Source organism: Corynebacterium auris (genome assembly GCF_030408575.1).
Classification (GTDB): domain Bacteria; phylum Actinomycetota; class Actinomycetes; order Mycobacteriales; family Mycobacteriaceae; genus Corynebacterium; species Corynebacterium auris.
This window is the reverse complement of sequence record NZ_CP047047.1, coordinates 902,838-1,359,768: the sequence shown is the minus strand read 5'-3', so window position 1 is coordinate 1,359,768 and position 456,931 is coordinate 902,838. Positions and strand designations below refer to the sequence as shown.

General features: G+C 66.8%; 422 protein-coding genes, 14 tRNA genes, 3 rRNA genes, 8 pseudogenes and 1 other annotated feature (2 of these 448 only partly in view). Of the genes and pseudogenes, 212 read left to right on the top strand and 235 right to left on the bottom strand.

Annotated elements, in window-relative coordinates; genetic code table 11:
• Together CAURIS_RS06555 and dxs are read left to right on the top strand one after the other, a co-directional pair.
• A protein-coding gene (locus tag CAURIS_RS06555) for a class I SAM-dependent RNA methyltransferase (RefSeq protein WP_290341098.1) crosses the window boundary here: on the top strand, positions 1–637 show its 3' portion. 635 nt of this gene lie to the left of the window's left edge; the window shows 637 of its 1,272 coding nt (coding positions 636–1,272); the start codon falls outside the window, past its left edge; the stop codon is at positions 635–637.
• Positions 638–772: 135 nt separating this feature from the next.
• The gene (dxs, locus tag CAURIS_RS06550) at positions 773–2,707 is read left to right on the top strand and encodes a 1-deoxy-D-xylulose-5-phosphate synthase (protein WP_290341096.1); all 1,935 of its coding nucleotides are present in this window, start codon (positions 773–775) and stop codon (positions 2,705–2,707) included.
• Here dxs and CAURIS_RS06545 read toward each other — a convergent pair.
• Positions 2,704–3,885, bottom strand: coding sequence for an HRDC domain-containing protein (locus tag CAURIS_RS06545; RefSeq protein WP_290341094.1), 1,182 nt, complete (start codon positions 3,883–3,885; stop codon positions 2,704–2,706). The two genes, dxs and CAURIS_RS06545, sit on opposite strands and share 4 nt — an antisense overlap.
• A 6-nt stretch (positions 3,886–3,891) precedes the next feature.
• Positions 3,892–4,503 carry a DUF3000 domain-containing protein gene (locus CAURIS_RS06540; protein WP_290343340.1) on the bottom strand — a complete coding sequence of 204 codons (612 nt, stop codon included), beginning with the start codon at positions 4,501–4,503 and terminating at the stop codon, positions 3,892–3,894.
• Between the two features lie 164 nt (positions 4,504–4,667).
• Between CAURIS_RS06540 and hemQ the strand changes: the two genes are divergently transcribed.
• Entirely contained in the window at positions 4,668–5,372 is a 705-nt protein-coding gene (hemQ, locus tag CAURIS_RS06535; RefSeq protein ID WP_290341091.1) for a hydrogen peroxide-dependent heme synthase, read from the top strand.
• Positions 5,373–5,516: 144 nt separating this feature from the next.
• On the opposite strand, the gene msrB is transcribed toward hemQ, so the two are convergent.
• The 9 genes from msrB to CAURIS_RS06490 form a co-directional block, all read right to left on the bottom strand.
• The gene (gene msrB, locus CAURIS_RS06530; RefSeq protein WP_290341089.1) at positions 5,517–5,939 is read right to left on the bottom strand and encodes a peptide-methionine (R)-S-oxide reductase MsrB; all 423 of its coding nucleotides are present in this window, start codon (positions 5,937–5,939) and stop codon (positions 5,517–5,519) included.
• The gene (locus CAURIS_RS06525) at positions 5,932–7,161 is read right to left on the bottom strand and encodes a glycosyltransferase family 87 protein (protein ID WP_290341088.1); all 1,230 of its coding nucleotides are present in this window, start codon (positions 7,159–7,161) and stop codon (positions 5,932–5,934) included. Before CAURIS_RS06525 ends, msrB begins: the two co-directional genes overlap by 8 nt.
• A gap of 29 nt (positions 7,162–7,190) precedes the next feature.
• Positions 7,191–7,853, bottom strand: a complete 663-nt coding sequence (locus tag CAURIS_RS06520; RefSeq protein ID WP_290341086.1) for a dihydrofolate reductase family protein — start codon at positions 7,851–7,853, stop codon at positions 7,191–7,193.
• 54 nt (positions 7,854–7,907) lie between these two features.
• A tRNA-Gly gene (locus tag CAURIS_RS06515) sits at positions 7,908–7,980 on the bottom strand.
• A 50-nt stretch (positions 7,981–8,030) separates the two neighbouring features.
• Positions 8,031–8,102, bottom strand: a tRNA-Val gene (locus CAURIS_RS06510).
• A gap of 16 nt (positions 8,103–8,118) precedes the next feature.
• A tRNA-Cys gene (locus CAURIS_RS06505) sits at positions 8,119–8,192 on the bottom strand.
• A gap of 56 nt (positions 8,193–8,248) precedes the next feature.
• Positions 8,249–8,324: transfer RNA gene (locus tag CAURIS_RS06500), tRNA-Gly, on the bottom strand.
• A 50-nt stretch (positions 8,325–8,374) separates the two neighbouring features.
• Positions 8,375–8,446 (bottom strand) — tRNA-Val (locus tag CAURIS_RS06495).
• Between the two features lie 24 nt (positions 8,447–8,470).
• Positions 8,471–8,543, bottom strand: a tRNA-Gly gene (locus tag CAURIS_RS06490).
• 248 nt (positions 8,544–8,791) lie between these two features.
• Between CAURIS_RS06490 and CAURIS_RS06485 the strand changes: the two genes are divergently transcribed.
• The 21 genes from CAURIS_RS06485 to CAURIS_RS06385 all read left to right on the top strand — a co-directional run bounded on the left by CAURIS_RS06485 (position 8,792) and on the right by CAURIS_RS06385 (position 29,566).
• Positions 8,792–8,863, top strand: a tRNA-Val gene (locus CAURIS_RS06485).
• 198 nt (positions 8,864–9,061) lie between these two features.
• Complete coding sequence (locus CAURIS_RS06480; RefSeq protein ID WP_290341084.1) at positions 9,062–9,649, top strand: copper resistance CopC family protein; 588 nt, start codon at positions 9,062–9,064, stop codon at positions 9,647–9,649.
• A gap of 83 nt (positions 9,650–9,732) precedes the next feature.
• Positions 9,733–10,359: a copper chaperone PCu(A)C gene (locus CAURIS_RS06475; RefSeq protein ID WP_290341083.1), complete on the top strand. Its 627-nt coding sequence runs from the start codon at positions 9,733–9,735 to the stop codon at positions 10,357–10,359.
• A 33-nt stretch (positions 10,360–10,392) separates the two neighbouring features.
• Complete coding sequence (locus tag CAURIS_RS06470; RefSeq protein WP_290341082.1) at positions 10,393–11,649, top strand: Dyp-type peroxidase; 1,257 nt, start codon at positions 10,393–10,395, stop codon at positions 11,647–11,649.
• 110 nt (positions 11,650–11,759) lie between these two features.
• Entirely contained in the window at positions 11,760–13,829 is a 2,070-nt protein-coding gene (gene thrS, locus CAURIS_RS06465) for a threonine--tRNA ligase (protein ID WP_290341081.1), read from the top strand.
• Complete coding sequence (locus CAURIS_RS06460) at positions 13,810–14,400, top strand: ATP adenylyltransferase (RefSeq protein ID WP_290341080.1); 591 nt, start codon at positions 13,810–13,812, stop codon at positions 14,398–14,400. The genes thrS and CAURIS_RS06460 overlap by 20 nt, the downstream gene beginning before the upstream one ends.
• Positions 14,393–15,028, top strand: a complete 636-nt coding sequence (pgsA, locus tag CAURIS_RS06455) for a phosphatidylinositol phosphate synthase (RefSeq protein ID WP_290341079.1) — start codon at positions 14,393–14,395, stop codon at positions 15,026–15,028. The genes CAURIS_RS06460 and pgsA overlap by 8 nt, the downstream gene beginning before the upstream one ends.
• Positions 15,029–15,044: 16 nt before the next feature.
• A complete protein-coding gene (locus tag CAURIS_RS06450; protein WP_290341078.1) occupies positions 15,045–15,959 on the top strand; it encodes a phosphatidylinositol mannoside acyltransferase in 915 nt (304 codons plus the stop codon).
• A gap of 6 nt (positions 15,960–15,965) precedes the next feature.
• Positions 15,966–17,057 carry a glycosyltransferase family 4 protein gene (locus tag CAURIS_RS06445; protein WP_290341077.1) on the top strand — a complete coding sequence of 364 codons (1,092 nt, stop codon included), beginning with the start codon at positions 15,966–15,968 and terminating at the stop codon, positions 17,055–17,057.
• The gene (locus CAURIS_RS06440; RefSeq protein WP_290341076.1) at positions 17,054–17,506 is read left to right on the top strand and encodes a hypothetical protein; all 453 of its coding nucleotides are present in this window, start codon (positions 17,054–17,056) and stop codon (positions 17,504–17,506) included. Before CAURIS_RS06445 ends, CAURIS_RS06440 begins: the two co-directional genes overlap by 4 nt.
• Positions 17,507–17,588: 82 nt before the next feature.
• A complete protein-coding gene (locus CAURIS_RS06435; RefSeq protein ID WP_290341075.1) occupies positions 17,589–18,455 on the top strand; it encodes an acyl-CoA thioesterase in 867 nt (288 codons plus the stop codon).
• 108 nt (positions 18,456–18,563) lie between these two features.
• The gene (locus tag CAURIS_RS06430) at positions 18,564–19,319 is read left to right on the top strand and encodes a YebC/PmpR family DNA-binding transcriptional regulator (RefSeq protein ID WP_290341073.1); all 756 of its coding nucleotides are present in this window, start codon (positions 18,564–18,566) and stop codon (positions 19,317–19,319) included.
• Positions 19,320–19,390: 71 nt separating this feature from the next.
• Positions 19,391–19,939 (top strand): crossover junction endodeoxyribonuclease RuvC, encoded by a 549-nt coding sequence (gene ruvC, locus CAURIS_RS06425; protein WP_290341072.1) that lies wholly within the window; start codon positions 19,391–19,393, stop codon positions 19,937–19,939.
• Complete coding sequence (ruvA, locus tag CAURIS_RS06420; RefSeq protein WP_290341071.1) at positions 19,936–20,541, top strand: Holliday junction branch migration protein RuvA; 606 nt, start codon at positions 19,936–19,938, stop codon at positions 20,539–20,541. Before ruvC ends, ruvA begins: the two co-directional genes overlap by 4 nt.
• A gap of 10 nt (positions 20,542–20,551) precedes the next feature.
• On the top strand, positions 20,552–21,619 hold the full coding sequence (gene ruvB / locus CAURIS_RS06415) for a Holliday junction branch migration DNA helicase RuvB (RefSeq protein ID WP_290341070.1): 1,068 nt from the start codon (positions 20,552–20,554) through the stop codon (positions 21,617–21,619).
• Positions 21,620–21,640: 21 nt separating this feature from the next.
• A complete protein-coding gene (yajC, locus tag CAURIS_RS06410; protein WP_290341069.1) occupies positions 21,641–21,895 on the top strand; it encodes a preprotein translocase subunit YajC in 255 nt (84 codons plus the stop codon).
• Positions 21,896–22,042: 147 nt separating this feature from the next.
• Complete coding sequence (gene secD, locus CAURIS_RS06405; RefSeq protein ID WP_290341067.1) at positions 22,043–23,866, top strand: protein translocase subunit SecD; 1,824 nt, start codon at positions 22,043–22,045, stop codon at positions 23,864–23,866.
• A 2-nt stretch (positions 23,867–23,868) separates the two neighbouring features.
• The gene (gene secF / locus CAURIS_RS06400) at positions 23,869–24,996 is read left to right on the top strand and encodes a protein translocase subunit SecF (RefSeq protein ID WP_290341065.1); all 1,128 of its coding nucleotides are present in this window, start codon (positions 23,869–23,871) and stop codon (positions 24,994–24,996) included.
• A gap of 60 nt (positions 24,997–25,056) precedes the next feature.
• Positions 25,057–26,664 (top strand): ABC transporter substrate-binding protein, encoded by a 1,608-nt coding sequence (locus CAURIS_RS06395; protein ID WP_290341063.1) that lies wholly within the window; start codon positions 25,057–25,059, stop codon positions 26,662–26,664.
• Positions 26,665–26,689: 25 nt separating this feature from the next.
• Positions 26,690–27,253 carry an adenine phosphoribosyltransferase gene (locus tag CAURIS_RS06390; protein WP_290341062.1) on the top strand — a complete coding sequence of 188 codons (564 nt, stop codon included), beginning with the start codon at positions 26,690–26,692 and terminating at the stop codon, positions 27,251–27,253.
• 36 nt (positions 27,254–27,289) lie between these two features.
• On the top strand, positions 27,290–29,566 hold the full coding sequence (locus CAURIS_RS06385) for a RelA/SpoT family protein (protein ID WP_290341060.1): 2,277 nt from the start codon (positions 27,290–27,292) through the stop codon (positions 29,564–29,566).
• 70 nt (positions 29,567–29,636) lie between these two features.
• On the opposite strand, the gene CAURIS_RS06380 is transcribed toward CAURIS_RS06385, so the two are convergent.
• Positions 29,637–29,975 carry a hypothetical protein gene (locus CAURIS_RS06380; RefSeq protein WP_290341059.1) on the bottom strand — a complete coding sequence of 113 codons (339 nt, stop codon included), beginning with the start codon at positions 29,973–29,975 and terminating at the stop codon, positions 29,637–29,639.
• Positions 29,976–30,090: 115 nt separating this feature from the next.
• Positions 30,091–31,023: a peptidylprolyl isomerase gene (locus tag CAURIS_RS06375; protein ID WP_290341056.1), complete on the bottom strand. Its 933-nt coding sequence runs from the start codon at positions 31,021–31,023 to the stop codon at positions 30,091–30,093.
• A 112-nt stretch (positions 31,024–31,135) separates the two neighbouring features.
• Between CAURIS_RS06375 and CAURIS_RS06370 the strand changes: the two genes are divergently transcribed.
• Positions 31,136–31,786: an MBL fold metallo-hydrolase gene (locus CAURIS_RS06370; RefSeq protein ID WP_290341054.1), complete on the top strand. Its 651-nt coding sequence runs from the start codon at positions 31,136–31,138 to the stop codon at positions 31,784–31,786.
• Positions 31,787–31,792: 6 nt separating this feature from the next.
• Positions 31,793–33,082, top strand: a complete 1,290-nt coding sequence (gene hisS, locus CAURIS_RS06365) for a histidine--tRNA ligase (protein WP_290341053.1) — start codon at positions 31,793–31,795, stop codon at positions 33,080–33,082.
• Here the strand turns inward: hisS and CAURIS_RS06360 are convergent.
• The 3 genes from CAURIS_RS06360 to CAURIS_RS06350 are packed head-to-tail and all read right to left on the bottom strand — an operon-like array spanning position 33,079 to position 36,165.
• A complete protein-coding gene (locus CAURIS_RS06360) occupies positions 33,079–34,473 on the bottom strand; it encodes an L-serine ammonia-lyase (protein ID WP_290341051.1) in 1,395 nt (464 codons plus the stop codon). The genes hisS and CAURIS_RS06360 overlap by 4 nt on opposite strands.
• 10 nt (positions 34,474–34,483) lie before the next feature.
• Positions 34,484–35,041: a CE1759 family FMN reductase gene (locus CAURIS_RS06355; RefSeq protein ID WP_290341050.1), complete on the bottom strand. Its 558-nt coding sequence runs from the start codon at positions 35,039–35,041 to the stop codon at positions 34,484–34,486.
• Positions 35,041–36,165, bottom strand: coding sequence for a CE1758 family FMN-dependent luciferase-like monooxygenase (locus CAURIS_RS06350; protein ID WP_290341048.1), 1,125 nt, complete (start codon positions 36,163–36,165; stop codon positions 35,041–35,043). Before CAURIS_RS06350 ends, CAURIS_RS06355 begins: the two co-directional genes overlap by 1 nt.
• A gap of 116 nt (positions 36,166–36,281) precedes the next feature.
• Here CAURIS_RS06350 and aspS point away from each other — a divergent pair, with 116 nt between their 5' ends.
• The 19 genes from aspS (at position 36,282) to CAURIS_RS06255 (ending at position 55,784) form a co-directional block, all read left to right on the top strand.
• Entirely contained in the window at positions 36,282–38,078 is a 1,797-nt protein-coding gene (aspS, locus tag CAURIS_RS06345) for an aspartate--tRNA ligase (protein WP_290343339.1), read from the top strand.
• Positions 38,079–38,096: 18 nt separating this feature from the next.
• Positions 38,097–39,332 (top strand): phosphotransferase family protein, encoded by a 1,236-nt coding sequence (locus CAURIS_RS06340; RefSeq protein WP_290341046.1) that lies wholly within the window; start codon positions 38,097–38,099, stop codon positions 39,330–39,332.
• Positions 39,333–39,335: 3 nt separating this feature from the next.
• Positions 39,336–40,691 carry a replication-associated recombination protein A gene (locus CAURIS_RS06335; protein ID WP_290341045.1) on the top strand — a complete coding sequence of 452 codons (1,356 nt, stop codon included), beginning with the start codon at positions 39,336–39,338 and terminating at the stop codon, positions 40,689–40,691.
• Between the two features lie 67 nt (positions 40,692–40,758).
• Positions 40,759–43,428: an alanine--tRNA ligase gene (gene alaS, locus CAURIS_RS06330; RefSeq protein WP_290341043.1), complete on the top strand. Its 2,670-nt coding sequence runs from the start codon at positions 40,759–40,761 to the stop codon at positions 43,426–43,428.
• Between the two features lie 137 nt (positions 43,429–43,565).
• A complete protein-coding gene (gene ruvX, locus CAURIS_RS06325; protein WP_290341040.1) occupies positions 43,566–44,054 on the top strand; it encodes a Holliday junction resolvase RuvX in 489 nt (162 codons plus the stop codon).
• 5 nt (positions 44,055–44,059) lie between these two features.
• Positions 44,060–45,211, top strand: coding sequence for an endolytic transglycosylase MltG (mltG, locus tag CAURIS_RS06320; protein ID WP_290341038.1), 1,152 nt, complete (start codon positions 44,060–44,062; stop codon positions 45,209–45,211).
• Positions 45,208–46,044: a shikimate dehydrogenase gene (locus CAURIS_RS06315; protein WP_290341037.1), complete on the top strand. Its 837-nt coding sequence runs from the start codon at positions 45,208–45,210 to the stop codon at positions 46,042–46,044. The genes mltG and CAURIS_RS06315 overlap by 4 nt, the downstream gene beginning before the upstream one ends.
• 24 nt (positions 46,045–46,068) lie before the next feature.
• A complete protein-coding gene (locus CAURIS_RS06310; protein WP_290341035.1) occupies positions 46,069–46,491 on the top strand; it encodes a prepilin peptidase in 423 nt (140 codons plus the stop codon).
• 13 nt (positions 46,492–46,504) lie between these two features.
• A complete protein-coding gene (gene aroC, locus CAURIS_RS06305; RefSeq protein WP_290341034.1) occupies positions 46,505–47,722 on the top strand; it encodes a chorismate synthase in 1,218 nt (405 codons plus the stop codon).
• Entirely contained in the window at positions 47,715–48,275 is a 561-nt protein-coding gene (locus CAURIS_RS06300; RefSeq protein WP_290341031.1) for a shikimate kinase, read from the top strand. The genes aroC and CAURIS_RS06300 overlap by 8 nt, the downstream gene beginning before the upstream one ends.
• Positions 48,276–48,299: 24 nt before the next feature.
• Positions 48,300–49,358: a 3-dehydroquinate synthase gene (gene aroB / locus CAURIS_RS06295; protein WP_290341029.1), complete on the top strand. Its 1,059-nt coding sequence runs from the start codon at positions 48,300–48,302 to the stop codon at positions 49,356–49,358.
• A 5-nt stretch (positions 49,359–49,363) separates the two neighbouring features.
• On the top strand, positions 49,364–49,810 hold the full coding sequence (gene aroQ / locus CAURIS_RS06290; RefSeq protein WP_290343338.1) for a type II 3-dehydroquinate dehydratase: 447 nt from the start codon (positions 49,364–49,366) through the stop codon (positions 49,808–49,810).
• Positions 49,797–50,888 carry an aminopeptidase P family protein gene (locus tag CAURIS_RS06285; protein WP_290341027.1) on the top strand — a complete coding sequence of 364 codons (1,092 nt, stop codon included), beginning with the start codon at positions 49,797–49,799 and terminating at the stop codon, positions 50,886–50,888. The genes aroQ and CAURIS_RS06285 overlap by 14 nt, the downstream gene beginning before the upstream one ends.
• Before the next feature lie 51 nt (positions 50,889–50,939).
• A complete protein-coding gene (efp, locus tag CAURIS_RS06280) occupies positions 50,940–51,503 on the top strand; it encodes an elongation factor P (RefSeq protein ID WP_290341023.1) in 564 nt (187 codons plus the stop codon).
• Entirely contained in the window at positions 51,503–51,970 is a 468-nt protein-coding gene (gene nusB, locus CAURIS_RS06275) for a transcription antitermination factor NusB (protein WP_290341022.1), read from the top strand. The genes efp and nusB overlap by 1 nt, the downstream gene beginning before the upstream one ends.
• A gap of 64 nt (positions 51,971–52,034) precedes the next feature.
• Positions 52,035–52,883, top strand: a complete 849-nt coding sequence (locus CAURIS_RS06270) for a PPK2 family polyphosphate kinase (RefSeq protein WP_290341020.1) — start codon at positions 52,035–52,037, stop codon at positions 52,881–52,883.
• Between the two features lie 118 nt (positions 52,884–53,001).
• The gene (locus CAURIS_RS06265; protein WP_290343337.1) at positions 53,002–53,991 is read left to right on the top strand and encodes a substrate-binding domain-containing protein; all 990 of its coding nucleotides are present in this window, start codon (positions 53,002–53,004) and stop codon (positions 53,989–53,991) included.
• Positions 53,988–55,022 carry an ABC transporter permease gene (locus CAURIS_RS06260; RefSeq protein ID WP_290341018.1) on the top strand — a complete coding sequence of 345 codons (1,035 nt, stop codon included), beginning with the start codon at positions 53,988–53,990 and terminating at the stop codon, positions 55,020–55,022. Before CAURIS_RS06265 ends, CAURIS_RS06260 begins: the two co-directional genes overlap by 4 nt.
• 3 nt (positions 55,023–55,025) lie before the next feature.
• Positions 55,026–55,784: an ATP-binding cassette domain-containing protein gene (locus CAURIS_RS06255; protein WP_290341015.1), complete on the top strand. Its 759-nt coding sequence runs from the start codon at positions 55,026–55,028 to the stop codon at positions 55,782–55,784.
• A 16-nt stretch (positions 55,785–55,800) separates the two neighbouring features.
• Here the strand turns inward: CAURIS_RS06255 and CAURIS_RS06250 are convergent, their stop codons facing one another.
• Positions 55,801–56,244: a YbjN domain-containing protein gene (locus CAURIS_RS06250; protein WP_290341013.1), complete on the bottom strand. Its 444-nt coding sequence runs from the start codon at positions 56,242–56,244 to the stop codon at positions 55,801–55,803.
• Positions 56,234–56,704, bottom strand: a complete 471-nt coding sequence (locus tag CAURIS_RS06245; RefSeq protein WP_290341011.1) for a type III secretion system chaperone family protein — start codon at positions 56,702–56,704, stop codon at positions 56,234–56,236. Before CAURIS_RS06245 ends, CAURIS_RS06250 begins: the two co-directional genes overlap by 11 nt.
• Positions 56,705–56,810: 106 nt before the next feature.
• Between CAURIS_RS06245 and pyrR the strand changes: the two genes are divergently transcribed.
• From pyrR to secG, 29 genes are all read left to right on the top strand, one after another.
• Positions 56,811–57,374, top strand: a complete 564-nt coding sequence (gene pyrR, locus CAURIS_RS06240) for a bifunctional pyr operon transcriptional regulator/uracil phosphoribosyltransferase PyrR (RefSeq protein ID WP_290341010.1) — start codon at positions 56,811–56,813, stop codon at positions 57,372–57,374.
• A 1-nt stretch (position 57,375) separates the two neighbouring features.
• Positions 57,376–58,296, top strand: coding sequence for an aspartate carbamoyltransferase catalytic subunit (locus tag CAURIS_RS06235; protein ID WP_290341007.1), 921 nt, complete (start codon positions 57,376–57,378; stop codon positions 58,294–58,296).
• On the top strand, positions 58,297–59,568 hold the full coding sequence (locus CAURIS_RS06230) for a dihydroorotase (RefSeq protein WP_290341005.1): 1,272 nt from the start codon (positions 58,297–58,299) through the stop codon (positions 59,566–59,568).
• Between the two features lie 39 nt (positions 59,569–59,607).
• Positions 59,608–60,765, top strand: a complete 1,158-nt coding sequence (carA, locus tag CAURIS_RS06225) for a glutamine-hydrolyzing carbamoyl-phosphate synthase small subunit (RefSeq protein ID WP_290341004.1) — start codon at positions 59,608–59,610, stop codon at positions 60,763–60,765.
• Between the two features lie 24 nt (positions 60,766–60,789).
• On the top strand, positions 60,790–64,128 hold the full coding sequence (carB, locus tag CAURIS_RS06220) for a carbamoyl-phosphate synthase large subunit (RefSeq protein WP_290341002.1): 3,339 nt from the start codon (positions 60,790–60,792) through the stop codon (positions 64,126–64,128).
• The gene (gene pyrF, locus CAURIS_RS06215) at positions 64,128–64,946 is read left to right on the top strand and encodes an orotidine-5'-phosphate decarboxylase (protein WP_290341000.1); all 819 of its coding nucleotides are present in this window, start codon (positions 64,128–64,130) and stop codon (positions 64,944–64,946) included. The genes carB and pyrF overlap by 1 nt, the downstream gene beginning before the upstream one ends.
• Positions 64,947–65,169: 223 nt before the next feature.
• Positions 65,170–65,490, top strand: coding sequence for an integration host factor, actinobacterial type (mihF, locus tag CAURIS_RS06210; RefSeq protein WP_040421560.1), 321 nt, complete (start codon positions 65,170–65,172; stop codon positions 65,488–65,490).
• A 40-nt stretch (positions 65,491–65,530) separates the two neighbouring features.
• Positions 65,531–66,088 (top strand): guanylate kinase, encoded by a 558-nt coding sequence (gene gmk, locus CAURIS_RS06205; protein ID WP_290343336.1) that lies wholly within the window; start codon positions 65,531–65,533, stop codon positions 66,086–66,088.
• Positions 66,089–66,130: 42 nt separating this feature from the next.
• A complete protein-coding gene (rpoZ, locus tag CAURIS_RS06200; RefSeq protein WP_290343335.1) occupies positions 66,131–66,385 on the top strand; it encodes a DNA-directed RNA polymerase subunit omega in 255 nt (84 codons plus the stop codon).
• Between the two features lie 104 nt (positions 66,386–66,489).
• Positions 66,490–67,713 (top strand): bifunctional phosphopantothenoylcysteine decarboxylase/phosphopantothenate--cysteine ligase CoaBC, encoded by a 1,224-nt coding sequence (gene coaBC, locus CAURIS_RS06195; RefSeq protein ID WP_290340994.1) that lies wholly within the window; start codon positions 66,490–66,492, stop codon positions 67,711–67,713.
• 62 nt (positions 67,714–67,775) lie between these two features.
• Positions 67,776–68,996, top strand: a complete 1,221-nt coding sequence (gene metK, locus CAURIS_RS06190) for a methionine adenosyltransferase (RefSeq protein WP_290340992.1) — start codon at positions 67,776–67,778, stop codon at positions 68,994–68,996.
• A 15-nt stretch (positions 68,997–69,011) separates the two neighbouring features.
• Complete coding sequence (locus CAURIS_RS06185) at positions 69,012–71,036, top strand: primosomal protein N' (RefSeq protein WP_290340990.1); 2,025 nt, start codon at positions 69,012–69,014, stop codon at positions 71,034–71,036.
• A 28-nt stretch (positions 71,037–71,064) separates the two neighbouring features.
• Positions 71,065–71,565 (top strand): peptide deformylase, encoded by a 501-nt coding sequence (def, locus tag CAURIS_RS06180; RefSeq protein WP_290340988.1) that lies wholly within the window; start codon positions 71,065–71,067, stop codon positions 71,563–71,565.
• The gene (gene fmt, locus CAURIS_RS06175; RefSeq protein ID WP_290340986.1) at positions 71,566–72,504 is read left to right on the top strand and encodes a methionyl-tRNA formyltransferase; all 939 of its coding nucleotides are present in this window, start codon (positions 71,566–71,568) and stop codon (positions 72,502–72,504) included.
• Positions 72,501–73,916 carry an RsmB/NOP family class I SAM-dependent RNA methyltransferase gene (locus CAURIS_RS06170; protein WP_435383990.1) on the top strand — a complete coding sequence of 472 codons (1,416 nt, stop codon included), beginning with the start codon at positions 72,501–72,503 and terminating at the stop codon, positions 73,914–73,916. The genes fmt and CAURIS_RS06170 overlap by 4 nt, the downstream gene beginning before the upstream one ends.
• A gap of 5 nt (positions 73,917–73,921) precedes the next feature.
• On the top strand, positions 73,922–74,584 hold the full coding sequence (gene rpe / locus CAURIS_RS06165; RefSeq protein ID WP_290340984.1) for a ribulose-phosphate 3-epimerase: 663 nt from the start codon (positions 73,922–73,924) through the stop codon (positions 74,582–74,584).
• A 2-nt stretch (positions 74,585–74,586) separates the two neighbouring features.
• Positions 74,587–75,558 carry a bifunctional diaminohydroxyphosphoribosylaminopyrimidine deaminase/5-amino-6-(5-phosphoribosylamino)uracil reductase RibD gene (gene ribD / locus CAURIS_RS06160; protein ID WP_290340983.1) on the top strand — a complete coding sequence of 324 codons (972 nt, stop codon included), beginning with the start codon at positions 74,587–74,589 and terminating at the stop codon, positions 75,556–75,558.
• Positions 75,559–76,164, top strand: a complete 606-nt coding sequence (locus CAURIS_RS06155) for a riboflavin synthase (protein WP_290340981.1) — start codon at positions 75,559–75,561, stop codon at positions 76,162–76,164.
• Between the two features lie 11 nt (positions 76,165–76,175).
• Positions 76,176–77,432 (top strand): bifunctional 3,4-dihydroxy-2-butanone-4-phosphate synthase/GTP cyclohydrolase II, encoded by a 1,257-nt coding sequence (locus tag CAURIS_RS06150; RefSeq protein ID WP_290340978.1) that lies wholly within the window; start codon positions 76,176–76,178, stop codon positions 77,430–77,432.
• Between the two features lie 11 nt (positions 77,433–77,443).
• The gene (ribH, locus tag CAURIS_RS06145; RefSeq protein WP_290340976.1) at positions 77,444–77,929 is read left to right on the top strand and encodes a 6,7-dimethyl-8-ribityllumazine synthase; all 486 of its coding nucleotides are present in this window, start codon (positions 77,444–77,446) and stop codon (positions 77,927–77,929) included.
• Between the two features lie 64 nt (positions 77,930–77,993).
• A complete protein-coding gene (locus tag CAURIS_RS06140; RefSeq protein WP_290340975.1) occupies positions 77,994–78,533 on the top strand; it encodes a PH domain-containing protein in 540 nt (179 codons plus the stop codon).
• 7 nt (positions 78,534–78,540) lie between these two features.
• Positions 78,541–80,598 carry an excinuclease ABC subunit UvrC gene (gene uvrC, locus CAURIS_RS06135; RefSeq protein WP_290340973.1) on the top strand — a complete coding sequence of 686 codons (2,058 nt, stop codon included), beginning with the start codon at positions 78,541–78,543 and terminating at the stop codon, positions 80,596–80,598.
• A 34-nt stretch (positions 80,599–80,632) separates the two neighbouring features.
• The gene (gene rapZ / locus CAURIS_RS06130) at positions 80,633–81,502 is read left to right on the top strand and encodes an RNase adapter RapZ (protein ID WP_290340971.1); all 870 of its coding nucleotides are present in this window, start codon (positions 80,633–80,635) and stop codon (positions 81,500–81,502) included.
• A 27-nt stretch (positions 81,503–81,529) separates the two neighbouring features.
• Complete coding sequence (locus tag CAURIS_RS06125; protein WP_290340969.1) at positions 81,530–82,492, top strand: gluconeogenesis factor YvcK family protein; 963 nt, start codon at positions 81,530–81,532, stop codon at positions 82,490–82,492.
• Between the two features lie 51 nt (positions 82,493–82,543).
• The gene (gene whiA, locus CAURIS_RS06120) at positions 82,544–83,518 is read left to right on the top strand and encodes a DNA-binding protein WhiA (protein WP_290340967.1); all 975 of its coding nucleotides are present in this window, start codon (positions 82,544–82,546) and stop codon (positions 83,516–83,518) included.
• A 108-nt stretch (positions 83,519–83,626) separates the two neighbouring features.
• Positions 83,627–84,640 carry a type I glyceraldehyde-3-phosphate dehydrogenase gene (gene gap, locus CAURIS_RS06115; protein WP_290340965.1) on the top strand — a complete coding sequence of 338 codons (1,014 nt, stop codon included), beginning with the start codon at positions 83,627–83,629 and terminating at the stop codon, positions 84,638–84,640.
• A 60-nt stretch (positions 84,641–84,700) separates the two neighbouring features.
• Positions 84,701–85,918: a phosphoglycerate kinase gene (locus tag CAURIS_RS06110; protein WP_290340963.1), complete on the top strand. Its 1,218-nt coding sequence runs from the start codon at positions 84,701–84,703 to the stop codon at positions 85,916–85,918.
• Positions 85,919–85,935: 17 nt separating this feature from the next.
• Positions 85,936–86,718 (top strand): triose-phosphate isomerase, encoded by a 783-nt coding sequence (gene tpiA / locus CAURIS_RS06105; protein WP_290340962.1) that lies wholly within the window; start codon positions 85,936–85,938, stop codon positions 86,716–86,718.
• 71 nt (positions 86,719–86,789) lie between these two features.
• Positions 86,790–87,026, top strand: coding sequence for a preprotein translocase subunit SecG (gene secG, locus CAURIS_RS06100; protein WP_290340961.1), 237 nt, complete (start codon positions 86,790–86,792; stop codon positions 87,024–87,026).
• Positions 87,027–87,729: 703 nt separating this feature from the next.
• Here secG and metK (CAURIS_RS06095) read toward each other — a convergent pair.
• The 19 genes from metK (CAURIS_RS06095) to tkt all read right to left on the bottom strand — a co-directional run bounded on the left by metK (CAURIS_RS06095) (position 87,730) and on the right by tkt (position 111,561).
• Positions 87,730–88,917: a methionine adenosyltransferase gene (gene metK, locus CAURIS_RS06095; RefSeq protein WP_290340959.1), complete on the bottom strand. Its 1,188-nt coding sequence runs from the start codon at positions 88,915–88,917 to the stop codon at positions 87,730–87,732.
• 81 nt (positions 88,918–88,998) lie between these two features.
• Positions 88,999–90,447, bottom strand: a complete 1,449-nt coding sequence (locus tag CAURIS_RS06090; RefSeq protein WP_290340957.1) for an MFS transporter — start codon at positions 90,445–90,447, stop codon at positions 88,999–89,001.
• Complete coding sequence (locus CAURIS_RS06085; RefSeq protein ID WP_019194584.1) at positions 90,444–91,007, bottom strand: GNAT family N-acetyltransferase; 564 nt, start codon at positions 91,005–91,007, stop codon at positions 90,444–90,446. Before CAURIS_RS06085 ends, CAURIS_RS06090 begins: the two co-directional genes overlap by 4 nt.
• Complete coding sequence (locus tag CAURIS_RS06080) at positions 91,007–94,039, bottom strand: amidohydrolase family protein (RefSeq protein ID WP_290340952.1); 3,033 nt, start codon at positions 94,037–94,039, stop codon at positions 91,007–91,009. Before CAURIS_RS06080 ends, CAURIS_RS06085 begins: the two co-directional genes overlap by 1 nt.
• Positions 94,039–96,351 carry a peptide chain release factor N(5)-glutamine methyltransferase gene (gene prmC / locus CAURIS_RS06075; protein WP_290340950.1) on the bottom strand — a complete coding sequence of 771 codons (2,313 nt, stop codon included), beginning with the start codon at positions 96,349–96,351 and terminating at the stop codon, positions 94,039–94,041. Before prmC (CAURIS_RS06075) ends, CAURIS_RS06080 begins: the two co-directional genes overlap by 1 nt.
• A gap of 18 nt (positions 96,352–96,369) precedes the next feature.
• Positions 96,370–97,605: an aminotransferase class I/II-fold pyridoxal phosphate-dependent enzyme gene (locus CAURIS_RS06070; RefSeq protein ID WP_290340948.1), complete on the bottom strand. Its 1,236-nt coding sequence runs from the start codon at positions 97,603–97,605 to the stop codon at positions 96,370–96,372.
• Positions 97,586–98,599, bottom strand: coding sequence for a 2-dehydropantoate 2-reductase N-terminal domain-containing protein (locus CAURIS_RS06065; protein ID WP_290340946.1), 1,014 nt, complete (start codon positions 98,597–98,599; stop codon positions 97,586–97,588). The genes CAURIS_RS06070 and CAURIS_RS06065 overlap by 20 nt, the downstream gene beginning before the upstream one ends.
• On the bottom strand, positions 98,596–100,677 hold the full coding sequence (pabB, locus tag CAURIS_RS06060; protein ID WP_290340944.1) for an aminodeoxychorismate synthase component I: 2,082 nt from the start codon (positions 100,675–100,677) through the stop codon (positions 98,596–98,598). Before pabB ends, CAURIS_RS06065 begins: the two co-directional genes overlap by 4 nt.
• A gap of 7 nt (positions 100,678–100,684) precedes the next feature.
• Complete coding sequence (locus CAURIS_RS06055) at positions 100,685–100,906, bottom strand: chorismate mutase (protein ID WP_290340942.1); 222 nt, start codon at positions 100,904–100,906, stop codon at positions 100,685–100,687.
• A 112-nt stretch (positions 100,907–101,018) separates the two neighbouring features.
• Positions 101,019–101,483: an ATP-binding protein gene (locus CAURIS_RS06050; protein WP_290340939.1), complete on the bottom strand. Its 465-nt coding sequence runs from the start codon at positions 101,481–101,483 to the stop codon at positions 101,019–101,021.
• A 54-nt stretch (positions 101,484–101,537) separates the two neighbouring features.
• Entirely contained in the window at positions 101,538–102,887 is a 1,350-nt protein-coding gene (locus CAURIS_RS06045; protein ID WP_290340938.1) for an IS256 family transposase, read from the bottom strand.
• 205 nt (positions 102,888–103,092) lie between these two features.
• Positions 103,093–103,236, bottom strand: a complete 144-nt coding sequence (locus tag CAURIS_RS06040) for a hypothetical protein (protein WP_290340936.1) — start codon at positions 103,234–103,236, stop codon at positions 103,093–103,095.
• A gap of 297 nt (positions 103,237–103,533) precedes the next feature.
• Positions 103,534–103,932, bottom strand: a complete 399-nt coding sequence (locus CAURIS_RS06035; protein WP_290340934.1) for a helix-turn-helix transcriptional regulator — start codon at positions 103,930–103,932, stop codon at positions 103,534–103,536.
• Between the two features lie 45 nt (positions 103,933–103,977).
• Positions 103,978–104,526, bottom strand: coding sequence for an AraC-like ligand-binding domain-containing protein (locus tag CAURIS_RS06030; RefSeq protein WP_290340931.1), 549 nt, complete (start codon positions 104,524–104,526; stop codon positions 103,978–103,980).
• A gap of 590 nt (positions 104,527–105,116) precedes the next feature.
• Positions 105,117–105,848, bottom strand: a complete 732-nt coding sequence (gene pgl / locus CAURIS_RS06025; RefSeq protein ID WP_290340929.1) for a 6-phosphogluconolactonase — start codon at positions 105,846–105,848, stop codon at positions 105,117–105,119.
• Between the two features lie 10 nt (positions 105,849–105,858).
• Positions 105,859–106,791 carry a glucose-6-phosphate dehydrogenase assembly protein OpcA gene (locus tag CAURIS_RS06020; RefSeq protein WP_290340926.1) on the bottom strand — a complete coding sequence of 311 codons (933 nt, stop codon included), beginning with the start codon at positions 106,789–106,791 and terminating at the stop codon, positions 105,859–105,861.
• A gap of 12 nt (positions 106,792–106,803) precedes the next feature.
• The gene (zwf, locus tag CAURIS_RS06015) at positions 106,804–108,351 is read right to left on the bottom strand and encodes a glucose-6-phosphate dehydrogenase (RefSeq protein ID WP_290340924.1); all 1,548 of its coding nucleotides are present in this window, start codon (positions 108,349–108,351) and stop codon (positions 106,804–106,806) included.
• A 30-nt stretch (positions 108,352–108,381) separates the two neighbouring features.
• Complete coding sequence (gene tal, locus CAURIS_RS06010) at positions 108,382–109,467, bottom strand: transaldolase (protein ID WP_290340922.1); 1,086 nt, start codon at positions 109,465–109,467, stop codon at positions 108,382–108,384.
• Positions 109,468–109,482: 15 nt separating this feature from the next.
• Positions 109,483–111,561, bottom strand: coding sequence for a transketolase (gene tkt / locus CAURIS_RS06005; protein WP_290343333.1), 2,079 nt, complete (start codon positions 111,559–111,561; stop codon positions 109,483–109,485).
• Positions 111,562–111,879: 318 nt separating this feature from the next.
• Here tkt and CAURIS_RS06000 point away from each other — a divergent pair, with 318 nt between their 5' ends.
• On the top strand, positions 111,880–112,794 hold the full coding sequence (locus tag CAURIS_RS06000) for a heme o synthase (RefSeq protein WP_290340920.1): 915 nt from the start codon (positions 111,880–111,882) through the stop codon (positions 112,792–112,794).
• A gap of 54 nt (positions 112,795–112,848) precedes the next feature.
• Here the strand turns inward: CAURIS_RS06000 and CAURIS_RS05995 are convergent, their stop codons facing one another.
• From CAURIS_RS05995 to mptB, 4 genes are all read right to left on the bottom strand, one after another.
• Positions 112,849–113,793 (bottom strand): COX15/CtaA family protein, encoded by a 945-nt coding sequence (locus CAURIS_RS05995; protein WP_435384042.1) that lies wholly within the window; start codon positions 113,791–113,793, stop codon positions 112,849–112,851.
• A 90-nt stretch (positions 113,794–113,883) separates the two neighbouring features.
• A complete protein-coding gene (locus tag CAURIS_RS05990) occupies positions 113,884–114,588 on the bottom strand; it encodes an ABC transporter permease (protein ID WP_290343331.1) in 705 nt (234 codons plus the stop codon).
• Positions 114,589–114,650: 62 nt separating this feature from the next.
• Entirely contained in the window at positions 114,651–115,601 is a 951-nt protein-coding gene (locus CAURIS_RS05985) for an ABC transporter ATP-binding protein (protein WP_290340918.1), read from the bottom strand.
• 11 nt (positions 115,602–115,612) lie between these two features.
• Positions 115,613–117,193, bottom strand: coding sequence for a polyprenol phosphomannose-dependent alpha 1,6 mannosyltransferase MptB (gene mptB / locus CAURIS_RS05980; protein WP_290343330.1), 1,581 nt, complete (start codon positions 117,191–117,193; stop codon positions 115,613–115,615).
• Between the two features lie 228 nt (positions 117,194–117,421).
• Here mptB and CAURIS_RS05975 point away from each other — a divergent pair, with 228 nt between their 5' ends.
• Genes CAURIS_RS05975 through CAURIS_RS05945 form a run of 7 tightly spaced genes read left to right on the top strand, consistent with a single transcriptional unit; the run spans position 117,422 to position 123,651 of the window.
• Complete coding sequence (locus CAURIS_RS05975) at positions 117,422–118,120, top strand: helix-turn-helix transcriptional regulator (protein ID WP_290340916.1); 699 nt, start codon at positions 117,422–117,424, stop codon at positions 118,118–118,120.
• A gap of 31 nt (positions 118,121–118,151) precedes the next feature.
• A complete protein-coding gene (gene sufB / locus CAURIS_RS05970; protein WP_290343328.1) occupies positions 118,152–119,558 on the top strand; it encodes a Fe-S cluster assembly protein SufB in 1,407 nt (468 codons plus the stop codon).
• Positions 119,559–119,562: 4 nt separating this feature from the next.
• A complete protein-coding gene (gene sufD, locus CAURIS_RS05965; RefSeq protein ID WP_290340915.1) occupies positions 119,563–120,738 on the top strand; it encodes a Fe-S cluster assembly protein SufD in 1,176 nt (391 codons plus the stop codon).
• A 43-nt stretch (positions 120,739–120,781) separates the two neighbouring features.
• The gene (sufC, locus tag CAURIS_RS05960) at positions 120,782–121,537 is read left to right on the top strand and encodes a Fe-S cluster assembly ATPase SufC (RefSeq protein WP_290340913.1); all 756 of its coding nucleotides are present in this window, start codon (positions 120,782–120,784) and stop codon (positions 121,535–121,537) included.
• Positions 121,537–122,796, top strand: coding sequence for a cysteine desulfurase (locus CAURIS_RS05955; RefSeq protein ID WP_290340911.1), 1,260 nt, complete (start codon positions 121,537–121,539; stop codon positions 122,794–122,796). The genes sufC and CAURIS_RS05955 overlap by 1 nt, the downstream gene beginning before the upstream one ends.
• A gap of 3 nt (positions 122,797–122,799) precedes the next feature.
• Complete coding sequence (gene sufU / locus CAURIS_RS05950; protein ID WP_290340909.1) at positions 122,800–123,249, top strand: Fe-S cluster assembly sulfur transfer protein SufU; 450 nt, start codon at positions 122,800–122,802, stop codon at positions 123,247–123,249.
• Positions 123,250–123,270: 21 nt separating this feature from the next.
• On the top strand, positions 123,271–123,651 hold the full coding sequence (locus CAURIS_RS05945) for a metal-sulfur cluster assembly factor (protein WP_290340907.1): 381 nt from the start codon (positions 123,271–123,273) through the stop codon (positions 123,649–123,651).
• Between the two features lie 46 nt (positions 123,652–123,697).
• Here CAURIS_RS05945 and CAURIS_RS05940 read toward each other — a convergent pair whose 3' ends face one another.
• Together CAURIS_RS05940 and CAURIS_RS05935 are read right to left on the bottom strand one after the other, a co-directional pair.
• On the bottom strand, positions 123,698–123,901 hold the full coding sequence (locus tag CAURIS_RS05940) for a hypothetical protein (protein WP_290340905.1): 204 nt from the start codon (positions 123,899–123,901) through the stop codon (positions 123,698–123,700).
• A 1,117-nt stretch (positions 123,902–125,018) separates the two neighbouring features.
• Positions 125,019–125,817: pseudogene (locus CAURIS_RS05935) on the bottom strand (integrase core domain-containing protein).
• Positions 125,818–125,931: 114 nt separating this feature from the next.
• Here CAURIS_RS05935 and CAURIS_RS05930 point away from each other — a divergent pair.
• Together CAURIS_RS05930 and CAURIS_RS05925 are read left to right on the top strand one after the other, a co-directional pair.
• A complete protein-coding gene (locus CAURIS_RS05930; protein WP_290340903.1) occupies positions 125,932–127,560 on the top strand; it encodes an ABC-F family ATP-binding cassette domain-containing protein in 1,629 nt (542 codons plus the stop codon).
• Between the two features lie 13 nt (positions 127,561–127,573).
• The gene (locus CAURIS_RS05925) at positions 127,574–128,698 is read left to right on the top strand and encodes an HNH endonuclease signature motif containing protein (protein ID WP_290340902.1); all 1,125 of its coding nucleotides are present in this window, start codon (positions 127,574–127,576) and stop codon (positions 128,696–128,698) included.
• Here CAURIS_RS05925 and CAURIS_RS05920 read toward each other — a convergent pair.
• The 5 genes from CAURIS_RS05920 to acnA all read right to left on the bottom strand — a co-directional run bounded on the left by CAURIS_RS05920 (position 128,664) and on the right by acnA (position 134,495).
• On the bottom strand, positions 128,664–129,983 hold the full coding sequence (locus tag CAURIS_RS05920) for a PFL family protein (RefSeq protein ID WP_290343327.1): 1,320 nt from the start codon (positions 129,981–129,983) through the stop codon (positions 128,664–128,666). The two genes, CAURIS_RS05925 and CAURIS_RS05920, sit on opposite strands and share 35 nt — an antisense overlap.
• Positions 129,984–130,043: 60 nt before the next feature.
• Positions 130,044–130,313, bottom strand: coding sequence for an ACT domain-containing protein (locus CAURIS_RS05915; RefSeq protein ID WP_290340900.1), 270 nt, complete (start codon positions 130,311–130,313; stop codon positions 130,044–130,046).
• Positions 130,314–130,327: 14 nt separating this feature from the next.
• A complete protein-coding gene (locus CAURIS_RS05910) occupies positions 130,328–131,053 on the bottom strand; it encodes a glutamine amidotransferase (RefSeq protein WP_290340898.1) in 726 nt (241 codons plus the stop codon).
• Positions 131,054–131,076: 23 nt separating this feature from the next.
• On the bottom strand, positions 131,077–131,643 hold the full coding sequence (locus CAURIS_RS05905) for a TetR/AcrR family transcriptional regulator (RefSeq protein ID WP_290340896.1): 567 nt from the start codon (positions 131,641–131,643) through the stop codon (positions 131,077–131,079).
• A gap of 71 nt (positions 131,644–131,714) precedes the next feature.
• Complete coding sequence (acnA, locus tag CAURIS_RS05900; protein ID WP_290340893.1) at positions 131,715–134,495, bottom strand: aconitate hydratase AcnA; 2,781 nt, start codon at positions 134,493–134,495, stop codon at positions 131,715–131,717.
• Positions 134,496–134,705: 210 nt separating this feature from the next.
• Here acnA and CAURIS_RS05895 point away from each other — a divergent pair, with 210 nt between their 5' ends.
• The 3 genes from CAURIS_RS05895 to CAURIS_RS05885 all read left to right on the top strand — a co-directional run bounded on the left by CAURIS_RS05895 (position 134,706) and on the right by CAURIS_RS05885 (position 138,248).
• The gene (locus CAURIS_RS05895) at positions 134,706–135,191 is read left to right on the top strand and encodes an Rv1476 family membrane protein (protein ID WP_290340891.1); all 486 of its coding nucleotides are present in this window, start codon (positions 134,706–134,708) and stop codon (positions 135,189–135,191) included.
• Between the two features lie 381 nt (positions 135,192–135,572).
• The gene (locus CAURIS_RS05890; protein WP_290340889.1) at positions 135,573–137,177 is read left to right on the top strand and encodes a DIP1281 family NlpC/P60 protein; all 1,605 of its coding nucleotides are present in this window, start codon (positions 135,573–135,575) and stop codon (positions 137,175–137,177) included.
• Positions 137,178–137,198: 21 nt separating this feature from the next.
• Entirely contained in the window at positions 137,199–138,248 is a 1,050-nt protein-coding gene (locus CAURIS_RS05885) for a ferrochelatase (protein WP_290340887.1), read from the top strand.
• Here CAURIS_RS05885 and CAURIS_RS05880 read toward each other — a convergent pair.
• Positions 138,245–139,000 (bottom strand): Rv1486c family protein, encoded by a 756-nt coding sequence (locus CAURIS_RS05880; RefSeq protein WP_290340885.1) that lies wholly within the window; start codon positions 138,998–139,000, stop codon positions 138,245–138,247. The genes CAURIS_RS05885 and CAURIS_RS05880 overlap by 4 nt on opposite strands.
• A 33-nt stretch (positions 139,001–139,033) precedes the next feature.
• Here CAURIS_RS05880 and CAURIS_RS05875 point away from each other — a divergent pair, with 33 nt between their 5' ends.
• Genes CAURIS_RS05875 through CAURIS_RS05865 form a run of 3 tightly spaced genes read left to right on the top strand, consistent with a single transcriptional unit; the run spans position 139,034 to position 141,466 of the window.
• Positions 139,034–139,870 carry a DUF3097 domain-containing protein gene (locus CAURIS_RS05875; RefSeq protein WP_290340883.1) on the top strand — a complete coding sequence of 279 codons (837 nt, stop codon included), beginning with the start codon at positions 139,034–139,036 and terminating at the stop codon, positions 139,868–139,870.
• A 10-nt stretch (positions 139,871–139,880) separates the two neighbouring features.
• A complete protein-coding gene (locus CAURIS_RS05870; protein ID WP_290343270.1) occupies positions 139,881–140,309 on the top strand; it encodes an NfeD family protein in 429 nt (142 codons plus the stop codon).
• Positions 140,309–141,466 carry an SPFH domain-containing protein gene (locus CAURIS_RS05865; RefSeq protein WP_290343269.1) on the top strand — a complete coding sequence of 386 codons (1,158 nt, stop codon included), beginning with the start codon at positions 140,309–140,311 and terminating at the stop codon, positions 141,464–141,466. The genes CAURIS_RS05870 and CAURIS_RS05865 overlap by 1 nt, the downstream gene beginning before the upstream one ends.
• Here the strand turns inward: CAURIS_RS05865 and CAURIS_RS05860 are convergent.
• The 3 genes from CAURIS_RS05860 to CAURIS_RS05850 all read right to left on the bottom strand — a co-directional run bounded on the left by CAURIS_RS05860 (position 141,444) and on the right by CAURIS_RS05850 (position 142,905).
• Positions 141,444–141,995 (bottom strand): MarR family transcriptional regulator, encoded by a 552-nt coding sequence (locus CAURIS_RS05860; protein WP_290343268.1) that lies wholly within the window; start codon positions 141,993–141,995, stop codon positions 141,444–141,446. The genes CAURIS_RS05865 and CAURIS_RS05860 overlap by 23 nt on opposite strands.
• A 20-nt stretch (positions 141,996–142,015) precedes the next feature.
• The gene (locus tag CAURIS_RS05855) at positions 142,016–142,693 is read right to left on the bottom strand and encodes a TVP38/TMEM64 family protein (RefSeq protein WP_290343267.1); all 678 of its coding nucleotides are present in this window, start codon (positions 142,691–142,693) and stop codon (positions 142,016–142,018) included.
• A 126-nt stretch (positions 142,694–142,819) separates the two neighbouring features.
• Positions 142,820–142,905 (bottom strand) — tRNA-Leu (locus tag CAURIS_RS05850).
• Between the two features lie 177 nt (positions 142,906–143,082).
• Here CAURIS_RS05850 and CAURIS_RS05845 point away from each other — a divergent pair.
• Positions 143,083–143,622 (top strand): YbhB/YbcL family Raf kinase inhibitor-like protein, encoded by a 540-nt coding sequence (locus CAURIS_RS05845; protein WP_290343266.1) that lies wholly within the window; start codon positions 143,083–143,085, stop codon positions 143,620–143,622.
• A 10-nt stretch (positions 143,623–143,632) separates the two neighbouring features.
• Entirely contained in the window at positions 143,633–143,980 is a 348-nt protein-coding gene (locus CAURIS_RS05840; RefSeq protein ID WP_290343265.1) for a hypothetical protein, read from the top strand.
• Here CAURIS_RS05840 and CAURIS_RS05835 read toward each other — a convergent pair.
• Positions 143,955–145,040, bottom strand: coding sequence for a quinone-dependent dihydroorotate dehydrogenase (locus tag CAURIS_RS05835; RefSeq protein ID WP_290343264.1), 1,086 nt, complete (start codon positions 145,038–145,040; stop codon positions 143,955–143,957). The two genes, CAURIS_RS05840 and CAURIS_RS05835, sit on opposite strands and share 26 nt — an antisense overlap.
• 24 nt (positions 145,041–145,064) lie before the next feature.
• The gene (locus tag CAURIS_RS05830; protein ID WP_290343263.1) at positions 145,065–146,072 is read right to left on the bottom strand and encodes a WD40 repeat domain-containing protein; all 1,008 of its coding nucleotides are present in this window, start codon (positions 146,070–146,072) and stop codon (positions 145,065–145,067) included.
• Positions 146,073–146,121: 49 nt separating this feature from the next.
• Between CAURIS_RS05830 and CAURIS_RS05825 the strand changes: the two genes are divergently transcribed.
• Genes CAURIS_RS05825 through CAURIS_RS05790 form a run of 8 tightly spaced genes read left to right on the top strand, consistent with a single transcriptional unit; the run spans position 146,122 to position 153,560 of the window.
• The gene (locus tag CAURIS_RS05825) at positions 146,122–146,949 is read left to right on the top strand and encodes an undecaprenyl-diphosphate phosphatase (protein ID WP_435384041.1); all 828 of its coding nucleotides are present in this window, start codon (positions 146,122–146,124) and stop codon (positions 146,947–146,949) included.
• A gap of 20 nt (positions 146,950–146,969) precedes the next feature.
• On the top strand, positions 146,970–148,211 hold the full coding sequence (mshC, locus tag CAURIS_RS05820; RefSeq protein WP_290343261.1) for a cysteine--1-D-myo-inosityl 2-amino-2-deoxy-alpha-D-glucopyranoside ligase: 1,242 nt from the start codon (positions 146,970–146,972) through the stop codon (positions 148,209–148,211).
• Positions 148,208–148,588, top strand: a complete 381-nt coding sequence (locus tag CAURIS_RS05815) for a hypothetical protein (RefSeq protein WP_290343260.1) — start codon at positions 148,208–148,210, stop codon at positions 148,586–148,588. The genes mshC and CAURIS_RS05815 overlap by 4 nt, the downstream gene beginning before the upstream one ends.
• A gap of 28 nt (positions 148,589–148,616) precedes the next feature.
• On the top strand, positions 148,617–149,267 hold the full coding sequence (locus CAURIS_RS05810; RefSeq protein WP_290343259.1) for an HAD family hydrolase: 651 nt from the start codon (positions 148,617–148,619) through the stop codon (positions 149,265–149,267).
• A gap of 6 nt (positions 149,268–149,273) precedes the next feature.
• The gene (locus CAURIS_RS05805) at positions 149,274–149,537 is read left to right on the top strand and encodes a phosphoribosyl-ATP diphosphatase (protein WP_290343258.1); all 264 of its coding nucleotides are present in this window, start codon (positions 149,274–149,276) and stop codon (positions 149,535–149,537) included.
• A gap of 11 nt (positions 149,538–149,548) precedes the next feature.
• Entirely contained in the window at positions 149,549–150,397 is an 849-nt protein-coding gene (gene hisG / locus CAURIS_RS05800; protein WP_290343257.1) for an ATP phosphoribosyltransferase, read from the top strand.
• A 54-nt stretch (positions 150,398–150,451) separates the two neighbouring features.
• A complete protein-coding gene (aspA, locus tag CAURIS_RS05795; RefSeq protein WP_290343256.1) occupies positions 150,452–151,876 on the top strand; it encodes an aspartate ammonia-lyase in 1,425 nt (474 codons plus the stop codon).
• Positions 151,877–151,904: 28 nt separating this feature from the next.
• Positions 151,905–153,560 carry a formate--tetrahydrofolate ligase gene (locus tag CAURIS_RS05790; RefSeq protein WP_290343255.1) on the top strand — a complete coding sequence of 552 codons (1,656 nt, stop codon included), beginning with the start codon at positions 151,905–151,907 and terminating at the stop codon, positions 153,558–153,560.
• Here CAURIS_RS05790 and CAURIS_RS05785 read toward each other — a convergent pair.
• On the bottom strand, positions 153,557–154,366 hold the full coding sequence (locus tag CAURIS_RS05785; protein WP_290343254.1) for a RecB family exonuclease: 810 nt from the start codon (positions 154,364–154,366) through the stop codon (positions 153,557–153,559). The two genes, CAURIS_RS05790 and CAURIS_RS05785, sit on opposite strands and share 4 nt — an antisense overlap.
• A 25-nt stretch (positions 154,367–154,391) precedes the next feature.
• Between CAURIS_RS05785 and CAURIS_RS05780 the strand changes: the two genes are divergently transcribed.
• From CAURIS_RS05780 to arc, 3 genes are read left to right on the top strand one after another with little or no spacing between them, the layout of a single operon-like run.
• Positions 154,392–155,585, top strand: a complete 1,194-nt coding sequence (locus CAURIS_RS05780; RefSeq protein WP_290343253.1) for a M18 family aminopeptidase — start codon at positions 154,392–154,394, stop codon at positions 155,583–155,585.
• Positions 155,586–155,619: 34 nt separating this feature from the next.
• Positions 155,620–156,453 carry a tRNA (adenine-N1)-methyltransferase gene (locus tag CAURIS_RS05775; RefSeq protein WP_290343252.1) on the top strand — a complete coding sequence of 278 codons (834 nt, stop codon included), beginning with the start codon at positions 155,620–155,622 and terminating at the stop codon, positions 156,451–156,453.
• 9 nt (positions 156,454–156,462) lie between these two features.
• Positions 156,463–157,980 (top strand): proteasome ATPase, encoded by a 1,518-nt coding sequence (gene arc / locus CAURIS_RS05770; protein ID WP_290343251.1) that lies wholly within the window; start codon positions 156,463–156,465, stop codon positions 157,978–157,980.
• 9 nt (positions 157,981–157,989) lie between these two features.
• On the opposite strand, the gene pdxR is transcribed toward arc, so the two are convergent.
• Positions 157,990–159,318 carry a MocR-like pyridoxine biosynthesis transcription factor PdxR gene (pdxR, locus tag CAURIS_RS05765; RefSeq protein ID WP_290343250.1) on the bottom strand — a complete coding sequence of 443 codons (1,329 nt, stop codon included), beginning with the start codon at positions 159,316–159,318 and terminating at the stop codon, positions 157,990–157,992.
• 69 nt (positions 159,319–159,387) lie between these two features.
• Between pdxR and pdxS the strand changes: the two genes are divergently transcribed.
• A complete protein-coding gene (gene pdxS, locus CAURIS_RS05760) occupies positions 159,388–160,278 on the top strand; it encodes a pyridoxal 5'-phosphate synthase lyase subunit PdxS (RefSeq protein ID WP_290343249.1) in 891 nt (296 codons plus the stop codon).
• On the top strand, positions 160,272–160,853 hold the full coding sequence (pdxT, locus tag CAURIS_RS05755; protein ID WP_494337250.1) for a pyridoxal 5'-phosphate synthase glutaminase subunit PdxT: 582 nt from the start codon (positions 160,272–160,274) through the stop codon (positions 160,851–160,853). Before pdxS ends, pdxT begins: the two co-directional genes overlap by 7 nt.
• On the opposite strand, the gene CAURIS_RS05750 is transcribed toward pdxT, so the two are convergent.
• From CAURIS_RS05750 to CAURIS_RS05740, 3 genes are read right to left on the bottom strand one after another with little or no spacing between them, the layout of a single operon-like run.
• Positions 160,850–161,506 carry a hypothetical protein gene (locus CAURIS_RS05750; protein ID WP_290343248.1) on the bottom strand — a complete coding sequence of 219 codons (657 nt, stop codon included), beginning with the start codon at positions 161,504–161,506 and terminating at the stop codon, positions 160,850–160,852. The two genes, pdxT and CAURIS_RS05750, sit on opposite strands and share 4 nt — an antisense overlap.
• Positions 161,507–161,519: 13 nt before the next feature.
• Complete coding sequence (locus tag CAURIS_RS05745; protein ID WP_290343247.1) at positions 161,520–162,830, bottom strand: hypothetical protein; 1,311 nt, start codon at positions 162,828–162,830, stop codon at positions 161,520–161,522.
• Positions 162,831–162,834: 4 nt separating this feature from the next.
• Positions 162,835–163,596 carry an ABC transporter ATP-binding protein gene (locus CAURIS_RS05740; protein ID WP_290343246.1) on the bottom strand — a complete coding sequence of 254 codons (762 nt, stop codon included), beginning with the start codon at positions 163,594–163,596 and terminating at the stop codon, positions 162,835–162,837.
• Positions 163,597–163,930: 334 nt separating this feature from the next.
• On the opposite strand from CAURIS_RS05740, the gene dop reads away from it, so the two are divergent.
• The 14 genes from dop to CAURIS_RS05670 are packed head-to-tail and all read left to right on the top strand — an operon-like array spanning position 163,931 to position 179,019.
• Complete coding sequence (dop, locus tag CAURIS_RS05735; RefSeq protein ID WP_290343245.1) at positions 163,931–165,409, top strand: depupylase/deamidase Dop; 1,479 nt, start codon at positions 163,931–163,933, stop codon at positions 165,407–165,409.
• Between the two features lie 9 nt (positions 165,410–165,418).
• The gene (locus CAURIS_RS05730) at positions 165,419–165,601 is read left to right on the top strand and encodes a ubiquitin-like protein Pup (RefSeq protein ID WP_290343244.1); all 183 of its coding nucleotides are present in this window, start codon (positions 165,419–165,421) and stop codon (positions 165,599–165,601) included.
• A 30-nt stretch (positions 165,602–165,631) separates the two neighbouring features.
• On the top strand, positions 165,632–166,987 hold the full coding sequence (pafA, locus tag CAURIS_RS05725) for a Pup--protein ligase (RefSeq protein WP_435384040.1): 1,356 nt from the start codon (positions 165,632–165,634) through the stop codon (positions 166,985–166,987).
• Positions 166,984–167,898, top strand: coding sequence for a helix-turn-helix transcriptional regulator (locus tag CAURIS_RS05720; protein ID WP_290343242.1), 915 nt, complete (start codon positions 166,984–166,986; stop codon positions 167,896–167,898). The genes pafA and CAURIS_RS05720 overlap by 4 nt, the downstream gene beginning before the upstream one ends.
• Positions 167,891–168,820, top strand: a complete 930-nt coding sequence (locus CAURIS_RS05715) for a helix-turn-helix transcriptional regulator (protein WP_290343241.1) — start codon at positions 167,891–167,893, stop codon at positions 168,818–168,820. The genes CAURIS_RS05720 and CAURIS_RS05715 overlap by 8 nt, the downstream gene beginning before the upstream one ends.
• Positions 168,821–168,870: 50 nt before the next feature.
• The gene (tatA, locus tag CAURIS_RS05710) at positions 168,871–169,140 is read left to right on the top strand and encodes a Sec-independent protein translocase subunit TatA (protein ID WP_290343240.1); all 270 of its coding nucleotides are present in this window, start codon (positions 168,871–168,873) and stop codon (positions 169,138–169,140) included.
• A gap of 42 nt (positions 169,141–169,182) precedes the next feature.
• Positions 169,183–170,118 carry a twin-arginine translocase subunit TatC gene (gene tatC, locus CAURIS_RS05705; protein ID WP_290343239.1) on the top strand — a complete coding sequence of 312 codons (936 nt, stop codon included), beginning with the start codon at positions 169,183–169,185 and terminating at the stop codon, positions 170,116–170,118.
• A gap of 5 nt (positions 170,119–170,123) precedes the next feature.
• Complete coding sequence (locus CAURIS_RS05700; RefSeq protein ID WP_290343238.1) at positions 170,124–172,886, top strand: DEAD/DEAH box helicase; 2,763 nt, start codon at positions 170,124–170,126, stop codon at positions 172,884–172,886.
• A gap of 16 nt (positions 172,887–172,902) precedes the next feature.
• A complete protein-coding gene (locus CAURIS_RS05695; protein WP_290343237.1) occupies positions 172,903–173,994 on the top strand; it encodes a M24 family metallopeptidase in 1,092 nt (363 codons plus the stop codon).
• Between the two features lie 6 nt (positions 173,995–174,000).
• The gene (locus tag CAURIS_RS05690) at positions 174,001–174,729 is read left to right on the top strand and encodes an SDR family NAD(P)-dependent oxidoreductase (RefSeq protein ID WP_290343236.1); all 729 of its coding nucleotides are present in this window, start codon (positions 174,001–174,003) and stop codon (positions 174,727–174,729) included.
• A 14-nt stretch (positions 174,730–174,743) separates the two neighbouring features.
• Positions 174,744–175,940, top strand: coding sequence for a lipase family protein (locus CAURIS_RS05685; protein WP_290343235.1), 1,197 nt, complete (start codon positions 174,744–174,746; stop codon positions 175,938–175,940).
• A gap of 9 nt (positions 175,941–175,949) precedes the next feature.
• Positions 175,950–176,513 carry an FxsA family protein gene (locus CAURIS_RS05680; protein ID WP_290343234.1) on the top strand — a complete coding sequence of 188 codons (564 nt, stop codon included), beginning with the start codon at positions 175,950–175,952 and terminating at the stop codon, positions 176,511–176,513.
• Positions 176,514–178,034, top strand: coding sequence for an apolipoprotein N-acyltransferase (gene lnt, locus CAURIS_RS05675; RefSeq protein ID WP_290343233.1), 1,521 nt, complete (start codon positions 176,514–176,516; stop codon positions 178,032–178,034).
• A 13-nt stretch (positions 178,035–178,047) separates the two neighbouring features.
• A complete protein-coding gene (locus CAURIS_RS05670; protein WP_290343232.1) occupies positions 178,048–179,019 on the top strand; it encodes a polyprenol monophosphomannose synthase in 972 nt (323 codons plus the stop codon).
• Positions 179,020–179,057: 38 nt separating this feature from the next.
• On the opposite strand, the gene CAURIS_RS05665 is transcribed toward CAURIS_RS05670, so the two are convergent.
• Positions 179,058–179,432, bottom strand: coding sequence for an RNA polymerase-binding protein RbpA (locus CAURIS_RS05665; RefSeq protein WP_290343231.1), 375 nt, complete (start codon positions 179,430–179,432; stop codon positions 179,058–179,060).
• A 122-nt stretch (positions 179,433–179,554) separates the two neighbouring features.
• On the opposite strand from CAURIS_RS05665, the gene CAURIS_RS05660 reads away from it, so the two are divergent.
• Both CAURIS_RS05660 and CAURIS_RS05655 read left to right on the top strand, forming a co-directional pair.
• Positions 179,555–179,893, top strand: coding sequence for a hypothetical protein (locus CAURIS_RS05660; protein ID WP_435384032.1), 339 nt, complete (start codon positions 179,555–179,557; stop codon positions 179,891–179,893).
• On the top strand, positions 179,890–180,582 hold the full coding sequence (locus CAURIS_RS05655) for a YceI family protein (RefSeq protein WP_290343230.1): 693 nt from the start codon (positions 179,890–179,892) through the stop codon (positions 180,580–180,582). The genes CAURIS_RS05660 and CAURIS_RS05655 overlap by 4 nt, the downstream gene beginning before the upstream one ends.
• A gap of 51 nt (positions 180,583–180,633) precedes the next feature.
• Here the strand turns inward: CAURIS_RS05655 and CAURIS_RS05650 are convergent, their stop codons facing one another.
• Positions 180,634–181,941: a class I SAM-dependent methyltransferase gene (locus tag CAURIS_RS05650; protein WP_290343229.1), complete on the bottom strand. Its 1,308-nt coding sequence runs from the start codon at positions 181,939–181,941 to the stop codon at positions 180,634–180,636.
• Between the two features lie 129 nt (positions 181,942–182,070).
• Between CAURIS_RS05650 and CAURIS_RS05645 the strand changes: the two genes are divergently transcribed.
• Together CAURIS_RS05645 and CAURIS_RS05640 are read left to right on the top strand one after the other, a co-directional pair.
• Positions 182,071–183,471, top strand: coding sequence for an NAD(P)/FAD-dependent oxidoreductase (locus CAURIS_RS05645; protein ID WP_290343228.1), 1,401 nt, complete (start codon positions 182,071–182,073; stop codon positions 183,469–183,471).
• A 123-nt stretch (positions 183,472–183,594) separates the two neighbouring features.
• A complete protein-coding gene (locus CAURIS_RS05640; protein WP_290343227.1) occupies positions 183,595–184,668 on the top strand; it encodes a magnesium and cobalt transport protein CorA in 1,074 nt (357 codons plus the stop codon).
• A 3-nt stretch (positions 184,669–184,671) separates the two neighbouring features.
• Here the strand turns inward: CAURIS_RS05640 and CAURIS_RS05635 are convergent, their stop codons facing one another.
• Positions 184,672–185,109 (bottom strand): PaaI family thioesterase, encoded by a 438-nt coding sequence (locus tag CAURIS_RS05635; RefSeq protein WP_290343226.1) that lies wholly within the window; start codon positions 185,107–185,109, stop codon positions 184,672–184,674.
• 29 nt (positions 185,110–185,138) lie between these two features.
• Between CAURIS_RS05635 and gnd the strand changes: the two genes are divergently transcribed.
• The 6 genes from gnd to CAURIS_RS05605 are packed head-to-tail and all read left to right on the top strand — an operon-like array spanning position 185,139 to position 192,687.
• Positions 185,139–186,614: an NADP-dependent phosphogluconate dehydrogenase gene (gnd, locus tag CAURIS_RS05630; protein ID WP_435384031.1), complete on the top strand. Its 1,476-nt coding sequence runs from the start codon at positions 185,139–185,141 to the stop codon at positions 186,612–186,614.
• A 31-nt stretch (positions 186,615–186,645) separates the two neighbouring features.
• Positions 186,646–187,908: a DEAD/DEAH box helicase gene (locus CAURIS_RS05625; protein WP_290343224.1), complete on the top strand. Its 1,263-nt coding sequence runs from the start codon at positions 186,646–186,648 to the stop codon at positions 187,906–187,908.
• A gap of 30 nt (positions 187,909–187,938) precedes the next feature.
• Positions 187,939–189,321, top strand: coding sequence for a hemolysin family protein (locus tag CAURIS_RS05620; protein ID WP_290343223.1), 1,383 nt, complete (start codon positions 187,939–187,941; stop codon positions 189,319–189,321).
• Positions 189,318–190,382, top strand: a complete 1,065-nt coding sequence (locus CAURIS_RS05615) for a hemolysin family protein (protein WP_290343222.1) — start codon at positions 189,318–189,320, stop codon at positions 190,380–190,382. The genes CAURIS_RS05620 and CAURIS_RS05615 overlap by 4 nt, the downstream gene beginning before the upstream one ends.
• Positions 190,383–191,261, top strand: coding sequence for a 3-methyladenine DNA glycosylase (locus CAURIS_RS05610; protein ID WP_290343221.1), 879 nt, complete (start codon positions 190,383–190,385; stop codon positions 191,259–191,261).
• A 25-nt stretch (positions 191,262–191,286) separates the two neighbouring features.
• Positions 191,287–192,687: a vWA domain-containing protein gene (locus CAURIS_RS05605; RefSeq protein ID WP_290343220.1), complete on the top strand. Its 1,401-nt coding sequence runs from the start codon at positions 191,287–191,289 to the stop codon at positions 192,685–192,687.
• A gap of 14 nt (positions 192,688–192,701) precedes the next feature.
• Here the strand turns inward: CAURIS_RS05605 and CAURIS_RS05600 are convergent, their stop codons facing one another.
• The 5 genes from CAURIS_RS05600 to secA2 all read right to left on the bottom strand — a co-directional run bounded on the left by CAURIS_RS05600 (position 192,702) and on the right by secA2 (position 197,650).
• A complete protein-coding gene (locus CAURIS_RS05600; RefSeq protein WP_290343219.1) occupies positions 192,702–193,274 on the bottom strand; it encodes a MerR family transcriptional regulator in 573 nt (190 codons plus the stop codon).
• A 116-nt stretch (positions 193,275–193,390) separates the two neighbouring features.
• Positions 193,391–193,939: a bifunctional nuclease family protein gene (locus CAURIS_RS05595; protein ID WP_290343218.1), complete on the bottom strand. Its 549-nt coding sequence runs from the start codon at positions 193,937–193,939 to the stop codon at positions 193,391–193,393.
• Between the two features lie 10 nt (positions 193,940–193,949).
• Positions 193,950–194,699, bottom strand: a complete 750-nt coding sequence (ftsR, locus tag CAURIS_RS05590) for a transcriptional regulator FtsR (RefSeq protein ID WP_290343217.1) — start codon at positions 194,697–194,699, stop codon at positions 193,950–193,952.
• 95 nt (positions 194,700–194,794) lie between these two features.
• Complete coding sequence (gene odhI, locus CAURIS_RS05585) at positions 194,795–195,223, bottom strand: oxoglutarate dehydrogenase inhibitor Odhl (RefSeq protein ID WP_290343216.1); 429 nt, start codon at positions 195,221–195,223, stop codon at positions 194,795–194,797.
• Between the two features lie 135 nt (positions 195,224–195,358).
• Entirely contained in the window at positions 195,359–197,650 is a 2,292-nt protein-coding gene (secA2, locus tag CAURIS_RS05580; RefSeq protein WP_290343215.1) for an accessory Sec system translocase SecA2, read from the bottom strand.
• A 135-nt stretch (positions 197,651–197,785) separates the two neighbouring features.
• Between secA2 and CAURIS_RS05575 the strand changes: the two genes are divergently transcribed.
• The gene (locus tag CAURIS_RS05575; protein ID WP_290343214.1) at positions 197,786–198,949 is read left to right on the top strand and encodes a bifunctional alpha/beta hydrolase/OsmC family protein; all 1,164 of its coding nucleotides are present in this window, start codon (positions 197,786–197,788) and stop codon (positions 198,947–198,949) included.
• 104 nt (positions 198,950–199,053) lie between these two features.
• Positions 199,054–199,127 (top strand) — tRNA-Pro (locus CAURIS_RS05570).
• Positions 199,128–199,242: 115 nt separating this feature from the next.
• Here the strand turns inward: CAURIS_RS05570 and CAURIS_RS05565 are convergent.
• From CAURIS_RS05565 to CAURIS_RS05555, 3 genes and pseudogenes are all read right to left on the bottom strand, one after another.
• Positions 199,243–199,425: pseudogene (locus CAURIS_RS05565) on the bottom strand (IS1249 family transposase); the annotation flags it as partial.
• Between the two features lie 141 nt (positions 199,426–199,566).
• Positions 199,567–200,916 carry an IS256 family transposase gene (locus tag CAURIS_RS05560; RefSeq protein WP_290340938.1) on the bottom strand — a complete coding sequence of 450 codons (1,350 nt, stop codon included), beginning with the start codon at positions 200,914–200,916 and terminating at the stop codon, positions 199,567–199,569.
• Positions 200,917–201,927: 1,011 nt separating this feature from the next.
• Complete coding sequence (locus tag CAURIS_RS05555; RefSeq protein WP_290343213.1) at positions 201,928–202,887, bottom strand: CE1 family esterase; 960 nt, start codon at positions 202,885–202,887, stop codon at positions 201,928–201,930.
• Positions 202,888–202,927: 40 nt separating this feature from the next.
• On the opposite strand from CAURIS_RS05555, the gene CAURIS_RS05550 reads away from it, so the two are divergent.
• Entirely contained in the window at positions 202,928–203,689 is a 762-nt protein-coding gene (locus tag CAURIS_RS05550) for a class I SAM-dependent methyltransferase (RefSeq protein ID WP_290343212.1), read from the top strand.
• Here CAURIS_RS05550 and der read toward each other — a convergent pair.
• The 19 genes from der to CAURIS_RS05455 form a co-directional block, all read right to left on the bottom strand.
• Complete coding sequence (gene der / locus CAURIS_RS05545; protein WP_290343324.1) at positions 203,686–205,128, bottom strand: ribosome biogenesis GTPase Der; 1,443 nt, start codon at positions 205,126–205,128, stop codon at positions 203,686–203,688. The genes CAURIS_RS05550 and der overlap by 4 nt on opposite strands.
• Positions 205,129–205,160: 32 nt before the next feature.
• Positions 205,161–205,859, bottom strand: a complete 699-nt coding sequence (cmk, locus tag CAURIS_RS05540; RefSeq protein ID WP_290343323.1) for a (d)CMP kinase — start codon at positions 205,857–205,859, stop codon at positions 205,161–205,163.
• A 17-nt stretch (positions 205,860–205,876) separates the two neighbouring features.
• Positions 205,877–206,761: a pseudouridine synthase gene (locus CAURIS_RS05535; RefSeq protein ID WP_290343211.1), complete on the bottom strand. Its 885-nt coding sequence runs from the start codon at positions 206,759–206,761 to the stop codon at positions 205,877–205,879.
• An 81-nt stretch (positions 206,762–206,842) separates the two neighbouring features.
• Positions 206,843–207,403 (bottom strand): SMC-Scp complex subunit ScpB, encoded by a 561-nt coding sequence (gene scpB, locus CAURIS_RS05530; RefSeq protein ID WP_290343210.1) that lies wholly within the window; start codon positions 207,401–207,403, stop codon positions 206,843–206,845.
• An 11-nt stretch (positions 207,404–207,414) separates the two neighbouring features.
• A complete protein-coding gene (locus CAURIS_RS05525; protein WP_290343209.1) occupies positions 207,415–208,218 on the bottom strand; it encodes a segregation and condensation protein A in 804 nt (267 codons plus the stop codon).
• A complete protein-coding gene (locus CAURIS_RS05520) occupies positions 208,215–209,087 on the bottom strand; it encodes a ParA family protein (protein WP_290343208.1) in 873 nt (290 codons plus the stop codon). Before CAURIS_RS05520 ends, CAURIS_RS05525 begins: the two co-directional genes overlap by 4 nt.
• A gap of 75 nt (positions 209,088–209,162) precedes the next feature.
• Positions 209,163–210,086, bottom strand: coding sequence for a site-specific tyrosine recombinase XerD (xerD, locus tag CAURIS_RS05515; RefSeq protein ID WP_290343207.1), 924 nt, complete (start codon positions 210,084–210,086; stop codon positions 209,163–209,165).
• On the bottom strand, positions 210,086–210,733 hold the full coding sequence (locus CAURIS_RS05510) for an NUDIX domain-containing protein (RefSeq protein WP_290343206.1): 648 nt from the start codon (positions 210,731–210,733) through the stop codon (positions 210,086–210,088). Before CAURIS_RS05510 ends, xerD begins: the two co-directional genes overlap by 1 nt.
• A gap of 10 nt (positions 210,734–210,743) precedes the next feature.
• Positions 210,744–211,607, bottom strand: a complete 864-nt coding sequence (locus CAURIS_RS05505) for a copper transporter (protein WP_290343205.1) — start codon at positions 211,605–211,607, stop codon at positions 210,744–210,746.
• A 28-nt stretch (positions 211,608–211,635) separates the two neighbouring features.
• Entirely contained in the window at positions 211,636–212,865 is a 1,230-nt protein-coding gene (steA, locus tag CAURIS_RS05500; RefSeq protein ID WP_290343204.1) for a putative cytokinetic ring protein SteA, read from the bottom strand.
• Positions 212,866–212,905: 40 nt separating this feature from the next.
• Positions 212,906–214,633: a DNA repair protein RecN gene (gene recN / locus CAURIS_RS05495; RefSeq protein WP_290343203.1), complete on the bottom strand. Its 1,728-nt coding sequence runs from the start codon at positions 214,631–214,633 to the stop codon at positions 212,906–212,908.
• Positions 214,633–215,553: an NAD kinase gene (locus tag CAURIS_RS05490; protein ID WP_290343202.1), complete on the bottom strand. Its 921-nt coding sequence runs from the start codon at positions 215,551–215,553 to the stop codon at positions 214,633–214,635. Before CAURIS_RS05490 ends, recN begins: the two co-directional genes overlap by 1 nt.
• Positions 215,553–216,380 (bottom strand): TlyA family RNA methyltransferase, encoded by an 828-nt coding sequence (locus CAURIS_RS05485; RefSeq protein WP_290343200.1) that lies wholly within the window; start codon positions 216,378–216,380, stop codon positions 215,553–215,555. The genes CAURIS_RS05490 and CAURIS_RS05485 overlap by 1 nt, the downstream gene beginning before the upstream one ends.
• 29 nt (positions 216,381–216,409) lie before the next feature.
• Positions 216,410–216,577 (bottom strand): hypothetical protein, encoded by a 168-nt coding sequence (locus tag CAURIS_RS05480; RefSeq protein ID WP_290343198.1) that lies wholly within the window; start codon positions 216,575–216,577, stop codon positions 216,410–216,412.
• Positions 216,578–216,584: 7 nt separating this feature from the next.
• Positions 216,585–217,568, bottom strand: a complete 984-nt coding sequence (locus tag CAURIS_RS05475; protein WP_290343197.1) for an HAD-IIA family hydrolase — start codon at positions 217,566–217,568, stop codon at positions 216,585–216,587.
• 3 nt (positions 217,569–217,571) lie between these two features.
• Positions 217,572–218,246 carry a tetratricopeptide repeat protein gene (locus CAURIS_RS05470; RefSeq protein ID WP_290343195.1) on the bottom strand — a complete coding sequence of 225 codons (675 nt, stop codon included), beginning with the start codon at positions 218,244–218,246 and terminating at the stop codon, positions 217,572–217,574.
• A 291-nt stretch (positions 218,247–218,537) separates the two neighbouring features.
• Positions 218,538–218,655: ribosomal RNA gene (rrf, locus tag CAURIS_RS05465) — 5S ribosomal RNA — on the bottom strand.
• Between the two features lie 119 nt (positions 218,656–218,774).
• Positions 218,775–221,858 (bottom strand): 23S ribosomal RNA (locus CAURIS_RS05460).
• A gap of 344 nt (positions 221,859–222,202) precedes the next feature.
• Positions 222,203–223,718 (bottom strand): 16S ribosomal RNA (locus tag CAURIS_RS05455).
• Together the 16S, 23S and 5S rRNA genes form the textbook arrangement of a ribosomal RNA operon.
• A gap of 22 nt (positions 223,719–223,740) precedes the next feature.
• Between CAURIS_RS05455 and CAURIS_RS05450 the strand changes: the two genes are divergently transcribed.
• Positions 223,741–224,229, top strand: coding sequence for a hypothetical protein (locus CAURIS_RS05450; RefSeq protein WP_290342792.1), 489 nt, complete (start codon positions 223,741–223,743; stop codon positions 224,227–224,229).
• 75 nt (positions 224,230–224,304) lie between these two features.
• Here the strand turns inward: CAURIS_RS05450 and tyrS are convergent, their stop codons facing one another.
• The 15 genes from tyrS to pheS all read right to left on the bottom strand — a co-directional run bounded on the left by tyrS (position 224,305) and on the right by pheS (position 241,299).
• Positions 224,305–225,570 carry a tyrosine--tRNA ligase gene (gene tyrS / locus CAURIS_RS05445; RefSeq protein ID WP_290343194.1) on the bottom strand — a complete coding sequence of 422 codons (1,266 nt, stop codon included), beginning with the start codon at positions 225,568–225,570 and terminating at the stop codon, positions 224,305–224,307.
• 18 nt (positions 225,571–225,588) lie between these two features.
• Positions 225,589–225,762, bottom strand: coding sequence for a Trm112 family protein (locus CAURIS_RS05440; protein ID WP_290343193.1), 174 nt, complete (start codon positions 225,760–225,762; stop codon positions 225,589–225,591).
• Entirely contained in the window at positions 225,759–226,424 is a 666-nt protein-coding gene (locus CAURIS_RS05435) for a hypothetical protein (RefSeq protein WP_290343192.1), read from the bottom strand. The genes CAURIS_RS05440 and CAURIS_RS05435 overlap by 4 nt, the downstream gene beginning before the upstream one ends.
• On the bottom strand, positions 226,411–227,991 hold the full coding sequence (locus CAURIS_RS05430) for a VWA domain-containing protein (protein ID WP_290343191.1): 1,581 nt from the start codon (positions 227,989–227,991) through the stop codon (positions 226,411–226,413). Before CAURIS_RS05430 ends, CAURIS_RS05435 begins: the two co-directional genes overlap by 14 nt.
• Entirely contained in the window at positions 227,988–229,115 is a 1,128-nt protein-coding gene (locus tag CAURIS_RS05425; RefSeq protein WP_290343190.1) for a hypothetical protein, read from the bottom strand. The genes CAURIS_RS05430 and CAURIS_RS05425 overlap by 4 nt, the downstream gene beginning before the upstream one ends.
• A 97-nt stretch (positions 229,116–229,212) precedes the next feature.
• Complete coding sequence (argH, locus tag CAURIS_RS05420; RefSeq protein ID WP_290343189.1) at positions 229,213–230,646, bottom strand: argininosuccinate lyase; 1,434 nt, start codon at positions 230,644–230,646, stop codon at positions 229,213–229,215.
• Complete coding sequence (locus CAURIS_RS05415; protein ID WP_290343187.1) at positions 230,647–231,849, bottom strand: argininosuccinate synthase; 1,203 nt, start codon at positions 231,847–231,849, stop codon at positions 230,647–230,649. It abuts the gene before it with no gap.
• Positions 231,850–231,880: 31 nt separating this feature from the next.
• Positions 231,881–232,366, bottom strand: coding sequence for an arginine repressor (locus CAURIS_RS05410; RefSeq protein ID WP_290343186.1), 486 nt, complete (start codon positions 232,364–232,366; stop codon positions 231,881–231,883).
• Entirely contained in the window at positions 232,363–233,313 is a 951-nt protein-coding gene (gene argF / locus CAURIS_RS05405) for an ornithine carbamoyltransferase (protein WP_290343184.1), read from the bottom strand. The genes CAURIS_RS05410 and argF overlap by 4 nt, the downstream gene beginning before the upstream one ends.
• Before the next feature lie 15 nt (positions 233,314–233,328).
• Positions 233,329–234,510, bottom strand: coding sequence for an acetylornithine transaminase (locus CAURIS_RS05400; protein ID WP_290343183.1), 1,182 nt, complete (start codon positions 234,508–234,510; stop codon positions 233,329–233,331).
• The gene (argB, locus tag CAURIS_RS05395; protein ID WP_290343182.1) at positions 234,507–235,454 is read right to left on the bottom strand and encodes an acetylglutamate kinase; all 948 of its coding nucleotides are present in this window, start codon (positions 235,452–235,454) and stop codon (positions 234,507–234,509) included. The genes CAURIS_RS05400 and argB overlap by 4 nt, the downstream gene beginning before the upstream one ends.
• A gap of 10 nt (positions 235,455–235,464) precedes the next feature.
• Positions 235,465–236,622 carry a bifunctional glutamate N-acetyltransferase/amino-acid acetyltransferase ArgJ gene (argJ, locus tag CAURIS_RS05390; RefSeq protein ID WP_290343181.1) on the bottom strand — a complete coding sequence of 386 codons (1,158 nt, stop codon included), beginning with the start codon at positions 236,620–236,622 and terminating at the stop codon, positions 235,465–235,467.
• 26 nt (positions 236,623–236,648) lie between these two features.
• Positions 236,649–237,692: an N-acetyl-gamma-glutamyl-phosphate reductase gene (gene argC / locus CAURIS_RS05385; protein ID WP_290343180.1), complete on the bottom strand. Its 1,044-nt coding sequence runs from the start codon at positions 237,690–237,692 to the stop codon at positions 236,649–236,651.
• A 37-nt stretch (positions 237,693–237,729) separates the two neighbouring features.
• Positions 237,730–240,237 carry a phenylalanine--tRNA ligase subunit beta gene (pheT, locus tag CAURIS_RS05380; protein ID WP_290343179.1) on the bottom strand — a complete coding sequence of 836 codons (2,508 nt, stop codon included), beginning with the start codon at positions 240,235–240,237 and terminating at the stop codon, positions 237,730–237,732.
• A gap of 15 nt (positions 240,238–240,252) precedes the next feature.
• Positions 240,253–241,299, bottom strand: a complete 1,047-nt coding sequence (pheS, locus tag CAURIS_RS05375; protein WP_290343178.1) for a phenylalanine--tRNA ligase subunit alpha — start codon at positions 241,297–241,299, stop codon at positions 240,253–240,255.
• Between the two features lie 250 nt (positions 241,300–241,549).
• Here pheS and CAURIS_RS05370 point away from each other — a divergent pair, with 250 nt between their 5' ends.
• Positions 241,550–241,912, top strand: coding sequence for a hypothetical protein (locus tag CAURIS_RS05370; RefSeq protein WP_290343177.1), 363 nt, complete (start codon positions 241,550–241,552; stop codon positions 241,910–241,912).
• Positions 241,913–241,923: 11 nt separating this feature from the next.
• On the top strand, positions 241,924–242,316 hold the full coding sequence (locus CAURIS_RS05365) for a dioxygenase family protein (RefSeq protein ID WP_290343176.1): 393 nt from the start codon (positions 241,924–241,926) through the stop codon (positions 242,314–242,316).
• 256 nt (positions 242,317–242,572) lie between these two features.
• On the opposite strand, the gene CAURIS_RS05360 is transcribed toward CAURIS_RS05365, so the two are convergent.
• The 4 genes from CAURIS_RS05360 to infC form a co-directional block, all read right to left on the bottom strand.
• The gene (locus CAURIS_RS05360; RefSeq protein ID WP_290343175.1) at positions 242,573–243,388 is read right to left on the bottom strand and encodes a TrmH family RNA methyltransferase; all 816 of its coding nucleotides are present in this window, start codon (positions 243,386–243,388) and stop codon (positions 242,573–242,575) included.
• Positions 243,389–243,458: 70 nt separating this feature from the next.
• On the bottom strand, positions 243,459–243,842 hold the full coding sequence (gene rplT, locus CAURIS_RS05355) for a 50S ribosomal protein L20 (protein ID WP_290343174.1): 384 nt from the start codon (positions 243,840–243,842) through the stop codon (positions 243,459–243,461).
• Between the two features lie 58 nt (positions 243,843–243,900).
• The gene (gene rpmI, locus CAURIS_RS05350) at positions 243,901–244,095 is read right to left on the bottom strand and encodes a 50S ribosomal protein L35 (protein WP_019194907.1); all 195 of its coding nucleotides are present in this window, start codon (positions 244,093–244,095) and stop codon (positions 243,901–243,903) included.
• 30 nt (positions 244,096–244,125) lie between these two features.
• Entirely contained in the window at positions 244,126–244,674 is a 549-nt protein-coding gene (infC, locus tag CAURIS_RS05345; protein ID WP_290343173.1) for a translation initiation factor IF-3, read from the bottom strand.
• A gap of 301 nt (positions 244,675–244,975) precedes the next feature.
• On the opposite strand from infC, the gene CAURIS_RS05340 reads away from it, so the two are divergent.
• From CAURIS_RS05340 to CAURIS_RS05330, 3 genes are read left to right on the top strand one after another with little or no spacing between them, the layout of a single operon-like run.
• On the top strand, positions 244,976–246,175 hold the full coding sequence (locus tag CAURIS_RS05340; protein ID WP_290343172.1) for a sensor histidine kinase: 1,200 nt from the start codon (positions 244,976–244,978) through the stop codon (positions 246,173–246,175).
• Between the two features lie 42 nt (positions 246,176–246,217).
• Entirely contained in the window at positions 246,218–246,415 is a 198-nt protein-coding gene (locus tag CAURIS_RS05335; protein ID WP_290343171.1) for a hypothetical protein, read from the top strand.
• The gene (locus tag CAURIS_RS05330) at positions 246,412–247,077 is read left to right on the top strand and encodes a response regulator (RefSeq protein ID WP_290343170.1); all 666 of its coding nucleotides are present in this window, start codon (positions 246,412–246,414) and stop codon (positions 247,075–247,077) included. The genes CAURIS_RS05335 and CAURIS_RS05330 overlap by 4 nt, the downstream gene beginning before the upstream one ends.
• Positions 247,078–247,091: 14 nt before the next feature.
• Here the strand turns inward: CAURIS_RS05330 and CAURIS_RS05325 are convergent, their stop codons facing one another.
• Genes CAURIS_RS05325 through CAURIS_RS05315 form a run of 3 tightly spaced genes read right to left on the bottom strand, consistent with a single transcriptional unit; the run spans position 247,092 to position 249,514 of the window.
• A complete protein-coding gene (locus CAURIS_RS05325; RefSeq protein ID WP_290343169.1) occupies positions 247,092–247,673 on the bottom strand; it encodes a hypothetical protein in 582 nt (193 codons plus the stop codon).
• A complete protein-coding gene (locus CAURIS_RS05320; RefSeq protein ID WP_290343168.1) occupies positions 247,673–248,245 on the bottom strand; it encodes a hypothetical protein in 573 nt (190 codons plus the stop codon). The genes CAURIS_RS05325 and CAURIS_RS05320 overlap by 1 nt, the downstream gene beginning before the upstream one ends.
• 36 nt (positions 248,246–248,281) lie before the next feature.
• A complete protein-coding gene (locus CAURIS_RS05315; RefSeq protein WP_290343322.1) occupies positions 248,282–249,514 on the bottom strand; it encodes a hypothetical protein in 1,233 nt (410 codons plus the stop codon).
• A gap of 326 nt (positions 249,515–249,840) precedes the next feature.
• On the opposite strand from CAURIS_RS05315, the gene CAURIS_RS05310 reads away from it, so the two are divergent.
• Positions 249,841–251,562 (top strand): hypothetical protein, encoded by a 1,722-nt coding sequence (locus CAURIS_RS05310; RefSeq protein ID WP_290343167.1) that lies wholly within the window; start codon positions 249,841–249,843, stop codon positions 251,560–251,562.
• Here the strand turns inward: CAURIS_RS05310 and uvrA are convergent.
• A complete protein-coding gene (uvrA, locus tag CAURIS_RS05305) occupies positions 251,528–254,380 on the bottom strand; it encodes an excinuclease ABC subunit UvrA (protein WP_290343166.1) in 2,853 nt (950 codons plus the stop codon). The genes CAURIS_RS05310 and uvrA overlap by 35 nt on opposite strands.
• Positions 254,381–254,498: 118 nt before the next feature.
• Between uvrA and CAURIS_RS05300 the strand changes: the two genes are divergently transcribed.
• The 3 genes from CAURIS_RS05300 to CAURIS_RS05290 all read left to right on the top strand — a co-directional run bounded on the left by CAURIS_RS05300 (position 254,499) and on the right by CAURIS_RS05290 (position 258,464).
• The gene (locus tag CAURIS_RS05300) at positions 254,499–255,101 is read left to right on the top strand and encodes an MBL fold metallo-hydrolase (protein ID WP_290343164.1); all 603 of its coding nucleotides are present in this window, start codon (positions 254,499–254,501) and stop codon (positions 255,099–255,101) included.
• 95 nt (positions 255,102–255,196) lie between these two features.
• Positions 255,197–256,159 carry a DoxX family membrane protein gene (locus CAURIS_RS05295; RefSeq protein ID WP_290343163.1) on the top strand — a complete coding sequence of 321 codons (963 nt, stop codon included), beginning with the start codon at positions 255,197–255,199 and terminating at the stop codon, positions 256,157–256,159.
• A gap of 106 nt (positions 256,160–256,265) precedes the next feature.
• A complete protein-coding gene (locus CAURIS_RS05290) occupies positions 256,266–258,464 on the top strand; it encodes a HelD family protein (protein ID WP_435384039.1) in 2,199 nt (732 codons plus the stop codon).
• Positions 258,465–258,473: 9 nt separating this feature from the next.
• On the opposite strand, the gene CAURIS_RS05285 is transcribed toward CAURIS_RS05290, so the two are convergent.
• The 11 genes from CAURIS_RS05285 to CAURIS_RS05235 form a co-directional block, all read right to left on the bottom strand.
• Entirely contained in the window at positions 258,474–258,917 is a 444-nt protein-coding gene (locus tag CAURIS_RS05285; protein WP_290343161.1) for a universal stress protein, read from the bottom strand.
• Positions 258,918–259,028: 111 nt separating this feature from the next.
• Positions 259,029–259,487, bottom strand: a complete 459-nt coding sequence (locus tag CAURIS_RS05280; protein ID WP_290343160.1) for a universal stress protein — start codon at positions 259,485–259,487, stop codon at positions 259,029–259,031.
• A gap of 19 nt (positions 259,488–259,506) precedes the next feature.
• Positions 259,507–261,606, bottom strand: a complete 2,100-nt coding sequence (gene uvrB / locus CAURIS_RS05275) for an excinuclease ABC subunit UvrB (protein WP_290343159.1) — start codon at positions 261,604–261,606, stop codon at positions 259,507–259,509.
• Positions 261,607–261,632: 26 nt separating this feature from the next.
• On the bottom strand, positions 261,633–261,986 hold the full coding sequence (locus CAURIS_RS05270) for a DUF4259 domain-containing protein (RefSeq protein WP_290343158.1): 354 nt from the start codon (positions 261,984–261,986) through the stop codon (positions 261,633–261,635).
• 52 nt (positions 261,987–262,038) lie between these two features.
• Entirely contained in the window at positions 262,039–262,641 is a 603-nt protein-coding gene (gene coaE, locus CAURIS_RS05265; protein WP_290343157.1) for a dephospho-CoA kinase, read from the bottom strand.
• A 79-nt stretch (positions 262,642–262,720) separates the two neighbouring features.
• Complete coding sequence (rpsA, locus tag CAURIS_RS05260; protein WP_290343156.1) at positions 262,721–264,175, bottom strand: 30S ribosomal protein S1; 1,455 nt, start codon at positions 264,173–264,175, stop codon at positions 262,721–262,723.
• 367 nt (positions 264,176–264,542) lie between these two features.
• Positions 264,543–267,113: a DNA polymerase I gene (polA, locus tag CAURIS_RS05255; RefSeq protein WP_290343321.1), complete on the bottom strand. Its 2,571-nt coding sequence runs from the start codon at positions 267,111–267,113 to the stop codon at positions 264,543–264,545.
• A gap of 103 nt (positions 267,114–267,216) precedes the next feature.
• A complete protein-coding gene (locus CAURIS_RS05250) occupies positions 267,217–267,921 on the bottom strand; it encodes a hypothetical protein (protein WP_290343155.1) in 705 nt (234 codons plus the stop codon).
• Complete coding sequence (gene ccmA, locus CAURIS_RS05245; RefSeq protein WP_290343154.1) at positions 267,921–268,535, bottom strand: heme ABC exporter ATP-binding protein CcmA; 615 nt, start codon at positions 268,533–268,535, stop codon at positions 267,921–267,923. The genes CAURIS_RS05250 and ccmA overlap by 1 nt, the downstream gene beginning before the upstream one ends.
• Positions 268,532–270,490 carry a bacteriocin-associated integral membrane family protein gene (locus tag CAURIS_RS05240; protein WP_290343153.1) on the bottom strand — a complete coding sequence of 653 codons (1,959 nt, stop codon included), beginning with the start codon at positions 270,488–270,490 and terminating at the stop codon, positions 268,532–268,534. Before CAURIS_RS05240 ends, ccmA begins: the two co-directional genes overlap by 4 nt.
• Positions 270,491–270,523: 33 nt before the next feature.
• Positions 270,524–270,817 carry a lactococcin 972 family bacteriocin gene (locus tag CAURIS_RS05235; protein WP_290343152.1) on the bottom strand — a complete coding sequence of 98 codons (294 nt, stop codon included), beginning with the start codon at positions 270,815–270,817 and terminating at the stop codon, positions 270,524–270,526.
• 558 nt (positions 270,818–271,375) lie between these two features.
• On the opposite strand from CAURIS_RS05235, the gene CAURIS_RS05230 reads away from it, so the two are divergent.
• Complete coding sequence (locus CAURIS_RS05230) at positions 271,376–271,711, top strand: DUF6968 family protein (RefSeq protein ID WP_290343151.1); 336 nt, start codon at positions 271,376–271,378, stop codon at positions 271,709–271,711.
• 290 nt (positions 271,712–272,001) lie between these two features.
• A pseudogene (locus CAURIS_RS05225) lies at positions 272,002–272,967 on the top strand (IS481 family transposase).
• A gap of 168 nt (positions 272,968–273,135) precedes the next feature.
• Here the strand turns inward: CAURIS_RS05225 and CAURIS_RS05220 are convergent.
• Positions 273,136–273,212 (bottom strand) — tRNA-Leu (locus CAURIS_RS05220).
• 282 nt (positions 273,213–273,494) lie between these two features.
• Here CAURIS_RS05220 and CAURIS_RS05215 point away from each other — a divergent pair.
• From CAURIS_RS05215 to CAURIS_RS05190, 6 genes are all read left to right on the top strand, one after another.
• Positions 273,495–275,039, top strand: a complete 1,545-nt coding sequence (locus CAURIS_RS05215; protein WP_290343150.1) for a metallophosphoesterase family protein — start codon at positions 273,495–273,497, stop codon at positions 275,037–275,039.
• Positions 274,975–275,472: a hypothetical protein gene (locus CAURIS_RS05210; protein ID WP_290343149.1), complete on the top strand. Its 498-nt coding sequence runs from the start codon at positions 274,975–274,977 to the stop codon at positions 275,470–275,472. Before CAURIS_RS05215 ends, CAURIS_RS05210 begins: the two co-directional genes overlap by 65 nt.
• A gap of 50 nt (positions 275,473–275,522) precedes the next feature.
• Positions 275,523–276,071 carry a hypothetical protein gene (locus CAURIS_RS05205; protein WP_290343148.1) on the top strand — a complete coding sequence of 183 codons (549 nt, stop codon included), beginning with the start codon at positions 275,523–275,525 and terminating at the stop codon, positions 276,069–276,071.
• Between the two features lie 82 nt (positions 276,072–276,153).
• Positions 276,154–277,071, top strand: coding sequence for an ABC transporter substrate-binding protein (locus CAURIS_RS05200; protein ID WP_290343147.1), 918 nt, complete (start codon positions 276,154–276,156; stop codon positions 277,069–277,071).
• Between the two features lie 6 nt (positions 277,072–277,077).
• The gene (locus tag CAURIS_RS05195; RefSeq protein WP_290343146.1) at positions 277,078–278,025 is read left to right on the top strand and encodes an amino acid ABC transporter permease; all 948 of its coding nucleotides are present in this window, start codon (positions 277,078–277,080) and stop codon (positions 278,023–278,025) included.
• Positions 278,026–278,027: 2 nt separating this feature from the next.
• On the top strand, positions 278,028–278,789 hold the full coding sequence (locus CAURIS_RS05190) for an amino acid ABC transporter ATP-binding protein (RefSeq protein ID WP_290343145.1): 762 nt from the start codon (positions 278,028–278,030) through the stop codon (positions 278,787–278,789).
• Here the strand turns inward: CAURIS_RS05190 and CAURIS_RS05185 are convergent.
• The 7 genes from CAURIS_RS05185 to CAURIS_RS05155 are packed head-to-tail and all read right to left on the bottom strand — an operon-like array spanning position 278,786 to position 285,883.
• Positions 278,786–279,535, bottom strand: a complete 750-nt coding sequence (locus tag CAURIS_RS05185) for a sulfite exporter TauE/SafE family protein (RefSeq protein WP_290343144.1) — start codon at positions 279,533–279,535, stop codon at positions 278,786–278,788. The two genes, CAURIS_RS05190 and CAURIS_RS05185, sit on opposite strands and share 4 nt — an antisense overlap.
• Positions 279,532–280,008 carry a pantetheine-phosphate adenylyltransferase gene (gene coaD, locus CAURIS_RS05180; protein WP_290343143.1) on the bottom strand — a complete coding sequence of 159 codons (477 nt, stop codon included), beginning with the start codon at positions 280,006–280,008 and terminating at the stop codon, positions 279,532–279,534. Before coaD ends, CAURIS_RS05185 begins: the two co-directional genes overlap by 4 nt.
• Before the next feature lie 4 nt (positions 280,009–280,012).
• Entirely contained in the window at positions 280,013–280,600 is a 588-nt protein-coding gene (locus CAURIS_RS05175; RefSeq protein ID WP_290343142.1) for an RsmD family RNA methyltransferase, read from the bottom strand.
• A gap of 9 nt (positions 280,601–280,609) precedes the next feature.
• Complete coding sequence (locus tag CAURIS_RS05170) at positions 280,610–282,742, bottom strand: ATP-dependent DNA helicase RecG (protein WP_290343141.1); 2,133 nt, start codon at positions 282,740–282,742, stop codon at positions 280,610–280,612.
• Positions 282,743–282,746: 4 nt separating this feature from the next.
• Positions 282,747–284,255, bottom strand: a complete 1,509-nt coding sequence (locus CAURIS_RS05165) for a DAK2 domain-containing protein (RefSeq protein WP_290343140.1) — start codon at positions 284,253–284,255, stop codon at positions 282,747–282,749.
• Positions 284,256–284,276: 21 nt separating this feature from the next.
• Positions 284,277–284,921 (bottom strand): uracil-DNA glycosylase, encoded by a 645-nt coding sequence (locus CAURIS_RS05160; protein WP_290343139.1) that lies wholly within the window; start codon positions 284,919–284,921, stop codon positions 284,277–284,279.
• A complete protein-coding gene (locus CAURIS_RS05155; RefSeq protein ID WP_290343138.1) occupies positions 284,921–285,883 on the bottom strand; it encodes a thiamine-phosphate kinase in 963 nt (320 codons plus the stop codon). Before CAURIS_RS05155 ends, CAURIS_RS05160 begins: the two co-directional genes overlap by 1 nt.
• A gap of 34 nt (positions 285,884–285,917) precedes the next feature.
• Between CAURIS_RS05155 and CAURIS_RS05150 the strand changes: the two genes are divergently transcribed.
• Positions 285,918–286,892, top strand: coding sequence for a DUF3515 domain-containing protein (locus tag CAURIS_RS05150; protein ID WP_290343137.1), 975 nt, complete (start codon positions 285,918–285,920; stop codon positions 286,890–286,892).
• On the opposite strand, the gene CAURIS_RS05145 is transcribed toward CAURIS_RS05150, so the two are convergent.
• Both CAURIS_RS05145 and CAURIS_RS05140 read right to left on the bottom strand, forming a co-directional pair.
• Positions 286,864–287,919, bottom strand: coding sequence for a D-alanine--D-alanine ligase family protein (locus CAURIS_RS05145; protein ID WP_290343136.1), 1,056 nt, complete (start codon positions 287,917–287,919; stop codon positions 286,864–286,866). The two genes, CAURIS_RS05150 and CAURIS_RS05145, sit on opposite strands and share 29 nt — an antisense overlap.
• A 20-nt stretch (positions 287,920–287,939) precedes the next feature.
• Positions 287,940–288,938, bottom strand: coding sequence for an NAD(P)H-dependent glycerol-3-phosphate dehydrogenase (locus CAURIS_RS05140; protein WP_290343135.1), 999 nt, complete (start codon positions 288,936–288,938; stop codon positions 287,940–287,942).
• 134 nt (positions 288,939–289,072) lie between these two features.
• On the opposite strand from CAURIS_RS05140, the gene CAURIS_RS05135 reads away from it, so the two are divergent.
• Positions 289,073–290,137: an NUDIX hydrolase gene (locus tag CAURIS_RS05135; RefSeq protein ID WP_290343134.1), complete on the top strand. Its 1,065-nt coding sequence runs from the start codon at positions 289,073–289,075 to the stop codon at positions 290,135–290,137.
• 7 nt (positions 290,138–290,144) lie between these two features.
• Here CAURIS_RS05135 and leuD read toward each other — a convergent pair whose 3' ends face one another.
• Entirely contained in the window at positions 290,145–290,732 is a 588-nt protein-coding gene (gene leuD / locus CAURIS_RS05130; RefSeq protein WP_290343133.1) for a 3-isopropylmalate dehydratase small subunit, read from the bottom strand.
• 34 nt (positions 290,733–290,766) lie between these two features.
• A complete protein-coding gene (gene leuC, locus CAURIS_RS05125; RefSeq protein ID WP_290343131.1) occupies positions 290,767–292,188 on the bottom strand; it encodes a 3-isopropylmalate dehydratase large subunit in 1,422 nt (473 codons plus the stop codon).
• 96 nt (positions 292,189–292,284) lie between these two features.
• Here leuC and CAURIS_RS05120 point away from each other — a divergent pair, with 96 nt between their 5' ends.
• Entirely contained in the window at positions 292,285–292,998 is a 714-nt protein-coding gene (locus tag CAURIS_RS05120; RefSeq protein ID WP_290343130.1) for an IclR family transcriptional regulator, read from the top strand.
• Here CAURIS_RS05120 and CAURIS_RS05115 read toward each other — a convergent pair.
• A complete protein-coding gene (locus tag CAURIS_RS05115) occupies positions 292,995–295,748 on the bottom strand; it encodes an FAD/NAD(P)-binding protein (RefSeq protein WP_290343129.1) in 2,754 nt (917 codons plus the stop codon). The two genes, CAURIS_RS05120 and CAURIS_RS05115, sit on opposite strands and share 4 nt — an antisense overlap.
• A 4-nt stretch (positions 295,749–295,752) precedes the next feature.
• A complete protein-coding gene (locus CAURIS_RS05110; RefSeq protein ID WP_435384030.1) occupies positions 295,753–296,688 on the bottom strand; it encodes a pyridoxal-phosphate dependent enzyme in 936 nt (311 codons plus the stop codon).
• A gap of 85 nt (positions 296,689–296,773) precedes the next feature.
• Here CAURIS_RS05110 and CAURIS_RS05105 point away from each other — a divergent pair, with 85 nt between their 5' ends.
• Together CAURIS_RS05105 and CAURIS_RS05100 are read left to right on the top strand one after the other, a co-directional pair.
• Positions 296,774–299,374 carry a YhgE/Pip domain-containing protein gene (locus CAURIS_RS05105; protein ID WP_290343127.1) on the top strand — a complete coding sequence of 867 codons (2,601 nt, stop codon included), beginning with the start codon at positions 296,774–296,776 and terminating at the stop codon, positions 299,372–299,374.
• Positions 299,374–301,551: a YhgE/Pip domain-containing protein gene (locus tag CAURIS_RS05100; protein ID WP_290343125.1), complete on the top strand. Its 2,178-nt coding sequence runs from the start codon at positions 299,374–299,376 to the stop codon at positions 301,549–301,551. Before CAURIS_RS05105 ends, CAURIS_RS05100 begins: the two co-directional genes overlap by 1 nt.
• Here the strand turns inward: CAURIS_RS05100 and CAURIS_RS05095 are convergent.
• A complete protein-coding gene (locus CAURIS_RS05095) occupies positions 301,548–302,363 on the bottom strand; it encodes a PhzF family phenazine biosynthesis protein (protein ID WP_290343123.1) in 816 nt (271 codons plus the stop codon). The genes CAURIS_RS05100 and CAURIS_RS05095 overlap by 4 nt on opposite strands.
• 81 nt (positions 302,364–302,444) lie before the next feature.
• Here CAURIS_RS05095 and CAURIS_RS05090 point away from each other — a divergent pair, with 81 nt between their 5' ends.
• Together CAURIS_RS05090 and CAURIS_RS05085 are read left to right on the top strand one after the other, a co-directional pair.
• Complete coding sequence (locus CAURIS_RS05090) at positions 302,445–303,443, top strand: NADP-dependent oxidoreductase (protein WP_290343122.1); 999 nt, start codon at positions 302,445–302,447, stop codon at positions 303,441–303,443.
• A gap of 12 nt (positions 303,444–303,455) precedes the next feature.
• Complete coding sequence (locus CAURIS_RS05085) at positions 303,456–304,139, top strand: type 1 glutamine amidotransferase domain-containing protein (protein WP_290343121.1); 684 nt, start codon at positions 303,456–303,458, stop codon at positions 304,137–304,139.
• 59 nt (positions 304,140–304,198) lie between these two features.
• Here the strand turns inward: CAURIS_RS05085 and CAURIS_RS05080 are convergent.
• From CAURIS_RS05080 to panD, 9 genes are all read right to left on the bottom strand, one after another.
• Positions 304,199–304,271: transfer RNA gene (locus tag CAURIS_RS05080), tRNA-Glu, on the bottom strand.
• Between the two features lie 79 nt (positions 304,272–304,350).
• Positions 304,351–305,580 (bottom strand): alpha/beta hydrolase, encoded by a 1,230-nt coding sequence (locus CAURIS_RS05075; RefSeq protein ID WP_290343120.1) that lies wholly within the window; start codon positions 305,578–305,580, stop codon positions 304,351–304,353.
• An 87-nt stretch (positions 305,581–305,667) separates the two neighbouring features.
• Positions 305,668–306,870 (bottom strand): chromate efflux transporter, encoded by a 1,203-nt coding sequence (gene chrA / locus CAURIS_RS05070; protein WP_290343119.1) that lies wholly within the window; start codon positions 306,868–306,870, stop codon positions 305,668–305,670.
• A gap of 17 nt (positions 306,871–306,887) precedes the next feature.
• Positions 306,888–308,006, bottom strand: a complete 1,119-nt coding sequence (locus CAURIS_RS05065) for a cysteine desulfurase family protein (RefSeq protein ID WP_290343118.1) — start codon at positions 308,004–308,006, stop codon at positions 306,888–306,890.
• Positions 308,003–308,854 carry a carboxylating nicotinate-nucleotide diphosphorylase gene (gene nadC, locus CAURIS_RS05060; protein ID WP_290343117.1) on the bottom strand — a complete coding sequence of 284 codons (852 nt, stop codon included), beginning with the start codon at positions 308,852–308,854 and terminating at the stop codon, positions 308,003–308,005. The genes CAURIS_RS05065 and nadC overlap by 4 nt, the downstream gene beginning before the upstream one ends.
• Before the next feature lie 10 nt (positions 308,855–308,864).
• Complete coding sequence (locus CAURIS_RS05055) at positions 308,865–310,289, bottom strand: L-aspartate oxidase (RefSeq protein ID WP_290343116.1); 1,425 nt, start codon at positions 310,287–310,289, stop codon at positions 308,865–308,867.
• On the bottom strand, positions 310,286–311,539 hold the full coding sequence (gene nadA, locus CAURIS_RS05050) for a quinolinate synthase NadA (protein WP_290343115.1): 1,254 nt from the start codon (positions 311,537–311,539) through the stop codon (positions 310,286–310,288). The genes CAURIS_RS05055 and nadA overlap by 4 nt, the downstream gene beginning before the upstream one ends.
• 4 nt (positions 311,540–311,543) lie before the next feature.
• Positions 311,544–312,248, bottom strand: coding sequence for an NUDIX hydrolase (locus CAURIS_RS05045; protein WP_290343114.1), 705 nt, complete (start codon positions 312,246–312,248; stop codon positions 311,544–311,546).
• An 81-nt stretch (positions 312,249–312,329) separates the two neighbouring features.
• Positions 312,330–312,746 (bottom strand): aspartate 1-decarboxylase, encoded by a 417-nt coding sequence (gene panD / locus CAURIS_RS05040; RefSeq protein WP_290343112.1) that lies wholly within the window; start codon positions 312,744–312,746, stop codon positions 312,330–312,332.
• A 139-nt stretch (positions 312,747–312,885) separates the two neighbouring features.
• Between panD and CAURIS_RS05035 the strand changes: the two genes are divergently transcribed.
• Positions 312,886–313,179 (top strand): hypothetical protein, encoded by a 294-nt coding sequence (locus tag CAURIS_RS05035; RefSeq protein ID WP_290343111.1) that lies wholly within the window; start codon positions 312,886–312,888, stop codon positions 313,177–313,179.
• Here CAURIS_RS05035 and CAURIS_RS05030 read toward each other — a convergent pair.
• Positions 313,176–313,979 (bottom strand): alpha/beta hydrolase-fold protein, encoded by an 804-nt coding sequence (locus tag CAURIS_RS05030; protein ID WP_290343110.1) that lies wholly within the window; start codon positions 313,977–313,979, stop codon positions 313,176–313,178. The two genes, CAURIS_RS05035 and CAURIS_RS05030, sit on opposite strands and share 4 nt — an antisense overlap.
• A 421-nt stretch (positions 313,980–314,400) precedes the next feature.
• Here CAURIS_RS05030 and CAURIS_RS11695 point away from each other — a divergent pair, with 421 nt between their 5' ends.
• Entirely contained in the window at positions 314,401–314,718 is a 318-nt protein-coding gene (locus CAURIS_RS11695) for a hypothetical protein (protein ID WP_435384029.1), read from the top strand.
• Positions 314,719–315,213: 495 nt separating this feature from the next.
• Positions 315,214–315,648: a hypothetical protein gene (locus tag CAURIS_RS05020; protein WP_290343109.1), complete on the top strand. Its 435-nt coding sequence runs from the start codon at positions 315,214–315,216 to the stop codon at positions 315,646–315,648.
• Positions 315,649–316,157: 509 nt separating this feature from the next.
• Here CAURIS_RS05020 and CAURIS_RS05015 read toward each other — a convergent pair.
• Positions 316,158–316,622 (bottom strand): annotated as a pseudogene (locus CAURIS_RS05015) (transposase); the annotation flags it as partial.
• Between the two features lie 50 nt (positions 316,623–316,672).
• Between CAURIS_RS05015 and CAURIS_RS11690 the strand changes: the two are divergent.
• Positions 316,673–316,840 (top strand): annotated as a pseudogene (locus CAURIS_RS11690) (ATP-binding protein); the annotation flags it as partial.
• Between the two features lie 112 nt (positions 316,841–316,952).
• Positions 316,953–317,099 (top strand): annotated as a pseudogene (locus CAURIS_RS11685) (IS1249 family transposase); the annotation flags it as partial.
• 64 nt (positions 317,100–317,163) lie between these two features.
• Here CAURIS_RS11685 and CAURIS_RS05010 read toward each other — a convergent pair.
• Together CAURIS_RS05010 and CAURIS_RS05005 are read right to left on the bottom strand one after the other, a co-directional pair.
• Positions 317,164–317,931, bottom strand: a complete 768-nt coding sequence (locus CAURIS_RS05010) for an ATP-binding protein (protein WP_290343108.1) — start codon at positions 317,929–317,931, stop codon at positions 317,164–317,166.
• Positions 317,932–317,936: 5 nt separating this feature from the next.
• The gene (locus CAURIS_RS05005; protein ID WP_290343107.1) at positions 317,937–319,124 is read right to left on the bottom strand and encodes a Mu transposase domain-containing protein; all 1,188 of its coding nucleotides are present in this window, start codon (positions 319,122–319,124) and stop codon (positions 317,937–317,939) included.
• A gap of 278 nt (positions 319,125–319,402) precedes the next feature.
• Between CAURIS_RS05005 and istA (CAURIS_RS05000) the strand changes: the two genes are divergently transcribed.
• The 5 genes from istA (CAURIS_RS05000) (at position 319,403) to istB (ending at position 323,082) form a co-directional block, all read left to right on the top strand.
• Positions 319,403–320,068: an IS21 family transposase gene (gene istA / locus CAURIS_RS05000; RefSeq protein WP_290343106.1), complete on the top strand. Its 666-nt coding sequence runs from the start codon at positions 319,403–319,405 to the stop codon at positions 320,066–320,068.
• A complete protein-coding gene (locus tag CAURIS_RS04995; protein ID WP_290343105.1) occupies positions 320,037–320,609 on the top strand; it encodes a Mu transposase domain-containing protein in 573 nt (190 codons plus the stop codon). The genes istA (CAURIS_RS05000) and CAURIS_RS04995 overlap by 32 nt, the downstream gene beginning before the upstream one ends.
• A gap of 30 nt (positions 320,610–320,639) precedes the next feature.
• Positions 320,640–321,989, top strand: a complete 1,350-nt coding sequence (locus CAURIS_RS04990) for an IS256 family transposase (RefSeq protein WP_290343104.1) — start codon at positions 320,640–320,642, stop codon at positions 321,987–321,989.
• A gap of 66 nt (positions 321,990–322,055) precedes the next feature.
• Positions 322,056–322,340 (top strand): hypothetical protein, encoded by a 285-nt coding sequence (locus CAURIS_RS04985; protein ID WP_290343103.1) that lies wholly within the window; start codon positions 322,056–322,058, stop codon positions 322,338–322,340.
• Position 322,341: 1 nt separating this feature from the next.
• On the top strand, positions 322,342–323,082 hold the full coding sequence (gene istB, locus CAURIS_RS04980) for an IS21-like element helper ATPase IstB (RefSeq protein ID WP_290343102.1): 741 nt from the start codon (positions 322,342–322,344) through the stop codon (positions 323,080–323,082).
• 72 nt (positions 323,083–323,154) lie between these two features.
• Here istB and CAURIS_RS04975 read toward each other — a convergent pair whose 3' ends face one another.
• Positions 323,155–323,454 carry a hypothetical protein gene (locus CAURIS_RS04975; protein ID WP_290343101.1) on the bottom strand — a complete coding sequence of 100 codons (300 nt, stop codon included), beginning with the start codon at positions 323,452–323,454 and terminating at the stop codon, positions 323,155–323,157.
• A 113-nt stretch (positions 323,455–323,567) separates the two neighbouring features.
• Positions 323,568–324,917 (bottom strand): IS256 family transposase, encoded by a 1,350-nt coding sequence (locus CAURIS_RS04970; RefSeq protein WP_290341551.1) that lies wholly within the window; start codon positions 324,915–324,917, stop codon positions 323,568–323,570.
• A gap of 278 nt (positions 324,918–325,195) precedes the next feature.
• Here CAURIS_RS04970 and CAURIS_RS04965 point away from each other — a divergent pair.
• Positions 325,196–325,729: pseudogene (locus CAURIS_RS04965) on the top strand (transposase family protein); the annotation flags it as partial.
• 122 nt (positions 325,730–325,851) lie between these two features.
• On the opposite strand, the gene CAURIS_RS04960 reads toward CAURIS_RS04965, so the two are convergent.
• The 3 genes from CAURIS_RS04960 to gltX form a co-directional block, all read right to left on the bottom strand.
• A tRNA-Glu gene (locus CAURIS_RS04960) sits at positions 325,852–325,924 on the bottom strand.
• Between the two features lie 24 nt (positions 325,925–325,948).
• Positions 325,949–326,020 (bottom strand) — tRNA-Gln (locus CAURIS_RS04955).
• A 135-nt stretch (positions 326,021–326,155) separates the two neighbouring features.
• Positions 326,156–327,634, bottom strand: coding sequence for a glutamate--tRNA ligase (gene gltX, locus CAURIS_RS04950; protein ID WP_290343319.1), 1,479 nt, complete (start codon positions 327,632–327,634; stop codon positions 326,156–326,158).
• A 242-nt stretch (positions 327,635–327,876) separates the two neighbouring features.
• Here gltX and CAURIS_RS04945 point away from each other — a divergent pair, with 242 nt between their 5' ends.
• The 9 genes from CAURIS_RS04945 (at position 327,877) to CAURIS_RS04905 (ending at position 338,656) form a co-directional block, all read left to right on the top strand.
• A complete protein-coding gene (locus tag CAURIS_RS04945) occupies positions 327,877–328,770 on the top strand; it encodes a choice-of-anchor M domain-containing protein (RefSeq protein ID WP_290343100.1) in 894 nt (297 codons plus the stop codon).
• Between the two features lie 144 nt (positions 328,771–328,914).
• Entirely contained in the window at positions 328,915–330,600 is a 1,686-nt protein-coding gene (locus tag CAURIS_RS04940; protein ID WP_290343099.1) for a choice-of-anchor M domain-containing protein, read from the top strand.
• Between the two features lie 30 nt (positions 330,601–330,630).
• Entirely contained in the window at positions 330,631–332,163 is a 1,533-nt protein-coding gene (locus tag CAURIS_RS04935; protein WP_290343098.1) for a choice-of-anchor M domain-containing protein, read from the top strand.
• 11 nt (positions 332,164–332,174) lie between these two features.
• The gene (locus CAURIS_RS04930) at positions 332,175–333,602 is read left to right on the top strand and encodes an anchored repeat ABC transporter, substrate-binding protein (protein WP_290343097.1); all 1,428 of its coding nucleotides are present in this window, start codon (positions 332,175–332,177) and stop codon (positions 333,600–333,602) included.
• Between the two features lie 39 nt (positions 333,603–333,641).
• The gene (locus tag CAURIS_RS04925; protein WP_290343096.1) at positions 333,642–334,547 is read left to right on the top strand and encodes a choice-of-anchor M domain-containing protein; all 906 of its coding nucleotides are present in this window, start codon (positions 333,642–333,644) and stop codon (positions 334,545–334,547) included.
• On the top strand, positions 334,544–335,290 hold the full coding sequence (locus tag CAURIS_RS04920; protein WP_290343095.1) for an anchored repeat-type ABC transporter ATP-binding subunit: 747 nt from the start codon (positions 334,544–334,546) through the stop codon (positions 335,288–335,290). The genes CAURIS_RS04925 and CAURIS_RS04920 overlap by 4 nt, the downstream gene beginning before the upstream one ends.
• Positions 335,290–336,138 (top strand): anchored repeat-type ABC transporter permease subunit, encoded by an 849-nt coding sequence (locus CAURIS_RS04915; RefSeq protein ID WP_290343318.1) that lies wholly within the window; start codon positions 335,290–335,292, stop codon positions 336,136–336,138. Before CAURIS_RS04920 ends, CAURIS_RS04915 begins: the two co-directional genes overlap by 1 nt.
• Entirely contained in the window at positions 336,135–337,469 is a 1,335-nt protein-coding gene (locus tag CAURIS_RS04910; RefSeq protein WP_290343094.1) for a choice-of-anchor M domain-containing protein, read from the top strand. The genes CAURIS_RS04915 and CAURIS_RS04910 overlap by 4 nt, the downstream gene beginning before the upstream one ends.
• Positions 337,470–337,546: 77 nt before the next feature.
• Positions 337,547–338,656: an isochorismate synthase gene (locus tag CAURIS_RS04905; RefSeq protein ID WP_290343093.1), complete on the top strand. Its 1,110-nt coding sequence runs from the start codon at positions 337,547–337,549 to the stop codon at positions 338,654–338,656.
• A gap of 47 nt (positions 338,657–338,703) precedes the next feature.
• Here the strand turns inward: CAURIS_RS04905 and CAURIS_RS04900 are convergent, their stop codons facing one another.
• The 12 genes from CAURIS_RS04900 to CAURIS_RS04845 all read right to left on the bottom strand — a co-directional run bounded on the left by CAURIS_RS04900 (position 338,704) and on the right by CAURIS_RS04845 (position 353,749).
• A complete protein-coding gene (locus CAURIS_RS04900; protein ID WP_290343092.1) occupies positions 338,704–339,495 on the bottom strand; it encodes a fumarylacetoacetate hydrolase family protein in 792 nt (263 codons plus the stop codon).
• A gap of 27 nt (positions 339,496–339,522) precedes the next feature.
• A complete protein-coding gene (locus CAURIS_RS04895) occupies positions 339,523–340,086 on the bottom strand; it encodes a 3'-5' exonuclease (RefSeq protein WP_290343091.1) in 564 nt (187 codons plus the stop codon).
• Positions 340,087–341,949 carry a putative nucleotidyltransferase substrate binding domain-containing protein gene (locus tag CAURIS_RS04890; protein ID WP_290343090.1) on the bottom strand — a complete coding sequence of 621 codons (1,863 nt, stop codon included), beginning with the start codon at positions 341,947–341,949 and terminating at the stop codon, positions 340,087–340,089.
• Between the two features lie 40 nt (positions 341,950–341,989).
• Complete coding sequence (locus CAURIS_RS04885) at positions 341,990–343,462, bottom strand: cell wall-binding repeat-containing protein (protein WP_290343089.1); 1,473 nt, start codon at positions 343,460–343,462, stop codon at positions 341,990–341,992.
• Between the two features lie 82 nt (positions 343,463–343,544).
• Positions 343,545–344,561, bottom strand: coding sequence for a 3-isopropylmalate dehydrogenase (locus CAURIS_RS04880; RefSeq protein ID WP_290343088.1), 1,017 nt, complete (start codon positions 344,559–344,561; stop codon positions 343,545–343,547).
• A 264-nt stretch (positions 344,562–344,825) separates the two neighbouring features.
• Complete coding sequence (gene serA, locus CAURIS_RS04875) at positions 344,826–346,409, bottom strand: phosphoglycerate dehydrogenase (RefSeq protein ID WP_290343087.1); 1,584 nt, start codon at positions 346,407–346,409, stop codon at positions 344,826–344,828.
• A gap of 108 nt (positions 346,410–346,517) precedes the next feature.
• Positions 346,518–347,384 (bottom strand): hypothetical protein, encoded by an 867-nt coding sequence (locus CAURIS_RS04870; protein WP_290343086.1) that lies wholly within the window; start codon positions 347,382–347,384, stop codon positions 346,518–346,520.
• Positions 347,353–349,191, bottom strand: a complete 1,839-nt coding sequence (locus CAURIS_RS04865; protein WP_290343085.1) for a DUF262 domain-containing protein — start codon at positions 349,189–349,191, stop codon at positions 347,353–347,355. The genes CAURIS_RS04870 and CAURIS_RS04865 overlap by 32 nt, the downstream gene beginning before the upstream one ends.
• A 21-nt stretch (positions 349,192–349,212) precedes the next feature.
• On the bottom strand, positions 349,213–350,136 hold the full coding sequence (locus tag CAURIS_RS04860; protein ID WP_290343084.1) for a cation diffusion facilitator family transporter: 924 nt from the start codon (positions 350,134–350,136) through the stop codon (positions 349,213–349,215).
• 124 nt (positions 350,137–350,260) lie between these two features.
• Positions 350,261–351,277, bottom strand: coding sequence for a ketol-acid reductoisomerase (ilvC, locus tag CAURIS_RS04855; protein WP_290343083.1), 1,017 nt, complete (start codon positions 351,275–351,277; stop codon positions 350,261–350,263).
• A 93-nt stretch (positions 351,278–351,370) separates the two neighbouring features.
• A complete protein-coding gene (ilvN, locus tag CAURIS_RS04850; RefSeq protein ID WP_435384028.1) occupies positions 351,371–351,889 on the bottom strand; it encodes an acetolactate synthase small subunit in 519 nt (172 codons plus the stop codon).
• Positions 351,890–351,892: 3 nt separating this feature from the next.
• The gene (locus CAURIS_RS04845; RefSeq protein ID WP_290343082.1) at positions 351,893–353,749 is read right to left on the bottom strand and encodes an acetolactate synthase large subunit; all 1,857 of its coding nucleotides are present in this window, start codon (positions 353,747–353,749) and stop codon (positions 351,893–351,895) included.
• A gap of 240 nt (positions 353,750–353,989) precedes the next feature.
• Between CAURIS_RS04845 and CAURIS_RS04840 the strand changes: the two genes are divergently transcribed.
• Genes CAURIS_RS04840 through ilvD form a run of 3 tightly spaced genes read left to right on the top strand, consistent with a single transcriptional unit; the run spans position 353,990 to position 357,978 of the window.
• The gene (locus CAURIS_RS04840) at positions 353,990–355,579 is read left to right on the top strand and encodes a mechanosensitive ion channel domain-containing protein (protein WP_290343081.1); all 1,590 of its coding nucleotides are present in this window, start codon (positions 353,990–353,992) and stop codon (positions 355,577–355,579) included.
• A gap of 23 nt (positions 355,580–355,602) precedes the next feature.
• Positions 355,603–356,136 carry a PH domain-containing protein gene (locus tag CAURIS_RS04835; protein ID WP_290343080.1) on the top strand — a complete coding sequence of 178 codons (534 nt, stop codon included), beginning with the start codon at positions 355,603–355,605 and terminating at the stop codon, positions 356,134–356,136.
• 3 nt (positions 356,137–356,139) lie between these two features.
• Positions 356,140–357,978, top strand: coding sequence for a dihydroxy-acid dehydratase (gene ilvD, locus CAURIS_RS04830; RefSeq protein ID WP_290343079.1), 1,839 nt, complete (start codon positions 356,140–356,142; stop codon positions 357,976–357,978).
• Positions 357,979–357,999: 21 nt separating this feature from the next.
• Here ilvD and CAURIS_RS04825 read toward each other — a convergent pair whose 3' ends face one another.
• On the bottom strand, positions 358,000–358,800 hold the full coding sequence (locus CAURIS_RS04825; protein ID WP_290343078.1) for a DoxX family membrane protein: 801 nt from the start codon (positions 358,798–358,800) through the stop codon (positions 358,000–358,002).
• Positions 358,801–358,975: 175 nt separating this feature from the next.
• Here CAURIS_RS04825 and CAURIS_RS04820 point away from each other — a divergent pair, with 175 nt between their 5' ends.
• Positions 358,976–360,400, top strand: coding sequence for a YkvI family membrane protein (locus CAURIS_RS04820; protein WP_290343077.1), 1,425 nt, complete (start codon positions 358,976–358,978; stop codon positions 360,398–360,400).
• A 71-nt stretch (positions 360,401–360,471) separates the two neighbouring features.
• On the opposite strand, the gene gatB is transcribed toward CAURIS_RS04820, so the two are convergent.
• From gatB to gatC, 5 genes are all read right to left on the bottom strand, one after another.
• Positions 360,472–361,971: an Asp-tRNA(Asn)/Glu-tRNA(Gln) amidotransferase subunit GatB gene (gene gatB / locus CAURIS_RS04815; RefSeq protein ID WP_290343076.1), complete on the bottom strand. Its 1,500-nt coding sequence runs from the start codon at positions 361,969–361,971 to the stop codon at positions 360,472–360,474.
• A 77-nt stretch (positions 361,972–362,048) separates the two neighbouring features.
• Complete coding sequence (locus tag CAURIS_RS04810; protein ID WP_290343075.1) at positions 362,049–362,609, bottom strand: GNAT family N-acetyltransferase; 561 nt, start codon at positions 362,607–362,609, stop codon at positions 362,049–362,051.
• A 131-nt stretch (positions 362,610–362,740) separates the two neighbouring features.
• The gene (locus tag CAURIS_RS04805; RefSeq protein ID WP_290343074.1) at positions 362,741–363,772 is read right to left on the bottom strand and encodes a 6-phosphofructokinase; all 1,032 of its coding nucleotides are present in this window, start codon (positions 363,770–363,772) and stop codon (positions 362,741–362,743) included.
• 38 nt (positions 363,773–363,810) lie between these two features.
• Complete coding sequence (gene gatA / locus CAURIS_RS04800) at positions 363,811–365,298, bottom strand: Asp-tRNA(Asn)/Glu-tRNA(Gln) amidotransferase subunit GatA (protein ID WP_290343073.1); 1,488 nt, start codon at positions 365,296–365,298, stop codon at positions 363,811–363,813.
• A 3-nt stretch (positions 365,299–365,301) separates the two neighbouring features.
• Complete coding sequence (gene gatC, locus CAURIS_RS04795) at positions 365,302–365,544, bottom strand: Asp-tRNA(Asn)/Glu-tRNA(Gln) amidotransferase subunit GatC (protein ID WP_290343316.1); 243 nt, start codon at positions 365,542–365,544, stop codon at positions 365,302–365,304.
• A gap of 201 nt (positions 365,545–365,745) precedes the next feature.
• Here gatC and CAURIS_RS04790 point away from each other — a divergent pair, with 201 nt between their 5' ends.
• Genes CAURIS_RS04790 through CAURIS_RS04775 form a run of 4 tightly spaced genes read left to right on the top strand, consistent with a single transcriptional unit; the run spans position 365,746 to position 368,246 of the window.
• On the top strand, positions 365,746–366,414 hold the full coding sequence (locus CAURIS_RS04790; protein WP_290343072.1) for an ACT domain-containing protein: 669 nt from the start codon (positions 365,746–365,748) through the stop codon (positions 366,412–366,414).
• Between the two features lie 52 nt (positions 366,415–366,466).
• Positions 366,467–366,964, top strand: coding sequence for a winged helix-turn-helix domain-containing protein (locus CAURIS_RS04785; protein ID WP_290343071.1), 498 nt, complete (start codon positions 366,467–366,469; stop codon positions 366,962–366,964).
• Positions 366,964–367,983, top strand: a complete 1,020-nt coding sequence (locus CAURIS_RS04780; protein ID WP_290343070.1) for a serine hydrolase domain-containing protein — start codon at positions 366,964–366,966, stop codon at positions 367,981–367,983. Before CAURIS_RS04785 ends, CAURIS_RS04780 begins: the two co-directional genes overlap by 1 nt.
• A complete protein-coding gene (locus tag CAURIS_RS04775) occupies positions 367,980–368,246 on the top strand; it encodes a hypothetical protein (protein ID WP_290343069.1) in 267 nt (88 codons plus the stop codon). The genes CAURIS_RS04780 and CAURIS_RS04775 overlap by 4 nt, the downstream gene beginning before the upstream one ends.
• On the opposite strand, the gene ligA is transcribed toward CAURIS_RS04775, so the two are convergent.
• A complete protein-coding gene (ligA, locus tag CAURIS_RS04770) occupies positions 368,215–370,260 on the bottom strand; it encodes an NAD-dependent DNA ligase LigA (protein ID WP_435384038.1) in 2,046 nt (681 codons plus the stop codon). The genes CAURIS_RS04775 and ligA overlap by 32 nt on opposite strands.
• A gap of 28 nt (positions 370,261–370,288) precedes the next feature.
• Between ligA and CAURIS_RS04765 the strand changes: the two genes are divergently transcribed.
• The gene (locus CAURIS_RS04765) at positions 370,289–370,960 is read left to right on the top strand and encodes a 3'-5' exonuclease (RefSeq protein ID WP_290343067.1); all 672 of its coding nucleotides are present in this window, start codon (positions 370,289–370,291) and stop codon (positions 370,958–370,960) included.
• Positions 370,961–370,968: 8 nt separating this feature from the next.
• Here the strand turns inward: CAURIS_RS04765 and CAURIS_RS04760 are convergent, their stop codons facing one another.
• Entirely contained in the window at positions 370,969–371,838 is an 870-nt protein-coding gene (locus tag CAURIS_RS04760; protein WP_290343066.1) for a uroporphyrinogen decarboxylase/cobalamine-independent methonine synthase family protein, read from the bottom strand.
• A 21-nt stretch (positions 371,839–371,859) separates the two neighbouring features.
• Entirely contained in the window at positions 371,860–372,939 is a 1,080-nt protein-coding gene (gene mnmA, locus CAURIS_RS04755) for a tRNA 2-thiouridine(34) synthase MnmA (protein WP_290343065.1), read from the bottom strand.
• Positions 372,940–372,964: 25 nt separating this feature from the next.
• On the opposite strand from mnmA, the gene CAURIS_RS04750 reads away from it, so the two are divergent.
• Positions 372,965–373,765 carry a spermidine synthase gene (locus CAURIS_RS04750; RefSeq protein ID WP_290343064.1) on the top strand — a complete coding sequence of 267 codons (801 nt, stop codon included), beginning with the start codon at positions 372,965–372,967 and terminating at the stop codon, positions 373,763–373,765.
• A gap of 16 nt (positions 373,766–373,781) precedes the next feature.
• Here the strand turns inward: CAURIS_RS04750 and CAURIS_RS04745 are convergent, their stop codons facing one another.
• The 5 genes from CAURIS_RS04745 to CAURIS_RS04725 form a co-directional block, all read right to left on the bottom strand.
• Positions 373,782–374,822, bottom strand: coding sequence for a glycoside hydrolase family 25 protein (locus tag CAURIS_RS04745; RefSeq protein ID WP_290343063.1), 1,041 nt, complete (start codon positions 374,820–374,822; stop codon positions 373,782–373,784).
• Between the two features lie 64 nt (positions 374,823–374,886).
• On the bottom strand, positions 374,887–376,074 hold the full coding sequence (locus CAURIS_RS04740) for a cysteine desulfurase family protein (protein ID WP_435384027.1): 1,188 nt from the start codon (positions 376,072–376,074) through the stop codon (positions 374,887–374,889).
• 816 nt (positions 376,075–376,890) lie between these two features.
• A complete protein-coding gene (locus CAURIS_RS04735) occupies positions 376,891–378,042 on the bottom strand; it encodes a THUMP-like domain-containing protein (protein ID WP_290343062.1) in 1,152 nt (383 codons plus the stop codon).
• Positions 378,032–378,859 carry an NUDIX hydrolase gene (locus CAURIS_RS04730; RefSeq protein ID WP_290343061.1) on the bottom strand — a complete coding sequence of 276 codons (828 nt, stop codon included), beginning with the start codon at positions 378,857–378,859 and terminating at the stop codon, positions 378,032–378,034. Before CAURIS_RS04730 ends, CAURIS_RS04735 begins: the two co-directional genes overlap by 11 nt.
• Before the next feature lie 55 nt (positions 378,860–378,914).
• Positions 378,915–379,802, bottom strand: a complete 888-nt coding sequence (locus CAURIS_RS04725) for an ABC transporter ATP-binding protein (protein ID WP_290343060.1) — start codon at positions 379,800–379,802, stop codon at positions 378,915–378,917.
• Positions 379,803–379,928: 126 nt separating this feature from the next.
• Here CAURIS_RS04725 and CAURIS_RS04720 point away from each other — a divergent pair, with 126 nt between their 5' ends.
• The gene (locus CAURIS_RS04720; RefSeq protein WP_290343059.1) at positions 379,929–381,959 is read left to right on the top strand and encodes a maltotransferase domain-containing protein; all 2,031 of its coding nucleotides are present in this window, start codon (positions 379,929–379,931) and stop codon (positions 381,957–381,959) included.
• Positions 381,960–382,018: 59 nt separating this feature from the next.
• Positions 382,019–384,217 (top strand): 1,4-alpha-glucan branching protein GlgB, encoded by a 2,199-nt coding sequence (glgB, locus tag CAURIS_RS04715; RefSeq protein WP_290343058.1) that lies wholly within the window; start codon positions 382,019–382,021, stop codon positions 384,215–384,217.
• 7 nt (positions 384,218–384,224) lie between these two features.
• Here glgB and CAURIS_RS04710 read toward each other — a convergent pair whose 3' ends face one another.
• From CAURIS_RS04710 to CAURIS_RS04645, 14 genes are all read right to left on the bottom strand, one after another.
• Positions 384,225–385,073, bottom strand: a complete 849-nt coding sequence (locus tag CAURIS_RS04710) for a tetratricopeptide repeat protein (RefSeq protein ID WP_290343057.1) — start codon at positions 385,071–385,073, stop codon at positions 384,225–384,227.
• 4 nt (positions 385,074–385,077) lie between these two features.
• On the bottom strand, positions 385,078–385,386 hold the full coding sequence (locus CAURIS_RS04705) for a thiamine-binding protein (RefSeq protein WP_290343056.1): 309 nt from the start codon (positions 385,384–385,386) through the stop codon (positions 385,078–385,080).
• A gap of 10 nt (positions 385,387–385,396) precedes the next feature.
• Positions 385,397–385,684, bottom strand: a complete 288-nt coding sequence (locus CAURIS_RS04700) for an Rv1322 family protein (protein ID WP_290343055.1) — start codon at positions 385,682–385,684, stop codon at positions 385,397–385,399.
• 3 nt (positions 385,685–385,687) lie between these two features.
• A complete protein-coding gene (gene nucS, locus CAURIS_RS04695; RefSeq protein ID WP_290343054.1) occupies positions 385,688–386,380 on the bottom strand; it encodes an endonuclease NucS in 693 nt (230 codons plus the stop codon).
• 29 nt (positions 386,381–386,409) lie between these two features.
• Positions 386,410–386,874 carry a DUF2550 domain-containing protein gene (locus tag CAURIS_RS04690; RefSeq protein WP_290343053.1) on the bottom strand — a complete coding sequence of 155 codons (465 nt, stop codon included), beginning with the start codon at positions 386,872–386,874 and terminating at the stop codon, positions 386,410–386,412.
• A gap of 227 nt (positions 386,875–387,101) precedes the next feature.
• Complete coding sequence (locus CAURIS_RS04685) at positions 387,102–387,473, bottom strand: F0F1 ATP synthase subunit epsilon (RefSeq protein WP_290343052.1); 372 nt, start codon at positions 387,471–387,473, stop codon at positions 387,102–387,104.
• Positions 387,474–387,483: 10 nt separating this feature from the next.
• Positions 387,484–388,953 (bottom strand): F0F1 ATP synthase subunit beta, encoded by a 1,470-nt coding sequence (gene atpD / locus CAURIS_RS04680; protein ID WP_290343051.1) that lies wholly within the window; start codon positions 388,951–388,953, stop codon positions 387,484–387,486.
• Positions 388,954–388,956: 3 nt separating this feature from the next.
• Positions 388,957–389,931 carry a F0F1 ATP synthase subunit gamma gene (locus tag CAURIS_RS04675; RefSeq protein WP_290343050.1) on the bottom strand — a complete coding sequence of 325 codons (975 nt, stop codon included), beginning with the start codon at positions 389,929–389,931 and terminating at the stop codon, positions 388,957–388,959.
• 47 nt (positions 389,932–389,978) lie between these two features.
• Positions 389,979–391,652 carry a F0F1 ATP synthase subunit alpha gene (gene atpA, locus CAURIS_RS04670; RefSeq protein ID WP_290343049.1) on the bottom strand — a complete coding sequence of 558 codons (1,674 nt, stop codon included), beginning with the start codon at positions 391,650–391,652 and terminating at the stop codon, positions 389,979–389,981.
• 8 nt (positions 391,653–391,660) lie between these two features.
• Entirely contained in the window at positions 391,661–392,494 is an 834-nt protein-coding gene (locus CAURIS_RS04665) for a F0F1 ATP synthase subunit delta (protein ID WP_290343048.1), read from the bottom strand.
• Between the two features lie 5 nt (positions 392,495–392,499).
• Positions 392,500–393,069, bottom strand: a complete 570-nt coding sequence (locus CAURIS_RS04660) for a F0F1 ATP synthase subunit B (protein WP_290343047.1) — start codon at positions 393,067–393,069, stop codon at positions 392,500–392,502.
• 47 nt (positions 393,070–393,116) lie between these two features.
• Positions 393,117–393,362: an ATP synthase F0 subunit C gene (locus CAURIS_RS04655; protein ID WP_019195033.1), complete on the bottom strand. Its 246-nt coding sequence runs from the start codon at positions 393,360–393,362 to the stop codon at positions 393,117–393,119.
• A gap of 106 nt (positions 393,363–393,468) precedes the next feature.
• Positions 393,469–394,263, bottom strand: a complete 795-nt coding sequence (gene atpB, locus CAURIS_RS04650; RefSeq protein WP_290343314.1) for a F0F1 ATP synthase subunit A — start codon at positions 394,261–394,263, stop codon at positions 393,469–393,471.
• Positions 394,264–394,551: 288 nt separating this feature from the next.
• Complete coding sequence (locus tag CAURIS_RS04645) at positions 394,552–394,929, bottom strand: Cg1360 family ATP-synthase-associated protein (protein ID WP_290343313.1); 378 nt, start codon at positions 394,927–394,929, stop codon at positions 394,552–394,554.
• A gap of 201 nt (positions 394,930–395,130) precedes the next feature.
• Between CAURIS_RS04645 and CAURIS_RS04640 the strand changes: the two genes are divergently transcribed.
• Positions 395,131–395,796 carry an SDR family oxidoreductase gene (locus tag CAURIS_RS04640; RefSeq protein WP_290343046.1) on the top strand — a complete coding sequence of 222 codons (666 nt, stop codon included), beginning with the start codon at positions 395,131–395,133 and terminating at the stop codon, positions 395,794–395,796.
• Here CAURIS_RS04640 and CAURIS_RS04635 read toward each other — a convergent pair.
• From CAURIS_RS04635 to rho, 5 genes are read right to left on the bottom strand one after another with little or no spacing between them, the layout of a single operon-like run.
• Positions 395,793–396,956, bottom strand: a complete 1,164-nt coding sequence (locus CAURIS_RS04635; RefSeq protein ID WP_290343045.1) for an MraY family glycosyltransferase — start codon at positions 396,954–396,956, stop codon at positions 395,793–395,795. The two genes, CAURIS_RS04640 and CAURIS_RS04635, sit on opposite strands and share 4 nt — an antisense overlap.
• Positions 396,957–397,616, bottom strand: coding sequence for an L-threonylcarbamoyladenylate synthase (locus CAURIS_RS04630; protein ID WP_290343044.1), 660 nt, complete (start codon positions 397,614–397,616; stop codon positions 396,957–396,959). It lies immediately after the preceding gene.
• 30 nt (positions 397,617–397,646) lie between these two features.
• A complete protein-coding gene (gene prmC / locus CAURIS_RS04625) occupies positions 397,647–398,498 on the bottom strand; it encodes a peptide chain release factor N(5)-glutamine methyltransferase (protein WP_290343043.1) in 852 nt (283 codons plus the stop codon).
• A complete protein-coding gene (prfA, locus tag CAURIS_RS04620; protein WP_290343042.1) occupies positions 398,485–399,579 on the bottom strand; it encodes a peptide chain release factor 1 in 1,095 nt (364 codons plus the stop codon). The genes prmC (CAURIS_RS04625) and prfA overlap by 14 nt, the downstream gene beginning before the upstream one ends.
• Positions 399,579–401,420 carry a transcription termination factor Rho gene (gene rho / locus CAURIS_RS04615; protein WP_290343041.1) on the bottom strand — a complete coding sequence of 614 codons (1,842 nt, stop codon included), beginning with the start codon at positions 401,418–401,420 and terminating at the stop codon, positions 399,579–399,581. Before rho ends, prfA begins: the two co-directional genes overlap by 1 nt.
• Before the next feature lie 392 nt (positions 401,421–401,812).
• Between rho and CAURIS_RS04610 the strand changes: the two genes are divergently transcribed.
• Entirely contained in the window at positions 401,813–403,573 is a 1,761-nt protein-coding gene (locus CAURIS_RS04610; protein WP_290343040.1) for a long-chain fatty-acid--CoA ligase, read from the top strand.
• A gap of 71 nt (positions 403,574–403,644) precedes the next feature.
• On the opposite strand, the gene thrB is transcribed toward CAURIS_RS04610, so the two are convergent.
• The 4 genes from thrB to argS all read right to left on the bottom strand — a co-directional run bounded on the left by thrB (position 403,645) and on the right by argS (position 409,070).
• Positions 403,645–404,574 (bottom strand): homoserine kinase, encoded by a 930-nt coding sequence (gene thrB, locus CAURIS_RS04605; RefSeq protein WP_290343039.1) that lies wholly within the window; start codon positions 404,572–404,574, stop codon positions 403,645–403,647.
• Between the two features lie 2 nt (positions 404,575–404,576).
• Positions 404,577–405,929, bottom strand: coding sequence for a homoserine dehydrogenase (locus tag CAURIS_RS04600; RefSeq protein ID WP_290343038.1), 1,353 nt, complete (start codon positions 405,927–405,929; stop codon positions 404,577–404,579).
• Positions 405,930–406,004: 75 nt separating this feature from the next.
• The gene (lysA, locus tag CAURIS_RS04595) at positions 406,005–407,360 is read right to left on the bottom strand and encodes a diaminopimelate decarboxylase (RefSeq protein ID WP_290343312.1); all 1,356 of its coding nucleotides are present in this window, start codon (positions 407,358–407,360) and stop codon (positions 406,005–406,007) included.
• A 57-nt stretch (positions 407,361–407,417) separates the two neighbouring features.
• Entirely contained in the window at positions 407,418–409,070 is a 1,653-nt protein-coding gene (argS, locus tag CAURIS_RS04590; protein ID WP_290343037.1) for an arginine--tRNA ligase, read from the bottom strand.
• Positions 409,071–409,215: 145 nt separating this feature from the next.
• Here argS and CAURIS_RS04585 point away from each other — a divergent pair, with 145 nt between their 5' ends.
• The 5 genes from CAURIS_RS04585 to CAURIS_RS04565 all read left to right on the top strand — a co-directional run bounded on the left by CAURIS_RS04585 (position 409,216) and on the right by CAURIS_RS04565 (position 414,064).
• Entirely contained in the window at positions 409,216–410,001 is a 786-nt protein-coding gene (locus CAURIS_RS04585) for a (Fe-S)-binding protein (protein WP_290343036.1), read from the top strand.
• 5 nt (positions 410,002–410,006) lie between these two features.
• Positions 410,007–411,515, top strand: coding sequence for a LutB/LldF family L-lactate oxidation iron-sulfur protein (locus CAURIS_RS04580; RefSeq protein ID WP_435384037.1), 1,509 nt, complete (start codon positions 410,007–410,009; stop codon positions 411,513–411,515).
• A gap of 1 nt (position 411,516) precedes the next feature.
• Positions 411,517–412,152, top strand: a complete 636-nt coding sequence (locus CAURIS_RS04575) for a LutC/YkgG family protein (protein ID WP_290343035.1) — start codon at positions 411,517–411,519, stop codon at positions 412,150–412,152.
• Between the two features lie 146 nt (positions 412,153–412,298).
• Complete coding sequence (locus tag CAURIS_RS04570) at positions 412,299–413,912, top strand: alpha/beta fold hydrolase (protein WP_353959252.1); 1,614 nt, start codon at positions 412,299–412,301, stop codon at positions 413,910–413,912.
• 78 nt (positions 413,913–413,990) lie between these two features.
• Positions 413,991–414,064: transfer RNA gene (locus tag CAURIS_RS04565), tRNA-Arg, on the top strand.
• A 275-nt stretch (positions 414,065–414,339) separates the two neighbouring features.
• Here CAURIS_RS04565 and CAURIS_RS04560 read toward each other — a convergent pair.
• The 4 genes from CAURIS_RS04560 to cmtR form a co-directional block, all read right to left on the bottom strand.
• The gene (locus CAURIS_RS04560; protein WP_290343034.1) at positions 414,340–414,747 is read right to left on the bottom strand and encodes a transposase; all 408 of its coding nucleotides are present in this window, start codon (positions 414,745–414,747) and stop codon (positions 414,340–414,342) included.
• A complete protein-coding gene (locus CAURIS_RS04555; RefSeq protein WP_290343033.1) occupies positions 414,660–415,388 on the bottom strand; it encodes an IS256 family transposase in 729 nt (242 codons plus the stop codon). Before CAURIS_RS04555 ends, CAURIS_RS04560 begins: the two co-directional genes overlap by 88 nt.
• A 267-nt stretch (positions 415,389–415,655) precedes the next feature.
• On the bottom strand, positions 415,656–416,258 hold the full coding sequence (locus tag CAURIS_RS04550; protein ID WP_290343032.1) for a cadmium resistance transporter: 603 nt from the start codon (positions 416,256–416,258) through the stop codon (positions 415,656–415,658).
• A complete protein-coding gene (cmtR, locus tag CAURIS_RS04545) occupies positions 416,255–416,614 on the bottom strand; it encodes a Cd(II)/Pb(II)-sensing metalloregulatory transcriptional regulator CmtR (RefSeq protein WP_290343031.1) in 360 nt (119 codons plus the stop codon). Before cmtR ends, CAURIS_RS04550 begins: the two co-directional genes overlap by 4 nt.
• 171 nt (positions 416,615–416,785) lie before the next feature.
• Between cmtR and CAURIS_RS11605 the strand changes: the two are divergent.
• Positions 416,786–416,854, top strand: a pseudogene (locus tag CAURIS_RS11605) (hypothetical protein); the annotation flags it as partial.
• 325 nt (positions 416,855–417,179) lie between these two features.
• Here the strand turns inward: CAURIS_RS11605 and CAURIS_RS04535 are convergent.
• Positions 417,180–417,962 carry an IS3 family transposase gene (locus tag CAURIS_RS04535; RefSeq protein WP_290343029.1) on the bottom strand — a complete coding sequence of 261 codons (783 nt, stop codon included), beginning with the start codon at positions 417,960–417,962 and terminating at the stop codon, positions 417,180–417,182.
• A gap of 96 nt (positions 417,963–418,058) precedes the next feature.
• On the opposite strand from CAURIS_RS04535, the gene CAURIS_RS04530 reads away from it, so the two are divergent.
• The 3 genes from CAURIS_RS04530 (at position 418,059) to CAURIS_RS11600 (ending at position 419,255) form a co-directional block, all read left to right on the top strand.
• Positions 418,059–418,370: a transposase gene (locus tag CAURIS_RS04530; RefSeq protein WP_290343028.1), complete on the top strand. Its 312-nt coding sequence runs from the start codon at positions 418,059–418,061 to the stop codon at positions 418,368–418,370.
• Positions 418,331–418,459, top strand: a sequence feature (AL1L pseudoknot). Its footprint overlaps the gene before it by 40 nt.
• Positions 418,370–418,981 (top strand): IS3 family transposase, encoded by a 612-nt coding sequence (locus CAURIS_RS04525; protein ID WP_353959260.1) that lies wholly within the window; start codon positions 418,370–418,372, stop codon positions 418,979–418,981. It overlaps the preceding feature by 90 nt. Before CAURIS_RS04530 ends, CAURIS_RS04525 begins: the two co-directional genes overlap by 1 nt.
• A gap of 97 nt (positions 418,982–419,078) precedes the next feature.
• Positions 419,079–419,255, top strand: a complete 177-nt coding sequence (locus tag CAURIS_RS11600) for an integrase core domain-containing protein (protein WP_353959251.1) — start codon at positions 419,079–419,081, stop codon at positions 419,253–419,255.
• A 93-nt stretch (positions 419,256–419,348) separates the two neighbouring features.
• Here CAURIS_RS11600 and CAURIS_RS04520 read toward each other — a convergent pair whose 3' ends face one another.
• The 10 genes from CAURIS_RS04520 to CAURIS_RS04480 form a co-directional block, all read right to left on the bottom strand.
• Entirely contained in the window at positions 419,349–420,113 is a 765-nt protein-coding gene (locus CAURIS_RS04520) for an ATP-binding protein (RefSeq protein ID WP_290343027.1), read from the bottom strand.
• 3 nt (positions 420,114–420,116) lie between these two features.
• Complete coding sequence (gene istA / locus CAURIS_RS04515; protein ID WP_290343026.1) at positions 420,117–421,400, bottom strand: IS21 family transposase; 1,284 nt, start codon at positions 421,398–421,400, stop codon at positions 420,117–420,119.
• 103 nt (positions 421,401–421,503) lie between these two features.
• Positions 421,504–421,968: an ATP-binding protein gene (locus CAURIS_RS04510; protein ID WP_290340939.1), complete on the bottom strand. Its 465-nt coding sequence runs from the start codon at positions 421,966–421,968 to the stop codon at positions 421,504–421,506.
• Between the two features lie 170 nt (positions 421,969–422,138).
• Positions 422,139–422,528: a hypothetical protein gene (locus CAURIS_RS04505; protein WP_290343025.1), complete on the bottom strand. Its 390-nt coding sequence runs from the start codon at positions 422,526–422,528 to the stop codon at positions 422,139–422,141.
• Positions 422,529–422,801: 273 nt separating this feature from the next.
• On the bottom strand, positions 422,802–423,083 hold the full coding sequence (locus tag CAURIS_RS04500; RefSeq protein WP_290343024.1) for a transposase: 282 nt from the start codon (positions 423,081–423,083) through the stop codon (positions 422,802–422,804).
• 199 nt (positions 423,084–423,282) lie between these two features.
• Complete coding sequence (locus CAURIS_RS04495) at positions 423,283–423,792, bottom strand: hypothetical protein (RefSeq protein ID WP_290343023.1); 510 nt, start codon at positions 423,790–423,792, stop codon at positions 423,283–423,285.
• Positions 423,785–424,360, bottom strand: coding sequence for a hypothetical protein (locus tag CAURIS_RS04490; RefSeq protein ID WP_290343022.1), 576 nt, complete (start codon positions 424,358–424,360; stop codon positions 423,785–423,787). Before CAURIS_RS04490 ends, CAURIS_RS04495 begins: the two co-directional genes overlap by 8 nt.
• A gap of 18 nt (positions 424,361–424,378) precedes the next feature.
• A complete protein-coding gene (locus CAURIS_RS11595; RefSeq protein WP_353959250.1) occupies positions 424,379–424,813 on the bottom strand; it encodes a lactococcin 972 family bacteriocin in 435 nt (144 codons plus the stop codon).
• 138 nt (positions 424,814–424,951) lie between these two features.
• Positions 424,952–425,800, bottom strand: coding sequence for an IS3 family transposase (locus CAURIS_RS04485; protein ID WP_290343021.1), 849 nt, complete (start codon positions 425,798–425,800; stop codon positions 424,952–424,954).
• 23 nt (positions 425,801–425,823) lie between these two features.
• Positions 425,824–426,105 carry a transposase gene (locus CAURIS_RS04480; RefSeq protein WP_290343020.1) on the bottom strand — a complete coding sequence of 94 codons (282 nt, stop codon included), beginning with the start codon at positions 426,103–426,105 and terminating at the stop codon, positions 425,824–425,826.
• 119 nt (positions 426,106–426,224) lie between these two features.
• On the opposite strand from CAURIS_RS04480, the gene CAURIS_RS04475 reads away from it, so the two are divergent.
• The 4 genes from CAURIS_RS04475 to CAURIS_RS04460 all read left to right on the top strand — a co-directional run bounded on the left by CAURIS_RS04475 (position 426,225) and on the right by CAURIS_RS04460 (position 429,814).
• The gene (locus tag CAURIS_RS04475) at positions 426,225–426,455 is read left to right on the top strand and encodes a hypothetical protein (protein ID WP_435384026.1); all 231 of its coding nucleotides are present in this window, start codon (positions 426,225–426,227) and stop codon (positions 426,453–426,455) included.
• A gap of 175 nt (positions 426,456–426,630) precedes the next feature.
• Positions 426,631–426,825 carry a hypothetical protein gene (locus tag CAURIS_RS04470; protein WP_290343019.1) on the top strand — a complete coding sequence of 65 codons (195 nt, stop codon included), beginning with the start codon at positions 426,631–426,633 and terminating at the stop codon, positions 426,823–426,825.
• 634 nt (positions 426,826–427,459) lie between these two features.
• Complete coding sequence (locus tag CAURIS_RS04465) at positions 427,460–428,020, top strand: DUF3558 family protein (protein ID WP_290343018.1); 561 nt, start codon at positions 427,460–427,462, stop codon at positions 428,018–428,020.
• Between the two features lie 102 nt (positions 428,021–428,122).
• Positions 428,123–429,814: a hypothetical protein gene (locus CAURIS_RS04460; RefSeq protein ID WP_290343017.1), complete on the top strand. Its 1,692-nt coding sequence runs from the start codon at positions 428,123–428,125 to the stop codon at positions 429,812–429,814.
• Positions 429,815–429,854: 40 nt separating this feature from the next.
• On the opposite strand, the gene CAURIS_RS04455 is transcribed toward CAURIS_RS04460, so the two are convergent.
• The 6 genes from CAURIS_RS04455 to CAURIS_RS04430 all read right to left on the bottom strand — a co-directional run bounded on the left by CAURIS_RS04455 (position 429,855) and on the right by CAURIS_RS04430 (position 438,390).
• Positions 429,855–430,079 (bottom strand): PspC domain-containing protein, encoded by a 225-nt coding sequence (locus CAURIS_RS04455; RefSeq protein ID WP_290343016.1) that lies wholly within the window; start codon positions 430,077–430,079, stop codon positions 429,855–429,857.
• Between the two features lie 137 nt (positions 430,080–430,216).
• Positions 430,217–430,681, bottom strand: a complete 465-nt coding sequence (locus CAURIS_RS04450; RefSeq protein WP_290343015.1) for a MarR family winged helix-turn-helix transcriptional regulator — start codon at positions 430,679–430,681, stop codon at positions 430,217–430,219.
• 83 nt (positions 430,682–430,764) lie between these two features.
• Entirely contained in the window at positions 430,765–433,410 is a 2,646-nt protein-coding gene (locus CAURIS_RS04445) for an ATP-binding protein (protein ID WP_290343014.1), read from the bottom strand.
• Between the two features lie 3 nt (positions 433,411–433,413).
• Complete coding sequence (locus tag CAURIS_RS04440) at positions 433,414–434,547, bottom strand: metallophosphoesterase family protein (protein WP_290343013.1); 1,134 nt, start codon at positions 434,545–434,547, stop codon at positions 433,414–433,416.
• 67 nt (positions 434,548–434,614) lie between these two features.
• Entirely contained in the window at positions 434,615–435,427 is an 813-nt protein-coding gene (locus CAURIS_RS04435; protein WP_290343012.1) for an SWIM zinc finger family protein, read from the bottom strand.
• Complete coding sequence (locus CAURIS_RS04430) at positions 435,427–438,390, bottom strand: DEAD/DEAH box helicase (protein ID WP_290343011.1); 2,964 nt, start codon at positions 438,388–438,390, stop codon at positions 435,427–435,429. Before CAURIS_RS04430 ends, CAURIS_RS04435 begins: the two co-directional genes overlap by 1 nt.
• Before the next feature lie 103 nt (positions 438,391–438,493).
• Here CAURIS_RS04430 and putP point away from each other — a divergent pair, with 103 nt between their 5' ends.
• Genes putP through CAURIS_RS04415 form a run of 3 tightly spaced genes read left to right on the top strand, consistent with a single transcriptional unit; the run spans position 438,494 to position 441,218 of the window.
• A complete protein-coding gene (gene putP / locus CAURIS_RS04425; protein ID WP_290343010.1) occupies positions 438,494–440,077 on the top strand; it encodes a sodium/proline symporter PutP in 1,584 nt (527 codons plus the stop codon).
• A gap of 6 nt (positions 440,078–440,083) precedes the next feature.
• Positions 440,084–440,719: an HNH endonuclease family protein gene (locus CAURIS_RS04420; protein ID WP_290343009.1), complete on the top strand. Its 636-nt coding sequence runs from the start codon at positions 440,084–440,086 to the stop codon at positions 440,717–440,719.
• 10 nt (positions 440,720–440,729) lie between these two features.
• A complete protein-coding gene (locus CAURIS_RS04415; protein WP_290343008.1) occupies positions 440,730–441,218 on the top strand; it encodes a DUF2269 domain-containing protein in 489 nt (162 codons plus the stop codon).
• 102 nt (positions 441,219–441,320) lie between these two features.
• Here the strand turns inward: CAURIS_RS04415 and CAURIS_RS04410 are convergent, their stop codons facing one another.
• Complete coding sequence (locus CAURIS_RS04410; RefSeq protein WP_290343007.1) at positions 441,321–442,145, bottom strand: trypsin-like serine protease; 825 nt, start codon at positions 442,143–442,145, stop codon at positions 441,321–441,323.
• A 51-nt stretch (positions 442,146–442,196) separates the two neighbouring features.
• Positions 442,197–444,188 (bottom strand): DEAD/DEAH box helicase, encoded by a 1,992-nt coding sequence (locus CAURIS_RS04405; RefSeq protein ID WP_290343006.1) that lies wholly within the window; start codon positions 444,186–444,188, stop codon positions 442,197–442,199.
• A gap of 172 nt (positions 444,189–444,360) precedes the next feature.
• Here CAURIS_RS04405 and CAURIS_RS04400 point away from each other — a divergent pair, with 172 nt between their 5' ends.
• The 3 genes from CAURIS_RS04400 to CAURIS_RS04390 all read left to right on the top strand — a co-directional run bounded on the left by CAURIS_RS04400 (position 444,361) and on the right by CAURIS_RS04390 (position 448,517).
• The gene (locus CAURIS_RS04400; RefSeq protein WP_290343005.1) at positions 444,361–445,389 is read left to right on the top strand and encodes a DNA cytosine methyltransferase; all 1,029 of its coding nucleotides are present in this window, start codon (positions 444,361–444,363) and stop codon (positions 445,387–445,389) included.
• A gap of 27 nt (positions 445,390–445,416) precedes the next feature.
• Positions 445,417–446,325: a NaeI family type II restriction endonuclease gene (locus CAURIS_RS04395; RefSeq protein WP_290343004.1), complete on the top strand. Its 909-nt coding sequence runs from the start codon at positions 445,417–445,419 to the stop codon at positions 446,323–446,325.
• 137 nt (positions 446,326–446,462) lie between these two features.
• Positions 446,463–448,517: a bifunctional metallophosphatase/5'-nucleotidase gene (locus CAURIS_RS04390; RefSeq protein WP_353959249.1), complete on the top strand. Its 2,055-nt coding sequence runs from the start codon at positions 446,463–446,465 to the stop codon at positions 448,515–448,517.
• Between the two features lie 4 nt (positions 448,518–448,521).
• On the opposite strand, the gene CAURIS_RS04385 is transcribed toward CAURIS_RS04390, so the two are convergent.
• From CAURIS_RS04385 to CAURIS_RS04365, 5 genes are all read right to left on the bottom strand, one after another.
• Entirely contained in the window at positions 448,522–449,658 is a 1,137-nt protein-coding gene (locus CAURIS_RS04385; protein ID WP_290343003.1) for an ATP-binding cassette domain-containing protein, read from the bottom strand.
• Positions 449,649–450,326 carry an energy-coupling factor transporter transmembrane component T family protein gene (locus CAURIS_RS04380; protein ID WP_290343002.1) on the bottom strand — a complete coding sequence of 226 codons (678 nt, stop codon included), beginning with the start codon at positions 450,324–450,326 and terminating at the stop codon, positions 449,649–449,651. Before CAURIS_RS04380 ends, CAURIS_RS04385 begins: the two co-directional genes overlap by 10 nt.
• Entirely contained in the window at positions 450,323–451,105 is a 783-nt protein-coding gene (locus CAURIS_RS04375; protein WP_290343001.1) for an ECF transporter S component, read from the bottom strand. Before CAURIS_RS04375 ends, CAURIS_RS04380 begins: the two co-directional genes overlap by 4 nt.
• Before the next feature lie 84 nt (positions 451,106–451,189).
• Positions 451,190–452,179, bottom strand: coding sequence for a nucleoside hydrolase (locus CAURIS_RS04370; protein WP_290343000.1), 990 nt, complete (start codon positions 452,177–452,179; stop codon positions 451,190–451,192).
• Between the two features lie 17 nt (positions 452,180–452,196).
• A complete protein-coding gene (locus CAURIS_RS04365) occupies positions 452,197–453,402 on the bottom strand; it encodes an MFS transporter (RefSeq protein ID WP_290342999.1) in 1,206 nt (401 codons plus the stop codon).
• 111 nt (positions 453,403–453,513) lie between these two features.
• On the opposite strand from CAURIS_RS04365, the gene CAURIS_RS04360 reads away from it, so the two are divergent.
• Positions 453,514–453,966 carry a hypothetical protein gene (locus CAURIS_RS04360; RefSeq protein WP_290342998.1) on the top strand — a complete coding sequence of 151 codons (453 nt, stop codon included), beginning with the start codon at positions 453,514–453,516 and terminating at the stop codon, positions 453,964–453,966.
• 7 nt (positions 453,967–453,973) lie between these two features.
• Here the strand turns inward: CAURIS_RS04360 and CAURIS_RS04355 are convergent, their stop codons facing one another.
• Positions 453,974–454,882, bottom strand: coding sequence for a hypothetical protein (locus tag CAURIS_RS04355; RefSeq protein ID WP_290342997.1), 909 nt, complete (start codon positions 454,880–454,882; stop codon positions 453,974–453,976).
• A 120-nt stretch (positions 454,883–455,002) separates the two neighbouring features.
• Positions 455,003–456,580 (bottom strand): carboxylesterase/lipase family protein, encoded by a 1,578-nt coding sequence (locus CAURIS_RS04350; RefSeq protein WP_290342996.1) that lies wholly within the window; start codon positions 456,578–456,580, stop codon positions 455,003–455,005.
• A 145-nt stretch (positions 456,581–456,725) separates the two neighbouring features.
• Here CAURIS_RS04350 and CAURIS_RS04345 point away from each other — a divergent pair, with 145 nt between their 5' ends.
• Positions 456,726–456,931, top strand: partial view of a hypothetical protein gene (locus tag CAURIS_RS04345; protein ID WP_290342995.1) — the beginning only. Its footprint extends 730 nt past the window's final position; 206 of the gene's 936 nt are visible here — the first part of the coding sequence; the start codon lies at positions 456,726–456,728; its stop codon lies beyond the right edge, outside the window.

The window sequence follows — 456,931 nt, the reverse complement described above, 5'->3', positions numbered from 1 at the left end:
GGCGCAACGCGGTCGCCGGGTAGAGCGCATCGAGACCGTCGTTGAGGGCAGTGGGACGGTCACCGAGCGCGCCGCGGGGCGCGAGTTCCGTTTCCCGGCCACGGCCTTCTGGCAGGCCCACGTTGCGGCGCCGGAGGCGTACACGAGGATTGTCGAAACATGGGGTGCGGGCGAGTACGAACGCCGCGTAGGCTGGGACCTCTACGGCGGGGTCGGCTTGTTCGCCCCCTCCATCGTCCGGGCCCTCGGCGGCGGGAGCGTGGACACCGTCGACTACTCCCCGGCGGCGGCGCAGCCCCAGCCGGGTATGGCAGGAAGCGACGTGACGCGGCACGCCCGTCGCGTCGACGAAGCGTTGCCGGGGCTGCCCGCGCCGGGGCTTGTCGTCCTCGACCCGCCGCGCGCCGGGGCTGGGGAAAAGGTGGTGAGCGGAATTGCCGCGGCTGCCCCGGCGCGGGTCATCCACGTCGGCTGTGATCCCGCCACCTTCGCCCGCGACCTGGCCACGTGGGGGCAAAGCGGTTACCGGGTCACCCGCATGGAGCTCATCGACGCTTTCCCCGGCACCCATCACTTCGAAGCTATTGCCTGCCTCGAACCGGCTGGGCGGGACGAATCGTGGCTGAATCGTGGCTGAGGTGACTGGCGTGTAATATCGCACGAACTGGGGCTACGGGCGCGTAGTGGGCCCCGCCCCGCTGTGTTGTCGCCCGCAATGTTGTCGCCCGCAATGTTGTCGCCCGCAATGTTGTCGAAGGAGTGCGGAGGTACGGTGAGACTGTTAGACACGATCGAGTCGCCGGCGGACCTGAAGGCCCTCTCGCTCGCCGAGCTGCGCGAGTTGGCCGAAGAGATCCGGGTGCTGCTCATCGAGAAGGTCTCGGCCACCGGCGGCCACCTCGGCCCCAACCTCGGCGTGGTCGAGTTGACCATGGCGCTGCACTACGTGTTCGACTCGCCGAGTGAGCCGATCATCTTCGACACCTCGCACCAGTCCTACGTGCACAAGATCCTCACCGGCCGCTCCGGACAGTTTGACACTCTGCGTCAAAAGGGCGGGCTGTCGGGCTACACTAGCCGCAGCGAGTCCGAGCACGACTGGACCGAATCCTCCCACGCCTCGGCGGCGTTGTCTTATGCCGACGGGTTGTCGAAGGCGAAGCGCCTCGCCGGGCTCGGACACAACAACGTGGTGGCCGTCGTCGGCGACGGCGCGTTGACCGGCGGGATGTGTTGGGAGGCGCTGAACAACATCGCTGACGGTGACCGCAACGTCGTCATCGTTGTCAACGACAACGGGCGCTCCTACTCGCCAACGATCGGCGGAATCGCCAACAGCCTGTCCAACCTGCGCAGCCAGCTCGCTGCGATCCGCATTCAGCCGGGCTACGACGAGGTGATGGAGTCCGGCAAGCGCACGCTCAAGTCGCTCGGCTGGGTGGGCGAGCGCACCTTCGATGCCCTTCACGCGCTCAAGGAGGGCGTGAAGCACCAGGTGCTGCCCACCGAAATGTTCGCCGACCTGGGCATGAAATACGTCGGCCCAGTTGAAGGGCACGACCTGAAAGCCCTGACCAGCGCGCTCAGCTACGCCCACGGCTACGACGGCCCGATCATCGTCCACGTGGTCACGGAGAAGGGCCACGGCTTCGCGCCGGCGGTGAACAACCAGGCGGATCAGATGCACTCGACCGGGGCGATCGACCCAGTGACGGGGGAGGCGCTGAAGGCCACGGCGCCGGGGTGGACGTCGGTATTTTCCGAGGAGCTTCTGCGCGCGGCGCACGAACGCGACGACATCGTGGCGATCACCGCGGCCATGGCCGGGCCGACGGGTCTTGCCCCCTTCGGGGAGAAGTTCCCGGAGCGCTTTTTTGACGTCGGCATTGCGGAGCAGCACGCGCTCACATCCGCGGCCGGCATGGCGCTGGGCGGGCTGCACCCAGTTGTGGCCATCTACTCGACCTTCCTCAACCGCGCCTTCGACCAGCTGCTCATGGACGTTGGGCTGCTCGAGCAGCCGGTCACGCTCGTACTCGACCGCTCCGGAGTCACAGGCTCCGACGGGGCGAGCCACAACGGCGTTTGGGACCTGGCGCTCACCTCGATCGTCCCGGGCATCCGGGTTGCGGCGCCGCGCGACCCGGCGCGGCTGCGCGAGGAGTTCCGCGAGGCGATCGCGGTCGACAACGCCCCAACCGTCGTCCGCTTCCCCAAAGGCAGCGTTGGCGCCGACATTGACGCGCTCGAAAGGACCCCCGGCGGCCTCGACATCCTGATCACGCCCGAGCAATCGCTTGACGACGCCCCCGCGGACGTCCTTCTCATCGCCGTCGGAAGCTGCGCTGCACCGGCCGTCGAACTTGCCGCTGACTTCCGGGAGGGACCGGTGGCCCTCACGGTCGTGGACCCGCGCTGGGTGGTCCCGGTTAACCCCGAGATCGTTGAGCGTGCCGCAGAGGCAGACGTGGTGGTCGTCTTCGAGGACGGCGTGGTCCGAGGTGGCGTGGGTTCTGCTGTCGCCGAGGCACTCAGCGCGGCGGAGGTGGACACGCCGGTGCGCCGCCTGGCGTTTCCAGACCTGTTTCCGGCGCACGGCTCCCGGAGCGAGGTGCTGGAAGAATACGGCCTCGACGCGGACTCAGCCGGGCGCGCGATCCGTGGCTGGGCCGACGAACTTCTGGAGCGCAGGGGCCCGCGGCCCTAGAAGCCAGCGGAGCGCAGTGCTGCGGCGATGGGGGCGGCGGTGTAGTGCGCCTGCCAGCTGCGCGCCCCGCGGCCACGTAGCTCGCCAGCGATCTCGTGTGTGCCGTTGCCGCCGGGATTGTGCGTGGCGGCCCATACGACCTCGCGCATAATTGCTGGCTGCAACAGCGTTTCCGGGGCCATTCCGAGCTCGGCGGCGACGTCGCCCACGGCCGCGCGTGCCGCGTCCAGCGCCGCCCACGACTCTGGGTGGAGCTCCCGCCACGATCGCTTCCCCGGCGTTTTCCCCGGCGCCGTGGCAGCCCGCTCTGGCCACGTGTGCGGGTCCTGATCAAGCGCGGAGCCGATGACACGCGACCATGCCTCGGCGGCCCCGCGGCGGCGCCGGGGAAAGCCCCGGGTGCGGGCGGTCTCCGCGGCGGAGCGGGGCTGGGTGCGCGCCAGCTCGATGAGCACGCGATTTGGCAGCACGGCGCCGGGGGCGGTGTCGGTGGCGCGGCCGTGCGCGTCACGCGCCTGCCACAGGGCGCGAGCCACCTGCAGTTCGGCCCGGCTGCGTAAGGCGGAGACCCCTTTGGCGTCCCGCCACGTCTTCGGGCCGGGCGCGGGGCGCGCGACAATGTCCGCGAACTCCTCCTCGGCGTAGCCGAGCAGGCCGCGATCGTCGAGGTAGACCGCCTGGGCCTCGGCGAGTTCGTTGAGGTAGATGACGTCAAGCGCCGCGTAGTCCTGCCACGCACGTGGAAGCGGCACCGTCGACCAGTCCTCGCGGCCGTGGCCCTTCTCCAAGCTCACTCCCACAAAACGTTCGACCATCGCGGCCAGGTTCGGGTGGGAAAAACCGCCGATACGCGCGGCGAGTTCGGTGTCGAAGAGGGAGCCGGGTGTCAGGCCAAGGGCGGCCAGGCTGGGTAGATCTTCGCCCGCAGCGTGGAGAATCCAGTCGCCGCCGCTGATAACGGGCGCGAAGATGTCGCGGACGGCGTCGCGGTGGCCCTCCGGGGCAATCAGGAAGGTTCCCGCGTCGCGGCGGTGCACCTGCACCAAAAAGGCGCGGTCGTCGTAGCGGTAGGCCGAGGCGCGCTCCGTGTCGAGGGCGAATGGGCCGCGTCCCCGGGAAAGGGCGCTGGCGGCGCGTCGATAAGCATGCGGCTCGGCGACAAGCTCGTAGTCGGGCACGCGCGTTTAACGTGCCTTGAGCTCGGTGACGTCCTCTGGCGGCAAGCCCGCCACGTGGGCCAGCACGGCGGCGAAGGCCTCGACATGGCCGGTGAGGTCGATGCCCTCGGCGGTCCAGGAGGCGCGCATCTCCAGCTGGTAGGCGCGCGGCGGGCCCCCAATCTCCCCGTAGCGCACCGACGCGGTTGACGTTACCGTCCCGCCGAGGTTCGTGTGCCCGGCGCCTGCCTCCGCAAGCGACTCCGTGAGCCATTGCCACGCGACGTCCGGCAAAAGCGGGTCGGAGGCCACGGCATCGTCCATGTCGGCCTGGATGTAGGCGACCAAACGCATCGACCCCTCCCAAGCCTCCTCGGATCCGGGGGAGTGCAGCAGAATGAGGCGCCCGAAGGCGTCGCCCTCTGAATCCGTGGGCACACTTGTGCGGGCGGCCTTGTTGGCCTCCCTGTCGACCTCGAGGCCGACAGCGTGGCTAAACGGGGCCGGGCGCTGCGGCGGGCGGATCTCCCCGAGGGTGATCTCGGGACGCAGCTGCGCCGCGTGCATCGATTCCGCGGCGGCAGTGAACTCCGCCGGGGTGGCCTGGCCCGGGCCGCTATCCCCCGGGGCCGCGGTCAGCCCGGGGTTGGGGGAGGAGGTGTCGGAATGTGTCACGCCGTTCACGGTAACCCACCCGACCCAGGGTGCCGGGGGAGGCGCGCCGTGTGGGGGGCAGGCCGGGGAGTAAGGTGGAATCAGACTTTAGTTTGATACACCCCGCGGGGTGGGAAAGGTTGGCTTCCATGGCTAAAGACATCGACTACGACGCACTGAACAAGGTGCAGCGCTACACCCAGTGGGTGACTTTCCGGGCGATCCCGGGGGCGCTCGGCACCGATCGCTCCGAGATCACCGCCCAGGCACAGCGCTTCTTTGCGGAGCTCGAAGCTGCCGGAGACGTTACCGTCCGCGGCATTTACGACGTCACGGGAACCCGCCCCGAGTCCGACTTCATGATCTGGTGGCACGCCGAGAACTTCGAGCAGATCCAGAAGGCGCTGGCGGACTTCCGCCGGGAAACCACCCTGGGGCAACTGGTCGAGCTCGGGTGGATCGGCAATGGCCTGCACCGGCCGGCGGAGTTCAACAAGGCCCACCTGCCAGCCTTCATTATGGGCGAGGAGCCCCAGGAGTGGATCACCGTCTACCCCTTCGTGCGCTCCTACGACTGGTACATCCTGCCCCCGGAGGATCGCCGCCGCATCCTTGCAGAGCACGGCCGCGCCGCCGCCGACCACGGAGACGTGCGCGCCAACACCGTCGCGTCCTTCGCCCTCGGCGATTACGAGTGGATGCTCGCCTTCGAAGCCGCCGACCTGGCGCGCATCGAGGACCTGATGCACAAGATGCGCTACACGGAGGCCCGCCTGCACGTCCGCGAAGAGGTGCCCTTCCAGACCGGCCGCCGGGTCGCCGACATCAGTGAGGTCATCGCGGTACTGCCGTAGGCGGGTGCGTCTGCTCGGCCCCCCCCCAAAGCGACTTAGCCTGGGCGTCGTAGGGCGTAGCGGTGCGTTGCGGTCGACCATGGTCGACCGCAGTGGCAACTGGGCGCGTCACCCCGGGAAGTGTCGGGGCCCCAGGAAGAGCGCCTAGTCCTCGACCGGCTTCTCCTCCAGCGTCAGGGAGATCGAGTTGATGCAGTAGCGCAGGTCGGTGGGGGTGTCGTAGCCCTCCCCGGCGAAGACGTGGCCGAGGTGGGAGTGGCAGTTCGCGCACAGAACCTCGGTGCGCACCATGCCGAAGGAGCGGTCCTCGCGCTCGATGACAGCGTCGCCGGCGAGGGGGGTGAAAAACGTCGGCCAGCCGCAGTGCGAGGGGAACTTCTCGGTGGAACGGAACAGTTCGGCGTTGCAGGCGCGGCAGCGGTAGATGCCCTCGGTGGTGGTGTTGGTGTACTCACCAATCCCGGGGCGCTCGGTGCCGGCCTCGCGCAGGACGTGGTACTCCTCAGGCGTGAGCTTTTCGCGCCACTGCGTGTCGGTGTAGTCCTTAAAGTTCGAGGGGTCAAGCATGAGCCGCCCTTTCTGTGTCGGTTTCGCGCACGAAGGCTGCGGCTGCAGCCCACGCCGCGACGGAAAGTATGAAGATTGCCCACCCGGCTGTGGGTAGGAATGTGCCCAGCCAGGCCCCCACGTCGGGGAACCGCGGGCTCTCCCAGCGCAACGGAGATAGGCACAGGATAATTCCCACCCACGTCGCCGGGGCATGGAGGGGGCTGCTCCGACCCAGCACGGTGAAGATCGCAGGAAACAGCATCATCGAGTAGTACGCCTGCCCGAGCGAGGACAAAAGGCAGACACCTGCGATAAGGACACCCGCGCTTGTCGACGCCCACATCCACCCCGCAGTCCATCGGAAGCGGGAGAGGGCGACAACTGCGACGACGACGGCGGCGGCGAGAAGAATAAAAAGAATCGCGTGCAGCCATCCGGGTGCGCCAAAGTAGACGGCGAAACCGGCGAGCGAGGAGTTGGCGTAGTCGCGCGTCTGCCCCAGATAAGGCAGCAGACGGTCCACGTAGTCGCCAGCCCCGGGGGTGAGCGGCCACGCCACGGCGTTAAATATCAGCGGCACGGCGATTCCGGCGCCGAGCGCCCGCCACTGAATGCGCAGCGCGGGCAGGAGGAGCAGCGGGGCGAACATCGGTTTGATCAAGATGCACAGGCCGAGAACGATGCCGGCGGCCCACTGCCTTTCGGTGAGAAGGGCCCAGAGGAATGCCACCAGCCCCAGAAGAAGCACGCCGTTGATGTTTGCGAAGACGAGGGTGTTGGTCACGGATTCCGTCGCAAAGCCGAGCGCGAGCGCCACCGGGAAGACGGGGTGGGTCAGCCGGAAGCCGGCCATGCGGGTCAACCAGGCGAGGGCGAAGACGACAGCCGCGGCGTTGGCGAGCACGAACAGAGGCCGGACCGCATCGGGGCTGGGAGATAGGCCCAGCGGCGACAGTAGGAGGGTAGCTCCCGGGCTGTACAGGTAGTGCGGGTCGACGTGATGGTAGATCTCGTTGTAGACGGGCACGCGCTCGACGAAGCGGCGGGCGGCGGCCCACACAGTGGTGAAGTCGTCTGTGACCGACCCAGCCCACGCCAGCACGACGAGGCGGTGGATGACCAGGAGCACCGCGATGGGCCACGCGGCGGCGTTACCGGCGATGAGGGCACGCCGGGCCGGGGCTGCGGTGGGAGGCGGGGCCGGGGCGGTCCAGATTGTCTCGAGTCGGCTCGTTGTCACGTTTTCACCGTACCGGGGGTGCTGGACATTCAGGGCCGCGCCCTGCGGTAGCGGCAAAACAGCATCGAATCCGGGCCCACCTCGGCCGCCTCCAAGGCGAAGCGGCGCACGGCGGCGGAGTCACTGTCGAAGCGCAGCCCCGCCGGTCCGTCCGCCGCGCTAAGCGAGGGATCGATGGTGAGGTGCAGTACGTCCACGAGATCGGCCGCGAGAAGGCCGGAGTAAAGGGAGGGCCCTCCCTCGCAGGAGATCCGCGAGTAGCCCAGGTGGCGCGCGGCCTCGACGATTTCGGGGGCGGAGCCGGATCCGGTGGAAAGAAGGCGGGCCCCGACAGCGCGGAGGGCGTCTCGCCGGGGCGCGAGGGAGGCGTCGAGAAGCGAATGCGAGGGCGTGGCGACGGCGACGGTGCCCTCGAACAGGGGGCTCGACGTGTCGAGGTCGAGCGAAGCGCTCACAACGACGGTCGGGGTGGCGGATGCCCCGTACCCCTCGGCGCGGATGGTGCCGGCGCCGACGAGGACGCAGTCGGCCCACTCGCGCACGCCGAGAAGCAGCGCCTGGTCAGTCTCGTTGCCGAGCGCCCCGGAGGTGCCGCTTCGGGTGAAGGAACCGAAAAGGGTGGTGGCGGTGACTGCCCGAAGCTCCGGTTGGTCGGCGGGCAGAGTCGGGCCGATGAGTGAGGCGATGTCCATGGCCCAACGCTAACAGCCCCGAGCCTGGATCAGACTCGGGGCTGGTAGGGACTGAGCGGATGACGAGACTCGAACTCGCGACCCTCACCTTGGCAAGGTGATGCGCTACCAACTGCGCTACATCCGCACTCACGTGGTTGCTGCGACACTCGTGTTGCAGCGAGGTGTGACCCTCTGTGCGCGATACTGGGATTGAACCAGTGACCTCTTCCGTGTCAGGGAAGCGCTCTCCCGCTGAGCTAATCGCGCAGGCAGCCTGATGGCTTGGAGGTGGATACGGGAATCGAACCCGTGTACACGGTTTTGCAGACCGTTGCCTAACCACTCGACCAATCCACCGTGGAGTTACCTCCAAAGTACCCGGCCCCGGCGGTCGGGGACCGCCGCCATGTACTTGGAGCGGATGACGAGACTCGAACTCGCGACCCTCACCTTGGCAAGGTGATGCGCTACCAACTGCGCTACATCCGCACTCACTTGGTTGCTGCGACACTCGTGTTGCAGCGAGGTGTGACCCTCTGTGCGCGATACTGGGATTGAACCAGTGACCTCTTCCGTGTCAGGGAAGCGCTCTCCCGCTGAGCTAAACGCGCAAGCGCGGGCTCGTGCGAGCCCGGAGCGGATGACGAGACTCGAACTCGCGACCCTCACCTTGGCAAGGTGATGCGCTACCAACTGCGCTACATCCGCACCTGCACTGTGCGGCAGTCCCGCGCCTACGGGCGGTTGCTGCTTTGTGCGAGACTAAACATTATCCTCTGCCCGCCGCGGATTACAAATCGGAAGGTCAGGGCTCTAAAAAGGTCCGTGTGCCGGGCTAGGAATCACAGCGGTGTTCTTCCGGGGTGCCGTGACCGGCGCTGTGCGGGTAAAAAAGGGTCTGCTGCCTGCGGATTAGTCCCAAGCCGCGGGGCCGTGTAAAGTTCCAGAGCAGCACAGGTCCTATGGCTCAGTGGAAGAGCGTTCCGTTCACACCGGAAAGGTCGCTGGTTCGAACCCAGCTAGGACCACGGAACATAGCCCGCTCGATGTTGCACGACTCGAGCGGGTTTTTCGTTTTCCGGCAACCGCTGCCCGGACTGAGATCTGCGTCCTATGTCCAAAAGTTGATGGGAACTATCCTCGGAGGGCATACGACAACTCTCACGCTGGGTGCTGCGCCGTGTGTGTGGCTGCCCGCCCGAACTCATCGTCGAAGGAGCTCAATAATGAACCGCGTCCCCTCCCGCACCGCGTCCGCGCGCCGCATGGCAGTGGCGAGTGTCGTGGCGGCAGGAGCACTAGCCGCGCCGCTTGCCCCGTGGGCGGCAGCCCACGACTCTGTGGTGGGCGGGTCGCCGGCCGACGGGGACGTTGTGAGTGAGTTCCCCGACGAACTCACGCTGACGTTTTCCGGGCAGATCCAGGAGGGCTTCAACACTCTCGCGCTGTCGAACGCTGACACCGAGGAGGTTCTCCACACCGGTGAACCCGTCCTCGATGGCCATAACGTCACCCTGGAGCTGCCCGATGACCTTCCGGAGGAGCCCGGAAACTACAAGATTGGTTTCCAGATCATCTCCTCGGACGGCCACGCGGCGAAGGGCATGACCACCTTCACCTACCAGCCGGACGCGACGGCGGCAGCCGCGGCCGCGCCGGCCGCGGAAGAAACGGAAGAGGAGGAGGCCGCCGGCTCGCGCAACATGCGCCTGCTGGTTGCGTCCCTGGGCGTTCTCGCAATCGCTGGAGCGGCAATCGCAGTTTTGGCCAAGCGGAGGAAGCAGCAGGACTCCGGCGATGAGTTTGAGGGCTGACCGTCACGTCTAAGGCCCCAGTTTCCGTCCCGACCAACAACGGGTGAGGGCCCGGCAGGGCCTCACCAGGAGGAAAGAACACCATGAACAAGCGCATCGCAGCGGGTTTCGCCGCCATCGTTGCCGCCACGACCCTGGCCGCCTGCTCCAACGAAGAAGAGGGGGCCGAGGACAACGCAACCTCCCCCGCGGCCGCAACGCCGACGGAGAGCACCGCGGAGGAAACCACGGAAGAGACCACTGCCGAACAAGCCCCGGCTGCGGCTACGGTGGGCACGGGCGACATCCAGCTGGAAAACGGTACGGTGCGCGCGAAGACCGAGCCGGATGCGACGATGACCAGTGTCTTCGGCATCCTGCACAACACCACCGACGAGGACATCACCATCACGGGCTTCACCACCTCGCTCGGGGAGGCGCACTACGAACTCCACGAGACGGTCGACGGAGTCATGCGTCCGGTTGAGGGTGGCTTCGTCGTCCCCGCCAACGGGGCCTTTGAGCTCGCTCCTGGCGGCGAGCACCTGATGATCATGGACTATGAGCCGGAAATCCCGGCCGGCGAGACCGTCGACATCACGTTGGAGACCGCCGACGGGAACACGATCGAGCTGCCGGGCGTCGCTGTGCGTACCCTCATCCCGGGCTACGAGGACTACGACGATCACGCCGGCCACGATCACGCCGGCCACGATCACGCCGGCCACTAGCGCGGTAGTGGAGCGGGAGGCGAAGAGCTAAAGATGCGTAAGTTCGGGGCGTCGCCAGTATCGCGGCGCCGCTTCCTCGCGGGCAGCGCGGCGGTGGCGGCTACCGGGCCCCTCGCTGGCTGCGCGCGCGACGCGGCCGGTGCCCCCAGTAATTCGGAGGACAACGACGAGCCGCTCACTGGCGCGCTGGTCCCCTTCGACGGGGAGCACCAGGCGGGGATTGCGACGCCGACGCAGGCCTGCATTAACCTCGTCGGGTTTAACCTCAAGCCGGCCGTGGACGCGAAGGGCGCTGTCAGGCTCATGCGGCTGTGGACGGAGGACGCGCGGGCGCTGTGCTCGGGGCGTGCACCGCTGGGCAGCCTCGAGCCCGAGATGAACGAGTGGCCCGCCAACCTGACCATCACCGCCGGGTTCGGCGAGCGTCTGTTCGATATTGCCGCGCCGGGGGCGAAGCCCGCGTGGCTGCACGACTTGCCCGCTCTGACGCGCGACACGCTGCGGCCCGAGTGGGGGCAGACGGACCTGGTGCTGCAGATCTGTGCGGATGATCCGGTCATGGCGGCCTGGGCTTTGCGCCACATGACGCGCGCAGGCATGGATTACGTCGACACCGCCTGGGTGCAGCAGGGGTTTATGAACGCCTACGGTGCGATCCCGAAGGGGCAGACGCCGCGCAACCTGTTCGGCCAAGTCGACGGCACGGTCAACCCGCGGGAAGAGAGCGAATTCGCGGAGCAGGTCTGGATCGACGGCCCTACCGGGTTTACTGGCAGTACGGCCATGGTGGTGCGGCGCATCGCCATGAACCTCGACACGTGGGAGGAGCTCGATCGCACATCGCGCGAGGTCGCGGTGGGTAGGTCGCTTGACGACGGCTCACCGCTGACCGGCGGAGGCGAGTTCGCCGCGCCCGACATGGACGCCCGCGACGAATACGGGCTGCCCGTGATCGACAAGAACTCGCACATGGCCCGCGCCATGGCCCCCGCGGACCACCCAGAGCAGCGCTTCAAGCGCCGCCCGTACAACTACAACCTCCCGCCCGAGCCTGGCTCGGGCCAGCTGTCCAACGCGGGGCTGATCTTCACCACCTTCCAGAAGGACCCGGACGTGCAGTTCACCCCCGTGCTGGAGCGCCTCGACGAATCGGACCGGTTGAACACGTGGACCACCCACATCGGTTCCGCCGTCTACTGGGTGCCCCCCGGGACGCAGGAAGGGGCGCAGCCCGGCAGTGGGCGCGACTCGTTCTGGGGCGAGACTGTTCTGCTGGGCGCCGCCGGGTAGGATTGCCCGTGTCTCTGCCCCGGATGCGGGGCGGGTGATGGACACCGTTTTTTCGACCAAGGTGTGCGGCCGGGTATGTCGCACACCGCGAGCTCAAAGGAGCGCACCTGATGGCCAGCGAGGCAGCCGTAGCACCCGTAGTACAGTACGAGCCCTTCGAGGTCCCCGCGGGTACAGCCGTCGGGGCGGCGATGCGCGAACTGGATCTGCCGAACAAGGGCCCAGACGCCGTCGTCGCTGTCCAGGACGCCGAGGGAACGCTGCGGGACCTCGCCCACGTGCCGGACGCGGCAGGCACATTCCTGCCGGTCGCGGCCTCGTCCGAGCTGGGCCGCTCCGTGATCCGCCACTCCTGCGCCCACGTTTTGGCCCAGGCGGTGCAGGCGGAGTTTCCCGGTACGAAGCTCGGCATCGGCCCGGCCATCAACGATGGCTTCTACTACGACTTCGACGTGGCAGAGCCCTTCACCCCGGAGGACCTGAAGGCCCTGGAAAAACGGATGAAGAAGATCATCAAGCAGGGTCAGAAGTTCGTGCGCGGCGTGTACGCCTCCCAGGAGGAGGCCGCACACGCGCTCGCCACTGAGCCCTACAAGCTCGAGCTCGTGGAGGACAAGGGCAACGTTGACCCGAACTCGGACGAGGCGACGGAGGTCGGGGCCGGGGAGCTGACGCACTACGACAACGTCAACCCGCGCACCGGCGAGGTGGAGTGGAGCGATTTGTGCCGCGGCCCGCACGTGCCCACCACCAGGTACATCCCTGCCTTCGCGCTGACGCGGTCCTCGGCGGCGTACTGGCGCGGCGATCAGAACAATGCCGGCCTGCAGCGCATCTACGGCACCGCGTGGGAGTCTGCGGAGAAGCTCGACGAGTACATGACCATGATCGCGGAGGCGGAAAAGCGCGATCACCGGCGCCTGGGCAACGAGCTGGACCTGTTTTCCTTCCCGGACGAGATTGGTTCGGGCCTGCCCGTGTTCCACCCGAACGGCGCAACGGTGCGCATGGCCATGGAGGAGCACTCGCGTGCCCGCCACATCGAGGCCGGCTACTCCTTCGTGACCACCCCCCACGTGACCAAGGGCGAGCTGTTTGAGAAGTCGGGTCACCTCGACTGGTACGCCGAGGGCATGTTCCCCGCGATGAAGCTCGACGGAGAGGTGGACGAGGACGGCAACGTGACCAAGCAGGCCGTCGACTACTACGTCAAGCCGATGAACTGCCCCATGCACAACCTCATCTTCGACTCCCGCGGCCGCTCCTACCGCGAGCTGCCGCTGCGCCTGTTCGAGTTCGGCACCGTCTACCGCTACGAAAAGTCCGGCGTCGTCCACGGCCTTACCCGCGCCCGCGGCTTCACGCAGGACGACGCCCACATTTACTGCACCGAGGACCAGCTGGAAGATGAGCTGACCCGCGTGCTCGAGTTCGTGATCTCGCTGCTGCAGGACTACGGCCTCGACGACTTCTACCTCGAGCTCTCCACCAAGGACCCGGAGAAGTACATCGGCGACGACGAGGTCTGGCAGCGTTCGACGGACATCCTGCAAAGCGTGGCGGAAAGGTCCGGCCTCGAGCTGGTGCCCGACCCGGCCGGCGCGGCCTTCTACGGCCCGAAGATCTCGGTGCAGGCGCGCGACGCGATCGGGCGGACCTGGCAGATGTCCACCGTGCAGCTCGACTTCAACCTGCCCGAGCGCTTCGACCTGGAATACACGGCGCCCGACGGCACGAAGAAGCGCCCCGTCATGATCCACCGCGCGCTCTTTGGCTCCATCGAGCGCTTCTTCGGTGTGCTCCTCGAGCACTACGCGGGCGCCTTCCCGGCGTGGCTGGCCCCGCACCAGGTGGTGGGCATCCCGGTCGCGGACGATTTTGCCCCGCACCTGGAGCAGGTGTGCGCGCAGTTGCGGGCGCGCGGCCTGCGCGCCGAAGTGGACCAGTCGGACGACCGCATGCAGAAGAAGATCCGCACGCACACCACCGGCAAGATTCCGTTCATGCTCCTCGCCGGTGCGCGCGACGTCGAAGCCGGGGCCGTGAGCTTCCGCTTCCTAGACGGATCCCAGGTCAACGGGGTCCCCGTCGCGGAGGCCATCGAGCTTATCGACGCCTGGGTGCGCGAGAAGGTCAACGACCAGCCAAGTGAGGAAAGCCTTGCAGCCCGCCGAGGATAACGGACATTACGTCGACAGCGGAGTGGGGGAGCCGGACCGCCTCGAGCGGCTTTGGGCTCCGTACCGGCAGAGCTATATCACCTCGACGCCGGGGGAGGGCGTCGATAAGCCTGCCGATCCCTTTCTCGAGGCCCCCCGGGGAAGCGACGAGGACGGGCTGATTATCGCCCGCGGCGAAAGCGTCTACGCGCTGCTGAACCTGTTTCCCTACAACTCCGGCCACCTGATGGTCGTGCCGTACCGGAAGGTGGCGCAGCTTGAGGAGCTGACAGAGCAGGAGACCGCGGAGCTGATGGTCTTTGCCAAGCGGGCGGTGAAGACCCTGAAGCGGGTGTCGCGGCCGGAGGCGATCAACGTCGGCCTCAACTTGGGTAAGGCCTCTGGCGGGTCGGTGGGCGACCACCTGCACCTCCACGTGGTGCCGCGCTGGGCGGGGGACTCGAACTTCATGACGGTCATCGGTGGTACCAAGGTGCTGCCGCAGCTGCTCAAGGAGACCCGGTCGCTGCTGGCCGAGGGGTGGGAGCGAGTCGTCGACGAAGAAGGGAACGGGGTGCCGGGCAATGCTTAGCGTCTACGGCAGAAAGCCCGCCTCCGTGGTCGTCGAACCGGTGGCGAAGGCCTTTTTGCGCATCGGGCTGACGCCGAACCTGACTACCGTCATCGGCACTGCCGCGGCGGTGGCGGCCTCGGTGGTGCTTATTCCGCTTGGCCACCTCGTGCCGGCGGCCCTTTTGTGCATTTTCTTCGCGGCGTTCGACATGGTGGACGGGACCATGGCGCGGTTGAGCGGAGGGGGCACGGCCTACGGCGCCACCCTGGACGCCAGCTGCGACCGCATCACGGATGGGGCGCTGTTCGGCGCGATCGTTATGTGGATGGTCTACGTCGACGACGCAACGCCGCTCAATGTCGCCGTCGCGCTTGTGGTCCTCGTTCTTTCGCAGGTGATCAGCTACGTCAAAGCCCGCGGCGAGGCGGGGGGGCTGAGCATTGTGGGCGGTTTGATCGAACGCGCCGAAAGGCTCATCATCGCGGTGGTCGGCCTTGTCCTGGAAGGCGTCGGTGTGCCCTTCGCGCTCGAGGTCGCGCTGTGGATTCTCCTAGTAGGCTCGGCGGTTACCGTCGTCCAGCGGCTTCGCCTCGCGGCGAACGACGAGCACGCGGCGGAGCCGATCGCCGCACCGGCGGGATCGTAGGGAAGGGGAACAGTCCATGGATGTCACGGAACGCGCGGCCGCCCTCGGCTACCTCGCCGGGTGGAAGGTCGTGGGCGCGTTGCCGGAATCGGTGACCGCGGGGTTGTTTAACGCCGGGGCGGACCGCGCCTCGGACGACGGCCGCGGGATGGATATGCTGCGCCGCAACCTGAGCAGGGTCGTCGGCCCGGAAAACGTCACCCGCGAGTTGGTGCGCGACTCGGTGCGCTCCTACGCGCGCTACTGGCGCGAGGCCTTCCGCCTGCCCAGGCTGGCCGGGGACCCCGAGGTCCTAGAGACAATCAGCCGCGGGGTGTCAGGCAGGCCCTACGTCGACGCAGCGCTGGAAAGGGGACGAGGGGTGATCCTCGCCCTGCCGCACTCGGGCAACTGGGACATGGCGGGGATGTGGTTGGTGCAGCACTACGGCACCTTCGCCACCGTCGCGGAGAGGCTGCGCCCCGAGGTGCTCTACAAGGCGTTCGTCGAGTACCGCGAATCCCTCGGCTTCGAGGTACTCCCGCTGACCGGCGGCGCGCACCCCTACGGGCGTCTGGCCGAGGTGCTGAGAAACAACGGGATCGTCTGTCTGATGGGCGAGCGCGACCTCACTCCCCGCGGTGTGCCCGTGACCTTTTTCGGCGAGCACACGACAATGCCCGCCGGGCCCGCGAAGCTTGCGGTGGATACGGGGGCCGCGCTGTTCGCTGTGCACTCGTGGTTCAAAGGCACCGACGAACACCCGGAGTGGGGGCTGAAGGCGGACCCCGAGGTGGAGGTGACCACGGTGGAGGAGACAACGCAGCGCCTCGCCGATTTGTTTGCGGCCAACATCGCCGCGCACCCGGCGGATTGGCACATGCTGCAGCCGATGTGGCCCTCCGACCGCAGGTACCGGCCCTTCCGCCGCCCGGTTCCGTGGCGGAGGTGAGCGCCAGTGCGCATCGGACTTGTCTGCCCCTACTCCTTCGACGAACCGGGAGGTGTTCAAGCCCACATCCTTGATTTAGCGGTGGTCCTGCGCGCGCGTGGCCACCACGTCGGCGTCCTCGGGCCAGCCTCGAAGAAGGCCGAGCTGCCCGAGTGGGTGACTCGCGGAGGCCGGGCGCTGCCCGTGCGCTACAACGGCTCCGTTGCCAGGTTGTCTGTGGGCCCGCTCGTGCGCCGCCGCGCCCGCCGCTTCATCGGTGAGGGCAACTTCGACGTCCTGCACATCCACGAGCCGAACGCGCCGAGCTACTCCTTGGCGGCGCTGATGGTCGCTCGAGGCCCGATCGTGGCCACGTACCACGCCTCGGCCTCCTCCTCGCTCGCCCTGCGCGCGGCTCTTCCGACCCTGCGTATCGGCCTGGAAAAGATCCGCGGCGGCATCGCGGTCAGCGAGATGGCGCGGCGCTGGCAGGTCGAGCAGGTGGGCACGGACCCGGTACTCATCCCGAACGGGGTGGACACGAAGCGCTTCGCCCGGGCGCGGGGGCCGCGCAACCAGGGAGAGGACGTGGAGGTTGTCTTCCTCGGCCGCCTCGACGAGCCGCGCAAGGGGCTCGACGTCTTCCTTGCGGCGCTCGGCCAGCTGGGCCGCGGGGTGCGCGTCACGGTCATCGGAGGGGGCAGCGCACGCTCGGTGCCCGGGGTGGAGTTCGTCGGCCGGGTCGACGACGAGGAAAAGGCCCGCATCCTCGGGCGCGCGGACATTTACGTCGCTCCCAACACGGGTGGGGAGTCTTTCGGCATCGTGCTCGTGGAGGCGATGGCGGCCGGTTGCGCTGTCGTGGCCAGCGACCTCGAGGCTTTCGCCGCGGTGTGCGACACGGAATCCGCGGAGCCCGCCGGCGTGCTCTTTCCCGTGGGGGACCCTGCGGCACTGGCGGGGAAGCTTCGCCTGCTTATCGACGACCCCGCCCGCCGTAACCGGCTCATCGACGCCGGTATTGCCCGCGCGGCGCTCTACGACTGGGAAAGCGTGGCCACCCGGATCCTCGCCGTCTACGAGACGGTCTCCCACGACGAGAAGGTGATCGCGCAGTGACCGAGACCGTGGTCCTCGCGTTGTGGGTGCTGCTTGCCGTCGCCGTGACGGCGGCCGTGGTGTGGGCGACGGTGACCGCGCAGCGCCTGGACCGGCTCCATATCCGGGTGGATCGCTCGCGCGACGCGCTGCAGGCTGCCCTGGACCGGCGCCTGGCCGTGACTACCGTGCACCAGCCGGGGCTGGCGCACCAGGCGCGGGCGGTGGAGGCGATACCGTTGCGGCCCCGCAACTTCGCCGCGCGCCTCGACGCCGAGGACCGCTTCCGCGAGCTCGTGGACCACCCCGATCCCGACGCGGATACGCGGGTGCTGCTCGCAATGCGCTTCTACAACGACGCCGTCGCCGACACGCGCGCGCTGCGGCTGCGCCCGCTTGTGCGTGCCCTGCGGCTCGGCGGGACGGCGCCGCTGCCCCACTACTGCGACCTGCGGGAGATCCCGGCCTAGTAACCAGAGCACGTAACCACGGCACGTAACCACGGCACGTTCCCGCTCGCCTGTTCGCCGCGGGGCGCTAGTGTTAGAACCCATGAGCACACCGGCGATCCAAGCAGTACTCGACCTCGAGCGCATCGACAAGAACATCTACCGCGGCCGGGCCATGCACTCGACCGTCTTCGTCCGCACCTTCGGCGGCCACGTCGCGGGCCAGGCCCTCGTGGCGGCGACCCGCACCGTCGGCGAGGCCATGCGGGTCCATTCCCTGCACGGTTACTTCCTTCGCGCCGGCGCCGCCAACTCGGAGACGATCTACCGGGTCTCGCGCCCGCGCGACGGGCGAAGCTTTGCCACCCGCACCGTCGAGGCGGTGCAGGAGGGCGAGGTGATTTTCTCCATGCAGGCCAGCTTCCACGTCACGACCGACAGCGGCCCCGACCACCAGGACCCGATGCGGAAGGTACCGCCGCCGAACGAGGTCGACCCCGAGATCGCCCGCGCGGTCCAGCGCTTCCAGGGCCTGTCCTCGGAGTGGTCGGACTGGGATTTTCGCCTCGTGCCGCCGGAGGAATTCGAGCACGACAAGAACGCCTCCGGTCAGCAGCTCGTCTGGTTCAAGTCCAAGGTCCCGCTCCCGGACGAAGACACTTTCCACGTGTGCACGCTTGCCTACATGTCCGACATGACCCTGCTCTACACCGCCCTGATCCCGCATCCGGGCCGCCAGGTGCAGCTTGCTTCCCTGGACCACGCGATCTGGTTTTTGCGCCCCTTCCGGGCCGACGACTGGCTGCTGTACGACCAGTCCACGCCTTCGGCCCACCACGGCCGTGGGCTGACGCAGGGCAAGATCTACGACTCCGCCGGCAACCTCGTCGCGGTGTGCATGCAGGAGGGGCTCACCCGCGACCTGCGCGAGGGCGCCGCCTCCGTTCCCCGGGCGGAAGCTGGGCGTTAGGAGGCCGGTAATGGCTACGCCGCCCCTGGTGCGGCCATGCGTATACTGGAACACCGTTAATTAGGCCCCGCGGAGGGCTTTAGGTTAGAGGGAAAGGGGATGTAGCTCATGGCTGGCCACTCAAAGTGGGCGACAACCAAGCACAAGAAGGCTGCCAACGACGCCAAGCGCGCCAAGATGTTCGCCAAGATGATTAAGGACATCGAGGTCGCCGCGCGCTCTGGCGGCGGCGACCCGGCCGGTAACCCCACCCTGGAGACGATGATCGCGAAGGCGAAGCGCGCCTCCGTTCCCAACGACAACATCGAGCGCGCCCGTAAGCGCGGCTCCGGTGAGGAGGCCGGCGGCGCCAACTGGGAGTCGGTCATGTACGAAGGCTACGGCGCGAACGGCGTCGCTGTGCTCGTGGAATGCCTGACGGATAACCGCAACCGCGCCGCCACCGAGGTCCGCACGGCGATGTCGAAGAACGGCGGCAACCTCGGCGAGTCCGGCTCCGTCGCCTACCTCTTCAGCCGCGTCGGCGTGGTCACGCTGCAGAAGGGGGACCTGAGCGAGGATGACGTCCTCGCGGCGGTACTCGAAGCTGGCGCCGAGGAGGTCAACGACCGGGGGGAGGAGTTCGAGGTGGTGTGCGCTCCGACCGATTTGCACGCGGTGCGCGACGCTTTGAAGGCGGAAGGCATCGAGGTCGAGGACGCGGATCAGGACTTCCGGGCTTCGGTGGAGGTCGAGATGGACCTCGACGGGGCGAAGAAGATGGAGCGGCTGATCGACGCCCTCGAGGACTCCGACGACGTACAGAACGTGTACACGAACATGTCCATCTCCGACGAGGTCGCCGCCCAGTTGGACGACGAGTAAGAGCCCGTGTGGGCACCCTGTGGTAGAACAGGTGTGTCAGTAAAAATATCGGATCCCGGAGGGCCGTTCGCATGGATCTGGAAGGCTTACGGGTGATGGGCATTGATCCCGGCCTGACGCGCTGCGGGCTCTCGGTCGTCCAGGCGGGCAAGGGGCGCCAAGTCTTGCCGGTGGCGGTGGGAGTCGCGCGCACCCCGGCCCGCGCCGAGCTGCCGGAACGCCTGCTGCGCCTGTCGCGGGCGGTGCGGGAGTGGATGGATGACTACGCCCCGGACGTCATCGCCATGGAGCGCATCTTCGAGCGAGGAAACGTCTCTACTGTCATGCACACCGCCCACGCCGTGGGCGTGATGATCCTGGCCGCGGCCGAGCGCGACATCCCGGTGCACATGTACACGCCGTCTGAGGTGAAGAAGGCGATCTCGGGCAACGGCCGCGCGGACAAAAAGCAGATGACCACCATGATTACCCGTATTCTGGCGCTGGGGGAGGCCCCCAAGCCCGCCGACGCGGCCGACGCGCTCGCTATCGCGGTGTGCCACTGCTGGCGCGCCCCGCTCATCGCCCGCAGTACCGCGCTGTCCGCCGCGGCAGCGAAGACAGGAGTGAGCGCGAAATGATCGATTCGCTCTACGGTGAGGTCCTCCACGTGGGCCTCGACCACGCTGTCATCGAATGCGCCGGGGTGGGGTATCGCTTCTCGGCCGCGCCGCCGACCCTGGCCCGGCTCGCGCGCGGCGAGACGCGCCGCGTGCTCACCTCGATGGTGGTCAAGGACGACGGAGTGACGCTCTACGGTTTCGCGGACGCCGACGCGCGCGAGCTGTTCCACACGCTGCAGGGGGTCAGCGGCCTCGGCCCGAAGCTCGCCCTGGCCTGCCTGGCGGTGTTCGAACCGGCGGAATTGGCCCGCCTCATCGCCGGGGGCGAAGCGAAGACCATCCAGTCCATTCCGGGCGTGGGGAAGAAGATGGCCGAGCGCATGGTACTCGAGCTCAAGGACAAGGTCGCGGGCTACGCGCCGCAACCGAGTGACCGGGCCGCGGCGCAGCAGGGGGCGGGTTCGAGCTTCGTATCGGAGCAGGTGGTCGAGGCGCTTCTCGGCCTCGGGTTTACCGAACGCGGCGCGCGTCCGGTCGTCGAAAAGCTTGCGGAGGACATGCCGGGCGAGCCCTCTTCCGCGCTGCTGCGCGCCGCGCTGAGCCAGTTGGGCAAGCGGTAGGGTGTAGCGCATGTCGGACGTCGAAAAGACTGAGTTTTCCCTCCCGCAGCGCGGCGAGCATTCGCTTATCGACGCCACCGCGAATGCCGAGGAAAGGGACGTTGAGAAGTCCCTGCGCCCGAAGTCGATCACGGAGTTTATCGGCCAACCGAAGGTGCGCGAGCAGCTCAACCTGGTGCTTTCCGGCGCGAGGCGGCGGCAGGTGACCCCGGACCACATCCTCCTGTCCGGCCCGCCCGGTCTGGGCAAGACCACGATGGCGATGATCATCGCCCAGGAGCTGGGCACCTCGCTGCGGATGACCTCGGGCCCGGCGCTGGAGAGGGCGGGGGACCTCGCCGCGATGCTGTCGAACCTGATGGAGGGCGATGTGCTCTTTATCGACGAGATCCACCGGATTGCGCGCCCCGCCGAGGAGATGCTCTACATGGCGATGGAGGATTTCCGCATCGACGTCATCGTGGGCAAGGGCCCGGGGGCGACGTCGATCCCGCTGGAAATCCCCCCATTCACGCTCGTGGGTGCGACCACGCGGGCCGGGATGCTCACTGGCCCGCTGCGCGACCGCTTCGGTTTCACGGCCCAGATGGAGTTTTACGAAGTTGCCGACCTCACGCGGGTGATCACGCGCGCCGCCGGGATTCTGGGCGTGGCCATCGATAAGGACGCGGCGGTGGAGATCGCCTCGCGTTCGCGGGGTACCCCCCGCATTGCCAACCGGCTGCTACGGCGCGTGCGCGACTGGGCGGACGTGAACGGCGACGGGGTGGTCGACCTGCCCGCCGCGCGGGCCGCGCTGGAAGTCTTCGACGTTGATGAGCTGGGGCTCGACCGGCTGGATCGCGCCGTGCTCGACTCGCTGATCCGGGGCCACGGCGGCGGCCCGGTGGGCGTGAACACCCTGGCCATCGCGGTGGGGGAGGAGCCCGCCACGGTGGAAGAGGTGTGCGAGCCCTACCTCGTGCGCGCTGGCTTAATGTCGCGGACCGGCCGCGGGCGCGTGGCCACCGCGGCGGCCTGGCAGCACCTGGGGCTGACGCCGCCGCCCGAGGCACCCGGTCAGTTGAACCTGTTGTAGCGGCTGACATAATGGGTCGCCATGAGCGCACTACTGATCCTTTTATTGCTTGCCGTTTTCATGCTGCCCTCGCTGATTCTCATGCGGAAGCAGCGGGCGCGTCAGGCGGAGGTGGATCAGTTGCACGCGAGCCTGACCGCGGGGGACAAGGTGATCACCGTGGGCGGCCTGCACGGCACGATCGTCGCGGAAGAGGAGGGCGTGTTGGGCCTGGAGGTCGCCCCCGATACCGTGATCACCGTCGAGCGCGCCTGCGTGGCCAAGCGCGCGGCGTAGATTCGGCGCGGGCAAAGCGTGTCCGCGGCGTGCGATACCGTAGCATGACCCGTTGTGTTCTCCCCGCCTGCTCCGGCCGCAGGGTGTCCGGGCAGCCGGCGGGAAGGCAGTTGTCGACGGCAGGAATGATGTAGAGGAGAGACCTCAGTGTCCGCAAGAAATCGGCGCTCTGACGGGGGCGGCGCGAAGACGACGAGGACGTGGCCAAGAAAGGCCCTGGGCCTGTTCGCGCTCGTCGTTGTCTTCGTGTACGCGCTCGTGTTCTTCACCGGTGACCAGTCGCCCACCCCGAAGCTGGGCATCGACCTGCAGGGCGGCACGCGCGTCACGCTCGTCCCGCAGGGCGCGGAGCCGACGCGTGAGCAGCTGGAAGAGGCCCGCAACATCATCGAAAACCGCGTCAACGGGATGGGCGTCAGCGGTGCTTCCGTGGTCGTCGACGGCAACACCCTCGTCATCACCGCGGCCGGGGACGACACCTCGGCGGTGCGCACTCTCGGCCAGACTTCCCAGCTGGCCTTCCGCCCGGTGCTCCAGGGCGCGGTGCCGGACCCGGCCCGCCTCGGCGAGGTGCTCGAGGAGGTGGCCAACGCCTGGGTCGAGTACGGCGTGATCCCGAAGGAGACCGCGCAGGAGGTCCTCGACCAAGCGAGTAGCCAGCTCGAGGCCGAGGACGCGCTTAGCGTGACGGCGGAGCCGCTGGAAGAGCCCGACGGTCCGGTCGAGGCGTCGGACCGGCGCCAGGAAACCACTGAGATGCTGCGCGCCACGCGCCAGACGGAGGACCCGACCGAGCAGACCGCGGCCCTCGCCCTGATCTCGGGGGTGTGCGCCGAGCAAGAAGTCGACCCGCTCGCCGGCACCGACGTCGAGGACCAGCCGCTCGTGGCCTGCGATTCCACCGCCGACCAGCCCCTGCTGCTGGGCCCGGTGCCGCTGCTGAACGGCCAAAGCGAGCCGGACGGCCAGCGCCTGACCGGTGAGCAGATCGACACCTCGCGTCCCATCACCGGCGGTTTCAACCCGCAGACCAGCCAGATGGAGATCAGCTTCGCCTTCAGCCAGGACGGCGAATCGAACGGCTCCCAGACGTGGGCGCAGCTGACGAGCGAGATGATCGGCCAGCGCATCGCCATCACCCTCGACTCCCAGGTCATCTCGGCGCCGGTGATCCAGGGCGCCACCCCGCCCGGCTCCGCGACCTCGATCACGGGCGACTTCACCCAGGAGGAGGCGGAGAGCCTTGCCAACAACCTGCGCTACGGCGCCCTGCCGCTGTCCTTCGCGGGCGAAAACGGCGAGCCTGGGGGCACCGCGACGACGGTCCCGCCCTCGCTTGGTCTGGCCTCGCTGCAGGCTGGCCTCTACGCGGGCCTGGCGGGCCTGGTTCTCGTGGCCATCTTCGTGTTCTCCTACTACCGCCTTTTCGGCCTGATCTCGCTGTTAACGCTTGTGGCCGCGGGCGCGCTGGTTTACGGCTCGCTCGTCCTACTCGGCCGGTGGATCGACTACTCGCTCGACCTGGCGGGCATCGCCGGTTTGATCATCGGCATCGGGACGACCGCGGACTCCTTCGTGGTCATCTACGAGCGCATCAAGGACGAACTGCGCACGGGCAAGACCTTCCGCTCCGCGACGGCGCGGGGCTGGGAGCGCGCGAAGGAAACGGTGGTTACGGGTAACATGGTGACCCTCATCGGCGCCGTCGTCGTGTACATCCTCGCCGTCGGGGAGGTCAAGGGATTCGCCTTCACGATGGGCCTAACCACCGTCTTCGACCTGTTGGTGACCTTCCTGGTCACGGCTCCGCTCATGATCCTGGCCTCGCGTCGGCCGTTCTGGGCGAAGCCTTTCGTGAACGGTATGACAAGGATTTACAAGCTTGTCGACGACGAACGCGCCGCGCGGGCGTCGGAAAGCACCAGTAGTGAAGCGGCGGCTTACGCCTCCGCTGCCCCCGAGGAGAAGTAGAGATGAGCACCGCCAACGCACCCAGCACCCCCCGCCGCTCCCGCTTCGACAGGCTGTATACGGGAGACGGCGCGATCGACTTCGTCGGGCGCTCCAAGCTCTGGTACACGATCACCCTGGTTCTTTTGGCCGTCTCTGTCGCGGCAATGCTTTTGCGCGGGTTCAACCTCGGCATTGATTTTGAGGGTGGCACGAAGATCAGCATGCCCGCCGGTGACCTTGTCGTGGAGGAGGTGGAGGAGACCTTCATCGACGCCACCGGGGTGACGCCTGAGCTGACTCAGATCGTCGGCGCGGGGGACTCGCGCGTGCTGGAGATCAACTCGGAGCACCTGACGCAGGAGCAGATCGACAGCGCGCGCCAGGAGATCTACGACCGCCACGAGCCCACCGATACCGAGGGCAACGTCACCCCCGACGCGATCGGCGACTCCACCGTCTCGGAGTCCTGGGGCTCGACCATCACCAACCGCATGCTGCTGGCGATGGGCGTGTTCTTCGTCGCCGCCGCCATCTACGTGGCCCTGCGGCTGCAGCGCGACATGGCGTTTGCCGCGATGGGAGCGCTGATCGCCGACGGCGTGATCATCCTCGGCATCTACGCCTTGTTCGGCCTGGAGATCACCCCGGCGATGATTATCGGTTTGCTCACCGTACTCACCTTCTCGCTCTACGACACGGTCATCGTCTTCGACAAGGTGCGGGAGAACACGGCAGGTTTGCTCGACTCGCGCCGCTCCACCTACGCCGAACAGACGAACCTGGCCGTCAACCAGACGCTCATGCGCTCCATTTCCACCTCGGTGATCTCGGCGCTGCCGATTGTCGCGTTGATGATTGTCGCCGTGTGGCTCATGGGAGTGGGCACGCTGCGAGACCTCGCGCTGATCCAGCTCATCGGCGTGGTCGAAGGAGTGATCTCCTCGCTCTTCCTCGCGTCCTCGCTGCTGGTCACCTTCGTCAACCGGCGCGCGAAGTTCCGCGAGCACAACCGCGAGGTGGAGCGCTACCGCGCTGGAGAGCTGGGGGAGGACATTGGCGAGGCCGCAAGCTCCGCGCGGCGCACGGTCGAGGCGCCGGCGGCCCCGGTGAGCCAGCCCGCCGCCTCGTGGAGGCCGGGCGCGCGGTAGGGGATGCCAGCTCCCCAGGGAGCGTCGCAGGCACCCCACCCCCCGGAAAGGACTTTCACAATGAATCGCATTCGCGCAGCGCTCGCCGGCGTCGCGGCGGGCGCGCTTCTGGCGTCTTTCAGCCAGGCCGGCGGGGGCGCCGAACCCGTCGAGACCACGGCTGACTTCGGCTACCAGCTGGTCAGCAACGTGCACACGACAAACGCCGGCACCATGGAGGGCGCCTCGCAGCTCGCTCAGGCCTTGTCCGGCAGGCTGTTTCCGGGCGTGTTCGTGCCGGGGCCAAGCGGGCAGATGATTCCCAACACGGACCTCGCTACCACGCAGGTGCTGCCCGGGAACCAGCGCCAGGTGGTCTATCGGCTGGCGGAGGACGCAGTGTTTTCGGACGACACCCCCGTGACCTGCACCGACTACCTGCTGGCGTTTCGTGCCGGGAAGATGCCGGAGCTGTTCGGCTCCCACATGCCGTTGTTCGCGGAGGTCGACGGGCTCGAGTGCGAGCCCGGCAGCAAGGAGTTCACTGTCGTTTTTGCCGAGGGCGGCGGGGCCCGCTGGCGCGGCCTGTTCGGCGCGGGCACCGTCGTGCCCTCGCACGCCGTGGCGCGGCGGGCGGGGATCGACACGGGCGAGCTGGCGGAGGTACTTGACAGCGGCGACGCCGCACAGCTGCGCCCGGTGGCCGAAGCATGGCGTGACGGGTTCAACCTCGACCAGTTCGACCCCGATATGCAGCTGTCCTTTGGGCCCTACCGCATCGACTCCGTCGGTGAGTCCGGTGAGGTCACGCTGGTGGCCAACGAGTCCTACTCCGGCGACGCCCCGCGCACCCCGCGGTTGGTGGTCTGGCCCGCCAGCGCCGACCCACAGACGCTGCGGCAGGAAGGGGAGCTGCGCGTCGCCGAGATCTCGGTGCCGAACCCCGAGTGGCTCGACCTCGACGCCGAGGACAACCCGTACGACGTCGCGAGCCTGCCCGGCGAGCTCACCGATTCCCTCACCTTCGCCCGGGCGGGCGAGTGGGCGGAAAAGCGCAACCGCGAGGCCCTGGCGGCATGCGTGGACCAGCAGGCGGTGGCGGACGCGTCCAGCCAGGCGTCCGGGGTGAACGTCGCCGCCCACGGCGTGCACCTCATTGCCGCCACGGACCCACTGACGAGACGCTTCGGCGACATCGCCGGTCCTCGCATGGGGGTCGACGTGGAGGGGGCTCGCCCCGCTGAGGGGATGGAGTTGCGCGTCGGCTACGCCGGGGACGCCCCGCGGCTCGCGGCGATGGTCGACGCGATGCGCGCCTCCTGCGAGCAGGCCGGGGTGCGCGTCGTCGACGCAGGCGGCAACAAGACCTTGCGGGACGTCACCCGCGTGGAGGTCGATGACGCAGGCGAGGAGGTACTCGCCGAGGGCTCCATTGACGCCCTGCTGCGCCCCGTGGACCCCTACACCGAGTACGCGGGCCCGGCCCCGCGAGCCCAGGATCTGCCCGCGCTCCGGGAACAGGAAAGGAAGGCCTGGGAGCAGCTGGATAGCCTCCCGCTGGCACAGCAGCCGCGCGCGTTCGCGGTGGACAGGAATGTCGGTAACGTGGTCGTGTACACGGGCACTGCCGGGGTCGGGTGGAACATGGATCGCTGGCAGGTCGCGGAGCCGCGCTCCGGCGGCTCCTAACCCTATTCAGCAAGTGAGGACTCCTTTGACAGATTCAGCACAACACCACGGGTACGCTTCCGCCGCGCAGGCGCTGGCGGCCAAGATCCGCCGCGTGCCGGACTTTCCCGAACCGGGGGTCGTTTTCGAGGACCTCACGCCGGTCCTCGCGGACGGGGCGGCGCTGTCGGCCGTCGTGAAGCAGCTTGCGCGGGCGAGCCGCGGCTTCGGCGCGGACATGATCGGCGGCCTTGATGCGCGCGGGTTCCTCCTTGGCTCCGCGGTGGCCTACGACCTGGGCCTGGGCATTTTGGCGATCCGCAAGCGTGGGAAGCTCCCGCCGCCGGTGATCACGCAGGAATACACCACGGAGTACAGCTCCGCCGCGCTCGAAATCCCCGCCGAGGGGGTCGAGCTCGCAGGGCGCAGGGTGGTGCTTGTCGACGACGTCCTGGCGACCGGGGGAACCTTGGTCGCGGCAACCGACCTCATCGAGAGGGCCGGTGGTAGCGTCGTTGGATACGTAGTTGTCCTCGAAGTGGAAGGCTTGGGGGGCCGCGACCGGCTTGCCGGCGCGCCCCTCGTCGTCCTCGCCAACGAGGAGGAGTAGCTGCAGCGGCAGCAAGGCGGAAAAGAGGTGCTCGCTATGGCTAGTGAGAAGGCGCCGAGGCGAACCGGATCAAGCATGCGCAGCGTGTCAGCCCGCTTGGCGCGCTCACTGACCGGCGGGCGGGCGAAGACGAATCCGGTGCTCGACCCGCTGCTGTCCATCCACCGCACCTACCACCCGAAGGCGGACGCCGAGGTGCTCGGCCGCGCATACGCCACGGCGGAGCGCCTGCACGAGGGCGTCTACCGCAAGTCGGGAGACCCGTACATCACCCACCCCTTGGCGGTGGCCACGATCTGCGGGGAGATCGGCATGGACACGACCACTCTCGTGGCGGCGCTGCTGCACGACACGGTGGAGGACACCGACTATTCCCTTGACGACCTCACCCGCGACTTCGGCCCGGAAGTCGCGCGCTTAGTCAACGGCGTGACAAAGCTGGACAAGGTGGCGCTGGGTGCCGCGGCGGAGGCGGAGACGATCCGCAAGATGATCGTCGCCATGGCCGAGGACCCCCGCGTGCTCGTGATCAAGGTCGCCGATCGCCTGCACAACATGCGCACGATGCGCTTTCTGCCGCCGGAGAAGCAGGCGAAGAAGGCGCGCGAGACCCTTGACGTCATCGCGCCGCTGGCGCACCGGCTGGGCATGGCCTCGGTGAAGTGGGAGCTCGAGGACCTCGCCTTCGCCATCCTGTACCCGAAAAAGTACGAGGAGATCGTGCGCCTGGTCGCCGACCACGCCCCCTCGCGCGACAGGGCGCTGAAGGAGATCACGGGCCAGCTCACGGCTGAACTGAAGGCCAACAACATCCAGGCCGAGGTGATGGGCCGCCCCAAGCACTACTGGTCGATTTACCAGAAGATGGTCGTGCGCGGCCACGAGTTCAACGAGATCTTCGACTTGGTGGGGCTGCGGGTTCTGGTGGATAACGTCCACGACTGCTACGCGGCCATCGGCGTCGTCCACGCGCTGTACTCGGCGCTGCCGGGTCGCTTCAAGGACTACGTTTCCAACCCCCGCTTCGGGGTGTACCAGTCGCTGCACACCACTGTGATGACGGAAAGCGGTCGCGCGCTTGAGGTGCAGGTGCGCACGCACGAGATGCACTACAACGCCGAGTTCGGCGTGGCGGCGCACTGGCGCTACAAGGAGACGAAGGGCTCGCACAAGGGCGATCAGGCCGAGGTTGACCAGATGGCGTGGATGCGCCAGCTGCTCGATTGGCAAAAGGAGGCCGCGGACCCGAACGAGTTCCTTGACTCGCTGCGCTACGACCTGACCAGCCAGCAGATCTTCGCCTTCACCCCGAAGGGCGGGGTGGTGAACCTGCCGGCCGGCTCCACTCCGGTGGACTTTGCCTACGCCGTGCATACCGAGGTGGGCCACCGTTGCATCGGGGCGAAGGTCAACGGCAAGTTGGTCGCCCTGGAGTCGAAGCTGACCTCCGGCGACAAGGTGGAGATCTTCACCTCGAAGGACGAAAACGCCGGCCCCTCGCGCGACTGGCAGGACTTCGTGGTCTCGCCCAGGGCGCGGACGAAGATCCGCCAGTGGTTTGCCAAGGAGCGCCGCGAGGAGCACCTGGAGGCCGGGCGCGACGCGCTCGCGGCGGAGGTGCAGCGCGGCGGGCTGCCAATGCACCGGCTGTTTACCTCCGAGTCGATGCGCCAGGTGGCCACCCAGCTGCACTACCCGGACGTCGACGCGCTCTACACGGCGATCGGCGCGGGTAACGTCTCCGCGCAGCACGTGGCGAAGCTGCTCACGGACCTCTTCGGCGACGAGAACGACGCGGTCGACGCGCTGGCGGCGCGCACGCCCCTGTCGAAGCTGGTCACGGCGGTGCCGCGCGATTCCACGACGGGGGTGCTGGTGGAGGGCAGCCCCGACGTCATGGCCAAGCTGGCGAAATGCTGCCAGCCGGTGCCGGGCGACGAGATCTTCGGCTTTGTCACACGTGGCGGGGGAGTGTCGGTGCACCGCTCCGACTGCACCAACGCGGCCAAGCTGAAGGAGGAGCCCGAGAGGCTTGTCGACGTCTCCTGGGCCAGCTCCACGTCCACCGGCGGCGCCACCATCGCCACGCTGCACGTCGAGGCCCTGGACCGGCAGGGCCTACTCGCCGAGCTGACCGGCGTGCTGTCCGAGCAGAAGCTGCCGATCGTCTCCCTCAGCTCCCAGATCAGCGACGACTACATCGCGGACATGCGCTTTACCGTGGGGGTCTCCGACACGAAGCAGCTGGGCGCCCTGATGAACCAGGTGCGCAACATCGAGGGCGTCTTCGACGTCTACCGCGTCACCGCTTAGCCGCGCGCATAAAAAAGCCGCCGGCGAACCCGGCGGCTGATGCGTCCCGCGGCGCGCGTGCGCGCGGGGGTTAGCGCGACAGCGGGATGAACTTGGCCACGAAGGTAGCGACGGCGGACAGCACGCCGATGACGGCGGTGGCGACACTGAGCCACGTCTTGATGGTCTCGCCCTTTTCCTTCGGGTCCAGCTTGCTGAAGTCTTCGGAGGAGCCGAAGGCGGCGGAGGAACCTTCCTCGTTGACGGGCTTGTCGGACCCGCCGGTGGAGTCGTCAGAGTCCGGCGTCGGGTCCGCGGTGGTGGTGGATTCGCCGCCGCCGGGCTCTTCCGCGTGAGCGGGGGCGGCGACGCCTGCGGCGACGATGGAAGCGGCGGTTGCGGCGGCGAGGAAACCCTTACGAAGTTTCATGAGATGTCCAATCCTTGGAGGGGCGGTATGACGAAGCAAAGAGTAACCTGTACACACGTCACGTGCAATACTTTCGGATATTTAAATAGTTAGCGCATTCCGCTCGCCCCTTCAGCTAGCTCACAGACGCGGTCGTGATGGTGACCTCCTCGGCGGGCGCGCCGTCGGCGGCGCCGCCTTCGACGCCTGATTCGGCGATTGCGTCGAGGGTTGCCAGGCCCTCCTCGTCGATGGTGCCGAAGTAGGTGTAGAGCGGCGGCAGGGTCGAATCGCCGTAGTTGAGGAAGAACTGGGAGCCGTTGGTGCCCACGCCGGCGTTCGCCATGGCGATGGTGCCGCGCTCGTACACCACGGGCGCCTGCGTCTGCAGAACCTGAGCCTTGTAGGCCTCCTCCTGCTCGGCGGGCACGCCCTCCGGGACCTCCTCGTCGCCCACCGCGTCAATGGCCTCGTCGGTGGGGTACTCGTTGGCGAACTGGAAGCCCGGCCCGCCCGCGCCGGTGCCCGACGGGTCGCCGCACTGCAGAACCTTCAGGCCCTCGTTGGTGGTCAGGCGGTGGCAGACGGTGTCGTCGAAATAGCCCTCGGAGGCGAGGTACTCGATCGCGTTGACCGTGCAGGGCGAGACCGAGCGGTCGAGCTCCATGCCGATCGGCCCGGCCGTCGTGTCGAGGTTGACGGTGACGGTGCCCGCGGTGGAAATGCCTTCGGTCGGGGGAGTGCCCACCTCGCGGGAGGCCTCGCCGGCGTCTTCGTAGCTGCAGGTGACGGTTTCCGGCAGCGCCTCGGCGCGGGTGTACGACAGCGGCTCGGCCGCGGGTGGCTCCTGCGTGGTCTCCTGGGTGCTCGTGGTCTCGTCTGCGGCCTCGGTGGATTCCTCGCTGTCCTGGTTGGCCAGGAAATAGATGCCGCCGCCGATGGCGACGAGGACGGCGGCGGACAGGGCGGCGATTGCCCACGGGCCGGACTTTTCCTTCCGGTCGCGTGCGTTGATCTCGCGCTCGAGGTTCTTCAGGGCGTCGCGGCCCCGCTGCTCGTTGTTGGTCACGGTGCTCATCCTTGCTTGTGGTCAGGGCGTGCCGCCTAAGCGGCGCGGTTCGGCAGTTCAGCCTATCAGGCGCCCGGGGCGCAGCCGGGCGCGGACAGATAAGGTGAGGTCCATGAAGATCACAGGTTTTGCCGCGGGGCCGTTCCAGACAAACTGCTACCTCGTGGTCAACGATGACGCGCCGCGCGCTGAGGCGTTCGTCGTGGACCCCGGCCTCGGTGCCCACCCGCGCGCCGTGGAACTCGCGCAGCGCGAGGGCGCGGAGCTCGTCGCGGTTGTGCTCACCCACGGCCACATTGACCACGTCCGAGACGCCGCCGCCTTCGGCCTGGAAACGTTCATCCACGCCGCCGACGCTTTCATGCTCGACCCGGAGGAGGAGACGCTCGCGCGGCTCGCGCTGCCCTTCGACGTGGCTCACATGGAAAAGACCGAGCGGGTCACCCACGTCGCCGACGGAGAGGTGATCGAGGTCGCCGGCATCCAGCTGCGCGCCCGCCACGCACCCGGGCACTCGCCGGGAAGCACGCTGTTTCTCGGCGCCGACTTTGTGCTCAGCGGCGACGTGCTCTTCCGCGGCTCCGTGGGCCGGACGGACCTGCCGCACAGCTCGCCAAGCGACATGCGAGAAAGCCTGCGCGGGCCGGTGTGGGAGATCCCCGATTCCCTCGCGGTGCTGCCGGGCCACGGGCCCACCACCACGATGGCGCACGAGCGCGCCACCAACCCGTACCTGCTGGAGGCGAACGCCGCGCTAGACTAGGTCCCCATGACCGATTCCTCCCAGGCCCCCAAGCTCGCGGCCCTGTCGGGCCCGAAGGGCGTTCCCGATTACGTCCCCCCGGCGTCCGCCACCTTCATCCGGGTGCGCGACGAGTTCGCCCGCCAGGCGAGGATCGCAGGCTACCAGCATATTGAGCTGCCGATCTTCGAGGACACCAACCTCTTCGCCCGCGGGGTGGGGGAGTCGACGGACATCGTGTCCAAGGAGATGTACACCTTCGCGGATCGGGGTGACCGGTCGGTGACGCTGCGCCCGGAGGGCACCGCCGGCGTGATGCGCTCGGTGATTGAGCACAACCTCGACCGCGGGTACCTGCCGGTCAAGCTCAACTACTATGGGCCGTTCTTCCGCTACGAGCGCCCGCAGGCGGGCCGCTACCGCCAGCTCCAGCAGGTCGGCGTCGAGGCCATCGGCATAGACGACCCGCTTCTCGACGCCGAAGTGATCGCCCTGGCCGACCGCTGCTACCGCGCCGTCGGCCTGACGGGCTTCCGCCTCGAGCTGACCAGCCTGGGCGATTCCACCTGCCGCCCGCAGTACCGGCAGAAGCTGCAGGACTTCCTGTTCCGGCTGCCGCTCGACGAGGACACCCGCCGCCGCGCCGAGCTCAACCCGCTGCGCGTCCTCGACGACAAGCGCCCCGAGGTGCAAGAAATGCTTGCCGACGCCCCACTTATGCTCGACCACCTCTCGGAGGAGTCGCGGGAGCACTTCGACACCGTCCGGGCAACGCTCGACGAGCTCGGCGTGGACTACGTGGTCAACCCGCGGATGGTGCGCGGGCTGGACTACTACACAAAGACGACCTTCGAGTTCGTCCACGACGGCCTCGGTGCGCAGTCCGGCATCGGCGGCGGCGGGCGCTACGACGGCCTCATGGCGCAGATCGGCGGCCAGGACCTCTCCGGCATCGGCTTTGGCCTTGGAGTGGACCGCACGGTGCTCGCGCTCGAGGCCGAGGGGGTCGGCCTGGAGGGCGTCGACAGGCGAGTAGAGGTGTTCGGCGTGGCCATCGGTGAGGCCGCTGGCAGGCGCATGAGCCTGCTTATCGACGCCCTGCGCGGCGCTGGCATCTCCGCCGACATGTCCTACGGCGGGCGCGGGCTGAAGGGCGCGATGAAGGGGGCCGACCGCGCGGGCGCGGCGTATGCGCTAGTGCTGGGCGAGCGCGAGCTCGACGGCGGCGTTATCGCGGTGAAGAACCTCGCCGAGCACTCGCAGGTGGATGTCGCCCTCGACGTCGACGCCGTGATCCGAGCGGTGCGCCCGGCCTAGCACTCGGTGATGTTGACGGGCAGGCCCAGCTGGACGGCCAGCCCGCCCATCGAGGTCTCCTTGTACTTCGTCATCATGTCGCGGCCGGTGGTCGCCATGGTTTCGACGACGTCGTCGAGGGTGACGATGTTCGTGCCGTCGCCAAGCTTGGCCAGGCGTGCGGCGTTGATGGCCTTGACCCCGCCGATCGCGTTGCGCTCGATGCAGGGAACCTGAACGAGGCCACCGACCGGGTCGCACGTCAGGCCGAGGTTGTGCTCGAGGGCGATCTCCGCGGCGTTTTCCACCTGCTGCGGGGTACCGCCCAAAATCGCGCACATGCCGGCCGCCGCCATCGAGGAGGCGGAGCCGACCTCGCCCTGGCAGCCGACCTCGGCGCCGGAGATGGAGGCGTTGGTCTTGATGATCACGCCGATTGCCGCGGCCGTGAGCAGGAACTCGCGGGCGCGCTCGTCGGTGAAGTCGTCGGTGAAGTCGCGGCAGTAGTGCATGACGGCGGGGATGATGCCGGCGGCGCCGTTAGTCGGGGCCGTGACCACCTGGCCGTGCGCGGCATTTTCCTCGTTGACGGCTAGGGCGTAGAGGTTTACCCACTCCATCGCGTCGAGCCCGCGGGAGGTCGAGGCCTCGTACTCGGCGGTGAGCAGCCGGTACAGGCGGGGCGCGCGCCTGGTCACGTTGAGCCCGCCGGGCAGGGTGCCCTCCGATTTCAGGCCGCGGGAGACGCACTCCTGCATGACGTCCCAGACGGCGTCGAGGTGCTCGCGGACCGCGTCCCAACCGTGCAGGGCCTCCTCGTTGGCCCGCATGATCTCGGCGACGGTCATACCGTTGTCCGCGCACAGGCGCATGAGCTCGGCGGCGCTGTGGAACTCGAAGGGGATCACCGGGGTATCAAAGGTGGTGGTGATACCCGATTCGCCCTCCTTCTCCTCGATGCCCTCGCGGTCGAGGATGAAGCCGCCGCCGACGGAGAAGTACTCCACGCGCTCGGCGATCTGGTTGCCCTCGGCGTCCCAGGCGTCGAAGATGAGGCAGTTGGGGTGCTCGGGGACCGGCTCCGGGTCGAAGGAAACCTCGTAGTCAACCACGCCGTCCGGCCCCTCGATGGTCCCGGTGGCGGGGATCGCCTCGCCGGGGCGGGGGGCGACGTCGGAAGAGGTGGTCAGCGGGGTCCAACCGACCAGCCCGAGGAGCACCGCGCGGTCGGTGCCGTGGCCCACGCCGGTGGCGGCCAAGGAGCCGCGCAGCTCCACGCGCACACGCGCGGGTTGCACACCCAGCTCTTCCACGAAGGTGTTGGAGGCGCGCATCGGCCCCACCGTGTGGGAGGAGGAGGGCCCGATGCCGATGCTGAAAAGGTCGATCACGCTTACGGTGTTTTGCGGCATGCGTTCGATGTTACCGAAGCCCGCGCTGGCGCGGCGGGGCAAGCATGAGGTCCACCAGCTCGCGGGCGGCCCGCTGGATGCGCCCGTTGAGCTCGGCACCAGCGGGGCCGCCGAAGTCCGCCGTGGCGGCGAGGAGGGAGGTCGGCACGACCACGGCGCGCATAAAAGTCAGAAGGGGGCGAAGCGCGTGCTCGGTGACCAAGGAGTGGCGGGCACTACCGGCGGTCGCGGCGACGATGGTGGGCATACCCACGAGCGCGTCCGCGGCCAGGACGTCGAAGAACATCTTGAACAGGCCCGAGTAGCTGGCTTTGAACACCGGGGTGACGGCGATCAGGCCGTCGGCGCTTTTCAGCTGGCCGATGACCTCGCTGAGCTTCGCGCTCACATCGCCGGTGGAGATCGCGCGGGCGAGGTCGGCGGCGAGGGGGCGCAGCTCCACGGTGGTCACCCGGACGCTCTCCCGCTCCGCGGCGGCGTCCACGACGGCGGCGGCGATCGCGTCGGCGACCTGGCGCGTTGTTGAGGGCGTCGATAAGCCTGCGGTGAGGACGAACAGGGTGGCCATCAGCTCTCCTTTCCCGGGGAAACCGCGAAGTGCGGGTGATGGTGCCCCGTGAGCTTCGCAGCGAGGAGCGTATCAAAGGTGGGCGGGTCGCTGGGCACGTGCGCAGGTCGGCGCCTTTCCATGAGGCGGCGTAGCTCGGGAACGACCTGGTTGCCCAGCATCTCAATCTGCTCTAATACGACCTCGAGCGGCAGGCCGGCGTGATCGACGAGGAAGAGCTGGCGCTGGTAGTCGCCCACCCAGTCAGCGAACTCCATGGTCCGTGCGATGACCATCTCGGGCGTTCCCACCGTCAAAGGTGTCGCCGCGGTGTATTCCTCCAGGCTGGGGCCGTGGCCATAGACGGGGGCGTTGTCGAAGTAGGGCCGGAAGAAGCGCTTGGCTTCGTGCTCGGTGCCGGCCATGAATACCTGCCCGCCGAGGCCCACGATGGCCTGGTCCGCGCGGGCGTGGCCGTGCGCCTCGAAACGGCGGCGGTAGAGCGAAACCAGGGAGGCGGTGTGCTCCGGGTTCCAGAAGATGTTGTTGTGGAAGAACCCGTCGCCGTAGAACGCTGCCTGCTCCGCTATGTGCGGCGAGCGGATTGAGCCGTGCCACACGAACGGGGCGACGCCCCGCAGCGGCGACGGCGTGACGCTGAACCCGTTGAGGGGAGCGCGAAACCTGCCGCGCCAGTTCACCACCGGCTCGCGCCACAGGCGGCGCAGCAGCTGGTAGTTCTCCATCGCCAGGGGCAGGCCCTGGCGGACGTCCTGGCCGAACCAGCCGTACACGGGGCCCGTGTTGCCGCGGCCGAGCATGAGATCCACGCGGCCGCCCACGAGGTTGTGCAGAAACGAGTAGTCCTCCGCCAGGCGAACCGGATCGGTGGTGGTGATCAGGGTGGTCGCCGTCGACAGCAGGAGGCGCGTGATGTGCGCGCCGATGTAGGCGAGGTGCGTGGGCGGGGAGGAGGGCACGAAGGGTGGGTTGTGGTGCTGCCCGGTGGCGAAGACGTCGAGCCCGACCTCCTCCGCTTTCAGCGCGATGGCGGTCATGGAGTCGATGCGCTCCTTCTCGCCCGGCGCCACGCCGGTGTGGGGATCGGGGGTGACGTCGCCGACCGTGAAGATTCCGAATTGCATGGTGTGTGCCTTTCCCGGGGCCTGCCCGCCCGATGCTACCGGGGTGGTGTCGGGGCAAGGGAGTAGAATCTGCGGCGACAAGTTTTGCCCTCACGTGGAAGGACGTGGAAGATACCGTGCTGCGCACTCACCTAGCGGGAGAGCTCCGCAAAGAACTCGATGGTCAGACCGTGACGCTCACCGGGTGGGTGTCGCGCCGCCGCGACCACGGCGGTGTGATCTTTATCGACCTGCGCGACCGCTCCGGCCTGGCGCAGGTGGTGTTCCGCGAGTCCGCCGTGGCCGAGGCGGCGCACGATCTGCGCAGCGAGTACTGCGTGCAGGTCACCGGCGTCGTCGAACCCCGCCCGGAGGGCTCCGCCAACCCCAACCTCGCCTCCGGCGAGATCGAGGTCAACGCCACTGCGCTGAAGGTGCTCAACGCATCCGCCGCCCTGCCCTTCCAGGTGGAGGACTACTCCTCCAACGAGGTGGGCGAGGAGACCCGCCTGAAGTACCGCTACCTCGACCTGCGCCGCGAGCGCCAGGCCAAGGCGCTGCGCCTTCGCTCGGACGTCAACCGCGCTGCGCGTGAGGTGCTGGCCAAGCACGACTTCGTGGAGGTGGAGACCCCGACGCTGACGCGCTCCACCCCCGAGGGCGCCCGCGACTTCCTTGTGCCGGCCCGCCTGCGCCCGGGTTCGTGGTACGCGCTGCCGCAGTCGCCGCAGCTGTTCAAGCAGCTGCTCATGGTGGCGGGCATGGAGCGCTACTTCCAGATCGCGCGCTGCTACCGCGACGAGGACTTCCGCGCCGACCGACAGCCCGAGTTCACCCAGCTCGACGTGGAGGCCAGCTTCGTCGACGAGGACGACGTCATCGCGCTCGCGGAGGAAATCCTCGTTGCGCTGTGGAAGCTGATCGGCTACGAGATCACCACCCCGATCCCGCGCATGAGCTACAAGGAGGCGATGGAGAAGTACGGCTCCGACAAGCCGGACCTGCGCTTCGACATCCAGCTCGTCGACTGCACGGAGTTCTTCAAGGACACCACCTTCCGGGTGTTCCAGAACGAGTACGTCGGCGCGGTGGTCATGGAGGGCGGCGCCTCACAGCCGCGCCGCCAGCTCGACGCCTGGCAGGAGTGGGCGAAGCAGCGCGGCGCGAAGGGCCTCGCCTACATCCTCGTCCAGGACGACGGCGAGCTCGGCGGCCCCGTGGCCAAGAACATCACCGAGCAGGAGAAGGCGGGGATTGCCGCCCACGTCGGCGCGAAGCCGGGTGACTGCATTTTCTTCGCCGCAGGCGACGCCAAGAGCTCCCGCGCCCTGCTCGGCGCGGCCCGCGGGGAGATCGCCCGCAAGCTCAACCTGATCAAGGAGGGTGACTGGGCCTTCACCTGGGTCGTCGACGCGCCGCTGTTCGAGCCCGCCGCGGACGCTACCGCCTCCGGCGACGTGGCCCTCGGCAACTCCGCATGGACCGCAGTGCACCACGCCTTCACCTCCCCGAAGCCCGAGTTCGTGGACACCTTCGATGACAACCCTGGCGAGGCACTGGCCTACGCCTACGACATCGTGTGCAACGGCAACGAGATCGGCGGCGGCTCCATCCGCATCCACGAGCGCGACGTGCAGGAGCGCGTGTTCAAGGTGATGGGCATTACGGAGGAAGAGGCGCAGGAGAAGTTCGGCTTCCTCCTCGAGGCATTCTCCTACGGCGCCCCGCCCCACGGCGGCATCGCGTTCGGCTGGGACCGCATCGTCTCCCTGCTCGGCGGCTTTGACTCGATCCGCGACGTGATCGCCTTCCCGAAGTCCGGCGGCGGCGTCGACCCGCTGACCGAGGCACCGGCCCCGATCACCCGCGAACAGCGCAAGGAAACCGGCGTGGACGCCACGCCGAAGGCGGCTGCCGAGGCGGCGCAGAACTAGCGGAAAGCCAGTGACCTGATGGATCAGGACAACATTATCGCAGCGGCGGAAGACATTCTCACCCGCCGCTACGGGGGCACGCAGAAGCTTGTCGACGCCACCAGGCTGACCGGATCCGGCTTCGCCGCAGTCTACCGGGCCCGGGTGTCCTCGAACCCGCTGTTGCAGCACCGTTCGGTGGTGGTCAAGTACTCCCCGGAAACCGGCGACGTGCTCGACGACGCGGCCTTTCTGCGAGAGGTCGTGTCCTACCAGTTCACCACCTCCCTCAGCGAGGACGTCCGCCCCGGCCCAATCCTGCTCGGGCACGACACGGCCAAAAGGATCATCATCATCTCCGACTCCGGGGACGGTGACACGCTGGAGAGCCTGCTGATGAACGCCGACGACGAGACCCGCCTGCAGGTGCTTCGCGGCCTGGGGACCGCGCTGGGACGTATGCACGCCGGGACGGCCGGTAAGGAGGACGCGTACAACGTGCTCTTCGCCCGCATGGTGCGCGGCCGAAAGGGCCAGCGCCAGGTCCAGGACCTGCGCGAGCGCATCCTCATGCACCGCATTCGCCTGGGTGCGACGATGCTGGAGGAGTCCGGCATCGCTATCCCGGCGGAAATCTCGGACACCGCGGAGAAGATCCACGCCCGCCTGCTGCGCGGCGGCAACCGCGCCTTCACCCCCTTCGACCTGGCGCCGGACAACATCATCTTCGCCGAGCGCACCCAGTTTCTGGACTACGAATGGGCCGGGTTCCGCGATGTCACCTTCGACGTCGCTTTCGTGGTCGGGGGCTTTCCCAACTACGTGGCCACCCGCCCCGTCAACGACGACGAGGCGCGCGTCTTCGTCGACGCGTGGGTCAGCGAGGTGGAGACGATGTGGCCGAACGTGCTGCACGAGAAGACACTGCACGCCGCGATTACCTCCGCGCTGATCGGGTGGGCCCTGTCGAGCGTGTCCATCCTCAACGCCAACGCGCTGGAGTCGATCGGGCAGTCGGACTCCCAGCTGGAGGAGGAGTTCCGTCGAGCGGGCGCTGACCTGGAGGCCGCCGTGAGGGTGGCGGAGGACTTTGAGGTCAGCGGCGATCTGCTGCGGCCGCGTTCGGATGGGCCGTTTACCCCCGACGAACAGCTCGTGCGCCGCGACCTGTTCGAGACCTTCGACGCGGTAGCCCGGTACGCGGCGCTGGGTAGCGGCCCGGCCAACCGCGTGGTCTCGGAATGGGCCCGCGGCGTCGCCGGGCGGTTGAGGTAAGACATGCAGGAAGGCCTCTTTGGTGACCCCGACCCCGGCGCACAGGACGCGGACGGCGCCCGCGGCGGGGCGTTCTTCCAAGCCGGCGAGTCCGCGCCGCTGGCCGCGCGCATGCGGCCGCGTTCGCTGGAGGAGGTTGAGGGGCAGGGCCACCTGCTCGCCGAGGGCAAGCCGCTGCGCCGCCTCATCGAGGGCTCCGGCGCGGCCTCCGTGATCCTGTACGGCCCGCCCGGCACGGGCAAGACAACCATTGCCTCGCTCATCGCCTCCGCGATGGGACAGAGCTTCGTCGCACTTTCCGCCCTGTCGGCGGGTGTAAAGGAGGTGCGCCGGGTCATCGACCGGGCCCGGCGCGACCTCGCCCGGGGCGAGCGGACCGTGCTGTTCATCGACGAGGTACACCGGTTCTCCAAAACACAGCAGGATTCGCTGTTGGCGGCGGTGGAAAACCGGACGGTGCTGCTCGTCGCGGCGACGACCGAGAACCCGTCGTTTAGCGTTGTGGCCCCTCTCTTGTCGCGCTCGCTGCTGCTCAAGCTTGAGTCGCTTTCCGACGCCGACATCGCCGCCGTCATCGACCGGGCCGTCGCCGACGAGCGCGGCCTCGGTGGCCGGGTCGAACTGGACCCCGACGCGCGCGAGCAGCTGGTCCTGCTGGCGGGCGGCGACGCGCGCCGCGCGCTGACGTACCTCGAGGCCGCCGCCGAGGCCGTGGGCGAGGGCGAGACGATAAGCGCCGAGGTGGTGCGCGAGAACGTCAACCGCGCCGTGGTGCGCTACGACCGCGACGGCGACCAGCACTACGACATCGTCTCGGCCTTCATTAAGTCGATCCGCGGCTCCGACGTCGACGCGGCACTGCACTATCTCGCCCGGATGATTGAGGCGGGGGAGGATCCGCGCTTTATCGCCCGGCGCCTGGTGATCCACGCCTCGGAGGACATCGGGATGGCGGACCCGAGCGCGCTGCAGGTCGCGGTGGCCGCCGCGCACGCGGTGAGCTTCATCGGCATGCCCGAGGGAAGGCTGCCGCTCGCGCAGGCGACGATTCACCTGGCCACCGCCCCGAAATCGCCCGCTGTGATCCAGGCGATCAGCCGGGCGCAGGAGGACGTGCGGCGGGGCCGGACGGCGGCGGTGCCCGCCCACTTGCGCGACGGCCACTACGAGGGCGCGAAGAAGATGGGCAACGCGATGGGCTACGTCTACCCGCACGACGATCCGCGGGGCGTGGTGGCGCAGCGCTACATCCCCGAGGGCCTCGACGACGCCGTGTACTACGAGCCGAGAGAGCACGGGAACGAAAAGCGCATCCGGGACTACATCGGGAGGCTGCGGCGGATCGTACGGGGAACGTAGGCGCGCCCGGGGCCGGGGGTAGAGTAGTTGCGGACTAATCAGCACTATTTCCCCGGAGGGCACCCCCGTGCAGACACATGAGATCCGCCAGCGCTTCACCGACCACTTCGTCAAGGCAGGCCACACGCCCGTCCCGAGCGCCTCGCTGATCCTTGACGATCCGACCCTCCTCTTCGTCAACGCGGGCATGGTCCCGTTCAAGCCGTACTTTTTGGGTCAGCAGACGCCCCCGTTCGACAACGGCACGGCCACCTCCATCCAAAAGTGCGTGCGCACCCTCGACATTGAGGAGGTGGGCATCACCACACGCCACAACACCTTCTTCCAGATGGCCGGCAACTTCTCCTTCGGCCAGTACTTCAAGGAAGGCGCCATCACCCAGGCGTGGGACCTTTTGACCGGCAAGGTCGAAAACGGCGGGCTCGGGCTCGACCCAGAGCGTCTCTGGGTCACGGTCTACCTCGACGACGACGAGGCGGAGAAGATCTGGCGCGAGAAGATCGGCGTGCCCGCTGAGCGGATCCAGCGCATGGGCATGGAGGATAACTTCTGGTCCATGGGCATTCCCGGCCCCTGCGGGCCGTGCTCCGAGATCTACTACGACCGCGGCCCGGAGTACGGCCGCGACGGCGGACCCAGCGCCGACGACAACCGCTACATGGAGATCTGGAACCTCGTGTTCATGGAGTCCGTCCGTGGGGAGGGAGACAAGAAGGGCAACTTTGACATCGTCGGCGAGCTGCCGAATAAAAATATTGATACCGGCATGGGCATTGAGCGCGTCGCCTGCCTGCTTCAGGGCGTGAATAACGTCTACGAGACCGATCTTCTGCGCCCAGTCATCGACGCCGCCGTTGAGCTCACCGGCTCGCGTTACGACGCCGGCAACCCCGCCGACGACATCCGCTTCCGCGTCATCGCCGACCACTCGCGCACCGGCATGATGATCATCCTCGACGGCGTCACCCCCTCCAACGAGGGCCGCGGCTACATCCTGCGCCGACTGCTGCGCCGCGTGGTCAGGTCCGCGCGCCTGCTCGGGGCGAGCGGCACAGTGCTGGAGACGTTCATGAACACCATCATGGACACGATGACACCCTCCTTCCCCGAGATCGCTGATAACCGTGAGCGCATTCTGCGCGTCGCGACCGCCGAGGAGCGGGCCTTCTTGAAGACCTTGGAGTCCGGCACCCACCGCTTCGACGAGGCCGCGGCGGCGGTGCGCTCCGCCGGCGCCTCCGTGCTGCCGGGCGAGCAGGCCTTCGAGTTGCACGACACCTACGGCTTCCCCATCGACCTCACGCTCGAAATGGCGCGCGAGGCGGGCCTGGAGGTGGACATGGAGGCCTTCGACACCGAGATGCGGGCGCAGCGCGAGCGCGCCAAGGCCGACAACAAGGCGAAAAAGCACCGCAATGTCGACGAGTCGCTCTACCGCGAATGGGTGGACAACGCCCCGACCGAGTTCGTCGGCTACTCCACGCTCACCCACGACGGCACCGTGCTGGGCCTCGTCCGTGGCGGCGAGAAGGTCAGCGAGGTTTCGCAGGGCGACGAGGTTGAGGTCATCCTCGACGTCACCCCGATGTACGCGGAATCCGGCGGCCAGATGGCGGACCGGGGCCGGCTGGTGATGGGCGATACCGTCCTCAACGTCTCCGACGTGCAAAAGCTAGGCAAGCGACTGTGGCTGCACAAGGCCACCGTGCAAAACGGCGGCCTTGACCTCGGCTCCACCGTCACGGCCGAGGTCGACGGGGACTGGCGCCACGGCGCGCGCCAGGCACACACCGCCACCCACCTCATCCACGCGGCCCTGCGGCAGGTGCTCGGCCCGACGGCCGTGCAGGCGGGCTCGTTGAACAAGCCCGGCTACCTGCGCTTCGACTTCAACTACACCGAGCAGCTCACGCCGCACCAGCTCGAGGAGATCGCCACCGTGACCAACCAGGCGGTCGACGCGGACTTCGCCGTCAACACGGTCGAGACCTCCCTGGAGAAGGCGAAGGCCATGGGGGCGCTCGCACTCTTCGGCGAGAACTACGGGGACGTCGTGCGCGTGGTGGAGATCGGCGGCCCCTTCTCCATCGAGCTGTGCGGCGGCACCCACGTCTCGCACTCCTCGCAGGTTGGCCCCGTCGCGGTGCTCGGTGAGTCCTCCGTCGGCTCCGGAGCGCGCCGTATTGAGGCCTACTCCGGCATGGATTCCTTCCGCTACTTCTCCAAGGAAGCCGCGTTGGCCTCCGGCCTGGCGACGGAGCTGAAAACCCCGTCGGAGCAGCTGCCGGAGCGCATCGCGCAGCTCACGGAGCGCCTCCGCGCCGCGGAGAAGGAGGTTGAGGCGCTGCACAAGCAGCAGCTGCTCGGCCAAGCCGCGGGCCTGGCGGACACCGCGGAGACGGTGGGCTCCTTCCGCCTCGTCGCGGCGCAGCTGCCCAGCGGGGTGAGCGCCGGTGACCTGCGTTCGCTCGCGGCGGATCTGCGCGGGCGTCTCGGCGGCGAGGCAGCGGTCGTCGCCCTTATCTCGGCAGGCGACGGAAAGGTCCCCTACGCGGTGGCGGCTACGAAAGCCGCGGTTGAGTCTGGGGTGAAGGCCGGGGACCTAGTCAAACTCATCGGGGGCTACGTCGACGGCCGAGGCGGCGGCAAGCCGGATCTGGCGCAGGGCTCGGGCGCTGACGCGCAGGGCGCGACGGCGGCTTTGCGGGCGGTACGAGAGGACCTGGCGACCCGCTGAGGAGAAGGGGAGTAAGATAACGAATTGGACACGACACACGCCGGTCCGGCGAGGGGGAACAATCACCGCTCAGGCGGAACCGGCGGGTGATCGGCCGTTATTTTTCTGCCCCAACAACCCGACGTGAGGAAACCGCAATGAAGGTGTACCCGGACACCCCCGGCGCTGACGACCCCGGCGAGGGACGGCGCCTGGGGGTCGACGTGGGCACCGTGCGCATCGGCGTGGCGGTCTCAGACAGAGACTCCCAGCTCGCCATGCCCGTGGAGACGGTGAAGCGAGTCACCGGATTCAAGGACAGGGACGGCGCGGATATCGACAGGATCGTCGACCTCGTCGCTGAGTACGGGGTCGTCGAGGTGGTCGTGGGGTTGCCGCGCGACCTGCACGGCAACGGTTCCGTGAGCGTGAAGCACGCGAGGGAAATCGCCTTCCGCATTCGGCGGCGCTGCGACGTACCCGTGCGCTTCGCCGACGAGCGGCTGACGACGGTGGTGGCCACCCAGGCCCTACGTTCCGCTGGTGTCAGTGAAAGGGCTGGACGCCGGGTCATCGATCAGGCGGCTGCGGCGGAAATCCTGCAGTCGTGGCTCGATGGCCGACTCAACAACCTGAAGGAGAAGTGACAACAGTGAGCTCCGGAGTAAACGGACGCCGGCGGACCGGGTCGATCGCGATCCTCGTGGCGTCGATCCTGCTGATTATCGGCCTCGTTGCCTGGATTGCGGTCATGCGCATGTCCGATACGGGCGGAGACTTCGCCGGCACAGGCAACGGCGAGGAGGTCGTCGTCGAGGTCAAGGAGGGCTCCAGCGTCTCTGAGCTCGGCCCTGAGTTGGAGGAGCGTGGTGTGGTGAAGTCCAACGCCGCCTTCCAGTCCGCGGCGTTGTCCGATACGCGCACCGACAGCATCCAGCCGGGCTTCTACCGCCTGCAGCAGGAGATGAGCGCGGCGGCCGCCGTCGAGGCGCTGATCGACCCAGCGAATAGGATCACCCCGCTGCAGGTTCCTGGCGGGGCGACGCTGATGGACATCTCGGTGCTCGGCGGCCAGGTGCGCCTCGGCATCTACTCGATGATCCAGCAGGTCACCTGCGGCGATCAGCCCACCGACGGCTGCGTGCAGGTCGAGGACCTGATCGATGTCGCGGCGAACGCTGACCCGGCCCAGCTCGGCGTGCCCGAGTGGGCGCGCGAGACGGTTGCTTCCCGCCAGGGCGACGCGAAGCGCCTCGAGGGGCTCATCGCGCCCGGGGAGTACATCGTGGACCCGGACGCGGACGCGGAAGCGATCCTCACGGACCTGATCACGCGCTCGGCGCAGCAGTTCGAGTCCGTCGACATCGCGGGGCGCGCGGGCAACGTGGGCCTGAGCCCCTACGAGCTTCTCACGGCCGCTTCGCTGGTGGAGCGCGAGGCGCCCGCCGGCGAGTACGACAAGGTGGCCCGCGTGATCCTCAACCGCCTTGAGGTGCCAATGCGCCTGGAGTTCGACTCGACGGTCAACTACGGCCTGCCCAGCGTCGAGGTCGCCACCACCGACGAGGACCGCCAGCGCGAAACCCCGTGGAACACCTACGCCATGGACGGCTTGCCCGAGACCCCGATCGCCTCCCCGTCCATGGAGGCCATCGAGGCGATGGAGAACCCCGCGGAGGGCGACTGGCTCTTCTTCGTCACCATCGACACCGACGGCACCACGGTATTCAACAACACGTTTGAGGAGCACCTCGACGACGTCCAGCGGGCGCAGGAGTCCGGGATCCTGGACTCCCAGCGATGAGCTCCGTAACAAGCTCCGCAACAAACAGAGCGGCAGTGCTTGGCTCCCCGGTGAAGCACTCGCTCTCACCCGTTCTGCACAACGCGGGATACGAGGCCGCCGGCTTGGGCGGCTGGGAATACACGCGCATAGAGTGCACGGCGGAGCAGCTGCCGCAGCTCGTCGCGGGCGCCGACGAGTCGTACCGGGGCTTCTCGGTCACCATGCCTGCGAAGTTTGCGGCTCTTCAGTTCGCCGACGAAGTCACCGAGCGCGCGAGCGCGATCGGCGCCGCGAACACGCTCGTGCGCACGCCCCGAGGTTGGCGCGCGGACAACACCGATTGCCTCGGCATTGCGCACGCGCTCGACGAGCTACTCGGGGAGAGGCCGGTGGGCTCGGCCCTCGTCATCGGCGCCGGGGGCACGGCACGCCCGGCGCTGTGGGCGCTGGGTGAGCGGGGCGTCGAGAAGCTGAGCGTGCTCAACCGCAGCGACCGCTCCGCCGAGGTCCTCCCGCTGGTTAGGGGAGCCGAGGTGAACTTTTTCGGCTTCGACGCCGACCTTGCGCGTCTGGCGATGGGGGTGGATGTCATTATCTCCACCGTGCCGGCGCACGCCGTGGAAGGTGTCGCGGACGAGCTCGGGCACGCGCCGCTTGTCGACGTCATCTATGAGCCGTGGCCCACGCCGCTCGCAACTGCGGCGGCTGCCAACGGCCACCGCGTGGTTGGCGGCCTGGTCATGCTTGCGGCGCAGTCGTACTCCCAGTTCGAGCAGTTTACCGGCGTGGGCGCCCCGCGCGAACAGATGAGCGCGGCTCTGCGGCGCCACGTGCTGGCCCGCGGGGAGTAAGCGGGCCAGGCTAGAATTACCCCCATGCTGATCGGGGGGTCCGCCATTTTCTTTCTTGCGTGCGCCGGGGTGTGGAGCGCCGCCTTGGCGGTGTGGGATGCGTCCGCACGCCGGCTGCCGGACGCGCTGACGCTGCCGGCCGGGGCTGCCGCGCTCGGGTGGTGTTTCGCCTGGCCCGTGGGGCTGTGGGGCCTGGCGTGGCCGGCGCTGTACCTGCTCCCAGCTCGGGGAATCGGTGGGGGAGACATCAAGCTCGCCCTACCGCTGGGCGTGGCGGTGGCGTGTTGCGGCGGGCCGCTGTGGGTGCTTGTCGCGGTCGCGGGGGCCGGCGCCCTCACGCTGGCGGCGGCCGCGGTGACCGGCGCTCGGGCACTGCCGCACGGGCCCGCGATGCTCGCCAGCGCGTGGGTGTGCGCCCTGATGGGGGGAGACGCGGCGAACTTGTGACAGAATAAGCGCCATGCTTCGTTGGACCACGGCCGGGGAATCCCACGGCCAAGCTCTTGTCGCGCTCGTTGAGAACATGCCGGCCGGCGTGCCCGTCACCGCGGAGGACATCGCGCACCAGCTGGGGCGCCGCCGCCTCGGCTACGGTCGCGGCGCCCGGATGAAGTTCGAGGCGGACGAGCTGACGCTCCTGACCGGCATCGTGCACGGCGAAACCATCGGCAGCCCCATCGCTATCCAGATCGGCAACACGGAGTGGCCGAAGTGGACCACCATTATGTCGCCGCACCCCGTCGACATGGAGGACCCGGAGGTGGCCAAGGCGATGGCGTCCGGGCGCGGCGCGCGCCTGACTCGTCCGCGCCCGGGGCATGCGGACTTCGCGGGCATGGTCAAATACGGCTTCGACGACGCACGCAGGGTACTCGAGCGCTCCTCGGCGCGCGAGACCGCCGCCCGCGTCGCCGCGGCCACGGTGGCGCGCAGCTTTTTGCGCGAAACGCTCGGCGTGGAGGTGCTCTCGCACGTCGTCTCCATCGGGCAGTCGGAGCCCTACGCCGGTCCAGCGCCAGCGTTCGAGGACATCGAGGCGATCGACGCCTCGCCGGTCCGCGCCTTCGACACGGCGAGCGAGGAGGAGATGGTTGCGCAGATAGAGGCCGCGAAGAAGGACGGCGACACCCTCGGTGGCGTGGTCGAGGTGGTCGTGGATAACCTGCCCATCGGGCTCGGCTCCCACATTTCCGGTGAGCACCGCCTGGATGCCCAGCTCGCGGGAGCGCTCATGGGCATTCAGTCGGTCAAGGGCGTTGAGGTGGGGGACGGCTTCGAGGAGGCGCGCCGACGCGGCTCGGCCGCGCACGACGAGATTCTGCGCGACGGACAGGGGGTGCACCGCGCCAGCAACAGAGCCGGCGGGCTCGAGGGCGGGATGACCAACGGAGAGCAGCTGCGCCTGCGCGTGGCGTTCAAGCCGATCTCCACGGTCCCGCGAGCGCTGCGCACCGTGGACATGGCCACCGGTGCCGCGGCCACGGGCATCCACCAGCGCTCCGACGTGTGCGCGGTGCCGGCCGGCGGGGTGGTCGCGGAGGCGATGGTCGCGCTGGTTCTGGCCCGGGCCGTGCTGGAGAAGTTCGGCGGAGATAGCCTGGCACAGGTCAAAAGCGCAGTTTCTTCGTACAATGATTATGTTTCTCAACGGTTGGCCTTCGGAGGAGACAATGCCTAACCCAACCACCTATGCGGGCGCCCGCGACTCCGGCGCTGTCGTCCACTCCCGCCCGCGGGCGGTTCTCGTCGGACCGCCCGGGGCCGGGAAGACGACCATTGGGCGTCGTCTAGCAAGCTCGCTCAACGTGCCGCTCGTGGACTCGGACCTTCTGCTCGAGGACGGCGAGGGCAAGGCTTGCGGCGAGGTGTACCTCGAGCGCGGCGAGGAGGGCTTCCGCGAGGTGGAGGCGACCTACGTGGCCCGCGCCCTGGCGACGGGCGGGATCGTGAGCCTCGGCGGCGGCGCCGTGGTCACGGAAATGACCCGGCGACTGCTTGTGCCTCACACCGTCGTGTGGATCGACGTGAGCGCCGAAGAGGGCATCCGCCGCACAGCGGGCGCGGGCACCCGCCCGGTGCTCGCCGCGGCGGATCCGGCGCAGCGCTACCGGGACCTGCTGGAAGAACGCGCGCCGTTTTACCGGGAGGTGTCCGATTTCCGGGTTCGCACGGACGGGCGGCCGCCGCAGCGGGTAGTGGCAGACGTACTGGGGTTCATCGAGTCCCTGTAGCGGGGGAGGAAGGAGCGAAAGGCCGTGGCAGTGGTCGAGGTGACGGGGCCGAGCCCCTACGAGGTGCACATCGGGTACAACATCACCGGTGGGGTCGCGCGGCGCGTGGCGCAGCTGCGGGCGCGCAAGGTGGCCATCGTCCACCAGCGCCCGCTTGCGGCGGTGGCCCGCCACATCGGCCGGGAGCTCGAGACGGAAAACGTCGAGGTGCACCTTCTGGCCGTGCCCGATGCGGAGGCGAGCAAGGACATCGCCGTTCTCGGCGAGCTGTGGGACGCGCTCGGCGCGGCCGGATTTTCCCGCCAGGACGTCATCGTCGGTCTCGGCGGGGGAGCGGCGACGGACCTGGCGGGCTTCGTCGCGGCGACGTGGATGCGCGGGATCAAGGTGATCCAGGTGCCCACCACGCTGCTGGCGATGGTGGACGCCGCCGTCGGCGGCAAGACCGGCATCAACACCGCGGCGGGCAAGAACCTCGTGGGCGCGTTCCACGAGCCGGATTCGGTGTTTGTGGACCTGGAGAGGCTGCACACCCTGCCCGAGGAGGAAATCGTCGCGGGCTCGGCGGAGCTGATTAAGACGGGCTTCATCGCGGACCCGCGCATAATTGAACTGTTCCGGGAGGGCCCGCAGCGCCACTGGGAGGAGCTGGTGCGCCGCTCGGTGACGGTCAAGGCCGGGGTGGTCTCCCAGGACCTGACGGAGTCGGGCCTGCGCGAAATCCTCAACTACGGCCACACCTTGGGCCACGCGATTGAGCGACGCGAGAACTACACGTGGAGGCACGGCGATGCGGTGGCGGTGGGCATGATGTTCGTCGCCCACCTCGCTTACAATCGCGGGCTTATCGACGCCCCCCTGCTGCGCCTCCACAAGGAGATCCTCGACCTGGTGGGCCTGCCCACCACCTACGAGCCCGGCGCCTTCGACGAGCTTTACGAGGCGATGACCCGCGACAAGAAAAACCGCGACGGCAACATCCGCTTCGTGGTCCTGTGCGAGCTGGGCCGCTGCGCCCGCCTCGAGGACGCGACAGTCGAGGAGATGCGCGCGGCCTACGACGCGATCTCGGAAGGGAAGTGAGGACTGTGAAGGTCCTGGTGCTCAACGGCCCGAACCTCAACCGCCTGGGCAAGCGACAGCCGGAGGTCTACGGGGCGGTCACGCTCGGCGACGTCGAGGCGCAGCTTGACGCGCACGCCACGAGCCTCGGCGTGGACGTGGAGTGCCGCCAGTCGAATCACGAGGGCGACCTGATCGAGTGGGCGCACGAGGCCGCAGACGGGGGCTGGCCCGTCATCATCAACCCCGGCGGCTTCACCCACACCTCGGTGGCGCTGCGCGACGCGCTCGCGGAGGTCGCCGACGGGGCCGGCTTCGTTGAGGTCCACATTTCGAACGTGCACGCGCGCGAGCCGTTCCGGCACCACTCCTACCTCTCGCCGATCGCACTGGGGGTGATTGCGGGCCTGGGCACGCACGGTTACGAACTCGCGCTTGACTTTCTAGCTAGGAGGAACAATGGGAATGGCTGATACGCGCTTTGACACGCGCCGGCGCAAGCTCGCCAGCGAGCTCGCCGCGCAGCGCATCGACGACATGCTGGTGACCAACCTGATCCACGTGCGCTACCTGTCGGGCTTTTCCGGCTCGAACGGGGCGCTGCGCGTGTCCAAGGATCGCACCGCTGCGATCGCCACCGACGGGCGCTACCAGTCCCAGGTGGCCCGGGAGGTCCCCGACATCGAGGCCACCATCACCCGGGAGGTGGCCACCGCGCTGCTGGGCAAGGTCATCGAGGGCCACCGCGTGGGCTACGAGGCGGACTACGTCTCCGTCAACCAGCTGCGCGCCCTGGAGAAGGCCTGCCCTGAGGGGGTCACGCTCGTGCCCGTCAGGGGCATCATCGAGGACATCCGCCTGGTCAAGGACGAGCTGGAGCTCACGAGGCTGACGGAGGTCGCGCAGCTGGGCGTGCGCGCGCTCGAAGGGCTCGTCGATTCCGGCGAGCTGCGAGCCGGGCGCACCGAGCGCGAGGTCGCCGCGGACCTGGAGTACCGCATGCGCACGCTCGGCTCCGAGCGGGTGAGCTTTGACACCATCGTCGCCTCGGGGCCCAATTCGGCGCTGCCGCACTACGGCGCGGGCGACCGGGTGCTGGAAAACGGCGACCTGGTCACCATCGACTTCGGGGCGCACCGCCTGGGCTTCAACTCGGACATGACGCGCACCTTCGCCATCGGGGAGCCAGCCGCGCAGCTGCGCGACATCTACGAGGTGGTCCTCGAGGCGCAGCGCGCGGGTGTGAAGGCCGCGGTGCCGGGCGCCAAGCTCGCCGAGGTGGACAAGGTGTGCCGCGACATCATCGACGGGGCCGGTTACGGTGAGTACTTCGTGCACTCCACTGGGCACGGGGTCGGCCTCGAGGTGCACGAGGCTCCCTCGGCGGCGCGCACGGGCACGGGCGAGCTGCGCGAAGGCATGACCCTGACCATCGAGCCCGGCATTTACATTCCTGACGTCGGCGGGGTGCGCATTGAGGACACGCTCATCATCACCTCCGGAGCGCCGCGCGTGATCACCGAGTGGCCGAAGGAGCTGCGGGTCCTGTGATGTAGGATTGTGATGTTTGCACACGTTCGTCTCCGATAAGGAAGGTACCCAGTGGCAACTACCGCTGATTTCAAGAACGGGCTGGTGCTGAAGGTTGATGGCAAGCTTCAGCAGATCATCGAGTTCCAGCACGTCAAACCGGGTAAGGGCCCGGCCTTCGTCCGCACCAAGCTGAAGGACGTCGTCTCCGGCAAGACCGTGGACAAGACGTGGAACGCCGGCGTGAAGGTCGAGACCGCCACGGTGGACCGCCGCGACATGACATACCTGTACAACGACGGCACGAGCTACGTGGTCATGGACGACAAGACCTTCGAGCAGTACGAGCTGCCCGAGGACAAGTTCGGCTCCGCCGCGCGCTTCCTGCTGGAAAACATGCGCGTCCAGGTCTCCTTCCATGAGGGCGAGGCCCTGTTCGCCGAGCTGCCGATCTCCGTGGACCTCGAGGTCTCGCACACGGAACCGGGCCTGCAGGGTGACCGCTCGACGGGCGGCACGAAGCCTGCCACGCTGGAGACGGGCGCAGAAATCCAGGTCCCGCTGTTCCTGGAGACGGGCAACGTGGTTAAGGTGGACACCCGCACCGGCGAGTACCTCTCCCGCGTTAACAACTAATGCCTGATTACAAGCGACACGGCGCCCGTTACCGCGCCCGCCGCCGCGCCGTGGATATCCTCTTCGAGGCGGAAACGCGCGACCTCGACCCGGTAGCGGTCGTGGAAGACCGCGCGGAGCTGTCCCAGGACCCGCAGAACGCGGTGGCACCCGTAGCCGAATACACCCGCCAGATCATTTCGGGTGCTGCTGTGCACCTCGACGATATCGACGACGCCATCGAGCGATTCCTCTCGCAAGACTGGGAGATTGACCGGCTGCCGGCCGTCGATAGGCAAATCCTGCGTGTAGCAACGTGGGAGATCCTCTACAACGAGGAGGTCGAGCCCCCGATCTCGATCGCGAACGCGCTCGAGATGGCGACGGAGTACGCGGGCCACTCGGCGCCGCCGTACATCCACGCGGTGCTCGACGACATCATCCAGTGGAACGCCGCCGACGCCCCGGCGCCGCCGCCGGAAGACTAGGACAAGCAACGAGAAATGCCCGCCCGCCAGGTGGGCATTTTTAGTATGGGAAAGGTGTAAAAACATGGCGAAAGTTACCGTCGAGGAGGCCCAGCAGCTCAAGGTGGGGCCCGGTTTTCAGCTCGCGGATGTGGATCCGGCCTCGACCCCGGGCGTGGACGAGGACGACCTGGACGAGGCCTTCCACCAGTTCGACGAGGACCTTGAGGACCTGCAGGAGTGCCTGCACGCGAACGCGGTCGCGGGCACGCCGGGGACGGGATCGGTGCTGCTCGTCTTGCAGGGGATGGACACCTCGGGCAAGGGGGGCATCGTCAAGCACGTCATCAGCTCCGTGATGGACATCCAGGGAGTGCGCGTCAAAGCCTTCGGTGCGCCGACCAAGGAGGAAGCGGAGCACGACTTTCTGTGGCGGATCCGCCCGCACGCGCCGGAGCCCGGGCAGGTCGTGGTCTTCGACCGCTCGCACTACGAGGACGTTCTGGTGCAAAGGGTCAAGCTGATGGCCTCACGCGAGGAGATCGCGCGCCGCTACGAGGCGATCGTGGACTTCGAGAGCGAGCTCGCGGCGCAGGGCACGAAGATCGTAAAGGTGATGCCGCACATCTCCCGCGACTTCCAGAAGGACAACCTGCGCAAGCGGATCGAGAACCCGAAAAAGCACTGGAAGTACAGCCGCGGAGACATCGAGGACCGCGCGTTGTGGTCGCAGTACATGGCCGCGTACCAGTCGGCGCTGACGCGGACCTCGACGAGCGAGGCCCCGTGGTACTGCGTGCCCTCCGACAACAAGCAGTACTGCCGGACCGTGGTGAAGACGCTGCTTTACGACGCCCTGACGAGCCTCGACCTTTCCTGGCCCGAAAGCGACTTCGACCCGGAGGAGGAGCTGCGGCGCCTAGAGCAGTCTTAGGCGTGCTGCGGGGGTAGCGGCGCCGCGGCGAAGGCGCTGCTGAGGGCCTCTGTATCGGTTAAGCGCGGCAGAATGCGGTTTGACGTGCGCAAACGCGCTGGTCCACTATTCTTCTGTGCTGAAGTTCACCAAGACCCTAACCCTCGTGGCGCTCGCCGCGACCGCGGCGCTGGCTGCCGCGTGCTCCGCGACGGGCGGCGCTCCCCGTTCCGAAGGAGGCGGCGCCGTGGCGGGCGGCGTGGAGACCCCCCGCTACGTCGTGGCCATGGTGACGCACGGCGCCCCTGGCGACACGTACTGGGACCTGGTGCGTAAGGGGGCCGAGGAGGCGGCGCAGAAGAGCAACATCGAGCTGCGCTACTCCGCGGACCCGCAGGCGCCGAACCAGGCGAACCTGGTCCGCTCCGCGGTGGACGCGGGGGTGGACGGCATCGCGGTGACGCTGCCGAACGCCGAGGCGATCGGCCCCGCCGCGCAGCAGGCCGTCGACGCGGGCATCCCCACCGTGGGGCTGAACGCCGGTATGGAGCAGTACGCCGACTATGGGCTGAGCGGCTTCTTCGGCCAGGACGAGACGGTGGCCGGCACAGCCGCGGGGCAGCGCCTCAAAGAGGAAGGCTCCGAGAAGGTCCTGTGCGTCATCCACGAGCAGGGCAACTCCTCGCAGGAGGCGCGCTGCGCGGGCGTGGAAGAGGGGCTCGGCGCCCCGGTGGAGATCCTCTACGTCAACGGCCAGGACCTGACCTCGGTGCAGGCGACGATCAACTCGAAGCTGTCGCAGGACCCCAGCTTCGACACCGTCTTTGCGCTGCAGGCGCCCGTTGCGGTGCGCGCCACCGAGGCCGTGGCGCAGGCGGGTTCGCAGGCTCAGGTGGTCACCTTCGACACCAACGCCGAGCTCGTCGACGCGATCGCCGACGGCCGCGTCGCGTGGGCCGTCGACCAGCAGCCCTACCTGCAGGGATACCTTGCCGTCGATTCGCTGTGGCTGGCCCAGCGCAACGGCTCCAGGCTCGGCGGCGGGCAACCCGTTTACACCGGGCCCAGCTTCGTCGATTCCTCGAACGTGGACCAGATTTCCGAGGCAGCGAAGGCGGGACTGCGATGAGCGGGGATCCAGTGAGCGCAGAGGACCGGCTGAGGACCCACAGCGGGCTGGGCAAGCTCGTGCGCCGCCCCGAGCTGGCGAGCCTGCTCGGCTTCCTCCTTATTTTCGCGCTGTTTTTCGCCATCGCGCCTGCGTTTCGCTCGCTCGACGCGATGTCGACGATCCTCTACGCCAGCTCCACCCTGGGCATCGTCGCCCTCGGTGTGGGGCTGCTCATGATCGGCGGCGAGTTCGACCTCTCCTCCGGGGTCGCGGTAACCACCGCGGCGCTAGCTGCCACGATGCTCAACTACAACCTGCACCTGAACTCGTGGGTGGGGGCGGGTCTGGCGCTGGCCATCTCCCTCGCCATCGGCGCCCTCAACGGCGTGCTCGTGGCGCGTACCGGTATTCCGAGCTTCCTGATCACCCTTGCCGCCTTCCTTATGCTGCAGGGCCTCAACCTTGCGGTGACGAAGCTGGTGACCAACCAGGTGGCCACGCCCTCCATTGCGGACATGGAGGGCTTCGACTCCGCCCGCGCCTTCTTCGCCGGCACCTTCAGCCTTGGCGGGGTTACCGTCAACATGACCGTCATCTGGTGGGTCGTGTTCGTCGCGCTGGCCTCCTTCGTTCTCTTTCGCACGAAGTTCGGCAGCTGGATCACCGCGGTCGGCGGCAACGAGGAGGCGGCCCGCGCCGTCGGCGTGCCGGTGCGCCGCGTGAAAGTGGTGCTGTTCATGCTCGTGGGCTTCGCGGCCTGGTTCGTGGGCATGCACACGCTGTTCGCCTTCGACTCCATCCAGGCCGGCCAGGGCGTGGGCAACGAGTTCCTCTACATCATCGCGGCCGTCATCGGCGGCTGCTCCATGACGGGCGGGCGCGGTACCGCCGTGGGCACCGCGATCGGTGCGCTCATCTTCGGCATGACCAACCAGGGCATCGTCTACGCCGGGTGGAACCCCGATTGGTTCATGTTCTTCCTGGGCGCGATGCTGCTCTTCGCGGTCTTCGCCAACACCTCGTTCGCCACCTACACACACAGGAGGTAGGCCGTGGCCATCATCGAACTCAAGGGCGTGAGCAAGTCCTACGGCAGCTTCGACGCGCTGCGCGGGGTCAACCTCGCCGTGCGCGCGGGCGAGGTCACGTGCGTGCTCGGCGACAACGGGGCGGGCAAGTCCACCCTGATCAAGATCCTCGCCGGGCTGCACAAGCCCAGCGGGGGCAGCATGCTTGTCGACGCCCACCCGGCCGACTTCTCCTCACCCCGCGACGCCCTCGACGCCGGCATCGCCACCGTGTACCAAACGCTCGCGATCGTCGAGGAGCTCAGCGTGTGGCGCAACTTTTTCCTCGGCCAGGAGATCACCGGCGCTTTCGGTGCGCTGAAGGACAAGGACATGATGCGCATCTGCGACGGCCACCTGCGCCGCCTGGGCATCGACATCCCCGACGTCAACGTCGAGGCCGGAAACCTTTCCGGCGGGCAGCGCCAGGTGCTTGCCATCGCCCGCGCCGTCTATTTCGGCGCGCGCGTGCTCGTCCTCGACGAGCCGACCGCGGCCCTCGGCGTGAAGCAATCCAGCGTCGTGCTCAAGCTCATCGCCTCCGCGCGCGACCAGGGCATCGCGGTTGTCTTTGTCACCCACAACCCGCACCACGCGTACCTGGTGGGGGACCACTTCACCATCCTCGCCCTCGGCCGCCAGGAGCTCGATGCCCCGCGCGGGGAGGTCACCATCGACGAGCTGACGCGGCACATGGCCGGCGGCCAGGAGCTCGAGGAGCTCAGCCGCGAGCTGGGACGGTAGGCGTTCGCCGGCGCCCCTAGAGCCCGCCGCGCTGCTCGGCGATGGATTCCGAAAGAGCTTTCATCGCGTCCTGGCACTGGAGGACGCCGTCGACGGCGCGGGTAAGGGCGGAGGCCAGTTGGGCGTCGTCAAGCCCCGCCCCGACAGGAAGCTCTGCCTCGCTGCGCACGACGATGTTCTCCCCTCGGTTGGCAACGATGGCGCGGGCTTCGAGCTGGGACGAGTTGACCTGGTTGGCGCTGAGGTAGAGCGCCGCGTCGGGGGTGTCGGCGGGGACATCGGTTTCGGTGTCTGCCCGGACGATGAGCACTGAGTCGAGGAGGACGAAAAGGACGTCCAGGCCGTTGAGGTTCGCGCGGGCGACGCGGCCCGAGGGGTCGTCGTCAAGCTCGATGCCGCGGGTGCGCATCGCGGCGATCGTGCGGTCGATGGTGACCTGCGTGGCGGTGCTAGTGCTCATTGTGGGGCTCCTCCCAGGTGACAAGCGACGGGAACGTGGCGGCCAAGTAGTCGAAGGCCTGCAGCGTCGCCTCAATGGAGCTGACGATGAACGCGCCGAGCTGGTTGAAGGAGGCGCCGCCGGAGATGTCCAGGCTGCGGATCGCGCTGACGGCCAGGTGGTTTTCGCCGCGCTCGAAGAAGCGCAGGGTGGGGGCGAAGTGGGTCTGGTTGTGTTCGTTGCAGGCGAAGAGGAGCTGGGAGGCCAGCGCGAGGGGGGCCTCCCCGCGCCAGACGGCCTCGAACACGAGGCGCTCGCCGTCAATGGCGACGACGATGGCCGCGTTGACGAAGCCGGAGCGCAGGTACTCGTCCTCGAGGCGGTATTCCAGGTCCTCCTCGGCGAAGATGGCGGCCGCCGCGGAGAGGTCTACGGGCGCGACCGCGTTGGGGTCTGCGGGGTGCGTGCTGTCCTGACTCACCCGCCCGACTCTACAGGGCGGCGGGGCGGGCGAGGTGCTATTGTCGTTAAGGCAAACAACTCGACATCCTTTAAATTCCGCACAGAGAGGCGGGGAAGGAGGTCCGATGAGTGAAACGAACCGCGCGACGGTGGAGCTTTTGACGGCTCACGACGTCGCGCGAACGATCGCACGCATCGCGCACCAGATCATTGAAAAGACGGCGCTCGATTCCGCCGAGGCGCCCCGGGTGGTCCTGCTCGGCATTCCCTCCGGCGGGGTCCCTTTGGCCGAACGCATCGCCGCGGCCATCGGGGAGTTTTCGGGCAGGCAGGTGCCCGTGGGCAGCCTCGATGTCACCCTCTACCGCGACGATTTGCGCGACAAGCCGCACCGGGCTCTTCTTCCCACCCGCGTTCCCGCGGACATCGACGGCTCCGTGGTCGTCCTCGTGGACGACGTCCTGTACTCCGGGCGCACCATCCGCGCCGCGCTCGACTCGCTGCGCGACATCGGTCGGCCCCGCGCCATCCAGCTCGGCGTCCTCGTCGACCGGGGCCACCGCGAGCTGCCGATCCGCGCCGACTACGTGGGCAAGAACATTCCGACGTCGAAAAGCGAGGACGTGCAGGTCACGCTCACCCCGCTCGATTCTGCTGACGGCGTCACCCTGACCCGGGAGGAGCCCTAGGATGAAGCACCTCATCGACATTAAGGACCTCACCCGCGAAGAGATTCTCGGCATCCTCGACGAGGCCGAGCGCTTCCGCGAGGCGCTGGAGGGCCGCGAGATCAAGAAGCTTCCGACGCTGCGGGGGCGCACCATCTTCACCCTCTTCTACGAAAACTCCACCCGCACCCGCGCCTCTTTTGAGACGGCCGGCAAGTGGATGAGCGCGGACGTGATCAACATCTCGGCGTCGTCCTCCTCGGTGAAGAAGGGCGAATCGCTGAAAGACACCGCCGCGACCCTCGCGGCCATTGGCGGCGACGCCATCGTCATGCGCCACCCCGCCTCGGGCGCGCCGCAGCTTCTGCGCTCGTGGCTGCCGGAGACCTCCATCATCAACGCCGGGGACGGCCAGCACCAGCACCCGACGCAGGCGCTTCTCGACGCCCTCACCATGCGCCAGCGAATCGGCGACGTCGCGGGGCGCACAGTCCTGCTGGTCGGGGACATCCTCCACTCGCGCGTCGCGCGCTCCAACGTCGACCTGCTCCACACCCTCGGCGCCGAGGTCGTTCTCGTTGCCCCGCCGACGCTTTTGCCCCAGGGCGTGGAGCACTGGCCGGCGCGCTACAGCGCCGACTTCGACGCGGAGATCGCGGGAGCGGACGTGGTGATGATGCTGCGCGTGCAGGCCGAGCGCATGAACGGCGGGTTCTTCCCCTCGCACCGCGAGTACGCCACGCTCTTCGGCCTCAGCCGCGAACGCGCCGCGCGGATGAAAGAAGGCGCCATCATCATGCACCCGGGCCCCATGCTGCGCGGCATGGAAATCAACTTCGACGTGGCCGAGCGCGACAACACCGCCGTCCTGCAGCAGGTCACCAACGGCGTCTACACCCGCATGGCCGTCCTGTTCACCCTGCTGGCGGGAGAGGAGAGCTAAGTGTCAACCACCCTCATCACCAACGTGCGCCCCTACGGCGAGGACGCCGCGGACATCCTGGTTACCGACGGGGTGATCGCTCAGATCGGCCCGAACCTGGCCCAGGCGGGAGCCGAGGAGGTTATCGACGGGCGCGGCATGGTCGCCCTGCCGGGCCTGGTGGACATGCACGTGCACCTGCGCGAGCCGGGCCGCGAGGACACCGAGACCATCGCCACCGGCTCCGACGCCGCCGCCCGCGGCGGGTTCACCGCCGTGTTCACCATGGCTAATACCAGCCCCGTCATCGACCAGCCCTTCCTCGCCGAGGCGGTCTGGGAGAAGGGGCGCGCCCACGGCACCTGCGACGTGTACCCGGTCGGCTCCATTACCCAGGGACTCGCGGGCACGCAGCTGACGGAGATCGGCCTGATGAGCCGCTCGCGGGTGCGCATGTTCTCCGACGACGGCAGGTGCGTCAACGACCCGCAGATCATGCGCCGCGCCATCGAGTACGCCAAGGCCTACGACGTCCTCATCGCGCAGCACGCCGAGGACCACCGCATGACCGAGGGTGCCTGCGCCCACGAGGGCGAAACCGCCGCCCGGCTGGGGTTGCGCGGCTGGCCGCGCGTGGCGGAGGAGTCCATCGTGGCGCGCGACGTCATCATGACCCGCGACTACGGCGGTCGTCTGCACATCTGCCACGCCTCCACCGCGGGCACCGTCGAGCTGCTGCGGTGGGCGAAGGCGCAGGGCATCACGGTCAGCGCGGAGGTCACCCCGCACCACCTGCTGCTCACCGACGAGAAGCTGGAAACCTACGACGGCACCTACCGCGTCAACCCCCCGCTGCGGGAAAAGGGTGACACCGAGGCGCTGCGCGAGGCGCTTCTCGACGGCACCATCGACGTCGTCGCCACCGACCACGCCCCCCACGGCTCCGAGGACAAGTGCGTCGAGTTCGAACACGCCAAGCCCGGCATGCTCGGGCTGGAAACCTCGCTGGCCGTCGTGGCGCAGGTCTTTGTGGAAAGCGGCCTGGCCGACTGGCGCTTCGTGGCCAAGGTCATGAGCGAGCGCCCCGCTGAGATCCTCCGCCTGCCCGACCAGGGCCGCCCCCTGGCCGCGGGCGAACCCGCTAACCTGGCGCTGGTCAACCCCACCGGCGCGTGGACGGCCTCCGGCGCCGCGATGGCCTCGAAGGCCTCCAACACCCCGTACGAGGGCATGGGATTCAACGCGCGCGTGGAGCTGACCATGCTGCGCGGCACCATCACGCACCGTATTTAAAGGTATTCCAAGGTATTTCACGGTAAGGACAACCCACACATGAGCAAGCAGAAAACCCCCGCCGTCCTCGTCCTTGGGGACGGCACCGTCTTCCCCGGCTACGCCTTCGGGGCGGGCTCCGCCTCCGGCGCTGAGGTGCTCGGCGAGGCCGTGTTCACCACCGCCATGACGGGCTACCAGGAGACGATGACGGACCCGTCCTACCACAGGCAGATCGTCGTGATGACGGCCCCGCACATCGGCAACACCGGCTGGAACGACGAGGACAACGAGTCGCACGACAACAACATCTGGGTCGCCGGCCTCGTCATCCGCGACCTCGCCGCGCGCGTGTCCAGCTGGCGCGCCGCGCGCTCTCTGGAAGAGGAGATGACGGCCCAGAACGTCACCGGGATCTACGGCGTGGACACGCGCAGCGTCGTGCGCCACCTGCGCAACTACGGCTCGATCGCGGCGGGCATTTTCACGGGTGAAGCGGCGCGCGGAGACGTCGATACGCTCGTTGCGAAAGTCAACGAGCAGCCCGACATGGCGGGCGCGGACCTGGCCGGCGAGGTGACCACGAAGGAGCCCTACGTCATCGCGGCGCAGGGGGAGAAGAAGTACACCGTCGTCGCCTACGACATGGGTATCAAGACGGCCACGCCGGGGCATTTCGCGCGCCGCGGCATCGAGACCGTCGTTGTGCCCGCGGACACGCCCTACTCCGAGATCCTGCGCTACAACCCGGACGGGGTGTTCATCTCCAACGGCCCCGGGGACCCCGCCACAGCCGACGCGATGGTCGCGGTGACGCGCGAGGTCATCGCCAACAAGGTGCCGCTATTCGGTATTTGCTTCGGCAACCAGATCCTCGGCCGGGCACTGGGCATGGAGACCTACAAGCTGAAGTTCGGCCACCGGGGCGTCAACGTGCCGGTGAAGAACCACCTCACCGGACGAATCGACATCACGAGCCAGAATCACGGCTTCGCCCTGAAGGGCACGGCGGGGGAGAGCTTCGACACCGATTTCGGCCCCGCCGTTGTCACCCACACCTGCCTCAACGACGACGTCGTGGAGGGCGTCGCGCTGGAAAACGGGATGGCGTACTCCGTGCAGTACCACCCAGAGTCCGCCGCCGGCCCGCACGACGCCAACCCGCTGTTCGACCAGTTCATCGACCTGATGGACAACCACAGCCCGAACAAGAACTAACCAGGGAAGGAACGCACGAAAAACATGAAGCGAGAAGACATCAACCACGTCCTGGTCATCGGTTCGGGCCCCATCGTCATCGGCCAGGCCTGCGAGTTCGACTACTCCGGCACCCAGGCCTGCCGCGTGCTCAAGGAGGAGGGGCTGCGGGTGACCCTCATCAACTCGAACCCGGCCACCATCATGACGGACCCGGAGTTCGCCGACCACACCTACGTGGAGCCGATCGAGCCGGCCTACATCGACGCCATCCTCGCCCGCGAGGCGGAGCAGGGCCACCCCGTCGACGCCATCCTGGCCACCCTGGGCGGGCAGACCGCGCTGAACGCGGCCATCCAGCTCGACCGGCAGGGCATCCTGGCCAAGCACGGCGTCGAGCTCATCGGCGCGAACATCGAGGCCATCGAGCGCGGCGAAGACCGCCAGAAGTTCAAGGACATCGTGGCCAAGATCGGTGGCGAGTCCGCCCGTTCGCGCGTGTGCCACACGATGGATCAGGTCCACGAGACCGTCGCCGAGCTGGGCCTGCCGGTGGTGGTCAGGCCGTCGTTCACGATGGGCGGGCTCGGCTCGGGCCTCGCCTTCACCCCGGAGGACCTCGAACGCATCGCCGGCGGCGGGCTGGAGGCCTCGCCGGAGGCCAACGTGCTTATCGAGGAGTCCATCCTCGGCTGGAAGGAGTTCGAGCTCGAGCTCATGCGCGACGGCGACGACAACGTCGTGGTCATCGCCTCGATTGAAAACGTCGACGCCCTCGGCGTGCACACCGGCGACTCCGTCACCGTCGCCCCGGCGCTGACGCTGACCGACCGCGAGTTCCAGACCATGCGCGACCAGGGCATCGCCATCATCCGCGAGGTCGGCGTGGACACCGGCGGCTGCAACATTCAGTTCGCGGTCAACCCGACAGACGGGCGCATCATCACCATCGAGATGAACCCGCGCGTCTCGCGCTCCTCGGCGCTGGCGTCGAAGGCCACCGGCTTCCCGATTGCCAAGATCGCCTCCAAGCTGGCCATCGGCTACACCCTCGACGAGATCACCAACGACATCACCGGCGTCACCCCGGCGGCCTTCGAACCGACCCTGGACTACGTCATCGTCAAGATGCCTCGCTTCGCCTTCGAGAAGTTCCCCGGCTCCGACGAGACGCTGGGCACCTCCATGAAGGCCGTCGGCGAGGCGATGGGAATCGGGCGCAACTACATCCAGGGCCTGAACAAGGTCATGCGCTCGATGGAGGACAAGCCCAACGGCTTCTGGACCCGCCCAGACGCCACGTTCGCCGGTGAGCGCGCCACCGACGTCGCCGCGGTGCTCGAGGACCTGAAGACCCCCACGGACAAGCGCATGTACGACGTCGAGCTGGCGCTGCGCCTCGGCGCGAGCATCGAGGAGGTGCACGCCGCCTCCGGCATCGACCCGTGGTTCCTCGCGGAGCTGTCCTCCCTCGTCGCGTTCCGCGCCACGCTCGAGGCCGCCCCGGTCCTCGACGCTGAGCTGCTGCGCGAAGCCAAGGGCTACGGGCTTTCCGACGCCCAAATCGCCGCCCTTCGCCCCGAGCTCGCGGGGGAGGACGGCGTGCGCTCTTTGCGCTGGTCGCTGGGCATCCACCCCGTGTTCAAGACGGTGGACACCTGCGCCGGCGAGTTCGAGGCGCAAACCCCTTACCACTACTCGGCCTACGAGCTCGACCCCAACGCGGAGAGTGAGATCGCCGAAACCGGCAAGGAGAAGGTCATCATCCTCGGCTCCGGGCCCAACCGGATCGGCCAGGGCATCGAGTTCGACTACTCCTGCGTCCACGCCGCGCTTGAGCTCTCGCACGTGGGCTACGAAACGGTGATGGTCAACTGCAACCCGGAGACCGTCTCCACCGACTACGACACGGCCGACCGCCTCTACTTCGAGCCGCTGACGTTCGAGGACGTCATGGAGATCTACCGGGCGGAGGCCGCCTCCGGCACCGTCGCCGGGGTGATTGTCCAGCTCGGCGGCCAGACCCCGCTGGGGCTGGCGCAGCGCCTGGCGGACGCCGGCGTACCTGTCGTGGGCACCTCGCCCGAGGCCATCGACTTGGCGGAGGACCGCGGGGAGTTCGGGGCCGTGCTCACCGCGGCAGGCCTGCCCGCCCCCGCTTACGGCACCGCTACCTCCTTCGCCGAGGCGCGCGAGGTCGCCGCCCGCATCGGCTACCCGGTGCTCGTGCGCCCCTCCTACGTCCTCGGCGGGCGCGGCATGGAGATCGTCTACGACGAGGCCAGCCTCGAGGACTACATCGATCGCGCCACGGAGCTCAGCCCCGACCACCCGGTGCTGGTGGACCGCTTCCTCGACTCGGCGATCGAGATTGACGTCGACGTGCTCAGCGACGGCGAGCGCGTCTACCTCGGCGGCGTGATGGAGCACATCGAGGAGGCGGGCATCCACTCGGGCGACTCCGCCTGCGCCCTGCCGCCCATGACGATCGGCCCGGAAGACATCGACACCGTGCGCCGCAGCGCCGCAGCGCTTGCCCACGGCATCGGGGTCAAGGGCCTGATGAACGTCCAGTTCGCGCTGAAAGACGACATCCTCTACGTCATCGAGGCCAACCCGCGCGCCTCGCGCACCGTGCCGTTCGTGTCCAAGGCGACGGGCGTGCACCTGGCAAAGGCGGCCTCGCGCATCATGATGGGCGCGACCATCCCGCAGCTGCAGGACGAGGGCATGATCCCCTCTGACTACGACGGCGGAGCCCTGCCGCTCGAGCACCCCATCGCGGTCAAGGAGGCCGTGCTGCCGTTCACCCGCTTCCGCACCCCGACGGGCGCGGTGCTCGATACCATCCTCGGCCCCGAGATGAAGTCGACGGGCGAGGTCATGGGCCTGGCGGACTCCTTCGGCGAGGCCTACGCCAAGGCCGAGGCCGCCGCCTTCGGCGAGCTGCCGGCCGCGGGCACGGTGTTCGTCTCCGTGGCAAACCGCGACAAGCGCTCGCTGATCCTGCCCATCCAGCGGCTTTACACCATGGGCTTTGCCATCGTGGCCACGGCGGGTACCGCGTCCATGCTGCGCCGCAACGGTATCGAGTGCGAGCTGGCGGTCAAGGCTTCCGAGGCGCGAGAGGGCGCGGCGGGGGTCTCCATCGTCGAGCGCATCAGCAACGGCGAGATCGACCTCATCCTCAACACCCCGGCGGGCTCCTCCGGGGCGCGCCACGACGGCTACGAAATCCGCGCCGCGGCGGCCGCCGCGGGCGTGCCGCTCATCACCACGGTGCAGGGCGTGGTCGCCGCCGTCCAGGGCATCGAGGACATGCGCGACAACGAGCTGTCGGTGCGCAGCCTGCAGGAGATCAACCACACGGCGGGGGCGCGCTAATGGGCTTCGGCGAGCGCCTCGTCGAGGCGGGACGGCGCCACGGCAGGCTGTGCGTGGGCATCGACCCGCACGCCGAGCTGCTGCGGCAGTGGGGCGTGGGCGACAGCGTCGCGGGGCTGCGCGATTTCACCCGGATCTGCGTAGACGCCTTCGCCGGGCACGTCGCCCTGGTCAAGCCGCAGGTCGCCTTCTTCGAGCGCTTCGGCTCCGCCGGTTTTGCGGTGCTCGAAGAGGCGCTCGCGGCGTTGCGCGATTCGGGCACCCTCGTGGTGGCGGACGCGAAGCGCGGCGATATCGGCTCCACCATGGCCGGCTACGCCGCCGCGTGGCTGGGGGAGGGCTCGCCCCTCGAGGCCGACGCCGTCACGCTCACGCCCTACCTCGGGGTGGGCGCCCTGGACCCGGCTATCGAGCTGGCCCGCGCAGGCGGCAAGGGCGTGTTCGTCATGGCCGCCAACTCGAATCCCGAGGCCGAGGCCTTCCAGGCGCAGACCGTCGACGGAGTGACCATCGCGCAGCAGATGGTCAACGCCTGCGCGGAGTACAACCGCGGCGCCGGGGCCGGTGGCGCGGGCGTCGGTGATGTGGGCGTCGTGGTCGGCGCGACCGTCGCCGCGCCCCCCGCGCTCGACGCACTGAACGCCCCCGTGCTCATGCCGGGCGTCGGGGCCCAGGGGGCGAGCTTCGCCGACGCCGAGCGCGTGGCGTCCACCCGCTCCGAGCTGGTGTTCCCCAACGTTTCGCGCGGGGTCCTGGCCGCCGGGCCGGACGTCGTTAAGCTGCGCAGACGTGCGGTTGACATGGCGAAACGCGCTTAAGCGGGGGCGCGTTGGTAGGCGCGGAAAAACCCTGGTAGTTTAGTTGCGTCCCAGCGATGCCGCCGCTATGACGTGGCAAAACGCCGCTCGCGGGTATCGCGGAGCAACGACCCAGTGATACACTTGGCCGGAACCAGTGAGTTGCACTGATGGGATTCGGGCAGCTGGCTGATCCGGTTGGGAAACTGGCCCAAGAACTTTACTACGACACAATGGAGGAAACGTGGCCCTTCCACAGTTGACCGATGAGCAGCGCAAGGAAGCCCTCGCCAAGGCAGCAGAGGCACGCAAGCAGCGCGCGGAGCTGAAGGCTTCCCTCAAGCGCGGCGACACCACGCTCAAGGACGTCCTGGACAAGGCAGAGTCCGACGAGATCATCGGCAAGACCAAGGTCTCCGCTCTCCTCGAGGCCATGCCGAAGGTGGGCAAGGTCAAGGCCCGCGAGATCATGGAGGAGCTCGAGATCGCCCAGACCCGCCGCCTGCGCGGTCTCGGTGAGCGCCAGCGCCGCGCTCTCCTGGAGCGCTTCGGCTTCGAGGCTTAAGCCCGTGCGGGAGGCGACGCAGCGGGGGCGGCTGGTCGTCATGGCCGGCCCTTCTGCTGTGGGCAAGTCAACGGTGGTTCACCGCCTGCGCACCGACGTCCCCGACCTGTACTTCTCCGTGTCCATGACTACGCGCCAGCCGCGCCCCGGCGAGGTTGACGGCAAGGACTACTTCTTTGTCACCCCCGAGTACTTCCAGAACCGCATTGATGCGGGTGAGATGCTCGAGTGGGCGGACATTCACGGGGGTCTGCAGCGCTCGGGCACTCCCGCTGGCCCGGTCAGGGAGGCCATCGAGGCGGGCCGCCCCGTCCTCGTCGAGGTGGACCTGGTGGGAGCCAGGAATATCAAGCGGCTGATGCCGGAGGCCGCCACCGTCTTCCTCGCCCCGCCCTCGTGGGAGGCGCTGGTGGAGCGGCTGACCGGCCGGGGCACCGAGCCGGAGGACGTCATCGAGCGCAGGCTGCAGACCGCACGCCGCGAGCTGGAGGCGCAGAGCGAGTTCGACGACGTCGTGGTCAACGACGACGTGGACAAGGCTGCCGCCGCCATCGCGCATATACTAATGAGCACACAATCCGAGATTGAGCGAGACTGAGTAACTGAGTAGGTGCAAGTGAGCAACGATACCGACGACCAGATGGTCTACGACACCCCCGAGGGCATCACCGCCCCGCCGATCGACGAACTTCTGACCACGGTGTCCTCCAAGTACGCCCTGGTCATCTTCGCGGCGAAGCGGGCCCGCCAGATCAACAGCTTCTACCAGGAGCAGGACGAGGGTGTTTTCGAGTTCATCGGGCCCCTGGTCACCCCGGAAACCGGGGAGAAGCCCCTGTCCATCGCCTTGCGCGAGATTCAGGCAGGCCTCCTCGAGCACGAGGAAGGGCACTAGCCGCTTCACGACGTCTCTTTGGGCGCGCCGACTCCCCGCGAGCGGCGCGCCTTCGTCATGCCGCGGGTCATGCGTCCCGCCCGGGAGGCATAGACTGGGCGCTCATGAGCGAAGGGATGAATGTTGTTGTCGGTGTCGCGGGCGGAATCGCCGCCTACAAGGCTTGCCACGTGGTGCGCGATTTTAAGGAGCGGGGTGACCGCGTCCGCGTCGTGCCCACGGCCAACGCCCTGAACTTCGTCGGTGCGGCGACCTTCGAGGCGCTGAGCGGGCAGCCGGTGGAGACGGGCGTGTTCACCCGCGTCGACGAGGTGCAGCACGTGAGGGTGGGCCAGGAGGCTGACCTCGTCGTCGTGGCCCCCGCCACGGCGGACTTGCTGGCGCGCGTCGCGGCGGGTCGGGCGGATGACCTGCTGACCTCGACGATCCTGGTGGCCACGTGTCCCGTCGTCATGGCGCCTGCGATGCATACCGAGATGTGGCTCAACCCCGCGACGCAGGAGAACGTGGCTACCCTGCGCAGGCGGGGTTTTACCGTTCTCGAGCCCGCCCACGGCCGGTTGACGGGGACGGACAGCGGCCCGGGGCGTCTGCTTGAGCCGGGCGTGATCGCCGAGCTTTCGCGCACGGTGGCGGCGCACGGCGCGCTGGGGCGGGGGCTGGAGGGCAGGAGAGTGCTCATCAGCGCCGGCGGGACGCAGGAGAACATTGATCCGGTGCGCTACGTGGGCAACCGCTCCTCGGGGCGCCAGGGCTACGCGCTGGCGGACCTCGCCGCGCACAAGGGGGCGAAGGTGACGCTCGTGGCGTGCGATACCGAGGAGCTGGAGACGCCGGCCGGGGCGGAGCTTGTGCGGGTGCGCTCGACGCGCGAGCTGAAGGAGGCGATGGACGAGCGAGCGGCGCAGGCGGATGTGATCATCATGTCGGCGGCCGTCTCCGATTACCGGCCCGAGACCGAGGCGACGTCCAAGCTGAAGAAGGGGGAAAGCGATGACGCGCTGTCGAGCCTGCGCCTGGTGGAAAACCCGGATGTGCTGCGGGGGCTCGTCGAGAAGCGGCAGGCGGGGGAGACTAAAGCCGTAATCGTCGGCTTTGCGGCGGAGACGGACAACCCCCTCGAGTACGGCAAGGCCAAGCTGGAACGCAAGGGCGCGGACCTGCTCATGGTCAATTCAGTGGCCGGGGGCAAAGTGTTCGGGCAGGCACGCAACAGCGGGTGGCTGATCGGGCGCGACGGATCGGTGGCGGAGATCGCGGACGGGCCGAAGCACGTGGTGGCCGCGCAGATCTGGGACGCGATCGAGGGCTGGGCCACCGAGGTTTGACAATTAGACCGCTTGGTCTATATTGGTCAGGAGTGCCCACACGAGTCGACGAAGGAAAGACCTTGACTACAGCGAACTACCGCCGCTTGTTCACCAGCGAATCCGTCACGGAGGGCCACCCGGACAAAATCTGCGACGCCATCTCGGATGCCGTCCTCGATGATCTCCTCGCCCAGGACCCCCGGGCCCGCGTGGCAGTGGAAACGCTCGTGACCACTGGCCAGGTTCACGTCGTCGGCGAAGTCTCCACGACCGCCTATTCCAACATCGCCAGGATCGTGCGGGAAAAGCTCGTCGGCATCGGTTTCACCTCCTCCGAGGTCGGATTCGACGGGCGGACCTGCGGCGTCAACATCGCGATCGGCGAGCAGTCGAACGAGATCGCCGAGGGAGTAAACGTCTCCCAGGAGCACCGCGAGGGCCAGTCCACCGAGGAAAAGGACCAGGCAGGCGCCGGCGACCAGGGCCTGATGTTCGGCTACGCCACCGACGAGACGCCGGAGTACATGCCGCTGCCCATCTCCACCGCCCACCGCCTGGCCCGGCGCCTGACCGAGGTGCGCAAGCTCGGCGAGGTCGTCGGCCTGCGCCCCGACGGCAAGACGCAGGTGACCTTCGCCTACGAGGGCGACGAGCCGGTCCACCTGGACACCGTGGTCGTGTCCACCCAGCACGACCCGACGTTCGTCGGCGAGGCCCTCTTCGACGCTGTCCGCGAGCACGTCGTCGAGTGGGTGATTAAGGACGCAGGCCTCCAGCGCTTCTACGATTCCGAGACGAAACTGCTCGTCAACCCATCCGGCTCCTTCGTCACTGGCGGCCCGATGGGGGACGCCGGCCTGACCGGGCGCAAGATCATCGTGGACACCTACGGCGGCATGGCGCGCCACGGCGGCGGCGCGTTTTCCGGCAAGGACCCCTCGAAGGTCGATCGCTCCGGCGCCTACGCCATGCGGTGGGTGGCCAAGAACGTCGTCGCCGCCGGGCTGGCGCGCCGCGCCGAGATCCAGGTCGCCTACGCCATCGGCCGCGCCACCCCCGTCGGGCTCTACGTGGAGACCTTCGGCACCGCAGCCGAGGGCCAGAGCAGCGAGTCCATCCAGCAGGCGGTGGAGAAGGTGTTCGACCTGCGCCCGGGGGCCATCATCAACGAGCTCGACCTGCTGCGGCCCATCTACGGCCAGACCGCCGCTTACGGCCACTTCGGCCGCACCGATCTCGACCTGCCGTGGGAGCGCCTCGACCGCGTCGACGCGCTGCGCGAGGCCGCGGGGCTGAGCTAGGCCCGCCGCCGGGACATGCCACGAACGCCCTCTTCACCTGCGGCGCAGGCGCCCGTTGCGCGCCTTTTGCCCCTGCTTGGCCTGGCGCACCTCGACCGCCCCTTCGACTACCTGGTCACCGAGGCGGACTCCGCGGCGGCCCAGCCGGGGGTGCGCGTGCGCATCCGCTTCGCAGGCCGGCTCGTCGACGCGATCGTCCTGTCGCGCCACGCCACCTCCGAGCACGACGGCGAGCTGCGCTACATCGAGCGCGTGATCTCGCCCGAGGTCGTCGCGCCAGCGCGCACACGCAGGCTTATCGACGCCCTCGCCGAGCGCTACGCCGGGATCCGCAGCGACATCTACCGCTCCGCCATCCCCGCCCGGCACGCGAAGGCGGAGGAGACGGACACCACGACCCCCTGGGAGGAGCTGGGCGAGGCCGGCGAGCCCGACCTGTCCGCGTGGACGGCCTACGGCTACGGGCAGTCCTTCGTCGACGCCGTCGTGGACGGCAAGCTGGCGCGCGCGGCGTGGCAGGTCGCCCCGGGGGAAAAGTGGGAGGAGGCGGTCGCGGCTCTCGCGGCGAAGGTCGTCGTCGACGGGGGAGGCGTTCTGGTTGTGGTGCCGGACCAGCGGGACGTCGATAAGTGCGAGGCGGCCCTGCGCGAGCTCGTCGGGCCGCGCCAGGTGACCACGTTGACCGCGGCGCAGGGCCCGCAGGCCCGCTACTCGCGCTACCTGTCCGTGCTGCACGGGCAGGGCAGGCTGGTGGTAGGGACACGCTCGGCGGCTTTCGCGCCGGTGCAGGATCTGCGGTTAATGGTGCTTATGCACGACGGGGAGGAGTCTCTCGTGGACCCCCGCGCCCCCTACGTCCACGCGCGGGAGGTGCTGACCAGCCGCTCCGCGATCGAGGGGGTCTCGCTAATTATCGGCGGCTACGCGCGCACGGCCGAGACCCAGCTGCTCGTCGAATCCGGCTGGATGCACGAACTGGTGGCGCCGCGAGAGGTCCTGCGTCAGCGCGGGCCGCACATCAGGGCGGCCGGCGACAGCGACGCCGCGCTCGAGCGCGATCCCCGGGCCCGCGAGGCGCGCCTGCCGTCCGTGGCCTTCCAGGCTGCGGCGCGGGCCCTCGAGCGCGGCGCCCCCGTGCTCTTTCAGGTCCCGCGCACCGGGTACATCCGCTCCCTGGCCTGCGGGCGGTGCCGGGCGCCCGCGCGCTGTCGCTGGTGCAACGGGCCGCTGGGTCTGCCCGCCGACATCTCGACCGCCGCGGCGCCGGCGTGCCGCTGGTGCGGGCGCGTCGACACGGCGCACGTCTGCCCCGAGTGCGGCTCCCGCGCGCTGCGCGCGGTGGTGGTGGGCACCGAGCGCACCGCGGAGGAGCTCGGCCGGGCGTTCCCCCGCACCCGCGTGCGCACCTCCTGGGGCGAGCGGATCCTGGATTCAGTACCGCGCGAGCCGGCGCTCGTCGTGGCCACCCCCGGGGCCGAGCCCGCCGTCGAGGGCGGGGGCTACGGGGCGGCGGCGCTTCTGGATACCTGGGCTCTGCTGCGCCGCCCCGACTTGCGCGCGGTGGAGGACGCCTTTGCCGCCTGGATGGTCGCGGCCACACTCGTCGAGCCCCGCGAGGCCGGCGGGGAGGTCGTGGTGGTGGCCGAGCCCACCCTCCCGGCCGTCCAGCACCTGATCCGCTGGGACGCCGCCGGCTTCGCTGCGCTCGAGCTGGAGCAGCGCCGCGAGGCCCGGTTCCCGCCCGCGGTGCACGTCGCGCTGATCGACGCCCCGCGTGCCGCCCTCGACGACTTCTTCGCGCACACCGAGCTGCCCGCCCACACCGAAAAGCTCGGCCCGGTGGACCTGCCCGCCGGTGCGGGCCTGCCCGGGCAGTGGAACGAGGCGGAGTTCGGCCCCGCGCAGCGCATGTTGGTGCGCAGCCCCCTCGCAGGGCGCGCCGAGCTGGGGCGGGCGCTGCGGGCCGGTGCGGTGAGCCGGGTGACCAGAAAGCAGGATCTGCCGTTGCGCGTGCAGGTCGACCCCATCAATATCGGCTGAAAGACACGCTCACGTAGACTCGATCACCATGGCAGTGCGCGAGATCAGGTTGTTCGGCGACCCGGTGCTGGGCGCCGTGGCCGATGCGGTGGAGGACTTCGGGGAGCCTGTGCGCAGGCTCGTCGCGGACATGCTCGAGACGATGGACCGTGCGGGCGGCGTCGGCCTCGCCGCGAACCAGGTCGGTGTGAGCCGGCGCGTGTTTGTCTTCGATTGCCAGGGCCTGCGGGGCCACCTGGTCAACCCGGTGTGGCGGCCCCTCGGCGCCAGCGAGCAGACCGGGCGTGAGGGCTGTCTGTCCGTCCCCGGTGTGGCGGGGCCCGTGACGCGCTACAACGACGTCGTGGCGGCCGGGCGCGATGCGGAAGGGCGCCCGGTTTCCCTGCGCGCAACGGGGCTGCTCGCGCGCTGCATTCAGCACGAAACCGACCACCTCGACGGGATCATGTTCATGCGCCGCATGGATCCGGCGGTGCGCGCGGAAGCAATGTCGATGATCCGCAACGCGGACTGGTTCAAGGAGAAGTAGATGCGACTGGTATTCGCCGGCACGCCCGAACCCGCGGTGGTGTCCCTGGAGAAATTGATCGGCTCCGACCACGAGGTCCTCGCGGTGCTGACCCGCCCCGACGCGCGCCGCGGCCGAGGACGCAGCCTGCGCCCCTCGCCGGTGAGAGCGCTCGCCGAAGAGCACGGCATAGAGGTGCTCACCCCCGAAATGTTGCGGGGCGACGACTCCATCCGGCAGCGCCTGCGCGAGCTGGCCCCCGAGGCGATCCCCGTGGTCGCCTACGGCAACCTGGTGCCGGAGGACATGCTGGCTATTCCCACGCACGGATGGGTGAACCTGCACTTTTCTCTGTTGCCCGCGTGGCGCGGCGCCGCCCCGGTGCAGGCCGCCATAGCGCACGGCGACGCCGTAACAGGGGCGACCACCTTCCGCATCGACGCCGGCCTGGACACCGGCGACGTGCTCGGCACCGTCACCGAAAGGGTCGGGCCGCGCGATACCGCGGCGGACCTCCTCGGCCGCCTTTCGCACCGCGGCGGCGACCTCCTTGTGCAGACCATGACCGCCCTTGAGAGGGGTACGGCGCAGCCTTCGCCGCAGACCGCCGACGGGACCTACGCCCCGAAGATCACCCAGGGTGACGCCCGGGTGGCGTGGGACAGCCCGGCCGAGACGATCGACCGCCGGATCCGCGCCCACACCCCCGCGCCGGGGGCGTGGACGACGTGGGGCGGCACACGCCTGAAGCTGGGCCCCGTCGAGGTCGCGGAGGGCGCGCAGCTTGCGCCAGGCGAGGTGCGGCGCGAGAAGAACGCCGTCTACGTGGGCACGGCGACCACCGAGGTGCGGCTCGGCGAGATCCAGCCGCCGGGCAAGAAGATGATGGAGGCCGCGGCGTGGGCCCGCGGGCTGAATCTGAACACGGACGGAGATGAGCAGGGAGTGAGGTTCGAGTGAGCGGAGGTTTTCGTTCCCGCGCCGCGGGGCGCAGGCAGCCGAAGGGCGGGCGGGTGGTGAAGGAGACCCGTTCGGCCGTGAGGGCGTCGATAGGCGATAAAGCCCGCGAGGCGGCCTGGGAGGTGGTGCGCCGCGTCGCCGTGGACGAGGCGTATGCCAACCTCACCCTGCCCGCCCTGCTGCGGGAGCGGAAGGTGACCGGGCGCGACGCCGCCTTCGCCACCGAGCTCACCTACGGCGCGCTGCGCACGCTGGGCGTTGTGGACACCGTCATCGGCGAATGCTCCTCGTGGCCTCTCGGCGAAATCGCGCCCGAGGTGCTTGCGGCGCTGCGCATCGGTACGTATCAGCTGCTGTACATGCGCGTCGGCAGCCACGCCGCCGTGGACACCTCCGTGCGCTTGGTCGAGGCGGCGGGCCAGGCTAAGGCGAAGGGCTTTGCCAACGGGGTGCTGCGCACGATCTCGCGGACCCCGGCCGAGGCGTGGCTGGACAAGCTCACCCCGGACGGAGAGCTAGCCGGGCTCGCTTTCCGCACCGCACACCCGGAGTGGATCGCGCGCTCCTTCGCGCAGGTGCTGCCGGACAAGGAGCTGGCGGCTGCGCTCGAGGCCGACAGCGAGCGCCCGATCGTGCACCTCGTCGCCCGGCCCGGCGAGATCTCGGCCGAGGAGCTCGCCCTCGCCACCGGCGGAGAGGAGGGCAAATACTCCCCCTACGCCGTGTACCTGCCCGAGGGGGACCCCGGCCAGCTAGAGCCGGTGCGGGAGCGTCTCGCCGCCGTCCAGGACGAGGGCTCGCAGCTGATCGCCCGGGCCACCGCCACCGTCCCCGTCGAGGCGGACGCGGGGCGCTGGCTCGATCTGTGCGCCGGCCCGGGCGGCAAGGCGGCGCTGTTGGGCGCGCTCGCGCAGATCGACGGCGCGAGCGTCGACGCGGTCGAGGTCAGCGGGCACCGCGCGGAGCTCATCCGCAAGGCCGTCGCGGGCCTGCCCGTGCGTGTCCACGTCGCCGACGGGAGGAACCCGGGCCTCGAACAGGGCTACGACAGGGTGCTTGTCGACGCCCCCTGTTCCGGCCTCGGCGCCCTGCGGAGGCGCCCCGAGGCCCGCTGGACCAAGACAGAGGACGATATCGCGGACCTGACAGGCCTGCAGTTCGAGCTTCTCACCTCCGCCACCCAGCTGGTCAGGCCCGGGGGGGTGGTGGTGTACTCCACCTGCTCGCCCGACCGCCGCGAGACGAGGGAGGTGGTGGATCGCGCCCTGGCCGCGGGCGGGCTCGAGGAGCTCGACGCCCGTGGTTTCGTCGAGCCGATGGCTAACGTCGGCGCGGGTCCGAGCGTGCAGATGTGGCCGCACCGCCACGGCACCGACGCCATGTTTTTCTCCGTCCTGCGAAAGCTAGGGTAGTACCCATGATCTACATCGCCCCCTCGATTCTCGCCGCTAACTACGCCGCTTTGGGCGAGGACGTGCGCAAGGTCGCCGGCGCCGATCTCATTCACGTGGACATCATGGACGGCCACTTCGTGCCCAACCTCTCCTTCGGGCCGGACGTGACGCGGGCCGTCGACGGCGTGACCGACCAGTTCCTGGACATGCACCTGATGATCGAGGAGCCGGAGCGGTGGTTCGCCACCTACGCCGCCGCCGGCGGAGACCGCCTGGTTTTTCACGTTGAGGCCACGCGCGACCACCTCTCGGCCGCACGGCAGATCAGCGAGCTCGGAGTGCAGGCGGGCTTCGCCCTGAAGCCGGGCACCCCCATCGAGCCCTACCTCGACGGGCTGGAGAACTTCGCCGAAGTCATGGTCATGAGCGTCGAGCCGGGGTTTGGCGGGCAGAAGTTCATGCCGGAGGTGCTGAGCAAGGTGCTGAGGCTGCGCCAGCACATCGACGCGGAGGGGCTCGACACCCTCATCGGCATCGACGGCGGCATCGGCGCGGCCACGATCGCCCAGGCCGCCGAGGCGGGGGTGGACGCCTTCGTGGCCGGCTCCGCCGTCTTCGGGGCGGACAACCCGGCGCAGGCAGTGGAGGAGCTGCGCCGCCTCGCCGCCGAGGCACGGGCTGAGTAGCCGTGTTCCCGGATGTTGAGCAGGCGTTGCGGGCCGGCGACTCGGTACGCGGCACGACCTCGCCCAACCCACCGGTCGGCTGCGCGCTGTTCGGCCCTGGTGGTGAGTTGATATCCACCGGGGCCACCTCCCCTGCGGGCGGCCCCCACGCCGAAATCCACGCCCTGCGGCGGGCGGGGGATAAGGCGCGCGGGGCGACCCTGGTGGTCACCCTCGAACCCTGCAACCACACCGGCCGCACCGGGCCGTGCTCCGAGGCGCTGGTTGCCGCCGGGGTTTCGCGCGTGATCTACCTCACCGCCGACCCGAACCCGCAGGCCGCGGGCGGTGCCGAGTACTTGCGCGAACACGGCATTGCCGCGGAGTACGTGCCCACGCGGGTGGAGGCGCTGCAGCCCTGGCTGGCCAGCGTGCGCCACGGGCGCGTGTCCGTGACCGCCAAGTTCGCCGCCACAGCCGACGGCTTCACCGCCGCGCCGGACGGCTCCAGCCAGTGGATTACCGGCGACGAGGCCCGCCAGCACGTCCACGCGGACCGCGCCGGGCGCGACGCCATCCTCATCGGCACCGGAACCGCGCTCGCGGATAACCCCTCGCTCACGGCCCGCCACCCAGACGGCACGCTCATGCCGCGCCAGCCGCGGCGGGTCGTGGTGGGCGCGCGCGAGGTGCCGGAGGGAAACCTCACCCGCCTCGGCTTCGAGCAGTACGCCACGCCTGAGGAGGCGCTCGATACACTGTGGGCCACCGGCGCGCGCGACGTGCTCGTCGAGGGCGGGGCCGGGCTGCTCACCAGCGTGTTCGCGCTCGGTGTCGTTGACAGGGTGCAGGCGTACCTGGCTCCGATGGTCCTGGGCGGCGGGCGGGGCGTCGTCACGCGTGCTCTGGCGCCGACCCTGGCTGCGGCCCCCCGTTTTCAGCTCAGCGGGCTGCACAGGCTAGGCCAGGATGTACTGATGGAAATGGAGAGGTAAATGTTTACTGGATTGGTCGAGGAGATCGGGCACGTCACGGCCGTCGAGGAGCTCGGCGACGCCGTGCGGCTGGCGGTCGCCGCCCCCCTGGTCACGCAGGACGCACGCCCGGGCGACTCCATCAGCGTCGACGGGGTGTGCCTGACCGTGGTGGACCTGGACCCGGCGGAGGGTTCGTTTACCGCCGACGTGATTCGGGAGACGCTGCGGCGCTCCCGGCTGGGCACCTACGGGCCCGGCTCGCGCGTGAACCTCGAGCGCGCGCTCGCCGCAGGGGGCCGCCTCGGCGGGCACATCGTGCAGGGCCACGTCGACGCGGTGGCCCGGCTAGTACGCCGCACGGCCTCGCAGCACTGGGAGGTGCTGCGCTTCAGCCTGCCGGAATCGTGCGCGCGCTACGTGGTGGAGAAGGGCTCTATCGCCGTCAACGGCACCTCGCTCACGGTTTCTGCGGTGGGGCCACAGGAAGGCGAGGGGTGGTTCGAGGTCTCGCTGATTCCGACGACGCTCGCGGAGACGACGGCGGGCGAGCTCGCCGAGGGCGACCCGGTGAACCTCGAGGTGGACATCGTGGCCAAATACGTTGAGAAAATGGTCGGGGACTAAGCTAAGCACCCATGACGGATCCGATCTCCCTAGACCCGGTTGAAGACGCAATCGCGGCGGTTGCGCGCGGCGAGGCCGTCGTCGTCGTCGACAACGAGGACCGAGAGAACGAGGGCGATCTCATTTTCGCCGCGGATCTGGCCACCCCCGAGCTTGTCGCCTTCATGGTGCGCTACACCTCCGGCTACATCTGCGTGGCCATGGAGGACGAGCGCGCGGACGCGCTGCAGCTGCCGCCCATGGTGGCCCGCAACGAGGACGCCCGCGGCACCGCCTACACCGTCACCGTCGACGCCGCCACGGGAACCACGGGCATCTCCGCGCGCTCGCGCTGCGAGACGATCACCCGCCTCGCCGACCCGTCGCGCGGGCCAGCGGACTTCACCCGCCCCGGGCACGTCGTCCCGCTGCGCGCACGCCGCGGCGGCGTGCTCACCCGCGACGGGCACACGGAAGCCTCCGTGGACCTCGCGCGGCTGGCCGGGCGGGCGCCCGTGGGCGCGCTGTGCGAGATCGTCTCGGAGCAGGACCCGACGGAGATGGCGCGCGGCCCGGAGCTGCGCGCCTTCGCTCACGCCCACGGGCTGAAGATGATTTCCATCGAGCAGCTCATCGCGTATCGACGCCACCGGGAGCGCTTCGTCGAACGCACCGTGGTCACCCACCTGCCCACGGAGTTCGGCGACTTCGACGCCTACGGATACCGCAACGTGGTGGACGGCACCGAGCACATTGCCCTGGTCAAGGGCGACATCGCCGGGGCACGGGAGCTGCTCGTGCGCGTGCACTCGGAGTGCCTGACCGGAGACGTCTTCGGCTCGCGCCGCTGCGACTGCGGCCCCCAGCTGCACGAGTCCATGCGGCGCGTCCAGGAAGCGGGGGCCGGTGTCATCGTCTACGTGCGCGGCCATGAGGGCCGTGGCATCGGCCTGCTGGCCAAGCTCGAGGCCTATCGGCTGCAGGACGAGGGGCTGGACACCGTCGACGCCAACCTGGAGCAGGGTCTGCCCATCGACGCCCGCGAGTACTCCGTGGCGGGGCAGATCCTCGCCGACCTGGGAGTCGAGTCCTTCGAGGTCCTGTCCAACAACCCCGACAAAGTGCTCGCGCTGACGGGCTTCGGCCCAGAGGTCAGCGGGCGCACTCGCATCGAGGTCGCCCCCTCCCACGACAACATCCGCTACCTGCGGACCAAGCGCGACCGGATGGGCCACGACCTGCCCTCTGTGGAACACTGGCAGGACAGCGCCGACCACCCCCTACGTTAAGGAGCACGCCGATGGCCACCCACGCAGCGCCCCAGGGCTACGCAATCAAGGCGGAGGGTTTGACCCTCGCCGTCGTGTCCACCCGCTGGAACGAGCGCATTGTCTCCCAGCTGAACTCCCGGGCCGTGGCGCGGGCCCGGGAACTCGGCGCGAAGGTGGACGAGTACCTCGTCGCGGGCGCGCTCGAGCTGCCCGTCGTGGTGCAGGAGTGCGCCCGGCGCTACGATGCCGTCGTCGCCCTCGGCTGCGTCATCCGCGGGGAGACGGCACACTTCACGTACGTGTGCGACTCCGTGACCGCGGGGTTGACCCGCATTGCGCTCGACGAGTCCACGCCCGTCGGCAACGGCGTGCTCACTGTCGACGAGGAGGACCAGGCCCTCGACCGCGCCGGCGGGGAGGGGGCGAAGGAGGACAAGGGGGCTGAGGCCGTGGAGGCCGCGCTCGGGGCCGCCGTCGAGCTGAAGCGCGTGCGTGCGCTCACGCCGCGGGTTTAGTCAACGGCGCGGCAAGGACTAGGATCAGGCACGAACGAGGCCGCGCATTCCGGGCGCGGCGGTGATGGGGAGAGAAGAGGACGTGAGCGAGGGTAACAGGCTGAGCGACGGCGAGCTGGAGTACCTGAACGCCGCCGACCCACACGCGGTGGTCACGACGAAGCCGTGGGAGCTCGAGATCACCTCGTCGTACCTGCGCAAGGTCGCTGTCGTGTGGGTGATCGTGGTTATGGCCGTGCACATTTTCATGGCCGCGGTGCTCGACGTGGAGTTCACGGGCCTGACCATCACGCAGATTGACAAGTTCGCATTCCCGGGCGTGGGCTTGATTATCAGCGTCCTGTCCTGGTTCGCGCTCACCCGCCCGCGAGTGCGCGCCAACGAGGACGGTGTGGAGGTGCGCAACATCATCGGCACCCGCTTTTATCCCTGGTTGGTTATCTACGGTTTGTCCTTCCCGCGGGGGGCGCGGATGGCAAGGCTCGAGCTGCCGGAGTTCGAGTACGTTCCGCTGTGGGCGATCCAGGCGGGCGACGGGGCCGCAGCCCTCGACGCTGTGACGAAGTTCCGCCGCCTCGAAGCCGCCTACATGCCGGAGGAGTAACCCGCCCGTGCCCAATCCCGCAAGCTACCGCCCCGCCCCGGGAACGATTCCGACGGAGCCGGGTGTGTACAAGTTCCGCGACCCGAACGGCCGGGTCATCTACGTGGGCAAGGCGAAGAACCTGCGCGCGCGCCTGGGGAACTACTTCCAGCCGCCGCAGCAGCTGCACCCGCGGACGCGGCAGATGGTGTTCACCGCCGGGTCGGTGGAATGGACGGTTGTCTCCTCCGAGGTCGAGGCCCTCCAGCTTGAGTACACCTGGATCAAGCGCTTCGACCCGTGGTTCAACGTCATGTACCGCGACGACAAGACGTACCCCATGCTCGCGGTCAGCGTCGGGGAGCGCTTCCCCCGCGCGTTTTTCTACCGCGGCCCGCGGCGCAAGGGGGTGCGTTACTTCGGCCCCTTTTCCCACGCCTGGGCGGTGCGCGAGACGCTGGACCTGCTCACCCGAGTTTTCCCCATCCGCACCTGCTCGAACGGCGTCTACAAACGCCATGAGGCGCTGGGTCGGCCGTGCCTGCTCGGCTACATAGACAAGTGCTCGGCGCCGTGCGTCGGCCGCGTCGATGAGACCGAATACGACGAGACGGTCCGGGGCTTCCTCGCCTTCATGTCGGGGCGCACCGACGCGGTGGTGCGCGAACTGACCCGCCGGATGAACGAGGCGGCGGAGAACCTCGAGTTCGAGAAGGCTGCGAGGCTTCGCGACGACCTCGGGGCGGTGAACAAGGTCATGGAGCGCCAGACGGTGGTGCTCACCAAGGGCACCGACGCTGACGTCATCGCCTTCGACACCGACGAGCTCGAGGCCGCCGTGCAGATCTTCAATATCCGCGACGGGCGCACCCGCGCCCAGCGCGGCTGGGTCGTGGAGAAGACCGGCGACGAGCCGGGCAGCGGCGAGCGCCTCGAGGAGGGCCAGGACGACCCGGCTCTTCCGACGCTGATGCAGAACTTCCTCGTGCAGTACTACTCCGACGCCGTCGAGCGGGTGCGGCTGGAAGAGGAGGAGGACCGCGCGCTGCTGGAGAGCAAGATCCGCCGCCGCGGGGTGGACCAGGAGTCCCACGCCGCGGCCCGCCCGCCGGTCCCGGTGCCGCGGGAGATTCTCGTCGCGGTCATGCCCGACGAGCCGGAGGAGGTCACCGAGCTGCTCGCGGAGCTGCGCGGGGGGCCCGTCGAGATCCGCGTGCCGCAGCGCGGGGACAAGGCGGCGCTCATGGAGACAGTCCACCGCAACGCCGCGGAGGCGCTGCACCAGCACAAACTGAAGCGGGTCGGCGACCTCACGGCGCGCTCGCAGGCGCTGCAGGACATCCAGGATGCGCTCGGCCTCGAGGAGGCGCCGTTGCGCATCGAGTGCACGGATATCTCCCACATCCAGGGCACGGACGTTGTCGCCTCGCTCGTGGTATTCGAGGACGGCTTGCCCAAGAAGAGTGACTACCGGCGCTACCGCATCCGCGAGGCCGCCGGCGAGGGGCGCTCCGATGACGTCGGCTCGATCGCCGAGGTGACCCGCCGCCGCTTCCGGCGCTACCACGAGGACAAGTTGGCCACACCCGACGAGGACGTCTTCGACGACGACGCCGCCGACGTGGAGACCACCGGCACCAGGCGCTTCGCCTACCCGCCGCAGCTCTTCATTGTCGACGGCGGCAAGCCCCAGGTCAACGCGGCGCAGGCCGTCTTCGACGAGCTCGGGATCGTGGACGTGGCGCTGATCGGACTGGCCAAGCGCCTGGAGGAGGTCTGGGTGCCCGGCGACGACGAGCCGGTGATCCTGCCCCGCAACTCCGAGGGCATGTACCTGCTGCAGCAGGTCAGGGACGAGGCGCACCGCTTCGCCATCACCTACCACCGGCAGCAGCGCTCCAAGCGCATGCGGGCCTCGGCGCTCGACGGGGTGCCCGGGCTCGGCCAGGCCAGGCGCACGGATCTAGTCAAGCACTTCGGCAGCGTGAAGAAGATCCGGCAGGCGAGCACCGAGGACATCCAGCAGGTCAAGGGAATTGGCCCGAAGCTGGCGGAGGCGATTTATGAGCACCTGCACAACCAGTGATGCGGGCCGCGGGCGATTGGTTAGGATTGTCCGCATGGTGTCCGTCATTCGCCCCGTCATTATCACAGGTATGTCCGGCGGGGGCCTGTCCACGGCCGCGAAGGTCTTCGAGGACAAGGGCTTCTTCGTCGCACAGAACCTACCGCCGCAGATGATCCTTGAGCTCATCGAGCTCGCCGGGGGCGAGAATTCCCCGGTGGCGCGCCTCGCCGTGGTCACGGACGTGCGCGCCCGCATGTTCAACGGCTCCCTGATGGGCACGGTCAACGAGATCCGGGCGGCGGGCTCCGACCCCTTCGTTCTTTTCCTCGAGGCGCGTGACGACGTCCTCATTAGCCGCTTCGACAGTGTGCGGCGCACCCACCCGCTCCAGGGGGACGAGACGCTCCAGGCCGGGATCCGGCGCGAGCGCGAGGAACTCGCACAGGTGCGAGCGGCGGCCGACGTGATCATCGACACCTCCAACCTCTCCGTCCACGACCTGCGGCGCGCCGTGGAGGCGTCGGTAGGCGAGCTCGGCGGTGGCAAGCAGCACGTGACGGTGGAGTCCTTCGGGTTTAAGCACGGCTCCCCGCGCGACGCCGACATCGTCCTCGATGTCCGCTTTTTGCCCAACCCGTACTGGGTCGAGGAGTTGCGCGACTTCCGCGGCGTCGACGCCCCCGTCGCGGACTACGTCCTGTCCCAGCCGGGCGCGCCCGAGTTTGTCGACAACGTGGTGGCGCTTTTGGTGTCCATGCTGGGCGGCTACCGGCACGAGGGCAAGGACTTCATCACCGTCGGCATCGGGTGCACCGGCGGGCACCACCGCTCGGTGGCGGTGTCGGAGGCCATCGCCGCCAAGCTGCGCGAGACCGACACCGTTGAGGTCAGCGTGCTGCACCGCGACCTCGAGCGTTCCTGATCCACCTCAATTTCTGACAGCCACACCATGAGTTCACTTACGTTTACCTGCCTTGGCGGCGGCCACGGCCTCTACCAGACCCTCCTTGCCGCGCGCGAGGCCCACGCCGAAGCCATCAACGCCGTGGTCACCGTCGCCGACGACGGCGGCTCCTCCGGACGCCTGCGCCGCGAGATGGGCATTATCCCGCCGGGCGACCTGCGCATGGCGTGCGCGGCACTCGCCTGTGACGACGAGCCGGGCAGGCTGTGGCGCGACACCCTCCAGCACCGCTTCGGCGGCAACGGGGCGATGGCCGGCCATGCGCTGGGCAACCTGGTTATCGCGGGGCTGACGGAGCGCCTCGGTAGCATCCAGGCCGCCCTCGACACCCTCACCGGGTGGACCCGTTCTGCGGGGCGGGTGCTGCCGGTGTGCAACGAGCCGCTCGACATCGAGGCGGAAGTCGCCGGGCTTGACGACGACCCGCGGGTCATCCGCTCCGTCCGCGGCCAGGTCGCCGTGGCCACCACGCCCGGGACGGTACGCCGCGTGCGCCTTTTGCCCGCGAAACCGCCGGTCAACCCGCTCGTGATCGAGGCGATCCACAGCGCCGACATCGTCACCATCGGCCCGGGTTCCTGGTTTTCCTCGGTCATTCCGCACCTGCTCGTCCCGGACGTCGTGGAGGCGCTCAACGACACCGACGCCAAGGTCGTCGTGCTGCTCAACCTCACCCCGGAGGCCGGCGAGACGCAGGGCTTTACCACCGAGCGCCACATCCACGTCTTCTCGCAACACGCGCCGTCGCTGAAGGTGGACTGCTTCCTCGCCGATAACCACATCAGCCCGACGGAGGGCGAGCGCCTCCACCTGCGGCGCACGGCCGAGGCCGTCGGAGCCACCGTGGCCTACCGCGACGTCCACGCAGAGGCCGTCGACGGCGTTGTGAACAGGCACGACCCCGCCAAGCTGGCGGTTGCGCTCCTCGACCTCTACCGCGGGCGCTAAACTGGGCGCGTTGCATTGGGACGTGAAGGGCCACAGAAGGCGGTGTTGCGGGTGTCACTGACCGCGAACGTGAAAGACGAACTGCTGCACGCCACCGGATCCTCCCTCGACGCCGTGGCAGCGGAGGCGGCCGCGCTCGTGCGCTTCGCGGGGGAGTACGAGACGACCCCGCTCGGCCCCGTCCTGGTGGCGGATTTCGCCGAGCTCGCCGTGGCGCAGCGCCTCGCCGAGTCGCTTGGTGCGCTCGGGGTCGAGGGGCTGCGCGTGGGCGCCGTCCGGCACGGCTCCGCCGGGCGTGAGAAGGCCTACCAGGTGCGCGTGGAGGAGGGAGCCGCGGAGGCTGTGCGTCGGCTGCGCCTGGTCACCGCCTCGGGGCACCCGGTGGTGGGCATGCCCCGGCAGATTATTTCCGGATCGATTCTCGAGGTCGAAGCCGCCTGGCGGGGTGCGTTTTTAGCGCGCGGCACGCTCACCGAGCCGGGGCGCAGCGCGGCGCTCGAGGTCACCAGCCCGTGCCAGGAAGCTGCGATGGCGCTTGTCGGGCTCGCCCGGCGCCTGTCCGTGGCGGCGAAACTTAAGGAGACCCGCGGCGTGGAGCGGGTTTACGTGCGCGACAGCGAAGCCATCGGCGTCCTGCTCAGCCGGATGGGGGCGCCGCGCGCCCGCCTCCAGTGGGATGAGAAGCGCCGCAGCAAGCAGGTGCAGGCCAGCACTGGCAGGCGCCTGGCCACCTTCGACGACGCGAACACGCGCCGCTCCGCCCAGGCCGCCGCGGCGGCGGCCGTGCGCGTCGAACGGGCGATGGAGATCCTCGGCGACGACGTCCCGGAGCACCTCGCCGAGGCCGGATACCTGCGCGCGGAGCACCGCCACGCGTCCCTGGAGGAGCTCGGGCGCCTGGCAGAGCCGCCCATGACCAAAGACGCCGTCGCCGGACGCATCCGCCGTCTGCTCTCGCTCGCGGACAAGCGCGCCGAGGAACTCGGAGTCGCCGACACTAACGGCAACCTCGCCGGCGGGGAGTAGGGCCCCTGCGGGGGAGGGGGGACGTCGCTAGACTCGGCAGCGACGGACCGGTCAGCGCTGCGGTTCCTCAGACGTGACACCCTCAACTCCACCCGTGAAGGAGACGACGTGACTACTCGCATCGGCATCAATGGCTTCGGACGAATCGGGCGCGCCAGCCTGCGCGTCATTCTCAGTGAATACGCAGGCGAGCTCGAAGTGGTAAAGATCAACGACCTGACGGACATCGAGACACTTGCCCACCTGACCAAGTACGACACGGCCTACGGCCCGCTCGGCCGCGAGGTGGAGCACGACGAAAGCTCGATCACCATCGACGGCACTCGCATCGCGGTCTCCTCCGAGACGGACCCCGCCAACCTCGCCTGGGGCGAAGCCGGGGTGGACATCGTCCTCGAGTGCACCGGCAAGTTCCGCAGCGGCCCCGACGCGAAGGCGCACCTGGACGCGGGCGCAAAGAAAGTCATCATCTCCGCGCCCGGCAAGGATATCGACGGCACCTACGTCTGGGGCGTCAACGACGATGCGTACACCGGCGAGGAGACAGTCATCTCCGCCGCCTCCTGCACGACCAACTCGCTGGCCCCGGTGGCGAAGGTCATCGACGACAACTTCGGTATCCGCGACGGCCTGATGACCACAATCCACGCCTACACCGGCGATCAGCGCCTCCAGGACGCGCCCCACAAGGACCTGCGTCGGGCCCGCGCCGCAGCGCAGAACATCGTCCCCACCACCACCGGTGCGGCGAAGGCCGTCGGTCTCGTGCTGCCGAAGCTGCAGGGCAAGCTGGACGGATTCGCCATGCGCGTGCCCACCATTACGGGCTCGGCCACCGACCTGACGGTGCTGCTGGAAAAGTCGACGTCCGCCGAGGAAGTTAACGCCGCGCTCAAGCAGGCGGCGGCAGACCCGAAGTTCGGCCAGGCGCTGCGCTACACCGAGGACCCGATCGTCTCCTCCGACATCATCGGCGCCTCCGCAGGCGCGATTTTCGACGCCGGAATGACCAAGGTCATTGACGGTACCCTGCTCAAGGTCGTCTCCTGGTACGACAACGAGTGGAGCTACACCTCCCAGTACATCCGCATGGCCAAGGTCGTCGCGGACAAGCTGAACTGATCCACCGAGCGCCCGTACACTCGACACCGTTTCACTAGCCCACCTGTCAAGGAGTTTCATATGGCCCTGAAGACCCTCCAGCACCTTCTCGACGAAGGCGTTGACGGCCGCCACATTCTGGTGCGTTCGGACTTCAACGTCCCCCTCGACGAGGAGGGCACCATCACCGACGCGGGGCGCATCGACGCCTCGCTGCCGACGCTGAAGGCCCTTCTCGACGCAGGCGCCAAGGTCATCGTCATGGCCCACCTTGGCAGGCCGAAGGGCGAGGTAAAGCCCGAGTTCTCCCTGCGGCCGGTGGCCGAGGCACTCTCCGATCGCCTCGGCCAGTTCGTCGCCCTCGCCGGCGACGTTAGCGGCGAGGACGCCCACGAACGCGCCAACGGCCTGACGGAGGGGGAGATCCTCCTGCTCGAGAACGTGCGTTTCGACGCCCGCGAGACCTCCAAGGACGACGCCGAGCGCGCCGAGTTCGCCCGCGAGCTCGCCGCCCTCGCTGCCGACGACGGCGCCTTCGTCTCCGACGGCTTCGGCGTGGTCCACCGCAAGCAGGCCTCCGTCTACGACGTCGCGCAGCAACTGCCCGCCTACGCCGGCTTCCTCGTGGAGAAGGAGGTGGAGGCCCTCGGCAGCGTCAAGGACGAACCCGCGCACCCCTACGTCGTGGTGCTTGGCGGCTCGAAGGTCTCTGACAAACTCGGCGTCATCGAGGCGCTGGCGGAGAAGGCGGACAAGGTCATCATCGGTGGCGGGATGTGCTACACCTTCCTCGCGGCGCGCGGCCACAATGTACAGAACTCCCTGCTCCAGGAGGACATGGTGGATACGTGCTCGGGCCTCATGGAGCGCTACGGCGATAAGCTCGTGCTCCCGGTGGACGTGGCCGCGGCGCCGGAGTTCGACAAAAACGCCGAGAAGAAGGTGGTTGGGCTCGACGACATTCCTGAGGGGTGGATGGCTCTGGATATTGGCCCGGAGACCGCGAAGCTCTACGCCGAGGCAATCGCCGACTCCCGCACGGTTTTCTGGAACGGCCCGATGGGCGTATTTGAGTTCCCCGCCTTCGCGGACGGAACGAAGGCTGTCGCCGAGGCGATGATCGCCGCGACGCGTGACAACGACTCGTTTACCGTTGTCGGGGGCGGCGATTCAGCCGCGTCGGTGCGCATTCTCGGCCTTGACGAAGACGGCTTCAGCCACATCTCGACCGGCGGCGGTGCTTCCCTCGAACTCATCGAGGGTAAGGAACTGCCGGGTATCTCCGTCGTGAGCAACTAGGCAAGAAAGGAAGTCCCATGGCACGCACGCCGCTGATCGCGGGCAATTGGAAGATGAACCACGACCACCTGGAGGCCATCGCCACGGCACAGCGCCTCGCCTTCGCCTTCCCGAAGGAGGGATACGAAAGCGTCGATATCGCCCTGCTCGTGCCGTTCACGGACCTGCGATCGGTGCAGACTCTCGTCGAGGGCGACAAGCTGCAGTTCACCTTCGGTGCCCAGGATGTCTCGCCACACGACAACGGCGCCTACACCGGAGACATCTCCGCCGCGATGCTGGAGAAGCTGGGCTGCACCTGGGTGGTCGTCGGCCATTCGGAGCGGCGCCAGCACCACTCCGAGGACAACGAGCTCGTCGCCGCGAAGGCGAAGAAGGCTCTGGCCCACGGTATCAACCCCATCGTCTGTGTCGGTGAGCCCGTGGAGGTGCGCGACGCGGGCCGACACGTCGAGTACGTCGTGGAGCAGACCCGTGACTCGCTCGCGGGCCTCGACGCCGACGAGTTGTCGCGCAGTGTCGTCGCCTACGAACCCGTCTGGGCGATCGGCACCGGAAAGGTGGCCTCCGCCGAGGACGCGCAGGAAGTGTGCCACGCCATCCGCGGCGTTATCGCCGATGTGGCGGGAGAGGAGGTCGCGGCCGGCGTTCGTGTGCTCTACGGCGGATCGGTGAAGACCGACACGATCGGCGAGATCGTGTCGCAGCCCGACATCGACGGCGGCCTGGTCGGCGGCGCCTCCCTCGATGGCCAGGAGTTTGCCCGGTTGGCCGCGGCAGCGGCGAACGTGGTGCGCTAACCCGCCCGGTGCGGGCGGTAGTGTACGATAAGCACGGTTACATCCCCGAGGAAAGTGGAGAGAAGCACCGCATGGTTCTGGCCCTTGAGATCGTCCTGGTCATCGCGTCGATTCTGATGTCCATCTTTGTCCTCCTGCACAAGGGCAAGGGCGGCGGCCTGTCGAGCCTCTTCGGTGGCGGAGTGCAGTCCAACTTGTCCGGTTCGACGATTGTGGAGAAGAACCTGGACCGCTACACCGTCGTTATCGCACTGATCTGGGTCACCTGCATCATCGGCCTGAACGTCGCGCAGTCCTTCGCCCTGTAGGACTCACAGCGTGAAGGCTGTGGGCCCGTAGGGTGAAACGCTCCCCATTCGCTGGACTGAGGAATCGGGTACCGGCTAGTGGGGAGCATTTTTCGTTGTGAGCACGGTTCTCTCATTCGGCATCAGTGCGAGCAGGGTCGGACTCTCGCGCGGGGCGCAGAAGTGGAGATGACGCGTGAAAACCGAAGGTGCTCACGGAGGGGGGCGCTGCGCCGCCGGGAAGCGGAAAACGCGTACCCAAGAATGTTGCGGGACGTGAAGAATCATGGACGCGCCTAGATAGCCAGGCGAGCGTCATCCCCATGTCGCGGCACCGCCCGGAGGACCGCGTGGACGCGGCGGGCACGCCCCCAGTCGACATGCTCCTACCACGAGAAACGGCTCCACGAACCGGACTAGGACGCTGCCCTTAAAGAAGCAATCCAGGAAAGCGTCGAGTGCGACAAGCATCTCTACGGCCACCGGCGAATCCTGCGGTGACTTGCGGAAACAGGGCCGAGTGGTCAACCCCGAGCCCGTCTTCCACCTCATGCGCGAAACGGGTCTTCGGGCCAAGATCCGCCGCAGCGCTGAGCCATAGTGCTAGCAGCAAGCGTGAGCGCAGGCGGCGGGCGGTGGCGGTGCCGATGCCTCCCTCGCGCCGGTGATGACGACGGTGCGTCCGTCGAATCGCTTCATGACATCTCCTTCGGTGGTCGTTCGCCTACAGGACGGCGATGCGCAGGTCGTCGGCGCGGTCGGTGCGCTCCCAGGTGAACTCGGGAAGCTCCCGGCCGAAGTGCCCGTAGGCGGCGGTCTGGGCGTAGATCGGGCGCAGCAACTCAAGATCGCGGATGATGGCTCCGGGGCGTAGGTCGAAGACCTCCCGGACAGCACGCGCGATCGCCTGGTCCTCGACGGTGCCGGTCCCGAACATTTCGACGTAGAGGCCGACGGGGTTGGCTTTGCCGATGGCGTAGGCGACCTGGACCTCGGCGCGTTCGGCGAGGTCTGCGGCGACGATGTTCTTCGCCACCCATCGCATCGCGTATGCTGCGGACCGGTCGACCTTGGACGGGTCCTTCCCGCTGAAGGCGCCGCCGCCGTGCCGTGCTGCGCCCCCGTAGGTGTCGATGATGATCTTGCGTCCGGTCAACCCTGCGTCGGCCTTCGGGTCACCCATGACGAAGCTGCCGGAGGGATTCACAAGCAATTTCATGCCCGAGAGGTCCAGCCCGGTCTCCTCGACGACGGGGCGGATGACGGCATCGTCGAGAGCGTCACGAAGCTGGTCCTGCGTCATGTCGGGGTGATGTTGGGTGGAGACGACGACGGTGTCGACGGCGCGGGGCGTAGCCCTGTCGTAGCCGAGCGTGACCTGGGTCTTGCCGTCAGGTCGCCGGAACGGCAACTGGCCTGACTTTGGCGCTGTCGTGAGACGCTCGGCCAATCGGTGGGCAGTCCGGATCGCTAGAGGCATCAGTTCGGGGGTCTCGTTCGTGGCGTAGCCGAACATGAGGCCATGGTCTCCTGCACCCTGCTGGTCGTGGAGAGGGGAGGCCGTGCCGTTGCGGGATTCTTCGGAGCTGCTGACGCCGTCGCCGATCTCGGGAGACTGTTCCCCGATCGACACGGTCACGCCACAGGGGTCGCCGTCGAAACCCATCTCGCTGGAGGTGTAGCCGATGCCGTTGATGACGCGGCGGGCGATGGCGGCGATGTCGGCGTATCCGCTGGTGCGGATTTCCCGGGCGACATGGACCAAACCGGTAGTGACGAGCGTTTCCACGGCGGTGCGGGAGTGGGCGTCTTGAGTGATGAGTGTGTCAAGGATGTTGTCGCTGATCTGGTCGCAAATCTTGTCGGGGCGGCCGTCGGTCACCGCTTCCGACGTGAAAAGTCGTAGCGTCATGGTTTGTCCTTCTTCTCAGGCGGTATCGCGGTCGGGGGGTGGGGAGCCCCGAGTGTGGTGCTCCTCACCGCTCGTGATCGCTTAGTGGGGTGCGGCGTTCAGCGTGGGCGTCTTGCGCAGGAGCACGGCCAGTCCAGCCAGGGCGGCGGCGCACGCTCCGATGACGATCAGGAGCACGGCGCGGTAACCGTCGGTGCCGGATGTCGAGAGCGCGGTGATGGTGGTGTAGATGCTGCCGAGCACGGTCACCGAGAGGAGGCTGCCGAATTCGTAGGAGACTTCCTCGACGGCGGAGGCCATGCCTGCGCGTTCGGGGGCGACGTTGGTGATGATCGTCGAGGACGCGACGGTGATCAGCACGCCGATGCCTGTGCCGGCGACGAACAGGCTCAGTCCCAGCCAGGTGATGTGGGCGTTGAGGGTGAGTGTGGCCAGGCCGTATCCGAGACCGGCCAGGACGGCCGCGACCAGCAGCAGCGCTCGTGGCCCGATGCGGGTCAGGAGCGAACCGCTGGCCAGGGAGGTGATCGTCGCGCCGACGGCGATGCAGCCTACGAGCAGCCCGGCCTGGAGGGGCGTGTACCCGGCGGTGGCCTGGAAATAGAGCGAGGTCACTGCCCCGATGCCGGCAAAGACGAAGGTGCTTAGCCCGGCGGCGAGGACACCGGCGGACACGGCGGCGTTGCGGAAGATCGTGAAGTCCAGCAGCGGCGTGTCCAGTCGGCGCTGTCGGGTCACGAACAGCGCGAAGCCGACCAGGGCGGCGACCAGCGAGATCCCGGTGATCGTCGCGGACGGCGAGGTGGAGGCGATTTCCTTGATCGCGGCGACGAGCCCTGTCAGGCCCATGAGCGCCCAGATGGAGGAGACCAGGTCCCACGGGACGGCTGATTCTTCGGCGGCTTTCGGGGCGAAGATCGCGGTGAGGATGAACGTCACGATCACGATCGGCACGTTGATCAGGAACACCGACCCCCACCAGAACCACTCGAGCAGGAGCCCGCCGACGAGGGGCCCGAAAGCGATTCCACCGATCGACACGCTCGACCAGACTGCGATGGCGATGTTGCGTTCGCGTTCGTCGTCAAAGGTGATGCGGATGATCGCCAGGGTTGCCGGGAGCATGAGGGCTGCGCCGATGGCGAGCAGGGCGCGGGAGAAGATGAGGATGCCCGGTGTCGGTGAGAACGCCGCGATGAGCGAGGCCAGCCCGAACAGGGCGATCCCGAGGAGGAACACTCGTTTGTGGCCGTAGCGGTCTCCGAGGGTGCCGGTGCCCAGGAGCAGGCCGGTCATGACCAGCGGGTACATGTTGATGATCCACAGGGACTCGCTGGTGCTCGCCCCCAGAGCGTCCTCGAGCACGGGGACGGCGATGTAGAGGATCGAGGTGTCAATCGTGGCCAGCAGGAGGCCGAGGGAAACGGCGGTGAGGACGATCCATCGGCCTCGCTGGGTGCGGGTATCCGCGGGAGCGGGGGTGCCGGCGTCGAAGGTTCCGGGTCGGGTGTTGCCGTTGTCGTGAGTCATCCGGTGTGCTTTCTTTGGTCCCATTCCTTCTTGAGCATGGCGAAGGTGAACTCGTCACCCCATTCGCCCTTGAAGATCTCCAGCTCGCGGAAGTGAGCTTCCTTGCGCAGCCCGAGTCGTTCCATGAGCCGGGCGGAGGCGTCGTTTCTCGGGTCGCATCGCCCGATGATGCGGTGCAGGTTCAGGGTCTCGAATCCCAGTCGGAGCATTTCGACGGCCGCTTCCGAGGCGAGTCCTTTGCCCTGGTATTCGGGGTGGAAGACATATCCGAACTCGCCCTGGGAGTTGTCCCGGCTCAGCAGCGTCAGCAGCACGTAGCCGATGACGGTGCCGTTATAGTCGACGGCCAGCAGGAGGGTGTCCCCGTCGTTTTCGAGTTTGGTCTGGGTCACCCGCTTGGCCAGTTCGTCGGCGTTGTCCGCGCGCGTGCGGGGCTCGTTGAAGAGGTACCTCGCGACGTCGTCGCGGGATTCGAAGTCGAACATGTCGTCTTCGTCTGCGGGTGTGAATGGTCTGATGATCAGGCGGGAGGTAGTGATGGGCTGATCGAGGTGGAACATTACTTTCTCCTTCTGCAGCACGTGTGTGCGGTCATGGTCAGTGCGACGCTGCCGGTGGCGTCCGACGGGTCGCGGTAGGGGTCGAGCAGGTCCGAGATTCGGTGCCGGTGGCCGTCGACGAACACGTCGCGAATCCTGGCGGTATCGGCGATATCGGCCAGGGGGTCGCCGTCAATGATGAGCATGTCGGCATGTGCCCCGACGGTGAGTTGTCCGAGGAGTTCGCTGGCTCCGAGGGCTTTGGCCGCGTTGACCATTCCGGTGCGCAGTGCGTCCACCGGGGTGAAGCCGTGGCGGACGAGGGCCCGGAGATTGGTGTGAATGCTGACGCCGAGGTCGTCCAAGGGGGCATCGGTACCGAGCACCACGAGGCCGCCGGCTTCGTTCACCGACCGCAACAGGTCCACGTCGCCGCGGGTCCATGCCAGGTTGATGGGGTCGGGGTCCGTGGCAGCTTGATCGGCCTTGTCCTGGAGGCGGCGGTAGTCCCACCAGGGGTAGAGCACCCGGGTGCGTTCATCGTCAACGAGGTCGCGGGAGTCGGCGTGGACTTCCGCTGCGAACAGCAGAGTCGATGACACCCAGAAGTCTCCGCCCGAGAGCAGGGACACGGTGTCGGCCGCGGTGAGTCCTTTCGCGGCGCTGAGGGTGCGGGAATAGCCGAGCCGGTTCCCGCCGCCGGTGTGCTCCATGCCGTGCAGACCCGAGGCGACTGCGGGGTAGACGTAGTGGGAGATCACGGGAATCCCATGGGCGGCGAGCCCGTCGACGAGTCGGCGCTCGAGGGTGACGGGGAGGCGCTGGTAGGACTTCACGCAGCTGTAGCCGAGGGCGAGGATGCGTTCGATCTCCCGGTCGACCTGCTCAGCCGAAGTCACGCACCGCATGAACCCGAACGAGTACCGGTTGCCGTCGAGAGGCTCGCCGTTGTTGAGGAACCGCGGACCGATGCCGGTGCCGGCGTGGGTGGCTTCGCGTGTCTCGCGTGCTTCGTAGGCGAGGTCGCCGGCCGAGCGGCTGGTGGTCACCCCGTAGGCCAGCCAGAGGCGGCCTTGCCGGTTTCCCCAGGCCCGGCCTCGCATGTGCCAGTGGTTGTGCATGTCGATCAACCCCGGGATCAGCGTGTACGGCGAGGCGTCGAGATCTGCCATCCGGGACTCGTCGGCAGGCCGGATATTGGTGATCGTGCCGTCCTCAATCGTGACGTCGACGTTGCGCTGGTAGTCCTCGTCCACCCCGTTCCAGAGTCGTCCGGCGCGCAGCGTGAACCGCTCGGGTCGTGCCTGCCGGGTGTAATCGAGGGACGGCCGTACGTCGGCAGAGGCGGTGAGCAGATGGAACGTGCCCAAAGACAGGAACGCGACCTCTCCCGATGCGGAGCTGGTGACCCCGTCGGCGATCGCGTCGGAGGCGACGGTGGCCTCGGCAGTGGTCCGTCCGGACTGGTCGACTGGGACGCGGTGCAGCCTGCTTTCGCAGACCGCGTAGAGAGCGGTGCCATCGGCAGCCCAGACGGGGCCGTCGTGGTTGCGTGTCGCGATCGACAGACCCGGTGAGAATGGTTGGGTGAACGTCTCACCGCTGGCGAGGTCGAGGACGAGCATCTCGTTGAGGCCGCTGTCCGAGCGTGGCGAGGCCAGCTGGTGCACGGCCATCGCGATCTTCTGAGAGTCAGGCGACCACGTCGCCTTTCCCGGTGTCTCGTGCCCGGTCAGCAGTTCGGTGACCGTGCCGGAGGCGAGCTCGAGCCGATGCGTGCCGCCGGCTTCATCGTGGAACACCACCGACGCGCCGTCCGGTGACACCGATGGTAGGAGCGCACCGTTCTTCTCGAATGTCAGCTGCGTGTCCGTGCCGTCGGCAAGGACGTGGCGCCACAAGTTGACGATTCCTTTGCGGTCGCTGGTGTAGATGATCGCGGCCCCGTCGGGTTCCCAGGTGGGATCGGCGTTGAAGTAGCCGTCGTCTACGACCACGCTGGTGTCGCCGGAGGCATCGGTCAGCCATAAGGCGTTGAGCGCGCGGAAACAGATCCGGTCACCGTCCGGGGACAGCGCCGCCCCGGTCAGCCCGAGTGCGGGACCATGCGCCTCCAGATCCAGGCGCGGCTTGATCGCCGCAGGGGCGGCCGCCGCCGACAGAGCGACCTCGAACGGCACGGCAGACGTGCTTGTTCCATTGAGCGTGCGCCGGCGGATCTCCCCGCTGGTGGAATACATGAACTCCGTGTCCGATAGCCACGCCGCCGGCAGCGGTGCGGGCTCTTCGTCCTCGGGGTCAGTGAGGCGTTGCCCGTCGTGTTCGAGCCACGCCTGCGGGGTGTGCGAGACGACGTAGATCAACTTGCCCGATGGCGAGTACGACAGTCCCCGGATGGTAGGGCCCTCCTCGACCGTGCGCAGTGTTTTCGTGCTGCCGGTCGTGATGTGGAGCTGTTCGATGTGAGTGTCGTCGGCGACATAGACGATGTGCTTGCCGTCGGGATGCCACCGCGGTGAGTGGTAGGACCGTTGGTCGTCGGTCCCGATGAGGACATGCCGGTCTCCGCCTCGCACGCCGATACGACACACGGCACTGGTGCCTCCGGCGTCGGAGATGAACACGATGTCCTTGCCGTGGGGCGAGACGTGCGGGTCCTGGTCGTCCTCGGTACCCGCGGTCAGACGGGTGACGGCGCCGGTGTGCAGGTCGAGGGCGCACAGATCGTAGGTGCCGTGCCGGAATGACTGGAACACGACGGTGCGCCCGTTCGGGGTCAGGCTCGGCCAGGTGGCGTCTTCGACATCGTCGGTGAGGCGGCACGCTTGCCCGCCTCCGGCGGGCAAGCGCCACAGCACATTGCCGACGTCGATGATCGTGACGTCGCTGCCGGGATGCGTGCTCAGCGTGATGTTCGTGGCCGTGCTGACGGTGGTGCCCGCCCCGCCGGCGTGCGCGCGGGGTGCGAAGGTGCCGGGTTCGAGCAGGGCGGCGGTGGCCGCGACGGCGACGCCGCCCTGGACGAATCCTCGTCGGCTGTTGAGTGCGTCCATCAACTCTCCTTGACCGCGAGGATGAATCGCGGAAGTTTGTCATGGTCCCGGTGACTGGTGATCTGCCCGAAGCCGACGTCGGTGAGGATCGTGAGGATCTCGTCGAGGGCTGCGTCGTAGTGCTCGAGGGCGAACGTGCCTCCCGGTCGCAGGAGCCGGTGCGCGGTGCGTGCCACGAGACGGGTGAGGTCGAGGCCGTCCGCGCCCGAGTACAGCGCCGTCTTGGGCTGGTAGACCGCCCATTCGCTGGGTATGTGCAGGTCCGTGGGCACATAGGGCGGGTTCGCGGTGACGAGATCCGTCGTGCCGGTCAGGTCATCGGCGAAGCTCTCGTTGCCTATGTCGGCCTGGAGGAACTCGACCCGTCCGGCATCGACGCTCTCCAGACGGTCGGCGTTCTCTTGGGCGCATGCCACGGCGGATTCGGCCACGTCGGCTCCGATCACGCGTGCCTGGGGCAGCCGGGTCGCGACCGCCAGGGCGATGGCTCCGGTGCCGGTGCACAGATCGACGACCGTCGGCGTGGGCGTGGAGAGGTTCTCGATCGCGGCGGTCACCATGGCCTCGGAGTGCACTCGGGGGATGAACACGCCCGGGCGGACGGTGAGATCGAGTCCGAGAACGTGGACGCGCCCGGTCAGGTACTCCAGGGGCTCCCGGTTGCTGCGCCTCGCCACGAGGTTAAGGAACTGCTCGCGTTCGGCCGTATCCGGTGCCGTTGTGTCGTCGGTGGTGCCGAAGGTGTGCTCGGCCAGCACCTGGGCGTCGGCGGCGGGGGTGGGAACGTTCGCCGTGTGCAGCTGCCGCGTCGCGTTCCGGGTGAGTTCTGCCCGGGTGGGGGCCGGTGCCCGATCCGGTGCGCCGAACTTCTCGCGGGTGGCGTCGTAGTAGTCGCGCAGCCACTGCACCATTTGCGGGTGCAGGCGTGAGGAGGCGACCAGTTCGGGCGGTGGCGTGAAGTCGTCGTCGATCTGATCGGCCCAGTTCTGGTAGATCGGCTGGAGGTCGGCTTCGAGGTATTCCTGCCAGTCGGTGGGGATCGTCCAATGGTGCTCGTAGCCGGTGGCGAGCATGTGCTGGACGGTGGTGTCGATGATGCGGGGCCGGCCGCCGGCCCGCCGGACCGGGGCACGTTCGGGGGTGAACAGCGACAGGTCCGCTTCGCCGCTGCCACCGGTGAGGCGGTCGGCGAATTCCTGGGCGATCAGCGGCGACAGGAACAGGCCGTCGCGGTAGGTGCCGGTGGTCATCCACAGACCCTGGACCGGGGTCTCGCCCAGCAGGGGGAACCCGTCGAGGGAGACAGGCCGGTTGCCAACGTTGATGCGCCGCACACTGCTCGACCAGAGGTTCCGTCGGATCTGACGGTGTGCGCATCCGAGGACGAACTCCAGATCGCGCAGGACGGGTTCGGTCATTACGGACGGGTTAATGATGTTGGTCGCGCCGACGTAGACCTGCCCCAGGCCTCGCGGGACGACATGGAGGCCGCAAGCGAACGCGCGGTTCGGGGTCCGGATCACGGATTGGGGCTGGGTGCCGTCATGGGTGGTCATCACTGCGGAGACCCCGTAGCCGGCGACTAGGCGCGGGATGGTGGCGCCGAGCCCGGGGACGAAGTCGATGAGCGCCTGGGAGCCCACACCGGCGGCGAGCACGACCTGGCCAGCTTCGATCACGTCCCCGTTGTCTAGGACCACGGCGCGGATGCAGCCTTGATCTTCGCGCAGGCTCACGGCCCGTTCGTGGATGAGGGTGCAGCCGCGGGCGGCGGCGGCGCCTTCGAGGCGTGCCAGGAGACGGCCGGAGTCGACGGCGTGCTCGCTGGGGATGTGGATCGCTTCGAGCGGACGGGAGTTCGGGTCGGCGTCGACCCAGCCGATGTCGTCGACGTCGACGGTGTCGAAGGGCTCCTTGTTCTCCTGCAGGGTCTTCTGGATGGCGGAGAAGTTCTCGGTGTCGATCTCGCGGGTACCGACGGTGTTGAGGATGACCGTGGTGCCCGAGGCGGTGAACAGGTCGGTGCCATCCAGGGGTGAGTGGTCGGAGATCTTCTCGACCCAGTCGGGCCAGAGCTCTTTGGCTTTCAGGTCGAGGGCGAACTTCGTCCGTCCTGGATCGTCGCTGATGAGGTCGGCGGTGACCTCACCGAAGCAGCCGAGCATGGCACCGGCGGCGGTCGATGCCGCGTACTGCCGGTTCTCGGGGCCGATCAGCGCGACGGTGAGGCCGCGGTCGGCGAGTTCGACGGCGAGGGAGCTGCCGATGGCTCCGTTTCCGACGACGATGGCGTCGAATGTCTGTGTGGTCATGGGGGCTCTCCTGGTGAGTTAGGGGGTGTCGGTGACAAGGGCGGCGAGGTGGTCGATCTGGGCCGGGGTGTGCCGTGCCGACAGCGCGAATCTCAGCAGCCCGGTGCCGTGGGCGACGATCGGGTAGAACACGGGGAAGCAGAGAACGCCGGCGTCCTTCAACGCGATGCCGGCCTCGAGGGTGGCCTGTTCGCTGTCGAAGGTGACGCCCCGGATCGGAGACCGTGAGCCGGCGTTGACGCCCTGGTGGCCGGTGGCGTTGTCGAAGTGGGCGACGTTGTCCCACAGGGTGGCCTGGAGCTTCTCGACCGACCCGTCCAGGTGCATACGCGCGGATTCGGCGTTGACGGCGGTGTGGGGTGCCATGTTGGCGTGTCCGAATACGAGGGGGTTGGCCTCGCGGCGGATGACCGTGGCGTCGGCGTCGGTGTCGACGAGGGCGAATCCGCCGGAGCCGCCGAAGGCCTTGGAGAGTGACCCGACGAGGAGGACTTCGCCGATGATGTTCCCGGACAGGGCGGTGTAGGCGTATCCCGTTCCGAGGCGCCCGTTGATCGAGATGCCGTGCGCGTCGTCGATGTAGACGTAACCACCGTGTTCCGCGGCCAGGCGTGCCAGGGTGGCAACGTCGATGAGGCCTCCCATCGATCCCACGCCGTCAACGAGAATGATTGGGCTGCGGGAAGCGTTCTTCGCTTCCACCAGCAAGGGTTCCAGAGTGCTCAGATCCGTGCTGTCGAAGCGGTTGGTCGGCCCGATCTGGTCGAGGATGCCGCGCAGGCTCTGCATCGACGCGTGCGCGGTGCGGTCGAAGAGGAACTCCGGGCCGCTGCTGGCGATCGGGTAGCTCGGAAGCAACCCGGTGCCCAGCAGCGGCAGTACGCCCAGGTGCACGCTGCTGACGGAGTTGAACACGATGGCACGGGATCCGCCGTACATCGTCGTCAGCGCTTCCTCGAGGTCGTCGAGGTCGGTGGTGTGCATGCTGTTGCGCGAGGCCGATAGGTGTACTCCGACCTTCCGGATGGAGTTCTGGGCAGCGTGGACCAGGCGTGGGTGGGATTCGAGTCCGAGGTAGGAGCAGGAGACGAACTCGGTGTAGGTCTTGCCGTCGTCGAGGATGACGCCGTCTGACGTGCGCTCGCGCACGCTGTGGTTTGTGATTCCCGCCTGGGCTGCCTGGTCGTACATGTCGGTCGTCCAGGCGGAGCGTCGTTCGTAGACGTTCTTCCGGTTAGTGGTCGTCGTGGACATCGGGATTCTCCTTCGAAGATGGTGTGGCCGGGGTCTGGTCATCGGAGGCCGCCGGCCGCGGCGCGGTCGTGTCGATGGTGTGGCCGAGGGCGGTCTGAGCGAGGTCGGTGAGCGAGGCGAGGCGGGTGTTGAACCAGGACTGGTTCTCCGCCAGGGACTGGGCGAACGATGCCGGCGAGTCCTGTGCGAGGTCGTCGTCGAGTCGAGCCAGTGCGTTGGCCAGAATGTCGCGCGCCGGCGGCTGGCCGAGGGCTGCGCCTTGGATGTCCCAGTAGGTCTCGGGTGAGCCCGATGCCACGCGTGCGGCCAGGGCCATCAGCAGGCGGGTCGGTGGGGGCGCGAACTCCAGGCAGCGGTCGACGTCGGCGACGATGTGCGGCAGGCTGGCCGCGAACGCCAGGAGCGCACTGTGCGTGAGGGCTTGAACGGCGACGAGCTCGTTGTCGTGCTCGCGCGCACTCAGAAAGACCACCCGGGCGCCGGCGTCCTCGATGCAGGACACGACGTCGGTGACTGTGGGATGCGTGACGGGGTCGACGACGGCTATGCGATTGCCGCGGGGTCCGAGCCCGGGATGGAACAGCGGGTTGATGCTCAGCATCGCGTGCTCCGGTACCGCCGCTGCCAGGTGGGCACGGAGGCGGTCCTTGCGGGAGAGCGTCTCGACGATGAGTGCGTCAGCGGGCAGGAGCGGGGCGAGTGCTTCCAGTGTCTCGAGGGCGGACTCCTCGGGCACAGCGAGGACGACCAGCGAGCAGGATGTTAGTGCCGCAGCGGTGGCCGGAGTCGGCTGGCGGGCGTCGACCTCGAGATACTGCTCCAGAGTGCTGAGGGCTTGGGCGCCGTCGAAACTGACACGCGGTCGCGTGTCGAGGGCGTGAATGTGCCAGCCGTGTGGGGCGAGGATGCTCGCGATCATCTGGCCGACGGGCCCGAAACCGACGATGACGGCTTGTTTCGACCGCGATGAGGGCTGGGTGGGTGTCGTGCTCATGCGTTGGTGACTTTCGATTCGAGGGCGGTGAGCAGGGCGCAGGCTTTCACGAGGGTTTCCTCGAATTCGTCAAGGGGGTCCGATTGGGCGACGATCGCTCCGCCGACGCCGAACGTGGTGGAGGTGTGATCGGAGACGAGGGTGCGGATGGTGATGCTCAGGTCGGCTGCGCCGCTGAGGGAGAACCAGCCGATGGCTCCGGAGTAGAAGCCGCGTGCTCGGTGTTCGAGGCTGCTGATGATCTCCATCGTGCGGATCTTGGGTGCGCCGCTCATGGAGCCGCCGGGGAAGGTGGCCTGCACGCAGTCCACGGCGGTTAGCTCCGGCCGCAGAGTGCCGGTGATGGTGCTGACGAGTTGGTGGACGTGGGAGAAGGTCTCGACGGTGAAGATGTCGTCGGCGCGGACGCTGCCGACTGTGCAGACGCGGTTGAGGTCGTTGCGGAGCAGGTCGACGATCATCAGGTTTTCGGCGCGGTCTTTCCCGTTGGTGGATACGTCTTTGCGCAGTTCCTGGTCATCACCCGGGGTGGTTCCCCGGGGGCGGGTGCCTTTGATGGGTTTCGCTTCGACCTGGTGGTCGACGCCGACGCGGAGGAATCGTTCGGGTGAGGCGCTGAGGATGGCGAGGTCCCCGAGTCGCAGGAAGGCGCCGAACGGTACCGGGCTCGTCTGCCGTAGCGCGCGGTAGGCGGCATACGCATCGGCGATCGGTCCGGCTTCGGCCATGTTCGTCAGGCAGATCTCATAGGATTCGCCGTCGCGGATCTTTTCCAGGCACGTCTGGATGCTCGCCAGGTAGGAGGCACGGTTCTGGTCGAGCTCGAACTCGAGCGCGGTCGGCTCCCTCAGGATCGGGACGTTCGCGGCCTCCGACTGGCGGTCGTCAGCATTAGCGACGGCTTCACGGGCAGTGGCAGATGTCTGTGACAGCCAGTCAGCGGCGGCCGTCCGCGTGGTTGGTTGGCTGTCGTCGACGAGGGTGAGCAGGTAGGTGTAGCACTCGCGATGGTCGATGACGATGGCGCGGTCGGCGAAGATCAGTGCCGCATCCGGGTGGGGTGAGCGATGGGCGGGTGTTCCGACGGTCTCGTCTTTGAGCTCGTAGCCGAGAGCGCCGACGTAGCCGAGGTTGAAGTCGAAGGGAAGTTCTTCGACGGCAGGGACTGCGCGCTGGTGTAGCTGGGCTCGCAGGTAGGTATAGAAGTCCTGGTTGATGGTTCGTTCACCGTCGTTGCCGCGAACGCGCCACTGTCTGGCGGTGACGTCGTACTGCAGGGTCTCGGCGAGCGGTCCGGTGGCATCGCCCATGATGGTCAGGCGTTTGGAGACCGGATCCATGGTCGAGCTATCGAGCCAGAAGCTGGTCTCACGAGCAGAGTAGAGGCTTTCGAACAGGCGTTGCGCGTCGGGTTCGCCGTTGATTCGCTGCCATTCCACGCGCAGACGCCGGTGGTGCTGGGGATGCCGGACGAGGGCGAGGTGATCGGTCGTGGGGGTTCGTGGGTGCGTGTGCACGAGAGTCTGGAAGTTCATCAGCATCGCTTCGCCCCACTCGGTCAGCGCCGACTCGGGGTGGAATTGGATGCCCCAGTACGGTCGGGTCTTGTGCCGGACCGCCATGACTACGCCGTCCGGGGTCCACGCGGTCGGTTCGACGTCGGCGGGCAGGTCGGTGACTGCCAGGGAGTGGTAGCACACCGCTCGGAACCCTTGGGGCACGCCTTGGAAGAGGTCGGTGTCGTAGTGGTGCACGCTCGTGACCCTGCCGTGCATGGGCTCGGGCGCCAGATCGACGGTCGCGCCCGAGGCGAATGAGAGTGCCTGATGGCCGAGGCATACGCCCAGCACGGGCAACCGGTTCTGGTCGAAAGCTTGCTGCGAGATTCCCAGGTCCCCGGACCGTTGGGGGCGGCCCGGGCCGGGTGAGACGATGATGCCGTCGAAGTCGTCGAGGGAGATGTCGGCCCAGTTGGCGTCGTTGGTGATGACGACTGGTTCAGTTCCGAACACGCGGTGGGCGAGATCGCGGAGGTTGTAGGTGAACGAGTCGAAGTTGTCGATCAGGAGGGTTTTCATCGGGGTGCTACCTCGACGCAGCGCTGTCGCTGGGCGCGGGAGCCTCATCGATGATGAGGTCTTCGACGCGGCAGGTCTCGGTGATGATCACCTCGTAGAGGCTGCGCAGGAACTCCGTGCTGATGCCGTGCTCCTGGCCGAAGGCTTCGGCTCTCTGGTGGACGACATCCACCCGGCCTGGCTGCATCATGGGGATGTCATGCTCTCGTTTGAGCTGTGCGATACTCACGCAGCACTCGATGCGACTGTTCAGAAGACCGAAATGGTAGCGGTGTGGTGAGCATCTGGTAGCGCCTGAGTGAGTACCCGGTAGCGGTATCTCACTCAGGCGTTGCCGGTTGTTATGCGTTGGTGGTCAGGCGCATGTTTGGTCCTTCGAGTGTGATGATTTCGGCGCCGGAGACGAGTCGGTTGAGGATTGACTCGGAGATCACGGCGTCGGGGATGGACTTGTACCACTCGTGTGGGGTGAACTGTGAGGTCACAACGGTTGAGACTTTGCGTTCCCGCCCGGCGAGGATATTGAGTAGCTGGTGCGCGGTCGCGGCATCAACAGGTGCGGTGAGAAAGTCATCCAGGACTAGGACATCGACGTCGTGGAGTTGCTGGATGAACTTCAGCCGTGTGGGGTTATCGGGGCGGAGGACTGCCAGTTCGGCGGCGAGCATGTCGGTGCGGTAGAACCGTGCGGAGTAGTCGTTGCGGCATGCTGCGGTGATGAGTGCTTGGGCGAGGTAGGTTTTACCAACTGAGGATTTGGTTCGCTCGTGAAACCGCGCGGTGCGAGCATCCGAGCTGGTGTTCAATCTGGCGGTAAGAACGCTGGAGAGTGTCCGTTTGTTTGTGTGCGGGGGCTTGGTTTACAAGTAGTTGGCGAACCGGTCTGGGTAGGCCACGGATAGTTGGTTGATGGCTTGTTTCCACCCTGAGGTTTTCGCCCCTTCAATATAGCCGTTGCAGTCGATTGCCCGCTTCGCTTTTTTCGCGCGTTGGGCGGCGCGTTTGTCCTCGATGTTGCAGACCATCAACCACAGCGTCTTCAACGCCGCAGCATCCGTGGGGAATTGGCCACGGTTGCGGGTCGCTTTCCGCAGCTCAGCGTTAAGCGACTCGATGGCATTGGTGGTGTAGAGCACCCGGCGAGCTGCAGGCGGGAACTGCAGAAACGGTATAAACCTCTCCCACGCATCACGCCAGACCTTCACCGACTGGGGGTACTTCCGCCCCAGTTCCGAGGCTTCGAAGGCATCGAGGGCGGCGCAAGCGGCGTCCTCGTTCGGTGCGGTGTAGACCTGCCGCAGCGCGCTGGATACAGATTTGCGGTCCTTATAGGACACCCACCTGTTGGCGGCCCGGATCAGGTGCACGATGCAGGTTTGTACCATCGAGTTCGGCCAGGTCGCTTCCACGGCCTCAGGCAGGCCTTTGAGCCCGTCGCAGCAGACGATGAACACGTCATTGACTCCACGGTTCGCCAGGTCCGCGCACACGGATGCCCAGAATGCAGCCCCTTCATTGTCGGCGATCCATAGTCCCAGGATGTGTTTGGTCCCGTCGATGTCGATGCCAACAGCCATGTAGCAGGCTTTATTGACCACCCGGTGACCATCGCGGATTTTCACCCGCAGCGCGTCGAGGAAAATGACCGGGTAGAACTCATCGAGCTGACGGTTTTGCCACACCATCACCTCATCGAGGACCGCATCGGTGATGGTACTGATGGTATCCGGGCTGATGTCCACCCCCAGGGTCGATGCCAGGTGGTGCTGGATATCGCGTACCGTCATTCCGCCGGCGTAGAGCGAGACGATCATGTCATCGAGCTCTGTCAGCCGGCGTGCCCCTTTCGGCACCATGACCGGGTGAAACGTGCCCGCTCTATCCCGAGGCACTGTGATGTCCACCGGGCCGTAGCCGGTGCCCACAGTTTTGGTGTACGACCCGTTGCGGTGATTGCCACCGTTTGAGGGGCTTACCTGGGCTTTGGCCGCGCGATCTGAGTGCCCGTACCCCAAATGGGCGTCCATCTCCGCCTGCAGACCCGCGTTGATCGAGGCTTGCAATAGACCTTTGACCAGGTCGCTGGCATCGTCGACGGAGGTTGATAGCTCGCCGATCAGTGCGGCGATTTCCGGGTTTTCCATCAGCTTCGCGCTGATCTCGTTGACCCTGCTCGGGTCATGGCCTTTCTTCGGTGACACGGTAGTCATTATCAGTGAAACTCCTTCTGGATCAGAGCCTCACACACAAACTTCCTGACACCCTCAGAACGCTGCCGAATCAGCAGCGTCATCACCGCACGGTAATCCGTCATAAGCGGACTCCTTCCAGTACGAGCCGCACCCGAGTGGTGCGGCTCGTACTGGAAGTATCACCTTGAGCGCTGTGAGCTGCTACCGGATACTCACTGAAGCGCTACCGGAAAGTCACGACGCTGCTACCAAATAGCCGGTCGCAACAGCGACGACGCAGGATGTCCAGGAGCTGCGCGTCGAGCGCGTCCAGTTCATCGCGTCGGTCGCCGAGAATGACGTCCGGGTCTGTCGCTTTGGTGTCCATGGTGTGCTCCTGCCGTGTCAGAGGTCTCGCGGCGGGATCGGGCAGGGTCTGCCGCGGTCCTTGTGCCGCTTGTTCCTTACTCTACGAACGGCGGGGAGCCTTCGGCTTGTCATCATGTGCCAGGGACTTGACATCAGGAGTACTGCGCTCATTGAGCATGCAGGCACCGGTCCTTATCGGGCGATCATGATCAGTTCACGACCGACCTCGTTGCAATCATCGTGCTTCATGAGCATGTGATGTTGAGGACCGGATAGGTGTGATTCCTCTCGAAAGGAATGGCACGGGCCTGATGGATCAATCCTCTGAGAGGAAGGTTGTCCGGTAGTCGCGGGGTGGCATTTCGAAACGCGCGCGGAATGCTCGGGAGAAGGCGCTGGGGTCGGGGAAGCCCCAGTTCGCGCCGATCTTGCTTACGGGTATGTGCCGATAGGCGGGATCGATCAGTTGCCGGCTCGCGCTGTCAAGCCGGCGGTTGCGTATCCATTCGCCCAGCGAGGCGTCCTCTTTCTCGAACAGGCGGTGGAGGTAGCGCAGGGAGATGTGATGCGCATCGGCGACGAGTTGCACGGTCAGGTCTGAACGGGAGAGGTTCTTCTCGACGAACCGGTAGATCGACTCCAGAAGCCCGGCTGTATATGTTTCCGGCGGCCGTTCTGTGCTGCCTTGCGCTTCCAGAAGCGCGACCGAGAGCACATCGATGAAGGCGCTGGATAGACGGGCGGAGGACGTGGCGCTGAGCTATCCAGTCTCTAGGTTGGAGGCGATGCCGACCACTATGGACGACAAGAGCTGTCCTGTGCCGGTTTGTCCATCGATGTGGAGGGCGGTGATGTCGCGCAGATGCGGTACCTTCTCGACGAGGAGGCTTCGGGGCATGGACGCGGTGACGGCGCGAGCTGAGGAATCCGGTGGGCAGTACAGGGTCGACGGGATGGAATCGTCGAGTACGCTAAAGTCTCCCGGGCGCTCGATCGTCGACTCCCTGTCGTTCTGGGTGAGCCCGATTTTCCCTCCGCCGAGGTGCAGCTGGAGAAGGAAGTCGTCAGTCTCCTCTTGGCGGACGTGCCGGGAAGTGCGAGTGATCTCGTAGCCGCTGCTGGCCTGGTACTCCGCGAGCGAGAAGGTCACCGGTCCGAGGTGGCCGGTGACCATGCGTCCGTAGAACGTCTCGTCGGTGTTGCTCACGCGGACTGCACAGCGGGCGAAGGACCCGGTGACAACGTCCTGCCAGTACTCGATCCGGCGGTAGAAGGCCACGTCGTCCGTGCTGAAGCTCTCGACCTGCACGTCTGGACCTCCTCTTCGACATGACTACAAGATCACAAAGCCAGTCATCTCATCGTATCCGACGGCACCGCTCCCGGGCGGTGACGTCGTTGCATCTCACACGTCTTCTATCGCCTAAGAGTTCCGCAATACATCTGCCTATCTAGTGACGGCAGACGCCGATACTGATTGCGCCCGCTTGCGGCGTAGAAGCATTGGGGGTGTCCCCCGACCGAAAAAGCGGATCCCTACCACCTATCCGAAAAACCCCTACCAACTACGCGGATTGCCCCTACCAACTACACGGAAACGGCAGCCAACGCCACCGAGTTCAGGGTGGGTACTGATGGATCTGTTCGACTGCTCGATCGCCGACAGTGTTGACCGTTGACCGCCGGTTCTTTGGCTAAAGCGATTGCGGCTTGCACGCCTGAACCCGGGCGGATGCAATCAAGGTGCCCTCATCCCGGCGCGGTGTCCCGCCAAGGAGGTCACGAAAAACCCCCTTCCAGCAGCCCAACCAAGCCATCGACGAGCGCATCGTGCGGCACAACACCGAACGCATTCGACAACGACCCAAGGCGGCCCGGGCCCTTGTCGAGTTCGCAGCGCTACTGCCTGGGTAGACAACCGGCGGCGTCCGCGGCGACGTGCAGCACGGTCTCCGCGCGCCCGGCGGCGCCCGCGGCGGGCCAGTCGAGCGGGTCGGCGCCGGCAGCGACGTGCCCGGCCGCTTCGGCCTTTTCCGAACCGGCGACGAGCAGCCACACGCGCTCAGCGCGCCGGACGGCAGGAAGGGTGAGGCTGGCGCGCTGCGGCGGGGGCTTCGGGGAATCCGTGACGGCCACCACGAGCGCGTCGCGTTCACGGACGGCGGCGGAGTGGGGGAAGAGGGAGTTGATGTGGCCTTCCCCGCCCATGCCGAGCAGGTGCAGGTCGAAGCCCCGCGGCGCGTACTCGGCGAGGACCCGCTCGTAGCGCGAAACGGCGGGGCCCATTGCGGATCCGTCCAGCCCGTAGCCGTGGATGTGGGTCTCGGGGATAGCGGCGCGGTCAAGGAGCGCCTCGCGGGCCTGGCCCTCGTTGGAGTCCGGGTGGGTCGGGGAGACGTTGCGCTCGTCGCCGAAGAAGACGTGGACGCGGGACCAGTCGATGTCGCGGGTGGTCAGTTCTTTCAGCAGGCCGATACCTGCGCCGCCACCCGTGAGGACGAGCCGGGCGACGCCGTCGCCGCTTACGCCGCCGTCTGGGCGGGAGTGGATGTCGCGAAGGAGATCGGTGAGGCGGGTGGCGGTGGCGTCGATAAGCGATGCGAGATCCGCGTGGCGGCAAACGGTGACCATGGGGGCTCCTTTAGGGCGCGGTGACGTGGACGAGCCCGCCGAGTGAGCGGGCGTAGGCGGTGTCGGGGTCAAGGTGGCGAAGCTCCTCGGCCAGGCACTCCGCGTCGGTGCGCGCAGTCATGGCCACGTAGGAGTCGGGCAAGCCGGGAGAGGAGATGCGCACGCTGCGCTCGTCGACGACTGTGACTGCAATGATGCCGTCCTCGCGCGTGATCTGCAGCTCGGTGATGGGTACGTTGCGGATAATCGCGGAGGGTTCCTCGGCGGGAAGGCGCACGACCTCGACGTCGAGGCAGCTTGCGAGCCAGCCCGCGGCGATGTCCACGCTTGGGTTGTCCGCCGCGCCGACAATGCGCACCGCGGTGATGGACGCGGTGGGGTTGCGGTCGAGCGCCGAGGCGACGATGCCGCGCCACAGCGTGATCCGCGACCAGATCATGTCCGAATCCCCCGGGGTGTAGCCACTGGCCAGTTTGAGCAGCGTATTGCCGGAGGCCTCGCGGCGGGTGTTGGTGATGCGCCGCTGCGCAAACGCACCGAGCGGGGAGGACGCCGGGCGCGTTGGGGCGGAGGTGGGCCACCACGCCACGATGGGCGTGTCGGGCAGAAGCAGCGGGGTGACCACCGCGTCGAGGTGGCCCACTAGGTCGCCGTGCAGGTGCATGACCACCATCTCCGAGGCGCCCTCCTCGGCGGTGAGCACCACCTCGGCGTCGAGGCAGGTGGGGGCCGTCGCGCTGCCCCGGATGACCACGAGTACGCGGGCGGGGTGAACCCGGGTGGCCTCGCGCACAGAGAGCAGGATGGAATCGAGGTCGTCGTCGGCGGAAGCCTCCACGAGGAGGGTGAGCACGCGCCCGGTGGCAAGCGAGTACAGCTCCTGCCCGTGAACGAGCGAGGCGGCGATCTCCGCCGTCGAGGTGTTGGTCAAAGTGATGTGCACGGTGTGTCCCTTCTACGGCCGGCGCCAGACGCGGCCGTCGGCGGCGAGCATGCGGTCGGCGGACGGCGGTCCCCACGTCCCGGCTTCGTATTCCTCCGGCTGCCCCTCCGCGGCCCAGTGGCTGAGGATCGGGTCGAGGATCTCCCAGCTGTACTCCACTTCCTCGTTGGTGGGAAATAGGCTGGACTCGTCGAGGAGGGCGTCGAGGATGAGGCGTTCGTACGCTTCCGGGGATTTCTCGGTGAAAGCCTCCGAGTAGGAGAAGTTCATGTTCACGTCGCGCACCTCGAGCGTGGACCCCGGCACCTTGGAGCCGAACCGCATGAGAACGCCCTCGTCGGGCTGGATGCGCAGGACAACGGCGTTGTTCGTCATCGACTGGGTTTGCCTGGCCTGGAAAGGCTGGTAGGGCGGGCGCTTGAGCACGAGGGCGATCTCCGTGACGCGGCGCCCGAGGCGTTTGCCGCTGCGCAGGTAAAAGGGCACACCCGCCCAGCGGCGGGAGTTGATCTGCAGGGTGCAGGCGGCGAAGGTCTCGGTGGTGGAGGCGGGGTCGAAGCCCTCCTCTTCGCGCAGGCCCACGACCTTTTTCGAGCCCTGCCACCCGGCTGTGTACTGCCCGCGCGCGGTAGTTTCGTCGAAGGGGCCGACGGGGTAGGTCGCCCGCAGCACCTTGATCTTCTCCGCTTTGAGCTGGCGCGGGGAGAAGGAGGCCGGCTCCTCCATGGCCACGAGCGCGAGCAGCTGGATCAGGTGGTTTTGGATGACGTCGCGGGCGGCTCCGATGCCGTCGTAGTAGCCGGCGCGCCCGCCGAGGCCGATGTCCTCGGCCATGGTGATCTGGACGTGGTCGATGTAATTGGCGTTCCAGATCGGCTCGAACATCTGGTTGGCAAAACGCAGCGCGAGGATGTTCTGCACCGTCTCTTTGCCCAGGTAATGGTCGATGCGGAAGACGGAGGACTCCGGGAACACCTGGTTGACCACCTCGTTGAGCTCGCGGGCGGAGGCAGCGTCGTGGCCAAAGGGCTTCTCGATGACCACGCGACGCCACTCGTCCTCGCCCGGCGTCGCCATCCCCGTGCGGTCGAGCTGGTTCACCACCGCAGAGAAGTACTCGGGGGGCACGGAAAGGTAGTAGGCCCAGTTTCCGGCGGTGCCGCGCGTGGCGTCCATCTCCCGCGTGAGCTGGGCGAGGGAATCGAAGGCGGCGTCGTCGTCGAAGGCGCCCCGCACGAAGTGCATGCCCTCGGCGAGCCGCTCCCACACGTTGTCGTTGAAGCGCGTTCGCGCGCTCTTTTCGACGGCTTCACGGACGTAACCCTCGAAGTCAGCCTTGCTCCACTCGCGACGGCCAAAGCCGATGAGCGTAAACCCGGCCGGTAGCAGGCCGCGGTTGGCCAGGTCGTAGAGGGCGGGCAGAAGCTTTTTACGCGCGAGGTCCCCCGTGACGCCGAAAATCACCAGGCCGGACGGTCCCGCGATGCGGGGCAGGCGGGTGTCGTCGTTGAGGCGCAGCGGGTTGATGGGGGTGTTCTCGTGTGTATCGGGCTGGGCCACGTGGTCACCTTTCCGGGTGGGGGGGTAGAGCTAGCGCAGGTTGGCCTGCATCGAATCGAGGAGTTCCTGCCAGGCGTCGACGAACTTTTCCACGCCCTCGCGTTCGAGGACGCGGACAACGTCGGCGATGTCGATGCCCACGTCCGCCAGCTGCCGGAACACCTCGCGGGCCTCGTCGGCGGTGCCGCTTAGTGTGTCGCCGTGAAGGCCGCCGAGCTCGTGGACGGCGTCAAGCGTCGCCTCCGGCATGGTGTTGACGGTATGCGGACCGGCGAGCTCGGTGACGTACATCGTGGCGGGATACGCGGGGTTTTTCACGCCTGTCGACGCCCACAGCGGGCGCTGCAGGTTGGTGCCCTCCGGCAGGCCGCTTACGTCGCTGAACTCTTCGCGGAAGAGCTGGTAGGCGAGCCGGGCGTTGGCAATCCCCGCCTTGCCGCGCAGCGCCAGGGCCTCGTCGGTGCCGATGGTCTCGAGGCGCTTGTCCACCTCCGTGTCCATGCGGGAGACGAAGAAGGAGGCGACCGAATGGATGGCGGAGACGTCGTGGCCGGCCTTTGCGGCGCGCCGGATGCCCTCCTTGTAGGCCTCGATGACCTGGGCGTGGCGTTCGACGGAGAAGATCAGGGTGACGTTGACGGAGATGCCCTCGGCCAGGGCCGCGGTGATGGCGGGCAGGGACTCGTCGGTCGCCGGGATCTTGATCATCACGTTCTCGCGGTCAACGAGGCGCCACAGGCTGCGCGCATGGTCTACGGTGCGTTCCTCGTCGGCGGCGAAGCGGGGGTCGACCTCGATGGAGACGCGCCCGTCGCGCCCGCCTGTGCGCTCGAAGACCCCGGCGAAGAGGTCGCAGGCGTCCTGGACGTCCTTGATGCTCATGGCATAGACGGCTTCGTCGACCCCGGCGCCGGCGGCTTTGAGCTCGGCCAGTTGGGCGTCGTACGCCGTGCCCGCGGACATGGCCTTGGCAAAGATCGCGGGGTTGGTGGTCACCCCGACGATGGAGCGAGCGGCGCGGATTTCGGCGAGGTTGCCGCTGGTGATGCGGTCGCGCGAGAGGTCGTCGAGCCAGGTGGCGGTGCCGATCTCCGCCAGTTCGTCGATGGAGGTCATGGGTCGTGGCCTTTCTTAAGCGTTGCGGACGGAGTCGAGGGAGGCGTGGGCCGCCGCGAGGACGTGCTCGGCGGTGAAACCGAAGCGCTCGAACAGTTCCGCACCGGGGGCGGAGGCACCGAAGTGCTCGAGGGAGACGTTACGGCCGTGGTCGCCGGTGAAGCGGTGCCAGGGCATAGACACGCCAGCCTCGACGGAGACGCGCGCCTTGACCGCGCTCGGCAGGACGGACTCGATGTAGTCGTCCTCCTGCTCGAGGAACCAGTCGATGGAGGGGACAGAGACCACGCGCGCCGCGGTGCCCTCGTTCTCGAGTCGGGCGGCGGCCTCGACCGCGTACTGCACCTCGGAGCCCGAGGCCATGAGGATGACGTCGGGGGTCTGCTTCGAGGACCCGACGAGGACGTAGGCACCGCGGGCGACGCCGTCGAAGGCCTTCTCCCTCGTGCCCTCGAGCACCGGCAGGTTCTGGCGCGACAGCGCGAGCGCCTTCGGCTGCTCGCGCCCCTCCAGCGCCGCGCGCCACGCCGCCGAAGTCTCGTTGGCGTCCGCCGGACGGATCACGGCGAGGTCGGGGATGGCGCGCAGGGCGGCGAGGGTCTCCACCGGCTGGTGGGTGGGGCCGTCCTCGCCCAGGCCGACGGAGTCGTGGGTGAACACGTAGTAGCCGTCGATGCCGGACAGGGCGGCGACCCGGATGGCGGGGTAGAGGTACTCGGAGAAGATGAGGAAGGTGCCGCCGTAGACGCGGGTGCCGCCGTGCAGGGCGATGCCGTTCATGATGGCGCCCATGGCGTGCTCGCGGATGCCGAAGTGGAGGTTGCGCCCGTAGGGCTCGGCGGTGAACTTCTCGGTGGTGATGGCCGCAGGCCCGAAGGAGGCCGCGCCCTTGATCAACGTGTTGTTGGAGCCGGCGAGGTCGGCGGAGCCGCCCCACAGCTCGGGCAGGGCGGCCGCGGCGGCCTGGATCGCGGCCTCGGAGGCCTTGCGGGTGGCGATCCCCTTCGCGTCCGGCTCCCAGGTGGGCAGCTCGGCGTCCCATCCCTCGGGCAGGCGGCGGGCGGTGAGGCGGTCCAGCAGCGCCTTGTTCTCCGGGTTCGCCTCCGCCCACGCGGCGAATTTCTCGTCCCAGGCGGCGCGCTTGTCCGCGGAGCGCGCGACGAGAGCACGGGTGTGGGCGATGACGTCCTCCTCGACGGGGAACGAAACCTCGGGGTCGAAGCCGAGGGCCTTCTTCACCAGGGCAACCTCGTCGGCGCCGAGGGCGGCGCCGTGGATGGCGCCGGTGTTCTGCAGGTTCGGCGCCGGGTAGCCGATCACCGTCTTGACCCGGATGATGCTCGGGCGCGCGGTGTCGGCCTGGGCTTGCGCGACGGCGGCCTCGATGGCGGCGACGTCCTCGCCGGAGTCGACGGTCAGCGTCTGCCAGCCGTAGGCCTCGTAGCGCGCCATGACGTCTTCCGTGAAGGCGATCTTGGTGTCGTCCTCGATGGAGATGCGGTTGTCGTCCCAAAAGAGGATGAGGTTGCCCAGCTGCTGGGTGCCGGCCAGCGAGGAGGCTTCGGCGGTGACGCCCTCCTGCAGGCAGCCGTCGCCGGCGATGACGTAAATGAAGTGGTCGAAGGGCGACTCGCCGGCGGGGGCCTGCGGGTCGTAGAGGCCGCGCTCGCGGCGCGCCGCCATCGCCATGCCGACGGCCGAGGCGAGGCCCTGGCCAAGCGGTCCCGTGGTGATTTCGATGTGGGCGGTGTGGTTGTACTCCGGGTGCCCCGGGGTTTTCGAGCCCCACGTGCGCAGCGCCTTGAGGTCCTCGATCTCGAGCCCGAACCCGCCCAGGTAAAGCTGGATGTACTGGGTCAGGGAGGAGTGGCCGTTCGACAGCACGAACCGGTCGCGGCCGATCCAGTGCGGGTCGGCGGGATCGATGTTCATGACGCGCTGGTACAGCGTGTACGCCAGCGGCGCCAGGGACATCGCGGTGCCGGGGTGGCCGGAGCCGCAGTTTTCCACGGCGTCGGCGGCCAGAACGCGGACGGTGTCCACGGCGCGGGTGTCGGTGTCGGTCCAGTCGTCCGGGTAGTTGCGGACGGTCATGGCCTCGAGTTCGGGGGGGAGGGTAGACACAGTCGAATTTCCTCACTTTTCAGGGCGGCTGGGCGTTCGGGGCGGCTCTGCGGCGCGCGTACCTGACAAGCCTAATGCTTCGGTCTCACCCGCGTTCCATGGACCGGCGCTCAAGCGGGCGGCGGGTGCAATTGGTTCCGGCCGCCCGCGGGGCGCTACCATCATCCAAAGGGTTGAGGCGGCGTGGAACTTTCACGCCGCGCCCGACGACTACCCGTTGTGTAACTTCTTGTACGCGCCCGCGCACGACGCAGGCAGTGGCCGCATGCTTGTCTGGAGGAGAATTTCTTGGAGACCATCAAGGCCTACTTCGCATTGACGAAACCGAGGGTCATTGAGCTCCTACTCATCGCGGCGATCCCGGCGATGCTGCAGGCTGACCGCGGGAACGTCCATGTGTGGTTGATCCTGGCCACCCTGCTCGGCGGGTGGATGGGGGCTGGTGCGGCCAACACCTTCAACATGGTCGCCGATTACGACATCGACCAGAAGATGGGGCGGACCCGGGCGCGCCCGCTCGTGCGCGCGAAGGTGACCAAGCAGCGCGCCGCGATCTTCGCCTGGGTCTTGCTCGTGGCCAGCGTCTTGTGGCTCGGTTTGCTGTGCAACTCGTGGCTGGCGGCCTTTTTCATCCTGCTGACCAACTGGTTCTACATCTTCGTCTACACGAAGTGGCTGAAGCGGCGCACGTGGCAGAACGTCATCTGGGGCGGCGCCGCCGGCTGCATGCCGGTGCTCGTCGGCTGGGCCGTCATCCGCGACAACGTCGACGACGGCAGCCCGGACCGCTGGTGGCAGGCCATCGTCATGTTCCTCATCATCTTCTTCTGGACCCCGCCCCACACCTGGGCGCTGGCTCTGAAGTACCGCGAGGACTACGCCCGGGCGGAGGTGCCCATGCTGCCGGTCGTCGCCTCCGCCGCCGAGACGACCCGCCAGATCCTCATCTACTCCTGGATCACCGTGGTCACCTCGCTCGCGCTTGTTCCGGCGACGTCGTGGCCCTACCTTCTCGCCGCGCTTCTCGCCGGGGCCGCATTCCTCGTGCGCGCCACCCAGCTGCACAACCAGGTCAAGCGCGGCGCCCAGGTCAAGCCGCTCAAGCTGTTCATCCTCTCCAACAACTACCTGGCAGTGCTCTTTCTCGTCCTCTCGGTCGACGCGATCCTCGGCTGGGAGACCTTCGCCCAGATGATTTTCTAGGCGCGCGATAAAGGCGTCGATAAGCACGGTGCTTATCGACGCCTTTTCTTCTGCCTAGATCAGGGTGGGCATCCGCCGCCGCCCGTGGGCGTAGAGGAAGGCGCAGAACGCGACCACCACCGAGGACATGGCAATGTGGATGGGCACAGTCCAGCGCGGCACGCCCAGGTAGAACTGCGTGACGCCCACCGCCCACTGCACCAACAGGGCGCCGACGAGGACGAGCGAGGTGCGGAAGGCGTCCTTCGGGGCGTGCTCGCGGCGCAGTAGGTACACGGTGACGAGGGTGGTGAAGAGGTAGACGTACATCGCGCCGGCGTGGACGTAGGCGAGCATGCGCGTGTCCAGGTCGAGGCGGCCCTCCATGCCCACCCCGGCGTCGCCGGAGTGCGGGCCCGAGCCGGTCACCATCGTGCCCGTGATGAGGACGAGCGAGAGCGCCACGGCGGCGAGGACGGTGAGCGTGCGTGCGGTGGGCGAGTAGCGTTGCTGCGGCGCGGCGTCGTCGCTTTCCGCGATGCGCATGTAGAGCAGCGCGGCGATCCAGACGAGGATCATTGAGGGCAAGAAGTGGATCGCCACAGCCCACCAGTGCAGGTTGACGAGGACGGAAATACCGCCGATCACGGCCTGGACGCCGATCCCGGCGAGCGAGGCGATCGCGAGCCCCACGATCTCCCGGCGCCTGCCCGCCCGGATCACGGCAACGAGCACGGCGATGGCGGCGGCAGAGAGAACGAACGTGAGCAGGCGGTTGCCGAACTCGATGGCCTGGTGGATCCACGGCGCGGCGCCGGGGACGGGAACGAGGGAGCCCTCGTGGCACAGCGGCCAGGTGTCGCAGCCCAAGCCCGACCCGGTGACGCGCACGAGGGAGCCGGTGACGGTGATACCGCCCTGCCCCAAAAGGAGGAGGAGCGCGAAGATGCGTTGGAGCCGGATGCTCGGCTGGTCCCATGCCGCGCGCAGGCGCGAGGGGGCGCCGTCAGTCGTGGTCACGTGCGTCTCGTGTGTGGTACTCACAGGTGAACTGCTGCCTTCCAATACAACTTTCGGACGAATGTCAGCATAACTGACCAGGGGGAGAATCTAACCATCGAAACGGAACCACCGGGCCGCCCCCGCGCTGCCCCCGGCGGCCCACAGGGCGAGGCACGCCCACGCCGCGGGAGCGAAGGAGAGCTCGAGAGCCTGCGCCATCGCGCCGGCCAGCGCCACCGTGGGAACGAGGTTCCACCACCCGGCGGCGGTGATGTCGCCGGAGTAGGCCACCCAGCCAAGCAGCCCCATCAGTACGAGCCAGAGCAGATTAGCCAGCGCCAGGACGAGCTCGGAGCTCAGCGTGCCGCCCATGAGCAGACCGAGGGCGGTAAAGGCGGCGACCCCGAGGAGCAGCGCGAGAAACCCGGCCGCGGCGCCGGCGGCACTCACGCGCCAACCCAGGGCGAAGGCGATGGCGCCGAGGACGGCAATCTGCACCGCGACGGTGGCGAGCACCCCGAGGATCTTGCCGGCGACGATGGTCCACGCCGGGACGCCGGACGCGCCGGTGCGCTTGAGCGCGCCGTAGCGGCGATCGAAGGCCAGGGCGATAGCTTGGCCTGTGAACCCCGAGCTGCTGGCCGCGACCGCGAACACCATCGGGACGATGTGATCGAGGTTCGCGTCCTCCCCGAAGACGGGAAGGGTAGCGGCGGCGACGAGCAGGGCGGCGGGGATGAGGATGTTCAGCAGGAGCTGCTCGCCGTGGCGCAGCAGCAGTTTCGCCTCGATGGCGCCCTGGGCGCGGGCCATGCGCCACACGGAGGCGCGCTGCGGGTGTGGGGTGAAGGTGCCGGCGGGGATGTGCAACGTTTCTAGCTCCTGAGTTCGCGTCCTGTGATGTCGAGGAAAACGTCCTCGAGGTTGCGGTGGGTGACCCCCAGCTCGCGGATCTGCACGCCCTGGGCCGCGGCCTCGGCCGCCACCGCGGCGATGACCTCCGGGCTGGCGTCGCCGACGACCTGGTAGCGCAGCGGTCGGCTGGATTCGGCGCGGAGGCCGTGGGGGGACAGCGCGTCGTTGAGCCGGGGCAGGTCAAAGGCCGCGGCGGTCTCGACGCTCACGAGCGGGGAGCGCTCGTGGCGTGTCAGCTCGGCGGGAGAGCCTTCGGCGACGACGCGGCCCCGATCGACGATGACAACCTTGTCCGCCAGCGCTTCGGCCTCGTCCATGAGGTGTGTGGTGAGCAGAACGCTGACGCCGTCGCGACGCATTGCGGCGATCATGTCCCACACGGCCAGACGCGACTGCGCGTCCATGCCCGCGGTGGGTTCGTCGAGGAAGATCAGCTCTGGGCGCCCGATCATCGCCAGGGCGAGCGAGAGGCGCTGCTTCTGGCCGCCGGAGAGGCGCCGGTACGTGGTCTTTTGCACGCCGCCCAGGCCGAGCAGGCCGACCAGCCAGTCCACGTCGAGCGGGTCCCGGTTGTAGGAGGCGCTCAGTTCGAGCATCTCGCGCACCGTGATCCCCGAGTAGGAGCCGCCTCCCTGCAGCATGATCCCGGTGCGCGCGCGGACCTTTTCCGGGTGGGTCACGGGGTCGAGGCCGAGGACGCGGATGGATCCGGCGGTCGGTGTGATGAAGCCCTCACACATCTCCACCGTTGTCGTCTTGCCCGCCCCGTTTGGCCCGAGCAGGGCGAGCACCTCGCCGCGCGCGGCGGTGAAGCTCATCCCGGCCACGGCCGTCGTGGAGCCGAACGCCTTGGTGACGTCCTCGACGACGAGGGCATCCGGCGCCGCGTATCCTCCGAAAGTTGTACCCATGGGGGCTTAGTCTAGACCCTCGCGCCGCTACGCCGGTACCACAGCCACGCCAGCGCCACGAGCATTGCGAAGTAGACTGCGGCCGAGGCGTAGATAGTGAACACGGTGCCCGGCGGCAGACCCAGCCCGCGCGGCAGCACGAGGAAGCTGAACACCGCGGAGTAGACCCCCACGCCGACGCGGAAGGACAGGCGGTTGGCCCACGCCGCCAGCGGCACGATCGCCCAGAGCGGATACCAGGGGTGGACCACGGGAAAGAGGATGACGAGCACCAGGGTGGACACGCCGAGAGCGCCGACCGGGTGGATCGTGCCTCGGTAGGTGGCCCACAGCATGCGGACCATGAAGACGGCGGCGACGATGAGCCCGGCGACCCTCGCCACGGCCATCATGGCCTCGGTGTGGTCGCCGAGGTCCAACAGCATGCCGATGAACCCGGCGATGACCCCGATGTCGGTGGTCAACGAGAGCCAGCTGCGGATCTCCAGCGCGCCGCCCTGGCCGGTGATCCACCCGAACCCAATGCCGGTGATCCACGTCACGGCGAGCACGGATGCCGCGAGAAGCGCGGTTTGCGCGGCGGCGGCGGCAGCGAGGCCCCACGGGCCGAGGCGCGCGCTCCACGCCCGCGCGAGGGCCATTCCCACGAACCCCAGACCGATGAACCCGGTGATCTTCACCATCCCGCCGCACGCGATGAAAAAGCCCGAAGCGCACACGAGCCCTGCGGCCCGGGCGGGCCTCGTCCGCAGGGCGTCGACGCCGCGCAGGCCCACCTCCACTCCCACGAGGACGAAGCCGAGCAGGAGCGCCTCGTTGTGGATCCCGCCGACGAGGTGGAGGATGGTCAACGGGTTGAGTATCCCGAGCCACACGGCCGCCGAGCTGGCCACGCCGCAGCGGCGCGACAGCGCGATGACGCCCCAGGCGGCCGCCGCGATGCCGAGCAGCGAGACGGCGCGGTGGGCCAGCACGCCGTACAGGATCGAGTCGTGCGTAAGCCAGGAGATCGCCGCAGCCACCCCGAGGGCGACCGGCCCGTAGGGGCTCGGCGAATCGGCCCAGACGAAGGGGACGGAGCGGGCGAGGGGGTCTTCCGTGCCCAGGATGTCCACAGGCCCGGCGGCGTAGGGGTCGAGGCCCTGTCGGGCGATCGAGCCGTGCGCCAGGTACGAGTAGATGTCCTGCGTGAACAGCGGTGCTGTGAACAGAAGCGGCAGGACCCACGCCGCGCAGGTGCGCAACAGCACGCTCGTGCGCACGCGCGGCGGGGCCGAGCCCGCGCCGACGAAGGGCCCCATGAAAACCCAGGCCGCCACCAGGAAGCCGACACCGATGAGCACCAGGGCGGAGGAAGCCTGCAGCATTCGCGCCATAAATGCGCCCGCCGGGAACGCCCCGTAGGGGTTGTCCACCACCGGCAGGGCCCCGCCGCCAAGCCCGCCGAGGCCGATCAGCAGGGTCCCTACCAGGCCCAGCCAGCGCAGCAGGGCGAAGCGGTTGAGCTCGCTTATCGACGCGGTAACGAAGCGCTTGTCCTGCTCCGCGTGCAACTGCGCCGAGCGCGACCCGGGCCGGCCGAGTCGCGGCATGACGCTGCCCGGGCTGGGTAGCCTGGGTAGCCTGGGCAGCCTGGACAGCGCTGGGGTAAGGGGACGGGGCACGGCAAAAGATTCTAACCCGCGCCAGTTCAAGTGAGGTGACCCTTAGGGGCGGAATGAATAAAGTGACACTAGTGTTGGAAAAAGGTGGTGGCGGAAAAGTGGTGTGCACCACCTTCCGCCGAGTCAACGAGGGACGAGAGACGAAGAGGTGAGGAGATGACGGAGCAGCCCCGCTCGATCAGCGGCGACACCCGGCGCGAAGTCATGTCGCTGCTGCTCAAGCTCGGCCCTGTCACCGCGTCCGAGATCGGGGAGTCCCTCGGGCTCTCCGCGGCGGGTGTGAGGCGCCACCTGGACAAACTGGTCGACGAAAACTACGCCGAGACCTGCGAACCGCGCGCGGTGGCGGGGGAGGGTGCCTCCCGCGGCCGTCCCGCGAAGCACTACCAGCTGACTGGCGAGGGGCGCGAGCTCTTCGGCAGCAGCTACGACTCGCTCGCCGTTGAGGCCGTCGAGCTGATCCGCGAGATCGGCGGGCCCGAGGCGGTGCGCGGCTTCGCCCGCAGCAGGATCGACAAGATCCTGAGCGAGGTCGGCGCACGCGAGGGCGAGGCGGTCGAGGAGGTGGCGCGTCGATTAGCGGCCGCCCTCGACGCCCACGGCTACGCGGCGACCGTGACCACGGCGGGCGGCGGCGTACAGATCTGCCAGCACCACTGCCCGGTAGCCTCGGTGGCTGCGGAGCACCCCGAGCTGTGCGAGGCGGAGCACGAGGCGATCTCGCGGCTCGTCGGCAGGCATGTCCAGCCGTTGGCGCTGATCGCCGACGGCAACGGTATCTGCACAACAAACATTCCCCTGGCCCCCGTGAACCGGGCCGGGGCTTTACCCGAAAGGAGCGGAGAACGTGACTGAGACAACTCCCGCACCCGGCCTGGAACGGCCGATGAACGACGATGAGATCATCGAGTCCATTGGTGCCTACAACTACGGCTGGCACGATTCCGACGCCGCCGGCGCGGCCGCGCGGCGCGGCCTGAACGCCGACGTCGTCCGCGACATCTCGGCCATCAAGGAGGAGCCCGAGTGGATGCTGCAGCAGCGTCTGAAGGCCCTCGACATCTTCGAGAAGAAGCCCCTGCCGACCTGGGGCGCCGACCTGTCGGACATCGACTTCGACAACATCAAGTACTACGTGCGCTCGACCGAGCAGCAGGCCACCTCCTGGGAGGACCTGCCCGAGGACATCAAAAACACCTACGACAAGCTTGGTATCCCGGAGGCCGAGAAGCAGCGCCTCGTTGCGGGCGTTGCCGCGCAGTACGAGTCCGAGGTCGTCTACCACCAGATCCGCGAGGACCTCGAGGCCAAGGGCGTCATCTTCGTCGATACTGACACCGCCCTGCGTGAGCACGAGGACATCTTCAAGGAGTACTTCGGCTCCGTCATCCCGGCGGGCGACAACAAGTTCTCCGCTCTGAACTCCGCGGTCTGGTCCGGCGGCTCCTTCATCTACGTGCCGCCGGGGGTCCACGTGGACATCCCGCTGCAGGCCTACTTCCGCATCAACACGGAGAACATGGGCCAGTTCGAGCGCACCCTCATCATCGTGGACGAGGACGCCTACGTGCACTACGTCGAGGGCTGCACCGCGCCGATCTACAAGTCGGATTCGCTGCACTCCGCCGTGGTGGAGATCATCGTGAAGAAGGGCGGGCGCTGCCGCTACACCACCATCCAGAACTGGTCGAACAACGTCTACAACCTGGTGACCAAGCGCGCCAAGGCCGAGGAAGGCGCGACCATGGAGTGGGTCGACGGCAACATCGGCTCGAAGGTGACCATGAAGTACCCGGCTGTGTGGATGACCGGCGAGCACGCACGCGGCGAGGTTCTGTCCGTCGCCTTCGCCGGCGAGGGACAGTTCCAGGACACCGGCGCGAAGATGACGCACCTCGCGCCGCACACCTCCTCCACGATCGTGTCCAAGTCCGTCGCCCGCGGCGGCGGCCGCGCCGCCTACCGAGGCCTCGTGCAGGTTCACCCGAACGCGCACCACTCCGCCTCCAACGTGGAGTGCGACGCGCTGCTGGTGGACAACATCTCGCGCTCCGACACCTACCCCTACAACGACATCCGCAACGACCACGTCACGCTCGGCCACGAGGCGAAGGTGTCCAAGGTCTCCGAGGAGCAGCTGTTCTACCTCATGTCGCGCGGCATCGAGGAGGAAGAGGCCATGGCGATGATCGTGCGCGGCTTCGTCGAACCCATCGCCAAGGAGCTCCCGATGGAGTACGCCCTGGAGCTCAACCGTCTTATCGAACTGCAAATGGAAGGATCGGTGGGCTAAAACAATGACCCAAGCTGCTGCAGAAACCGTCAACTCCGGCACGCCCCACAACAACAAGGGCGACCTGTTTTCCTCCTTCGACGTCGAGGACTTCGCCGTCCCGGGCGGCCGCGACGAGGTGTGGCGCTACCTGCCGCTGCGCCGCATCCGCGGCCTGCACAACGGCACCTTCCCCGAGGTCGCCGATGCGCAGATCAAGGTCGAGGGGCCGAGCGAGGTCGCAGTCGAGCAGGTTGCGCCTGACGACGACCGCCTGAAGGCCGCCGGTGCCCCCGTCGACCGCGTCGCCGCGCAAGCGTGGACGGCCGCGAAGTCCGGCACCATCGTGAGCGTCCCGGCCAACGCCGAGCTCACCGAGCCCGTCGTCATCACCGTCACCGGCGCCGGCAACGACGTCACCACCTTCGGCACCGTCCTCATCGAGACGGGTGCGAACTCCTCGGCGACCATCTTGGTCAACTACGAGGGCTCCGGCACCCACGCCGACAACGTCAACTGGGTTCTCGGCGACGGCTCCCGCGTCCACGCCGTGGTGGATGCGGAGTGGAACCACGACACCGTGCACCTCGGCGCCCAGCAGGTCGTCGTCGGCCGCGATGCGACGCTTCGCCACACCGTGACCACCTTTGGCGGCGAAGTTGTCCGCATCACCCCGCGCGTCAAGTTCACCGCCCCCGGCGGTGACGTCGAGCTGACCGGCGTGTACTTCGCGGACGACGGCCAGTACATCGAGAACCGCCTGCTCGTGGACCACTCGGTGCCGAACTGCCGCTCCAATGTCCTGTACAAGGGCGCGCTGCAGGGCAAGAAGGGGTCGGACAAGCCGGACGCCCACACCTGCTGGGTCGGCGACGTGCTCATCCGCGCCGAGGCGCAGGGTACGGATACCTACGAGACGAACCGCAACATGGTGCTCACCGACGCCGCGCGCGCCGACGCGATCCCCAACCTGGAGATCGAGACCGGCGAGATCGCCGGAGCCGGGCACGCAGCTACCGTCGGGCGCTTCGACGAGGAGCAGCTGTTCTACCTCCGCGCACGCGGCATTCCGGAGGAGGAAGCCACCCGCCTGATCATCCGCGGCTTCTTCAACGAGGTGCTCAACCTCATCCCGGTTGAGTCCGTCCGCGACGAGCTGATCGCCCGCGTGTCCGGCGAGCTCGAGCAGTCCAACCTTTAAGCGATCCACCACCACCGACAGAAAGCAGACGGTACAAAAACCCATGTCTACCCTTGAAATCAAGAACCTCCACGCGAACGTCCTGCCCAACGAGGAGGGCCAGGATCCGAAGCCGATCCTCAAGGGCGTGAACCTGACCATCAAGTCGGGGGAGACCCACGCCATCATGGGCCCGAACGGCTCCGGCAAGTCCACCCTGGCGTACACCCTGGCCGGGCACCCCAAGTACGAGGTCACCGACGGCGAGGTGCTTCTCGACGGCGAGAACATCCTCGAGATGGAAGTCGACGAGCGCGCCCGCGCCGGCCTCTTTTTGGCCATGCAGTACCCCGTCGAGGTGCCGGGCGTTTCCTCCTCCAACTTCATGCGCTCGGCGGTGACCGCCGTGCGCGGCGAGGCCCCCAAGCTGCGCGAGTGGGTGCAGGAGCTCAACGACGCCCGCGAGTCCCTGCAGATGGACGCCTCCTTCTCCGAGCGCTCCGTCAACGAGGGCTTCTCCGGTGGCGAGAAGAAGCGCCACGAGGTCATGCAGCTGGCCCTGATGAAGCCGAAGTTCGCGGTCATGGACGAGACCGACTCCGGCCTCGACGTCGACGCGCTGCGCATCGTGTCGGCGGGCATTAACAAGTACCAGGAGGAGACCGAGGGCGGCGTGCTGATGATTACGCACTACAAGCGCATCCTCAACTACGTCTCGCCCGACTTCGTTCACATCTTCTCCGACGGCAAGATCGTTGAGACGGGTGACGCCTCCCTGGCCGACACCCTCGAATCGGAAGGTTACGAGAAGTTCATCTAATGACGTACACACACTCAGACGGAACGCTCAACGTGGAGGCCATCCGCGCGGAGTTTCCGATCCTGTCCCGCACCGTCCGCGACGGAAAACCGCTGGTTTACCTCGACTCCGGTGCCACGTCGCAGCGACCGGAACGCGTGTGGAACGCCGAGCGCGACTTTGTGCTGAACAGCTTCGCGCCCGTGCACCGCGGCTCCTACCAGCTCGCGGAGGAAGCGACCGACGCCTACGAGACGGCGCGCGAGCGCATCGCCGCTTTCGTCGGTGCGCAGGGGCACGAGATTGCGTTCACCAAGAACGCCACCGAGGGGCTCAACCTCGTCGCGCACGTGCTTGGCGACGACCGCGCCGGCGCCCACCGCATCAGCGAGGGCGACACAATCGTGGTCACCGAGCTTGAGCACCACGCCAACCTCGTGCCCTGGCAGGAACTGGCGCGCCGCACCGGCGCCCAGCTGAAGTGGTACGCGATGACCCCGGACGGGCGGATCGACCTCGATTCGCTCGAGCTGGACCCCTCGGTGAAGGTCGTCGCCTTCACCCACCAGTCCAACGTCACGGGCGCGCACGCGGACGTGGCGGAGATGGTGCGCCGCGCCAAGGAGGTCGGCGCCCTGACCGTCCTCGACGCCTGCCAGTCGGTGCCGCACATGAAGGTCGACTTCCACGCCCTCGACGTCGACTTTGCCGCTTTCTCCGGGCACAAGATGTGCGGGCCGTCGGGCGTCGGCGTCGTCTACGGCAAGGGTTCGCTCCTCGACGAGCTCCCGCCCTTCCTCACCGGCGGCTCGATGATCGAGGTCGTCCACATGGACCACTCCACTTACGCCCCCGCCCCGCAGCGCTTCGAGGCGGGCACCCAGATGACCAGCCAGGTCGTCGGGCTGGGCGCCGCCGTGGAGTTCCTCGAGGAGGTCGGCATGGACGCCATTGCCGCCCACGAGCACGAGCTGACGGCCGCGGCGCTGGAGAAGATGCAGCAGATCGACGGCCTCACGGTCGCCGGGCCCCGCACCGCCGACACGCGCGGCGGCGCGATCGCCTTCACCGTCGACGGCCTGCACCCGCACGACCTGGGCCAGGTGCTCGACGCGGAGGGCGTGTCCATCCGCACCGGCCACCACTGCGCGTGGCCGATCCACCGCAGCCTCGACGTCCAGGCCACCGCGCGGGCGAGCTTTTACCTGTACAACACGCACGAGGAGATCGACGCCCTCGTTGCGGCCATCAACAAAGCCAAGCAGTTCTTTGGGGTGTAACGCATGAACCTTGAATCCATGTACCAGGAGGTTATCCTGGACCACTACAAAAACCCCCAGCACGCGGGGCTGCGCGAGCCTTACGAGGCGGAGGTCCACCACGTCAACCCGTCCTGCGGCGACGAAATCACGCTGCGGGTGCACCTCTCGGAGGACGGAGAGACGGTCGAGGACGTCTCCTACGCCGCGTCGGGGTGCTCGATCTCACAGGCGTCGGCAAGCGTGATGGCGGAGGAGATCATTGGCCGGCCCGTCGCTGAGGCGATGGACAAGCTGGCGGAGTTCGACTCGATGGTGACCTCCCGCGGCGAGCTCGAGGGCGACCCGGAGAAAATCGGCGACGGCGTCGCGTTTGCGGGTGTGGCTAAGTTCCCGGCGCGCGTCAAGTGCGCGCTCCTCGGGTGGAAGGCGTTCCAGGCGGCCACCTCCGACGCGCTCGAGGCGCGCGGATAGACACGAGAAGAAAGGAAGCAGATGAGCCAGAGCACATTCGACGGGCAGCGCGAGCGCCCGACGCAGACCGAAGACCAAATCCAACTGACCAGCGACGTCGTCGAGTTCCTGCGCGACGTGATCGATCCGGAGCTCGGCATCAACGTCGTCGACCTCGGCCTCGTCTACGACGCGTGGATCGAGCAGGACGGCGAGACGACCAAGGCCGTCATCAACATGACGCTGACTTCGCCCGCCTGCCCACTCACCGACGTCATCGAGGAGCAGGCCTCCCAGGCGGTCGTGGGCAACACCTCGGTCGACGCGCTCGAACTGAACTGGGTGTGGATGCCGCCGTGGGGCCCCCACATGATCACCGAGGAGGGCCGCGAGCAGCTGCGCGCGCTCGGCTTCGCGGTCTAACCAGCATCAAAGCAGCCGCCGGTGTGAATGCTCGGCGGCTGCTTTCTTAGTTTTCGCCGGAGCCGCGCGAGGAGAAGCGCTCGACGAGGTAAACCACGGCGCTCGGGACGGCGAGTAACGCAAACAGCAGCGCGGAAACCCACAGGTAGTCGTATGAGCGGGTGGTTTTGGTCGTCAGCATAATGCACAACAACGCGTACCCACCCCAAAATGCGAGGAATGCCAGCGCTCGTCTGAGTGTGGCCATCATGCTACACACCCCGTGACTGCGTCGCCGACACGAACCCACCCATCCGCGTCGGACCGGTACCACGCCCAGCCACCACCCACTGCGCACAACACCAGTGCGCCAGGGGCTGTTCTTCTAGCGAATACTTTACCTTTCCCCAGCACCCATTTTGTCCCCGCCCATACCTTTCTTCCAGTTTTTACCATCATGGATTTAATTTCGTCCCACGAAGGGTCTGCGACGATCGGATACTGATAGTTCGCAGACGTGTGATCTACAACTTGGATCAGGTTTCCTTGACGAACTTCAAAGTGAGTCGGAACATGGCGTCCCGCTGCGTCGACAGCCCACGGAGCATGGGCGATGCCTAGTAATTCAGTTTCGGTACTGGCCGAGCCAGCGTCATATAGCAGCACATTGCCTGTTGAGCTATCGAGTTCGATCCGTGTTCCAGCGAGCGGGGAGTAGGAAAGCTCTGTCGGCGACTCGGGGGAGGGAATTACCGCCGCGATGGTACCGCCAGTTTCTCTAGAGCTTAGAACATAGCTTGGCATTGTGCCGTCCTCCCCGTCCACCACTAACCGGCCGTCAGTTAGCGACGAATCGCGCGAGTTGGCATGTGGTATGGAGAACCCGACCACCCCTCCCTCGTAGCCCCGCACTTTAACGGATGGCTCGTTGTTACCGGCTGCGACTTCGACTGTAGTGTCAGTGCCGAAAAAAAGTGGCAAGGGAATCGCTGCCTTCCAACTCGGTTGTCATGACACCCTGGTGCGCCAAGGCTTGCGACACTACACGTGCCGTTTCGGGTCCGCTGATCGACTGAGCGGTGGCAAGGGGCACGTGGCTTATCAGCGCAACACAGAGGGTGGCTGCGGGCGCTAGAGCTTTTCTCATCTTGTCTCGCTTTCGGTTTGGTGGCTGGGGCTTGGAGCAAGTCGAAACTCGCCCGCCGGAGAAATCTCTCCTACTGGGGTCATCCAGATTCGGGCGGCTCTATAGTGGTTGCTCACGGTTATTGTATAAGTGTCTAACCATTCACATGCTCGAGATTGACGAGGTGTGGTACTTAAGTGTCCACCAATCCGGGGATAGTTGGCGCTAAATTTCTACCAGACCCAGCCCGTGCTTTTGTGGTCTAGCTGTACTTCCCCGTGACGTTGTGAACGCGTTGTGCGGGGGTAAGGCTGCCGGTGGCGGTGTGGGCTCGATGGTAGTTGCACTCGTGGATAAACTTCGCATACGCCTGCTGTCGGGCTTTTTACGCTGCTGTAGGGGCGGATGTAGGCCCATTCCTGCATCAGGGTGCGGTTAAACCGCTCGACCTTGCCGTTGGTCTGTGGCCGGTACGGCTTGGTGTAAACATTCTTATTCGTGCCCAGGGCAGCGGGCGCACCAGGCTGTCTTTGTGCGTTGCGGGCGCGACCCGCCCGGCGATTCTGTTCAGAGCCACGCCCGTCCACGCGCCAGCCGCCACCGTCGGGGATGCGGCCAAGCTTTTTGATGTCGACATGGATCATGTCCCCGGGTTGGCTGCGTTCATAGCGTACTGGTGGTGCTTTGCGCACCGGCAGGCCGGTGGCCTGATCGATGCAGGCTAGTGTCGGCATGGTGTATCGCGCCAGCACCCGACCGACCGCGGACCGAGGAATTCCCAGGTGGTAGCCGATGCGGTGTGAGCCCCACTGGCGGGTAAACCGCAGTGTGATGATGCGGCGCTGGGGGCGCATCGGCAGCTGGTGCGGGCACGTGCGGGGCCGACTGGAGCGGTCGGTGAGAGCCTCGCCATTGCGGGCGCGTTTGACCCACCGGTTGAGCGGGGCCGTCGAAATCTCCAGCCGCTCGGCCACCCGGTGCTGGGAATAACTGTCGACGAGAACCACATCGACGATCTTCTGCCTACCGGCCGGGGTCAAAGGTGCGTTACGGTGTGTCATGGAAGCCTTTCGGATCGGTGTTCGTGTGGATACCTACACCTCTACCGGAGGCTTCCCCTTTTCGTTCACAACCTCCCGAGGAAGCACACCGAGCGGCGAGTACACTAGAACGCCGTGATTGTCACCAACGATTTCGAGGTCCGCGTCGGCGCCCGCACGCTTCTCGACGCCCCAGGCCAGCATCTTCGGGTTCAGCCGGGTGACCGGATCGGTCTCGTGGGCCGGAATGGGGCGGGGAAGACCACGACGATGCGCATCCTCGCGGGGGAGACCGAGCCCTACGGCGGGTCGGTGACGCGCTCCGGCGAGATCGGCTACCTGCCGCAGGACTCCAAGGAGGGCGACATCGAGCAGACCGCCCGGGACCGAGTGCTCTCCGCCCGAGGACTGGACCAGATCCGCCGCAGCATGGACAAGCAGCAGGCGGCGATGGAGTCCACCGACGGCGCCGAGCGGGACAAGGCGATTGCGAAGTACTCCCGGCTCGAGGAGCGCTTCCAGGCGCTCGGGGGTTACGAGGCTGACGCCGAGGCTGCGCAGATCTGCGACAACTTAGGTCTGCCCGAGCGCATCCTCGACCAACCGCTGAAGACGCTCTCGGGCGGCCAGCGCCGCCGAGTCGAGCTCGCCCAGATCCTGTTCGCCGCCAACGACGGCGCGGGAAAGTCGACGACGACGCTGCTTCTCGACGAGCCCACGAACCACCTCGACGCCGACTCCATCCACTGGCTGCGCGGCTTCCTGTCACGCCACGAGGGCGGGCTGGTCATGATCTCCCACGACGTCGAGCTTCTCGACGAGGTGTGCAACAAGATCTGGTACCTCGATGCCGTGCGCGCGGAGGCCGACGTGTACAACATGGGCTTTGCCAAGTACAAGGACGCCCGCGCCCTCGATGAGGCGCGCCGCCGCCGAGAGCGCGCGAACGCGGAAAAGAAGGCCTCCGCCCTGCAGAAGCAAGCCGCCAAGCTGGGGGCGAAGGCCACCAAGGCGGCCGCGGCGAAGCAGATGCTCGCCCGCGCCGACCGGATGATGAACGAGCTCGACGAGGTCCGCGTCGCCGACAAAGTCGCTTCCATCTCCTTCCCCGAGCCCGCTCCCTGCGGCAAAACCCCGCTCTTCGGCAAGGGCCTGACCAAGATGTATGGCTCCCTGGAGGTCTTCGCGGGTGTGGACCTGGCCATCGACAAGGGCTCGCGCGTTGTCGTTTTGGGCACCAACGGCGCAGGCAAGACCACGCTGCTCAAGCTGCTCGCCGGCGTCGAGCGCACCGACGGCGAGGGCGGGCTGGTGACCGGTCACGGCCTCAAAATCGGGTACTTCGCCCAAGAGCACGACACCATCGACGGCGAGAAGACGGTGTGGCAGAACACCATCGAGGCCTGCCCCGACGCCGGTCAACAGGACCTGCGCGGCCTGTTGGGTGCCTTCATGTTTTCCGGCGACAAGCTCGAACAACCCGCCGGCACCCTCTCCGGTGGCGAGAAGACCCGCTTGGCGCTTGCCACCCTCGTGTCCTCGCGCGCGAACGTGCTGCTTCTCGACGAGCCCACGAACAACCTCGACCCCCAGTCGCGCGAGCAGGTGCTCGATGCCCTGAAGACCTACACGGGTGCGGTCGTCCTGGTCACCCACGACCCGGGCGCCGTGCGGGCGCTCGAACCGGAGCGCGTGATCATCATGCCGGAAGGCGACGAGGACCTGTGGAACGACGAGTACATGGAGATCGTCGAGCTGGCGTAGTATCATCCCCCGAATGGGGGACAATCAGAATTTTGCGCGGGTGCTCGACCAGGAGCGGGGGCGCGTCATAGACGCTTTGGTCGGCTTCGACAAGCAGGCCGCGCTCGACGCAGGCATGAACAACGCCCAGGTCAACGACTGGAAACGCATCCACGACACCTATTTCGGGCGCACCCGGTGCACGCGGCTGCAGCGCGTGGCGCTTATCAAGGCCAGGGCAAACGCCGTCACGCTCTCGAAGTTGGCGGTCATCGAACGGGTCACCGCCCACATTGCCGACGACGCCACGCGCTGGCGGGTGCGCCACCGGCTTCTGGAGGTGCGGGGCAGGTGCGAGGCGCTGCGTCGCCAAGCAAAGGCGATCGTCCCGCCGAAAGAACCCGCGCCGCCGAAACCGGGGGTGCGCTTCAGCACCTCGCGCGGCGGGCACCGGCGGGTGACGGTCACAGCTCCCGAGCGCGTCATCGCCGACCTCGAGCACGCACTGCGCCGTGGCCTCGACCCCGCCGTGCCAGCGTCCACCCACATGCTGGGCGCCTTCATCTCCATCATCCGCGGCCAGGGCGCCGTGCCGGAAAGCGTCTACCGCCCAATCCTCATGGTTCCGGTGGACGCGCATCTTCGTCCGTCGCGCGACAGCGCCGGCGTGACCCTCCACGCCAGCGACGGCACCTCCGTGGCGCTTGCCGAATACCTGCAGGCCCAATACGGGCACGACCTGGAGGTCGCCGCGTTCCACCCTGTCGAGGGTGCACTTGACTTGTTCCGCACCCAGCGCTTCGCCAACGCCAAGCAGCGCATCCTGGCCAGCATGGTGCAGCCGACGTGCGCCGTTCCCGCCTGCCGCCTGCCCGCGGACCTGTGCGAGATGCACCACATCACAGCCTGGAAGCACGGAGGTTTCACGAACCTGGACAACCTGGCACCGTTATGCCGCTACCACAACCGCGTCACCGACGATGACCCCCACGTGCACAAGCGCGGCCGCGTTGCGATGCGCGCGGGCCGCTGCACGTGGATCTCGCCGCGCGGCTACGCCATACCCAACACGAACCCGGCCGGGGCGATGCAGGCGCTCTTCGGCGACCCGCCCGCGGACCCGGTTAGTTGCGGAAACCGTGTACCGGGGCGGGGATGAATCCGCCGCGGTGGATGAAGGCCGCGTTGTCGACGCCGTTGACGGGGATGACGGGCGCGTAGCCGAGCAGGCCGCCGAAGTTGACCTCGTCGCCGGGCTTCGTGCCGGGCACGGGGATGAGGCGGGCGGCGGTGGTTTTGTGGTTCATAACGCCGATGGCTGCTTCGTCGGCGATCATGCCGGCGATGAGCTCGGCAGATGTGTCGCCGGGGATGGCTACCATGTCGAAGCCGACTGAGCAGATGGAGGTCATGGCTTCGAGCTTGTCCATGGAGATGGTGCCGGCGCGCACGGCGTCGATCATGCCCTGGTCCTCGGAGACGGGGATGAAGGAGCCGGAGAGGCCGCCGACGCGGGAGCAGGCCATCATGCCGCCTTTCTTGACGGCGTCGTTTAGCAGCGCTAGCGCGGCGGTCGTGCCGTGGGTTCCCACCTGGCCCAGGCCCATGCGCTCGAGGATGTGGGCGACGGAGTCGCCGACCTCGGCCGTGGGCGCGAGCGAGAGGTCGACGATGCCGAAGGGCACGCCGAGGCGCTCGGCGGCCATGTTGCCCACCAGCTGGCCTGCACGGGTGATCTTGAAGGCGGCCTTCTTGATTTCCTCGGCGACCTCGTTGAGGGTGGCTCCCTCCAGCGACCCGATCGCGTGGTCGACGACCCCGGGCCCGGACACACCGACGGAGACGACGGTGTCGGGCTCCTCGATGCCGTGGAAGGCGCCCGCCATGAAGGGGTTGTCGCCGACGGCGTTGGCGAACACGACGAGCTTGGCGCAGGCGATCGAGGAGCTCTCCCTGGTGAGCTCGGCTGCCTCTTTGACCACCTCGCCCATCGTCCGGACGGCGTCCATGTTGACGCCGGCGCGGGAGGTGGCCACATTCACGGAAGCGCACACGGCCTCCGTGGCTGTGAGCGCCTCGGGAATGGAGCGGATAAGGCGCGTGTCCGACTCCGTCGCTCCCTTCTCCACGAGCGCCGAGTACCCGCCGACAAAATTCACGCCCAGCTCGGCGGCCGCCCGGTCGAGGGCCTTCGCGATGTCCACCGGGTCGCCCTCCACGCCCGCCGCGACCAGCGAGATGGGGGAGACCGAGATGCGCTTGTTCACGATGGGAATGCCGAGCTCTCGCTCGATGCCCTCGCACACCTCGACGAGGCGGGCGGCGCGGGCGGTTACCCGGTCGTAGACGGCACGGGAGGTCTCCGCCATGGTGGGGCGCGTGCACCCGATGAGGGAGATGCCCATCGTGACGGTGCGGATGTCGAGGCGGTAGTCCTCGATCATCTGGATGACGCTGACGACGTTGCGCGCTGCGATCCTGAAATCTACGGCCACCAGAGTCCCCTAAATCTCGTTCATGGCGGTGAACAGGTCCGCCGACTGAATCCGCACCACGACCCCGAGCGGCTCGCCCGCCTGGGCGAGGTGCTCCTGCAGCTCACCCATGTCCACCGGGTCACCGGGAATATTGACGCGCATGACCATGGTGAAAAAGTCGTCCATGAGGGTCTGGGTGACGTCGAGGACGTTGAGGTTTCGCTCGGCCGCGGCGGCGGATACGGCGGCGATGATGCCGATCTGGTCGCGCCCGGTTGTCGTAATGATTGCTTGCATACCGGGCAGTGTAGTCACCGCCGTCGGCAGTACTGCACGTAGCGCCTGAGCAGCTCGTTTGACCACGTGACGTCCACGCTCGGCAGAGCTGCGATGATCGTGTCGTAGTCCGTCAGCGGGAAATAGCCGTAGTCGTAGAAGAAGTCCATGCGTGTTTTCATTGCTGGCGCGTCCATCTCCGCGTGGAACTGGCACGCCCACACGTGCTCGCCCCACCGGGCCAGCTGCACCGGGGTGGTGGGCCCGGTGGCCAGGACGGAAAGGTCGGGGGGCAGCACTTCGGGGTTTTCGGTGTGGCCGGTCAGGGCGGCGAATTGCGAGGGGAATCCGGCAAGCAGGGGGTCTGAGCGCCCGGCGTCGGTAAGCTCAACCACGGTGGGGCCGGACGCCTCCGGCGCTGAGTGGCCGACGCTGCCGCCGAGGGCGTCGACAAGCCAGCTCATGCCGAAGCAGATGAAAAAGACAGGGGTGTCGGTGGTGAGCAGGCCGCGCAGCTCGGCGTTGATGTGTTCCTGCCAGGCGTCGTACTGCGGGGTGGTGACGGTCAGCGAGCTGCCGCCGACGATGACGCCGCGGTAGCTGTCGACGTCACCGATGGTGGCCGAAGTGCTGTCGAGAACGCGCACATCGATGTTGTCGCGGGAAAGACCGGTGGAGCGCAGGACGTCGTTGAACTCGGCCCGCGCCACAGACGGCCCGATCTCTCCGTTGCGGAGGCAGACGAGGAGGAAGCTAGCCATGCCCCAACCCTATACCGCTCGGTCTAGTGAGCGGGAGAAGGGTCGCGCACTGAGCGTTCCACGAGGTCGAGCATGGCGGAGAGGCGCTCGGAGGCCTCCCCCTCGGCGAGCTTGACCACCACGCCGTCCATGACCGTTTCGAGGTAGGTCTGGATGACGTCGAGGGGGACGTCGTCACGCATGTCCGCGTTGTGCGACAAGCGGGCCTGGACTGCCCGGTCCAGCATCTCCTGGTGCCCCCGCCACCGCTCCTCGAAAGAAGGGTCCGTGCGCAGCCTGCGGACCGTCTCCGCACGGGTCATGTACCAGCTGTGCGCTTCGGGGTTGGCGATCAAGGTGCGCATGACCTCGATAAGGCCGTTGTCCGCGACCACCTGCGCCTGGCGCCGCGCGTCCTCGCTGGCGACCGCGAGGAACAGGCTTTCCTTGTCCCCGAAGTGGTGGAAGATCGCGCCCCGGGTTTTGCCGGTGGCCCTTTCCAGCCGAGCGACCGTCGCTCCCTCGTAGCCGTACTGTGCGAAGCACTCGCGCGCGGCGTCGACGATCTCGCTGCGGCGGCGGGTCAACTCATCGCTGCTGACTATGGGCATGGCTTTCCTTCCGGGGCGTAAAAGGGGCCCGCCGGACGGATACCGGAGGGCCCTAGGGGATGGTTCGAGAGCTAGCTCTTGACCATCTGGCGCAGCACGTACTGCAGGATGCCGCCGTGGCGGAAGTACTCCGCCTCGCCCGGCGTGTCCACGCGCACGACCGCGTCGAACTCGACCTTCTCGCCGCCTTCCTTCGTGGCGGTGACGTGGACGGTCTGCGGGATCGTGTCGCCATCGTTGAAGGCGGTGATCCCGGAGATATCGAAGGTCTCGGTGCCGTCGAGACCCAGGCTGCCGTGGGATTCGCCCTCGGGGAACTGCAGCGGCAGCACGCCCATGCCGATCAGGTTCGAGCGGTGAATGCGCTCGAAGGACTCGGTGATGACGGCCTTCACGCCAAGCAGGTTGGTGCCCTTCGCGGCCCAGTCACGCGAGGAGCCGGTGCCGTACTCCTTGCCGGCGAGGACGACCAGCGGGGTGCCCTCCTTGGCGTAGTTCTGCGCGGCGTCGTAGATGAACGCCTGCGGCGCGCCCTCCTGCGTGAAGTCGCGGGTGTAGCCGCCCGCCTCGTCCACGAGCTGGTTGCGCAGGCGGATGTTGGCGAAGGTGCCGCGAACCATGACCTCGTGGTTGCCGCGGCGCGATCCGAAGGAGTTGTAGTCGCGGCGCTCGACGCCGTTGTCGTCGAGGTAGTTCGCCGCGGGGGTGCCCGGCTTGATCGAGGAGGCGGGCGAGATGTGGTCGGTGGTCACCGAGTCACCCAGCTTAGCCAGAACGCGTGCGCCGGAAATGTCCTCGACGGCCTCCGGCTCTTCCGGCATGTCGTCAAAGTAGGGCGCCTTGCGGATGTAGGTGGAGTCCTCATTCCAGTCGAAGGTCTTGCCCTCCGGGATGTCCAGGCTCTGCCACTGGGCGTCGCCCTTGAACACGTCCGCGTAGTCGGACTCGTACATCTCGCGGGAGATGGTGTCGGCGATGGTCTTCTCGATCTCCTCCGGGGAGGGCCAGACATCCTTGAGGTAGATGTCGTTGCCCTCGGAGTCCTGGCCGAGCGGCTGGGACTCGAAGTCGAAGTCCATGGTGCCGGCGATGGCGTACGCGATGACGAGCAGCGGGGACGCGAGGTAGTTCATCTTCACGTCCGGCGAGATGCGGCCTTCGAAGTTGCGGTTGCCGGACAGGACCGCGGTTGCGGTCAGGTCGTACTCGTTGATGGCTTCGGAGACCTCGGTGGGCAGCGGGCCGGAGTTACCGATGCAGGAGGCGCAGCCGAAGCCGGTGAGGTAGAAGCCCACGGCCTCGAGGTCCTTCCACAGGTCGGCGCGCTCGTAGTAGCCGTCGACGACCTGGGAGCCCGGGGCCATGATCGTCTTGACCCACGGCTTCGCCCGCAGACCCTTCTCGGCTGCCTTGCGGGCGAGCAGGGCGGCGCCGATCATGACGGAGGGGTTAGAGGTGTTGGTGCAGGAGGTGATCGCCGCGATGGCGACGGCACCGTGGTCGAGGGTGTACTCGCCACCCTTCGGGGACTCGATGACGACCGGCTTGGAGGCGCGGCCCTCGGCGCCCGCGGCGGCGGATTCGCCGTTGCCGGCCCAGGATTCGTTGTAGGAAACGGACTCGGACTTGGCGGCGCGCACCGGCTCGAAGGTCTCGTCGCCCGCGTCGTTGTAGTCAGGCAGCTGCTCGCGGAAGGTCGCCTTGGACTCGGAGAGCAGGATGCGGTCCTGCGGGCGCTTCGGGCCGGCGATGGAGGGCTTGACCGTGGACAGGTCGAGCTCGAGGTACTCAGAGTACTGCGCCTCCTCGGCGTCCTGCTCGAGCCACATGCCCTGCGCCTTCGCGTAGGCCTCGACGCGGTCGAGGGTGGCCTGGTCGCGGCCGGTCAGCTCAAGGTAGTTGATGGTCTCCTCGTCGATCGGGAAGATCGCGCAGGTGGAGCCGAACTCGGGCGACATGTTGCCGATGGTGGCGCGGTTGGCCAGCGGGATCTGGCGCACGCCGTTGCCGTAGAACTCGACGAACTTCTGCACCACCCCGTGCTCGCGAAGCATCTCGGTGATGGTGAGCACCACGTCGGTCGCGGTCACGCCGACAGGGATCTCGCCGGTCAGCTTGAAGCCGACGACGCGGGGGATAAGCATGGACACGGGCTGGCCGAGCATGGCGGCCTCCGCCTCGATGCCGCCGACGCCCCAGCCCAGAATGCCGAGGCCGTTTTCCATGGTGGTGTGGGAGTCGGTGCCGATGCAGGTGTCCGGGTAGGCCAGGCCCTCGTTGTCGAAGACCACGCGGGAGAGGTATTCGATGTTGACCTGGTGGACGATGCCGGTCCCCGGAGGCACGACGCGGAAGTTGGAGAAGTTCTCGGCGCCCCAGCGCAGGAACTGGTAGCGCTCCTCGTTGCGCTCGTACTCGATCTCGACGTTCTTATCCAGCGCCTCGGTGCTGCCGAAGGCCTCGATGATGACGGAGTGGTCGATGACCATTTCCGCCGGGTTGAGCGGGTTGACCTGATCGGGGTTGCCGCCGAGGCTGGAGACCGCCTCGCGCATGGTGGCAAGGTCGACCACGCAGGGCACGCCGGTGAAGTCCTGCATGAGCACGCGGGCGGGAGTGAACTGGATCTCGACAGAGGGCTCCGCCTCCGGGTCCCAGTTGGCGAGGGCCTTGATGTGCTCCTCGGTGACGTTCTTTCCGTCCTCGGTGCGCAGCAGGTTCTCGCCCAAAACCTTCAGGGAGTAGGGGAGTTTATCCATTCCTTCGACGGCGTCGAGCGCGAAGTAGTCGTAGGACTTTTCGCCGACCTCAAGGGTTTTCTTGGCGTTGAAGGAGTTCTTACTTTCAGCCACAGTGAGCTCCATTTCTCGTTGTAAACCTGGTTCGGGGATAATGGCCCCGGTGGTGGTCACCTCTTCATCTTAGGGGAGACCACCGGATCCAGTCGGCATTTTAACGTAACGGCCGTTATGTTTCAGACGTGGCCCGCGCCCCCTGCTCAGCGGCGTTGCCCCCGTCCGAAAGTTTCCCCCCGAGCGGGGTGGCGGCGCGGAGGAGGCCCCTTGATTCCAGCGGACATCGACATGCCACATCTTGCCGCCCAGCTTGAGCAGGACGGCATTGCCTTTACGACGTCCAACCCGGCGAACTGGCAGCTCGAGGCGCACCTGGATGCCACGCTCGATTCCCTCGACGCCCCAGAGCTCGCCCCAGTGGGCGTCGTGGTTGTCGAGCACACGCCGGATCGTCTCGCCGACCTGCGCGACGTTGCCCAGGACCTAGTGCTCGCCACCGATTACGACACCGTCATCGTGCGTTCGCCCGGTGGGGCGGGCGTTGTCAGCGAGCACTTGACGCGCGCAGAGATCGAGGCCGGGCAGCGCGCCATGCTCTCTCAGCCGGATTACGGCGAAGGTCTGCGCGCCTTCGTCGCCGAAGCGCAATCCTTGTCTATCCCGTGGGGCGCCGTCGCAGTGGCGGCCCTTCTCGTGATCGCCGCCGTGTGCGTGGGAACCTACGTCGCTGCCCGGACGAGCGTCAAGCCTTAAAACCTGACGTTACAGGGTGTGGTCAATATCACACGCTTTTTTCGGCGTGGCAATCCCGCTGCGTGTGGCGCCTGTTAGTCATGTTAAATCGCTTGACGCCTGTAAAAAACGGTAAAGGGTGGGTCACGAATTAATAAAGTGCCGTAGGGTTTGCTTGTCGGCTCGTGAGTCGTAGTCAACTACACACCTTTCAGAGGCACCATCCGCCCCAGTGGTCTAGTCAGCTACGGGGCGCGGTTCAGGCATGTGGGGAAGCACGCTCGGTTCCGCGGTGGCCCCGGAGGGTGGGTGTTTTCGGCCTGCGTACCGGCGTCAGTAGTCAAACCGAGTTTCCGCGCGTCAAGTGGTCAGGCTTGTCGCGCGGCGTGAGGAGCACCACCAGTGGGCAACACACGAATGGGCACCCGTCTGCGCTGGGCGCGCACAACCCTCAGCGTCGTCATGTGCTCAGCCATCCTTTCTCTCTGCGCGCAGCCGGCCGCGCACGGCCAGCAAGGCTCCAGCGCCTCCGCGCTCGTCGCCGCGATCGCCGAAGCGCAGTCGCGTGTCGACGCCCTCGATCTGCGCATGGGCAGCCTCCGCGAGACTGTCAACCAGGCGCTCGTCGACCTCCACGATGCTCAGCTGCGAGCCGAGCAAGCCAGGCGCGGCGTCGAGGAGGCGCGCACGCGCCTCGACCGGTCTGAAAAGGCCGTCGCGGGAGCGCGCGAGGAGCTGGCCGAGATCACCCGGTCTCAGTACCGCGCCAAGGGCGCCCCCTCTGCGCTCGCCGGGCTGGGCGGCGCTGACAAGGCGAAGGATGTCCTCGACCGCTCGTCGTTCCTGCAACGCCAAAGCGAGGAAAAGCAGGCCCGGCTCAGCGAGGTCGAGCGCGCCCGCACCGAGGCCGCGAACGAGGAGTCGACCCTGCGCGAGGCCAGCCGCTACGCGGAGGAAGCCGCCAGCGATGCGGCTGCTGCCGAAGAGGCGGCTCGGGCGCAGCTGGAAGATTCCCAGCGGGAGCTGGAAACGCAGATGGCCGAGCGCCAGGCCGCGGAAGAGGAGCTTCGCTCCGTGCAGGCGGAGCTGGAAGAGACCCGGCCGCAAAACACCCCAGAGCCCGAGGCCGAAACCGTGCCTGCTCCCGCCGTCGGCGCGGGCGTGACCCCGGCCCCGCGGTACGCCGCCCCGGCTGCCCCGGCCGAGGACGAATCCATTGGCGATGATGACATTGACGCGGTGCGCGAGGAAGTAGAGACGACAACCCCTGACGCTCCGGCGCTGACCGACGAAGTCATCTCGAGCGCCATTTCCACTGCGCAACAGGTCGCCGAGCACGCTGCGGAAACCTCAAGCGATCCGACCGCGCAGGCTGCCGGCATCGCCGCGGCAGAAGCGTTGGTGGGGTCTTCCCAGGCGGAGCACACCATTTTGGAGGACCCGTTCGCCAGCAGTGGTAGCAGCACCGGCGAGCTCATCACGGCCTTTTCCCGTGGACTGTCTAACGTCCTTGAGGCGCACGGGGCGTCGACCACTCCCGCGGTGGACAGCGTGCTGCCGGCCGTCGGCTCGGCGGAAACCGTCACCGAGAAGGTGGCCTCACAAGCACCTGTCGGAGCGGGAGTGGAAACGGTCATCGCCCGCGCGATGGCGATGGTGGGCACCCCCTACGTCTGGGGCGGCGGCGACGCCAACGGCCCGACGACAGGGGTGAACGGCGGCAGTCTGAAGGGCTTCGACTGCTCCGGCCTCGTGCTCTACGCCTTCGCCGGGGTGGGTATTTCGCTGCCGCATTACACCGGCTACCAGTACCAGCGCGGCGTCCAGATCGACCCGAGCGAGGCCCGCCGCGGCGACCTACTGTTCTGGGGCCCGAACGGCAGCCAGCACGTGGCCATCTATCTCGGCGACGGCACCATGATCGAGGCCCCGCAGCCGGGGCAGACCGTTCAAGTCGCCCCGGTGCGCTACTCCGGTATGTCGGAGAAGGCGGTCCGCCTGCTCTAGCCATGGACTAACATCCCCTACATGGCACTCAATGACTACGACGCACTCCTCGTCCTTTCCTTCGGTGGCCCCGAAGGGGAAGACGAGGTTATTCCTTTTCTGGAGAACGTGACCCGCGGCCGCGGCATCCCCCGCGAGCGCCTGGCGGAGGTGGGTGAGCACTACTTCCACTTCGGCGGCGTCAGCCCCATCACCGCCCAGAACAGGGAGATCATCGCGAACCTGGAGGCGGAGCTGTCCGCCCGCGGCATCGACCTGCCCGTCTACTTCGGCAACCGCAACTGGAGGCCCTTCGCCGAGGACGCCGCGCGCCAGATCGCTGCGGACGGTCACCGCCGCATCCTCGTCTTCGCCACGTCGGCCTGGGGCGGTTACTCCGCGTGCCGCCAGTACGACGAAGACATCCTGCGCCTGCGCGAGGCCACCCCGGAGCTGGAGTTCACGAAGCTGTGGCAGTTCTACGGCCACCCCGACTTCGTCAGACTCAACGCCACCTACCTCCGGGAGGCGCTCGACCGGGCGGCGGGCGAGCGGACGAAGGTCCTTTTCTCCGCGCACAGCGTCCCCACCGCAGCGGACGAGGCCTCGGGCGGGCCGGCCGACGCACACCTGTACTCCCGCCAGGTCGCCGAGGCCTCCCGCCTCGTGGCCCAGGAAGCGGGCCTGGGCGAGTACGAAGTGGTGTGGCAGTCGCGTTCGGGCAACCCGGCGACGCCCTGGCTCGAGCCGGACGTGGTGGACCGCGCCCTTGAGCTGCACGGCGAGGAAAACCCCGAGCGGATCGTCTGCGTACCCATCGGGTTTATCACCGACCACATGGAGGTCGTCTGGGACCTGGACACCGAGCTCAAGGAAGCGGTGGAGGAAAAGGGAATGACGCTGGACCGGGTGCCCACCGTCGGCCTGACCAAGGACTTCGCGGCCATGGTCGTCGACCTGGCGGAAAACGTCGCCCAGGGCACGACCCCGGAGACGCTGTCCGGCGTCAGCGTGCAGGGTTGCACCGTCAACGGCGCGCCCTGCGCGGCGAAGTGCTGTGCGCCGGCGCAGCCGAAGCCCGCGAGCGCCTAGCCGTACGCCTCGCGCCACAGCTCGTGGACCGCGTCGGCCACGCCGGCCATGCGTGCGGTGCGGATGTGGCGCCACAGAGAGAACAGGTGGGGATCGAGGCTGTGGTCACCGAGCCGGTCCGTCACCGTCTCCACGATCGCGGCCACCCGGTCCGCCCGCGCGAAGAGTTTCGCCGCCCGCGGTGGCACGCAACCCGGCAGGCCCGGTGTGTCATAGAAGTCAGCCACATGCCCGACGGTCAGGCGCGGGGAGGGCAGCTCGGCTGACGTGCCGCCGGCCGCCTCGATGAGCAGCGCGGCCTGGTCGGTCGCCTGCACCAACAGCGAATCGGCCTCTCCCGGGGAGAGCCACGCAGGCTCGGGCAGACGCCCGTGCTCCTCGAACCAGCGCCATTCGACGCCGTGCGCCTCGTAGGAGGGCAGAAGTAGGTGCGTCACCTCCTCGCTTTCGCGCACGGCCAGCGCCCCGGCCGGGGTGAGCGCTCGGAGCGCAGGCGAGGCCGGGGGGATGGGCGCTGCCTGGCCGGGACCCCAGAGGATGAGGCGGATCACTGGCTCGGGGGAGGTAAGGGCGGCAGAGGATCTGACGTCGTTAAGCAAGGTGGAAAGTGACGCGCTGCCGTAGGAATGGGGTCCCCCGAGGTCGTTGAGGGCCGAGACGAGCTCATCGGTCGGTTCGTGTCCGTAAAGCCAGGCAGCGAGCCACACCGCGGTGTTTTGCAAGGGGGAATAGATTTCGGCGCGCGTGTACATCCCGGCCAGATTAGCGGATAAGATCGGCCATCTATGGACCGTTACGCAGGAGACATCTTTGCCGGCCACGCGCGCCGGAGGACACCGTCCTACCCCCAGGTACCGGCCGAGGCGGGGCTCGTCGCGGAGGTCTACGGCGACGAGTTCGTCGGCGCCGTCGTCGGCACCGAGCGCACTTACGACGGCGACTTCGTCCGCCTCGAAGACAGACGCGGCGCCCAGCGGCTGTTCAAGCTGCTGCCCGGCGGATTCCTCGTCGAGGGCAGGCGGGTCACGCTCGCGCGCCCCGTCGCGCCCCGACCCCCCGCGAGCCGCACGTCGAACTCGGGCTCGCGGCGCGTGGAGGGCGCCCGTGCGAAGGTGGCCATGCCGAGCCGGATCTGGGTCGAGGGCGTCCACGACGCTGCGATCGTGGAGAAGGTGTGGGGCCACGACCTGCGCGTCGAGGGCGTCGTGGTGGAGTACCTGGAGGGGCTGGACAACCTCGCGGACAAGCTCGCGGAGTTCGGGCCCGGGCCGGGCAGGCGCATCGGGGTGTTGGCGGACCACCTCATCGAGGGCACCAAAGAATCGCGCCTCGTCGAGGACGTGGGCCCGCACGTCCTCGTCACCGGCCACCCCTACATCGACATCTGGGCCGCAGTGAAACCGTCGAGTGTGCGCATTCCGGCGTGGCCCGAGGTGCCCTACGGCGAGGATTGGAAGGAAGGGGTGTGCCGCCGGCTCGGGTGGTCGGATCCGCAGGAGGGGTGGCGCCGCGTCTACGGCTCCGTGGCAACGTTCCGCGACCTCGACTACACGCTCATCGGGGCCGTCGAGCGGCTCATCGATTTCGTGACAAACCCGCAGTTGCGCAAGGAGGACATGTAGGCTAGCGGCCGTGGGCGCACTGATTTGGTTTATCGCAGCGGTGATCCTGGCGGGCCTCGAACTGGCCGTCGGCGAGTTCACCTTTCTCATGCTTGCCGCCGGTGCGCTCACCACCTCCGGGGCCGCGCTTTTCGGGCTTCCCCTGTGGGCCGAGGTCGCGGTCTTCGCGGTTTCTTCCGCGGCGTTCTGGGTCTTTCTCCGGCCTTACCTGCACAAGCGATTCCTCACACCGGGGCTTTACAACGGCTCACCGAGCGCCCTCGTCGGCGCCCGCGCGGAGGTCATTGAGGACATCACGCCCGACGGCGGCCAGATCCGGCTCGACGGCACGATCTGGTCGGCGCGCGCGCTTGACCCGGCGGTGAACATCGCCACCGGGGAACACGTAACCGTATCGGACATTGACGGCCCCGTTGCGGTCGTCTGGAAGGACAGCTGATGGGTGTATTTCTCGCCCTCGTCATCATCGCGCTGGTGGTGGCGGTACTGTTTGCCTCGATTAAGATGATCCCCCAGGGTGAGGCGGCCGTGATCGAACGCCTCGGCCGCTACACTCGCACCGTCTCCGGTGGCCTGACCCTTCTGGCCCCTTTCATTGACCGCGTCCGCGCGCGTGTGGATACCCGCGAGCGCGTCGTGTCCTTCCCGCCGCAGGCGGTGATCACCCAAGACAACCTGACGGTGGCTATCGACATCGTGGTCACGTTCCAGATCAACGACCCAGCCAAGGCGATTTACGGGGTGGATAACTACCTCGTCGGCGTGGAGCAGATCTCGGTGGCTACGCTTCGCGACGTCGTCGGTGGCATGACCCTAGAAGAAACCCTGACCTCCCGCGAGACCATCAACCGGCGCCTGCGCGGGGAGCTGGACGCGGCGACCGGCAAGTGGGGCCTGCGTATCAGCCGAGTGGAGCTCAAGGCCATCGACCCGCCGCCCTCCATCCAGCAGTCCATGGAGATGCAGATGAAGGCGGACCGCGAAAAACGCGCCATGATTCTCACCGCCGAGGGCAAGCGCGAGTCCGACATCAAGACCGCCGAGGGCGAGAAGCAGGCGCGCATCCTCTCCGCCGAGGGCGAAAAGCACGCCTCCATCCTCGCCGCCGAGGCCGAGCGCCAGGCGACGATCCTGCGCGCCGAGGGCGAGCGCGCCGCCAAGTACCTGGTGGCCCAGGGTGAGGCCCGCGCGATCCAGAAGGTCAACGCCTCGATCAAGTCCTCCGGGGTCACCCCCGAGGTCCTTGCCTATCAGTACCTGGACAAGCTGCCGCAGATCGCCGACAACGAGGCCGCGACGCTGTGGATGATCCCGTCCGCCTTCGGCGACTCCCTCGAGCAGTTTGCCAAGGCCTTTGCCAACAAGGACGACGACGGCGTCTTCCGCTACGAGCCTGTTTCCGTTGACGAGGAGACGCGCGACATGGCGGGGCAGGAGAACACGGACAAGTGGTTCGACACTTCCACCGACCCAGAGCTGGCCAAGGCGCTTGCCGAGGCGCGCGCGGTGGCGAACAAACACGTCGACGACCCCGACCCCACGCAGTCGCCGACCGCGTCGCGGGCGCTGGAGATTAACCAGCAGCAGCCCGAGTAATCAAGTTGAGCACCAGCTTCCAGCCGGACTGCTCCGCGCGCCAGCCGGCCGCCTGGAGGCGTTGGCTCATCGCCTGCTTCGAAATCCCCAGCTCGGCGGCCGCCTCGTTCTGGTTGTATCCGCCGCGCAGCAAGGCGGTGGCCTCGCGCCCCTCGAGGGTGCGCTTGTGCAGGACGTGCCCGAGCAGCGCGAGCGCCGCCGCGATGTCCTCGGCGGCCGTGCCCGCATCCGGCGCCTGCACCTGAACTCCCACGGACGCGGGCTTGGTGCCGGCGGCGGCAGTCGCCGCGTGGAGGGCGCTTCCCTCGCGCGTGATGCCGAGGCCGACGGCCCAGTTGACGTCGGAAAGCAAAGCCATGATGAGGTTGAGCGCGGCCTCGGGGGAGTCCACGTGGGCGCGGATGTCCTCGACACCGGCCGATTCGAACGTGCCCACTCCCGGCAGGTGTGCCAACGCCTCGGCGGAGCGGCGGACCAGGTCTGCCCGGCGCTTCTCCCGGCCCCGGTAGCGCGCGTGTACGGCAATCATGGAGCCTTATTGTAGGCGGTCTACCCCTGCGCCTTGACCTGCCACGCGGGGTCTCGCTCGGGGCGGGTCGGAAGGCGGGCGTCGAGGAGCAAGCCCGCGAAGCCGAGGATCGCAAGGATGACGGTGAGCGCGATAATCGCCGGGTTGGCGCGGCCCGTGAGGGTATCGCCGAAGAGCACGACGCCGATCGTGCCGGGCAGCGAGCCGACGAACGTGGCCGCGGCGAAGGGGGCCACGCGTACCCGGGTCAGGGCCGCGGTGTAATTCATGACCGAGAAGGGCACGAGCGCAATCATGCGCAGGCTAGCGACGGCCAGCCAGCCCCTCTGCTCGAGGCGCTGGTTAATGATCTCGACAGCCGGGTGAGTCAGGCGCGGGGCGATCCAGTCGCGTAGCAGCCCACGTACCACGGCCAGGGAGAGCACGGCCGCCACCGTCGTCGCCGTGATCGCGAGGACTACGCCCCAGAAGCTGCCGAAGAGGATGCCCGCTGAGAGCGTCATAATCGTGCGCGGGATGGGAACCTGCGTTACAAGCACATAGAAAAGCCAGAAAAGCAGCGGGAACCACGGCCCGGTCTGCTCGGACCACTCCCGCAGGACGGCCAGGGGAGGCACCTCGAGGAACCACCACGCGGAAACGAATACCGTCACCGCGCACGCGAGCGCGGCCAGTCGCGAAAAGGGAAGCCGGGGCACTGCCAGTCCTAGGATGAGGGAAAGGGGACCCAGTTACCGTACTGCGTTGCACCAGAGGTGAGTTCCCGGGCCCGGAGAAAAAAATCGGCCCACCGTGTGATCACGGTGGGCCGAAAGGGTCGTATGTGCCCGAGGGGGGACTTGAACCCCCACGTCCGTTAATAGGACACTAGCACCTCAAGCTAGCGCGTCTGCCATTCCGCCACCCGGGCCGGGTAGTGTTTTCAGCCTCTCGGCTGGGCACTTGCAATACTATAGGGCCGTCGTCGCTTACTTAACAAATCGCCAGTTCAAGGGCGCTTTACACGCCCCGTGGCGACGCCGTATGACAGCAAGGTAATTCGCCAGACCCGCCCGGGAAGCGGGCCTGTTCCGGTACAAAGGAAGCTATGACCACCTACGATTACAACTCTGATGTATTCCCCGGCCACGACCCGCTGCCCTCGCTTGCGCAGGTGCCGAGCTTCCCCCTCAGTTCCGCCGACGTGAAGGCGGGGGAGCAGCTGGACGCGAAGTTCGCCGGCGACAACGCGGTCTCCCCGCAGCTGTCGTGGGAAGACCTCCCCGAAGGCACGAAATCCCTGGCCGTGACCTGCTACGACCCGGACGCGCCGACGGGGGCGGGGTTCTGGCACTGGGCGGCCTTCAACATCCCGGCCGACACCTCGGAGCTGAAGCAGGGCGCGGGGAGCACCCCCGACCTAGGGCTCGGTGTCACCACGCTGGTCGGCGACTCGGGCCAGCGCGCCTACTACGGCGCCAACCCGCCGGCCGGACACGCCCCGCACCGCTACATTTTTGCGGTCCACGCCGTCGACGTGGACACGCTGGAGGTGCCCGAGGACGCCACTCCGACGGTGCTGGCGTTCAACCTCTACTTCCACTCGCTGGGCCGGGCGCATGTCTGGGGCTGGTACGAGGAGAAGTAACCTCTGGGGAATGATTCCGGTTCAACTCCGCGTGGGCGGTGCGTTTCTCGCCATCGCCCTCGTTTTCGTGATCTACGCCGCGGTGTGGTTTTTCCGCGGCGAGTCGGCCTTCACCGTCACGCCACAGGTGCTCAGCATCGTCGCGGCGGCGGCGCTTTTCGGCGCGAACGCTACCTTCGTGCGCGGCCAGGAGCGCTCCCGCGGCCAGGTCGTCGCCCTCGCGTGCGCGGTGCTGCTCGTCATCACAGGAGTCGCCCTGCCGGGGTGGCCGCTCTTTACCACCGAGACGTTTTGGCTGGTTTTATGGGCCGCGGCGGCCGCCGCCTGCGCGCTTATTCTGCGTCGTAGCGCCAGCTGAGGCCGCTGCCGACGGCATCGCTTATCGACGCCAGTCCGTGCGCCCGCACCTGCGCCGCGAGCCCGCGGTGGATGCGGCGGATCCAGCCGGGGCCCCCGTAGATGAAGGGGGTGTAGCCCTGGAGCAGGCTCGCGCCCGCCGCAATGCGCTCCCACGCCTGCCCCGGTGTGAAAATCCCGCCGACGCTGACGAGCACGAGAGTGTCCCCGACGCGTTCGTTCAGTCGGCGCAGCACCTCAAGGGAGCGCGCGGCGAGCGGGGCGCCGGAGATGCCGCCCGCGCCCATCTTCTCCACCTCGGCAGCGTCGGTGGCGAGGCCTTCGCGGGAGATCGTCGTGTTCGTGGCCACGACGCCCGCCAGGCCGAGCTCGGCTGCGAGATCTGCCACCGCGTCGATGTCCCCGTCGCTCAAGTCCGGGGCAATTTTCACCAGTACGGGTGTTTCGGTGCTGTCGGTCACGACCTCGAGGATGGGGCGCAGTTCCTCGACAGCCTGGAGGTCGCGCAGCCCGGGGGTGTTGGGGGAGGAGACGTTGACCACCACGTAGTCCGCCAGCGGGCCGAGTAGCGTGGCGCCCGCGCGGTAATCCGCTACGGCGTCCTCGGCGGTCTTGTTCTTGCCGATGTTTATTCCGACGACGTCGCCCGAGCGGCGCCCACGCAGGTTCGCGGCGACGGTGAGCGCGCCCTTGTTGTTGAAGCCCATGCGGTTGAGGATCGCCTTGTCGGCGGGCAGCCGGAACAGCCGCGGCGCGGGGTTGCCCGGCTGGGGCCGCGGCGTGACGGTGCCAACCTCCGCGTAGCCGAAGCCGGCGGCGCCCCAGGCATCGATCGCGGTGCCGTTTTTGTCCAAGCCGGCCGCGAGGCCGAGCGGGGCGGGGAAGCGCACCCCGAACAGCTCCTGCTCGAGGACGGGATCGTGCACGCGAACCACCCGCTCCGCGGCGCGGTTGACGGGGCGCAGCCCGCCGAGCACGTGGAAGGCGCCGCCGACGATGCCGTGGATGCGCTCCGGCGGGAGGAGGAACATGGCTTTGAGGGCGAGATCGTAGGGCCGCATGTCTGGGCCACCTTTCTGGCTGTGTTAACTCGATACTGTCTCGGTCGGTGCGACTACTTGGAGGCCCCCGCCCGAGGCGGAGCCGAGGACGAGGGTGCCGTCGGGGAGTGCGGCGAGGGACTGCGCGTCGGCGACGGTGGCAAAGGACGCCTGCTGGATGGGCACTCCGGTAGCCAGCGAGTATCCCTCGGCGGTGTTGGTCGCCGTGGATCCCACCCACGCAAGCTCTTTCGGCACGTCCCACGCGACGGCCCAGGGGCTTTCCGCGACCGGCGCCGTCATCTGCAGGCGGATGACGTCGTCGGTGTTGTACACCAGCAGCTGCGAGCCAGTCGTGTCGGCGGCGAGGACGGTTCCCTGGGGAGCCGCGGAAACCTGCCCAACGCCCAGGCCCGCCCTCAGGGTTCCGCCCTGGCGTCCGGCTTGCCAGTCGAGGTCCTGGATAGTGGTGTCGAAGTTGTTGAGGCGCACCACCGCGTCGGGGGTGCCGTCCTCGCTCGGCGCGGCGAGGAGCCGGTCGGTTTCGCGGGCGACGGTGAAGGTCTCGGCCACCTCCCCGTCGCGGATGACGCGAACGGAGCTGTCGTTATCCGAGGCGGCGAGGATCTCGCCCGTGGTGGTGACGGCTGCGGCCCTGGCGGGCTCCTCGACGGACACCGCCTCGGCGCCGGCTGCGGTAAACAGCCGGATCGCGGAGCCGCATGCCGTAACGAAGGTGGCGTTGTTGGGGGAGAGGTCACCGCAGGCGTCGTCAAGCGAGTGCGTGGCGGCGCTGCCCGCGATGATCTCGTCGAGCGTACCCACGTGGAGGGTGGAGCCGGCCCGGACCGCGAGCAGCTCGCCCGCGGCCTCGATTTCGCTGATGGCGGCGAAGGGGTGCACCGTGCCCGCGGGGTCCTGTGCTTCGGGCGAGGGTGCCGGGGTCGCGTTGCCCATGGAGGCCGCCTCCTGCTCGGGTGGCTCGGACTGACAGGCGGAAAGCGTTGCCACAAGTGCCGCCGCCGCCGCCGCTTTCTTCACTCGCTCACTCACGGTTGATTAGCGTAGCAACGCCCCCGGTGTATCGTTCCCTCCCATGAGCATGAGCTGGATCCAGGTGATCGTCCTGTCCGTGGTGCAGGGCCTGACCGAGTTTCTCCCCGTCTCCTCCTCCGGCCACCTGCGGATTGTGTCCGAGCTGTTCTGGGGCGAGGACGCCGGGGCGAGTTTTACCGCGGTGATCCAGCTGGGCACGGAGCTGGCGGTGCTCGTGTACTTTGCCAAGGAGATTTGGCGCGTGCTCACCGGCTGGTTCCGTGGGCTGGTAAACAAGCACGAGCGAGGCTTTGACTACCGGATGGGGTGGATGGTGATCGTCGGCACGATCCCCGTCGGCCTCGCGGGTTTCTTGCTGCGCGATCTGATCCGCGAGAACTTCCGCAACCTGTGGATCACCGCGACGGTGCTCATCCTCTTCTCCTTCGTCTTCATCATCGCCGAGCGCAAGGGCACGAAGCAGCGCTCGTTTGAGGATCTGAATATGAAAGACGCGATCGTCATGGGCCTGTGGCAGTGCCTCGCGCTCATCCCGGGCGTCTCGCGTTCGGGCGGGACCATTTCGGGTGGCCTGCTGCGCAACCTCGACCGCGAGGTGGCCACCCGCTTCAGCTTCCTGCTCGCGATCCCCGCCGTGCTCGCCTCCGGGCTCTTTTCGCTTCCCGACGCCTTCAGCCCGCAGGCCGGCCAGGCCGCCACGGGGGCCCAGCTCCTCGTGGGCAGCGGCATCGCCTTCGTCCTCGGCTACGCCTCCATCGCCTGGCTGCTGCGCTTCGTCTCCCACCACTCCTTCGCCTGGTTCGCCGCCTACCGCATCCCGCTCGGCCTTGTCGTGATGGTCCTGCTTGCGACGGGCGTGATGAGCCCCGTCTAGCCGAGCGCTAGGGTAGGGGCATGCGTTCTTGGCCCATCCCGCCCGTTGCCGAGGTGCCGGGCGAACCTGTCGAACTTAGCCTCTACGACACCGCCGACGGCCGCGTCAAAGCCGTCGACGTCACCCCCGACGCGAACGGGGAGGTGGGGATGTACGTCTGCGGGATCACTCCCTACGACTCGACGCACCTCGGCCACGCGGCGACCTATCTCACCTTCGACCTGGTGTACCGCCAGCTGCTGGCCAACGGGCACCGAGTCCACTACGTGCAGAACATCACCGACGTGGACGACCCGCTGTTCGAGCGCGCCGAGCGCGACGGTGTGGACTGGCGCGAGCTGGGGACCTCCCAGATCGACCTGTTCCGCAGCGACATGGAGGTCCTCTCCGTCATCCCGCCGCGCGACTACATCGGCGCGATGGAAGCTGTCGACGAGGTCGTGGAGATGGTCTCGATCCTCCTCGAACGAGGCGCCGCCTACCAGATCAATAAGGGCGACGTTTACGCCTCCATCGAGGCGACCGAGCAGTTCGGCTACGAGTCGAACCTGGATCGGGCCCAGATGGAGGAGTTCTTCGCCGAGCGCGGCGGGGACCCCGAGCGCGAGGGCAAGCGCGACCCGCTGGACGCGCTGGTGTGGCGCGGCCACCGCGAGGGCGAGCCGGCGTGGGAGGCCCCCTTCGGCCCGGGCCGGCCGGGCTGGCACGTCGAGTGCTCCGCGATTGCCACGAACCGGCTCGGCCGCAGCTTCGCCATCCAGGGCGGCGGCTCCGACCTCGCCTTCCCGCACCACGAGTTCTCCGCAGCGCACGCCGAGGCAGCCTACGACGTGAAGAGAATGGCGGGCCACTACGTCCACTCGGGCATGATCGGCCTCGACGGGACCAAGATGTCGAAGTCGCTGGGCAACCTTGTATTCGTGCACTCGCTCACCGAGGACGGCGTCGAGCCCTCCGCGATCCGCGTCGCGCTCTTCTCCCAGCACTACCGCGCTGACCGCGAGTTTTCGCCCGCGCTTGTCGACGACGCACGCGAGCGCCTTTCCCGCTGGCGCGAGGCGGCCGGGCGCCAGGTCGACGAGGGGGAGGCGCTTCGGGTCGTCGCGAAGCTGCGGGCCGCGCTCGCCGATGACCTCGACACTCCCCGCGCCCTCGAGGTGCTCGACGGGCTGGAGGGCGACCACGAGGGTATCGTCGCCCGGACGGTCAGCGGCCTGCTCGGCGTGCAGCTGGACCCGACTTCGCGCACAATGAACGCATGAGCATCCGCGAGCAGTTTCAACCCGACGTCGACGAGTTCATCGCCGACCTGACCACCTTCGCCTCCGGCTCCTACCTGCGGGAGGAAGACAAGGAGCTGTGGGAACAGCCCTTCGACCCCGAAGTTCTGCCCGCACTGAAGCAGATCATCGAGTCTTTCCTCGACGCCCTCGAGCTGCTCGGCGACGACCCGGACGGCGAGGCCCTGTCCAAGGTCGTGGCTGCGTTCTACAACAACGTCAACGAGTTCAACGCCCAGCACGGCGACGCGGTGCTCGAACCGGAGGAGAAGTCCGACCTGGAATCCCTGGTGTTCCGCGCCGCAGCCGCGACGGGCGCGGACGACGAGGCCCTCAACGATCTGCCTGAGTGTGAATAGCGCTACCCCGCGCGCCATCTTTTGGGACATGGATGGCACGCTCGTCGACACCGAACCGCTGTGGGGCATTGCTACCTACGAGCTCGCGGAGATGCTCGGCCGCCCGCTCACGCCGCAGGTGCGGGAAAAGACCGTGGGCGGCAGCTTCGCCAACACCTTGCGCGTGTGCGCGGACCACGCGGGCTACACCCTGCGCGAGGGCGATTACGAGCGCTACCACTCTTGGATCTACGGCCGGATGGCGCAGCTGTTCAGCACCGGCCTCGAGCCGAACCCCGGGGTCCGGGGGCTTTTGAGCTCCCTCGCCGAGGCCGGCATGCGGATGCTCGTGACCACGAACACCGAGCGCCAGCTTGCCGACGCCTGCATCACCGCCGTCGGCGCCCACTTCTTCGTCGACTCCATCACGGCCGACGAGGTCGCCCGCCCCAAGCCCGCCCCCGACATGTACCTGGAGGCCGCCCGCCGCGTCGGGGAGCGCCCCGCCGACTGCCTTGTGTTTGAGGACTCGTGGGCCGGGATGAGCGCCGCCGCGGCAGCGGGCTGCACAGTGCTCGGCTTGGCCACGGAGGTGCCGGAGGGGGTTACGCCCTTCGCGCCCGAGTGCTTCCTCGGCGCGGGCGCGGCCGACGTGGACAGGTGGTTCGGCGCGGCCGCGCGGGCCGATGGGATAGAGTAGACCAGCGTGAAAACCTTCGATGATCTCTTTGCCGAACTCTCCCGCAAGGCCGAGGAGCGCCCCGCGGGCTCCGGAACCGTCGAGGCGCTGGAGAAGGGGGAGCATTTCATCGGGAAGAAGATCATCGAGGAAGCCGGCGAGGTGTGGATCGCCTCCGAGTACCAGTCGGACGCGGAGCTCGCCGAGGAGATGAGCCAGCTTATCTACTGGACGCAGGTGATGATGCTGAAGCGCGGGCTCACCCCGGACGACATCTACCGCTACCTCTAAAAAGAGCAGCCATGATCAAGATTGCCGTGCCCAACAAGGGATCCCTGTCCGACAAGGCGATGGAGGTCCTCGCCGAGGCCGGGTATAAGGGCCGCGGCCTGCACAAGGCCCTCAACGTCGCCGACGAGGACAACGGCGTCGAGTTTTTCTACCTGCGGCCCAAGGACATCGCCATCTACGTCGCGCAGGGCCACCTCGACCTCGGCATCACCGGCCGCGACCTCGCCCTCGACTCGCGCGCGAAGGTCGAGGAGGTGCTCCAGCTCGGCTTCGGGCGCTCCACCTTCCGCTTCGCCGCCCCGCAGGACGAGCGCTGGGCTGTCGAGGACCTCGCCGGCAGGCGCATCGCCACCTCCTACCCGCACCTCGTCGAGGACTACCTCGCGGCCCGTGGCATTCGCCCGGCCGAGGTGATCCGCCTCGACGGCGCCGTGGAGATCTCCATCAAGCTCGGCGTCGCGGACGCCATCGCGGATGTCGTGTCTACCGGTCAGACCCTGCGCCAGCAGGGACTCGCCCCGTTCGGCGATCCTATTACGAGCAGCGAGGCGGTCGTCGTCAAGCGGAAGGGCTTCGAGCTCGACGCGCGTCACGACGTCCTGCTCAAGCGCATCACCGGCATCCTGAACGCCCAGAACTACCTGATGATCGACTACAACATCTCCCGCGAGGCCCTCGACTCCTCGGCGGCGATCACGCCGGGTATTACGGGCCCCACGGTCTCCCCGCTCTCGCGCGAGGGCTGGGTGGCCGTGCGCGCGATGGTGCCGCGACCGGAGGCGAACAAGGTGATGGACGAGCTCGCCAACGTCGGAGCGGAGGGAATCCTGGCCACAGAACTGCGCATTGCGCGGCTGTGACCTGGTTTTTTCCGTGACAGGGAGCGCGGGCGCGCATTGCGTATGATGGCCTTCATGCAAACTCGTACTGAAGAAGATCTGCTCGGCTCCATGGAGGTGCCCGGCGACGTGTACTACGGCGTACACACGCTGCGGGCCATGGACAACTTCCGCATTTCCAGCTCCACGATCAACGACCTGCCCGAATTCATTCGGGGGATGGTGCAGGTGAAGAAGGCGGCCGCGATGGCGAACCGTCGCCTTCACACCCTGCCCAAGAAGAAGGCAGATGCGATCATGTGGGCCTGCGACCAGATCCTCGAGGAAGGGCGCTGCCTCGACCAGTTCCCGATCGACGCCTTCCAGGGCGGCGCGGGCACCTCGGTGAACATGAACACGAACGAGGTGGTGGCGAACCTCGCGCTCAAACACCTCGGCCGCGAGAAAGGCGACTACGACGCCGTCAACCCGAACGACGACGTCAACATGTCCCAGTCCACCAACGACGCGTACCCGACCGGTTTCCGCCTCGGGGTCTACTACGCCGTCCAGGGCCTGCTGGAGGAGCTCGACGAGCTCCAGAAGGCGTTCCGCGCGAAAGGCGACGAGTTCCAGGACGTCATCAAGATGGGCCGCACGCAGCTGCAGGACGCGGTGCCGATGACCCTCGGCCAGGAGTTCACCGCCTTCGGCGCGAACCTACTGGAGGAGCAGCGCACCATCCAGAGCGCGGCGGAAGCGCTCTTGGAGGTCAATCTCGGGGCGACTGCGATCGGTACCGGGATCAACACGCCTTCCGGCTACCGCGACCAGGTTGTCGCCGCCCTGCGGGAGGTCACCGGCCTGAACATCCAGGCCTCGCCGGACCTCATCGAGGCGACCTCGGACACCGGCAGCTACGTCATGATGCACTCGGCGATCAAGCGCGCCGCGATGAAGCTCTCCAAGATCTGCAACGACCTGCGGCTTTTGTCCTCCGGCCCGCGCGCGGGCCTGAACGAGATTAACCTGCCGGAGCGGCAGGCGGGCTCGTCGATCATGCCCGCGAAGGTCAACCCGGTGATCCCCGAGGTGGTCAACCAGGTCTGCTTCAAGGTCTTCGGCAACGACATCACCGTCACCATGGCCTCCGAGTCCGGCCAGCTGCAGCTCAACGTCATGGAGCCCGTCATCGCCGAGTCGATTTTCGGCTCGATCAACCTTCTGCGCAACGCCGCGCGCACCCTGCGCGAGAAGTGCGTGGACGGGATTACCGCCAATAAAGAGGTGTGCAAGGAGTATGTGACCAATTCCATTGGAATTGTCACCTACCTCAACCCGTACATCGGCCACCACAACGGCGACCTGATCGGCAAAGAGGCGGCGGAAACCGGCCGTAGCGTGCGCGAACTCGTTCTCGAGCGCGACCTGATGAGCGAGGAAGACCTCGATCGGGTGTTCAGCATGGAAAACCTCATGCACCCCGAGTTCCGGGGCAAGCTCTACTTGAACGAGGACTAGTCGGCCCGCGCGTCTGTAGCCTGGGGGTATGACTACAGACGTCGACATCGCCCAAGCCCACACACTCGAACCCATCACTGACATCGCCGAGCGGGCGGGGGTCCCCGCCGACGCGCTCATCCCGTACGGCCACTACATGGCCAAGGTCAATGCGAAGCGCGTGGCGGAGTCCAACCCCGGCAAGGTCGTCCTGGTCACCGGGGTATCCCCGACCCCGGCCGGCGAGGGCAAATCCACCGTGCTCATCGGCCTGGCCGATGCGCTGGCGAAGATGGGCCGCAACGCCATGGTTGCGCTCCGAGAGCCCTCCCTCGGCCCGGTCATGGGCATCAAGGGCGGCGCCGCCGGCGGCGGCTACTCCCAGGTGGTGCCGATGGAAAACATCAACCTGCACTTCACCGGGGACTTCCACGCCGTCACCTCCGCCACGAACACGCTCGCGGCGCTGATCGACAACCACATCCAGAAGGGCAACGAGCTGGGCATTGACCCGCGCCGCATCACTTGGCAGCGCTGCCTCGACGTCAACGACCGCTCCCTGCGCCGGGTGGTCACCGGGCTCGGCGGCCCGGGCGACGGCGTGCCCACACAGACCGGCTTCACCATCACCGCCGCCTCCGAGATCATGGCCATCCTCGGCCTGGCCTCCGACCTGGCGGACCTGAAGGAACGCCTGGCCAACATCACTGTCGGCCTGACCTTCGACAAGCGCCCGGTGACCGCGGGCCAGCTCGGCGCCGAGGGCGCCCTGGCGACGCTGCTCAAGGAGGCCATCAACCCGAACCTGGTGCAGACCCTCGGCGGCACGCCCGCCCTGGTCCACGGCGGGCCCTTCGCCAACATCGCGCACGGCTGCAACACGCTGCTGGCCACCCGCACCGCGCAGAACCTCTCCGACATCGTCCTCACCGAGGCCGGGTTCGGCTCCGATCTGGGCGCGGAGAAGTTCTTCGACATCAAGGCGCGCTACGGCGACCTCGACGTGGCGGGCGCCGTGGTCGTTGCCACCATCCGTTCCATGAAGTACAACGCGGGCGTGGCAAAGGAGGACCTGACCGAAGAGAACGTCAACGCGGTCACGGAGGGCATCGTCAACCTCGAGCGCCACGTGGAAAACGTGGCTAAGTTCGGCGTCACCCCGGTCGTTGCGGTGAACCTGTTCACCTCGGACACGGAGGCGGAGCGCAACGCCGTCCGTGAGTGGGCCGAGCGCCGCGGCGTGGCGCTGGCGGAGTGCGACGTGTGGGGCAAGGGCGGCGACGGTGCGGGCGAGCTCGCCGAGACCCTGTTGGACAACCTCAGCGAGGGCACCTCCCGGCAGCTCTACGACCCCGCCGACGGCGTCGAGAACGCGATCGCGACCATCGCGCGCGAGATCTACCGCGCGGGCAAGGTCGAGTACTCCGTCAACGCGCTGCGGGACTTGGGTACCCTCAAGGACAACGGCTTTGACACCCTGCCCGTGTGCATGTCCAAGACGCAGTACTCCTTCTCCGAGGAGCCTTCCCTCCTGGGCGCACCGGAGGGCCACACGCTCCACGTGCGCAAGCTCATCCCGCTCACCGGCGCGGGCTTCGTCGTGGCGCTGACCGGCGAGGTCATGACCATGCCGGGCCTGCCGTCGAAGCCGGCCGCCAACAACATCGACGTCGACGAAAACGGCGTCGTCTCGGGCCTGTTCTAGGCGCCTTTCCCGTCCGCCGCCGAGCCCGGCCACCCCGGGTAGTCCGGCGGCGTGCCGCCGAAGGCGGGGCAGACGGCCTGGAAGGAACACCACCCGCAGAGCTTGGATTTCTGGGGCCGGTACGTTCCCTCCCGGCCGTCCGCCTCGATTTTGGCCCACAGGTCACCGAGGTCGCGCTCGAAGTACTCCAGCTCCTCGCGCGAGGGGGAGAGGAAGAGCGAATCGACGACCTTGAGGTACATCAACCGCAGCTGCGTGGGGATCTCCCCGAACAGCCGCCAGTAGACGAGCGCGTAGAAGCGCATCTGGAACTGCGCGTCGGCGGAGTAGCGAGGCAGCGGTTTCTTTCCCGTCTTGTAGTCGACAACCCGCACCTCGCCCGTCGGGGCGACGTCGACGCGGTCGATGAACCCGCGCACGGGTACACCGTTCGGCAGGACGGTGTCTACGTACATCTCCTGTTCGCGGGAGTCGAAGCCGAGCGGGTTTTCCATCTCGAAGTAGCCGCGGATCAGCGCTCGCGCGTCGACGAACAGCTGGTGCGTGTCGGCGATGGGCTCGGCGCACGAGGCGTCCTCGGCAACCATCTTCTCCCACTGCGGCCGGATCCGTTTTACGGCGGCCGGGTACGTGCGCTCGGCGCGCGGCCAGCCGTGCATCTCCTCCAACACCGCGTGCACGAGCGTGCCTTTGACCTGCGCCTCCGTTTTCTCCTCCGGCAGCCGGTCGATGGCCCTCAGGCGGTAGAGGAGAGGGCATTGCTTGTAGTCGGAGGCGCGCGAAGGGGAGAGTGCAAGTGGTTTCATGATGCATCCATCTTAGAGTGGGAGCATGGATTTCCCCGACTTCATCGCCGCCAGCCCCAGCCCGTTCCACGCCGCGGACACGGTGGCACGCACGCTTATCGACGCCTCATTCAGCCGCGACACCGCCACCAGCCCCGGCGGCCACGTCCTGGTCAGTGGGGGCGCCGTCGTCGCCTGGTGGGTGCCGGACACCCCGCGGCCGCGGATGCGGATCGTGGGCTCGCACACGGACTCGCCCGGCTTGTTCGTCAAACCCGACCCGGACGTGGTGCGAGAGGGCTTCCACCAGGTGGCTGTGGAAGTCTACGGCGGGCCAATCCTGCAGACGTGGTTCGACCGGGACATCGCCTTCGCCGGGCGCGTGGTGTTGCGCGACGGCGCCGAAAAACTGGTGAGCACCGGCCCCGTTGCCCGGGTGCCCAGCCTGGCCATCCACCTCTACCGCGGCGACGCCCCGGCGCTGGAGCGCCAGGCGCACACCGCGCCGATCGTGGGCGGCAGCGAGCCCTTCAGCCGGGTTCTTGCCCGGGCGGCGGGCGTGGAGCCGGGGGAGATCCTCGCGCACGAGCTCGTGTCGGCGGATATGCAGCCCGCCGCGGCTCTCGGGGACATGCTGGCGGCGGGGCGGTTGGATAACCTGAGCAGCGTGTGGGCGTCGCTAAGCGCGCTGCTTCGGGCGAAGGACGCGGCGCGCGACGTGCTCGTCCTGGCGGCGTTCAACCACGAGGAGGTCGGCTCGGCGAGCCCGGCGGGCGCCGGCGGGCCTCTGCTCGAACGAGTGCTGGCGAAGATCGCGGCTGGGCTCGGCGAACCCGCCGAGGTGTTCGCGAACTCGCTGCTCGTCTCGGCGGACGCGGCGCACTCGGTGCACCCGAACTACCAGGGCAAGCACGACCCGACGCACCGGCCGCTGCTCAACGCGGGCCCGGTGTTGAAGGTGAACGCGAACCAGCGCTACGCCTCCGACGCTGTGACGCAGGCGGAGTGGAAGCGCGCCAGCGCCGCGGCCGGCGTGCCGGTGCAAACGTTCGTGGGCAACAACGACGTGCCCTGCGGCTCGACGATCGGGCCGATTGCGGCGACCCGGCTGGGCATCCCCACCGTCGACGTGGGCGTGCCGCTTTTGTCGATGCACTCCGCGCGCGAGCTGTGCGGTCTGCGCGACATGGAGTGGTTTACGGACGCCTTGGAGTCCTTCTACCGGGCCGACTACCGTTAACGCGTCACCCCCACGACCCGAGGAGGAACCGGAAGTGTATTCCCGCCCTTTCCAGGCAGGCGAGAAGGTGCAACTCACCGACGCCAAACGCCGCCACTTCACCATTGAGCTCACCCCCGGCGGGCAGTTCCACTCGCACAAGGGCATCGTCTACCACGACGAGATCATCGGCTCCGAGGAGGGCTCGGTGGCCACCTCCACCCTGGGCGCGGACTACCTGTGCTTCCGCCACCTGCTGGTGGACCACGTGCTGTCCATGCCCCGCGGAGCGGCGGTGATCTACCCGAAGGACGCCGCGCAGATCCTCGTCGAGGGGGATATCTTCATGGGCGCGCGCGTCCTCGAGGCCGGCGCGGGCTCGGGGGCGCTGTCGATGTCGCTGCTGCGCGCCGTCGGCCCGGAGGGAAAGGTGTTTTCCTACGAGGTCCGGGCAGACCACATGGAGTACGCACGCAGCAACGTCCGGGAATACTTCGGTGAGGAGCCCGCGTGGTGGGCCCCGCGCCTCGGGGATATCGGCGACGTCACGCCCGAGGACCTCGGTGGGCCCGTGGACCGGCTCATTCTGGATATGGTCGAGCCGTGGCACTTCATCGACACGGTTAGGCAGCTGCTCATCCCGGGCGGGGTGTTCATGACCTACGTGGCCACGGTGCCGCAGCTGATGAACATCATGGAGAGTATCCGGGAGGCGAAGTGTTTCACGGAGCCGCGCGCCTGGGAGACCCTGCTGCGCGAGTGGAAGGTCGAGGGCCTGGCCACCCGCCCGGAGCACCGGATGAACGCCCACACCGCGTTCCTCGTCTGGACGCGCCGCCTTGCCGACGGCGTGACGCCGCCGCGCCCGCAGCGCAAAGCGCGCCGCTAGGGTGGACATATGGCTATCGAGGATGACGCTTTCGGCCCCCAGCTGCGCGAACTCAAGCGCGAGAACCAGGCGATGAGCTCGCGCAACAAGAAGCTCGCGGAGCTTCTCAAGGCCAGCCGCGACAAGCTCACCGACCTCTACGCACAGCTCGAGGCGCTGGAGGAGCCCGCCAGCACGTACGGCATCTTTCTGGGCGCCTCCCCCAAGGGCATGGAGGCCGAGGTGTTCACCTCGGGTCGGCGCATGCGCGTCAAGGTCTCGCCGCTACTGTCGCCGCAGGCGCTTGCCCCGGGCATGCTGGTGCGCCTCGGGGACGGCACGATCGTGGTCGAGGCCTGCGGCTTCGAGCACACCGGGCAGCTCGCGACAGTGGTCGAGCGCCTCGGTGAGGCCCGAGCCGTCGTCGCCGACCAGCAGGGCGGCGAGTCCGTCCTCTCGCTCGCGCAGCCGCTGATCGGCAGCATCCGCGCCGGCGACACCGTCCTGTGCGACACCCGCGTGGGCTACGCCTACGAGAAGGTGGACAAGACCGAGGTGAACCAGCTCTCCCTCGAGGAGGTGCCCGACGTCACCTACGACGACATCGGCGGCCTGGCCACGCAGATCGAGACCATCAGGGACTCGGTCGAGCTGCCCTTTTCCTACCCCGAGCTCTACCGCGCGTACGACCTCACCCCGCCGAAGGGCGTTTTGCTCTACGGCCCGCCCGGCTGCGGGAAGACGCTCATCGCCAAAGCGGTGGCTAACTCCCTGTCCGCCCGCATCGGCGACGGCGGCACCGCCCACTTCATCAACGTCAAGGGCCCGGAGCTGCTGAACAAGTTCGTCGGCGAGACCGAGCGGCGCATCCGCCTCATCTTCGAGCGCGCCCGCGAGCTGGCCGCTACCGGCCAGCCGGTGATCATTTTCTTCGACGAGATGGAGTCCATCTTCCGCACCCGCGGCTCGGGCGTGTCCTCCGACATGGAAACCACCGTCGTGCCGCAGTTCCTCACCGAGATCGACGGGGTGGAGGACATCGCCAACGTCATCGTCATCGGCGCCACCAACCGCGAGGAGCTCATCGACCCCGCGATCCTGCGCCCCGGGCGCCTCGACATCAAGATCCGCGTCTCGCGCCCCACCCGCGAGGAGGCGCGCGATATCTTCGCCCGCTACCTCACCGAGGACATCCCGCACGAGGGCGAGGTAGCGGAGCTGATCGCGGCCGCCACGGCCGCCCTGTTCGCACCTCGTCCGTACCTCCGGCTCGAGCTCGTTGACGGGACCGAGGAGACCCTGCACTACCGCGACTTCGTCTCCGGCGCCATGATCGCCAATATCGTCGACCGCGCCAAGAAGCTCGCGATCAAGGACCACATCGCGGGGGCGTCGACAAGCGGAGTGCGCGCCGATCACCTGCGGGCGGCGGTGCGCACCGAGCAGGACGAGAGCGAGGACCTGCCCAACACGGCCAGCCCCGACGAATGGGCGCGCATCACCGGCCACCACGGCCGGCGCGTCGTGTCGGTGGAGGTTCTGGGGTAGCGCGCGCTTTCAGGGTGCGAGGACGCTGACCGCGTGGGCGAAGTCCTCGTCGCTCAAGTGCCCGAAGCTGAGGATCAGCCCGGCCCCGGTGCGGCCGCACGTGAGGCCGCCGCGGGCCAGGCGTGCGTCGAAGGCGGCGGCCTTTGCAGCGTCAGCGAAGTCCACGATCGCGTCGACGCCGAGCGAGTCCTCGCTGTACTTCAGGCGCGCGCCCGCCGCGCGCAGGGCGGGGAAGACCGTGCTGTTGAGGATTTCGCGGCGCTCCACCAGGCGCGCGTGCACCTTCTTCGTGGTGCGCCGCACGTCGCCGGCGTTGAGGAGGTGGGCGATGGCGTGCTGCGTCACGGTGGACACGGGCATGCCCATCACCTCCCTGGTGCGGCGCAAGGTGTCGGCGGTGGTGGTATCCGCAACCACGTAGCCCGCGTTGAGCTGGCGGCTGAGCAGGGTGGAGAACGTCCCGAGCGTGACCACGGTGGCCTCGCGCGCCAGCGCCGCGAGCGGCGGCTGCGGGCTAAGGCGGTAGCGCAGCTCGCTGTTGAAGTCGTCCTCGATGACCACGACACCTGCGCGCGCGGCCCACTCCAACAGCGCGATGCGCCGCGGGGCGGGCATGAAAGCGCCGAGCGGGTAGAGGTGGGAGGGGGTGACCAGCACGGCATCAAGGTTGGAGGGCAGCTTGTCGACGACCACCCCCTGGCCATCCGTCACACACGTCACGGGGGTGTGGCCGGCGAGCGGGATGATCCTGCGCAGCCCCGGGTGGCCGGGATCCTCCACACCGACGCGCAGCGCTTTCCCGAGCGACATGAGGATGAGCAGCAGGCCCTCGCGCGCCCCGCCGGTGACCAGGACGTTTCCCGGCTGGGTGGGAAGGCCGCGGGCAAGGCGCAGGTGTTCGGCCACGGCGGCGCGCAGGTAGGGCTGGCCCGCCTTGTCCACCGGCTGGTCTGCAGCCGCGGCGGCCTCGCGCCAGGCCCGGCGCCACGCTGCCGGACGGATCGTTCCGGCGTGTCCGGAGGTTGGAGCGAGCGAGATGGCGCGGGGCCGGGACCGCCGCGTCGGAGGCGCGGGGCGGGGATGGGGCGCGGCCAAGCGGGGCAGTTCGGGGTGCACCACGGTGGGCGCGCCCTGGGTGGCGAGAAGGATGCCCTCGGCCGTGAGCTGGTCGTAGGCGGCGACCACGCTGCCGCGGGAGACGTGAAGGCGCTCCGCCAGCTCGCGCGTGGAGGGCACGCGATCTCCCGCGGCGAGGCGGCCGGAGGCGACGAGGTCGCGCATGCCCGCGGCGATTTGGACGGGCAGGGAGGTGGGCAGGGAGCGGTCGACGGTCAACACAACTGGTCCAAAATAATCATTTGTTACTGGCCCTAGCAATCTACCAGTTTGGCGGGCAGGATGGTGGACATGTCTGAAAACACTTTCACCGTCAAGTCCGGCCTCGCCCAGATGCTCAAGGGCGGAGTCATCATGGACGTGGTCACCCCCGAGCAGGCGCGCATCGCCGAGGACGCCGGCGCAGTCGCGGTCATGGCGCTGGAGCGAGTGCCCGCCGACATCCGCGCCCAGGGCGGCGTGGCCCGCATGTCTGACCCGGACCTCATCGAGGGCATCATCGAGGCCGTCGACATCCCCGTCATGGCCAAGGCGCGCATCGGCCACAGCGTCGAGGCGCGCATCCTCGAGCACCTCGGGGTGGACTACATTGACGAGTCCGAGGTGCTCAGCCCGGCGGACTACGTCAACCACATCGACAAGCGCGACTTCCGCGTCCCCTTCGTCTGCGGTGCGACGAACCTCGGCGAGGCGTTGCGCCGGATCAACGAAGGCGCGGCGATGATCCGCTCCAAGGGCGAGGCCGGAACGGGCGACGTCTCCGAGGCCACGAAGCACATCCGTACCATCACCGCGGAGATCGCCCGCCTCCAGGGGCTGTGGAACTCCAACCGCGACGAGCTCTACGTCGCCGCCAAGGAGCTGCAGGCGCCCTACGAGCTGGTGCGCTACGTCGCCGAGCACGGCGAGCTGCCGGTGGTGCTGTTCACCGCCGGCGGCGTGGCCACCCCGGCGGACGCCGCCCTGATGATGCAGCTCGGCGCGGACGGCGTCTTTGTCGGCTCGGGCATCTTCAAGTCGGGCGACCCGGCCGCGCGCGCCGCCGCGATTGTCAAGGCCACCGCCGCGTGGGAGGACATCGAAGTGGTTACCGAGGCCTCCCGCGGCCTTGGCGAGGCGATGGTAGGCATCAACGTCGCCGACCTGCCCGCCCCGCACCGCCTGGCGGAACGCGGGTGGTAGCCCCCGCCGTCGGCGTCCTCGCGCTGCAGGGCGGGGTGCGCGAGCACGTGGACATGCTCGCCTCCCTGGGCGCCGCCGTCACCGCGGTCCGCGCGCCGAAGGACCTGGCGGGTATCGGCGGCGTTGTCATCCCCGGCGGAGAGTCCTCTACCATCGACCGGCTGCTGCGCATCTTCGGCCTGTTCGATCCGTTGCGCGAGGCGCTTGCCCGGGGGCTGCCGGTGCTCGGCACGTGCGCCGGGCTCATCACGCTTGCCAGCGAGATCGTTGATCCCGCGCCGGGGCAGGGAAGCCTCGGGGTCATCGATATGACGGTGCGACGCAATTCCTTCGGCCGACAGATCGCTAGTGACGTCGAGAAGCTCGCGACGTCCTACGGCGAGGTGAGCGCCGCGTTCATTCGGGCGCCGGAGGTGCTGGACGCCCGCGGGGCGGCGCGGGTGATAGCCCGGCGCGGCGAGGCGATCGTCGGAGTGGAGACGGACACGGCGATCGCGGTCAGCTTCCACCCGGAGCTGACCGGCGACACCACCATCCACGAGAGGTTCCTGGAGGCAGTCTCGGCCCGTGGCTAGCGGTCGGCGCGCAGCGCCCGCCCGCTGGCGCCGGCGGTGCGGTGCTGGACGGCGGCATCCGCCGCGAGCACGAGCAGGGTCGCGGCCACGTGCGGCCAGGAGAACCAGGGCCCGGCTTCGGCGAGCACCGCGAAAGGCCACGGAGTAAACCCGGAGAAGAACAGCAAGGCCGAGTTCGCCGCCAGCCACACAGCCAGGGACACCACAACTCCCCGCAGTTTCCCGAGGGCTGTAATGGCGAGGCCCGCGATGGCGAAGAGGAGCAGGCTGTTGTTGATGATGAGCTCGCTTTCCGGAACTCCGCCCTGAGTTGTCTCGGCTAGCACGACAAACCCGGCCTTGACCTGGTGATCAGCGAAGCTGGCCACGGCGACGACGCAAAGAGCGGCGCCCGCGTGGCGGGCTACGGCCAGCCACTGGCTGCGTGGCCGCCGCAGGTCAACCTCCGGCATCGTGGGCGCGGCCAACGCCGCCGCGCACACGGCGAAAATCAGCGAGGCGATCTCCGGCGCCGTCACCACGAAGGGATCGAAAGGGTCGCGGCCAACGTGGAAGCTGATCACGCGCAGGGCTCGCACCCCGAGCATGCAGGTGCCGAGGAGCACCAGGAGCGTGACCCACGGCATGGACCGCAGCACACTGCGAATCGGCATGACGTGTCCCCGCCTACCGCGCCGCCGGCGCGCGAACCATGTCGATGTTTCCCTGGCAGGACGTGATGGCGTCCCAGTTGTTGTGGATGAGTCGGTCGGCAACGCCCTCGGGAAGCATCGACAGCTCATCCACCGGGGCGGCGAGAGCCGAGCCGGCGTCCGAGTAGGCCTGGTAAAACGCCCCGTTTTCCTCGACATTTTTGGAATAGGCGCCCGTCTTATTGACGATGTACACGCCCACCCTGTCAATGACGAACGCACCTTCCGCCGTCGGATCGGTGCACGAACTCAACCCAAGCTCGGCAAGTAGAAACTCCCCGATATCCAGACGCCGCTCCGACCCCCTGACTAGGAAATATCGGTAACCCGGGTGCGCGGTCTTAATCCGGTACGAAGAGACATCCGCCAGGGCGGGGGGCTGGTTTTCGGCGGGGAGAAACTCCTCCACGGCCGCCACATCGCCCACCATTCGCTGCAAGCCGGGTGCGTCGGAGGCGTCGACGCAGACCTCCGTGCCGCCGGGGGTGGTAGCGCACGCGTCGCGGTCCAGCACTACCACGGGGCCGGCGAGCGCCTGCCCGCCGACGGCCACCCCAGCGATCGCGAGCACCGCCGCCGCGCCCACCAGCCCCTCGCCCCTTCGCACCCTGGCGACCACGGCCACCAGGACCACACCGACGAGCGCGACGACCCCGCTCACCAGCACTGCTACGGAGGAGTTGCGGGGCTCCACCACGTCCGTCCGATTGATGGCGTCGAGAGAGATGGCAGCGACAGCCCAGGTCGCCGAACTGTTCGCCGCAAACGCCACAACGAAATACGTCACCAGGAGAGCAACGAGGGCGGAGATGACGGGGTGCAGTCGGCGCAAGGAGAGCCCGATAAGGGCAGTAAGCGCGGCGATGATCGCCAGAAAGGCGAGGCAGGCGAGGAGGTTGAGCAACACACCGCCAGACATCGCCCGGCCACGGGCGGCGGCAAGGGCCACGACGGGAAGAAAGCCGATCAGCACGCCTGCCGCGGCCACGGCGGCAGGCGTGAGACTAAGCAGCGCCACCTGGCGGGCGAGCGGGTACCGGCCCAGCGAAGTCGCTGAGTACACCCGCGGGGCGCTCAACGCGGCGACGTTGAACGCTGTGACAATACCGACGCCGAAGGACAGATAACTGGTGGCCAATCGCAGGCCGTAGCCGACATCTGGCGTTCTCACGTAAACGAATTGAAGCTCCCTGGCGGCAAACAAGAGTGATATTCCGACGCTGGCAACAAGCAGGATAATCCCCAGCACCGGCAGGGCGGGGGAGCCGAATTTGCGGGCGATCATGGGCTCAGCCCCTCCTCTGCGCGGTACCCGCGATGAAGGCGAGGGCGCTTTCCAGATCGTCCGTGGTCAATCCCTCCATCTCCTGCCGGGCAGCGGACTTTAGCTCATCCCACGTGCCCTCGAACGCGACGCGCCCCGCGTGCAGCGCTATAACGTGTTGCGATAGCGACTCAATGTCGTCCGACAGATGCGTGGACAGCACAACGGTAGCTTCCGTGCCTAGCCGCTCAACGATTCGGCGCACCTCGATCCGGGCGTGCGGGTCAAGTCCAGCGGTGGGTTCGTCAAAGAAGAGAATGTCGGGCGAGTGCATGAGAGCAGCCGCAATGCCAATTCGCCGGGTTTGCCCTCCCGACAGCGCTCCGACGCGCGCGTTTTCGGTGCCGGAAAGCTCAACGAGGGAGAGCACCTCGGGTACGCGCGCCAGGTAGCGGGGACGGTTGAGGCCCGCAACCCAGCCCGCGTAGGAGAGAGCATCCTTGCAGGTCATGGTGGACACGAAGTGCACGTCCTGCGGGACGTACCCGATCCGCTGCCTGTAGCTGGTGCGGGCCCTGCCCGCAATCACGTCCCCCGCGACAGTAAAACTTCCGCGCGATGGTTCCTCGAGTGTGCACAGGAGGCGCATTAGCGTGGACTTGCCGCTGCCATTCGAACCGATGAGTGCGGTCACCCCAGGCGGGATAGCAACAGAGACATCTTTCAGCGCATCCGTGGAGCCCTTACGCGTCCGGTACGTCTTGGACAGGGAACGTGTGCAGATCATTGCGAGTGTCTTCTCCGTTCTTCCTAGCGGCACGCGCCGTGGATCCGGACGCCCTGGCTGCCCACTTCCGTCATCATCCGCTGTCTGTCCAGCGTTAAAACGTCACGTGCGCAGAAGGGGGGGCTACAAAGACACAAGCGGGCCGGTTCACGAGGCGATGTTCCTTCCAGGGGTATTCGGATGCGGCGCACCAGGGGGCGCTGTGAGGCGCGTGGCGGCAGTGAGACAGAGAATAGCTGAACCTCAACCAACCGCGAGGAATTTTAAGGAAATAATGTGGCTCGCCGGTGTGCAGTAACCTGGCCGGGTGAGCGCAACGAACCGACCCCGGTACATGGGGACTGAAACCGAGTACGGCATCACCTGCCCATCCGATCCGAGCCTGAGCCCGATCGTGACGTCCACGCACGCTGTGGTGTCCTACGCCGCGATGCACACCGGGGCGCGGGCGCGCTGGGATTATGAGGACGAGCACCCGCTGAAAGACGCCCGCGGCTTTGACCTGAAGCGCTACCACACCGCGCCTGTCGTCGACGCGAACGCGATCGGTGTTGCCAACGTGGTCACCTCCAACGGGGCACGTTTCTACGTCGACCACGCCCACCCGGAGTACTCCAGTCCGGAGGTCTCGAACGCGTGGGACGCGATGGTCTACGACGCCGCCGGCGATGTCGTGCTCAACACCGCCGCCGCGGACATTTCCAGCCTCTACGAACAGGGGGTCAGCGTGCTCAAGGACAAAGAGCCGTGCCCGCCGCTGAAGTTCTACAAAAACAACGTCGACGGTAAGGGAGCCTCCTACGGCAGCCACGAGAACTACCAGTACTCGCGCCACACGGACTTTCCCACGCTCGCCCAGGCGCTCATCCCCTTCTTTGTCACCCGCCAGGTGCTCGTCGGCGCGGGCCGGGTGGGGATCGGCGCGGAGGGGGAGCGCGAGGGCTTCCAGATCTCGCAGCGCGCCGACTATATCGAGCAGGAGGTCAGCCTGGAGACCACGCTCAACCGCGGCATCGTCAACACGCGCGACGAGCCGCACGCAGACGAGCGCGAGTTCCGCCGCCTCCACGTCATCGTGGGCGACGCGAACATGAGCCAGTACGCGAATCTGCTCAAGCTGGGCACCACCAAGCTGGTGCTCGACGCCATCGAGCAAGGCGTGGACTTCCGCGACCTGGCGCTGTGCGACGCGGTCGCCGAGATCAAGCGCGTCTCGCACGACCCCACCTGCACCCACAAGCTCGAGCGCACGTACGCCGAGCCCCTCACCGCCATCGAGATCCAGCGCGAGTACCTGTCCCGGTGCGACGGCGCGGGGGACGTCGATAAGCGCGTGCTCGCGCTATGGGGCGAGCTTCTCGACGACCTTGAGCGCGACCCGCTATCGACGGCCGACAGGCTGGACTGGACGGCGAAATACGCGCTGGTCAAAGGCTTCACCGCGCGCGGGGTCGGGATCGGAGAGGCGAAGCTGAAGGCGGTAGACCTGCAGTACGCGGATATCGACCCGGCCACCTCGCTCTACCACGCGCTGGTGCGCAAGGGGCGGATGAAGACGCTCGTGGCGCGAGAAGAAGTCGAGTCCGCCGCGCTCAACGCCCCGACGGACTCGCGCGCCTGGTTCCGCGGCGCGGTCAGCCGGAAGTTCGGCGAGGACATCCTCGCCTCCAACTGGCAGGCCGTGCTCTTTTCCACCCCGGCGGGACCGCGAAAGGTGCAGATCGACGCCGTGAACGGATTCACGCGCGCCGAGGTCGGGGCGGTTGTCGAGTCCGCCGGTACAGTCGACGAATTGCTCGCCGCCCTCGGTTAGGCTTGAGACATGGCACAACAGCAGCAGATGCACGGAAACGCGGGCGACGGCGACTCCGGGGAGGAGTTCGAGGCCACCCAGGCGCAGATCAACACCTCGGGCACGGACGATCTGCTCGACGAGATCGATTCGCTCCTCGATTCCAACACAGAGGAGTTCGTCCGCTCCTACGTGCAAAAGGGCGGCGAGTAGCGCTTGGCCACCGTGTACACGCGCCGCATCATGGGCGTGGAAACCGAGTTCGGGGTCACCGCCTTCCGCGACGGTCAGCAGGTGCTCAGCCCGGAGGAGGTGGCGCGCTACCTGTTTCGACCCGTGGTGGCCGCGCACCGCAGCTCAAACATCTTCACCGACAACGGGGCCCGGCTCTACCTCGACGTCGGCGCCCACCCCGAGTACGCCACCGCGGAGTGCGACAGCGTGACGCAGCTGCTCAACCACGACAAGGCGGGCGAACTCACCTTCGATCGCCTCTCGCGGCAGGCGGAGAAGGCGCTTGCGGCGGACGGGATCGGGGGAGAGGTCTACCTGTTCAAAAACAACGTGGACTCGCGCGGAAACTCCTACGGCGCCCACGAAAACTACCTGGTCAGCCGGGAGCTGGTACTCAAGAGCTTCTCCCGCCAGCTGTTGCCCTTTCTCATCACCCGCCAGCTCACCAGCGGGGCGGGCGTGATCAAAAACGGGCGCTTTCTGCTTTCGCAGCGCGCCGACCAGGTATGGGAGGGGGTATCCTCGGCGACGACGCGGACCAGGCCCATCATCAACACCCGCGACGAGCCGCACGGGGACTCGCACCGCTTCCGCCGCATGCACGTCATCGTGGGCGACTCCACCATGTCGGAGACCACTTTCGCCCTCAAGATCGGCTCGACGCTTCTTGTCATCGAGATGCTCGAGGCGGGCTTCGACCTGCCCGACCTTGAGCTGGACGACCCGATCGCCCACATCCGCGAGATCGCCGCGGACCCGACGGGGCGCACCGAGCTGCGCCTGAAGAACGGGGGCACCACCACAGCCCTCGAAGTGCAGCGCGCCACCTGGGAGGCGGCGACCCGCTGGCTCGAGCACCGCGACGGTGACAACGACGAGATGGAACGCGTGGTCGCGCTGTGGGGCCGAGTGCTGTCCGCCCTCGAGACGGGAGATTACTCGGGCGTGGACACCGAGGTGGACTGGATGATCAAACGCAAGCTCCTGGCGCGGTTCCAAGACCGCCTCGGCTGCGGCCTCGACCACCCCAAGCTCGCGCAGATTGACCTGACCTACCACGACATCCGCCGCGAGCGCGGACTGTTCTACCTCCTCGAGCGCAAGGGGCTGGCCGCCCGTTGGACCACCGACGGGGCGATCGCGGCGGCGGAAGCGACCCCACCGCCCACCACGCGCGCCACCCTGCGCGGCGCCTTCCTGCGCGCGGCGCGAGAAGCCGGGGTTGCGCACAACGTTGACTGGGTGCACCTGAAGGTCAACCGACCGGAGCCGCGCACAGTGGAGTTGCTCGACCCGTTCGCGACCACCGACGAGCGTGTCACCGAGCTCATCCGCTACGTCGAAGAAAACGGGGCAACACAGTGAGCGCCGAGACGGAGGCCATCGAGCGGTTGACCAACCTCACCTTCGCCCTGCTCGGCGCGCAGCGCCCCCGCGACTACGAATGGGTGTACAACCACGTCAACGGCTACAAGCCGCGCACCAGCGACGCTTTCCAGCGCCAGCTCGCCCGCGATGTGCAGACACTCCGCCGCGCCGGCGTGCCCGCCCGGATGGAAAACGGCCTGGTCTGGGTGGTCCGAGACACCTACGAGCTGCCCGCCATCGAGTTCACCGACGAGGAAGCCACCGTCCTCGGCCTGGCGGGCGACCTCGGCCGCGGCGGAAGCCTGGGCGCCTTCGCCCGCTCCGGGTGGACCAAGCTCGCTGCCTCGGGCGCAACGCGAACCTTCGACAGCCCCCCGCTGAGCTCTGTGGACAACGACGTGCTGCGCCTCGACGCCGACACCGTCAAGGCCATCACCGCTTGCGTGCGCAACAGGCAGCGCATGAGCTTCGACTACGCCCCCTCGCCGACCGCCGCCGCCCAGCGGCGCACCATGGACCCCTGGGGCATCGTGGCGCTGAATAACCGCGCCTACGTTGTGGGGTGGGACACCGACCGCGACGCCGTGCGCGCCTTCCGCGCCATGCGCGTGCACAACGTGCGCCGGGCAACAGGCGGGCCCTACCACCCGGCTGACCGGCCCCTCCAAGAGGTCGTGGAGGAGGCGTTGCGTGGACCGGTGGCGGACGCGCGCGTGACCCTGAGCGGGGTGGCGGGGGAGGAGCTGGCGCAGCGCGGCGAGCGAGTCGGCGACACCATCACGCTGCGCGGGGTCGAGCGGGACTGGCTTGTGCGCACCCTGGCCAGCCTCGCCCCGCACGTGACGCGGATCGAACCCGGGGACGTCCGGGAGGACGTCGTGAAGCTTCTGGAGGCGAACAATGTCTGATAGCCCGGCAAAGCTCGAAGGCCTCGTGCGCTCTCTCAACCTCATCCCGTACCTGCGGACGCACCCGGGGGCGAGCCCCATGGAGATTGCCCGTGACCTCGGCGGCAGCCACGATGAGATCATGGCGGATCTGACCCGGCTCAGCCTGTCCGGCGTGGGCAACGGGCCGGGCGAGCTTATCGATCTCGTCGCCTCCTGGACGGGCATTACGCTTATCGACGACCAAGGCCTCAACGCCCCCCTGCGCCTGACGCCGACGGAGGCTAACGCGCTGCTGCTCACCCTCGAGTCCCTGGAGACCATGCCGGGCCTTGTCGACCACGCGGCGGTCACCTCGGCGGCGGCCAAGCTGCGCACTGTCGCCCGGGCCGGCGTGGCGGATGCGGAGCACCCCACCGAGGGGCGCGAGGCCGTCGCCGCCACTGTGGCCGACGCGCTCGCCCGCGGGGTCAAGGTGGAGCTGAGCTACTACTCGGCGACCTCCGACACCACGAGCGCGCGCAGCATCTCCCCGGTCGAGCTCTTTCACCAGAACGGGCAGACCTACCTGCGCGCGCTCGAAGACGGGCGGGAAAAGACCTTCCGCCTGGACAGGATCCGCACCGCACGCATCACGCAGCGCGCCGCCGAGCAGGGTGCCACCCCGGCCAGGGCCGGGGACCCCTTCGGCTTCGCCGGGGCGACGCGGGCGAGACTTTCCATCCGCAGCGACGCGACCTGGCTGGCGGACTACTGGGAGATCGAGCTCGACCCCGCCACCAGCGGCGAAGCGTGGGTGGGCGCCACCATGCCTTACGGCAGTGCCGAATGGCTCGTGCGCTTTTGCCTCAGCCAGTCCGATCGGGTGCGCCTGGTAGAACCCGCAGAACTCGCCGAGGACGTTGTCCGGCGCGCTAAAAAAGGGGTGGAGGCGCTAGGATAAAGCGATGGCAGCGCGCCAAAGGCGCGAGCACGACTACGAAAGGAAGACCCATGCCCAACCTGGGTTGGACCGAAATCCTCATCATCCTGCTGATTATCCTGCTGCTGTTCGGGGCGGCCAAGCTGCCCGATCTCGCGCGCTCTCTGGGCCGCTCCGCGCGCATCTTCAAGTCCGAGGTCAAGGAGCTCAAGAACGACGACAGGCCCGTCGGCGAGACGCAGGCCGAGCTGACCCAGGCATCCCCGGAGACGCAGAGCGCCTCCCAGGGCGCGGAGGACTTCTGGGACCGGCCGGAGAACCAGCCACGCACCCAGAGCTAGGCACCCGTGGCGCGGCGCAAACGTAAAAACCCCACCGGGGATATGACCCTGGTGGAGCACCTTTCCGAACTTCGCCGGCGGGTCATGATCTCGCTGGTGGCCGTGGTCATCGGCACCATCATCGGGTTCATCTGGTACCAAAACGCCCCCTTCGGTATGGCCCCGCTGGGCGAGATTATCCGCGGCCCGTACTGCAACCTGCCCAGCGAGCTGCGCGCCGACTTCACCGGCGATGGGGAGTGCCGCCTTTTGGCCACGACCCCCTTCGAGATGTTCATGCTGCGCCTGAAGGTGGGCGCCCTGGCCGGGTTGGTGCTGTCCTCGCCGGTGTGGCTCACGCAGGTCTGGGGCTTTATCACCCCCGGCCTGCACCGCAACGAGAAGCGCTACACCTTCACATTCGTCTCGCTCGCCGTCGTGCTCTTTGTCGCGGGCGCCGTGCTGGCCTACTTCGTGCTGGACCAGGGCCTCTACATCCTCATGTCGATCGGCTCCGAGTTCCAGGTCGCGGCGCTGACAGGCCACGAGTACTACAACTTCCTTCTGGCCCTGATCACGATCTTCGGCGTCAGCTTCGAGTTGCCGCTGATCATCATCATGCTCAACCTAGCCGGGGTACTGCGCTACGAGCACGTGAAGGAAAAGCGCCGCCTCATCATCGTCGGGTTGTTCGCCTTCGCGGCGTTCATGACGCCCGGCCAGGACCCCTTCTCCATGCTCGCGCTCGCTCTGTCGATGTGCCTGCTCGTGGAGCTGGCCTTCCAGTTCTGCCGCCTGCACGACAAGAAGGCGGTGGCAGAAAAGCCCGAGTGGATGAAGCTTGACGACGACGAAGCGTCCGGCCCGGTCACCTCCTCCGGCCCGATCGCGGCCTCCGCCCCGGTGACCGCAGCCGCGCCGGCCTCCTCTCCCTCCGTCGTCCCGACGAGGCCGAAGAACTCCCCGCCGCCCGAGGAGTATTACAACGACGTACTCTAAGGGTCATGGTTGCTTCTGACCCTTTGCTGGCGGACTTCCGGGCCACCCGTCCCTTCCCGCTTGACGACTTCCAGGTCCAGGCCTGCCACAGCGTCGAAGCGGACAGGGGAGTCCTCGTCTGTGCGCCCACCGGCTCCGGTAAGACCATCGTCGGCGAGTTCGCCGTGTTTACGGCGCTGCGCCGCGGCACCAAGTGCTTCTACACCACGCCGATCAAGGCGCTGAGTAACCAGAAGTACAACGACCTGGTCAAAGAACACGGCGCCGACGCCGTGGGGCTGCTCACCGGCGACGTCAGTATCAACGGATCCGCGGAGATCGTCGTCATGACCACCGAGGTTTTGCGCAACATGATCTACGCCGACTCCCCGCAGCTCGAGCGCCTCTCCCACGTGGTGATGGACGAGATCCACTACCTCGCCGACCGCGACCGCGGCGCGGTGTGGGAGGAGGTGATCCTCAACCTCGACGATTCCGTCGCGCTCATCGGCCTATCGGCCACCGTGTCCAACTCGGAGGAGTTCGGCGAGTGGCTCAACACCGTGCGCGGCGGCACCGACGTCATCGTGTGGGAAGAGCGCCCGGTCCCGCTCAGCCAGTACATGATGGTGGGCCGCAGGGTCTTCCCCTTGTTCGAACCCGGCACCGACGGGCGCGTCAACCGCGACCTCGAGCACGCCATCGAGCGCATCAGCGAAGGAAACACGGACGAAGGACGCCGCGACTACGAGGAAGGGCGGGGCTTTCGTGCCCGCGCCGCCGGTCGGCGCAGCGGCGCGCAACGCCCCCGTGACCGGACGCGGCCCATCGGCCGGCCCGAGCTTGTCTCCGCGCTCCAGGGGCGCGACATGCTACCGGCCATTGTCTTCATCTTTTCCCGCGCGGGCTGCGATGGGGCCCTGTTCCAGTGCCTGCGCTCGCGCAAGGAGCTGACCACTCCGGAAGAGCAGGAGGAGATTAAAAAAATTGTCGACGCGGGCGTCTCGGACATCCCGGAGGAGGACCTTCAGGTCCTGAACTTCCGGCAGCTGCGCACAGCGTGGGCGCGTGGATTTGCCGCCCACCATGCCGGGCTTTTGCCCGCCTTCAAGCACATCGTCGAGGAGCTTTTCGTGCGCGGCCTGGTGCGCGTGGTCTTCGCCACGGAAACCCTCGCCCTGGGTATTAACATGCCGGCGCGCACCGTGGTGTTGGAGAAGCTGGTCAAGTTCAACGGCGAGGCCCACGTCGACCTCACGCCGGGCCAGTACACCCAACTCACCGGCCGCGCCGGCCGGCGCGGCATTGACACCATCGGCAACGCGGTGGTTCAGTGGGCGCCAGCGATGGACCCGGCGGAGGTCGCCGGGCTCGCCTCGACGCGCACCTACCCGCTCATCTCGCCTTTCGCCCCGGGCTACAACATGGCCATCAACATGCTCAAGATGAATGGATACGAGGACTCGATCCGCCTCATCGAGCAGTCCTTCGCGCAGTTCCAGGCCGACCGCTCCGTGGTCGGGGAGGTGCGCGAGATCGAACGTCGTCAGGCGAAAGTCGCCAAGCTGCGTTCTCAACTCGAACGCGACATCGCTTCCTTCGCTCCGCCCAGCAGCGACCCGGCGGCCGAGCTGATCGAATACCTGCGCCTGCGCCGCGACTTAAGCGACGCGGAGCGGGAAGCGCGCCGCCACGCCATCGAAGACCGCGCCGCCGAAACGGCCACCATCCTCGGCCGCCTCCAGGTCGGCGAGGTCATCGCGCTGCCGGGGAAGAAGAAGCCGGAGCTCGCCGCCGTGGTGCAGGTGGCGGGCAAGCGCCACGACCCGCGCCCCTGGGTCACCACGGAACGTGGCTGGTCGGGCCGCATCGACGCCGCCGCCTTCCGCAACCCGCCCGTGGTGGTGGGCCGGATCAAGGTTCCGCGCCACGTGCAGGACCAACCGCGGCGCCACGCGCGCAAGGTGGCCAGCATGCTCCACAGCTCCAACCTGCGCGGGCCGAAGAAGCTGCGCGAGGCCGCCCGGGTGCGCCCTTCCAAAAAGGTCACGGCGCTGCGCGAGGCGGTACGGAACCACCCGGCGCACTCGTGGCCGGCCACCGACCGCGAGCTGCTCGCCCGGGTGGGAGAGGAGCTCGTGCGCGAGGAACGGAAGCTGTCCTCCCTCGAAAGGCGCGTGGATTCCTCCACGGATTCCCTGGGGCGCACGTTCGAGAAAATCGTCGGGCTGCTCGCCGAGATGGACTACGTGGAAATCGTGGAGGGGGCCCCGCGCGTCACCGAGGAGGGAGAGCGGCTGGCTCGAATCCATAACGCCTCCGACCTGCTCGTCGCGCAGTGCCTCAAGCGCGGGGTGTGGGATCGCCTCGACCCGGCAGAGCTGGCCGGGGTGGTCTCGCTGTGCGTCTTTGAAAACCGCAAGGCCACTGGCGGCGCCCCCGAAGCGGCGACCGAACCGATGGCCGAGGCGATGAACGCCACCGAGCGCATCTACGCCGAGCTCGTCTCCGACGAAAAGCGCCACGAGTTGCCGCCCACGCGCGTCCCCGACGCCGCCTTCGCCCTCGCCGCGCACCAGTGGACGGCCGGCGCGCCGCTCGGCTACGCCATGGCGGCCGCCGCGGAATCGGGCGCCGAACTCACCCCCGGCGATTTCGTGCGTTGGTGCAGGCAGGTCGTCGATCTGCTGGAACAGGTGGCGGCCACCGGCTACACAGACGAGATCCGGCGCAACGCGCGCCGCGCCATCGACGCGATCCGCCGCGGCGTCGTGGCCATCGGAAATTAGACGAAAAGGAGAATAAATGGGTGCATTCGACCCCGATGTCTACCGGGACCGGATCGGGCGCGTCGCAGCCGAGCTCAACCGCCAGGCGATGGCGGGGGTAGTCGTCGGTGCGGGCCCGGAACTGGCCTTTCTCACCGGTTCGTGGATGAGCTCCCACGAACGGCTCACCGCCCTGTGCGTCGCGGCTGAGGGCACGGCCCGGCTCGTCGTCCCGGCCACCGACGCCGGCGATGCCGAGCGTTTCGAGGCGCTGGGCATCGAGGTGCGGGGCTGGCGCGACGGGGAGGACGCTCACGCCCTGGCGGCCGCGGCCTTTCACCCGGGGACGGTGGGGCTGGGCAGCTCGCTGACCGCCGAGCACGTGCTGCGCCTCCAGGCTCTCGTGCCCCGCACGACGTCGGCCACCCAGGCGCTGGCCAGCGTCTTCGCGGTAAAGGACGCCGCGGAACTCGCGCAGATCAGCGCGGCCGCCGAGGCGATCGACGCCGTCCACGAGCAGGTTCCGGCGCTCCTTCGCCCCGGGCGCACCGAGGCTGAAGTCGCCCGCGAGCTCGAAAAACTCATCCTCGCCGGCCACGACGCCGTCGATTTCGTCATCGTCGGATCCGGGCCCAACGGGGCGAACCCGCACCACAGCTACTCCGAGCGCGTGTTGCGCGAGGGCGACCCCGTCGTCGTGGACATCGGCGGCAGCCTGGGCGCCGGTTACCACTCCGATTGCACGCGCACCTACCAGGTGGGCGCGAAAAGCGACCCGGAGTTCGCCGCCGCCCACGAGACCCTTCAACGCGCGCAGCAGGCCGCCGTGGGCGCCGCCGTTGTCGGCATGACGGCGGGCGAGCTCGACGCGGTGGCCCGCGGGGTTATCACCGAGGCTGGCTACGGCGAGTACTTCACCCACCGCACCGGCCACGGGCTCGGCCTTTCGCTGCACGAGGAGCCCTTCATCGTCGCCGGTTCCGACGTTGAGCTGCGTGAGGGCATGGTTTTTTCCATCGAGCCCGGAATCTACCTGCCCGGGCGGTGGGGGATGCGTATCGAGGACATCGTCGTGCTGGAAAGCGCGGGCGCGCGACGACTCAACGGCGCGCCGCGGCACCTAAGGTAGAAGAACATGGGAACTTCGCAAGGGACGCTGCTGCTTCTGGGCGCGACGAGCGATATCGGCGGCGAAGTCGCGGCGCGGATGTGCCCTGGCAGGGACGTGGTGCTCGCGCTGCGCGACGTGCGGCGCGGGGAGGCCGTCGAGAAGCGACTGCGCGACGCGGGGGCTGCGCACGTGCGCCTCGTCGAGTTCGAGGCAACCGATCTGGATTCGCACCGCGAGGTCATCGAGGCCGCGGGGGAGGTCACGACAGCGATTGTGGCGTTCGGCGTGCTCGGGGACCAAGAGCTCGCGGAGCGCGACGAACGCGAGGCCGCCCGGATTGCCACCGTGGACTACCTCGCCCAGATCAACGCCTTGACGGTGCTTGCCAGCACCATGTCGCGGGGGGAGATCTTCGCGTTTTCCTCGATCGCCGGGTGGCGCGCTCGGCGCGCGAACTACGTCTACGGGTCGACAAAGGCCGGGCTCGACGCGTTCTGCCAGGGGCTGGCAGACCGTCTCCACGGCAGCGGCCTGAAACTCATCACGGCGCGCCCCGGCTTCGTCATCGGCACGATGACCGAGGGCATGCGCCCCGCGGTGATGTCGGTGACCCCGGACGTCGTCGCCGACGCGGTGGTCCGGGCGGCGGGCGGGAAAGGCAGCGCCACCGTATGGGTGCCCGGCCGACTGCGCGTCCTGGCCGCCATCATGCGCCTTGTCCCTCGCCCGATCTGGCGGCGCATGCCGCGGTAGGGGGCCGATACGACATGACGGTGCTGTCCACGATCCTGCGCGCGAGCGTGCCCTACCTGGCTGACCCGCTGCGCCGCGCCCCGCGCAACGACCCCGACTTCGCCGACGCCACCTGGCTCGCGGGCGTAGCGCCCGGCACGCTGCTGCGCTCCACAGAGATCTCGCCGGTGGGGCTGCACTCACGGATCAACCCGGCCACCTCCCACCGGATCAGCTACGTCACCACCGACAGCCGGGGGCGTTCTTTGACCGCGACGGGGGCCGTCATGCGCTCGCGTATCCCCTGGGCGGGAAACGGGCCGCGCCCCACGGTCGCCTTCGCGCCCTCGACGCAGGGTGTGGCCGCGCGCTGCGACCCCTCTTTTTCCTGCACCGTGGGCTTCGCCGTGCGCACCCGCCCCCTCGACGCGATCGCCTCCTACGAGCAGCCAGTGATCAGCCTGCTCATCGCCGCTGGCGCGGACGTCGTGCTCAGCGACTACCCGCGGGACCCCGAGGACCACGTCATGTTCTACGGGGACCACTTTTCCGCGGCCCGCGCTCTCGCCGACGCCGTGCGCGCCGCCCGCGAGGTGGGCGTCGATTCGCGAGTGCTCGGCCTCTGGGGATTCTCGCAGGGCGGGGGAGCAGCCGCCGGGTGGCTGGAGGCACCGGAGTACGCCCCGGAGCTCCAGCCGGTCGCCGCTGTCGTCGGCGCCCCGCCGGTCCACCTGCCCGAGGTCCTCGGCCACCTCGAGGGATCCTTCGTCGCCCCGCTCGCGCTCTACGCCGTGGCCGGGCTGGCAGCGTGGGACGAAGAAATCGCCGAGGAGCTCTACTCGCGCCTTAGCCCCACGGGCGCAGCCGCGGTGGAACAGGCGCGCGGCACCTGCGCGGTCGGGACAGTGTTGCAGCGCCCCTGGGCGACAACGCGGGACTGGACATCTTCGGGGGTGACCATGTCCGAGCTGATCGACGAACTGCCCGCCACGCGCCAACGGCTCGCCGAGCTTGAACTGGGGACCCGGCCACCCCTGAGCATTCCCACCCGACTCTGGGCCGGGCGCGACGATAACGTCGTCCCCTACAGGGGTGTGGCCAGGCTCGCGCGCTCGTGGGGCGTCGAGCTGGACACCCGACGACCGCCCCGGGTAGGGGTGAGCCACTCTCTGCCGTACTTCCTGCACGCGCCGTGGGACGTGCGTTGGTTGATGGCCCACCTCAACGGGTAGTCTGTGCCCATGCCGCTACTCCTTTTTGCCTATTTCGTCGTCGAGGTCCTCGCCTTCATCGGGGTCTCGAGCCAAATCGGCCTCGGGTGGGCCTTCCTCGCCGTCTTCGCCCTCTCGCTAATCGGCGGCCTAGGGGCAAACGTCGCGTTGCGCAACTCCCTGCGGCGCGCTGTCGGCGGCCAGAACTCTCTGGGCCGCCTGGCCGGCGACGGCGCCCTGCTCGTAGTCGGCTGGTTACTGTGCATTCTGCCGGGCTTCGTTTCCTCGGCGGTGGGCCTGCTCATGGTGTTCCCGCCGACGCGCGCGCTGCTGCGCCGCGTCCTCACCGCCAGCGCTACCAAAGCGATGGAGGATTTCAGCGTGCGCGTTTACTCGGCTTCCCCGGTTTCGCAATACCGAACGAGCTACGGCACGTTCACCGATCCGGCGCGCCAAGAGGAGGGCAACGGGGAAGAGGTCAACGTGGAGGAGCTGGAGAAATGGTTCCGCGCCGACAGCGCCAGCGATGAGGACCACAGACCCGGCCCCGGCCCCGGCCCCGGTCCTGGTCCTGGTCCTGGAGGCGCGCGCTAGGTGAAGTTTCTTCTGCGCCTCGCCCTGGCGGTCGCTTCCGGGGCGCTCGTCTACTACTCGTACGAACCCCACGGCCTGTGGTTTCTGGCGATCGCGGGGATCGGCCTCTTCTGGGCGGCCCTCATGCCGTGGCGCGACCGGCCTTCGGGGTGGCAGGGCGCCCTCATCGGTTTCGTCCACGGCCTGTCTGTTTACGTCTTTTTGCTGCCGTGGGTGGGGGAGTTCGTCGGCGCGGCGCCGTACCTCGCGCTCTCGGTCGCGCTCGCGCTGTATTCCATCCCGGTCGGTGCTTTCGGGGTGCTGCTCGCGCGCCTGCGCTACGGCTTTGCCCTTTTCCCGCTCGTCTACCTGGCGTGGGAGTTCCTCCGCTCGAGCGTGCCCTTCGGCGGTTTCCCGTGGGTGCGCCTTGCCTGGGGGCAGATCGAGGGTCCGCTGCGCTACCTCGCTCCGTGGGGCGGCACCGCGCTCGTCACCGTTGTCACCGTGCTCACCGCGTGCGGCCTCGTTGCCATTTTCGCTTCTCGACGCCCCCCTGAACGCCTCACCGGCCTCGCCTGCGCCGCGGTTCCCGCGGGCCTCGCCCTCGCCGCCGGCGCCGCAGCGCCCGCGCCGGGCCCCGTGAGCGATGAGCCGACCGTGACCGTCTCCGCGGTGCAGGGCAACGTGCCCCGCCTGGGCCTGGACTTCAACGCGCAGCGCCGGGCTGTGCTGAACAACCACGTCGAGCAAACAAAGAACCTGGCCGCCTCGGGGGCCGACCCGGACTTTGTGGTGTGGCCGGAAAACTCCTCGGACGTCAACCCCTTCACCGACTCCGAGGCCGCCGCGCAGATCGAGGAGGCCGTGGGCGCCGTGGGCGTCCCGGTTGTCGTGGGGACCATCACCCGCGACGAAGTCGGGGCGCGCAACACCATGGTTGTCTTCGACCCTGAGACGGGGCCGGGGGACAGGCACTACAAGAAGTACCTGCAGCCCTTCGGCGAGTACATGCCAATGCGGGACTTTTTCCGCCTCTTTTCCGAATACGTCGACCTCGCCGGGGACTTCAAGCCCGGCGACGGCGACGGTACGGTCCGCGTCCGCGACGTGGTGCTGGGGGTGGCCACCTGCTATGAGGTCGCCGTCGACGCTGCCTTCCGTTCCGCCGTGCGCGCGGGTGCGGAGATTCTGGCCACCCCGACGAACAACGCCACCTTCGGCTTCACCGATATGACGTACCAGCAGATGGCCATGAGCCGCTTCCGCGCGATCGAGACGGACCGCGCCGTCGTGGTCGCCGCCACCTCCGGGGCCTCGGGCATCATCCTGCCGGACGGAAGCGTCATCGAGCAGTCCGGCATCTTCGAACCCGCCCTGCTGACGGCGCAGCTCCCCTTGCGCGTAACGGTCACCCCGTCGATGCGCTTCGGGGCGGCCCTGGAGTGGCTGTTGGTGGCGGGCGGCGTCGCCGCCATGATCTGGTCCCTGGTCCGGCGCCGGGGCGGGTATGCTGCGAGGGAGGAAAAAGAAGTATCAGCTTGAAGGAGACATGCCCGTGGCCAACACCACTGTGGTGATCATTCCCACCTATAACGAGGTGGACAACCTCCCGCTCATCGTCGACAGGGTCCTCAGCTCAACGCCGGAGGTGGACGTCCTCGTGGTCGACGACAACTCCCCGGACGGCACCGGCGCCAAGGCCGACGAGCTCGCCGGCGCCCACCCTGAGGTTCACGTGCTCCACCGCGGGAACAAGGAGGGCCTCCTCGCCGCCTACCGCGAGGGCTTCGAATGGGCCCTCGAGCGCGATTACGAGGTCATCTGCCAGATGGATGCAGATGGTTCGCACGCCCCCGAGGAGCTCGAGCTGCTTCTCGGCGAGATCGAGGCTGGCGCAGACGTGGTCATCGGTTCGCGCTACGTCGAAGGCGGGCAGGTGGACAACTGGCCGCGGGAGCGCTACATGCTTTCCAAGTGGGGCAACCGCTACATATCGCTGGCCCTGGGCGACGACGTCGAGGACATGACCGCTGGCTACCGGGCGTTTCGCCGCGAGGTGCTCGAGTCGATTGACCTCAGCGCTCTGTCCACCAAGGGCTACATTTTCCAGGTCGACATGATCCGCAAGGCGCTGGAGGCGGAGTTCGACGTCCGCGAGGTGCCCATCACCTTCGTCGACCGGCAGCTGGGCCAGTCCAAACTCGACTCAAGCTTCGCCAGCGAGTCTCTCCTCGAGGTGACCAAGTGGGGCGCCGAGAGGCAGTCCGCCTTCCTGCGCGAACTCGCCAGGGAAACGGGCAAGTTGCTGCGCCACGAGGTTGACCAGTCGGGCCTGTGGAAGACCCGCAGGGTCGTCGGCGACGTCACCGAGACTGGGGTGAACATGGTCCTGGAGGGCGCCAAGCTGGCCGGCCACGAGCTGAAGCGCTCGGGGGTGAGCGCGATCCCGCGCCGTGCCGCGCGGGCTGCCGATACGGCCGTGGAGTTCATCCGCGAGGCCGTCCGCGTGGGCACCTCTGGGAAGTAAGGCACGAAAAAGCCCGGACCGCGTAGTCCGGGCTTTCCTTATTTCTTCTGCGCTTCCTGTTCCTTCGCTATGCGCGCGGCGGTGCGACGGCGCTTGCGCAGCTGCTCGAGGCGCTCCTCAAGCAGCTCGTCGAGCTCCTCGATCGTGCGGCGTTCGCGCAGCATGTCCCAGTGGGTGCGCGGCGGCTTCACGGGTTTGGCTTCTACGCCATCACCCTCGATAAGGGTGCCTACCTGGCCGTTCTTGCACATCCATTCTTCGGGGATCTCGGCGTCGTCTGCGAAGGGGACGTCGAACACCTCGCCGTTTGGGGTGCGGTACTTCGCCATCTGGCGGGGGGCGAGATCGTGGTCACGGTCCGTCTCGTAGCTCACGGCGCCCATCCGGCTACCGCGCAGGACACGATCAGCCATGCTATTTATCCCTTCCTTCGTGTAGCAGTCGCCCGAGTATCTCGGCGACAATATATTGCGTCAGTATAACGGCGCCGCCGCGGGCTTTGTTCCCGGCACCCCGGCCCGCTACTCTGTGCTGTGTGGACATCTCCGGCGCCGCGCCCGCGGCCACCTGCCAGTGGTGCGGCGCTGAGCTTCCCGAGCAGAAGGGGAGGGGTCGGCGCCGGAAGTACTGCAGCGAATCGTGCAAGCAGCGCGCCTACGAGCAGCGCAACGGTGTGAGCGGCACGGGCATCCCGGACAACGCCGTGATCCTGCACCCGGACCGGGCGGGGCGTATGCGGGATAGACTTTTTGAGTTAAGGTGCGCGGCAGAAGACATAGCCACCGCGCACGCGGAGGGCGCCAGCCCAACAGAAATTCGTCACCTATGTGACGAATTAGTCGAGATAGCCAGAAGTTTGGAGAAGCTCAGGTGAAACGCACGCCCGTCATCGTCCTCGGCACCGTCGCCATCGTGGTGCTGGCCAGCCTCGCGATCGTCCCGATGGTCATCTCGCTCGTCCGCGGCGGAGCCGGGATCAAGACGGAAGGAATCAACGAGTCCAGCCTGCAGGCCGCGAGCACGGGTATCGACGGCACGTGGGACGTATCCACCACGCCGGGGCCGAACCAGACGTCCGCCGGGTTCACCTTCTTCGAGATCCTTCCGGCCGAACGCAAGGTGACCTCGGGTTCGACACGCGAGGTTGACGGCTTTGTCACAGTCGAGGGCGGCACGCTGACCGCGGGCGAGATCGTCGTGGATATGGCGACGCTGTCGACCGACAGCGACGTGCGCGACAACAACGTGCGGCGCAAGATCCTGCACACGGACGAGTTCCCAGTGGCCACCTTTGAGCTCACCGAACCGGTCGACGTCACGCACGTTCCGGAGGACGGCAGCGTGGCGCCCGTGGAGCTCACGGGCGCGCTGACCATCCGCGGTGTGACCAACCCGGTGACGCACGAGTTTAACGTCGCACGCACGGGCGACAACGTGGTGGTCGCCGGCGACATTCCGATCACGCGTACCGACTACGGCGTGGAGACCCCGGAGTTCGTTGCGGCGAAGATCGCGGACGAGGGCGAGGTCAACATCCGCGTCAAGCTGGAAAAGGCGGGTTAATCCCCTCCCGCCATTTGTCCGATAATGTACATTATGTCAAGTAGTTCCTGACTACCTGCGCCCCCGCCTCGAGCGCGGCACGAGCGTGACCTGAACCAGGTCCAGCATGCCCAGCCCCGCCAGCGCCTCGCGCAGCGCGAACTGCCACTGCCACAGACGCCGGTACACGGCGTCGAACCCGTCGGCGGCGGCCTCCCGCAGGTGCGCGTCGAAGGTGTGCCGTTGCAGCCGCAGCGAGCGCGCGACGTGCTCCGGCGCGTGCGACTGCGCGATAACGCGGAGGTCCGTCTGGCGGTCGACGAGGGTTGCGAGCTCTGTGGGCGTCGTGAAGCTCAGCCCGGGCCAAACGTACGCGCGGAGCGATTCCAGCGCCGCGTCGGCCGCAGCCGAGTAGTCCGCGGTGCGCATGAGGCTCTGCAGGGCAACGCGACCGCCCGGGTGGATGAGCGCGCCCAGCGCGGCGAGGTACGGCCCCTTCTCGCGTGGGGCCAGCGCCTCGAGGCGTTCCACGGACACGACGGCGTCGTAGGACCCGCGCCGGCGCAGCCCTGCCGCGGTATCACCCTCCACGCGAATCGCGGCGCCCCCGGCCCCGGCGAAGGTGACGCGCTCCTGTATCGCGGTAGCAACCGCGTCACTGGCGGCGATGGTGTCGACCGTTGCCCCGCGCCGCGCGGCCGCGATCGCCACGGCCCCGCCCGAAGCCGGGTACTCCGCGAGGTGCGTGCCCGGCCGCGCCCGCACGGCATCCAACAGCATATCCACGGAGCGGGCCTGCGCGTGGCCCAAATCCGCGCGCTCGGCATCGAGCGGCGCACCAATTGTTGTGACGTCCACGAAATGTGTCGCGGCGTCCGCCCCTCTGCCCGCCCCCCGCACGTGCGATGCAACCGCGACGCGCTCCTTCGTGGGCACGCCGGTGGCAAAGTGGCCGGCGAACCCGCTCATGCCGTCGCCCGCGTAGTGCTGCACCAGCGCAGGCGGGACGTCGCCGCCCTGGCCGGGCTGCAAAGCGGTGCGCGTCTTCGGCCGGTATCCAGCGCGGATCAGTGCCGCCAACGCCTCGACCAGGGCATCCGAGTTGGATGTCGACCACTCCCCGGCCATAAACCCCTCGGCCAAGCCGACCCAACCGCTCTCCCAGATCCGGCGGAAGACTTCGGGGCGCTCGACGACTACCTGCGCCCCGGCAGCCGGGTCGAGCTCGATCCCCGCCTTCGCGCACGCCCGAGCGAACCGCGCCTCCGCGCGGCGCGCACCGATCTTCGCAGCCCGCCCAGAGGGCACGGAGACAACGCCGGGCCAGGATTCGGCGTCAACGAAATCAAGGTGAGACTGAGGCGAGCGTGCGGGAACCACGCCCCACAGATTAAACGCCTGAGCGGCTCCCGCGGGCGCGCCACGGCGAACGCCCCGATAGACGTTTAAGAGGTGACGCGTATCATGGGGTGGGTAATACAAACCTAGTATCTCAAGGAGACGAAAACAATGGCTGATTCAGCCCTTCGACCCGCAGGTAACCGCCACCACGTAGTGATCATCGGCGCGGGCTTCGGCGGCATGTTCGCCGCGCGCGAGCTCGCGAACGCCGACGTCGACATCACGCTGATTAACCGCACAAACCACCACCTTTTCGCTCCCCTCCTCTACCAAGTCGCCACCGGCCTGCTGTCCACGGGCGAGATCGCAGCCTCCGTGCGGCAGATCCTCGCCAGCCAGGAGAACGTCAACATCGTGCGCGGCGACGTCACCGGAATCGACGTCGAGGCCCAGACAGTGACCTTCGAGGAAGGCGAGTTCTCCCAGGACGTCGAGTACGACTCCCTCATCGTCGCCGCTGGTGCAGGCCAGTCCTACTTCGGCAACGACCACTTCGCCCAGTACGCGCCCGGCCTGAAGACGCTGGACAACGCCCTCGAGATCCGCGGCCGCCTCATCAGCGCCTTCGAGCGCGCCGAGGTCGCGCAGACGGCCGAGGAGCGCGAGCGCTTCCTCACCTTCGTCGTCGTCGGCGCTGGCCCGACCGGTGTGGAGCTCGCCGGCCAGATCGCGGAGATGGCGCACCGTTCCTTCGACGGCCAGTACAACAACTTCGTGCCGTCGCAGGCGAAGATCGTGCTTGTCGATGCCGCACCGCAGGTCCTTCCCCCCTTCGGTAAGCGTCTGGGCAAGAAGGGCCAGCGCGAGCTCGAGAAGAAGGGCGTGACCGTCATCCTCAACGCGATGGTCTCCGACATCGACGAAAAGTCCGTGACGTACAAGGACACCAACACCGACGAGGAAACCACCATCCCCGCCGAGACCAAGATTTGGTCCGCTGGTGTGCAGGCCTCCCCGCTGGGCAAGATCATCGCCGACCAGGTCGGCGTCGAAGCCGAGCGCAACGGCAAGGTACCGGTGAACGAGGACCTCACCGTCGCCGACAAGTCCAACGTCTTCATCATCGGCGACATGATGAACCGCGACGGCCTGCCGGGAGTGGCCCAGGTGGCCATCCAGTCCGGCGAGTACGTGGGCAAGATCATCAGCGAGCAGGTCGAGCACGAGGTCGCCCCCGAAGACCGCGACGCGTTTGAGTACTTCGACAAGGGCTCCATGGCGATTGTCTCCCGCTTCAACGCAGTGGTGAAGATGGGCAAGGTCGAGATCACGGGCCTGATCGGTTGGTTCATGTGGCTCGCCGTGCACGTGTCCTTCCTGGTCAGCGCCCGCAACCGCCTCGTGTCCATGTTCACCTGGACGCTCAACGCGCTCTCGCCGAAGCGCTACAACCTGGCGACGAGCCTGCAGGAGATGCACGCGCGCACCGCGCTGGACAAGCTGCGTGAGCGCACCTCCGAGGACGAGGAGAAGCTGCCCGAGGTTCGTGACACCAACGGCGAGAACTAGTCCCCCGCTCCCCTGACCCGGGTTCGCCGCGCGCGAACCCGGGTTTTTCGCGCATAGCGCGTAGTATTCTCAACGGCTTTTGTCAGGCGCAGCCCGCGCCTCGAAGAAGGGAGGAACACCACCATGCCGCCATTGATCCCGCTGTCGAAGCAGCGCGCGAAGCGCCCCGCGGACTCCTCCCAGCCCAACGTGCCCGTCCCCGTCGAGCGCTCAACGGATTTTTGCCGCGTGTTCGTGGACGGCAAGCGCCTGCCGGGCGAGGCCCGCATCTCCCATGCCCTCGAAATGGCCCAGGAACACGAAAACGCCTTCGTGTGGCTGTCCTTGCGGGAACCCACGAGGGCGCAGATGGACAGGCTGCGCGACATCTTCGACCTGCACGACCTCATCGTCGACGACGTGGTCACCGCCCACCAGCGACCCAAGTTCGAGCGCTACGACGACCAGCTGTTCCTGGTCATCCGCTCCGTCCAGTACCGCGACGACGAGGAGGTGCAGGACGCCCGCGAGATCATCTCCACCGGCGAGGTGCAGGTGGTGATCGGGCCGAACTTCGCCATCACCATCCGCCACAACGCTCCCCTGCCGGATTTGTCCTCCCAGCTCGAGGAGGACGAGGAGCTCGCCGTCCTCGGCCCCTCCGCCGTGGCGTGGAAGGTGGCCGACTACATCGTGGACAACTACCTGCGCGTCACCCAGGCGCTGAACAAGGACGTCGACGAGCTCGAAAACGAAGTCTTCACCCCGAACAAGTCCATCAACATCGACAAGATCTACATGTACAAGCGCGAGATTTTGGAGATGCGCCACGCCATCGACCCGCTCGGCCCGGCGCTGCGCGGCGGCATGACCAACAACAAGGACCTGCTGCGCAAGACGCTGCGCTCCTACTTCCGCGACGTGCAGGGCAACGCCATGATCGTCAGCGACCACGTCTCCGGGTTCGACGAAAGGCTTTCTTCGCTTCTCGACGCCTCCGTGGCCAAGGTCACCATGCAGCAAAACAGCGACATGCGCACGATCTCCGCGGTGGTGGGCATGGCGGCGGCACCGACGATGATCGCGGGTATCTACGGCATGAACTTCACCAACATGCCCGAGCTTGACTGGCGCTGGGGTTACCCGGCGGTGCTATTGACCATGGCCACAGTCATGGCCCTGATGTACTGGTGGTTCCGCCGCAACAACTGGCTTTAACGCCTAACGCTGGCGCAGGATCATCAGTTTCAGGTGCGTCAGCGCCACCAGCTTTCCCTCGTGGTGCATCTCGATGCGCCACAGGTGCGTCGAGGAACCGACGTGCACGGGCTGGGCGACGGCCTCGAGACGGCCGCTTTTCACGCTGCGCAGGAAGTCGGTGCTGTTGCTCATTCCCACCGCAGGGGCGCCGGCCGCGGCGACGGCACCGATCGAGCCCAGCGTCTCGCCAATGCTCGCCATTACCCCGCCGTTGGCCAAGCCCATCGGCTGGTGGTGTTGCGGGCCGATGTCGATGTGGCCTTCGACCCGCTTCGCGGAGACGTGTGTGATAGTGAGCCCGATCGTCCGGGAGAACCCGGAGTCCACCTCCCGCAGCGCGGCGAGCTCCCCATCGCTCAAGGGGGTGTCCAGCACTTCTTTTCCGTATTTGGTCTGCATGCCCCGCGATTCTAACCGCGCTGCGTAGTATGAGGGCCATGACAGATCCCTCACAGACCTCTTCCTTGGCGCAGATCGGCGTGGTCGGCATGGCCGTCATGGGCTCGAACCTGGCCCGCAACTTCGCGTCCAAGGGGCACACAGTGGCCCTGTACAACCGCTCCCCCGAAAAGACCCGGGCCGTCGTAGACCAGCACGGCGCGGAGGGCTCTTTCATCGCGACCGAAAGTATCGAAGAATTCGTCGCCTCGCTCGAGCGTCCCCGCAAGGCCATCATCATGGTGCAGGCTGGTCCGGCAACCGACGCTGTCATCGAACAGCTCGCGGAAGCGATGGAGGAAGGCGACATCATCGTCGACGGCGGCAACGCGTTGTTTAGCGACACGATCCGCCGCGAGCGCGAAATCGCCGCGCGCGGTCTGAACTTCGTCGGGGCGGGCATCTCCGGCGGCGAGGAGGGTGCGCTGACCGGGCCCTCCATTATGCCGGGCGGCCCGGCCGAGTCCTGGGAAACCCTCGGCCCCCTGCTCGAAGACATCTCCGCCAAGGTCGACGGCGTGCCGTGCGTGACCCACATCGGCCCCGACGGCGCCGGCCACTTCGTCAAGATGGTCCACAACGGCATTGAGTACGCCGACATGCAGGTCATCAGCGAGGCCTACCACCTGCTGCGCTACGCGGCCGGGCTGGAACCGGAAGCCATCGCCGACGTCTTCGCCGAGTGGAACGAGGGGGACCTCGATTCCTACCTCATCGAAATCACCGCTGAGGTCCTGCGCCAGGTGGATCGCCGCTCCGGCAAGCCCTTCATCGACATCATCCTCGACGCTGCGGGCCAGAAAGGGACCGGGCGCTGGACGGTGAAGGAGGCACTCGACCTCGGGGTACCGGTCACCGGGATCGGCGAAGCCGTCTTCGCGCGCGCCTTGTCGTCCGCGCTCGCGCAGCGCCAGGCCGCCCAGGACGAAGGCCTGCCGTCCGGAACGCTGCGCACCCTCGGGGAACTCGGCATCGACGCAGCCGGGTTCACCGAGGACATCCGCCGCGCTCTCTACGCCTCCAAGCTCGTCGCCTACGCCCAGGGTTTCGACGAGATCAACGCCGGCTCCCAGGAGCACGGGTGGGCCATCAACCCGGGCGACCTGGCCCGGATCTGGCGTGGCGGCTGCATCATCCGCGCGAAGTTCCTCAACCGCATCACCGAGGCCTACGACAAGCAGCCGGAGCTACCTTCGCTGCTTCTCGACCCCTACTTCAAGTCCGAGTTGGACGGCCTGGTGGACTCGTGGCGCCGCGTCGTCGTCGCCGCCACGCAGCTCGGCCTGCCGGTGCCGGTGTTCGCTTCCTCGCTGTCCTACTACGACTCGCTTCGCGCGCAGCGCCTGCCCGCGGCGCTGATCCAGGGCCAGCGCGACTTCTTCGGCGCCCACACGTACAGGCGCATCGACATGGAAGGCACCTTCCACACGGCGTGGTCGGGCGACCGCGAGGAGCTGGAATACTGATTCGGCCCCGGCGGCGGGTACACTGCCGCCAATGACCTCTTTCGCCGAGCTCGGCCTGCCCCAGCCCATCGTCCGCGTGCTGCGCAACCAGGGAATCACGGACGCCTTTCCCATCCAGGAGGCAGCCATCCCCGACGCCCTCGCGGGCCGGGACGTCCTCGGGCGAGGTCCGACGGGCTCGGGCAAGACCTTCACGTTCGGGCTCCCCATGCTCGCCCGCCTCTCCGGCGCACCCTCCAGGCCCGGCCGCCCGCGCGGTCTCGTGCTCGCCCCGACGCGCGAGCTGGCCGCGCAGATCCGCGAAAGGCTCACCGAGCCGGCCGCCACGCTCGGACTGCGCGTCATCGACGTCGTCGGCGGCGTGAACATCAACCACCACATCCGGGCGCTCGCCGCGCCGGTTGACCTGCTGGTGGCCACCCCGGGCCGCGCCGAGGACCTCATCAACCAGAAGAAGCTCGACCTCGGAGGCATCGAGGTCACCGCGCTCGACGAGGCCGATCAGATGGCGGACATGGGCTTTCTCCCCCAGGTGCGCAAGTTGCTCGATCGCACGCCCGACGACGGCCAAAGGATGCTGTTTTCCGCAACGCTCGATGGGGACGTCGAAAAGCTCGTTAAGGCCTATATGCACGACCCGGTGACCCACTCGACGGCCCCTGTCGAAGCCTCCGTGGACACGATGGAGCACTACGTGCTAGAGGTCGGCGACCGGGAGAGCCGCAACGAGGTGGTGCTGCGGATCGGAGCGCGCGAGGGCCGCACCATCATGTTCATGCGCACCAAGCACGGGGTGGACAGGCAGGTGAAGAAGCTGCGGCGCGTGGGAGTTGACGCCCAGGGCCTGCACGGGGATAAGGGCCAGGGGGCGCGAACCCGCGCCATCGAGGGCTTCACCTCGGGGTCGACGCCCGTCCTCGTGGCCACCGACATCGCCGCGCGTGGCATCGATATCGGTGGTGTTTCGCTCGTGGTGCACGTCGACCCGCCCGCCGAGCACAAGGCCTACCTGCACCGCGCCGGGCGTACGGCGCGCGCGGGTACCTCGGGCACCGTGGTCACCCTGGCCATGGACGAGCAGCGCGGCGAGGTCGCTCAGCTGCTGCGCAGGGCGGGCGTGGACGCCGAGAGCGTACGCGTCACCCCCGATTCCGAGGCCTTGGCTAGAATCACAGGAGCGCGTGTTCCTGCGGGGCCGCCGCTTCCGCCGCCCGGGCAGCCCAGTCCGGTCGCCGCGGGTGCGAAGCGTCGGCCCCGTCGAACCCGCCGACAACACAAGGGCCGCGGGCGGTAGGAAACCGCCCACGAAGGACACCACACTTACATGGACATAGTTTTATCGATCCTCGCTCTGCTCGGCTTTGTCGTGCTGACGGCCTCCACCGGCCTCTTCGTGGCCATCGAGTTTTCCATGACCGGGCTGGAGCGCTCCACCATCGAGTCGCACGTGCGCTCCAAGGGGGACAAGACGGCGAAAGCTGTCGCGCGCGACCACGCGAACCTGTCGTTCGTGCTCTCCGGCGCGCAGCTGGGCATCACCGTCTCCACCCTCGCGGCCGGTTACCTCGCCGAGCCCGTGCTCGGGTCCTTTTTCACCCCCCTGCTGGAACTAGTGGGCCTCAACGAGCAGGCTTCCTCGGCGGTCGCGCTGGTCATCGCACTCGTGATCGCGACGTTTTTGTCCATGGTGTTCGGCGAGCTCGTGCCCAAAAACGCCGCCATCGCTGAGCCGCTGCACATCGCGCGCCTCGTGGTCCCCCCAGTCAACGTCTTCAACACGATCTTCGCGTGGTTTATCCGCGGGATGAATACCTCCGCTAACTGGTTCGTGCGCAAGCTCGGCTTCGAGCCGGCGGACGAGCTGACCTCAGCCCGCTCCGGCCAGGAGCTCGGCGCGATGGTGCGCAGCTCCGCGGAGGCGGGTGGCTTGGACGCCCAAACCGCCCGCGTGATCGACCGCTCCCTCCAGTTCGGCGAGACGACCGCCGAGGAGGTGATGACGCCGCGCTCCAAGATCGAATCCCTGGACGTCGAGGACACCGTTGCCGACCTCATCGAGATGGCGCGTGAGACGGGATACTCGCGCTTCCCCGTGCGCCGCGGTGACCTCGACGACACCGTTGGCGTAGTCCACATCAAGGACGCCTTTTCCATCGACGCTCACCTGCGCTCGACCACCCGCCTCGCCGACCTGGCCCGCCCCGTCCTTTTCGTGCCGGGCACGCTCGACGGCGACGCGGTGCTCAATCGCGTGCGTTCCGCTGGCTCCCAGGTCGTGCTCGTCGCGGATGAGTACGGCGGCACGCAGGGCCTGGTGACCATCGAGGACGTGGTCGAGGAGATCCTCGGCGAGGTGTACGACGAGTACGACGACAGGGACTCGGAGCGGGACTTCCAGCGCTTCGGCTCCTCCTGGGAGGTCTCCGGTCTCGTACGCCTCGACGAGGTGAGCGAAAGGACGTCCTACACCGCGCCTGACGGGCCGTACGAGACGCTCGGTGGCCTGGTGGTTTCCACGCTCGGGCGCATCCCGCGTGTCGGAGATAAGGTGCTGCTGCCGGAGGATCACGCGACACTTCGAGAGTCCTTCACCTCCGCCAACGCGGGCCGCTGGCTCGCCCACGTCTCCGTCATGGACGACCGCCGCGTGGACAAGGTCATCCTCACCCCCGTGTCGCACCCGGCCCAGGAAGGAGAGCAAGAATGAGCATCGGCCTCGCCATCCTCCTGATCGTTTTGCTCCTAGCCATGAACGCATTCTTCGTGGCCTCGGAATTCGCCCTCATCTCCTCGCGCCGTGACCGCCTCGAGTCCCTGCTCGCGCAGGGCAAGAAGGAGGCCGAGCGGGTAATTGTCGCGATCGAGCACCTCACGACGTATCTCGCAGGTGCCCAGTTCGGCATTACCATCGCCTCCCTGGTCCTCGGCAAGGTCGCTGAGCCCGCCGTGGCCCGCTACGTCGAAGTGCCGTTCGCCGCGCTTGGCCTTCCGCCGGACCTCCTCCACCCGATCTCCTTTGTCATCGCCCTCGGTCTCATCTCGTACCTGCACATCCTGTTCGGCGAAATGGTGCCCAAGAACATCGCTATCGCCGGCCCGGAGCGCCTCGCTCTCGTACTCACCCCAGTTATGAGCGCGTGGGTGAAGCTCACCCGCCCGGTGATCGAGTTCCTCAACTGGGTCGCCAACAAGACCCTCGCGGCCTTCGGCATCGAGCAGCGCGACGAGCTCGAGTCCACGGTGGATCAGGAGCAACTCGCCTCCATGATTCAGGAGTCGCGCAAGGAGGGGCTTCTCGACGCCGAAGAGACCGTCCGCCTGGCCAAGGCGCTACGCTCCGACTCGCGCAGCCTCAAAGAGGTGATGATCCCGCTGGATAAGCTGAAGACCATCCCCTACTCTGGGCGCGGCGTCCCGCTGTCGACCATTGAGCAGGCGGTGCGCGAGACCGGCTTTTCGCGCTTCCCCGTCGAGCGTTCCGCAAGCGTTTTGGTCGGCTACATTCACGTCAAGGACATCCTCGACCTCATGGCGGCCGGGGCCGATGAAGGCAATCACGACCCGCTCATCCCCACCTCCCGCATCCGCTCCCTGAGTATCGTCGACGGGGCCGGCAGCCTCGACGACGCGCTGACCTCCATGCACCGGCGCTCCGCGCACATGGCGCAGGTCCGCGACGGCGGCGAACTGGTCGGCGTCCTCGCTTTGGAGGACATCATCGAAGAGTATGTGGGCACGGTGTCCGACTGGACTCACGAGGGCGCCTAAGTGGCAACCACGCTGACCAGACAGCAGTGGCGGCGCGCTCAGTCCGAGCACACCGAGCGCGCCCGGCGCTGGGTAGACCCCCACCTTGCGCGGCGCAGCGCAGGCGAGGTACACCCCGTGTGGGATTTCCTCTTTGACTACTACAGGTTGCGCCCTGGCCACTTAAAGCGCTGGCAACCCGGGTTCGGAGTCGACCTCGAGGACGCCGCGGAGTTCGGCGAGCGGCGCTATTTTGACGTCGATAAGCATGGAACGGCCCGCCTCGCTGCGGATGAGCTCATCGCGAAGCGAGGCGAGGACCTGCGGCGCGTGCGTGACCTCGTGGCGCGCATCGGCGCGTCGCAGCCGCACTTCGATTGTTTTGGGCTGCACGAGTGGGCGATGGTGTACCGCGCGGGCGCGCCGCGTCACGGGCTCCCGCTGCGCCTGGGGCCCGACGGGACCGACGCCGTGGTGGAATCGCACCAGCTCAAGTGCAGCCACATTGACGCCTACCGCTTCTTCACCCCGGCCGCCCGACCACTGAATCTGACCGTGCTCACCCGCGAAAGCCAGGCAGAGCACGACCAACCCGGGTGCGTCCACGTGACGATGGATCTGTACAAATGGGCGGCCAAGGCCGGCCCCGCGGTCCCCGGGGAGCTGCTGCTCGACTGCTTCGAGCTGGCCGCCCGGGCGCGCGCACTCGACATGGAGGCCTCCCCCTACGACTGCCGGGGCCTCGGCTTCGGCGTCGTGCCCATCGAAACGCCCGAGGGCAAAGCCGAGTACGTGCACCGCCAACGCCAGCTCAGCCGCCGGGCGCAGCCGCTGCGCCAGCGCCTGCTCTCGCTCCTCGACGCCGTGTTGGCAGATAAGATGGCTGAGAAGGCAAAGTAGCAACATTATTCGAGGTGGTTCCCGCATGGGTCGGCATTCTGACGGCACTAACAACTACTCCCTGTCCCGGAGCGTGATCGCGGTGCTCGTCATCGTCGTGCTCGTGATCGCGGTCGCGATCTGGTACGTCGCCGCGAGCCCGGGATCGGATAACGCCGAGCCCGAGGAGCCGGACTGCGTCGCCGGAGAGCTCGAACTGCCCGTTGCCGCCTCCGACGAAGCAGTGGCGCGCACCCTCACCGATGCTTACGCCGCCTCGCAGCCCGTCGTTCGAGACTTCTGCGTCACTCCCCTGCTCGTCGCCGACGCTGCCGAGGCCGCCGTTTACGTCGGCTCCGACTCCCCCGCCACCGCTGAAATCCTCTCGCAGGCCGGGCGCAGCGTTTCCGTCTCGGACCCGGAGCCCGTTGCCTCGCAACCCGTCGGTGTCGCCTCGGAGGAAGAGGTTGCCCCCGCGGACGTCGCACTGCAGCAGGTCGCCTTCCCCACAGACGGCGAGCCCGCCGTATCGGCGGCCGTGGCTACTGAGCTCGCCCCCAACGCCGACGAGGCGGCCGATGCGCTGCGCAACCAGCGCGTCGGTGCCGCGGAAGATGTGCTCAACGACGAACGCTACGCCGCCACCACCCGCGACGGAACGCCCGCCGGATGGGCCTTCACCGAGCTCGGCGGCTCCGTCCTCTTCGCCGCTTTGCCCCTGAACCAGGCCGACGGGGTCAGCGAGGACCAGTCTCGCGCAGGGCAGGATTTCGCCCGCTTCTCCGCCGAGGGCTTCGCCGGGGACGGGGCCGACCAGCCTGAGATCGCGGATACTGTGTGGGAGGCAGCCGTCCCGCCAGAAGCCGCGGAGCCAGCGGACGAACAGCAGCCCGCCGAGGAGGACCCGGCGGCGGCCCCCGAGATGGTGAGCACTCTATTCTTGCTGGACACCTCCGAGGCGATGGCCCCCTTCCTTCCGGCCGCTGCCGAGTCCATCGGCAACGCTGCACGGGAAGTCGCGGGCAACGGGCATAGCGTTGGGCTGTGGAACTACTCCAGCCCCCTCAACCCGGGCGTGCAGCAAAGCTACCGCGAAAACGTCATGCTCGGACCCGACGCGGAAGCCGTAGCCACGGCAGCTGGCCGCTTCGGCATCGGCGGGCAGCCCAACACCCGCGAGGCGCTGAGCGCCGCCGTCGGCTACGCCGCGGAAGTACAGGGGCCGGTGCGCGTCGTGCTCATCACCACCGGCACCGCAGACGCGGCAGACGACGAGGCCTTCGTCTCCGCCCTGCGCGAGGCCACCGGGGATAACGCGCGGATCTCTGTCGTCCACGTTGGCCCCAACGAGCAGGACCCGGCGGTTGCCGAGGTCGCGGAAGCGGTGAGCGCCTCCCCGGATGAGGCTGGTCTTGGCCAGGCAGTCGCCGAGGTCGTGGGCCAGTAACGGCCGGGCCGCCGCTAGGAGGACTTGCGGCGGCGGCGCGCGGCCAGCTCGTCGAGGCCGATGACGTTGTCCTCGGAGGTACCCTCCGAGACGCGCTCGGCCGGGAAAGCGGAGATGCTGCCGGTCAGGTCACGCATGATCTGCGGCACCGCGATACCGAAGACGCCCTGACCCCCGCTCAGCAGGTCGATGATGTCCTCGTTGCTGCGGCATTCGTACACCGTGGTCCCGTCAGAGACGAGCGTGATCTCGGCGATGTCGTTCACTCCGCGGTCGCGAAGCTTGTCGACGGCCAGCCGGATGTTCTGCAGGGAGATGCCGGTATCGAGCAAGCCCTTCACGATCTTCAGCACCAGCAGATCCTTGAAGGAGTACAAACGCTGCGAGCCGGAACCGCGCGCGCCGCGGATGGAGGGGCGCACGAGATTGGTGCGCGCCCAGTAGTCGAGCTGGCGGTAGGTGATGCCGGCCACCTGGCAGGCAATGGGGACGCGGTATCCGACGATGTCGGAGGGTCCGACGTCGAAAAGCGTCTCTTGGACGGCCTCGGCGGACCCGGTGCTGAGGTGGGGGGTGTCGTTGCTCACGTAATTACTCCCGTGAAGTTCTGCGGTGCGCGCTGTTTCCTATTAAATGCCAAGCTTAAGCCGGGGTCAAGGCCAGGATACCGCGACACGCCGAAGTTTCAACCTGAAGTTTAGGGTTATTGCTCTTCCCCGAGGTCGCCTTCCTCGACCCCGAGGTCGCGCATGAGCTGCTCGAACTCCGCGTCGGCGGCGGCGTCGCCGCTCGCGGAGTCCCCCTCCGCGGCGTCGCCTCCCGTGTCGATGTTCAGGTTGAAGTAGGTACTCAGGTCCGCGGCCGAGATGCGCACTCCCGCCTGGGCCAGCACAGTCTCGTCGACCTCGACGCTTTCGTCCAAGGCCGCGGCCAAAACAAGCGCGTCGGAAGCGCGCAGGTCGTATTCTGTGCCGTCGCCGAGGGTCAGGGTGGCCATGAACACGCCGTTGTAGTAGCTCGAGATCTCGATTGCGTTCACCCCTCGCCCGGACTGGGCGATCACGTCGCCGAGGACGTCGTGGGTGCCCGGGCGGCTGGGGCTGGCCCCGCTCAGCCGAGCGAGAAGCTGCGCGCCCTCGACGGGCGGCAGCCACACAGGAAGGAAGCGGCCCTGATCAGGCGCGTGGAGAAGGGCACAGAGGAAGTTCTCCGGCCCGAGCGGGAATACCCCGGTCACACTGATGGGAACCATAAGTGACCTCCTAGCTGTCGAGTCGGCGGCGCAGCTCGTTTTTCACGAGGTCTGCGTGCAGGGACACCACCAGCGCAGTCATCTGGTGGCCGATCTCCTCCGCCTTCTGTTTCGCCCCCGCCGTACGCGACTTTGCCACCGGCTCGACGACCTGCGAGATCAGATCGGCCTGGCGCCCGGCGGCTGTCCGCAGCGACTTCAGGTGCCGGGTATCCAGGCCGAACTCGGAAAGCGCGAGGGCGGTGGTGACCACGCGAACGTCGTCCGCGCTGAAGTGGCCCGTCGCGTCCGGGGTGAGCAACCCGGCCTTGACCAGCTCGGCGACGGTGGACTCGGCGGTGTTCGCCTGCTGCGCCAAGTCGACGTCGGTCAAGCGCGTCGCCGGAGCAGCACGGAAGGTCTCCGGGGACACGATCGGATCGGCCTTCGCCGCGGACATGATCGCGGTGACCTGGCCGGAGTCCATCGCGTCGAGCTGCTCGCGGATGACCTTAAGCGGCAGGTAGTTATCGCGCTGAGTCACCAAGATGTAGCGCAGGCGCTCGACGTCGTCGTCGGTGAACCGGCGGTAGCCCGAGGCCGTGCGCTGGGGGGTGATCAGCCCCTCAGACTCGAGGAAGCGGATCTTGGACACCGTGACGTCCGGGAACTCCTCGCGCAAGCGGTTTAGCACGACGCCGATGGACATGGTCTTGGCGGTGGTCTTTGCGCCCGCGCGCGCGGCAGGCTGCTGCGGGGAGGTCTTGCGAATTGCGCTCACGGTGGTGCTCGGTTTTCTACTAAGGTGGGCGAAACATGTACTGCCCTGGCGGGCGGGAATAGCCGCCCGCCGCGGGCACGAACGCCAGCTACCGGTTAGGCGGTAGCGGCAATGAAGACGAGGCGGAATTTGCCGATCTGAATCTCGTCACCGCTCGACAGCGCCTGGGAGTTGCGCGGTTCGCGGTTGACGTAGGTGCCGTTGAGGGAGCCGACATCGACGACCTCGAAGCCGCCTTCGTTGCGGCGGAACTCCGCGTGGCGCCGGGAAACGGTGACATCGTCGAGGAAGATGTCGGCGTCCGGGTGGCGGCCGGCGGTGGTGGTGTCCTGGTCCAGAAGGAAGCGGGAACCCGCGTTCGGGCCGCGCTTGACCACGAGAAGCGCGGCACCCTCGGGCAGGTTATCCGCACCCCCTACAGCGTCGGAGGAGGCGGCGCCCGACTCCATTTCCTTCAGCAGGTCTGCACGGAACACCGAAGTGGTTTCTACTTGATTCTCCGGCGTACCAGTGTTTTCGCTCATGAACTTCTCCTGACGCTGTCGAGGGATTTTCAAATCAACTGTTAGCCATACTAGCGATCGGCCCCCGCCTCGGGGAACAAAGGCAGATTGTTACGGCCTACATGCAGCTTAGCGCGCGGCGGGCAGGCCAGCCGATTACCGAAAAATATTCGCCACCCCGGTGATGAAGGAGTTCCCGGAGCCCGCCAAGGGGTTGTCGGAGACCATGTAGGTCCACGTCGCGCTCGGGCGCTTCCACCCCGCGTCCTCCAAGTGCGCCCCGTCGGCGTCGATAAGCACTGTCTCGAAGCTCTCTACGGCGTGGTCGACGGCGCGGTTGGCCAGGTCCTTGAACTCTCGCACGGCAATGCGGTGGTACTCGTCGATCGGAGTCTCGCGCGCAATGGCGCGCAGGTGGATGGACTCGCGGACGTCGTCCATGAGAGCCAGGTGCTCCGACCACTCCGCGTCGAGGTGAAAGAGCATGATCTCGCGGGCGGCCTGCTCGCGCGTTTGTGCGGGCAGTTCGTTCAGGGAAGCGGCGCGCTCGGGGCTGCGCTTGGCCAGCTCCCGCCAGGCGGTGTCCGTGTCCAGCAGGCGGGCGCGGCGCTCGTCGAGGATGTCGCGGTGGTCCGCGAGCAGCTTGTTGTACTTCCACGTCTGCGAATGAATTTCCAGCAGCTGTCCTTCGGTAACGCGCTGGCAGTGCTCCACGAAGCCCTGCACCCGGTCCGACTCGATGCGCCCGTCCTCCCCCGGGTGCGCGGTGACCTGCTCTCCCGCCCCGCCGCTGGTGACGATATCATCCTCCAGCGAGACGAAAAACACGCTCAGCCCGGGGTCCCCCTGCCGGCCCGCGCGCCCACGCAGCTGATTGTCCAGCCGCGCGGTGCGGTGGCGCGCCGTGCCGATGACGGCCAAGCCGCCGCGCTCGGCGACCTCGTCGTGCTCGGACTCATCCGCCCCGCCAAGGCGAATGTCCGTGCCGCGACCGGCCATCTGAGTGGACACCGTCACGCGGCCAAGGTCGCCGGCCTCGGCGATGATGCGCGCCTCGTGCCTGTCATTTTTCGCGTTGAGTACGTTGGCGTGCACCCCGCGGCGCTCGAGCGCTGCGGCCAGCGCCTCCGACTCGGCGACGTCGTGCGTGCCCACCAGGACCGGCTGCCCCGTGGAGTGCAGGTGCACGATCTCCTCGACAATTGCGGCGTTTTTCTCCTCCATGGTGGCGTAGATCCGGTCCGCTTCGTCGAAGCGGCGCAGCGTTCTCGCCCGGTCGATGACGGAGACGTGCAGCCCGTAGAAGGAGCGCAGCTGGTCGGTCGCCTCCACCGCTGTGCCCGTCATGCCGGTCACCCGGGGGTAGCGGCGCATGAGGGCCTGAAGAGTGATCGAGTCGAGGATCCGCCCGCCCTCGGAGACCGCCAGGCCCTCCTTCGCCTCGACGGCGGCCTGGAGCCCATCGGGCCAGCGCTGGAGCTCAGCGACGCGGCCGCGTGAGGCGTCGACAAGCGCGACCTTGCCCTCCTCCACGATGTAGTGGACGTCCCGGATCAGCAGCGCCTTGGCGTGTAGCGCGAGGTTCACGCGAACCAGCGTGTCGCCGATGTGCTCGTCGGAGTAGAGCGAGTCGATGCCGAGCAGCGCCTCCACCCGCCGCGCACCCTCGTCAGTGAGGAAGGCGTTGCGGCCTTCGGCGTCGACGGTGTAGTCCTCGCCCTCCTTCAGGCGGGAGACCGCCTCGGTGATGCGCCCCGTCGCCTGCGTGCCGGGTTCCGAGCCCGCGAGCACGAGCGGGACCAGGGCTTCGTCGACAAGTACGCTGTCAGCTTCGTCGACAAGCGCGACCTGCGCCTTAGCCTGAACCGTCTGCTCGCGGTGCGTAATCTGGTTGTCCCGCAAGTGGTCGAAGCCGATCTCCGTAACCGGGGCGTAGACCACGTCGCAGCGGTAAGCGAGGGCGCGCTCCCCGCGCGTCGAGGACTCCATCACCGCCGCGACGCTCAGGCCGAAGAACTCGACGAGCGGGCGCATCCACTCGGCGTCGCGGCTGGCCAGATAGTTGTTCACCGTGATGACGTGAACCCGCTTGCCCGTCAGGGCGTAGCCCGTGGCCGTCATCGCTCCCACGAGCGTCTTACCCTCACCGGTGGCCATCTGGATCACGTCGCCTTCGAGCATCCGCAGCACGGCCTGGTTCTGCACCTCGTAGGGTGTCATGCCGAGGGTGCGGGACGACGCGACCGAGAGAATGGCCAAAAACGAGGCCTTGTCCTCAATCTCCTCGCCTTTCACCGTGGCGCGGATCGCCTCCGCCAGCTCGGCGTCGGGAAGCTGTTCGTACTCCCCGATCAGCCCGTGCGCTTTCCCCACGATGCTTTTCGACGCCTTATTGTTGCGCTCCGCGCTCGCGCCCATGGCCTTCCAGAACCAGTCAAAGGCACCCATAAACCGCTCGTCCTTTCGTCGGCGACTCTCTTCCTGCCAACCTTACGGCAGCGTTGTCGCCGCGCCGCGCGCTCCTGCAATATCCTCTACTGGCGTACACCGGCCCCGCAGCCTGTTCAGGAGGTTCCACCCGAGATGCATTCCCTCAACGTCAAGGTCCCGTCGTCGACCGGGATCATGATGGCCGGCACGATCGACCAGCCCGTTCACCCGGCAGAGGCCTACGCCATCTTTGCCCACTGCTTCGCCGGCTCGCGCCACACCCCGGGCGCCTCCCGCATCTCCAAAAAGCTCACCGAACATGGCATTGCCACCCTCCGCTTCGATTTTCCCGGCCTGGGCCAGTCCGAGGGCGCATTCCGCGACACCAGCTTCAGCCAAAACGTCGACGACATCCTCGCCGCGGCGCAGTGGCTGGCGGAGAACTACCGCGCGCCGCAGCTGCTCATTGGCCATTCCCTCGGTGGCGCCGCCGCGTTAAAGGCCGCCACCCGCCCCGAGCTGAAAAAGTCCCTCAGGGCTGTGGCCGCGGTCGGCGCCCCCTTCGACCCGGCACACTCGGTGCTGCACTATGCCGACAAGATCAGGGAGGCCGACGCCACCGGCTCCGTGGTGGTCACCCTCGGCGGGCGCGAGCTGGAAATCTCGCGGGAGTTTCTCCTCGACCTCGCCGAGACCGACCCGCAGACCTACCTGCCCACCCTGCGCACACCCCTTCTGCTGGTCCACTCCCCCATTGACCAGACCGTGGGCATCGACAACGCGCAGACGATCTTCCGCCTGACCCGCTACCCGAAGTCCCTCATGGCCCTGGATAAGGCCGATCATTTGCTCACCCGACAGGGCAGCGCGCAGCGCGCGGCCGACATCATCGGTTCCTGGGCGAAGCAGTACATCGACCCCGAGTTCGTCCCCGAGCCCACCACTGACACCAACGCCATCTCTTACACGGCCCGCGGCACCCGCTTCGGGGACGTCGTGCGCACCTCGAACCGCGCGATCGCTACCGACCGCGCCAAAAACTCCGGCGGCCGGGGCCAGGGCGTGACCTCCACCGGGCTTTTCATGAGCGCGCTTGCCGTCTCCACCTCCCAAGCCATCCGCGAGGCGGCCCGAGGCATGAAGCTTGACGACGTCCGCGTCGCCGTCACCCACCACGGCGGCAACCGGTTCACCCGCGAGGTCACCCTCGTCGGCGACCTCTCCGACGCCGAGCGCGCCCAGCTCCTCGAGGCCGCCGGCTGCTCCCGCGTGGACACCTTCATCGGCGCGGCCAGCATCGAAACCACACTGGTGTAACTTACTCCCCCATTTTTCCGCCGTGACCTGACGATTTCCGCTATCGCAGGCGCGTGATGTAATCTATCCAAGTTACCGCGAGCGCCCCACGCGCTCAACGTACACGGGCTATGGCGCAGTTTGGTAGCGCACTACACTGGGGGTGTAGGGGTCGCAGGTTCAAATCCTGTTAGCCCGACGCAGAGCACTCAGGCCCCGCTCCTCGGAGCGGGGTTTTTTGCCTAAGAGGGAATCCGGGGCTGGGCTCTGGGTTAAACACAAAATGTGTGTCTGGCTCCGGCGTGTCGCGGGGGTTAGATGTGGCCTTTTTGGATGCCGATTGAGTGGGTGTAGTCGGTGTCGATAGCGTTGTCGTAGAGGACTGGTCGTCCGGTTTCGTGGTCGGCGTGGTTCTCGTTGCGGGTTAGGGTTGGAACTTTGGCAAGTTGGTCCTGGCCCCAGTTGGACTGCCTGGTGATTGCAATAGGATCGTCAGGCTGGTTTGCCCCGGGTTTAATGGAGGGTAGGGATGTGGAAAAAGAGCCCTGCCCTCCATTAAACCCGGGGCGAACCAAATGCGACGAAATCGGAGCTTTACTCACGGAGAGTGTCCGTTTGTTTGTGTGCGGGGGCTTGGTTTACAAGTAGTTGGCGAACCGGTCTGGGTAGGCCACGGATAGTTGGTTGATGGCTTGTTTCCACCCTGAGGTTTTCGCCCCTTCAATATAGCCGTTGCAGTCGATTGCCCGCTTCGCTTTTTTCGCGCGTTGGGCGGCGCGTTTGTCCTCGATGTTGCAGACCATCAACCACAGCGTCTTCAACGCCGCAGCATCCGTGGGGAATTGGCCACGGTTGCGGGTCGCTTTCCGCAGCTCAGCGTTAAGCGACTCGATGGCATTGGTGGTGTAGAGCACCCGGCGAGCTGCAGGCGGGAACTGCAGAAACGGTATAAACCTCTCCCACGCATCACGCCAGACCTTCACCGACTGGGGGTACTTCCGCCCCAGTTCCGAGGCTTCGAAGGCATCGAGGGCGGCGCAAGCGGCGTCCTCGTTCGGTGCGGTGTAGACCTGCCGCAGCGCGCTGGATACAGATTTGCGGTCCTTATAGGACACCCACCTGTTGGCGGCCCGGATCAGGTGCACGATGCAGGTTTGTACCATCGAGTTCGGCCAGGTCGCTTCCACGGCCTCAGGCAGGCCTTTGAGCCCGTCGCAGCAGACGATGAACACGTCATTGACTCCACGGTTCGCCAGGTCCGCGCACACGGATGCCCAGAATGCAGCCCCTTCATTGTCGGCGATCCATAGTCCCAGGATGTGTTTGGTCCCGTCGATGTCGATGCCAACAGCCATGTAGCAGGCTTTATTGACCACCCGGTGACCGTCGCGGATTTTCACCCGCAGCGCGTCGAGGAAAATGACCGGGTAGAACTCATCGAGCTGACGGTTTTGCCACACCATCACCTCATCGAGGACCGCATCGGTGATGGTACTGATGGTATCCGGGCTGATGTCCACCCCCAGGGTCGATGCCAGGTGGTGCTGGATATCGCGTACCGTCATTCCGCCGGCGTAGAGCGAGACGATCATGTCATCGAGCTCTGTCAGCCGGCGTGCCCCTTTCGGCACCATGACCGGGTGAAACGTGCCCGCTCTATCCCGAGGCACTGTGATGTCCACCGGGCCGTAGCCGGTGCCCACAGTTTTGGTGTACGACCCGTTACGGTGATTGCCACCGTTTGAGGGGCTTACCTGGGCTTTGGCCGCGCGATCTGAGTGCCCGTACCCCAAATGGGCGTCCATCTCCGCCTGCAGACCCGCGTTGATCGAGGCTTGCAATAGACCTTTGACCAGGTCGCTGGCATCGTCGACGGAGGTTGATAGCTCGCCGATCAGTGCGGCGATTTCCGGGTTTTCCATCAGCTTCGCGCTGATCTCGTTGACCCTGCTCGGGTCATGGCCTTTCTTCGGTGACACGGTAGTCATTATCAGTGAAACTCCTTCTGGATCAGAGCCTCACACACAAACTTCCTGACACCCTCTACTCACGCGATTTGTCGTCACCCTTCGCTCGATAAAAGAAGGAAGCGGAGACAGGAAAGGCGACAGCAGCGATGCCCCATCCAGCAATGGCAGCTCCTGCTACAGGGATTGTTACCCCAAGAAGAGGTGCTGCCGTGCCGATCGCGAGTGCAACGAACCCACGCGACTGATTTCTACTCGATCTCATGATTTACTCCGATCCTGACTCACTCCAATTCTGGCCTGTGGAGTACCCGATTGTACTCCACCTGTAGCTCCGGGAGCTGCGACTAGACAAGCGATACAACCAGCCCCCAGCGTCGCCGCACAGGCTGCACCACACAACGCTCAGTGCCGCAATTGCCCATGATGCAATTCCAGCATTGATGAGGCAATCGTTGAGCCCACCCCAATCCATGCCCATTGGCGAGATTTGACCATCAGGGGCTGAGGTATCCTGCGAGACAACCGAGACAACATATTCATGCAGTTCCTGCTCGCCATCGGCATAGGTTGTGACACAACCCGAGTTTGGAGACACTTCTTTGGGTGTGATTTGGTACGTTGACTTCAGGGTGTTTTCAGGAGTGAGAAAGACTCCGAACACGCTACCGTTCGACACTCCATCGATTCGGATGGATACAAATGTGCTTCCATCATCCAGACGCTTGGGCCCGACCCCTGGAAAGTGAACACAGGGGTCGGGCCCAAGCATGGACTAAGACTACCTTCCTCCGGCTATCAACCGGGGCTAGCCTATGTCCGCCAAAAGGGGTCAGGTCCAAGTTTTAAGCGAAGTGTGCATGAGAGCATGACACCAGCTGTCAAAATACTGTGCAACGGTGGGAAAACATCACACTAAATGCCCCTACATGGACCTTTAATGCCAAAGTTAACCACAGTTTTTCGAGTTTTCGCGCCGATTTCATAAAAACTTTCGCATGATCATCGGCCACTTCACCTGGCAGTAACCCCCTACCGGTGTTCCACCCCGAAGAAATCCAGGACCGTGTTCGTGGCAAAGTCCGGCGCCACAGTCTGCGTTGTGTCGTGGCTCGCGCCGGGCCACACGTGGGCGCCATTGAAGATGCGATAGTGCGTGACGGGGGCGTCGCAGCCCCGGTAGCTCTGCCGAGTCAAGGTCGGCGTGACCTCGTTGAACACGGGGTCGGGGCCACAGTGGTTACGCCGCGCGGTGTCGCCGATAACCTGCTCGAGCGACTCGTAGCGGGTGTTGTGCCGCATCCCGCCGTTGTAGTTGATGATCGTGTCGTTGGTGCCGTGGATATCGAGGGTCTTGACGGGGATCGGCGAGCAGCCCTCGAAAACGCGGTCGTAGAACGCGGCCGACACCGTGGCCACGGCCGCGACAGCGTGCGCGCGGTGGCAGCCCACGAAGGCAGCGAACCCGCCACCGTTGGACAGCCCGGTGGCAAACACGCTGGCGGGGTCGATGGCGAGCTCCCCCATCAGCTCTGCCCGCACCGCGTCGAAGAAGGCGAGGTCCTGCGCCCCCGTCGTCTGGGCGTACGGCGCCGGCGCCCATGCCCGGTCCTTGCCGTCCGGCTGCCCCCGGCCGTTCATATACACCACTACCGCGTTCGCCCGGTCGAAGCCGGTGGCGGCGCGCATCAACGCGGCGTCGCCCCTAAAGCCGTGGAACACGAAAATCAGCGGCACCCGCGCCCCCTGGGCCGCCGCCGGAGGGATCGACACGGTGTAGGAACGCTGCAGGTCCGCGGCGACGATGGTGCGGTTGTCCACGGTGCGCTCGCCCTCGACCGGTGCGCTCGAGCTCGCAACCTCGGGGACGACCTTGCGCACCTGCTGCGAGGAACTCTGCGCTTCGTTGTGCACCTCGGTCGCGCACGCCGTTGCCGGCAGCACAGCCGCAATGAGCGCCGCCGCGCCCCACCGCCACATTCGTCCATTCACCTAAGAGTGTCCCTTCCGTCGGTTGCTACATTGATTCAGTATGGAACCAAGCAGGAAAAACGGCCCGGCGTTCCGCGACGCGGAGCACCGCGTGACCTCGGCCCGGTCCTTCCTGGCTGGGGCGGCCGGCTACGACGCTGCACGCCCGTCCTACCCACGTGACATTACATCCCTATACACCATAAAGGGAAGGGTGCTCGACATCGGGGCCGGTACCGGGATTTTTAGCGCCGTTCTCGCCGCCGCGGGCCACAGGGTTGTTGCTTGCGACCCGTCCCCGGGCATGCTGCGCACGCTGCGCGCGAACCACCCCACGATCCCCGCCTGGTGCGCGACAGCGGAGAGCACCGCGCTTCGCGACGCCTCCGTCGACAACCTGGCCGCAGCCCAGACGTGGCACTGGGTCGATGCCGCCCGCGCAAGCGCCGAGGCTGACCGCGTCGTGCGCCCCGGCGGCGAGATGCTGCTGTGCTGGAATACCCTCGACGTGCGCCACCCCTGGGTGTTGCGCCTCAGCCGCATCATGCACTCGGGCGACGTCCAGCGCGAGGGCTTCTACCCCGACGTGCGCCCCCCGTGGCGCTTGCGTGACGAGATGCGCCTGACGTGGATTCAGCCCGCCACGCCAGAGGACCTGTTCCCGCTCATGGCCACTCGGTCCTACTGGCTGCGCGCCAGCGACCCAACGCGGGAGAAGATGACCGCCAACCTGCGCTGGTACCTCTACGAGCGCCTCGGTTTCGCCCCCGGCCAGCTCCTACCGCTGCCCTACCGCACTGACGCCTTCGTCTACGCGCGCTAGCGCTTCTGGCGCCGCTCGCGGACCCGCACGGCGATCCGGATCGGCGTGCCGTGGTAGCCGAAGGCCTCGCGGAACTTGCGCTCCAGGTAGCGGCGGTAGCCGGCGTCGAGGAAGCCGGTGGTGAACAGAACGATTGTCGGCGGACGGGTGCTCACCATGGTGGTGAACAGCACGCGCGGCAGGCGGTTGTTCTTCATCGGCGGCGGGTTCGCCGCGATGGCCTCGCGCAGCCAGTTGTTTAGCTGGCCGGTGGACACGCGCCGGTCCCAGTTCTCCAGCGCCTCGGCCATAGCCGGCTCGAGGCGATGCAGACCGCGCCCGGTGTCGGCGGAGATGTTGAGCTTGGTCACCCACGGCAGGTGGCCGATCATTTCGTCGAACTCGCGGTCGAAGTAGTAGCGCCGGTCCTCGTCCATGAGGTCCCACTTGTTAAAGCAGATCACCATCGCCTTGCCAGCCTCGAGCACCATGGAAATGACGCGCTGGTCTTGCTCCGAGATGGGCTCTGAGGCGTCGATAAGCACGACGCAGACCTCGGCCGCCTCGATGGTGCCGCGGGTGCGCAGGCTGGCGTAGTACTCGTGGCCCTGGGCGTTTTTGACCTTCTTGCGCAGGCCGGCGGTGTCGATGAACTTCCACAGGTCGTCGTCGAGCTGGATGAGCTCGTCGACAGGGTCGACGGTGGTGCCCGCGACGTTATCGACGACGGAACGGTTCTTCTTCGACAATTTGTTCAGAAGGCTCGACTTGCCCACGTTCGGCCGCCCCACGAGTGCGACGCGGCGCGGCCCCTCCGTCACGGATGCGGCTGCGCGCGGAACGTCGGGGAAGACGCGGAGAATCTCGTCGAGAACGTCCGCTCCGCCGCGCCCGTGCAGGGCGGAAACGGGCCACGGGTCCCCCAGGCCGAGCGCGTAGAACTCGGCGACATCCGCCCACTGGGATTCCGACTCGAATTTGTTGGCAACAAGGAGGACCGGCACGTCGGCACGCTGCAAGTTCCGCGCCATGACAGCGTCGGTAGATGTGACCCCGGTGTGGGAGTCGACGACCATGACAATGACGTCGGAGGTCTCCATCGCGGCCTCCGATTGCCGCGCGATGGCCGCGTGGATTCCCTTTGCGTCCGGGTCCCAGCCGCCGGTGTCTTGCACCCAGAAGCGGCGCCCGCCCCAATCGGCCAGGTAGCTTACCCGGTCTCGGGTCACCCCCGGGTGGTCCTCGACCACGGCTTCGCGGCGGCCGAGGAATCGGTTGACCAGCGTGGACTTGCCCACATTCGGTCGGCCGACGATGGAGACGGTCGGCAGGGCCTCCTCGACGATGTCCGGGCCGCCGACGCCATAGGACTCTTCGAGTTCGGCCCACTCCTCGTCCGTCATTTCCTCCGCGTAAGCGTCGCCGTCAATAAAGCTGCGGTCGATGTCGTCGCGGTCGATGTCGTCGTGAAATCCGTCTGCGTGTTTCTCGCTCACTGCGCGCTCCTAGCGATGAGGGAGACGAGGGCGGCGTGCACCTCGTCGCGGTCCATGTCGGATGTGTCAATCACCTCGGCGTCCTCGGCCGGGCGCAGCGGGCTTACCTCGCGGGACGAGTCGAGGTCATCGCGGCGGATGACATCGGCAAGCACCGTGTCGAAGTCGACGTCACGCCCGGCTTGGACGTCCTGGGCGTAGCGGCGGCGGGCGCGTACCTCGGCCGAGGCGGTCAGGAAGGCCTTTGCGGGGGCGTCGACAAGCACGACCGTGCCAATGTCGCGGCCTTCCACAATCGCGCGGTGCGCGTCGCGGGCCAGCTTGCGCTGCAGCGCCACCAGGTTCTCGCGCACCTCCGGGATCGCGGAGACGGCGGAGACGCTGCGGGTCACCTCTGGCCCGCGAATCTCGCCCGCGACGTCCTCCCCGGCGAGAAGCACCTCGGTGGAATCCGGGTCGTCGGACACCGTTAGCGGCAGCTGCCGCGTCGCCGCGATGACGGCCGCGGAATCGTCCGGGTCAACCCCCGCTCGCAGCACCGCAAGCGTGGCCACCCGGTACATCGCGCCGGTGTCGACGTACTTCGCTCCCAGCTCCTTGGCCAGGCGGCGGCACGTGGTGGACTTGCCCGTGCCTGAGGGGCCGTCGACGGCGAGGATGAGGCCGCCGCCGGGCATATTGGAAAGTTCGCTCATACCAGTGGTTTCCGTCATTACATCTCCACCGCCTTGTACAGGGAAGTCAGCTCGGCGCGGTTGAGCGCGCGCATGGAACCCGGCTTCATGTCACCGAGCTGCACCGTGTGCACCTTCGTGCGCACGAGCCGCTGCACCGGGTAGCCGGCCGCCTTGAGCATCCGGCGCACCAGGTGCTTGCGGCCCTCGTGGATCTCGAGGCGGATGATGGACTGCCCGTTGTAGACGTCCACGATTTGGGCGTAGTCGGCGGCGGCTGGGCCGTCGTCAAGCTCGATGCCCTTCTTCAACGTATTCACCAAGTTCGGCTTCGCCTCGCCGAGCACGGTGGCCAGGTAGGTCTTGGACACCCCGTAGCGCGGGTGCATGAGCCGGTTGGCAAGCTCACCGTCGTTGGTGAGCAGCAGCAGGCCCTCCGTGTCCGCGTCGAGGCGCCCGACGTGGAACAGGCGCTGGCCGGAGGCCGTCTTCTCCGCCACGTAGCTGCCCACGGAGGTCCGGTCCATCTCGTCTTTCATCGTGGACTGGACCCCGCGCGGTTTGTTGAAGGCGAAGTATTCGAGCTCCCCGTTGACGTTGATGCGCGTGCCGTCGACGCGGATGATGTCGGTGCGCGGGTTCACGCGCACGCCCTGGCGGGTGATGATCTCCCCGTTGACCTCAACGCGGCCCTGCTCGATCATCACCTCCGCGTGGCGGCGGGAGGCCACGCCCGCCTGCGCGAGGACCTTCTGCAGCCGCACGCCCTGATCGGCGGCGGGTTCGTCCCACCAGTTGTCCTCGAGCGGGTGGGGGTCGGATGGGCTGACGTTTTGCTTCTTCGCCGGCTTGGCATAGGAGATGTAGAACGTGTCGTCCTTCTGCCTGTCCGGTGTGCCGTCGCGGCGAGCGGGGGGAGTCATCGGCGATTCCTTACTTTTCGTCGTATGCGGTTGTTTCAGCTATCCCACGCTACCAGGGCGTACGCTGCTTCGACAAAGGGCTCACCAGGCGTCGTCGATGGCGTCAACCTCCGGCAGCAGCGGCGCCAGGTCCGGCAGGCGGTCCAGCGAATCGATGCCGAGCAGTTCAAGAAACAGCTCCGTAGTGACGTAGCGGTGCGCCCCAGTGGCCTCATCCGGCGCGACCTCCGCGATGAGCCCGCGCAGCGCAAGCGTGCGCATGACGCCGTCGACGTTGACGCCGCGGACCCCGGCAACCTGCGAGCGCGTCACGGGCTGGCGGTACGCCACCACCGCCAGCGTCTCCAGCGCCGCCCGCGACAGCCGCGTTTGCGTGCCGTCCACGAGGAAGGCCTCGACAGCCGCCGCATTCTCTGGGCGCGTGTACAGCCGCCAGCCCTCCGCCGTCTCGCGCAGGTCGATCCCGCTGCCGCGCGCGTCGAGCTCGCCCTTCCACTCCCGCAGTTGCTTGACGACGTCCCCTTCGCCCGTCCCGAGAGCCCGCGCCAAATCCTCGGCGCGGGCGGGGGTGTCCAGGACGAGCAGGATGGACTCAAGTTGCGAGCGCAACTGGGGCACCATATTCACGGCCTCAGAAGTCATGGCTTCAGATGCTAGCTCCAGTTGCTCGCCGCGACGACGGCCGGGTCGACCTCAAGCCCCGTCCAGGCGACGGCGAGCGGCCCGAGCGCCTCCTCCTGCTGAGTGTCCACGGCGCGCGCCTTGTACAGCTCAAGCAGGGCGAGAAAGCGCCCCACGACCTCCATCGAGCGGGCGCAGTCCTTCGTCAGGGCGGCGAAGGGCACCCAGCTCCCCGCCCCCGACAGGCGCAGCGTGCCCAAGAGTTTTCCCGCCTGCTCGGGAACGGAGACCGGCACGCCGTGGACGTGGTCGGTGCGCACTGCCTCCGGCGGGCGGGGCCGAAACACGCTCGCCGCCAGCCGAGCGAAACTATCCGGGGTGTGGCCCAGCTCGACCGGCGGGAGGAAATCGGCGAAACCCTCCTCCAGCCCGGTGGCACGCGGGTAGCGGCGCTTCGCCCCCTGCTGCCAGGTGGCAAATAGGTCGGCGACCTGCTGGTAGGCGCGGTACTGCAACAGGCGGGCGAACAGCAGGTCGCGCGACTCGAGCAGCTCGAGGTCCTCTGCTTCGCTCATCTCTCCGCGCGGCAGCAGTCGCGCGGCCTTGAGGTCCAGAAGCGTCGCCGCAACGAGCACGAACTCGGTGTACTCGTCGAGGCCGGCAGCCTCACCCAGGGCTTTCGTGTAGGCGATGAACTCGTCGGTCACCTCCGCCAGCGCCACCTCGGTGACGTCGAGCTTGCGCGAGTTAATCAGGCTGAGCAGCAGGTCGAAGGGCCCCTCGAAGTTGTTGAGCACCAGCTGGAAGCCCGTGATCTCGGGCTGCTCGCCGTTCACCTCTCGGTGCGCTCCAACACCTCGAGGGCGAGGTTGCGGTACTGCGCCGCACCCTGCGAGGTCGGCGCCCAGGTGATGATCGGTTCGCCGGCCACCGAGGTCTCCGGGAAGCGGACGGTGCGGGTGATCACGGTGTCGAAGACCGTGTCGCCGAAAACTTCGAGCACGCGGTCCATGACCTCGCGCGCGTGGGTGGTGCGACGGTCGAACATGGTGACCAGGATGCCGACGATCTCCAGGTCAAAGTTGATACGGTCGCGCACCTTCTCCACCGTGTCTGTCAACAAGGCCAGGCCACGCAGGGAAAAATACTCGCACTCCATCGGGATGATCACCCCGTGCGAGGCCGCCAGAGCGTTGACGGTAAGCAGCCCGAGCGAGGGGCCGCAGTCGAGGATGATGACGTCGTACTCCTTGCGCACCGGGCGCAGCGCGCGGGCGAGCGTGTGCTCACGGCCGACCTCGTTAACCAGCTGGATTTCCGCCGCCGAAAGGTCGATGTTCGCGGGGACGAGGTCGAGGCCCGAAACGTTGGAGTGCTGGATGGCCGCGTGGATGCTCGCGGTGTTGTCGAAGAGCAGGTCGTAGACGGTGGTTTGTTCCTCGTCGTAGGCAACCCCGAGGCCAGCCGAGAGGGCACCCTGGGGGTCTAAGTCAACGAGCAGGACTTTACGCCCCTGCTCTGCGAGGCACGCCCCGAGGTTGATCGTCGAGGTGGTTTTGCCCACCCCGCCCTTCTGGTTCACCATCGAGATGATTGTGGCGGGGCCATGCCTGTCCAGCGTCTTCGGCTGCGGCAGCTCGCGGACGGGGCGGCCGGTCAAGCCGACCTCCACGCCTTTAGCCTCGAACAATGGGCCGTCCGACATTGACACACCTTCCCCTCGCGCCCCTCGCACGCGAAACGTCTACCGTAGCGGGTTGACCCTGATCTTACACCGTTGTCATTCGCCGCTCGGCGTGCGCGCCCGCGGGTGCGTCGTGCGCCACACTTCGCGCACGTTATCCGCCGTAACGTGGGTGTAAATCTGCGTCGTGGTCACCGAGGAGTGCCCCAGCAACTCCTGGACCGTTCGCACGTCCGCCCCGCCCTGCAGAAGGTGAGTGGCGAAGGAATGGCGCAAGGTGTGGGGCGAGACGCCCTTATCTATTCCGGCCCGCGCGGCGGCGTCCTTGATGATGCTCCACGCGCTTTGTCGCGACAAAGCGCCCCCGCGGGCGTTGAGGAAAAGCGCGTGGCTGCGCCCAGACGCCAGCGCTGGACGGCCGCGCACCAGGTACGCCTCGACGGCCTCGCGCCCCGCACCGCCGAGAGGGACGAGCCGCTGCTTGCCGCCCTTGCCGGTCACGCTGAGCACGCCGTCGTTGTCAGCGGCGTCGTCCACCGCGAGGGCGAGCACCTCCGAGACGCGCGCGCCGGTGCCGTAGAGCATCTCCAGCAGGGCCTTGTCCCGCAGGTGGACCGGGGTGTCGCTCGGGCAGGCGTCGAGAAGTGCTGCGACCTCGTCGATGGACAGGGTGTCGGGCAGCTTCTCCCCGGCGGCCGGTGGGGAGACCTCAGCGGCGACGTCGGACGCGACGTAGCCCTCCGCGGCGGCGAAACGGTGCAGCCCTCGCGCCACCGTCAGCGCCCGCGCGGCGGACGAGGCCGCAAGCGGGCGGGTGTCCTCCGTGCCGCGGCGCAGTTCGGCGGCATAGGCCTCAATATCGCCTGTCGCCACCTCGCCCAGATCAGTTTTGCCCGCGCGCTCCAACCATGCGGTGTATCGCTTCGCGTCTCGACGATAATTGCTCAGCGTGTTGGCGGAGCGTCCACGCTCCACAGCCAGGTGGTTCAGCCACAGAGCGGCGATCTCCCTCGGGCGCATCAGATCCGTTTCATGTCGCCGCCGCTGCCAACGCCCCGCCTGCGCGAGGCGAGCGCCGTGGGACGTACGTCGAATGGGTCGTCGACGCTACGTGGCTGCTCGCCTGACTCCAGTGCGGCCCCCGCGGCGAGGATGCCGGACACCGCGATCGAGTTGACTATCCGGCCCTCCAGCACGGCGCGGCGAGCGGTATCCAGCGGAACCCACGTCAGCGTCATGTCCGCCTCCTCGTCTGCCACCTCCGGCCGTTCCACCTGGGACAACCCCGTGGCGAGAAAGACGCGCACGGCCTCGTCCGCAAAGCCGGGCGAGGTCACCAGGTCGACCAAAACACCCCAGTTCTCAGCTGCAAGCCCGGCCTCCTCGCGCAGCTCGCGGCGCGCGCACTCCAGGGCGGGCTCGTCTGCGATGTCGAGCAGACCAGCCGGTAGTTCGAGCAAGCGCCGTCCAACGGAGTGGCGGTACTGCTCGACGAGAGCGACCCGACCCTCGCCGTCGAGGGCCACTACGGCGACGGCTCCGAAGTGCTCCACGATCTCGCGGGCGGCCTCTCCGCCGCCCGGCATCGTCACGCGGTCGCGGCGCACACCGATGATCGGGGCGCTGATGAGCAGCTCGGAGTGTGTAACGGTGAAGTCGTGGGCCATGTACCCAACGCTACTCCGCCGGCGCGGCTGACTCGTCAAGTGCCTCGCGCACCGCGCGCACGCTGAGGACCACGCCGGCTTCGGAATCGGCGACGTTCTGGGTTTTCACCCCGTGCCCGCCGCGCGCGTGGAGCTCGCCGACGACCCCGTCGCCGGGACCCGGCTCCGCGGCGACGACGGCGCCGCCGCGTGCTTCCAGCGCCGCCGCGAAATCGGCGAGCGCGCCGGCGGCGAAGGAGCCCTCCGCCCCGCCGGTGAGCAGCAATACCGCGTCCGCCGCCATGAGGTCGGCGCTGTTGTACGAGAGGAAGTCGGCGTCGGCCAGCGCGGAAAGCACGAAATCCCGGTCCTCCGGCGTGGCCAGGGGGGCGCCGTCGGCACCGACAAACAGCGCCGTTGCCAGCGACTCTCCGGCGTGCGTCGCAGGGGAAAGGTCCTCGACCGACAGCTGCGCCCCCGCCGGCAGGGTGTTCGCCACCACCGAGCTGAGTTCATCTGCCCCCTCGCGGGAGACAAACTTCTCAGTCAGTTCGATCTCGCCCGCGTTGTCCGCGCCCGCCTGGTCGAGGACCTCGCGGACCCGCGTGGCCTCCTCGGCCCCTGAGCCGGGGCCGCGCACGATCAGCACCGCCGCGTCGTTCAGGCTCTCGCCCACGAGAGCGCCGGACTCGGCCGCCACCAGCTCATTTGCTGCAGCGGCCTGGGCCTCCGCTTCTTCGACGCGCGGCGCGAGGTCCTCGGCGGCGGGGGCCTCCGCGGTTGTGCCCTGCGCGTCCTGCATGGCAGGCGCCATCACCAGCGCCCCGAGCGCCACCCCGAGGGCGGCCCCCCACGCTAGGCCCGCCACGACAAGGCCGCCACGTCCACCAGACACTCCGTCTCTCCTTTCTGCGCGAGCCGCGCTAGCTCAGCCAACCCTGCACGCGCTCGACGAGGGCGTCCCAGGTGTCCACGAGGTTTTCCGCGAAAGCGGCGTCGCCGCCGAGCCCGACCACAAGGACAACGGTAGCGACGAGAACGAGAAGGCCGAGGACGGCCCACGCCCACGCCAAGCCCCCGCCCGACTGCACCGCGTACAAGTTCTCGATTACGGTCGAATCCACGATCCGGTTGCCCGCCTTCAGGCGCGTGAGCAGCGCCGCGGGGCTCGCCTGCGGGGCGCGTGCGAAGATCGCGTCAAGGTCGACTACCTCGCCCACCGTCACGATCATCTCCGCGTCGTGGAAGCAGGCCAGAAGGATGGCCAGATCGACCGCGGAATCCGTCGCGGCCGGGAACGTCATAGCCCCCACGCCAAGGTCCTGGATCCTCTCGAGGCCGGCGGCGTGGCCGTCGGGGTCGGCGGGCAAAACCACGCGCGCCTCACCACGCAGATTCTCCTCGGCGACTGTGGTGGGGTCACCGACGATGTAATCCGGCTGGTACCCCAGCTCGCTGATCACGTCGGTGCCCGCGCCAACCCCGATGAACACCGGCTCGTACTCTCGGATGAAGTTGCGCAAGGCACCGAGCTTGTCCTTCGCGTCGGCGAAGTCGGTGACGATGAGGACCTTGCGCCCGGTCATCGTGTCGCCCATCTCGGGGACGCCGACCCCGTCGATAAGCAAAGGCGATTCGGAATGGATGAACTCGATGGTGTTGCCGAAGTAGGCCTCCATGTGGTCGAGGAGGCTGCGCTGCGCCGCGGCGAAAGTCTCGTCAGCGCCCTCCCGCGTGACCGCGACGGCCTCGCCCGCCGGCTTCTTGCCCACGTGAATCGTGCCGGCCTCCTGCACCGAGACCTTCTTGCCGTCGCGCAGCAGCTCGCGCAGCGGCCCGCCGTGCGCCTCGTAGAGGGCAATTCCGGCGTCGAGCAACAGGTGCGGGCCGTAGTTCGGCATCGCTCCCGTGGAGAAGGTGGAAAGGTTCAGCACGGCGGCCGGGGCTGCGGCGATGAGCTGCTCCGCTTCACGACGCCCCATATCGCGCGAGTCGACAACGGCGACCTCGCCGGCGCGCAGCCTGCGTACCCCCTTGCCCCGGGCGGTGCAGTCGCGCAGCGTGCCCTGCACTTCGACAGGCGACGCGGCTGCCGAAACGGTGGACCCTGCCGGGTCGGCGTTAGCACGCGAAAAGACACTCATGTTGTGCATTGTGCAGGCTGGAGGCGCCTTAATGGTGGAGGCGCGCGGGTCACAAGCGCAGGGATTCGACTTCTTCGCGTGCCCGTGCGAAGAGCTCACCGGCGTGGGCACGCCCCGTCGCGGAGTCCTCCATGCCCGCCAACATGCGCGCCAGCTCCTCCACCCTTTCCGGCTCGGAAAGCTCCCGCACACCAGAGGTCACCGTCTCCTCGCTCACGTTCTTGGCCACGTGCAGGTGGGTATCGGCGTAAGCGGCCACCTGCGGCAGGTGGGTCACGACGATGACCTGGTTCCGCGCGGCCAGGCGGGCCAGGCGCCGACCGATCTCCACGGCGGCACGCCCGCCGACACCGGCGTCGACCTCGTCGAAAACGAGCGTCGCCCCGCTGGAGGTGGCGCTCAGGATCACCTCGAGGCCCAGCATCACGCGCGAAAGCTCACCTCCGGAGGCGCTAGTGGCCAACGGCTGCGGCTCCAGCGCGTCGTTCGGCGCGAGCAAGAGTTCGACGGCGTCGGCGCCGTCGCGGGTGTAGCCCGTACTGCTCAGGCGGACCGTCAGCCGCGCCTTCGGCATAGCCAAGCCGTGCAGTTCCGCCGTGACGGCCTCGCCCAGGGCTGCCGCGGCGCGGGCGCGCACGTCACTGAGTTTCTTGGCGCAGGCCCGCATCTGCTTTTCCAGCTCGGCCACGCGTTTTTTCAGCTCGTCGAGCGCCTCCGCCGAGGTGTCTATCTTGCTCAGCCGCCTGGCCGCCTTGGCCCGCCACGACAGCACCCCGGCGAGGTCGGGGGCGTATTTGCGGGTCAGGGCCTTAAGTTCCTGCTGGCGCTGGAGCTGTTTTTCCAGCTCCTCCGGGTCGCTGGGCAGCCCCGCGCCGTATGTCCCCAGCTCCGCCGAGATATCCGAAAGCGCCCCGGCCACCTCGTCGAGGCGCTGGCCCAACTCGTTGAGGGCCGGGTCGCTCGCCGTGCTCAGGGCGGTTGCCGCTCGGCCGACGAGGCTCGAGGCGGCTTCCTCGTCGCCGCCGAAGGCACCGACGGCGTCGGGGCCGTCGATCGCCACCAGCGCGGTCTCCGCAGCCTCGCGCAGGGCATCCACGTCCTGGAGGCGGTTGATACTGGCCACGAGCTCTGTGTCCTCGCCCTCCTGCGGCGCAACGGTGTCGATCTCACCGATGGCGAATTGCAGGCGGTCAACTTCCTGCGCGAGCTCGCGGCGTTTCTCCGTGCGCTCTTTGAGGTCCCGGGCGGCCTCTCGCCACTGCGACCACACCTCGCGGTAGGACGCCAGCGCCGAAGCAGCTTCTGGTTCGTAGCGGTCCAGCGCCGCGAGCTGCTGGTCGGGGGACAGAAGCCGCAGCTGGTCGTTCTGGCCGTGGATGGTGATCAGGTGGCCAGCCAACTCCCCCAGCGTCGCCGCAGGGACGGTCCTCCCTCCCAAGTGGGCACGCGAGCGCCCCGTCGCGCGCACCGAGCGCGACACGACGTACTCGCCGTTCTCATCGCGCTCGGCCCCCGCGCTCGCCGCGATGGCCTCTACGGCCTCGCGCGCCTGCTCCGGCAGGTCGGTGAGGGAAAAGGCCCCCTCCACGACGGCTTTCTCCGCGCCCGTGCGCACGCGTGAGGCGTCGGCGCGCCCGCCGGTGAGCAGCCGCAGGCCGGTGACGACCATGGTCTTTCCCGCGCCGGTCTCGCCGGTAAGTACGGTCAGCCCCGGGCTGAGCTCGGCACTGGCGCGGGGGATAACGCCGAGGTTGTCAATCGTGATTTCCGTAAGCATTACTTCGCCGCTGGCCCCCTCCACCCGGAAACCGGAAGCTTGAACTTGTGCACGAGGCGGTCGGTGAAGGGGTGCTCGTCGAGGCGCACCCAGCGCACCGGACGCCTGCCGCGAACGATCTCGACGCGCGAGCCGGGCGGCATCGCCAGGGTACGGAAGCCGTCGAGAACCACGTTCGCCTCCCCCGTATTCGACTCGGACTCGATGGCCACCGTCGAGCGAGGAGAAACAACCAGCGGCTTGGTAAACAGCGCGTGAGCGTTGTTGGGGACAACGAGCAGCGCCTCCACCTCGGGCCACATAACCGGCCCGCCGGCGGCGAAGGCGTAGGCCGTTGAGCCGGTCGGCGTGGACACGAGCAGGCCGTCGCAGCCGAAGGAGGACACGGGGCGGAAGTCCACTTCGAGCGTGGCGTCCATCACCTTCGTGCGGTTGACGTTTTCGATGCTCGCCTCGTTGAGCGCCCAGCCCGTACCCAACACGTTGTCGCCGGAGTCGAGCAGCACGACGTCGATGGTCATGCGGTCCTCGATGCGGTAGGTCGTGCGGATCACACGGCCGATGGCCTCCTCGAGGCTCTCCTGCTCCCACTCCGCAAGAAAACCCACGTGACCGAGGTTGATCCCCAGCACCGGAACGTCCTGCGCGTGGGCATAGTTCGCTGCGCGCAGGAACGTGCCGTCGCCGCCGAGGACGAGTACGAGCTCGCAACCGGCAGCCGCCTCCGGCCCCTCGGGAACCCGCTCGAGCGTACGCAGAGAGTCCTCCTCCTCCACAGGCCCCATGTTCTGTTGGTCAAGGAGGCGGACTTGAATGCCCGCCGCCGTGAGCAGCTCCGCGGCTCGGGCAGCCGCGGCGATGTTGCCAGCGCGGTAGGTGTGCGGCACCAGCAGGATCACCCGGTGGTTGCGAATAGTCATCAGTTCGTGGGTCCTTCCTCGACGGCTCGAGTCACGAGGGCGCGCAGCGTGTCCTCGTCAAGCGAGTGCGCGCCCGAATCCTTGACGAGCCACAGGAAGTATTCTACGTTGCCGCTCGGACCGGGCAGCGGGGACGCCACCACATCTTTCAGGCTCAGCCCCAGCCCCTGCGCGAAGCCGGCGACCTCCGCCGTCACCTCGGCACGCAAGCCCGGCGAGCGCACCACCCCGCCGCTGCCGAGCCTGTCCTTTCCCACCTCGAACTGCGGCTTGACCATGGGCAGCAGGTCCGCGCCCTCGACCATGCACGCGGCGATCGCGGGCAGGACCAACCGCAGAGAAATGAAAGACAGGTCGCCCACCATGAGCTCCGCCGGCCCGCCCATCATCTCTGAGGTCAGCGTTCGGATGTTCGTCCGGTCCAGCACCGTAACCCGCGGGTCATTCTGCAGCCGCCAGACGAGCTGCCCGTAGCCGACGTCGACGGCCACCACCTCGCGAGCCCCCCGCGACAGCAGAACGTCCGTGAAACCGCCCGTCGAAGCGCCTGCGTCTAAGCACCGCCGCTTATCGACGTCCAACTCCCGCCGCCCAAACGCATCGAGCGCCCCCAACAACTTGTGCGCGCCCCGGGAGGCCCAGGTATCGGCTTCGTCAATGCTGACTCGGATGGAGGCATCGGGTTCCACCACCGTCGCCGGCTTCATGGCCACGAAGCCGGCCACCTCCACGCGCCCTTCCTTGATCCACTCCCGGGCCTGCTCACGCGAGCGGGCGATCTTTCGACGCACCAATTCGGCGTCGAGGCGTCGGCGTCCTGGAGGCATCGGGGTTCTCCTTCCTCGTAAAGCGTGCCCTAGCCCGTCTGCAGGGCGTCGTTAAGCAGCGCGTGCGCGCGGCCGAGTCGCTCGGCCTCCTCGCGCAGGCTGCTGACTGGTTCCGCGAGGATGTCGTCGACGCGACGCGACAGCTCCGCACCATCGATACGAGGCCGACGCGGATCGCGCGGGATGGGTGCGTTCATGGACGCCTCACCACCATTCAGCGCACGCGCGCTCTGCGGCCTCCGAGTCCGGGCGCACCAGCCGCGGCGGCTCCGGCATGTGCCACGCGACCTCGAGAGCCGTCCGAAGCGCCTGGATCGGCGTCGCCGCCTCGTCACCCCGGCTCAAGATGATGTCGCCGGCGTCCACGCGCGCGGTAAACCCACCCTGCGGCCCCGGGGCGAGCGCGCCTGGCTCCTCATGCAACGCGGAAAGGTTCTCCCCGACGAACGTCGGCCGCTGCTCCTTCGGGGCGGACAGCAGTGCCAGCGGTCCGGACACACCGGTCAAGACGTGGAGCACGGGTATGCCTGCGCTGACAGCTCCCGCGATGTCGGTATCCAAGCGGTCTCCGACAGCCAGCGGGCGCTTCGCCCCCACCTGTGCCGCCGCCTGAAGGAACATGGCGGGTTCCGGTTTCCCGGCAGCGCGCGGGCGCACCCCAGTTGCAGAGGTCACGGCGGCAACCATCGAGCCGTTGCCCACCAAAAGGCCGCGCTCAGTGGGCAGCGTCGTATCGAGGTTCGACGCGATGTAGGTCGCGCCGTCGGCGATTGCGAGCGCTGCCTCGGACAGTTCTCTCCATCCCGTCTCCGGGCTGTGTCCGTGCAGGACAGCCCGCGGGCTGTCCGAAGCACTGGAAACCACCTCGAATCCAGCGCGTCGGGCAAGGTCCCTAAAAGAGTCGGAGCCGAGCACGAGGATCTTCTCCCCCGCGCCAAGACTCTCCCCCGCCAGCGCGACAGCCGCCTGGGCGGACGTGAGGACGTCGTCAGGCGAGGCGTCAATGCCGATGCCTGCGAGCCGCTCTACGACCTCGGGCGGGGGGCGAAAGGCGTTGTTCGTGATGTACACAACGGGCACGGACACACCGGAAATCGTCTCCGGGGCGTGCGCCACGGCGTTGCCGCCCTCCCAGACTGTCCCGTCGAGATCGAGAAGCAAAGCGTCAATAGAATCCAGAAGCGCCATAATCTAACCGAGCTCCTTTGCGCGCGCGCCCGCATCGGTCACGCCTTCCGCGTCAATCGCGGCCGCGTGCTCGAACCACTGCTTTGCTTCATCTCGGCGGTCCAGCGCGAGCAAAGCGTCAGCATATGCGTAGGACAACCGCGCCTGCTCCAGCCCCTGAGAGTCCAGTGAGGGCCCCAGCCTCTCGAGCGTCGCAAGCGCGGACTCGTGCTGGCCGAGGTCGTGACGGGCGCCGGCGAGAACAATCGCGAGCTCGATGCGCCCGGCCTCGTCTAGCTCGCGTACCTCGGGGCCGCGGCCGATCTCCAGGGCCTTCTCCGGCCGGCCTAAGCCGCGCTCCGCGTCAGCCATTACAGCGATCAGGCCCGGGCCGCCGGAAATACGCCGCGCGGCCCGCAACTCAGACAAAGCTTCGCGCCACTCGCCGGCGTGGTATGCGACAATGCCGTTCGTCTCGCGGACCACGCCCACGCGGCCCGCCCGGTTCTTCGCCGCGCGCGCGTGCCGCAGCGCGAGCTGAGGGTCGTCCTCGAGCAGGCTGCTGGCCATGATCATGTGCTTGGCCACGCGGTCGGCGTTATCTTTGGACAAAACGCGAAGATCCTGCAGCACCGAAGGGTCAAGGTCCGTAACCTCGAGCTCCGGGGGAAGGTCGGGCTCCGATAGCTTCTGCGCCATCCGATCCTCCCGGAAACCCTGCCTGTGGGGATTGGAGCGGTTGTGCCTGATGCCTCCGTCTTCACGGCGGCGCGGGTCCCTCCCGCCGGAGCTCCCGCCATGGCCGCGCTTGCCTCCGCGCTCGTTCGGACGACGCCCGCGGCGGGGGCGGTCGTCCCCATTGCGGGGATTCATCCCTTCGGACATACAGACCCTTTCTGTTGAGACTTACCCAGTATAGGCGCGCAGAGACACGTAAGGAGCGTGGCCCTGGGTGGGTCACGCTCCTTCGGTGTTTTTGTGAAGTTGTTGGGTCGGCGGTAACTTACTCTCCCACCCCCTCCCGGGGGCAGTACCATCAGCGCGGGCGGGCTTAGCTTCCGGGTTCGGAATGGGTCCGGGCGTTTCCCCGCCGCCATCAACCACCGACACAGTCGTGGGACTCTATGAACACCATGATGTGTTTTTTGTTGGCCCGCGTATAGGGGTGGTGTGTCAGATACTGCATAGTGGACGCGTGCACGGTTCGTCGTGTTCTTTTTGTTTGGGTTGTGTTGGTTTTTGGTGTATTAGTACCGGTCACCTTCACGCATTGCTGCGTGTCCAGATCCGGCCTATCAACCCCATCGTCTGTGGGGAACCTCGAATGAAACCTCATCTTAAAACAGGCTTCCCGCTTAGATGCTTTCAGCGGTTATCCCTTCCGTACGTAGCCAACCAGCCGTGCTCCTGGCGGAACAACTGGCACACCAGAGGTACGTCCGTCCCGGTCCTCTCGTACTAGGGACAGCCTTCTTCAAGTTTCAACGCGCGCGGCGGATAGAGACCGAACTGTCTCACGACGTTCTGAACCCAGCTCGCGTGCCGCTTTAATGGGCGAACAGCCCAACCCTTGGGACCTACTCCAGCCCCAGGATGCGACGAGCCGACATCGAGGTGCCAAACCATCCCGTCGATATGGACTCTTGGGGAAGATCAGCCTGTTATCCCCGGGGTACCTTTTATCCGTTGAGCGACACCACATCCACAAGTAGGTGCCGGATCACTAGTCCCGACTTTCGTCCCTGCTCGACTAGCCAGTCTCGCAGTCAAGCTCCCTTGTGCACTTACACTCGCCACCTGATTGCCAACCAGGCTGAGGGAACCTTTGGGCGCCTCCGTTACTCTTTGGGAGGCAACCGCCCCAGTTAAACTACCCACCAGGCACTGTCCCCAACCCAGATCATGGGCCAAGGTTAAGGTATCCACTACGGTCAGAGTGGTATTTCAACAACGACTCCACAACCACTAGCGTAGCCGCTTCACAGTCTCCCACCTATCCTACACAAACCGCACCGAACACCAATACCAAGCTATAGTGAAGGTCCCGGGGTCTTTTCGTCCTGCCGCGCGAAACGAGCATCTTTACTCGTACTGCAATTTCACCGGGCCTGTGGTTGAGACAGCAGGGGAGTCGTTACGCCATTCGTGCAGGTCGGAACTTACCCGACAAGGAATTTCGCTACCTTAGGATGGTTATAGTTACCACCGCCGTTTACTGGGGCTTAAATTCTCCGCTTCGACCACAAACGGCCTAACAGGTCCTCTTAACCTTCCAGCACCGGGCAGGCGTCAGTCCATATACATCAACGTGAAGTCTTCGCATGGACCTGTGTTTTTGATAAACAGTCGCTCCCCTCTATTCTCTGCGACCACACACAGCACCACCACCGTACAAGCAGCGCACCGCACATGGTCCCCCTTCTCCCGAAGTTACGGGGGTAATTTGCCGAGTTCCTTAACCACAGTTCACCCGACCGCCTTAGTATTCTCTACCTGACTACCTGTGTCGGTTTCGGGTACGGGCCGTGTACACACTCGCTAGAGGCTTTTCTCGACAGCATAGGATCACCACCATCACCCACCAGGGGCTACGCATCACGCCTCACACATAAAGGGCCCCGCATTTCACAAAGGCCCGTGCCACACGCTTACACCGCAATCCATTAAACGGCGTGGCTACCTTCCTGCGTCACCCCATCACTGCACTACTACGGATCAGGCCCCACATCACACCACACCACACACAACCAAAGGCCGTGTAAATAGTACAGCGCAACATGGTTAGTATCACCGCCTCGCACTTGGGCGCGTATACACGGGTACGGGAATATCAACCCGTTAACCATCGACTACGCCTGTCGGCCTCGCCTTAGGACCCGACTCACCCTGGGAAGACGAACTTGACCCAGGAACCCTTAGTCATCCGGCGGATAAGATTCTCACTTACCACTCGTTACTCATGCCTGCATTCTCACTCGCACACAGTCCACAACCCCTTACGGTACTGCTTCACCCCATGCACGACGCTCCCCTACCCAAACACACCACAAGGTGTGCCTGCCGCGGCTTCGGCGGTGTACTTGAGCCCCACTGAATTGTCGGCGCGGAACCACTCGACCAGTGAGCTATTACGCACTCTTTCAAGGATGGCTGCTTCTAAGCCAACCTCCTGGCTGTCTTCGCGATCCCACATCCTTTTCCACTTAGTACACCCTTAGGGGCCTTAACCGGCGATCTGGGCTGTTTCCCTCTCGACTATGAAGCTTATCCCCCACAGTCTCACTGCCATGCACCACTTCACCGGCATTCGGAGTTTGGCTGACATTGCTAAGATGATAGTCCCGCTCAACCAACCAGTAGCTCTACCTCCGGCAAGCTAACATGACGCTGCACCTAAATGCATTTCGGGGAGAACCAGCTATCACGGAGTTTGATTGGCCTTTCACCCCTACCCACAACTCATCCCCTCAGTTTTCAACCTAAGTGGGTTCGCGCCTCCACAACCTCTTACAGCTGCTTCACACTGGCCATGGGTAGATCACCCCGCTTCGGGTCCAGGACATGCCACTAACAACACCCCATGAGGATTCGCTTTCGCTACGACTACCCCACCAACGGGTTAACCTCGCGACATGCCGCTGACTCGCAGGCTCATTCTTCAAAAGGCACGCCATCACACACAAGAGATGCTCTGACGGATTGTAAGCGCACGGTTTCAGGAACTATTTCACTCCCCTCCCGGGGTACTTTTCACCATTCCCTCACGGTACTATCCACTATCGGTCACACTGAGTATTTAGGCTTACCGGGTGGTCCCGGCAGATTCACAACAGATTCCACGAGCCCGCTGCTACTCGGGAAACACAAAACGCCTCCATGCATGCCTTCACGTACAGGGGCTCTCACCCACTACGGCGCACCATCCCAGGCAACTTCCGCTAACACACACACAAACGCGCAGACATGACAGTGCCTGCCCATGCATCCCCACAACCCCACATGCGCAACCCCTGCCAGGTATCACACACACATGGTTTAGCCTCATCCGCCTTCGCTCGCCACTACTAACGGAATCACACTTGTTTTCTTCTCCTACGGGTACTGAGATGTTTCACTTCCCCGCGTCAACCCCCACACAGACTATGAATTCACCTGCGGGTAACACCACACAACCGGTGCCAGGTTTCCCCATTCGGACATCCTCGGATCAACGCTCAGTTGGCAACTCCCCGAGGCTTAACGCAGCCTCACACGTCCTTCATCGGCTCAGCATGCCAAGGCATCCACCGTACGCCCTTGAACAACAAACACAACACAAAAAACACAAGAATAAAGATGCTCGCGTCCACTATACAGTTCTCACACACCACACCCACACCCCCGCACCACCACACAACAGCAGCAGCACACAAGAGCGCAAGCCATGAAACAACACACAACGCGTGAAGTCCCAGACACCCAACAGCGCACCAACACACTCACAATGCTTGCAGGAACAGGTCGCACACCACCCACACAACGCACGAAACCTATCCTTCCGCGCCGGCATGTGTCCACCCGGACTTTACAAACAGTGGCAGCACCACACACGGGCACTCAACCACCCACACCCCACAAAACCCTTGCAGGGCACACAAAAAACAAAAACTCCTTAGAAAGGAGGTGATCCAGCCGCACCTTCCGGTACGGCTACCTTGTTACGACTTCGTCCCAATCGCCGATCCCACCTTCGACAGCTCCCATGACAGGCCACTGGCTTCGGGTGTTACCAACTTTCATGACGTGACGGGCGGTGTGTACAAGGCCCGGGAACGTATTCACCGCAGCGTTGCTGATCTGCGATTACTAGCGACTCCGACTTCATGGGGTCGAGTTGCAGACCCCAATCCGAACTACGACCGGCTTTCTAGCGATTAGCTCCACCTCACAGTATCGCACACGCGCTGTACCGACCATTGTAGCATGTGTGAAGCCCTGGACATAAGGGGCATGATGATTTGACGTCATCCCCACCTTCCTCCGAGTTAACCCCGGCAGTCTCTCATGAGTCCCCAACCAAATGCTGGCAACATAAGACAAGGGTTGCGCTCGTTGCGGGACTTAACCCAACATCTCACGACACGAGCTGACGACAACCATGCACCACCTGCACACCAGCCACAAAGGGAAAGACCATCTCTGGCCCGATCCAGTGCATGTCAAGCCCAGGTAAGGTTCTTCGCGTTGCATCGAATTAATCCACATGCTCCGCCGCTTGTGCGGGCCCCCGTCAATTCCTTTGAGTTTTAGCCTTGCGGCCGTACTCCCCAGGCGGGGCGCTTAATGCGTTAGCTACGGCACGAACCCCGTGGAAGAGGCTCACACCTAGCGCCCACCGTTTACGGCATGGACTACCAGGGTATCTAATCCTGTTCGCTACCCATGCTTTCGCTCCTCAGCGTCAGTTACTGCCCAGAGACCTGCCTTCGCCATCGGTGTTCCTCCTGATATCTGCGCATTTCACCGCTACACCAGGAATTCCAGTCTCCCCTACAGCACTCAAGTTATGCCCGTATCGCCTGCAGTCCCACAGTTAAGCCATGGACTTACACAAACGACGCGACAAACCACCTACGAGCTCTTTACGCCCAGTAATTCCGGACAACGCTCGCACCCTACGTATTACCGCGGCTGCTGGCACGTAGTTAGCCGGTGCTTCTTATCCAGGTACCGTCACAAAACGCTTCGTCCCTGGCGAAAGGAGTTTACAACCCGAAGGCCGTCATCCCCCACGCGGCGTCGCTGCATCAGGCTTGCGCCCATTGTGCAATATTCCCCACTGCTGCCTCCCGTAGGAGTCTGGGCCGTATCTCAGTCCCAATGTGGCCGTACACCCTCTCAGGCCGGCTACCCGTCGACGCCTTGGTAGGCCATTACCCCACCAACAAGCTGATAGGCCGCGAGCTCATCCCATACCGCAAAAGCTTTCCACCACCAGCACCAACCAGCAGTCCTATCCAGTATTAGACCCAGTTTCCCAGGCTTATCCCGAAGTACAGGGCAGATCACCCACGTGTTACTCACCCGTTCGCCACTCGAGTACCCCCGCAAGCGGGAGCCTTTCCGTTCGACTTGCATGTGTTAAGCACGCCGCCAGCGTTCATCCTGAGCCAGGATCAAACTCTCCACAAAAAGTTTCGACAAGAAACAGGCCGTGAAAAGCCCAAACCCAACCAAAACAAACCAACACCACCACAACCCCACCAACACAGGCAGGACTACAGCAGAACTGGCCATCCAAAAATTACCAACCACCCCCCAACCCGACGAGGGCACAACAAAAAACGGGGGGCGGCACAAAGTATCTGCAAAAACGCGAATCAATCACGCACCACAAACACCAACAAAGCAGCATCCCATCAATGGTTCAGACACCACCCGCCGGCACACACCAACCACCACCACAAAACAGCAGCAGCCAGCGCAAGCAGCACACAACCAACCCACAAACAAAAGTACATTGGCACACTATCGAGTTCTCACACAACACACGCACACCCAAGCAACCCAACCGGGCCACCCAAGCAGCAAAGAGTCAATCTACACAACCGGTAACCACAAGTCAAACTCAACGTTAACTCCGGCAACCAACTCTGTAATTATCAACCCTCACTCGCCTCACGGCGACGAAACAAAACACTAACCCCCACCCCACACACAACACAAACCCCCAGCACAACCCACAAAAAACAACACACCACACACCACGTCGACAAGCTCAGGCGAACCTGACGCCGGCGAAGTTCTTCTTGCCGCGGCGCAGCACTAGCCACTCGCCGTGCAGCAGGTCCTCGGCAGCAGGGGCCCACTCCTCCGATTCGACGCGGACGTTGTTGGCGTAGACCCCTCCCTCTTTGATGGAGCGGCGAGCGGCCCCGCGCGAGTCGGCAAGGCCTGTGCCCACCAGGCAATCCACAATCGTGTCTTCGCGCGAGGCCTCGTAGACGGTTGTCTCCTGTACCGCGGATTCAAGCGTCGATCGGTCGAGGTCAGAAAGCTCTGCGCGCCCGAACAGGGCCTGGGAGGCGAGCTCGACCGCCGCCGTCGCATCTGCTCCGTGGACGAGGGTGGTCATCTCCCGCGCGAGGCGCTTCTGGGCCGCGCGCGCAAAGGGGCGCTGCTCGACCTCGACGGCAAGCTCGTCAAGCTCCTCGCGGGTGAGGAAGGTAAACCAGCGCAGGAAGCGGATGACGTCGGCGTCAGCGGTGTTCACGAAGTACTGGTACCAGGTGTACGGGCTGGTCATGTCCGGGTCGAGCCACAGCGAACCGCCGCCGGTGGACTTGCCGAACTTCTTGCCCTCAGAGTCCGTGACAAGCGGCACCGTCAGCGCGTGGACCTGGGCGCCGTCCATGCGGCGGTTCAGGTCCACGCCGGCGACGAGGTTGCCCCACTGGTCACCGCCGCCGACCTGCAGCACGCAGTCGTGGTTACGGCGCAGCTGAACGAAGTCGTTGGCCTGGAGCAGCATGTAGGAAAACTCCGTGTAGGAGATTCCGTCGGACTCCAAGCGGCGTTTGACCGTTTCGCGCCCGAGCATAGTGGCCAGGGAGAAATGCTTACCCACGTCGCGCAGGAAGTCGATGACGGTCCAGTCCTTGATCCAGTCGTTGTTGTTCACCAGAAGGGCGCCGTTGGGGCCGTCGAAGTCGACAAACCGGCTGAGCTGACCTGAGATGCGTTGCGCCCACTCCGCGACGGTGTCGGAGGAGTTCATCGAGCGCTCGCCGACGTCTCGCGGGTCTCCGATCATGCCGGTGGCGCCGCCCGCGAGGACGATGGGCCGGTGCCCGGCGAGCTGGAAACGGCGCAGCATGAGCAGCGGTACCAGGTGGCCGGCGTGGAGGGACGGCCCCGTCGGGTCGAAGCCGCAGTACAGCGAGATCGGCTCAGCCGTGGCCTGGCGCAGGTTGTCAAGGTCGGTGGACTGGTTGACCAATCCACGCCACTCGATTTCGTCGACGATGTTCACGGGTGCGGTCATACTCGGTTCACGCTCTTTCTACTTCGGGTGGGGTTGGGCCTCGCTGCTCAAAAGCACCGGAATGCCGTCCTCGATGCGGTAGGCGACGCCCAGCCGCTCGTTGATGAGCAGCTGCGCGTCCTCGTCGTAGACCAGCGGGCCTTTGTCCTGCGGACAGACGAGGATCTCCAGCAACGTCGGATCTAGGCTCATGACGGTCGATCGTACCCGCCGGGGTCGGGGGCATCATCGTTGGAGTAGGCGTCGTCCAACCCGGGCAGTTCACCGAGCTCAACACTCAGAAAGTTCGCCTGAGAGTCCATCGCGCGCAGGTTGTCTTCGACAATCCCGTTCTTGATGCGCTCGGCGGCCTGGGTCAGCGTGCTCAGCGAGTCGACGACAACGGCGACGGCGCGCTCCTCGCGGAAGTTCGGGGCGGCGAGGTAGGTCCCCACAACCTCTGGGTAGTAGATTTTCACGATGTTCCAGATGGTCTGCCTATGCTGCGGGGTGGGCTCCAGGTGCTCCCACTGGCCCAGAACGAAGCGGATGTTGTCCTCCAGTGCATAGGCCTGGTAGAGCACGTCGTCCACGGGTTCCGCCTGCCTGAGCTGGGCTGTGGTGCGCCGGTACGCGTCTTCGAGGAGTTGCGGTGTGGGCACAAGCGGCGCCGGGGGCAGCTCTTTCTGCTTCTGCGGCGGTGTGAGCGCGCCGCCGGCCCCGTAGGCGGCGACGGCGGCGATTGGCCACAAAAACCCGAGGCCGAAAGCGATGTGCAGCACCACGACGAGGATCGCGCACACCATGCCGACCTGGTTTTTGCGCGAGCGGAGGAACTCCGAAAAACCGCCCCCGGACTGCTTACTGGTAGCCACGAATCTCCTTAAAGGCCGCCTCCAAGTCGCCGCCCAAGGCGTCGAACACCGCGCCACCGGTTAGCCCGGCAAGCTTCTCCATCTCTTTGCGGTTGGCCTCGCCGTACAGGATGACGAAGACGGGGATCCGTCGCTTCTCGGCGGGCAGGCGTTGGTAGGCGGCCTCGAATTGAGAATAGTTCGGGCCGACATTCGCTTCGCCGTCGCTAAGCAGGACGATCGATGGGATGCCCTGGGAGGTGTCCGTCGCCTCGAGAGCGTCCAAAAGCGCCGAGTACATCGCGGTCGATCCGATCGGCGTCTGGACGTGCAAATAGGCTTTGACCTCGGTGATCACCTTCGGGTTGTCGCGGTCGAACTCCACGGTGAACGGCTCGCGCGGTTCGTCGCTAAACGGCAGGAAGGTCACCGACTCGCGGTCGCGGAAAGAGACGTCGCCGATGAGGGTGGACGCGGAGCCGTCGACAAGCGACAGCATGATCGCGCGCAGCGACTCCATGCGCTCGCCCACCATCGAGCCCGAGGTGTCGAGGACGAAGGTGGTAGTACCCGGCTGGCGGTACTCGTTGTTGTACGCGAGGAGCAGGTCGTCGACCACGCCCTGATTCGCAGGAAAGGGAAGCTCAATGACCTGCTGGGCTTCAATCTCCGCTGCGAGAGTGTCTACGGCTTCCACCGGGCGGCGGTACGTCAGCGCGATGTCTTCTTGGTGCTCGATAAGCCAGTCCGCGAAGGCTTTGACTTTGTCGGCGGCGTCCGGGTGAGCGGGGTTCGCCAAGGTGGACAAGGGATAATCGGCGGTGATCACGCCGTCGGAAGGCACGATGACGGAGATCGGGTGGCCTTGGTCGCGCAGCTGGTGCAGCGTCGACTCGTAGTTGACAATCGCGTCCGCGCGGTCCGCCTCGCTGGCAAAAGCCTCCGCGAGCCAACCCGAGGAGCCCGAGACCAACGACTGCGCGTGGAACAGCGCGGCCAGGGTCGGGCTAACCCGCTCAACATCGGCCGGTCCCACGGCTTGGCCGGTATCCGCGACGGCGGTGGCCACCGACACAAGTGCCGAAAAACCGGAGTTCGAGGCCGAGGGGTCCGTCATGCCGAAGGTGAACTTCCCCTCCTGCGCCGCCTGCGCGAAGTCCGCCCACGTCGGCTGCTGCGCGTCCCAGCCGAGCTCTTTCGCCGTCTCCTCCCACACCCCGAACGCGACGGGGCTGGAGGCGATCTTCGTCTCGTCCGCCAGTTTGTCCGACGCGCCGATGAGGTGCACGTAGCGGTTGGTGGCAAACCAGGTGGCGTCCACTTCCCCATCGAACTGCCCGCGGCTCAGCGCCTGCGAATTGTCCAGCGTGCCGCCGGGAAACTCGAGCGTTATGCCGAAGCCGAGGTCCTCGGCCGCTTGGTCGGACAGGCCCGTCAGGTCGCTCAGCACGGTAGCAGCGACGATGGTCAGTTCGCCCGAGTTTGGGGCCCCGGCGGGTCCGCCCGCACCGAGGTCTTCACCGAGGGAGCACCCGGTGAGCGCTACCACGCCCAACGCCGCCCCGAGAATCGTCCACAATCGTGTCATTGCTCTGTCTCCTCCTCGGCCGGCGGCGGGGCGATGACGCCGTAGCGCGTGCCAGTGCCGTCGATAAGCTTTTCCAGCCGGTCGTAGTGGGGCGGGTCAACCGAGTTGATGTAGTCAGTGGGTGGCGCGAGGCCGCGGGCCTCCATCTCCTCGGCGAGCGAGCCCGCCGTCGCCGGCCGGAAGCCGTGGCGGGCCGCGAGCTTCTGCAGCTTTTCGTCATGGGTGAGCAGGCGGCCGATCTCCTTGCCCTCCTCTGTCACACCGACAATGCCGTGGTTTGCCAGCACCGTCGGGCTGAGCTGAAGTAGCACCATGTCGTTGCGGATCCGGGAATTCGGGCGCAGTTGCTCGCCGATGAACTGCGCCTCGTAGACCATCACCAGCGGGGCCGCGCCCATCCCCTGCGCGAGGTACTCGTCGAAGGGGCCGGAAGACGTCGACTCCGAGTACCCCTGGCCAGTGAAAAACGGCGAGATTTCGCCGATGAGGTAACCCGCGTCATCCGCCCGCGCGCTGTCGCGCTCCGCGAACTCCCACGCCAGCAGGGACAAATACATCGCGGCGGAGTTCGAGGTGCGGATGTCCGTGCTGCGAATCTGCACGGAACGCGGCGAGGGAAACGCCTCACTCAAGTCGCGCCACCGCGCTCCCGACCGGGCCAGGTCCACGTACGCCCCGACGTCGAGCACGTACGCGCCGCCCTCCTCGCGCACCACCCCCTCCTGGAGGAGGATGTCGGCGATGGTGTGCCAGCTCGCCACGGCCATCGGGGAAAAGAAGGGGTACTCGACGCTCGCGCCGGCCACCTGCTCCACGACCTTCTGGGAGGCGGGGGCGGAAGAGGGCGAGACGAAATCCTGGGCGGCCACGTCCACCCCGGTCGCAATCTTGCGCGAGCCCGCGGTTGAAACTGAGACCTCGTAACCCAGCTCGGCGAAGCGCTCGACCACCTCCGGGTCCTCGAAGAAGCCGCGCTTTTCGGAGCCGATGACCCCGTGCACCGAGGTGAGGCCCGCCCGCGCGCTCCCCCCGTTCTCTCGGCCGTCATTCGTTTCCCCACCCCGGCCGAGCACCACGGCCGCAATGACCACTCCAACGAGGACGACGCCGAGCACGATGGACACTCCCCGCCCTCGGCGCTTGGAGTTTGGCTTCGTACCCGGCGTCGCAATATTGTTATGCGAACCTGAACTGATGGGAACAGTCATGCGCCCATATTACTTAGGAACGCACAGGTTTCCCCGCCCATTCGCGAAACTGGCTCGCCGCTTCCCGGACGCGCTCGCGCTGCTCCTCGACGCGCACCTTCGCGGTACCGCCCCGCGTCGCGCGCGAGGCGACCGCCCCTTCGACGGTCAGCACTTCCCGCACTTCGGGGAGCAGGCGCTTATCGACGCCCGCTAACTCCTCGTCCGTTAAATCAACGAGATCCACGCCCCGCGACTCGGCGAGCCGCACGCACGCGCCGGAGGCCTCGTGCGCCTCGCGGAAGGGCACGCCCTGGCGCACCATCCACTCGGCTAGGTCCGTCGCTAGCGTGTACCCGGCGGGAGCAAGCTGGCGCATCCGCTCCTCGTGGAAGACCAGCGTCGACACCAGGCCTGTCATCGCGGGCAGGAGGGTGCGCAGCTGCGTCACCGAGTCGATCACCGGCTCCTTGTCCTCCTGCAGGTCCCGGTTGTAGGCCAGGGGCATCGCCTTGAGGGTGGCCATCAGCCCGGTGAGGTTACCGATCAAGCGGCCGGTCTTGCCGCGCGCCAGCTCCGGAACGTCCGGGTTTTTCTTCTGCGGCATGATGGAGGACCCGGTAGACCAGGCGTCATCGAGCATGACGTAGCCGAACTCCGGGGTGGACCAGGCGATGATCTCCTCGGCGAAGCGCGATAGGTCAACGGCGATCTGCGCGAGCACGTAGGCCGTCTCGGCGGCGAAGTCGCGGGAGGCCGTGCCGTCGAGCGAATTGTCCGCGGCGGAGTTGAAGCCGAGCTCAGCGGCAATCGCCTCCGGGTCCAGCTGGAGCGAGGATCCCGCCAGCGCGCCGGAGCCGTAGGGCGAGACCGCCAGCCGCTTGTCGGCGTCCTGGATCCGCTCCAGGTCGCGCAGCAGCGGCTGCGCGTGGGCAAGCAGCGAGTGCGCCAGAAGGATCGGCTGTGCCGCCTGGAAGTGGGTCTTGCCCGGCATGATCGCGTCCGGGTGAGCCTGCGCCTGCTCGACGAGCGCGTCGATGAGGTCGGCGACGTCGAGGGCGATTCCGCGCAGGGCGTCGCGGCACCACATGCGGAACATCGCGGCGACCTGGTCGTTGCGGGAGCGCCCGGCCCTCAGGCGCCCGCCGACCTCCGGGCCGACGCGGTCGATGAGGCCGCGCTCCATCGCGCCGTGGACGTCTTCGTCGGTCGGCGCCGGGGCGAAGGAGCCGTCGGCCACATCCCGGCCCAGCTGGTCGAGTCCGTCGAGCATGGTCGCCAGGTCAGCGTCGGAAAGCAAGCCCGCCCTATTGAGCACCTTGGCGTGCGCCTTGGAAGCAAGCACGTCGTAGGGCGCCAGGACCCAGTCGAAGTGCGTGGACACGGACAGGGCGAACATCGCCTCGGAGGGGCCGCCGGAGAAACGGCCGCCCCACAGCGCGCCCTCGTTGGTGGCGTGGCGCTCCATCTACTTGCCCGCCTCCCGATCGCGCTTGTTGGCAATCTGGGACGACAGGCCGTGCAGGCGCACGAACCCCTTGGCCAGCGTCTGGTCGAAGGTGTCGCCGGTGTCGTAGGTGGCCAGGTTAAAGTCGTAGAGCGAGTGGTTCGAACGTCGGCCGTTGACCGTCGCGCGGCCACCGTGCAGCACCAGGCGGATATCGCCGGTGACGTGCTCCTGAGTGGAGTCGATGAAGGCGTCGAGGGAACGCTTCAGGGGACCGAACCAGAGGCCGTCGTAGACCTCCTCGGACCAGCGCGCCTCAATGAGGCGCTTGTAGCGGGCGAGCTCACGCTCGACGGTGACGTCCTCGAGGGCCTTGTGCGCGGTGATGAGAGTCAGAGCCCCGGGGGCCTCGTAGACCTCGCGGGACTTGATGCCCACGAGGCGGTCCTCCACCATGTCAAGGCGGCCAATGCCCTGGGCGCCGGCGCGGCGGTTGAGCTCCTCGATGGCCTCGAGCACGCTGACCTGGCGGCCGTCGATGGCGACGGGGACGCCCGCCTCGAAGGAAATGATGACCTCGTCGGCGGCGTTGCCGAGGGCGGGGTCCTCGGTGTAGGAGTAAAGGTCCTTTGTCGGCGGGTTCCACAGCTCCTCAAGGAAGCCGGTCTCCACCGCGCGGCCCCACACGTTCTGGTCGATGGAGAAGGGGGACGCGGCGGACTGCTCGATGGGCAGGTCCTTGCCCTCCGCGTAGGCGATGGCCTTGTCGCGCGTCCACGCGTAGTCGCGCGCCGGCGCCACGATCTCCAAGTCCGGGTCCTGGTTGAGGAAGCCGACCTCGAAGCGGACCTGGTCGTTGCCCTTGCCCGTGCAGCCGTGGGCGACGTGGGTGCCGCCGTGCTCCTGCGCCGCCTTGACCAGGTGCTTGACGATGAGCGGGCGGGAAATAGCCGAGACCAGAGGGTACTCCCCCTGGTACAAGGCGTTGGCCTTGATCGCGGGCACGCAGTATTCTTCCGCGAACTCGTCCTTCGCGTCGATGACGATGGACTCCGCGGCTCCGCAGTCGAGGGCGCGCTGGCGCACGGACTCCATGTCTTCCCCGCCCTGGCCGAGGTCGAGGGCGACGGCAACTACGTCGCCCTCCAGCATCTCGCCGAGGTACGGGATGGCCACGGAGGTGTCGAGTCCGCCGGAGTACGCGAGGACTACGCGGTTGGTCATGAAAATCTCCTTTTCAGTGGGATAAAAAGTTCTATGTTGAGGATAGCGTTCCGGCCATCAGCAGCTGCGCCAGGTCCGCGCCGGTGAGCGGGTCGCGGGCGAGGACAAAAATCGTGTCGTCGCCCGCGATGCACCCGACCACTTGGCGCAGGCCAACGCGGTCGATGTAGCTGGCCAAGTACTGCGCCGCCCCCGGCGGGGTGCGCAGCACCGCGATCGAGCCAGAATGGTCGGCGGTGACCACAAGCTCGTCGAGCATGCGCCGCAGCTTCTCGCGCGGGCCGGACTGGGCCGGACCGGCCTCGGCGTGGACGCTGTAGAAGGCGCCGCCGCCATCGGCTGGCCGAACCTTCTTCGCGCCGAGCTCGTCGAGGTCGCGCGACAGGGTGGCCTGAGTGATGTCGATCCCCTCCGCCTGGAGAATCCCCGACAGCTGCACCTGGCTGGACACCCGTGTCGTTTCCAGGATCTCGAGGATCCGCGCCTGCCGTGCCGTGCGCGATATCGGCTGGGTCATTCCTGGTGCTCCAGGAGCCACACCAGAAGTGCCTTCTGGGCGTGGAGGCGGTTTTCCGCCTCGTCGAAGACGCGGGAGGCCGGGCCGTCGATGACGTCGGCGGTGACTTCGCTGCCGCGGTAGGCGGGCAGGCAGTGCAGGAAGATCGCCCCTTCAGCCGCGCGTTCCATCATTGCCTGGTTGACCTGGTACGGCAGGAAGGGGGTGCGGCGGTCCTTGCCGTCGCCCTCCATGCCCATGGACACCCACGTGTCGGTGATCACCACGTCGGCGCCGTCCACTGCGGCCAGGTCGGAGGTCACGGTGACCGTCGCCCCGGTTTCCGCGGCGCGGGCCTCTGCCCGGTCGACGAACTGCTTCTTCGGCAGGAAGCCCTCGGGGCTGACGATGGCGATATCCATGCCCGCGGTGGCGAAGCCGATCATGTAGGAGTTGGCCATGTTGTTGTCTCCGTCGCCGAGGTAGACGGCCTTCTTCCCCCGCAGCCCCGCGGGGCCCTTTTCGGGGCAGAGGTTTTCCACCACGGTCTGCAGGTCCGCGAGGATCTGGCAGGGGTGCAGGTCGTCCGACAGGGCGTTGACCAGGGGGACGGTCGCGGTTTGCGCCATATCCTCGAGGTTCTGGTGGGCGTAGGTGCGCCAGACGATCGCCTCGACGTAGCGCGACAGCACAGCGCCGGTGTCCTGGTACGTCTCCCCCTTGCCCATCTGCGAGTTGCCCGTCTCGGTGACGATGGCGTGCCCGCCTAAGTGGGCGATGCCCGCGTCGAAAGAAAAGCGAGTGCGTGTCGATGTCTTATCAAACAGCACGGCGACCGAAAGCGGCCCCTCCAGCGGCCGGCGCGACAAGGGTTCGCGCTTGAGCTCGGCGGCGAGCTCGAGCACCTCCGCCTGTTCGGCGGGGGTTAGGTCGTCGTCGGCAAGGAAATGCCGGGTCGTACGTGTCATGTGTTTTCCTCCTCCTTAGTTCTGGGCCGCGGCCTGGTTCAGCGATTGCGCGACGCGGCGGGTTGCTTCCGTGATGTCCTCGTCCGTGATCACCAGCGGCGGGGTAATGCGCAGCACAGTATCGCTCGGCGCGTTGAGGATCACGCCGTGCTCGAGCCCGGCGGCCACGGCCTTCTTGGCCACGGGCTTTCCCAACACGACGCCAAGCATGAGCCCGCGCCCCCGCACCTGCTCCACGCCGTCAAGTGCGCGCAGCTGGCGGGCGAACTCCTCGCCCTTTCGCGCCACCTCGCCGATAAAGGCATCGTCGACGACGTCGAGCATGGCATTCGCCGCTGCGCACACCACGGGGTTGCCGCCGAAAGTCGTGCCGTGCGCGCCGGGGCCGAACAGCTCGGCGGCGCCGCCGCGGGCAATGACCGCTCCGATGGGCAGCCCCCCGCCAAGTCCCTTGGCCATCGTGATCACGTCGGGGGCGACACCCTCGTGCTCGTAGGCGAAGAAGCGGCCCGTGCGCCCCACGCCGGTTTGCACCTCATCGACGACCATGAGGATGCCGTGCTCGTCGCACAGCGAGCGCACCTGGCGAAGGAAGCCCTCGGGCGCGGGGACAACGCCCGTTTCGCCCTGCACCGCCTCCAGGAAAATGGCGGCGACCGAGGTCGGGTCCATCTCCACGAGCGCGCGCAGGTAGTCGGCGTCGCCGTAGGGGTAGAACTCCACGTTCGGGGCGAGGGGCTCGAACACCGCCCGTTTGGAGGGCTGGCCGGTCAGCGCGAGGGAGCCCATCGTGCGCCCGTGGAAGCCGTGGTGCGCGGCCAGCACACGGCGTCGGCCGCTGAGGCGGGCCAGTTTGAACGCGGCCTCGTTGGCCTCGGCGCCGGAGTTGCAGAAAAAGACGCGCGCGGAGTCGTCGCCGCACCTCTGCTTCAACCGGCCCGCCAAGCGCACAACCGGCCCGGAGGCGAAGAGGTTGGACACATGGCCGAGCCGGGCGACCTGCTCTCCGACTGCCTCGACGATCGCCGGGTGGCCGTGGCCAAGCGCGTTGACTGCAATGCCGGCGAGTAGGTCGATGTACTGTGCGCCCGCCGCGTCCTCGACCCACGCCCCGCGCCCGGAGACCAGTTCGATGGGCGGGGTGCCGTAGGTGTTCATCAGCACCTCATCCCACTGCTTCACAGCGGATGCGTTCATGCGCGATCATCCTTCCGGAAAACGGTTCCCTCAGGGTAATTGGCGGCATCGAAGGCGTCGGGAAGCACCATCGTGCCGATACCACCCATGGTCAACAGCTCGAGCAGGACGGCGTGGGCGAGCCGCCCATCGATGACGTGGGCCGCCCGGACCCCTCCCTGCACTGCGGTGAGGCACGCCTGCATCTTCGGGATCATCCCGGAATCGAGCGTGGGCATCATCGCCGCCAGGTCCCCGACCTCGATGCGCGAAAGGAGAGAATCCTTGTTGGGCCAGTCGGTGTACAGCCCCTCCACGTTGGTGAGAACGACGAGGCGCTCCGCCCCGATCGCCGCAGCGAGAGCTCCGGCCGCCTCGTCTGCGTTGATGTTGTAGACATTGCCGTCCTCGCCGGGGGCGATACCGGAAACGACGGGGATGCGCCCCGCCTCGATGATGTCCATGACGGCGGAGGGGTTGACGTCCACGATCGTGCCCACCAGGCCGATGTCGAGGTCCTCACCGTCGACGCGGACGAGCCGCCGCGCCGCGCGGAACAGGCCAGCATCCTCCCCGGAGGTGCCCACCGCGTACGGCCCGTGGGAGTTGATCCTGCCCAGCAGGTCTCGGCCGACCTGGCCGAAAAGCACCATCCGCACCACGTCGAGGATCTCCGGCGTGGTCACGCGGTAGCCCTCGACGAACTCGCCCTGGTCAAGGCCGAGCCGGGTCAGCATCGCCGAGATCTGCGGCCCGCCGCCGTGCACGACGACGGGCTTGGCGCCCACCGTGCGCAAAAAGACCATGTCGGCGGCGAAAGCGGCTTTGAGCTCCTCGTCAATCATGGCGTTGCCGCCGTACTTAACCACCACGATCTTGTCCCGAAAATGCTGCAGCCACGGCAGGGCCTCCGCGAGAACGTTCGCACGCGTTTCGTTGTTCAGCGTCACCAGTTGCTCGTTCATCAGCTACCTCCTATGTGCTGTAGGCCGAGTTGATCTCGACGTAGGCGTGCGACAGGTCCGTGGTGCGCACGGTCGCCCGCCCCGCTCCCCCGGTGCCCAGGTCGACCACGACGTCGATGTCGGCGCCGCTGAGGTCCACCTCGCGCGCCCCGGGAGCGCCCGTCGACGCCACGCACACCGGCCTGCCGTTAAAGCTGACCGAGATGTTGTCCGGGTCCATCGCCGCCGGCGCCATGCCGACGGCGGCCAGAACGCGGCCCCAGTTCGGGTCGGAGCCGAACATCGCGCACTTGAACAGGTTGTCGCGCCCGATGGTCCGCGCTGCCTCGCGGGCCTCCTCGTCGGTGCCCGTGCCTGACACGGTGATGCTCACCCGCTTGGTCACCCCCTCGGCATCCGCCTGCATCTGCGCCGCCAGCGCCTCGCAGACCTGCAGCAGCGCGGCGTCGAGCTGCGCCTGCGGGGGCGTGATACCGCTGGCCCCGCTAGCCATGGCGATGACCGTGTCGTTCGTCGACGTCGTGCCGTCAATGTCGAGAACCTCGAAGGTGGCCGCCGTCGCGCGCCGCAGTGCTAGATCAAGGGCTTCCGCGCTTACCGACGCGTCCGTGGTCACGCACACCAGCATCGTCGCCAAAGAAGGCGCCATCATGCCCACCCCCTTGCCCATGGCCCCGACACACCAGCCGTCGTACTCGGCGTGGGCCTGCTTGGCAACGGTGTCGGTGGTCATGATTGCCCGGGCCGCTTCCGCGCCGCCCGCGGTATCGAGCCCGGCCGCGAGCGCGGGGATGGCCGAGCGCACCTTCTCCATCGGCAGTACGTCACCGATCAGCCCCGTGGAGCACACCGCGACCTCGCCGGGCTCGATATCCAGCGACTCGGCAACACACCGCTGGGTTTCGGCGGCGTCGGAGTCCCCCTGCTTTCCGTTGAGCGCATTGGCGTTTCCGGAGTTGTACACCACCGCTCTCAGTGCGCCGTCCGCGACGGCGCGGCGCGAGACCTTGACCGGGGATGCGACAACGCGGTTGCGGGTGAACACGGCCGCGGCCACGCTCTCGGGGCCGTCATTGAGCACGAGGGCCATATCGGGGTTGCCCGAAGGCTTGATCCCCGCCGTCGTCGCCGCGGCACGGAAACCCCGCGGCGTGGTTACTCCCGTCATGGGGAACTCCTTCACTCGAATGATCCTTAGGGCGCGACGCCCGCGGTGGGCAGACCGGCGGTCTCCTCCCACCCGAGGGCGATATTCATGCACTGCACGGCGGCTCCGGCTGTGCCCTTGGTCAGGTTGTCGATGGCGGAGGTGGCGAGCAGCTTGCCCGCCACCTCGTCCGCCTCCACCTGGATGTGGCACATGTTCGTGCCCACGACGTTCTGGGTCTGCGGCTGGAGGCCGCCGGGCATGACCCACACGAAAGGCTCATCAGCGTAGAACGAGGCGTACGCCTCGTGGGCCTGCTCGGTGGTCACCCCCGGCTTCAGGGGCGCGGTGACCGTGGTCAAGATCCCGCGCGACAGCGGCGCGAGCACCGGGGTAAAGCTCACGCTTACCGGCTCATCGGTGGCCTCGCGCAGGTTCTGGGCGATTTCCGGGTTGTGGCGGTGCCGGCCCGCCGTGTTGTAGGCCTTGAGCGAGCCGATGGTCTCCGCGCCCAAAAGGGCTACGTTCGCCTTCTTGCCTGCCCCGGAGACCCCAGTAATGGAGACCACGCTCAGATCGGGCGTGACCAGGCCCGCGTGCACAGCTGGCAGCGCGGCGAGGGTCGCCCCCGACGGGAAGCAGCCGGGGATGGCCACGCGCCGGGAGGCCGCGATCTGCTCACGGTGCCCCGGCATCTCCGGAATGCCGTAGGGCCAGGAGCCCGCGTGGTCCTCGCCGTAGTAGCGCCGCCAGTCCTCGGCCTCGCGCAGCCGGAAGTCGGCGGCGCAGTCGATAACAAGCGTCGAATCGGGCAGCGCCCGGGCGATCTCAGCCGAGTACCCGTGCGGCAGGCCAAGGAAAACCACGTCGTGGCCCGCCAGGACGTCCGGACTGGTCTCCCTGATCACCCGGTCCCCCAGCGCGGGGACGTGGGGCATGAGCGCCGCCACGGTCTGGCCCGCGTTGCTGTTGCCGGTCAGCTCCCCGATCTCGATCTCGCCCGCCGCGTAGCGCGGGTGGCCAAGGAGAAGCCGGAGGATCTCCCCTCCGGCGTACCCGGTGGCGCCTGCCACTGCTATTTTGACTGCCATAGGACACACGGTACGCAATTATGCGCCGCCGCGCAATTTATGCACGCATCTCCGCCCCGAAAGCCCCCTTCGCGGCCTCGGCAGCAGCGAGGCGCCCCTGCGAGGCCTCGTCCTCGGTCAGGGTGCGGTCGGGGGCGCGGAAAACCAGGCCGAACGCCAGGGATTTCTTGCCCTCCCCGACCTGCGCGGAACGGTAGACGTCGAAAAGCGTGGCGCTTTCAAGCAGCTCTCCCGCGCCCTTTTCGACGGCCCGACGCACCGCCTCGGCTGGCACGTCCTCGTCGACGACGAGGGCGATGTCCTGGTTGACCGCCGGGTAAGACGACAGCACCGGAGCCGGGAAAGCCTCGTCCGTGGGCAAGGCCGAGAGGTTGAGCTCCATCGCGCAGGTGCGCGCGGGCAGTTCGAGCCTCTCCAGCACCTGCGGGTGCAGCTCGCCGGCATGGCCGACCACCGCGCCGCCAACCACGAGCGCGGCGCACCGGCCCGGGTGCCACGGCAGCTGCGCGGCCGCCTGGACCTCCAGCTCCACGCCGGCGGCGCGGGCGACTACGCGCGCCGACTCGATCGCGTCGGCCCAGGTGTAGGCACGGCCCTCACCCCAGGGCCCGGCGAGCTCCTGGCCACCGGTGGCTACCGTCGCCGCGTGCAGGTCCTGCCGGGGCAGGGACCCGATCAGCTCCGCGATGGTCTCCTCGTCCGGGCGGGAGGCCACGCTCGGCAGGGGCGAGGCGTCCGCGCCCTTGAATGCCACCTGCGCGACCGAGAACAGCGCGAGGTCGCGCCGACCGCGGGCGACGTTGCGGCCGACGGCCTCCAACATCGACGGCAAAAGCGTGGTGCCCAGCACCCCATAGTCGGCATCGAGCGGGTTTTGCACCGCGACGGTGTTGCGGCGCGGGTCCGTGGCGTCGAGCCCCCACGTGTCGAAGGTGTCGTTGGCAATGAACGGGGTGGGGATCACCTCGACGTAGCCCGAGTACGCCAACGCGTGAGTCACCGCCCGGCGGCGCCGCTGGGTCCGTGAGAGCCCGCGCCCGCCGCGCGGGGTGGGCAGTACAGACGGGATGGCGTCGAGGCCCTCGAGGCGCACGATCTCCTCGATCAACTCGACCGGAACCCTAAGGTCGCCGCGCCACGTCGGCGGGGTCACCTGCAGCGTGTCCCCGGTCGCCTCCACGTCGCACCCAACCTCCTCGAGCCGCTTCACGACGGCCTCCGGGGCGTACTCCACGCCCACGAGCTCGCTCGGGCGGCTCGCGCGCATCTCGATGGTCTCCCGCGGCTGCACCTCTCCGACGAGGGTGCGCTGTGCGGTAACGCGGCCGCCCGCGCACTGGACCAAGAGGGCGCAGGCGACATCGAGCGCGACCTCGACGAGCGCGGGATCCACACCGCGCTCGAACCGCCGCGAAGACTCGGAGCTGAGCTTGTGGCGGCGGGCGGTGCGCGCCACCGTGAGCTCGTCCCACGTCGCGGCCTCGAAGTAGACGTCGGTGGTCTGCCCCGAAATCTCGGATGTCGTCCCGCCCATCACGCCGGCGAGGGACTGGATGCCGGATTCGTCAGCGATGACGACGTCACCGGCGTCCAACTCGCGCGTCGTGTGGTCGAGGGTTTCGAACCTCTCTCCTCCGCTCGCGCAGCGCACGTGGAGCCCGCCGGTGATCTTGTCGGCGTCGAAGGCGTGCATCGGCTGGCCGAGCAGCAGCATCACATAATTGGTCACGTCCGTCGCGGCGTTAACGGAGCGCACGCCCGAGAGCATGAGTTCGCGCTGCAGCCAGTAGGGCGCAGGTGCGGCCGGGTCGATGCCCTCGACCTTGCGCAGACCAAAGCGTGAGGCCTTGGTGTCGGCGTCGAGCGTCACGCTGAGAAGTCGGCTCTCGGGCGCGGGAACGCCGGAGGTATCGATACCCGCGACGGCGGGATCGGCCGCGGGATCGCGGTAGGTCAGACCGAAGGCAGAGGCGATTTCGCGGGTCAGGCCGCGCGCCGAGAGGGCGTAGCCGCGGTCCGGGGTCACGTTGACGTCGAAGACGGTGTCGTCAAGGCCAAGGCCAGCACGTGCGTCCTCGCCCGGCGTGCCGAAGCCCTCAGGCAACGTGAGAATGCCCTCGCTGCGCGACGTCAGCCCGAGCTCGGCGGCGGAGGCCATCATGCCCTCCGAGACGTGGTCATAGGTCTTACGCGCGGAAATCTCGAACCCGCCCGGCAGGACAGCGCCCGGCAGGGACACCACGACGAGGTCCCCCTCGGCAAAGTTACGGGCGCCGCAAATAATCCCCTGCGGCTTGCCCGTCCCGTTCGCCTCGCCGACGTCGACCTGGCAGTAGCGGATCGGCTTTTTAAACCCGGTGAGCTCCTCGATTTCGAGCACGCGACCGAACACGAGCGGGCCGGTGATCTCGGGCAGCGGCGCGTACCCCTCGGTTTCAAAACCGACGCGGACAAAGCCGGCGTCGAGCTCCTCCGCCGTGACCGACCAGCCCTCGTTTCCGGCCGCCTGAATGAGCCGGGTGATCCAGTTCTGTGAAATCAACATTGTGTGAAGCTCCTTCTAGGCCTGAACGCCGAACGGGATAGTGAATCGGACGTCTCCCTCGACCATGTCGCGCATGTCGGTCAGCCCGTTGCGGAACTGGAGAGTTCGCTCCAGGCCCATCCCGAAAGCGAAGCCGCTGTAGACCTCGGGGTCAATGCCCACTGCCCGCAACACGTTAGGGTTGACCATCCCGCAGCCACCCCACTCGATCCAGCCGGCGCCGCCCTTTTTGTTGGGGAACCACACATCCACCTCAGCGGAGGGCTCGGTGAAGGGGAAGTAGTTGGTGCGCATGCGCGTTTTCGTCTCCGGGCCGAACAGCACCTTAGCCAGGTGGTCGAGGGTGCCGCGCAGGTGCGCCATGGTCAGGCCCTTGTCCACGGCCAGTCCCTCGATCTGGTGGAAGACCGGGGTGTGGGTGGCATCGAGCTCGTCGGTGCGAAACACGCGGCCCGGGCAAGCGATGTAGATGGGCACCTCACGCTCGAGCATCGTGCGCACCTGCACCGGCGAGGTGTGGGTGCGCAACACCTGCTTGGAGTTTTCGCCGCCGACGTAGAACGTGTCCTGCAGCGTGCGCGCGGGGTGGTCCGGGATGAAGTTGAGCGCGTCGAAATTGAAGTACTCCGCCTCTACTTCAGGGCCTTCCGCGACCTCCCAGCCCATGCCGACGAAGATGTCCGCGATGTTCTCGCTCAGGGTGGTAATCGGGTGCATCGCCCCCACCTGGCCGCGTGTCGACGGCAGAGTCACGTCCACGGTCTCCGCGGCGAGCTGGGCCTTCCTGTATTCGGCCTCGCGCACGGCGTGCACCTCGGCGTACTCCTTTTCCACCCGGCCACGGGCCATGTTCACCAGGCGGCCCGCGTCCTTGCGCTGCTCCTTCGGCAGAGAGCCGAGGCGGCGCCTCGCCTGCGGCAAGTACGCCTGCTCCCCCAGGTGCGCCCTGTGGGCCTCCTCCAGCGCCGGCAGGTCCTCGGCAGCGGCAAAAGCCGCGATTGCCGCCTCGGCGGCCTCGTTGAGCGACTGCTCTGTCAGTTCGATATTGGGGGTCTCGGACACACTCGTCCCTTCCGCGTGGTCGTGAATCGGGAGCTAACGTAAAACGCCCCCCAGCATACCCGCGCCCCCGGACACGGCCCGCGTGGAGGTCAGCGAGGCCTGAGCGTACAGCCAACATTCAGGGCGTGTCTGCAAAGCAGGAACGGAGTACCTGTCTCCGCTGGTTATGCGCCCGGGTTTTTCCCAACGCCGCTCGCCTAGAGTCCGCACCTTGTTCGTCGTGCGACAACCGCGCGAGAAAGGACCGGCCATGCTCCACCGCCCGGGCGAGGGCGTCGAGGACCAGGGCCTCGCCTTCGCCCTGGCTGCTATCGAAACGCGGCTGACGCACCGCCGCCTGCTCAGCCTCTTCGGGGTTGGCGCGGGTTCTCTCGCACTCGCCGCCTGCGCACCGGGGGGAAAACAGCTCCGCTGCCCCGCCCACGACAGACACGCACACCTCACTGACCGAGATGAGAACCGGAACGGCGGGCTTTATCCGGGCGACGGCTCCAACGGCCCGGACGTCCTGGGGAAGGTGGGGGTCGAGCGCCGGGACATCCGGGAATCTATCGGCGGCGGCTCCACCGTGAGCGGCGTGCCGCTGACGCTGCGAATGAACGTCCCCGACTGAACATCATCGGCATGGTCAACCAGAACAGCCCCATGGCCGGCGCCGCGGTGTGCGCCTGGCACTGCACTGCGGATGGGGAGTACTCCATGTACTCCACGGGCCTAGAAGACGAAACGTATTTGCGCGGCGCGCGGGTCACCGGCGGCCAGGGCTCCGTGGAGTTCACCACGGTCGTGCCGGGCTGCTACGACGGGCGCTGGCCCCACATCCACTCTCACATCCACTTCGAGGTCTTCCGCGCGGTCGACGACACCACTGGCGCCAACAAAGCCGTCCTCATCTCACAGACCGCGGTGCCCAACGAGGTGGCGAAGGCGCCCCACGCCACGAGATTCTGCGGCAGCTCCGCCGCAAACATGGCCCGGGTAATCCTGGCTAGCGACAACGTCTTTTCCGACGGCTGAGAACAGCAGCTTCCCGCCGCGAGCGGCAAGACCCAATCCGGCTAGGACTTCACCGTTGACGTGCCGATTGACACCACCACGGCCCACACCGGCGGCGAGATCCCGCGCGGCGCCCCCGGCAAACCAGGAGAGCGTGCGACGCGGCTACGAGGCCTCTGCCTCCACACGCTCCACCGGGGAAGACGGCCTCAAGCGGGATCTGCACGAGAAGACGGGGCACACCGCGTCTTCAACCAACGCCCCGCCGGCCCATCTTTCACTCCGGGCCGTAGAGCGCTTTCGAAGACTCCCACATGCACATGGCCGCGGCCGTAGCCATGTTCAGTGACTCGGCGCTGCCGTGGATCGGGATAGATACGCGGTAGTCGGCGGCCTCCACGAGTGCACCGGGCAGGCCGTGTGCCTCGTTGCCAAAAAGCCAGGCCGTCGGCCGGGCCAGCCTCTCCCCCGCCTCGGCCAGCGAGATTTCGCCGTCCATCGTCGTCGCCACGATGGCCAGCCCCGCGGCGCGCAGCTGCCCGACCACATCGTTGATCGCCCGCTCCCTGACCACGGGGACGTGGAAGAGCGACCCCGCCGAAGAGCGCACCACCTTGCCAGCCTCGGGGTCGACTGTCTCACCGGCGAACACGACGGCATCGGCCCCGCACACGTCCGCGATGCGTATGAGGGTGCCGGCGTTGCCCGGGTCGCTTGTGCCCACACCAACGGCCACAAAGCGCGGCCTTGCCTTAGCCACGGCGCCGAGCTTCCACAGCACTGGCTTGCATACCGCGAAGATACCGGTCGGGGTCACGGTCTCCGAAAGGTGTTCGGCGGCTCGTTCGGTGATGGCGTGGGTGTAGACGTCCATGTGGCCGGCCGCCGTCAGGATCTCCCGAAAGTCGTGCGCCGCTCGCTCGGTGACAAAGAGGTCGGTAGCCGCCCCCGTCGCAACCGCGGCCTCTACGGCGTTCGCCCCTTCCGCGAGGAACCGCCCGGCTTTGCGGCGCCCCTGGGCGCGATGCAACTTCGCCGCGTTGACAACACGGGGAGTGCGTTCGGTGAAGGGTTCCGCGAAGTTGAGGGGCATAGACCCCGAGAATACCTGCGCCCCGCGCCACGGTGATCGTGGGGCGGGGCGGGCACGGACAAGCGGGTGCTTAGGCAGCCTTGGGGGCGTTGACGTCCTCCGGCAGGGCGTTCTTGGCAATCTCGCAGATCGCGGAGAAAGCCGCGAAGTCGCTGACCGCGAGCTCGGCGAGGATCTTGCGGTCCACCTCCACCTCAGCCAGCTTGAGGCCGTGGATGAGGCGGTTGTAGGTGATGTCGTTCATGCGAGCAGCCGCGTTGATGCGCTGGATCCAGAGCTTGCGGAAATCGTTCTTGCGCTGGCGGCGGTCGCGGTACGCGTAGGTCTGGGAGTGCAGCCACTGCTCCTTGGCCTTGCGGTACAGGCGGGAGCGCTGGCCGCGGTAGCCCTTCGCGGACTTGAGAATCGCGCGGCGCTTCTTCTTGGCGTTGACTGAACGCTTAACACGTGCCATGAGTCATACTTCCTTATCTGATAGGTCGAAACGGTGCGTTGTTGAACTCGGGCAGTGCTTAGGACATGCCGAGGAGGCGCTTTGCGCGCTTGACGTCGGCGCGGGCGACGTCAGTCGTGCCGGAGAGCTTGCGGCGGCGCTTGGAGGACAGCTTCTCGTTCAGGTGGCGCTTGCCGGCCTGCTCGCGGCGCAGCTTGCCCTTGCCGTTGACCTTGATGCGCTTGGCGGTGCCCTTGTGGGTCTTCTGCTTCATGGTGAAAGCCCTTCAGAGTTGAAACGTGTACTACTTCTTGCCCTTGCGGGCCGGTCCGAAGACCATGGTCATGTTGCGGCCGTCCTGCTTCGGACGGGACTCAACCACGCCGAGCTCCGCGACGTCGTCGGCGAGGCGCTCAAGGAGGCGGTAGCCGAGTTCGGGTCGCGATTGCTCGCGGCCGCGGAACATGATCGTGACCTTGACCTTGTTACCCTTTTCCAGGAAGCGCTCGACGTTACCCTTCTTCGTCTGGTAGTCGTGCTCATCGATCTTGGGACGGAACTTCTGTTCCTTCACCACAGTCTGCTGCTGGTTCTTGCGCGCCTCGCGGGCCTTCTGGTCCTGCTCGTACTTGTACTTGCCGTAGTCCATGATCTTGGCCACGGGCGGCTTGGCCTTCGGGGCGACCTCCACGAGGTCAAGGTCTGCTTCGTAGGCCAGTTTGCGGGCGTCGTCGGTACGGACGATGCCCACCTGCTCGCCGGACGGGCCGACGAGACGAACTTCGGGAACGCGAATGCGCTCATTAATCCGAGCTTCAGCGCTGATGAGAACTCCTAAAGATGAGAAAGACAATGTCGGACGCTACCGAACCACTCTTGTCGAGCTCACCCACGCAAAAATCCCGCGCGCCTATCGACGTCGCGGGAGTCCTTCCGGATACAGCTCACGCTGCCGTGAGACAGTACCTTCGACCCGTAGCCTTCCGCATCTTGCGTACACGCGGCGGCATGGGGTGGGAGAAACTCCACTTGTGGCCCGCACACTTGTTAGGGTGCACGGGCGGTAGTGGCCTAAACACTACCACGGCTGCGCACCCGTGCCAAATCGCTTCCCGCCTCTGGGGTTTTGCCCCAGTGGGCGCTACCCTTTCCCCGTGCACTCTACCCGGCAGCCCGCCTCCCACCCCGATCACCCGCCTGCCATCAACTGGAAGATCGCCGCGTTCGGCGCTTTCGCCGTGGTCGCCTCCGCGGCCTTTCCTCCGGTCAGTTTGCCCTCCCTCGCGGTCGACGCCGCGGCCGTAGCAGTAGTCTCCCTTTCCCAGCGCTGGCCCAGGCAGGCGGGCGCCGGGCTGGTCGTGCTGTTCCTCATCGCTTCCGCCGACGAGTCGCTGCGCAGCCCCGTGCTGCTCTTTTCCGCCCCCGCCCTCGTCGCCGCCGCCGCGTACTCCGGGAGGCCGCGCTGGTCCATCGCCTTCGCCCTCGTCTTGGGCTACATCAGCGTGACTAGCCCCTTCAACGGGCGGTGGGTGCCCTACGACATCACCGGCACGCTCATTTACATCGCCGCGCTTGCCGCCGCCTTCTGGGTCGGATGCTTCTTCCGCCGACAGCGGCTGATCTCCGCGGCGCAGCAGCGCCTGCTCGAAGAGGAGATGGAGAAGCGGCGCGAGGAACTCACCCGCGCCCTCCACGACTCGGTGGCCACCACGCTGACGTCCGTGGTCATGCGCGCCGAGACCCTGGGGCTGAGCTCCCCCGCCGATTCCGAGCAGCGGCGCACCCTGGGCCTCATCGCCGACGAGACGCGGCAGGCCATGCAGGAAGTCCGCCACTTGCTTGCTGTCATGCGCGATGGCGGCGGCGCCGAGCAGACCCCCATTGAGCGAACCATCGGGGAGCAGATCAGCGTCACGGCCCGTCTTCTGCGCAGCCACGGTTTCGACGTGCGCTGCGACGAACGCGCCGTCGAATGCGGCTACTTCTTTCCAGCCGGCTTCGAGCACGTTTTCACCGAGCTGGCCACAAACGCCATCAAGTACGCCGCGCCCGGGGCCCCCGTTGAGCTGCGGGTCGCGCGCTCGCGGCGCGGTGTCCACTGCGCCGTGATCAACGAGGTCGGCGGCGGGGCCGCAGCCAGCCACCTGAGCAGCGGGATGGGGTTGGAGGAGGCCAGGCGGGTCGTCGAAAAGCATGGCGGGCGATGGCGAGCGCGCCCCAAGGGGCGTCGCTGGGTCGCCGAGTTCGACCTGCCCGCGCATGCTCTCTACGGCCCCACCCCCGCAGCGGGTGGAGACTTTCGTACCAAACCTGTTCCCAGAGGCGACGCAATCGGCGCACCCAGAGGAAGATAGACCGAGGTTCCACAGAAGTTCACAAACCGAAAGGACATGTCCATGACATCCCGTTTCGCCGCCGCCGCGGTCACCGCGCTCTCGCTGGTGCTCTCCCCTGTGGCCCAAGCGGCCCCCGCTTCAAACTCCGTGGGAGAGGCCACCCCCACGATCACGCCCTACTCCGCGATGGTCGAGATCCTGTCCTGCAAGTACTACCCCACGCGCCCGTGGTGCCCTAACAATTCCCGCTACGCATGAGCCGCCCCATCGACGTTCTCCTCGTCGACGACAACCCGCTCGTCCTGAGCTCCTTCCGCCACTACTTCGCCACCACCGACGACATTCGCGTCGTCGCCGAAGCCGCGAACGGCGAGGAGGCGCTTGCCCAGCTTGATCAGCACCACGTGGACGTCGTCCTCGCCGACATCCACATGCCGACGATGGACGGCCCGACGCTGCTTTCGCACATCAACACCCGGCAGCGGCGGCCCGTCTTCCTCGCGGTGACCGCCTTCGATTCGGACCGCACGATGGTCCGCATCCTGCGCCAGGGCGGCGCGGGCTACGTACTCAAGAGCGAAAGGCCGCAGGTGCTTATCGACGCCATCCGGGCCGCCCTCGACGGGGGCATGGTTGTCTCCCCGCAGGCCATGACGCGGCTCATCGGATACCTGCGCGAGGAGCCACGCTCACCCCAGCGGGTCGACCCGATCGCCGAGGCCATGAAGCTGCAGACGCTCACCGACTCCGAAAGGAAGGTCCTCATCCTGCTGTGCCGGGGACTGTCCAACTCGGAGATCGCCGCGGAGCTGGCGTATTCCGAATCGACCATCAAGAAGTATGTCTCCAGCATCATGATGCAGTTCGGGGCCACCTCACGGCTCAACCTCGTGGTGAAGGTGCTCAACGCGGAGTACTGAGCACCTCCGGCCTCTTAACCAAACACCGGCGCCTGATCCTCCCGCAGCTCCGCATAGCGCGATTCGGGCACGGTGGCCGAGTACGGTGCTCCCTCGGCGACCCACACCTTGTCCGCGGAGCAGCGCACGTTCTGGTTATCGGTATCGAGCATCATAAAGCCCCACACGAGTGTTCCTTGGCGGCCGGGGCCCAGCTGGTACGGCCCCACCGTCTGTCCCACCGACCAGTGCTGCACCCTGAGGTAGGTAAAGCCGTAGGCGGCGGAGATGTAGGAGGTCAGCTCTCCCTGTGGCTGCGCGCTCACGGACACCTGCAGAGTAGTCGTCCTGGCCTGCTTCACCTTCTGCTTCACCGGCACCGGAACGCCGCTGCGGTTGGCCACACTGGCCGCGTCGGTCTGGGCGAACCAGCGCCGCGACGCGGTGACGTAGATTCCGCCCGCCCCGGGTGTGGGGCAGGACGAGCCGGGGGCGTAATCATCGTTCCAGCGTTGCGGCAGGATGTAGTCCACCGTACCGGCCTGCGCCGCGGGGAAAACGCAGGGGCCGAACGCTGCTGCGCAGGCTAGCGCGAGGGCGGCGAGTACGCGACGCATCAGCCGAACGCAATGTTGTCGCGGGTGCTGATCTCCACGTGGCGCTCAGCCGGCAGAGTTGCGCTGAACCTCTGGCCGGTCCCGCGCCAGGTGCGGTCACTGCCGCACACCGTCTTCTCGCCGGAGAAGTCGGAGACAACCCAGCCTGCGCGCATCACAGCGGTGGTGCCCGGGGCGACCTGGTACGGTCCTACGACCTCGCCGACCTCGTAGGAGGACGACGTGGAGTAGCTGGTGGAGAAGGAGAGCTTGATCAGGGTGAGGAGCGGGAAGTCCACGCCCGCCGAGACCTTCCATTCCTTGGACTTCTTCTCCGTGATAGAGCGGGTCAGCGGCAGCGGCGTGGAATTGTAGTTGGATACGGTCCATGTGCCGGCCGAGGCGTCGAAGTACGTCCTGTCAATCCGGATGGTTTGGCCGGTGTCGCCAGGATTGGAGCAGACCGCACCTATGGTGGTGGGGTTCGCAGTTCCCATGTCGCGGGCCGGCAGGGCCTGCGCAGGCGAGGCGGTCGCCCCGCAGGCCGCGGCGAGCACCGCCGCGGCGGCGATGCCCCGGGTGAAAGCGTTCATTCTCGAATCTCCTTCTCGTTGGTGTGTGGTAGCGCCCTAGTAGGCGGTCTGGGTGGGCACGGGCAGCTTTTCCCACCCCTCCGGCGTGATGTCGATGGTGCGGCGGCTGCCGTCGCGCGAGGTGACCGTGGCCTCCGCCCAGAATCCGACCGGGGCTGGGTGCACCCCGCGGTCGAAGAGCAGGTCGTAGGCTCGGTTCTTTCCGCTCCGGCCGCAGGTGTACTCGGAAAAGCGCACGCGCTTCATCGTCGTGCCGTACTCCACGCGCACGCGGTCCCCGGGCGCAAGGTCAACCGGCTTGAGCGCGGTGCCCACCGGCAGGTAGGCGCGGCCTACGGCGCCTACGGATTCAAGCCAGCCCTCCGGCAGCCGCCCGGCGTTTCCCCGGTAGCCCATCTCCGCGCTGAACTGCGCGCCGACTACGTGGTCCACGATGGGCGTGTAGGTGTGCGGGCCCGTCGACCAATTGAGGAAGTCCTGGGAGTAGCCGGGCTTGCGGAAGGTCGGCTCGATCGCGCTGATCTCGTGCGGGTACCACCGCGGGTAGGCGGCGTCGCACGCAGCACCGAACGCGGGCCAGTCCGGGTCGCGCCGCGGCTCGGTAACGGGTGGGACCACCCGGTCCTTCCTCGGGTCCGCGATCCTTTCGAGGCTGGGCCCCGTCACCGCGTTGTACGGCCGGTCGACGGGCCTGCTGTTGGCCCCCTGGGCGCGAGACGGCACCTGAAGGGCCTGCTCGTCGACGCTCCCATCGGCGTGGATGATGTGGGCGAATGCGTAGCGCTCCGCTGGCCCCGTGCCGCGCACCACGTCCGCTCCCGGCATGTTCTGGTAGAAGCCTCCCTCGCACGTGACCATCATGGCGATGAAGTCCTTTTCCACAACCCCAAACTCGACGCGAAAGGTCTCGCCTGGCCCGAGCGTGACGGGCCCGAAGGTCTCTCCCTCAATCCAGCCGTTGTCGGTGGTCAGGCCGATGTCGGAGCGGGCCGTCGTGTTCCAGTTCGAGGGCAGCGCGGCCCGCGAGTTGGCGGACAGGACATGGTTCGTCCCGCTCTCGACCGCAGCGGAGTAGTCAACCGGCGAGCCCGTGGTGTTCTTGAACTCCAAGACCCCGTCGCTGAGGTAGCGGCGCGCCGTCTCGCCGTAGTGCCAGTCCGGGTACCCCTCGCTGTGGGCCTGGTGGGCCGTGCACGGCTGGTAGAGGTTCTCGATCGGGTAACCCTGGGGCAGGGGCGGGAGAGCCGCTGCTGCTCCCGCCGAACTCATTGTCGCCGCGGCCACGAGGGCGGCGACAATCGGTGTCTTCTTCTTCAACGTGTGGCCCCTTCGGATACGCGTAGGTTTCTCTGCTCTGCACTCACGCTACGAGGCGGCGACCTGGGGAGAAAGCGCGGCGACGAACAAGGAACGAAGGTTCCTTCGGCGTCGAAGGTGCGGGGCGCTGCGGAGCACGACTTTTCGGGCCCGGGGTGCCGTGCGCGGTACTTTCGTCTCCACCTATCCGGGTGTCCACACGGGGGCTGTGACTTTCGCTACTCTGTGGCAGCAGGAAGCCAGAAGGCACACGACCACAGGACGCGGAAGGTGAAGGGATGCAGAACGGGACGCCGCCAGCGCTTCTCGACGAGGCACGCCGCCAGCTCGCCGCCCTCGAAAGCGAACATGCGAGGACTGAAAGGCTCATCGCCGCGCTGCGGGAGCAAATCTCGGTCGGCCACCCCGCGGCACGCTCCCCAGCCGCCGCGCCACCTCCCGCCCCGAAACCACGCTCGTCGACCGAGCAGCGGGCGGTGCGCACCGTAGCAGGCCTGGGCACCGTGATCACGCTCATCGGCGTCGTGCTGGCCACACTCTGGGCCCACCAGAACGACTACCTTGGCACGCTGGGGATCGCCTTAATCGGCTCCGTCGTCTCCATCGGTTTCGCCGCCGCGGGCGTCGTGGCGCAGCGCCGCCGCGGACCCTCGGCGGGCGTCAGTGCCCTCTACGGCACGTCCTTCCTCACCGCAATCGCGGTGCTGTACTTCGTCGCCGCGACCATATACTCCCCGCCCTCCCTCGCGCCCATCGCAGCCGCCCACCTGGTGATCTGGCTAGCGTTCGTCGCGCTGGCGCTCATCCAGCGCAGCGGCGCACTCGTCAACGTCATGCTGGCGACGTTCACCTTCTACCAGATCCCCCTGCACCTCGACGACGTCGCGAGCTCCCTCCTCGCCGTGGCCGCCCCCCTCGCCCTGCTTGCCGCACTGGCCTGGCTGCCCCGGTTCGGGCCGGCCACCGGGGCGCTCGGCGCAGCCGCGGTCGCTGCGGCGGCGGGGCAGTCACTGCTGGTGGGAAACGCCGACTACCAGGACTTCTACGCCATCGTGGCGGTGGCCGCCAACCTGGGCGCGCTCGCCCTCCTTGCCGCCCGCCCGGGCGCCAAGGAGCAGTCCGTTGCCCGGATTCTGGCCCTCGTCCTCTTCCCCGCGTTCGCCTTCGCCCTCGCGCAATTGACCACCGAGACCCCCGCGCTCGTCTGGCTGCCGGTCGCAGCCGCGGCCGCTGCCGCCGCCCTGACGCTGCGGCGTGATCCCGCCGGGTACTGGTGGCTGGTCTTGCTCCCCTTCGGCTTCGCCGTGGCAACGCGCCTACAGCAGAGCTATCTCGCGCCCCTCCCGCTGTGGGCTGCCACCCTTACTGTGGTGATCTACGTCGCCCTCTTTTTCGGCATCGGATGGCTTGTGCGCCGCAGCGGCCCCGGGGGCCACGTCGCTCCCATCGTCGTCGCCTGGGTGCTGGTCTTTCTCTTCCTGGAGGGTTTTCCAGTTGTCCCGGTGCCGGAGCCCGAGACAGCTGGAGTGCTCAGCGCGGCCGGGGTCACCGCGCTGTTTTTCGGCGTGTGCGCCTACCACCGGAATATCTTCCTTCTCCTCGGCCAGGCGGGCCGATTCGTCTGCGGCGCGGCCCTGACCTTGCTCACGCTCACCGCCATCGTGTGGCCCGTCATGGCGCTCGTCGCCGCGTTCCCCGGCGCCGACAACGACCTCGGCTTCTGGGTCGGACAGGCGACCGCGTCGATCGTGTGGATCCTCGCCGCCTCGGCTCTCCTCCTTGTGCCCCGCGCCCGCAGGCTCGGCCAGAGCGCGGCCGGGCTCGCCGCGGTGGTGGCGGTGGCCGCGGCATTGAAGCTGGTGCTCTTCGACCTGCGCGCCAGCAGCGATTTGACCCGCATTGTCGTCTTCCTGCTGTGCGGCGCCATCCTGTTGGCGGTGGCAGTGGCGCGCTCGCGCGTGGCGGCTACCCCAGAATCTCCTGCAGGAACTGGCCGGTAAAGGAGCCCTCAGTGCGGGCGACATCCTCCGGGGTGCCCTGCGCCACCACGGTGCCGCCGCCCGACCCGCCTTCCGGGCCCATGTCGATAATCCAGTCCGCAGACTTGATCACGTCCAGGTTGTGCTCGATGACGAGCACGGAGTTGCCCTTCTCTACCAGGCCGTTGAGCACGAGCATGAGCTTGCGGATGTCCTCGAAGTGCAGGCCCGTCGTCGGCTCGTCGAGGATGTAAATGGTCCGCCCGTTCGAGCGCTTCTGCAGTTCCGCGGCGAGCTTGACGCGCTGGGCTTCCCCGCCCGACAGCGTGGTGGCGGATTGGCCGAGCCGGACGTAGCCGAGCCCGACGTCGACAAGCGTGCTCAGATAGCGGTGGATAGATGTGATGGGCTCGAAGAACTCTGCCGCCTCCGAAATTGGCATGTCGAGCACCTCCGAGATGTTCTTGCCTTTGTAGCGCACCTCCAGGGTTTCCCTGTTGTAGCGCGCACCGTGGCAGACCTCGCAGGGCACGTACACGTCCGGCAGGAAGTTCATTTCGATCTTGATCGTGCCGTCGCCGCGGCACGCCTCGCAGCGCCCGCCCTTGACGTTGAAGGAAAAACGCCCGGCCTTGTAGCCGCGGACCTTCGCCTCCGGGGTCTCCGCGAAGATGTTGCGGATTTTGTCGAAGACGCCCGTGTAGGTCGCCGGGTTGGAGCGCGGGGTGCGCCCGATCGGCGACTGATCCACCTGCACCAGTTTGTCCAGGTGCTCGAGCCCCCCGACCTTCTTCACCCGGCCCGGCACCTGGCGCGCGCCGTTGAGGCGGTTTTGCAGCGTCTTGGCCAGGATCTCGTTGACCATGGTGGACTTGCCCGAGCCGGAGACGCCGGTCACCGCGACGAGAACGCCGAGCGGGATGTCGACGCTGACATTATTCAGGTTGTTCTCCCGCGCGCCCTCGATGCTCAGCATGCGCTCGGCGTCCACCGGGCGGCGGGTCTCGGGCACCACAATTTCTTTGCGGCCCGCGAGGTAGTCGCCGGTCAGGGAGTTCTCCGCCTCAAGGATTCCGGCGGGCTCGCCCTGGTAGACGATCTCCCCGCCGTATTCGCCGGCGAGCGGGCCGACGTCGACCATCCAGTCCGCTGCCTTGATCGTGTCCTCGTCGTGCTCCACCACGACGAGGGTGTTGCCCAGGTCGCGCAACTTCTTCAGGGTGGCGATGAGGCGCTGGTTGTCGCGCTGGTGCAAACCGATCGAGGGCTCGTCGAGCACGTAGAGGACCCCGGCGAGGCCGGAGCCGATCTGCGTCGCCAGGCGAATGCGCTGCGCCTCCCCGCCGGACAGCGTCCCGGCGGAGCGCGAGAGCGTGAGGTAATTCAGGCCGACGTCGAGGAGGAAGCGCAGGCGGGCCTGGATCTCGCGCAGCACGGCGCCGGCGATCATCTCCTCGCGGTAGCCCAGCACGAGGTGGTCCAGGTACTCGGAGGCATCCTCGACGGAGAGCTCGGTCAGCCCCGCGATGGACTTCTCCCCGTGCGTCGTGGAGGCGAGGCGCACCGCCAAGATCTCGGGCTTCAGGCGGGCCCCCTTGCACGTCGGGCACGGGATCTCGCGGGTGTAGGCGAGCAGGCGCTCCTTCTGGGTGTCGGACTCCGCCTGCTCCATCTTGCGCTCGAGGTAGCCGATCACCCCCTCGTAGGCCGCGGAGAAGGTGCGCTGGCGCCCGTAGCGGTTCTTGTAGCGCACGCTCACCTGCGTTTTCGAGCCGTTGACCAGGTGCTTTTGCTGAGTTTTAGTCAGCGAGGAAAAAGGCGCGTGGGCGTCAAAGCCCTCCTCGTCTGCGAGCGCCTCGATGAGTTTGGCGAAGTAGCCCTTGTTCGGGCTTGAGTTCCACGGCTGGAAGGCGTCGACAGCCGGGGCGTCGGGGTCGGGGATGACCAGCTCAATATCGATCTCCTTGCGCACGCCGAGGCCGTCGCAGGCGGGGCAGGCGCCGAAGGGCGAGTTGAAGGAGAAGGCGCGGGGCTCGTACTCCTCCACCCCAAGGGCGTGGCCGTTCGGGCAGGCCATCTTCTCGGAGAAGATGCGGTAGCGCGCGGAGTTTTCCGGGTCGAGGTCGACGAACTCGAAAGCCACGAGCCCGTCCGCGAGCTTCAGCGCCGTTTCCACGGAGTCGGTCAGGCGCTGCTTCTGGCTCTCCTTGACCTGAAGGCGATCCACCACAACGTCGATAGTGTGCTTGACCTGCTTTTCCAGCGAGGGCGGTTCCGACAGCTGGTAGGTTTCGCCGTCGACAGTCACGCGGGAATAGCCCTGCGCCGCGAGGTCGCTGAACAGGTCGGCGAACTCACCCTTGCGCTTTCGCACAACGGGGGCGAGCACCTGGAACTTGGTGCGTTCCTCGTACTCCATCACCTGGTCGACGATCTGCTGCGGGGTCTGGCGCTCGATTACCGCGTCGCACACGGGGCAGTGCGGCGTGCCGGCGCGGGAGTAGAGCAGGCGCAGGTAGTCGTAGATCTCCGTGATGGTACCCACCGTCGAGCGAGGGTTGCGGTTGGTCGACTTCTGGTCGATGGACACCGCGGGGGATAACCCGTCGATGTAGTCGACGTCCGGCTTGTCCATCTGCCCGAGGAACATGCGCGCGTACGAGGAAAGGGACTCGACGTAGCGGCGCTGCCCCTCGGCGAAGATGGTGTCGAAGGCGAGGGAGGATTTGCCCGACCCGGACAGGCCGGTGAACACGACCATCGCGTCGCGGGGCAGCTCCACGTCCACGCCCTTGAGGTTGTGTTCGCGCGCGCCGCGCACAGTGAGCCGATCAGCCACGTCTGTTTCCGTCCTCCGCTTCGGTGTCCCAAACTTTCCGGCCGCGTCACGGGCCTTCAACGAACTTACCAACGCGCATGTCGGCCCGGGTATTTCAGCGGCGGCTAGGCTGGCTGCCATGACCGCGAAACTGAGTCTGCACAGCATCTCGGTGTCCGAGATGGACAATAACTGCTACCTGCTTGCCTCCGAGGGCAAGGGGCTGCTTATCGACGCCGCCTCCGACGCCCCGGCCCTCCTCGGCCTCGCCGGGGAGGTCGGCGTCGAGGTCACCGACGTCGTTACCACGCACCGCCACCACGACCACGTCGGCGCCCTGACGGACGTCCTCGACGTCACCGGTGCGACGCACTGGGCCTCCTACCTCGACTCCCCCGCCCTGCCGGCGCTCGTCGACCGTGAGCTCAACGAGGGCGACACCGTGGAGTTCGCGGGCCACCGCTTCCCGGTCCACATTTTGCGCGGCCACACCCCGGGCGGGCTGTGCCTCGTCGCCGACATCGACGGGGTGACCAACCTCTTCGTCGGCGATTCGCTCTTTCCCGGCGGGCTGGGCAAGACCGACTCCGAGGGCTCCTTCGTGCGCCTGTTCCGCGACGTGAAAACCCGGATCTTCGACGCCTACCCGGATAGCGCCGTCGTGCGTCCCGGCCACGGCGAGCCGACGACCCTCGGTGAGGAGCGCCCCAAGCTCGATGAGTGGTGGGAGCGGCGCTGGTAAATAAAGGGGCGGCAAAAATTCGTGGCACGTCCCCGCCACATCTGGCTAGAGTGGATAGAGAACATCCGATAGGTAAAAGAAAAGGAATCTCACTGATGATCCGCAAGTTTGCACGGCCGATGCTCGCCTCGGTCTACGTCGCCGACGGCGTGGAGACGCTTCTCAACCCCTCCGCCCACCGCGATAATGCGGAAGCGGTGCTGAAGAAGGTCCGCTCCGCGGTCCCCAGCAACCTCCGCTCCTTTGTCCCCTCCGAGCCGAACACCGCGACCCTGACGGTCGGCGGCGTTAAGGCTGGCGCGGGCACGCTCTTCGCCCTGGGCAAGCTGCCGCGGACCTCCGCCGCTTTGCTGGCCGCCACCGCGGTTCCTTCCCTGCTGGGGCGCAACGCCTTCTGGGAGGCCGACGACGAGCAGGAGAAGTCCCGCCGTCGCACCGGCGCGCTGACCGATGTCGCGCTGCTCGGCGGCGTGCTCATCGCCACCGTTGACACGGAGGGCAAGCCGAACCTGCAGTGGCGCGCGCAGAACGCCGCCAAGCAGGCGAAGAAGAACGTCCAGCAGGCTCTGCCGACCCAGTCGGAGCGGGAGAAGGCGCTGAGCAAGGCCAGCGACTGGCTATCTGACACCGCAGACCAAGTCACCACCTACGTCGACGAGAACAAGGACGACTGGAAGGACACCGCCAGCTCCCTGTTCCAGGACGCGAAGGAGCAGACCGCCAAGTTCGTCGACAAGGCCACCGACCAGGCCGAGAACGTGTACAAGGAGCTGCAGCCGGAAAAGAAGGTCAACGCCCTCGTTAGCAACCTGCAGGACACCCTCAACGACATTGAGCCGGGTCCGGTGGACAAGCTGAAGGCCAAGCGCAAGGTCAACAAGGCCACCAGCAAGTTCAAGGGTCGCGCGCAGGATGCCGTCGATACGCTGCAGGATGCGTTCGACAACCTTGACGCCGCCCCCTCCAAGCGCCAGCAGCGCAAGTGGAAGAAGAAGGCGAAGAAGGCCGAGAAGAACGCACAGAAGGCCGTCAAGCGGGCACAGAAGAAGCTCAGCTAGGCCTCCCTGACCCGCGCACCCCGCCCCCTCCACTGTGAGGGCGGCGGGGTGTCGTGCTGCTAGGATCATCCCTCCCCCAATTCGACAACCAGGAGGTGTGCGGGTGGTGGACCCGACCAACCCCAAAGCGCTCGAGCAGGAGCAGGCCTACGCGGACAAGCTTTTCGCGCACCTCGACGCTGAGGTGAGCGAGGCTAGGGCGAAGCTCGAGGAAGTCCAGGCGGACGTCGACCCCGACAACCCCGACGCTGATGCTTTGGTGCGCCGCGAGACGGAGTACCACGGGCTCAACGCCAAGCTCGACGACCTCGCCGTGGCGGAGATCGGGCTTGTCTTCGGACGCATGGACATCGCCGACGAGGACGCAGAAAACCCCGTGCCGGGCCAGCCGGGCCTGGACCGGCGCTACATCGGGCGCATGGGAATGGATGATCGCCGGGACCACTACCGCACCCTCCTGCTCGACTGGCGCGCCCCCATGGCGCGCCCCTACTACCTCGCCACCACCGCCCACCCAGAGGGGGTGACCACGCGCCGCAACATCCGCATGCGGGGGCGCACCGTGGCCGCGGTCGACGACGAGACGCTTTCCGGCGATGCCCCGGCCGGCCCCGGATCGAACGTAGGCAACGAAGCCGCGCTGCGCGAGGCCATGAACAGGGCCCGCACCGGCCACATGCAGTCCATCGTGGAGACGATCCAGCGCGAGCAGGACGAGATTATCCGCGACACCACCCGCGGCGTCCTCGTGGTGCAGGGCGGGCCCGGCACCGGCAAAACAGCGGTGGCCCTCCACCGTGTGGCCTACCTGCTGTACACGTGGCGCGAGCAGCTCTCGCGCACCGGCGTGCTCATTATCGGCCCGAACGCGACCTTTTTAGATTACATCTCCCGTGTCTTACCCGAGCTCGGCGAGACCGGCGTTGTGCTCAGCACAGCCGCCGAGCTCGTGCCCGGGTTTCGCCCCGAGCTCACAGAGGAGCCGCTCCCTGCCCGGGAGGTGAAGGGCTCGGCGGAGATGGCGACCATCCTCAAGCGCGCCGTGCAGCGCTACCAGCGCGTCCCCGACCAGCCGGCGGAGGTGTCGGTCGGCTCGGTGGTCATCTTCGCAACGCCGACCATGGTCAAGGCCGCCCGCACTCGGGCGCGCCGCTCCCGGCAGCCCCACAACAAGGCGCGTGCGGTCTTCGCCGAGGCCCTGACGCAGTCGCTCGCGGAGGCGCTGGCACAACGCATCGGCGAGGATCCCCTCGGCGGGGAGAACCTCCTCTCGGCCGCCGACATCGACCAGCTTCACGACGACCTCGCGGACGAGCCCCAGGTTGCCTCGCTTATCGACGCCTTCTTCCCCGCCCTGGACCCCGCCACCGTCCTGGGCGACCTCCTCTCCTCGCGCGAGGCCATCGACGCGGTGGCCCACGACTACGACGACTACACCCGCGAGGCCCTCTACCGCCCCGCAGGCGAAGGATTCGCGCCCTCCGACACCGCGCTCATCGACGAGCTCACGGAGCTGATCGGACGCCCCGACGCCGCCGAGGAGCGCGAGCGCGAGCGGCGCGAGTGGCGCCAGCAGGTCGCGGAGGCCGAGGATGCCCTCGACGTCCTCGCCTCCTCCGAGGCCACCGACAACGACGACGACCAGTTCGAGGCCGAGATCCTCTCCGCCCGCGACGTCATCGACGCCGAAGCCCTGGCGCAGCGCCAGCGGGAAACGGACGCGCGTTCCACCGCGCAGCGCGCCCGGGCCGACGCATCCTGGGCCTACGGCCACGTCATCGTCGACGAAGCACAGGAACTCTCCCCGATGGAGTGGCGCATGGTTTTTCGCCGCAGCCCCTCCCGGTGGATGACCCTAGTTGGCGATACCGCGCAGACCTCTGCCCCAGCCGGCACGGACGACTGGGCAGAGGCTCTCGCGCCCTACGTCGGGGACCGCTACCGCACCCGCGCGCTGACGGTAAACTATCGCACCCCGGCGGAGATCATGGAGGTGGCCAACGACGTGCTCGCCGCGATCGACCCAGAGGCGGAGCCCGCCACAGCGATCCGCTCCGCTGGGCGGCCGGTGCGCTTTCTGCCTTCGGGCACCGACCCTGCGGGAGCTGTGCCCGAGGGCCCCGGCACCAGCGCGGTCATAACGGCCGATAACGTCGCGCAGCACAAAGGCCTCGAGTACGACCACGTTGTCGTGGTGGAACCCGAGGCCATCGTGGGCGCCTCGCCGCAGGGCCGCCAGGACCTGTACGTCGCCGTCACCCGCGCCACGCAGACGCTCACGGTGATCGGCGAGGTGCCGAGCTAGCCGGCGCCTTTAGTTGACGGTGTGGACGATCATCACGTCACAGTCGGATTGGCGGGCGACATCAGCTGGCACGGAGCCCAAAAGGCGCCCGGTCAACGAGTTAATCCCGCGGTTGCCCACGACGAGCAGGTCGGCGTTGTTGTCGTTAACAATCGCCATGAGCGCCTCGACGGGGGTGCCGGGGCGGGTGGCGGTCTGCACATCCTCCGCGCCCGCGCTGCGAGCGTGCTCGGCGGCGGTCTCCAGGTTGGCGCGCGCCTGCTCGTCGCCGAGGATGGTCACGGAGTCCTGGCGCAGCGTCTTGGAGGCCTCGTCCTCCGACTCGTAGTAGGCGGTACCGATAATAAGGGTGGAGTTGAACGCGGCGGCGATCTTCGCCGCGCGCTCCACGGCAAGAAGCGAGGACTTGGAGCCGTCGCTTCCGACGACGATCGTTGCGTAGCTGTTTGTCATGGGGCTATCACTAACCTTTCACTGTGCGTCACGGGCCGCGGGCGCGCGCAGGCACCAGCTCCGGCCCACTAAAACTGTCACTTATTTTACCCGGAAAGCTCCCCGAGGGCTCTAAGCGTGCCCCTGTGAGCGGGTGTCCACGAGCATCACGTCCACTGGGGCCTTCTTGGCCACGTTACCAGGGATATTGCCGAAGAATCGGCCCGCCAGCGAGCGCATGCCCTTGTTGCCCACCACGAGAAGATCCACCCCGAACTCCTGCGCTGCTTCCAGCAGGACCTGCGCGGGCTGTCCCTCACGCGCGGTCACGTGGATGTCCGGGGCGCTTTCCTCCTCGGCGATCTCCTGCGCAGTTTCGAGGATGTTCGCGGCGTCGCTGCCGCTGACGATATCGATCTTGGACAGCTCCGAGTTGGTCGCGTTGAGCATGGAGCCGCTGGCGGAGTAGTGCGCGCAGATGACATTCAGCCGTGCGCCGTACACCCGCGCCAGGCTAGCGGCGACGCGCACCGCCATAAGCGAGGTGGGCGATCCGTCCGTGCCGACGGCGATTGACGTGTAAGAGTGCATTCTACGTAAGAGTCCTTCCCTAGTTTCCAGTTTCTTTCATACCACGCAGCTCACGGCGCAGATCCGTGATCTCGTCGCGCAGGCGCCCCGCCAGTTCGAACTTCAGCTCGCGCGCGGCGGCGCCCATTTGCGCGGTGAGGTCGTCGATAAGCTTCTGCACCTCGTCCGAGGCCATGGTGGACACATCCGGCCTGTCCACGACGGCGGCCTCCCCCGCCCCGCCGTCGGCGCCCTCCTCGTCCGCGTTCTCGTACACCTGGTCGAGAATGTCCGCGATCTTTTTGCGCAGCGGCTGGGGGTCGATGCCGTGCTCCGTGTTGTAGGCGATCTGCTTCTCGCGGCGCCGCTCGGTCTCGTCGATCGCCGCCTGCATAGATTCGGTGACGCTGTCGGCGTACATGATGACCTCGCCGGAGACGTTGCGCGCCGCGCGACCGATGGTCTGGATGAGCGAGGTGGTGGAGCGCAAAAAGCCCTCCTTGTCGGCGTCGAGGATGGCCACCAGCGAGACCTCCGGCAGGTCGAGGCCCTCGCGCAGGAGGTTGATACCCACCAGCACGTCGAACTCGCCGAGACGCAGCTGGCGCAGCAGCTCGACGCGCTGGAGGGTGTCGATGTCGGAGTGCAGGTAGCGCACCTTGATGCCGTTGTCGAGGAGGTAGTCCGTGAGGTCCTCCGCCATGCGCTTGGTCAGGGTGGTCACGAGGACGCGCTCGTTCTTCTCCACGCGCTGGCGGACCTCGTCGATGAGGTCGTCGATCTGCCCCTTCGTCGGTTTCACCGTCACCTTCGGGTCAACCAAGCCCGTCGGGCGGATCACCTGCTCGACGAATTCGCCTCCGGAGGCCTCCATCTCGTAGCCCCCCGGGGTCGCCGACATGTAGACGGTCTGGCCCACACGCGCCTCAAACTCGTCGAAGGTCAGCGGCCTGTTGTCCACGGCGCTCGGCAGACGGAAGCCAAACTCCACGAGGTTGCGTTTGCGCGACATGTCGCCCTCGTACATGCCGCCGATCTGGGGGACAGTGACGTGGGACTCGTCGATGATGGTGAGGAAGTCCTCCGGGAAGTAGTCAATGAGCGTGGCGGGGGCCGAGCCGGCGGGGCGCCCGTCCATGTGGCGAGAGTAGTTCTCGATGCCGGAGCAGAACCCCACCTGCTGAATCATTTCCAGGTCGTACTCGGTGCGCATCCGCAGCCGCTGCGCCTCCAGCAGCTTGCCGCGGTTTTCCAGGTCTTCGAGCCGGTCCGCCAGTTCCTCCTTGATCGCCTCGATCGCCTTTTCCATGCGCTCCTCGGTAGCCACGTAGTGGGTGGCGGGGAAGATGCGCACCTCGTCCTCCTTGCTCAGGACCTCACCGGTCAGCGGGTGGATGTAGTAGAGCTCGTCGACCTCGTCGCCGAAGAACTCGACGCGCACGGCCACCTCTTCGTACGCGGGGATGATGTCTACGGTGTCGCCCTTGACGCGGAAACTCCCGCGCTTGAAGTCGACGTCGTTGCGCTCGTATTGGACGTCGACAAGCAGGCGCAGGAACCGGTCTCGCTCGACCTCCTCCCCCACCCGCAGCACGATGGAGCGGTCCAGGTAGGACTGCGGCGTGCCCAGGCCGTAAATGCAGGAGACCGAGGCGACCACGACGACATCGCGGCGGCTGAGCAGGGCCGAGGTGGCGGAGTGGCGCAGGCGCTCGACGTCGTCGTTGATCGAGGAGTCCTTCTCGATGTAGGTGTCCGTCTGCGCGATGTAGGCCTCGGGCTGGTAGTAGTCGTAGTACGACACGAAGTACTCGACCGCATTGTTGGGCAACAGCTGGCGCAGCTCGTTGGCCAGCTGCGCGGCAAGCGTCTTGTTCGGCGCCATGACGAGCGTTGGTCGCTGCTGCTGCTCGATGAGCCACGCGGCGGTGGCGGACTTGCCGGTGCCGGTGGCGCCCATGAGGACGACGTCGCGCTCGCCGCGCCGCAGCCGCTCGTCGAGCTCTTTAATCGCCGTCGGCTGGTCGCCGGAGGGTGCGTACTCGGAGACGACCTCGAAGGGTTTCTCCCGGCGCTCGATCTCGCCGACAGGGCGGAACTCCGATTGGGCTAGGACGGGGTGTTCAGCAGCGAAAGCCATAGGGCCCATCCTATCGCCATTGCGTTCTAGTAGATGACCTTCCTCGTCTCCGTGAGCCACTGGGCCAGCTCGCCGGTCTCGTCCCACAGGGCGTAAAGCTCGGAGCTGCCCGGGTCGAGGGTCTCGCGCACCTTCGCGCGCAGCCAGTGGCGGTCACGAAAACTGAAGGTGTATTGCAGGGCGCGGCGGTCGCCGCCGGGCGGGAGGTGGCCGTTCATGACGGCAACGAGGGCGACGACGGTCTCGGAGCGGTCGGAATCCAGCGGGCGCGTGCCGCAGTCGAAGCGGAACTGGGCCATGTCGAAAGAACCGTCCGCCAGTTGGCGGACGGTGTCGCGGGCGCTGTCGTTATCGAAGGGCCCATAGTTCCACGTACCCATGGTCGGCCACCGTATCCCACACAGATTAATTGGAATTGGCCAACAGTTTAACTCATAAAGAAAACGCGTTGATTCGCTCGCACAAAGTGTTTACCTGACGGCGCAGCCGCTCCGGCGTTCCGTTGTTGTCGATGACGACGTCCGCCTTTCGCCTACGTTCCTCGTCGCTGACCTGGCGCGCAATGCGGTTGCGCACATCGCCCTCGTCCAGCCCCCGGTATTCGACGAGGCGGTGCACCCGCACTTCCGCGTCAGTGTCGACAGCGACGTTGAGGTCCATCGCGGCATCGAGGCCAAGCTCGAATAACAGGGGCATGTCGTAGACTGCAGCGCGGGCGCCGGCCTCCTCTAGCTCGTTGAGGCGGCGCTCGGCCTCCGTCCGAATGGCCGGGTGGGTGATGGCGTTGAGCTTTTCCGTCTGCTCCTTGGTGGCAAAGGCGCGCCGCGCAAGTTCGGCGCGGTTGAGCACTCCTTTCTCATCGACAAGATCGGCGCCGAAGACCTCGGCGACCTTGCCCAGCACCGGTGAGCCAGGGTCCATAATGTCGCGGGCTACCTGGTCGGCATCCACGACCGGTAGCCCGGCCTCCGCGAGCAGCGCCGCCACCGTCGATTTACCGCTGCCGATCCCTCCGGTCAGTCCAATCCTCAGCATGCGGCCCATGGTAAACGAAAAACCGCCCCCGGAAAGCGGGGGCGGTTGCAAAGGCTAGCCCGTGGCTGCCTCGTGCGCCTTAGTTGCCGGCCAGCTTCTCGCGCAGTGCGGCGAGCTGCTCGTCGGAGGCGAGGGAGCCGATGGACTCCTCAGCCTGATCCGCTGCCGGAGCTGCAGCGGCGGACTCGGAGGAGTAATCGGTGCCCTGCTCGGCAGCCTCGGCTGCGGCAGCGCGGTGACGTTCGATCTGGGCGGTGTGGGCCTGGAAGCGGCGCTCGGCCTCGGCGTAGCGCGCCTCCCACTCCTGGCGGGCCTCGTCGTAGCCCTCCATCCACTCGTTGGTCTCCGGGTCGAAGCCCTCCGGGAAGATGTAGTTGCCCTGCTCGTCGTAGGAGTCGGCCATACCATAGCGCGACGGGTCGAACTCCTCGGAGTAGTCCTCGTCGGCCTGCTTCAGCGACAGGGAGATGCGGCGACGGTCGAGGTCGATGTCGATGACCTTGACCATGACCTCCTCGCCGACGTTGACAACCTGGTCCGGGACGTCCACGTGGCGCTGGGCCAGCTCGGAGATGTGGACCAGCCCCTCGATGCCCTCCTCGACACGCACGAACGCGCCGAACGGGACGAGCTTGGTGACCTTGCCCGGGACGATCTGGCCCACGGCGTGGGTGCGGGCGAAGACGCGCCACGGGTCTTCCTGCGTCGCCTTCAGCGACAGGGAAACGCGCTCACGGTCGAGATCGACGTCGAGGACCTCGACGGTGACCTCGTCGCCCACGGTGACAACCTCGGACGGGTGGTCGATGTGCTTCCAGGACAGCTCGGAGACGTGAACCAGGCCGTCGACACCGCCGAGGTCGACGAAGGCGCCGAAGTTGACGATGGAGGACACAACGCCCTTGCGGACCTGGCCCTTCTGCAGCTGGTGCAGGAAGTCGGAGCGGACCGCGGACTGGGTTTCCTCCAGGTAGGCGCGGCGCGACAGCACGACGTTGTTGCGGTGCTTGTCCAGCTCGATGATCTTGGCCTCGAGCTCCTGGCCGATGTAGGGCTCGAGGTCGCGCACGCGGCGCATCTCCACGAGCGAGGCCGGCAGGAAGCCGCGCAGCCCGATGTCGAGAATGAGGCCGCCCTTGACGACCTCAATGACCGTGCCGGTAACCGGCTGGTCGTTAGACTGCAGCTCCTCGATCGTGCCCCAGGCGCGCTCGTACTGCGCGCGCTTCTTGGACAGGATAAGGCGGCCTTCCTTGTCTTCCTTGGTCAAGACAAGCGCGTCAATCTCATCGCCGACCTCGACGACCTCATCCGGGTCGACGTCGTGCTTGATGGAAAGCTCGCGGGTGGGGATGACGCCCTCGGTCTTGTACCCGATGTCGAGGAGAACCTCGTCATGGTCGACCTTGACGACGGTGCCGGTGACGATGTCGCCATCATTGAAGTACTTGATGGTCGCGTCTACTGCGGCGAGAAAGTCCTCAGCGCTGCCGATGTCGTTGACGGCAACCTGCGGTGCGTTGGAAGTGGGCATAGGTTAGAGTGCTCCGAAACGGATAGGAGATCGAAAGTGTACATGAGCGCGTCTCTCGCGGGCGCGTTCGCCGCGATCCCACCTCAGCCGCGTCCCCGGCCCTCCTATACGACCCAGAACGCCCCTCGGCACAGACACGCACCCAGCACTTTATCCCCTTTGCCCTGCTAGGGCAAATATTCACGCTCACCTTCGCGGCAGCTACCGCAGTTCACCAGAAGTTCTCCCACTGTTCTTGCCCGTACGTAACACCAAACGCCCAGTTAGCTACTAGCATCAGCGCTGTATATCGGGGCGCACCGCTGCCACACACCCGCCGGTGCCCGGAGCCGTGGGGGCGGATCCGGGCCCAATTTCGGCGACGCCGCTAGTGTCCCGCCTCGTCCCAATTGGCCCCGACGCCGGTGGATACCTCGAGGGGAACCAGCAACCGGATCGCGCCGTCCATCTCCCGCTCCACAAGCTCCTTCACTTGGTCGAACTCGCCCGGGGCAACCTCGACGACGAGCTCGTCGTGCACCTGGAGCAGAACGCGCGAGCGCAACCCCTCGAGCGCGGCATCCACTCGGATCATCGCCACCTTAATAATGTCGGCGGCTGTTCCCTGGATCGGCGCATTCAGCGCGGCGCGCTCCGCGTTTTCCCGCGCGACGCGGTTGTCGGAGTTGAGCTCCGGCAGGTAGCGCCGCCTGCCGAAGACCGTCTCCGTGTAGCCGTCCCTGCGCGCCTGCTCCACCACCTCATCCAGGTAGCGCTTCACACCGCCGAAGCGCACGAAATAGCTCTGCATGATCTTCTTCGCCTCGGAGGCGGGGATATCCAGCTGCTGCGACAGCCCGAAGGCGGACAGGCCGTACACCAGGCCGTAGCTCATGGCCTTCACGCGGCGGCGCAGCTCCGGGGTGACCTTGTCGATGGGCACATCGAAGACGCGGGAGCCGACGAAGTTGTGCAGGTCCTCGCCTGCCCGGTAGGCCTCGATGAGCCCCTCGTCCTGCGACAGGTGCGCCATCACACGCATCTCAATCTGCGAGTAGTCGGCGGTGAGCAGGCACTCGTACCCCTCGCCGACGGTAAACGCCGAGCGGATAACCCGGCCGGCCTCCGTGCGCACCGGAATGTTCTGCAGGTTCGGCTCGGTAGAAGACAGCCGGCCGGTCGAGGCGACCGTCTGGTTGAAGGTCGTGTGGATACGCCCATCGTCGCGCACCGTCTTGATGAGCCCCTCGATCGTCGACTTCATCTTCTGGTACTCGCGGTGCGCCAGCAGGTCGTCGAGGAAGGGGTGCGGGTTCTTCGCCGCCAGCGCCTCGATTTCCTTCGCGGCGGTGGAGTAACCGGTCTTGGTCTTCTTCGTCTTCGGCAGCTCAAGCTTGTCAAAGAGCACCACGGACAACTGCTTCGGGCTGGAGAGGTTGAGCTCCGGCTCGTCGACGAGTCCGCGCGCGTGCTCCTCGACGTCCGCCACCTTCTGCGTGAACTGCTCCAGCTCGCCCTCCAGCACCGCCACATCGACGGCGATGCCCGCGTGCTCCATCTCGGCGAGGATGCTCACCAGCGGGATCTCCAAGTCAGAATAAAGTTCGTAGGCCTGAATATCGCGCAGGCGCTCGGTCAGTTCACCCGCCAGCTCCAGCACGGCTCCGGCTCGAGCCGCCGGCGAGGACTCGCTAAGTTGGCGCTGAAGGTGGCGCTGATACACGTCCCCCAGGTCGTAGGTGCGCTGCCCCGGCCGCAGCAGGTAGGCCGCGATCGCCGTGTCGTGCGCGATACCGCGCAGGCCGATCCCCCGGGCGGAGAGCATGTGGTACGCGCGCTTCGCCTCGTGCACGTACTTCGGCGCGTCCGACTCGGCCCACTCTGCGAAGGCCTTCTCCTCCTCCGGACTCAGCTCGGCAGCTTCCTTTTCGACGCCACGCCTTTGCTTATCGACGAGCGCCAGCGCCTGCACGTCCCCGCCGTACGGGGCGCCGTCGCCCGCCAGGTAGAGAGCCAGCCCCTCGCCTTTCCGCGCAGCGAGCCACTCGTCGAGCGGTTCGTCGGAGACCTCGACGGCACTCAGTTCGACAGCGGGTTGCGGCGCCTCGCCCTCGGTAGGCACTGCCGCGAGGACGCGCTCGCGGAGGTTGGCGCCGAACTCGAGGTCGTCGAACGCCTGAGCGACGCGCGAGACATCCGCGGGCTTTAGCTCCAAGTCCGCCGGGGTGACGGGCAACTCGACGTCGGTGACCATGCGGGTGAGCTCCCGGTTCAGCTTGACTTGGTCAATGCGCTCGCGGAAGTTGTTGCCCGCCACCCCCTTGATCTCCTCGGCGTGCTCAATCAACCCGTCGAGGCTGCCGTACTGGAGGATCCACTTGGTCGCGGTCTTCTCCCCCACCTTCGGCACGCTGGGCAGGTTATCCGAGGGATCGCCGCGCAACGCCGCGAAATCGGGGTACTGCTCGGGGGTCAGGCCGTACTTCTTTTCCACCTCCTCCGGGGTGAAGCGCGTGAGCACGGAGACCCCACGGGTTGGGTAGAGGACGGTCGTGGTGGCGTCGACAAGCTGCAAATAGTCTCGGTCGCCGGTGACGATGACGATCTCGTATCCACCCTCCGCGCGGGCCTCGGCGACGAGCGTGGCCACGATGTCATCGGCCTCGAAGTTCTCCTTCGACAAGGTGACCACGCCGAGGTCGTTGAGGACGTCGTCGATCAGCGGGACCTGGCCCTTAAACTCCGGCGGGGCCGCCTCTCGCTGCGCCTTGTAGTCCGGGAACTTCTCGGTGCGAAACGTTGTGCGGCCCACGTCGAAGGCGACTGCGGCGTGGGTCGGTTCTTCCTCCGCGAGGATGTTGGCGAACATCGAAAGAAAGCCGTAGACCGCATTCGTGTGCTGCCCGCCGGAGGTGGAGAAGTTCTCCGCCGGCAGCGCGTAAAAGGCCCGGAAGGCCATGGAATGTCCGTCTATGAGTAGGAGGCGCTTAGTCACGGCTCCCCAGTCTAGACACCAGCCCCGACACTCCCCGCGGCAGTTGGGGACTGGCCGTTAAGCGCCGTCACATATGGACGGACTGCTCGGCCAGCATGCTGCGCCTGTTGCAGTCAAAAATGCCGAACAGCTGCCCGATCGTCTTGCCCACCATCGGCTCGGACGCCTCGAGCCTTAACGCGATCTCCCTGTCCGTCACAACGCCGTCCCGCAAGCAATGCATCACGCGCACCTGAAAAGGAGTGAGGTTCTGCGCCGCGAGCACCGCGGACACCGCGAGCCGGTGGTCGAGCGCAACTCCGCGCGCGCAGTACACAAGCTTCATGTCGAGACCTGCTTCACCGTTGTCAGCGAGGCGCACGCAGGTGACATAGGCATCCGCGCCCGCCTCAATTGCCCTGGCGAGCATGTGCGGAGTGTGCACGGTGTCCTGCACAAAGTACAGCACTGTGGGTGCGCCGCAATTGCCTGGCAGCGGCCCTACCTGAAAAATGTCTGCCGCGAGCGCACCGTCACGCACAGCCGGCTTAGCCTCCCCCGGTGTCCGGGCGGTGCGAGCCGCTCTGCGCGTTGTGCCGAGCACGCACACAGCGATAACTTGGGCCGGTGCAATACTGGCGGGGTCACTGCTTCGCACCACTGCGCTGATGTCGCTGGGGCTATCGACGCGCCCCGCCTCGACCCAGCCGAAGCAGTTGCTCAATGCTTCCACCACACCGTCATCCGCGCCGACGAAGAGGCAGGACTTACCGGCGAGATTCTTTCGCCACACTATAGCTTCACTACCTCGTCTGCGTTATCGGCAATAAAGGGGGAATGGGTGGCCACGACGACCACAGCTCCCCGCTGGACGAACCGGCGCAGGTGTTTGAGGACGAGCTCAGAATTAGCCTGGTCGAGAGACCCCGTCGGCTCATCCGCCAGCACGATCTTCGGTTCGGTCAGGATCAACCGTGTCAACGCAATGCGCTGCTGCTCGCCGCCAGACAGTTCGCTCACCGTTCGCTTCTCTGCCCCACCAAGCCCGACCTCTGCCAGCGTCTCCGCCAGGGCCGCGCGGGACACACGGGGGACGGCAATCTTGACATTTTCCAGCACCGACAGATCGGACACCAAACCGTAGTCTTGGAATAGATACCCGATATTTGCCCGGCGGAACTTGCGGCGCGCCCGCGAGCTCATTGCCGCGATATCCTGCGCTTCAAACTCAATGCTCCCCGAATCCGGCGTCGTTAGACCGCCCAGCATGTTGAGCAGAGTCGTCTTGCCCTTACCGGAGGACCCTGTGAGCGCCGTGAGCCGACCCGCCTCAATGGTGGTAGTAAAACCGTCCATGATCGTCCGGCTCCCGAAAGCACACGAGACTTCTTTTACGTGAATTGTCATTGCGGTTCCGTTCCTTGTCGTGCGTCCCACTGTGAAGCGGCCCGAAGCGTCAGCGCCACAGAGGCCGCAAACCATGCTGCGCCGAAGAGGACAACTGCCGCGATTGTCCAAGCTGACCATTGTTTTTCGAACCCGATGTTCCATGTCGAGGGCAGCTGCAGATCCGCTTGAATCTGATGCTCGCGGACCTTGTACAGCAGCCAACCAATCGTTACAGCGAAAAAGATGATCTCGATTGCGACGACCGGCCTTGCCACCCACCAGGGGCTCCGACCGCAAATATATGCGATGTGGATTTTGCGCCGGTACGTCACGCGGAACGTGATAATCGCGGCCCCGACCAAGACCGTCACGAGGAGGACTGCTGCGAGGGTATTAAGCCCCCACAGAATTACATTTTGTTCAGCGGCGCGAATGTTATGCTGCCAGGAATCCTCCCGGGGCCTAACGAAAGAAAGCGTGCTCCCCGTGCTGCCCCTTGTTAGCTGCGACGGCACATTAGGGGAAGCAGAAATCAGGACCTGCTGCGAGACCTTGGACATCACGTTGTGATCCCCCAGCGGAGCGAGGCCCGGTGGAAGGATGACGAGAATCGGGTCATCGACAAGCGGGCGGAATTCAACGTCGTAGGTGAACACGGTGCCAAGATTGCAGCCAGCGCGCCACTCGATGGGGGGCGTGGGTTGGTCGGTATTGGACGCCTCGAAATTCAAAGAGTCCTCGATGACGAGCTTCGAATCCTCCGATAACTCCACCGGGGAGCACACCGTGACACTAGTACGGTCCATGGTGGGCACGCCAGATTGCCGCGCGTACTCCTGATTGACCAACAGGACCTGTGCTTCTAATTGCACGGGCCACGTGATCCAATAGGGATCTACCAGCAAGAGCGCTCCCGCCTCGTCGGCGGCCCGAAACGGCGCGGCGGTCTCGGCATTTGTCCAGTCATCGAAGGCAGTATTGGTGTTCAGCGCGAACTCCTGCGGTCCGCGGTGCGCTTCCCACGCCGCCTGCAGGCTCTGACGCTCATCGAGCTCCGCGGCGAATCCGACCAGGGCCGCAACCGCACTGAGTGCCGCAACCAGGGTCACGCCGCGAACGACGGTAAGGGAATAGAAGATAGGCCGCGCATTGATCCTGCCCTTGACCGCCTGGGGAATCGACGTGATCCGAACCAGGAATTGGCCGCCGAGGTATCCAAGGAGCAAGCATGCAGTCAGCGCCAGACTGACCAAAAAGTAGATGGTCCAGAAGACCCCACCTAGGGCCCACCCGTTATACGCGTAGAGTAACGCCGCGACGATCAGAGGCCCTCCGACGTACGCGCCCACGAGGGCCTTCCACTGACGGCCGATTTCGATGCGAATTGTGCCAGCGAGACTCAGTCCCATTAAGCGGTGAACGCCGATCTCGCGTGAACGGGAAAGCACATGTCCGGCACCCAGCACGAGACACAACAGCACTGACAAGGCCAGCAGCACAGGGATGGAGGACGTGGTGAAGATCTGGACCGAACGACTGGTCAAAGTGACCACGTCGAGTCCCTGCGCTTCTAACCACTGCAACACCTCTTGTTGGTCAGCAGAGGAGCCCTTCAGGAAAATATTCTGCCGTGGGTCAGGTTGTGGAAACTCTTCGAGCGGATATACAACATCGACCTCCCCTCGCTCGAAGCGCGGCCGTTCCACCCGGCCGTCTTCCGGAAAAACCGATGAAGAATAGACTCGGTACTCCCCATTCGAGACGGCAAGCGAAGAATAGTTTACGGAGACCACAACATCATTCGTGCGCGCGACGTCGGCCAGCTCGGAAAAGAATCCGTCGCGCTCCGCGTCGGCACGGTCTGCTTGAACCTCTACCCCACCGCTGCCGAGGTGAGCGTCAACCGTGGAATAGAGGGTAGTGCCCAGAAAGGCTACGATAGCCGCCAAGATAACCGTGGCGAAGACACCCACGGCTATCAGGCTTGTTGTCAACCGATTCATGCGTTAGCAGTGGCCGTAAAAGGACTCATTGCCAATGAGCTTGCGCGGGGCTGTGGCACGCGCCCACACATTTTTGTTTACGCACCCGCTGTATGACCGGAATTTCCCCACAGCTGTCGACGAATGCCGCACGCCGTTGTGGAAGTAATGGGACCACACTGTGGAGGAATCACTGCCGTAATCCCACGTGCCGCCATCGATACTGACAACCGTCGCCTCTGCCACGCTGACTCCGCCAAGGCCTAGGGCGCTGGCCACTAGTGCGCCGCTAATACGGCGTCGAATTCCAGATTTCATGGTTCCTCCAATCGGTGGATGCCTCACAGTGGAAGAATTTCCACCGCCGGTTCATTTTCTGCGACGAACCTCCGGGGCGCAAGTAGGAAAAACTACCTTTGTTGCTTCGGCCTCGAACCTGCCACGCATCGTCTGCCACTGAAGGCCCCTGACCCGGGGATGTCCCCCGTTGATGCCTCCATAAAAGGGGGACTCCGTCAAACCATGCTGCTCCGGTAGCGGGAATTGCTGGGAGCGACTATTGATACAGGTATCCACTAAACCTAATTTTGGAGGCTTCTCTGTCGTGCGACACAAACTGCGCCTTCTCACCATGTGCGCAACTAGCGCCGCAACTCTCTTCGTCGGAATGCACACGGCCGGTGCTGCGCCCGTTTCAGACGTTTCGCTGGTTTCTAATCCAAACTTCATTCCTTATGGTCATAAAGAAAATTGCGACAAGTTGTATGAAAGCCTTTGCCGAAAGTGTCGAGTGATTCCGCATCCAGCAGGCCATGCGCTTTGCTGGACAGCAGCTGCTGCTACGTATGCTGACTGCTTGCGCTAGGGAGAGCTCACATGGCTTTTATCGAAACTCCAGTGCTTCAACGAGTTCTTCAAAAACTTGATGGAAGCAGCATTGAGATCCTTGTTAGCGCACCTGTCCTAGAGGGACAAGATTGGTTTACGAATTGGTCTATAAAAGGCTTGGAAGACGGTGATGTAAACATGAGTTCGGGCGGAATCGATTCAATGCAATCGATGATGTTCGCATTATCGGCGATTGGCGATCGTATTGCTGCTGAGCAGCAAGAACTGTTGTTCATGGGAAGCGAATCTCTACAACTTCTCAGGACTGCACCACCTATAGAACCTGGTCTGTGGTCGGCCTCTGTGCAAGCTCCTACAGCTTAGAGTTCGAAGCGCTTGCTTCGTATCTTTCGCGTATCGATGAACCGTTCCTACTGAATAGCCTGTTTTGGTTGCAATAGCGCGGATCGATAGACCTTTGACTCGCAGTTCCTGGACTCGGGTGCTCTTTTCATTGGCCTGCGCTAGATGTTGTGTCCCGGTAGGTTGCGAACGTTGCCTACCGGGCCATCGCCACACCCGGCGATAGCCACGGTCAGACAAAAGAAAAAGGGAAGGCCGTCCCCGTGATTGTCTTGGGTTACCACACTCAAAGACTCCAGAAACGACCTTCCATGACCCACGCTAACGCACCACTGACCCCCACCGGGCGTCTGCGCCTTGCCAAGCTCATCGTCGACGACGGATGGAGCTGCGCCCGAGCCGCCGAACGATTCCAGGTCTCGGCCTCCACGGCCCACAAATGGTCCCGCCGCTACCGCGACGGATTACCCATGACCGACCGCAGCAGCAGGCCCGCCACCAGCCCGAACCAAACGGCACAGCGCACAGAACGCCGCATCGTCAAACTGCGCCACACCCGACGCTGGGGTCCGGCCCGCATCGCCTATCACCTGGGCTTGGCGCCCTCTACGGTCCACCGGGTACTGCGCCGCTACCGCATGCCGGCCCTGGCCTGCCTCGACCAAGCCACCGGTCTGCCGGTGCGCCGGATGCCAGTCAACTCCTACGCCCATGACGCCCCCGGCGACATGGTCCACATGGACATCAAGAAACTCGGCCGCATCCCCGATGGCGGCGGCTAGCGCAAACGTGGCCGCGGAAACGACAAGACCAAGGGCCACTCCGGTGTCGGCTACGCCTACCTGCACCACGGCGTCGATAACTGCTCACGCTTGGCGTATTCGGAAATCCTCGGCGATGAAAAGAAAGACACCGTCGCCGGGTTTTGGAACCGGGCCCGGGACTTCTTCACCGGTTACGGCATCGACATCAGCCGGGTGATGACCGACAACGGCCCGGCGTACCGGTCGCGGTTGTTCAACGACGTGCTAGCTGCCCAGCAGGTCAAACACATCTTCACGCGACCGTATCGGCCGCAGACCAACGGCAAAGTCGAGCGGTTCAACCGGACGTTGGTCGCTGAATGGGCCTATGCCGATGCCTACGACGGCGAAGCCGCCCGTGCGCGGCAGTATCCGGGGTGGTCGCATCACTACAATCACCACCGACCCCATAGCGCACCGGGCGGCTTAACTCCCGCGGAAGTCGTTCACAACCTCACGGGACACAACACCTAGAAGTCGTGTTCGAATAGCGAAAACCGCCCGGAAATCGGTCTTAATCTGCCGATTTCCGGGCGTTTGGCGTTCAGCGAAGCGCTTTTTACCAGCGGGTTCCGTCCCAGCTTGCTGAAAACAAAAGTAGAGAGGGTTCCGGTGAAAGTTTTCCGAAACCCCCATTTTACATGGTGCCCCAGGTGAGACTCGAACTCACACTGGACGGGTTTTGAATCCGTTGCCTCTGCCAATTGGGCTACTGGGGCGCTTGGGAAACTATAGCGCAGCAGCCTCCGGCATGGTGAATCACGCGGGGAGATCCCACGCTCCGCCTCGCCCCCGGAATCATTCACCAAGGCTTTTGCCAGCTTTTGCCAAGCGTTCACCCATAGCCGATGTACTGAACCGGTCGCCCCCCTAGCAAGGAAGGCCCTCCCATACCCCGTCACACGCCTGTTATTCCGGCCACGGTTCTCGCCGTTCTCGCCACCTCAGTTTCCGGTATCGCCCCGACTGCAGCGGCTGCCGAGACACCGAACTACACCTATTTGGACATCCAGCATCACCCGCGCGAGCCACAGCCCGGCTTCCGCGTTCTGCCCTACCTGCAAAAGCCCGCGTCCGATCAGATGACGCTGAACTTCTTCGGCGAGCTTGGCACCGAGGCCACCGTGGTGGTGACGCAGGCGGGCCGGGAGATTGCCACGAAAAAGGTCAACGGCACTCTGCAGGAGCATCTGCGCTACACCGAGGGTGAACTCAACCAGGAGATCCCGGGGCTGAACAAGGGCTCGTGGTTGAAGTCGAACAACAATTACAAGTACTCGGCTACCTTCACCGGCCTCACGCCGGGGACCACCTATGAGTACGTTGTCACCCTCGACGGCGCGAAGTCGAAAAACTCCTTTACCACCGCTCCCACCCGCGACTCCTGGGAGCGGATCCGGATCGCGGCGTTCTCCGACGCGGAGACGGAGCCCGCGGGCCGGCCAAAGAAGGACGGCGCGCGCGAGTGGGAGCGCAACCGTTCCTTTGCTGAAGGGTCACTGGAACGTCCGGGGCCGGGCTCGGCGTGGTTTGAAAAGTTCGGCAGCAACAATCGCCAAGGGCAGGATGAGCCCCGCTACCCGCTCACCCAGGACGAGGCGATGAAATATAACGTCGCGGAGATCGCGAAGCAGAACCCGGACCTGCTTCTCGTCGCCGGGGACCTAGCGCAAGGCGGCGGCTACCAGCCGGGCTGGGACGAATACTTCGGATACGTCGCCGGCGAGCACGGCCACCTCGCGGGCTCCGTACCCATGCTGACCGCGCTGGGCAACTGGGAGACCTTCGGAGCGATGAACGGCGGCTACCAAGATGGCGATGCAGTGGCGTGGGGCGCTGCCAAGGGGCGCAACGCGTACATGACCTACTTCGACACCTTCGGCTCGGATACGGAAGAACACGAGGACTCCTACTACCGCGCCGACCACGGCCCCGTGACCGTGATCACGCTCGATTCGACCAACGGAATCCCCGAGGAAGATGCCGAAACGGAAAAGGCGAAGGCAATCCCCGGCAACGACAAGGAGTTCTTCACGGCGAAGGGAGACTGGGGAGCGGACACCAACACCTCCTACACCATGGAGGGCATCCACAAGGCGGGCGTAGACAGCCAGCCTGACTTCGGCAAGGATTCCACGCAGTGGCAGTGGGCAGAGCGCCAGCTTGCCGACGCCCGGGCTAAAGGCCAGTACATCATCGTCCAGTTACACCACACCCCGTACTCCTCCGGTGTGCACGGCACCGCAACGGCGTCCGCCACCCCGGACGAGCAGCCGGGCGCCCCCGTGCGCGTCTATTCCCCGCTCTTCGAGCGCTACGGCGTGGCCGCAGTCATCAGCGGCCACGACGAGATGTTCGAGCGCTCTTTCATCGACGACGACGGAAAACGGCGTCGGCTTCCACAACTTCGACGTCGGCGTCGCCGCCGACGGCCTGCGCGGCGACTACCGCGTGAAAACCGAGGACGGCACGCTTTTCCCGGTGGAGTTCAACTCCTACCGCGAGTGGATGGCCCAGTCGGACGAGCCGGAGATGTGGGTGGATGATGCCAACGGCGTTCGCCAGCTCAAAGACGGTGGTAAGCACTACGGCCACCTGCAGCTGGATCTCGAGCCGCTGACCTGCTCCAACGATATCGCGGCGAAGCTCACCACGTCTCCGGTGTATCTCTTCCCGGTGCTCGACTCCGACTACAACCTGCTTAGCGTGGAGCGGCGCGTTTACGACGATGTCCAAGAGATCCTGCTGGCCAAGGACGGTTCGCCGGCGCAACGCGGCACGACGTGCGAGGTGAAAAGCGGCTCGTCCGGCTCGGCCAACGCGGCCTCCTCCGTGGCGGCCGGCCTCGGGATCACCGCGGCCGTGGTTGCGGCGCTGCTCGGGGCGCTGGCCTTCGTTGCCCTGAACGCGGATTCCCTGCCGCTCCCCGCCGCGGTCTCCAACGCCCTCGAACAGGGGCGGCAGGCACTTGGCCTCTAAGCGCACAGCGCGCTTTGGTTCGCCCGTCACCAAACCGTTATAATTCGCTCATGCGTAAAATCCTGGCCTCTTCTCTTGTCACCGCCCTCATTGCCTCCGGGTCGATTGCCGCCGTTGCAAAGGCCCAGGACGAGGGGAGCAGCGGATCGAGCCGGAACGAGGCTGCAAATACCGAGGCGAAGCTGAACGTGGGCACCCCCTCCCCCGGCCTGGAGCCTTTGAACCCGGACCCGGAGAATGACCCCCTCTACATCGATCCGGAGAAAAACCCCCTGCAGAAGGTCAGCAGTTCCGACCTATTCCTGGACTGGACCTCTGGCTTGCCCGAGGGCGGTGGCAAGGAATTCCTCCAAGGCTTCGCGGCCGGGTCTTCCATTCCGAACACCGCTAACCCGATCGAGCTGCTCAAGCAGGAGCTGCAGGGCAACTTGATGATGTCTTCCGGCTTTTTCACCGGCGATTTCGCGCAGAGCTCGCGCGGCTCCAGCCAGGCGCTGTCCGTCTACCTGCCGATTCTGGTGGGCACCCTCGTTATCGGTCAACTCATCGAGCTGGGTGTCAGCGCGCTGCGCCAGGCGGGTATCACGCTGCCGCTCTAAACGCGCCCGGCGGGAAAATTCACGCACTCGCGGTCCGAGGGTTTATTATGCACTAGAGCGCAAATTTTACCCCGGAAGACCTATGCACACACCATCTGTACCTTCACGCCGCGCCGCGGCACTCGCAGCCGCGACCGCGGCTACTTTAAGCCTGAGCGCGTGCGTGACCAACTACGAGGGCGGCACCCCGGAGGGGTGGCAGCCCGTCGATCAGCAGGCCGTGCCAGAGATCGCCGCCTTGGTCCCGGAGGACGTCGCGGCTGACGGGAAACTGTCCGTCGGCACGAACCCGCCCTTCGCCCCGTTCCAGTTCAAGGACTCGCAGGGCGCACTGATCGGCTTCGAGCTCGACCTCGGGCGCGCGGCCGCAGGCGTCATGGGGCTGGAGTTCGACCCGCAGGAAATGGACTTTGCCATGATTTTGCCCGCCGTGCAGGCGGGCAGCCTCGACGCGGGCATGTCGGGCTTCACCGACAACGAGGAGCGCAGGCGCAGCTTCGACTTCGTCAACTTCCTCTACGCGGGCATCCAGTGGGCCGCGCCGCCCGACACCGAAGTGGACCCGAGCCGCCCCTGCGGGCTGACGGTGTCGGTCCAACGCACCACTGTCGCGGAGACGGACGACGTGCGCCCGAAGAGCGAGGAGTGTGAGGCCAACGGGGAGGAGCCCATCACGGTGCTCGCCTTCGACACTGCGGATAACGCGGCCCTCGCCGCGCTCGTCGGCCGGTCCGACGCCGTCAGCGCCGACTCCCCCGTCACCGCCTGGGCGGTGGAACGCTCCGAGGGTGAGCTCGAGCTCGTCGGCGAGATGTTCGACGCCGCGCCCTACGGCTTCGCCGTGGTGAAGGACTCCCCGCTCGGCCCGGCCCTCGCCGCGGCCGTCCAGCACCTCATCGATACCGGTGAATACCAGCGCATCCTCGAACAGTGGAACGTGACCAGCGGTCTCCTCGAGGAAGCCCTCATCAACGAACAGCCACTGAAAGGACGGGACTAAGCAGCGATGAGCACACCTACGAATACCCCGCCGGATACACCACCCGAAACAATCAAGGCGAAACCCCTGCGCCACCCCGGCCGGTGGGTCCTCGCCGCCGTGCTGCTGGCGCTCGTGGTCTGGTTCATCATCGGCGCGGCCCGCAACCCCGCGTACGGGTGGTCCACCTACTTCGCCTACCTCTTTGACACCCGCATCGCCACCGCTGCGCTGCACACTCTGGCCATCACGCTGCTCGCCATGCTCATCGGGGTGGTCGGTGGCGTCATCCTCGCCGTCATGCGCATGAGCCCGAATCCCATCTTCGCCGGAATCGGGTGGGTCTTCCTCTGGGTCTTCCGCGGCACGCCCGTCTACGTCCAGCTCATGTTCTGGGGGCTGCTCGGGGCGATCTACGACTCCATCAACCTCGGCTTTGCCAACATCTCCCTGGAACCGTTCACCTCCTCGGCGTTCATGCTGGCTGTGGTGGGCCTGGGCCTCAACGAGGCCGCCTACATGGCGGAGATCGTCCGCTCGGGCATCTCGTCCGTGCCGGAGGGCCAGGTGGAGGCGTCGAAGGCGCTCGGCATGAGCTGGGGCCAGACGATGCGCCGGACCGTGCTGCCGCAGGCCATGCGCATCGTCATTCCTCCGACCGGCAACGAGTTCATTTCACTGCTGAAGACGTCTTCGCTGGTCGTCGCCGTGCCCTACTCGCTCGAGCTGTTCGGCCGCTCCATGGACATCGCCGCGGCACTGTTCGAGCCGGTGCCGCTGCTGCTCGTCGCCGCCACCTGGTACCTGACAATCACCTCCTTGCTCATGGTGGGCCAGCACTACCTGGAAAAGTATTTCGAGCGCGGGGCCACACGCCAGCTCACCGCCCGCCAGCTGGCTAGCCTCGCCGATGCGGAAGGCACGATCCCGGGCAACGTCGAGATTGTCGGATCCGCGGAAAGGAAGCGTCGATAAGCATGACCCCCATGATTCATGCCAAGGAGGTCTGGAAGTCCTTCGGCAACCTCAACGTGCTCAAGGGCATCAACCTTGAGGTCGCCCCCGGCGAGGTGACCTGCCTGATCGGGCCCTCCGGCTCCGGCAAGTCCACCTTCCTGCGCTGCGTCAACCACCTGGAGAAGATCACCGCGGGGCGCCTCTACGTCGACGGCGACCTCATCGGCTACCGCGAGCGCGACGGCGTGCTTTACGAGATGAGCGAAAAGGAAGCCGCGAAGCAGCGCCGCGACATCGGCATGGTGTTCCAAAACTTCAACCTCTTCGGGCACCGCACCGTGCTCGAGAACATCATCGAGGCCCCGGTGCAGGTCAAGGGCGAGCCCGTGGAGCAGGCGAAGGCCCGCGCGATGGAGCTGCTCGCGATGGTCGGCCTGGAGTCCAAGGCGAGTGCCTACCCCATTCAGCTGTCGGGCGGCCAGCAGCAGCGCGTCGCCATCGCGAGGGCCGTGGCCATGGACCCGAAGCTCATGCTTTTCGACGAACCCACCTCCGCCCTCGACCCCGAGCTCGTCGGCGAGGTCCTGCGCGTCATGCGCGACCTCGCCGCCCAAGGCATGACCATGCTGGTGGTCACCCACGAGATGGCCTTCGCCCGCGAGGTCGCCGACAAGGTCGCCTTCATGGCGGAGGGGCGCATCGTCGAGTACGGCACCCCCGACGAGGTGCTGGGTAACCCGCGCGAAGAGCGCACGAAGGCGTTTTTGTCCACCCTCTTTTAGCCGAGCAGCCCCGCCACGCCGCGCACCAGCGCGGTCGCCCCACCGAGCGTTGCCAGCCCGAGCGCAATTGCGTGGGCCTTCGAGCTGGGCACGTGCGGAGCCACCTTCACCCCGGCCGTGATCCCCAGCACCATCCCGAGCGCGCCAGCCACCCAGAGCTCCACGCCTATCGACGCCACATTCGCCGCTCCGGTCAATTCCTTGATTACAAACGACACCGCCCCTCCGACCATGAAGATCGGCTGCAGGGTGGCGGCGTACGTGCGCTGCGGCCAGCGCGCCGCCTCTGCGTAGACGGTGATCGCTGGCCCCGCTACCCCGGCGAGCGTGTTCATGAACCCGCCGATGACGCCCGAGACAGCGGCGGGGAACCGGCCCGAGACGGCCGGGGCGTGCTTCTTGCCCAGCGTGACCACGCTGAGCGCGAGAAGCAGAAGGACGCCGACCGCGACCAAAAGCCCATCCGTCGAGGAGACGGCCACGAGCACTGCCCCCGGCACCGCGCCGACGACGAGGAAGGGCGCGATGGAGGCGAACCTGCGCCAATCGACGTTCTCGCGCACCGTCAGCGTGGTCAGCCCCGCGTTAAGGGTGGCCAGCACGTTGACCAGCAGGATCCCCTCGACAGGGCCGATGAGGATGGACAGGACAGGCCCGGCGATCAGCCCCACCCCCATCCCCGAGACGCGCTGGAGCAGGGAACCTGTGAGGATGGCGAGGAAGAGCAGGACGGCGGCCGCCGTCACCGCAGCTTCTCCTTCATGGCATCCTCGACGAGCTCAGGCACGAGGCCGGTGACGTCCCCGCCGTACTTCACCACCTCCTTGCACAGCGACGAGGAGGTGTAGCCGTACTTCTCGTCGGTGAGCAGGAAGTAGGTGTCCACGCCCGTGAGACGGCGGTTCATCTGCGCCATCGGCACCTCGTACTCGTAGTCGAGCGAGGAGCGCAGGCCCTTAACCAGGGCCGTGACGTGGTGTGCGGTGGTGTAGTGCACCAACAGCCCGCCCCAGGAGTCCACGCGGATGTTGCCCACGTCCTTGGTCACCTCGCGGATCAGCCTCACGCGCTCGTCGATGGTAAACAGCCCGGAGGTCTTCGTCGGGTTCCCGGTGACCAGCACGATCACCTCCTCGAAGTGGGCGGCGGCGCGGCGGAAGATGTCGAGGTGACCGTTGGTTACCGGGTCGAAGGAACCGGGGCAGACGGCGGTGGTCATGGTTTTACTCTCCTTGCTCGTTGTCGGGCGCGGCGCTGTAGACAGCCATGTCCATCCTGGCGATGCCGTAGAGGCGCTTCTTCAGCTTCTGCGTCGTCGGCGTGAAGGACTCCGGCCAGTCCGTCTCGGGGCTTTCGCGGTGGCGTTCGACGACGACCACGGCGCCGTCGACAAGCGTGGGCTCGAGCGCGCGCAGCATCTCGGCGACGGATTCATCGGCGAGCTCGTAGGGCGGGTCCGCGAGCACCATCGAGAAGTACTCGCGCGGCGCGCGCGCCAGGTAGGTCGACGCCTTGACCGGCTCGACCCGCACGTTCGGGTGGCCCACAACACCGGCGTTGAACTCGATCACTTGGACGGCGCGGGGATCGTTTTCCACCAGCACGACCTCGGCCGCCCCGCGGGAGGCGGCCTCCAGACCCAGCGCGCCCGAACCGGCGAAAAGATCGAGCACGACCTGGTCGACGAAGCCGAAACGGACCTGCAGCGAAGAAAACAGCCCCTCCCGCGCCCTATCCGAGGTGGGGCGCGTGCCCTCCGGCGGCACCTTGATCTTGCGGCCGCGGGCCTCTCCCGAAATAATGCGGTTCATTCCCACACCTTAACTCTTCTCGAGGAACTCGAAGCGCTCCGGCACCAACGCGCCTGCGATCTTACGCGCCGCGTCGGGCCGTTCCTCCACAAAGGCCGCGGCGTCCTCGTAGGCGCGCACCACTACCGGGTAGTCCTCCACAAGGTTAATCAGGCGCAGCGTGCGCCGCGCCCCCGACTGGCTCGCCCCCAGCACGTCGCCCTCCTGGCGGTTGCGCAAGTCCAGCTCCGCAAGCGCGAAGCCGTCCGTCGTCGCGGCCACCGCGCTCACCCGCTCGAACGCGGCCGTGCCGGGCTCGGCGAGGGTGTGGAACAGGCACAAGGACGCGCTGCCGCCGCGCCCGACACGCCCGCGCAGCTGGTGCAGCTGGGACACTCCGAAGTTCTCCGCTTCGCGCACGACCATCACCGTCGCGTTGGGCACGTCCACCCCGACCTCGATCACCGTCGTGGACACGAGCACGTGGATGCCGCCGGCGGAAAAGTCGGCCATCACCGCGTCCTTTTCCTCGCTTTTCATCCGCCCGTGCACGACGCCCACCTCGAGGTCGCGGAACTCGGTGGCGGCGAGCCACTCGGCGACCTGGGTCACGCCCCCTTCGCCGTCGATGCGCGGGCAGACGATGTAGGCCTGGTGCCCGGCGGCCGCCTCCTCGCGGATCTTCTCCCACGCCCGCGCCACCCACGACGGCCGGAACTCGGGCACGACCGAGGACTGGATAGGTTTGCGCCCGCCGGGCAGCTCCTTGAGGGTGGAGACCTTCAGGTCGCCGAAAACCGTGATCGCGATAGTGCGCGGGATCGGCGTGGCGGTCATGACAAGAAGGTGCGGGGTGGACTCCCCCGCCTTCGAGCGCAGCGCGTCGCGCTGCTCCACGCCGAAGCGGTGCTGCTCATCGACGACGACGAAGCCAAGCCGGAAGAACTCAACGCCCTCCTGGATCAGGGCGTGGGTGCCCACGACAATTTCCGCCTCGCCCGACATCGCCTGGAGCAACGCCTCCTGCTTTTGCGCTGCCGGTAACGAGCCCGTGAGCAGGACCACGCGGGCGGGCACCCCGGCCCGAAGGAGCGTGTCCGTCAGCCAGCGCGCGTGCTGCATCGCCAACACCTCCGTCGGCGCCAGCAAAGCGCACTGGACCCCGTTGTCGACCGCCTGCAACATCGCGAGAAGCGCCACGATCGTCTTGCCCGAGCCGACCTCGCCCTGCAGCAGGCGACTCATCGGGCGCGAGTGCGAAAGATCGTCGCTGATCTGGCTGAGCACCTCGTTCTGCCCCGCCGTCAGCGGGAAGGGCAGGCGGCGCAGCAGCCCGTCCTGGTCGCGGCCCTGAACGCGCGGCAGCGGCACAGCCTGGTCAGCCTCCTTGTCCGCGCGGCGCACAGCCATCGCAAGGGCCACGCCCATCGCCTCGTCGTACTTGAGGCGCTCAATCGCCTCGCGCGGGCCCGCCGGGCCCGGCTCGTGCACCTCACGGATCGCGCGGTCCAGCGAAATGAGGCCGTCCGGCTGGGCACCGAGCGGTTCCTCGACCGGGCCCAGCGTGCGCAGCACGGCGTGTACCGCGCCCATGACCAGCCACGTGTTCGCCTTCGACGCCGCGGGGTAGAGCGGCAGCCACTCGCGCCCGGACAAAATCTCGCCGATGTCGCCGAAGTGCCCCAGCTGGCGCAGGGCTCCGGTGGCGTCCGAGGGGGCGTCGAGAAGCACGAAGTCCGGGTGCTGGAGCTGCGGCGCCCCCCGGAAGAAGCCGAGTTTGCCGGTGAGCATAACGCGCAGCCCCTGCTTCAGCTTCACCTTGGCGTAGTCCGAACCGAAGAAGGTGGCGGAGATGGACGAAGCCCCGTCGTTGACGGTGATCTTGTACAGCGACGGCCGCGGGCGCTTGCCCGGGGCCGGGGGCCGCGAGTTTTTCGGCTTGGACTCGTAGGCCTCCACGATCCGGCCGACCACGCTGACCGTGTCGCCCTCGACAGCGCCGTCCAAATCGAGGGAGCCGCCCGAGCCGTAGTGCAGGTAGCGGCGCGGGTAGTGGCGCAGCAGGTCCCCGCACGTGGCCAGGCCGAGGTGCTTTTCCAGCGCACGCGCCTGTTTCAGCGGGATAACCAGGTTGAGCGGGCGCGTATCGTGAAACCCCAGCACCGGCCTACTCCACCCCAATCTCCGCGAGTGAGCCCAACCCGTCGGCGGGGTACGCTAGGACGTCCACTCCGAGCTCCGCCGACAGCGGCCCGGTGTCGAAGTCGACGAACTCCTCGGGACAGTAGAGGATGGCCACCTGCTCCCCGCCGTGCTCGAGCAGGCGGCGGCACGCCGCCCCCACGGCCTCGCACGGCTCCGCCGGCGCCGGCGTGAGCTCGCCGTGAGTTACCACGACAAGCCCGCCGTCCGCCCGCTGAATCGCGGCGGTGCGCATCTCCCCCGCGGCCTCCGACATCGTGAACGCCACCGTCGACAGTGGCTGGCCCGGGTCGTGCACGGTCAGCGCGGCAATGCCGGAGACCAGCCGCACGGTCGGCAGCACCGTGACCGTCTGCTCGAACGCGCGGGCGGCCTTTTCGATCGCGCCGATCTGGCGCGAATCCAGCTGCCCGTTGGGCAGGAGGATGACCTCTGTCGCCGGCGAACGCCGCACCACGCTGAGCACCTCGGAGACGACGTCTTCGCCCGGCGCGACGGTCACCGCCCCCGCCTGCCCGTAGAGCTCGGCGAGCGAGCCGGGCGGGGTGAGCGCCACGATGAGGCGCTCGGGGTTGTCCGTCACAGGGGCGGGCGGGAGCACCTCGAGGCGTAAATCGCTGACCTCGCCCATCGCGTACGCCGTCTCGATGACGCGGCCGGCATCCGCCGAGTGGATGTGTACCTTGCCGTGCGTCTCGTGGACGCGGGCGACAACCAAGCTCGTGCCCATGCTGCTCAGCGCCGACTCCAGCTCATCGAGAGGGCCGGAAAAGAGGAACATCACCTCCAGGTCCGCGGGCTGGGAATGCGGCTCGTACGCGTCTCCGGTTTCGGCGGAAACGGCTGCCTGCCCGGTGACCTCGCCGAGCAGCTCCTCGAGCAGGATCACCAGGCCGGCTCCGCCGGCGTCGACCACGCCGGCCTCGCGCAGGGCCTCCAGTTGCGAGGGGGTTTTCGCGAGCGCCACGTGCGCCGCCGAGAGGGCGGCGGCGGCGACCTCCTCCAGCGTGGCGTCGTCCGGGGCGTCGCTTGCCGCTCCCGCCGCCGCGCGCAGCACCGTTACCACGGTGCCTTCCACCGGTTCGGAGATGGCGCGGTCAACGAACTGCACCGCCGAGTTCAGGGCTGTTGCGACGTCGCCCGCGTCGAGCGGGCCCTCGCCGACGCTCTGGGCGACGGCCCGAATGACCTGGGACAAGACTATGCCCGAGTTGCCGCGGGCACCGCGCACGCTGCCTACGGCGAGTGCCTCGGCGACCTCGCGGATCCCGGCAGAGGCGCCGCGCTTTTCCGCCTCGCTGACGGCGGCCTGCATCGTATGCGCCATGTTCGATCCCGTGTCGGAGTCGCGCACGGGGAAGACGTTGAGCTCGTTGAGCTCCCTGCGCCTGCGCTCGAGCTCCGTCGCGGATCTGCGCGCCCAGCTCAGCAGGCGGGCGCCGTCGAAGGACGTGGGCGCGGCAGCAGTCACCATGGGTTCACAGTCTACAGGGAGCTACACGCTCCACTCGACAGGCTCGGCCCCCTGCTGTTCGAGCGCGCGGTTTGCGCGCGAGAAGGGCCGAGAACCGAAGAACCCGCGGTGCGCGGACAGCGGCGAGGGGTGCGCCGATTCGATCCGGGGCGTATCGCCCAAAAAACGCGTCGCCGATTGGGCATCGCGGCCCCACAGGATGGCCACGAGCGGCGCACCGCGCTGCACCAGGGCGACGATCGCCTGCTCGGTGATGGCCTCCCAGCCCTTGCCACGGTGGGACGCGGGTGCGCCGGGGCGCACCGTGAGCACGCGGTTGAGCAGGAGGATGCCCTGTTTTGACCAGGCGCTGAGGTCGCCGTCGTGGCGCGGTGCGAGCCCGAGGTCATCCCCCAGCTCCCGGTAGATGTTGACCAGCGAACGCGGCGGCGCCACCCCAGGGCGCGTCGAAAACGCCAACCCCATGGGGTGCCCCGGCGTGGGGTACGGGTCCTGGCCGAGGATGAGCACGCGGACCTTCTCGAAGGGGTCGTGGAAGGCGCGCAGGATCTCCGCGCCGCGGGGCAGGTACGCTCCTTCGGCGCGCAAAAAGTTGCCCATCTCGTGGATCTGCTCCTCCACCGGGGCGAGCGGCTCGCGCCAGGACTCGTGAACGGGCAGCGCCATCAGAAGCTCCCCCATCCCGTGGTGTAAGCGGGCGCGTCGCCGTCGACGGTGACGCCCTCGCCCTTGCGCACGGTGCCGATCACGCGGAAGCCCACCGGCGGGTCGCCGTCGATGGTTCCGATCAGCGTGTGGTCCTCTCCCCCGCACAGCACCCAGCGCCACGGGTCCACCCCGAGCAGTTCGCCGGCCCGGACGAGGAGGTCGTCCGGCGCGACTGCTGCCCCGTCGAGGTCCACGGCCACCCGGGAGCGCTGCGCGATCAGTCCTACGTCGCGGACCAGACCGTCTGAGTTGTCCGTCATGGCGGTCGCTCCGGCGGAACGCGCGACGACCCCGCGGCCCGGAGTGAGCTCGGGCGCCTGGTGGGCCAGAACGAGGGGTTCGAGTTCGGGCCGGATCGCGCTACCTGAGCGCAGAAGGTCGAGGCCCGCTGCCGAGTAGCCGATGCGGCCGTGCGCCACCACGCGCTGGCCGGGGCGCGCCCGGTTGAGCTCTAAGGGCCCAAGGTTGCCGCCGAGCGAGCCGATGGCGGACAGGGACACGACCAGGCTGTCGCCGGCGGTGACGTCGCCGCCGACCAGTTCGGTGGAGTATTCCTCCATCTTCGAGTGGATCCCCTGGGCCAGCTGTTCGACCACGGCAAGCGGCAGGCTGTCCGGCGCGGAGATGGCCAGAAGCGCCGCGATGGGGCGTGCCCCCATGGCCTCGATGTCGGCGAAGTTTTGCACCACGGCCTTACGCCCAAGGAGGTAGGCGGTGGTGTATTCGGGCAGGAAGTGGCGGCCCTCGACGAGCATGTCAGTGGTGGCCACCACGCGCGAGTTCGGCGCCGCCGGGGTGAGCACCGCGGCGTCGTCGCCGTTGATCGTCGACGGGGCCGAGTCCACGATCGCGCGGATGACCTGCTCCTCGCCGACGTCGCCGAGGGTCGGGCCGGCGGCGGGGAAACCTGTGCGAATCACGAGGGAAAACGCCCTTTCAGTAGAGTAAGTCGGCATGACGGGATTGAACGACAGGCCGGATTCGGCCCCGGGCAGCACGGCCGCCGCGCTCAATGCCCCCCAATTTAGCCGGGCCGTCACCTTAACCATCCTCGCCCTCGCCCTCGCCCTCGTCGTCGGCGTGCTCGTTGGCGCGAGGGTGTTCTACGACCGCCTCGCCTTCCAGCCTGTCGCCATGACGCCGCTGCCCTCGCCCCTGGCGGACTCCGAAGAGTGTTCCCGCTTCGTCGCGGCGCTGCCCGACACCCTGGACGGGCACCGGCGCGCCGAGCTCGCCGAGCCCGCGCCGGAGGGCACCGCGGCGTGGCAAGCCGCCTCCACCGACCCCACCCAGCGCATCACGCTGCGCTGCGGGGTCGACCTGCCGCAGCAGTACAACGAGTACACCCCCACCTCGGAGGCCGAGGGGGTGCGGTGGATGCGTGTCGACGACCCCACTCCCGGCTCCACCCTGAGCACGTGGTACACCGTCGACCGCGTCCCGGCGGTGGCGGTGACCTCGGAGGAAACGGGGAGCTTCCGCGCGGACCCGCCGGCCAACATCGGCGCGGACGAGCTGCCGCACGAGGACGTCCAACCCGCCCCGGCGCCGCTCTCCGGGCTGGAACCCGGCCCCGCCGAAGGCTGCGCGGCGCTCATGGCTGACCTGCCCGAACAGCTCGCGGAGGGTTTTACGCCCATCGAGGTTGCCGAGCCGGACACGGCGGCGTGGGTCGCCGAAGGCAGCGAACCGATTGTCGTGCGCTGCGGGGTCGCAGACCCGGAGAACTACGAGGCGGGGGCGCAGCTTTACCAGATCAACGACGTCACCTGGTTCGAGGACACCACTCTGGCCAACGGGACGACGTCTTCGACGTGGTTCGCGCTCGGGCGCGCGGGCAACGTCGCGGCCAGCCTGCCGCAGGCCGAGGGCAACGAAGCCGTCACCGCGCTGACGGAAGCTATCTCGCGGAACGTGCCAGAGCGGTAGCGACCATCGTGTCCAGGAGCTCACCGTAGGTCAGGCCCGAGGCCTGCCACATCTGCGGGTACATCGAGATCGAGGTAAAGCCGGGCATTGTGTTGACCTCGTTGAGCACGGGGCCACGCTCGGTGAGGAAGAAATCCACCCGCGCCAGGCCGGTGCAGCTCAGCGCGTGAAAGGCGCGCACCGCCAGCTCCCGCAGCTGCTCTACCACCTCCGGAGCATAGGGCGCCGGGATGGAGGCCGTGACGTTGTCTTCGAGGTACTTCGTCTCAAAACCGTAGAAGCCTTCGCTGCTTTCCTCGGTCCCGTTCAGCCGCGCCGGCACGGAGGCGCGGACGTGCCCGTCGGGAAACTCCAGGACCCCGACCTCCACCTCGTCGCCGACCAGCTCGGCCTCCACAATGACCTTCCCGTCCGAAGCGCGCGCCAGCTCCACCGCAGCGTCGAGCTCGCCCCAGTCGGTCACCTTGGACACGCCTATCGACGACCCGCCGCTCGCCGGCTTGACAAAGACCGGCAGGCCCAGGCGGTCTTTGTGGGCGTCGTCAAGCGATTGCCCCGGCCCGAGCACGACCTCGTCCGTGACTGCCAAGCCGGCGAGCCTGACCAGCTTCTTCGTGTACTCTTTGTCCATCGCGCACGCCGACGCGAGCACGCCCGGGCCGACGTACGGCACGCCGGAGAGCTCAAACATGCCCTGGATGGTGCCGTCCTCGCCGAACTTCCCGTGCAAAACCGGCAGCACCACGTCCACGGTCGCCAGCGTCTCGCCGCTGGCCGCGTCGCTGAACTCGCCGCGGCGTTCGGGGCTGACCGAGAGCGCGACCTCGCGCCCGCTTTTCACCTCGGGTAGCGTTTCGCCGCCGACGGGGTCGATCTCGCCGACAACCCACGCGCCCCCGCGCGTGATGCCCACGGGGAAGACCTCGTAGCGCTGCGGGTCGAGGTGCGCCATGATCGAGCCCGCCGAGATGCAGGAGATCGAGTGCTCGGTGGAGCGGCCACCGTAGATGACAGCGATGCGAATCATTGTGCCAACTCTACTGCGGCCTATTCCGATTTCTTGGAGCGGCCCATCAAAGTAGCGATGCTGTCCGCCACGGACTGCCCCTCGTGGCAGACGGAGAAGACCGTCTGCGTAATGGGCATATCCACCCCGTGCGTGCGGGCCATTTCGTGGATGCTGCGCGAGGAGATCACGCCCTCGGCGACCTGCCCCTTCGTCGATTCGGCGGCCTCGTCCACCGTCGCGCCCTCGCCGAGGGCCGCCCCGAAGGTCCTGTTGCGCGAGAGCGGCGAGGAGCACGTGGCCACGAGGTCGCCCATCCCCGCCAAGCCGGCGAAGGTGCGCGGGTCCGCGCCGAGCTCGACCCCCAGCCGCGTGATCTCCGCCAACCCGCGGGTGATCAGCGAGGCCTGGGTGTTCTGCCCCAACCCCATACCGGCCGCCATGCCGCAGGCGAGCGCGATGACGTTCTTGCACGCCCCGCCGATCTCGCAGCCGACGACGTCGGTGTTGGTGTAGGGCCGAAGATACGGCGTGGCGCACGCCGCCTGCACGAGCTTCGCGCGGTTTAAGTCGGTGCATGCGATGACGGTGGCGGCGGGCTGCTCCTGCGCGATCTCCTTTGCCAGGTTGGGCCCCGTGAGCACCGCGATGCGCTCGGGGTTGGCCCCCGTCACCTCGGCGATGATCTCGCTCATGCGCATGTACGTACCCGCCTCGATGCCCTTCGAGATCGACAGCAGCGTCGCGTCCGCTGCGATGGACGGCGCCCAGGCGGTGAGGTTGTCGCGCATGGTCTGGCTCGGCACTGCAAAGACGACGATCGCCGCGCCATCGAGGGCCTCCGCGGGCTCGGACGTCGGCGTGATTGACTCCGGCAGCGCTAAACCGGGCAGGTAGTCGGGGTTCTCGCGGGTGGTGGCGATGGCCCGCGCCAGCTCGGGGCGGCGCGCCCACAGCGCCACCGCGTTGCCCGCGTCGGCAAAGATTTTCGCCAGCGTTGTCCCCCACGACCCGGCCCCCATGACCGCTACGTTGACCATTCTTCGGCTCCTTACTCCGCCCTGTGTGTGCCCTGTACGTGCCCGCGCCGGGAACGCCGCGCGGGAAGCTGCGCGAAACAAAACAAGCTTAGACCAGTTCGCGCCCGCGCCGGAAGTGAGACAAAATGGGGCGCATGGCGAAGGACTCTCACAAGGCGGGCGGCGCCGGCGCGTCGCACCAGACCCGCAAGACCACACTCCACGAACAGGACAAGGACGACCAGGGCGAGAAGTTTCTCACCGGGCGCCACCAAGAAATCCCCCGCCACCCGGAGAAAGAGTTTCCCAAGACCACCCTCGCGGCCGGTGCCGTGCTGTGGCGCGGCCATGTTCCGCCCGAGGGCGACGACATCTCCGGCATCCAGGTCGCCTGCATCCACCGCCCGAGCTACGACGATTGGTCGCTGGCCAAGGGCAAGGTCGACCCGGGAGAGTCCCTCGTGGCCACCGCGGTGCGCGAAATCCGGGAAGAGACGGGCTACCGGGTGCGGCTGGGCAAGCTTTTGGGCAAGACCGTCTACCCGGTGAAAAACACCACGAAGGTCGTCTACTACTGGACGGGCGAGGTCACCGGCGGCGAGTTCGTCCCCAACGACGAGGTCGACGAGATCCGCTGGCTGCCGATCGAGGAGGCGAAGGAGCTTCTCACCTACGATCTCGACCGGGAGGTGCTGGAGAAGGCGGAGAAGCGCTTTCGCCTGCCCACCGACGCCCGCATCCTCTACGTGCGCCACGGCCGGGCCCACAACCGCGAGAAGTGGTCGGGCGACGACAACCTGCGCCCCCTAGACAAGAAGGGCCTGCGCCAGTCCGAGATGCTGGTGCCTGAGCTCTCCCCGTTCGCGCCCACGCGGATCTTCACGGCCGTGCCCGACCGCTGCCAAACGACCATCGCGCCGCTGGCCGACGAGCTCGGGCTCGACGTCACCGTCGACCTCCGCTTCGGCGACGACGGCTGGGCGCGCAGCCAGGTCGAGGCGCAGAAGGCGTTCATGGACGTCGTCGAGCTGGGCGGAACGAGTGTCATCTGCGCCCAAGGCACGATCATGCCGCAGATGATCGCGTGGCTTTCCGCCCGGGGGCGCCTGCCCATCGACGGCGACATCCACGTCAAGAAGGGCGGCGTGTGGGTGCTGTCCTTCCACGACGGCGAGCTGACCGGGGCGGACTACCTGCCGTCCGCCCTGCCGGTGCAGTAAAGCCGCGCTACACGCTCGGCTTGAACGCCGGGCGGGCGGCCTCGAAGGCGTCGATCGCCGCCTCTTCGCGCAGAGTCAGGCCGATGTCGTCGAGGCCCTCCATGAGCCTCCACCGCGTGTAGTCGTCGACGTCGAAAGTATAGGTAGCCTCCCCCACGGTGACGGTGCGGCTTTCCAGCGAGACGGTCACCTCGAGCCCGGGGTTCTGCTCGAGCTGCTTCCACACCAGCTCAATGTCGGCTTCGCTCATGACCCCGGCCAGCAGGCCCGCCTTGCCCGCGTTGCCGCGGAAGATGTCGGCGAAGCGGGGGCTGAACACGGCGCGAAAGCCGTAGTCGTTGAGCGCCCACACCGCGTGCTCGCGTGAGGAGCCCGTGCCGAAGTCGGGCCCGGCGAACAGCACGGAGCCGTTCTTGTAGGCGTCCTGGTTGAGCACGAAGTCGGGCTCGTTGGTGCGCCAGTTGGAAAACAGGCCGTCGTCGAAGCCCGTGCGTGAGACGCGCTTTAAGTAACGGGCCGGGATGATCTGGTCGGTATCGACGTTAGAGCGGGTCAGCGGGACCCCGACGCCGGTGTGGGTGGTGAACTTTTCCATGGCGGATCTCCTTAGGTGACGGGTCGGCGGGGCCTTAGAGGTCGGCGGGGCTGGCCAGGTGGCCGGTGACGGCGGTGGCGGCGGCGACGAGCGGCGAGACGAGGTGGGTGCGCCCGCCGGGGCCCTGGCGGCCCTCGAAGTTGCGGTTCGAGGTGGAGGCGGAGCGCTCCCCCGGAGAAAGCTGGTCGGGGTTCATGCCCAGGCACATCGAGCAGCCGGCGGTGCGCCACTCGGCGCCGAAGTCGGTGAAAATCTTGTCCAGCCCCTCCTCTTCAGCCTGCTGCTTAACCATCGTCGAGGAGGGCACGACCATCATGCGGGTGCCGTCGGCGATACGGCGGCCCTTGATCACGGCCGCGGCGGCGCGCAAGTCCTCGATGCGGGCGTTGGTGCAAGAGCCGAGGAAGACGGTGTCGATCTTGATCTCGCGCAGCGGCGTGCCGGGGCGCAGATCCATGTAGCGCAGCGCCTTTTCGGCGGCGGCCTTCGAGGTCTCGTCGGCGAAGGACTCCGGGTCCGGCACGCTCTCGCCGAGCGGTACGCCCTGGCCGGGGTTGGTTCCCCAGGTGACGAAGGGGGTCAGGGCGGAGCCGTCGATCTCGACGACGGTGTCGAACCTCGCCCCCTCGTCGGTCGGCAGCGTCTTCCAGTAGGCGACGGCCTCGTCCCAGTCCGCGCCCTTGGGCGCGTACTCGCGGCCCTCCAGGTACTCGAAGGTCTTGTGGTCGGGCGCGACCATGCCCGCTCGCGCACCTGCCTCGATGGACATGTTGCAGATGGTCATCCGCGCCTCCATCGACAGCTTCTCAATCGCCTCTCCGCGGTACTCAATGATGTGGCCCTGGCCGCCATTGGTGCCGATCTTCGCGATGATGGCCAGGATCAGGTCCTTCGCTGTGACGCCCTCGCGCAGCTCCCCGGAAACGTTGATGGCCATCGTCTTGAACGGGGCCAGCGAAAGCGTCTGGGTGGCCATGACGTGCTCCACCTCGGAGGTTCCAATGCCCATCGCGATGGACCCGAAGGCGCCATGCGTGGAGGTGTGGGAGTCGCCGCACACGATGGTCATGCCCGGCTGGGTGATGCCGAGCTGGGGACCGACGGTGTGGACGATGCCCTGTTTGACGTCCCCCATCGAGTGCAATGTAACGCCGAACTCGGCGCAGTTTTTGCGCAGCGTCTCCACCTGGGTGCGCGAAGTCGGCTCGGCGATTTCGAGCAAGTTGCCGCTGGTGATGCCGAGGGTGGGCACGTTGTGGTCCTCGGTGGCCAGGTGCTGCTCCGGGTGGCGGATGGTGCGCCCGGACATGCGCAGGCCGTCGAAGGCCTGCGGCGAGGTGACCTCGTGGAGGAGCTGGAAGTCGATGTAGATCAGGTCGGGGTTGCCGTCTTCACCCGGCTTGACCACGTGGTCGCGCCATACCTTCTCGGCGAGTGTCAGGGCCTTGGCAGACATCGCTGTCCTCCTTTAGTCTTTTGGTCGCTATGTGCGGCCGCGATACGCTCGATCCGTGTCTTCACGGTCACATCTTCACGGCCACATCTTCTCAATATGCGGGATGATAACATCCATCACGTGAGACAGTATAGCGAAGACTCCGGAATCAAAGTGCTCGACCGCGCGGTCGTTATCGTCCGCTCCGTCGCCGCCGGGGATAAGACCCTGGCCGAGCTCAGCACCGACACCGGCCTGCCGCGCGCGACGACGCACCGGATCGCGACGGCCCTCGAGGTTCACCATATCCTCTCGCGCACGTCGACCGGCGCGTGGACCGTCGGCCCCGCGTTGGCGAGCTACGCCACCCGCACCCCGCCGCAACTTCTGTCCGCCGCCGGGCCGCTCATGCGCGACCTCGTCCGCGAGACGGGCGAATCCGTTCAGCTCTACCAGCTCACCGGGGACACACGCACGTGCATCGCGGCCGAGGAGCCCGCCAGCGGCCTGACCTACACGGTTCCCGTCGGCTCGCAACTCAGCCTCACCGCCGGCTCGGCCGCGCGCGTCTACGCCGCATTTTCGCTTATCGACGCCCACCCCTTCCCCTCCGACGAGCTCGCCGAAGTGCGCGACAGCTTGGTGGCCGAGTCCGTCGCCGAGCGCGAGGTGGGGCTAGCCAGCCTGTCCACCCCCGTGTTCGACTCCGAGGGCGCGGTGGTCGCGGTACTGTCCATCTCCGGCCCCGTCGAGCGCCTCAAGCCCCACCCCGCGCAGAAGTGGGGCGCGCAGCTGGTCGCCGCGGCCGATAAGCTGCGCGAGGAGCTCTAACCTGTGGCGTCGATCGCGTCGAGCGCGCCCGCCGGCCACACCACGTTGCGCGCCAGGGGGATCTGGTGGGAGGCCGACTCCAGGATGTGCATGAAGTAGCCGGCGGTGTTCGGGATGGCCACGATGTCCCCCGGTTGAACCCCGGAGGGGAAGCGCACCTTCCGGCGCAGGATCAGCTCGTCCTCGATGCAGTAGGCGCCGACGAGAAAGGCCTCCACCTCCTCTCCGGGCTCGGTGCTGCGGATCAGGATCGGGTCGACGAGATAATCGTCGGAGGTGCTGCGGCACTGCGTGCGGTTCATGTACACGCCCACCAGCGGCACGCCGTCGCTGCGTCGCTTGACGAAGGCGACCTCGGTGAGGGTCAGCCCGCAGCCGTCGAGAAGCGCGCGCCCCGGCTCGAGGTGGAGGCGTAGGCCCCGCTCGCGCAGCTGCGCGGCGATACCACCGCCGAGCACCTCGCGCAGCCACGCCCCGCGCGTAGGCGTCTGCCAGTAGGGGTAGACGGTGGAAAGCGGGTCGGCCTTCCAGGTGAAGGGTTCGGCGTAGCCGTCGCGCTGCGCCGCAATCGCCTGCTCGTAGGCGCGCCACTGCTTTTCGCTGTCGAGGTAGCTCATCGGCACGCCCCCGCCCAGGTCGATGAACTCGGGGGCGTGACCGGCCTCGCGCAGGCCGTCGACAAGCTCGACCGCCTCCCTCAGCGCGGCGCGCCGGTCAGCCGCCGCGTAGCCGTTCAAGTGCGCGTGCACCCCGGCCACGCGCACCCCCTCGCGCGGGCGTGCGCAGCAGCGCAACCAGGTGTTTTTCCTTTCCCCAAAGCGCGTAGGCGCCACCAGCGCCGGGTCGGGGGCCAGGCGCGGCGCGACGCGGACCTCACGGCCCGCGGCGATGTGCGCGATGCGCTCGTACTCCCCCACGTTGTCCACCGAGATCACCACTTCGTTGTCGATGGCAAGCCGCAAAAGAGCGTCCGGCTTCACCGCCGCGGTGAGGATGATCTCGCCGCCGCCCACCCCGCGCGCGAGCACCTGGCGCAGCTCGTTCTCGCTGGCCACGTCCACCCCGTGGCCCGCCTCCCGCACCGCGTCGACGAAGGCGAGCGCCTTGTTGGCCTTGCGGGCGTAGAAAAGCCGCAGCTGTACGCCTGCCGCCTCAGCCGCCTCGACAAGCTCGGCGGCGTTGCGCTTCAGCGGCTCGGCGTTGACCACGTTGACGGGACTGGAAAAATCCCGGATCAGCCCGCGGCACGCCTCGCCCTCCGCCACAAGCCTCTGCGCCCAGGGCTCGAGGCGCGCCTTCAGCGGGGGCATCCCGTGGACGCGCTCAGGCTCGGCGAGCGCGGCGCGGCTGACGCGGCGCGCCCACGCGGGAATGACCTCGTGGTCGCCGCGGCGCAGGGTGTCGTGGCCGAGGATCCACCCCTCGCTCATCCGGCCGGCCGCCGCAAGGTGGCGCTGCCCCACCAGCGTGCCGTCGCGCTCCACCATGATCGCGCCCGTCTCCTCGTGCACGCGGGCGAAGCCGCGGCGTACGAGCGCCTCGGCGAGGGTCCCCTCCACCGGGCCCGGAGGCGCGTTGACGGCGTCCACCACGGCGGTGGCGCCCACCTGGCGCGCCAGCGCCGCGATGTCCTCGCCGCCGCGGTCCAGAAGGTCCGTGCGAATCCGGCCTGCGTCGACCATCTCCAGCACCTGCCCGGCTGTTTCGGCGGGCGGGCCGAAAGCGACGCGCTCCAGCGTGCGCGTCAACTCACCGAAGCGCCGGCCCCCCAGCGAATCGCGCCCGCCGAAGGACGCGCGCTCGACCACCGCTTCGTAAGCGGCACGGAAGGCGTAGCCGACGGCGGCGGCGGGCGTCCACGCGCGCCGCCCCACCGCGACCTCGTAGGAGGCCCGCAGGTCCTCCACTGGGTCCGTGCCATCCCTCCCGGCGAAAACGGCGCGCACGCCCTCCTCGTCGCCCCAAGCGCCGGCGACGTCGAGGACGTGGAGGGAGAGGTCGGTGAGGGCGTCGATAAGCTGCGGAAATCCTGCCGCCTCGCGGATGGAGTCCTCGGCTGCGCGCAACGCCGGGCTCAGCTGCGCGGCCTGCTCCGGCGTGAGGTGACTCTTGACGTCCATGAAGCGCCCGCCGCGGGTGACCGGGTAGAAGGTCTCGGCCCGGCAGTATCGCACCACGTCCACGAAGGTCAAGGCCGCACCCCTGACTAGCACCGTGTCGTGCGCACCGATCTCGTCGAGGTTGCCCGGCGGGAAGGCCCGCACCACCGTTCGCACACCCTCCACGGAGCCCGGCCCGAGGGCCCCCGGCCACTCGTCGGCGTGGCCGGTAGCAAGGAGCGCCTCGTCGTAGCGCGTGCCGGCGACCTCCACGCCCTCCCCGGCTGGGGCGAGCTCCTCCACGCGCTCGTCGATGAGCCGGAGCGAGCAGCCGGCGGGGACGTGGTGCGCGAGGGCGGACCACGAGGCGGCAATGAAGCGGCCTACGACGCGCCGCGGCGGGTACTCCTCGTCGGCCCCGCGCCACTCGTTGAACCCTCCCAGGTGCGAGCGCACCGTCTTTGCGGGCACGTTAAGCACCCACTCCGCAGGCAAATCCGGCTGGTAGGAGCCGAGACCGCCCGCCGTGGCCACCGGCCCGTCGTTGTAGACGCTCAGCTCGACAGCCGCCCCGCGCTCGCGGGCCCTGCCGAAAAGTTCCTCCGCCGCCCACAGCCCGCGGGGCCCGGCCCCGATGATCGCTACCTTCACTGTGCTACCTCACGTTCCTTTCCACCCAGTCGTCGTTGTAAATCGTATCCAGGTATGCGCGCCCGTCGTCGTGGAAGATGGCGACGATTTCCGCCGCCGGGTGCGTCCGGGCGAGTGCGTCCACGGCCGCGCACACCGCGCCACCGGACGCGCCGGGAAGAAAACCCGTCAGGCGCGCCGCGCGGCGGGCAGCCGCGACGGCGTCTGCCGCCCCGACGCGCACCACCTCGTGCGGGGCGACCCGGCGCGACAGCTGCGTTTCCACCCCGGCCCCGTACCCGGGCAAGACCCGCTCCCCGCGCTGGCCGCCGAAGAGCACCGAGCCCTCCGCGTCGACCGCGATGACGCGGGTGTTAAGCGCGTGGTCGTTGACGTAGCGCAGACACCCGCCCACGGTACCCGTCGTGCTCACCGCCACAACGAGGACGTCGGGGGCGTGGCCGAGCTGCTCGACGATCTCGCGCATCGTCCCCTCCGCGTGGGCGTCAAAGGCGGCCGTATTCGAATACTGATCCAGGTTCACCGCCCCCAGCTGCTCCACCAATTCAGCGACGCGGGCGCGCCGGGCCCTCAGCCAGTCCCCCGTCGCCGGGTCGGGCGCGGTGACGGGGTGGAGTGTCGCGCCGAGCGCCTCCATATGCGCTAGCGTCGCGCGGTTCGTGCGCGGGTCGACGACGCAGTGGAAATCGAAGCGGCCTATCACAGCCTCGCGGGCGAGAGCCACGCCGAGGTTTCCCGAGCTCGACTCCACGACAACGCTGCCGGGGCCGAGCGCCCCGCGGGCGACGGCGTCGGCCACGATCGCTCGCGCCGTGCGGTCCTTGGCGCTGCCGCCCGGGTTGAAGGACTCGAGTTTTGCCCACACCCCCAGCTCGTCGAGACGGACAAGCGGGGTGTTTCCGATCGCCCCGAGCATTCCGGGTTCATGCAGAGAACTCATGCGCAACATTTTATAGTTTGTTTTTCGGTAGCCCCGACTCCCGTTTTCGTTTTCGTTACACATCCCGTGGAGGTACGCTCACGGGGTGCGACAAAGCGGACAGATTCTGGGCCGGGATATCCGGCGTCTCGTGCGCGTTCCTCGCGCGTTTATCATCCTCGTCGGCGTGCTCATCACCCCGGCGTTGTACGCGTGGTTCAACATCAACGCCTTCTGGGACCCGTACGCCAACACCGAGAACATCCGCATTGCCGTGGTCAACCAGGACCAGGGCGCCACCAACGAGGATGTCGGCGAGATAGACGTCGGCAAGCAAATTAGCGAGCAGCTGGCGGATAACGACACGATCGGCTGGGAGTTTTTGCCCGAGGACGAGGCGCGCGACGGCCTCATGCGCGGCCAGTACTACGCCATGTTTCTCATTCCGCCCTCGTTCAGCGAGGACATCCTCAGCCTGGTGGAGGAAAACTACGTCCAGCCGACCCTGGAATATTACGCCAACGAGAAAATTAACGGCGTCTCCCCCACCATCACTGACGCTGGCGCCTCCGCCGTCGACTCCGCGATTGCCACCGCATTCAAACAGGAGGTGGGGCAGGCCGCGGCCCAGGAGCTGCGGGACAAGGGCCTCGAGCTGCGCGACGGCACCAACGACGCGCGCAACGAGGCCACCGGCGGTCTGGCGCAGGTGGCCGAGGGTCTCGACTCCGCCGGCCAGCGCGTCCAGGACATGAAGGCCACGATCAACGGCACCCGCCCCGTCGTCGGCGAGCTGCGCGGCCTCGTGGTCTCCGTCGACGAGACGCTGGGCAGCGTGAGCACGGCGCTTGGCGACGTCGAAGGGCTGATCAGGAGCCTCGAGGCGTCCTCCGGTGACTTCTCCGCCGCCGCCTCGACCGCGCTGATCGAGTCGACGAGCGCTCTCAACAGGGGCGCCGTCTCCGCAAACGATTCCATCACCTCCGCCACCGACCGCCTCAGCACGGCGCAGGCCCGCGTGCGCGCCGCGGTCGGCGAGGTCGACGACGTGGTCGCCCAGGGCGAGGCCGCCGTTGACCAACTGCGCGCCCTGTCCGATTCCGCGCCGCTCTCCCCCGCCATCAAGGCCACCCTCGACAGCGCGGTCAGCGCCCTCGACGAACGCACCGGCGCCTCGCGCTCCATCCTCGACGGGCTCAACGAGCTGGACCGCACCTCCGGCGCCGCCCTGGACTCACTCTCCGCGCTCGGCGACTCCCTCGAGCAGGCAGCGGGAGATTCCGCGCAGACCGCGCGCGCCGCCAGCGGGGAGCTCTCCCGCACCGTGCCCGCGATCAACTCCGCCCTGTCCCAGCTCTCCGGCAGCGTCGCCTCCGTGCGCGGGGCGCTGACAAGCCAGCGCGCCCTCACCGACGAGGCGACGGTGCTGTTGGCCGACGTGGATAACCAGCTCACCTCCTCGCTGGGCGTCCTCGACCAGGTCACCGACAACTTGAGCACCCTCGCCGAGGGCGCGCGCACCGCCCAAAGTGACATCGCCGCCCTTTTGTCCACCTCCGACTCGGAGACACTCAACAATGTCACCAGCCTGAACTCCGTGCAGATCGGCGAGTACCTGGCCGCCCCCGTGAGCGTGGACCAGCACGAGGTCTTCCCCGCGGAGAACTACGGCAGCGCGATGGCCGCGTTCTTCACCAACCTCTCGCTGTGGATCGGCGCCTTCGTGCTCACGATCATCTTCCGCGTCGAGGTGGACATGGAGGGCTTCCGTCGCCTCACCGTCGGTCAGGCGTACCTGGGGCGCTTCTTCCTCTTTGCCACGCTCTCCGCGCTCCAGGCCATCGTGGTCACCATCGGTAACATCGCCTTCGGCGTGCAGATGGAATCCGTCGCCGCGTTCTTCGCCACGGCCATCCTCACCGGGATCGCCTACACCGGCATCATCTACGCGCTCGTCTCCGCCTTCGGCCACCTCGGCCGCGGGCTTGCCGTTTTGCTCGTGGTCATCCAGATCCCGGGCGCCTCCGGGCTCTACCCCATCGAGCTCATGCCCGGCTTCTTCCGCGCCCTGTACCCCTTCCTGCCCTTCAGCTACGGCATCAATGCCATGCGCGAGACCATCAGCGGCTTCTACGGCGGCCACTACTTCCGCTACATGGCCGTCCTCTTCGCGATCTCGGCCGCCGCCATGACCCTGGGCTGGCTGTTCCGCCGCACCTCCTCCCACGCGAACCTGCTGTTCAACCGCCAGCTCGCCCGCACCGACCTGATCACCAACGAGAAGGTCGAGGTGATGGGCTCGCCCTACCGCATTTCCGACATCATGGCCGCCCTCTCGGACCGCGAAGAGTTCAGCGGCGCCGTGGCCAAGCGAGCGCGGTTCATGCACGAGAACTACCGGACCCTCATCTTCGGTGGCATCGGCGCGGGCGTGGTCGGCGTTCTCCTTATCACCGGCCTGACCATGCTGCTGCCCACGGACAAGACGGTCATGCTCGCGATCGTCGTGGCCTGGTCGCTTCTGGTCATCATCTACCTCGGCGCGGTGGAGTACTTCACGCAGAGCCTGGTGGATGCCGAGCAAGTCGCGCGCCTCGGGGACACCGAGCTGCGCGACGCAGTGGTCCACCGCCACGACTCGACCGGAACGGCGGCCACGATCAACGGCGCGCCCGCTGACGGCCACGACGAAGAGGAGAAACACTAATGCGGACGATTTTCTCCATCGCATTCAACGACCTGCGCCGCCTGTACACCAACGTGATGGCGGGCATCGTGATGGTCGGCCTCATCGCCATCCCCTGCCTGTTCGCCTGGTTCAACATCCTGGCCACCTGGGACCCCTTCGGCAACACGGAGCGGCTCAAGGTCGCCGTGGCTAACACCGACGAGGGCCACTCCAGCAGCCTCACCCCACTGTCGGTCAACGTCGGCGACATGGTGCTTTCCGAGCTCTACCGCAACGACGCGATGGACTGGGTGATCACCAGCGAAGAGGACGCGATCGAGGGGGCGCGCTCGGGCGAGTTCTACGCGGCGATCGTGTTGCCGCCGACGCTCAGCGACGACATGTTCAACTTCTACATCGGCGCCTCCGAGCCCAGCGAGATCTCCCTCTACGTCAACGAGAAGAAGAACCCGATCTCCCCGCTCATCGTCTCGGCCGGCGGTCAGGGAGTGAGCGCGCAGATCAACGAGTCCTTCACCCGGACGCTGTCCGAAGTTGCCTTCGGGCTCATCGAGACGGCCGACGACTTCCTCAACGAGGAGGAGACGATGCGCGCGCTCGACTCCATCGAGCAGCGCACCGTCAGCGTCCGCGACCAGCTCCTCTCGGGCTCCACCACCGTCGACGCGCTGGCGTCCCTGACCGAGTCGAGCGTCCCCCTCGTCGACGGGGCCCAGCGCATCGCCGATGCCGTAGGCGCCTCCTTCGACCAGATCCAGCCCGCCGACCTCGGCGACCTCGGATCGCAACTGGGCGCCGGAGCCAGCTCGCTCGGCGCGGCACTCGCCGCCACCGCGGAGAGCTACTCGGACGTTGGCGACCGCGTCGACCAGCTGCTCGCCGACGCTGGCGCTACCTCGCAGGCAACGGCCGGCACGCTCAGCGACATCGCCGCGCGTATCGACGTCCAAGTCGGGCAGTACACCACGCTGCGCGACCGCCTCAACGACGAAGTCGCCCCCGCCCTGCCCTCGGCGGTGCAGCCCCAGCTGCGCTCCGTGACCGCGGCCTTAAGCGACGCGATCGCCCGTCAGGCCGCCGTGCGCGACCGACTCAACGACGCCGCCGCCCGCGTCAGCGCCGGGCGCGCCGACGGCGACAACCGCCGCGAGATCGCTGCGTCGATCAGCGCCGCCCGCGACGCAATGGCCTCGGCGCAGGAGACCTTCGAGTCCGACGTGCGCCCGCAGCTGGAGTCTCTGGCCGGGTCTGTAGAGGACATCCGGCAAAGCGTGGACCAGGCCCGCTCCAGCATGGATGGGGTGGCCACCGCGCTGAGCAACACTCCCGGCTCGCTACGCAACTCGCTGGCCAGCGCCGGGGCGGATCTGCGCTCGATGGCCGAATCCATGCGCGAGAGCGCCGCGACGATGCAGGACGCACAGCGCGCCATCGTGCAGGCGCGCCAAGACGGCGATCTGAGTGAGCTGGCCGACCTCATTGCCAACCGCCCCGAGGAGCTCGCCGACGCCCTCGTGGCCCCCATCGAGGTGGACCGGCAGGCCGTCTTCCCCCGCGCCAGCTTCGGCGCCGGGATGACGCCGCTCTACACCGTGATCGCCCTCTGGGTCGGCGCTCTGCTGAGCGCGGTTGCGCTGCGCACCGACAAGGACTCGATGGTGCAAAACGTGGTCGACCCCGAAGACGTGACCACGGCCCAGGAGTACTTCGGCCGCTACCTCACGTTTGTGGTCACCGGTCTGGCCCAGTCGACGCTGATTATGGCCGGGCTCATCCTCTACGTGGAGATCGCGCCCGCGCACCCCTTCCTCCTGTTCGTCGCGGGGTGGGTTTCCAGCTTGGTCTTCCACATGATCTGCTACACGCTGGTGCTCTCCTTGAGCAACGCCGGCAAGGCGATCGGCGTGATCCTCCTCGTGCTGCAAGTTTCCGCCGCGGGCGGCGCCTACCCCCTGATTATGCTGCCCGGGTGGGTGCAGGGCACGAGCCCGTGGCTGCCGGCCACCTACTCCGTCTGGGCGATGCGCGCGGCCATCTTCGGCACCTACGACGGCGATTTCTGGAAGGCGATCGGCATGCTCCTGCTGTTTACGCTGCCCTTCCTCGCCCTCGGGCTCTGGCTGCGCAACCTTTTGGCCACTCCCATCGGCAAGATGGACGAGGCAGTGGCCAAGACCAAGGTCCTGCAGGGTTAGGGGCGCAGGTCGATGCGCCCGCGGACCCGCACCTCAACGCGGCCGCCGACCCAGACGTCGGTGGTGTCGTCGACAAGCTCTATGCGGCCGCGGCGGCCCACCTGCCTCCCCTGTTCGGCGACGTAGCGGGCGGGGACGAGCCCGCGCGCCCGCAGCCACTGCGCGATAGCCCCGTTCAGGCTGCCGGTCGCCGGATCCTCCCCGCTGCCGAACAGCGCCCGGACCTCGCAACGCGCCGCTCCCGTGAGCGCCACAAACCCCACCTTCATCTCGGCACCCCGCGGGAAAGGCAGCGCGCGCAACGTATCAATGCTGCGCAGCTGCACCATCTTCCAGCCCGGCCCGTTATCGCCCCACGCCGCCGCCACGATGTCTGCGCGGCGTAAAGCGAAAGCCGCGCAGATCTCGGCGATCTCCTCCTCGCTGAGCGGCTCGCCGCGGCGCAGCGGCGGCGTGGCGTAGGAAAAGGTCTCGCCGCGGACCCGCACGGGCACGAGGCCGGCGGCGCACTCCTGCACGATCGTGCCCTCCCGCGCCGGCGCGGCGCCGGTTTCCAACCAGGCCCGCGCCGAGCCGAGGGTGGGGTGGCCTGCGAAGTCGTACTCGCCGCGTGGGCTGAAGATGCGCACGCGGTAGTCAGCGCCCTGTCTCGTCGGGGGCAGCAGGAAGGTGGTTTCGGAGTAGTTCAGCCATGCGGCGACGCGGCGCATTGTCTCAGTATCCGCTCCCTCTGCACCGGCGATCACGGCGACTGGGTTGCCGACGAAGGCGCCGCCGGAGAAGACGTCGATTTCGAAGATATTGCAGCTCACGGGCTACATTCTAGAGGCGCGCAAGGCCCGCGCGTATGGTCGGTGGCGGTACTGCACGCGAAGCGAAGTAAGGAGACGACCATGACGACGACCACCCAATGGGTCCTGGCTTCCCGCCCGGAGGGCACCCCCACGGCGGAGAACTTCCGCCTCGAGGAGGCGGAGCTGCCCGCGCTCGAGGACGGCCAGATCCTCGTCGAGAACACCCTCGCCAGCGTTGACCCCTACATGCGCGGGCGCATGAACGACGCGAAGTCCTACATCGAGCCCTTCCAGATCGATCAGCCGCTCACCGGCACCGCGATCGGTACGGTGACCGAGTCCCGCTCCGAGCACTTCCAGGTCGGCGACACCGTCCGCCACTTCCAGGGCTGGCGCTCCCACGCGATCCTGCCCGCCGACAAAGCCGAGGCGATTGACACCAACGCCGCCCCGGCCGAGGCCTACCTGGGCATTTTGGGCACCACCGGGCTGACCGCTTACGTCGGCCTGACGGCTGTGGGCGAGCTGAAGGAGGGAGACGTCGCCTTCATCTCAGGCGCTGCGGGCGCGGTCGGCTCCGCCGCCGGGCAGATTGCCAAGCAGCTCGGCGCCTCCCGCGTCATCGGCTCCGCGGGCACGCCGGAAAAGGTCGAGTACGTCAAGGATCTGGGCTTCGACGACGCCTTCAACTACAAGGACGGCGACGTGAGCGGGCAGCTCGGCAAGGCGGCCCCCGAGGGTATCGACTTCTACTTCGACAACGTCGGCGGCGACCACCTCGAGGCCGCGATCGACCACTTCAACACCTTCGGCCGCGTGGCCATGTGCGGCGCGATCTCCCAGTACAACGACCGCGGCAAGGCGACGGGCCCGCGCAACCTGTTCCAGGCCGTGGGCAAGTGCCTCACGCTGCGCGGCTTCGTCTTGGGGCAGTACCGCCACCTCGACCAGGAGTTCCAGGAGCGCATCGCGCCCCTCGTCCTCGACGGCTCCATCACCTACGAGACCACGGTGCGCGAGGGCCTGGACAACATGCCGGGGGCCTTCCTCGAGCTTTTCGAGGGCACCAACACCGGCAAGATGGTCGTCAAACTTTAAGGAGGAACACGCATGCCACGCGCTCTTTTTGTCCTTTCCGCGGCAAAGGACATCACGCTTAACGACGCCACGACCCACCCCACCGGCTTTTGGGCCGGCGAGTTCGCCACCCCGTACCGCCTTTTCGCCGACGCGGGCTGGGACCTGGCGGTGGCCACCCCGGGAGGGGCGACTCCGACGCCGGACCCGGTCAGCCTCGACGAGAAAACCGGTGAACCCGACGCGCTCGACGGCCTGGACGACGTGCTGGCCCACCCGCTCCCGCTCGAACAGGTGGATTCCGCCGACTACGACCTCGTGTTCTACCCCGGCGGGCACGGCCCGATGGAGGATCTGGCAGTCAACGAGGACTCGGCGGCCCTGCTCACCGCGCGCCTGGAGGCAGATGCCCCTCTGGCGCTGTTGTGCCACGCCCCGGCCGTCGTGCTCGCGACCGCGAACGGCGAGGGGGCCTCGCCCTTCCAGGGCCGCGCACTGACGGGCTTTTCCAACGAGGAGGAGCGCGCCGGGGGCTTGGCTGACAAGCTTTCCTGGCTCGTGGAGGACCGCCTCATCGAGCTCGGCGTCGACTACATCAAGGCCGACGAGCCTTTTGCGCCACGCGTCGTCGCCGACGGGTCTCTCTACAGCGGGCAAAACCCGGCGTCCGCGGGCCCGCTCGCGCAGCTCATCCTCGACGATTTCAACGAGGACTAACCAACCCCGAGCGAACAAGCGCCCGGCCCCATGTCGGGTGCCGGGCGCTTGTTCTGTTGTACCCCGTACGGGATTTGAACCCGTGTTACCGCCGTGAGAGGGCGACGTCCTAGGCCGCTAGACGAACGGGGCGCGTTCGCTTTGTGCTTGCGACCTGTTAAACGTAATCCACCGCGACCCCGTTCAACAAATCGCCTGTTCCGGGGCCCTTTTACTCCACGCCGAGGGCCGGTCCGAGGGTGCGCCAGCTCGTGCGCAGCTCGTCCTCGAACAGGCCCCAGGTGTGGGTCCCCTCGGGCGTTTCGTACCAGTCGACGTTCAGCCCGGCGCTGCGGGCCTCGTTGGCGAAGTGGGCGGAGCAGGCGTAGGAGGCACCCTCCATCACCATCGGGAAACCGAGGCGCTGCACCCGGGAGGACAGGCCGGTTCCGCCGTCGATGGCCCCTGGCACGCCCATGGAGGCCGCGACGAACAGGTCGACCCCGCGCAGGGACTCGAGGTTCAACACCGGCGAGTGCGCGAACCAGGCGGCGTCACCGGGCAGGCCCCACATGTTCACCGGGTTGGCGCCGTTCATGAGCACCGCGGCTGCCGTCCATGCGGCGCCGATCGCGCCCGAGGTGGCGGGGCAGCCGGAAAAGGAGCCCGCGGCGACAAAGCGCTCCGGGTCGTAGCCGGCGATGGTCAGGGCCGGCCCCCCGGACATGGAGACACCAGCGATCGCGTCGCGGCCGGTGCCGAAGAAGTGGGCGTCGATAAGCTGCGGAAGCTCCCTCGTCATGTATGTGGACCAGCGGTTGGTGCCGGTGACGGGGTCGTCGCGGTACCAGTCGGCCTGCATGGAGGAGACCGAACCCTTCGGGGTGACCACGTTGATGAGCTTGTCGGCGAAGAATTCCTCGTAATCGGTGGCGGTCCGCCACGTGATGCCGCCGGCGGCGCCGTCGGCCCCCATCATGAGGTACAGGGTGGGGCGCGGTTCGGTGTTGTCTGGCCCGCCCGGCAGGAGGATCTCGTTCTGCACGTTTCGCTGCATGGAAGGCGAGTACACGGTGAGCTCGTAGACGTTGCCCTCGATGTGGGCGAGGCTGACGAACTCCGCCGCGGGCGCGGACATGTCCGGGTAGGTCGGCGTTGGATCCGTGACCGCGGAGCTCAACGGCTGGCTGCTCAGGCCGACGTTCTGGTACAGAGCCGAGCCGAAGATACCCCGCCCGAGGATCGCCAGCATCAGCGAGGGCACGGCCAGAGGCGGAACGTGAGAAAGCATGCTTGCCGACGCAAAGGGCACGCTCGCCGCATCGAGGACGCTCGAGCCCGTGTAGCTGGGCAGCCCCGTAATGACGGAGGACAGCGGGTTCACTGTGGACAGCCCGACGGTTTCCGGGGGCAGGGCCTGTGCGTTTGCGGTCGGCGCCGCGGTAACGGCGGGAAGCGCCACAGCGGCGGCGAGGGCGGCTGCGGACAGGCCGTTGACAGTTAAACGAGGCTTTTTTTCAACGTACCCCGGGGCCGTATGAAGGGGAAATCATAGGAAAACTGCGCCAACAGCAGCAGAAGCTATGACGACAGCCCAAGCAGGCAGCTTCCACCCCTGCAGCGCGGTAAAGGCGGCAAGAGCCACCGCCATCGTCGCCGGGCCCGTCACCCCCGCGGTGAACACGGGCGTGTACAGCGCCGCACCCAGGATGCCCACCACTGCGGCATTGGCCCCCGCCAAGACGCTGGCGGCGGCGGAGTGGTGGCGCAGCGTCTCCCAAAACGGCATGGCGCCGACGACAAGGAGCGCAGCGGGCACGAAGATCGCCACCGTGGCCACAATCGCGCCCCACCACCAGCTGATCCCCTCGGCGCTCGCGCCGAGGAAGGAGGCGAAGGTAAACAGCGGGCCCGGCACGGCCTGGGCCGCGCCGTAGCCGGCAAGGAAGGTGTTGTGATCCACGAGCCCGGCGGGCACGGTCGCCTGCTCGAGCAGGGGCAAAACGACGTGCCCGCCCCCGAAGACCAGCGCGCCCGCACGGTAGAAGGTGTCGAGGATCTGCACCCCCACCTCGTCGACGGCGCGGTTGAGAACCGGAAGCAACACGAGACCCGCGGCGAAAAGGACGAGGCAGACCACCGCGAGCGGCCGCGGCACCCGGTTCGGCGCTGTGCGCTCCCCTTCCCCGTCCGGCGCCGGGGTGTCGGCGCGGCGCAACAGCGCCCACCCCGCGGCGGCGCCGAGGACGATCACGGCCACCTGCACGAAGGGGTTGGTGACCAGGAGAACGGCGATCGCCGCCGCTGCTGCGATCAGGGCGCGCCACTTGTCCGTCACCAGGTTTGTCGCCATGCCGAGCACCGCGTGAGCGACGACGGCCACAGCCGCGACCTTGAGCCCTGCCAGCCACCCGGCGCCCTCGATGTCGCCGAGGTTGGCAACCCCGAGCGCGAAGAGCACCATCAACAGCACCGACGGCAGAGTGAAGGCCACCCAGGCCGCGGCCATCCCCGCGAACCCGGCGCGGCGCAGCCCCAGCGCCATGCCGACCTGGCTCGAGGCCGGGCCGGGGAGGAACTGGCACAGGGCGACCAAGTCGGCGTACTCCCTCTCCCCCAGCCACTTGCGGCGCTGGACGAACTCCTCGCGGAAGTAGCCGAGGTGGGCAACGGGCCCGCCGAAAGACGTCAGGCCGAGGCGCAGGAAGGCGCCGAAGACTTCAGCGGCGCCACCGGTTTTCTGTTCATTCACCGTAACACCGTCTCACATTATGCGCGGGCGCGCTGGACCTCGCCGCGCAGCACCTCGACGATGCGCGAGATCTCGGCTGCGGAAAGCGGTGCGGGCAGCGTGAAGCGCAGCGCGGAGCGGGCGAGGTCGGCGTCGATCCCCATCGCCAGCAGCACCGGCGAGGGCTCGGATTGCCCGGCGCGGCAGGCGGAACCGGAGCTGACGGCATAGCCGGCGACGTCGAGGGCGACAAGCAGCGCCTCGCCGCTGACCCCGTCGACGACGAAGGAGGCGTGGTTGGGCAGTCGCTGGGTCCGGTGCCCTGTCAGACGCGCCCCGGGTACGCCTGTTTCCACCGCGCGGATGAGCTCGTCGCGCGAGCGCATGAGCTCCACGGCGCGCGTGCCGGCGCGCGCTGTGTGGGCGGCAACAGCCGCGGCGAATCCCGCGATGCCGGCGACGTTGTGGGTGCCGGAGCGGCGCCCACTTTCCTGCCCGCCGCCGTGGATGACCGGCTCGAGCGGAGCGTCGCGCGGCAGGATGAGCGCGCCGACTCCCTGGGGCCCGCCGAACTTGTGGGAGGCGATGGCCATGCTGGCCACCGCGGGCCCGGGCCAGCCGCCGGCGGCGAGGCTGAGCGGGAGGTTCGCCGCCGCCTGCACGGCGTCGACGTGGCAGGGCGCGGCGCAAAGCAGCTCGCCGGGGTCGGAGACGGTGCCGACCTCGCCGTTGGCAAGCCCCACCGCGATCAGGGAGGCATCCTCGGGCGCGCGCGTGTCGACGCTCCCCTCGCCGTCCACCTCCAAGAAGCGCACCTCGAACCCGTGGACGCGGGCGAGGTAGTCGCAGCTGGCCAGAACCGAGGAGTGCTCGGCGCGGGTGGTGTAAATGCGCCGCGAACCGGGCTCGGCGAGCGCGCGGCCGATGATGCCGAGGTTGTTCGCCTCCGTGCCGCCGGAGGTGAACACCACCCCGTCGGGGCGCACCCCGAAGGCGGCGGCGATGCGCTCGCGGGCGTGTTCGACCTCTCGGGCGGCCCATTGCCCGGCCGAATGCACGCTCGACGGGTTGGCGCTGCCGGCGTCCCACACCCTCAGCATCGCCTCGCGCGCCTCGGGGCGCAGCGGGGCCGTGGCGGCGGCGTCGAGGTAGGTCACGCCGCGGCGTCCCTGATCTCGTCCAGCCCCAGGTCCAGCGAGCCGGCGCTGTGGGTGAGCTTGCCCACGGAGATGACGTCGACCCCGGTGGCGGCGATGGCGGCGACTGTGTCCAGGCTGACGTTGCCGCTGGCCTCGGTGGCGGCGCGGGCGCCGATCAGTGCGACGGCCTGCCGCAGCTCATCGGGGGTGAAGTTGTCCAGCATGATGCTGTCCACCCCGGCCGCGAGGACGGGTTCGATCTGGTCGATGCGGTCGACCTCGACCTCGATGTGGGTGGTGTGCCCGACGCGGGAGCGGATGAGCCGCAGCGCCTGCGTGGCGTCCCCGCCGAGCGCGGCCAGGTGGTTGTCTTTGACCATGACGGCGTCCGAGAGGCCGTGGCGGTGATTGTGGCCGCCGCCGGCGCGCACGGCGTGCTTTTCGAAGGCGCGCAGCCCCGGCGTGGTCTTGCGGGTGTCCGCGATGCGCACATCGTAGCCCGCGACGGCGTCGACGTAGCGCGCCGTGAGCGTGGCCACCGCGCACATGCGCTGAGCGAAGTTGAGGGCGACGCGCTCGGCGGTGAGGATGCCGCGGGCCGGGCCCTCGATGAGGGCGAGGCGGTCCCCGGCGCCGAAGCGGGCGCCCTCGGCGGCGAGCCTGGTGACCGAGATGGCCGGGTCGGTGAGCGCGAAGGCCGCGCGCACGACCTCTCCCCCGGCGAACACGCCCGGCTCGCGGGCAACGAGGGCGGTGCGCAAGCGCGCGTTGTCGGGGATGGCGGCGTGGACGGTGATGTCGCCCCAGGGCGCGTCCTCGGTGAGGGCGGCCGTGACGGCGGCGGTGATTGCGTGGTGGGTGAGCATGGTGCCTTTCCTAGACGGCGCGCAGCACAAGCGGGCGCGCCTGGGTGGGGTCGGTGTCGGGGTAATCGAGGCGGCGGTGGGCGCCGCGCGATTCGGTCCGCGCGGCCGCGGCGGTGGCCATGAACAGGCCGACGGAGGCGACGGTGCCGCCGCCGGCGCTGAGGACGCGGGCGGTAGCGGCAATCCCCTCGGCGGTGCGCTCGACCGCCAGCCCCGCGCCGATCGCCGCGCGGGCGGCGGCGTCATCCTCCGGGTTTGCGCCCGCGGGCGCGGCGACGTCGAGGATCTCCCCCGCCGTCCGCGGCGTGCGCCAGGGAGTGCCGGCTGCGGCGGCGGTGCCGGCCGCGGCGCCGAACACCAGGCCCTCAAGAAGCGAGTTCGAGGCCAGCCGGTTCGCCCCGTGGACCCCGGTGCGCGCGGCCTCGCCGACGGCGTAGAGCCCGGGCACGGTAGTGCGCCCCTCAAGGTCGGTGACAATCCCGCCCATGCAGTAGTGCGCGGCCGGGGCGACGGGGACCAGCTCGCGGGCCCAGTCGATCCCGGCCTCGGCGAGGCGCGCGCTCACGCCGGGGAACCGGCGCGACAGGCCTTCGACGTGGCGGGCGTCGAGCCACACCGTTGCCCCCGCCTCACGCAGCGCGCGGTGGATCCCGGCGGAGACGACATCGCGCGGGGCGAGCTCGCCGCGCGGGTCGACCTCAAAGAGGAAGCGATTCCCCTCCCCGTCGACGAGGTGCGCCCCGGCGCCGCGCACGGCCTCGGAGATGAGGGCGCCCGTGCCCTCGAGCACGGTCGGGTGGAACTGCACGAACTCCATGTCGGCGAGCAGCGCGCCGGCGCGGGCGGCGGCGAGGATTCCCCCGCCCGTCGCCCCGGGCGCCCCCGTCGAGCGCGGGTAGACGCCGCTGTAGCCGCCGGTGGCGAGGATGACCGCGTCGCCGGCGAGGGAATCAAGGCCGGTGATCTGGCCGTCGATTAGCGACAAGCTGAGGCCGCTTCCGGCCGCGTGGTGGATGCGCGGGGTGGCGCCCACGCGGGCGGCGAGGAAGCGGTGCAGCTCGGCGCCTGTGCGATCGCCCCCGGCGTGCGTGATCCGCGCCACGGAGTGCGCGCCCTCCAGGCCGAGGCCGGGATCAGCGGGAAAACCCGCCTCACACAGAGCACGCACCTCGCGCGCGCCGCGTTCGGCGAGGTGTAAAGCCGCATGCTTATCGACGAGCCCCGCGCCCGCCGCGACCGTGTCGCGCGCGTGCGCCGCCGGGGTGTCGCCCGGGCCGATCGCGGCCGCGATCCCGCCCTGCGCGAGCTGGGTCGAGCCCGGGCTCGAAGCGATATCTTCGCCCGGGTAGACGAGCGTCACCTCGGCTGCCTGCGCGGCGGCCAGCGCGGCGCTGAGGCCCGCCACGCCCGCGCCTACGACGATGACGTGCCTCATGGCTTCGCGGCGAGCATGCGCTCGAGCGCGACGCGGGCGTCGGCGGCGACCTCATCCGGCACCACGATGCGGTTGGGGGTTTCGCCCTCGAGCAGCGCCTCGAGCACCCACGCCAGGTAGGCGGGGTGGATGCGGTACATCGTCGAGCAGGGGCAGACGACGGGATCGAGGCAGAAGATCGTGCGGTCCGGGTACTGCTGCGCCAGCCGGTTGACCATGTTGATCTCGGTCCCGATAGCCAAGACGCTACCCGGCTCGGCGGCCTCCACCTCCCGGCGGATCACCTCGGTCGAGCCCGACACGTCCGCCGCGTCCACGACGGGCGCCGGGCACTCCGGGTGGACGATGACGCGCACGCCCGGGTACTCAGCGCGCGCCCGCTCAATCTGGGCGACCGTGAATCGCTTGTGCACCGAGCAAAACCCGTTCCACAGGATCACCTTGGCATTTTCCACCTGCTCGGGGGTGTTGCCGCCGAGCGGCTGGTGTGGGTTCCACATGATGATCTGCTCGTCGGCGATGCCCATCGCGCGCGCGGTGTTGCGCCCGAGGTGCTGATCCGGCAAGAACACCACGCGTTCGCCGCGTTCGAAGACCCACTCCAGTACGGTGCGCGCGTTGGAGGAGGTGCAGACAATTCCCCCGTTGCGCCCGCAAAACGCCTTGATGTCCGCGGAGGAATTCATGTAGGTCACCGGCACGAGCGGGGCCCTGGCACCGTCCTGCGGCAGCACCTCGGTCAGCTCCTCCCAGCACGCCTCGACCTGGCCGATGGAGGCCATGTCCGCCATAGAGCAGCCGGCGGCCAAGTTGGGCAGGAGGACCGCCTGGTTGTCGCCGGAGAGGATGTCGGCGGTCTCCGCCATGAAGTGCACGCCGCAGAAGACGAAGGCCTCCGCCTCGGGGTGCTTCTTCGCCGCCTGGGCCAAGTTGAAGGAATCGCCGACGAAGTCCGCGAACTTCACAATCTCGTCACGCTGGTAGAAGTGGCCGAGAATCTTCACCCGGTCGCCGAGCTTCTTTTTCGCCTCCTCGATCATGGCGTCGAGCTCCGCGGGGCTGGCCTGCGTGTAGCGCGCGGGCACGGGGCCCTGCCGAGGCGCCACCGGCGGGAAAGCGTCGGCCCGGGAGGCGCCGGGGCCGTAGGAATTATTCTGGTCCACCTCCCACGGCTCGGCGGGCAGCTGCGCGTCGCAGGTCTGTTCCTCCCTGCGCGCGGCTGTGAGAATAAGGTTGGTTACCGAGGTCATTGTTCTAGTTCCTATCTGTTGTCGCGAACCTGTACAGCTTTGCCGGGCGGTGTTTCGTACCCACCTGGGTCGCCCCGGTCTCGACGATCTCGCCAGACGCGAGCGCCTGGCGGCGAAAATTGGCCGGGTCAACCCGTTTGCCCACGAGGATCTCGTGGACCCCGCGCAGCTGAGCGAGGGTGAACTGGCGCTCCAAAAAACGGTGCGCCAGGAAGGTCTGCGTGGCACGTCGTCGCAGCCGGTCGATTCCGGTGCGGATGATCTCCGCGTGGTCGAACGCCAGTTCCGGCAGGCGGCCGACGGGGAACCACGCGACGTGCGGGTCGTCGATAAGCTCGCTGCCCTGGAAGTCCGAGCCCCTGTACTGGGCCCAGTAGGCGATGGTGACTGTGCGTTCGGCCTGGGCGGAGCGCTCGACGGAGCCGAAGGCGTAGAGCTGCTCCAGGAAGTTCGGCTCCGCGCGCGCGGCGGCCACGAGCGTCTCGCGTGCCGTCTGCGTTAGCGTCTTGTTCCACTCCGTTGGGCCGCCCGGCAGCGCCCAAGTGCCTTTGTACGGCGGGCGCGTGCGCCTGACCAACGGGATCCGCAAAGATGCCGACCTTTCGGCAGATGTGGCCGGCGGGGCCAGGGAAAAGGCCACGGTGGACACCGCCACCGACGGACCCTGCCTTTTCCGTTCGGCGACGTTGAGGCTGTGCCACCCTCTCATGTCGGCCTCCTGCGGCTACTTAGTGTCAGTTTGACCTTAAGTAAGGGTAGGCCGCCGCGGGGAGGCGGTCAATAAATTGATTCAGCCCTGCGGGTGCCGGGGGTTGAGCAGGCCGGAGCCCGAGGGCGCGTGAGCGGGGTCGTGGCCTTCCTGGAGCGGCGCGTTTTCCTCGTCAACAAAGACGATGCGGGGGCGGTAGCTGCCCAGCTCTTCGGCACTGTACTGCGCGTATCCGATAATGATGACCAGATCGCCGGGGCTGATCAGGCGTGCCGCTGCGCCATTGATGCCGATGACGCCGCTGCCCCGGTCGCCGGTGATGGCGTAGGTGGTCAGCCGATTGCCGTTGTTGATGTCCACGATATCGATCTGCTCGCCCTCGAGGATGTCGGCGGCATCCATCAGGTCGGCGTCGATAGTGCAGGATCCCACGTAGTGCAGGTCCGCCTGCGTCACGGTAGCCCGGTGGATCTTGGATTTCAGCATGGTGCGCAACACGCCGAGAACTCTATGCCCCCAGCTCCCGGATCGCCTAACCGCGTGTGCTGCGCCACCTTTTTGAAAACGTATTGAAAACGCGCGCGCGATCATGTTTAATGAAAACGTACTGAAAATCAGCGACCAAGGAGGCGAGCATATGAGCACGCACACCATTCACGAAACGCACGAGCACACCCACGGCGCCGGCTGCGGCCACGTCGCGGTGCCCCACGGCGACCACGTCGACTACGCCCACGACGGCCACCTCCACCGCGAGCACGACGGCCACTGGGACGAGTGCGAGACCTCCGAACACCACGTGCACGAGGACCACCCGCACGTCCACGGCGAGGGCTGCGGCCACGTGGCCGTGCCCCACGGCGACCACGTCGACTACATCCACGACGGCCACCGCCACGCCGCCCACGACGGCCACTGGGACGACCACTAATCGCTCCCACGCACGCAAGCGCGGACGCACGTTTTCGGTGCGTCCGCACCTTTTCTTTCGCTACTCGACGTCCAAAGCCGGCCAATTGTTACCCAGGTTGCCGGGAGCTGGCGGCGGAACAGGCCCCAGTTGTGCGTGCCCTCGTCGAACTCGTAGAAGTCGACGTCGAGTCCGGCCTCGCGCGCCTCGTCGACGAAGTAGCGGGTGCAGGTGTACGCGAACTGCTCGTCGACGACCAACAGCGGCGCCGGGGAATCCTTAACGGGCTCGTCGAGCGTGGCGATGTGCAGGGCGGGCCCGCCCGACATCGACATCCCCGCGATGGCGTCGTGTCCCGTGCCGTGGAATGGGGCGTCGATTAGCGGGGGAAGCTTCTTCGTCACATAGGTCGTCCACTTGTACAGGCCGACAGTGGGGTCCTCCTGCGCCCAGTCCGCCTGCTGCGAACCGATCGCGCCGCTCGGCGTGACCACGTTGATGAGCTTGCCGCGGAAGAAGTCGGGTGCGCTGCCGGACCCCGCCCTCCCGCCGCCTCCCACACCGCCGAGGAGGTAGAAGGTCGGCCGCGGCGCTGTGTTGTCCGGCCCACCCTCGGGCAGGACAAGGTCGTTGGTGATGTTGCGCTGCATCGACGGCGAGGACACCGCGAGCTCCCACAGGTTGTCGCGTACGTGCTCGAGGCTGACGAACTCCGCCGGCGGGGCGTCCGGGTCCTGGAAGGTGTCGGCCGCGGTCAGGGTGAAGGATGTAAGGGCTACTGCCACGCACAGCGCCACGCCGCGGCGATGGCGAATTTTCACCCAAAACTTTACCCGATAGTCACCTTGGAAACTACTTGTTACCGCCGCATAGCTCGCCATGTGAGGGGTTCGTGAGCCGTCCCAAGCTCGACCCCGTTTCAGCAGACGGCGGCCCATAAACGACGGAGCCTCGTCAACACAACACCGCCCGACATCACCAACGCAGCCTCCTTTACACGGCTCAACGATCCCCTCACTGCCGACGCGAGCCTGGCCATCGTCGCTACCCGGGCCGGCAGCAGACCAACCACTCTGCAGAGCCGATTCGAGCCGTTCTGACTCATCGACGTACCTGATCCCACGCCCGCCCACACTGGGCGCATCTACACCGCAGCCAGCTGCCTGCTCGCCGCGGCAACCGCCGGCCACGTCATCGCGTGTCCCCTGGCGCCGGCGCGAAACCACAGCCGCCTACACCGCCTTGTTCGAGCGCTTCGCCGCTATACCGATCAAAGTCACAAACGGCGGCCCAAAAGCCGCAAGCGCGATCAAGAACAGCTGGCCCACCAGCAAAGCCCAACGCCGCCTGCTCCACATCCAACGCGTCGTGCGCCGTCACACCACTTCCCGACGGCGGATCAACGCCGAACGGGCAATCTACCAACTCGGATTGAACCTTACGAAGATCCACACCCTCGACGCGGTTATGACTGGTCGCGTCATGCATCGGTGGGAGCCGCTGGTCCCGACGTGGCAAAATGAAGTACGCAGCATCTTCGGATTTTCGGTGCGTTATTGAATGGTATTGGTCTTGGTCACATTGCAGCCGATAGTGATCCAGCCTAAAGGACCATGTTGCCTAAAGACCTGTTTGGCGCCGCCACACAAGAGATGGAAAAGACTGAAGAAAGGATCTCTTTAGCAGGGCCTCTTGCCGCTTGCGGCATACATCCTTTCCGGGCTGCTAATGAAACAGTTTCTTCATTAGCAGGCTGCGTCAACAATGATAAGCGAATTCTACACACTTTTAACGTAATCCAAATGCCTCTTTTCGTAAAAGGATTCTCGTGAAATCAACGATATTGAGATCACCCCTTAACAGGTGTGTACGAACGTACCCTCATCGGTGGATGCGCTTGTTGACGAGGCCTTGAGGGCATAGTCTCAGAAGTGCCGGGAAAACGCTTCGCGGCACACTGTTCGAGAGCTTGCGTCAACCGTAGACGCTGAATTGCTCTGAAATTGATCTGACGCTAGAGGAGATCATATGCGGTATAAGAATACTCTTGCGGCCGTGCTTGTCGCCGCCGCGATCATTCCAGCGGGCGCAGCATCCGCTCAGGACACTCGCCAGCTCGCGACTTCGTATTCACTATCGGCTGTCAATGAAGGGCGCGATGTTGTAGTTTCGCTCGAGGATGGCTTCAGTTTCGATACTATCGACGGGCAAACGGTGGTGAGGGACCCGCAAGGGGTCGTTTCGGAAGCGATGCCCACTGGTGCAACGGATTCTGACGGCGAGGAAATTGGATTCTTCTATGAGAAAATCTCCGACAGTGAGCTTCTGGTGGTTAAGACCGGCCCGAATGGCACTGTGGCCTATGGATGGTGGTCCGATTGGGGCAAGTGCGTCGCAGGTACAGCGGGTTCCGCTATAGGCGGCGGGGCCGCAGGTGGACCTTGGGGTGCTGTCGGGGGCGGTTTGGTCGGCGCCGCATCTTTTTGCTAACCGGCCACGGCCCAAAACTATCGTTGGAAGGGGATACTAAATGAGCTTCACCGGAAATCCACAGAAGAAAGTGAACATCGGAATTGGATTGGTGCTTGCGTCTGTCGCGTGCATTATTGCGTTAGGGACCGTGGCGGTTCCCCTCTTTCTTATCAGCATGATGTTCCTTGGAACATCCGCAAGGGCGATGTCCAAAAGGACCGGCGAAAATTAGCGCAGGTTCCAGCCCGAACGCCTGGAGTGAGGTGTTTTCCGATCACCTACGTCCTAGATGGGGCATGACTGGGGGGTTTTACCCAGATCCCCACGGTTCGTTTCCCGGGCATGTAGGGCAATGTACATCGTTTAAAAAATGAGTTGGAGAGCTTTAGTCCACCCGCCCAAGGCGTCCTGCGAGAAAGATTTAATTTTCTTGCGTTTACGTTCTGCCTCTGCTGAGGAAGGACTGCGCACTATGCCTAGGAAGGATTCTGTCGAGGTCAAGGAGAAGGCGGTCCGTCAGATCCTCGAACTGGTCGGGCCCGGTGGTGCTGGATATCGCGTACCGTCATTCCGCCGGCGTAGAGCGAGACGATCATGTCGTCGAGCTCTGTCAGCCGGCGTGCCCCTTTAGGCACCATGACAGGGTGAAACGTGCCCGCCTTATCCCGAGGCACTGTGATATCCACCGGGCCGTAGCCGGTGCCCACAGTTTTGGTGTACGACCCGTTACGGTGATTGCCACCGTTTGAGGGGCTTACCTGGGCTTTCGCCGCGCGATCTGAGTGTCCGTACCCCAAATGGGCGTCCATCTCCGCCTGCAGACCTGCGTTGATCGAGGCTTGCAATAGACCTTTGACCAGGTCGCTGGCATCGTCGACGGAGGTCGATAGCTCGCCGATCAGTGCGGCGATTTCCGGGTTTTCCATCAGCTTCGCGCTGATCTCGTTGACCCTGCTCGGGTCATGGCCTTTCTTCGGTGACACGGTAGTCATTATCAGTGAAACTCCTTCTGGATCAGAGCACACACAAAACTCCTGACACCCTCCCGACGATCATCGTTTCCCAAACCACTGCCGCATATTGGGTACAAAAACTTCCCGACCCAGTAGCAGCTGACTCCCTCGTGAGCAGACTCAACACCGGCCAACGCGTCGAACTCGGTGAATACGACATGCGCCACTTCCTAGCCACCCAACCAGAAACCGAGTAACACACCACCATCAACAGGCCCCGCGACGAACTGCAGCCCCAAGCCGTCGCGGGGCCCTACCAACTACCCGGAATCCAGCCCTACCACCGTTTCGGAATACCCCTACCAACTACGCGCACTCAGCAGCTACACCACCTCCCGCCCGCGCACGGATGCTGGACGAGCGATCTACCAACTCGCGCTTAACCTCACGAAGATCACCGATCTTGATGAGGCGGCCGCGTGGGGTGTTCAGAAGACCGAAATGGTAGCGGTGTGGTGAGTATCTGGTAGCGCCTGAGTGGGTACCCGGTAGCGGTATCTCACTCAGGCGTTGCCGGTTGTTATGCGTTGGTGGTCAGGCGCATGTTTGGTCCTTCGAGTGTGATGATTTCGGCGCCGGAGACGAGTCGGTTGAGGATTGACTCGGAGATCACGGCGTCGGGGATGGACTTGTACCACTCGTGTGGGGTGAACTGTGAGGTCACAACGGTTGAGACTTTGCGTTCCCGCCCGGCGAGGATATTGAGTAGCTGGTGCGCGGTCGCGGCATCAACAGGTGCGGTGAGAAAGTCATCCAGGACTAGGACATCGACGTCGTGGAGTTGCTGGATGAACTTCAGCCGTGTGGGGTTATCGGGGCGGAGGACTGCCAGTTCGGCGGCGAGCATGTCGGTGCGGTAGAACCGTGCGGAGTAGTCGTTGCGGCATGCTGCGGTGATGAGCGCTTGGGCGAGGTAGGTTTTACCAACTGAGGATTTGCCCAGGATGACGATGTTTTGGCCCAGGTGGCACCATTGTCCGTGAGCGAGTCTGCTGACTTGCTCGGGGTTGATGTTGCGGTCAGGCGTGCACACCACGTTTTCAAGGCAAGCATCAAGGTTTGGCGATCGGGATGCTTTAAGCAGTTTGCTGATGCGTCGTTCACGCCTGGCTGCGACTTCTTTATCGAGTGCGTARAGCACCTTTTGGGAAAACGTCCACGTGTCGAAGGCGGGATCGTTGGCGATATCGATGACGCTTCTGCCGAAGGCAGTCATCCGCAGTGCGGTGAAGTCGGCCAGGACGGATTCGTCAAGGAAGCGATCTGTTGGCGGGGTTGGTGAGGACATGGGTTTTAGTTTCCTTTCTTAGCGAGGTTGTCCATGCTGAACTGGTCTGCACCGCCAAGGAACGCGCCGGTGGTGTCCCGGTCAGCGGCTACAGGTCGGGCGGGTTGGTTGGTTGTGGTGCTGCGCGGGGGCTGGTCAAACCCGCGTGGTCGGGTTGCGTGTTCCTTGCGGACAGCGGCCATCATGTTTTTGACTGCGGTATATGACACTGCCCGTCGGCTGCCGTCGTTGGCTATCAGGCGTTGGCATGCTTCTTCCAGGATTGGTTTGTTGGCATGTTTGCCCATTGACAGCACGTTTCGGCAGGACTGGTATGCCTGGGCCGGGATGGCTTTCGCCGTGATGAGTTCTTCGATGACCTTGCGTGTTGCCGGGCCAACTTTGCTGGCTTCGCGATAAAAGTAGTCGCTTGTCCACAGTCCACGGGTGGAGTCCATTCCAGATGGAATGTGCTCGTAGTCAGTGACATAGGCCCCACGCTTATGTGAAACCCGGTGGGTTGCCACGGTTGCCCCTTGGTCAAAGACGGTCAACATCTGGCCGGTGATGCGCACATCGACAGTGCGGCCAACAAGCTGGTGCGGAACGGAGTAACGCACTGTTGCAACCGTGACATGGAAATCCGGGGCCACTTTTGCCCGTTTCCACTCAGTGTGTTGCCACGGGGTTGCCGGCAGATCCGCAAGCAGATGCTGTTCGTGCTCTTCAAAGAGATCCCTCCGGCTTGACTGCTGGCTGCGAAACGGCACGGACGTGTTGATTGCGTCGACGAAGCCCACAATCTTTTCGTTGAGCTCGTCAAGGTCAACACACTGGTGGCCATTAAGCGCGTGGATGACTTTGTGTGTGACGATCTTTACCGCAGCTTCCACATTTGCTTTATCCTTCGGACGACGCGCGCGTGTGGGAAGTGCTGCTGTGTTGTAGTGCTCCAAGAACTGCTGGTAGGTGTCGTTGACCTTCCGATTCCTATCGGCAGTGCTGATCGCATTCGACGCCGTCGACGCGTTATCTGGGACAACAACCTGGCAGACCCCACCGAAGTAGTCAAACGCTTGACGGTGAGCATCAAGCCAGGACTGTTGCCGCTGGTCAGCACACGCACATGCAAAGAGCATCCCTGAATATGGCAGCGAGGCGACGAAAACACTGACTTTCGCACCCGGTGTGCCCGCCGGGTCGTACAGGCGCATCTTGGTCCCAGCCCAGTCCACCTGTGTCTGATCTGATGTAGTTGGTCCGGTTCGGCTTGGGAAGTAGGCCGTGTTGGCGGCCTGTTTTGGTCCGTTTCAGCGCGGAAAATTAGGCCACTTCCCCATGTGGCTGTGACTGGTGTGGCCCCTTTTTTGGATAGGGAAAGGGCCATGCCGATAACGATCCCCCAGTAGGTTTCTGTTCCTGAGAAATGTCCCGCCTTCGTTTATTCGCGAGGTCCGGGACGTGGATGTTTCAGGAAAGGACCAGAAAGTAGATGACGATCAGCATGACCACGGTCGAAACTATCAGGCAGCTCGATGACGAGGGAATGTCCAGACGAGCGATTGCCAAAGCGGTAAACGTGGCGCGGGCCACGGTCGATAAGTACGTCAATCAGGAAGATTTCAGCCCCTCCCCGCCGGTGACGGTGCGTAAACCCGGCTCGATCGTGCTGGGTGAGACGCTGTGCGCCGTGATTGATGGTTGGCTTGAAAATGATCAGCGCATGCCGCGAAAGCAGCGCCACACCGCGCGACGCATTTGCGACCGCCTCGTCGACGAGCACGGATATACCGGCTCGTATTCCCCGGTTCAGCGCTACGTCAAGCAGTGGAAACAGGACCACACATCCCCAGGGGATGGGTTCATGGAGTTGGAATGGTCACCTGGGGTCATCCAGGTCGATTTCGGCCAGGCCGAGGTCGTTATGGCGGGAACTGCTAAGGTGGTGCACCTTTTGGTGGTGACGTTTCCGTACTCGAATATGCGGTTTTGCAGGGCGTTCGCCGGAGAGACCGCTGAGTGCGTTATCACCGGCCTGTTGGACGTCATCGACACCGCCGGCGGGGTGCCGAGAGAGATGGTCTTCGACAACGCCACCGCCATTGGGCGACGCTTGGGCCACCAACGTGGTGGAATCCGAACTCTTCGCCGCTCTTAAGGCGCACTATCGGACGAAGGCTCGCTACTGCAACCCGTACTCGGGCCATGAGAAAGGCAACGTGGAAAACGCGGTCGGCTTCATCCGGCGCAACCTGTGTGTGCCTGTGCCTGAAGTAGCCAGCCTGGCGGAGCTAAACGACTATCTCAGCTCCGGGTGCGCCGCGTTTGCCGACCAGACCCACTACAAAAAGTCGGCCACGATCGCGGAGCTATTCCAACAGGATCAGCAAGCGCTCAAAGCGTGCCCGTCGGTGAGGTTTAACCCGGTGCGCTTCGAAGTGCGCCGCACCGATAAGACCGGGGTCGTCACAGTCGGCGGCAATCGCTACCTTGTGGGCCCTGCCTGGGCGGGACGGCAAGTCACGGTGGAGCTATCGCATGACACCATCACCGTCTTAGACGACAACACCCGACGCATCGTCGCACTGCCACGAGTCTTCGGCACCACAGAGGAAACGGTGATCAACCCGCTGAGTGTTTTGCCTTCGCTGGCGAAAAAGCCCGGGGCGTGGGGAGGGTGTCAGGTGTTTTGTGTGTGAGGCTCTGATCCAGAAGGAGTTTCACTGATAATGACTACCGTGTCACCGAAGAAAGGCCATGACCCGAGCAGGGTCAACGAGATCAGCGCGAAGCTGATGGAAAACCCGGAAATCGCCGCACTGATCGGCGAGCTATCAACCTCCGTCGACGATGCCAGCGACCTGGTCAAAGGTCTATTGCAAGCCTCGATCAACGCAGGTCTGCAGGCGGAGATGGACGCCCATTTGGGGTACGGACACTCCGATCGCGCGGCCAAAGCCCAGGTAAACCCCTCAAACGGTGGCAATCACCGCAACGGGTCGTACACCAAAACTGTGGGCACCGGCTACGGCCCGGTGGACATCACAGTGCCTCGGGATAGAGCGGGCACGTTTCACCCGGTCATGGTGCCGAAAGGGGCACGCCGGCTGACAGAGCTCGACGACATGATCGTCTCGCTCTACGCCGGCGGAATGACGGTACGCGATATCCAGCACCACCTGGCATCGACCCTGGCGGTGGACATCAGCCCGGATACCATCAGTACCATCACCGATGCGGTCCTCGATGAGGTGATGGTGTGGCAAAACCGTCAGCTCGACGAGTTCTACCCGGTCATTTTCCTCGACGCGCTGCGGGTGAAAATCCGCGACGGCCACCGTGTGGTCAATAAAGCCTGCTACATGGCTGTTGGCATCGACATCGACGGGACCAAACACATCCTGGGCCTGTGGATCGCCGACAATGAAGGGGCTGCATTCTGGGCATCCGTGTGCGCGGACCTGGCGAACCGTGGAGTCAATGACGTGTTCATCGTCTGCTGCGACGGGCTCAAAGGCCTGCCCGAGGCCGTAGAAGCGACCTGGCCGAACTCGATGGTACAAACCTGCATCGTGCACCTGATCCGGGCCGCCAACAGGTGGGTGTCCTACCAGGACCGCAAATCTGTATCCAGCGCACTGCGCAAGGTCTACACCGCACCGAATCAGGACGCCGCTTGCGCCGCCCTCGATGCCTTCGAAGCCTCGGAACTGGGTAAGAAGTACCCCCAGTCGGTGAAGGTATGGCGTGACGCATGGGAGAGATTTATACCGTTTCTGCAGTTCCCGCCTGCAGCTCGCAGGGTGCTCTACACCACCAATGCCATCGAGTCGCTTAACGCTGAGCTGCGGAAAGCGACCCGCAACCGCGGCCAATTCCCCACGGATGCTGCGGCGTTGAAAACGCTGTGGTTGATGGTCTGCAACATCGAGGACAAACGCGCCGCCCAACGGGCGAAGAAAGCGAAGCGGGCAACCGCCTGCAACGGCTATATTGAAGGGGCGAAAACCACAGGGTGGAAACAAGCCATCAACCAACTATCCGTGGCCTACCCAGACCGGTTCGCCAACTACTTGTAAACCAAGCCTCCGCACACAAACAAACGGACACTCTCGGCGTGGGCGAACTCACCACTTCGCCGCCACATGCCGGACGCTGTCGTGGGCTATCTCGACGCAGCAGATGCGACAACCCGCAGAGAGTTTTTCACCCACGCCGAAACCACCGCCACAGAATGCGGATTCGACACCACCGTCACCGCTGCCGCGGCACTGCTGGAAACCAACGCGACACCGACCGGGCCACACCTCGGCATCGCCGCACGCTACAGCGCCCCACCACCAACACAGCACGCGCGAGCGAATCTCACCACCTACGATCAGCTGCTCGCCACCAGCACCACCACACCTGATCATGAGGAGGAGACCTAAAATGAGCACCGATACCACCAACAGCAAAGACCGCGTGGTGGCACTCGGCCGCCAGCTCTACCTGACCACCGCGGTGCTACGCGAATGCGCAGACCATGCCACCCCACGCCAGTGCGACATACTCATTGAGCTTTTCGAAGCTGAACTTGAATCCAGATCCGCATCTAGAGCGCGCCGCCTGCTACACCGAGCACGAATCCCGGTACGAAAAACTCTCGACAGCTACGACTGGTCCCCGGTGAGTCTGCCCGCCGACATCACCCGCGAACACCTCACCACCCTCGACTTCCTCAACGGATGTGAAGACCTCGTCTTCTACGGTGATGTCGGCACCGGCAAAACACACCTCGCCATCGCCCTGGTCACCGCAGCATGTCTCAGAGGCACTCCTGCAAGGTTTTTCACCGCCGCCAGCCTGGTCGACCATCTGCGCAACGCAAAACTCGCCGGCAAACTCGACAAAGAACTCGCAGCCCTCGGCAAAAACGAACTGCTCGTCATCGATGAACTCGGCTACATCCCAATCGACACCGACGGGGCGAGGCTTTTATTCCAAGCCATCGCCGATGCCTACGAACAACGCAGCCTCATCATCACCACCAACCTCGCGTTTTCCCAATGGGGCCACGTCTTCGGCAGCGACGACATGGCAGCCGCCGCAATCGACCGCATCGTCCACCACGGCCGCATGATCACCTTCACCGGCCAGTCCTACCGCATGGCAAACGCCCTCATGAAATAACCCAAAAACCCAGCAACGCCCAAACGGCCCAAAACCACGCCACCCCGGCCTAAAAAACCGCGCCGAAACGGCCTACAACAACTTGACAAAACACACCACCTGCATCGTATGCCCTGGTGCATGGGTGATCCGGGCGGTAAGCCCGGCCGCGTCGACATGGGAGGCAACCAGTTGGCGGAACCGGTCATAGCTGTAGTGACGCTGGCCCAGCTGGGCCGGCGTTGTGGTGTAGCGAGCCCACAATACTTGCAGTGTTAGCTTCACCCGTCCTGTGCGTGCTTTAACGACCGCGTCAAAGTCAATCGGGACGAACTCGCCTTGCCCGCTACTGCGTCTATCTACGAATATCTCGTCCAACTCGTCATCCGTCAACGCCGCGACCTGTTCAACAGTGGTCAGACCAAGGCTTCGCAGTGCTTGGTTCGCTCGTGAAATCGCGCGGTGCGAGCAGAGAGTGTCGGTTTGTTTGTGTGTGGGGGCTTGGTTTACAGGTAGTTGGCGAACCGGTCTGGGTAGGCCACGGATAGTTGGTTGATGGCTTGTTTCCATCCGGTGGTTTTCGCCCCTTCAATATAGCCGTTGCAGTCGATTGCCCGCTTCGCTTTTTTCGCGCGTTGGGCGGCGCGTTTGTCTTCGATGTTGCAGACCATCAACCACAGCGTCTTCAACGCCGCAGCATCCGTGGGGAATTGGCCGCGGTTGCGGGTCGCTTTCCGCAGCTCAGCGTTAAGCGACTCGATGGCATTGGTGGTGTAGAGCACCCGGCGAGCTGCAGGCGGGAACTGCAGAAACGGTATAAATCTCTCCCATGCGTCGCGCCAGACTTTCACCGACTGGGGGTACTTCTTACCCAGTTCCGAGGCTTCGAAGGCATCGAGTGCGGCGCAAGCGGCGTCCTCGTTCGGTGCGGTGTAGACCTTGCGCAGTGCGCTGGATACGGGTTTGCGGTCCTTATAGGACACCCACCTGTTGGCGGCCCGGATCAGGTGCACGATGCAGGTTTGTACCATCGAGTTCGGCCAGGTCGCTTCTACGGCCTCGGGCAGGCCTTTGAGCCCGTCGCAGCAGACGATGAACACGTCATTGACTCCACGGTTCGCCAGGTCCGCGCACACGGATGCCCAGAATGCAGCCCCTTCATTATCGGCGATCCACAGGCCCAGGATGTGTTTGGTCCCGTCTATGTCGATGCCAACAGCCATGTAGCAGGCTTTATTGACCACCCGGTGACCGTCGCGGATTTTCACCCGTAGCGCGTCGAGAAAAATGACCGGGTAGAACTCGTCGAGCTGACGGTTTTGCCACACCATCACCTCATCGAGGACCGCATCGGTGATGGTGCTGATGGTATCCGGGCTGATGTCCACCCCCAGGGTCGATGCCAGGTGGTGCTGGATATCGCGTACCGTCATTCCGCCGGCGTAGAGCGAGACGATCATGTCGTCGAGCTCGGTCAGTCGGCGTGCCCCTTTCGGCACCATGACCGGGTGAAACGTGCCCGCTCTATCCCGAGGCACTGTGATATCCACCGGGCCGTAGCCGGTGCCCACAGTTTTGGTGTACGACCCGTTGCGGTGATTGCCACCGTTTGAGGGGTTTACCTGGGCTTTGGCCGCGCGATCGGAGTGTCCGTACCCCAAATGGGCGTCCATCTCCGCCTGCAGACCTGCGTTGATCGAGGCTTGCAATAGACCTTTGACCAGGTCGCTGGCATCGTCGACGGAGGTCGATAGCTCGCCGATCAGTGCGGCGATTTCCGGGTTTTCCATCAGCTTCGCGCTGATCTCGTTGACCCTGCTCGGGTCATGGCCTTTCTTCGGTGACACGGTAGTCATTATCAGTGAAACTCCTTCTGGATCAGAGCCTCACACACAAAACACCTGACACCCTCTGCGAGCATCCGAGCTGGTGTTCAATCTGGCGGTAAGAACGCTGCCGAATCAGCAGCGTCATCACCGCACGGTAATCCGTCATAAGCGGACTCCTTCCAGTACGAGCCGCACCCGAGTGGTGCGGCTACCGGAAGTATCACCTTGAGCGCTGTGAGCTGCTACCGGATACTCACTGAAGCGCTACCGGAAAGTCACGACGCTGCTACCAAATAGCCGGTCGCAACACGTGGGGCGCCAAGCTCCACGAATACGGCAACGTCTACCGCGGCTGGATGAACCAGAAAACGTGGACAACCGACCCATTGACGAAACAACGCACCTGGTCGTGGACGCATGAGCGCACCCGCAAGGCCTACAACAGCCTCAACCACCTGTGGCGCAACAACTTGTTGTTTGTCTACCTCGACCCACCCGACGGTGTGCTCGATGCTAGCCGCATCAAATCCACCACTAACAGTCTTGAAGGCGGGATCAACGCCCAGCTGAAACTGCTTGCCCGCACCCATCGCGGCAGATCCGGTGAGCATCAACGCCGGATGCTCGACTGGTGGCTCTACCTGAAAACAGAACTGCCTGACGACCCAGTCGAGATCGCCAGACAGTCCAACTGGGGTCAGGACCAACTCGCCAAAGCTTCAACCCTGCCCCACAACGAGAACCAAGCCAACCACGAAACAGGACGACCAGCCCTCTACGACAACGCTATCGACACCCACTACACCCACTCAATCGGGATCCAAAAAGGCCAGATCTAACCCCGCGACACGCCGGAGTCAGACACACTTTTTGACCCTTAACCCTCGTTTAACCCCACAACAAAAAGACATAAAGGAGCGGGGCAGCCCGGTTCATCACCGGCTGCCCCGCTCCTACTTTGTACCCCGTACGGGATTTGAACCCGTGTTACCGCCGTGAGAGGGCGACGTCCTAGGCCGCTAGACGAACGGGGCAAGGACTAGCAGATGGCTCTGCAGCTGGCCTACCTGGACTCGAACCAAGAATGACGGTACCAGAAACCGTTGTGTTGCCAATTACACCATAGGCCATCGTTTTCCAGATCCTGCTGCTCTTTCGAGCTGCTCTCTCTGAACAACGTGGATTACTATAACCATCACGCTGGCGACGAAACAAATCGCCAGCTCAACGGCATTAAAAGCCGCACCGTAATGACACCCGCGTAACTAGCCAGCAGCCACGTACGGGGTCACCGCGCGGGCTGCCCGCAAGCGCGCCAGGGTCGATTTCTTGCCCAACAGCTCCATCGACTCGAACAGCGGCGGCGAGACCGCCTCGCCCGAGATGCCCACGCGCAGCGCGCCGAAGGCGGTGCGCGGCTTGAGCTCGAGGTCGTGAATGAGGGCCTTGTTCAGGGCGTCCTCAATGTACGCGGTGCTCCACTCCTCTTCATCGATGGCCTCCAGGGCGGCGATGCCCGCGTCGAGAGGCTCTTCGGCGGCCTGCTTGAGGTTCTTGCGCGCGGCCTTCTCGTTGAGTTCGAGGTCCTCGTCGGCGGTGACGAGAAACTTGAGCAGCCCGTAGGCGTCGGACAGCACCTTGATGCGCGTCTGCACAAGCTCCGCCGCGACGGCGAACTTGTCCGCCGGGTAGTCCGCGGGGAAGTCCGTGAACTCCGTGAGGTAGTCGCGCAGGCGCGCGGCGAAGTCGTCCGGGGCGAGCAGGCGGATGTGGTCGGCGTTGATCGCCTCGAGCTTCTTCTGATCGAAACGCGCCGGGTTGCCCAGCACGTCCGAGACGTCGAAGGCCGCGACAAGCTCGTCGACCGTGAAGATGTCCTTGTCCGCGGACAGCGACCACCCCAGAAGCGCCAGGTAGTTGATCATACCCTCGGGGATGATTCCGTTGTCGCGGTGGTTGAACAGGTTGGACTCGGGGTCGCGCTTGGACAGCTTCTTGTTGCCCTGGCCCATCACGAAGGGCAGGTGGCCGAACTCGGGGGTAAAGTCGGTGATGCCGATGCGCTGCAGCGCGGCGTACATGGCCATCTGGCGCGGGGTCGAGGACAGCAGGTCCTCGCCGCGCAGCACGTGCGTGATCTGCATGAGCGCGTCGTCGACCGGGTTGACCAGCGTGTACAGGGGCGCGCCGTTGGAGCGGGCCACCACATAGTCGGGCTGGGTCTCGGACTTGAAGGTCACCTCGCCACGCACCAGGTCGGTCCAGCTCCAGTCCTGGTCCGGCATGCGCAGGCGCCAGACGGGCTTGCGGCCTTCCGCCTCGAATGCGGCGATTTGGGCGTCGGAAAGCTCGCGGTCGAAGTTGTCGTAGCCGAGCTGCGGGTCGCGTCCCGCGGCCTTGTGGCGCTCCTGCACCTCCTCGTTCGTGGAGTAGGAGGGGTAGACCTCGCCGGCCTCGATCAGCTTGTTCAGCACATCCTTGTAGATGTCCATGCGCTGCGACTGGCGGTAGGGCTCGTGGGGCCCGCCCTTGAGCACGCCCTCATCCCAGTCGAGGCCGAGCCAGGTCAGCGAGTCGATGATCGCCTGGTAGGACTCCTCGGAGTCGCGGGCAGCATCGGTGTCTTCGATGCGGAAGACGAGGGTGCCGCCCGAGTGGCGGGCCTGCGCCCAGTTGAACAGGGCGGTGCGCACCATCCCCACGTGGGGGGTGCCGGTGGGCGAAGGACAAAAGCGAACGCGCATCGGCGCGCGGGCCGGGGAAGTAGTCATGGGCGCCATGGTACTGCGCCGCACGCGCTGCAACTCGTCCAGGGCTTTGCCAGCGGGGGTAATGAAAATCGCTTCCACAAACGGGCGGTAAGCGTCTGTGAGCTGCGCAAAGCGCTAGACGACGGGGGTGCCCGCGCGTTGCACACTATTGGAAATCGTTGCCAATAGCTAGATTTATAGAGAATCCCAGCCCCCTCCGAAGAAAGGTTTTCCTAATGCACAGCTCCACGCTACGCCGCCCAGCGATCGCGGCGGCGCTCGCGGCCAGCCTCCTCGCCCCGTCCACCGCACTGGCCGAGCCCAGCCAGAGCCTCACCGCTCAAGCCGCAGGCGCTGAGGTGTGTTCGGATAAGCCGCTCATCGACCGCGGCCACGTGGACATCAAAGCCACCGGCGGGAAAACTAATCTCGGCATCGTCCTGCAAGACGACACCAACACCACCCCCGGCGTGACAGAACGCCGCCTCGACAGCGTCGTCTTCGGCGTCCGCGACAACGCCCGCAAATTCCGCGAAGGCGCCTTCGCCGACCCCTTCTACAACTTCATCGACCCCAAAGATTCACCGTTCTACCTGCTGCCCGAAGTGCAAAACCCCGACATTCTCTGGCCCGGATACAACACCGAGACCATCGACTACGGCACCATCGACGGCACCGTCGATCTCCACATCACCATCGCCGACGGCCCTAAAGACGGCCACCTCGCCTTGTTCCACGCCGACGGCCCCCTCCTGCTCAGCACCAAAGATGGCGACACCACTATCGACATCGGCCTCAGCACCCACGTCCACACCAACTGGATCTTCACTCAGCCAGGCACCTACACCCTCGACGTCTGGTACACCGCCCGCACCAAAGATGGCAAGGAACTGAAGTCCGAGGTGCAGAAGGCAACGTTCGCCGTCGGCAAAGACGCCGTCACAAAAGCAACCGACTGCGCCGCCCCCGGCCCGGGACAATCAAGCATTCTGTCCAGCGGTTCTTCGCTCGATCCAGGTGCCACGGCCGGGATTGCCCTGGCGGCCGTCTTTGGCGCGGGCCTTCTCGCTTTCCTCGCCAGCAACATCCCGGCGATCACCGGCTGGATCAGCAACCTGACCGGCCGCTAAACCCGCGGCGCCGTGTCGGCGCCGCTGAAGGGGTGAGGCTGCGCCTGTGCCCTCGTCACTCGGCTGCCGGCGCGGGCGCTCCCCCATCTGTTCTTGCACATTTTCGTCAAAGGGCACTTTGGCCCTCTACATAAGGAAACTTTCATGGGTACCCTCCGCACGAGCCGCCGCGTCGCAGCCGCTGTGACCGCACTTTTCCTCCTGTCCCCCGTCACCGCCGTCGCCGGGCCTGACGACGGCAAGGCCGTCGTGACCCGAACCCACGTCGACGCCCCGAAAACCTTCTGGTCCGGCGATACTTTCCGGCTCAAGTCCTCCTACGAGGGCGACAAGGTCAAGGACGTCGAAGACACGGTCGTGTGGGTGGGGAAAGGCTGGGCCTGGGGCGGCACCGGGGACAATCAGTACCAATTCGAGGTGCCGACCGATCCTGCACTGAGTTTCCTCGGAGCCCCCGGGGACATCGTCTATGCCGCACCCAACAATCCGATCGGCGGAAACGAACCCATCTGGCTCGGCTTCGGCGCCGATGACCTCCCCACTGAGAAGTTCCGCGACGGCACCGTCTCGCTCGACCTTGTCTCGGTCAACGGCCCTGGCCGTGTTGACAAATTCATCAAGCAGCGCTCGAACAGCCCCATCGAATACCTGCTCAGCTCCGCCGACGGCCCGCGTTCCTACTTCCTGTGGCCCGGCGCGCACACACACAATTACACGACGTTCACGCGTCCGGGCCGCTACGAGGTGACCTACCGCACCGTCGCCCGCGATCTCGAGGGGAACATCGTCAGCTCCGAGCTGACCACTATGCCCATCCAGGTCGGCGGCCAGCGTCCCCTGGACCAGAAAACGCCGCCTGTCTCGGAGCGCTACGACAAAGCGCCGGCAGGAGACCTGGACGCTGCAGGCTACTCGCTTTCGGTCGCCCCCTACGAAGGCGGCGAAAAAGATGGCGACGAAAATCTGTCCACCGTGACCTTCACGGCCAAGGACTCCACCTTGAAGGGCACCCTGACGCTCTTCATCAACGGCTACTTCCTCACGGACCTCGACGTCACCGACGGCACAGCCACCTGGAACGAGCTCCTCGGCGCCGAAAGTTCCGACATCCAGGCGGTCTTCACCCCCGAAGGCGACACCGGCGCGCGCTGGATCTCCCCCGCCCTGAGCTATGCCAAAGGCAAGCCCAACAAGGTGACGTCCGAACAGGGCAACGCCGAACTGGCCGCCCCCGTCAACGACCCCGCGAACACCGTCTTGGGCGATGACCTCCACACGCCGACCAACCTCAACTACACCGCGAAGGTTGAGCCTCTCGAGGGGACACGCAGCAAGCTCACCGTCGACTTCGAGGACAAGAACTTCCGCGGTTTCATGCGCGGCGGCCTCTATGAACCAGACGTCGATACAGAGGACTCAGGGCTGGCCTCCCTCTTTATATACGGAGCCGTAGAAAACGGCCACTTGGAACTGGAGTTTGATTCCCTCGGCGTTCTCGACGGGTACCTTCTGCGCGCGGACCTCCTTCCCCACCCCACCGTCAATGCGCCCGCAGGCGTTTTGGCCCTGCACGAGCCGTTTTCCCATTCGGCCACGCAGAACGCCGCGGGAGCGCTGGGCGCGGACAACCCCGAGCCGGACCCGGGCGATGGCCAGGACGACAGCCCGAACCCGGGGCAATCAAACACCCTATCCAGCGGCTCCTCCGTCGACCTCTACGGCGTTATCGGCGTGACGATGGCGGCCGTGTTCGGCATCGCAGTCGTCTCCTTCTTCGCCCAGCACGCCCCCGCGCTCGCCGCGTGGTTCAACAGGACCATCGGCCGCTAAGACACCTAGAAAGGACCCCGTTTTTCGCCCATGGCACCGTCCAGACTTGCCCCCTCGTCCCTGCTGCTTCTGCTCTTGATTGTGGTGGGGATAGCGCCGCCAGCCGCGGCGCAGGATCTTGCGCTTGACTCCGGCCACGTGGACGCTTTCAACGTCACTGCGGACGGTGGAGGTCTCATGCTCGACCTCAAAGAAGATGTCACAGGCAGCCACGTGCGCCACGCGCCGGAAGATGTCACCCTCGTGGTCAAAGACGCCGCGTGGTCGGAGGCCACGGCTGCCGTCGAAGGCATTGGACAGCCCACCTACTACTTGCCCCAGGCGCAGGACCAAAACCTCATCTGGCCGGGCTGGGATACGCAGGCCGTGTCCGCCGCCGGGTTCTCCTCCATCGACCTCGTTTTTCAAGAGGTCAGCGGCCCCGGTGAGGTGTTCGTCTTTGAAACTGCCGGGCTCGGCGGTATCAACCCTGTCCTGGGCAACGGTTCTCTGGCCCTGATCAGCGGCTCCGTCATCACCCAGCCCCACCCGGCTCACCGCCACGTGAACTGGGCGTTCACAGAGCCCGGCGTGTACACCATGCGCGTCAACGCTTCAGGCAACGGGGTGTCCAGCAACACGGCGACCTACACGTGGGTCGTCGGCGACGGTGGGACGGCCGCTGATGGCGCACCTGCGCCCACCCCGCTGGCGGCATCCGCCCCGGCAGCCAACAACAACGATCCGGCACCCGGCCAGGGCGGCGAGGCAGCGCCCGCAGCCGACCAGAAGTGCACGCCCGGCATCGTCCCGATGGTCAAGGATGACCGCAGCGTCCCCGCTGAGTGGCGCGCGCCCAGCGAGCTGGCCTTCGGCCTCGGTGACGCCGCGAAGAAGAACCTGCCGGAACCCGTCGGCCCCGTCCCGGCGGGCGAGGCATGGATGATCGGCGCGGTCCAGGAACCCGGCGTGCCCTGGCTGGGCGCGAACACCCAGCACCCGACCATGCTGGAAAACCAGGTGGGCGACGTCACCTGGGAACTGGTTTCCTTTGAGGGCCCCGGCACGATGGTTGTGTTCACTCAGGGGGGTCTCGGCCAGATCATGGGCGAGGAGTGGTTCCGCGGCGGCGACGGCCAGGGCCAGGGTGCGCACACCGTCGCACCGAATACCCACGTCCACCCGATGTGGCTGTTCAGCAGCCCCGGTACCTACAAAGTCGGAATCCGCCAGTCCACGGTGAAGGATGGCGCAACCTACTCCGGTACCGGCGTGCTTACTTTCCACGTCGGGGAAGGCGGCGGCAACGCCAATGACGGCCACTTCGACCTCGGCGGACAGTTCGACCCGGCCGGCGGGGACTGCGCTTCTGGCGCCGTGGCTAGCGGGGCAAGCGACAACGCTAGCGCCTCCGCCGCTCAAGGCTCACCCGCTGCGAGCAATCGGCCCCAGGCGCAGGGCACGTTGGCAGAGACCGGCACCACCCTCATGACCCTCCCCTTCGCCATCCTCGGCGTCGGATTGCTAGTCTTCGGCATCGGTGTCGCGCGCTTCTCCTACGCGATGGGCAGGGCCCACAAGTGAGGCGCCGCGTCATGGCAGTCCTCGCTCTCGCGTTAGCAGCAAGCGCATGCGCCCCGGCGCAGGCCGGCCCGGACGAGGCGGACGCGCGCCCCTCCGTCGTGGCCACGACCACGATCCTGGCCGACCTCGCGGCCAACGTCGCGGGCGATCGCGCCGTCGTGCGTGCGCTCATCCCGCCGGGAGCGGATCCGCACTCCTACGAGCCGGGGCTGCGCGCCGTGCGCGACATAGCCAACGCCGACCTCGCCCTGACGAACGGGCTTCTTTTGGAACCGGCGCCCGTGGTGCCGGTCGCGGAGAACCTCGCGCGCTACGGATCTGAGCTCGTCTCCCTGGTGGAAAACGTCGCGCTCGACGCGGTCTGGCTCGGCCTGCGTGTCGCGGGCAGCGGCTTATCGACGACCGACTATGCCACCCTGGCCTTAACAGATGTCCGGGGCCCCGGCGACGCCGCGGCCTACATCACGACCACGTTCGGCCAGCCTGAGGTGCTGTTCAACAGCGCCGATGGGCTGGATTCCGCCGACGAAGTCGTGCTGCCGGTGGGCGCGCACACGCACGTGTCGTGGGCGTTTAGCGCCCCGGGCGTCTACGAGCTCGACGTTGCAGAAGCCGCCGGCCCCGCGGCCACTGTCACGGTGGCCGTCGGCGTCGACCCCGCGACCTCAACCGGGATCAACGACCCCGTTGTCATGGACGCGGGGCACGTGGACATCACCGCGGACGGCGACGTCATCGAGCTGGTCTTGGACACCGACCACGGGGCGAAGCAGTCCCTCGATCCGGCGGGCGCAGTGATCGCCGTGCCGGGCACGACTTTGCAGCCGATCCCGGGCGATCCGGCGTTTCGCTTCCTCGGCCGGCCCGGTGCCGAGACATACCTGTTGCCGCAAGCGGTACTCGGCCGACACGTCCACGGGGAAAGCGACCCCCACGTGTGGCACGACGTGACCGCAGCTGCGGCGATGGTGCAGGTGATCCGCGATGAGTTGGTGCGCGTGGACCCCGCAGGGGCGGGAGAATACCAGCGCAACGCCAACGCCTACCTCGCGGAACTGACCCAGGTGGACGCCTACGTGCGGGAGCGGATCGAATCAATCCCGGCGCAGCACCGCCACCTGGTGACGACGCACCACGGCTACGCCTACCTCGGCCGCGCCTACGGGATCTCCATCGCCGGTTTCGTCAGCCCGAACCCCGCTGTGGAACCGACCCCGCGTGACCTCATCGCACTGACGCGCACGCTGGAAAACCTCCAGGTCCCCGCGGTGTTTTTGGAGCCGCAGCTGGCGCGCCAGTCCTCCCCCTTGACGGAGACCGCAAAAGACCTCGGCATCGCGGTGTGCCCCATTCGCGGCGACACCCTCGACGACGGGGCCCCGACATACGCCGATTTTATGAAGCAGAACGCGGACAGCCTGGCTCGTTGTTTGGCTTAAGCCCGCCACCGCGTTCGATCACGAGAATAGGAGTTTTCCATGTTTTCACCGACCCGCACCACGGCCCTCACCCTCGCGGCGGCTCTCACTGTTGCCCCGGCCGCGCTGGCGGCCACCGCCCCGGTGGATCCTGCGCTGCAGCAGACCGTCACTGCTGACGAGGCCGTGGCATCCCCCGGGACTGCGGCTACCATCGAGGCCGGCCACGTCGACCTCGGCCCGTTGCCGGGGCCCGACCAGGGTCAGTTCGATCTCCTCGCCCGCGACGACACGTCCGTGCCGCCTGTCTGGCGCCACACCGACGACGTCGTTTTGCGCATCGGCGATGCCGCGGCCCAGACGCTCCCGGAGGGCGACCAGTTTGAATTCACCGGCGCCGCCCCCGGCCAGACCGTGTGGGTTGTCCCGCAGACAGAGGTGCCCGGGGTTCCCTGGCTCGGTTGGAACACGCAAAATCCGGACCTGATCGGTGCAGCGGACCGCGGCGTGACCTTTGAGTTCGCGGGCCACGAGGGCCCGGGCCAGTTCAGCCTCTTCCTGCAAAACGGTGGCTTTGAGCCGCCCCAGCTGCTGTGGAACTCCGCCGCCGAGGGCACGCAGCCTTTCTTCGCCGAGCTGAACACGCACACCCACGCCAACTGGGTCTTTACCGAGCCGGGCATCCATCAGGTCGCGCTGCGCGTGACCGTGCCGCTTCTCGACGGCACGGAGACCTCCACCACCCAGGTCATCACCTTCGCGGTGGGCGACGCCACCGACGTCGAAGCCGCCCAGGCGACGACCTGGACGGGCGACTTCCGCGCCGCCGCGGACTCGGATACCGCTGCCGGGCCCGGCGCGTCGGAGACGTCCGGCATCTGGTGGCTGCTCGGGGCGGGTGTTCTCCTTCTCGTCATCGTCGCCGCGGCTGTCGTGGCTGTGAGCCGGAAGGGTGGGCGTCGATGAGCGTGCTCACAGTAGAGGATCTGGCGGTATCCCTGGCAGGTCGGCCCGTCATTGGCGGTGCGTGCCTGTGTATCGACGAGGGTGAATTCGTTGGGCTGTTGGGGCCGAACGGGGCGGGGAAGACAACGCTGCTGCGCTCCATTCTTGGGTTAATCCCGATTGAGGCGGGGCGCGTCGACGTGTGCGGCAAGACGGGGCGCGCGGTGCGCGATCTCATCGGCTACGTCCCGCAGCGCCACGAGGTGGCCTGGGACTTCCCCATCGACGTGCGCACGGCCGTCATGGGCGGGCGCACTGGGCTGATCGGCTTCTTCCGGCGCCCGGGCGCGAAGGACCACGAGGCCGTCGACGAGGCCTTAGAGCGCGTTCGGCTCAGCGATTTATCGCACCGCCCGATCGGGGAGCTCTCCGGCGGGCAGCGCCAGCGCGTGCTCGTCGCGCGCGCCTTGGCCACGCGCCCTAAAGTGCTGCTTCTCGACGAACCCTTCACCGGCCTCGACATCCCCAGCTCGGAGCAATTGCTCGAGCTGTTTGACAACCTGGCGGGCCAGGGCACCGCAATCGTCATGTCCACCCACAACCTCGCCGAGGCTGTTCATGCCTGCCACCGGCTGGTGCTGTTTAACCGCACGGTCGTCGCCGAAGGCTCCCGGGCGCGCCTGAACATCGCCCAGCCCTGGATCGATACCTTCGGCGTGCGCCCGGATTCCCCTCTCCTATCCGCCGTGGGGGTGAACGCGTGATGCTCAGTCCCCTCGAGTTCGTCTCCGACCTCGCCAACCCAGCGCTCGGGTTTTTGCCGCGCGCCTTGGTCATCTCCATCATCGTGGCCGCGGTGTGCGGCGTGGTGGGCACGCACGTGGTCCTGCGTGGGATGGCCTTCATCGGTGATGCCGTCGCCCACGCCGTCTTCCCCGGGATCGCCATCGCCTTCGCGCTGGAGGTCTCCATTTTGTTCGGCGGCGCTGTCGCCGGGGCGTCGGTGGCTGTTCTCATCGCGGTGTTTTCCCAGCGTCGGCGGGTGAAAGAAGATACCTTGATCGGGATCTTTTTCGCCGCTTCCTTCGCTCTCGGCCTGGTCATCATCTCGCGCGTGCAGGGCTACACGGCGTCGTTGACCAGCATCCTGTTCGGCTCCATCACGGGAGTGTCCGAATCCGACATCGTGATCGCCTTTGTGGTCGGGGCGGGCGTCGTCACGCTGCTCATTGCCCTGACCCCGCAGCTGACCGCTCTGGCCCTGGACCGCGAAACGGCGCGCGCGATGAACCTGCCTGTTCTCGCGCTTGACGTGGTCCTTTATCTGGCGGTGACCGCCGCGGTGGTGATTTCGTTGCGCACCATCGGCAACATCCTCGTTCTTGCGCTGCTGATCACCCCGGCCGCGACCGCGCGGCTTCTGACCAACCGCCTGCCGTCGATGATGGCGCTGGCCGCACTCATCGGCGTCGGCGGGTCCGTGTGTGGGCTGTACCTGTCCTGGGCCCTCGACGCGCCAACCGGCGCGACGATCGTGCTCACCTTGACCGCCGTCTTTCTGTTTACCTGGGTTGCTCAGCCCGTCCGCTTCCGTTCGAAAGTACCCGCATGAAACGACTCGCTTCTGCACTCCTTACCGCATCGCTTGCCACTACCCCCCTCTTTTTCGCCCCTCCTGCCTTCGCCGCCGAGCCTTCCGTGTGCGGCACCGCCGTCGACGTCGGACACATCATCCGCAACGGGCACCAGGACCTGCGACCGCAGCCGGGCGGGGGCGTGGTGGTGCGTGACGAGGGCGAAGACCGCAACTCCGGTGAGTTCAGCGTCGCAGTACCGGGGTCGACGTGGTCCTCCATTGACTACCCCTCGCTGCCCGCGCGCATGTACTACCTCAGCTCGGTGCAAAAGAAGGACTTGCCGTGGTTCGGCTTTTCGGCAGAAGACATCGCCACCACCGCAGAGATCTCCTTCGCCTCCGTGGAGGGTCCCGGCCGCGTCCTCGCGTGGGTAACCCCGCTGGGCGAAAAGCCACGCATCCTTCTCGATAGCGCCTCCCCCCGCACCGCGATCCACCTCAACGAGCGCCAGCACTTGCACGTCGAGTGGGGGTTCACCGAGCCCGGCGCCTACTCCGTCACCTTCAATGTCGCCTTCGGTGCGCACCGCGCGACCTTGAACACGCTCTTCCTCGTCGGCGACGACACCCTCGACGAGGCGGAGCGGACGGGCAGTGCCACCGTGGAATGCGTCGAACAGAGCGAAATCCCGCCTCTCGCCCCCGAGGACGACCAGGACGGCACGGGCGGGCCGAGCCGAGATGGCGTCGACCCAGCCGAAATCACCCGCAACCTCAACGCCCTGACGAGGGAGTTCACCGCCCTGGACAAGGCGTGGGGCGGCTTTACCTCCCAGGTGTTGAAGGAGATTTACCCCTCGACGACCGCCCCGGCGCCCACCCCGGCCCCGCGCTCCCCCGCCACGCGCTCCGGCGAGCCGACGAAGCAGTCGGCCCCGGCACGGAGCGCCACCGCGAAAGGCCAATCTCCCGCCCCGACCTCGCTGCGCTCGACCTCCGTTGCCGCCGCGCCCGCCCAGCAGGCGCCGGCGCAGAAGGCCCCGGCACAAAAAGCTCCGGCACAAAAAGCCCCGGCACAAAAAGCTCCGGCACAAAACGCTTCTGCCCAGCAGGCCGCCTCGCAGTCGGGGCCGACCACTGCCCCGGGCGCGGAGCCCATCCCAGACGCCGCCCCGAGCGCGGCTCAACCCCCGGCCCAGCCGGTCACCTACGCCGCCCCGGAGACGCAGGCCGCCAGCGCGACATGGCAGCAGGGCACCTGGTGGGCCGGTCTCGTACTAGGGCTTGGCATCGCTTCCCTGTTCGCCGGGGTGCTGTTCTTCTTCAGCGCCCGGCGTGTCCTGTCCCACCTCGACGGGCGCGGCTAAGAGGCGTCACAGGGGCCGGCGCGCGAAGCTGGGCGCCCGTTTAGCCAGGTCTGAGCAAGCGGGTAAGATCTGCCTCCATGCGTGCGAACCGACCGACCACCGCCCCGGACTTCCTGTTGTCCCGGGCGCACGGCTCGGTACGCACCCAAGGCAGCCGGGAAACCTTCACGGACGCCTGGGCTGCCATCGACGCTCTTTCCTCGGGCCGCGTCGAGATGGTCGTCGGGGCGCTGCCTTTCGACGTCGACTCGCCCGCGGCGCTGACCGTGCCGGAACGCGTCATCCGCGAGGACGGGCCGCTGGAGCCGCCCGCTTACTACCGGTTCGGTGAAGGCGCGCGCCTGCGCGCCTCCGTCACCGGGCTCGACCCGGAGCGCGGGGAGCACCTGAGGCGGGTGGAGGCGGCGATTGGCACGATCCGGGCCTCCAAACTGGAAAAGGTGGTCCTTGCCCGCGCCGTCGACATCGCCTTCGATCCGCCGGTGGACCCTCTCCTGGTCGCCGCGCGGCTGATCGACAACTCCTCCCACAGGGACGGATTCATCGCCGATCTCTCCCCCGCCGGGCGCGCCTCCGTGCTGGTTGGGTCCTCCCCGGAGGTGCTGGTCCGGCGCTCCGGAGACACCGTCAGCGCCTTCCCGCTGGCCGGCTCGGCTCCGCGGCACCCGAACCGGGCCGAGGACGCCCAGCGCGGCGAGCGCCTCGCGGCTTCGGCGAAGGACAGGATCGAGCACGCCTTTGTGGTCGAGCACCTGCGCGGCGTTCTCGCGCCGCTGTGCTCAGAGCTGTTCATTCCGGAGACGCCCGAGCTGACGAAGACGAATGAGATGTGGCATTTGGCCACTCCGATCGTCGGTAAGCTCAAAAAGCCCGAGCTTTCGGCGCTGGAGCTGGCCGTGCGCGTGCACCCGACACCGGCGATCTGCGGGACACCGACGCATGCGGCGGAGGCCCTCATCGGCACGGCCGAGTCGGACCGGGGGTTCTACGCGGGCGCGGTCGGATACACGGACGGCACGGGTGACGGCGAATATATGGTGGCTATTCGCTGCGCTGAGGTCGCCGCGGACGGCACAACCGCGCGGGCCTGGGCCGGCGGCGGGCTGGTCGCGGACTCGGACCCCGCCGCCGAGCTCGACGAGACCACGGCGAAGCTGCGCACGATCATGCGCGCCTTCGGGCTCTAGCTGTGCTTCCTCGGGAGGTTGTGAACGGATGAGCCAGGCGCGTCAGTTCAGGCCCGCTCAATCGGGTTTCCCAGCGTGCCGATGCCCGGGATCTCCACCTCGATGTAGTCGCCCGGGACCATCTCGGCGGTGCCGGCCGGGGATCCGGTGCAGATCACGTCGCCCGGCAGCAGGGTGAACGACGATGTGATGAACTCGATGATCTCTCCGAGGTTCATGATCATCTGGTTGGAGTTGGAGTCCTGCTTCGTCTCGGTCACGCCGTCGTGGGTGAGATGGGCCTTGATCGGGGTGTTGGTGAAGTCGAACTTCTCCAGGTCCGTCTCAATCCACGGCCCGAGGGGGCAGAAGGTGTCGATGCCCTTCGCGCGGGCCCACTGACCGTCGGCGAACTGCAGGTCACGGGAGGAAACATCGTTGACGACGGTGACTCCGCGCACCACGGATTTCCAGTCCTTGGCCTTGACGTTCTTGCAGGGGGTGCCGACCACCAGCGCCATCTCCCCCTCGAACTCGACCTTCGTGGCAAACTCCGGGATCCGGATGGGCGCCTGGGGGCCGATCACGGATGTCGGCGGCTTGAGAAACAGCGTCGGAGGCAGGTGCTCGGCGGACTGCTTGAACACCTCGGCGACGTGGTCGGCGTAGTTGCGGCCGATGGCCACCACCTTCGAGGGCAGCATCGGCGCCAGCAGCCGAACCTGGTCGAGTTGCCACTCCTTGCCGGTGTATTCGGGTTCCGTGAAGGGCGTGCCGGCGATGGCCTTCGCGGTGGTCGCTTCCTCGTCAATAACGGCGAAGGTCATACCTTCTGGTGTTGCAATTCGTCCAAAACGCATGGGGCACAGCTTACCTACACTGCAGCTCTACGACGCGGTGAGCGCGAGGTAGAGCTCGGCGCAGGCAATCGCGTCCGTCACCGCGTTGTGGTTGCGGTAGGCGGGCAACCCGTAGCGCTGCCTCACGCGCGCCAGGCGCAGGTCCTCCCCGCGCGGGTAGGTGCCCATGCGCTCCATGTGGCGCCGCTCGAGTGCGAAGGTGTCCACCACCTCCGCGGGCTGGAACGTCCACGCGACCCCGCGCGTGCGCTTGAACGCGTGGCTGATAAACCCAGTTTCCATTTGCGCGAAGTGCGCCAAAAGGTAGCGTTCCTTGAGCGCGCGCTCGAACTCCTCGAGGATCTCCTCCAGCGCCACGCCCCGGCGCGCGATGTCCTGGTCCGTCACGCCGTGGAGGGTGGCGGAATCGCCGACCTCGGCGCCGGCGACGAGAAAGTCGCGCGCCCCGGATAGGTCGATGACACGGTCGGTCACCGGCACCCAGCCGATGGCGACGAGCTGGTCGCGCCCCGGTTTCAGGCCCGTGGTTTCCACGTCGACGGCAAGCAGGTGGCCTTCGTTGAGTGTGCGAGCGCCGCGCCGGAAAAACATCTACACGGCCCTCACTGGGTAGGCGCTGGTCAGCGCGGACTGCAGGGACTTGATCACGCCGAAGGCGTCGCGCAAAGCGTCACGGTCCCGGCCGGGCAGCTGCTTCGGGTCGATGCGGTAATCGGGGCGCTCGCCCGCCCGAAGCTGGCGGGCCTGGTGGCGCAGCGCGAGGGTGGACAGGTACTCGTAGGCGCCAATGAGGTCCTCCGCCCCCCGCGCCGACACGCCCGTACCCGCAGCCTCCTTCAGGCGCGAGAGTGTATCCACGGCCTCAACCCCGGCTGTGATGGCGTAGAGGCGCGCCATCTGCACCACCGCGGCCGTGCCCCCCTTCTTCACGTCGAGGGTGTCGGCGTAGTCTCCGCTGCGTTCGACCACGAAGCCGCGGAACAGGCCGAGGGGAGGTTCGCGTCGCGTGGCCAGCGCGGCCAAGTGGGTGTGCAGCCGCCGCGAGCCGCGGGCTGCCGCTACCGCGCGGGTGTGCACCCGCTCCGCCAAAGCGGCGTCGCCCGCGATGCAGCGGAAGTCGAAAAAGACCTGCGTGTGCAGCAAGGCATCGGGCTCGGGGGCCGTCACCCAGCCGTGGAACGCCCGGTTCCACTCCGCTTCCCTCATCCGCCAGTGCGGGTTGGTGGCCATCATGTCGCCCGGGCACAGCGCCTGGCCCGCCTCCGAGAGCCCCGCGCAGACGAACTCAGCGACGTCCGCAAAGTACGTGGCCTGCTCCGGGTGCGCGGCGGGGTCGTAGGAGTCGTCGAGGATGAGTGCGTTGTCCTGGTCGGAGGCGGGCCCCATCTCGCGGCGCGCCTGCGAGCCGACCGCGACGAAGGCGAAGGGGACGGGAGCGGGGCCGAACCTCTCGATGGCGAGAGCAACGAGGCGGCGGGCGATGTTGTCCGCGATACTGCTCAGCAGCCGTTGCGCCTCCGCCGCGGAGGCCCCGCGCTCAAGGAAGCGGGCCGCCACAACCGCTGCGCGCTGATAGGCGCCCTTCAGTTCGGCTTCGTCGGCACGATCCACCGCTGCAGCCAGGTAGATCGGGTCGTTTTGCAAGGGGCGCATGATATCCGCGCTGCCCGCCACGCCGACGATGCCCTCGGGGCCTTCGACGGGAAGGTGGTGAAAGCCCAGCTCGCTCATGATGAGCATCGCCTCGAAGACCATGGTCTCAGCGCCGATGGTACGCACCGGCGAGGTCATCACCTCGGCCACCGGCCGCTGCGGGTCAAGCATTCGCGCCACCACGCGCGAGCGCAGGTCCCGGTCGGTGAGGATCCCGGTCTCCCCTTCGGCCTCGACCAGGATGTACGAGGAACGGTTGGCCTCCATTGCTCGCGCCGCTTCCGCAATGCTTGACGACGCCGAGATCAACGCCACAGGACGACCAGCGACGAGCTGCCCCATCGGGGTACGCAAAACGTCGGCGGCCGGGTTGCCCTCGCGCAGCTCGTCGGCGACGGCCCGGATCCGGCGCGACTGCGAGGCGAAGTAGCGCTCGCTTCCGGGGTTGGCGCGGACAAGCTCGGCGAACGCTTCGCGCGGGAGGATGAGCAGGACCGAATCCTCCACCGCTTCCATGGTGTAGCGGGAGGTGGGGGCGTCGACAAGCGTGGAATAGCCGAAGTTGCGCCCGGCGTCCCTGCGGTCCAGCAGGTTGCCCTCGCTGTCCATGACGTCGACGGCGCCGGACCGGATGACGTAGAGGTTGTCGTTGTCCTGGCCCGCCTCGATGACGCGCGCGCCGCGGCGCACGTAGGTAATGGCCATCTTGGCGGGAAGGCAGCGCAGCGTGTCCTCCGGCAGGCGCGCGAACGGCTCGTGCTGGGCGAGGAAGCCCGCGATCTCCTCCAGCTCGACCTTCATGCACCTACTGTAGCCCCGCGGGCCGGGCCAGAGGGGCGTTTTACTGGTAGCTCACGAACCAGGGGCGCGGCTCGACCTCCTGGTAGGTCTGCTCGGGGGTGAACATCGGCGTGTCCTCGTCGATAAAGTTCTTCCACGCCATGAAGAAGTTCGGGTCCAGGCCCTCGCGCAGAACGTTCCAGGTGTCGAACTTCTCGCCCGGGGTGCCGCGGCCGTCGGCGTGCAGGATGTACGACAGCTCGGGGTGGTCGGTGCGGATGTTTTCGCGGTCGGGGAACATGGTCACCTTGAACTGGTGCAGGATGAACGCCTTTTGGGGCAGGTTGTTGCTGCGGGTCAGCTCCGCGAGCCAGTCGGCCACCGCGTTGATCTCCTCGGCCGTTGCGGAGCCGACGCGCGACAGCGGCGCCTCGCCCGGGTTGAGCTTCCACTCCGCGTCCAGCGCCAGGCCGACGTTCGGCCGCTTGAGCAGGTCCTCGTAGAGCTTCGCCTGGTGCAAGAAGTCGCCCTGCCCCGGCTGGAGGTCGAGCACCGCGTAGCCGCCGGCCTCGGTGATGGCGTCGAGGTAGGGAACGACGTCGGCAGGGTCCGTCTCGTTGGAGTAGTCCCCGTCCTCGCCCGGCGAGTCGGAGGCGACCGTCACGATGATCTCGAAGGCCGGGATGATCGGCTGGGGATCGAGCGGGCGGTACTGCTCCGCGTACTGGTCCGCCAGCTGCGCGGCCTCCTGGGGGCCCTGCTCGCCCATCACGCCGAGCGCGGGGCCGGAGGGGTGGCCGTAGAGAGCGATCATGCGCCGGCCGGGAAAGACCAGACCGCCCCCGCCCGGCAGCTCGCCGTTGTGTGCAAGCTCCACGCGCGCACGGTAGTCCTCCGTCGTACCCCACTGGGCCCCGAGGGCGATCGTGTCCTGGTCGGTGACCGTCTGCATCGACTCGCCCGTCGCGCGGGGGTCGGCGACGTTGACAAGCGTCACCTCCGCCCCGGCCGCGCGCGCCGTGGCGGCCGCCGCCCGGGAGGTTTCGGGGGTGACCAGCACGGGGGGCAGGACGAGGTCGAGCGGCTCCGCGGGCTGCTGCGCGATGATCGAGGCAACATCTTCTTCCGGGCTCGGCGAGGAGACAGGCTCAACCTCGCCGCTTTCCGACGCCTCGATAACGTTCTCGGCACCGAGGCGTTCGATCTCGGCGTCGACGGCGGCATCGGTGCCGGGAAGGCGCGTCAGCATCGGCGCGCCGTTGGCGTTAGCCGCGGCGGCCGCGGCCAACTGGGACTGCCGATCGGAAGTGGCGACGACGACAGTGTCCGACTCCTCGAACAACCGCTGCGAGACCTCAACGCCGGTGCCGTCGGGGTCCGTGAGCACCTCAGGGCCGTTGGTCTCCAGCCGCGGCGTCTCCTGCTCGCCGCCCGCGGCGCCGTTTTCCGTATCCTCCCCGCACGCGGTCAGCACCGCTGCGGCGCAGGCGAGCGCGGCGCCGAGGGCGGCCGTTCGTGTAAATGCGGGGGTCATGTTCATGCGGTTTATCCTCTCCTGCGCATGCGTATCCGTTCCTGGCGCGAGACGCATTAGGTCCCGCGCACGCGTCTTTACCCTACTTCAGGGCCGCAACAATGCGGTCACCCACCTCGACGGTGCGCACCTCGCCGCCGCCGCGCGTAGCGACGTCCCGCTCAACCGCCTCGTCGATCCTCCCGGCGCCGGCTGTGTCGCCGAGCCACCGCAGCATCATGGCGACGGAGAGGATCATGGCCGTCGGGTCTGCCACGCCGCGCCCAGCGATGTCCGGGGCCGAGCCGTGCACCGGCTCGAACATCGACGGGTTCTGCCGGCTGGCGTCGATGCTGGCGGAGCAGGCCAGACCCACTCCCCCGGTGATCGCGCCGGCGAGGTCGGTGAGGATGTCCCCGAAGAGGTTGTCGGTGACGATGACGTCGTAGCGCTGCGGGTCAGTGACCATATAGATCGTCGCGGCGTCGATGTGGTTGTAATCCACCTCGACGTCCGGGAACTCGGGGGCCACCGCGTCGACGGTGCGCTGCCACAGGCCGCCGGCGTTGACCAGGACGTTCGTCTTGTGCACGAGCGTGAGCTTGCCGCGGCGCGCCGCCGCCTGGGCGAACCCGTAGCGCACGAGCCGCTCCACTCCGTAGCGGGTGTTCTGGGACACCTCGCAGGCGATTTCGTGCGGAGTGTTCTCGCGCATCGTGCCGCCGTTTCCGGCGTACAGGCTCTCGGTGCCCTCGCGGACGACGACGAAATCGACGTCCCCGGGGTTGGCTAGCGGGCTGACCGCGTTCGGGTAAAGGCGCGAGGGGCGCAGGTTGACAAAGTGATCCAGATTGAAGCGCAGGGGAAGCAAAAGGCCGCGCTCCAGCACGCCGGGGGGCACCTGGCGCGGGTCGCCGACGGCACCGAGCAAGATCGCGTCGTGCTCGCGCAGGCTGGCCAGGTCGGCGTCGGTGAGCAGCTCGCCGTTGCGCAGGTAGCGGCGCGCCCCCAGGTCATAATCTGTCGTCTCCACATCCGGGTGCAGAGCGCGCAGGACTTTCAGCCCCTCCTCCATGACCTCGGTGCCGATGCCGTCGCCGGCGATGACAGCGATCTTCATTTTTGAGATTCCTTTCTCACCTGATGGACTTCCGCTTCAGCCTATCAGGACCGCGGGAGCGCCGAGACGGATGTTCTGTTCCCGCAGCTCCGGGCGGGAAGCGCGGAGTCGGGGTTTGCCACGTGTTGCGGTCGACCTCAACGAAAACCGGGGCCCAAAACCCAAGGTCGCGCGCGAACGCGATGCGTTGCGGTCGACCACGGTCGACCCCAACGAAAACCGAGACCCAAAACCCCAGGCCAAACCCTGAGGATCCAAGCAGCGCTAATCCAGGTCGATCTGCGCGGTCACGGCGCCGACGGATGCGGCAATGCGCTGTTCAAGCTCTGCCGGGATCTCCTTTTCCACGCGGAGGATGAGCACGGCGCCGTCGCCCTTCGTTGCCTGGGTCAGGGCGGCGGCCTCGATGTTGATGTCGGCCTCACCAAGCTGGCTGCCCACCTTGCCTAGAGCCCCCGGTACGTCCGTGTAGCGCAGGAAGAAGTTGCGTCCTTCGGCTCGCAGGTCGAGTCCCCGGCCGTCGATGCGCACGATCTTCTCCACGCCGTCGAGCCCCGTCAGCGCACCGGTGACGGCACAGGCCTCGCCCGCCGCGGAGACCGCCTGGACCTCCAGGGTGCTGCGGTGGCTGCGCGCCTCCGTCGCGGTGTCCACGCTGTAGTCCAGGCCACGCTGCTGCGCGATCTGGGGGGCGTTGACGAAGGTGACGGGTTCGCTGGTGATGCCCGAAAACAGCCCACGCACGGCGGACAGTCCGAGCGTGTCCACGTCCTCCGTGGACAGCTCACCCGCGGCGGTGACCTTCAGCGAGACCGGGGCCTCCCCCAGCAGCTTGCCCGCGATGAGGCCGAGCTTGCGGGCCAGCTCCAGCCAACGTGCGACCTCCTCGCCGACGCGGCCGCCGGTGACGTTGACCGCGTCAGCGACGAACTCGCCGGCTAGCGCCTTGAGCACGGAGGCCGCGACGTCGGTTCCGGCGCGGTCCTGCGCCTCGACGGTGGAGGCGCCCAGGTGCGGGGTGACCACGACCTGGTCGAGGCCGAACAGGGGGGAGTCCGTGCAGGGCTCAGTGGCGTAGACGTCGAAGCCCGCGCCGCGGATGGCGCCGGATTCGATGGCGTTGGCCAGGGCGTGCTCGTCGACAAGCCCGCCGCGCGCAGCGTTGATGAGGATCTGCCCCTTCTTAGCCTTGGCCAGCAGCTCGGCGTCGAACATGCCCGCCGTTTCCTTCGTCTTGGGCAGGTGGATGGTGACGAAGTCGGCGCGCCCCATGAGCTCGTCTAGCCCGACGAGCTCCACGCCGAGCTGGGCGGCCCGAGCCGGATTGGCGTAGGGGTCATAGGCAATGATGGTGGTTTCAAACGCCGCCAGGCGCTGGGCGAAGAGCTGGCCGATGTGCCCGAAGCCGACGATACCGACGGTTTTGCCGAACACCTCGACGCCGGTGAAGGCGGAACGCTTCCACTCGGCGTCACGCAGCGTCGCGTCCGCCGCCGGGATCTGCCGGGCGGTTGCCAAAAGAAGGGCGATGGCGTGCTCGCAGGCGGAGTGGATGTTCGACGTCGGGGCGTTGACCACCATGACGCCGCGGTCGGTGGCCGCGGCGATGTCGACGTTGTCCAGCCCGACCCCGGCGCGGCCGATGATCTTCAGGTTGGGGGCGGCGTCGATGACCTCCTTGTCCACGGTCGTCGCGGAGCGCACGAGGAGGGCGTCCGCGTCCGGAACCGCGGCGAGGAGCTCGGTGCGGTTCGGTCCGTCGACCCAACGCACCTCCACGGAGTTGCCCAGGGCTTCGACGGTGGACGGGGCGAGCTTGTCTGCGATGAGCACGACGGGTCTGGTCACGGCGTATACTCCTGCGGGTCGGGAAACGGGATGGGATAAGGGCGGCGGGCCACACCCGCCGCCACGAGTAGAATAGCCCGCCTCACCCGGCCGTTCCGTTCGCGGGGCCTAATAGTTTTCCTCGGCGCGCATAATTCTCTCGCTGAGCTGTTCGGCGCTGCCGAACTGGGGCCCCAGCGCGATGAGCGGCTCCTCGGCCAGTCCGGCCACCGCCAACATCGTCGTCTCGGATTCGCGCGGGTCGGGCTCTTCCACCATCGTCACCGTCGCGCCGAAGGCGCGCAGGTTGGCCACCGCCGGGATCGAACTTTCGCTTGTGGCCACGACCATCGGGGCCATGTCGGCGTCGCGGCGCGAGTGCACGGGGAACGGGCGCGCCTGCGCTGCCGGCATCACCTCCGGCTCCGCCCAGGTGGCGCGCAGCCACGTCGGCTGCTCCGGATCCAGCTGCGCCACGCGAAACGCGGCCGCATCCGGGCTGTCGATCTCTTCCTCGTCGAAGCGCAGGGTGGTCATCTCCGCCAGCGCGTCATAGCCGCCCGGGTCGCGCGACAGCCGCACCGCGCCGGAGGAGCTCGCCAGGGCGACGTCGCCGACGGTGAGCACGGTGTGCGACTTCATCCGCTGGATCTCCTGGATGATCTGGTCGTGGCGGGAGCGGTTGTAGATGAGCATCGGGGCGTGGGCGACGACGGCTATCGACGCCCCGCGCAGCTGCGCCTCCAGGGTGCCGTCGGTGACCACGAGGGTCTCGGAGACGTCGAAAAGCATGCGCGCCGTCTCAATACCCACGGGATCGTCGACGACCACCGGGTGCTCGGCGAAGCGTTCGGAGACGTGCCGGGACTGGTTCGCGCTGCGCGCCTGGCTCAGCGGGTCGGCGGCGGGTGCGCTCGCGCAGCCGGTCAGCCCCAGCGCGGCCGCGACGCACAGCGCGACGAGCCTACGTGCCCGCGTCCGGGTCCGGTTCTGCATGGGTGTCGCCTCCACGGAGTTCGGCAAAGCTCAACGGGTCCATCGTATCCTCCCCCTCCCCAAGGTCACGGATGACCGGCGTGCCCATCGAATACTCGATGATCTCCGTGAAGCGGCTCAGCCTGTCGGCGAAGAAACCCGCGTGGTCGGAGGCGCGCGCCAGAACCGGATCGAGCTGGTGCCCGGCGAGCATGGCGTCAAACTCCGCGTCGTCCATGAGGCTCTTCGACTGCAACCGGGGCAGGTAGCGCTTCGGGCCGTTGTTCTCGATGAGCACCTTCGTGCGTATGCCCATCGGGGTGCGGTTGAGCACTGACGCCGCAAGCTGCGGCGCGACCCCATGCGCCTCGCAGAACCCGCGCGGGAAGACCTCGTGGAACCCTGGCTCGAGCCGCTCGCAGGTCTCGGCGTCGAACGCCTCCCCCGTCCGCCAATCGCGCGCGCCCCGCGCCATGATCAGCGCGTACACGCCGCGGTAGACGCCGGAATCCGGCCCGGCGGAAAGCAACCGGGACTGGCGCAGCACCGCGTTCTCCACGGTGCGGGGCAGCTTTTCCGTCTGCCCGCGGACCCAGGGGGTTACCTCGTCGACGTCGGCGCCCGAACGCGTCGTCGGGGCGTGGCCGCCGTAGAGCTCGCCGAACAGACCGCACCAGAGCCACCGGTTGAGCCTGTCCACCGCGTCCTGCCCGCGCTCCTCGCCGTCTTCGGCAAGTCGGGCCATAATCGCGGCCAGCGAGACGATCTGCGCCGCGTACGGCACCTGCTCGGGGGTGATAAAGCACCTGTGCTCCAAAAACTCCGCCGCGCTGGCGAAGGCCGCGACGAGCTCCGCGGTGTGCTCCCGGTAGTCCGCCAGGCTGAGGTTAAGGATGTCGCCGCGGTGCCCCGCCGCCGCACCGCGGCGGCCCGTCAGGAGCAATGACATCGCGCGCAGAAACTCAATTCGCCCAATGCCGTCCAACGCCGGGTGCTCGCGCAGTTGCTTGTCGACGCCCTCCCAGTGCTCCCCCAGGTCGAAGGACTCGTCCTGCAGGGAAAACAGCGCCCCCAGCAGGTCGAACACGTCCATCTGCACGCCCGCCACGTTGGCGTGCGCGAAGATCTGCCCGACGCCGGCCAGCGAGGTCTCCCGGTCGATGCGCACCACCGGCACGCTGTAGGCCACAATCTGCGGCACCACGGCACCGTGGAAGGCCTTCACCGCGGCCAGGCGCTGCGGGGTCTGCGCTTGCGCTGCCATGTCGACGAGCAGGTTGGTGCCCTCCGCACCAAGCAGCCAGGACACCGGGATAACCCCGTGGTCCACCATCGTCTCGCGGCTGGTGACGGGCCCGCCGAGGTCCGGGCCGAAGTGCGAGCGGACATACCCTTCCGTGTCGACGGCGAAGACGGACTCGATCGGAAGCGGCGCGGCGCCGCCGGCCGCCGCCGCCTCGACGTCGACGAAGAAGCGGCGCTCAATCAGCCGGCCGCGGAAGTCTCTTGCAGGGACGACGCCGCTGCCGCGGAGCGCGTGGTAAAGGGAGGTCAGGCGCTGTTGGCCGTCGAGAAGCACAAGACCCGGCTCCCTGCCCGTGTCGGGCGCACCGCGCAGCGGGCGGGAGCGAAAGCGCATGGGGACGTTGCGGGTATCGAGGGCAAGGAGGGAACCGATCGGGTACCCGCGCAGCACAGAGGTGATGAGCGAGCGGACGCGGTCGACGTCCCACACGTAATCGCGCTGGAAGTCCGGGAGCTGCAGCTCCCCCCTTTCGGCGCGGGCGAACAGGTCGGGCAGTGGGTAGCTCGGCGTGGTGAAACCCATGGCCTTTACTCTAAAGCAGATTCAGCACACATTCTCGGGACCTTCCACGCTCTCCTGGCCCGCTCGCTCGATCTGGATCGTCGAGTGGCCCACCCCGCACTCGCGCAGCGCGCGGTGCGCCGCGCGCAGGGTCGGCTGCGTCCGCGCGCTCTCTCCTACGACGAGGTGGGCGGTGCACAGCACCCCCGTGCCGTCAAGGGACCACACGTGCAGGTCGTGCACGCGCACCACCCCGGGCAGGCCGAGCAGTTCGGTACGAACTCGGTCCAGGTTCACACCGCGCGGGACCTGCTCCAGCAGGACGCGCCCCGACTGGCTCATCAGCTGCCACGCCCGCGGTACGACAAGCGCCGCGATCACCAGCGAGGCGAGGACATCCGCCCCGTTCCAGCCCGTCAACGCGACAACCGCGCCGGCCACCAGTACCGCGACGGAGCCGAGCAGGTCGACTAGGACATGGAGGAACGCCCCCTCAACGTTGATGGACGCCCCGCGCTGGCGGCGCAGCAGCAGCGCCGAGGCAGCGTTGGCCACCAGACCGATCAGCGCGATCAGCATCATCGGGCCCGCCTCAACTGCGACCGGCGCGCGCATCCGGCGCACCGCCTCCACCACGATCCACACCGAGATGACCATGACCGTCACCGCGTTGACCAGGGCGGCGAGCACCTCGACGCGGCGGTACCCGTACGTCGCCGCGGCAGTGACGGCCCTTTTACCGACGAGCACCGCCACCACCGCGATGATAAGACCCGCCGCGTCCGAGAGCATGTGCATCGCGTCCGCCACCAGCGCCATCGAGCCCGTGAGCCACCCGCCGACAAGCTCGGCGAGAAAAACCGTGCCGGTGATCGCGAGGGCCAGGAGCAGAGCGCGCAGCGGCGCCCCAGGGTGCGCGTGGACGTGGGTGTGCCCGCTCCCCGGTTCTCGGTGTAGCTGCGTCATAGGGTGCAGCCTAACCGCCACACCAGCTTATTGGCAACCTATTGAAAATGCCGGAACGCCCCGGTCGGCCAGCCCCCTCCCACTGGCCGACCGGGGCGCGTGTTCCAGCGCCACTCCGCGGCTACTAGTGCGCCGTGTCGGTGAGCGGGTTCTTCACCCAGCTCATCATGTCGCGCAGCTGGGCGCCGGTCTTCTCGATCGGGTGCGAGGACACCTCATCGCGCAGGCCCTCGAGCTCGGTGTTGCCGTTTTCCACGTTGGCCACCAGGCGGCGGGTGAACTCGCCGGACTGGATATCCTTCAGGATCTCGCGCATGCGCTCCTTCGCGCCGTCGTCGACAACACGCGGGCCGGAGAGGTAGCCGCCGAACTCGGCCGTGTCGGAGACGGAGTAGTTCATGTTGGCCAGGCCGCCCTCATAGATGAGATCGACGATGAGCTTGATCTCGTGGAGGCACTCGAAGTAGGCCATCTCCGGCTCGTAACCGGCCTCGGTGAGCACCTCGAAGCCCTTCATAATGAGCTGCTCGAGGCCGCCGCAGAGCACGGCCTGCTCGCCGAAGAGGTCGGTGACGGTCTCTGCCTCGAAGGTCGTCGGGATGACACCGGCGCGGGCGGCGCCGATCGCCGCGGCGTAGGACAGGGCGAGGTCACGGCCGGCGCCGGTCGGGTCCTGCTCGACGGCGATGAGGGCGGGCACGCCCTTGCCGTCGGCGAAGGTGCGGCGCACCAGGTGGCCCGGGCCCTTCGGGGCAACCATCGCGACGGTGACGTTGGACGCCGGCTTGATCAGCTTGAAGTGGATGTTCAGGCCGTGGCCGAAGAAGAGGGCGTCGCCATCCTTCAGATGCGGCTCGATGTCGCGGGTGAAGATCTCAGCCTGGGAGGTATCCGGGGCGAGCAGCATGATGACGTCGGCCCACTCGGCGGCCTCGGCGTTGCTCTTGACCTCGAAGCCGGCCTCGCGAGCCTTCTCCGCGGACTTCGAGCCGTCGCGCAGGCCGATGACGACCTCGACGCCGGACTCGCGCAGGTTCTGGGCGTGGGCGTGGCCCTGGGAGCCGTAGCCGATAACGGCAACCTTCTTCCCCTGGATCAGGGAGACGTCGGCATCCTTGTCGTAAAAGACGTCAATCGCCATGTGTGAGACACTCACCTTTCTTATTGTGTGGGATTACTGTTTCATATTATGACACAGCGGCGGGCCCGCCGCTGCGATTGGGCTGGCTACTTCCTACTTTGACGGCGCAAAAGTTTTCGGCCCGCGGTTGAGCGCCACCTGGCCGGACTGCACCAGCTCGCGCACGCCGAAACTCTCCATCACGTCGAGGAACGCGCGCAGCTTCGAGGGCACGCCGGTGGCCTCGATGACCACGGAGTCCGGCGAGACGTCCACGACGCGGGCGCGGAAGATCGCGGCGGCGTCGACGACCTGCGTGCGGTTGGAGTTATTCGCGTCCACCTTCACCAGCATGAGGGAGCGCGCGATGGTCGTGTCGTCCTCAAGCCGCACGACCTTGAGCACCTGAACCAGCTTGTGCAGCTGCTTGGTGATCTGCTCGATGTGATATTCGGAGGCGTCCACCACGATGGTCAGCCGGTTGATGCCCTCGGTCTCCGTCTTGGCGGACACCAGCGAGATCAGGTTGTAGCCGCGCCGGGTGAACAGGGCGGTCACGCGGGTGATGATCCCGTCGAGGTCGAGCACCAGCACCGACAGGATGTTGCGGGTGGGTTCGTCGTTATTCAGCATTGTTTACTTTCCCCTCTCGTGGATGTCCGCCGGGGTTTCCGCCGCGGACTCCTCCATGTCGAAGAACGGGCGGATGTTCAGGGCGTAGTGGATGTCCGAGTTGTTGCTGCCCGCAGCGATCATCGGCCACACCTGGGCGTCCTCACCGACGATGAACTCGACGACGACGGGGCGGTCATTGATCTCTCGGGCCCGGCGGATCGCGGGGACGACCTCCTCCTCGGAGGTGACGCGGATGGCTTCGGCGCCGAGCGCCTCGGAAAGCTTGACGAAGTCTGGGACGTAGACCTCCCCGCCCAACTTCGTGTGCGAGTAGTGGCCCGCGTAGAACAGGGTCTGCCACTGGCGCACCATGCCGAGGTTGCCGTTGTTAATCAGGGCGATCTTGATGGGAAAGCCCTCGAGCGCCGCGGTGGTGATCTCCTGGTTGGTCATCTGGAAGCACCCGTCTCCATCGACCGCCCAGACCTCCTTGTCCGGCCGTCCGGCCTTCGCGCCCAGCGCGGCGGGAACCGCGTACCCCATGGTCCCCAGCCCGCCAGAGTTGATCCACGTGCGGGGGTGCTCGAAGTCGAGGAACTGCGCCGACCACATCTGGTGCTGGCCCACGCCGGCGACGTAAATCGCCTCGGGGCCGACCTCGCGCGAGAGGGTCTCGATGACAAACTGCGGCGCCAGCTTCCCGTCCGACTGCGGCTCGTAGCCGCGGGGGAAGCGCTCCTTGAGGTCGTCGAGACGCTCAAGCCATTCGCTTATCGACGGCTTGTCCAGCCCCTTCGCCACAAAAGAGTCCGTCAGGGCCGAAAGGACGCGCTTGGCGTCGCCGACGATGGGCACCTCGACGTCGCGAATCTTGCCCACCTCCGCGGGATCGATGTCGGCGTGGATCGTCTTCGCCCCGGGCGCAAAGGTCGCGGTGTTGCCTGTGACTCGGTCGTCGAAACGCGTGCCGATGGCGATGAGGAGGTCGGCCTCCTGCAGCGCACCGACGGCGGGCACCGTGCCGTGCATTCCCGGCATGCCCAAGTGCAGCGGGTGGCTTTCCGGGAACGCGCCGAGGGCCATGAGCGTGGTCACCACGGGCACGCCGGTCGCCTCGACGAACTCGCGCAGCTCCTCGTGCGCCTCCGCCTTGATCACACCGCCGCCAATGTAGAGGACGGGCCGTTTCGCCTGCGAGATCATCCGGGCCGCCTGCGTGATCTGGCGGTTGTGCGGCTTGACGTTCGGCTTGTAGCCGGGCAGGTCGAGCGCGGCCGGCCAGTGGAACTCGATCTCCTCCGCCTGCAGGTCCTTCGGAATATCCACGAGCACGGGGCCGGGCCGACCCGTGCTGGCGATGTGGATGGCTGTGGCGATCGCCTGCGGGATCTGGTCGGCGCTGGTCACCATGAGGTTGTGCTTGGTGATGGGCATGGTGATGCCGCGAATGTCAGCCTCCTGGAAGGCGTCGGTGCCGATCAGGGGCGAGCCCACCTGGCCCGTGATGGCGACGATCGGGACCGAGTCGAGGTAGGCGTCGGCAAGCGGGGTGACCAAGTTCGTCGCGCCGGGGCCCGAGGTGGCCATGCACACGCCAACCTTCCCGGTCGCCTGGGCGTACCCGGTTGCCGCGTGGCCCGCGCCCTGCTCGTGACGCACGAGCACGTGGCGCAACTTCTTGGCGGCGAAGAGGGAATCGTACAGGGGCAGCACCGCGCCGCCGGGCAGGCCGAAGACGAGCTCGACGCCGAGCTCCTCGAGGCTGCGGACCACGGCATCGGCGCCGCTCATCCGCTCGGGGGCGCGGGCGGGGTCCGCTTCCGGGGACCGTTTCTGCTTCGACGGGGACTTTTTCGAAGGCTTCTGGGAACCAGCCACGCTGGAAAGCTCCTTTTTGGGTAAGGGACAGGTCAGGTGACCAAAACAAAGCCCCCGAGCAGCAGGAGGTGCTGTGCGGGGGCGCTTGTTGTGGCGACTGAGCAGAAATTCAGACCGCTACGGCAAGCGCCGCACCGGAATAATTACCGCTAGTCGAAAACTGGTCATGCGATAGATCATACACACGACACAGGAAACTGTTGGACTAACGGTACAGATTTGTGTCTAGGGTTGGGTGCTATGCCATTTGCCCGTATCGCTGAAGAACTCTGGCGCTGGATCGCCGAAACAGGAATTAACCTTGCTCTCCTCGTTGTCGTGGCGCTGCTCATCCCGCGCGCCGCGCGCTTTGCCAACCGCGTGGTAGAGCGGCAGGTCAGCAACACCGCTGACGCCGACGAGGCGAAGACGCGCCTGGCGATAGCCGGCGTGGGCATCAACATCGCGCAGATCATTGCCTTCTTCCTGCTGCTGGTCTTCCTGCTGCAGCAGATGGGCTTCTCCCTCGCGGGCGCCGCCATCCCCGCAACGGTCGTCTCGGCCGCCGTCGGTTTCGGCGCCCAGAACATCATCGCCGACTTCTTGGCTGGCTTTTTCATCCTGACCGAAAAGCAGTTCGGCGTCGGCGACCACGTCTCTTTCGAAGGCGGCGGGCTGGACGTCAGCGGTACCGTCATCCAGATCACGATGCGCTCCACGCACATCCGCACGCTTGAGCAGGCCACCGTCTCCATCCCCAACTCCGCCGCGCGTATCGCCGTCAACTACTCCAACTACTGGTCCACGGCGCTCGTGGTCATGCCCATCCCCTTGCTCGGCTCGGACAGCGCGGAGGAAGCCGTCGACCGAGCGGAAAAGGCGGCCCGCGCCACCCTGGCCTCCGCTGACGTCGCTCCCACCGTCCTGGGCGAACTCGAGGTCCACCCGGCCGTGGACGTCAATCCGCCGGCCACCGTGGGCATGCCATGGACGATGGACCTGCGCCTGATGGTGCGCGTCGAGCCGCTGAGCCAATGGATGGTTGAGCGCGCTCTGCGCGTGTCGCTGCTCAACGAGTTCTGGGACGAGTACGGCTCCGCCCCCACGGTCACTGGCACGCGCATGGATCACGTGCTTGACCACGCCAAGGCCACGGAGGCCTTCGCCGCCGCCGGGCAGGTGGCCGGGCCGCGCCAACCACACGATGCCGCGGACGCGGAGGACGCGCAGGCTGAACAGCCCACCGAGGTCATCGACCGCCCGGCTGAGAGCACCTCAACGCGCCTGAGCCCCGTGCCCGCTGGCGCCGGCGAATCCACGGAGGCGAGCAACGACGCCGAAACCGAGCACATCACCGACCCGGACGACGACCCCGCCTCGGACATGCTCGCGGATGAGGCACACAAGCAGACCAGCCTCGCTTTCGGCGGCAAAATGCGGATGTCCACCGCCATTTTGCTGGGTGTCTTCGTCATCCTGCTCATCGCGCGCGGGCTCACGCTCGGGCCGACCGAGGACGACCCGGAGCGCTCCGGCATTCTCGCGCCCCCGCCGCGCACGAGCGCCACCACCACCTCCCAGGAGCCGACGCCCACCTCCACGACACCGCAGCCCACCGCGACGCAGCCCGCCACGACGCAGCCGACAGCACCCCAGCCGGAGCCGACGTCGCCCACGGGCCAGCCGCCCGCCACCGGGACGCCGCAGCCGCAGCCGCAGAGCCCGAGCGAGCAGCAGGGCACGCAGGCCCCGGCGACGCCGGCCGGCCAGCCGGAGACCCGCGCCCCCGGCGGTGAGGGCGGCCAGGCAACAGCACCGAATGAGAACGCGCCCCAGACGCAGGCACCCTAAGGCGGGTGACTAGCATTGCAGGCATGACTGAGCCGTCGCAGGTCTTCCGCCCCAGCCGAGAGCATGTCGTAGCCATCGTGCTCATGATCGGCATCGCGCTTATCGGAATCGCCTGGGCGCCGCTCTACCTCGGTTGGCTCCTCGCCTTCCCCGTCGCAGCCTTGGCATGGGTGCTCACCGCCTCGACTACAGTGGGTGAGCAAGGGATTTCGCTGCGGTATCTCTTCCGGCGGGACGAGACCATCCCGTGGGACGACCTTACGGGCATCGCCTTCAAGGGCGCCCGCGTACTTGCGACCACCACCGACGGGCGCGCTCTGCCGATGCCCGGCGTCACCTTCAACTCGATTCCCGAGTTGTCCGAGGCCTCACGGGGGCGCGTTACCGACGTCATCACCGGCAGCGCCGAGGCCGCAGACGGCAAGTACGAAATCATCGACCGCGAGGGCAACAAGGTCCTCCTCAGCCGCGAGGAGTACGAGGTTTACCTCAGCGAAAACCCCGACACCCCGGGCCCGCGCCCGGTACGAACACCCACCGACAACGATAAGGAGTAGGCCGTGATCCCCCTTCGCTCACGAGTGACAACAGTCGGCCGCCAGGCCGCAGGCGCCCGCGCGCTGTGGCGCGCCACCGGAACGCAAGAAAACGAGTTCGGCAAACCGATCGTGGCCATCGTGAACTCCTACACCCAGTTCGTCCCCGGCCACGTCCACCTCAAGGACGTCGGCGACATCGTCGCGAAGGCCGTGCGCGCCGCGGGGGGCATCCCCAAAGAGTTCAACACGATCGCCGTCGACGACGGCATCGCCATGGGCCACTCCGGCATGCTCTACTCCCTGCCGTCTCGCGAAATCATCTCCGATTCGGTGGAGTACATGGTCAACGCCCACACCGTCGACGCGATGGTGTGCATCTCCAACTGCGACAAGATCACCCCGGGCATGCTCAACGCCGCGATGCGCCTGAACATCCCCGCCGTCTTCGTCTCCGGCGGGCCGATGGAGGCCGGTAAGGCGATCTCCGTCGGCGGCGTGACCAAGCCGAAGTCCGACCTCATCGACGCGATCGCTCTGTCCGCCGACGACAGCGTCAGCGACGCCCAGCTCGACGACATTGCCAACAACGCCTGCCCCACCTGCGGGTCCTGCTCGGGCATGTTCACCGCCAACTCCATGAACTGCCTCACCGAGGCGCTGGGTTTGTCGCTGCCGGGCAACGGCACGACCCTGGCCACGCACACCGCGCGCCGCGCGCTGTTCGAGAAGGCCGGCGAGACCATCGTGGAGCTGTGCAATCGCTACTACGGAGAAGGCGACGAGACGGTGCTGCCGCGCTCCGTCGCCTCCGAGCACGCCTTCCGCAACGCGATGGCCCTCGATATGGCGATGGGCGGGTCCACCAACACGATCCTGCACATCCTCGCCGCCGCCCAGGAGGGTGAGGTCGACTTCGACCTCACCGACATCGACGAGCTTTCGCACCAGATCCCGTGCCTGTCCAAAGTCGCCCCCAACGGCGACGCCCACGTCGAGGACGTCCACCGCGCCGGCGGTATTCCCGCCATCCTCGGCGAGCTTGACCGCGCCGGTTTGCTGCACAAGGACGTCCACACCGTTGCCTACCCCAGCCTCGACGCGTGGCTGGCGGACTGGGACATCCGCTCCGAGAACCCGCTCGAAGACGCAGTGGAGCTCTACCACGCAGCGCCCGGCGGGCAGCGCACCACGCAGGCTTTCTCCCAGTCCGCGCGCTGGTCGTCGCTGGACACGGACTCCACCGTCGGTGTCATCCACGACGTCGAGCACCCCTTCACCTCCGACGGCGGCCTGGTGGTTCTGCGCGGGAACCTGGCGCCGGACGGGGCCATCCTCAAAACGGCCGGCGTCGAGGAAGGGCTGTGGGAGTTTTCCGGCCCCGCTCGCGTTGTCGACTCTCAGGAACAGGCCGTCTCGACCATCCTCGCCCGCGAGGTGCAGGAGGGCGAGGTCGTGGTGATCCGCTACGAGGGCCCCTCCGGCGGCCCGGGTATGCAGGAGATGCTCCACCCGACGTCCTTCCTCAAGGGCGCCGGGCTGGGCAAGAAGTGCGCCCTGATCACCGACGGCCGCTTCTCCGGCGGGACCTCGGGCCTGTCCATCGGGCACATCTCGCCCGAGGCCGCGCACGGGGGCCTGATCGGGCTGATTGAAAACGGCGACACCATCTCCATCTCCGTGTCCCGCCGCGAGCTCACCCTCGACGTCCCCGCCGAGGTCCTGGCCGAGCGGCGCGCCCAGATGGAGGCCTCCGACGCACCTTGGACGCCCAACCGCACCCGCACCGTGACGAAGGCCCTGCGCGCCTACGCCAAGATGGCCACGAGCGCCGACAAGGGTGCCGTGCGCCAGGTGGACTAGCGAGGCGCCGGGCGGCGCCCCCTAGGCCAGCGGGTTGACGCCCGCGCCGAACCACCACACCAGGATGGCAACGGCAACGCCCAGCGCCGCGCAGACGAAGGAGCTGGCCAGGGGGCGCCGGGCCCAGCTGCGCCCTGCGTCGACACCGTAGAGGCCCGGCCCGGTGAACTGCAGCACGAAGCTGGTGCCGAAAAGCATCACGGGCAGCCACAGCGCCGCGTCCCAATCCAGCGGGTTCGCCCCCACCCCAGATTGCGCCAGCGCGTGCGCCGCGCCGAAGGCACTGACCACGACGGCGACCATAGCGGCGACCGGCGCGATGAGCCCAAGCACAAGAAACACTCCGGCGGCGAGCGCCAGGGTGGGAATGACGACGGCCAGGACGTCACCGTAGGCGTAGGCCGCGAAAGCGTTTTCCAGCCCCTCGATTCCGGCCGAGCCGCCGAGCCGGAAGAAAATCCGCACCGCGTCCAGGATGAGATACCCACCGACCAGAAGGCGCAACAGGAGAAGACCGAAGTCGGTGGTGCCGCGGCGGGCGGGCAGGTTGGCGGGCTCGGACATTGCGGGGGCCACCGCGGTTTCTCCCCCGACCGGGGCGGGCCCGGCGGGGGCCAGATACTCCGTCGGCTCCGCCGCAGCGGGGGCGGGCGCGGGGCTGACCGGGAACACTTCCGTTGGGGCGGCCTTTCCGGTCCGCTCGTAGATGTCCTGCGGGGGCGTGGGGGCCGCGCCGTTTCCCGCGTCGTGTCGGTAGGTGGGCACCTCGGGCACGTCGTCGAAGTCGTCGGAGGTTACGTCTCGCCAGTTCTTCTCGCTCATTCTCCCGACAGTAGGCGAGCCCTCTCCCCCGTCCAGCCAGCGCGCGCGGCGTGGCTCCGAAGTTTTTTGCTCCCGCGGCAGGACGGCTGGGCCAAATAGGGACAAAGCGAAGCGTTTGCTAACCTAGTAGGCCGCTAGTTTTCTTTTTCGACCTTTTTTCAACCTAGGAAGTGACATGAGAAAATCGGTTACGGTCGCCCTCGCCTTCGTCGGTCTCCTCGTCGGGGCCGGCTTCGCGTCGGGGCAGGAGACCATTCAGTACTTTCTTGCCTACGGCTACTGGGGCATCGTCGGGGCCATCGTCGCCGGCATCACCATCGTCGTGGTCGGTGCCAGCCTGTTCCAGCTCGGCTCCTACTACCTCGCCGACGACCACAGCGCCGTCTTCCGCAACGTCTCCTACCCCGTCGTGTCCACCTTCATGGATGTGGCCACGATGCTGACCCTGTTTTCCATCGGCTTTGTCATGATCGCCGGCGGGGGGTCCAACTTGGAGCAGCAGTTCGGCTTCCCCACCTGGGTCGGCTCCGCCATCCTGACGTTCTTCCTTATCCTGTCGGGCTTCCTGGACGTCGATAAGCTCACCCGCGTGATCTCGGCGATTACCCCCTTCCTCATCCTCGCCGTGCTCGCAGCGTTGGTGGTGACGATCCTCAACATGCCCGAGAACATCGGCGGCCTCAACGAGCTGGCGATGCAGAACGAGCCCACCAGCGGCGTGTTCAACAACTGGCTGATCTCGGCGCTGAACTACGCCTCGCTGTGTGTCATTATGGCGGTGTCGATGATCCTCGTCATCGCGGGATCCCAGCTCAACCCCCGCGAAGCCGGCGTCGGCGGGCTGATCGGCGGCATGCTGTTTGCCAGCCTGCTGGTCATCCTTGTCTTCATCATCTTCCTCAACATGGAAAGCGCGTTCGGCGCCGACTTCCCGCTGCTCATGGTGTTCAACAGCATGCACCCGGCAGTCGGCATCGTGGTCTCCATCGTCATCTACATGATGGTCTACAACACGGCGGTGGGCATGTTCTACGCCATGTCGCGGCGCCTGACCGCCTCCCACCCGGAGCGCTTCCGCCCCGTCTACTTCACCGTTGTCCTCATCGGCTTTGCACTGTCCTTCATCGGTTTCGCAGACCTGGTCAGCTGGGTCTACCCGGTGCTGGGGTACCTGGGCATGGCGCTCATCGTGGTCATGGTGATCGGCTGGATCAACGGCCGCGCCGGCATCCGCGCCGAAACGAGGCGCCGCGAACGCCTGGCCAGCCTGGCCGCCACCGCTCTCGACCCCGGCGAGGACGACCTCACCTCGGCGCAGCGCCGCGAGATCGAGAAGCTTGTCGACGAGTCCAACGTCGCCGACACCCACCTGTGGCAGTCGGTGCAGGAGGAGGTCGCCGCCGACCTGGACGCCGACTCCTCCAGCGAGTTCTCCCTCGAGGACAACCCCGCGCTCAACCCAGAGGCCGACTCCTACAACGGGGCCCCGACCCCCTCGGATGCGCCCATTAACTGGGCGGCCTACGAGAAGATGTACGAAACGGGTTCCTTCCCCGCAGTCTCCCCGGCAGACAAGTCGAAAGACACGGACGGACGCTAAAAACACCTCACGCCCCCACCCCGCCCTATCGCGGAGTGGGGGCGTGAGGCTTGAGTGCTGCCTCCGCCTCGCTACTTGAGCTTCTGCGCGATGAGCTTGTTCACCTGGCCGGGGTCCGCCTTGCCCTGCGTCGCCTTCATCACCGCGCCGACGATCGCTCCGGTGACCTTCTTGTTGCCCGCGCGGTACTTCTCCACGATGTCGGGGTTCGCGGCAAGAGCATCGTCGACGGCCTTCTCGATAGCGCCGTCGTCGCGCACGACCTCGAGCCCGCGCTTCCCGACGACCTCGTCGACGCCCCCCTCACCCGCGATGACGCCGTCGATGGCCTGGCGCCCCAGCTTCGTCGTGAGCTTGCCCGCCTTGACCAGCTGCACCACTCGGGCGACGTCCTTCGGCTCGACACCGACGGCGTCGAGGTCGCGGCCCAGCTCGTTCGCCTTCGACATGATGTACGAGACCCACCATGCGCGCGCCTCGTCCGGGGTGGTGCCCGCCTCCACGGTGTCCGCCACGAGGTCGAGCGCGCCGGCGTTGACCAGATCGCGGAACTCTTTCTCCGGCAGCTGCCACTCCTCCTGGATGCGCGCGCGACGCACCCACGGCAGCTCCGGCAGGGTTGCGCGGATCTCTTCGACCCACTCCGGCTTCGCAATCACCGGCGGCAGGTCCGGGTCGTTGAAGTAGCGGTAGTCGCTCGCCTCCTCCTTCGGGCGCCCCTTCGACGTCGTTCCGTCCTTTTCCTGGTAGTGCCTCGTTTCCTGGACGATCTCCTCGCCATTATCGAGCGCCGCTGCCTGGCGCATCATCTCGAAGCGCACCGCCTGCTCCACCGACTTCAGCGAGTTGATGTTCTTCGTCTCGGTGCGGGTGCCGAACTTCTCCTGGCCGATGGGGCGCAGCGAGACGTTGGCGTCGCAGCGCATGCTGCCCTGGTCCATACGGGCGTCCGACACGCCGAGCGCCTTGACCAGCTCCCGCAGCGCACCGACGTACGCCTTGGCCACCTCAGGGGCGCGTTCGCCCGCGCCGATGATCGGCTTGGTCACGATCTCGATGAGCGGGATGCCGGCGCGGTTGCAGTCCACCAGCGAGGCCGTCGCGCCCGTGATGCGCCCCGACGCGGAGCCTAAGTGGGTGAGCTTGCCGGTGTCCTCCTCCATATGCGCGCGCTCGATCTCCACGCGCCACTCGGTGCCGTCCTCGAGGACGACGTCGAGGTAGCCGTCGTACGCGATGGGCTCGTCGTACTGCGAGATCTGGTAGTTCTTCGGCTGGTCCGGGTAGAAGTAATTCTTCCGGGCGAAGCGGGAGCGCTCCGCGATCTGACAGTTCAGCGCGAGCCCGATCTTGATGGCCCACTCCACGCCCTTCGCGTTGACCACCGGGAGCGCTCCCGGCAGCCCCAACGAGACCGGATCAATGTTCGTGTTGGGTTCGGCGCCGAAGTGAGCCGAGGCGGTGGAGAACATCTTCGTTTCCGTCGCGAGCTCAACGTGCACCTCAAGACCCATCACTGGGTCGTACTTCTCCAGCACCTCGCTGTAATCCATCAGGTCGTAGGCAGTCATGCGCACCAGTTTAGTTCGCGCCCGCCCTCGCCGTGTGCGCGGCCCGCCCCCCCGCCGGTCGCAGCGGGCCCCTCGCCTCACACCTGGCGCAAGCGGGCTGTCAGGCCGCACTTCACGGTCGGCCACTCGTAGTCGAGGATGGAATAGATCCGGGAGTCGCGCACCGTGCCGTTATTCATGATGCGGTAGCGGCGCAGCTCACCCTCGAACTTCGCGCCCAGCCGCTCCAGCGCGCGCCGCGATTGGAAGTTCATGCTGTGGCAGCGGAACTCGACGCGCATGTAGCGCATCTCCTCGAAGACGTGGGTGAGCAACAGGAGCTTCGCCGCGGGGTTGACGTGGGTGCCCTGGGCCTCGGCGGAGATCCAGGTGTGGCCGATTTCGCAGTGCTTGTTGTGCTCGTCGACGTTGTAGATGCAGGTCAGGCCCAGAGCGCGGTCGGCTTCGGCATCGATGATGGCCCATGGCCTGTAGTTGTCGCTGGCGGTGAGGAAAGCGATCTGCTCGCCGACAGCCCCCGGGGCGGGCACGTGGTCGACGTACCAGATGTCCGGTAGGGTCGCTGCGGCAGCGGAAAGGTCCGCCTCGTGCGCGGCGGAGAGGGGCTCAAGCCGGATCGGCGAGGTACCCAGGATCATGCCGTCCTCCCCACCGTGGCGGCCCCCAGCAGCGGGAATGCCGCTGCGACGCGCTCTGCGTTCTTCATGGGTTGTGATCCTAGCGCCTCGCGCGAGCACCCGGAAGGGGCTGGCGACACGAATTAGGGGAACTACGTAAACATCGTGCGCGCCGTGACGTAGCGCCCAGCGGGGACCGTCTTCAGGTGCGCGACGGCGTCGTCGAGGCCGACGAGTTCGATATCCTCGCCGTGCAGCGCGACGCAGGTGCCGAAGTTGCCCTCGTGCGCGGCGCGCGCGGCGTGGACGCCGTAGCGGGTGGCCAGCACGCGGTCGAAGGCGGTGGGCGTACCGCCGCGCTGGATGTGGCCGAGGACGGTGGTGCGCACGTCGTAGCCGAGGCGGTTTTTCACCTCGTCCGCGATGATCTGGCCCATCCCGTTGAACGTGATGTGGCCGAACTCGTCTTCCTCGCCGAGATCGCCGTCCATGGTCCCTTCCTTGGGCACGGCGCCCTCCGCGACGACGACGATGCCGTACTTCTCCCCCATCTGGAAGCGGCGCTCCATAGCCTTGCAGATGTCGGCGATGTCGAAGGGTTCTTCGGGGATGACCGTGTAGTGGGCGCCGCCGGCCATGCCGGCGTGCAGGGCGATCCACCCGACGTGGCGCCCCATGACCTCGACGATGAGGATGCGGTTGTGCGACTCCGCGGTGGTGTGCAGCCTGTCGATCGCGTCTGTGGCCACGGACACGGCGGTGTCGAAGCCGAAGGTGTAGTCGGTCGCGGCGACGTCGTTGTCGATGGTCTTGGGCACGCCGACGACGGGGATGCCGTTATCCGAGAGCCACTTGGCTCCCTTGAGCGTGCCCTCGCCGCCGATCGCGATGAGCGCGTCGACCCCGGCGTCGCTCAGGTTCGCCTTGATCCTGTCCAGCCCGGCCTTGAACTTATCCGGGTGCAGGCGCCCCGTGCCCAAGATGGTGCCGCCGCGCAGGAGGATGGAGTCGATGAATGCGTCGTCGTAGAGGTCCTCGCGCCTGTCCTCCATGAGCCCGACCCAGCCGTCGCGGTAACCGACGACGGTGGAGCCGTACTCGGCGCTGGCCGTGCGGACGATACCGCGGATGACGGCGTTGAGGCCCGGGCAGTCGCCACCTGAGGTGAGTGTCGCGAGTCGCATACGCCCCACCCTAGCCACCTTTGCCTAGCGACGCCCGGCTAGCTGCTGCGCCCGGCCTCGAACGCCGCCCCGACCCGGTAGAGCCGGTCGTCCGCGAACGCCGGGGCGATGAGCTGGAGTCCGACCGGCAGGCCGGTGTCGGGGGCGTTGCCCGCGGGCACCGACATGCCGGGCAGCCCGGCGAGGTTCAGCGGCAGGGTGAACAGGTCGAAGTTGTACATCGCCAGCGGGTCGTCGACCTTTTCGCCGAGCTTGAAGGCGGTTTGGGGCACCGCGGGGCCGGCGATGACGTCGACACGCTCGAAGGCGCGCCGGAAGTCCTCGGCGATGAGGGTACGCACGCGCTGCGCCTGGAGGTAGTAAGCGTCGTAGTAGCCGACGGAGAGAGCGTAGGTGCCCAAGAGGATGCGGCGCTTGACCTCCGCGCCGAAGCCGGCGCCGCGGGTCATGGCCATGACCTCCTCGGCGGAGTGCGTGCCGTCGTCGCCCTCGCGCAGGCCGTAGCGCATCCCGTCAAAGCGGGCGAGGTTGGAGGAGACCTCGGACATCTGGATGAGGTAGTAGGCGCCCATGACGTCCTCGAAGACGGGGCAGTCCACCTCGACGATCTCGGCGCCCTGCCGCTCAAGCTGGGCGTAGGCGGCCTCGATGGCCTCGGTGACGCCGGCCTGGGTGCCGGGGCGGTCGAACTGAGCCACGCGGCCGACGCGCATCCCCTTCAGGTCGCCGGAGGCGCCCTCGCGTGCGGCGGCGACGACGGGTGCGACGGCGCGCTCGACGGAGGTGGCGTCGAACTCGTCGTGCCCGGCGATGATCTCGTGCAGCAGAGCCGTGTCCAGGACGTTGTTGGCGCAGGGGCCGACCTGGTCGAGCGAGGAGGCACAGGCGATGACACCGTAGCGCGAGACGGCACCGTAGGTGGGCTTGACGCCGACGGTGCCGGTCAGCGAGGCCGGCTGGCGGATGGAGCCGCCCGTGTCGGTGCCGATGCCGAGCGGCGCCTGCCCGGCGGCGAGCGCAGCGGCGGTGCCGCCGCCGGATCCGCCGGGGACGCGCTCGAGGTCGTGCGGGTTCCGCGTGTTCTTATACGCAGAGTTTTCCGTGGACGAGCCCATCGCGAACTCGTCGAGGTTAGTCTTTCCCACGATCGGGATGCCGGCGGCGCGCAGCTTGGTAACGACGGTCGCGTCGTAGGGGCTCATGTAGCCCTCGAGGATTTTCGAGGCCGCGGTCGTCGGGGCGTCGGTGGTGACCAGGAGGTCCTTGAGCGCCAGCGGGACTCCGGCGAGCGCGGAGGCGGGCTCGGCACCGGAGGCGACCTGCTCGTCCACCTTGTCGGCGGCGGCGAGCGCCTCGTCGGCGCCGACGTGGAGGAAAGCCCCGAGTTCGTCGTCGGTCTCCGCAATGCGGGCCAAAAATGCCTCCGTGACCGCGCGGGATGTAAGCTCACCGGACTGAATCTTCTGCGCCAGGACGTGGGCGGGCAGGCTGGTGATGCCTTCTTTCGGCAGGGTGTAGTCGGTCATACGTTATTCACCCTCCCCGAGAATCTGCGGCACCACGAACCTGTCATCCTCCACCGCGGGGGCCTGGTCGAGCGCCTGCCGCTGTGTCAGCGTCGTCCGCGCTACGTCGTCACGCATACCCGCCTCGAGGGAGTGCGGGTGGCTCATCGGCTCGACCCCCTCGGTGTCGACCGTGCGCACCTGGGAGACGGCGTCGACGATGGTGTCGAGCTGCGCGGCGATGTCGTCGAGCTCCTCCTCGCTCATGCGGATGCGCGCGAGCTTGGCGATGTGGGAGACCTCGTCGCGCGAAATACCTGAGGTTTCAGGCCCGGAAGTTTCAGTCAAAGCAGATCCAATCTTTCGTGGTGGAGATACGTAAAACGCCACTATCCTAGCAGCCGGTCAGAGCAACCGGGGTGGACGTTTTCGGCCTGTCACCCATGCCCGCGGTGCTATAAATGTTGCATGTCCTACCTCATCCGCGTGACCCTTCCCGACCAGCCGGGCAGCCTCGGCCAGCTCGCGGAGGCGTTCGGGATGATCGACGCCGACATTCGTTCTGTGGACATCGTGCAGACGGACGCCAGCGGTGCCGTCACCGACGACATCGTCGTCGACCTTCCCACGGGCACGCTCGTCGACGCCCTCATCACCGCCGCCGCCAGCCTCGACGACGTGGAAGTCGACGGCATCCGCCCGTTTACCGGCCGGGTGGATCGCCGCGGCCAGGTGGAGATGCTCGCGCGCATCGCCTCGCAGACGCACGACGTCGCCGCCGCCATGGGCGAACTCGTCTCCGTCATGCCGCAGGCCTTGACTTCTTCCTGGGCCGTGGTCTTGGAGGACACCGGGGAAGGGCTGCGCCGGGTCGCCGCCTCCCAGGCCGCGCCTTCCGACGACGACTCCTCCCCCACCGCCTGCGGGGTCGACTCGGCGCGCATCCTCCACCCCGAATCGGACCGCTGGGTACCGGAGCCATGGTGGCTGTTGGAGACCACGGTAGCGGCCTGCCCCCTCACCGGCACCGACCTTCTGCTGGTCATCGGGCGCGTCGGCGGGCCGGACTTCCTCGCCTCAGAGGTCTCCCAGATCGGAGACCTGGGCACGATCATCGGGGCCCTGCTGCGCTGCTGACACCTTTGGCACCCCGTTGCGGCATTTTTAGAGTTCTGGAATTATAGATTCCATGACCTCCACCGACCTTGACCGCATTACCGCCCTCGAAAAGCGCGTCGCCGCCCTCGAAGACGCCCTCCATTCCCACCCGCAGCCGTCCGCCCCGTCCCTGCCCGACATCGTCGGCGCCATCAAAAACTCGCCCGAACTCACCGACGGCGCCGTCATGTTCGGCGGCTCCGTCACCTCCGGGAGCCGTTCCTACGACTACCAGTGGGTGCGCCCCACGCACTGGGTCGCCGACAACGACTGGGACGAGCAGATCGAACGCCTCGCCGCGCTCGCCCACCCGATCCGAGGCGACATCCTGCGCCGCCTTGTCTGTGCGCCCGGCTCCGCCGCCGAGCTCGTCTCCGAGGGAGTTGTCTCCTCCGCCGGAACCGCCTACCACCACCTCAATGCCCTTCAAGCCGCGGGCTGGGTGAGCAAATCTTCCGGCACCTATTCCGTCCCCGTCAGCCGGGTCATCCCCCTGATGGTCATCATGACTGCAGCGGAGGGACACTGATGAACACCACCCACCGCCTCATCGGCGTCGCGGCGGGCGGTGCCACGCTGGCCGTTCTGATCTTCTTCGGCCCGCGCCCGGTCAGCCTCAGTGACGAAACGTACGGCGACGAGCAGATCACCTCCGCCCTCGCCGATAACGCCGAGCGGGGCCACCACACCCTGTCGGCCTTCGTCTACGACAACGGCGAGGTCACCTTCGGCGGCCTCGGCGCCGACGAACACACCGAGTTCGAAATCGGCTCCGTGACCAAGACCTTCAACGCCGAGCTCGTCCGCCAGCTCATCGAGGAGGGCGCACTCAGCCTCGACACGACGGTGGGCGAGCTTATCGACGCCCCCGAATCGCCCGTCTCCGACCTGCGCATCGAGGAGCTGCTCAACCACACCTCCGGGCTCGACCGCCTGGAAGGCCTGGGCTTCGGCGAGCTCATGCTGGCCAACCTGCGCGAGGGCGGCAACCCCTACGCCGACCACACCCCGCAGGACATCCTCGACATCACCACAGAAGCCTCCGTCGAAGGGCGCGGCGAGGTTTCTTACTCTAACTACGGCCACGCCCTTCTCGGCCAGCTCCTGGCCGCCAGCGCCGGCACCACCTACGGGGAGCTCCTGCGCACCCGCATTTTCGAGCCGGCCGGGATGACGGCAACCTACCTGGCCACCCCCGGCACCGTCGGGGACGGCCCGCGCGGGGTCGGGTCGAGTGGGCGGGACGCCGAGCCGTGGGAGATGGACGGCTGGGCGCCCGCCGGCGCCATCCGCTCCACCGCCACAGATATGGCCGCTTACGTGAGGTGGGTCGCCGACCACGGCCGCCCCGATTACGCCTGGAGCGAATGGGAGCACGAGGGCACCGCCTACCCCTTCCACAACGGCGGGACCGGCGGCTACCGCACCATGCTCGTGTGGGATCCCGCAGACGAACACCGCGCCGCCTTCGTGAACAACTCGAGCCCGACAGGAACCGAAGCGCTCGGCGCGGCCCTGCTCAACGCGACCAAGGAGACGGACTCATGACCATCGCAATGCTCATCGTTATCGTTGTGCTCATCGCCTCGGCGCTCAACGACGCCTTCCGCGGCGCGGGGAAACCGGTAGCCGGCACCGTCCTCGTGGTCGTCTGCGTGGCCGCGGCACTCCTGCCCGCCCGCGGGATGGACTGGACCGGCACAATCCCCTACTGGGTCTGGCCGGTGCTCGCGGCGGCCGGCGCGGTGGCGGTCGGGGTGAAGGCGGCGCGCGCGGCCGCTACACCTGCCCAGACTCGAGAAGCCGCATGAACTCCTCCTCGCTGAGGGTGCGCACGCCGAGCTCCTCCGCCTTCGCGGCCTTGGAGCCGGCGTTTTCTCCCACCACCACGTAGTCCGTCTTCTTCGACACCGAACCGGAGGCCTTGCCACCGCGCGAGAGGATCGCCTCCTTGGCCTCATCGCGGGTGAAGTTCTCAAGGCTCCCCGTGGCCACCACCGTCAGCCCCGCGAGGGTCTGGGGGAGCGCCTCGGCGGCGGAATCCTCCATGGTCACCCCGGCGTCGCGCCACTTGCGCACGATGTCGCGGTGCCAGTCCACCTCGAACCAGTCCTTGAAGGACTCGGCGATAATCGCCCCCACGCCGTCGGTTTCGGCCAGGTCGTCCACTGGGGCGTCGATAAGCGCGTCCATGCTCCTGTACCGTGCGGCGAGCGCGCGGGCCGCGGTGGGGCCGACGTGGCGGATGGACAGCGCGACGAGGACGCGCCACAGCTCGGTCTCGCGCGCCGTGTCGAGGTTTGCTAACAGCTTGCGCCCGTTCGCGCTCACCGCGCCCTTCTTCGTCGTGTACGCCTCCGAGCGCTCCAGGTCTTCCTCGGTGAGGGAGAACAGGTCGCCCTCGTCCGTGAGAATGCCGCGCGAGGTCAGGTCGATCGCGCCCTTCTCCCCGAGCGCCTCGATGTCGAAGGCCCCGCGCCCGGCGAGGTACTCCAGGCGCTGGGCCAGCTGCGCCGGGCACGAGCGCGTGTTGGGGCAGCGCCAGTCGGCGTCGCCCTCCCTCGCGGGGGCGAGTTTCGTGCCGCAGCTCGGGCAGTTTTCCGGGTAGACGAACTCGCGCTCGGTGCCGTCACGCAGGTCAGCGACGGGGCCGAGGACCTCGGGGATGATCTCCCCGGCCTTGCGGATCACCACCGTATCCCCGATGAGGACTCCCTTGCGCTTGACCTCCTCCTGGTTGTGCAGGGTGGCCATGGACACCGTGGAGCCGGAGACGAGGACGGGCTCCATCACGGCGAAGGGGGTCGCGCGCCCGGTGCGCCCCACCGAAACCTGGATGTCCAGCAGCTTCGTGGTCACTTCCTCCGGCGGGTACTTGTAGGCAATGGCCCAGCGCGGCGCGCGCGAGGTCATGCCCAGCGCGCGCTGGGCGGCCACGCTGTCGACCTTGACCACCAGCCCGTCCATCTCGTGGATCGCGTCGTGGCGGTGCTCGGCCCAGTAGTCCACGGCCTTGTGGACCTCGGCGGCCGTCTCCGCGCGGCGCGTGTACTCGGAGACGGGCAGGCCCCACTCGGCCATCTTCTGGTAGGCCTCGTGCTGCGTGTCGGGGCGAAACCCCTCGCGGGCGCCGATACCGTGGCAGATCATCCGGAGCCTGCGCTTCTTCACGTCCTCCGGGTTCTTCTGCCGCAGCCCGCCCGCCGCGGTGTTGCGCGGGTTGGCGAAGGGTTTTCCTCCCTCCTTGATGCGCTGCTCGTTGAGCTCGGGGAAGTCCTCGGGCCGGATGAACACCTCGCCGCGCACCTCGAGCAGCGGCGGGAAATCCCCTTTCAGGGAGCGCGGGATGTCCTCGATGACGCGCGCGTTGGCGGTGATGTCCTCGCCCACTCGGCCGTCGCCGCGCGTGGCGGCCCGGGTGAGCTCGCCGTCTTCGTACACGAGGTCGATACTCAGCCCGTCGATCTTCAGCTCGGTCAGGTAGGGCCCCGGCGTCTTGGCCAGCCAGTCCGCGAGCTCCGCGGCAGAGAACACGTTGTCGAGGCTCATCATCCGCTCGAGGTGCGTCACGTCCGCAAACGCGCTGGAGGTCGGCGCTCCCACCTGCTTCGTCGGCGAGTCCGGCACCGCCAGCTCGGGGTGCTCGCGCTCGAGCTGCTCGAGCTCGCGAAACAGCGTGTCGAACTCACTGTCGGAGATCACGGGCTGGCCGTTGTAGTACAGGTCGCGGTGGTGGCGCACCTGCTCGGCGAGCTCGTCCCACGTACGGCGCACATCGGGGGAAATATCAGTCACGCACCCAAGCTTAGCCACCGGCCCCGACATGTCCGGACCGCCCGCTAGAGTAAGGCCCATGGCCACTTTCGACGCCTCCCGCATGCTCTCCTTCGACCTGGAGACCACCTCCCCGGACCCTGCCGAGGCACGAATCGTGACCTCCGCGCTCGTGCGTATCGACGGCCGTGAGGTCGCCGCCACCGAAGAACTCGCCGACCCCGGCGTGGACATTCCAGAGGAAGCAGCCGCCGTCCACGGCATCTCCACGGAAAGGGCCCGCGCCGAGGGCCGCCCGCACGAGGAGGTGCTGCGTGAGACGGTACAGAAGATCAAAGCGGGATGGGACGAGGGCCTGACCCTCATCGTGTTCAACGCGCCCTACGACCTGTCGGTGCTGCGCGCCCTGACGGGCGACTTCACCGTCACCGGCCCTGTCTTTGACCCGTACGTCATTGACAGGGTCAAGGACCGCTACCGCAAGGGCAAGCGCAACCTCGGCGCGTTGTGCGAGTTCTACGGAGTTCGGCTCGACAACGCCCACGAGGCCACCTCCGACGCCATGGCCGCGGCGCGCATCGCCTGGAAACAGGTGCGCATGTGGCCCGAGATTGCCCGAATGGAGGTCGGCGAGCTCATGGAATACCAGGCGGTGGAGTACTACAAGATGCAAAGCGAGCTGAAGACCTACTTCGACTCCCGCGGCCGCGATTCCTCGCGCGTGACTCTCGGCTGGCCGATGGCCGGCTAGCCGGCACGTTAATCCAGTCCCTCACACATCATCCTGGCCGCGCGGTAGTTGCGCGCCGCCTGCTTCAGCGTGCGCGCAGGGCGCGCCCACACGTCCAGCTGCACGCCCGCCGGGTCGATCTGCAGCTCGTCGAACAACCGCCACAGCGTCGCCGGCTCCACCGGCGCCACGGCGAGGCGTGCGCCCGCCTCGATCAGGCGCGCCAGCCGATCCTTCTGTGCGGGCGTCGTCAACGCGTCCAGGTCGACGGTGAGCCACGAGGCCTCCACCAGCGCGTCGGTGTGGAGCAGGAACTCTCCGAAGGGTTCGAGGCGCTCCAGCGGCTCCGGGACTGCGGGAATGTCGTGGAAGCGGGTGGGGCCTTCGAGGCGCCCGCGGATGACGTCGTCAAGCCGCGGCTCGTCGAGTTGCAGGATGGGGCGGGCACCGAAGCGCCGAGCAACGTCCGAAAGGTGCGCGCGCACCGCCTCGAGCAGCGCCTCGGTGACATCGCGCAGGGCGCCGGGGTCCGTGATCATGCGGTGGCCGTTGGACATCTCGACCTCCGCCGCCAGAGTCCACGGGCCGACGAGCTGCACTTTCAGCTCCTCGACGCTACCCCAGCACTCCTCGAGCACGTCCAAATCGCGCGGCATTTGGTCGCGCGCGCCGCGGTGCTGCGTTGCCACACGCCACCCGCGCGGGCCGCGGTCGATGGGGATGTCGAGCAGCGCAGCGGTGCGCCCGACCGCGTCCGAACCGGGGCCGCGGGCCGGCAGCTGCGGGATGTGCGGGGTGGGGCTTTCGCCTCTCACGACGTCGGCGGCTTTCACCAGGTCCATGCCCGGCAACTCGCCGAGGCCGAACGCGGTTTTCGGGCGCGGCTCAGACACAGTCATACTGCGAGACTATCCGGCCCGTCACGCCGTGGCGCAGATCGTGCCGGAGCCGACGACGACGTCGCCGAGACCGTCCGGATCCGGCAGGTAGAGCACGGCGGCCTGGCCGCGCGCCACTCCCTCCAGGGGTTCGTGCAGCTCGAGCACCATCTCCTCCCCATCGATCACCGCGCGGCACGGCACCACGCCCCCGTGGGCGCGGATCTGCACGTTCGCCTCGAAGGCCCCGGCCATGGCCGGGTGCAGCACCTTGAGCCGGTCCGCGCGGATCTCGCGCACCTGAAGCGCCGAGCGCGGCCCAACGGTGACGGCTCCGGTGGCCGCGTCGATGTCGGTGACGTAGCGCGGCTGGCCGTCGGCGGCGGGAACGCGCAGGTTCAGCCCGCGGCGCTGGCCGATGGTGTACTGGAACGCCCCGTCGTGCTCCTTCAGCACCGTGCCGTCTTGGTCGCGGATCATGCCGGGGCGCATGCCGATCGAGGCGCCCAGGAACGCCTGGGTGTTGCCATCGGGGATGAAGCAGATGTCGTAGGAGTCCGGCTTTGTGGCCGTCGAAAAGCCGTGGCGCGCCGCCTCCTCGCGGATCTGCGGCTTTTCGGTGTCGCCGACCGGGAACATGCAGTGGTCGAGCTCCTCGCGGGTGAGCACGCCGAGCACGTAGGACTGATCCTTGCGCGGGTCGGCGCTGCGGCGCAGGTTGCCCCCGGCGTCGAGGACGGCGTAGTGGCCAGTGGCCACGGCGTCGAAGCCGAGGGTCAGGGCGCGGTCGAGCAGCGCCGCGAACTTGATCTTCTCGTTGCAGCGCAGGCAGGGGTTCGGGGTCTCGCCGTGTTCGTAGGACCAGACGAAGTTGTCAATGACGTCTTCCTTAAAGCGCTCCGAAAAGTCCCAGACGTAGAAGGGGATGCCCAGCTTGTCGCACACGCGGCGGGCGTCAGCGGAGTCCTCCAGCGAACAGCAGCCGCGCGCCGACTCGCGCGTGGCCTGCGGATCGCGCGACAGCGCCAGGTGCACGCCGACCACGTCGTGGCCCGCCTCGACGAGGCGCGCCGCCGCCACGGAGCTGTCCACTCCCCCGCTCATCGCCGCCAAAACTCGCATGGGCCGCAGTGTACCCTCGCTGGGCATGGCCCCAAAAAGCGAGCGCTACCAGATCGACAGCGGCGAGGCCGAGGTCGTCCACGAGCACGACGGTTCGCTGACCCTGCTGGTCAACGGCGTGCCCAGCTCCCACGTCGTGCCCGGTGAGCCGCTGCGCCTCGACTTCGAGTACATGCGCTGGATCGCCGATTTCCTCGACAGCGCCCGGTGCTGGGACGCCCCGCGCCTGACGCACCTCGGCGGCGGGGCCTGCTCACTTGCCCGCTACTTCGCCGCCGCGTGGCCGGGCAGCCGCAATACGGTCGTCGAGATCGACGCCGAGCTCGCCCGCCTGGTTCGCTCGCTTTTCGACGTCCCCCGGGCGCCCACCGTCAAAATCCGCGTCGGCGACGCCCGCGCCGAGACCGAGCGATTCAAACCGGCCACCCGCGACGTCATCATCCGCGACGTCTTCTCCGGCTCCACCACGCCACGGGAGCTGACCACCGTGGAGTTCTACGCTGCGGCGCGGGCCTCGCTGAGCGAGCGCGGTCTCTACGTGGCCAACTGCGGAGCCCGCTCGGATCTGCGCGAGGCCCGCGAGGAACTGGCCGGCATGGCCGAGGTGTGGCCGCATGTCGCCGCGATCGCCGACCCGCCGATGCTGAAAGGGCGCCGCTACGGAAACATCGTGCTCATCGGCGCGAACGCACCCCTGAAACCCAGCCCCGGGCTGACCCGCCGCTTGCTCTCCGGCGCTGTCCCGGCGCAGTTCACGGGCGAGGAGTGGGCGCGGCGCCAGGTGTCGAAGCCGCGGCACGATCCGGCTCCTAGCTCCGGCTCCTAGCTCGTCCTGATGCGCGTTACTTAAAGGCGTTGTCCAGCAGGATGAGCAGGTCTCCCACCGAGTAGTCCCCGATCATCATGGTGCGCAGGTCATCGACCGGTAGCTGGCCGCTGGTTACCAGGTCCCGCACCGCGCCCGCGATGTTGTCGGCGTCGAAGTTGTCAAAGCCGAAAGCTCGGGCCGCGTCTGCAATCTGGGGGGCGGCGAGAATTCCCGTGGCCAGGCCGAGGATGGCCACCACCAGCGCCGTGGAGTTCTGCTCCAGGACGGCAAGCTCGCCCTGCTCCGGGGCCTGGAAGGCCTCGAGGAGGCCGCCGCCGGCTTTGAGGTCACCGTCGACGAAGCGGTTGAAAGCACCGGGGTCCCCGTTGAAGACGTTTTGGTCCACGGGTGTGGACACTCCCGCAACGCGCCCGTCGCTCGCGCGCTGCCAGATGGAGACCTTGTCCCACCCGCCGACCGGGCGCGGCGGCTGGTTTTGGTAGGCGGCCAGCCACAGCGGGTAATCCGTGAACGCGTTGGTGTTGTCCATGCGCTCGTACCAGAAGTAGCGGTAAGTGTAGATCATCGGCCTCGCGCCGGTGGCGCGCTCGACCTCGTTGAGGAAGGTCTGGGTCCACACCGCAAGCGCGGCGGGGTTGCGGCCCTCGTCCACCTCGAGGTCAAGCACGGGCGGCAGGTCGAGCTGCGGGCCCGCGTTAATCACGCTGGCGAAGTACTCCGCCTGCGCCTTCGGGTCGCCGGCGGGGCGGGCGTAGTGGTAGGCGCCGATGGCAAGGCCCGCGTCCTTGGCCGCGGCGGCGTCCTCGTCGTAGTAGACGTTCTTCCATCCCTCGCCCTCGGAGGCCTTGATGAAGGCGAAGCTCTGGCCCCCGGGCCCGGCGACCGTTTTCCATTCGATCGGGTGTCCGCCGGGGCGCTGATGGCCGGCAACGTCGACTCCCTGGACAAGGCCGGGAATATCGAGCGCGCGGGCGGGGGCGGCGGCGAGGCCGAGCGCGGTGGCGGCGGCGACCAGGCAGGCGATGAGGGGACGAAGGATGCGAGACACGTGCATGCTCAGCACACTACTGCACATTCGCCACATTTTTCACACGCGACACACGCACACCATAGGCTACTTAGGACCACAACAGTGCCCCCGCGGCCCGAGCCCGCTTCACGACGTCCGCAATCACCCCCACGACCACGTCAACGTCCTCCTCCGTGGTCGTGCGCCCCAGCGTCAAACGCAGTGCCCCCGCGGCGTCGCGCGGGGCGACCCCCATAGCTTCGAGGACATGGCTGGATCTGTTGACCCCGGCGGCGCAGGCGGAGCCGAGGGAGGCTTCCACCCCGTGGGCGTCGAGAAGCATGAGCAGCGAGTCCCCGTTCGCCCCGGAAAAGAGCACGTGCACGTGGCCGGGCAGTGTGGGCGCGGTAGTGGTGAGCTGCGCGTCGGGCACCTCTCGGAGAATCCCGGTAGCAAGCCTGTCACCGAGGGCGACGAGCCTGTCGTGCTCGCTCTCCATCTCCGCGACTGCCTCCCGCAACGCCGCGGCCGTAGCCGCGGCCGAGGCGACGTCCACCGTCCCCGAACGCAGCCCGCGCTCCTGCCCCCCGCCCGTGATCACGGGAAGCGGCGCCGGGGAGCGCTGCGCCAGGAGGATGCCCGTCCCGCGCGGCCCGCCGAACTTGTGTGCGCTGGCCGCCAGCGTCGTCGCTCCGAGCGCGTGAAAATCGACGGGTAGCTTGCCCACCGCCTGCACCGCGTCCACGTGCAGCGGCACGCCCGCCTCCGCGGCCGCGCGGGCCACCTGCTCTACCGGCTGAATCACGCCGGTCTCGTTGTTTACCCACATCACGGTCGCTAGCGCCGCCGGGGCGGCAAGCGCAGCGAGGTCATCAACCGCGCCGGCGCGGCCGACGGGCAGCCATTCCACCTCGGCGCCCTCGTGAGCCGCAAGCGCTTTTACCGTCTCCAGCACGGCCGAGTGCTCGATCGGGCTCGCCACAATGCGGTTGCTCTGCGAGGCGCGGTAGAGGCCGCGGACGGCGATATTGTCGGCCTCCGTGCCGGATCCGGTGAAGATCACCTCAGCCGGATCCGCCCCGAGGAGCTCGGCGATCTCTTCTCGGGCGTCGGCAAGCACGGCCGCCGCCTGACGCCCCGACCTGTACTGCCCGCCCGGGTTGAGCAGGGCCGCATGCCGCACCCACGCCTCTACCGCGCTCTGGCGTATGGGCGTCGTGGCGGCGTGGTCGAAGTACGCCGCCACGGCAGCTGAACCTCTCTCGGCGACACCGCGAGCAGTCACTTCTGCCCTCATTCCGCACCCCCCGTGCACTCCCGGTTGATGGGCGTGGCCCACGTACAGACAATCCTTTCCTGCACAGCACGTTCCTTCTTTCACAACATCGATGACAAGCGTGTACGGCTTTCACGTAACCGTACGCACAGCTGTCACGCGCGCCGAGAATACTATTCAGGATTTATTCACGTCGAATACGACAGGGCCAGAGAACTTCTTCCACCGCGCGAAAACCGAAAAACGGTTTCGGGCACCGGCCAGCCGCAACGCTCGCCAGTGTCCGTTCCTGCCCTCGTGCTGTCCGCCCCCCACACGAGGCGACCCCGGCAACGCCTGGAACAGGCCCTTGCTCCGCCTTATTAGACCTTATTTCGCGGAATCAGTCAGTCGTTTTGATCTTCGGTAACTTCCGACCCATTTGGGGGACTTATCCCTGGCTTTCTTCTTTAACCACGGGCCGATGTACGGGCCTCACAGGAAACTGAAGAACAGAAAACCCCGATGGCACCGACGATGAAGAAGGTGAGGAAGGCTATAAATCTGTGAGGTTCACCGAAGTTCGAGGAGGGCGGCGACCGGAAAAACCCATGACCAAGGAAATAAGCACCGCTGCAATCACACAAACTGTGATTAATACGCAAGCTAAGCTTCTTCCTTCTGATATAAGATTCGTGCCGTAGAGTGACCTTTACCAGACCAGCTGTTAGCCTCACAAAAGCTATCTAAACACCCCGAATTGACTGCGGAGAGCGCTACATGCCCCACACGCCGTAGCGAAAAAATACGATTTTCGCACCAACGTATTCGTAACACCGTCACGCGCCCCGCTAGCGCTCAGGAGCCGGGACGCTCTCGCGGCCCACAGATATGGGCAACAGCTGTATCCCCAAGTCGGGCAATGACAACCCCCATCTGCCGCGATCCCTTCAACTTGAGCTTGCCCCTCAACCGGTCCGGATCCACATCGACACCGCGCACTAGGATCTCTACGGATCCAGCTTCGTGCGCCTGCAGTGCAGCTTTGAGTTTGCGCAGCGGCACGTCCTCGAGGAAGGCAAACCCGCTGTAACCGGCCGGAATGCTGTCTCCAGTGAGGAAGGCAATGTGGGGGTCGAGCATCCACAGCCCGTGCCGCGCGGCCCAGGCGCGGACCAACCCGGCCCGCACGACCGCGCCGTCGGGTTCCACGATGTACGCCCCGGGGCGGCCGAGGGAAACTTCGTCCGGATCGGCGGAGGTCACCGTCTCCATAAACCCGTCGCTACGCGCGACGACGGCCTCTCGGCTGAGGCCCCCGGACAGATCGGCTGTGTACAAGCACGCCTCCTTGACCCCGCCGTCGACCGAGACCACGCTGACTAGGCCGTCCCATTCGGAGTAGTCGATGCCGGGCGCGCATTTCACCGCCATCCGTTCCCCCCGGTGGGCGTACAAAAGACGCGGAAGCGGCGGGCGGAGCTTAGCGGGATCGGTGATCCGGCGCCCGTCGACACGCCGAGCCGGGTCGGCCACGATGACGGTCCCTGGGGCGCGAACCACCGGCTCCAGCGCATCCGCTCGCGCCAGCCAGGCCCGATCCCCCAAGTTGTGGCGCGCCATGAGCAGCCGCGCGTGGTCCAGATCCGAGCCCAGCCAGTGCACCTGGTCATAAGCTTGGGCCTCGGTGCCGACGGAACAGGTAACGTCGCATACCAAGCGCGGGGAGGCCGCCTGCACCCTCCGCGCCCTCACTCTCGCGACCAGCGCCGGGGTGGCCTGCTGGGCGGCGTCGATATCCGCCAGCCAGCCGGGTGGCAGCTTTCCTTCGCTCAGGCGTCGGGCGTAGATCGCCTCCATCGCGGCTCGGGCATAGCCGCCGAAGTGTGCGTCCAATAGTTTCCTGTCCGCGAACACGGTGGCTGCGGTGAGCGCCACCTGCGGGGCAACCTCGTCGATCTCGGCGGTGTGGGCAGCGAGGAAGCGAACCTCGTCCGGGCTAAAGCTCAAAAGGGCGTCCAATCCTGTCTTCGGGGCGGAGGGTGAAAAACTCCGCGTATCGGGGATTATCGTCTACCTCGGCCATGTTCGTGGTCATGCTGGCCCCGCTGGCCGCGCGCCACAGCGACTCGGTGGAATCGTAGCGCGAGACGTCGACAAGCTGTGCCCAGGTCGAGTGGGCGAAGCGGACCAGCCCGGCGCGCCAGCCGTCGAGGAGGAGCTCCGGTGTGAACCAGTTGGCGTCGTCGGCCTCGCCCGTCGCGCCGTCAGGCTCCTGCCCCGCCGGCAGGCGGGCGAGCCAGGTGAAGGTGTCGTAGAGGGTGCCGCGGCCCGAGCGGCCGACCCAGCGGGCGAAGGGCGCCAGCATATCGGCGGACACGCTGAGGTCGTTATCACGCAAAAAGTCGGTCAGCGACAGCGCGTGCGTTTCCAGCGCCAGGCGCTGTCCGTGGAAAGGGCGTGCATCAGCGGGGAGCTCGCCTTTTTCGTCCACGGCAAGCAGGGTGCCTGTCTCTTCAAACAGCTCACGGACCGCGGCGAACAAGAGCGCGTTGGCCGTTTCCGCTTCCACGCCGAGGCGCCGCCCGAGATCGGCCGCGGGTTGGCCGTGCCATAGCTCGCCGGTGCGGCCGCGGGCCGGGAAGTCGCGGCTATCTACGCCGCCGCCGGGAAAGACCGTCATCCCCGGGTAATTTGGCAGGGTCAGCACGCGCTCGAAGACCCACACCTCCAGCCCCTCAGAGCCGTCGCGGGTAAGGATGACGGTACTGGCCAGGCGGGCGCCGTTGATCCCGCGCACCGCGTTGTGCTCGCGCTCCAGGGCCACGGGCCGCTCACCTCCTTACTTGCCTACTCCGCCAATTGTGCCCGTTCTTGCCGCGTCAGTGCCCGCGCGTGGGGGCGCGGTGCGCTCCGCCGCGGCGCGCCCGGCGCGCGGCGAAGCGGCCGTCGCTGTAGGTCACCTCGATCGGCTGGCGGTAGGCGCGCGAGACGTTTTCCGAGGTGATGACGTCCTCGATGAGGCCCTGGGCGACGACCTCTCCTTCGTCGAGGAGCATCGCGTGGGTGAAGCCGTAGGGGATTTCCTCGAGGTGGTGAGTAATCATGACAATCGCCGGGGCGTCCGGGTCGAGTGCGAGATCCCCGAGGTAGCCCACCAGGTCCTCGCGGCCGCCGAGGTCCATCCCTGCGGCTGGCTCGTCCATGATGAGCAGCTCCGGGTTCGTCATGATCGCGCGGGCGATGAGGACGCGCTTTTTCTCGCCGTCGGAAAGCGTGCCCCACGTCCTGTCGATCAGGTGCATCGCGCCGACCTGCTCGAGGACCTCAAGCGCCTGCACGTAGTCCATCTCGTCGTAGTCCTCGCGCCATCGGCCGAGGATGGCGTAGCCCGCCGAGACCACCAGGTCCTTCACCGTCTCCTGGGCTGGCACCCGGTGGGCGATGGCGGACGACGTCAGGCCTATCGACGCCCTCAGGTCGCGCATGTCCGTGCGGCCGAGGCGCTCCCCAAGAACGAAGGCCACCCCGGAGGAAGGGAATTCCTGCGCTGAGGCGACGCGGATCAGCGTGGTCTTGCCGGCCCCATTGGGCCCGACAATGACCCAGCGCTCGTCGAGCTCGACCTGCCAGTCGACCGGGCCGACCAACCTCGCGCCGTCGCGGACGAACTCCACTCCGCGGAAGTCGATCATCAGGTCCGGATCGCTCTCTAACCCGGTGTCTAACTCAGTCTCTCGGTTTCGGGTCGTGTCAGTCACGCCCTCCATTTTGGCTTAAATTCCCCGCCGGCGGTGGACCCGGCGCGCCGCCGGGCGAGTGGCTAGGGTGGTCGGGTGTAGCGCGCGCCACCGCGCGAGACCCCGCTCAGCAGCTTTTCCCTAAGGACGGCACCCATGATTGGACGCTTTGGTATCGACGACGTACGCCCCCAGGTCTCCGGGCGCACCCTTCCCGCGAAGGCAGTCGTGGGCGAGGTTGTCCCGGTGTCCGCTCTCGTGTGGCGCGAGGGCCACGACGCCGTGGCCGCCACGCTCGTGGTCACCCGGCCCGACGGCGAGCAGTACCACGTGCCTATGCAGCCGGAGGTGTACCGCCCCGACTACGCCCACGCCGTGTTCGTTCCCGACGTGGAGGGCACGTGGCGCTTCCGCGTGGACGCGTGGGGCGACGCCATGGCGACGTGGCGCAACGCCGTGACGAAAAAGTTCAACGCCGGCCAGGGCGCGGACGAGCTGGCCAACGACATCGCCCACGGGGCTGAGCTGTTCGCCGCCGCCGCGGCGCAGGCCCCCGCTCCTACCCGCGAGGTGCTCGAGGACGCGGCCCGCGCGCTCGGAGATACCTCCCTCCCCCTCGCGCAGCGCCTTGCCCCCGGCCTGGGTAACAAGGTCCGCGAGGCCCTCTCCGCCCACCCTCTGCGAGAGATGCTGACCCGCGGGCCGGTGTGCGATGTCCTGGTGGAGCGCCGCGCTGCCCTGGTTAACTCCTGGTACGAGCTCTTCCCCCGGTCCACCGGCGGGGTCGACGCGGAGGGCAAGCCCGTGCATGGCACGTGGGAGACCACCGCCGCCGCGCTGGACCGCGTCGCCGCGATGGGCTTTGACACCGTCTACTTTCCTCCGATCCACCCGATTGGCCAGGTCAACCGGAAGGGGCGCAACAACACCCTGGAGGCTCAGGAGGGCGACGTCGGTTCCCCGTGGGCCGTGGGCTCCGCCGCCGGCGGCCACGACGCGTTCCACCCCGACCTCGGCGGCGAGGCCGAGTTCCTTGCCATGAAGGCCCACGCCGACGAGCTGGGGCTCGAGATCGCCCTTGACTTCGCGCTGCAAGCCGCGCCGGACCACCCGTGGGCAGCCGAGCACCCCGAGTTTTTTACAGTCCTGGCGGACGGCACCATCGCCTACGCGGAAAACCCGCCGAAGAAGTACCAGGACATTTACCCCATCAACTTCGACAACGCACCCGAAACCCTGTACGCGGAGATCTACCGCGTGCTCATGTACTGGGTGGACCTGGGCATCACCACCTTCCGCGTGGACAACCCGCACACGAAGCCGGTCAATTTCTGGCACTGGCTGATTACCAAGGTCCACGAAACGCACCCGGAGGTCATCTTCCTCGCCGAGGCCTTCACCCGCCCGCCGCGCATGTACGGGCTGTCCAAGGCCGGCTTTTCGCAGTCGTACACCCACTTCACGTGGAAAACGACCAAGGCCGAGCTCACCGACTTCGCAGGGTTGCTTGTCGACGTCTCCGATGTGTCCCGGCCCAACCTCTTCGTCAACACCCCCGATATCCTCCACGCCTCGCTGCAAACCGGCGGTCGCGCCGCCTTCGCCATCCGGGCGACGCTCGCGGCTACGTTAAGCCCGCTGTGGGGCGTTTACTCCGGCTTCGAGCTCTACGAGGACGAACCCGTCCACGAAGGCAGCGAGGAATACCTGGATTCCGAGAAATACGAACTGCGCCCGCGCGACTTCGCAGCAGCCGCCGAGCGCGGCGACTCGCTCGAGCCCTACCTGACGCTGCTTAACCGCATTCGCCGTGACAACCCGGCCCTGCAGCAGCTGCGCCAGATCCGCTTCCACGACGCGGCCAACGAGCACATCCTCGCTTACTCCAAGGTGGATGCCGTAACCGGCAACGCCGTCCTCGTCGTGGTCAACCTCGACCCCCACGCCACCCAGGAGGCAACAGTGCACGTCGACGCCGATGCCGTGGGCCTCAACCCCGGCTCGGATTTCGATGTCCACGACCTGGTCTCGGGCGCGACCTACACGTGGAGCGCCGAGGGCGACAACTTTGTCCGCCTCGCCCCGGAAGGCAACGTCGCCCACATCTTCCAGCTCCCAGACGTGGCGGCCGAGCGCCGCGCGGCGCTGGCCTTCCGCCGCATCTCCGATCACGACTACAGGCCGTAGGCGCGCCGCTTTGCGGTAGCGTCGAAGCAACGATTTCCCCGACACCTCGAAGGAACGCCATGACGGGCATCGACCCCTCGCTTCTTATTCCCGAGCACGATAAACAGCGGCTCCTCGCGTGCACGCACCACGCTCCGCACGATTTCTACGGCTGGCACCCCGCAGCCGAAGGGTCGCTCATCCGCACCCGCATGCTCGGGGCGCGTCGCGTCGAGCTGCTCATCCACAACACCCACGTGGACATGGTCGACACCGGGGACGACATCTGGGTCGCCGCCCTCGACGACGAGCACGCCCCCGATTACCGGCTGCGCGTGACCTACCCGGAGGGTGAACCCGTCATCGTGGCGGACCCTTACCACTTCCTGCCTACGCTCGGCCAGTTCGACCTCCACCTCATCGGCGAGGGCCGCCACGAGCGCCTCTGGGAGGTCCTGGGCGCCAACGTGCGCAGCTACACCACAACTCTCGGCGAGGTCACCGGCACCTCCTTCGCCGTCTGGGCGCCCAACGCCCGCGGTGTGGCCGTCGTCGGCGAGTTCTGCAACTGGAACCCCAGCCAGTACCCCATGCGCACGCTCGGCTCCACCGGCGTCTGGGAGATCTTCATCCCCGGCATCGGCCCCGGCACCACCTACAAATTCGCCGTCCACACCGCGGGCGGCGAGCGCGTGGACAAAGCCGACCCGCTGGCGAAGCAGACGCTCGCCCCGCCCGAGACCGTCTCGGTCGTCGCCGCCGCCTCCGACTACGAGTGGGGCGACGCGGAATGGATGAACGCCCGGCCCGGGATCGACCCGACCAACGCCCCGATGAGCGTCTACGAGTGCCATATCGGCTCCTGGAAGCAGGGCTCGTCCTACCGCACGCTCACCGAGGAGCTCGTGCCCTACCTCGTGGACAACGGCTTCACGCACGTGGAGTTCCTCCCTGTCGCCGAGCACCCCTTCGGCGGCTCCTGGGGCTACCAGGTCTCCGGCTACTACGCCCCAACCGCCCGGTGGGGCACCCCCGACGAGTTCCGCGCGCTGGTAGACGCGCTGCACGCCAACGGCATCGGCGTCATCGTCGACTGGGTCCCCGCGCACTTCCCCAAAGACGCCTGGGCGCTCGGGCGTTTCGACGGCACCGCGCTCTACGAGCACCCCGACTGGCGCCGGGGCGAACAAAAGGAGTGGGGCACCTACGTCTTCGACTTTGGCCGCAACGAGGTCCGCAACTTCCTCGTCGCCAACGCCCTGTACTGGTGCGAGGAGTTCCACCTCGACGGCCTGCGCGTCGACGCCGTCGCCTCCATGCTCTACCTCGACTACTCCCGCCAACCCGGCGAGTGGCTGCCGAACCAGCACGGCGGGCGCGAGCACTGGGACGCGGTGCAGTTCCTTCAGGAGATGAACGCCACAGTCCACCGCACCCACCCGGGCGTGCTCACCATCGCCGAGGAGTCCACCGCCTGGCCCGGGGTCACCGCCCAAACCAGCGCCGATGGCCTCGGCTTCAGCCTGAAGTGGAACATGGGCTGGATGAACGACACCCTCGAGTACTTCTCCCTCGACCCGGTGCACCGCTCCCACCACCACAACGAGATCACGTTCTCGCTGGTTTACGCGTTTTCCGAGCGCTATGTCCTGCCGTTTTCCCACGACGAGGTCGTCCACGGCAAAGGCTCCTTGTGGGGGCGCATGCCGGGCGACGACTGGAACAAGGCCGCCGGGCTGCGCGCGCTCTTCGGCTACATGTTCTCCCATCCCGGCAAGCAGCTGATGTTCATGGGGTGCGAGTGGGGCCAAACCACCGAATGGGACGAGGCGCACTCCATCAACTGGGACAACGTGAGCGACGGCTGGGGCCACGAGTACCACCGCGGCATCCAGCGCCTGGTGCGCGACCTCAACGTGGTCTACCGCGACACCCCCGCCCTGTTCTCCCAGGACAACACCCCGATGGGCTTCCAGTGGGTCAAGGGCGACGACGCGAACCACAACGTCTTGGCCTACATCCGCTGGGGCGTCGACGCGGTCCCCCTCCTCGCCGTGGTCAACCTCGCGGGCACCTCCCACGCGAACTACCGCCTCGGCCTGCCGGAGGCGGGCAACTGGGAGCTCGTGATCAACACCGACGACGCGGTCTACGGAGGCGCCGGCGCCGATCTTCCCCCCTCCGTGTACACCGAGGCGACGCCCTGGGACAACTTCGAGCAGTCTGTCGCCCTCCACCTGCCCGCCCTGAGCGTGCAGTACTACCGCCTAGCCCGTTAGGGCCGGCCTAGAATAGCGCCGAGGCGAGGTTCGTGCGTGCGGTGATGACGCGGGGATCTGCGGCGTCGAACAGCGTGAAAAGCTCGAGCAGCCTCTCCTTCGCGCGCGGTTCGTCCTTGACCAGCGCGATCAGGCGCGCGAAGGCCTTGTCCGGGGCACCCGCCACGACCTCGGCGTCGGCAGCCGCAAGCTGCTTATCGACGTCCCCCGGCGCCGCCTCGGCCTCCGCGATCGGGTCGCTCTCGCGGTTGGCGGGGTCGAGGCGCTTGAGCACCCCGACAGTCGCCTTGGCCTGCTTGACCTCCGCGTTATTCGGCTCCTCGGTGAGCACCGAGTCGTAGACAGCGAGAGCCGCGTCGAAATCCCCCCGGTTGAGCGCCTCGGTCGCCTCGTTCAGGCGAGGGTCCTCGGTCGGCTGCTCCGCGTGCGCGGACTCCTCCCCGAGCCCCTCGAGCTGGGGGCCGATCTGGGAGACGAGCGCGGCGACCCACTGCTCCAACTGCTCGCGCGGCTGGCCGCCCTCGAAACTCGTTACGGGGCGTCCCGCCGCGAGCGCAATCGTCGTGGGCACGGCACGCACCCCGAGCATCTGGGCGAGCATCGGGTGCGCGTCCGCGTCGACGCGAGCCACGCGGAACGCGCGCTGCCCCTGAGCGAGCTCCTTGAGCGCGGAGGTGAGTTCCTCCGACTGTGGCGACCGCACCGAGCCCACCGCGACAATGACGGGAACCTGCGCCGAGCGCGCGATCACCTCCTTCTCGAGGTTGTCCTGGGTTGCCTCAATGAACGCCTCGAAGCCGGCCTCGTCCCCCGCCAGCCCCGACAGGTCCACCGCTCCCGAACCGAACTGCGCCATGTCCTTACTCCTCGCTTTCAAAGTGCTTGTTCAACGACTGCACCTTTTGGTGCAGCATGTCCGTATAACCCGGCCGAATATCGGCCTTGACCACGAGCGAAACCCGCGGAGAAACCTCCACGACCGCCTGGGTGGCGCGTTTGATCACGTCCATCACCTCGTCCCATTCGCCCTCCACCGTGGTAAACATCGCGGTGGTCTCGTGCGGTAAGCCGGACTCGCGGACAACCCGCACGGCCCGGGCGACGGCGGCGGACATCTCGGCCTGCGCGTTGTCTGTGACGGTCGGGGCAACCGAAAATGCAGCAATCATGCCCCCCAGCTTAGCGGCGTGCCCAGCAGCCTCTATGCCAGTGCCGCCGGTCCTCTGCCCCGCGCCCGGTCTCCTTCGGCCAGGCCACCACGTGGGCCACCCCGGGCGGGATGTTCTGGTTGCACCCGGGGCACACGTAAAATTTCCGCGCCGCGCCCGCTCCGATCACCCGCACGAGGTAGGGCTCCCCTTTCGTCCACGAAGGGCCGTCCACCTCCTGCGTACCCACGAACGTCGAGCCGTCACGGGGGAGGACGTACGCGGGGGTGATGCGGGCTCGCCTGTTGTGCCGGGGCATGGTCTAGAACAACCTCAGCTCGTTGGACTCGATGCCACGCAGCTCGTCGTAGTCCAGGACGAGACAGCGAAAGCCTCTGTCCTCCGCCAGGGTCCGCGCTTGGGGCTTGATCTCCTGCGCGGCGAACACCCCTTTCACCGGCGCCAGCAGGTCGTCCCGGTTCAGCAATTCGACGTAGCGTGTCAGCTGCTCCACGCCGTCGATGCCGCCGCGGCGCTTGACCTCCACCGCCACGGTACGGCCCGAGGCATCGCGCGCCACAAGGTCGACGGGCCCGATCGCCGTCGGGTATTCCCTCCTGACCAGGGAGTATCCCTCCCCCAAGGTCGTGATGTGCTCGGCGAGCAGTTCCTGCAAATGCGCCTCTACGCCGTCCTTCACTAACCCCGGATCCACTCCCAGCTCGACCGTGGTGTCGTGGAGGACTTCCTCCAGCGTGATCCGCAGCTGCTCACCGGCGGAGTTCTCCACGATCCACATCATGTCCCCCGTCTGCGCCCCGTCCACGTCGACGACCGTCTCCTCCCTCAGCGTGCAGGGAGAGGTCATCCAGTTCAGCGGCTTGTACGCACGGTCGTCGGCATGGATGGAGACCGAGCCGTCTGCCTTCACCATGATGAGCCTCTTCGCTGAGGGCAGGTGAGCGTCGAGGCGCCCCACGTAGTCAACCGAGCACCGGGCTATGAGCAAACGCATGCACCAAGCGTACCGCCCGCCGGCGGCACCTACGCCTTGCCCCTGCCCCGCTGCGCCACGTACGCGCGGTAGGCGCGCCCGCGCTGCTCCTGGCGGCGGTCCGGCGCGGACTCAACCCAGGACACAAGCGCCATCTGGGCGTGGCGCTCACTAGCAAACTCGAATTTTCCCGCCGCGCTCTCCAACTCCAGTATCACCGAGATGCCGGGCATGAAGTCCTGCTCCTGCTCCGAAAGCTCCCGAAATCCCGTAATGGTGATTCCCCGCCTGTCCAGGGCGAGGTCCCTGGTGAACGCCAAGGAGCGAAGTTTGAAAAACTCCAGCTCCTCCCCCGAGTACCGCAACACACCGTGGCGCCAGCCGTGCAGGCCGTTCGCCGGCAGCTTCCGAAATAGCCCCTGCGCCCCCGAGTTGCGGAAGTTGGTAAAACGCCACAGAGCTGCTGCCGCCGCGACGGCCACAGCAAGCGCGCCCGCGATAAGCACAAACTTCATGTGCAGCCCCCTTCCTCCTCAGCGGTAGGCCTCGACCCTACTTCCGCTCCTAGCTCGCCTAGAAGCCGTGGCGTTCCGGCATGGACGTATTTCCGGAAATACTAACTTTCTTCCACGCAGAATCAAACCGACGAAAGTCGTAGATCAATCGCCGCGCCGGACCTCACAAGCAAAGAAAACTCCCCCGCCGGTGGCGGAGGAGTTGAGCGCGAGAGCTGCCGGACTGCCTAGCTGCCGGAGTTGCGGCGAACTGCCGCGAGCTCGGCCTCGGCGCGGGCCTTGGCCTGCTCATCGTCAGCGTCGAGTTCGCTCTTTGCGGAGGCCGAGTCGACCTCGTCGGCGAAGATGGCATAGTCCGCGAGGACCGTCACCTTGTTCGCCTGCACGGACAGGAACCCGCCCTGGACGGCGGCGACGATGCGCTCTCCCTCGACGGGGCGAATCGTCACCACACCGTTCTCTTTGAGCTGGCCGAGGAACGGCTCGTGGCCGGGCAGAATGCCGATCTCACCCTCGGTGGTCTGGGCCGTGAGGATGCTGGCCTCGCCCGACCAGAGCATGCGGTCAACGGAGACCAGTTGCACGGTGATGTCAGCCATGTCGGCCCTCCTACTTCTCCTGCAGCTTCTTGTACTGGGCCTCGACGTCGTCCAGACCGCCGAGGTTGGAGAAGGCCTGCTCCGGGTAGGCGTCAAACTCACCCTCGCAGAGCTTGTCAAAGGCCTCGATGGTCTCCTCGAGCGGCACGTAAGAGCCCTCGTCGCCGGTGAACTTCTTTGCAACGAAGAAGTTCTGGCCAAGGAAGCGCTGGATCTTACGGGCGCGCATGACGGTGACCTTGTCCTCTTCGGACAGCTCGTCCATGCCGAGGATGGCGATGATGTCCTGCAGCTCCTTGTTCTTCTGCAGGATACCGATGACCTTCTGGGCCACCGAGTAGTGGCGCTCGCCGACGATGCCCGGCTCCAGGATGCGGGACGTCGAGGTCAGCGGGTCCACGGCGGGGTAAATACCCTTCGACGCGATGGAGCGGGACAGCTCCGTGGTGGCGTCGAGGTGGGCGAAGGTCGTCGCCGGGGCAGGGTCGGTGTAGTCGTCGGCAGGCACGTAGACGGCCTGCAGCGAGGTGATCGAGCGGCCCTTAGTCGAGGTAATGCGCTCCTGCAGCACGCCCATTTCGTCGGCAAGCGTGGGCTGGTAACCCACCGCCGAGGGCATGCGGCCCAGCAGCGTGGAGACCTCGGAGCCGGCCTGGGTGAAGCGGAAGATGTTGTCGATGAAGAGCAGCACGTCCTGGTTCTGCTCGTCACGGAAGTACTCCGCCATGGTCAGGCCGGACAGGGCCACGCGCATACGGACCCCGGGCGGCTCGTCCATCTGGCCGAAGACGAGGGCGGTGTCCTGGAGCACGCCCATGTCCTCCATCTCGAGGAACAGGTCGGTGCCCTCGCGGGTGCGCTCGCCGACGCCGGCGAAGACGGAGGTACCGGAGAACTCGCGGGCAATACGGGTAATCATCTCCTGGATGAGGACCGTCTTGCCCACGCCGGCACCGCCGAAGAGGCCGATCTTGCCGCCCTTGACGTACGGGGTGAGCAGGTCGATGACCTTGATACCGGTCTCGAGGATCTCGGTCTTACCCTCCAGGTCCTTGAAGGCCGGGGGATCGCGGTGAATGCCCCAGCGCTCCCCTTCTTCACCGACGGACGGGTCGTCGAGGCACTCGCCAAGCGCGTTGAACACGTGGCCCTTGACCTGGTCGCCGACGGGGACGCTGATGGGGTTGCCGGAGTCGCGCACCGCAGCGCCGCGGACGAGGCCGTCGGTCGGAGCCATGGAGATGGTGCGGACGAGGTTGTCGCCCAGGAACTGCGCCACCTCGAGGGTGATGGTCCTGGACATCTGGTCGAGGTCGATGTCGACCTGCAGAGCGTTGTAGAGCTCGGGCAGTTCGCCGCGCGGGAACTCCACGTCGACGACTGCACCGATGACGCGCACGACGCGGCCGTTGCCGGACTGGGACTCAGCCCCGCCCGACGGCTCGTCGGTGCGCTCCTCAATCGAGTGAGCAGTAGTCATGTTTTAGTCGCTTTCTCCGCTACCCGACAGCGCGCCAGCGCCGCCGATGATTTCGGTGATTTCCTGGGTAATTTTTGCCTGGCGGGCTTGGTTGGCCTCACGCGACAGGTCGTTGGCCAATTCCGTCGCGTTGTCCGTGGCGTTCTTCATGGCGGTACGGCGCGAGGCGGACTCGGACGCCGAGGACTCCAAAAAGATCGAGTACAGGCTCCTGGACACGTACGCCGGAAGCAGCTTCTCCATCAGCGCGTCGGGGTCCGGCTCGTACGCCATGTCCGGCTGGATCTCGCCGCTGTCCGACGCCGAGTTCTCCTGCTCCTCCTCGTTGCCGTCGAGCACGGCCTCAATCGGGAGCAGCTGGTGAACCCTGGCCTCTTGGGCAAGCATCGAGACAAACTCGGTGTAAACCACGTGGACCTGGTCGAAGCCGCGGACGGACTCGCCCTCGGGCGCGGTCAGCCCCTCGCGCCACTCAACCTCACCCTCGGAGCCTGCGAGGAACCCATCGATGAGGTGGCGGCGCACGTCGTGGGTTTCTTCCCACGACGGCTTCTGCGACCACCCAGTCCAGGCGCCCGCGATATCCATGTCCCGGAAGCTGTAGTGGGTGACGCCCTTGCCGCCCGTGACGTAGCGGACTACCTCGTAGCCAGCCTCCTTGAGCATGCGTTCCAGCCCGGCCGCCTTTTTCAGCACATTGTGGTTGTAACCGCCAGCCATACCGCGGTCGGAGGTGACCACGAGAATCGCTGCAACTCGGCCATTCTCACGCTCGCGGAGCATGGGGTGGTCGAGGGAGCTCGCAGCGGCGAGACGCTCCATGACGTTTACCATCTCGTCGGCGTAGGGCTTTGCCGCCGCTACGCGCTGCTGGGCCTTGGTGATCTGCGAGGTGGCGATCAGTTCCTGGGCCTTGGTGATCTTCTTCGTGGAGTTGACGGACCGGATGCGGTCACGCAGTTCGCGAAGAGTTGCCATGGTTTACTTCCCTCCTTTCCTTGAGTAGTGGTGTGTCCAAGCAGCGGCTACTTGGACTTCGAGCGGTTAACGTTGAGCTGGTTCTTGGACACCTCGCCGGAGTCGAGGGCCTCGGCCTCCTCCTCGCGGACGATGCGCTTGCCCTCGCTGGTCTGGAAGGTGCGAGCGAAGTCCGCGTTGACGCGCGTCAGCGTCTCCTTGGACTGGTCGTCGAGTGCGGCGCCGCCGGCGATCTGCTCGTAGACCTCCGGCGCGTGGGAGCGGATGTGGTCATGCAGCTCGAACTCGTAGCGGCGGACGTCTGCGACGGGAACGACGTCGAAGGCGCCCTCGTTGGCGAGCCAGATGGAGATGATCTGGAACTCCACCGCCTGCGGGGAGTTCTCGGGCTGCTTGAGCAGCTCGACGAGGCGCTGGCCGCGCTCCAGCTGGCGCTTCGAGGCGGAGTCGAGATCCGACGCGAATGCGGCAAAGGCCTCGAGGTCGCGGTACGCGGCAAGGTCGAGACGCAGGTTACCGGCAACCTTCTTCATGCCCTTCGTCTGCGCTGCGCCACCGACGCGGGACACGGAGATACCGACGTCGATAGCCGGGCGGACGCCCTGGTTGAACAGGTCGGACTGAAGGAAGACCTGGCCGTCGGTAATCGAGATGACGTTCGTCGGAATGAAGGCGCCCACGTCGTTCGCCTTCGTCTCGATGATCGGCAGCGCAGTCAGAGAGCCCCCGCCGAGGTCGTCGTTCAGCTTCGCTGCGCGCTCGAGCAGACGAGAGTGCAGGTAGAAAACGTCACCCGGGTAAGCCTCGCGGCCCGGCGGGCGGCGCAGCAGGAGCGAAATGGCGCGGTAGGCCTCGGCCTGCTTGGTCAGGTCGTCGTAGATGACCAGAACGTGCTTGCCCTGGTACATCCAGTGCTGGCCCAGGGCCGCGCCGGAGAACGGAGCGAGCCACTTGAAGCCGGCGGAATCGGATGCCGGGGCAGCCACGATCGTGGTGTACTCCAAGGCTCCGTGCTCCTCGAGGGTCGCGCGCACGCCGGCAATGGTCGAGCCCTTCTGGCCGACAGCCACGTAGATGCAGCGCACCTGCTTCGAGGGGTCGCCGGTCTCCCAGTACGACTTCTGGTTCAGAATGGTGTCGATGCACACCGCGGTCTTGCCGGTCTTGCGGTCGCCGATGATCAGCTGGCGCTGGCCGCGGCCGATCGGAGTCATCGCGTCGATCGCCTTCATGCCCGTCGCCAGCGGCTCTTCGACCGGCTGGCGGTCAAGCACGCCGGCCGCCTGCAGCTCGAGCGCGCGCTCTTCGCTGGACTCGATAGCTCCGAGGCCATCGATCGGCTGACCCAGGGGGTTAATAACGCGGCCGAGGAAGTTCTCCCCGACCGGGATGGACAGGACCTCACCGGTCCTCTTGACTTTGTCGCCTTCGGTAATGGTCTCGAAGTTACCCAGGACAACGACACCGATGGTGTCGGTGTCAAGGTTCTGTGCAACGCCGATGACACCGTTGGGGAACTCGAGCAGCTCGTTCGTCATGCAGCTCGGCAGCCCGGATACCTGGGCAATGCCGTCTGCAGCCGAAGTCACCACGCCGACCTCCTCACGGGAGGCCTCCGCAGAGTAGCTCGAGGTGTAGTTCGCTATCGCGCTACGGATCTCATCGGAGGAGATCGTCAGCTCCGCCATGTTCTTCCTGCTCTCGGTAGTTTGTTCCAGCATTTTATTGTCTAGTAGGCCATCTGTGCCGCGAGGTCGGCGCGCAGACGCGTGAGCTTACCCCGCGTCGACCCGTCGATTTCCTCGTCGCCGACGCGGATGATCATCCCGCCGAGGAGGCTGGGGTCTACCTCGGAGTGGATGGCCATCTCCTGGCCGTAAAGGTCTTTCAGCTTGCCGGCGAGCGCCTCGCGCTGAGAGGCGTCGAGAGCCTCGGCGGAGGTGACGCGAGCAACGGCCTTGCCGCGCATGTCCGCAACCTGCGCCGCCACAGCGGCGAGGTCGTCGATCGGGTTGCGCTCGGGGCGCCCGATCACCTGGAGTGCGAGGGCCTCGGTGAACATCGTCACCTTGCCGTAGATCACGTTGGCCAGCAGGCCGCGCTTCTGTTGTGCACCAGCAGTGCGGTCGGAAAGAAGCTGGGAGAGCTCCTTCTCGTTTTCCAGCAGCACCGACAGCTGGAAGAGTTCGCCTTCCACCTGCTCGAGCTGGCCCTGCTCCTCGGCGCCCAGCAGCAGCGCCCGGCGTCCGAGCCCGACAAGGCCGGCGCGGAGGTCGCGAGTGGAGGACCACGCCTGCTGTGCGACGGCACGCAAGACCTTGCCCGTGGGCTCGGCCACCTTGTCACCGAAAACGGCGAGGAGGATGCCCTCCCTCTGCTCGGCGTCAAGTGCGTTATTGGCCACCGCGACGCGCAGGGAGCGGTCGAGGTCCAGCTGGTCTACGACGAGGAAGAGCTCGGTGCCAACCTGCGCTGCTACGGCGACTTTGTCGCCGGAGGTGCGGATCAGCTCGTCGAGCTTTTCCGCAACGTTGTTCTGTGCTTCGCGACTAGCTGCCTTCATCTCGCCTACTTCCTCGTCGTTACGCTGTCGAGCTCGGCCAGGAAGTCGTCGATCGTGTTGGAGCGGCGGGTAGAGTCCGACAGCTCCGTGCCGAGCAGACGCTCAGCGAGGGAGATCGAGTTCTGGCCCATCTCGGTGCGCAGCTCGGAGACAACCTGCTCGCGGGAGGCCAGCAGCTGCTTCTCGCCCGCTTCGACGATGCGGCGGGACTCCGCCTCAGCGTTGGCACGGGCCTCCGCCTCGATCTCTTTGCCGCGCGCACGCGCGGCCTCGCGGATCTCGGCGGCCTCGGCGCGTGCCTCGGCCAGCTCGGCGTTGTTCTTCTCCAGGGCAGCCTTGGCCTCCGCCTGGGCGACCTGAGCACGCTCAATGCCACCCTTGATGCGGTCTTCGCGCTCGGCGAGGACTTCCTGGAACTTCGGAAGCACGTACTTCCAGAAGAGGATGAAGACGACGACGAAGACGACCAGAGACCACACCACGTCGTACATGGGAGGCAGAAGGATGGAGGGCTCGCCCTCCAAGGGGAGCTCCGCTCCTTCTGCCGCCACGATAAATTCGGTGACGTTTGTCATAGGTTGCTCCTGCTCTAAAAAGGTGTACGGGGTCTCGCTCGTTCTTCTTAGAACAGGAAGCCGGCGACGAGGCCGATCAGGGCGAGCGCCTCAACGAAGGCGATACCCAGGAACATCGTGGTGCGCAGCTGGCCGGCCATCTCGGGCTGGCGAGCCATACCCTCGACGGTCTTGCCCACGAGCATGCCGATACCGATGCCCGGGCCGATGGTGGCGATGCCGTAGCCGATGGACTGCAGGCCATCGAAAGCGGTGACGGTCTCTTCTGCCTGAGCGAGGATGATGTCGTTCATGTGAAAGTCGTTCCCTTTCTTGGTTCCCGCCCGCTGGTCTAGTGCGGCGGGCGAGTGTTGAGGTGTGTGGGGTTATTCAGTTTGGCCTGTGTGTTTCGCGCCGTTGTTAGTGCGAATCCGCGTGAAGCGACAGCTCAATGTACACAGCCGTCAGGAGGGCGAAGATGTACGCCTGCAGGAAGATGATGATCAGCTCGTACAGGGTGAACAGGATCGCCGCGATCAGCGTCAGGCCACTCAGGGCCGTCCATGCGTTGAGCTGCCAGAAGAAGAAGTTCGTGGCGGAGTACAGCAGGACGAGAATGATGTGGCCCGCCAGGAAGTTCGCCATGAGACGAAGAGCCAGCGTGACTGGGCGCAGAATGAAGGTCGAGAAGATCTCGATGGGCACCACGAGGATGTGGAGCGCCGGCGGCAAACCGGGGATCACGACCGAGTGCTTGAAGTACACCACGCCGTGGCGCTTCACCCCGGCGTAGATCATCGCGATGTAGGCCACAGCCGCCAGCACGATCGGCATGCCGATGCGCGCGTTCGGGGAAATGTTGAGGCCCGGCACGATGGTCGCTGCATTCATGAACAGGATCGTGAAGAAGATGGTGGCGATAACCGGCAGGAACCGCTTACCGTCCTTCTTCCCCAGCGTGTCTTCCGCGATGTTGACGCGGACAAAGTCCACGCCCAGCTCCGCGACATTCTGCAGCCCTTTAGGAACCAGCTTCGGCTTCCTAAAAGCAATAACAAAGAGGAGCACCAAGATTGCCGCCACAAAGAGGCGAACGATCATGATGCGATCCAGCGCGAACCAACCATTGGCGAAGTCTTCACCAATGATGTGGCCGTACGTATGCCCCGGGAAAAATTCTGGACCAAGTGCGGGCGCGTGGAAGGTACCCTTCATGCCCTCGGCCAAAGTTGTAACGCTCAGCGTTCTCTCCCGTTCTCGGGCCGCACCCAGGCTCGGGTGCGGTGCGATGGACGTCTTCATGTGGTCTGCATCCGCGGCGGACTCCGTCGCACATCAGCAACCGCGGTGCAGGGGGTATTTCTTCAGGCGGTATCACGGCAACTCGCAAGTGGGCCCATGGCCACCTCAAGCAAACCCAGCGGCAAGCCTAACAGGTTCCGCGCCAATTGGTCGCCTCAGGGGGCCGAGTTTCCACCCCCGCGCGGCGCTGCCGGGGATTCGTCACCGATCGACGTACACGACGCGGGTGGTGATGACCCCCCACGCCTCCACCGCGAGCACCACCACGAGCGCGAGAATCGTGGTCACCCCGAACGCGATGTGATCGTAAAACTGCAGGTCGCGGATGAGAGCCAAGATGATAATCAAGACCACCATCTTGACTAACCAGCCGCCGAGGACAATCGCCATCGTCGCCGAGGGCGAGGTGTTCGAGGAGACAAGGACGGACAGTGCCGTCAGCATGACGAAACCGCCGCCGATCGCCGCGCCCATGAGCACCGCCCACAGCCCCGGCAGCCCCCTGGCCGCGCCCCACGCCATGAGAGAGACGATCGTCAGCGCGAGGAGAACCCACCCGCCGAGCCGAAGCGCCCGCACGAGAGGGGCGCGGGGGTCGTCGAAATCGGCGTCGTTTACCGCGAGGTCGCCTTCGCTTGCCGACGCCCCATGGGCGTCGCCGGCACCGTTTCCCTGCCCGTTTTCATGTGTAGTCACAGCTTCGCATCCTACCCGCGGCGCAAAAGTGTCTACGGTGGGGAGGTGTACGCGATTTCTTATGGAACCACACGAGGAGGAATCATGGCTCACAACGTTGCAATCATCGGCGCACACGGCAAGGTCGCTCGTCTGGCGGTGCCGCGCCTTCGCGAACAGGGACACACCGTCGTCGGGCTGATCCGCAAGCAGGAGCAGGTCTCGGACGTCGAGGCGGACGGCGCGACGCCGGTCGTCTTCGACATCCAGGACAACGACACCGCCGCGATCGAAAAGCTTTTGCGCGAGCGCGAGATCGACACTGTCGTCTGGTCTGCGGGCGCCGGCGGCGGTAACCCGGAGCGGACCTACGCCGTCGACCGCGACGCTGCCAAGCGCGCGATCGACGCCGCGGTAGCGGCGGGCGTTGGCCACTTCATCATGGTCTCGTACTTCGGTGCCGGCCTCGACCACGGAGTGGACAAGGACAACGACTTCTACCCCTACGCGCAGGCGAAGGGCGAGGCGGACGAACACCTGGAGCGCTCCGGCCTCAACTTCACCCTGGTGCGCCCGAGCATGCTCACCCTGGAGGAGGGCACGGGCCGGATCGACGCCTCCGCCGACGAGCCCACCGAGACCAGCCGTGCCAACGTGGCCCACGTCGTTGCCGCCGCTGTGGACAACGGCCCGGCAGGCGACGCCACGCTGAACCGCGTCATCGAGTTCAACGACGGCGAAACCCGCATCGAGGACGTTCTGGGCAACTAGCCGGGCCCAGCAGTCGGGTCCGTGCGTACCGGCCCGATCTTGCCCCGCATGAGCGGCACGGCCGTTAGCGCCGCCGCCGCGAGGAGCGCGGCGACGGTAAAGCCGGTGGCCCAGGTGACCGGGACGATGGAATAGCTCACCGCTCCGAAAGCGACGGCCGAGACCCACAGGTAGAGCACGAGCACCGTGCGGCGGTGGGTGTGGCCGAGCCGCAGGAGACGGTGGTGGATGTGCCCGGCATCGGCGGCAAACGGGCTCTGGCCGCGGGCGGTACGCCGGATCACCGCCCAGACGAGGTCGAGCACGGGTAGCGCGACGGCGGCGAGCACGACCACGATGGGGCTGATGAGCGCGACGAAGTCGGCCGCGCCGTAGAGGGACATGTTGATTTTTCCAGAGGCCGAGATCGAGGCGGCGGCGAGCAGAAGGCCGATGAGCATCGCGCCAGAGTCCCCCATGAAGATCCGCGCCGGCTCGAAGTTGTGGGGCAAAAACCCGGCGCAGATGCCCACGAGCGCCGCGCAGATGATCGCTGGCGGGTAGGCGGAAACGGCGCCGCCTTGGTCGTGGAGCACCGTCAGGGAAAAGACGAGGATGGCCCCACCCGCGATCATTCCCAGCCCTGCGGCTAGGCCGTCAATACCGTCGACGAAGTTCACCGCGTTGATGAGCACAACGGTGAAGATCGCGCTCACCGTCACGCCCTGCACCTGGTCGAAGATGAGAGTGGTCCCTCCCCCGACCGGCAGGTAGAAAACGGTGAAGACGAGGCCGAGCAAGCTCATGAGCACGGCGGCGAAGAACTGGCCGATGAGTTTGGTCAACGCCCCGAGCTCGTACAGGTCGTCGACGATGCCGACGATGACAATTGCCCCCGCACCCGCGAGCACCGCCGTCATCTCAGGCGTGACGGGCGCGAAGCCGCGGGTCAGCGCTGGTAGCTGCTGGGCGAGGAAGACCGCGGCGACGAACCCGGCGAACATGGCCAGACCGCCGACGGAGGGCGTCGGCTGCGTGTGCACGTCGCGCTGCCGGATCTCGGCGACGCGCCCCGTGCGCACGAGGAGCGAGCGAAGCGGCCCGGTTGCCAGGTACGTAATGGCGGCCGCGACGAGCAGCACGAGGGCGAGCTCGCGCAGCGGCACTCCCGCTCCGCTCATCTACTTCCTCCGCAGTTGCTCCGCGTCCAGGCCGAGGACCTCGCCGATGCGCTCGGCGGGAATGGCCCCCTCGCGCAGAATGACGGGCTGCGGCCCCGAGATGTCGATGATGGTGGACGCCTGCCCCACCTCTGACTCGCCGCCGTCGAGGTAGACGGAGACCGCGTCGCCGAATTGCTGCTTCGCCCCGGCCGCTGTGACGGGCGCGGGGCTTCCCGAGATGTTGGCGCTAGATACCGCCATCGGCCCGACCTCCCGCAGCAGCTCGATGGCGAGCGGCTGGTTGGGCATGCGGACGAGGACGGTGCCGCGCGTATCCCCGAGGTTCCACGGCAGGCTGGGCGCCTCGGGCACCACGATCGACAGCCCGCCGGGCCAGAAAGCCTCGACGAGGGTTTTCGCCGTCTCGGAAAACTCCCGCACGAGCCCCTGGATGGTCATCCAGGAGCCGACGAGGACGGGCACGGGCATGTCTGGGCCACGGCGCTTGGTGGCCAGCAGCCTGGCTACGGCGTCGTTGTTGAAGGCGTCGGCGCCGATGCCGTAGACCGTGTCCGTGGGCAGGACCACGCACTGCCCGGCCCGCAGGGCCTCCACCGCGGCCTTGAGGCCCTTTTCCCGCCCCTCAGGGTCCAGGCAGTTGTGGATCGTGCTCGGCATAGCTCTCCCTCGTCTTCTCCTCGGCTCGTGTCAGCCGTTTAGCTTACTCGCCGTGACAAAGCGGGCCCGACCCGTCAGGTCGTGCAGTACGGCTGGCTCTGCGAAGCGGCCCGCCGCTCGCACGGCCTCACACACCGCGCGCGAGGTGGTGTCGTCGTGCTCTATCCCCACGCTCCCGCCGGGGGAAAGGAGACGGGCGGCGACGGGCACGAGCCCGCGGATCGCGTCCATCCCCTCGGCGCCGGAAAAGACCGCCTCAGCGGGGTCGAAGTACACCTCCGGGGCAAGGTCGGGGTCCTCGGGCACATACGGCGGGTTCGCCACAACGAGGTCGATGCGGCCCGCGAGATCCTCAAGCAGCTCCGGGTCCGTCATGTCCCCCGCCAGCACGCTTATCGACGCCCCATTCGCCGCCGCGTTCTCCCGTGCGTAGCCGCGGGCCGTCGCGGAGCGCTCCACCGCGATGACACGGGCGTCCGGGCGGGCGCGCGCCATAAAGATCGCCAGCGCGCCCGAACCCGTGCCCAGGTCCACCACCAGCGGGTCCGCGGTATCGGCCAACGCGTCCACTGCCCACTGCGCCAGCACCTCCGTTTCCGGGCGCGGGATGAACACCCCCGGGCCAACCGCGAGCTCCAGCGGGCCGAACTGCGCGCTGCCTGTGATGTGTTGCAGCGGCTCCCGCGCCGCACGGCGGGCAATCGCGTCCGCGTAATCGCGGGCAAACCCTGCCGGCGCGTCGGTGAAGGAGAGGTGCAGGGGCGGGACGTCGAGAAGCGACGCGGCGATAAGGCGCGCGTCGACCTCGGGCGTGGGCACGCCCGCGTCCCCCAGGGTGCGGGAGGCGCGGGCGATCACGTCGCGCAGGCTACTCGGCTTCAAGGCGCTCCTGGCGCTCGTGATTCTGGAGGGCTGTGATGAGCTCGTCCATGTTCCCGTCGAGCACGGAGTCGAGGTTGTTGGCCTTGTAGTTGATGCGGTGGTCCGAGATACGGTTTTCCGGCCAGTTGTAGGTGCGGATGCGCTCGGAGCGGTCCATCGTGCGCACCTGGGAGGCGCGACCCTGCGCGGCCTCCTCCTCCGCCTTCTCTCGCTCGATCTGGTCGAGGCGGGCCTGCAGCACCTGCATCGCACGCGCCCGGTTCTGGATCTGGGAGCGCTCGTTTTGGCAGGTCACCACGATGTTCGTGGGCAGGTGGGTGATGCGCACGGCCGAGTCGGTCGTGTTCACGCCCTGGCCGCCCTTGCCAGAGGAGCGGTAGACGTCGATGCGCAGGTCCTTCTCGTCGATCTCCACGGAGCCGACCTCCTCCGGCTCCGGGTAGACGAGCACGCCGGCCGCTGAGGTCTGGATGCGCCCCTGAGACTCAGTCACCGGGATGCGCTGGACGCGGTGCACGCCGCCTTCGAACTTCAGCTTGCTCCACGCCCCGTCGCGCGAGGGGTTCTTGGACTTAATGGCCACCGTCATGTCCTTCGCCCCGCCCAGGTCGGACTCGGCAAGATCGAGGACGTCCCAGGTCAGGCCGTTCTTTTCGCAGTACTTCTGGTACATGCGGGCGAGGTCGCCGGCGAACAGGGCCGCCTCCTCGCCGCCCGCGCCGGCCTTGATCTCCATGATGATGTCGTCCCCGTCGTGCTCGTCGCGCGGGGCGAGCAGGTCGGCCAGCTCCTCCTCCAGGCGGACAATCTCGCCCTCGAGGCGGGAAGCCTCCTCGGCGAACTCCTTGTCCTCCGCGGCCATCTCGGCGGCGGCCTCGCGGTCCTCGCGGGCCTGCACCAACTCGTCGTTGACCTTGATGATCGGCTGTAGCTCGGCGTAGCGCTTCGAGAGCTTGCGGAAGCGCTCTTGGTCCCCCGCGATGTCCGGGTCGCCCATCTGGGCCTGGATGCCCTGGTACTCGGAGACGTAGTCGTCGACTAGCGAGACGTGCGAAGCGCCTTCGCTCGTGCCCTTGGCCATTAGATGTACTCCTCCTCCGACTGGGCCGCCGCCATCGGCGCGGACTGCGCGACGCCCATGAGGAACTCGCCGTTGGACTTCGTCTTCTTCAGCTGCTTGATCAACATGTCGATCGACTGCTGCGGGTCCAGGGCGGATAGCACGCGGCGTAGTTTGTGCATGACGCGCGCCTCCTCCGGGCTCATGAGCAGCTCGTCCTTGCGGGTGCCCGAGGGGTTGACGTCCACGGCCGGGAAGACGCGGCGTTCCGCGATCTTGCGGTCCAGCTTCAGCTCGGCGTTGCCGGTGCCCTTGAACTCCTCGAAGATGACGGTGTCGCCGGCGGAGCCCGTCTCCACCATCGCCGTGGCAATGATGGTCAGCGAGCCGCCCTCCTCAATGTTGCGGGCGGCGCCCAAGAAGCGCTTCGGCGGGTAGAGCGCGTTCGAGTCCACGCCGCCGGAAAGGATGCGCCCGGAGGCCGGCGAGGAGTTGTTGTAGGCGCGGCCGAGGCGCGTGATCGAGTCGAGCAGGACCACCACGTCCTGGCCCATCTCCACCAGGCGCTTCGCTCGCTCGATCGCGAGCTCCGCCACGGCGGTGTGCTCGCTCGGCGGGCGGTCAAAGGTGGAGGCGATGACCTCGCCCTTGACGCTGCGCTGCATGTCGGTAACTTCCTCGGGGCGCTCGTCGACGAGGACGACCATGAGGTAGCACTCCGGGTTGTTTGTCGCGATCGCGTTCGCGATGTTCTGCAAGATGGTCGTCTTGCCCGCCTTGGGCGGGGAGACGATCAGCGCGCGCTGGCCCTTGCCGATGGGCATGACCAGGTCAATCACGCGCGTGGTGAGGATGTTCGGCTCCGTCTCCAGGCGCAGACGCCGGTTCGGGTACAGCGGCGTGAGCTTGTGGAACTCCTTGCGCTGGCGCGACTCCTCCGGGCTCATGCCGTTGACGGAATCAACCCGAACCAGCTGGTTGTAGCGCTGGCGGTTGCGCCCGGAGCCGTGGGAGTGGCCCTGCCCGTTCGCGCGCACCTGTCCGATCACGGCGTCGCCCGAACGAAGGCCGTTGGAGCGCACCAGCTTGTTGTTGACAAAGACGTCCGCGGAGTTCTGGCGGTAGCCGGTGGTGCGGATGAAGGCGGAGTTGTTGTCCACCACGTCGACAATCCCGGCGACCTCCTGCAGCTCGGACGGGTCGAAGTCCTGCTGGTTCGAGTTGTGGTTGCCCTCGTTGTTGTGGCCGTTGTTGTGGCCGTTGTTGTTCCCGTCGCCCCGGCCGCGATTGCGGTTGCGACGGCCCCGGCGCCCGCGCCGGTTGCCCCCCTCGTTGTTGTCCCTGTTGTTATCCCGGTTGTTGTCCCTGTTGTTGCCGCGGCCACCGGAGTTGTCGTTGTCCTGCTGCTCCCCCGAGCCGCCGTCCTTGGAGTTGTCGTGGGAGTTGTCGTGCGCGTTGTCGTGGTTCTGGCGGGCGCGGTTGCGGCGGGCGCGGCGGGCGGCGGAACGCGACTCGTAGCGCTGGTCCTCGCCCCCCTCCTCGGGCTTCTCGGGCTTCTCGGTCTTCCCAGACTCCCCCGTCTGCTCCGTCTTTTCCGCCTTCTCCGTCTTCAGCGCGGCGTCCTCCCCCTCGGCGGGGGCGGCGGCCTTGCGGGTGGCGCGGCGGCGCGGGGCCTCGTCCGTCCCCTCCGCCTTCTCGGCGGCCTTGCGGGGGACGACACCGGTGTTGATCGCCTGGATCAGCTCCCCTTTGCGGAGGCCGGAGAGCCCCTTCAGGCCCTGCTCGGCGGCGATCTTGCGCAGTTCTGGGATCTTGAGCGCAGCCAGGTTCTGCCCTGCTGCGGTGGTGCCCGATTCGGTCACGGATGTCCTTTCGTCGCTCGCCCGGCCAGGTTGTGCTCTTCGCGGTCGTTCTGCGCTGTGGTGCCGGGAAGCTTTCGTGTGCAATTTCGTCTTGTGGTGCTCGCGCGGATGGGCCGGGGCGCATTTCGCCCGCCCGCTCCCCCGCGCTCGCGCGGCGTCCGGACCGCCCAGCCGGGTGCGGCCAAACAAGGTCCGGCGCGGAGCTTGAAAACAAGGGGTGGAACCGCAGCCCACGCCCTGACACTCGGCGCAGGTGCGCGGGGATCGCTCATGAAGGTTCCCAGGAAGATCCACTAGCGGAAGATTCACTGGCGGTCCGGTGGTCATTCTAACGCATAAGGCGGCCGGAACGCATAAACGGGGCGTCGAAAAGCAAAGCTAGAGTAGAGGCCATGCTCTCCACCATGCAGGAAGTGCCGTTTTCCGTCGGGCGGATCCTCGAGTACGGCGAGACGGTCCACGGGACGACGAAGGTCACCACGTGGCGCGCCGGCCAGGCCGAAGAGTCGAGTTTCGCGCTGGTCGGCGCACGCGCTGCCGCGTTCGCGCACGCGCTCCACGACGACCTCGGCATTGACGACGACCAGCGAGTGGCCACCCTCATGTACAACTGCGCCGAACACCTCGAGGTGATGTTCGGCGTCGCGGCGAAAGGTGCCGTGTTTACGCCCCTGAACGTGCAGCTCATGGAGGATCAGATCGCCTACGTGGTCAACCACTCCGAGGCGGAGGTGGTTGTCGCCGACCCGCGCCTGGCGCCCAAGCTCGGCCGCATCCTAGACAGCTGCCCGACGGTGCGCGCCGCGGTGTTCACCGGCGTCGAGCCCCTCGACGGCCCCGCCCGCGAGATGCCGGAACGCGTCGAGGTCTACAGCTACGAATCGCTTCTCGACGGCCGCCCGACGATCTACGAATGGCCCCAGCTTTCGGAAAACACCGCCGCTGCCCTCGTCTACTCCACCGCGACGACCGGCGCGCCGAAGGGAGTGGCCTACTCCCACCGCTCCATCTGGCTCGAGGCGATGAGCCTGCGCGCCACCGACTCGCTCGCGGTCAGCCACGGCGAGTCCTTCCTCTGCTGCATCCCCGTCTACCACGTGCTCAGCTGGGGCGTGCCCTTCGCGGCCTTCCTCGTGGGGGCCCCCCTGGTGCTGCCGGATTCCGATGTCTCCGCCCCGACGCTGGCCAAGCTCATCGCCAGCACCCACCCGCGTGTCGCGCACGGGGTGCCCACGCTGTGGATCCAGCTCATGGTCCACTACGTCCACAACCCGCCGGAGCGGATGAGCCTGACCGAGATCTACGTCGGCGGCTCCCCCGCCCCGCCGGCGCTAATCAAGGTGTGGGAGGAGCGCTACGGCGTCGACGTCGTCCACGTCTGGGGCATGACGGAGACCTCGACCGTGGGCACGATCGCCCGCCCGCCCTCGGGCGTGTCCGGCGAGGCGCGCTGGGCGTACCGCGTTTCCCAGGGGCGTTTCGCGCCGTGGCTCGAGTACCGCGTGGTCAACGACGGCGAGGTGATGGCCGCAACCGACCGTTCCCAGGGCGAGATCCAGGTGCGCGGGAACATGGTCGCCGCCTCCTACTACCACTCGCCGACGCAGGAGCCCGGCGAAGCAGCCAGCACGTTCCGCGGCGAGGACGTCTCTGACGCGCGCGATTTCTTTACCGCCGACGGCTGGCTGCGCACGGGCGACGTGGGCACAGTGACCAACGACGGCTTTATGACGCTCTACGACCGCGCCCGCGACGTCATCCGCTCCGGCGGCGAGTGGATCTATTCCGCGCAGGTGGAGAACCTGATCATGGAATCGCCCGTAGTCGTCGAATGCGCCGTCATCGGCTACCCCGACCGCAAGTGGGGCGAGCGGCCGCTGGCGATCACCGTCCTCTACGAGGGCATCGACCCAACCCGCGAAACCGCCGAAGAGCTGCGCGACTCCCTGCAGGGCACCCTGCCGACGTGGATGGCGCCCGAGTACTGGGCCTTCGTCGAGTCCATTGACAAGACCTCGGTGGGCAAGTTCGACAAGAAGGACCTGCGCAAGCACCTGGCCAACGACAAGTACGACATCATCACCCTGCCCGGGCCGGGCAATCGCTCCCACGGCAACCCGACGTCCGAGCAGGTCGAGGCGGCCGAGGGATAGCGTTCTCCAGGCGCCCCCATGTCGTCACGGAGAGGCGCCATCGTAGGTCTGGGAGCGGCCCTTCGACGCGTCTACGCGCGGAGCAGTTCCGCAGTCACAGGCCCGGCGATGTCGAGCTCGAGGACGCGGAGGCCGGCCTCACGCGCGGACTCGAGGATCTTCGGGTCGACCGGCTCCGTGGACAACACCATGGCGGTCGGGCCGGCACCGGACAGGTAGGCGGCGTAGCCGCGGTTGCGCAGCCGGTTGACCCACTCGGCCGTAACCGGCAGGACGTCGGAGCGGTAGGGCTGGTGCAGGCGGTCGCGGGTACCCTCCCAGAGGAATTCGGGGTGAGTCTGGATCGCCACCGTCATCACCGCTGTGCGGGAGACGTTGAAGCGGGCGTCGGTATGCGTGACGTGCGAAGGCAGCACCTTTCGCACAGCGTGCGTGGACGCGTAAAAGTCTGGGACGAGCGCCGTGGCCATGATGTCCTTGTGCACTGTGACCGAGACCGCGCGGTACTCCGGTTGGGACACGCCGTCGACGGGAATGTTCGTCCACGACACCACCGCTCCGCCCACGACGCTGGCGGCGGCGTTGTCGGGGTGGCCCTCGAACGCGGAGCTGAGCTGGATGATCTCGTCGGTGCTCAGCGGCCCGCCGGCAAGCGTATTCGCGGCGACAACGCCGGCGACGGCAGCGGAGGCGGACGATCCCAGTCCGCGGGACTGCGGGATGCTGTTGTGGCAGGTCACCTTCAGCCCCGGAGCGTGGACGTCGGCGGCATGGAGGCCCGAGTTGATCGCCTTGACCACGAGGTGAGAGCTATCGCGGGGCAGGTCACCGGCGCCCTCGCCGAAGATCTCCACCTCTAGGCCGGAGCCCGTAACTTCCACCTCGACGGTGTCGTAGATTCCCACCGCCACACCGAGGGTGTCAAAACCAGGGCCCAGGTTCGCGGAACTGCCGGGAACCGTCACGCGGGCGCGCAAACCTACCTCAAGATCAATGCTCATGGCTAAGCCCCGAGACGGATGACGGAGTTGATGGCCTTGACCTCGTCGATCTCACGGAGTTCGTCGACGATCGCGGCCAGCTTGCTCTCGAGGGATTTGTGGGTGACCACGATCAGGCGGGAGTGCTCGCCCGATTCCTCCTGGCGGACCGCGGAGATGGAGATGTTCTGCGCGGCGAAGCGGCGGGAGATCTCGGCCAGGACACCGGCGCGGTCAGCCACCGACATATCGATGTGGTAGCGCGTGGGCACGTCGCCGAAGTCCGCGACCGGGTAGTGCGCGTACGGGTTCTCGGCCGGGGCGCGGCCGCCGTGGATCTTGTTGCGGGCTGCGCCGACCAGGTCGCCGAGGACGGCGGAGGCGGTGGGCGCACCGCCGGCGCCGTTGCCGTAGAACATCAGGCGGCCAGCGGCCTCAGCCTCGACGAACACGGCGTTGTAGGACTTATCGACGGTGGCCAGCGGGTGGTCGTTCGGCACGAGCGTCGGGTGAACGCGGGCGGAGACGGAGGTCTGACCGGCGTCGTCGATAAGCCTTTCGCAAATGGCGAGCAGCTTGATGGTGAAACCGGCTTCGCGCGCAGCCTCGATGTCCGCGGCGGTGATGTTGGTGATGCCTTCTGCGTGGACGTCATCGTAGGTCACGCGGGAGTGGAAGCCCATCGACGCCATGATCGCGGCCTTGGAAGCGGCGTCATGGCCCTCGACATCTGCGGTCGGGTCAGCTTCCGCATAGCCCAAGCGGGTGGCCTCGGCGAGAGCCTCGTCGTAGGTCATGCCGGTGGACGCCATCGCGTCCAGCACGTAGTTAGTCGTGCCGTTGACAATGCCGGAGATGCGCTGGACCTGGTCGCCCGCCAGGGAGCGGCGCAGCATGCCCACCACCGGGATCGCGGCGGCCACGGCTGCCTCGTAGTAAAGGTCGACGCCGGCGGCGTTGGCGGCATCGGAAAGCTCGTCGGCGTGGGCGGCGATGAGGGCCTTGTTCGCGGTAACCACGGATTTGCCGGCGTTGAGCGCGGCGAGGACCAGCTCGCGCGGGTAGTCAATGCCGCCGATGACCTCGACCACGATGTCGACGTCATCCCGGTCGATCAACTCACGGGCGTTATCCGTAAGAGTGATGTCTGGGAAGTGGTCGAGCACCTCGCGCTTCTTGCTCAGGTCGGACACGGCCACGCCGCGGACGTCGATCGGGCCACCGATGCGGTGTTCGAGGTTGCTGGAGAACTCGTTGATCAGGCGCAGTACCTCAGTGCCGACGGTTCCCATACCCAGCAAGGCGACCCCCACGGGTTGCCCGATACCCTTACCGGGGTAGTTTCCGTTCCTGCCTTCGGAACTCAGCGCGGTCATGGTACTCCTGTGTCATAGTTACCGGCCGCTTTCGCCGAGGTGGCGGGGCGAAGCGGCCGTTGCGGACGTAATGCCCTACGAGTCTACAAAAACCTCTCGGGCGAGTAAGTCATCAATGGTCTCGCGGCGGACCATCGGGGTGATCTTCCCCTCGCGCACGCTGACCACCGCGGGCCGGCCGAAGCAGTTGTAGTTGGACGCCATGGAAAAGCAGTATGCTCCGGTGGCGGCGAGGGCGATGAGGTCGCCGGGGGCGATATCGTCAGGCCAGAGGGCATTATTGATGAGGATGTCGCCGGATTCGCAGTGGGATCCGACCAGACGCGTCGCGTGCGGGTCGCCTTCGGTGTTGCGGTTGACAATGCGCGCGTCGTACTCGGCGCCGTAGAGCGCGGTGCGAATATTATCGCTCATCCCCCCATCGACGGCGATGTAACGGCGGGTGGCCTCGTCGGTCACGCGGACGTCCTTGACGGTGCCCACAGAGTAGACGGTCACGGCCGCGGGGCCGGCGATCGCGCGGCCCGGCTCCACGATCACCGTGGGCGGGGCAATGCCCAGGTCCCCGGCCGCGTCCCTGACGGCGCGGAGCAGGTCGCGGGCGACGGCGTCGACATCAAGCGGCTCTTCCTCCACCGTGTACGCGATGCCGTAGCCGCCGCCGAGGTCCAGGAAGTCCAAGTGGAGGCCGAGCTCCTTGTAGATCGTGGCGTACAGGCCCAGCACGCGGGAAGCGGCGAGTTTGAAGCCCTCGGCGTCGAAGACCTGGGAGCCGACGTGGCAGTGCAGGCCGGTCAGGCGGAGATTCGGTGCGTCGTGCGCCGACTGTGCCGCGCGGAACGCGGAGCCGGAGGCCAGGGACAGGCCGAACTTCTGGTCCTCGTGGCTGGTGGCGATGAACTCGTGGGTGTGCGCCTCCACACCGGGCTTGACGCGGATAAACACGTCCTGCACCGCGCCCTCTTCCCCGGCGATGCGGTTTAGCGTGTCGAGCTCCTGGTGGGAGTCGATGACCACGTGGCCGACGCCGCTGGTCACGCAGCGGCGCAGAAATGAATCGCTCTTGCTGTTGCCGTGGGCGGTGATCCGCTGCGCCGGGAAATCTGCGGCCAAAGCGATGAGCAGCTCGTTCTCGCTGGCTACGTCGAGGGCGAGGCCTTCTTCCGCCACCCACCTGGCAATGCGCGTGGTCAAAAACGCCTTCGCCGCGTAGTGCACGTGCGCCGGGTTACCGTACGCGCGGGCCATGTCGCGGCAGCGGGACCGGAAGTCGTCCTCGTCGACGACCATGACCGGAGTACCGTATTCGGCGGCGATCTCCGTCAGCGGCACGCCGGCGATGGAGACAGAGCCGTCCTCGTGGCGGGCGGCGTTGCGGGGCCACACGTGGGCGGGCAGGTCATTAAAGCAGCCGGCCTCGTTGTGCCGCATCCGCAGCAAATCGTCGCGGGAGAGGTTCGCCGTGTTCAGGACGGGATCGAGCATTCGCTACATCCTCTCCGGGGCCGTGACGCCGACAAGGCGCAGGGCGTTGGCCAAAACGTGGCGGGTCGCCGCAGCCAGAGCGAGGCGCGCGGCGTGGATCGGCTCCGGATCCTCGCCCGCCTTGGGCAGGATCTGGCAGGAGTCGTAGAACTTGTGGAAGGCGCTGGCGAGCTCCTCGGCGTAGCGGGCGATGCGGTGCGGCTCGCGCAGGTCGGCGGCGGCTCGGACAACCGCCGGGAACTCGCCGAGCGTGCGGATGAGGTCGCCCTCCTTCTCGTGCGACAGCAGCGCGACGTCGGCCCCGGCGTGGTCAACCCCCGCCTCGGCCGCTTTGCGCTGGAGAGAGCACAGGCGCGCGTGCCCGTACTGCACGTAATAAACGGGGTTGTCCGAGGACTGCTTTGTCCACAGGTCCAGGTCGATGTCCAGGGTCTGGTCGACGGAGGAGCGCACGAGGGCGTAGCGGGCGCCGTCGACCCCGATCGCGTCGACCAGGTCGTCGAGGGTGATGATCGTCCCGGCGCGCTTCGACATCTTCACCGGTTTGCCGTCGCGCACGAGGTTGACCATCTGCCCGATGAGCACCTCGACGGCCTCCGGGTCGTAGCCGAGCGCCTGCGCCGCCGCGCGCAGGCGCGCGATGTAGCCGTGGTGGTCAGCGCCGAGCATGTAAATGGCCAGCGTGTGGCCGCGCTCGAACTTGTCGGCCACGTAGGCGATGTCGCCGGCGATATAGGCCGCGTCGCCGTCGGACTTGAGCACCACCCGGTCTTTGTCGTCGCCGAAGTCGGTGGAGCGCAGCCACCACGCGCCCTCGGATTCGTACAGGTTGCCGTTGTCCTTGAGCGTCTGGATCGCGCGGTCCACCGCCCCGGACTCGAACAGGGAGTTCTCGTGGAAGTAGACGTCGAAGTCGACGCCGAAGTCGTGGAGGGACTGCTTGATGTGGGCGAACATCATCTCCACGCCCTCCGCGCGGAAGGTCTCCTGCACCGCGGCGGGCTCCCCCTCGAGCACAGCTGGGCGCTTGTCGACGACCCGCCCGGCGATCTCCGCAATGTAGTCACCGCCGTAGCCGTCGTCCGGGGTTGGCTCGCCCTTCGCCGCCGCCACCAGCGAGCGGGCGAAGCGGTCGATCTGCCCGCCGTGGTCGTTGAAGTAGTACTCGCGGGTCACCGCGGCGCCGGAGGCCTCGAGAACGCGGCCGAGGGAGTCGCCGACCGCGGCCCAGCGGGTGCCACCCAGGTGGATCGGGCCGGTGGGGTTGGCCGAGACGAACTCGAGGTTGATCTTCTGCCCGGCGTAGGCGTCGGAGCGGCCGTATTCGGTGCCCGCGGCGAGGATGTCGGTGACGATCTTGCCCTGGGCGCCCGTGGCCAGGCGCAGGTTGATAAAGCCGGGGCCGGCGGCCTCGGCGGTGGCGATGTCGGGGTCGGCCGAGAGGGCGTCGACAAGCCATGCGGCGAGCTCGCGCGGGTTGGTGCCAGCCTTCTTGGCCACTTGGAGGGCGATGTTGGTTGCGTAGTCGCCGTGCTCCGGGTTGCGGGGGCGCTCCACCGTGACCGTCTCCGGAACGACGGTGGCGTCGAGCTCGTGGGCCGTGAGAACGTCGGTGGTGGCCCTCTTGATCGTGGCGGCGAGGTCTGCTGGCGTCATGGGCCAACAGTGTAATTGAGGCCGCGGACATCCTCCCCCTCAGCCTCGGCGGGACCCATGAGGCGGCACATGGGCCTGCGGCCAGGCGTAGTATCGCGTTAACCTCATATTCGCTGGATAGATTCTGGAAAGAATGGAGCCACACATGCGTGTAGCGCTGTTTCCGACCTGCATCGGTGACGCCCTGTTCCCGGACGCGCACAAAGCCTCCGCGCTCGTGCTGGCCCGCCTCGGCTACGAGGTCGTCGTGCCCGAAGGGCAGACCTGCTGCGGGCAGATGCACATCAACACCGGGTACCAGCGCCAGGCGGCGCCGATCGTCGAGACCTACGTCGAGGCATTTTCCGACCCCTCCATCGACTACGTCGTCGCGCCCTCCGGCTCGTGCGCTGGCGCCGTGCGCCACCAGCACGAACGCCTCGCTTCGCGCTATGGTTCCCCCGGGCTCGCCGAGGCCGCCGCCGCCACCGCGACGAAGACCTACGAGCTCACCGAGTTTATCGTCGACGTCGCCGGGACCACCGAGCTCGGCGCCTTCTTCCCCCACCGGGTGACCTACCACGAGTCCTGCCACTCGAAACGCATCCTCGGCGTGGGCGAGCGCCCCTACCAGCTGCTGCAAAACGTCGCGGGCCTGGAGCTTGTGGACTTGCCGCTCAAGGAGGAGTGCTGCGGTTTCGGCGGCACCTTCGCGGTGAAGATGGCCGAGGTCTCCGCCGCGATGGTCGCCGACAAGGCCCGCCACATCAAGGAGACCGAGGCCGAGTACGTCACGGCGGGCGATTCCTCCTGCCTAATGAACATCGCCGGGGCGCTGAGCCGCCAGCACCTCGGCGTGCGCGCGGTGCACATCGCGGAGATCCTCGCCTCGACGAGGGAGCACCCGTGGACGCCGACCTCAGCCGCCTACTCGAGGGAGGCCATGCTGTGAAAGTCATGCTGGGCAGGCCCGCCATGCCGCCGCGCGCGAAAGGCCCGAGCAACCTGCGCGGGGCCACAAAGTTCCAAAAAAGGGCACACAGCGAGCTTGACGACGTCACAAAGAGGCGCAACCTCACCTACGCCACCACCTCCATCCGGGCCAAGCGCCAGGGAGTGGTCGACGAGCTTGACGACTGGGAAGCGCTGCGCGAGGCCGGCTCCACCATCAAGCGCGACGTGCTGGCGCGGTTGCCGGAGCTGCTGGAGCAGTTCGAGGCGGAGGTGACCAAGCGCGGCGGCCACGTGCACTGGGCGCGCGATTCGCGCGAGGCCAACGACATCATCCGCCGCCTCATCGAGGAAACCGGAGAGACGGAGGTGGTCAAGATCAAGTCGATGGCCACCCAGGAGATCGCGCTCAACGAGGAGCTGGACAAGGCCGGGATCCACGCGCAGGAGACCGACCTGGCGGAGCTCATCGTGCAGCTGGGCGAGGACTTCCCCTCCCACATCGTCGTGCCCGCCATTCACCGCAACCGCGCCGAGATCCGCGACACCTTCGTCGCGCACATGCCCACCGCCGACGAGTCGCTGACCAGCGAGCCGAAGGAGTTGGCGGAGGCGGCGCGGAAGTTTCTGCGCGAGCAGTTCATGAAGGCAAAGGTGGCCATCTCCGGCGCCAACTTCGGCATCGCGGAGACGGGCACCATCTCCATCGTGGAATCCGAGGGCAACGGCCGGATGTGCCTGACGCTTCCCGAGACCCTGATCAGCGTGATGGGCGTCGAAAAGCTCGTGCCCACCTTCGCCGATCTCGGGGTCTTCCTGCAGCTTCTGCCCCGTTCCTCCACCGGCGAGCGGATGAACCCCTACACCTCCCTGTGGACGGGCGTGACCGAGGGCGACGGCCCGCGCAACTTCCACATCGTGCTGCTTGACAACGGCCGCACCGCCGCGCTCGCCGACGACATCGGGCGCGAAGCCCTGAAGTGCATCCGCTGCTCCGCGTGCCTCAACGTCTGCCCCGTCTACGAGCGCGCAGGCGGCCACTCCTACGGCTCGACCTACCCCGGCCCGATCGGGGCGATCCTTACCCCGCAGCTGACCGGCATGGACTCGGCGAGCGACCCGAACGCCACCCTGCCCTACGCCTCCTCACTATGCGGGCGCTGCGACGAGGTCTGCCCCGTGAAAATCCCCATCACCGACATCCTCCTCGAGCTGCGCCACCGCAAGGTCGAGGACCACACCCCCGTCGCCGAGTCGAAGGCCTTCGCCGCGCTGGGGCTGCTCTGGAGCACACCCGGGCTGTGGGACAAGGCCGTGCGCATGGTCGCGCTCGGCCGCGTCCTCGGCGGCTTCAACCGGCAGATCTCCACCCTGCCCGCCCCCTTGTCCGCCTGGACCAACTACCGCGACGTCGCCGTGCCCCCGAAGAAGTCCTTCCGCTCCTGGTGGGACACCGAGGAGGCCCGCACGCTGCTTTCCGACGCCCGCCCCAGCGACCAGGACGAGGAGAACTAGCATGGCCCGCACCGCAAAACAGGAGATCCTGGCCCGCATCCGCGACGCGCTCGCGCTTTCCGACGCCCCCTCCCACGTCACCCCCGCCCGCGAGTACCGCACCGAGTCCTCGCACAGCGCCGCGGAGCTGCGCGAGCTCCTCGTCGACCGGCTCGTGGACTACAAAGCGGACGTAGTGGACACCACGGCAGGCGACCTGCCCGCCACCCTCGCCTCGGTGCTGCGCGAGCGCGACTGCTCTGAGGTCGTCCACGCCCCGGGCCTCGACGCCTCCCTTTTCTCGCGCTTCGAGGGCACCGCCCGCCCCGACGACCCCGCCTCGGACCCGCGCGATCTCGGCTCGGTCGACGCCGTGGTCACCGACTCGCACGTCACCTGCGCCCAGACCGGTACCATCGCCCTGCAGGCCGACGATGTCTGCGGGCGCCGGGCGCTGAGCCTCGTGCCGGACCGCCACGTCGTGATCGTGCGCGCCGACACCGTCGTCTACGGCGTGCCGGAGATGATTGAGCGCATCGACCCGGAAAAGCCCGCCACGATGATCTCCGGGCCGTCCGCCACCTCCGACATCGAGCTCGTCCGCGTCGAGGGCGTGCACGGCCCGCGCGACCTGATCGTGCTGGTGGTGGCGCCTTAACGCACAAAGTGGCCGGTCTCCCTCGAGAGGGCGACCGGCCGCTTTGCTGTCATTGTTTCCCGTGCCACGCTTTCCATCGCGCGCATAGCTAGTATGAGGCACAGTTCATAAAAATCCATGTCATGAACCTGGAAAGGCTCGACACATTGACAGCGAAACACCCAGCAAAAACCTCGGCATCACTCCTCGCTGCCGCCGCCATCGCCAGCAGCGTTTTCGCCCCCGCCGCCTCGGCCGATCCCGCACCGCAGATTCGGTGGGAGGAGTGCCCCGCCTCGGTCACGCTCCCCAGCGCCCAATGCGGCAGCTTTGACACGCCAATGCGTTACGACGACCCCGCAAGCCCCACCATCTCCATCGGCGTGATGAAGATCCCGGCCGCCAACCAGGCCGCCAAGCGCGGCGTTCTCTTCGGCAACCCCGGCGGCCCGGGCGGCGACGGCTACACCTACTTCGGCTCCCCCGAAGCCGGGTTCGAATGGCCGCAGGAGATCGTCGACGAGTGGGACCGCGTCATCGTCCAACCGCGCGGGCTGCTCCACTCCACACCCCTCGAGTGCACCCTGCCGGAGGTCTCTGGCCTTTCCTCACTGGCACGCGTCCAGGCCGAAGGCCTGCTGAGCTCCGGTGCCCAGAGCCGCGCGGCCTGCGACGGCCCGCACCCCGGCTACGCCGCGACGATCACCACGGAAAACAACGCCCGCGACTGGGACGCGGCCCGCCGCGCGCTGGGCTACGACACCATTTCCATCCTGGGCCTGTCCTACGGCACCTACCTCGGCTCCGCCTACGCCACCCTCTTCCCTGCCACCACCGACCGCGTGGTGCTTGACTCCGCCATGGACCCCAACGCCCAGTGGCAGCAGCTCATGCGCGACCAGCAGGCCGGCTACGAGGCCGTGCTCAACGAGTACTTCGCGTGGGTGGCAGCCAACAACGCCACCTACGGCATGGGCGACACCCCGCTCAAGGCGTACCAGTACTGGTCCCGCCGCGTCGTCGCCGAGACCGGCACCAACCCCACCGTCACCCCGCCGCCCGCCCGCGTCGGCGACCTCCCGCCCGGGCTCGAGTTCACCGGCCAGCTGGGCGCGGACGTCATGACCGCCACCGGCAAACCCCGCGTGGAGGCCGAGGGAATCGTCTCCCGCCTGCTCAACCCCGGCGCCAACCAGGCCGCGTCGCCGCTGCTGAACAACACACGCATCTTCCTGCCTCAGGCGCGCAGCTGGGACACCCTCGCCCGCATGACCAACGGCACCTTCGAAGCGCCCCAGCTGCCCGAGCCTTCGCAGGCAATGATCGAGGAGCTCGCAGCCTCCGCCTTGGCGCTGGTGCGCCTCCAATCCGTGCAGATGTGCAACGAAAACGTCACCCCGCCCGACTACTCCCTCATCCCCGCCGCCGTGTGGAGCAACTTTATCTCCGGCGACATTTTCACCGCCCCCAACGCCCTCATCGGCTCTGGCGCCTACTGCTCCGGCGCCCAGCCCGTGACCGGCACAATCCCCCTCAGCGGCGCCGGGCTCAAAGTGCGCCCCCTGCAGATCAACGCGCTCAACGACCCCCAGACGGTCTACGCCGGCCGCGGCACCATCGCCAACGCCATGGGCTCCCACCTGGTCACCGTCCACGGCCCCGGCCACGGCCACGTGGGCCTGGGCAACGCCGCCGTGGACCGCATCGTCGTGGACTACCTGCGCTCCGGCGAGGTCCACACCACCGACGCCCCCGGCTACTTCGAGGCGCTCGCCCAGTAAGAACAACCCGTTTTCACCCCGCCCACGCGGGGTGCTAGGGTTGTAACCCGTTGCCCGCCCTCACCGGCGGCAGCGGATGTCTTCGTAGCTCAGTGGATTAGAGCATCGGTTTCCGGTACCGAAGGTCGCAGGTTCGAATCCTGTCGGGGACACGGGTGTCATGAGTCTCGTCATGCTTGACGCATGAATCGCGACTTGCTGGACGGACCGGCATCCCAGTTGGGTCAAGTCCACGGTGGTGGTGTATCTGCCTTTCGATAAGAACAAGCAGGGTGACGGTGTCAGGGGCCGTCACGAGCTCGGTGCTGGCGTGGGCTCATGCAACCTCCTGAGTGGATTCGCCGGCATCAATGACGGTGGCTCTCATCATCGTTGTGGTCTGTTCCAGGCTGGTTAGCGACATGTAGCGTTTCTGTTTGGATCCTTCTCACTCGTGTTGCTCGGCGAGTACCGCCCCGACCAGACGCACGACGGCGTCGCGGTTGGGGACAATCCCCACGACGTCGGTGCGGCGTCTGATCTCCCGGTTGAGCCTTTCGGTGGGGTTGTTTGACCACACCTTCGTCCACACCGCTTTCGGGGCATTCGTAAACGCCAGCAGGTCGTCTAAGGATTCCTCCAGGTGAATGCGCCACATGGGGGAATGTCTGCTGGCAAAACTCGACAACGTCTCGGGCCTGGTCCCACACAGCCTGGGCGTCGGGTTGTTGGAAGATCGTGTGAAACATCGCCGACAGGGTGGGCCACTTAAGTTTTCGGCACCATCGATGATGAGGTTCTTCGCGAAATGGGTGCGGCACCGCTGCCAGGACGCGTTGGGCAGGCAATCACCCACAGCGGCTTGGATGCCCAGGTGGGCGTCACTGGTGACCAGGTACACCTGATCCAGGCTGGAGTGGGCGGGGCTTTCAGGTCGCGGAAGAACCCGGTCCACGACGCGGCCGATTCGGCGGTGGCGACCTGCATACCACACAACTCCCGGTACCCGTCGGCGTTAACCCCGGTGGCCAGCAGCACGCTGGTTTTCACGACGCGCCCGCCTTCACGCACCTTCATGGTCAGCGCGTCGCAGGAAACATAGAGGTAGGGGCCGGTGTCCAACGGGCGGGTGCGGAAGTTGTCGACCATCACGTCGAGTTCTTTGGCCATGGTAGACACCTGTGACTTCGACAGGTTGGTGATCCCGAGCGTGGCGACCAGGTCGTTCATTTGGTGGGTGGAGACCCCCTTGAGGTAGCAGGTGGCTACGACGGTGGCCAGGGCGCGTTCTGCTCGTGAGCGGCGCGGGGGCAACCAGTCGGGGAAGAATGATCCGCGGCGAAGTTTCGGAATTCTCACGTCGATGGTGCCCACGCGTGTGTCCAGGTCGCGGTGGCGGTAGCCGTTTCGGTGGTTGGTGCGGGTGTCGCTGACGGTGGCGTAGTCAGCCCCGCAGACGCTGTCTGCCTGGATGGACAAGGATCTGGTTGATGACATCCTGCAGCATCTGACGCATCAGATCCGGAGAGGCTTGGGCGAGCAGCTCATCAAGGTAGGCGGTCGGGTCGATATGATTGGGTCCAGCGGCCACTCACGGTGGTTCCTTTCGAGGAGAGGTAAGAACTGATTCGAAAGGTACTGCGGTGGCCGCCTCACACATTCATGAGGCCCCTCACCGACAGTCACAGATACACCACGCTAACGGACACAACCGAACCGAGAGGGGTGCGCCCGGCCGGGGCCGTTTGGAACGCTGCTGCTACGTCAGAGCCCGAAGGCTCCGCCGCTGACGAGGATCACGATGCCGAGGCCGATGAGAACGATGGGAAAGAGGATGTGCTCCCAGCGTTCGAACATTTCCGCGATCGGGGGGCGGGTGGCGACGAACTTTGCCAGGGCCACCAGGACCGCAACGAGCGCGAGGAAGATAACGCAGTAGGCGACTACTGCGAGAGGTTCCACGCTGAGGAATACAGGGGTGTAGACGCCGATGTTGTCGCCACCGTTGGCAAAGGTGACGCCTGCGACTGTCCCCACGCCGACCTTCTTGTCGGCAACCTTGGCCTCGTCGTCATCGTCGTCATCGTCTCCGCGCCAGGCCTGCCATGCGGCCCAGAGGCCGAGGCCCAGAGGGATGAGACCGAAGTACGGGATGGCTGTCGAGGGCAGGAATGCTCCGGCGCCGATGGTCACCAGAACCGCGGCACCGAGGATGCCCGCGAATCCGAGGTACTGGCCGGCCAGAATGCGGGCGGTAGTGCCGCGCTGGCCTGCCCCTCGCGCGAAGAAGAGGGAGAGCACGATGATGTCGTCGATGTTGGTAGCTGCGAACAGGCCTATCGCCTGCAAGACCGAGGTGAGAATCATGCGTCCTCCCCAGCTGCGTAGCACCCGGGAAGCGAGCAGGCGGGATCGATGCACGGGGCGTCTTCGTCTACTGCCAAGGTGGCATCGATCAATGTAGTCAGCGCCTGCGCCAGGTGCGGATCGGCGATCTCGTATCGCGTCCGACGCCCCTCGGGCTCGGAGACGACGATCCCACAATCGCGCAAGCATGCCAGGTGGTTGGACACGTTCGGGCGTGTCAGGTCCAGATCTCGGGACAGTTCCGCCGGGTAAGCGGGATGGTCGAGCAGGGTCAAGATGATGCGGGATCGAGTGGGGTCGGCCAGTGCACGACCCAGGCGGTTCATCACGTCGAGGCGCGAAGCAATGGTCAGCATGCACTGAACTATACAGCGAGCACTGAACTAGACAAGTTCCGGGTAGCGGTGCAGCTGGTATGTGCTGCTCAAGAGACAGTGGAAGTAGCAGAGATCGCAGAGTGTTAGCGACGCTTGAAAAGTAGCCCACTTGCGACGGTCGAAAAGTAGCCCACCGACAAGATTGGATGGGTGATTTCCGTGGAAGATTGGGCCAAGATCAGGAATCTGCGTCGACAGGGCCTGTCGATCAGGAAAATCGCGGCCGAAGTTGGCTGCTCGAAAAAGACGGTGGAAAGGGCGTTGGCCTCAGATGCGCCGCCTGTGTACAAGAAGCGTGCAAGCACCGAAAACAGCTTCACCCCGTTTGAATCGCGGGTGCGTGCCCTGCTGGTGCAGACCCCGCCGTTGCCTGCCACTGTGATCGCGCAGCGTGTGGGGTGGTGTGGGTCGATCACATGGTTTCGCGATAATGTGCGCCGCATCCGCCCCGACTACCAGCAGGCGGACCCGGTGGACACGCTGATTCACCGCCCTGGTGAGCAAATCCAGTGTGATCTGACTTTCCCCTGGTGTGGGCTGAGGATTAGGACCGTGTGGCTTGAGTGGCTGCGGTTGTGTTTTCTTTCCTCCATTGCACCGCGAATCGATTCGGGCTCATGTAGCCCAGCGATGAATGAGGATGGGTGTCATTATACCGCTTCGACCAGAACCCGATGATCTGCCGGGCCTGCTCGACGTCATCGAACAGATTGTCTTCCAAGACCTCGTCGCGCATCCGGTTGTGAAACGATTCCACAAACCCGTTATGCCACGGCTGCCCAGGAGGAATGAATGCCTGCACACACTTGTGCTCTTCGGCCCAATCCTGCAGTTTAGCAGCAATAAATTCAGGACCATTATCCATCCTGAGCACTTTCGGCGCCCCGCGGTCAAGCACGGCAAGATCCAATAGCTCCACCACGGATGCCGCATCAATGGACCTGTCCACTTTGAAAGTCACATGCTGGCGTGTGAACTCGTCGATGACATTGCAGATCTTAAAGCGCCGCCCCTGGTAGTCAGAGTCGAATTGGAAGTCCAACGCCCACACATGCCCCGGGTGGTCGGCTGGGCTCACACGCGCAATCGGCGTTGTGGCACAGACCCGTTTACGTAATGTGCGTGGAGTCACCAACAGTTGTTCTTTTCTCCATAGGCGGCGAAACGCATCCCGGCCGATGTCGTAGCCGGCGTCGAGAGCCGCGACATAGGCACGCCTGTAGCCCCACCTGCGATGGGAATCGGCGAAGTCATTAACCCACCGACGGAGGTCGTCGTGTTTAACAACCGAGGGATCAAGCATTGCCGCTTCGCGTTGGGCGCGCATCCGGCAATAGGACGAGCGTGACAGCCCGACTACGGCGCATGAATGGTTCGCCCCGGGTTTAATAGAGGGTAGGAATTTGGAAAAGGAGCCCTACACATGCCCTCGAAGTACACGCCTGAGTTGAGGCAGCGTGCCATCGAACTGGTGCTGCACGCGCAAGCTGACCCTGACACGTCTCGTGGTGCGATATCCCGCATCGCTGTCGAGCTCGGAATGAGCAAGGAAACTCTGCGCGGCTGGGTCCGCGCTCATAAACAATCCGGCGCGGCAACCCCGGCTGAATCTATGGATCTTGCAGCAGAAAACCGCAGACTGCGAGCTGAACTGATTGAAGCGAAGCGCGCTAACGAGATTGTGAAAAGAGCGTCGGCTTTTTTCGCGGCGGAGCTCGACCGCCCACACACGTAATCGTCCGGTTCATCGATGACAACCGGGAGGAATTCGGGGTCGAGCCGATTATTCGCGCCCTTTCAGCAACCGACGCGAAAATCGCCCTGAGCACCTACTACGCCTACAAATCCCGGCCTGAATCATCTCGATCTATCCGCGACCGACAACTACGCAACACTTTGCGTGCCATCTATGACGACAACTACTCCTGCTATGGAGCGCGCAAACTATGGGCCGAGGTCAATCGCCGAGGCGACTTCGGTCACGTCGCCCGGTGCACCGTCGAGCGCCTCATGGCACTCGAAGGCATCCGTGGTATCCGGCGCAGGAAGAAAAAGCCTTCCACCCGCAGCGCTGCCCCCGATAACTGCCCAGTCGACTTGGTCGAGCGCGACTTTTGTGTCGATGCGCCGAACCGGCTGTGGGTCGCGGATATCACATACATCCCCACGCGTGTCGGGTGGGTGTACGCCTCGTTCGTCCTCGACGCGTATACCCGGGAGATTGTTGGCTGGCAGATCACCAACCACATGCGCACGTCACTGGCTAAAGACGCACTTGACATGGCCTTGTCAGCGCGCCTGCGCGCCGGTGAAGATGTCTCCGGGCTGATCCATCACTTTAGATAGGGGCGTGCAGTACAGGTCGGTCGTCTACGGAGAGACCTTGGCCCAGTCGCAGGTTATCGCTTCGGTTGGCTCGCGGGGAGACTCCTGAGACAACGCGATGGCAGAAGCGCTGAACTCAGTGTTCAAAGCTGAACTCATCGACCGTAGGACCTGGCCGGGGCTGCGAGATGTTCTCGTCGCGACGTCGACATTGGTCGGCTGGTACAACAACCGCCGCTTGCACTCGGCGCTGGGGTACCGCCCACCGAGCCAGGTCCATCAGGAATACTGTTAGGACCACGTGTTTAGTAACGGTGTGGTGAGTATTGAGTAACGCCCGGGTGAGTATCGAGTAACACCCGGGCGTTTTGGGGTTTTGGTGGGGTTATTAGGCCAGTCGCATGTTGGTACCTTCGAGTGTGATGATTTCGGCGCCGGCGACGAGTCGGTTGAGGATGGATTCGGCGATGACGGCATCCGGGATGGATTTGTACCACTCGTCGGGTGTGAACTGGGATGTCACGATGGTGGATCCGCGGGGTTCGCGCTCTGCGAGGATGTTGAGCAGTTGGTGTGCGGTAGCGGCATCGATTGGGGTGGTCAGGAAGTCGTCGAGGACTAACATGTCTGTGTGGTGGAGGTCTTCGAGGAATGTGATGCGGGCTGGGTCGTCGTGTTTGAGCACGGCGAGGTGGTTGGAGAGTGTGTCGGTGCGGAAGAAGCGTGCGGAGTAGTCGTTTCGGCACGCCGCGGTGAGCAGTGCTTGGGCGAGGTAGGTCTTGCCGACGGAGGATTTGCCCAGGATGACAATGTTTTGTGCGCTTTGGCACCATCGGCAGTGAGCGAGTCGGGTGATTTGCTCTTTGTTGATGGTGCGGCCGGGCGTGTAGGTGATGTCTTCGATACAAGCATCGGGATTTGGCGATCGGGATGCTTTGAGCAGTTTGTTGACTCGCCTCTCACGCTTGGCCGCTACCTCTTTGTCGAGTGCGTAGAGCACTTTGTCGGAGAAGCTCCAGTCGTCGAATGCGGGATCGGCGGCGATGTCGATGACGCTTTGTCCGAAGGCGGTCATGCGCAGGTCGGTAAAGACCGGCAGGACTGATTCGTCGAGGAAGCGGGCAGATGCTGATGCTGGTTGTGGGTGGGGCATGGGTTATGCAGATCCCTTCTTGGTGAGGTTGTCGAGGCTGAACTGGGCAGCACCACCGAGGTAGGCGCCGCGTGTGTCACGCGCTGTCGGCGCAGGTACGTCTTGGGTGGGTCTGCTTGTTGGCAGATCGGTTGAAAGGTCAGTGCCTGTAGGCCGTGTGGAGGTGTCTTTGCGCACGGCGGCCATCATGTTTTTCACCGCGGTATACGACACAGCACGCCTGGCGCCGTCGGTGGACACCAACCGCCTGCAGGCTTCTTCGAGGATTGGTTTGTTGGTGTGTTTGCCCATGTTGAGCACGTTGCGGCACGCTTGGTACGCCTGGGCAGGGATCGCTTTGGCTTCGATGAGCTCGGCAATCACCTGGCGGGTGGCCGGCCCGATTTTGGCGGCTTCGCGCAGGAAGTACTCGCTTGTCCACAACCCACGGGTCTCACCCATGTTCGCCGGGATGTGGTCGGTGTCGGTGACATACACCCCGCGGGCACGTGCGAGTTGGTGGGTGGCCACACGCTGCCCGGCGTCGAAGACGGCGAGACTGTCACCGGTGATACGCACATCCACGGTGCGGCCCACCAGCTGGTGCGGCACCGAGTAATGCACGTTGTGCACTCTGATGTGGAAATTGGGCGCGACTTTGGCGCGTTTCCATTCGGTACGCTGCCACGGTGTTTCAGGCAGCGCGGTGAGCACGTCGCATTCGAACTGATCAAACAATGCGCGCCTGCTCGTCGCATTGCCGCGAAACGGTTCGGCAGCGTTGATCCCATCGACCAGGACGATAATTTTGGCGTTGAGCTCGTCTATTCCGGCGCACTGATGACCATCAAGTGCGTGGATAACGTTCTGGGTGACAATCTTGACTGCAGCTTCAACGCTGGCCTTATCCTTGGGACGTTTCGCCCGAGCCGGCAACGCGGCGGTGTTGTAGTGCTCCAAAAACTCCTCGTAGGTGGAGTTGACCCGGCGATTCCTGTCCGCGACACTAATCGCATTCGAAGCCGTCGAGGCATTATCCGGCACGATGACCTCGGCAACCCCGCCGAAGTACTCGAACGCGCGGATATGGGCTGCAAGCCACGCGTCCTGGCGCTCATCCGCGCACGCGCAGGCGAACACCATGCCCGAATACGGCAGCGAGGCGACAAAGATGCTGACCTTCGAGCCTTGTCCGCCGGTGGGGTCAAACAACCGCATCTTCGTGCCTGCCCAGTCCACCTGCATCGTATGGCCCGGGGCATGGGTGATCCTGGCGCTCAGCCCGGCTGCATCAACGTGTTGAGCCACAAGTTGACTGTTCAGAAGACCGAAATGGTAGCGGTGTGGTGAGCATCTGGTAGCGCCTGAGTGAGTACCCGGTAGCGGTATCTCACTCAGGCGTTGCCGGTTGTTATGCGTTGGTGGTCAGGCGCATGTTTGGTCCTTCGAGTGTGATGATTTCGGCGCCGGAGACGAGTCGGTTGAGGATTGACTCGGAGATCACGGCGTCGGGGATGGACTTGTACCACTCGTGTGGGGTGAACTGTGAGGTCACAACGGTTGAGACTTTGCGTTCCCGCCCGGCGAGGATATTGAGTAGCTGGTGCGCGGTCGCGGCATCAACAGGTGCGGTGAGAAAGTCATCCAGGACTAGGACATCGACGTCGTGGAGTTGCTGGATGAACTTCAGCCGTGTGGGGTTATCGGGGCGGAGGACTGCCAGTTCGGCGGCGAGCATGTCGGTGCGGTAGAACCGTGCGGAGTAGTCGTTGCGGCATGCTGCGGTGATGAGCGCTTGGGCGAGGTAGGTTTTACCAACTGAGGATTTGGTTCGCTCGTGAAACCGCGCGGTGCGAGCATCCGAGCTGGTGTTCAATCTGGCGGTAAGAACGCTGCCGAATCAGCAGCGTCATCACCGCACGGTAATCCGTCATAAGCGGACTCCTTCCAGTACGAGCCGCACCCGAGTGGTGCGGCTCGTACTGGAAGTATCACCTTGAGCGCTGTGAGCTGCTACCGGATACTCACTGAAGCGCTACCGGAAAGTCACGACGCTGCTACCAAATAGCCGGTCGCAACAAGTTGACGAAACCGCTCGTAGCTGTAGTACCGCTGGCCTGTGCCCCCAGGCTGTGCGGTGTAGCGGCCCCACAGCACCTGCAGGGTCACCTTGTTGCGCCCGGTGCGCGCTTTGGCGACAGCGTCGAAATCGATCGGGACGAAATCCCCCTGAGCATGGCTGCGCCCGTCGACGAACCAGTCCGCCAGCTCATGATCCGCAACCCCACGAAGTTGCTCACGGGTTGTGATGTTGTGTTCCACCAGCGAATCGCGAGCCTTTTGCACGGTGGTGTGCGAGCACCGCGAACTCGAACAGATTTGGCGGACAGACCAGCCTTTCAACACTTGATCCATTACCGCCCGGTAGTCAGTCACAATCAGACTCCTCTGGTAACGCCGCGTGCCCTGAAGTCACGCGGTCACCAGAATCCTCCCCCGAACTGTTACTGGATACTCACCAATGCGTTACTCGATACTCACCACGGTGTTACTAGATACGACCGCGCAACAGAATACACCGCCGCGAACACCCAAGCGGCCTAATCGACAACAATAGGACCCTCTACAAAACTCGGGGCTTGACAGAAAGACGCTGTGAATACCCCTTGCCGATGAGGTAATCCACCGCGTCGTGGCGTCGCTTCGGGCTTAGAATTTTCCCTCGGCCAGCTCCTTGAGAGCAGCCTTTTCCAACTCGGACTGGCCGAGAAGGGTTTTGAGCTTGCTGTTTTCTTCGCGCAGACGCTTAAGCTCCCGTGCTTCGCTGCGGGTCATGGCACCGTAGTCGCGGCGCCAACGAGACAACGTCGCCTCAGATACGCCAATCTCACGGCAGATCTCGGAGGTAGTCTTGCCCTGCTTTGTGAGCCGATCAGCCTTCTCACAACGAACAACGATCTGCTCAGGGGTGTGCTTCGTGAACTTCTTCATCGCCCACCAATTCTTCCTGATCCGTTTGGATCGATCAGGCAGACACTCAAATCACCCGGTCCTAAAAACCCCGCCCACTCCAATCTCGGGGCTTATTTACGGTGACTGTCGTGACGTAGTACTCCACCCTTCACGGCAGCGCCCTCCGCTACTGAAGCGATCCCGCTGCCTGTCTTAAAGTGTGTCGAATGACATTCACTCAGGAAAATGCCACGCGAGCCCGAACAGAACCACTAAGTTCCTCAGGGGAGCAGATCTCAATTCCAGGCGCCTGCATCGCCTTATGTGTTCCCAAAAAGTGCTTGCTCACATCCGATTTGTCAAGGTTCTTAAGAACCCCGAAAAACCTTTCCGCTGCCTTAGTATTTGGTGGTCCATAGGAATTGAGAGCTGCAAAAACAATGGCCCCACCGGAAGGTACAGCAGAGAGTGCCTGATTAGTCAGATGCTGAAGTTTTTCAAAGTATTCATCGATATAAATTTTTCGCGCTACCGAGCCTGGTTCATCGCTGACGTCGAAAAACACGATAAACCCTCTTAGGGGGGATAATTCAGGTAAATCTTCATCCTCTTGCACGACTGTAATATCCCTTGGGAAATCGTACTGAATTTCATCATCTGTAACTATTACAGAAAAGGTTGCAGCCAGTTGTTCCGCTACGTCCCAAGATTGCTCGGAACTAACCCCGTATATAAGTATGTTACCCATTTCTACCAACCTTTACGGCTTTCTTGCAGGCTATATAAACAATAAGAATGCCTACACATATCAAGAGAGTTCCGGCAATCTGGCCGGCAAGAACAGTTGTCCAGGGAAGAGATTTCAACCCAGGTATATATCCAACTACGAAAGGTTCAGCTAAGAAACACAATGCAAGACTTAAGCTAAGCAAAGGGATTCTGTTCGATAAAGAGCCCAATAAGCCAAATATCATACCTGCAGGCAATGAAGCGAGGAACCAAATCTGGTTATCAGAAAAAATACTAGATGAAAAAAATCCGAGAAACGCGCCCGTCGCATAGTGGACTGCCAACATAAAAACGATTGTAAATACTCCGACGAACGATGAGAGTAGTGTTCTGCCCGATCTGGATTTTCCCGCCAGAAATGCGCAGCTTATCCATAAAGACGCCGATCCCATGATTTGCCCCACTAGATTGCGTGAGAAAAGTAGCCCGTTCGCCTGCCCTTCGAGCATAGCTGTTGATGCTGCATGGGAAAATGCATAACCCACGGCGATGGCTAGGCAGGCTGTTGGAAGAATGAATTTGTTCATGGGGCCTAACGAAAGAACCTATTGGGTGGACCAGTAGGCGTTGCAGACACCCGCAGAGATCCCGCCTGTCACACTAGCGGAAGCCCAGCTCCCGGGCCTAGCAGACCCGGTGCTAGTTTTGGTACCCATAGTGGCCGTGGCGGTGTGGCTCTTTGTCTTGTGCATGTATTTAGACGTGCAAACCTTGGAACCGTCAGATGTGTAACTGCTCCCATAGGTCCAGGTGCCACCGCCGACATTCTCCGTGGCCCGAGGTTTCACGATTGTGGTGTCCACATCAAAAGTGACAACCCCCGAAGTGGGGTTCCCCTCTTCATCCCATGTTAGAATTCGTTCGAAACTATAAGGGATGGATGGTTCGGACTGATTTTCTTGGGCAATAGCTTGGGGAGTTGCAAGGACTAGTCCAGCAATCACGATGGATGCAAGTGCTCCCTTGAGTGTGCGTTTCATGCGAGTCTCCTTGTATTTGAGTGAGACTGGGGGCAAGGTCTAGTAGGCCATTCGAACAGCTGTCAATCAAGTATTTGAACGACACTTTAAATCTACCATCAAATGACTGGTGTGGGCTGAGGATTAGGACCGTGTGGCTTAAGTGGCTGCGGTTGTGTTTTCTTTCCTCCATTGCACCGCGAATCGATTCGGGCTCATGTAGCCCAGCGATGAATGAGGATGGGTGTCATTATACCGCTTCGACCAGAACCCGATGATCTGCCGGGCCTGCTCGACGTCATCGAACAGATTGTCTTCCAAGACCTCGTCGCGCATCCGGTTGTGAAACGATTCCACAAACCCGTTATGCCACGGCTGCCCAGGAGGAATGAATGCCTGCACACACTTGTGCTCTTCGGCCCAATCCTGCAGTTTAGCAGCAATAAATTCAGGACCATTATCCATCCTGAGCACTTTCGGCGCCCCGCGGTCAAGCACGGCAAGATCCAATAGCTCCACCACGGATGCCGCATCAATGGACCTGTCCACTTTGAAAGTCACATGCTGGCGTGTGAACTCGTCGATGACATTGCAGATCTTAAAGCGCCGCCCCTGGTAGTCAGAGTCGAATTGGAAGTCCAACGCCCACACATGCCCCGGGTGGTCGGCTGGGCTCACACGCGCAATCGGCGTTGTGGCACAGACCCGTTTACGTAATGTGCGTGGAGTCACCAACAGTTGTTCTTTTCTCCATAGGCGGCGAAACGCATCCCGGCCGATGTCGTAGCCGGCGTCGAGAGCCGCGACATAGGCACGCCTGTAGCCCCACCTGCGATGGGAATCGGCGAAGTCATTAACCCACCGACGGAGGTCGTCGTGTTTAACAACCGAGGGATCAAGCATTGCCGCTTCGCGTTGGGCGCGCATCCGGCAATAGGACGAGCGTGACAGCCCGACTACGGCGCATGAAAGACGCTGTGAATACCCCTTGCCGATGAGGTAATCCACCGCGTCGTGGCGTCGCTTCGGGCTTAGAATTTTCCCTCGGCCAGCTCCTTGAGAGCAGCCTTTTCCAACTCGGACTGGCCGAGAAGGGTTGTGAGCTTGCTGTTTTCTTCGCGCAGACGCTTAAGCTCCCGTGCTTCGCTGCGGGTCATGGCACCGTAGTCGCGGCGCCAACGAGACAACGTCGCCTCAGATACGCCAATCTCACGGCAGATCTCAGCGTTAGTCTTGCCCTGCTTTGTGAGCCGATCAGCCTTCTCACAACGAACAACGATCTGCTCACCGGTGTGCTTCGTGAACTTCTTCATCGCCCACCAATTCTTCCTGATCCGTTTGGATCGATCAGGCAGACACTCAAATCACCCGGTCCTAAAAACCCCGCCCACTCCACCCCGCTGGCGGGATTCCCGACGGGACCGGGCAGAAAGTGGCGTTTCCGGTGCTGGTGATGGTGGCGTCGTATTCGAGGTTCATGGCCGCGCGTGTGCTGCCGACACGCACGACCGCAGATCTTGTTGCAGGGATGTGGGCATTGTTGTCGACATCGTTTCAGGTCGTACCTGAGCAGTTGTTGTGGGACCGAGAGACCGGCATTGGGCAAAAGGCGCTCACCCAGCCGGTGCTGTCGGGTTTGAATATCTGCCTGATCGCGGTGTAGCCACACGGTCCTAATCCTCAGCCCACACCAGCAGTTCAGCGTCAATTATGTCGTGATTCTTGACAAGCTGAAGCGACTCCAGTGACGGTGCCCTAAGGGCGATTCGATTGTGGTTGAATGACAAAGTGAACTAGTCATTCGGTCTCACTACCGGAAGGAAGAAGGTGCATGGACCATGACTCTCACCACGAGGAACGCAGCCGTTCGAGCACGCCGCCGTGGAGTGGACTTGATGGAGACCAACCCACGCCGCCTCAGGACGAAGGCCCGCATGGCAAAGAACGACCCGCGGGTGACTATCTACCGCGGCTGGGAAAAGACCTTCAACGCGATAGACCAAAGCATGCAGAAAGCGCTCACGATGAAGTAATCGATGCCGAACTTGTCGACGAAATCACTCGTCGAGTCGGTTCATACGTGTGGAGCGCCCCTGCTCCGTCACCGGAGACGTTAGAGGACTACAAGCGGGTCGACCGATCCTTCGCTGACCGGGCTATGCGAATGGCGGAGCAGAGCGTAGCGGCGTCAAACCACGAAAAGGAATGGCTTGCAAGAGGCGACGTGGATGCTCTGAAACGCGGCCAATACCTGAGTTTCGGAATGTTCATCGCCTCTATCGTAGCCGCACTATCCGTTTACTTCGGCGGAGGTTCTGAGTGGCTGGCTGGCGCCTTCTTGACGCCTCCAATCATGCAATTTTTGGGCAAACTTGTGAGATCTGTCCGCAAGGAAGAGGACGATCGAATCGAGTGACACCTGCGTAGGTCTCGGTCCTAATAGCCCAGGAAGAGCGAGTGTCTAGCAGAGATTGACTGACTGGATTAACCGGACGGGGGATCCAACACGCGGGTGCAAAAACCATGGAATTTACCCACAATCGGTGCCGCCAGAGGGGGCGAACAGACGAGGAAAACATCGCGTCCAGTTGCGCAGCGGCCGCAACGCCGCAACAATCGTGAAAAACTAACGCGCAGCACTCGGGGGAAATAATGAAAACGCTACGCATGTGCACCTACGCTGTCGCGCTCGCCACAGGACTGGCGGGCTGCTCAGCCCCGGCTCCCAACGAGCCGATCTCACCCGTCGCCGAACCGGCGCCCGCGCCAGCCGCATTTCACTTCGACAGCGGCGACCTGCCTCTCGGGGAGTTCGATCCCTACACCATTGGCGACAACCTCTTCGACCCGTGTGCCGAAATCAGCGACGCCGAATTCGCGGCGGCAGGGTTTACGAAGGATCCGAACGGCCAGGCCGCATGGTTCGATGCCGGTCTTACCGGATGCGGCATCCTCACGGAAGACCCCTACGTCGGCATCGGGCTCATGGCCAATGCGGCGAACCTTTACCTCATCGAGCGAAAGACCCCGCGGATCGCCGGCATAGAATCCTCCATCATCCCCGGTGCTGTCGCAGTGGGGTCGAACAGCGGTGCCTCGACATGCTTCTTTGTCGTGGAAACCACACGCGGTACCTTCGCGGCATACGCGGGTGATCTTACGGACAGCAGCCCGCAGGAAGCCAACTGCATCGAAGCTCGTCGCATCCTCGAGGCCTTCTACCGCTAGGCCGGTTCCACGGCGGGGGCACACCATAGTGCGCGCGTTTGCCGCGCACCGGCTCCTCCGGGCACCTACTCTCTGACACCAGACATCATCTAAGGGGGAAAAATGAACTCTGCTATCCGAGTCCTCGTGCCGCAGGTGGAACGGGCTATCCAGGGGCTTCGGGAGTCCGCAGCATCGCTAAAGATCCCGGGTGCCATGACAGACACCACCAACCTCTCCGCCTTCTCCCCCGTGTCGGGCCTCGACATGGCCGGCCGCACCCACGGCACGATCTCCGGCCACTACCAGCCGCTTTCCACCAAGGCCCTCGCCTCGCACATCCTCGACGCAGCCGCGCTTTTGGAATCCAACCTCGCCAACACGGTGCGCGCGGACCTCGATCTATCCTCCCTCTTCAGCCAGCTCGCCGCCTTTGACTCCCTTCCTGTCCGCAGCGCGGCGACAGCGCTCAGCGCACCCACCGCGGCCCCAGCGCTCGCCAACGCCACCACGGGCCGCTTCGCCAACGCTGCCCCCATCGCCGGGCCGCAGTTCTCCCTCGCCGCGCTCCACCACATGCTCACGGCCACCTCGCCTGCACACGCCACGGCCGCCGCAGCCCAATGGACCACCACCGCCTCCACGCTGACCAGCGCCGTTGCCGCCTTAGAGCACGCCAAAGCGAACCTCGCCGCCTCCGCCCCCACGAGCTGGGTTACCGCGGCAATCGACCGCGTCAACCGCATCCAGTGGGCCGGTGCCACGTACTCCGCTCACGCCGCGGCGCTTGCTACGCACACCGGCAACCTGGCCGCCCTCGCCCAGGCTCAACAGATCAACACGGCCGTCGCCCACGGCATCTGGATGTCCATCCCCGATCCCGAGGCCAAGCTGCTTTTCGAGCAAAGCTATCTCGCCCCCTTCGCCGGCGCCCTCACCACCGGCCTCGTGCCCACCAACCCCACGTTCAACCAACTCCTGCCCCCGCTGTCCGACATGCCCGGCGCGCTTCACGGCGCCCCCGCACCGACCCTCCCCCACACCCCAGCCTTCACGCCCGCGCCACTGCCCACCCGGATTGCCAGCGCGTTCGCGCAGCACGGCTACGGCGACCTCGCCCGCGCCAGCACCCCGCACGAAACGCTCGCCCACCTGCCCAACCCCACCCCCGACACCCTCCACGCTCTCGCAGAGGGGGCAACCCCCACCCAAGCGGCAGCGCTCAACACCCCGTCAATGCCGCCGACGCTCACGCCGCACGCACCCACCACCACGACGCCCCTCGCCACCGGCGCCAGCGCTGGCTCTACCCCGCACGCGACCGCCCCGGCGCTGCCCCTGGCAACCCCGCCCGCTGGATTCAACAGCTCCCCCACCCAAGCCGGCGCCATCCCCCCGGGGGCTCACGGCCGCGGCCCCGCCGGTGCATCGCGGGCTCTCGGGGCAAAGGGCTTAGCGCCGCACGCCACGGCCGCCTCGCCGACCGCGCCGCGCTTTAGCGGGGTGAACGGTGGCGGCCTCCCCTCTACCACACCGGGCGGCACACTTAACGCCGCACCAGGCACCCCGCCGGCTACGGCAGTAACGCCCGCAACCGGCAACACGGCCTCGGCCAACTCAGCCTCCCGCAACTACGCGGTCGCGCCCTCCGCCCCGGCACCAGGAACCCGCGCACAGCGAGGCAAGGCCAACACCCGCGTCACCGCCGTCACAAGCGCCGTCGAGCGCGAAGGAAACCTCCGCGCCCTCCTCGGTGCCACCCCGCCAACGCTGCCCAACGTCATCGGCCTCAACGTCACGCGCGCCGGACGCTGACCGCAACAGGGCCGTGACCGAGGCGGGGCGTGTCGGCCGGCTAGAACTCCTCCGGCATGATGATCCACGCGGCGACGTACGCGAGGACTCCCGGCAACACGCCGAAAAGCGCCAGGGCTACGAAGGCGAGGCGCACAATCGTCGGGTCGAGGTTGAAGCGCTGCGCGATGCCACCGCACACGCCTGCGATCCAGCGCTCACTCATCGAGCGCGTCAAGCGCTTCGGCTGGCTGGGGTTCGGGGGGTACTGCGAAAACTGGGACATGGTTTCTCTGCCTTTCTCTTTCGAATGCGGCTGTCTTCCATGACCCATTAAATTCACCGGCCGCGCCGCCGCCAAGGGGGATTACCCTGAGATCCACCCTGATTTATATGCTCAGGGTTTACCAAGCCCGTCCCGGACTAATCGGGGACGTTGGTGACGTCGGCGATGCCGTCGAAAAAGCGCCGCAGCGCCGGGATGTCGGCCGGGTCGAGGTGGTCGAAAACGAGGCGGCGGACCGTCTCGGCGTAGTCCGGGCCGGCCAGGGTGCAACGAGACCTACCCTCGTCGGTGAGGATGACAAAGACACCGCGGGCGTCGTTGGGGCACTTTCCTTTGGCCACCAGGCCGCGGCGTTGCATGCGGGTGACCTGGTGCGATGTGCGCGAACGGTCCCAGCCCAAGGCCACGCACAGGTCGCGCAGCCGCAACCGGTTGCCATCCGCTTCGCTCAGGGCGACGAGGACTGCCAGCTCGGGAACCGAAAGGTCCGCCACCCGCTGCAAGGTGTCGTCGATAACTCGGGTGACCTTCCTTTGCGCGACGAGCAGGGACCTCCACAGGGCCCTTTCCTCGTCCGTAAGCCAACGCGATGTTGCCGTCATGTCTCGCACCATACTACGGCGCGCGGCAACTGTTGAATTATTCTTAGTTACCCCCGGACTACCTCCGCGGCGCCCACGCTCCTTCAGCGCGGCTGCTTGAGCTCGCTCATCGACGCCCGCCGGGCGGGCACCACCCTGTCGAAGCGCCCGGGGAAGCACGTGAGTACAAAAACTTGGGCGTCGTTGGCCACCATGCCAAAAAGCGTGTTCATCAATTTGAGCCGCCGCGGATCAGTGGCGCCGAGGGCGTCGTCAACAACCACGGGCACCGGGACCGATCCGCTGTCGCTTTGCCCGGCCAGGTCGGCGACCGCGAAGCGCGTCATCAGCGCCACCTGTTCCTTCGCCCCGCCCGAAAGCTGGTCGAGGGGGATGGTGGTATCGCCGACCGTCCGGGCTTCAATGCCCAGATCTTCGCCGAGGGTGAACTCGACACCGGGGCCGAAAACCACGGAGGCGTAGCGGTTGAGGGCCTGCGCGAAAGGCTGCGCGTAGCGGGCCCGGGCTGCATCGCGGTGGGCACGCATCGTCTCCCACAAAAGCTTCACGGCATCGGCCCGGCGCCTGGTGCGCTCCAGGGTCTGCTCGGCTGCCTCGAGGGTTGCTCGGGCGCGGTCGGCCTGCTCAGCGGCGCCCGTGGCAACGTCGATGTGGCTGCTCAGCTCGGCCACTCGCTGCTGCGCCGCAGCGCGGCGCTGCTTCAGGTTATCCACCCGCGCCTGTGCCCCGGAATGCAACTCTGCGGCTAGCTCCGGGTTAACATTAGCGACCTCGCGGACCAGCTCCTCTTCCTCCGCCACAAGGGCTGCAACGCGCTCCGTGGCCTCCTGGTGGGCCTTTTCCAGCGCGCGCAGCGGCGTTTTGTCCTCCGCGGCGTCAAGCTCGGCCGTAAGGCGGGTTATCTCCGCCTCCTTCAGCTCTTTCTTCGTCCGCAACACGGTAGCCTCGCCGCCGGCCTTTCTCCCCTCCCAGGGCGTCAGCGCCGCCGCGGTGCGGTCTGCTTGTTCGGCGGCAGCATCCGCCGCTTCCTCGGCCCTACGTGCGGCCTCCTCCGCGTCTGCCTCACTGGCCGGGTCTACGCTACCCTCCTCCCCTGCGGCCTCACCGAGCGCCTCGCGCAACCGTGCCAGCTCGGCACGCAGCTCCTCGCCGTCGCGGCCCTGCGTGAGCTGCGTGCGCCTGTCCCGGGCCGCACCCACCGCCGCCGCGAGCCGGGCGTGCTCGTCGCGGGCCAGGCGCGCCTCATCCACGTCGGCGCATCCGATCTCAGCGAGCGCCTCAGCAAGAGCGCGCTCGGCCTCCTCCAGCGCGGCGGTTGAACCGCCGGCGCCAGCCCCGGCTCGGTAGACGGCGGTGACGTCTCCGACTTCGACGGTCGTACCCTCGGCAAGGCGGATCTCCTCGGTCGCTCCGGCCTCCAGAGAGATGTCGCGGCCGTCGACGCGCAGGGAGGTCCCGGCGCGCACGGCGATGTCGAGTTTGGCGGAGGTGGCGTCGACAAGCCTGCGTTGAAGCGCGACCTCGCTGGCGGCCTTCTCAATGCCCCGCACGTCCTCGTCACTGACGGGGCGCTCCGGGGTAGTCTGCAGCAGCCGGGCAAGCTCCTGGTCGACGGCGTCGAGCTTTTCCTCTAGGTCCTCCAGCTCCGTGAGGCGGCGGCGCTGGCGGGCGAGCTCACTTATGCGCCTGGCCTTCTTCGCGTGTTCGCGCGCCTCGGCGAGCCGGGCGCGGGCGGCGTCGCGGTCTTCGGTCAGGCGCGCGATGGTGCTTTCTTCCTCCTCCGCCTTCGCGGCGGCGGGGCCGAGCTGCTCGCCCAGCTTCGCGGCTTCCTCGCGCTCGGTGTCCAGGCGTTGCGCTGCGTCCCGGCGCGCCTGGAGGTCGGCGGCGGCGCGCTCCAGGTCGACCTCGGCGCGCTGCCTTTTCTCGCGTGCCTCGTCCGCCTTCGCTGCGACCTGTTTGGCGGCCGCCTCTTCCTCTTCGCGCTGCGCGCGCTCTCCGAGCGCCTCGGGCAGTTCCGTATCGATCTCCCCGATATCCGCTGTGAGTCTTTCCACCTCGTCGACGGCGCCTGCAAGCTGGGCAACCGCCGCGCGCTTGGCCTCCAGGTCAGCCCTCGCCGTCTCCACCGCGGTTTCCAGATCCTTGTAGGAGGCCTTCTTTTTTCCCTGCTGGGTGTAGTAGCGCTCGTACTCCTCCGCAATGCGGCCCATGAGCACGGTGTCCTCGGTGCCGGCGGCGGCGCTATCACTTCCGGCGTCGAGCGCCCGCGTCACCGACGGAATGCCGGCGGCAGCGATGCCCGGGTCGAGCGCTCCCTGGCGCAAAAAGAGGGTGGTAGCGAGGTCGCGGTCCAAGTGCTCGGACAGTATCGCCTCGAGTTTGTCGTCGGCCTCGCGCCCGGTGTACTGCTCGCTGCGCGGCGCCGTGATGCGCAGCTCGGAGAATGCGCGCTTGAGAAACCGCTTGTGGGCGGTGAAGGTGTAGGGGCCAACGGTTGCGGTGAGGGTGATCTCCGGTCCGACGTCGCGCCCGACGGGCTCGAGCTCCTTGGTGTTTTTCTTTTTCGAGGTGTGGCGGCGGTTGAGCACGGCGTCGAGGGCGTCGAGGAGGGTGGACTTACCGGCCTCGTTCTCCCCTTCGATGAGGATCACCCCTGTCGCGGGAAGGTCGCGCAGCTCAAGGTGCTCGATAGCGCGGACGTTGGCGATGATCAGGTCGTGGATACGCATGCGCTAGGCCCCCTTGGACAGGCGAAACAGCAGGTTGACGGCGTCGCGCGCGGCGGCGTCGCGGGCGGACAGTTCGATGAGCTCCTCCATCGCGGAGTTGGCGAAGCCCTCAAGGGGCAGGTTGGCCAGTTCCTCCGCCGCGGGTTCGAGGTGCAGGTCCATCAGGCGTGTGCGCTCGTAGAGCGCGGCGAAGACCGGCTCGAGCTCGTCGATGCCCTGTTCCAGCCGGCGCGTGGCCTCCAGCCCGAGGGTGCCCTCGAGCGAGTACTTGACCACGGTGCGAGGCTTGTCCGGGTAGGCGGCGAGCTCATCCAGCGCGGCCTCGACGTCGCGTTCGTCGGAGACCTCCCAGTGCAAAGCATCGAAGGTCCACGCCCCGGTGCGCACCTTCTCTACCGCCGCGTTGCCCTTGGTCACGGTGACAACGAGAGCGTTGCCCGAGTCCGTCTCGTTGCCGGTCACCCCGGGGGCGTGGTCGTGGAAGTCGGTGGTCTCCGGCGCGCCCGAAAACCACACCCGGCCGCTCGTGCCCAGCGAGCGTGTCGAGTGCGTATCCCCCAGCGCCAGGTAGTCGATGGTGCCGTCCGCCAGCTTGGCTTCCACGTTCGCCAGGTCAATTTGGTCCGCACCGGCCTCGGCGGTGCGCGCCTCCACCTGGCCGTGCCCCACCGCGATGCGCACCGCGTCAGTCGGCCCCAGCGGGCGCAGCGCCCTGGCCACCAGGTCCTCCGAGGCGTGCTTGGCCATCAGGGGCGCGGCGACGATTTCGACGCTCTCGCGCACCTCAACCGGTTCGAAGGAGTCGAGCACCCTGACGTTGTCGAGCGCGCGCGTCCGGGTGAACATCGAGTCCGCCACCAGCGGGTCGTGATTGCCGGGAAGCAGGTAGACGGGCACGGGCAGGGCCTTCAGTGCTTCGAAGGCACGCCCGCGCGTCTGTTTTTCCAGCGCGTTGTGCTCGAAGACATCACCGGCCACGACGATGAACTCGGCACCACGCTCGGCGGCAATCTCGCCGAGGCGGGTGACGGCGGCGAGCCGGGCGTCGTCGAAACGCGACTGCGCCTCTGGGGGAAGGAACGCGCGGGTCATGCCCAGCTGCAGGTCTGAGGTGTGGATGAAGGTCACCGAGGTCATGGATCAATCATTAGCACGCCCTCCGGACACGCTCCCGGCGGAAGAAACGCGGAAGAATATATGCAGGTCAGGAGCGCGTGAGTTCGTCGTACAGGTCCTCGATGTCCGCCACCGCCCGCATCTGGTCGATGTTAGTGAAAGAGACCGTCTGCATCGCCTGGTGCAACAGGTCGATGTCCAAATCGTCCACCATGGGCGCGACCTTGGGGTTGGGCGGGTCCGGCAGGCGGCGCCCCGCCCAGAAGTACTCCGAGCCCTCGGTGGAGTTCTCCCGCGCCACCGCCGCCGCCTCGTTGCGCGCCGTCTGCTCAATCATGGGCAGGCTCAGGCCCCGCAGCGAGAACAGGACGGAAGCGTCGGCGTCCATGAGCTCCGCCGCCTTTTGCGCGACGGCGACCGCGTGCTTGCACACCATTGCGGAATCCGGGCAGGTGCAGTAGAAGCGGATCTCCCCGTCGTCCGCGGCGAGCAGAAGCTCCAGCACCTCCTCGTCGACAACACCGCGGCGCGCCCGCTCCACCGCCCCGGGCTGCCCGCTGACGATCTCCACCGCGCGCTGAAAATCCTCGCGCCCGCGACGCGGCAGCTGCACGGCAACCGTGAAGGGGTCGTTTTGGCTCCCGGCCACCACCCCGTCGAAGCCGCCGGACCGGGCGGTGATGTCGATGACCCGGCCCTGCTCGGCGTACTTTTTCCCGCGCGAGACCCGGCCGGGGTCGGCACCGTTTAACGCCGCGTTGTACACACGCGCGGCAGCCGGGGAAAACGCCTCCTCCTCCGCCGCCTCGTGCCGGTTCGCCGTCTCCTCCGGCCCCGACACGCGCCGGCGCGCGCCGAAGTTGGCGTAGATGACGTTGTCCTCGCTCGGCCGCCTTGCCATCAGCCCTGCCCCCTATAACTCATCAGCCTGGTCAGATCCTCCGTGTCCAGCTCCGTGATCCAGCCTTCGCCCTCGCCGACGACGGCGCCGGCCAGGTGCATCTTTCCGTCGAGGACGTCTTGGATGGACTCCTCGAGCGTTCCCTTGGTAATCATCTTGTACACCGAAACGTTCTTTTGCTGGCCGATCCGAAAGGCGCGGTCGGTGGCCTGGTTCTCCACGGCCGGGTTCCACCAGCGGTCCATGTGGATGACCACCGAGGCGGCCGTGAGGTTCAAGCCGGTCCCGCCCGCCTTGAGCGACAGGATCATCGCGCGCGGCCCGTCCGGCGCCTGGAAGCGCTCGACCATCGTATCGCGCGCGGTCTTGCCCACCCCGCCGTGCAAGAAGGGCACGATCTCGCCGAGACGCGCCGACACGTACGGCTGCAGGATGTCGCCGAAGGCCTTGTACTGGGTAAAGATGAGCACCCGCTGGTCGGACTCGACGGCCTCACCGAGCAGCTGCATCAGCGCCTCGACCTTGCCCGAGCGGTGGCGGCCCTTCGCCGTCACAGCGGAGCCGTCGCCCAGGTAGTGGGCAGGGTGGTTGCAGATCTGCTTGATGCGCGTGATCGAGGCCAGCACGAGCCCCTTGCGGGCCATGCCCTCGCGCTTTTCCAGTTCGGCCTTCATGTCGTCGACAAGCGCCGTGTATAGCGCGGCCTGCTCGGCCGTCATGTCCACCGTGAGCACGGTTTCCTGCTTGTCCGGCAGGTCGTCGATGATCGCCGGGTCCGTTTTCAGCCGCCTGAGGATGAACGGTGAGGTAAGCCTGCGCAGTCGCTCGCTCATGTCGTCGGCGAGGGCCTCGTCCCGGCGAGTTTCAATCACGCGCGCGAAGTGGTTGCGGAAAAACTGCTGGGAGCCCAGCATCCCGGGGTTGACAAAGTCGAGGATGTTGCGCAGCTCGCTCAGCTTGTTCTCGATCGGCGTGCCCGTCAGCGCGATACGGTGCCGCGCGGGCAGGGCTCGCACGCTTTTCGACGCCCGAGTGCCCGCGTTCTTAATCGCCTGCGCTTCGTCGAGAACCACGTGGTCCCACGTCGTCTCCGAGAGCTCCTCCACGTCGCGTGAGGCGACACCGTAGGAGGTGATGAACACATCCGTGGCGGCGATCTTCTCCTTCAGCTGCTCGCCTTTGAGCCTGTTGCTGCCGTGGTGGACGGCCACGCGCAGGCCCGGGACGAAGCGCTGCGCCTCGCGCGCCCAGTTGCCCACCACCGAGGTCGGCGCGACCACCAGCGTCGGGCCCTGCGCGCGCCCCTCGGCGTGCTCGACGGCGAGAAGCGACAGCAGCTGGAGGGTTTTGCCGAGGCCCATGTCGTCGGCGAGCACGGCCCCGAGGTTGTTGCGCGACATGAAATACAGCCAGTCCACGCCGCGGCGCTGGTACTCGCGCAGCTGCGCCCGGACGGTGTCCGGGATGTCCACGCGCTCCGGGGCCGGGCGGTCCGTCCCGCCGACGAGCGAGGTAAACCACGGCGAGCCCGTGAACTCCACTGGGGCCTCGTCCAACGTCTCCAGCGCCAGCTCGCGCAGCTCGGCCGCCGTGGCCGTACCGGAGGTGGCGCCCTCGTCCCCGTCGTTGTCGTTGTTGCCGGAGAGCGCGGACATGTAGCGCTTCGTCTTCGCCAGGGTTGCGCGGTCGGCCAAGACCCATTCGCCCCGCAGCTTCACCAGCCCCGACTTCGAGCTGATGAGGCTGCGCATCTCCTCGTCAGTGAGGTCAACGCCTCCGACCGAGAGCCGCCAGTCGTAGTTGACCAAGGTGTCGAAGCCGAAGGCCGTCGTCGTCGACGAATCGTGGATGTTGTCCTCGCGGCTGACATGGAGCTTCGCCGTCGTTTCGGCCTCCGACCACGCCCGCGGCAGCATGACGGCGAAGTTGCGGGCGCGCAGCAACACGGAATCCACGGTGACGAAGCGAACGATCTCCTCGTTGTTCAGGAAGATGTCCCACTCCCCCTCGTGGTCGCTCAGCGGCGTCCACGGCTGGCGCGGGTGGCCGGCCGGGTCCAGCAGCTCGACCGCCTCGGCGGCGCGCTGGAAGTCGCGGCGCAAGGTCTGCGCGGTCTGCGCGTCGTAGTCCGCCAACCTGATCGGGCGCGGCGCGTCCGACCCGGCGCGCACCTGCACGCGCACCGGCCACTGCGCGGGCCCCTCGACGCCGTCGTCCGGTTGCTCCACGATGAACACCAGCTGCAGATTGACCGCGGTGATCGAGCCGTTCCACTCGCTGACCTTCAGCGATAGCTGCCCCCCGCCGCGGCGCAGCGGCTCGGCCGTGAGCAGGGAGTGTACAAAGTCGTGCCACGGGTAGGGCCGCGGCTCCTCCTGCACCTCCCGCAGGTGGGCGGTGGCCACCCAGTGCACGAGCGTCTGCGCGATGTTCTCCCCTAGGTTGGGGTTGTTCACGGTGAGCACCCCGGGGGCCGCGGCGATCATCTCGGCCAGCCAACCACGCTCCTCCACTCCCGTGCCGAGCTGCCACTCCGCGTACCACAGCCCGTCGCGGTAGGGAACGTGGATGCTCACCCGGCCCGCGCGCACGAACTGGCTGACGCCGGTGAAGGCGCGCACGAGCCAGTAGACGTCCGGGGCGATCGCCTCACGCTGGGCCGCGGAGGCGGCGGGGCTGCGCGCGTCCAAAAACGACAGGGCGGCCAGAAGGGACACGGCCTCCTCCGGCGCGTAGGCGGCGGTGGGCACCTTCAGCTCGACATGGCGCCCGCGCGGGGTTTGCAGGCGGACGCGGGCGCGGTGGTGAAATGTGGCGTCGTCAAGCAATGCCTCGACCGCGGGCGGGAACGTGCCCCGCGGGACCTGCGAGGGGAGGACGATCCGGTGGCCTTCGACCTGCTCAACCCACAGGTTCAGGCCGGACTCGGCCAGCCAGAGACCATGCAGGAGGAATTTAGGCATAACTTTCCTTATACCACGACGACGCGAAATCGCAGGTTTTGTGCGTGCGCACGAACTCGCTGAACTACTCTCAGTACATTAGTTTCCCGCCCCCGGAGGATCCATGACCGACAGTTTCTGGCTTGTTCTGGCCATTGTTTTGTATTTCGGCCTGATGGTGGCCATCGGCATCTACTCGTGGCTGCGCACGAAAAAATACGACGACTACGTCCTGGCAGACCGCGGCCTAAGCCCGTTCGTCGCCGGGCTGTCCGCCGGCGCCTCCGACATGTCAGGCTGGCTGCTCATGGGACTGCCCGGCGCTCTGTTTGTCTCGGGGATGAGCGAGCTGTGGATCGTCATCGGCCTCTTCCTGGGCACGTGGGCCAACTGGAAGTGGATCGCGCCGCGGCTGCGTTCCTACACCGAGGTAGCCAACAACTCGATCACCCTGCCGTCCTTTTTTGAAAACCGCACGCGCGATAACTCCCGCATTCTGCGGGTGGCCGCCGCGGTGATCATCATCTTCTTCTTCACCTTCTACGTCTCCTCCGGCATGGTCGCCGGCGGGCGTTACTTCGAGTCCACCTTCCAGGGCGACTACATGACCGGCATGCTCATCGTCGGCTCCATCACCGTGCTCTACACCTTCATCGGCGGTTTCCTCGCCGTCTCCTACACCGACGTGGTCCAGGGCGGGCTGATGTTTTTGGCTTTGGCCGTCGTTCCCGTCATGGCGCTGTTCGCGCTCGACGAGCCCTCCCAGATCTTCTCCTTCGCCGCCGACAACCCCTACGGGCCCTGGGAGGAGGGCAACCCCACCTACTTCACCATGATCGCCGGCGTCTCCGCCGCCACCATCATCGGCAACCTCGCGTGGGGCCTCGGCTACGTCGGGCAGCCGCACATCGTCACCCGCTTCATGGCGCTGCGCTCTCCCGCCGAGGCCGCCTCCGCGCGGCGCACCGGCACGTTCTGGGTGCTCATCTGCTACATCGGGGCCGTATTCACCGCGCTTGTCTCCACCGTCTTCTTCGCCCAGACCGCGCACAGCGTCACCGACCAGTCCGGCTTTGAGACGATCTTCCTCGACCTCGCCCGGATCCTCTTCCACCCCTTCGTCGCCGGCATCATCCTCACCGCCGTGCTCGCCGCCATCATGTCCACGATGTCCTCCCAGCTGCTCATCGCCTCTTCGGCGCTGATTGAGGACCTCTACCGCGTCGCCGCGCGAACTGCCCCCTCCCCCACGACGCTTCTTGTCCTGTCCCGCGTCATGGTCGTGGCCGTCGCCGCCGTCGCGATGGGGCTCGCCGTCAACCCCTCCGACACCATCCTCGGCCTCGTCGGCTTCGCCTGGGCCGGCTTCGGCGCCGCTTTCGGCCCCGTCGTCGTCGCCTCCCTCTACTGGCGCCGCCTCACCGCCCCGGGCGCTCTCGCCGGGATGATCGCCGGCGCGGCCACCGTCTTCATCTGGGGTTCTTCGGCCTTCCTCTCCGACATCATCTACGAGATCGTGCCCGGCGTCCTCATCGCCAGCCTGATCATGGTCGCGGTCTCCCTGCTCACCCGACCGGCCACGGGCGTGGAGGAGGAGTTCGACACCGCCATCGCCGTCACCGGGCACGCCACCGACAACCCCGAGGCCAGCTTCGACGAGGCACTCGAGCAGGTGCGGGGGAACCGCCCGGTCGCCGACACCGTCTAAGGGGGTATGCGACTTCACCCGTTCACCCTCTATCTTGTCGCCCTGTGCCTGCTGACGCTCCTCGTGGTGCCGTTTCCCACCGCGGCCTCGCGCATCGAAGCACCTGCCGCCCCGCCGCGCACGACGGTGCTCGGCTACAGCCGCGAACAGTTCGGCCCCGGCTGGGCGCCTCAGCCCGGCGGATGCACCACGCGCACTGCCGCCCTCGCCAAGGCTTTCGACGCTTCCACCTGCGCCACGCCCCCGCGCGAGTGGGAGGTAGCCGCCATCGTTGACCCTTACACCGGCCACGACATCACCCCCGGCGACGTCGAGCTCGACCATCTTTTGCCCCTGTCCGCGGCGTGGGACCTCGGCGCCTACGCATGGACGGAGCACCAACGCGTGGCCTTCGCCAACGACCCACGTAACCTCGTTGTCACCTCAGCTGCCGCCAACCAGGAGAAATCGGACAAGCTGCCCAGCGAGTGGCTGCCACCCGACTGGCGGGCGCGCTGCGCCTACGCGCGGCGCCTGGTGGCCGTCGCCCGCGCATACAACCTCGCCGTGCCGCAGCCGGACCTGCGCGCCAGCCGCCGTGCCTGCTCCGGAGTAGCCGGGCTCGCCTCGCGCCGTACCTTAACTGCGGAGGCCGTGCCGTAAGGTGTGGGTCATGACCACACTGCTTATTTTCATCCACGTCGCCGCCGCGGTGCTGCTGCTCGGCCCCGTCATGGTGTCCACCTCGATGTTCCCGGGGCAGGCGTCCGCCGCCCGTGCCGGCGGGCCGGAGGAGAAGGGGCGCGCATCCATCCTGCACAAGATCACCAACCGCTACGGGCTTTTGTCCCTCCTTGTCCCGCTGCTCGGCGTAGTCGTCATGGCCGCCAACTGGGACGCCTACAGCACGAACTACTGGCTGCACACCGCGATCATTATCTCCGTCATCGCGTGGGCCATTCTGTTCTTCATGGTTATTCCGCAGCAGCGCAAGATCATGGGGAACCTCGGGGTGCTCGACCCGGCCGAGGGCGACGCGCAGGACACCACCTCCGACTTCGAGGGCGCCAAAGCCAAGGCCGCCGCGGGCGCCGGGCTGTTCAACCTGCTCTGGTTCGTCGTCCTGATCCTCATGTTCCTGCCCCACCCCGACTCCATGTAGCCGCCACTACGCATAAAGCCTGGGTCACACCCGCTATCCGTGGTGCGGCCCAGGCTTTTTTGCGTTGCTCACATGGGGGGCGATCGGCGCCCCTAACCCGGCTTAGTTGTAGGAGATGATCCCGGGGATCGCGATCGGCAGAGTGGCCACGAAGCTGAAGAACTGCGAGAACGCGGAGCGCAGGAAGTCACCCACCGGCCCCTTCGCCGAACCGCCGACTGGCAGAAGCGCATTCTGCATGTACAGGCCAAGCAGCTCCACCTCGGATACCGCGGGGCCGTCCTCCGGCAGCACACCCACGACGAAGTTGTCTGGGCCGGGCAGAGGGGTTGGGCTCGTGGCCCACATGCTGGAGATGATGCCGATGAAGCCGCGGCCCGGCACCCACATCGGCCCGCCGGAATCGCCCGGCCTGGTCAGCGGGGCGTCGACGAAGAAGGTGTTGCCCACGTTGCCGCCGTACGTGCCGCACGTGACATTTGCGCGCGTGCGGTTGGTGGTTTGGCCGAAGTAGCACACCGGCTCACCAGGCGAGACCTGCTGCGGGCGCACCCAGGGATCGCCCGTGATGCTGTTCGGGCCGATAGTGACGCCGCTATCCCACTGGATGGCCGCCCAGTCGTTGCCCAGGCGGTTGTCGTACGCCTTCGAGCGGTAGAACGTGCCCACCAGCCCGGAGCCGGTGTCGGTCGCCCGATCCACGATGCGCACCCTCGCCCCCTCATGACCGCAGTGTGCCGCGATGAAGCTGCGCCGCTTCGCTGGGTCGTTGTAGCCGACGGTGCAGTAGCCGGTGCCTTCGACGTAGACGGCGCCACCCTGGTCGATGCGGTTGAGGTTCTGGGCGTTGGCGGACGGCGCGCCCACCGTCCCCAGCGTGATCGTCAGGGCCGCGCTCACGGCGGCAATGGTGCGAAGGGCTGTCATCTCGATCCTTACATTCACGGTAAAGCGGTGGCGGGGAAATCCCCGCTGATATTAGTCGCGCCAGTCGCGGCGTCCACGTCCGCCCCGTCCGCCCCGCTCGGAGCGGTCGCCGCGGTGACCGTAACCGCCGCGGCCACGCGGGGCGCCCTTGTCGCGCTGGATGTTGATCAGCTGGCCGGAAATGCGGGTGTCCGAAAGCCGGTCGAGGACGCTGCGGTCCAGGTTTTTCGGCAGCTCCACGAGGGTGAAGTCGCCCCCGATGGTGATGCGGCCGAAGTCGCGTGAGTTCAGCCCGCCCTCGTTGGCCAGGGCACCGACAATAGCGCCGGGGCGCACGTGCTGCCGCTTACCGACGTCAAGACGGTACGTATCGAAGTTTTCACTGTCGTGATCGAAGCGGCGCCGACCCCCGCGGTCGCCGCGTTCGCGGCGATCGCGCCCGAAGCGCCCGCCCCGGTCGTCGCGGTCGAAGCGCTCCCGGTCGCGGCGGTCGCGCTTGTCCCTCGGCGGCTCCTTCATCAAAAACTCGTCGCCCGCCTGCGCCTGGGTGGCCAGCGCTGCGGCGATATCGTCCATGGGCACGTTGTTCTCGGCGGAGTACTCGCGCACCATCGCCTTAAACACCTGCAGCTCAGAGGCTTCGAGCGAGGCGGTGATGGACTCCATGAACCGCTTCTTCCGGGCCTCGTTGACCTCGTCGACAGTGGGCAGGTCCATCTCGTCGATCGTCGCGTTGGTCACCCGCTCGATGGAGCGCAGCATGCGGCGCTCGCGCGGGGTGACAAACAGGATGGCCTCGCCGGAGCGGCCCGCCCGACCGGTGCGTCCAATGCGGTGGACGTAGCTTTCCGTGTCGTTCGGGATATCGAAGTTGAGCACGTAGCTAATGCGCTCGACGTCGAGACCACGCGCGGCCACGTCGGTGGCCACCAGGATGTCGAGTCGGCCATCGCGAAGCTGATCGACCGTCCTCTCTCGCTGCTGCTGCGCGATGTCGCCGTTGATGGCGGCGGCGGAAAAGCCGCGGTCACGCAGCTTCTCGGCGATCTCCTCGGTCTCCTGCTTGGTGCGCACGAAGACGATCATCGCCTCGAAATCGGTGACTTCGAGGATGCGCGTCATGGCGTCGAGCTTGTTACGGTGCGCCGTGAACAGGTAGCGCTGCGTGATGTTGGTGTTGGTGCGCGTTTCCGACTTGACGGTAACCTCAGCCGGATCGTTCAGGTACTGCTTCGAGATGCGCCGGATGCCGTTCGGCATCGTCGCCGAAAACAGCGCGACCTGCTTATCCTCCGGGGTGTCCTCGAGGATGCGCTCGACGTCTTCCTGGAAGCCCATGTTGAGCATCTCGTCGGCCTCGTCGAGTACGAGGAAGCGCAGGTTGGAGATATCCAGCGAGCCCTTTTCCAGGTGGTCGATGACGCGGCCCGGGGTGCCGACGATGACTTGGGCGCCGCGGCGCAGGCCGGACAGCTGAATGCCGTAGGCCTGGCCGCCGTAGATCGGTAGCACGGAGATGCCGCCGAGGTGGTCCACGAAGGACTGGAACGAATCCGAGACCTGAAGCGCCAGCTCGCGCGTGGGTGCGAGTACGAGGGCCTGCGGGTAGCGGTCCTCCGGGTCAACCTGGGAAAGAATCGGCAGCGCGAACGCCGCCGTCTTGCCGGTACCCGTCTGCGCGAGGCCGACGACGTCGCGGCCCTGCATGAGAAGCGGGATCGTCTCCGCCTGGATCGGCGACGGCTGCTCGAAGCCGACCTTCTTCACGGCCTCGACGACGCGCTCGGGCAGCGTCAGCTTTTCGAAGCCGTTCGCCGACTGTGCCGAGGCGTCAGCGGAATGGGGGGTGTCAGTGGCCTCGGTATCGGCCGCAGCCTCTGCTGCGGCGTCCGTCGAGGCGCCGGTGCCCTCAGAAGTGCCCGCATCCCTGGTGCCTTTATCGGCGGCCGTATCTGCCGCGGCAGCCTGCGGGTGATCCTGAGTTTCCGACAAATTCGTATCCGGCTCAAACTCGCCGCCGGTGGCGTTTTCGGAAGTGCTCATTGTGCCCCAACACTACGCCACCGGGGGCTGTAAGACTATTCGGCGCTGCTCAGGCTCCACCATCCCTCACGGGCTATACGAGGGAACAAATGTTCTATAGCGCTAACGTCCGGCGTCTGACGGCGGGATAGTATTCTCACTAACACTCACGTCAGCAAGCAAAGGGTTTCACGTGCGCTCCAGCTTTTCGTCTTCCGGCTCCACTCCCCTCACCTCACTTGAAATCTGTGCAGGCGCGGGCGGGCAAGCTCTCGGCCTTGAAAGGGCCGGCTTTAGGCACGCAGCAGTTGTCGAGATCGATCCCTGGGCTGCCGAAACGTTGCGGCAAAACCGAGGGCCGTCCTCCCTACACCCGTGGAATGTGCTCGAAATGGATGTCCACGATTTAGACGGCTCCCCCTGGCAGGGTGAGATCGACCTTTTCGCGGGGGGCGTCCCCTGCCCGCCGTTTTCCATCGCAGGAAAGCAGCTCGGTTCGGACGACGAAAGGGACCTCTTCCCGCAGGCACTGCGGTTGATCAAAGAGATTGATCCGCGCGCTGTCATGCTTGAGAACGTCAAGGGGCTCGCGCAAAAGCGTTTCGACGCCTACAGGGCGCAAATCCTGGAGTCACTCGACGAGATGGGATACACGGCTTTTTGGGACCTGTTCCAGGCTGCCGATTTCGGCGTCCCCCAGTTGCGGCCCCGGTTTATCCTGGTAGCGCTCAAAAAGGAGATCGCAACGGAATTTGAATGGCCGCGGCCCCAGGGACACAAGGTCACCGTTGGTGAGGCCCTGCACCCGCTCATGGCTGAACGGGGCTGGCCCGGGGCAGAAGGCTGGGCGCTTTCCGCCTCGTCCGTGGCCCCCACGCTGGTGGGGGGTTCCAAAAAGCACGGTGGGGCCGACGTCGGCCCCACGCGCGCGAAAGAAGCCTGGCGGAAGCTCGGCGTAAAGGGGACGTCGATCGCCGAAGAATCCCCCGGGCCCGACTTCCCGATTGCCGATCCGGAAAACCTTCCGCGCCTTACCGTTCGGATGGGCGGGGTAATCCAGGGCTTTCCCGACGACTGGAAATGGGCCGGGGGCAAGACCGCGCAGTGGAGGCAGGTAGGAAACGCATTTCCCCCTCCGGTGGCAGAAGCTATTGGGAGGTCGATCAAGCAGGTTCTGGCGCGGCCCGAAAACGGTTCCGGGTCCTCCCGAATCAGCGCCTAAACACTCAGCCCCGCCTATAATGGCGGGGTGCAGCCAGACGATCCGATGCCCTATGCCCTCGCGGAACATTTCCGCTCCTGCATTCCGGAAGGCGAGGCCATGGGGCGGGTATTCCGCGAGACCTTTGACCAGGCCTACGATGGTCAGAACACAGGTAGGTTTCGGCCCTCCGATTTGAGCAAAACGGAACTAGCCCACATCGGGTCTCTACTCGAAATCAACATTCGGCGCACTTTCAGCGACCTCATCTCAGACGGGGACTCAATGGATTTCAAGATCCTTGGGGCGGACGTTGACTGCAAATACTCGAAGCTCCCCTTCGGCTGGATGATCCCTAACGAAGCTCTCGGCCACTACGTCATGCTGTGCCACGCGAACGAGGAGTTATCCACCTTCAGAGTCGGTTTTCTCAAGATCACGCCGGAACTTCTCAACCGCGGCGCAAACCGCGACCAGAAACGGACACTCAACGCTCTAGGCAGATCTTCCATCGCCTGGGCGTGGCTCGACCAGAACTATCCGAAGAACATCCTCCTACAGCTAGATCCCGAAATCGTCGACACCATCATGTCGCCCACCTCTGGGCAACAGCGCCTTAATAACCTCTTTTTGCATGTGCAACAAGAGCTCATCCCCCGGGGCGTCGTCTACACCGTCGCCCAGCAGAAAGACTCCATGAAGCGACTACGCGCCAACGGCGGGTCGCGGTCCCACCTCGCTCCCATGGGCATCCTTATCCTGGGGGATTACAAAGGACACCAACGAATTGCGCGAGACCTGGGCCTACCCGTATGCACCAAAGGCGACAGCCTCGCAGTTCGCGTAGTCCGGGCTGAGCACGACTACGCGGGGCCCAAGACGGAAATTAACGGAACATTCTGGCGTATCGCGAAACCCGAGGATCCCATCGAGCCCGCCCCTATCGCGCCTCGCTAGAAACCGCGCCCCGACTGCACGAGCAAAACGCTTTTTCTTTTCTTCATTGAGCGTTCAACCGTCACGCCCCTGTGCGCAACCTTGCCCCAATATGGTCACAATCGCACATTTTCCTGTACGCCCCGAAAGGACCTCCCGTGCGATTCCGCTCTCACCTGACCGCCGTCGCTGTGACGTCGGTAAGCGCCCTAGCTCTCTCTGGCCTCCCTATTGCCCACGCCCAAACGGGCGTCGAGTTCACCATTTCAAACTTCACGGACTTTCACGGCCGCTGGGCGAAGAATGAAAGTAATAATGTTCCCGGTGCAGTCGCGCTGAAGTGCGCTATCGACAAGGCCGGCGAAGGAAAGCCACAGGCTATTACCTCGTCGGGCGACAACATTGGGGCCTCGCCCTTCGAGTCCATGTTGCTGAACGATGCACCCACCATCGGCGTCCTGAACGCAATGGGCCTGGACGTCACCGCCGTCGGCAACCACGAGTTTGACAAGGGAGCCGCTGACCTGACCGATCGCGTCGTTCCGGACTCGGATTTCCCGCACCTGGCGGCTAACGCGGAGGGGCTCAAGAAGGACGGCGAGAAGCTCAAGGACTACCACATCATGGACCTCGGCGGAGTCAAGGTAGCCTTCATTGGCGCGGTCACCGACGATATGCCCGGACTTGTGTCCCCCGCTGGTATCGCAGGGATCACCTGGCACGACCCTGTCGCAAGCATTAACAAGATCGCGAACGAACTCACCGAGGACGGGAAAGCTGACGTCGTCATTGCTCTCCCCCACGAAGGAAATATCCCCGCCACCGCCTGGTCTGAGAACGTTGACGCCGTGTTCATGGGCCACACGCACGAGTACGTCGAGCAGTTCAACTCGACCCCGATCATCTTCCAGGCGGGCGAGTACTCCAAAGGCCTGGCCAATATCGATTTTTCCTACGACAAGGAAACCGACGCGCTGACAGTGCAGAAGGCGGAGCTGCTCCGCGCCGAGCAGATCTCCCAATGCGACACGCCTTACCCGGAAATCCAGAAGATTATCAACGACGCCATGAAGACGGCAGGTGCTGCAGGACAGCGCGTCATCGGCGTCCTCGACGAGCCGATCTACCGAGGTGCCAACGAGGGCAAAGAACCGGGCTCCAACCGCGGCGTGGAATCGCAGCTGAACAACCTCATCGCGAACTCCTACAGATGGGGGGTGGCACAACGCACCGATATCACGCCGGACATCGGAATTATGAACTCCGGCGGCGTCCGGGCTGACCTCCTCGCCGGTGACGTCACGCTCAGGAACGCGCAGGAAGTGCAGCCGTTCGACGGCGACATCACTTATACCACCCTGAAGGGTGCGGACTTCATCGAGGCGCTCGAGCAGCAGTGGCAAACAGAAGAAGGAGCGCGGCCTTTCCTCGCCCTCGGTGTCTCCGACAACGTTGCGTACACATACGACCCGAACAAGAACCGCGGTGAACGCATCACCCAGGTGCTCGTAGACGGCACGCCGCTCGACCCGAACGCGGACTACATCGTCGCCGGCCCTTCATACATCCTTGGAGGCGGCGACAAATTCACAGCCTTTACCAAGGGCACCCCTCTCGCAGCACTAGGAGTGAAGGACCTAGAAATTTTCGTCGACTACCTTGAGTCTTTCCTCGGTGAGGGTGACGCGCCGGGTCCACGGAGTGGGCAATCCAACGTCGGCGTGAGCTACGAGCAGCCGCTCGTAGCCGGACGCGAGGCGACGATCCACCTCACGTCGCTGATTTACACAATGGGCGAAACCGCCACCACCGTCACAATCGAGCTCGGCGGAGCAAAAAAGACCGTGGACATTGACCCCGATTTCGGACCCGACGGGTACAACGAAGCGGGTAAGGCCACCGTCGCCCTCGCCCTGCCCGCCGAAGCCGTGGGCAACCAGAACCTGCGCATCACGACGGACGCCGGCACCGACATCTCCGTTCCGGTGACCGTTCACGCGCCCGGTGCTTCCGAATCTTCTTCGAACGGGTCCGCTGAACACGGATCGTCACAGGTCGGCTCGTCCGCATTTGCCGCGGGTTCCGCCGTCGGGAGCTTTGCCACCGTGGCGGCCATCGTCGGGGCCCTTTTCGCTGCGATCGGTGGTTTGCTGACGATCCAGCCGCAGCTGCTCGACCTGCTGCGCAACAACGTCCCCGGCTTCCCGCTGTAAGACGCTAAAGCGCAAGCTTTTCGACGCCCGCGTAGCGCCCCACTTCCCCGACGAAGCTCTCGTCGTGACACGTCAGCACCACAGCCGCCCCGCGGCGCAGACCGGCGGCGATCTCCGCGTGGGCGGCGGCACGGCCGGAGGCGTCGAGGCCGACGTCGGGCTCGTCGAGGAGCACGAGCGGGCGGTGCTGGGCGAAGACCTGGGCCAACTGAGCCAGCCTCAAGTTGCGCGCCGACAGGTCGAGCGGGTGCTCCCCCGGGTCGAACCCCCTCTCGCGCGCCAGCTGCTCCGAACCCACGAACTGCCCGACCGTTGCCTCGGCAACCTGGTCCGCGGCGCGCTGCAGCGCCAACGAGGCGGGCACGCGGGGGGCGGGCGCGCCGTCGAGGCCGGCGAGCGCGCGCAGAAGCGAAGTCTTGCCGGAGCCGTTGCCGCCCTGAAGCCACACCACCGCCCCGGGGCGCGCGGGAACGCGGACGGGGTCGAGGACGAACTCCGGCTGCGGGCGGGGCTTGAACCAGCGCCTTTTCCCCCCGCCGCGGCGCGCGCCGACCTCGCCGAGGTCAAGCGGGGCGCCCGCGGCGTGCACCGGCTGCGGCAGCTGAAGGGGCGCGAGAGGGGGTGTGGTGGCGGTGAGGGTGGCGTCGAGAAGCGAAAGGCGCGTGCCCCCGACCTCCTCGACGAACTCGTGGCCGAGAAGAACCACCCGCGATTGCGTAGAGCGCAGGTGGGCGGCGAGGCGGGAGGTGGAGTCCGCGTCGAGGCCTGCGAAAGGCTCGTCGAGGACGAGGGTCTCGGGCTCAAGGACCGCGACGCACGCGAAGGCGAGCCTGCGGGTCTGCCCGCCGGATAACGTCGCGGGGTTGCGCTCCGCGAGCTCGGCCAGGTCGGAAACGGCGAGCATGCGCTCGGCCCGGCGCTGCATCTCGGCGGGCGCTACTCCCCGCTGCTCGAGGCCGATGCAGACTTCCTCGATCACCGTCTCCCGCAAGAAACTGACGTGCGCCACCGCGTCCTGGCGCATGACCGCAACGCCCGGCAGGCGCTCATGGAGGGTGCGAGCACAAAGGCTCAGGCCCGCGCCGGACTCCCCGACAACCTGAACCACGCGGCCCGCCCCCTCAATCAGGCTTACATCCACACGACCACCGCCACCGCGCCGAGGGGTGCGAGCCAGCGCACGACCCGTTGAAGCATTGAGTCGGGGGCCGGGCGCAGCACCGTGCGCGCGCCGGGCAGGTCGTACCCGGCGGTTTCCAGCGCGAACCCCCGGTTCGCTCCCCCGGTCAGCAGCTCGGCGAGCACGGGGAGAACCATGTGCGGCACAACCGTGCGCACACCGATGCGCCTGCCGCGCAACCTATTTGCCTCGCGCACAACCCCCGCCGTGCGCGCCCCCTGCGGCAGGAGCTGCAATGCCGAGCCCGCGATGTAGGCCAAACGGTTCCCGCCGGGCGCGACCTGTAGCGCCTTGACCAGGTCGGGGATGCTCACGAACGTCATCGCGCCGATGAAACACGACATCAGCGCGGCGAAGCGGAGGCTCAGACTCCCCGCCACGGCGAGACCGTCGGCGGTGATGAGCGGGGCGATGGGCTCGGCGCCGAAGGGGGCGTGGATGAGGGCCATCGACGCCGCCGCGGGCAGGCTCAGGGCCGCCACGGCGGCCACAACGGAGAGGCCCCTGGCCCGGATCGTGCCCGCCACGAGCGCCACCGCGACCACTGCGGCGGAAAACGCGGGGAGATTGACCCCCAGCACCAGGATCCAGCCCGAGGCCGCCAGCGACAGAGCCGTCAGCGGGTTCACGGCGTGGCGCTTTCCTCCAACGGGGCGAAGGAGCGCACCATCCGCTTCGGCATCGCCTTCATCGCTCCGAAGACGATGAGCATGACCAGGATCTTGTCCAGCGGGTCGGAGATGAAGGACTGGAACGTCACGGATTCCAGAAGGGACGCCCCCATCTCGCGGAAGAGCGTCACCACGGCTCCGGTGCCCAGGCCCGCGGTTCCGCCGTAGACAAAGGCGGCGACGGGGGCGGCGACAACACCGCCTATGAGGCCGAGGAGCGCGCCGTAGAGCACGACGAAGCCGACGTTGCGGAAGGCGCGCAGCGCGTGGATGAACACGCCGGCGAGGAAGCCCACCAGGGCGGCGCCGGCGGCGAACGGCAGCGCGGCGGGCGTGAGCAGGCCCCACACCACGTTGTTGAGCGCGCCGGTGGCCATCCCGGCGACCGGCCCGGCCAGCGCAGCGACGAGCACGGTGCCGATGGTGTCGAGGTAAAGGGGCACACCGATCGAACCGACGATCTGGCCGATGACGGAGTTAATGATCATCGCGATCGGGATCAGCCCGATCGTGCGCGCCGGTAGGATCGGCAGCGTCGCGGCGAGCAGCAGAACGGTGCCGACCCCGTAACCCGCCAGGGTGATCAGGCCTTCGCGGGAGGAGGTCACGCTCTCCCAGTCGGTCGGGCGGACCAGGACGATGTAGAGCCAGGTTGCGAAAATAATCGCGGCGCCGACGCCAACGAGGGCTTTGCGGGCGGGCGTCCACCGGTCCCCGGCGTGGGTGACATGCGACATGAAAAACTCCTGCGGGCAGGTCGACGAGGGCCCACCTATGTCACCTCGGCGGGCAGGAACGCCAGACAGCCTAGCAGGCGGGGGCTAGTCCTCGGCACGCGCGTGGCGGACGCTGTCGAGGCCGCCCCCGAAAAAGCGCGCGTGTACCCCGCACGCCCGATCGAACTCGGCCCAGGCCTTGTCGACGTCGACACGCGTCACTACCTCGGCATTCGGCTCGCGCTCCCAGACGTCGCGCAGGTCGGCAACCGTGGTTCCACGCATGAGTTCGGAATCAGCTTCAACGTCGATGGCGGTCAGGGTGGCGTCGTAAGGCACCGTGCCAAGGGCGACCTCGCAGGCGAGCAGGTCGTGGATCTGCGCGCGGTAGCCCTCGCCGACCTCCTCGTGGAACTCGAAGTAGAAGCGCACGATGTCCGGCAGCTGCGCAGCGATGGGGGCAGGGCCAAGCTTCTCGACGACCTCCTCAAGCGCTCCGGGTTCCAGCAGCATCTTCTCCGTCACTCCCAGCGAACACACCGTGGTCGGCAGCGCGGCGGACGCGAATACCTCCTTGGCGGCGTGCGGGTCGACCCAGATGTTCCACTCCGCCGTCGGGGTGGTGTTGCCCGGGTAGTTGAACGCCCCACCCATGACGGTGATGTGGGTGAGCTCCGAAAAATGCCGCGGGTGAAGGCGTCGAAACGCGGCGAGGTTCGTCAGCGGACCGGTGACGATGAGGTGCAGGTCGTCCGTCCCCCGCTCGATCGCGTCGACCCAGAGGGCATCCCAATCGCTCTCCACGTAGCGCTCGGGGGCGCGGGCGTATCCCAGACCCGTCTCCCCGTGCGTCTCCGGGGTGGTGGTCAGCTCGCAGGCGATAGGCTGCGGTTCCCCGGCGGCGACGGGGATGGTGCGCAAGCCGCACAGGCCGAGAACCCAGGCTGCGTTGACCGCACACTGCGTGGCCTCGACGTTGCCGGAGGTGGTGGTCACCGCCTCCAGCTCGATCCGGCCCTCGTGGTGGGCCGCGGTGAGATAGATCAGCGCCAGGGTGTCGTCGATGCCCGGGTCGCAGTCGAAGAGGACGCGCATTCTTACTCCTTCATGCGTTAATCGTGGCGTGTGCCTGTCTCTTTTCCGTGCACAGCCCACGTGAGCAGCGACACGAGAGCGATCACGCCGCAGGAGGCGAACGCTGCAGCGAAACCGAACTTTTCCGCGAGCATACCGGCCGCGATTGGGGCGACGATCGCGCCCGCATCCTGCGTCATCTGGAACGTGGACAACACCTTGCCCGCTGAGCGGTCGTTGCCGATGATGTCCGCCAAAGTTGCCTGCTGCGCCGGGTTCATCAGCCCGCCGCCGATGCCGGCGAGCACGGAGACGATAATGAGGGACCAAAACGTCGTAGCAAAGCCCATCAGCCCGGTGAACACCGCGATGGCCGCCAGGCCCGCGAGGATCAGCGGCTTGCGCCCGACTGCGTCCGCCAGGGCGCCGGAAAACTGCAGTGTGACGGCCGTTCCCACGGCGAACGCTGTGAGAGCCAGGCCCGCCGCGGCCTCGCCGTGGGCAAACACGCTGGCGGCGAACAGCGGCAGAACCGCGACCCTGACCCCCATGTTCGCCCACCCGTTGGTAAAGCCCGACGTCAGTGCGCTCTGGTACGTCGGTGAGGCCAGCGCCTCCCGCAGTGGCATCGCCGGCAGCTTCGGCGGCAGGACCGCCCTCCGGCTCGAGCGCGCCGTGCCTGCCCAGACGACCACGACGGCCAGCGCGATGAGGACACCGTAAATGGCGAAGGGCGGCCGGAACCCCAAAAAGGACAGCGCGGCGCCGATGACCGGGCCAAAGATGCTTCCCAGCAGGAAGGCCGAGGCATACAGCGCGTTGGCGCGTCCCCGGATGCTCGGGTGCGTCACGCGCACGATGAGTGCCTGGGCGGACAACGTGAACATAGTCGAGCCGAACCCCGCGATGAAGCGCAGCGCGAAGATGTGCCAATACGCCTGGGCGAAGGCGACCATGAAGGTCGACACAGCGACGATGAGCAACCCGGTCAGATAGACGGGACGCGAACCGAACCTGTCCACCAGCAGTCCGGCGCCGGGCGCTCCGATCACGCGCGCGGCGGCAAAAACCGAGACCACGGCCCCTGCGGCCGCCATCGATACCCCGAAGCTCTGGCTGAACTGCGGGAGGATCGGGGCGATGAAACCGTAGCCGAGCGCGATGACGAATGCCGCAGCCGCCAGTACATGAATCGCAGTGGGAATGCGGGGCCGCGTGGCGGCCGAAGAATGCTCAGTGCCCATGACGCTTCCACCCTATCCCTCGGGCCAGCGAAGGTACTCCGGCGGCCCTATTGGAACATGTGTTCGACGCGTTCGAACGGTGTGTCGAACACACGCCCTAGTGTCACACGCATGACACACAACCTTGCCCGCACCATTACCATCCGCCACCCGGAGATCCTCAGCGCCCTGCGCAGCATCATCCGGCACCCGCGCTCGCTCGCGCGCCCGGGTGCCTCGTGGCGCCCTCCCCTCAAGACGCTTCCCCGGGTCGACGGCGCGGAGCTCACCGTCGCCGTCACCCGCCGCCGAGTCGGCCCCCGCGCCCGGGCCCGCGTTCGGGGCTACGGCGAAACCCACACGCCCGCCTACATCATCGAGCTGCGCCTGACGGACAGCTCCGGGCTACGCGCCGAACCACGCACCACGGAAGCCTGGGTTCGCGCGCTCATCCCCGCCGAGCACATCGGGGCCGTGCACGAAATACCAGGGCCCCGCGCCACGAGCTACGTCTGGCTCACAGACGCCGCCTACACCCCCGTGCGCTCCCCCGCCTCCATGTTCGAGGGCCTGCAGGCGGCCTGAGATGCACCTACACCTCGTCGATATCGGAGGGTTCGCGCGCCGGGTCGATCTCGGTCTCCGTGTCACGGCTCGCCGAGGCGGCATCTTCCTCCCCGTCTTCCCCGTCCTCCCCGTCTTCCCCGTCCTCGCCGTCTTCTTCGTCAACTTCCTCGGGAAGGTCTTCTTCCAGGCCCGGGCCGTCGTCTTCGCCGAAGATGTCGTACACGTCCGGCTCGTCGAAGTCGTCCTCCACGGGCAGCAGCTGCGACTCCCAGTCCTCCGCCTGGTCCGCGGCGAGCGAGAGGACGTCGAAAAGCCTGTCAAAATCCGCGAACGTGCCCAGGTTCAGCACCTCCGCCTCGGAAATGGCCTCGTCGTGGATCGTCTCAAAAAGGCGGGCACGATCCTCGTCCGTGAGCTCTGCCTCGCCGTCGGATTCCCAGAGCTCGCCGATGGCGTCGTCCATGAGCTCGTCATAGTTGTCCGACAGTGCCACAAACGACACTGCGGCGCACGGCTCACCGTCGACGACCTCCACCAAAACCTGCAGCTCAGCGTTTTCTCCCACCTCCGCGCGGACGAGCTGGCTGTTGACGCCGTCTTGGAAGAACTCGAGGTCCGCGATCCTTTCATCGGTTCCTTCGAGCAGGTCTCGCAGGACCGTGACCACCTCGTCTGTGGCAACGTGCTCGGCAACGGTGGCAACGGCGGCTTCCGTCGAGAACACCACCGCGACGAGGACCGCTTCGAACTCCTCGTCGTCCTCGTCCACGTCCGCCGCCGCGATGTACACGTTCGCGGCCGGCAGGTGCGGGTCGATCTCGACAAACTGGATCTCCACGTCCGCCGTGATCGGGACGAACATGGTCTCGTCGTGCACTCGCGATTCGATGCCCTCGCGGTCAAGGGCGGCGGCGATGTCCTCGAAAAAGCTCATGGCGCACCAAAGTCCTTCCAAATGGTGGTGGGCAAGTCCACCCCGCTGCGGGGGCAGGCCAACCGTCGAAGTTCGACCCGCACCAGCCTAGCCACGAAGCAGCTGCTTTGCCCGCCGGCTCTACTGCTCCCCGGAGCTTTCCTCGTCGGCGAAGGTGGCCAGGGACTCCACGAGGTCCTGGCGGTTGTTGCCCCACTCGCGCATGTTGAACTGCTCCCAGGCCCGACGTTTGGCCGCTTTCGGGTCGAATTCCACCCAGAACTTTTCGCGAAACACCGCGGTTGCCCGGCCTGGTTTATCGTCACTGCGGAAGCCGTAGACTGGCCACTCCTCGCCCGGCGCTCCGCCGTGGAAGAAAGATCCCCAGTGGTGCTGCATGACGCGGCTGATCTCGCCGAGGCCTTCCTGCGAACTAAATCGATCGATCTGGGAAGCACGCGTAGTCAGCGGGGCCCCAAACACCGCCTCAAGGTCCGAGGTATGCATCGCCCCCAGTCCCAGCCGCCGCTTGGTTGCCGAGGCGTAGTCGAAACGGTACATCCACGTCGGGGCGGCGCGCCGGTGTGCCGTGGCCAGGGTCACCGAGGGCGCCCAGAACACCGCGTCCGCGATGAGCTCAGCGAAGTCCGAACGCTCCTCCGCGTGGCCGTAAGCGCTGAGCACCACGTCCGCGTTGTCCTTGTCAAACACCTCCAGCGCCCGCCGCGCGGCGCGCGTGCGGGACTTCGTGGTCTGGTAGAGGGCTTTGGCGAAGCTCGCCTCGTCGGCATTCGTGCCGATGATGAAGGGCACCGGCGCCTGCTCACCCTCCTCGAAGGCGTCGAGCGGGTGGGTCGGCAGGGTCGTGCCGTCCACCGTGGGCATGAAAGAGGTGTTGAACTGCGAGACCTCGCGGCTGTTGAAGAGCATCGACTGCCCCACCCGCACGAGGTCTCGGGCGTCCTCGCGTCTGAGGTCGGCCAAGGTGGTGGTGCGGGGCATATCCATGTCATCGAGAAGCGTGCGCACCCACATCGCTGCCTGAAGGCGTGTGTGGACGCTGGCGCACGGCGCCGACTGAGCGATGCAGCGGTGAAACAGGCCCCGTGCGGACGGGGCGGCCATCAGGTGCACGACCGCGGCGCCGCCCGCGGACTCCCCCATGATGGTCACGCTGCCGGGATCCCCTCCGAAGGAGGCTATGTTGTCCTTCACCCACCGCAGCGACAAGATCTGGTCAAGCATCCCAGGGTTGGCCACGCAGTCGCCGCCGAGCGAATGAAAATCCAGGTAGCCGAGCACTCCGAGCCGGAAGTTCACCGACACGTAGACAATATCCGTGGACACCGCCAGGTTGTGGCCCTGCAGTACCCGCTCGTGGCTCGCGCCGGTGACGAAGGTACCGCCGTGGAAGAAAACGACAACCGGAAGCACGTCGTCAGTGTCGGGGCGCACAATATCAAGGGTGAGGCAATCCTCGGTCCCGATCACCGGGTCTTTCCAGCTAAAAGCGCCCTGCAGAGCCGGCTCCGCGTACTCGCTTGCCTCGCGCACTCCGTCCCATGGCTCTGGCGGGCGCGGCGCACGAAAGCGGTGTTCCCCCGCAGTGTCGGCGCCGTAGGGGATCCCGCGCCAGGTGCGCACACCTGTGTTCGGGTCGATGATTCCGCGGACCTCCCCTGCCGCCGTGCGGGCGACCGGGCGTGAGGCTGAGTCCATGCCACCCACATTAGCGAGCCGCTACGATATGGTCTCGGCGGGAATCAAACCCATGCGGCGCGCGCTACACACTTCAGGCACGCGTCCTCCCGGCCGGGCTCTGCCACCAGGACCGTCCGCAGGCGCCGAAGACAAGGAGAACAGCATGGCTTTCAAGCGAGGCACCGACCGACGCGCAGACACGGCGAAGGATCCGCAGATGCAGCACGTCATCACCGACGCCCTCAACTCGGATCCCGCCGCGCTCGAGGACGAGGCTGGGGCGCTGGGGGAAACGCTCATTTCCGCCGTCGATAAGGCGGCGCACCTGCAGTCCGGGCCCATCCGGGCGTACGTGGAATGGGTGCGCCG

Coding starts and splice junctions, on each gene's coding strand:
- CAURIS_RS05140 (WP_290343135.1), bottom strand. CDS start 288,938: ATGGTCAACGTAGCGGTCATGGGGGCCGGGTCGTGGGGGACAACGCTG.
- CAURIS_RS04835 (WP_290343080.1), top strand. CDS start 355,603: ATGACTGAGCCGTCGCAGGTCTTCCGCCCCAGCCGAGAGCATGTCGTA.
- sufB (WP_290343328.1), top strand. CDS start 118,152: ATGAACGACGATGAGATCATCGAGTCCATTGGTGCCTACAACTACGGC.
- CAURIS_RS06360 (WP_290341051.1), bottom strand. CDS start 34,473: ATGCCGCAAAACACCGTAAGCGTGATCGACCTTTTCAGCATCGGCATC.
- CAURIS_RS05485 (WP_290343200.1), bottom strand. CDS start 216,380: ATGCCTCCAGGACGCCGACGCCTCGACGCCGAATTGGTGCGTCGAAAG.
- CAURIS_RS04760 (WP_290343066.1), bottom strand. CDS start 371,838: ATGACTGTGTCTGAGCCGCGCCCGAAAACCGCGTTCGGCCTCGGCGAG.
- glgB (WP_290343058.1), top strand. CDS start 382,019: ATGACGGGCATCGACCCCTCGCTTCTTATTCCCGAGCACGATAAACAG.
- argB (WP_290343182.1), bottom strand. CDS start 235,454: ATGAACGAGCAACTGGTGACGCTGAACAACGAAACGCGTGCGAACGTT.
- istB (WP_290343102.1), top strand. CDS start 322,342: ATGAGCACCGATACCACCAACAGCAAAGACCGCGTGGTGGCACTCGGC.
- CAURIS_RS04785 (WP_290343071.1), top strand. CDS start 366,467: ATGACCTCCACCGACCTTGACCGCATTACCGCCCTCGAAAAGCGCGTC.
- atpA (WP_290343049.1), bottom strand. CDS start 391,652: ATGCTGGAACAAACTACCGAGAGCAGGAAGAACATGGCGGAGCTGACG.
- pdxS (WP_290343249.1), top strand. CDS start 159,388: ATGTCTGAAAACACTTTCACCGTCAAGTCCGGCCTCGCCCAGATGCTC.
- secF (WP_290341065.1), top strand. CDS start 23,869: ATGAGCACCGCCAACGCACCCAGCACCCCCCGCCGCTCCCGCTTCGAC.
- CAURIS_RS04550 (WP_290343032.1), bottom strand. CDS start 416,258: ATGATTCTCACCTCGGTCTTGCAGGCGATAGGCCTGTTCGCAGCTACC.
- argF (WP_290343184.1), bottom strand. CDS start 233,313: ATGACACGTACGACCCGGCATTTCCTTGCCGACGACGACCTAACCCCC.
- CAURIS_RS05875 (WP_290340883.1), top strand. CDS start 139,034: ATGGACCGTTACGCAGGAGACATCTTTGCCGGCCACGCGCGCCGGAGG.
- CAURIS_RS05810 (WP_290343259.1), top strand. CDS start 148,617: ATGGATGGCACGCTCGTCGACACCGAACCGCTGTGGGGCATTGCTACC.
- CAURIS_RS04745 (WP_290343063.1), bottom strand. CDS start 374,822: ATGCACGTGTCTCGCATCCTTCGTCCCCTCATCGCCTGCCTGGTCGCC.
- xerD (WP_290343207.1), bottom strand. CDS start 210,086: ATGCGCCCGAGGGAGATCGCCGCTCTGTGGCTGAACCACCTGGCTGTG.
- ilvN (WP_435384028.1), bottom strand. CDS start 351,889: ATGCTGAATAACGACGAACCCACCCGCAACATCCTGTCGGTGCTGGTG.
- pafA (WP_435384040.1), top strand. CDS start 165,632: ATGGGCGTGGAAACCGAGTTCGGGGTCACCGCCTTCCGCGACGGTCAG.
- CAURIS_RS05715 (WP_290343241.1), top strand. CDS start 167,891: ATGTCTGATAGCCCGGCAAAGCTCGAAGGCCTCGTGCGCTCTCTCAAC.
- CAURIS_RS06070 (WP_290340948.1), bottom strand. CDS start 97,605: ATGTCCACGACGACCACTAACCGGAAGAACGTCTACGAACGACGCTCC.
- ruvA (WP_290341071.1), top strand. CDS start 19,936: ATGATCGATTCGCTCTACGGTGAGGTCCTCCACGTGGGCCTCGACCAC.
- CAURIS_RS05700 (WP_290343238.1), top strand. CDS start 170,124: ATGGTTGCTTCTGACCCTTTGCTGGCGGACTTCCGGGCCACCCGTCCC.
- putP (WP_290343010.1), top strand. CDS start 438,494: ATGACCGACAGTTTCTGGCTTGTTCTGGCCATTGTTTTGTATTTCGGC.
- CAURIS_RS05825 (WP_435384041.1), top strand. CDS start 146,122: ATGAGCTGGATCCAGGTGATCGTCCTGTCCGTGGTGCAGGGCCTGACC.
- CAURIS_RS05975 (WP_290340916.1), top strand. CDS start 117,422: ATGACGGAGCAGCCCCGCTCGATCAGCGGCGACACCCGGCGCGAAGTC.
- rplT (WP_290343174.1), bottom strand. CDS start 243,842: ATGGCACGTGTTAAGCGTTCAGTCAACGCCAAGAAGAAGCGCCGCGCG.
- CAURIS_RS05790 (WP_290343255.1), top strand. CDS start 151,905: ATGACTACAGACGTCGACATCGCCCAAGCCCACACACTCGAACCCATC.
- CAURIS_RS05320 (WP_290343168.1), bottom strand. CDS start 248,245: ATGAACGCTTTCACCCGGGGCATCGCCGCCGCGGCGGTGCTCGCCGCG.
- nadA (WP_290343115.1), bottom strand. CDS start 311,539: ATGACCTCGGTAACCAACCTTATTCTCACAGCCGCGCGCAGGGAGGAA.
- CAURIS_RS04465 (WP_290343018.1), top strand. CDS start 427,460: ATGTGCACCTACGCTGTCGCGCTCGCCACAGGACTGGCGGGCTGCTCA.
- CAURIS_RS04530 (WP_290343028.1), top strand. CDS start 418,059: ATGCCCTCGAAGTACACGCCTGAGTTGAGGCAGCGTGCCATCGAACTG.
- CAURIS_RS05365 (WP_290343176.1), top strand. CDS start 241,924: ATGGTCAACCAGAACAGCCCCATGGCCGGCGCCGCGGTGTGCGCCTGG.
- CAURIS_RS04420 (WP_290343009.1), top strand. CDS start 440,084: ATGCGACTTCACCCGTTCACCCTCTATCTTGTCGCCCTGTGCCTGCTG.
- CAURIS_RS05550 (WP_290343212.1), top strand. CDS start 202,928: ATGGAACCAAGCAGGAAAAACGGCCCGGCGTTCCGCGACGCGGAGCAC.
- CAURIS_RS04775 (WP_290343069.1), top strand. CDS start 367,980: ATGACCATCGCAATGCTCATCGTTATCGTTGTGCTCATCGCCTCGGCG.
- CAURIS_RS05165 (WP_290343140.1), bottom strand. CDS start 284,255: ATGGTGACTGCTGCCGCGCCCACGTCCTTCGACGGCGCCCGCCTGCTG.
- CAURIS_RS04890 (WP_290343090.1), bottom strand. CDS start 341,949: ATGAAGGTCGAGCTGGAGGAGATCGCGGGCTTCCTCGCCCAGCACGAG.
- rapZ (WP_290340971.1), top strand. CDS start 80,633: ATGGTGTCCGTCATTCGCCCCGTCATTATCACAGGTATGTCCGGCGGG.
- CAURIS_RS05400 (WP_290343183.1), bottom strand. CDS start 234,510: ATGAACGCATCCGCTGTGAAGCAGTGGGATGAGGTGCTGATGAACACC.
- CAURIS_RS05145 (WP_290343136.1), bottom strand. CDS start 287,919: ATGATTCGCATCGCTGTCATCTACGGTGGCCGCTCCACCGAGCACTCG.
- CAURIS_RS04970 (WP_290341551.1), bottom strand. CDS start 324,917: ATGACTACCGTGTCACCGAAGAAAGGCCATGACCCGAGCAGGGTCAAC.
- CAURIS_RS05955 (WP_290340911.1), top strand. CDS start 121,537: ATGACGTACACACACTCAGACGGAACGCTCAACGTGGAGGCCATCCGC.
- CAURIS_RS05865 (WP_290343269.1), top strand. CDS start 140,309: ATGGGTGTATTTCTCGCCCTCGTCATCATCGCGCTGGTGGTGGCGGTA.
- tpiA (WP_290340962.1), top strand. CDS start 85,936: ATGGCACGCACGCCGCTGATCGCGGGCAATTGGAAGATGAACCACGAC.
- CAURIS_RS05035 (WP_290343111.1), top strand. CDS start 312,886: ATGAGCACGCACACCATTCACGAAACGCACGAGCACACCCACGGCGCC.
- CAURIS_RS05200 (WP_290343147.1), top strand. CDS start 276,154: ATGCACACACCATCTGTACCTTCACGCCGCGCCGCGGCACTCGCAGCC.
- CAURIS_RS04520 (WP_290343027.1), bottom strand. CDS start 420,113: ATGCCCCACCCACAACCAGCATCAGCATCTGCCCGCTTCCTCGACGAA.
- CAURIS_RS04610 (WP_290343040.1), top strand. CDS start 401,813: ATGCTCTCCACCATGCAGGAAGTGCCGTTTTCCGTCGGGCGGATCCTC.
- CAURIS_RS05100 (WP_290343125.1), top strand. CDS start 299,374: ATGCGGACGATTTTCTCCATCGCATTCAACGACCTGCGCCGCCTGTAC.
- CAURIS_RS04810 (WP_290343075.1), bottom strand. CDS start 362,609: ATGATCCTGGGTACCTCGCCGATCCGGCTTGAGCCCCTCTCCGCCGCG.
- gmk (WP_290343336.1), top strand. CDS start 65,531: ATGGCCGGCCCTTCTGCTGTGGGCAAGTCAACGGTGGTTCACCGCCTG.
- CAURIS_RS04480 (WP_290343020.1), bottom strand. CDS start 426,105: ATGAAGAAGTTCACGAAGCACACCGGTGAGCAGATCGTTGTTCGTTGT.
- CAURIS_RS04685 (WP_290343052.1), bottom strand. CDS start 387,473: ATGGCTGACATCACCGTGCAACTGGTCTCCGTTGACCGCATGCTCTGG.
- argJ (WP_290343181.1), bottom strand. CDS start 236,622: ATGACGGGAGTAACCACGCCGCGGGGTTTCCGTGCCGCGGCGACGACG.
- pheT (WP_290343179.1), bottom strand. CDS start 240,237: ATGTTGATTTCACAGAACTGGATCACCCGGCTCATTCAGGCGGCCGGA.
- CAURIS_RS05835 (WP_290343264.1), bottom strand. CDS start 145,040: ATGCGGCCCTACGATCTCGCCCTCAAAGCCATGTTCCTCCTCCCGCCG.
- CAURIS_RS05785 (WP_290343254.1), bottom strand. CDS start 154,366: ATGAAACCACTTGCACTCTCCCCTTCGCGCGCCTCCGACTACAAGCAA.
- CAURIS_RS05730 (WP_290343244.1), top strand. CDS start 165,419: ATGGCACAACAGCAGCAGATGCACGGAAACGCGGGCGACGGCGACTCC.
- aspA (WP_290343256.1), top strand. CDS start 150,452: ATGCAAACTCGTACTGAAGAAGATCTGCTCGGCTCCATGGAGGTGCCC.
- CAURIS_RS06260 (WP_290341018.1), top strand. CDS start 53,988: ATGAGCGGGGATCCAGTGAGCGCAGAGGACCGGCTGAGGACCCACAGC.
- CAURIS_RS04990 (WP_290343104.1), top strand. CDS start 320,640: ATGACTACCGTGTCACCGAAGAAAGGCCATGACCCGAGCAGGGTCAAC.
- gltX (WP_290343319.1), bottom strand. CDS start 327,634: ATGCGCGTTCGCTTTTGTCCTTCGCCCACCGGCACCCCCCACGTGGGG.
- CAURIS_RS05640 (WP_290343227.1), top strand. CDS start 183,595: ATGCCGCCATTGATCCCGCTGTCGAAGCAGCGCGCGAAGCGCCCCGCG.
- CAURIS_RS04920 (WP_290343095.1), top strand. CDS start 334,544: ATGAGCGTGCTCACAGTAGAGGATCTGGCGGTATCCCTGGCAGGTCGG.
- CAURIS_RS04900 (WP_290343092.1), bottom strand. CDS start 339,495: ATGCGTTTTGGACGAATTGCAACACCAGAAGGTATGACCTTCGCCGTT.
- CAURIS_RS04490 (WP_290343022.1), bottom strand. CDS start 424,360: ATGAACAAATTCATTCTTCCAACAGCCTGCCTAGCCATCGCCGTGGGT.
- CAURIS_RS06300 (WP_290341031.1), top strand. CDS start 47,715: ATGCCTAACCCAACCACCTATGCGGGCGCCCGCGACTCCGGCGCTGTC.
- CAURIS_RS06520 (WP_290341086.1), bottom strand. CDS start 7,853: ATGGACATCGCCTCACTCATCGGCCCGACTCTGCCCGCCGACCAACCG.
- carB (WP_290341002.1), top strand. CDS start 60,790: ATGAAGCGAGAAGACATCAACCACGTCCTGGTCATCGGTTCGGGCCCC.
- CAURIS_RS04375 (WP_290343001.1), bottom strand. CDS start 451,105: ATGTCGCATGTCACCCACGCCGGGGACCGGTGGACGCCCGCCCGCAAA.
- CAURIS_RS05005 (WP_290343107.1), bottom strand. CDS start 319,124: ATGCGCCTGTACGACCCGGCGGGCACACCGGGTGCGAAAGTCAGTGTT.
- CAURIS_RS04455 (WP_290343016.1), bottom strand. CDS start 430,079: ATGTCCCAGTTTTCGCAGTACCCCCCGAACCCCAGCCAGCCGAAGCGC.
- mptB (WP_290343330.1), bottom strand. CDS start 117,193: ATGCCGCGACTCGGCCGGCCCGGGTCGCGCTCGGCGCAGTTGCACGCG.
- tal (WP_290340922.1), bottom strand. CDS start 109,467: ATGACCTCCATCGACGAACTGGCGGAGATCGGCACCGCCACCTGGCTC.
- CAURIS_RS05160 (WP_290343139.1), bottom strand. CDS start 284,921: ATGGCGCTGCCCGTTCACGAGTCCTGGCGCGAGCCGCTCGCCCCGGTG.
- CAURIS_RS05990 (WP_290343331.1), bottom strand. CDS start 114,588: ATGGCCCGCGCCCAGGGCGCCATCGAGGCGAAACTGCTGCTGCGCCAC.
- tatC (WP_290343239.1), top strand. CDS start 169,183: ATGACCCTGGTGGAGCACCTTTCCGAACTTCGCCGGCGGGTCATGATC.
- CAURIS_RS04915 (WP_290343318.1), top strand. CDS start 335,290: ATGCTCAGTCCCCTCGAGTTCGTCTCCGACCTCGCCAACCCAGCGCTC.
- cmtR (WP_290343031.1), bottom strand. CDS start 416,614: ATGCTGACCATTGCTTCGCGCCTCGACGTGATGAACCGCCTGGGTCGT.
- pabB (WP_290340944.1), bottom strand. CDS start 100,677: ATGAAAACCCTCCTGATCGACAACTTCGACTCGTTCACCTACAACCTC.
- CAURIS_RS05335 (WP_290343171.1), top strand. CDS start 246,218: ATGACATCCCGTTTCGCCGCCGCCGCGGTCACCGCGCTCTCGCTGGTG.
- CAURIS_RS04945 (WP_290343100.1), top strand. CDS start 327,877: ATGCACAGCTCCACGCTACGCCGCCCAGCGATCGCGGCGGCGCTCGCG.
- yajC (WP_290341069.1), top strand. CDS start 21,641: ATGAGCGCACTACTGATCCTTTTATTGCTTGCCGTTTTCATGCTGCCC.
- CAURIS_RS06380 (WP_290341059.1), bottom strand. CDS start 29,975: ATGAAACTTCGTAAGGGTTTCCTCGCCGCCGCAACCGCCGCTTCCATC.
- CAURIS_RS05625 (WP_290343224.1), top strand. CDS start 186,646: ATGACCTCTTTCGCCGAGCTCGGCCTGCCCCAGCCCATCGTCCGCGTG.
- pgsA (WP_290341079.1), top strand. CDS start 14,393: ATGCTTAGCGTCTACGGCAGAAAGCCCGCCTCCGTGGTCGTCGAACCG.
- CAURIS_RS06340 (WP_290341046.1), top strand. CDS start 38,097: ATGGATCAGGACAACATTATCGCAGCGGCGGAAGACATTCTCACCCGC.
- hemQ (WP_290341091.1), top strand. CDS start 4,668: ATGGCTAAAGACATCGACTACGACGCACTGAACAAGGTGCAGCGCTAC.
- CAURIS_RS04935 (WP_290343098.1), top strand. CDS start 330,631: ATGGCACCGTCCAGACTTGCCCCCTCGTCCCTGCTGCTTCTGCTCTTG.
- CAURIS_RS06235 (WP_290341007.1), top strand. CDS start 57,376: ATGAAGCACCTCATCGACATTAAGGACCTCACCCGCGAAGAGATTCTC.
- CAURIS_RS05685 (WP_290343235.1), top strand. CDS start 174,744: ATGACGGTGCTGTCCACGATCCTGCGCGCGAGCGTGCCCTACCTGGCT.
- CAURIS_RS04820 (WP_290343077.1), top strand. CDS start 358,976: ATGAGAAAATCGGTTACGGTCGCCCTCGCCTTCGTCGGTCTCCTCGTC.
- CAURIS_RS11595 (WP_353959250.1), bottom strand. CDS start 424,813: ATGAAACGCACACTCAAGGGAGCACTTGCATCCATCGTGATTGCTGGA.
- CAURIS_RS05205 (WP_290343148.1), top strand. CDS start 275,523: ATGCGTAAAATCCTGGCCTCTTCTCTTGTCACCGCCCTCATTGCCTCC.
- CAURIS_RS04660 (WP_290343047.1), bottom strand. CDS start 393,069: ATGACAAACGTCACCGAATTTATCGTGGCGGCAGAAGGAGCGGAGCTC.
- CAURIS_RS06335 (WP_290341045.1), top strand. CDS start 39,336: ATGCAGGAAGGCCTCTTTGGTGACCCCGACCCCGGCGCACAGGACGCG.
- pyrR (WP_290341010.1), top strand. CDS start 56,811: ATGAGTGAAACGAACCGCGCGACGGTGGAGCTTTTGACGGCTCACGAC.
- CAURIS_RS04665 (WP_290343048.1), bottom strand. CDS start 392,494: ATGAAGGCAGCTAGTCGCGAAGCACAGAACAACGTTGCGGAAAAGCTC.
- ribH (WP_290340976.1), top strand. CDS start 77,444: ATGGCCACCCACGCAGCGCCCCAGGGCTACGCAATCAAGGCGGAGGGT.
- CAURIS_RS04600 (WP_290343038.1), bottom strand. CDS start 405,929: ATGACCGCGCTGAGTTCCGAAGGCAGGAACGGAAACTACCCCGGTAAG.
- sufC (WP_290340913.1), top strand. CDS start 120,782: ATGTCTACCCTTGAAATCAAGAACCTCCACGCGAACGTCCTGCCCAAC.
- gnd (WP_435384031.1), top strand. CDS start 185,139: ATGAGGGCCATGACAGATCCCTCACAGACCTCTTCCTTGGCGCAGATC.
- CAURIS_RS06475 (WP_290341083.1), top strand. CDS start 9,733: ATGAACAAGCGCATCGCAGCGGGTTTCGCCGCCATCGTTGCCGCCACG.
- CAURIS_RS05325 (WP_290343169.1), bottom strand. CDS start 247,673: ATGCGTCGCGTACTCGCCGCCCTCGCGCTAGCCTGCGCAGCAGCGTTC.
- CAURIS_RS06185 (WP_290340990.1), top strand. CDS start 69,012: ATGCCACGAACGCCCTCTTCACCTGCGGCGCAGGCGCCCGTTGCGCGC.
- CAURIS_RS04985 (WP_290343103.1), top strand. CDS start 322,056: ATGCCGGACGCTGTCGTGGGCTATCTCGACGCAGCAGATGCGACAACC.
- CAURIS_RS06250 (WP_290341013.1), bottom strand. CDS start 56,244: ATGAGCACTAGCACCGCCACGCAGGTCACCATCGACCGCACGATCGCC.
- ilvC (WP_290343083.1), bottom strand. CDS start 351,277: ATGGCGATTGACGTCTTTTACGACAAGGATGCCGACGTCTCCCTGATC.
- CAURIS_RS05150 (WP_290343137.1), top strand. CDS start 285,918: ATGACGGGATTGAACGACAGGCCGGATTCGGCCCCGGGCAGCACGGCC.
- CAURIS_RS06090 (WP_290340957.1), bottom strand. CDS start 90,447: ATGACTCACGACAACGGCAACACCCGACCCGGAACCTTCGACGCCGGC.
- CAURIS_RS04840 (WP_290343081.1), top strand. CDS start 353,990: ATGCCATTTGCCCGTATCGCTGAAGAACTCTGGCGCTGGATCGCCGAA.
- CAURIS_RS05745 (WP_290343247.1), bottom strand. CDS start 162,830: ATGATCGCCCGCAAATTCGGCTCCCCCGCCCTGCCGGTGCTGGGGATT.
- CAURIS_RS04880 (WP_290343088.1), bottom strand. CDS start 344,561: ATGAAGATCGCTGTCATCGCCGGCGACGGCATCGGCACCGAGGTCATG.
- polA (WP_290343321.1), bottom strand. CDS start 267,113: ATGGCCTTCCGGGCCTTTTACGCGCTGCCGGCGGAGAACTTCTCCACC.
- CAURIS_RS05175 (WP_290343142.1), bottom strand. CDS start 280,600: ATGAACCGCATTATTTCGGGAGAGGCCCGCGGCCGCAAGATCAAGGTG.
- CAURIS_RS05845 (WP_290343266.1), top strand. CDS start 143,083: ATGACCACCTACGATTACAACTCTGATGTATTCCCCGGCCACGACCCG.
- CAURIS_RS04555 (WP_290343033.1), bottom strand. CDS start 415,388: ATGTCATCAACCAGATCCTTGTCCATCCAGGCAGACAGCGTCTGCGGG.
- CAURIS_RS04690 (WP_290343053.1), bottom strand. CDS start 386,874: ATGAAGTTTGTGCTTATCGCGGGCGCGCTTGCTGTGGCCGTCGCGGCG.
- leuD (WP_290343133.1), bottom strand. CDS start 290,732: ATGGAAAAGTTCACCACCCACACCGGCGTCGGGGTCCCGCTGACCCGC.
- hisG (WP_290343257.1), top strand. CDS start 149,549: ATGATCAAGATTGCCGTGCCCAACAAGGGATCCCTGTCCGACAAGGCG.
- CAURIS_RS04905 (WP_290343093.1), top strand. CDS start 337,547: ATGCGTGCGAACCGACCGACCACCGCCCCGGACTTCCTGTTGTCCCGG.
- CAURIS_RS04575 (WP_290343035.1), top strand. CDS start 411,517: ATGGCCCGCACCGCAAAACAGGAGATCCTGGCCCGCATCCGCGACGCG.
- CAURIS_RS04535 (WP_290343029.1), bottom strand. CDS start 417,962: ATGCGCGCCCAACGCGAAGCGGCAATGCTTGATCCCTCGGTTGTTAAA.
- rpoZ (WP_290343335.1), top strand. CDS start 66,131: ATGGTCTACGACACCCCCGAGGGCATCACCGCCCCGCCGATCGACGAA.
- CAURIS_RS05120 (WP_290343130.1), top strand. CDS start 292,285: ATGCGGGATGATAACATCCATCACGTGAGACAGTATAGCGAAGACTCC.
- CAURIS_RS04870 (WP_290343086.1), bottom strand. CDS start 347,384: ATGCAGAACCGGACCCGGACGCGGGCACGTAGGCTCGTCGCGCTGTGC.
- CAURIS_RS04825 (WP_290343078.1), bottom strand. CDS start 358,800: ATGAGCGAGAAGAACTGGCGAGACGTAACCTCCGACGACTTCGACGAC.
- CAURIS_RS05285 (WP_290343161.1), bottom strand. CDS start 258,917: ATGACAAACAGCTACGCAACGATCGTCGTCGGAAGCGACGGCTCCAAG.
- CAURIS_RS05605 (WP_290343220.1), top strand. CDS start 191,287: ATGGGTCGGCATTCTGACGGCACTAACAACTACTCCCTGTCCCGGAGC.
- CAURIS_RS04710 (WP_290343057.1), bottom strand. CDS start 385,073: ATGGCGCAGTTCGGTTCGGGAGCGGTGGACCTGTCGGGGCTGGCGGGG.
- gatC (WP_290343316.1), bottom strand. CDS start 365,544: ATGAGCGAGGAGGAGCTCGACGACATCGCCGCGCAGCTCGACACCATC.
- CAURIS_RS05750 (WP_290343248.1), bottom strand. CDS start 161,506: ATGCCGATTCGCAGTGTGCTGCGGTCCATGCCGTGGGTCACGCTCCTG.
- steA (WP_290343204.1), bottom strand. CDS start 212,865: ATGCACAACATGAGTGTCTTTTCGCGTGCTAACGCCGACCCGGCAGGG.
- CAURIS_RS05300 (WP_290343164.1), top strand. CDS start 254,499: ATGACCGCGAAACTGAGTCTGCACAGCATCTCGGTGTCCGAGATGGAC.
- argC (WP_290343180.1), bottom strand. CDS start 237,692: ATGGCAGTCAAAATAGCAGTGGCAGGCGCCACCGGGTACGCCGGAGGG.
- CAURIS_RS05665 (WP_290343231.1), bottom strand. CDS start 179,432: ATGGCTGATCGTGTCCTGCGCGGTAGCCGGATGGGCGCCGTGAGCTAC.
- scpB (WP_290343210.1), bottom strand. CDS start 207,403: ATGACTTCTGAGGCCGTGAATATGGTGCCCCAGTTGCGCTCGCAACTT.
- CAURIS_RS04350 (WP_290342996.1), bottom strand. CDS start 456,580: ATGGACTCAGCCTCACGCCCGGTCGCCCGCACGGCGGCAGGGGAGGTC.
- CAURIS_RS05370 (WP_290343177.1), top strand. CDS start 241,550: ATGCTCCACCGCCCGGGCGAGGGCGTCGAGGACCAGGGCCTCGCCTTC.
- CAURIS_RS04355 (WP_290342997.1), bottom strand. CDS start 454,882: ATGAGCTTTTTCGAGGACATCGCCGCCGCCCTTGACCGCGAGGGCATC.
- CAURIS_RS05560 (WP_290340938.1), bottom strand. CDS start 200,916: ATGACTACCGTGTCACCGAAGAAAGGCCATGACCCGAGCAGGGTCAAC.
- CAURIS_RS04370 (WP_290343000.1), bottom strand. CDS start 452,179: ATGCGCGTCCTCTTCGACTGCGACCCGGGCATCGACGACACCCTGGCG.
- ruvC (WP_290341072.1), top strand. CDS start 19,391: ATGGATCTGGAAGGCTTACGGGTGATGGGCATTGATCCCGGCCTGACG.
- cmk (WP_290343323.1), bottom strand. CDS start 205,859: ATGAGCGAACTTTCCAATATGCCCGGCGGCGGCCTCATCCTCGCCGTC.
- CAURIS_RS04470 (WP_290343019.1), top strand. CDS start 426,631: ATGACTCTCACCACGAGGAACGCAGCCGTTCGAGCACGCCGCCGTGGA.
- CAURIS_RS05280 (WP_290343160.1), bottom strand. CDS start 259,487: ATGCACTCTTACACGTCAATCGCCGTCGGCACGGACGGATCGCCCACC.
- CAURIS_RS04495 (WP_290343023.1), bottom strand. CDS start 423,792: ATGGGTAACATACTTATATACGGGGTTAGTTCCGAGCAATCTTGGGAC.
- CAURIS_RS04675 (WP_290343050.1), bottom strand. CDS start 389,931: ATGGCAACTCTTCGCGAACTGCGTGACCGCATCCGGTCCGTCAACTCC.
- CAURIS_RS05415 (WP_290343187.1), bottom strand. CDS start 231,849: ATGACCAACCGCGTAGTCCTCGCGTACTCCGGCGGACTCGACACCTCC.
- CAURIS_RS04500 (WP_290343024.1), bottom strand. CDS start 423,083: ATGAAGAAGTTCACGAAGCACACCCCTGAGCAGATCGTTGTTCGTTGT.
- istA (WP_290343106.1), top strand. CDS start 319,403: ATGACGATCAGCATGACCACGGTCGAAACTATCAGGCAGCTCGATGAC.
- CAURIS_RS04805 (WP_290343074.1), bottom strand. CDS start 363,772: ATGCGACTCGCGACACTCACCTCAGGTGGCGACTGCCCGGGCCTCAAC.
- CAURIS_RS06385 (WP_290341060.1), top strand. CDS start 27,290: ATGGCTAGTGAGAAGGCGCCGAGGCGAACCGGATCAAGCATGCGCAGC.
- CAURIS_RS04460 (WP_290343017.1), top strand. CDS start 428,123: ATGAACTCTGCTATCCGAGTCCTCGTGCCGCAGGTGGAACGGGCTATC.
- secG (WP_290340961.1), top strand. CDS start 86,790: ATGGTTCTGGCCCTTGAGATCGTCCTGGTCATCGCGTCGATTCTGATG.
- CAURIS_RS04640 (WP_290343046.1), top strand. CDS start 395,131: ATGGCTCACAACGTTGCAATCATCGGCGCACACGGCAAGGTCGCTCGT.
- CAURIS_RS04700 (WP_290343055.1), bottom strand. CDS start 385,684: ATGCCCCGGCACAACAGGCGAGCCCGCATCACCCCCGCGTACGTCCTC.
- CAURIS_RS04885 (WP_290343089.1), bottom strand. CDS start 343,462: ATGACCCCCGCATTTACACGAACGGCCGCCCTCGGCGCCGCGCTCGCC.
- CAURIS_RS04720 (WP_290343059.1), top strand. CDS start 379,929: ATGATTGGACGCTTTGGTATCGACGACGTACGCCCCCAGGTCTCCGGG.
- CAURIS_RS06430 (WP_290341073.1), top strand. CDS start 18,564: ATGGCTGGCCACTCAAAGTGGGCGACAACCAAGCACAAGAAGGCTGCC.
- uvrB (WP_290343159.1), bottom strand. CDS start 261,606: ATGGCTTTCGCTGCTGAACACCCCGTCCTAGCCCAATCGGAGTTCCGC.
- CAURIS_RS04585 (WP_290343036.1), top strand. CDS start 409,216: ATGCGTGTAGCGCTGTTTCCGACCTGCATCGGTGACGCCCTGTTCCCG.
- prmC (WP_290340950.1), bottom strand. CDS start 96,351: ATGACCACACAGACATTCGACGCCATCGTCGTCGGAAACGGAGCCATC.
- CAURIS_RS05925 (WP_290340902.1), top strand. CDS start 127,574: ATGGGGGACAATCAGAATTTTGCGCGGGTGCTCGACCAGGAGCGGGGG.
- CAURIS_RS04790 (WP_290343072.1), top strand. CDS start 365,746: ATGTCCTACCTCATCCGCGTGACCCTTCCCGACCAGCCGGGCAGCCTC.
- CAURIS_RS06435 (WP_290341075.1), top strand. CDS start 17,589: ATGAGCACACCGGCGATCCAAGCAGTACTCGACCTCGAGCGCATCGAC.
- CAURIS_RS05490 (WP_290343202.1), bottom strand. CDS start 215,553: ATGACTATTCGCAACCACCGGGTGATCCTGCTGGTGCCGCACACCTAC.
- nadC (WP_290343117.1), bottom strand. CDS start 308,854: ATGCTCACCCACCACGCAATCACCGCCGCCGTCACGGCCGCCCTCACC.
- CAURIS_RS06140 (WP_290340975.1), top strand. CDS start 77,994: ATGGGGAGAGAAGAGGACGTGAGCGAGGGTAACAGGCTGAGCGACGGC.
- CAURIS_RS06150 (WP_290340978.1), top strand. CDS start 76,176: ATGACGGATCCGATCTCCCTAGACCCGGTTGAAGACGCAATCGCGGCG.
- CAURIS_RS06270 (WP_290341020.1), top strand. CDS start 52,035: ATGGCGAAAGTTACCGTCGAGGAGGCCCAGCAGCTCAAGGTGGGGCCC.
- rpe (WP_290340984.1), top strand. CDS start 73,922: ATGATCTACATCGCCCCCTCGATTCTCGCCGCTAACTACGCCGCTTTG.
- CAURIS_RS05680 (WP_290343234.1), top strand. CDS start 175,950: ATGCCGCTACTCCTTTTTGCCTATTTCGTCGTCGAGGTCCTCGCCTTC.
- atpD (WP_290343051.1), bottom strand. CDS start 388,953: ATGACTACTGCTCACTCGATTGAGGAGCGCACCGACGAGCCGTCGGGC.
- tyrS (WP_290343194.1), bottom strand. CDS start 225,570: ATGACCGCACCCGTGAACATCGTCGACGAAATCGAGTGGCGTGGATTG.
- CAURIS_RS04865 (WP_290343085.1), bottom strand. CDS start 349,191: ATGGGTTTCACCACGCCGAGCTACCCACTGCCCGACCTGTTCGCCCGC.
- carA (WP_290341004.1), top strand. CDS start 59,608: ATGAGCAAGCAGAAAACCCCCGCCGTCCTCGTCCTTGGGGACGGCACC.
- CAURIS_RS06285 (WP_290341027.1), top strand. CDS start 49,797: ATGGGAATGGCTGATACGCGCTTTGACACGCGCCGGCGCAAGCTCGCC.
- CAURIS_RS04630 (WP_290343044.1), bottom strand. CDS start 397,616: ATGCCGAGCACGATCCACAACTGCCTGGACCCTGAGGGGCGGGAAAAG.
- CAURIS_RS05985 (WP_290340918.1), bottom strand. CDS start 115,601: ATGGGTACAACTTTCGGAGGATACGCGGCGCCGGATGCCCTCGTCGTC.
- CAURIS_RS05045 (WP_290343114.1), bottom strand. CDS start 312,248: ATGAGAGGGTGGCACAGCCTCAACGTCGCCGAACGGAAAAGGCAGGGT.
- rpsA (WP_290343156.1), bottom strand. CDS start 264,175: ATGCCCACTTCCAACGCACCGCAGGTTGCCGTCAACGACATCGGCAGC.
- CAURIS_RS05430 (WP_290343191.1), bottom strand. CDS start 227,991: ATGACACGATTGTGGACGATTCTCGGGGCGGCGTTGGGCGTGGTAGCG.
- coaBC (WP_290340994.1), top strand. CDS start 66,490: ATGAGCGAAGGGATGAATGTTGTTGTCGGTGTCGCGGGCGGAATCGCC.
- CAURIS_RS04925 (WP_290343096.1), top strand. CDS start 333,642: ATGTTTTCACCGACCCGCACCACGGCCCTCACCCTCGCGGCGGCTCTC.
- CAURIS_RS05470 (WP_290343195.1), bottom strand. CDS start 218,246: ATGGCGCAGAAGCTATCGGAGCCCGACCTTCCCCCGGAGCTCGAGGTT.
- gatB (WP_290343076.1), bottom strand. CDS start 361,971: ATGACTGCCTACGACCTGATGGATTACAGCGAGGTGCTGGAGAAGTAC.
- CAURIS_RS05510 (WP_290343206.1), bottom strand. CDS start 210,733: ATGGCCCACGACTTCACCGTTACACACTCCGAGCTGCTCATCAGCGCC.
- odhI (WP_290343216.1), bottom strand. CDS start 195,223: ATGAGCGAAAACACTGGTACGCCGGAGAATCAAGTAGAAACCACTTCG.
- CAURIS_RS05815 (WP_290343260.1), top strand. CDS start 148,208: ATGAGCATCCGCGAGCAGTTTCAACCCGACGTCGACGAGTTCATCGCC.
- CAURIS_RS04405 (WP_290343006.1), bottom strand. CDS start 444,188: ATGAGCACTTCCGAAAACGCCACCGGCGGCGAGTTTGAGCCGGATACG.
- CAURIS_RS04655 (WP_019195033.1), bottom strand. CDS start 393,362: ATGAACGACATCATCCTCGCTCAGGCAGAAGAGACCGTCACCGCTTTC.
- CAURIS_RS04940 (WP_290343099.1), top strand. CDS start 328,915: ATGGGTACCCTCCGCACGAGCCGCCGCGTCGCAGCCGCTGTGACCGCA.
- CAURIS_RS05595 (WP_290343218.1), bottom strand. CDS start 193,939: ATGGTTCCCATCAGTGTGACCGGGGTATTCCCGCTCGGGCCGGAGAAC.
- ruvB (WP_290341070.1), top strand. CDS start 20,552: ATGTCGGACGTCGAAAAGACTGAGTTTTCCCTCCCGCAGCGCGGCGAG.
- lysA (WP_290343312.1), bottom strand. CDS start 407,360: ATGCGGCACAACGAGGCCGGCTGCTTTAATGACCTGCCCGCCCACGTG.
- CAURIS_RS05910 (WP_290340898.1), bottom strand. CDS start 131,053: ATGGCTAGCTTCCTCCTCGTCTGCCTCCGCAACGGAGAGATCGGGCCG.
- CAURIS_RS04450 (WP_290343015.1), bottom strand. CDS start 430,681: ATGACGGCAACATCGCGTTGGCTTACGGACGAGGAAAGGGCCCTGTGG.
- nusB (WP_290341022.1), top strand. CDS start 51,503: ATGCCTGATTACAAGCGACACGGCGCCCGTTACCGCGCCCGCCGCCGC.
- CAURIS_RS04410 (WP_290343007.1), bottom strand. CDS start 442,145: ATGACAGCCCTTCGCACCATTGCCGCCGTGAGCGCGGCCCTGACGATC.
- CAURIS_RS05475 (WP_290343197.1), bottom strand. CDS start 217,568: ATGGCGCTTCTGGATTCTATTGACGCTTTGCTTCTCGATCTCGACGGG.
- CAURIS_RS05945 (WP_290340907.1), top strand. CDS start 123,271: ATGAGCCAGAGCACATTCGACGGGCAGCGCGAGCGCCCGACGCAGACC.
- dop (WP_290343245.1), top strand. CDS start 163,931: ATGGGGACTGAAACCGAGTACGGCATCACCTGCCCATCCGATCCGAGC.
- CAURIS_RS06480 (WP_290341084.1), top strand. CDS start 9,062: ATGAACCGCGTCCCCTCCCGCACCGCGTCCGCGCGCCGCATGGCAGTG.
- metK (WP_290340959.1), bottom strand. CDS start 88,917: ATGACGCTACGACTTTTCACGTCGGAAGCGGTGACCGACGGCCGCCCC.
- CAURIS_RS05695 (WP_290343237.1), top strand. CDS start 172,903: ATGGGTGCATTCGACCCCGATGTCTACCGGGACCGGATCGGGCGCGTC.
- thrS (WP_290341081.1), top strand. CDS start 11,760: ATGGCCAGCGAGGCAGCCGTAGCACCCGTAGTACAGTACGAGCCCTTC.
- CAURIS_RS04740 (WP_435384027.1), bottom strand. CDS start 376,074: ATGAGGGCAGAAGTGACTGCTCGCGGTGTCGCCGAGAGAGGTTCAGCT.
- CAURIS_RS04365 (WP_290342999.1), bottom strand. CDS start 453,402: ATGGGCACTGAGCATTCTTCGGCCGCCACGCGGCCCCGCATTCCCACT.
- sufU (WP_290340909.1), top strand. CDS start 122,800: ATGAACCTTGAATCCATGTACCAGGAGGTTATCCTGGACCACTACAAA.
- CAURIS_RS05110 (WP_435384030.1), bottom strand. CDS start 296,688: ATGAGTTCTCTGCATGAACCCGGAATGCTCGGGGCGATCGGAAACACC.
- CAURIS_RS04765 (WP_290343067.1), top strand. CDS start 370,289: ATGGCCACTTTCGACGCCTCCCGCATGCTCTCCTTCGACCTGGAGACC.
- CAURIS_RS05635 (WP_290343226.1), bottom strand. CDS start 185,109: ATGCAGACCAAATACGGAAAAGAAGTGCTGGACACCCCCTTGAGCGAT.
- tatA (WP_290343240.1), top strand. CDS start 168,871: ATGCCCAACCTGGGTTGGACCGAAATCCTCATCATCCTGCTGATTATC.
- CAURIS_RS06080 (WP_290340952.1), bottom strand. CDS start 94,039: ATGGACGCACTCAACAGCCGACGAGGATTCGTCCAGGGCGGCGTCGCC.
- CAURIS_RS05740 (WP_290343246.1), bottom strand. CDS start 163,596: ATGATCTGCACACGTTCCCTGTCCAAGACGTACCGGACGCGTAAGGGC.
- CAURIS_RS05535 (WP_290343211.1), bottom strand. CDS start 206,761: ATGACTCCCCCCGCTCGCCGCGACGGCACACCGGACAGGCAGAAGGAC.
- CAURIS_RS04910 (WP_290343094.1), top strand. CDS start 336,135: ATGAAACGACTCGCTTCTGCACTCCTTACCGCATCGCTTGCCACTACC.
- thrB (WP_290343039.1), bottom strand. CDS start 404,574: ATGAGCATTGATCTTGAGGTAGGTTTGCGCGCCCGCGTGACGGTTCCC.
- rpmI (WP_019194907.1), bottom strand. CDS start 244,095: ATGAAGCAGAAGACCCACAAGGGCACCGCCAAGCGCATCAAGGTCAAC.
- recN (WP_290343203.1), bottom strand. CDS start 214,633: ATGCTTACGGAAATCACGATTGACAACCTCGGCGTTATCCCCCGCGCC.
- CAURIS_RS05315 (WP_290343322.1), bottom strand. CDS start 249,514: ATGAGTTCGGCGGGAGCAGCAGCGGCTCTCCCGCCCCTGCCCCAGGGT.
- ligA (WP_435384038.1), bottom strand. CDS start 370,260: ATGTCGGGGCCGGTGGCTAAGCTTGGGTGCGTGACTGATATTTCCCCC.
- CAURIS_RS05195 (WP_290343146.1), top strand. CDS start 277,078: ATGAGCACACCTACGAATACCCCGCCGGATACACCACCCGAAACAATC.
- CAURIS_RS05330 (WP_290343170.1), top strand. CDS start 246,412: ATGAGCCGCCCCATCGACGTTCTCCTCGTCGACGACAACCCGCTCGTC.
- CAURIS_RS06355 (WP_290341050.1), bottom strand. CDS start 35,041: ATGGCCACCCTGTTCGTCCTCACCGCAGGCTTATCGACGCCCTCAACA.
- CAURIS_RS11600 (WP_353959251.1), top strand. CDS start 419,079: ATGGCAGAAGCGCTGAACTCAGTGTTCAAAGCTGAACTCATCGACCGT.
- sufD (WP_290340915.1), top strand. CDS start 119,563: ATGACCCAAGCTGCTGCAGAAACCGTCAACTCCGGCACGCCCCACAAC.
- tkt (WP_290343333.1), bottom strand. CDS start 111,561: ATGACCGTCCGCAACTACCCGGACGACTGGACCGACACCGACACCCGC.
- CAURIS_RS04430 (WP_290343011.1), bottom strand. CDS start 438,390: ATGCCTAAATTCCTCCTGCATGGTCTCTGGCTGGCCGAGTCCGGCCTG.
- CAURIS_RS05090 (WP_290343122.1), top strand. CDS start 302,445: ATGACGACGACCACCCAATGGGTCCTGGCTTCCCGCCCGGAGGGCACC.
- CAURIS_RS05055 (WP_290343116.1), bottom strand. CDS start 310,289: ATGAGGCACGTCATCGTCGTAGGCGCGGGCGTGGCGGGCCTCAGCGCC.
- CAURIS_RS05885 (WP_290340887.1), top strand. CDS start 137,199: ATGGCACTCAATGACTACGACGCACTCCTCGTCCTTTCCTTCGGTGGC.
- CAURIS_RS04725 (WP_290343060.1), bottom strand. CDS start 379,802: ATGGAGGGCGTGACTGACACGACCCGAAACCGAGAGACTGAGTTAGAC.
- CAURIS_RS04705 (WP_290343056.1), bottom strand. CDS start 385,386: ATGATTGCTGCATTTTCGGTTGCCCCGACCGTCACAGACAACGCGCAG.
- hisS (WP_290341053.1), top strand. CDS start 31,793: ATGACCGATTCCTCCCAGGCCCCCAAGCTCGCGGCCCTGTCGGGCCCG.
- CAURIS_RS04580 (WP_435384037.1), top strand. CDS start 410,007: ATGCTGGGCAGGCCCGCCATGCCGCCGCGCGCGAAAGGCCCGAGCAAC.
- prfA (WP_290343042.1), bottom strand. CDS start 399,579: ATGGCCAAGGGCACGAGCGAAGGCGCTTCGCACGTCTCGCTAGTCGAC.
- CAURIS_RS06450 (WP_290341078.1), top strand. CDS start 15,045: ATGGATGTCACGGAACGCGCGGCCGCCCTCGGCTACCTCGCCGGGTGG.
- CAURIS_RS05480 (WP_290343198.1), bottom strand. CDS start 216,577: ATGAACGCACCCATCCCGCGCGATCCGCGTCGGCCTCGTATCGATGGT.
- CAURIS_RS05645 (WP_290343228.1), top strand. CDS start 182,071: ATGGCTGATTCAGCCCTTCGACCCGCAGGTAACCGCCACCACGTAGTG.
- nucS (WP_290343054.1), bottom strand. CDS start 386,380: ATGCGTTTGCTCATAGCCCGGTGCTCGGTTGACTACGTGGGGCGCCTC.
- CAURIS_RS05840 (WP_290343265.1), top strand. CDS start 143,633: ATGATTCCGGTTCAACTCCGCGTGGGCGGTGCGTTTCTCGCCATCGCC.
- ruvX (WP_290341040.1), top strand. CDS start 43,566: ATGAAGGTGTACCCGGACACCCCCGGCGCTGACGACCCCGGCGAGGGA.
- CAURIS_RS05780 (WP_290343253.1), top strand. CDS start 154,392: ATGGATTTCCCCGACTTCATCGCCGCCAGCCCCAGCCCGTTCCACGCC.
- argH (WP_290343189.1), bottom strand. CDS start 230,646: ATGGAGCGCCACGCCACCAACGAGGGCGCGCTGTGGGGCGGCCGTTTC.
- CAURIS_RS05940 (WP_290340905.1), bottom strand. CDS start 123,901: ATGATGGCCACACTCAGACGAGCGCTGGCATTCCTCGCATTTTGGGGT.
- argS (WP_290343037.1), bottom strand. CDS start 409,070: ATGACGCCAGCAGACCTCGCCGCCACGATCAAGAGGGCCACCACCGAC.
- CAURIS_RS05360 (WP_290343175.1), bottom strand. CDS start 243,388: ATGCCCCTCAACTTCGCGGAACCCTTCACCGAACGCACTCCCCGTGTT.
- CAURIS_RS04445 (WP_290343014.1), bottom strand. CDS start 433,410: ATGCGTATCCACGACCTGATCATCGCCAACGTCCGCGCTATCGAGCAC.
- CAURIS_RS05620 (WP_290343223.1), top strand. CDS start 187,939: ATGGACATAGTTTTATCGATCCTCGCTCTGCTCGGCTTTGTCGTGCTG.
- CAURIS_RS04895 (WP_290343091.1), bottom strand. CDS start 340,086: ATGTTTTTCCGGCGCGGCGCTCGCACACTCAACGAAGGCCACCTGCTT.
- CAURIS_RS06315 (WP_290341037.1), top strand. CDS start 45,208: ATGAGCTCCGTAACAAGCTCCGCAACAAACAGAGCGGCAGTGCTTGGC.
- CAURIS_RS04435 (WP_290343012.1), bottom strand. CDS start 435,427: ATGGCAAGGCGGCCGAGCGAGGACAACGTCATCTACGCCAACTTCGGC.
- fmt (WP_290340986.1), top strand. CDS start 71,566: ATGCGACTGGTATTCGCCGGCACGCCCGAACCCGCGGTGGTGTCCCTG.
- coaD (WP_290343143.1), bottom strand. CDS start 280,008: ATGACCACCGCCGTCTGCCCCGGTTCCTTCGACCCGGTAACCAACGGT.
- CAURIS_RS04930 (WP_290343097.1), top strand. CDS start 332,175: ATGGCAGTCCTCGCTCTCGCGTTAGCAGCAAGCGCATGCGCCCCGGCG.
- CAURIS_RS05520 (WP_290343208.1), bottom strand. CDS start 209,087: ATGTCGGACGGCCCATTGTTCGAGGCTAAAGGCGTGGAGGTCGGCTTG.
- mshC (WP_290343261.1), top strand. CDS start 146,970: ATGCGTTCTTGGCCCATCCCGCCCGTTGCCGAGGTGCCGGGCGAACCT.
- CAURIS_RS05690 (WP_290343236.1), top strand. CDS start 174,001: ATGGGAACTTCGCAAGGGACGCTGCTGCTTCTGGGCGCGACGAGCGAT.
- CAURIS_RS06350 (WP_290341048.1), bottom strand. CDS start 36,165: ATGCAATTCGGAATCTTCACGGTCGGCGACGTCACCCCCGATCCCCAC.
- aroC (WP_290341034.1), top strand. CDS start 46,505: ATGCTTCGTTGGACCACGGCCGGGGAATCCCACGGCCAAGCTCTTGTC.
- CAURIS_RS05860 (WP_290343268.1), bottom strand. CDS start 141,995: ATGATTGCCGTACACGCGCGCTACCGGGGCCGGGAGAAGCGCCGGGCA.
- msrB (WP_290341089.1), bottom strand. CDS start 5,939: ATGCTTGACCCCTCGAACTTTAAGGACTACACCGACACGCAGTGGCGC.
- CAURIS_RS05440 (WP_290343193.1), bottom strand. CDS start 225,762: ATGAGCCTAGATCCGACGTTGCTGGAGATCCTCGTCTGTCCGCAGGAC.
- CAURIS_RS05135 (WP_290343134.1), top strand. CDS start 289,073: ATGGCGAAGGACTCTCACAAGGCGGGCGGCGCCGGCGCGTCGCACCAG.
- CAURIS_RS06085 (WP_019194584.1), bottom strand. CDS start 91,007: ATGTTCCACCTCGATCAGCCCATCACTACCTCCCGCCTGATCATCAGA.
- CAURIS_RS06155 (WP_290340981.1), top strand. CDS start 75,559: ATGTTTACTGGATTGGTCGAGGAGATCGGGCACGTCACGGCCGTCGAG.
- coaE (WP_290343157.1), bottom strand. CDS start 262,641: ATGCTGAGGATTGGACTGACCGGAGGGATCGGCAGCGGTAAATCGACG.
- CAURIS_RS05230 (WP_290343151.1), top strand. CDS start 271,376: ATGGCTTTTATCGAAACTCCAGTGCTTCAACGAGTTCTTCAAAAACTT.
- CAURIS_RS05235 (WP_290343152.1), bottom strand. CDS start 270,817: ATGAAATCTGGAATTCGACGCCGTATTAGCGGCGCACTAGTGGCCAGC.
- CAURIS_RS05880 (WP_290340885.1), bottom strand. CDS start 139,000: ATGTACACGCGCGCCGAAATCTATTCCCCCTTGCAAAACACCGCGGTG.
- arc (WP_290343251.1), top strand. CDS start 156,463: ATGGCTATCGAGGATGACGCTTTCGGCCCCCAGCTGCGCGAACTCAAG.
- CAURIS_RS06395 (WP_290341063.1), top strand. CDS start 25,057: ATGAATCGCATTCGCGCAGCGCTCGCCGGCGTCGCGGCGGGCGCGCTT.
- CAURIS_RS04415 (WP_290343008.1), top strand. CDS start 440,730: ATGACCACACTGCTTATTTTCATCCACGTCGCCGCCGCGGTGCTGCTG.
- pyrF (WP_290341000.1), top strand. CDS start 64,128: ATGGGCTTCGGCGAGCGCCTCGTCGAGGCGGGACGGCGCCACGGCAGG.
- CAURIS_RS05085 (WP_290343121.1), top strand. CDS start 303,456: ATGCCACGCGCTCTTTTTGTCCTTTCCGCGGCAAAGGACATCACGCTT.
- CAURIS_RS06040 (WP_290340936.1), bottom strand. CDS start 103,236: ATGGACACCAAAGCGACAGACCCGGACGTCATTCTCGGCGACCGACGC.
- CAURIS_RS05915 (WP_290340900.1), bottom strand. CDS start 130,313: ATGCAAGCAATCATTACGACAACCGGGCGCGACCAGATCGGCATCATC.
- CAURIS_RS05905 (WP_290340896.1), bottom strand. CDS start 131,643: ATGCCCATAGTCAGCAGCGATGAGTTGACCCGCCGCCGCAGCGAGATC.
- CAURIS_RS06065 (WP_290340946.1), bottom strand. CDS start 98,599: ATGAGCACGACACCCACCCAGCCCTCATCGCGGTCGAAACAAGCCGTC.
- CAURIS_RS04780 (WP_290343070.1), top strand. CDS start 366,964: ATGAACACCACCCACCGCCTCATCGGCGTCGCGGCGGGCGGTGCCACG.
- CAURIS_RS04750 (WP_290343064.1), top strand. CDS start 372,965: ATGGCCCCAAAAAGCGAGCGCTACCAGATCGACAGCGGCGAGGCCGAG.
- CAURIS_RS04360 (WP_290342998.1), top strand. CDS start 453,514: ATGACACACAACCTTGCCCGCACCATTACCATCCGCCACCCGGAGATC.
- mnmA (WP_290343065.1), bottom strand. CDS start 372,939: ATGCGAGTTTTGGCGGCGATGAGCGGGGGAGTGGACAGCTCCGTGGCG.
- CAURIS_RS06125 (WP_290340969.1), top strand. CDS start 81,530: ATGAGTTCACTTACGTTTACCTGCCTTGGCGGCGGCCACGGCCTCTAC.
- CAURIS_RS06045 (WP_290340938.1), bottom strand. CDS start 102,887: ATGACTACCGTGTCACCGAAGAAAGGCCATGACCCGAGCAGGGTCAAC.
- CAURIS_RS06110 (WP_290340963.1), top strand. CDS start 84,701: ATGGCCCTGAAGACCCTCCAGCACCTTCTCGACGAAGGCGTTGACGGC.
- CAURIS_RS05295 (WP_290343163.1), top strand. CDS start 255,197: ATGATCCGCAAGTTTGCACGGCCGATGCTCGCCTCGGTCTACGTCGCC.
- CAURIS_RS06370 (WP_290341054.1), top strand. CDS start 31,136: ATGAAGATCACAGGTTTTGCCGCGGGGCCGTTCCAGACAAACTGCTAC.
- CAURIS_RS06470 (WP_290341082.1), top strand. CDS start 10,393: ATGCGTAAGTTCGGGGCGTCGCCAGTATCGCGGCGCCGCTTCCTCGCG.
- leuC (WP_290343131.1), bottom strand. CDS start 292,188: ATGTCTGCCAAGGCCCTGACACTCGCCGAGAAGGTATGGCGCGACCAC.
- atpB (WP_290343314.1), bottom strand. CDS start 394,263: ATGAAGGGTACCTTCCACGCGCCCGCACTTGGTCCAGAATTTTTCCCG.
- def (WP_290340988.1), top strand. CDS start 71,065: ATGGCAGTGCGCGAGATCAGGTTGTTCGGCGACCCGGTGCTGGGCGCC.
- CAURIS_RS04635 (WP_290343045.1), bottom strand. CDS start 396,956: ATGAGCGGAGCGGGAGTGCCGCTGCGCGAGCTCGCCCTCGTGCTGCTC.
- pgl (WP_290340929.1), bottom strand. CDS start 105,848: ATGGTCACCGTTTGCCGCCACGCGGATCTCGCATCGCTTATCGACGCC.
- ccmA (WP_290343154.1), bottom strand. CDS start 268,535: ATGACAATTCACGTAAAAGAAGTCTCGTGTGCTTTCGGGAGCCGGACG.
- CAURIS_RS04860 (WP_290343084.1), bottom strand. CDS start 350,136: ATGACGCAGCTACACCGAGAACCGGGGAGCGGGCACACCCACGTCCAC.
- CAURIS_RS05410 (WP_290343186.1), bottom strand. CDS start 232,366: ATGACCCAGCCGATATCGCGCACGGCACGGCAGGCGCGGATCCTCGAG.
- CAURIS_RS06310 (WP_290341035.1), top strand. CDS start 46,069: ATGCTGATCGGGGGGTCCGCCATTTTCTTTCTTGCGTGCGCCGGGGTG.
- CAURIS_RS05190 (WP_290343145.1), top strand. CDS start 278,028: ATGACCCCCATGATTCATGCCAAGGAGGTCTGGAAGTCCTTCGGCAAC.
- gatA (WP_290343073.1), bottom strand. CDS start 365,298: ATGACCGACTACACCCTGCCGAAAGAAGGCATCACCAGCCTGCCCGCC.
- CAURIS_RS05575 (WP_290343214.1), top strand. CDS start 197,786: ATGCATTCCCTCAACGTCAAGGTCCCGTCGTCGACCGGGATCATGATG.
- CAURIS_RS04440 (WP_290343013.1), bottom strand. CDS start 434,547: ATGACCTCGGTGACCTTCATCCACACCTCAGACCTGCAGCTGGGCATG.
- CAURIS_RS05310 (WP_290343167.1), top strand. CDS start 249,841: ATGCAGAACGGGACGCCGCCAGCGCTTCTCGACGAGGCACGCCGCCAG.
- CAURIS_RS05615 (WP_290343222.1), top strand. CDS start 189,318: ATGAGCATCGGCCTCGCCATCCTCCTGATCGTTTTGCTCCTAGCCATG.
- CAURIS_RS05270 (WP_290343158.1), bottom strand. CDS start 261,986: ATGGGTACGTGGAACTATGGGCCCTTCGATAACGACAGCGCCCGCGAC.
- secA2 (WP_290343215.1), bottom strand. CDS start 197,650: ATGGGTGCCTTTGACTGGTTCTGGAAGGCCATGGGCGCGAGCGCGGAG.
- CAURIS_RS05920 (WP_290343327.1), bottom strand. CDS start 129,983: ATGATCGAGGACTACCGCCTCGACATCCGCACCGTCACGATGGGCATC.